Here is a 461,373-nt window from a genome sequence, read left to right on the forward strand (position 1 = left end):
TTCAGGTGCGGATTTTACAGATGTGGTTTTTGATAACTGTGATTTCTCGAATGCTAAATTAAATCGTTCTTCGATACATAGAGCAGAATTTTTAAACTGCAAATTACTTGGAACAGATTTAACAGAGTCAAGTCTTGGCAATGTCTCTTTCAAAAATTCTTTACTTAATCTCTCTGCTTTTGGAAATTCTAAATTAGAGAAAGTACAATTTCACGATACAGCTCTGGAAAATTCTGATTTTTATGAGTGTAAATTTAAAAAAGTTGAATTTACTTCATGCAATATCAATCTTGCTAACTTTGAAAGAACTCCACTTAAAGGAATAGACATTAGTACGTCTACTTTTGACACCTTGACTGTTTCTATATCAGACCTAAAGGGATGCAAAGTTTCCTCTTTTCAAGCTATTCAATTTTCTGCCATGTTAGGGTTGGTGATTGTTGATTAATGGCTTGTGAAAACTAGTTCGTTTCATTGCGCTACAGACACTCGCTTTCCGCAGTCGAGTGTCTGTAGCTCCATTCCACTATAGATTTTATACTATTTTTTTTAGCAACAATCTTTTCGAAAACAACCACTGAAAAAAACATAAAAAAAAGGTTACCAACAAAATTGGTAACCGGTACCTTCTTTAATTTATATTTGTACCTTTTGTTTCCTTACAAAGAATGCTATACAACCTCCAACGAACAGTATGATGATTCCTGTTATGAATAAGTTATAATTTCCTGTTGCAGTTTCAGGTAGTTTCTCGCCGGCTTTGCCTAGAGTGTTTTCCGAGTTAGTTTTATCTTTATTATTAACTGGTGCTACGTGACTTTCTTCTTCATTTGTTTCTTTGTTCTCATCACCAGCATCAGTTTTACCCTCATCTTTACCAGGGTTGTCCTCTTTAGGAGTTTCTGACTCATCATTATTATTTTCCTCTGGAGCTTCTGAATCATTATCGTCATTTTCCCCAGGAGTACCAGACTCATTCTCATTATCGTCATTCTCCCCTGGATTTTCTGACTCATCCTCTTCAGGTAATGTTGATTTTATCGTTTTACCAACTACCTGTTCTCCATCTTTTGTTACTGTATATTTTACCGTTTCTCCACTCCAGAAATGGAAGGTTAACTCTACCTCGCGTTGATCGTTTATTTCTTTGAAGAAGCGGTCGTTTCCATATGGAAATGTTAAAAGGTTATCCTCATAATTAGGTGCAAACACATAACCGAATTGTTTGAACGCCGTCCAGTTTTGCGGGCCAGCAGGACTTCCATCATCCACATATGTAGCTTCCATTGTTTTGAGAAGATTCCCATTATACTGTAAAGGTATCGTAAAATCACTGATTGTTCCTTGAGAGTCTGAAAGTACTGGCGAATCGTAATGATACACAGTAAAGGTCCAATCCGCGCCAGTATTAAATGTTGCTGTTAATACAGACATTTCTCCCAGTTCTGTTGAAATCAATTGAGATAGCAGGCTTGCTTTTAGTGTTAAATGATTACCTTCTAAAACAAAGTCTTTTCCCGCAACCAGATTTTTTTCTCCTAGTTTTAGAGAAACGAATTCATTTCCGTTTAAATTCAGAACCCTTTTGACATCGGTAATTTCTTCGCCCTTTTTCAAAAATACAAAATCAGTGTCAGCTGTTGAAGAGCGTCCTTCCCAACTTGCTGCCATCATGTTATATAGCTGTGGATCATTCCATTCCAACGTTGACCTATTAAAATGTTGTCCATTATCCCATAGCATATGAATAAGGCCTTTTTCTTCTGCATAGTTAATCATATACTCGAAGAATTTTAGCTTTTCCCCCTGTTGAATTGTACCGGTGTTTTCGTCAAAACCAAGTAGTCCGAATTCACCAATAACAACAGGGATGTCATTCTTAACAAACTTATTATTTACGCGATCAAAATTTTCAGAAATATGTTTCATTGATGTTTCTTCAAACGTCGAATATCCGTCTAAATTTACACTAAACGGCCAGAAGCTATAATAATGGACCGTAGATATTATATAAGGATCGTTTGTTTGAGAGATCCAATTATACAGGTTATCTACATGATTTTGTTCTTCAAAATTTGTGTGCAATGTTGGAATAACAAGTGGACGAATGTCATTTAACCCTTCAGACCCTCGTACAATTTGATAAAACGAATCATTAAGTTCATTTAAGAATTTTTGGCTTTCAATATCACCACCAGAACCCCAAAATTGTGGTTCATTAAGACTTTCAAACATTAAATCTGTTGAATAATGTTTATAATGTTCCGCAAGCTGTGTCCATATCGCATTAAATTTTGTTACTGTATTTTCATGATCTGATGGCATTCCATCTGTCACCCAACTCCAAGAATCATGGTGAATGTTAATCATTACTTTTAAATCAGCATCCAGCGCCCAATTGACAACTTGATCAACTCTGCTTAAAAATTCTGGATTGATTGTATATTCTGGAGCTTGTCCTAATCTAGTATCAAATGTAATCGGGATCCGTATGCTATTAAAGCCTTGATCCTTAATTTCTGTTATCAACTCTTTTGTTACACGCGGATTACCCCAAGCTGTTTCATCGAGTACAACTTTTCCTGTATCAAATCCGTCAAACGTATTCCCTAAGTTCCACCCCGGCTGCATCTCATTAGCATATTGCATAATATCATATTCTGGTGTTGATTCATTTTCTTCGGCAAATCCTATCGTAGGCATCACGAAACCTACTAGTAAAATAAGCGTCAACATCCATTTACTTGTTTTCCACAATGTAAATTCCTCCACTCATGATATTTTCATAGACGAACAGTTTCTACCTTTTCACTAACCTAACAATAATTTGTAAACGTTTACAGACGACATCTTAACAAACGAAGTTGAATGAAAGTAATGGGAAAATTAGTTATATTTTCATGTGAAAATTAGCTTTATTCAAAATTAATTATATTGGGAAACAAAGAAACCTCGAAAGGCGGTTTGCCAATCAAGGTTTTATCAAAAAAGAAATGTTACTGATTTTATGGATATGTATCATTTCAACATGATGATCCAAAAGATTTACCGAATAAATGCCTTCTCTGAATTTTCAAGAGCATCCTCTAACCACATTGGATGCATGTTTAACAAGTCATGAGGCAGGTTTTGATAGTCAAAAAACTTGAATTCCAACGATTCCTCCTCGTTACATCTAAGTTCTCCACCTATCACTTCAGCCAGAAAACATGTCGTGATAAAATGGACAACTTGACCATTTGGATAAGAAAAGACCTGTGAATGCGGGTCAGAATAAACACCGATCAGCTTTTTAATTTTTATATTTAAATTTGTTTCTTCTTTTATTTCTCTGATAGCTGCTTCAGTAACAGTTTCCCCTATCTCTATATGACCTGAAGGAATTCCCCATAATTTCACATCTGCTCTTTTCTGTAATAAGACCTGCTTTTTCTCATTGAAAATAATGACCGCTACACCTGCTTTTACGTCATCAATCTTTTTCATACCATATAAACCTCCTTAAAAATTAGAGAATCTGAACTTCTGATTGTATAAAAAAGGTCCGAGAAGGAAAGATTCCAGCGCATCACAAATACGCTGAACCTTTCCCCTCGGACCTTTTATGTCAATAGGTGCCTTTTACATATGTAAAAGATGTAGCCCTCGGTCACAGACCTATATACATAGCGGAACCCTAGCTACAATTTTCCAGTTCATATTAACACGATTCTCTTTGTTGTACACACATAATTCTACAATCATAGTGACTCCATTTCAACATGAATGATATGCTTAATCTGCTTTAATGTATAATACACTTCTGTAATATACAATTTTTCATTCACAACAAGCACCAAATCAAGCTGTTGAAGATCTCCTTGTTTGATGTCTTTTACTCTTACTTTCTTTGCCTTCATATCTTTTTGCTTCAGTTCCTTTAAGATATCGGTCATTTTCTCTTCATCATCAACTGTAATTTTTACCTTTAACTCCCGCTCTCTTAATGTTTTTGGACCTATAAATTTAAAGATAAATGGGATGATTTCTACACTGACTAATATGAGAACTGTAGCTATGGTAGCTTCGAACCAAAATCCCGCACCACATGAGATCCCGATTCCTCCGGCTCCCCATACCATTGCGGCTGTTGTTAAACCTGAGATCATATCATTGTTTCGTCTTAAGATCACCCCGGCTCCTAAGAAACCGATACCTGAGACAATCTGGGCAGCTAGACGTAAAGGATCCATCGGTCTTATATAGGCCTCTGCGAATTTTTCCGATGACTCAATCGAAACTGTTGTGAGCAGACAGCTAACGATCCCTATAACTAAACATGTTTTTAAACCCAATGGCTTTTTCTTTAATTGGCGTTCTAACCCAATAATAATCGATAAAATGGCTGCCATTCCAATATTGAATATAAATGTATTTGGTTGAATGATCATTTGTTTTTCTCCTATGTACTTTTTTTATTTTCCACAAATGGGCAACCTTATACTTGCTCATTTGATTTATCAATTCACTTATTAAGTGTAAGGTAATTTTAAATAGGTAATACTAAAATACACAATAATTTATAAGGAGAGTTTATGCAAACATCGTTTGTTGTGTTTTTTGTTATTGTTAGTTTATTCTTTGGTAAATGGAGTCGTTTGAGTGAATTTTATTCAACTCTATTGTTTTGGATTATAGGTGATCTGCTTTACGGAGCATTATTTTACAATTATAGAGTTTGGGAATTTCAACCTGTTTGGATCGACCATGTTTTGCTTCCTACCCATTCAATCATAGCTATTGCTATTGCATTTCTGATTTATCCATGTGTTATCGTTGTTTATTTAGGACGATTTCCTCAATCAGCCTTCAAAAGAATAGGCTGGATACTTCTTTGGGCTTTGATCTTCGAATGTATTGAATTAATTGCTTATATGAATGATAGCATTATTCATCAGCATGGATGGACACTTATTTGGTCTTTTATCTTTAATATCATAACCTATTGTTTATTAGCCATCCATAACTGGAAACCTTGGGTTGCATGGATTTTAGCTATTTTCTTTATATTTTTATTATGGAATATCTTTGATCCTCCGCTTCCTCAATAAGGGGAAAACATTGGGACAGGAGGGAGCGATAAGGAGAAGGAGTTAGGCGGCTGTTTGTTGAAAATTACGTATCAATTAAATCACTAAGGACGATTATTTCTTCATAAATTTGCTCTTTGATCTTTACATCATAACATTTATTATATTCATTAATTAGCAGTTTGATTTGTTTCATAAAAATAATCATTTCTTCATTTGAGATCATGCTCTATCATGCTCCTACCCTGTATACTATCTATTATTTTAGGTAAATATTCCTGGTTATTCAAGCCTAAAGGTAGGAGAATCAAAAAAAAAGCGCATTCTTATTCGAATACACTTTGGACGTTATAAGCAAGACAACATTCACTTATCCTTCTTCCACTCTTCTGCTAATATGCCATATACAACATGGTCAACATAGTGATCATGTAACCATTCCGCTTGTCTGATACATCCTTCATTGACAAAATTTAATCTTTCAGGAATACTTCTGCTTTTCTTATTTCCTGCTGCAGCCCTAATTTCAACTTTATTAAGGTTCAATTCGTTAAAAGCATAATCAGTCAATGCCTTAGCCACCTCTGTCATTATTCCTTTACCTTGAAACTCTTCTCCTAGCCAATACCCAATATACGCTGTTTTATTGGACCAATTGATCTCATTATAACCTGCGACTCCAACCATTTTACCTTTAAATAGAATGGCCGTGTTTAGGCTTCTATTTTCAGCAAAACCTGTTAAACTGCTTTTAATAAACGAAATTGTATCTTCGAGTTTTGTCGTTGTATCCAGCCAAGGCAGCCATTCTCTTAGGTAGATTCTTGAATTATTTGTTAATTCAAAGACATCCTCTGCATCTCTTACTTCCACTAATTTCAAAGATAACTCATCATTAATTTTATATGTAAACATTTTATCTCCTCCGAATCTATCATTTTATTTTTATTAAACAATCATCTTTTTGTAGGTCAAAGGTGTCATATTCATCACCTTTCTGAATTTATCAATGAAATAGCTTGTGCTATTAAATCCTACTTGATAGGCAACTTCTGTGACAGTGAGATCTGATTGTTGCAGTAATAGTAAACTTTTTTGAATTCGATAATCCGTTACATATTCTAAAGGTGTTTTCATTACCAATCGTTTGAAATATCGACAGCATTCAGAACGGCTTAATTGACCGGCACGTGCTATATCATTCAAAAAAATTTTCTCAGCATAATGGTGATGGATCCAGTTTAGCATTTGCTTCATTCGTTCATTCTTTCTCATTTCCGTTTGTTCATGTTCTAATGTAACTCCATTTATAATGAGGTTCTTCCAAATTAACGTTAAATGGATGCTGATATCTATTTCATAGTAATGTGATTTTTGTTTTATTATTTGATTGATCTCTATAATCGATTTTACTATATTTTCCGCCCAACCTTCAGTTGTAACCAAGTGTAAATAAGGGATATTTGTTGCCTGGATAAATGGGGCTACAAGGGCAGGATAAAGTTCCTGTGCTAACACAAAACTTGGAGAAACATTTAAACAGATATAGACACAACCCGAATCATTCATATCTTTTGCCATATGAACGCATCCGCTGTTTATAAAAAGTCCTTCGCTTTCTCGTATAACAACACGTTCATCATTTATTTGGAAAGTTGCTTCACCTTTTATCACGACAACAAACTGGAGTTCGTCGTGCCAATGAAGAGGGATAAATCCATTTATATTTTTGGAAATGGTTGTTTCATAACATGCAATAGGTAACAGGACTGTGCGATGTTCAGTTAATTCTTTTAGACGATGATCCACTCTGAAATCCTTTATTTGCATATAACTACCTCAATATCCTTATATTTTTCCATTCAATTTATGTATTTCTATTTGAATTTCCTCTTTATTATAAAAATATTATCACACAATGTTTATATATTAGGGAGAAAGATGTTTATGAATAGAAAAAAAGGGATTGTACTTGTTTTAACAGGTGCAGTATTTTGGGGAATTGGCGGCACAGTTTCTAAGAAGCTTTTTGATTCGTATGAAATTGACGTAAATTGGCTTGTAACAACCCGATTACTTCTTGCTGGTTTTTTGCTACTAAGCATTCAGTTTTTAACAAAAGATCGGTCACAAGTACTGGATGTTTGGAAGACAAAGAGGATCGCTGTTCAATTATTGATTTTTGGGATACTCGGAATGCTTGCGGTTCAATACACATATATGGCATCCATTCAACATGGAAATGCAGCAGTAGCAACATTATTGCAGTATTTAGCCCCGGTCATGATTATCATCTACTCCATTTTCCGAAAACATATGGTTCTTACACAAAATGATTTTTTGACCGTATCACTAGCCCTAGTAGGATGCTTTTTCTTATTAACAAACGGCTCAGTCTCACAACTTTCTGTGCCAATGCCAGCTATTGTTTGGGGTGTTTTATCCGGAGTAGCTTTAGCCTTTTACACGCTTTATGCTGTTCCATTGCTGAAGCAATACGATTCACTTGTCATTGTTGGCTGGGCTATGATCATTGGCGGTTTAGCCTTAAGTTTTATCCATCCGCCCTGGCAAATAGATCTAAAACTATTACCGGTTGAAGCGTATCTCTATTTAGTCTTTGTGATCATCTTTGGTACGATGATTGCCTTTTGGTTTTATATAGAAAGCCTGCAAAGTTTAGTTCCTAAAGAATCAAGTCTGCTTGGAAGTATAGAACCACTTGCCGCCGTTTTTACTACAGTTTTTTGGCTGAAAGAACCCTTTGGCCTATTCCAATGGGTTGGTACAGTTTGTATTTTAACTATGATCGTAGCGTTGGCTTTAAATACGTCTACTTCAAAAGCAGGGTTAAAGGATAATTAGCAGAATCGAGAAGCTAATTATCCTCTATCCGCTGCTGTTGGCGGAATCTCCATCCAGCCTTTTTCAATCATAATATCTGCTGCGGATTCAACAAATTTTGAAATTTTCATAAATGACTTCGTATACAGGAGCCCTACATCATGTCTTCCGTTCACAGCTACTGAATTCCCAAACGCTCTGATTTTCATGGAAAACATATCCATTTTATGAAATAACATGAGCTTGTCCGAGAAAGGGGAATAAGTAGAGTTTGTGACCAGATCATCAAGGAAAGACGGTGCTGGCAAATTTTCTTGATAAAGCTTTTTCATATAACTTTCTACATTTGCTGAAGTCATATCTCTGCCCCATTCAAACAATTTCCGTATCTTTTCATCCTTGGCAACTTGAGCAAAAGCCATGATTAATGCTTTACTTGTTACATTATTTTCAATATTATCGTAAAAATGGGCAATTTCAAGAGCGTGCAAAGGACGTCTTTGCCCAAAGAAACCTGTTAAAAAGTTGTCATTGGCAATACCTGGCTTTTCAGGAACTGGTATGAAAGGCGGTTTCATGATTAACCCTTTATCCATTAAAATTTCTTTAATTTCGTCAACTAATTTCATAGTGGAATACATAATATGTTTAAAAAATTCGTTTACATCCTTCCTATAAACAAGAGGGATTCCCGCATTATAAATACTCATTCCTGCTTTTGCTGTGTATTTCAAATAATGAACATAGTATTCATCCCGGAATAAACGCGGAGCACCTAAATTGACGTCCTTTTCAGTAAAACCGATCGGTATCGGATAATTCTCCTTTTCCATCATTTCTTTTGTTGTTTTCATGAATTCTTCACATAATGCCAATGCATTTTCTAATAATGTTTTAATGTCCTTATCTTCAACATTTTGAAGAAAGTAAGTTAAAATGCCTTTTGACATGCTGTTTCCCATGTATGTAGCCCAAAGCTTACCCATTTCTGCTGATGTTAATCTATCGTTCATGCTTGTTTTATTAGTACCCATTTTAATTGGTTTGATTTTCATGGCAGATCCTTTCAGCGATATTTCTAGTTAGTATTTTACTCATAAAGGATTCTTATACTGGACTCAATATGAAGAAGCTCAATTATTAAGTCAATAAAATATATCAGTATGCTTTTTGTTCTCGTTTATATAAAAACTTTCAATGTTTGAAACGGTTTAAATACGGGCAATGAATAGAGAAATCAAAGACTATTGAAAGGAGAGATTTTTAATGGCTTTTGAATCACATAATAATGCGGAAAACAAAGTGGAAGAGAAATTGCAGTCTATGGGTGAAGAAAAAAAGGACGAGGTTCTTACAAGTTTTGAAACATTTAAAAGTTACTTAGGTGACAAAGTGTCAAAAGGTGAAAAACTTGGAATGAACGAGGAGCAACTGGCTAAAACAGCCCAAAAAGTTGCCGATTACCTTGCTGACCATGAATCAGCACGTAATCGTGAAGAAAAGTTGCTTCAGGAATTATGGAAGGTTGGAAATGAGGAAGAACAGCACAAGCTTGCTCATATGCTGGTCAAATTGGTTCAATAATGATGGAAGAGACCGCCTAGTTAGCGGTCTCTCTTTTTTGCCTCGCAGCTAAAAACTAAATATCAACTTTATAATTTAATGTTAACTCATCGGCAGGTAATCCTCTTATTCCCCAATTATGCTTCGGTGTTTCGAGGATTGTTATTTCGATATCTTGGGGAGATATATTCAAGTCTCTATTAATTCGTTCAAATAATAAATTGATTAACTGTTTTTTAGCTTCAATTGTTCGACCTTCAAACATACTAACTTCGATCACTGTATATGCTTCGGTCCTTCCGCTTGCATAGTAAAAATCTTCTTTATCCATTGGAAAGAAACGATGAAATTTCTTCTCTGAAGGAAATTGTAGTGCGTCCACCATACACGAATGAATAACATCCGACAGTCTTTCCTTTATTGGATTTAAATTTTCTTTTACTCCATAAATTTTAATTTGTCCCATCCTCATCTCACCTTTCTATTCTCAACTAAACTCAAGCTTACAACAATCTATTCTATAAAAAGAATAATATTTCCTTCTTAACGAATTCTGCTCCAAAAGTGTTTCTACTAGGTTCTTTCTCCTAATATTTCTCAAATATGTTTTATAGCAATCATTACGGGTAATAGTTATTCAGAATTTACTATAACTATCAATTTAAAATCATAGGAGGAGATTCGTTTGTTTCGACATCAAAAAGAATTGCAATTCGAAGTAAAAGTTGATCGACCTGATCCCATGCTTGCTCGTCAGGTACAGGAAGTACTAGGTGGACAATTTGGAGAAATGACTGTCATGATGCAGTATCTCTTCCAAGGTTTTAACTGCCGCGGGGAAGAAAAATATAAGGACATGCTTATGGATATCGGTACAGAAGAAATTGGCCATGTGGAAATGCTCTGTTCTCTTATTTCTCAATTGCTGGATGGTGCATCTCCCGAGGATCAAGCAGAAGCAGCAAAGGATCCTGTAACAGCGTCTATTATGGGGGGAATCAATCCCCAGCACCTGCTTGTCAGTGGTTTAGGCGGATTGCCAACCAACTCAAATGGTGTTCCATGGAACGGATCTTATATCGTTGCAAGTGGAAATTTATTAGCAGATATGCGTTCAAATCTTCACGCTGAATCCCAAGGACGTCTTCAAGTAGCAAGGTTATACCATATGACCAATGATGAAGGTGTACGTAAAACATTCCGAAAAATGCTGGCAAGAGACCGGTACCACCAATATCAGTGGATGGCTGCAATTGAAGAGCTTGAAAGTAAAAACGGTGTGGTTGTGCCAGCATCATTCCCACCAGAAGCGGAAGAGGAAGCCCAGGAAGAAGCATATAAATTCTGGGATTTATCAGAAGGTGAAGCATCAAGTGAAGGACTTTGGGCAACTGGAAGTGCTCCGGATGGAACAGGTCATTTTGAATATGTAGCCAATCCAGTAGCAAAAGGACAAATTCCAAATCCGAAAATCCCTGCAACCGAAGTTCATCATGATCTTGATTTCAAAAAGTAAATGAGGATCATCAGCAGTTAAAATAGTGAAAAAGGGCTGGTATAAGACCATACTAAGGTTTATACCAGCTTTTTTAGTGTATTATTCCATACTTAGGGTCGAAGATTTCGAGACTTATTTTCGATTAAGATCAATTTATTTTCTATTTCGGTAGTTTATTTTCGATTCTTAGATTTTATTTTCGATTATTGAAATTTATTTACTATTAGTCAAAATTCGACACCGTTTCAAACACGAGAACCCAGATACCGGTGTAGATACCCCAATGGCAAACTTTTCAAATTCAGCACCGTCATCTTGCCTGCCACTTGTAAAACTAACCTCTATCTTTCGCTTGTGGTGGTGATTCCAACCACCCTTTATCAATTAAGATATTCATACCGTCATCAACAAATAATCCAATGTTTACAAGCGTTCTTGCATACAATATATTTAGATCTCTTCTTGCTGTTACAGCCAGTGAATTCCCAAATGATCTTATCTTCATTGCGAACATGTCCACTTTATGAAACAGCATGATTTTATCAGAAAAAGGTGGGTATGTAGATGTAGTAACCAAATGGTCCAGATACGCCGGTGATTGAATATGTCCAATGTGCATTTTTTCCTTATATTGCTTTACAGCTTTTTCGGTCATATCTAAACCTCTATTAAACAAAGTCTTTATTTTTTCATCTTTAACTATCTGACAAAATCCCAATAATAATGCCTTACTTGTTGTGTTATTCTCAATGTTATCCCAAAGATGAATGATTTCTAGTGCCTGTAATGGTCTGACGTCTCCAAAAAATCCATTTAGGTAACTCTGTTTATCGATTTTACCATTTCCTTCTGGTGATGGAATGAATGGAGGGTTTGCAATAAATTTCTTTGCCATTAAAACAGAATTAATTTGACCTAAAAAGACTGTCGTACATTCATTACAATAAATAAAAAACTCCCTTATATCCTCCCTCATAACTAATGGAACTGCTACTGAGTAGAGACTCATACCTGCCTTAGCAGCATATTTTAAATAATGAGGGTAAAATTCATCAGCGTATAAACGGGGAGCCCCAAGATTCACATCATCTTTAGTAAATCCAACAGGTACAGGGAAGTTATCTTTTGTAAAAAATCCTTCTATCCTCTGCTTGAAATCGTTTGATAAGGCTAAACCATTCTCCAATAGCAACCTTATATCTTCATCATCGCAATGTTGAAGAAAATAACCTAAAATTTGAATTGACATACTGTTTCCCATATATGTAGCCCATAGTTTCCCCATTTCAAAAGTCGTTAAAGGCTGGGTCTCATCAAGTATTTTCGGATTTATATTTAATGGTCTCATCACATTCATTGGATTTAAATCTTTATCCCTGGTCATACCTAATCCCCTTTTCCCGTGTTTTTGCTTAGGATTACCAGTTGATAATCATTTAATTCTAAAAAATACCATCCTTAAATTATAAAAAGTCTCCTGCAACTAAAGATTTCAGAGTAACGGCTATCGGATACGAGGAAGAGCGATATAAGTATTTAGAAAAAATAAGAATTACTATATATAGAAGAAATATTAGTGTTTCATCACTTAAGATGTGTAAATAACGCTTATCGTTCGTTCCAATTTTAAAAAACACCTAACTCCAGTACTATCAAGGATTTAAGACGTTTTAACTACTCTGATTTAGTTGTGTTCATAGATATTTCACTCGAAGATAAACTTTCATGAATAATAAGGAATAGGATAAAACAAACCTTCAAAGTCACACTCTTATATGGACTCAATCACTAATCTTTCATGACTATGTTAATTGTCCCATTCTGCTCCCATATTGAAAAAGAGTCCGGGCGTTCCTTAGGTCTTTGTTAGGTGCATGAATGATTAACATTAACTCTCCTTCAAATGTTTTAAATAACATGCTATGTCCTCCACTTTATCGTAGATTGTTTTATCATCGTGAATCCAAGGTCCTAAAATACTTCTTACTAGATGCTCCTTCATTTCCTCCACAAGCAGCAGCCATGAAAGTTAACAAGATACTAAAAATGATTAAAATACCTTTTTTAAACTTCATCTTAAAATCGCCCTGATAGATTAATAACCGCTCTTTCATCCCTTTTGTTATGTTTGTAATCGATTTCATTTTTTTAAAGTTAAATACACGATTAAGTTAACATCTACCCTCTTCCGTAAAAACGACAATAACTGAGATACAAACAATTATTTTTTCTTTCATTATTCGTATCTCTGGTTTGGACTTAGTTATTGACTTCACTTGCTGTTCCTCTAACAATCAGATCTGGTGACATAACAATTCGTTGTTTAACTTGTTTTGGGTTCTTTATTTCTTCTACTAATAATTCAATAACTTTCTTTCCCATTTCATATATTGGCTGTGACACAGTTGTTAATGGCGGATAACACATTTTTGCAAGAATCGAGTTATCAAATCCTACTATTGAAATATCCTTTGGAATATCTAACCCAGATTCACGAACACCTTGCATTGCTCCGATGGCAAGAGGTTCAGTTGATGCAAAAATAGCTGTTGGAGGTTCAGAAAACTTTAAAAGTTTCTCGGTTGAATCTAATGCATCGTTAAAACTAGTATTATTGATCGCTACTAGATTTTCATTGTAAGGTATACCAGCTTGTTCAAGAGCTTGCTTGTAGCCATCTAATCTAGATATAGTTACTGGAAAATAGATATCCTCTGTAATCATGGCTATTCTTTGATGCCCCAGTTTAATAAGATAAGTGGTCGCTTTAAAGGCGCCTAAAAAGTCATTTACAACGACTGTGTTTACTGCTAGAGAAGGTACTTCCCTTGACAATAAAGCAACCGGAATTTCATTGTTTAATATCTCATTTAAAGCACCTGTATTTTTCAACCCTGTAGCAATGATAATGCCATCTATATACTTTTTCTTTAATATGGAGACATATTCCATTTCCTTTTCCAAATCGTTATCAGTACTACATATGATTAAACTAAACCCAAACTTCCGACCATGGTCCTCAATTGTTCTAGTAATTTCGGCCATAAAAGGATCTGCAATGTCAGGAATTAAAAGTCCTATTGTCTGAATTCGTTTCTTGACTGATGCAACAACACTAGGTTGGTAATTTAATTTGTGCATGGTCTCTTCTACCTTTTTCCTTGTTTTCTCTCCAATACTTCCAGTGTTATTTAACACTTTTGAAACTGTAGAAATAGCCACTCCAGCCTCTTTGGCCACATCATAGATCGTCGGTTGTTTCATTTTTCTTTCTCCTTCCCCTTCAAAAACCTACACACTCTTATTTTAATCAATTTCTTGGTAGATTAAAATGATTAGGAAAGGGATTTCTTACTTTTGGAACATTAATTAAATTACTAGATCTTCCTCCTCAACACCTCCTTAACAAATGTTTTGCTAATTTATTTTTCTCTGAGATAAATTGTTCGCCACTTCTTTTGATTTCCAGTGTGTTTCAATCTCTTCCAGTGTTCTTCCTTTAGTTTCAGGAACCAATTTCCACACAAAAATAAATGATAGAATACACATAACACCATAAAAGCTGTAAGCAACTCCTGCACTTATTTCCAGTAAAGAAGGGAATGTCGATGAAATTAATAAATTACTTCCCCAGTTTGCAACAACTGTTATAGCCATTGCTTGACCTCTTATTTTGTTAGGGAAAATCTCAGCAGCTAACACCCATACAAGCGGACCAAAAGATAAATTGTAAAAGGCTACATAAACTAAAATGAATAGCAAAGCACCTAATCCCATCAAATCAACAAAAGATAATGTAGCTACACCAAACATTCCGACAGCCATACCAACTGATCCTATTAAAAGTAAGGGCTTTCTTCCCCATTTCTCTACGAGAGTTAAAGCGATTAATACAAAGACAAAGTTTACTACACCTATTAAGATCGTTTGAAGCATAGAGCTATCTGCACTTGCCCCCATATTTGCAAATATTCGTGGTGCATAATAAAGAATAACGTTAATCCCTACAAACTGTTGTGCTACAGCTAATAAAATCCCAACAATTACAACCAACTTACCATATGAAAAAATACCAGCTTCAGAAGCGTTAGAAGTGTCTAGCGTTTGTTTTATTTCTTGATAGATTTGTGTTGCAATTTTCTCCGATCCATTTACTTTCGTTAAAATAGTCATTGCTTCTTTATCTTTATTTTTCGATATAAGATAACGAGGAGTTTCAGGTACTAGAAATAGAAGACCGAAGAATAGGATAGCTGGAATAGCTTCGGATACAAACATGTATCTCCATCCGATATCGTGGATCCAACTAAGACTTTGCCCTGCAGCAATTCTCCAGTTCACAATATAAACAGCCAACATCCCAAAAATAATAGCTAAATTATTTAACGTTACTAATCTTCCTCTTATATTTGCAGGAGACGTTTCACTAATATACAACGGTCCTAAACCAGAAGCCAAACCAACTCCTATCCCACCAATAATTCGATAGATATTAAACATAATGAAAAGGCCTATAGTTGGTTCATCTTTTGTAAAGAATAAAAATTCTGGATAGCCTGAAAGTATCGCAGAGACTAAAAATAAAACAGCAGCTACAATAAGAGAGTTTCTACGACCTATACTATTAGAGAGCACCCCACTGATTAATCCACCAATCACACAACCAATTAGAGCACTAGATACTGTCAATCCATGGAATAATGTACTTAATCCAAGATTATCAATAAAATACACTTGTAATGATTGTTCTGCACCGGATATTACGGCTGTATCGTAACCAAATAGAAGTCCACCAAGTGCAGCAACTACAGATAGAAAGATAATATATCTCATATTTTGTTTCATTTTAGGCACTCCCTTTCATTTCAGGATTACTTAAGTATCTATTCAACGCGTCATATCATGCTTCGTTAAATAGTTTTCTACAGTTATTTAAACGCTTTCAATTAATCAGTCAACTAATTAATTTACGCATTTACTTTTACGGCATCCCACTCTTTTAGTTGTTTAAGAGATTCTTTATAGTAACCTGCAATAACATCTAAATAATCCCCTTCTTTAACTGGTGTAAATGGGTTCGGACCTTCAGCAACCATTTCCATTATAATCGGTCCTTCATAGCCAATGTCATGTAAAGCTGTCATTTGACCTTTTAGATCGGAATGTCCATCACCGACACCTTGCCTATTTGAATCCGCGATATGATAAACACCTAACTTATCTCTAATAACTTTTAGGGCCTGAATTGGACAAGCTTCCTCAATATTCATATGATACGCATCTAATAAGATCTTAAGATTTTCACTTCCAACTTCATCAATCAAATTTAGTGCTTCTTTAGCCGTTACAATCTGATGGTTCTCATATCTATTTAAAACTTCAAATACGACCTCGATTCCGAGTTCCCTTGCTTTTTTGACAACACTGACCGAGCTATTCACAAGTAACTCCCAATCTTTCGATAAATCTCCACTTCCTTGCGTTTTTCCAACATCGCCGTGCAAACAAATTCTATTGGCGCCTAATTCTTTTGCCCAGTCCAGTAGGTCTAAAAAATATTGAACAGCCTTTAAACGTACATTTTCATTAGTACTTGAAATATCTACATTATCTGGAGTTACTGATAAGACTTTTAACTCATACTTATTTAATAGCGCTTGCAAATTAATGGGATTTTGCGATAAGTCTCCTTGAACCTCTACACCATCTACTCCAATTCCCTTCGCTAGTTTACACTTTTCCTCCAAAGGTATATCACCAAAAGTCCATAAACACAGACCATAATCTCTACTCATGTTCTCTCCTCCATTTACGATTTTGATTTTCAAGAGAGAGCTCATACTCCCCCCATTTTTTATTCATTAAACTAAAACGTGATGATCTAATTTAATTGGCATGTTACTTTTTACCGATTCAATACTAGCTAAAGCGATTTTCAATGCCCAACAAGCATCTTCAGCAGTAGCTAAGGCTGGTTTGTTATGATTCACACAATCTACAAAACTTTTCAATTCATCAACATAAGCATCAAATAACAAATCTTGATCATAACGACAAGTATCAAAGCTTACTCCGTTATGGTTATACCTTGTCATGCTCGAAGTACGAATGTCTCCTGCAGTAATCATACCTTCTGACCCAAAAACCTCTGCCCTGACATCATAGCCATACACAGCTTGAAAATTCGCTTCTGTGGTTGCAATAGCACCATTATCAAATTTGATCGTAACAACTGCAGTATCTAGTAAACCATTATCCTTTAAATCCGGTCGAATCAATGCATCTGCAACCGCATATACCTCAACAGGTTTTGCACCAGGATTTAAAAACATTAAAGCATCAAAGTCATGGATTAACGTTTCTAAAAAGATCGTCCATTCTGGAATGGCTTCGGCTCTATTTAGTTTAGGATCTCTTGTTGTTGATTTTAACAATTGTGGTGTTCCAATACTTCCTGATGCTATTTCTGTATGGGCAGCTCTAAAGCCCTTTTCAAATCTTCTATTAAAACCAACTTGAACTAATACATTACGTTCAGTACTTAATTGGACAATTTCATTTGCTTCTTTCAAATTAACAGCCATAGGCTTTTCACAGAAAACTGCTTTCCCTTGTTTAATTGCAGCCAGTACATTACTTGCATGTGTACGTGCTGGTGAGGCAATAACCACAGCATCTACAGCAGGATCTTGAATTAATTCCAACGGATCTGTATAAGCCTTTGCATTTAAACCTAATTGGTTAATGAATCTTTCAGCTGCTCCTGGTACAGGATCAGCAACCGCATATAAATTAGCATGCGGTAGTCGTTGAGCAATTGTCTCCCCATGAAAAGCTCCCATTCTTCCTGCTCCAATCAAACCAACATTTAGATTTTTCATGTAAATACCTCCTAAGATTTAATGTAAGTTTCACTTTAGGAAAGCTCTTTCCTTATTTCTAAATTGTAAGCCGTTTCATTTTATTAGTCAAACTATTTTTAATATTAAAAAATTAAATCAAACATATCTTTTAACCTGTTTTAACTCACTAATATAATAACTTATTGGAATTTCACACTGTTGTGAAAAGGTTTCAAAAAAATATAGAATTACCAACTAGGAAAGTTGTTTCTCTAACTCCCATATTTAATTCTAATTATGATGAATAATTTTCTTCTAGGTCCACCTTTCATTTAGCCTTAAAAATAAGGAATCCTCTAGTTTGTTACCTATTGTAACTAGTTCTCAGGAAAATAAAAAAACGTTCTAGCACCTATTATTTACCGCTACTACAAATCCATAAAAATAAGGGTACAAATGTTTTAACGATTTGTACCCTTAAATATGCTCTATTATGATTTCTTGTCACTTTGTGATTATTAGCTATACCTCAGATTTTTTGTCACATTGCTAGTGAGTTAATCAAAATATAATAAACTAGTTCATTTCAATTTTCCGGATCTTCTTATTCATAGAGAATATCTATTTTCTGGATAGGGTAGACCCAAATTACCACGTAAAGTATTTGATTCATATTCTTTACGGAAAATTCCTTTCTCTTGTAGAATAGGAACGACTAAATCAATAAAGTCATCAAATCCTGAAGGATGCTCCTGTCTGATCAGCAAAAGATCCATCGCCTCTGCCTCGTACCACTGCTGAATTTGATCTGCTACTTTTTCAGCTGAACCAAAAAATTTCGGCTTTGGTATACGGTAAATCGGCATCAGCGCTTGCAGTTCCTGGTATTTTTCTTCAGCTTCTTTTTCTGTTCTTCCAACAATCGGATTATGTGAAATAGTAAGCAGGAAATCATCAAATGAACGCCCTTCCAACTCCACTCTCCTCTTTAACTCTTGACTGAATGCTTTTGCAGTTTCCAAACTATCAGCCGGGAGAAATACACCGTCTGCATGCTTCGAGGCAAGGTTCATGAAATCCGGAGAAGTGCCGGCTTGAAAAATAACCGGTCTTCCTTGTCTTGAACGACTTATGTTTAACGGTCCATCCACGGAAAAATAATTTCCCCTATAATTCAGAGCGTGCATTTTTCGTGGATCCAAAAATACGCCGCTTTCCTTATCCCGTATAAACGCGTCATCCTCATAGGAGTCCCAAAGACCTTCGACAATCTCTAAAAATTCTTTTTTCATTGGATATAAATCTGCTTTCGAAAGATGGGTGCGGCTATAATTCGCCAGTCCTCCCGGATTCGAAGTGATGGCATTCCACCCTGCCCGACCATTGCTGATTTTATCAAGAGAAGCCATCTGACGGGCAACAGTGAATGGATCCGCATAAGAAGTTGCAATTGTTGCAGTGAGCCCAATAGAATGAGTCACCATGCTTAAGGCAGATAGAATACTTACACCTTCAAACATACTGAGATAATGAGGAATCATCCCTGGCCCAATATGGCTGACGTCAGTTAAAAAGATGGTGTCAAATTTTCCTTCTTCCAATCTTTTGGCTTTTTGCACATAATAATCGATGCTCTCACTAGCATTTGCCGGCATATCGGAGTGACGCCACCCCATGTAATTCCAGCCTACTCCATCTATATTTCCACCGAGTTTCAGTTGTTTTTTCATTGTCATTTCCCCTTCTTTTCATTCTAGTCTGGTTTGCTATATAGAACTAAGATTAAATTCTTCCGCCATTATCTGATATCCCTATAGCCGGCTTGCTTGACTAGCATAAAAATCCGCGATCATAATTTGATGCTAAAGCTTCATTTGCCATATGCTTTAACTTTTCAGCAACATTGGCTGCACTTCCAATAACAAAACAGTCTTTATTATATTCTCGTGCTGCCTATCTATGAATCCGATATAGCCCCTAAAAAAGGATGTAATCTACTTTTTTGCAAACCCTTGTTTATTTAAATACTCAAGCATAAAGGGCAGTCTGCTTCTATCAAGATGATCCTCAATGTGATCTTTCCATCCCTTTACTCTCTTAACTGTGAAAGGCGCTCTAACAGGACGATTTTGGTAATATTCACGCATCTGTTGGTCATAAGTTGCTAATTTTTCTTCATCTAGTGGTTCATATTGATTTTCAAACATGACCATTGATTGAGGTAAACGTGGTTTTAGTCCAGGTTTCTCTCCAGCAGGATGGCCTATGCATAGTCCTACTAAAGGAATTACATACTTTGGTAAATTTAATACCTCGGTTAATTCTGTAATATTCGCTCTTACTCCACCGATATAGACACCACCTAATCCCATTGATTCTGCTGCAGTTAAAGCATTTTGAGCCATTAGCCCAGCATCGAATGTACCTATTAAAAGATATTCAATATAGTCAAGGTCTACCTTTGGTGCAATTTCATGATTTCTGTTAAAATCTGCACAAAAAATCCAGAACTCTGCTGCTTCTTCAATATAAGGTTGATTTACAGAGAGTTGCATCACTTTTTTTCGTAGTTCTGGATCTGTAACTCTAATGATAGAGACCACTTGTAGTAGACTGAATGATGAAGTTTGATTAGCTGCCTTAAAGATTGCATCTCGTTGTTCCTCTGTCAGTGGTTGATTTGTAAAAGAACGAATGGATGTATGATTATGAAGCAATTCAAGGGTATTATTCATTTGAATCCTCTCCTCTATTAATTATTGTTATCTTTCAGCCTTCCGTATTGGTAAGGAACTCCCATATTCTCGCGTAGGGTTTTTCCTTCATATTCCCTGTGGAACAAACCGCGGTCCTGCAAAATTGGGACAACCAGTTCCACAAAATCAGCAACTCCATCATAGGCTATATCCGGAACAACCGAGAAGCCGTCACTTGCACCGGCTAAAAACCATTCTTCCAAGAAGTTGGCAACTTGTACGGGGGTACCTGCAACTACTGGATGATAGTTAATAACCCCATGGGCAAGAACATCTCGAATGGATAGCCCTTTTTTTAGTAGCTCTAAAGCTCTGTGGGAACGTGGATCCATTGGGTTGGCATATGCCTTTTTCAACAAGTCTGCTGATAAAGGTTGATCAATATCAACCGAATTCACCGATAGTGGTAAACCAACCATCGAACCAAGGTAACTTACCCTTCCTGGAATCTCCTCAGGATTAAAACTCATAAGCTGTCTTCTTCGTTCTAAACCTTCTTCTTCAGTTGAGCCTAGGGAAAACATAAAACCTGCATATATTTTAATGTCATCGGGGTTTCTGCCAAAACGGGCAGCACTTTGTCGAAGGGCTTGCCTGTGTTCACGAGCAGATTCTATATCATAAGGATTTGCATAAACACCAGAAGCGTATCTTCCCGCCAATTCCAATCCTTCTTCCCCTCCTCCGGCTTGGAAAATAACTGGCTGACCTTGCTCAGAAGGGGGGATTGGCAAAGGACCACGAGATGCATAGTACTGCCCTTTAAGATTTATAGGCCGAATTTTGTTCATATCGGCAAATTTTCCTCCTTCTACATCTAATGTCCAAGCGTCTGCTTCCCAACTCCCCCACAATGCTTGGACAATTTGGATGGATTCATGAGCCATGGCATATCGTTCTTTGCGACTGGCAATCTGAGCACCAAAATTTGCTGCCGCGGCTGGATTGGATGTGGTGACAGCATTCCATCCAACTCGTCCATGACTTATAACATCCAGTGCTTTGAACTGACGTGCTATGTTATATGGATAATTGAATGTTGTTGATAGTGTAGCAACAAGCCCAATATGTTTCGTTTCTCTAGCTACTGCCATTAGTGCTAACATAGGATCCATAGGGAACATAGGAGTCTGAGGACCTAAGTCATTGTATAATCCAGGAGTATCAGCGATAAAAATCATTTGAAATTTCCCTTTTTCAGCTAATTTAGCTCGCTCCACATAACCATCCGTATTTGTGTAGGCTGCTGGGTCTGTACCAGGCATTCTCCAAGCGCTGAATTCAGCTCCATATCCAGAAACCATTTGTAGTGCAAGTTGCATCTCTTTTCTTTTTTTCATGTATCCTTCTCTCCTTTACTTTGTATAGGCTCCAAATAATAAACAAAAGAGCCTCGGTAAATTATTTCTAATTACATTCCACTAGATTTAATAAACAAAAATATTTAGCTTGCTAACTAAATTTTTATTGATTACTCAGCTAGGACAGGTTTCCCTTTGAATCTTACTAAATTGTTGTGCATTATCCATTACCTTTTTCTAAGTAAGTAAAATGATATATAGTTAGGCTACTAAACAATTATTTAGCATGCTAAATAATTGTTTAGAGAAAACTTAGAACAAGTTTCTCTCCATTCGCTTCATAAGTTCCCTTAAGATTAAGCGTTCTTCCGGTAAAATTGAACCGAGTAATTTTTCTTGTTGCTGTTTCCATTTGAGATCAACTGGTTTCTCTAATTCTTTCCCTTTGTCAGTTAGATAAATTCGCATAACCCTTGCATCTTGTTCATCACGTTTACGGTATATGAACCCATTTTGCTCCAACGATTTAACCATATTTGTTACCGTAGGCGGCTCGCATTTTAAATGCTCACATAGATGCATTTGTGTTATACCATCACCTAACCACAAACGAGCGAGTAGTCTATCCTGACCTACATGAAGATTAAGTTCTCTTAGATTTTCGCTATAATCTCGACGCATTTTGGATGAAATTTTATCTAATGACTCACGAATTTCGCATCCAACCATATCGTTCATAGGTATGCCCCCACTACTTTGATGTATTTAGCAAGCTAACTATATCATAGTTAAAAATTAGTTGTCCATCTAACTTAAGAGAACTACTCTCATTTTATCAGGCTGAATTTATCTAGAACGGACGACAAAAGGATGGATCCATGCATCCACATCATCTGTTAAACACTGAAATGTCCGGATTCTGTAATTACACCGTTTTGCCTATCAACTTGTTGTATGGAGTAATTTGGTTACAGACACTAGAATAAAACCAATTCTCAATTTTGAAAAGAGGGCAATAAAAATTGCCATAGTACATTTTTTTGTACCTAATAGCTTGGTTATTACAAAAAAGCTGCCGCAATGACAGCTTCGATCTTTAACCAATTAGTTTTGAATTAGGAGTAACTTGTAAACGATGAATGTGAGAGCTTTGGTTAGTCTGCCTGCTCCCCAAACTTCTTACCGAATTCTTCCATCAAATCAATAATAGGGATTAATTCTTCCCCTTTTGAGGTTAGTGAATACTCAACACGAGGAGGAACCTCTGGAAAAACTTTGCGATTAATTAAACCATCTGTTTCCAGTTCTCGAAGTTGCTTTGTAAGAGACCCTTGTGAAATATCCCATAAAAAGGCTTTAATTTCACTATAGCGACGCTCTTTGGTCTTTAAATACCAAAGAATTACATATTTCCAACGTCCGGAGAGAATATTTTGGGTATAAGCAATGCCATAAAATTCTCTTTGTTCCTTTATACACTCTTTATCAAATCCATCCTTACATATCCTAGACACCTTCTTCACCTGCTTTCTACTGTTAAGTACAAAAAAATGTACTACGTCAATTTTTATTGCCTACTTTAAAAAGAAGAGAAATGATTTTATTCTAGTATATGTAACAGAAAAACTCAATAAATAACATTAGGCAGAATAATTCTTTTATATATAAATTCTTTAGGAGGAACAGTCATGAGATTTGGAATTATAGGTGCAGGATCTATTGGATCAATTATTTCTAAAAGATTAGTCAAAAATGGACATGATGTCAAAATTGCAGATGCACGAGGAATTGAACGTTTAGAAGGAAAAGAGCTTGCTGGAACAGCTGTACTTGTAGAGGATGCAATTAATAATATTGAAGTTCTTATCATATCTCTCCCTATAAAGGCACTACCAAGCATTCGGAACATTATCGATCAAGTCGGGGAGGAAGTAATTATTGTAGATACTTCAAATTATTATCCTTTTAGAGACGGTAAAATTGTAGAAATAGAGAACGGGATGGTTGAAAGTGTTTGGGTTTCAAATCAATTAGGCAGACCTATCATAAAAGCTTTCAACAACTTATTAGCCTATACTTTAGAAAAAGAAGGAACGTCTGAACATTCTAGTGGACGAATCGCAATGGCAGTTGCTGGTAATAACCAATCACAAAAACAAGTAGTCATGGACATAGTATCTGATCTAGGCTTCGACGCAGTAGATAGTGGTTCTTTAAGTGACTCTTGGAGACAACAGCCAGGAACTCCTGCTTACTGCACAGAGTTAACAAAAAATGATCTTACGGAAGCGTTGAATAAGGCAAATAAAGAAAAAGCACCATTACTACGAGACAAGGTGATGGAACGGTTTGCAGAGCTCTTTGCAGAAAAAAAGGAAGGGGAATTTTCACATAAGGATATTGTGAAGTTAAACAGAGAAATATACAATTCATAAAAACAAAAGGTGCACTCAGTTAGAGCGCACCTTTTTGCATACCATATATCCATTGAAATTTAACATAGTCGCTTATATTCTTTTTTCAGCTCAAAATATCTCTTGTATCTGGTTTTGTACCACTTATCTGAGTTAATCCCCAGAAATGCCCATAATACTATACCGACAACAACCATCAACAATACTCCAAAATCATGTTCTAGCCAACTACTAGGAAGAATCCAAGCTGAAACAAGAACACAAGGGATAGCTCCAAATTTGGAAATGAAAAGAAACCAGAAGAACGAGATAATAAAAGGTGGTTTCTCGCATTTCATTTCTTCTTTTAGTGTTATTCGGACTTTTTCTTCTCTTTTAGCTCTTCTATTTTTCTTTTTCGACATTTTCCTTAACTCCTTTTTAGTTTTAATTACTCTACTTATCTATATCTGTTTTTTAGTAAAAGGAAAGTTAGAAAAATAGAAATTGCATGGATAGGAAGAAATACAAAAGCGTGATTTTGATTATTGAACACTACTAAGAAACGGTAGGTTTAATTTTTTTAAAAAAGACAATATAAAAACCACCAAATATGTATTTGGTGGAGACGGTGGGACGTGCTATTCCATGCTTTCGTCATGGCACTGACTATATCTTGAACCTTTATTAGGTCCTTCGGCGTCTTATACGAAAAGTAGTTTTTGCCTTAGAGTTCAAGGCAGGTTTTCGTATCCTAGTACTACCAAGTTGGCAGCCTATAAGTCGATACACGGCTGTTGGATTGCTCCACATACCGCTCGGCATTGCCTTATCACCACTTTGTGTGACTTAGGTTTCACCGATAAAGCCGAATTTTCACTTATGTGTTACCACATAAGGCGACTAATAATTAATCGAACCCACGTCCAGACATAACGGCACTTAAGCGTCTACGAGCGTAGTCGATATATTTGCGGTTTCGCTAACTCCTATGCCTATCGACAGGCGTCAGAGCAGCTAGTCTGATTGGTCTCTTCCATCATCCCCAGACGGAGGAATCAGGCGTAGTCCACTAAGAGTGAGTCCCTTACCCTACCACATGGACGATGGAGGGAGGAACAGCTAAGCAGTTATTAAGCTGCTAAAGCTAAGTTATTGTTAGATTTGCCAGTTATTATTGGCGTTGACGTTTTAACGAAGACGATCCCTTCGGCCCGCAACTTAAGCTCGAACTATCCCTGTCGAATCCGTAACGTCCCCATGATAAGCCGTATATACCAGCTAGGGAATACGGGAAGTATAATAAGATCAAGCTTAATTGCTTATGAAGTTGTTAAAGTAAGTTGACTGCCTTACAAAACTTATTATATCAGACTGGCATGAAAATGCAATTGTAAGGTTTTGCCACTACATTTTCTGGCGCTCTCTAAAGGCACGTTCGATATCACGTTTTGCTTCCTTCTTCTTAAGGTCTTCACGTTTGTCGTATTTCTTTTTACCTTTACCGAGACCAATCAACACTTTTGCATAACCATTTTTGATATACATCTTTAATGGCACAAGTGCATAACCTTCTTCTTTAGTAGCACCGATTAGTTTGGCGATTTCACGTTTCTTTAATAATAGTTTTCTTGTTCTTAATGGATCATGGTTATATCTATTTCCTTGTTCATACGGACTAACATGCATATTCAGCAGGAAAACTTCACCGCGTTCAATACGTGCGTAAGAGTCCTTTAAGTTAACACGACCATTACGAATTGATTTAATTTCCGTACCCTGAAGGACAATGCCGGCTTCAAATGTTTCTTCAATGGCGTAATCATGATTAGCTTTTTTATTTTGTGCTAATGCTTTTCCCATTCCTTTTGGCATTGTATTCCCTCCCCTCTCTTGCGATACGTACTATTTTAGCAAATAATGGACAGTAACTCAATAAAGTGAAACTTCCACCATAGGTTTTTTTCATTCCAACTAATGGTTAGTTGAACTTATCGGACCTTTACCTCGCCCTCTTAGTAAACTTTGAAACTTAGGTAAGGGTACTACAGCTCATTAAGAGTGGGATATATTAGAAAGAAGACAAAAGGGCAAGCTCAATGTCAGCAAGCCCCTTTCCTTTTTAGCGTTTTTTCTTTTTCCGCTTAGCTTTAGGTGCATTTTCAAAATGCTTTTTCTTCTTTTTACGTGGCGGACGGGTTGACCATTCACCATCTTTGTCACTTTCACGTTTCTTTCCATTTCCTCCGCGTGAATCAGAGTCTTTTCTTTTGCCTGCTACAATCACTTTTGGTGTTTCTTTAGCAGGTCGTCTTCTCGTTCCCTTCATCCCTACAATTTCAAAGTCAATAGAGCGTTCGTCTTTGTTCACATTTACAACACGTACAGTGATTTCATCACCAATGCGATAGACAGTTCCTGTGCGCTCACCAATCATGGCATAATGGCGCTCATCATAACGATAATAGTCATCTGTCAAATAACTAACATGAACTAGACCTTCAATTGTATTCGGTAGCTCGACAAACATCCCAAAGTTTGTGACAGAGCTGATAATACCGTCGTATTCTTCACCAATTTTATCAAGCATGTATTCCGCTTTTTTCAGTTCATCTGTTTCACGCTCTGCTTCAACCGCTCTTCGTTCCATATTGGAAGAATGTTCAGCAATAACAGGTAGACTCTCTGCCCAGCTTGAACGTGTTTCTTCATCGACTTTTCCTTCTATTAAATATGTCCGGATCAAACGATGAACAATTAAGTCAGGATATCGACGAATTGGTGATGTAAAGTGTGTATAATACTCTGTTGCCAGTCCAAAGTGTCCAAGGCTTTCCGGGTCATATTTTGCTTGCTTCATGGAACGCAGCATCACCGTTGAAATGACTGTTTCTTCAGGTGTACCTGCTACTTCCTCTAAAATATTTTGCAGGGCTCTTGGGTGTATATCGTTGCCGGCACCTTTCACAGTATAGCCGAAGTTTGTAATAAACTCTAAGAAACGCTGTAATTTTTCAGCATTAGGATCCTCGTGAATTCGGTATATGAACGGTACATTCATCCAATGGAAGTGCTCGGCTACCGTTTCATTTGCTAAAAGCATGAACTCCTCAATTAAACGCTCCGCTACAGAACGCTCACGCAATACAACTTCTGTTGGAGTACCCTCTTTATCAACAAGTACCTTTGCTTCTTTAAAATCAAAGTCAATGGCACCGCGCGTCATCCGTTTTGTTCGTAACACTTGGGCAAGCTCACCCATCAGTTCAAACATAGGAACTAGCTGCTCGTATTTTGTGAGAAGCTGTTCATCACGGTCTTCTAGGATCTTATTCACGTCTGTGTATGTCATTCGTTCTGTTGTTTTAATGACACTTTGGAAGATTTCGTGATTAACGACTGTTCCTGTTTCATCAACTTCCATTTCACATGATAATGTGAGACGATCCACCTTCGGATTTAAGGAACAAATACCATTTGAAAGACGGTGAGGAATCATTGGAATTACCCGGTCAACCAAGTATACACTTGTTCCGCGATCAGATGCTTCACGATCAATTGGTGATTGTTCTGTCACATAATGACTTACATCAGCAATATGAACTCCCAGCTTATAGTTACCATTTTCAAGCTTTTTAACTGTCACCGCATCATCCAAGTCCTTCGCATCAGCTCCATCAATGGTGACGATTGTTTCATTACGAAGATCACGACGGTCCTTTAAATCTTCTTCTTTTATCGTTTCTGGTACGTCATTTGCTTGCTCCAATGCTTCAACCGGGAATGGGCCTGGAAGTCCATGCTTATGGATGATGGATAAAATATCCACACCAGGATCATTTTTGTGACCTAAAATCTCAATGATTTCTCCTTCAGCACTCATGCGTCCTTCAGGATATGTTGTGAGTTTGACAACAACCTTGTGTCCCTCAACTGCTCCATTTGATGCCTGTTTCGGAATGTAAATATCATTTGCTATTTTTTTATCATCCGGAATAACAAACCCGAAGTTTTTGCTTTCTGTATACGTTCCGACAACCTCTTTTACACCGCGCTCGATAATGCGGATAATCGTTCCTTCTTGTCTTGTTCCACCTGTTTTTGGACTAACTCTTACAAGAACGATATCACCATGCATCGCCGTTTTTAGCTCAGTCGGCGGGATAAAGATATCATCTAAACTTGTATCTTCCGGATCGACAAAAGCAAACCCTTTTGCATGACCAATTAATTTCCCTTTTATGAGATTCATTTTTTCCGGTAATCCGTAGCGATTGCTTCTCGTACGAACAACAAGTCCTTCGTCTTCCATAACAACCAATGCTTTTACAAAATCTTTGAACACAGTTGAATCTTCAATACCAAACGCTTCTTCAAGCTCCTGAACCGTTAATGGCTTATATGCTTCTTCCTTCATAAAGGAAAGCAATTTATCAATATGTATTTGGATGTCTTGTTCCATTTGATCATCCTCCTTATTATAGTTTACCAATCAAGGCTTTCTAAAAATTGGTACACATCTTCATGCACCTGATCTCGCTCTTTATCAAGAGTAATCACATGTCCGGATTCCTCGTACCATTTCAATTGTTTATGATCATTTTCCACTTCATTATAAATAATGTTTGCACTGTCTGTATTGATCATATGATCATGTCTAGCCTGTACAACAAAGGTCGGCGAGTAAATCATATCTACATTATTTCGCACATCTGAGATTAACTCCTGCAACGCTTTTAAAGTATTCATTGGTGTTTTTGCGAAATCCTTCATCTCTTCTTCAATTTCCTCAGGAGATTTGCCTTCAAACTTCTTATAATTTCTAGCATACTCAAGTACACCTTGATACATGACTTCTTCACTTTTAATATACATTGGAGCACACATTGGGATAATACCCTTTACCGGCATTGTATAACCTAATTTAAGAGAGAACACACCGCCAAGAGACAAGCCGCCAACCGCAATGTCTTCAAATCCCATTTGCTTCAGATGCTCATACCCTGCTTCAACATCCTTCCACCAATCCTCTGGACCCGTGTGGACAAGCTCTTCCGGCGGTACTCCGTGACCTTTATATTGCGGAGCATGACAAGTGTATCCCCGCTCACTCAAGAATCGCGCAAGCATCCGTACATCTGCTGTATTCCCTGTGAATCCGTGTAATAACAACACGGCTTTGTCTCCACCTTCAAAAGTAAATGGTTTCGGTAAAACTCTTTTCATTTCTTAGTAACTCCTTCTACTACTTTTATTTAGTTTAACCCAATAGGGCTGTGAGTATTACTTCCTGTATGTATACTATTTTAAACAAACTGACCTGAGGTTGACACCTAATAAAAAAAGAGCCTGTTTCACAGACCCTTAATCTTTATCATTATTGTACGATATACGCCACTAAAACTGTCAAAACAAAGAATAATACGGATAATACAATCGTTGCGCGGTGTAAAACTAAGTCCAAACCACGAGCCTTTTGCTTACCAAAAAGCTGCTCGGCACCACCAGAGATCGCACCTGATAACCCTGCGCTTTTACCAGATTGTAATAACACAACCGTAATCAAAGCAATCGATACAAGAACAAGTAGAATAATTAATGCTGTATGCATGAATTGACACCTCCTGAGAATGCGCACAAATAGATAGTTTAAATGTACCATAAGTGGGGGTGGGATACAATATTAAGTTAGGATTATGAGATTAGTTCAGGCTGAAGTCCTGAAATTGCTGGTTTATTTTCGATTTTGTGATTTTAATTACTATTTTGAGGATTTATTTTCGATTCTACGATTATATTTTCGATTATCGAAATTTATTTACTATTAGAGCTTTTTCGACAAGATCCGCCCTTTGCTTCCTTCTACAAGTAATACACCCTTCCCTTCTTTTCTCCATCATACATTAGGTTCATTGACTGAAGTATCCTATTAGCTGTTGCGATAGAATTTACCCCTAGAAAATTTCTTAATTCACTATTCGTTATTGTTGGTTTAATAAGCAATTTATAATCATCAAGAGCACGTAAATGGGCTAGCTTATCTTTTCTATTACATGTGGTACAATGCCAATTGGCTTTAATTCTTATTAGTGGGGGTGTGCCGCAATTCTTGCAGATTGCTCCTTTTATTAGTTCATTATGATCGATTTGATAACGTTCCAATATGGAAGAATCTCTTTCAGTATGTTGTTTAAGTAGTAGGCGAGATATCTTTTTAAGCTCTTTTTCTTCAAGTGGTTGGTTTTGTTGGGAATTGACTAACTTTGGGATTTTGGTGGGTAACTCTTCTTTATGGATTATTTTTTGATAGAGGGATTTCTCTTCAGTAGAAGTGCTGATGATAGTATAAGAGTTGCTAATGACAACAAGTGAACTAATGTTGATTTCCCTTAATTTTTGGTGCTGAAGCCACTCTTTCAGCTGTAACTCATGTCGTTCTAGTTGTGTCAGAGGATAGGGATATCCTTTTTCAATTCCATCTTTTGTTTGGATAAGCTGTTTAAATCCTGGTTCAAAGTGGATCGTGCCTGAATAATTTTTCACCTCCAGTATGATTGCCACTTTCGGGTTTAAAATCAGGGTATCTAATTGAAAATAATGTTTTTTCGTTTTTAATCGTAAATCGTGAAAAATAGAGTAGTCTTTTTCGTTGAGGAAACTAAGTGGATAATCTATTGCTAGCTCTCCTCTGAAACCAGCATTTCTGATGTTTAAATCTCCAATAATTTGCGGGATTTTCGGATGGTTTTGCGGCAGTCTTTTGACTAAGGCCTCTAACTGAAGAATAATACGGGGAACTTCGTGGCTTTTTACGATCATGTTCTCACTCCATATTTGGTTTTACGGGATATGTTCTCTGTTTTTTCTGGAAGTCCTGCTTGAAGGTGAAATTTATTTACTATTTTTGAAATGATATTTTCCATTCTGGTAACTTATTTTCGATTATAAAAATATATTTACGTTTTTCAGCAACTTATTTACTATTAGACAAATTCCGCCAAAATTCGCCCCTCCCTCTACAAATAAAAAAGAACCGCCGCACCCCGCGGCAGTTCCCACACTCAACTTATTTTTTTAAGTTGTAGAAAGTTTTGATTCCATCGTATCTTGAAGAGTCTTGTAATTGATCTTCGATACGTAGAAGTTGGTTGTACTTCGCAACACGGTCAGTACGTGATGGAGCACCAGTTTTGATTTGACCAGCGTTAGTTGCAACTGCGATGTCAGCAATTGTTGTATCTTCAGTTTCACCAGAACGGTGAGAGATAACTGCTGTGTAGCCAGCGCGTTTAGCCATTTCGATTGCTTCGAATGTTTCAGTAAGTGTACCGATTTGGTTAACTTTGATAAGGATTGAGTTACCGATTCCTTTTTCGATACCTTCAGCAAGTTTTTTCGTGTTTGTAACGAATAGATCGTCACCAACAAGTTGAACTTTTCCGCCAAGGCGCTCAGTTAATAGTTTGTGACCTTCCCAGTCGTTTTCATCTAAACCGTCTTCGATAGAGATGATTGGGTATTTAGAAGCCATTTCTTCGTACCAGTCAACCATTTCAGCAGACGTTTTTACAACACCTTCTCCTGAAAGATGGTATTTACCGTCTTCTTTGTTGTAGAACTCAGAAGATGCAGCATCCATAGCAAGCATTACTTGCTCACCTGGTTTGTAACCAGCTTTTTCGATTGCTTCGATGATTGTTTGAAGAGCTTCTTCGTTAGAACCTAAGTTTGGAGCGAATCCGCCTTCGTCACCTACAGCTGTGTTAAGACCTTTACCAGAAAGAACTGATTTTAGGCTGTGGAAAATTTCAGCTCCCATACGTAATGCTTCACGGAAGTTTTCAGCACCTACAGGCATAACCATGAATTCTTGAATGTCTACGTTGTTATCAGCGTGCTCTCCACCGTTAACGATGTTCATCATTGGTACTGGAAGAGTTTTCGCGCTGAAACCGCCAAGGTATTGGTATAAAGGAACTTGTAAGTAATCTGCAGCAGCACGAGCAGCAGCCATAGATACACCAAGGATTGCGTTCGCACCTAATTTACCTTTGTTATCTGTACCATCAAGCTCGATTAACGCTTGGTCGATTGCGATTTGCTCAGTTACTTCGAAACCAAGTAATTCTGGAGCGATTAATTCGTTTACGTTTTTAACAGCTTGTAGAACACCTTTTCCTAGATAGCGTTCTTTGTCACCGTCACGAAGCTCAACTGCTTCATATTCACCAGTTGAAGCACCACTTGGTACTAATGCGCGTCCCATAGCGCCTGATTCAGTGTGTACTTCTACTTCTACTGTTGGGTTACCGCGAGAGTCTAATACTTCACGAGCATATACGTCTACAATGTATGGCATATTGTTTAATCTCCTTTTTATAAAAAATTTATATTTAGTTCAATCACTGCATTCCGGGTTCCCCTCTGCGGCCGACTTTGGGGTTCCCTTCTTTGCAAAAGGTCTTACTTTTTAATTAAAGTTGTTCCAGTCATTTCAGCTGGTTTTTCAACGTTTAGTAGATCAAGCATTGTTGGTGCCAGATCTCCTAAAATACCACCGTCACGAAGAGTTACTCCATCTTCAGTAACAATTACTGGTACTGGGTTTGTCGTGTGAGCTGTCATAGGCTCACCTTGTAATGTAACAACTTCGTCTGAGTTACCATGGTCAGCTGTGATAATCGCTTTACCGCCTTTAGCGATAATGGCATCAACAATCTTACCAAGGCACTCGTCAACCGTTTCGATTGCTTTAATAGTTGGTTCGAGCATTCCGGAGTGCCCAACCATATCAGGATTAGCAAAGTTCAAAAGAATCGCATCAAATTTGTCAGCTGCAATTTCGCCTAGTAACGCGTCCGTTACTTCGTAGGCACTCATTTCAGGCTTCAAGTCATAAGTTGCTACTTTTGGAGAATCAATTAAGATTCTTTCTTCACCAGGGAATTCCGCTTCACGTCCACCACTCATAAAGAACGTAACATGTGGATATTTTTCCGTTTCCGCAATTCGAAGCTGTGTTAGGTTGTTTTGTGATAATACTTCACCGAGCGTATTATCAAGGTTTGTTGGCTTGAATGCCACATATCCGTCAACTGTTTCACTGAAATGTGTTAAGCACACAAAGTGAAGGTTTTTCGGATGTTTTTCTCCACGATCAAATGAACGGAAATCTTCATTTGTAAACGTGTTTGAAATTTGAATCGCACGGTCAGGGCGGAAATTATAGAAAATCACCGCATCATTGTCTTGAATAGTAGCTACAGGTGAACCGTCTTCTTTTGTCATAACAGATGGAATGACGAATTCATCAAAAATCCCATTGTTATAAGAATCTTCAACAAGCTCATCAGGTGTGCTGTAAGTAGGACCTTCACCATACACCATAGCACGGTAAGACTTTTCTACACGATCCCAACGCTTATCGCGGTCCATTGAATAGTAGCGTCCAGACAATGTGGCAATTTCCCCGACACCGTATTCTTTGATTTTTGCTTGAAGTTCATCCAAGTAAACTTTTGCCGTTTTCGGACCAACATCACGACCATCTAGGAAACCATGGATGTAAACTTTTTCAACGCCTTCTTTAGCTGCAAGCTGAAGAAGTGCAAATAAATGTTGAATATGGCTATGAACTCCACCATCAGATAAAAGACCGAATAGGTGAAGGCTTGTGCCAGTTTTCTTTACATGATTAATTGCTTCTGTGAATGTTTCATTTTTCTCAAATTCACCTTCACGTATCGCAACATTTACACGAGTTAAGCTTTGGTACACGACGCGTCCAGCACCAATGTTTAAGTGACCAACCTCAGAGTTCCCCATTTGCCCTTCAGGTAGACCAACGGCTTCACCGGAAGCTGTTAGTTGAGCGTGTGGGTACTGATTCCAATAGCGATCAAAGTTAGGTTTTTTAGCATGTGCAACAGCATTCCCTTGTGTTTCCTGGCGGCATGCAAATCCGTCAAGAATAATTAATGCTACTGGTGCTTTACTCATTACTGCTACCCTCCAAAAGTTGAAGGAAAGATTGTGCTTCTAAGCTAGCTCCACCAACTAATGCACCATCGATATCAGGCTGTGCCATATATTCTTTGATGTTAGCCGGTTTTACGCTGCCGCCGTATTGAATGCGGACTGCTTGTGCAACGTCAGAAGAAAATTGCTCTGCAACTACTTGACGGATGTGTGCACATACTTCATTTGCATCTTCAGCAGATGAAGATTTGCCAGTTCCGATTGCCCAAATTGGCTCATACGCAATAACAGTTTCTTTTACTTGATCTTCTGATAAACCTTGTAAAGCTTTCTTTACTTGGTCTCCCACTAGATCATTTGTTTTACCTGCTTCACGCTCTTCTAATGTCTCACCACAGCAAACGATTGGTGTTAAACCATGTTTGAATGCAGCTAAAGTCTTTTTGTTAACTGTTTCATCAGTTTCAGCGAACATTTCTCTGCGCTCAGAGTGTCCTAAGACACAATAGCTAACACCTAAATCTTTAAGTGCAACAGGGCTAATTTCGCCAGTAAACGCTCCGTTTTCTTCAAAGTGCATGTTTTGTGCACCTACTTTTAGGTCACTGCCTTCTGTTAAACCTACAAGGCTTTCTAAAAATAGAGCTGGAGCACAAACTACTGAGTCCACATTTTCTGCGTTAGGTACCAGGCTTTTTACTTCTTCAACAAAGCTTCTAGCTTCAGAAGAGACTTTGTTCATTTTCCAGTTACCTGCGATAATTGGTTTTCTCATTTCCTACACCATCCTCATTGCATACAAAATGTTTGAAGTCAGGTAGATGCTGCGACAAACCCAGCATCTTTCAAACGTTTTGTATTGTTTTTTATTTATCGTTTAATGCAACTACACCTGGAAGCTCTTTACCTTCCATAAATTCAAGAGATGCTCCACCGCCAGTTGAAATGTGGCTCATTTTATCAGCCAAATTGAACTTTTCGACAGCGGCAGCTGAATCTCCTCCTCCGATAACGGAATATGTATCATTTGCCTCAGCTAATGCTTCTGCAACTGCTTTTGTACCACCTGCGAATGTATCTAATTCGAATACACCCATTGGTCCGTTCCAGATCACAAGCTTAGAGTTTTTGATAACTTCAGCGTAGATTTCACGTGTTTTAGGACCTGCATCAAGACCTTCCCAATCGCTTGGAATGCTGTCGATTGATACAACTTGTGTGTTTGCATCGTTCGAGAAGTCATCTGCAACAACGACATCTACAGGCATGTAGAAATTAACACCTTTTTCTTTTGCTGTTTCAAGGTATGATTTCGCTAGATCAATTTTGTCTTCTTCTAATAGTGACTTACCAACATCATGGCCTAAAGCTTTGATGAATGTGTAAGCTAATCCGCCACCGATGATTAAGTTGTCCACTTTATCAAGCAAGTTATCGATTACACCGATTTTATCTTTAACTTTTGCTCCACCAATGATCGCTGTGAATGGACGATCAGGATTAGAAAGTGCTTTACCTAATACTTCAAGCTCTTTTTCCATTAAGAAACCAGCAACTGCTGGGATATGTTTTGCAATCCCTTCAGTAGAAGCATGTGCACGGTGAGCTGCTCCGAACGCATCGTTCACATAAACATCAGCAAGGTCTGCAAATGCTTTTGCTAATTCTGGATCATTTTTCTCTTCCCCAGCATAGAAACGTACGTTTTCTAGTAAAAGAAGTCCGCCTTCTTCTAATTTTGCAATTTCAGCTTTAACAGCATCGCCATAAGCTTCATCTGTTTTTACAACATTTTTACCCGAAAGCTCTTGTAGTTTTTCTGCTACAGCATTTAAGCGTAACTCTTCAACTACTTCACCTTTTGGACGACCTAAGTGACTAGCTAGTACAACTTTTGCACCTTGTTCACTTAAGTATTGAATTGTTGGTAAAGCTGCACGAATACGTGTTTCATCTGTAACTTGTCCATCCTTCATCGGTACGTTAAAATCAACGCGACAAAAGACGACTTTTCCTTTTACATCAATGTCTTTAACTGACTTTTTGTTCATGAAAAGCCCTCCCTATTTAAATAGCTCATTGTACAACTTATCATGCGAATTGAAACCTCTTGCTATCCCCCGCATTTAGGCGAGGGGTCAGGTATAGCCGATTGATTTCACAATATCACAATTTCACAAAAACAGGGAAAGGGGATGATCCCCTTTCCCCATTGGTTTGTAGCTATATAGTTCGATAACTCTTAAGAATTAAAGACCTTTAGAAGCTAGGTAGTCAGCAAGGTCAACTACTCGGTTAGAGTAACCACTTTCGTTGTCATACCAAGAGATTACTTTTACCATTTGGCCTTCCATTACCATTGTTGATAATGCATCAATTGTAGAAGAGTTGATGTTACCATTGTAATCGCTAGATACTAATGGCTCTTCGCTGTATCCAAGGATACCTTTTAGGTTACCTTCAGCAGCTTCTTTTAATGCAGCATTTACTTCGTCAACAGTTACTTCTTTATCTAACTCTGCAACTAAGTCAACTAAAGAAACGTTTGGAGTTGGAACACGCATAGCTCCACCGTTTAATTTACCTTTTAACTCAGGTAATACTAGAGAAACAGCTTTTGCAGCACCAGTTGAAGTTGGGATGATGTTTTCAGCTGCCGCACGAGCACGACGGTAGTCTTTATGTGGTAAGTCTAAGATTTGTTGGTCATTTGTGTATGAGTGAACAGTTGTCATCATTCCACGTTTGATACCGAATTTATCGTTTAATACTTTAGCAAATGGAGCTAAGCAGTTAGTCGTACAAGATGCGTTAGAGATTACATCGTGGCTAGCAGCATCGTATTTGTCTTCGTTAACACCCATAACGATTGTGATATCTTCGTCGCTTGCTGGAGCAGAAATGATAACTTTTTTAGCGCCTGCTTCTAAGTGTTTCGCAGCGTCAGCACGTTTAGTGAAGAAACCAGTAGATTCAACAACGATTTCAACACCTTGAGCTCCCCAAGATAATTTCGCTGGGTCACGCTCAGCTGAAACTTCGATTGTTTTTCCGTCAACAACTAGATTGTTACCGTCAACTGAAACTTCTGCATCTAATTTTCCGTGAACTGTATCATATTTTAAAAGGTGAGCTAACATGTTAGCGTCTGTTAAGTCGTTAACTGCTACTACGTCAACGTTAGGATTTTTTAAAGCTGCACGGAATACATTACGTCCAATACGACCAAAACCATTAATACCGATTTTTACTGCCATGATTAATTTCCTCCTTTAATTAAGTCCAATGTTATACTTGGACACTTTCATAAGAAATGGTTCTACTCTAAAATGAGAAGAACTTTTTATAATCAGGGGGTGTTAATCCCTTATTAACTCATTTGCTGCGGCTTCATCTGTTATAAGAACAGAATCCAGCGTTTGTTTCATATAGGCTTTAATTGCCTTTGCTTTTGAGGCTCCGCCTGCTACAGCGATAACAGATGGAATTTCCTCGATGTCATCTAATTGAATACCGACCGTCTGAACTTTATGTACAATCTCACCTTGCTGATCAAAATAGTAGCCAAATGCTTCCGCAACAGCCTTTCCTTCGATAATCTTCCGAAGATGTTCCTCCGGTGTTTTTCGACGTTCCGCCATTGTTTTAGCGTCCCCTATTCCATGAACGACCATACTGGCTGATTTCAAGATTGTTAAAGTTTCCTTAATCGACGGTTCTTCAATAATGGCCTGGTAAGCATCTTTACTAAGTTGTTGATCAGGTGCATACAGAAGTCTGTAATTCCCGCTCGCACGTTCGGCCATTTTGGCACAAATTGTGTTCGCCTGGTTTTCAACTGTTTCCCCTAATCCTCCACGTGCCGGGACGAATAAAGTATTGCGAATTTTACTGTCGGGAGTCATCATTTCGGCAACTGCTGCAAGTGTTGTTCCACCGGTAACAGCGACGATATTATTGCCCGTTAAACGCTCCTTTATACATGTTACACATGCTCTTCCCATTTCTTTTTTAACCCATGGAGATTGATCACTATCACCTGAGACAACAATAACTCTGTTTAAATTGAATCTCTCCTTTAATGTATTTTCCAAAGAAGACAATCCTAAAACATCTTTCATCATTTCTTCGAGGTGAATTAGTAAAGACGTTCCCTCATCTGTCAAGGTCATACCTGAAGTTTGAATGTCAATCAGATTTTGATCCTTCAGAAACTGAACTTCATTTCTTAGAATTCTTTCAGTAATGCCCAGGCTAATTGAGAGACTTCTGCGTCCAATCGGCTGCATTAATCGTATGTACTGTAGGATTTGATAGCGTTTTTGCATAACCTGCAACAGGTCAGGCAATAATTTTTTTTGTACTGTGATAAGTGATTTCATTTTTGCTATCCCTCTCTGAGTCGATATGGACTAAAATGGTCCCTCTGTGACGTATTATGTCCCACCATCTCAAAAAAAAATCTCCCTTGCCATATTTATATTTTAACAGGGGAAAATGGCATATTCAAGAAATGTTTACCGACTTTTTAAAGTAATCGCTTTCTTATGGAATCTTTATCCAAAATTCCGTATGTGACCACTTCTTCTTCTATTTCTACGACTGGAATCATAATTTGAAACTTCTCCAAAAGCTCATCATCTTGATAAATATCGACTACTTCATACTCAAAATCAAACTCTTCTTGTAGTTCGTGAATAATGGCCAATCCTTTATCACATAACGAACAGTTCTCTTTTGAATAAAAGATTACTTTCTTCACAGCTGCTTAGCACTTCCATTCGTTATTAATATTCTTTCCTTATTGAAGACGTTGGGATAGTTAATTGCTCACGATATTTTGTTACCGTTCTTCTGGAAATATCAATATCATACAACGTTTTAAGTGTATTGGCTATTTTTTGATCTGACAACGGCTTTTTCTTATTCTCTGAATCTATCACTTCCTTAAGCCTCAATTTAACTGAAGAAGCAGAAACATCTCCTTGATCTTCTGATAACTTTGTTGAGAAAAAAGACTTCATATTCATCAGTCCATGTGGAGTTTGCACAAATTTGTCTTTCACCGTACGACTGACAGTTGATTCATGGATGTCTAATGTATCTGCAATATCCTTTAATGTTAAGGGCTTTAATGCACTTTTCCCTTTAATGAAAAAATCACTTTGTCTTTTTAAAATTTCATTCATTACATTGATCATTGTTTCTTTTCTTTGTTCAATTGCCCGCACCAGCCATTTACCTTGAGTGACATTTTTGGCGTAATAACTTTTCGCTTCTTTATCAATTGTAAACGAGCCGCTCGCCACAGAAGGATCATGAACCATTAGTTGCGGTATGATTTTATCATTGTACATGATATGCCAGGTACCATTTACTTCTTTTATCATCATATCAGGTGTCACATATGTGCTTTCATCCACTCCATACTTCAACCCAGGCCTAGGTTCCAGTTGCTTAATGATTTCATGAATTTCTTGTATTTGAGTCATTTTTATTTTTAAGATCTTGGAAAGTTCCTTCCACGATTTTTCAGCAAATAAACGAAAATGGTCTGAGATAATCGTTTCCGCCAGTTGATTTCTGGTTTGTAGTCGTCTTAGTTGCAGTAAAATGCACTCCTGAAGAGAACGGGCACCGACCCCTGCCGGTTCTAAGCTTTGAAGAAAATACAATTTACTTTCAAGTACTTCTTCGTCTATATTCATGATAAGAGCCAGTTCTTCTAGTGAGTCTTTTATATACCCGTTTGAATCCAATGCATTAATAAGCAGTTCAAGGCAAGACCGATCTTGCTTTGATAATGAGAAATCAATCAACTGATGGCGCAGATGATCACGAAGATTTGTTTTTTCTTTTACGGTATTTTCAATGAAGGATTGTTTGTTTGAGGAAGATCTTGACTGTCGAAAAGGCGACTGCCTGCTCTCCTTTACTTCAATTAGAGGATTTTCTAGCGTAAGCTCTCGCACATATGAAAGCAAATCTGCCGAGGAATATTGCAAAAGTGAGATGGCTTGTTGCAGTTCTTGAGTCATATTAAGTTTTAACCCCTGTTGTTGCACTAAATCCATTTTCATTTTAGTTTCCTCCCAATAATAGTCTACACAATGAGGTTGAAAAATGTTCTGATTGTCATAGAAAACGCTTACAGTTTTATTTTACTAATCAATGATTCTATTACACAAGTATTTTCTTTACCAAGTTTATGTATAGTGCTGGAATACATACGTATTGTTCCTGGCAAATATTATTTTATTTACGATTCCGGGAATTTATTTGCGATTTTCGTATTTTATTTTCGATTTTGGAGATATATTTTCGATTTTCAAATTTTATTTCCTATTAGACAAAACTTGACACATTTCGCCACCTCCACCGCATCTCCGCATAACACAAAAGAAGAGCCGATCCCCTTAAAGGAATCGACTCTCCATATTATATCGTCTTAGGCTTCATCTGCGGTTTAGCCTCATTATTTAATTTCTGAATAGCTTCTTTGCTCGTATCTACACGTTTTACAAAGATAGATAATACAATTGCCAATATATTTATAACTAAAGTAACGTAGAATGAATATTGAATTCCCGCTAATAAAGATTTCTGCATTAATAATGCCTGACTAGAAGCAGTTAATGTTGTTGGATCTACACCAGACATTAAGTTTTCTGCTTCTGATGTTGTTACAGAGTTCATGATCGTTACAAGAATAGCTGTTCCAATGGAACCGGACACCTGTTGAACTGTATTATTAACAGCAGTACCATGCGGGTTTAATACGGTTGGTAATTGATTTAACCCATTTGTCATAATTGGCATCATAACCATTGACATCCCAAACATACGAAGGGAGTATATGAAAATGATATGACCATAACTAGTGTCAAGCTGTACATTTGCTAACATGTACGTGGAAACGGCTGTTACCGATAAGCCTAATACTGCAAGAACACGCGGTCCAAATTTATCAAATAACTTACCTGTAATTGGCGACATCAATCCCATAATAATCGCACCAGGTAACATCATTAGTCCTGAATCAAGCGGTGAAATACCTCTAACATTTTGCACATAAGCAGGTGTTAAAATCATTCCGGAAAACATGGCTACTGCATTCACAATCATAATAACTGAACCAAGTGCAAACATTGGATATTTATAAACGCGTAAATCCAATAATGGTTTCTCCATTTTCAATTGACGAACAACGAAAACCACTAAAGCAATTACACCAGCGATCAGAGTCGTTAAAACGATTGGATCTGACCAGCCATCTGAACTTGCAGAACTGAAACCATATAATAGACCGCCAAAACCAATTGAAGATAAAACAACTGAGAAATAATCAAGCTTAGCTTCCTTGTTTTGTTCCATTACATTTTGGAATTTAAAGAACGCTAATAATAGTGTAATAACAGCTAATGGTAAAATCATTTCAAATAGCAAACGCCAGTCATAGTGTTCAACAATATAACCTGATAAAGTTGGTCCAATTGCCGGAGCAGTAATCATAACTAATCCAAAAACACCCATTGCTGCACCACGTTTTTCACGAGGGAAGCTGACAAGCATAACATTCATTAATAAAGGTCCCATTACAGAAGAACCTGCTGCTTGAATCATACGTCCTGTAAGTAATAAACTGAAGTTAGGTGAAAATGCTGCTAATGCTGTACCTAACGTAAAGATAATCATCGATGTAATAAACAAGCTGCGGTTGGAAAATCTTGTGAGTAAAAAGGCCGAAGCCGGAATTAATACACCACTGACAAGCATATAACCAGTAGCAAGCCATTGGATTGTTGAATAATCCTTAATTCCCAAGTCCACCATCATAGACGGTAATGCCACATTTAAAAGTGAGTTATTTAAAAATGAAACAAATGCTCCAATAAATAAAATGGCTATCATTAAATATGGCGGTTTCTTTTGTTGTAATGTTTCTTCCATCATATAACCTTCTTTCCTATAGTAATACTTTTAGTATTCTTTCTTATAAAGTCCTCTTTTAAGTAACTCAATTTGTGCCATATAGGTTCTTAACGCTTCTTCATTCGTCAGATCCTGACCAAACACATGAACAAAATTTTGAGAGGTGATTGATCTTAGAATTTTAACAACCTGCTGCAGTTCTTCTTCATTTTTAATATTCAACTGGTCCCGATTGATTAAAGCCAGGATGCTTTGGTACTGCTTTTTCTTGTTTTCGTACATATGATCTGCCAGTTTGTTTTCCAACTTGTAATTCATATTGAGAAACACATTTTTAAAGAAGTTTTTATACTCCTGCTTTCTTTGGTTCTTAATCACTAATTGAAACAATTCAATGAATGCCTCAAATATATCTCCGTTTTTGTCCTTTAATATCGTGATAAATCGTTCATTATTTCTTTGAATCAACTGGTTTGTTAGATAATAAAATAAATCCTCTTTATCCTCAAAATATTGATAAAAGCTACCTCTGGGAATTCCGGCACTTTTAATAATATTAGCAATGGATGCTTCATGGAGCGGAACTCTGGAAAACTCCTCTTTAGCCGCTTGAATTAATGTATCCTGTTTTTCTTTTGATATTTGAAAAAATGTTTGTTTAGGCATATTTTACACTTCCTCTCCAACAAGGTGACACTGTGTCACAATTGACCGCAAGAGAAATTATATAATGACACGGTGTCATAAGTCAATAGAAAAAGTGACATGTTGTCACTTTTCTTTAAAAAAAGAAAACAGAAAGCCCAAAAACCTTATTGTATGGTTTTTAGGCTTCTGTAATAGTATGAAGATAGCTAAATCCCTTATTCGATACTTCTGCATTAAGGACATTCCCTAAGTTTGTCCTCATTAAGTGCCCTTCACTATATAGTTCTTCGCAAATTCTCCCAAACTCTTCTTTTGTGAGATGACACGCTTCTGCGGATGGTATTTGTCCATTTAGTAAGGAAGATAAAATAACTGCTTTTGCGTTTTGGATGTATAGGTTCTCGTGCATTAGGTACACCTCCTTTAGCACCAGTATGTAACAGAGGTGTGGGGAGATATACCTTTCTTACGTTAAGCTATAGATTCTTATGACATACTTAAGGACCAAAAAACCTAACTAATCGTTATACGTTGAATTTACTTACCAACCTTTGTAAATCCTCCGCCAGCGCAGATAGACTGTTTGCTGAAGCTGTTATTTCTTCCATAGAAGCCAATTGTTCCTCAGCAGATGCCGCTACATTCTGGGAGTGCTCTGCAGTATCAGCTGATATACTAGCAATTCCATTTGCAGTAGCTGATACTTGTTCTGTGCTAGCTGAAATTTCTTGTGCTGTTGCAGCCATATTTTGAATTTCACCTGAAAGCTTATTCATGAATATAAGAATTTCATGAAAATTGCCTTCTGTTTGCTGTACGATACTAAGTCCCTCTGCTACCTCTAAAGAAACTTGTTCCATTGACTGGTTTGAACGAGTCATATCCTGTTGAATTTCTAAAATTAAACCTGAAATTTGTGAAGATGACTGTTCTGACTGTTCTGCTAATTTCCTTACTTCATCCGCAACTACAGCAAACCCCTTTCCATGCTCACCTGCTCTTGCTGCTTCGATTGCAGCATTTAAAGCAAGCAGGTTGGTCTGTCCTGCAATTGAAGAAATGGCTTTAGTTATTTCACCAATCTCTCTGGATCGGTTCTCCAAAGACTTAATAACATCACCACTTACGGAGACAGATTTGCTGATTGACTGAATTTGCATGACAGTTTTTTCTACAAAAGCTCCCCCTTCTTTGGCTTTAGTAGTCGCCTCTGAACTGAACTCTGATATAGACTGAGCGTTGTCAGCAATTGATTGAACTCCTCTTGCGACTTCATCTAAAGCTGTAGAACTTTCCTGAACACTTATAGTTGAACTTTCTGCTCCACTTGCTACTTTTTGAATTGAATCAGTAATCGTTTCCGTTGCTTTACTTGTTTCTTCTGAACTTGCAGTCAACTCTTCAGCAGAAGATGCAACTTGTTCAGATGTAACGATTACTTCATTTAATAGTTTTTTTAGATCATCGGCCATCAGGTTATAACTGTTTGTAAGGGTACTCAACTCATCACCAGTCTGATCTTTAATCCTAGTTGTAAAGTTTCCTTCACCCGCAAGTAGCATCGCAGAGGTTACTTTGGCTAGACGCTTTTTTATTCTATTCGTAAACAAGTACACCACTATACTAGCCAACAAAATACTGACTACTAGTACAAGTGAAAATGTTTTCATAAAACCATCGACTATACCTTTAATTATTTCTTGAGATGCTCCTACATAAAAGATCCCAATTGCCTCTCCGCTGGCATTATTAATCGGCATATACGCAGTTTGGTATATACTCCCTGCTACATTTGCCTCGCCATAGTAGTTTTCACCTTTTTTTAAAACTACATCAGCAACCTCTTTTGACACTTGGGTACCTATTGCACGTTCACCATTTTGCATAACATTAGTCGCAATTCTTGTATCATGCTGAAACAAAGTGACTGTATCACCCGTATCTTCTCCGATATTATCAATAAATTCATAGTTGTCGTTCATTAATGTATCGCCTTTGTAAAGCTTCTTATTTTTAATTTCCCAGTCACCTGGATATTTATTATCTAAATACCTGTAAGCAAGTTCCAAGTCACCTTTGGCCTTTTCAGTAGCAAATGATTCAATACCTGAAGTAATTTCTTTTACTACAACGAACCCAATAACAGTTGATAACATCATAATCATACCTAAAACCATCATATTAATTTTAGTTCCAAGCTTAAACTTCAAACTTTTCATCAGATATATACTCCCTTTTAATTAGATAGTATATATATCGGTTTAAAACGAATAAGGGTTAATGAATTTATTAAGAAATTTACAATGGAACTTTAAGGAAGGGAATCTTTTACATGGACAAAAAAATAGCAAGGGCCTGAGATCAACTCAAACCCTTGCTATTTTGACGCGCTCGAAGGGATTCGAACCCCCGACAGACGTGGTACCGGAAACCACCGCTCTATCCAACTGAGCTACGAGCGCACAATAATATGTCAGTACGAAAAATTATACGGCAACTTCCACTTAATTTCAACTGTCTTTTCAAGTATTTAGCTTAAAAAGCTTCAAACCATTTTAGATAAACGTTCTATTTGGTCATGAAGCATCCATTTCATGTAGTTTATAATCAGAAAAATGTGGGAAACATGTTTACATGTTATGCTATTACCATACATAGGATAGTAAGAGGAACACGTAGATATGCATTTTAAAAAATTCATTGTGCTGCTTTGGTCTTTTCGTTTGACCTTTATTGACCTTAGTTGTATGATGGAGATACATAAAGTTTTACCTTTTGTTTTATGTCTATGTGTTAAGTCTTAAAGGATTACATAGTATCTAAATTTTCTTTTAGGACGAAAAATCTTTCTTATATTAAAGGAGGAATACAAAAAATGAATTTAATCCCTACAGTTATTGAACAAACAAACCGTGGTGAGCGTGCTTATGACATCTACTCCCGTCTTTTAAAAGACCGCATCATTATGCTTGGTAGTGCAATTGACGATAATGTAGCAAACTCTATCGTTTCTCAGCTGCTTTTCCTGGAAGCAGAAGATCCGGAAAAAGATATCTCGATCTACATTAACAGCCCGGGTGGATCTATTACGGCTGGTATGGCAATTTATGATACGATGCAATTTATTAAACCAAGTGTTTCTACAATTTGTATCGGTATGGCAGCTTCAATGGGCGCATTCTTACTTGCAGCCGGTGACAAAGGAAAACGCTATGCTCTTCCTAACTCTGAAGTTATGATTCACCAACCACTTGGCGGTGCTCAAGGTCAGGCAACTGAAATTGAAATTGCTGCAAAACGTATCTTGTTCCTACGTGATAAATTAAACAAAATTCTATCTGATCGTACTGGTCAATCATTAGATGTGATCGAGCGTGATACAGAGCGTGATAACTTTATGACAGCTGAACGTGCGCTTGAGTATGGTTTAATTGATAAAGTATTGGATCGTAATACGTTAGGGAAATAATGTTAGAGAAAAGCTAAAGCCGGATGGTTTTAGCTTTTTTATTTTAGAAAAGCGCAAGGCGCTAAGCATTCGGCGACAAGCATAAGGCGAATAGGAATAGAAGGCGTTTTTTGCCTTCAATTCCTATTTGACTAGACCCTAGAGCCGATGGCGCCTGGAGCTAGACACTAAAACTAAGTACAAATTTTATACTTTCTTACTCTGCAAAAAAGAAAGACACACCGGTCTAAAAACCTTTCGGTGTGTCTTTTCATTAACTTTCCTGTTGAACAAATTTCTCAAGTGCTTCTACAGCTTCCTGCTCATCGCTGCCTTCCGCAATTAGATTGATTTCTGCTCCGGAACTAACAGCTAAACTCATTAACCCCATGATGCTCTTTGCGTTTACCTTTTTTCCATCTTTCTCTAAAAAAATATCTGATGCAAAACGATTTGCTTCTTGAACGAATAACGCTGCTGGACGTGCCTGTAAACCTGTTTTTAGATTTACTTCAACTTGCTTTTCAACCATTGTAATCTCCTCTTCTCTTTTTAATTATTTTATAGATAACGGCTGGCCTGATCTAAGTTGTTCAGCTATTTCGTCTAGCTTTCTTAAACGATGATTAATGCCTGATTTGCTAATTGTACCGCTTGATACCATTTCTCCAAGCTCTTTTAACGTAACATCTTGGTACTCAACTCGAAGTTTCGCGATTTCCCGCAATTTATCTGGTAATGCATCTAACCCGATTTTATTATCGATATAGCGGATATTTTCGACTTGTCTAAGGGCGGCTCCTATTGTTTTGTTTAGATTGGCTGTTTCACAGTTAACTAAACGGTTAACAGAATTCCTCATATCCCGAACAATTCGAACATCCTCAAATCGAAGTAATGCCTGATGAGCGCCGATAATATTTAAAAACTCTGTGATCTTCTCGGCTTCCTTTAAGTAGGTGATAAATCCTTTTTTACGTTCAAGCGTTTTACTGTTTAATTCAAATGTATTCATTAACTCACAAAGGGAATCATTATGTTCCTTATATTGTGAGAAAATTTCAAGATGATAGGATGAAGTTTCCGGATTATTGACAGAACCTCCGGCAAGAAAAGCACCTCTTATATAAGAGCGTTTGCAACATTTCTTCTTCACCAGGTTTTCAGAAATACTTCTATAAAATGTAAACCCTTCATCAAGTATATTGAGGTCTTCTAAAATCTCCTTAGCCCGTTGAACAAGGCGCACAATATAAACATTATTTTTCTTTAAGCGCATCTTTTTCCGAACAAGCAGTTCTACTGAGATTTCATATTGTTTTTTTAGAAGAGTATAAATTCTTCTCGCAATCGCTGCATTTTCAGTTTGGATATCTAAAATAAGCATACGATTAGAAAATGAAAGGGATCCATTCATTCGAATAAGTGCTGATAGCTCTGCTTTCAAACAGCATGGCTTTAATTCTAAGTTGGTTAATTCTTTTTTCGTCTCAGATGCAAATGACAATTCTGCACCCCCATTCTTTACCAGGAACTCATGTCATCTCTTGTTGCAGAATTCCATATAATAGCTTCGCTACCTTATTTGTATCATGTCTAATCACATTGTTTTCATAACTCACAATTTTGTCTGTTAATACTTCAAGGCCCAATGATTTCAATTTTTCAATATCATAATGGACTGGCTTTGCAAGTTCTTCCTCATAAAGAGATTTAATGTTTGCAGGAATTTCTTCTTCATTGACAAGTATTGTATCAATAAATGCTTCCTGCATATGATCATATAAAGCTTTCACATGATCACTGGCGGAAAAATCCAATGTTTCACCTGCTTGGGTCATGACATTGCAGATGTACACTTTTTTTGCTTTGGCTTTGCGAACCTCTTCCCCAATTTTAGGAACAAGCAGATTCGGTAAAATACTCGTGTACAAACTGCCGGGGCCGATGATAATTAAATCAGCTTCCCGAATGACCTCGACTGTTTCCGGAAGCGGCTCAATCTTACTAGGACTTAGGAAAACCCGCTTGATCTTCTTCCCTGAAAATGGAATCTTTGATTCTCCGGAAACAACGGTTCCGTCTTCCATTTCCGCATTTAAAATGACACTTGTGTTTGCGGCTGGTAAGACTTTGCCCCGCACATTTAGCACGGTGCTCATTTCCCTGATCGCATGAACAAAGTCGCCGGTAATGTTGGTCATTGCTGCCAGGATTAAGTTTCCTAAGGAATGACCAATTAAATTGTTTCCTTTATTAAAACGATGCTGAAACAGCTCTTCAACGAGGGGCTCAACATCTGATAATGCCGCTAATACATTGCGAATATCTCCAGGAGGTGGGATATTTAACTCATTTCGGAGCCTACCTGAGCTCCCGCCATCATCGGCAACCGTTACAATGGCAGTAATATCAACAGGAAATTTCTTTAATCCTCTTAATAATACCGATAATCCTGTACCGCCGCCAATAATGACTACTTTTGGTAATGTTTCAGCCATTACTTAGTGATGCTTTCTTTTCTCAATGTCCCGATGTGAAACTTGAGTGTGATAATCATTTTTATAGTAATTGGCAATGTATTCAGCTAATGTTACTGAGCGATGTTGTCCTCCTGTACATCCAATCGCTACAACGAGTTGACTTTTTCCCTCACGTTTATAATAAGGCAACATAAACGTAAGCAAGTCCTGGAGCTTTTCTAAAAACTTCTGTGTTTCATTCCACTTTAGAACATAGGAAGAAACCTCTTCCTGCAAACCTGTTTTCGGTCTCATATGATCAATGTAATGCGGGTTAGGTAAAAAGCGTACATCAAAGACAAGATCTGCATCAATAGGAATTCCGTATTTAAATCCGAATGATGTAACATTTACTGTAAATGTATGCTCGACACTTGAGGAGAACTGTTTTAGAATCTTTTCTCTCAGCTCTCTGGGCTTCAGCTCTGATGTATCATAGATAAGCTGTGCTCTACCTTTTAACTCTTCAAGAAGCTCCCGTTCAAGACCGATACCTTCTAAAGGTAGACCCTTTGATGCCAATGGGTGGGAACGTCTTGTTTCCTTGTATCGCGTTACAAGTGTTGAATCTTTTGCATCCAAAAATAAGATATGCGGTGTTAACCATGCATTCTCTGCTAAATCGTCAAGTGCTTCAAACAAGCTATCAAAAAATTCTCTTCCTCGAAGGTCCATAACAAGTGCCACTTTATTCATTTTCGAGCCTGACTCTTTCATTAGCTCTAAAAATTTCGGCAACAAAGTTGGAGGCAAGTTGTCCACGCAGAAATAACCCAAGTCCTCAAAGCTTTGAATGGCAACTGTTTTTCCAGCCCCAGACATACCTGTAATAATCACCATTTGCACTTCCTGCGGTGTTTGTTGTTCCGTTTGTTCAATGGTCATTTCATATCCTCCCCTCTTTCTTCACTCGTCATTTATTTTACGTTACCATGTTTTCACTTTCGATCATGTACGTTTGTAAGAAAATGTGCCACACATCTGATTTTCCTATTTTATTGCGGATCTAGACGGTAGGAAAGTAATTCATAATCAGGTGTGTATGTAAAGGTACCATAAAGCATTCCTGTTCCCTTTATAACATATTCCAGTATGTGATGATCTCCAGGGGCCATTGGCAGTTCCTGAATCACATCTTTATTATGCCATTTTATCGTTCCCTCTTCAGATTCCAAGACATTTGTTCCCTGGTAATCTGTTGCTAAGAACGTAAACATCATCCATTCTGATACAATATCTGTTCCATCTTGTATGATGAAGGTAAAGATTCCTTTAAGCTGTGGGTTTTTAATATATATGCCCGTTTCTTCACGGAATTCACGAGTGACCGTATCCTTCACCGATTCTCCTAACTCCATTTTGCCACCTGGAGCTACCCACCAGCCTCTTCTGGGTTTTTGCAGGAGAAGAACTTTATTTCCTTCCATTAAGACGCAATTGGTTACTCTTTGCAAATTCTCCACCTCGATTTTCCACAGAACATTACTCTTGCTAGCAACGTACTTTTACTTCTATTATACTATATTTCAAATTATCTTCACAACGAACAGGACTGGTGTACAAAAATAAAAAACGATAGTGGTAGGGATTATTCTTTTTTATTACGTGAAAGAGACTAAGAAGAGGATTACTACTATGTATATACGTTTATATCGTAAAACTGTTTCATTTTTTTAGAGAAAAAATAAAAACAGCAGACAGGCAAAAAAAGGGAGCATGGGAAAGGGCGCCCATGCTCTAAAAAAGTCTATTTATAAAAGGGGGTCAATTACTATTTATATAGTACCTCATAATTGTTTCACTCATGTTACAAGAGGGTTAAAACACAATTACGAATTTGTTAATCAGACTTCGATCCCCTTTTACAATCCGGGTTTAAATTAGTTAACAGCCTTTAATTTTTCGGCTAATTCTTCTACATAGTGTTGTGCACTTTGAGCAGCAATGCTACCATCACCAGTTGCTGTAACAATTTGGCGAAGCATTTTTTCACGAATATCACCGGCTGCAAAAATCCCTGGTACTTTTGTTTCCATTCGTTCATTTGTTTCAATATAACCATTTTCGTTTGTAATTCCCAGGTTTGCAAATGGTTTTGATAATGGAACCATTCCAATGTAGATGAATACACCGTCAGCTTTAAATTCTTGTTCCTCACCATTTTCAGTATTCACTAATGTTAATTTTCCAACTTTACCATCTTGTTCATGGATTTCTTTTACAGTGTGGTTCCAGATAAAATCAACTTTTTCATTATCAAACGCACGTTGTTGAAGGATTTTTTGAGCTCTTAGTTCGTCACGGCGGTGAACAATCGTTACTTTTGTAGCAAAGCGAGTTAAGTATACTCCCTCTTCTACCGCTGAGTCCCCTCCACCTACAACAACCAGTTCTTTCCCTTTAAAGAAAGCTCCGTCACAAACCGCACAATAAGAAACTCCGCGTCCACCCAGTTCTTTTTCACCAGGTACACCGATTTTTTTGTATTCTGCACCAGTTGTAATGATTACGGCTCTTGTTTTGTATTCTTTTTTACCTGCTTTGACGATTTTGTATTCTTCACCATCAACAATTTCTTGAATATCGCCATATGCATATTCTGCACCGAATTTTTTCGCATGGTCGAACATTTTTGTTGATAGTTCAGGCCCTAAAATGTGATCAAATCCAGGGTAGTTTTCAACTTCTTCGGTGTTAGCCATTTGACCGCCCGGTATCCCTCGTTCAATCATAAGTGTTGACAGGTTTGCGCGTGAAGTATAGACAGCTGCTGTCATCCCCGCAGGACCTGCTCCTGCTATAATAACGTCATAAATTTTTTCTTCTGACACGATTTTTCACTCCTTAGTAAAACCTTTACTTTGATTATCTGCTTTTTCGAGAAGACAAATACCCTTCATTTTATCTTCATCATTTTCTGCTATAAACATCGTATTAAATTAACGAGAATGATGCCAATTTTTTGCTCATGATGGGGTGGGGAGGTATAGAAGTTGGTCGATTTTTGGCGAAAATTGTCTAATAGGAAATAAGTTGCTGAAAATCGTAAATAAAATTTGAAAATAGAAAATATAATTTCAAAATCGAAAATAAAATCCAAAAATCGAAAAAATTCTTCCCCCGCCAAGCTACTGGGACGAGGAACCTGTCCCTCCGTACCACCAGGTTCTCCGTACCAAAAAACCCGCTACAAGGCGGGTTTTTATGAGAGCATGTTTTTGATGAGTTTTGCATATTTCCCAATGGTTGCAACGGATGTTGTGTATTGGGTTGCAATGGTTGCTTGAGTTATGGGTTGATTTGCTTCGGTTCTCCATACATATTCCAGTGCAGCTGCCCAGCCTTGATGATTTTGTAATGAGATATTTTCTTTGTAGACTTTTGTAAGAATTCGGAAAGAAAATAAAAACAATTCATCCTGCTTTGAGTGAGCAGATAAAGACTCGGCGATGTGATAGAGTGCAGCTATCTTTTCATCTATGTGATGATCGTTTGATAAAGCAAATGTTATAAATTCTTTTTCAAGCTGTGATTGCGGTACAGTTGATGATTGGTAGAGCTTGATCTCATTATGATTGTTTGTTTGAACGGCAAGAAAAATGGCGTAAAGACGCTCTTCAAGTGTCATGCTGCCTACACGATGATTAGCATCACCTGACACATTCCACGGCTCTGAGCCTTCTTTCTCTTTGTTTTCCTTTATGACCCGCTCCCACATTTGTTCAGCAAATGTCACATTTCCTGTAAAATATGCGGAATATGATAACCAGTAATAAAAGACTTCATCACCTTCAAAGCCTTGTTTATAGAGAGAGCGAAGCCACTTGTAAGCAAGCGGGTAATGCCCGACCAATGCAAAAGTTGCTCCAAGCTTATAGCGGTGTTCTAATAAAAGCGGATGTACAGCTGATAATACATTTGCGATTTCTTCAACCTTTTCGTCCTGGCGTTCATAATAATAAAAAACTAAAAGATTACAGTATGCATGAAGGTTGCCAGGGTTCTGTTCAAGAACTGTTTGCAAGTATTGTTTGGCTTTATCCACTTCTCCTACATAAAAATAAGCCAGGGATAAATTATTATGTGCCGACCAAAATTCAGGATATTCTTCAACAATTTCTTCAAGTAATGTGATAGCCTCTTCAAACTGGCTAGTTTCCAGAAGAGATTTGGCTGCATCTTGTTTTAAAATCAAATCATCAGGATCTTTTAAAAATGGTTCCTCATCATCATCTTCCATTGTTAAGAGATCGATCAAATCTTCATTTTCCTCAATAAATTCACCATACGGATCGATTCTTGAATACTCTGTTGCACATTTATATGCTTCCTGAAATAATCCAAGATGTGCGTAATTGTTTGCCATAAAGTAGTGACATTCCGTCATTTCTTTATCAAGTTCATCAAGTATATATGAAAGCAATTCATTTGATTGACTGTATTTTCCCATATCTGTATAGATCGTAGCGAGCTGGGAGAACTTAACTGGATCCATCGGATCAAGCTCTACAGCCTTTTGTAGATATTTACTTGCTTTTTGATAGTTTTGCTCTCGGTATGCCTTAAGACCTTTATTATAATAATATTGTCCATCTTGGAGAAACGGGACAACCTGTGCGTTTTTTTGTTGTTTGCTCAATTGTTTTCCCACTGAAATCCTCCATTTCATTCATTTCACCGTACGTAAGTATACCACAAGATGTGCTTTCAAAATAGTAGGTAAATGTAAAGACGCACATATACCTTAATTGGAAAATTAATTCCAAATGTTAAAATAACAAATATTCAATTTTAAAAAAGTGAAGAATAGAAATAGAACAAGATCAGGAGGATGTATGAATGAACCAAAAAGAATTATCACCTCATCATATTGAGCTTACCTCTTCGGAAATTGGTGCATTGTGGGCATCATATATGTCGGAAAGTGCAAGCAAGCCAGTCTTACTCTACTTTAATCAGATCGTCGAGGATTCCGAAATAAAAGAACTTATTGACACTGCTTTAGCTAAGTGTACTGAGCATATTGCAACATTAACTAAGTTTTTTGCTAAAGAAAAATACCCGCTTCCTATCGGTTTTTCAGAGCGGGATGTAAACATGGATGCACCAAGATTATTTTCAGATTCTTTTATCCTCTATTTCATTCGTAATTTAGGCAAGGCTGCAATTGCAGCTGATGGTATGGCACTTTCAATGTCTGCACGGAAAGATATACGTGAACTCTATTATCATTATTTAACGGAAGCTTGCGAAGTTGAGGATATGGGAAAAGAAATAGAGCTTTCCAAAGGGTTATTTGTACGCACACCTTACCTATCAAAACCTAATAAAGTAACGATGGTAGAAAGTCAGGGATTTCTTCGCGGTTGGTTTGGGGAAAGACGTACATTAACCGCCACTGAAATTTCCCATATCTCAATGAATTATTCGAACAATGCACTAGGAAAAACATTACTAATGGGTTTTTCTCAAACAGCCGCAACAGAAGAATTAAGAAGTCATTTTGTTCGGGGAATTAACATTGCCGGTTCGATTATGGAAACTCTGAGGCAACTTCTCGAGGAATGTTCATTGCCCTCCCCAACTACATGGGACACAGAGGTAACGGATTCCACCGTTTCTCCATTTTCTGATAAATTAATGCTTTTTCATGTTAACTCTCTAAATGCAATCGGATTGGGTAATATTGGAGGATCATTAGCATTATCTTTACGCCGTGACTTATCTGCTAAATACCTGAAAATGATGAAAGATATTGGATCATATGCAGAAGATTCCGCTAACATTATGATCAAAAATAATTGGTTTGAGCGCCCTCCTCAAGCGATGAACCGGGAGTATTTAACAAAACAACATTAAATGAAAAGAGGACTGTCCTCACCCACCGAACAGGAGACAGCCCTCTTTGTTATTTTCCTAGATGTCGTTCTTCAAGTACGTTCAACACTTCGTCCAACGGAAGCTTCTGCTCGCGCAATAATACCATTAAGTGGAATAGCAGATCTGCAACTTCCCATTTTAACTCACCATGATCACGGTTTTTGGCCGCAATAATCACTTCTCCTGCTTCTTCACCGACCTTCTTTAAAATCTTATCAACACCTTCAGTAAAGAGATATGTCGTATAAGATCCTTCCGGAAGCTCACTTTCACGCTCTGCAATCAATGTTTCCAATGTATTTAGAATCTGGAAACGATCTTGTGGTACTTGTACTTCCTGCTTATCCATTGTTTCACTAAAACAAGTGTAAGCACCTGTATGGCATGCCGGTCCTTCAGGTTGAACAAGTACTAAAATCGCGTCCTGATCACAATCATATCTCATTTCTACAACTGTTTGCGTATTTCCGCTTGTTGCACCTTTATGCCACAACTCTTGACGTGAACGGCTATAGAACCATGTTTCCTTTGTTTCGATCGTTTTTTTCAACGATTCTTCATTCATATAAGCTAATGTTAAAACTTCCTTGCTAGCTGCATCTTGCACGATGGCAGGCACTAAGCCGTTTTGATCAAATTTAATCGATTCTATCATCGTACATTCACCCCCTGTTGGTCTAAATATGCTTTTACTTCTTTCACAGATGTTTCTTTATAGTGGAAAATGGATGCGGCCAATGCTGCATCAGCTTTTCCTTCTTGAAAGGCATGTAAAAAGTGTTCGGCATTTCCTGCACCGCCGGAGGCAATCACAGGAACAGTTACTGCTTCACTGACAGCCTTATTTAAAGCAAGATTAAAGCCGCTCTTTTCTCCATCACTATCCATGCTTGTTAATAGAATTTCTCCGGCACCACGCTTTACAGCTTCTTTGGCCCATTCGACAACTTCCCATTCGGTTGCATTTCTTCCGCCATGTGTGAAGACCCTCCAGCTGCCTAACTGCTCGTCGTATTTGGCATCAATAGCAACAACAATACATTGTGAACCGAAAAAGCCGGCACCTTCTGTAATTAAATCAGGATTCAATAATGCGGCCGTGTTAAGAGAAACTTTATCAGCTCCTGCCCGCAGGATACGTTTCATATCTTCCAATGAGTTGATTCCGCCGCCAACCGTAAACGGGATTGCTAGCTGTGCTGCCACCTGTTCCACAACATCAACCATTGTTTTCCGTCCTTCATGTGAGGCAGAAATATCTAAGAAAACGAGCTCATCGGCCCCTTCTTTATCATAAAACTTTGCTAGCTCTACAGGATCTCCGGCATCTCGTAATCCTAAAAATTGAATTCCTTTGACCACACGGCCTTCTTTCACATCAAGACACGGAATAATACGCTTTGTAATCATGATGATGCGCCTACCTTTAATGCGTCTGGTAAACTAAATTGATTTGTATATAAGGCTTTTCCAACGATCGCTCCTGCCACACCTGTTTGTTTGTATTCAGAAAGAGTTTCCAAGTCTTTTAGAGAGCTGACGCCACCTGAAGCAATAACTTGTTTACCAGTTGCTTTTGCCATCTCCACAACTGCCTCCACATTTGGACCAGACAGCATGCCATCTGTTGCAATATCTGTGAAAATAAACACTTCAGCACCGGCATTTGCGAGCTCTTTTCCAAGATCTGTTGCTTTTACATTGGACGTATTTAACCAGCCTTCTGTTGAGACATAGCCGTCTTTTGCATCGATTCCGATCGCGATTTTCTCACCGTATGTAGCAAGCATTTTTTTCACGAACTCAGGATTTGAGATGGCTGCACTTCCTAAAATCACGCGGTCTACGCCATTTGAAAGATAATACTCAACATCTTCCTCCGTACGAATTCCGCCGCCAATTTGGATTTTCGCTGATAGTTTCGTAGCTGCATCGATAACATGCTGATGATTCACAAGCTTGCCTTCCTTCGCACCATCCAAATCAACCATGTGAATCCAGTTTGCTCCTTGATCATCAAATTGTTTTGCCATATCGAAAGGAGAATCGCCATAAACCGTTTCCTTGTTATAATCTCCTTGAAGCAATCGAACACATTTCCCGCCGCGCATATCGATTGCAGGATAAATAATAAACTGACTCATCGTTTTTCTCCCTCCACCAGGTTAATATAGTTTTCTAAAATCGCCAGACCTAACTCACTGCTTTTTTCCGGGTGAAATTGTGTTCCGTACACATTTCCGCGTCCCACAACAGCAGGCACCTCAACACTATAGCTTGCCGTTGCCAGCAATGTATCCTCATCAGCATCATCCACAAAATACGAGTGAACAAAATAAGCATAACCACTGGATATCCCCGCTAACAGAGGGCTCTCATTTCGAATCGTCAAATCGTTCCAACCCATATGTGGTACCTTGAATGATTCACCATTTACAGACTCAGGAATGCGAATGACACGGCCAGGTAAAAGAGAAAGTCCCTTTGCTTCACCATTTTCAATACTTTCATCAAATAATAGCTGCATCCCAAGGCAAATGCCTAATAATGGCTTTCCTTCTGAAACAACTTTTTGAACAAACTGAGTTAAACCTGTTTCATTAAGAATTTCCATAGCATCTTTGAATGAGCCAACCCCTGGTAAAATATAGCCGTCAGCTTTGACAAGTTCTTCTTGATCACTTGTCATCATATACTCAGCATTCATCCGTTCCAACGCTTTGCTGACACTGTACAGATTTCCCATTCCATAATCAATGATTGCAATCATGCTTATAACATCCCTTTCGTTGAAGGAAGCTTTCCTTCCATACGTGGATCAACCATTGTTGCTTCATCAAGCGCTCTTGCTAATGCTTTGAAAATCGCTTCAATAATATGGTGTGTGTTGCGGCCATAGTGAACAATAACATGTAAATTCATACGAGCCTCTAATGCAAACTTCCAAAGAAATTCATGAACGTTTTCAGTATCAAATGTTCCGACTTTCGTACTTGGAAGTTCTCCTCTGAATTCAAGATGCGGACGGTTGCTCAAATCAACAACAACCTGTGCCAATGCTTCATCCATAGGAACAAATGCACTTCCGTAGCGCTTAATTCCTCTTTTGTCACCCAATGCTTCACGGAGGGCTTGGCCTAAGCAAATGCCGATATCCTCTGTTGTATGATGATCATCAATTTCCACATCACCATTTGCATCAACTGATAAATCAAATTGCCCGTGCTTTGTAAAAAGGTCAAGCATATGGTCCATAAATGGTACATCTGTTTTTAAAGAAGATTGACCTGTCCCGTCAATTGAAAAGGACAAGGAAATTTGTGTTTCCTTTGTATCACGTTTAATTGAAGCTGTTCTTGTCATTTCGTTTCCTCCTATTTAAGCCTTTCTTCCATCGCACGCGCATGTGCTTCCAAGCCTTCTAATCTTGCTAACTTCGCCACTTTTTCGTAGTTGTTGTGGAATGCTTTCTCGCTATATTGGATAATGCTCGATTTTTTCATAAAATCATCAACATTCAACGGACTTGAAAAACGAGCTGTTCCGTTTGTTGGTAACACATGGTTCGGTCCTGCAAAATAATCACCAACAGGCTCAGAGCTATAACGGCCAAGGAAAATAGCTCCCGCATGGCGAATTTCATTTAGGCTTGCCATTGGATTTTCTGTCAGTACTTCAAGATGCTCAGGGGCAAGCTCATTTACAACAGCAATCGCTGTTTCAAGATCATCAGCAACATAAATATGTCCGTATGCTTCAATTGAAGCCTTCGCAATTTCTTTTCTCGGTAATGTTTCAACTTGTCGTTCGACTTCCGCTTTTACCTCTTCTGCCTGCTTCATTGAGGTTGTCACAAGGATACTTGATGCCTGCTTATCATGTTCTGCCTGTGATAAAAGATCTGCCGCAATTTCATTTGCTTTCGCGGTTTCATCACTTAACACAACAATTTCACTCGGTCCTGCGATCATATCGATATCAACATTCCCGAATACTTCCCGCTTTGCCAAGGCTACGAAAATATTTCCTGGACCCATAATTTTATCTACAGCAGCGATTGTTTCCGTTCCATATGCTAACGCTGCAATCGCCTGTGCTCCACCGACTTTATAAATCTCTTCAATACCAAGTTCTTTAGCAGCAACAAGAACCCCTTCTGGAAGTGTTCCTTCTTGATTTGGCGGTGAAACAAGAACAATTCGTTTAACACCTGCCACTTGTGCTGGAATGACATTCATTAAGACTGATGATGGGTATGCCGCTGTTCCCCCTGGTACATAGACACCGACTGCATCAAGTGCTGTGATTTTTTGTCCAAGCATTGTTCCTTCTTCATCATAGCTAAACCAAGATTCACGCTTTTGTTTTTCATGGAAAGAACGAATATTTGCTGCAGCTTCGCGGATGATGTCTACTAATTCTTGATCTAAAGCTTCATAGGCTGCTGCATATTCAGCTTCTGTTACCTTCAAGGAATCTAGTAAAACACGATCAAATTTTTCTGTATAAGAAAATAGAGCGGCATCTCCTTGTCCGCGCACATCTGTGATGATGGATTGGACGATTTTCCGTTGTTCCTCTGTCCCCGTGTCAATCGTTCGTCTTAAACTAACCTTTTTATCTGTAATGGTTGTAATTTTCATTGATTAGCCCCCAATGATCTTTGATAGTCTCTCAACTAATTCATCAATCGGTTCATCCTTCATACGATAGCTTACCGGATTTACGATTAAACGCGATGTAATGTGGCAAATATGCTCAAGCTCGACTAACCCGTTTTCTTTTAATGTTCTTCCTGTTGACACAATATCAACGATCCGCTCTGCTAATCCGATTAATGGTGCAAGCTCAATCGATCCGTTTAATTTAATAATTTCCACCTGTTCACCTTGCTCGCGGAAATAACTTGATGCAACCTTTGGATATTTTGTAGCCACTTTAGGCGCAACATTGGAGATTTTTGTATCAGGAAGACCTGCAACTGCTAAATAACACTCACTAATTTTTAGATCAAGTACCTCATACACATCACGATCTTCTTCAAGCATGACGTCTTTTCCTGCAATTCCAACATCTGCTACCCCATGCTCAACATATGTCACAACATCCATCGGCTTCGCTAAAATGAAGCGGATGTTTTCGTTTGGAACGTCCAAAATTAATCTTCTGGATTCATCGAACTCAGGAGGAAGCTGATAGCCAGCTTTGCGAAGCATATCTGCCGCTTCTTCAAAAATTCTTCCTTTTGGCATCGCAATTGTTAATTGTTGACTCATCCTTACAGCTCCTCCTTTCGAGAACCAATAAAATAACTTACTTCTTCGAATTTTTTTGTATATGCATCAACATCTTTAATACCGGTAATATCCTGCATGACAACTCGTTTATTTGATTGTCTTAGCTCTGTTGCATAGATAATAGCCTCAGCACGACGCTCTTGACTGTATACCACACATTGAAGTGTTGCTTCTTCTGTAATGTTAAGAGCTTCGATTAAACGATCCAGGTGCAGACCAAACCCTGTTGCAGGTGCCGCACGGTTAAATTTTTCAAATAAGTGGTCATAGCGTCCGCCATTTCCAATCGGGAATCCTACATTATCCGCGTACACTTCAAATAAAACACCTGTGTAATAGCTCATATGGCTGACAATATTTAAATCAAGTTTTAGATAGTCTGTTACTTGATAAGCTTCAAGTGCACTCCAAATTTGTGAGATTTCTTCTAGAGAGCTTAGAGCTTCCTGTGAGGTAACAAGTTCTTTCGCTTCATTTACTTTTTCAATGCCTCCACGAAGTTTTAATAACGTAAACAAACGCTCTTTATCAATAGAGGATAAAGGTAAGCTTTTCACATGCTCGCGGTAGCCTACATAGTTTTTCTCATACAGGAATCGTCTTAGTACATCTGCTCGTTCCTGATTTCCCAGCACTTCTTTAAATAAGGCATTTGCGTAACCAATATGGCCGATCGCAATTTTGAAATTATTCAGCCCGGCTTTCTTTAGTACTGAAACCATTAAGGCAATCACTTCAGCATCTGCGCTTGAAGTTCCATCACCGATTAGTTCTACCCCTACTTGTTCGAATTCAGCAGGACGTCCACCTTCATGCTGTTGGGCACGAAAAACATTTGCTGAGTACGCAAGTCGTTGTGGATAGAGGTTGTTAAATAGTTTTGAAGCAGCTACACGTGCAATTGGTGCTGTCATATCTGGACGAAGCACTAATGTGTGACCTTGTTGATCTAGTAATTTAAAAAGCTGTTGATCCAGGATAGCAGATTGAACGCCAACTGTTTCATAATATTCCAATGTTGGTGTTTCGATAAATTCAAATCCCCAGCCTTCAATTTCATTTGTCATTTCATTGCGTGTTTTCTTTTTTACTTCATATAGTTTTGGTAATGTATCAACCATCCCAAGTGGTTTTTCAAACATAAACATATGTGTCAGTACCCCCGTCGTCATTGAATACTAAGTTAATTTTCAGAATCCTTTACTTCGCTAATATGCTAATATACTACCAAAGTGAAGGGGATATTTCAAGGAATTACTATATATTAGGTGAAATTTATTTAGTTTACATATTATTCTGACTTTTAAGTGTTTAAACAAACGTTTGATTAAGGTATTATTTTGCCTTTTAATGCTATTGTAAGAAGTGTTGTGTTGTTTGATTGCAGCTCCAGGTTGCTCGCTTTCCGCGGGGCGAGCGCTGAGCCTCCCTCTAGAAATGTTGTAATATCAACCTTTAAAGCTGTTTTCCTGGCTAATAAAATTTTTTTATTATCAATTAATTTATAAGATTTTCTAAATGTTCAAGAATCTGTAAGGGGAAGCTTACGCTTCGCTAGAGCTAATTGGAAATTATTAACTCTATAGTGCTTATGTGATGCACATTGGATCTCTGCGAAACTTATGATGACTTACCCTCCCATGTCTCTTGGCGTCTAGCGCATACATTCCTTCGTTTGGTCTATTCATAAGGCAGAGGCTGGCAATGCTCCTCGAGGGACTCTTGGTCTAATGGCTCATATCGTGCCGGCTTCTCCGTGTCATCCTCTTGTTTAGATTTTCAAACTACTAAGAAGTAGCTCAAGCTGCCTCTTGGAGGCAATGGAGGTCTCTCATCATAAGACTTGCATTAAAGTGCACACGTTTCACACACAAAGCGTGTAGAATTTTAAGTAACTTCCCACATAATACAACCATGGCTTCTTTCTTCTTCAGCGGATTGACAGTACGAGTTGTGTAGTATTTATAAAGGGATTTAAATGCTATGTTATGTTGAATTAATGGAAGAATAACTCTGTATAATATAGCTCTGAGTTTCCTTCTACCCCTTTTTGATATTTTCTTTTGGCCTATATGTTTGCCCGAAGAGTTTTCCCTAAGGGTGAGTCCCGCTAATTTAATTAATTGGCGTGGATGCTCATATTTGCTAAGAGAACCAATCTCAGAGAGTAATTCAACTGCTGTATTTTCACCTAAACCAGGAATAGATAAGATATACTCATAGTCTGTCAATTGTTGAGCGAGTTCAGTTAATCTAGAAGATAAAGCTTCTAGTTGTTTAGAAAGAGTTTTGAATTGAGAAAGCAATGCTTCTATCTCAAATCGTGCCATTTCTAGTCCCTCTATAAGTCCGATGGACTTGGTGGCTAGTAATTTCAACTTTTGAATCTTAGAAACAGAAAGACATTGTAGTCCTTCTACATTTTTGTATAGCTGAATCAGTTCTTCATCACTTTTCCCATCAAAATCAATTGGTAATGGCGTCATTTCAAGCACAGCGCAAGCGTTCTTCCCAAAACTTTTGAATATGTGCTGAAACTCAGGGAAATAAAGATCTGTCCAACGAATCATACGGTTTTTAATAGATGTAATATCTTCTTGTAATTTCGACCGAAGGCTCGCTCCGTTTCGAAGTTCTGCTTCTACCCCAGTTAGTATTCGAGAATAAGTGAACCGTCCGTCACGTATTAAGCTAGCGATAACGCGAGCGTCTTTTTGGTCGTTTTTGGTTTGAAGGTTATCATCTAATTCTTTCGTTCTATTCACGTGCATAGGATTTACCAAGACAAATCGAATTTGCTGATCAACCAGATATGCAGCTAAGTTCATCCAATAGTGCCCAGTGGGTTCAAATCCGACTATAACCTCTGATTTTTGATGGCGAGATTGTAGAAACTTGATTCTTTTAACTAGCTGTTCAAAACCAGCATCTGATTGAAAGAACGGAAATGATTTTTCTAACACACGGCCACGATCGTCAGCTGCACATGCAAAATGTTTCTGCTTGGCAATATCGATTCCAATGACCAACGTATGTTCAGAAACTTGATTAATTTTGTGATTCATATTACTATTCATCATATGTCCTCCTGTATGGTGATGAGTTTCGATTGGGAAGTTGATACTCAAGCATCTTACAAGAGGACTTTTTATTTTGCAAGAACCCTTTAGGATTATAAACAGGAATGCTCCTCGGAGCAAGCTCCTGTGGGGTCTCACCTGCCTCGCACATCCCCGCAGTAGTCTCGCACCTTCCGCTTCAATCAACCTAAATAGTGTGTGCTAAGACCGTTTTGATTAATGAGTATATAACATGAACCTTAAATCACTTGTTCAACTAAAAGAAAAAGCCACTAGTTTGTACTAGCAGCTTCTTCTCTTTTTGCCAGCTCTTCTTTTGTATAGATGATTTGCATCGGGTTTCCTCCGACGAACGCTCCTGCGGGGACGTCTTTGTGAACAAGAGTTCCTGCTGAGACAATAGCTCCGTCGCCAATGATGATACCTGGCAGGATTGTTGTGTTTGCCCCGATCATCACTTCATCACCAATTTGAACATCACCAAGCCGGTATTCTTTAATCAAATATTCGTGAGCGAGAATGGTTGTGTTATAGCCGATTACCGTGTTTCTTCCAACCGATATCTTTTCCGGAAACATGACATCAAGCATCACCATAAGCGCAAATGAGGTTTGATCACCGATTTTCATGTGTAAAAAATTGCGATAGAGCCAATTTTTCATGGCTAAAAACGGTGTATACCGTGCAAGTTGAATAACAACAAAGTTCCGAACAACCTTCCAAAACGGAACGGTTTTATACACATGCCAAAGCGAGTTGGCTCCTGACACAGGGTATCTTGTTGTTCTTCTCACCTTATTTCACTCCAACAATCGGAAGTAGATCACTCATTCTTTCTAGTAAATAATCCGGATTGTGGCTGCTGATATATTCTCTGCCTTTTATACTCCAGGAAACACCGGCTGTTTTTGTACCTGCATTTTTTCCAGCCTCCACATCATGGTGATTATCACCGACCATGATCGCTTCCTCCGGTTTTGAGTCAAGCTGTGCTAATGCGTTTAAAACAGGTTCCGGATGCGGCTTTGCGTTTTCAACATCATCAAGAGTGACAACAACATCAAAAAACTGATCAAGCTTTGTAAGCTTTAGGCCCATGTTCACTGTATCGCGGATTTTTGTTGTTACGATACCGAGTTTGAAGCCATGCTCCTTAAGGGTTTTGATTGTTTCAAACACTGTTTCGTATTCCGTTACAAGCGTGTCATGTTGTTCATGATTAAACTTGCGATACACCTTCACCATTTCTTCTGTTTTCTCCGGGTTGATACTTGTGAATGTATCATAAAGAGTCGGGCCGATAAACGGCAAAACATCATCTCTTTTATATTGGTCCGGATAATACGAATGTAGTGTGTGGAGAAAGGATTCAATAATTAATTCATTTGTATTGATTAATGTTCCGTCCAGGTCAAATAATAGTGTATTAATTTTCATATGTCGCTTCCTTTCTTCTAGGTGCTGTTTCGAATTTTCTCCAGATAGCTGCTACTGTCATCGTAAGAATAATCGCCACAGACAAACGAATAACAAGCAACGGCCATACCGGAATTCCTAATGGAATAAAAATTAATGTATCTTCTACAACGGCATGACAGGATACTAAAAAGATAAAAGCGAGTGTTAAATCTTTATAGCTTACACCATCTTCTTTGACTGCTTGGATCATGACACCTGCTCCATATGCCAGCCCAATTGTTAATCCTGCCACCAATGTCATCGATGTGTTTTCCTTCATACCAAGCATTCTTGTAACAGGTGCCATCCAACGGGTAAATACATTTAAAATTCCATAATCCTTTAAGTATTGAATAACCAGCATTAACGGGATAACAATTAACGCTAATTGAACAATACCAAGTGTTGCTTTTTGTAACGCAAGCACGATGATTTCAAACCAACCGTTTGGTACCACACTTGTTTGACTAACAAATCCGTATTGTGCCGTTTCACCTCCGCCTTGCCAGGCAAAGTTTACGACAATCGCTGAACTTATGGCAAGACCAAGTCTTACAATTAAAATGATCCATAGCTTCAACCCAACCTTCGCCGCCACAGAGGATTCCACGAGTAAATTATGTGAAAAGGAAAGCATCAACGCTAAGATAAATACTTCCTTCACGGTTAATTCCAAAGATAATATGGCTCCAATTCCTGCATAAAGATTAAGAAAGTTCCCTATGACAAGCGGGATAGCTGCTTCACCTGATAACCCGAAGATCCCCATCAATGGCGAAATCAGCTTTACAATCCATCCTAATACGGGTGTATATTGCAGCAGGCTCACGATCAATGTAATTGGAAAAATAACCTTTCCTAATGTCCAGGTTGTTTGCAATCCTGCCTTCAAGCCTGTTTTCAAACTATCAAACACTTCAACCCTCTCCCTTGATGTAAAATTGCTAATCAGCCAGGGTTTTATTGACTCGCATCTAAATAGCGCTCTTTTGAATAGCCCTTCATCCGTCGGAAAATGATAACTCCTACAGCAATAAGGATCAGAACAATAGAAATCACTTGTGCAATTCGCAATGTATCTGTCAGCATTAAGCTATCTGTTCTAAGTCCTTCAACGAAAAAGCGTCCGATGGAATACCAGATCACATATGTTAAGAAAAGCTCCCCGCGTCTGAAGTTTGCTTTGCGTAGCAACATGAGTCCGATAAACCCAACAAGGCTCCATAATGATTCATATAAAAAAGTCGGATGGTAATATTGTCCATTTATATACATTTGATTGACGATAAAATCAGGTAAAAGTAAACCTTCCAAAAACTCTCTTGTTACAGGTCCTCCATGTGCTTCCTGATTCATAAAGTTTCCCCAACGGCCGATCGCTTGACCTAGAATAATACTTGGTGCCGCAATATCAGCTAATTTCCAGAAGGAAATGTTTTTCACTTTGGCAAATACTGCCCCAGTTATAACGGCAGCAATTAATCCACCGTGAATCGCCAGTCCACCATTCCAGATCTTAATAATGTCACCTGGATTTTGAGAATAGTAATCCCACTGAAAGATAACATAGTAGATTCTTGCCCCGATGATGGCAATTGGAATCGCAAACAACACAAGGTCCACAAATGTGTCTTTATGTAATCCGCGTCTTTCACTTTCCTTTACTGCAATGAACAATGCCAGTAATGCACCAAGACCAATTATCACACCATACCAGTGAATTTGCAGTGGTCCTAATTCAAGGGCAATCGGATCAAGAGGCTTAATACTTTCTTCCATGTCTTCATCTCCCTCTATGTATGATTATTGCTTTTTCTCTGTCCCTTCATCCAGGAGTTGGGTAAGCACAATCATATTTATTTTACTTTTTTTATGTATCGATATCTACCTAATTCTTCCAATTGATAAGGAATGGAATCGGTTGTTTTCCGACTCCATTATGATTTTAGGATCATTATTCCTCTTCATGGTCTCCTTCTTCAATCACACCTGCAAGCTTGTTTGTAAACTGCTCAGCCGCATTTACACCCATTCTCTTTAAGCGATGGTTCATCGCCGCCACTTCAATAATAACGGATAAGTTTCGTCCAGGTCGAACTGGAACTGTTAGCTTTGTTATATCTGTATCAATGATTCTCATTTTATCTTCTTCTAGTCCCAAACGGTCATATTGTTTATTTTTATCCCATATTTCAAGATTAATCACAAGGGTGATACGCTTGAAGCTTCGGACCGCACCTGCACCAAATAATGTCATAACATTGATAATGCCCAGTCCTCTAATTTCCAATAAATGTTCAATTAGCTCAGGGGCACTACCGATTAGTGTATCGGTGTCTTCCTGGCGGATTTCAACACAATCATCGGCAACAAGACGGTGTCCACGCTTGACAAGTTCAAGAGCTGTTTCACTTTTCCCGACACCGCTTTTCCCTATAATTAACACTCCGACTCCGTAAATATCAACTAATACACCATGAACCGCAGTTGTCGGCGCTAATTTTCCTTCAAGGAAATTAGTTAAATGACTTGATAAGCGCGTTGTTTTCATTGGAGATCGTAATACAGGTACCCCTTCTCGTTCTGATGCTTCAATAAGCTCTTGAGGCGTTTCCATTTCTCTTGTCACAATGATCGCAGGGGTAATATCTGTGCAAAGCTCGTCCATGCGATGTTTCTTTTCCTGTGGAGAAAGCTGATGGAAAAACGATAGCTCTGTTTTCCCGAGCAGTTGAACACGTTCTTTTGGGTAGTATGTAAAAAAGCCGGCCATTTCAATTCCCGGACGTGACAGGTCACTTGTTGTTATCGGACGATTGATTCCTTCTTCTCCACTGACGATTTCAAAATTAAATTTATCAACTAGATCTTTTGTGCGAACTTTTGGCATGATGTATCCTCCTTTATGGACATGAAAAGCAAGTGATGTATTACCGCAAACTTTAGAAAACTTCTGTCTCTATTCTAGCACTTGTACCATACTTTCCAAAATAAAAATTAATTTATTCTTCTTATAAAACTTATGCGCTACTTTTTTCGTAAAAAGCCTTATATAAAGGTTGAATATGATGACAAGGAGGAATGTTCATGAAAATTGCGATTGATGCGGGACATGGGTATGAAACACCGGGAAAACGGTCGGTTGATGGTATGAAGGAGTATGAGTTTAATTGTGCTGTTGCAAATGAAATGAAGAAGCTATTGGTGAAGTATGAAGGAGTGACCGTTTTATTTACTCACTCTGACCAACGGGATGTTCCTCTGAATGAGAGAACCACAAAGGCAAATAAGGAAAAAGTGGATGTCTTTATCTCCATTCACGCAAATGCCCACGGTATTGGAAACCAATGGACAAGTGCTGAAGGAATTGAAACCTATGTTTATACAACTAAGCCAAAAACGGCTACCAGGTTAGCCCAAATGGTTCAGAACGAGCTCATTTCAAGCACAAAACGGAAAGATCGTGGCGTGAAAACAGCTAATTTCCATGTGTTAAAAGCAACATCCATGACAGCTATTTTATGTGAATGTGGATTTATGACAAACAAAGAAGAGGCAGCACTGCTTCAAAGCTCCAGCTACCGGCTTACATGTGCAAAAGCCATTGTAGATGCAATAGTGAAGTATTATCAACTAACAAAAACAAAAAGCACAATATCATCTTCCCTTTACAAAGTACAAGTTGGAGCTTTTTCAAACAAACAAAGTGCGGATGCACTCGCGAAAGAACTGATAGCGAAAGGGTATGATACGTTTATTGTGAAGTAAGGAATGAGGGACAGTCACGATTATGACTGTCCCTCTTTATGGATATATGAAATATAAAGGTTTATACTTAGTGTCGGTGTCCAGCTCCAGCGCCTAGCCTTAGATCGCACAGGACGTGCAAGTGCAGTCATGGCGATTCGCGTTTTTGACTGCATCTAGGGTCTAGCCACAAATGAATTGAAGACAAAGAACGTCTTCTATTCATTTGCGTCTTATTTGCCCTAGGCTGATCAAGGTGCTTGCGCTTTTCTTATGGTTTGCTCCCTGCAGCAACCTTTTCATTTGATAGTTGTTTGTAAATATTCAACTCAAAATAGGTTGTTGAAACACTTTTATTTGTTTTTTTCACATCAATGTCCATTGTAAATTGTTCTTTTTTCGGATGTTTTTCCGGGTTGTAAAAATGATATTTATCTTTATAGGGGGAATAGGTCCGCACATCAATTGTGTTCGTTTCTTCGTCCACATGAAGTAAACGAAGAAAACCGTTTCCTCCTTCAGGACCTTTTTGATAGTCAGCTAAAATCTGATAGACTTTGCGATCAACTGTACCATCACCATCATCATCAAGCTCATCTACCGCAAGCTGACTGCTGTGATAATGACCACAAAGCACTGCCACAACATGTTGATTCGGCTTGACAACTTTTTCAAAGATTTCATTGCCTTTATGACTTCTCTCACCATTCTTTTTTAAGTACTCATGAAAGGAGAGGATCGCTGTTCGGTCAGCATATCGTTCAAGCACATCATTGAGCCAATCGATTTCTTTTTTTCCAATTCCCCAGCCCATAGATACGAAGATATAATCTTTTCCATTAGCTGAAATCAAATCATAATGCCCCCGGTTTTGGTCAAAAGATCCTCCGTAATAGGACTTTTTCATAAACCGCTTTTCACCAAAATAGGCTTTATAACGATTAAAGTCATGTCCTTCATCATGATTTCCCGGCAGAACTCCATAAGGAATACGTGCTACATCCAAAGTATTCATATAAGCACTTGCCCGTTTCCACTGTTCTTCATCATTTCCTTTATTCACAATATCTCCTGTGTGAAACACATATTTAATATTCATCACATCTTTATTCTCTGCAATCCATTCCGTTATCGATTTAAAAATTGCGGGGTAGTCCTGTGCATAATACTGAGTATCTGACATCCATACAAACGAGTAATCATAGCTTTTTGATTTTTGTGGCAATTGGTCCTGGACAATTACACTTACTTTTCGATTTTGAACAAATTCCTCTGCATTTACACTCCCTTTTAATTCAAAGGATGTATCACCTGCCACCACACCTTCAATTTCCACCCATTTTCCTTCTACTACATTCCAGCCATACATTGTGACTTGTCTTCCTGGTAATGATTTCCCCTTCCAATAAAGGGTGATTTTATCAGATGGCTTTATGTCCCGGTGCACCTTTACATCAAAACGGTGATAAGGAAATCCAACTTGTGACTGTGTTTCATTTTCAGACGTGTACATACTTTTTAATGACTGATATTTTTCTTTGGAAAATTCACGCTCTCCTGGTGGAGAATAAGAGCGAGGAGGTTCTGTTTTCGCAGTATTTTCACTTACCATCATGTCACCCCTATCTGTTGAGGTGTATTGATGAGCATGAAAATAATTTTGTGGAGCACTTGCTTCGACACTCAATGAAGAACTGTCATTGCCACTAGTCGGGACAATGGCAGGTAAAAGAAAAATGAAACAAGTAATCATTAACAACTTCTGAATCCGTCGTTTATCCATGCAACTCACCCGCACTTAGTATGTGCAGGTTTTGGTGCTTTTACTAGAAAAACTTGGCTTATCGCCAAGTCCTAATGGCGAAAACCTTAGTTTTTCTTATACTATCATCAATAAAATCTTATACTTTCTGATAGTACTAGAAAAAAGAGCAAGATTCTCTCCCTGCTCTTTTTAAACAAACGTTTATTTATCCTTCTTCATCGGTTCAACAATCCCTTTTTGAATCATCACATTCAAGATCGCAATAAAAACAGCGGCAAGTAATGCCGTTCCAAAACCATCTATATTAAACGCATCACCCATCAACCCTTCTGTAATCATTAGCGTTACAGCATTAATAACAAAAAGAAATAACCCCAAAGTCAGAACCGTCACAGGTAACGTTAATAAAATGAGAAATGGTTTCACAAGCACATTCAGGATAGACAAGATAAAGCTCGCTCCTATTGCTGCCCAAATCCCGCTTAAATGAAAGGAATCAAAAAACCCGGCTACGACAATTAAAATGAGAGCATTCACAAGAATGCTCACAATCCACCTTTTCATCTTACATTACGTCCGTTTCTTCCGGGATTAAGAAAATGGAGATCAAATAGATGATTCCCATTGGAAAGAGGCCTGTGAAGAGTAAAACGATCACGAATAGGATACGTACTAAAGATGCGTCCATTCCGAGATATTCTGATAAACCTCCTAATACTCCGGTTAGTTTCTTATTCTGGCGAGATCTTGTTAGTTTCTTCATGTTTCATCATCCTTAAATTATTTAATCTCAATAGAGCCTGTTTTTGAGTCAGCAAAAAGAGTCATTTTTGCCTGCTGTGCTGTACGGAACTTAAGCTCTTTTTGAATTGTTTCATTTTTCTCATAGAAAATCTCTACATCATTAAGCAGTGCAGATAAGGACCCTAAATTTGATTTTAACTCTCCTACGATTGTACTTTCTTCCGGAACCGTAATATCAATATTTCCTGTCGCTGTTTTTGCATAGAATGTTTCACAACGATCATCGTTAAGCTTTACTTGTACATTACCATTAAAACTCTGCGCATCCAGCTTTTCTGCTGATCCATTAAATTGAATATGACCGCTGATCGTTTCCAGTTCAAGCTTATCAAACTGAGCATCTGAAAGTTTAATTTGCCCGTTTGCTGTTTCAAATTCTCCTTTAGCACCATTGAGTGAAGAAAAAGAAACAACACCGTTTGCTGTTTTTACCCTTATGGCTTCTACTCTTAAATCTTCCCCTCTAATCGGTCCGTTAAACAATTTCACTTTAACTTGTTCATATGTCTGTTCTGGCAGTCTGACAATCATGTTTATTTTCATCGTCTTTTTCTCTGTAAAGAACACAAAACGGTTTCCTTCCACTTGGCAATCAACACCGGCTAAAAAGGTTTCTCTTGCTTGTTCAGTGTTTTCGACACGGAACACTTTCACATCACATTCAACCCTAATATCCTTTTCAGGCCAAGGTTCGAAGCTGACACTTCCATTTGTAAGCTGAATATCAATATCCTGGAACGAATCACTTTGAAATTGAAAAATATGCTGAAGACCGATTGATTTACCAAAATTAAGATCTAAATCCATATCCTTTACTTTTTTGACGGCTGAATCGACCCAATCCATTAATTTATTTCCCATTGATTGCTTTTGTTCTGCAGAATCGTGATCATCATTAGAAGACTGCTTATTTCCCAAAACCTCAGTGGACAAAGCATTTATTTTTTCTTCCTTCACCGCTTCCTCATTTTCTAAGGCTTCAATAAGTGATAATGCTTCTTCCGCGGAAAGTTTTCCTTCTTCTACTAATCTTAAAATTCGTTTTCTTTGCTCTTTCATCCAAACTCCTCCTTAAGATTCTTTTGTGAAAATTTTAATTCCTTTAACAATGTTCCAAATAAATACAATAAGATTGATTAACCCAACTAATACAAAACCAGTAATGATAAGAAAAAAGGCGGTATCTTCTGAAGAACTAGAGGCTGCTGCAAAGAAAATCGTGATGAATAGACCTATAATAGATAAGAACGGAATAATGTGTGAAACAAGGGCTTTTTTGGCATGCTGTTTTACTTCGTGATGATCGACAACAAAATAAATGATGATAGGTAATAAAAATGGGGCAATAAACACACTAAAATAATTTAATGAAGCAAGGAATTTATTCGTATTATCCATTTCCTTCACTCTCCTTATCTTTAGTACGTATGAAAAAGGAAGAGGTTTCAGTATTGTTTCATGAATTTTTTTATTTAATGGTAAGGGAATTTGACCAAATCATCAAGTGATTTGGTCTGTTAGTGGTTGACTGACTTCATATTCGTGAACTTAAGGTTGGAAAAAACAGCTTCTCCTCCTTCTGAAAAGAGTGAGATTCCTTGATCTTTTTCTTCCGGAAAAATAACTTGTGAGTGTACTTTTTTTCCATCGTCAATAAAAACCTCAATGCTGTTTGTGTCAACGAGGATCTTCAGATGAACCTGCTTCTTGTTTGTGTTAAATGGTGATGTACTTTCTACTAGTTGCTGATTTTCATCAGGATGGCCTGTATTAGAGCGATTGACATAAAAGTAAGGCTGCTCAGGGTTATAGAAAATCCCAACATCAACATGTTTCTTCTTATCAGCCGACTCAAGTAGTCTTAGACCGACATTTTTGAGTTTTTCCCATGAGATATCAGCTTCTAGTTGATAGACATTTCCTTTTAATGGGAGAGTTTTAGATCCATTTACGTTTATGTTCTTGAATGATTCTGTTGTTGTTTCCAACTTGTTCAGGGCTTCAATAGGTTGTGAGGCCAGATAATAGTGATTGTCACCTTCATGTTTTAATTCAATTTGACGTACAATTGAATCCATCCCATTAAAGTCTTCCTGTAATGTTGGAGTGTTATGAGCATATGCCCAATTATTCATCCAGGCGAAGGCATAGCGTCTTGTTAGGTTATCTTTTTGTGTTCCATCTTCAAAGGTAACTCCACCATACCAATCAAACCCGTAATCAAGCCATTGAGGATCATTCTGTTCAGCAATAAATTCTTTTCCATCGAAATCACCGATCCAGTAAGCATACGTATTTGGCTTGTTTGTAGAAAGTCCGTTCGCACTCACTCCAAGCACCCATTTTAAAGCCCCATCATCGGCTTGCATAAGGTAGAGATCAGGACATTCTACAATACCCATTCCCTCGGTTGTAAAACCACTTGTATATTCCCAGTTTATCAGGTTATTTGATTCGTAGAACCCTATTTTAGCTCCTTCTGCCATGACCATTTTCCACTTTTCATCCCGCTCATCCCACATCACCTTTGGATCCCGGAAGTCATGTGTTCCCGGATTTTCCATAATTGGTTTATCCCCATAAGGAGTGAATGTTTGTCCTTTGTCGGTGCTGTACCATAAAAATTGTTCCTGCTTCCCACCATCAGCTGAAGGCTGTGTCACAATGGCAATGAAAGCTCCTTCTCCAAATCCTGCTGTATTCTCCCAATCTATGACAACTGAGCCTGACCATGGATCTCCATTTTCAGTCGTATATTTTGGAATGGCTACACCTTCATCCTGCCAATGCACAAGATCTTTTGAACTGGCATGCCTCCATTCTGTACCATTTCCATCTGGGTAATCACGGTTATAAAGGTAGTAATAATGATATTTCCCATTCACATAGAGGGGTCTTTGAGGATCGTTTTTCCATTTATCAGGTACGGTAAAATGGTAGTGAGCACGAATTGAGGACGTTTCTGTATCTTCTTTATTGGTTTGAGTAGGTGTTTCTTTTTTGAAATTCATCACAAATACAATTACACCTACAATTAGAAAGCAAATAAGAAGGAAGCCGATTTTTTTATGTTTTTGCATATTGATCACCACGTTTAGCTTCAGTATATAGAAAAAGAAAATGCCTTATGTAAAGCGGCATTTTCTTTTTAACTGAATTATTTAATCGTTATTTGACCTTGCTCAAGAATTCCATCTTTCACAACAGAGGTTTTATCACCTTTAATGTTTAATAGGAAGCTTGGTGCAAAGGTAGATTGATGGTCTTCAAAATATCCTCTGTTTGTCATATAACTTGTTACGACTGTATTATCGCTTCCTTCTTGCGGAATCGCGAAATGTGCGTAAGTCCATGTCACATCATATGGATCAAGATCTTGATGTAACACAAGTCCTGTTTTATTTAATGGCTTGTATGGGCCTGTTAATGAGTTTGACACATAACCTAATAGATAAATATCTTCATCATCAATACCATCAATCGTCATTTTAGATCCTCTTGAGCTTGTAAATAGATACCATTTTCCATCCTTTTTAAAGATGTTTGGACGCTCAATTTCGTCTGTTACTGTGTTTGATGCAATCAGTGGCTTCATGACTTTCTTTAATGAGTAATCATCATTAATTTCAATAATTCCAAGTGCACCGTTTGATATTTCCGCTAAATCCTTTTTAGGACTATTTAATAGATTGCTTTTTTCACTTCTGAAGAATGCTTCACTTTTACCGTAATAAGCTTTATTAAATAATGAGTTCTCACCTTGGTAACCTGTTTCTGTTCCTGTGTTCGCTTCAAAGACAAGGTATTTACGGCCATTTTCTTCAATATAATGAGGATCTCTTAATGTATGATTATCTGAATAATCTCCACCGCCAAATGCTTGTTGAACTGTTTGATAGTTTTTTCCGTCTCCATCAAAGATCGATTTGTGATCTTCAATTCCATCTACTTTCAATGTGTTTTCACTTGGCTCAGATACATTGATTTGTGCAGTTGTTAATGTTTGCTTACCGAAGAATCCATTCGCAGGATCCCAACCATGTCGGTTTGTATAAAATAAACGAACTTCTCCGTCAGACGTTAATGTTGCAGAACCAGACCATTCTTCTGCTTGGTCTCTTAAATTTTGTTCATCTGATTTGAATTTGTCGGAATCTTTAAAGACTCTTCCTGCATTTTTCCAGCTATCAATTGAATTGTCGCCAACTTTTTTATAGAACATGTAGATGAATGTGTCCCAGCCTCTATCAGGGTCACCTGCTAAACCAAAAACAATTTGGTAGCCATTATAGGTTGCAACTGTCCCGTCGGCATTTTGTAATGGCCATGTATCCCATACATCTAAATTAATTAAGTTTCCTAGCTCATCATAACCTTTTGCAGATGAGATATTTTTAATTTTTGACTCATCAAATTCAGGAACAGTGTATTTAGAATCTCCCTGCTGTTCAATAAGTTTATGCATATCAGAACGTGTGATATGGGAAATTCCATAGTCCTCTTTGTGATCACGGGAATCTTTTTCTTTCGCAAACGCAAAAGACTCACCGCCCCCTAATAAAATAGCTGTACTAAGTGTTACGACTGTTGCTTGTTTGGCAAAACTCTTAAAGTTCATCGCTTATCCTCCTAGCAAGTTTTTGTTTACAACTAAAATTATAGGGTAATAGCGCTATCCGAGGATATGTCACAAATTGATCGGAATTTCGTCGTAAATTGATATGACATAGGGACAAAGGCGCTGGGGCTGGATGGGACAAAGGGACAGGTACACTGTCCCTGAAGGGGACAAGGGACCTGTCCCCTAGTCCCAGGATTGTTGTAGTTCTTGTAGTAGTTGGTCGCGGTTTAGCTGGTTGTCGATGTATTGTTGCATGGAGGAGCCGAATTCTTCTCTGATGCCGACGGGGAAGTGGAACCAGTTGGAGGATAGGGTTTTTCCTTGTTTATAGTACGTTAAGGTGTCATGTGCAAGTGGCCCTAGATGATTTGTTTCAATGTTCTTAAACGCCGGGATGAATTTAAATTGTTCGGTCATATATGATTTTCCTTGTGTTGATGAGACCATCCAATTTAAGAATTTCTTTGCTTCTTTTTTCTTTTCAGATGATGATTGTTTATTGATGACCCAATAATTTGAAACGCTCACGACAAGAGCATCGTTTTTTGGTTCATCATTGATGGGAATCGGCATAAAACCAATATTCATATTTGGCGAAGCTTGGTCAATCATCGGTTGAACCCAGTTGCCTTGAAGGAGAATGGCTGCTTCACCTTTTGTAAACATGTTTAATTCCATTGAATAGTCAGTCGTTAATGGTTGTTCATTTCCGTATTTTATGGTTAGATCGAGCAAGTCAATCATCTCTTTGAATACCTGATTTGTTGTGATTTTTTCACTTCCTGAATGGAGATTTTTTATAAATTCATCAGGATCATCTTGCTGAGCAAAGGCTATATTTAATAGAAAAACTCCGAGCTTCCATTCTTCATAATATCCATTTGCAAAAGGTGTAATGCCTGCCTTTTGTAATTGTTCCGCTGCTTTTTCTAATTCTGTTCGTGTTTTTGGAGATGTTTGAATTCCCGCTTTTTCAAATAAATCTTTATTGTAGATAAAGCCGTATCCTTCCATATTGACAGGCATTCCATATAACTTTTCATCAAACGTCATAGGGATTAGAGTTTCATTGTAGGCTTGTTTGACCCACGGCTGATTTGATAAATCTTCTAAAAGGTTCTTCCATAGCTTACCTTGCTCATATCCATTATTCGTGAAAATATCCGGACCTTCTCCTGCTGCAATCTGCGCTTTTAGATCTGCGAGATCATCTGTTGCTCCCCCAACCGTTTCAACTTGAATGTCTATGTTTGGGTTTTCCTTTTCATAAGCCTTCACCATTTGCTCAAATTGTGTTGAAATTTCCACTTTTGGATTTCTCACTTGTAGTGTCAATTTGGGCTCAGCTGCTGCTTTCGATTCCTTTAGCTTCGTCGCTTCCTGACAAGCTGAAAGGGTTAGACTTAGGCCTCCAACTAATAATAAACCTGTGATCCTTTTTTTCATTCTTTCACCTCAGTATGTTTCACATTCCCTACTGGTCAATGCTTGTTTTTCTTTTGCATTTCGGTACTCAAAAGGTGTCATACCAACCACTTTTTTGAATAGTTTTGAAAAGTATTTTTCATCCTGATAGCCGAGCATTAATGAAATAGAGAGGATACTCTCCTCTGTTTCCATAAGCCACGTTTTCGCTTGATTAATTCTTAGGTTCATGACATATTTGGACAGTGGCAATCCTGTTTGTTGTTTAAACTTTCTTGAAATGTGTTCACGACTTAAGAAGAAGCGGTTTGCCAGTTTTTCCAAACTTAGTTCTTCCATATAATACATCTCTACATATGCTACGATATCCTGCATCCGGCGGGCATCATCCAAGTCATTTACACGATGAATTGATCGAAAGTTTTGACCTTCCATTTCCCTTTGTAAATCCCGAAACGATCTTGGGATTTCATTTAATAAGCTGATCGGCTTGCCGCTAACAAGTCTGATCGGAATATCAAACTGCTGACTAATCCATTCTTCAATCAAAATCCAGTCCGATTCATTTGACATCACGAGACAAAGTGAGGAATCATGCTGAAGAGCAAAAGCATTCCCCCATCCTTGTTTCATAAGCTCAGCAGCTAGCTGCTGTATATAAGGTTCAGCATGATGCATTTGATAAAAAGACATAAGTGTTAATTCGTATTGATTCGCATGAGGAAGAAATGAAGCTATTTCCAGCTCATCAAATTGTTCTCCTATACAGGCTTGTGTCACGACCTGGTTCATGCGAAACCTTTTAACACTTTCCAAATCCCCATTATCTTTGTTGCTTCGTTCCTTTTCTTCCTTTTTCCAGGCTTCAACTGCGGCAGCTAATGTGTGATTAAACGGCTCTGCTTCAATGGGCTTTAATAAATAATCAAAGCTGCTAAACTGAATGGCTTTTCGCATGAAGGAATAGTCGTCATAGCCTGTGATGAAAATCACTTTTCCTGTATAAGAGTTTGTATGCAGCCATTCAATCAGCTCCATCCCATTCATTCCGGGCATTTTTATATCAGTAAAAATAATCTCCGGGCTTTCCTTTTCTATGATTTTTTTGGCTTCTTGTCCATTTGCCGCTTCAAAAAGAGTCGTAATACCATATTTCGCCCATTCACCTAATTGCTTCATCACAAAACGGACATTGATTTCATCATCGATCATGAGAGCCTTCACTTTATCCCATCCTCCTTTGATGTAGGAAAAAATCAATAGATGTTAGATTTATCTAAAAAGATCGTCTTTTCATCCTTTTGCAGGACAGCCTCAAGCGGGATAATAAGTTCCACACAAAAGCCTTCCCCATTCTTCGTATCGAGCTTCAGGCCTGCATTCTCCCCATAGTTTAAAACTAAACGATCATGGATATTTTTCAGACCAATATGCTCGTGTGAATTTGTTCCCTCATAAGAAGAGGAATAGATATGTTCTCTTAATGAGTTTAATTTTGAAGAAGAAACACTTGACGTGTCATTTTCCACGGTAAGAATGACGTTCTCACCTGTTCTTTTTCCATAAATACTTAAACTGGCATCATAGAAGCCTTCTTCATAACAATGCTTAAAAAAGTTCTCAACTAGCGGCTGAACGATCATACTCGGAATCTTCATATTTAACAGTTCTTTGTTTAACTGTATGGAAACATTAAGTTCATGTCCGAAACGCTCTCTTTGAAGAGAAAGATAACGTTCAATATACTGGACCTCATCACGTAGAAATACCCATTGATCAGCTCGGATCGAGTACCTCATCATGTTGGATAAAGTGGTTACTAATTTATAGACATTTGGAGCATCTGACCTTAATGCCACAGCCCCGATTGATTGCAGGGCATTAAACAAGAAATGCGGATTCACCTGCGCTTTCAGAGCTCTAAATTGATTTTTTCTATTTTCAATTTCCAGTTTATATTCCCGGTCAATATGAAGATTTATTCGATCCATCATCTCCTTCATATGATTGTCTAAATGGCCGATTTCATCTTTTCTATCACTACCAAACGGCACCTGTCTCTTTCCGCCCTCAATGGACCGAACCTTTTGGCTAAGAGTTTTTATCGGACGAGTAATTCTGTAGGAAACATATCCAATCATCAAAAGTCCCATCAATCCGACTCCGATACCAACTAAGATATTGATGATTGCTGTTTGCCTCGCCTCTTGAAATAAATATTGACCAGGTGTGATTTTCACCAATTTCCATTGATCTAGTGATCCGGATAATGATTTAGTTAAGATAATCTCTCCATTTGAATTCTTGTTCTCTGCATTCATTTGCTTCAGTAACCCTTTAGGTGCTGGTTTTCCGATTAATGATGCATCAGTTGCGTACATGACATGATCATTAGCATCAATAAGCAGCACTGATTCTTCATTCTCCTCAATCAGGCTGTTACACAACCTAGCATAGACATCAAGATTAAGATCAATGGAAATGAAGCCAAGAACTTCGTTTGATAAAATATCAACTATTTTATGGTGAATCGTCAACACTACCGTCTTGTCAGACTCCGGAACAATCGCAGCATCATTATAATTTTCAATCTGATGCGGCGGTTCAATCAGATCAGAACTGTTCGAATTGTATAGTTTTTTAATAGATTCTTCATTCAATACGTCCGGTTTTTGCTTCGGAGCACTCACTTTTGCATGATAAGCTGTAATCGACTCTTTCTTTTTATCAAGATAAAAACGCACTTGACGGATTTCATTTCTCATCAAATAAAATGTTTCAACACTGTTTTCTTTTGATTGTGGAGGAAGGTCTTCTGATTCGTCTGTGAAAATAGTAAAAAAATCAGGATTTCGGTAAATCAGGTAAGGCAGATTAACCATTTCATCAAAATATTGCTCCAGTTCCTCCGAAAGTTTATCCATCTGATGATGACTAGCCTTAAGAGCTTGCTGTTCCACTCTATTTTTTGTATATCCATAAATAACAAAAACAGATAAAAAATACGGGATGATAATAAAAATAAGAAGCATAAGGAATAAACGACTTCTGATGCTCTTCATTCATATGCTCCTTTCCATAAAACCAAATCTCTTCTTACCATATCTAATTCTATTTTTAAGCTTTCGTCAACTTGGATAAATGTGTCAAACCAATACACAATAATGAGCTATTTCCTAATCTAATAGAGTTTGTGAACGGTTACTAAACGAAATGTCCCTTCCTTCTTTTTGGAAGAAATGAACCTATTGTACTAGATGGAGAGTTAATATGATGAAAAATAGTTAGAAGGAACGGAATCTGAAAAGTGTATAATAGAAAAACCCGCCAGTATAGACGGGTTTTTTTGTTTTTTATCTATTTAAATCTTAAAGCTACCTACTACATTTTTTAATTCCTCAGCCATATGTGCCAGAGCCTGGGCTGATGCATCGATTTCCTGCATGGACGCCAACTGTTCCTCCGTTGATGCAGCCACTTCTTCAGAACTAGCCGCATTCTCTTGAGCCAAACGGGAAACATCCATCGCCGAGTTCGCAATTTCATCAATACTAGCCGAAATTTGCTGCACTGTTGCTGTTACTTGTTCAATCTGCGGGGTAATATTCTTTGTACTTGTCAGGATCTGAGCAAACTTTTCAGAGGTTATTTCTGATACTTTTACCCCTTCCTCCGCATTTTGAACAACTTCATTCATAATATTTACCGATTCTTCGGTATCTTTTTGAATGAATGTAATTAAATCTGCAATACTCTTTGTTGATGCTTGGGACTGCTCCGCTAACTTACGAACTTCATCAGCAACGACAGCAAAGCCTTTACCATGTTCTCCAGCTCTTGCCGCTTCAATGGCTGCATTTAACGCCAGTAAATTCGTTTGATTCGCAATATCACTAATCACATCCAAAATAGAACCTATTTCTGTTGAACGCTGTGATAGTGTTTGAACCACTTCATTAGAACGTCCTACTGATTCACGAATAAACCTCATTTGGGTTAGGCTGTTTTTCACATAATGCCCGCCATCTTCTGCTTCCTTTGTTGTTTCTCTTGAAAGCTCAGAAACAGTTGAGGAGCTTTCAGAAATATGATGAATTCCTTGTAAGACTTCATGTAATGAGCTTGAATTAAGTTCCAGCTTTGTCGTTGTTTCCTCTGCACTACTTGCAATTTCCTGAATCGCAGAGGAAACGGTTTCTGTTGCTTTGCTCGATTGCTCTGCACTTGCATTCAATTGTTCGGCCGATGCTGCAACCTGATCTGAATGATCAGCAATCGAGCGAATCATTTCCCTCAAATTATCTGTCATAGCATTAAATGATTCGTTAAGATCATGGATTTCATCTTTATTCTTCATGGTTATCTTTTCTACTTGGAGATTTCCTGAAGCCACCTGCTTCGCTGCGTTACCCAACCGAACGATAGGTCCTGTAATAAAAATTGAGATAACCACTCCACAGAAAATAGCAAAAACAGCAGCAACACTGCTTAGAACGATTAGAGTTAATTGTGCCCGATCAGACTCTTCCTTTGTTTCTTTCACTCTTTCTTCTAAAATATCTTCTCTTAACCAATTATTCATAGAAAGAGCTTCCTCTGTTAAGCTCGTACTAATTGGGACAATCAGTTTTAAGCCATCCTCATTTGCCTTTGCTTCATCGATTGATTTTTCATCCATGACACGGTTCGCCGTTTCTTTAAATTGATTATTTAGCTCCTGAATGGACTGAAGACGATCCTTTGTTTCTTGTAAGGTTGATAGCTCAAGTCCTCTGGATATACTTTCATTTAATTGAGTATTTGCTTCATTCATCTTGTCTCTAAAGCTCTCATCATCGTACAGCATATAGGCACGATAATATCCCGTCTGCAAGGCTGTATCTGTTTGAATTGCTTGAGAAATCGCTCTTAACTCTGCCACCGTTTCGATCACATATTCATATGATTCATTTGATTGTTTCATATTTTGATAGGAAAACAGCGAAGCTGCCCCAAAAATAATCGAAACAACCAAAAAGCTCCCAATTATTTTTCGCTTGATTGATAAATTCATGATGTTCTAAACCCTTTCTTCTTGTTATTCTGGATGGTCTATTTTGATGAAGCCTTTTTGCACAATAAAAAAACACCTCTAATCCTAGGAAAATATACTTCAGCCTGGAATCAAACGCGCCTTTAGCAAGTGGCAGGATCGCTACCCTTGTACCAAATTAACTTTTGCAGAATGTAAATAAAACGATTAAAAAGAAACAGGTTCGCTATTACTTGTTAATGGTTTATTTTATAATAATATTCACTTTTATAATCTGGTTTGTGCTTCGGCATCAAGAGTAATCGATTTGACCCTTAGAAAACCTTGTACGAGTTCTATCCCATCCAGGATATTATATCGGCTAAAATTTTCTATTATTAAGGAAATCGAGGATTGTTTTTAATATATAAAAGTAAAAAAAGCTGATCTCTAAAGAAATCAGCTTTTCATCCAGAAGATTAGCTTTGTGCTACCTCTTCTTTTTCTTTTATTAATTTTCTCATTCGATCCCGATCGCGTTCTATAACCGGTTTTAGATATTTTCCTGTATAGGATTGTTCATTGTTCATAATATCCTCCGGAGTTCCATAGCCAACGATTTGACCACCTTTGTCTCCACCTTCAGGACCTAAGTCAACCAAATAATCAGTTGCTTTGATCACATCTAAGTTATGTTCAATGACGAGGACGGTATCACCATTATCTACCAGGCGTTGCAGGACTTTTAATAATCGTGCAATATCATCAACATGAAGACCTGTTGTCGGTTCATCCAAAATATATAAAGAACGGCCTGATGATCGTCTATGCAGCTCTGATGCCAGCTTTACCCTTTGGGCTTCCCCGCCGGAAAGAGTTGTCGCAGGCTGTCCAAGAGTTATATAGCCAAGACCTACATCATAAATTGTTTGCAGTTTACGCTTGATTTTAGGAATATTTTCGAAGAACGAAACAGCATCCTCTACCGTCATCTCAAGAACGTCAGAAATGTTTTTGCCTTTATATGTGACCTCTAGTGTTTCACGGTTGTAACGTTTCCCATGACACACTTCACAAGGAACATATACGTCAGGGAGAAAATGCATTTCAATTTTAATGATTCCATCACCGCGGCATGCTTCACAACGTCCGCCTTTTACATTAAAGCTGAAGCGTCCTTTTTTATAGCCTCTCACCTTTGCTTCATTTGTTGTCGCGAAAACATCACGGATATCATCAAAAACACCTGTATATGTTGCAGGGTTTGATCGAGGTGTCCGGCCGATTGGTGATTGATCAATATCAATGACCTTCTCAAGATGTTCGATTCCTTTTACCTCTTTGTGTTCACCTGGCTTTGCCTTTGCCTTGTGAAGCTTTTGTGCTAATGTTTTATGAAGAATCTCGTTTACTAACGTACTTTTTCCGGAACCTGAAACACCTGTTACCGCGATAAAAGTTCCTAATGGAAATTTCACACTTACATTGCGGAGATTGTTTTCCTTTGCACCTTTTATCTCGATATAACGGCCATCAGGTTTTTTGCGTTCATACGGAAGCGGGATAAACTTCTTACCGGATAAGTATTGACCTGTTAAGGAATTGTCATCATTCATCACTTCTTCAGGCGTTCCGGCAGAAATGACCTCTCCACCATGGATTCCGGCACCCGGACCAATATCAATTAAATAGTCTGCAGCCATCATCGTATCCTCATCATGCTCAACAACGATAAGTGTATTTCCGATGTCACGCATATTTTGAAGGGTTTGAATTAAGCGATCATTATCTCGCTGGTGAAGACCGATGGAAGGTTCATCAAGAATGTATAAAACACCTGTTAAGCGCGATCCGATCTGAGTAGCAAGACGAATCCGCTGAGCCTCTCCCCCAGATAATGTACCGGCAGCACGATTAAGGGTTAGATAATCAAGTCCAACATTATTTAGGAACCCTAATCTTTCACAAATCTCCTTCAAAATAAGATTGGCAATCTGCATTTCTTTTTCTGTCAGGGATAAATTTTGAAAGAATTCAAGTGACTCTTGAACAGATAGTTTTGTAATTTCTCCAACATGATTTCCCTGGATTAAAACTGCAAGAGTTTCCTTTTTAAGACGATACCCCTTACAGCTCGGGCAATTTTGCTGTCCCATATACTTTTCCATTTGCTCACGAATGAAGTCTGAGGTTGTTTCCTTATATCGTCTTTCAACATTTCGGATAACACCCTCAAATTGAATATAGTTTTCACGAACTTGGCCAAAGTCATTTTCATAACGGAAATAAATTTCCTCACCATCACTGCCATATAGTACTTTATCCAATAAATGCTTCGGAATATCCTTAACCGGGATATCCATATCAATTCCATAATGATTGCATACAGCTTCAAGCATTTGCGGATAATATTGTGAGCTTGTCGGCTCCCAAGGTGCAATCGCATGCTGCTTAAGAGAAAGGTCCTTATTCGGAAGCACAAGGTCTAAGTCTACTTTCAGTTTTGATCCCAAACCATCACACTCAGGACAGGCACCAAACGGGCTATTGAACGAAAACATTCTCGGTTCAAGTTCCCCGATTGAAAAGCCACATTGCGGACAGGCATGATGCTCACTGAACAGAAGCTCTTCTTCTCCCATCACATCGATGATTACTCTGCCTTCCCCTAGACCTAAAGCAGCCTCAAGTGAATCGGCTAATCGTGAAGCAACTCCTTCCTTCACGACAATACGGTCAATCACCACTTCAATGGAGTGCTTTTTGTTCTTCTCAAGCTCAATCTCTTCTGAAAGCTCATGCATTTCTCCATCAACACGAACACGTACATACCCTTGTTTTTTAATATCTTCAAATACTTTCACATGTGTTCCTTTTCGTCCAGACACAATAGGAGCAAGGACTTGAAGCTTTGTACGTTCCGGATATTCCAATATACGGTCAACCATTTGTTCAATTGTTTGGGAGGAAATTTCAATTCCGTGAACAGGACAGGTTGGACGGCCAACTCTTGCATAAAGCAAGCGCAGGTAATCATAGATTTCCGTCACGGTCCCAACAGTTGAACGCGGATTTCGACTTGTTGTTTTTTGATCAATTGAGATGGCTGGTGATAGCCCTTCAATCGCATCAACATCAGGTTTGTCCATCTGGCCTAAAAATTGACGGGCATATGCAGACAAGGATTCAACATAACGTCGTTGTCCCTCAGCATAGATGGTATCAAAGGCCAACGATGATTTACCTGAACCAGATAAGCCTGTTACAACAACAAGCTTATCACGCGGAATGGTCACATCTATATTTTTTAAGTTGTGGGCACGCGCTCCCTTCACAACAATATGTTCCATTGCCATAATTGCTTCATCCTTCCGCTTTCAGTTCTAAAATTAAATCACGAAGCTCGGCAGCACGTTCAAAGTTTAACGATTTTGCTGCCTCCTTCATTTCATTTTCCATTTCAGCTATGACTTTATCTCGTTCTTTCTTCGTTAACTTCGTCAGTTTACTCGCAGCAGTTGTTTCATACTCTTCCTGGTCTTCCGCTGCCATTGTTGCACGGATCGCATCACGGATTTCTTTTTGGATTGTTTGCGGTGTAATACCATGCTGTTTGTTATATTCCTCTTGAATCTCACGGCGACGCTTTGTTTCATTGATCGCGATCTCCATTGAGTTTGTCATTTTATCTGCGTACATAATAACATGACCTTCTGAATTACGGGCTGCACGACCAATTGTTTGGATAAGCGAGCGCTCTGAGCGCAGGAATCCTTCTTTGTCCGCATCCAAAATTGCGACAAGTGAGACCTCCGGGATGTCCAAACCTTCTCTTAACAGGTTAATCCCGACTAATACATCATATTTTCCAAGACGGAGCTCACGAATGATTTCAATCCGCTCTAATGTTTTGATTTCTGAGTGAAGATAGTTAATTTTAATGCCGATTTCCTTCAGGTAATTTGTTAAATCCTCAGACATTTTCTTCGTTAAAGTGGTAATAAGTACACGCTGATTTTTTTCTACTCTTGTTTGAATTTCACCAATTAAATCATCGATCTGCCCTTCAATTGGACGAATATCAATGGTCGGGTCAAGCAACCCTGTTGGGCGGATAATTTGTTGAATCATTTCAGGTGAATGTTCTATTTCATATGGACCAGGTGTGGCCGATACAAATACGATGTTTTCGATATGTTTTTCAAATTCCTCAAAACGCAGCGGTCTGTTGTCCTTTGCTGATGGCAAACGGAAGCCATGGTCAACAAGAACTTGTTTACGCGCTTGGTCTCCATTAAACATACCCCTAATTTGCGGCACTGTAACATGTGACTCATCAATAACAATAAGTGAGTCCTCAGGGAAGAAGTCCAGCAGTGTATATGGTGTTGAACCTGCCGGGCGCAAAGTTAAATGTCTGGAATAGTTTTCGATTCCCGAGCAAAAACCCATTTCTCTCATCATTTCCAGATCATATCTTGTCCGTTGCTCAAGACGCTGTGCTTCAAGAAGCTTGCCATTTTCGCGCAAATCCTCCAGTCGCTCCTCGAGTTCGACTTCAATGTTCTTGATAGCTTTTTCCATTTTCTCTTCTCTGGTAACGAAGTGGGAAGCCGGGTAGATGGCTACATGCTCACGGTCACCCATAATTTCACCTGTTAATGCATCCACTTCACGAATCCGGTCAATTTCATCACCGAAAAATTCCACACGGATACAGTGCTCATCACGGGAAGCAGGGAAAATCTCTACAACATCTCCGCGAACTCTGAATGTTCCTCTTCGGAAATCTATATCATTTCGTTCATATTGCACATCGACCAGTTTTCTTAGCAATTGATTTCGTTCAATTTCCATCCCTGTACGTAATGAAACAACTAACTCTTTATATTCCTCAGGTGAACCGAGGCCATAAATACAGGACACACTGGCAATAATAATGACATCTTTCCGTTCAAAAAGCGATGATGTAGCCGAGTGACGAAGCTTATCAATTTCATCATTAATACTGGCGTCTTTTTCGATAAATGTATCTGTTTGCGGCACATAGGCTTCCGGTTGATAATAATCATAGTAGCTGACAAAATATTCAACAGCATTATTCGGGAAAAATTCTTTAAACTCACTATAGAGCTGTCCTGCTAATGTTTTGTTATGAGCAATAATTAATGTTGGTTTATTCACTTCTTGTATCAGATTTGAAACAGTAAAGGTCTTACCTGTACCTGTTGCCCCCAGCAATGTTTGGAATCGCTTGCCCTGCCTGATTCCTTCAACTAATGACTTAATGGCTTTAGGTTGATCACCCTGCGGTTTGTATTTTGAGACTAATTCAAATTGATCGCTCACTCATAAGCCTCCATTCCGTTTTATCTCTATGAATAGTTTACCATATAATAGTGGAAAAACACTAAAAATACGAACTATAGTTCGTATTTTATTTTTATTATGTATTAGTATGCTGAGAGCTTTCCTCATATAGAGGAATTTTGCAACTTTTCATGTATTTTTGCAACTATCTCGGTTTTTTTTGCAGGTTTGCATTTATTTTTGCAGGATCCGGGATTTTTTTGCAACTTTCTTTTATTTTCTTGCAACCTTGGAATGAAACCATTTTTTTATATAAAAAAAGAGCTAGCACAGCCCTTTCTTACTTAAGTATTTCTCTTTTTGTGAAACCTCAAACCTATTTCTTCTTCAGCAGGTCCGCCTTCATTTTTCTTGCATAGAAAAACCCGACAGCAAGTGAAACGATGTCGATAAAAAAGATACTCGGTCCATGTGTATAGCCTTTCATATAGGAAGCAAGAAGCAGAGCTGCTGTTAATGCCGTTCCAACATAATGATTATAGCTTACCCGAGTAAAAAGCAGAACAAGAAGAAAAGGCATAATAAGTGCTAAAATCACCTTTATAACCATCTATATCACCTGTTCTTCCATTATAGTGATAAATTGTAAAAATACACAGTATCCTCTTTTGCATAGCCTTCCGATTCGTAAAGGGCTTGTGCTTTTACATTGTCTTTCGATGTTTCCAGTAAAATTCCTGCCGTGTTCGTTTCAACCGCAAATTCTTTCGCTTGATTCATAAGTGCTTTACCTACACCGTGTCGGCGATATTCTTCAGCAACGAACAAATCATTCAGCAGCCATTTTCGTTTCATTCCGACGGAAGAGAAAATGGGATAAAGCTGAACAAATCCGGCTGGAAGTCCGTCCTTGCTTTTTGCCAGGAATATGGTTGATTCATTTTGCTCCATTCTTTCCTTTAGAAAGGCTTTTGCTCCTTCAAGGTCAGATGATTGTCCATAAAAGATTCGGTAATTGTTAAATAATACAGCTACATCGTCCAAGTCTGACATTGTTGCTTTAATAATATTCACATGCTTCCCCTCGATTCTAATGATATATAGCCAATTCTATCATGAAAATCGTGCAAAAGAGGGCTAATTTTACATCATTAGCCCTCACCGTTTATTTCTGTGATGTAACACCTTGGTAGTCGTTTTCTTCTAAAAGATCAACTAACTCAATGTCTTTTTGATTTTCTAAAAAGTATCGCAATGTGAATTCATTTTCAAACAGTACCGCATAGGCACCAAAACGGTCACGAACAAGCATGCTTCTTGAATCAAAGAAACGTTTATCAAACTTCTCGCTCTTGATCCATCTTGGAATTCGTTCTCCAAGTGGAGTGAATTCAATCTCGACATTATATTCAGCCTTCATTCGGTATTCAAACACCTCAAACTGAAGCTGACCGACTGCACCAAGGATGATCGAGTCATTTAACTCTTGTCGGTATAGTTGAATCGCGCCTTCTTGAACAAGCTGTTCAATACCTTTTCGGAATTGCTTCGACTTCATGACGTTTTTCGCCTGAACCCGCTTGAATAGCTCAGGTGGGAATTGTGGCAGCTCTTCATATTGATAAGAGTCTTTTCCACCAATTAATGTATCACCAATTTGATAAATATTTGGGTCATAAATTCCAATAATATCACCAGGATAAGCTTCATCTACCGTGTCACGGTCTTTTGCCATAAAGGCCTGCGTTTGATTTAGCTTAATCGTTTTATTTGTACGACTTAAGTTCACACTCATTCCGCGTTCAAATTTTCCGGAACATACACGGAAAAAGGCAATACGGTCACGGTGTGCCGGGTTCATATTGGCTTGGATTTTAAAGATATAGCCTGAAAATTGATCTTTTTCCGGCTCGATTAAACCTTGATCTGTTTTACGCGGCTGTGGTTGTGCAGCAAATTGTAAAAATGTATCAAAGAATGTTTGCACACCAAAATTAGCAAGGGCACTACCAAAGAAGACAGGTGTTAACTCTCCTTTTTCCACTCGCTCCGGTGAGAATTCATTCCCTGCTTCTTCAAGCAGTTCCAGCTCACCTAATGTATCTTGATAGATGACATTTTCCTCAATATCTGTGCCAGATAACTCGCTTAGAGGAATCACTTCTTCCTCTTCATCACCTTTGAAGCGAACAAATTGCTTATTAAAGCGGTCATGAATACCTAAGAAACGTTTCCCGCTTCCAACCGGCCAGTTCATAGGATATGATTCAATCCCAAGTACTTCCTCAATTTCAGAAAGCAATTCCAAAGGATCTCTTCCTTCACGGTCAAGCTTGTTGATAAATGTAAAGATCGGAATTCCTCTCATCCGGCAAACTTTGAAAAGTTTAATGGTTTGAGGCTCAACACCTTTTGTTGAATCAATGATCATGACAACACTATCTACCGCGGTTAATGTACGGTATGTGTCTTCACTAAAGTCTTCGTGTCCCGGTGTATCTAGAATATTGACGTGGAATTCATGATACGGGAAGCTCATAACACTTGATGTTACCGAGATTCCACGTTTTTTTTCAATTTCCATCCAGTCAGATGCGGCAAATTTTCCTGATTTCTTTCCTTTAACTGTTCCTGTTGAACGGATAATTTGACCAAAGAAAAGGAGTTTTTCTGTTAACGTTGTTTTCCCTGCATCCGGGTGGGAAATGATCGCAAACGTACGTCGTTTATTTATTTCCTGTTGTAAGCTCATTCGCAATAACCTCTTTTAATTAAATTCGTGCTTCAAATATACTACAAAGCGCTTCAAAGAACAATTTGTTTAGGGAAACTTAGACTTTATCTTATTGACCCGTGTAAATTTGGCTAAACTTCCCAAACTTGTAGCTTTTCAAGAAGTGTTGGGCCGGTTGACTTCCGCTACAGGATGCTCGCTTTCCGTGGGGCGGGCGGTGAGCTTCCTCGGCGCAAGCGCCTGTGGGATCTCACCAACTCCGCTACTCCCACAGGAGTCTCGCACCTTCCGCTCCATCAACCTAATTAGTTTTGCTCAACAAAACTATAAAAACACAATTGTTAATAAAGAACCAAAATAAAAACAGGGGAATCGTCTCCCCCTGTTTAGCGCTGATACCGTCTTTTATGTTTTATTCTTTCTTTATTTTTCTCCGTTTCAACTAAATTCCATGCGGTGGTGTATCGGTATTTTTTTCCCCAGATTTGAATGAGCATTTTCATTCCGGTTATAAAGCATAGAATTAATAGACTTACAATTAGAAATAATATATCCATCTTCGTTCCCCCAATCATTCTTGTACACATGTATATGTTTTAGATGGGGAAACATGATGGTTTTTCATCATCATGTAAATGAAAATGTAAGTTCTGGTACCCACTGATTCATATGCTTTTTGATTTCTTCGTAAAGCTTTTCTTTACCTGATAGTTGCTCGAGCGGTTGAACATGGTACACTTCATTTACGAAGGTTGGGACGAAGGATGGTTCTTTTAGAACGATTTCACCGGTTTCGAGTTTTTTTTCGACGTTTAGTTTTAGAACTCCTCCGATATCTTTGTAATCTTCGGTTTGACCTGTAAAGAAATTACCGAGTGAATAGGCAACAAATGATCGTTTTCCATCCTCTCTTTCGATCCATTCAATTGGTTGAAGAACGTGTGGATGGTGTCCGATGATGATGTCAGCTCCTGCATTTGCTGTTTTGATGGCTAACTGTTTTTGCTCTTCATTTGGCAATCTTTCATATTCTTTTCCAAAATGTAGACTTACCACAACAACATCAGAGATGGCATTAGCTTGTTCAATTTCTTGTTTGATGTTTTTCTCATCAATTCGATTCACTAAGTAAGGCTTATCTTTCGGGGTTTCAATACCATTCGTTCCATATGTATAAGCAAGGAATGAAAAAACAATTCCATTCTTTTCAATTGTGCGAATGTTCTTTTTATCTTCTTCCGATAAAAAAGCTCCGGTATAAGGAATCCCCAGTTTATTCCAATGGGAGATTGCACTTTGGATGGCCTTTTCGCCTCGATCCAATGTATGATTGTTTGCTATTGTTACTAAATCAATACCGCTTTCTTTTAATATATCTCCAACTTCATACGGACTATTAAATGATGGATAGGTAGAAAGCCCAATTTCTGTACCGCCAATCATAGATTCCTGGTTGGCAATTGTTATATCCGCATTGTTTAATAAGGACTGAACATTTTTCAGATGAGGGGTAAAATCATATTTTTCATCACCAATTTGTGCAGGCTCATACACACGGTCGTGGATTAAAATATCACCTATAGCCGAAATCGAAGCACTTGTCGTTATGATTTCCTCTTTTTCCTTCTCTTTCTCAACAATCTGTGGATTCTGTTTTTCTTCCACTTTAACGATTTGATTTTCAGGAGCTGATGCTAGTTTGCCAAAATATAAGCCCAGTCCACAAACTAGAAGAACGAGCAGGGTGAATGTGATGACCTTTTTCATTAGGGTTACTCCTTTTTTGAAAACTACTACTTCTAGTTTAACTTATAACTTGGAAGAAATTAACCAAAAAGACAGAATTCTGTCGAATTCCGCCTTACTTTTTTAAAGAATGAAGTTAAGAAAATAATACACAACCCCAGCTAAAACCGCTGATGCAGGCAGGGTAACGATCCATGTAAACACCATGGCTTGAGCTGTTCCCCAATTAACTCCTTTTATTCGGTTAGAAGCTCCTACCCCGAGAATCGATGAAGAAATCACATGTGTTGTGCTGACGGGAAGATGAAGAAAAGTTGCACTTAAAATAATGGATGCTGATGAAACATCGGCAGCAACTCCGCTTACAGGTCTGATCTTCATAATTTTATTACCAACTGTTTTTATAATTTTCCAGCCACCTACTGACGTACCGAGTGCCATTGCAAGCGCACAGGAAAGCTGAACCCAAAACGGAATATCCATTGTTTTATGATAGTTATTGGCGATTAGGGCAAGTGTAATAATGCCCATCGCTTTTTGAGCATCATTTGTTCCATGTGTATATGCCTGAAATGCCGCTGTGACAATTTGAATTCTGCGAAATCGATTATTGGATTTCGTTAAAGAATGATTTCTAAATAAGACCTTAAAGATACTAAATACGATAAAACCGATGATAAATGCTAAGATTGGTGATAAAAAGAGAGACTGTGCAATCTTAGAAAAACCTGCATAATTAATACTGCCAAACCCTGAAGCGGCAATCGCTGCTCCAACAATAGAACCGATGATGGCATGTGAGGAACTGCTCGGAATTCCGTAGTACCACGTGATAAGGTTCCAGGCAATCGCTGAAATAAGGGCTGATAAAATGACAACAGACCCATTATGTATCGTAAACGGATCCACAATACCGGTTGTAATGGTTTTAGCAACACCTGTAAACGTTAGTGCTCCGATAAGGTTCATTAACGATGCTAATATGATCGCATGCCTTGGCTTCAAAGCTTTTGTTGAAACACTTGTTGCAATGGCATTGGCTGTATCGTGAAAACCATTTATAAAATCAAAAGCCAACGCTCCAATCACAATCAACACCGTAATCATTAATGTTACATCCATATATCTATGTCCCCTTACGCATTCTTCATGACAATGCTATCTAATGTATTGGCAACTTTACGACAGCTATCCACAATGCCTTCAAGTGACTCATATATATCTTTATATTGAATGATTTTAATCGGATCTTTTTCTGTTGCAAATAAATTTTTCAATGCGGTCCGCAGCAGGTTATCACTGTTTGCTTCATGTTCTTTTAATGCTGATGAATGGACGGGAATAGACTGTAGTTTTTTCAATGATAATAATGTGATCGCTTCTGAGATTTCGGTCGCACATTGATGATTGATGCGAAAAAACTTTTTCATCTGATCTGTCATGCTAGTAACTGAATACATCTCAAGCAATGCCGCGGTATGCTCAATTCCATCTAAAACATCATCAATATGCAGGGCAAGCTGTAAAATATCTTCCCTGTCAATCGGTGTAATAAAAGTTTGATTCAGTTCTTTTGTTATTTTTTGAATCAATTCGTCACCGGTTGATTCAAACTCTTTTACATTTTCTAAAAATAGTTGCAATTCATGATGATTTGAAATCGGTTTTTCAACACAGAAGTATGTTGTTTCTTGAAGATTGCTTGTTATGCTTAATAATAACTCTGAAAATTTATCTTTTTTTCCTTTTGAAAACATCATAGTACGAATCCTCCATCGGTAAAACTTGTCCTATATTATGAGTACGTCTGTCATCAGACAAACATACCTTCTCTATGTAAATTACTACGTATTGTAGCGTAAATCCCATGTTAAAAGCTAGCTAATTTAAATTATTAACTGCTTTCCCGTTAATGGGGGAGTTTGGCCCGATAAAGAGCCGGGTATAATTTTGATACACCCTTTGTGTCCCGGCTGGCTCTGCTGCTAAAGATTTAATAGAGCCCGAAATCCGTTTCGCATTTCGCTAATCCTTCAAAGGCAATAATCGTTTTCTATACTTAGATAAACAACATATGGAAAGGGGAAACCTTAAAAAATGAATGAACAGGAAAATCCAAGGGCTTTGAGAAAACTGGTTAGCCCTTATGAAAAGTCTGATTTACAAAAAAGCAATTGGCAAATCATTAACACATTAGTACCATTTTTCCTGCTATGGTGTTTGGCATATAAGAGCTTGTCGATTTCTTATTTCCTTACATTAGCGATTTCTGTTGTTGCAGCAGGTTTTTTAGTGAGAACCTTCATCATCTTTCATGATTGCTGCCATTATTCCTTTTTTAAGAGCAGAAAGGCGAATAGAGTCCTTGGAACGATAACAGGAATTCTGACTCTGCATCCTTTTGACCATTGGGCACACGACCATTCTGTCCATCATGCGACAAGTAGCAATCTGGACAAACGCGGTACAGGCGATATTTGGGTACTGACCGTTCAGGAATATAAAGAAGCTTCAACTAAGACAAAAATAATGTATCGTTTGTACAGAAATCCTTTTGTTATGTTTATTATTGGCCCGATTTACGTCTTCGGAATTACAAATCGTTTTAATCGTAAAGGAGCAAAACGTAAAGAACGGATGAATACGTATGTAACAAATCTGGGGATCTTCGCTTTGGCAGCACTTTTATGTTGGGCAATTGGATGGCAAAACTTCCTGCTGGTTCAGGTGCCAATTTTTATGATCTCGGGAACCCTCGGAGTTTGGATGTTTTATATTCAGCATACGTTTGAGGATTCTTATTTTGAAGAAGATAAGCACTGGGAATATGTAAAAGCAGCCGTTGAAGGAAGCTCTTTTTATAAGCTTCCAAAAGTCATGCAATGGCTAACAGGCAATATCGGTTTCCATCATGTTCATCATTTAAGCCCAAGAGTCCCGAACTATAAGCTTGAAGAAGTACATAACAACACTGAACCATTGCAAAACGTTCCAACCATTACACTGGCAACAAGTCTTAAGTCGTTAAAGTTCCGTCTATGGGATGAAGAAGGCAAAAAATTTGTTGGTTTTAACCACTTAACAGCTGCTTCTAACAACCAAGTATCAGAGCGTCTAAGATCGGATTAAATAAATTTTCTTTAATCAATGATAAGGGACAGTGGGTAATCACCACCAAACTGCCTCGGAGTAACCACCGTCCCTCATACCATACAATTGGTTAATTTCAACTTCTCCATCCCGATATTCGTATACATATCCCTCATATTCCATCACCTATTGGGAATATTAGTTCATAATCGATAGGAAAAGGAGGATGAGAATGTTTGGACTAGGAAAAAAGATTAATACGCTGTTTTGGATTGCGATCTTTGGCCTCATTTTAACGACCATCTATTCAGCTATTCTCCTTTATCAGGGGATAGATTCAAAACGAAAGTTGAATTTTATTTGGGGTAAAAATAAAGAGGAAACTGAAGGCTAAAACGAACAAGGACCTGTTTTTCAGGTCCTTGTTTCATGTTATAAATGGATAAAATGTGGTACTCAGTTTTAGTGTCTAACTCCAGCGCCTAGCCCCTCGAGGTCATAAGCCACAAATGAATTGAAGACAAAGAACATCTTCTATTCATTTGCGTCTTATGCTTGTCGGGTCTGATCAAGGCGCTTGCGCTTTTCTTATAAGATTGGCGAAAGAAGCCGGGAGACAGATTCTTTAATCCGGATTGTTCTTGAACGCTGAACATAGGCCTCAATTGTTAATTGTCTTGATTTCTCCATATCCTCGATAAATGACTCATACAGCTTTGTTGCTATATCAACATCATATAAAAAGGCATTCACTTCAAAATTCAATCTAAAGCTTCTCATATCAATGTTTGCTGTTCCAACTGACGCAATTTCATGATCAACAACAATCGTTTTTGCATGGATAAACCCATTTTCGTAAATGTAGATTTCAGCTCCGGATTTTAACAACTCACCTGCGTATGAAAGTGTTGCCCAATACACAAATGGATGATCAGGTTTATCCGGGATCATCAATTTCACTTCAACACCTGATAAACAGGCAATCTTCAAGGCATCCAAGATACTGGCATCAGGGATAAAGTAAGGTGTCTGGATGTATATGGACTCACTCGCTGATGAAATCATCTTCATATAGCCATTTTTAATTTGCTCCCATTCTGAATCAGGTCCGCTTGTCACGATTTGTATGCTGCTATCACCTGTTTTAGGCTGCTCCGGAAACAATTCGGGACTGTAAGAAATCACCCGTTTTTCTGTTGCTTGGTTCCAATCAAGGATAAACCGGGCTTGAATGGCATGGACAGCTGTTCCTTGAATTTTCAGATGTGTATCACGCCAATAGCCAAAGGACGGATCAAGCCCCAAATATTCATCACCAACATTAAATCCTCCAACATACCCGATGCTTCCATCAATAATCACTAGTTTTCGATGGTTCCGATAATTGAGCCGCAAATTGATCCATCTAAGTTTTGATGGAAAAAACACTTCAACTTCTCCTTCTGCTTTCCGTAGCTCTTTAAAAAATCTTGGTCTTAAGCTTCTTGACCCAAGATCATCATATAAAACCCTGACCTTCACACCTTGCTCTGCCTTCTTCGTTAACGCCGAAACAAATCGTTTGCCAAGTTCATCCTTTTTAAAAATATAATATTGCAGGTGAATATGATGTTTTGCCTGCTCAATATCCTTCAATAATGTTTCAAACTTCTCATTTCCATCTGTAAAAATCTCTACTTCATTATTGTCTGTTAACAAAGCATCATTATTGAGTACATGCATGTTGATCATTTGCTTATATTTTTTTGCTATCTCACTTTTAAAAACAAACGAATTATTTCTAATCTCTTCTAATTGAGTAGCTAGTAGCTTATCAATCCCTAGCTTTTTCCGATCTTCCCATTGAAACATTCGATATCTGCTTAAATTTTGGCCAAATAACAGATACAGCAAAAACCCCAATAACGGAATAAAAAACAACACTAACAGCCATGCCCAAGAAGAGGAGGCATCTCTTCGTTCTCTAAAAATCATGACAATCGCAAAGAACGTATTTAAAAGGAAAATAAACCCGAGTAAAATTGAACCAATTTCCATATGAATTCCTCACATCTCTTTTTCTACTATCAATCATAGTATATCTTGAAAGATAAATTATTTGTCAGTTTTTTTATATAACTACTGTGAGAACACTCTTCACTGTGATAAAATATCTCTTAATGAATTTTCAAAAATTTTTATTTCCTATAGAGGTGAAAAAAAGGATCATGAATGAATTAGCACAAGCTTTAAATCAAGCAATGAAAGAAGATAACGAACACGTTTATAACATGTTGTCTCAGCTTGGAAAGGAAATGTTCTATCCAAAAGGCATTTTAAGTCAATCGGCAGAAGCAGGAAAAAAAGCTCATCGTTTTAATGCAACAATCGGAATTGCAACTGAAAACAATCAGCCTATGCACTTTCAACACTTGCAGGACCTTTTTGGCGATAAAGTAGCACCAAAGGATCTATACCCATATGCACCACCTCAAGGAAAAGAAGAATTACGTAAAGTATGGCAGGAAAAAATCTTTAACGATAACCCAAGTTTAAATAAAGATGTCGTAGGTTCACCAATTGTTACAAATGCCCTTACTCACGGTTTAAGCATTGCAGCCGATTTATTCGCTGATGAAGGTACACCGGTTATTGTACCTGATAAATATTGGGGAAATTACAACATCACATTTAAAACACGCCGTGGTGCGACTGTTGCCACATTCCCATTATTTAATGAAGAAAACGGTTTTAACACAGCAGGCTTAAAAGCAACAATCGAAGCACAAAAATCATCCGGCAAAGTGATTGTTCTTCTAAACTTCCCGAACAACCCGACTGGATACACACCACTGGAATCTGAAGCAAAAGAAATTGCCGCTGTCCTAACTGAAGCAGCAGATGAAGGGTTAAACATCGTTGTACTGATCGATGATGCCTACTTCGGATTATTTTACGAAGACTCAATGACTGAATCCATTTTCAGTTACCTAGCAGATGCTCACGAGCGTATTTTAGCCGTAAAAATTGACGGAGCTACAAAAGAAAACTATGTATGGGGCTTCCGCGTTGGTTTTATCACATATGCGAGCAAATCAGCGAATGTATTAAATGCGTTGGAACAAAAAACTAAGGGTCTTATCAGGGGTACAATCTCAAGCAGCTCCCACCCCTCACAATCACTGATTTTACAGTCATTAAAATCAGACGAATTTGCTGTAGAAAAAGAACAGAAATTCGCTTTAATGAAAAGCCGTGCAGACAAAACAAAAGAAGTGCTTGCAAAAGAAGAATATCAAAAATACTGGACATACTATCCATTCAATTCAGGCTACTTTATGTGCTTGAAGCTTCACAACATTGATGCAGAAAAATTACGTTTGCATCTGTTAGATCAATATGGAGTTGGAACCATTTCCATCAACCCAACTGATTTACGTATTGCGTTCTCTTGTGTAGAAGAAGAGGATATTGAAGAATTATTTGACTTAATCGCTCAAGGTGCTGCTGATTTGCAGTAGTTTGCGGCTGATAGGATGCTCACTGCCGTTTGGTAGTGGGCATTTTTGCTTTTAAAAGGGATGGCAGGTTGGAACTTCATGGCTACTAGGTGGAATCTTGCAGATTTTCTATTAATTTTGCAGGTTTCCCAGTAATTTTGCAAATTTCCAAGGAATCTTGCAAGTTTCCCGATAATCTTGCAGATTTGGACTGGAATTTTGCAAGTTGACAAGATACCTATCATTCGGCAAATTTCGCCGACGCGCTTACGCTCAAAAAGCCAGCACCGAATACGGTGCTGGCTTCTCAATTTATAACTTCTCCGCAACGCTCACAACTAACGGATGATCCATCGCTAAACCTGAAACCTCACTAAATGCTGCAGCAGCACCTTTTTCCTCAACCATCTGCTTAAGTGTAAGTGATTCCTGATCTTCCTCAGAAACAAACTGCAGGGCAGCTACGATTACCTTCACAAGATGTGCCGGCACGTCACCGAACTCCTCAATATACTCAAGGGCTGGTGCCACCAAGCGATCTTTTGCACCCAGCTTACGAAGAGGTGCTCTTCCTACCCTTTGCACATCGTCCACGATATACGGATTTGCAAAGCGTCCGATGATTTTTTCGATATACGCTTGATGCTGATCTGCGTCAAAACCGTATTTTGTTGTTAACACTTTTCCTGTTTCACCAAGAGTACCAAGTACGTCCTGCTTCACATCATTTTGAGCAATAGCTTCTGCAATCGTTTTATATCCAGCCAAGTTGCCTAAATAAGCTGTTGCCGCATGTCCTGTATTCACAGTGAAAAGCTTGCGTTCGATATAAGCCTGAAGATTGTCCACAAATAGAGCTTCTTCAATTTTAGGTTGCTCACCCTTAATTCCAGTTGAATCGATGACCCATTCATGGAAAGGTTCAACCAATACGTCTAGTAAGCGTTCATTGTTTTGATTTGGTACAATGCGGTCTACTGCTGAGTTCGGAAAGCCGACATTCTCTTCAACCCAAGCGATTTCTTCTGCACCAAGTTTTTCAACAACATACTTTTTAAGCTCACTGCTTCCACCGACCATGTTTTCACATGCAATGACATTCACTGTGCCACCATTTACTTGCTGGCGTTTTTTCAACCCTTCAGCAATGAGTGGAGCAACGAATTTTAAAATATTTGGACCAACTGCTGTTGTCACGATATCTGCTTGTGAGATCGCTTCAACAACAGCATCAGGATGTTGCTGACTATTGATTCCTGACACATTTTCAACAAAGAACTCTTGCTTCTCTTCATTTGCCAACATCACTCGGTACGCTTTTTCTTTGTTTAATTCATTGATTAATGTTTCATTTACATCAACAAATTCGACTGCATAGCCTGATTGATGTAACAATAAGCCGATAAAACCTCTTCCGATATTACCGGCACCGAAATGAACTGCTTTCAAGTTAGTTCACCTCGCTAAGAAGTTCGATGATTTCCTCTTTTGATTGTGCTTGGACAAGTTTTTCTACATTTTCTTCTTCTGATAACACGATCGCGATTTTTGAAAGGATTTCTAAGTGCTCATCACCTTTTCCGGCAATTCCGATTAAAAATTTCACGATGTTTCCGCTGCCGAAGTCAACTCCGCCCGGTACTTGGATAACAGATAAGCCTGAGTTCAGCACAGCTGATTTTGCATCTTCTGTTCCGTGTGGAATGGCAACAAAGTTCCCCATATATGTAGAAGATAATTCTTCTCTTTGCATCATAGCATCAATATAAGAAGCTTCAACATAGCCTTTGTCGACTAAAATTTGTCCTGTTGCTTTAATCGCATCTGTTTTGTTATCAAATTGTTGATTTAATAAAATATTTTCTTCATTTAAAATTGACATGTGTTAAACACTCCTTAGTTGTTGTAAATAGTTGGTGAAATATTTTTGGCTAATATAATGAGTTAATCCACTCTTTGTCGCTTTTTCAAACATATGGATACTTTCTTGGGACTCAATAATACTTGCACTAATAAAGCTCATGATTTCCAGCTCTTCTGCCTCAGCATCTTCAGGTGCAATGAGCAAAAGTATTCTCGATACTTCATTTAATTCATTGTCCATTGCCCTTAGCTTCATCGGTGTTCGAAGATCAATCATGTGGAAGCTTGGTCTCACAACAGCCTCATTTCTCGCATGAAACAGAGCCAGCTTTGTTTCCGGAATGGCAAGCCCTCCAATATGCTCCCGTTCCAACAGTGCCTCTACAATTCTTTGATCATTTTCTACAAGTCCTATTTGCTTCAGCTGCTTACTGACAGGAAGTAGAATACTTTCAACATGATTTGTGTTATTCAGTTGAAAAACTTCCAGTTCCTTCAAAAGTCTGATCAACTGCTGTGACTGGCTTGTAAATCGTTCATACTCTTCGAAGCTAATCGTAATGTCTACCCGTTCATCAGATTCTTCAAACGACGTACTTCGTTCGATTTCAAGACCCTTTTCTTCAATATAGTCTTTGATTTTTTCCAGCTCTTGAGTCGTTAAAATTGGACTTACGAGCAGGTAATCTGTTGAAATGTCCTCAATTGGTATCGTTGAAAGAATGAGATCATATTTGGTCACATCTATTTCCTTTAGTTCAAATGCTGAAATATTACGCAGCTCTGCAATATGTGGAAACTGATTGTTAATTTGCGTTGCCAGCATTTTTGACGTGCCAATACCACTTGAACAAATAATAAGGGCTTTTAATTTCCGGATCGATTTCCTTTTATTTAAGGCTGCTCCAAAGTGTAATACTAAATATCCTATCTCTTCCTCAGGAACTGCATCAAATGGAAGAGCAGCTTTTACAGCTTGTTGAACAACTCCGAAAAGCTCATGATGATCGCGTTTTATTTCTTTTAATAACGGATTCGTGATTTTCATTCCCTGCTTCAAGCGATACACTGCTGGCTGAAGATGGGCAAGCAAGCCATGAAATAAAGATGTATCATGCTTCAATTCTTTGTTTGTCAGCAGTTCTACTTGTTCAATTAACCTTTGTACAAGATAGGCAATCTCGACATTTTCATCCTGAATATCGACTTTTCCTTCGAACCGCAGCTTTGCTCCCCGCAAATGCATCGTAATATAGCCTTTTTCATCCTCAGGAATCTTGATTTGAAAGGTTTCCTCAAGTTTTTCGGCTATATCGTCTGCAAAGGTAAATTCCCTTGAGACTTTTAATTGTTTTAGATAGTCACCTTTTATTGTGATGTTTTCGCCACGTTGTATACGCTCAATTGCAAGTGCAAGGTGAACAACCAGCCCAACATATGAGCTGTCTGCCAATGGATATGGCAGGCGTGAATTAATTTTGTTAATTAAATCCTCAATAATAATGAGCTTTTCCTTTTGGACAAGTCCCAGTAAACGTTCGGATATGGAATCAATCTTATTTGTTGATTTTCGTTCTATATTTTCCCGTACCATTCGTAAAAAGTCCGGCACATCAAACCTGTCTGAAATTAAGCTTTTAATAGCCTTTCGCTTTGCTTCTTCCGATCCTGTCAGTTCAATTCCATACCCTCTTCTTCTAATAAGAGTAAGGCCGTATTCTTCAACAAATGGCTCCATTTTATCTAAATCATGGCTAATCGTAGCTGTTGTCACACCAAGTTCATTCGCCAAGCTTTGAAGCTTAATTGGATCATGATGATCAAGCAGTGTACAAAGGGCAACAATCATCCGCTCATCTGGCGTGTATTCTTTATAATCCTGCTTTTGAATCGCAATCCTTAGTTCTGTGAGACTTGTTTCACCTCCCACCATTTTGATTCCGATCCCCGCCCGCTTCACGAGCTGAAGATTGAATTTTTGCAGGACAGATTCAATATTTTTCAAATCACGATGAATTGTCCTCTCACTAACATCGATTTGTTCAGCAAGCTCCTTAATCGTCACTTCCTGATCTGCGTCTTCCATCAGTAATTGCACGATCAGACGCTCTCTTGCGGAAACAATCATGGAAATCAACTCTCTTTTATATGAGTTATTGACATAGTTTAATTATACACCCGCATATATACAGGTTTCAAAAGATAGAAAGAGCAGTTTTTTCAATTATGTTGCTGACATTATTTAATTAGAATGTCCTCTGGGCTTCAAAATAACCAGGGTGAAGCGGGTTATTTTCGATTTTTCGGATTTATTTTTGATTTTGAGATTTTATTTGCTATTCTGGAAATTTATTTTCGATTTTTAAGATTTATTTGCTATTTGTCAAAATTCGACACATTTCAGCACACATTCAACAACACGAGCCTCGCTTCTTTCCCAAACACAAAAATGGTGCCACTACCGAGGTAGCCGCACCATTTTTTCACAATCCTATTTTAGTTTACCCACAATCTCATCATATTTCGGGCTATTTAAGAAATTATCAACAGATACGTGGTACGCAGTTGGTAATTTAGCTTTTGCACGATCTGTTAAATCTTTGTGTGTAATAACGATATCAGCGTCAGAAGGAATGTTGTTGATTGATGTATTTGTCACATCTACTCCTTCAACTTCTGCTTTTTTCACTTTGTTACGTAAAATGGATGCACCCATTGCACTTGACCCCATACCGGCGTCACACGCGAAGATGACTTTTTTCACGTTACCGAAATCAAATTCTTCTGAAGTTGTTGCTTCCACTTCAGCTTCTGCTTCCGGTTGTGCAGTAAGATTGCTGCTTACAGAGCTTTTCTTCCCTTTCATTGCTTCCATTTTCGCTGTAGCTTCTGTTAAATCTTCTTCTTTTTGCTTGCTTGTTTTTAAAATAAGTGATGCAACTAAGAATGATACAGCTGCAGCTACAATTACACCTAGAATTACTCCTACGTAGCCGCCTCTTGGCGTCATTGCGAGTAAGGCAATGATACTACCAGGTGACGGACTTGCTACTAATCCTGCATTGAAGATTGAGAATGTGAACACACCACTGATTCCACCTGCGATTGCTGCAAGAAGTAACATAGGTTTCATTAAAATGTACGGGAAGTAGATCTCATGAATACCACCCAGGAAGTGAATAATCACTGCACCAGGAGCAGTTTGTCTCGCCGAACCTCTGCCAAAGAACATATAAGCTAAAAGAATACCTAAACCAGGACCAGGGTTTGACTCAAGTAAGAATAAAATTGATTTTCCCGCACTTGAAGCTTGCTCAATACCAATCGGGCTTAAAATACCGTGATTGATTGCATTGTTTAAGAACAGAACCTTTGCCGGCTCGATGAAAATACTTGCTAATGGCAGTAAACCTGCATCAAAAATAGCTTGAACTGCACCTGCTAATACTTTGTTTAATCCTTCAACAACTGGACCAATTCCAACTAAGGCAGCTAATGTTAATAGTGCTCCTAAAATACCAGCTGAGAAGTTGTTTACCAGCATTTCAAAACCGGAACGAACTTTATCTTTTAATAAACCATCAAGCTTTTTGATTAAGTATCCACCAAGTGGACCCATAATCATCGCTCCGAGGAACATCGGGATTTCCGCTCCTACGATAACCCCCATTGTTGCGGTTGCACCAACGACACCACCGCGGACATCGTATACCATCTTACCACCTGTGTAACCGATTAATAGTGGAAGCAGGTATTTGATCATTGGATCAACCAATGATGCTAATGTTTCATTTGGTGCCCAGCCTGTTGGGATAAATAGTGCTGTAATAATCCCCCATGCAATAAAAGCACCGATGTTTGGCATGATCATTCCACTTAAATGGCTACCAAATCTTTGTATTTTAACGCGAAAATCACCTTGCTTTTGATTCGCTTCCATGTAAGTCACCTCTTTGTTATTTCTTGTCTTTATAATAAAGCGATTTCAGCGGAGAAACAATTTAAACTAAATTCGATTTTGTCTGACACAATGTTGACAAGATTAATTTTGGAAAGAAGTGTTAGGATTTTGTCAACGGCTAATATTGTCGAAAAGTCTTTAATTTTATATTAAATATGAACGTTTTATACTCAAACCTTGTTGCTCTGTAATTAGTGATGTGATGGTTGATTTCCGCTACAGGTTGCTCGCTTTCCGTGGGGCGTGCGGTGAGCTTCCTCGGCTCAAGCTCCTGTGGGATCTCACCTACCACGCTGGTCCCACAGGAGTCTCGCACCTTTCGCTCCAATCAACCTAAACTTATATGTTAAATAGTAAATAATAAAAACAAAAAAGGTGAATCCATTAATGAATTCACCTTTTTAGCTTCTCTAGTAAACCAAACTTTATTCAAATTTCTCAGGATAAAATCCTTTGGCCAGTGTTTCAACGGCATATGCCATTCGGTCTCCTGGCAGGACGCTTTCTAATGTGATAGAGACAAATCGTTCATTTTTTACACTGTCCAGTTGTGAGAGGGCAGGGTCGTTTTTAATGTCTTCTATTTTTTGCTCTAGTGATGGAGCGTCATAATCATGGACTACAATGACATCCGGCTGTCTTGCTAAAACTTCTTCATAGCTTACGGTTGTCCATTGTTTATCTGTGATATCGTCAAAGACGTTCTTTCCGCCGGCAAGTTCGATTAATAGTGTTTCGAAGTTTGTTCCACCTGCTGTGAACACCCCGTCTCCTCCGCTATCGTATACGAGCACATTTACTGGTTCCTGATTTGAAAACTTTTCTTGAACTGCTGCAATTCTAGATTTTTGATCAGTAACAAAATCTGTTGCAACATCTTCTATTTCAAAGATTTTGCCGATATCATCGATTTCCTGATAGATCTCTTCTAATGTGGTCGCACTGTTCATGTACGTCTTAATGCCAAAGCTTTCGAGCTCCTCCACATCTAAGCCTTCTTCACCAAATTCCCAATCAATTCCATAGATAAAATCCGCTCCGCTTGTTGTAACTGCTTCTCTGGTAGCTGAACCGTATGTTAGTTCCGGTATTTTCTTGTATTCGGACTCATATTCAGGAAGCGGGCCCCGGCTATGATTGTCCAGACTATTACCGATGACATAATCTGTCAAGCCTAATGCAACGAAAAGCTCTGTACTATTCGGGCCCAGAGTTAATACGTTTTGCGGTTTTTCTGTAATTTCTACATCTCTGCCGTAATTATCAAATGTTAGTGATTCATAGTTGGCTGTATTTTCTTCTGATTCTTTTTTCATTGGTTCACTTGAAGTAGACTGACATCCAACTAGTAAACCTGTCATCACTAAAGCTAACGCTGTAAATCCTAAACAGTGTTTTTTGCTCACATTCAGATCTCCCTTTTATCTAAACTTTTCGGTAAATATGTAATCGATACCTTATTTGTTTTCGGGTGAACCATTACATCAACTTGAATACCGTACACCTCGAAAATAACTTCAGGTGTGATGATTTCCTCCGGTGTCCCGGTTTTGTATAAACGCCCTTCTTTTAACACATATATTCGATCACAATATAGTGCGGCAATATTCAAATCGTGGATGGCAGCCAAAACGGTTACACCTAACCCCTTAACCAAATCAAACATCTGCAATTGATAGTAAATATCTAAATGATTTGTTGGTTCATCTAACAGTAAAAAGTTTGTTTGCTGTGCCAATACCCGTGCAATGAGCACTCTTTGCTTTTCTCCACCTGAGAGCTGGATATAATTTCTCTGAGCTAAATCTTCAATACCCGTTTGTTTTAAGGCATTTGTGACAATCTCTTTATCTACTTGTGTATCTCCTTCAAACAGCTTTTTATATGGGTTACGTCCCATTGCAACGATTTCTTCAACTTTAAAATCAAACGGAATGGAGTTCTCTTGACCAACAACTCCGATGTTTCTGGCAATCTTTTTTACTTTCATTGAAAGTAAATGTTCATTATCTAATAAAATGTCACCAGCATCAGGCTCTAGAGCACGATAGACCGTTTTTAGGATCGTTGATTTCCCGCTTCCATTTGGCCCTAACAACCCGACAAACTCACCCTTATTCACATGGAGACGAATGTCTTCAATGATTTTTTGCTCATCATAGGAAAAGCTTACATTCTCTACTTGTAATTTCACATTTCCACCTCTTTACGCCCGAGAATTTCTTTTTAGTAACCAAATAAAAAATGGTCCACCGATGATTGCGGTTAAAAGGCCAATTGGCAATTCCTCAGGTGCGATGACGATTCTGGCTACAACATCTGTCCAAATGACGAAAATCCCTCCCAATAGTGCACTTACAGGGAGAACCTTTTTATGATCTGATCCAATTAATAACCTCGTAATATGCGGAACCATTAATCCGATAAACCCAATCGAACCGCTGACTGCAATCGTCGTACCTGCTAAAAGGGAGGCAACTAACACAAGTATTTTTTGCACCCGCTTCACATCAGTCCCTAATGTACCTGCAGCTTCTTCTCCTAAAAGCAGAGCATTTAGGGCACGGTATTGAATTAGAAGGATGCTCATACAAAAAAGAATGACCACAAGTGGGAGTGTTAAATAGCCCCACTTCGCTCCTGCTAAACTACCGGACATCCAAAAGGCCGCATTATGAAGGCCTAACGCATTCGGGGCACTTAAGGTGATCACATTTGTGACTGCATCCATAATCATAGCGACCGCAACACCTGATAATAATAACTGTGTGACATTAATTCTGCCTCTAACCCGGGAAATCGTATATACGATCATAATGGTTGCTGCTGCTCCAATAAACGCACTGATTGACAGAGCATACGTTCCAAAGAATGAAAAGACCCCGAACAGCATGCCTAATGTTGCTGTCGCAGATGCTCCTGAAGAAACACCAAGTATAAATGGATCTGCCAAGTGATTTCGTACCAAAGCCTGCATGGCCACACCTGTTACCGCTAATGAAGCACCAACAAGCATGCCCAGTAAAACCCGTGGCAAGCGCAAATTCCACACAATATTTTCATCAAGCCTTGTCCAGTTAGGATAAATAAAATCTGTTACAAAAGGCAGTTTGCTCATTATTATTTTTGCTACGGTACCAGGATGAACAGAAACCGGACCGATCCCAATGGCAAGAATGATTGAGATCATACTTCCTATGAAAAGAAGTAATAAAACAAGCTTCATATTTGGTTCCTTACTAATGGATGATTTATTATCCTTCATACTTTTCTTTAACCCTTTCACACTACTTACCATCTTCTTGATTGTTATTGAGCACCCTTTTTATCACAACAGACGGATTTTCCGCTAAATCCATCTCTTCTCCATTCGTTAAGAAACGTATGACAGGTCTTTGTAAATGCTGATTGATCCTACTAACAATGGCCTGTTCTCCTGTATATAACTCGACCTTTGTGCCGGGTATATAGGATGGAACACTATTTACAAAGGCCTGGACCACTTTAAAGGAAAACTCTTCATCACTTTTTGTCATAATGTATTCTAATGCTTCATGTGGCGGCATTTTATTATTTGATAATAAGTGGTCATAAACATTGGCAATTCCAACGACTTGGGGAAGCTCTAAAACAGCTTGTCCTTTCAATTTCCTTGGGTACCCCTGACCGTTTATCCATTCATGATGTTGATAGGCAATATGTGCAGACAATAAACTCATTTCCCGATTGTCCTTTATGATGTCAAACCCTTTTAATGGATGCTCTTCTTCCTGATCCGTAACCGCCTTGCCGATATCGTGCAATAAAGCGCCAAGAGCCAAATCCCTTAATTGCCCTTGCGTGTAGCCTAAATGTTTGGCTATTTGTAAGCTTAAGAGCGCCACATTTACTGAGTGTGCATACATTACCAAGCCTGTTGATAATGAGGTAGTTGGCACAAGGATAATCGTTTTATGAGCAAATACTTCTTTAATAAGAGTTGCAACAGCCCTTTGGAGAGCTACTATATGTAATCTTTTTTTATTTGAGGCATCTTCAAACGCCTGCTGAACAACAGCAATTGTATCCATCCATGTCGGCATATCAAGCATTTCCTCAAGGGTAATACCGGTTGACTCAGCATCCTCGACAACAAGAGTTGATACACCTATTGCTTTGATCCGCTCTAAGTAGTTAGGATGAATCGTTCTTCCTGCCGTCAATAACACCCTTCTCATCCGATCATAAATCGGCATCGCCAGCTGCATCGTTATGGGGTTATAGTCCTCGATATCGATAAATCTCATTGTATCTCCCTCATTTTATGTTGTTTCAGGCTAAATCCCCTGTTTATCTTCTTAAACTATACCATGTGGATAATTAATACGGAATGGCAATAAAACACTCATTACCATTCCACCTGTTTTCATTTTTTAGATGTGTAATAAAATAATTGAATCACACTAAACAACACTAGGAGCAGAAAAGAAATAAAGGTTCCTAACTTACCAAATACCTCTATGGCAGGAAAATTGCTGTGAAATGCTTGAGATGGAAGCATCCAAATACTTAAGGTCATACAAAAAATCACGGTAATTGGTAATAAATTTTTCAACAAATTTGATCACTCCAGGAAAGGGAAAGTAGTAGATGTGGAAAGGAATCTTTATAAGGTATGGGGTTTTTTTAGGGATGTGACAGGTGCAGCGGCCTAAAAAAAGACAAAGTCAATGGTACCCATCAACTTTGTCTTTTTTAGTCTAATTCTCCGAAATCGGCACAACATTACTTTTCATTTTAAACACTTCTAAATATTGAATGTGGTGGCCGTCACTTTCGTGAACTTTAAAGATATAATCTTGATCTGCTACCTCAACACCAACATCAGCGTTAAATTTCTGTGTTAAGAACCAGCCGCCAATTGTATCAATGTCTTCGTCAGAAAAGGTCGTGTGAAGAAGGTTGTTTACATCTTCTATGAGTAATTTCCCATCTAAAATGTAATGATCTTCATTTAATTTTCGGATTTCAGGAATTTCATCTTCATCAAACTCATCCCTGATTTCCCCGACAATTTCCTCAAGGATATCCTCAACTGTGACCAATCCGGATGTTCCTCCATATTCATCAATTAAAACGGCAATATGTGTTCGTTCTTTTTGCATTTTTAGCAATAAATCGTGAATCGGAATCGTTTCAATTACCTGTATGACCGGATTTATATAGACGTTGATATCAAACGGCTTAGGATCATCACATTCCGTAAAAGCGGAAGTTAAAAGCTCTTTAATATTTAGAAAGCCGACAATATGATCTTTATCACCATCTACAACAGGATATCGGGTATAGCGTTCATTTTTAATCAATTCAATGATCTCATCATAGGTGCTTTCAAGAGAAATGGTAATAATCTCTGTACGGGGCACCATAATTTCTTTCGCAATTCTTTCGTCAAATTCAAAAATGTTGTTTACATACTTTAGCTCATTCTTATTAATTTCACCGCTTTTATAGCTTTCTGATAATAGAATACGAAGCTCTTCCTCTGAGTGAGCCAGTTCATGCTCTGATGCCGGCTTTAATCCAAACATGCCGACTAATACACGAGCTGAACCATTCAAAAACCAAATGAACGGATACATGATTTTATAGAACCAAATAATTGGCGGTGAAAACATTAACGTAATGAATTCTGCTTTTTGAATCGCAATTGTTTTTGGTGCCAGTTCTCCGACAACCACATGTAAAAATGTAACGAGAGCAAAGGCTATACCAAATGATAAAATATGTGTAACAGACTCATTAAAATTGAAATAAGCAAATACAGGGTGTAGAAGCTTTTCAACAGTCGGCTCACCTAACCAACCAAGTCCTAAAGCTGTTACTGTGATCCCGAGTTGACACGCAGACAAATATTCATCTAAATGGGATACAACCCTCTTTGCAGCTATAGCTCCTTTTTTCCCTTCAGCAACAAGCTGGTCAATTTTAGACATACGAATCTTAACAATGGCAAATTCTGTTGCTACGAAAAATCCGGTTAAGGCAATTAAGATGATAATTAAAATTAAATTAACTGTGGTCAATGAGTCGTCTTACGTTCGTAAGACCTCCACCTCCTCATTTCTGCATGTTTTTTATTCTTCACTATTACCCTGCATAAAGATCATGATAAACTTAATTAACTCAAATAATGCCATTAATGCTCCGGCAACATATGTCAATGCTGCAGCATTTAACACTTTTTTCACACCATGTTCTTCTTCATTATAAAGAATACCTTCTGTCAACATGAGGTTTCTCGCGCGTTTACTTGCGTCAAACTCAACAGGTAGTGTTACTAACTGAAATGCTACAGCCGCCGAGAAAAAGACAATGCCAATTCCGATAAGGGATAACTGCTGTAACAACATGCCTCCAATAAAAAGAAATGGGGCAATTCCAGAAGCAATATTAGCGATTGGGAAAATCTTATGTCTCAGCATAAGAGCCGCATATGACTGCTGATGCTGGATCGCATGTCCAATTTCATGTGCCGCAACAGATACAGATGCAATCGAACGCCCGTAATAAACCGCTTCAGACAGACGCACTACTTTTTTGACTGGATCATAGTGATCAGAAAGAGAACCTGGTACAACTTCTATAGGTATATTGTACAACCCATTGCTGTCCAATATACGTCTTGCTGTTTCTGCTCCTGATAAACCGGTTTTTGTTGCGACTTCCGCCCATTTATTAAAATTCCCTTTTACTCTAAACTGAGCCCAAATTGAAATTCCTAATGTGATAAAGATGAGAATATCCATTGGATGAAAAAACATGATCGATTAGCCTCCATTTTTAATATTTATTAATAAAAGTAAAGTTTGAATTAATGACAGACTTTCATTTGAGATATGCTTTTTGACAAAGTCTTGATTTTCCAAGTCGTTTTTATCCAGTTGGGCTAATACTTCTGAGACTTCTTTTTCAAGACCTTTTATTTTTAATCGTAATTCTAAGACATCAATTTCTTCAGCAGTAGCGATAATTTTCTTTTTTATTCCTTCCAGCGTCATACCGCTTGCCTTACATTCTTCAATAAATCGCAGCTGTTCAATTGCTGAAGAATCGTAGTAGCGGTAGTTGGAGGATGAACGTTCTGCCTTTAATAAGCCCATGGTTGTGTAGTAATCGATTGTTCGTTTGGTGACGCCGGTTATTTCTGCTAATTCACCGATTTTTAATTTTTCAGTCCCAAGTTTTAAAACCTCCAAACTGTCACGTGATGGTTTTATGATATTATTGCGATTTTAGTTATACAACTTATGGTGTGGAAATTCATTTATCTTTTACAAACTACGTTTTAGCTCGATAACTAGAGTATTGGGTGGGTTGATTGAAGCTCCAGGATGCTCGCTTCAATCAACCTAATTTGTTTTCTTACAGAACTTTATACTACTAAACAGTTCTAAAACATTAACTATCATATTAAAGTATTATTGTTTTTATTTTGTCTAGTAGTGACTTACCCTGCAACGGATGGTTCTACACCTGTTTGTTCTTCGCGGATTTCACCGACGATTTCTTCCAGGATGTCTTCCATTGTTACAAGGCCGGCTGTTTGGCCTGATTCGGCTTTGATGATGGCCATATGGACCCGGCTTTGCTGCATTTTTAATAGAACTTCTTTAATTGGTGTTGATTCTGAGAGATGCGGCATTTCATGGATGAAATCTTCTAGTTTCCGTTCTCTTCCTGCAGCAATACTTGTAAGCATTTCTTTTGTGTTAATAAACCCGATTATTTTGTTCTTTCCGGTTTCTTTGACCGGATAGCGGGTGTAGTCATATTTATCATGAACCTCAATGATATCAGTCAGGTCCATGTCTTTTTCAAGCGTAATGATTTTCGTAGCAGGAATCATAATGTCTTTCACAACACGTTCGTCGAAAGCAAAAATATTTTCAAGGTAGGCAAGCTCCGTTTGGTTTATTTCCCCACTTTCATAGCTTTGCGTAACGATTAACTTTAACTCTTCCTCTGAGTGTGCTGTTTCATGGCCTGCAGGCTTTACACCAAACACACCGAGAATTCCGCGTGATGCACCATTAAGAGCAAAAATAAATGGATTCATCACTTTTCCAAACCAATAAAGCGGTGGTGCCAAAAGCAATGTCATTTTTTCCGCAAATTGAATCGCCAATGTTTTGGGAGCCAATTCTCCGATTACAACATGTAAAAATGTTACAATCGCAAGGGCAATCGCATAAGATAGTACGGTTGCTACAGCCTCTGGTACGGCAAATCTTTCAAAAAGCGGGTGAAGCATTTTTTCTACTGTTGGTTCACCAAGTGCACCAAGTACGAGTGCAGTAATGGTTATGCCCAGCTGACAGGCTGATAAATAGTAGTCAAGGTTATGAGCAACTTTTTTGGCCATGACCGCTTTTTTATTTCCTTCTGCAATTAACTGATCAATTCTTGACATTCTCACTTTCAAAATCGCAAATTCAGCACCAACGAAAAAAGCAGTAAGGCCAATAAATACAGCCACTAAAAACAAGTTTAATCCAATTAATCCGTCCAATTATTTCCCTTAATTAAGGGATTCACCTCCAAGATTTTGAAAAGCATTTGCTATGACATCCTTATCCAACATTCGCCATGCATGCTCTTGTTAACACAACCTGTTTGATTTGATAATTATCCATTTCTATGACTGTCCATAAATCTTCACCATGGATGACTTCATCACCAATTGTAACCGGATCAACCTTTTGATATTGAATCCAGCCAGCGATTGTATCGACTTCTTCACTTTCCTCAAATACAAGCCCAAATTGCTCTTCAAGCTCTACTAAAAGAACACGACCATTGATTGTATATTGACTTTCGCCAGTTGTTCTAATATCAGCTACTTCATCATCATCAAATTCATCACGAATCTCACCAACAAGCTCTTCCAGTATGTCTTCCATCGTGATAATACCGGAAGTACCTCCGTATTCATCAATCACAAGAGACATATGAACTTGTTCCTGTTGCATTTTTAGCAAGGCATCCTGAAGACGTGTTGCTTCAAGAACAAATGGCAGATCACGGACAAATTCTTCGAGTTTACGTTCACGTTTGGCCGCAATATGAGTTAGCATCTTTTTCACATTGACAAAGCCGACGATATTGTCTTTATCGCCATTTTCTGTTACCGGATAACGTGTATAGTTATTTTCGTCCAATATGCTGACGATGTCGTCATCATTCATATCCTTATCAAGTGTAACAAGCTCCGTTCTTGGCACCATAATGTCTTTTACAACACGCTCATCAAACGAGAAGACATTTTCCATATAGGAGAGCTCAGTTTTATCAATTTCACCACCCTGATAGCTTTGGGTCATGATAATTTTTAATTCTTCCTCTGAATAGGCCTGCTCATGTCCTGCCGGCTGTACACCGAAGATTTTTAACAGAACACGTGCTGCACCATTTAATGCCCATATAAATGGAGACATGATTTTTCCGAACCAATATAATGACGGGGCAAGCAGCAATGTCATTTTTTCCGAAAATTGAATAGCTAATGTTTTCGGTGCCATTTCTCCGACTACAACGTGGAGAAATGTAACAAGGATAAAAGCAATCGCATATGAAGCAACAGATGCGATCGAATCTGATACATTCAGAAAGTCAAACACCGGGTACATCACACGCTCAACAGCCGGTTTTCCTAATGCACCGAGACCTAGTGCCGTGACTGTAATCCCAAGCTGACAGGCTGACAGGTAGTAATCAAGATCACTTGCTACCTTTTTTGCGATGATTGCCTTTTTATTACCTTCTGCTATTAATTGATCTATTCTTGACATTCGAATTTTAACAACCGCAAATTCTGAACCAACAAAAAAAGCTGTCAGTCCGAGTAAAATGACAAGTAAAAAAAGATTTGTGATTGTAATAATATCCAATTATTTCCCTCAACCTGAGGGATTCACCTCCAGAAATAGTAACGTTACATGGTAACGTTTTTTCATAACGTTTCAGTTCTCGTTAAACATGTTTTTCTCTTCCTCATGTACATACATCTTCTTTGAGGATCTGATTACTTTATGACATTTCTAAAGGGAAATACTAGTTTGTTTCAATAATCCCGTTTAAAGAAGACCGATGTACTAAGAAGAGATATGCATGGTGTACTGTAAAGATACATCTTTTTTGTTAATTCAGCCATTTGACGAGTATGCAATAACGCCTTCCCAATAAATCCAGCCTCCCTTCTCATTTATTAGAATAAATCATATCATATGTACAACCAAAGCGTACAGTAATACGTTACGGTTTAGTGTAATTGTTTTGGTGATGTTCACAGGGTATTCATATTTGGTTCAAAAAATTTATAAGGTTCATTCATTGTCTTTATTATAAAAGGGGCAGCTTTACCTTAAATTGTTTCTAAGAATACTATTTATAATCGGTTAGTGGAATGGAGCGGAAGACACTTTACTCCTGCGGGAAGTAGAGGAAAGGCTTAGACCCCACAGGCGAAGCCGTGGAGGCTTAGCTTCCTCCCCGCGGAAAGCAAGTGTCTGGAGCGCAATGAAACGAACTTTTTCTTACGCTACTGATATAAACAACCTATTGAAAAATACCGTCAGATTACCTGACAAACCAGTTGTATCAAAAATTTCAGCCATCTATGATTATTGTGAACTTAACATATTTCATATGATTTTCACGTATATCCTTAATAATTGGTTTAAGGGTCTCTACAAAGAAACCGTAAATTTCTTACTACGTTGAAAATATGCTTTTAGTGGCATATTTTTTCGTAGTTATTTTTATGCCTTAGTTTGAGATTAGGAGATGACCATAGAAGATGAATATACTCATAAAAAATGCACAAATCATTACGATGAATAAGGAAGAGGAAATCATTACCGGTGATATTCATATTGAGGATGATCTCATAAAAAATATTGGACCTGATTTAACCGTTCAACAACCTGATAAAATCATTGATGCAACAGGAAAAACCGTCATACCCGGCTTTGTTCAAACACATATTCATCTATGTCAAACCGTTTTCCGTGGTCAAGGAGATGATTTGGAATTAATGGACTGGCTAAAACAGAGAATTTGGCCATTAGAAGCGGCACATGATGAGGAATCCATTTATTACTCTGCCATGCTCGGAATTGGTGAACTCATTCAAAGCGGTACAACAACCATTGTTGATATGGAAACTGTCCACCATACTGAGTATGCATTTAAAGCGATTGCTGAAAGTGGAATAAGAGCTTTATCAGGCAAGGTGATGATGGATAAGGGAGATGAAGTACCACTTCCTCTACAGGAAAACACAGAAAGATCGATTAGAGAAAGCGTCGACTTATTGGAAAAATGGCATAACTATGATGAAGGCCGGATTAAATATGCGTTCTCTCCAAGATTTGTTGTTTCTTGCACAGAACAGTTACTTCGAGAAGTCCAATCTTTATCTGAATACTATAATGTAATGGTTCATACACACGCTTCGGAAAATCGCGGTGAAATTGAAATTGTCCAAAAAGAAACAGGAATGAGAAATATAGTGTATTTGGACCATTTAGGTTTAGCCAATAACCAGTTAATTCTCGCTCATTGTATTTGGCTGGATGAAGAGGAAAAACGTATCATTCGCGAAAAAGGTGTTCATGTTAGCCATTGTCCCGGATCAAATCTGAAATTGGCGTCAGGTATAGCAGATACACCTTACATGGTAAATGAACAAGTGTCACTCAGCCTGGGAGCTGACGGAGCACCTTGTAATAATAATTTAGATATGTTCAATGAAATGAGACTAGCCGCACTCATTCAAAAACCAGTACACGGTCCGACCTCAATGGATGCACATACTGTTTTTAAAATGGCGACTATTGGAGGGGCGAAGGCAGTTGGAATGGAAAATGAAATCGGGAGTATAGAAATCGGCAAAAAAGCAGACCTGGCTATCTTAAACTTACAAGACTTTCATACCTACCCATCTTATGGAGTTGACCCTATCTCCAGAATCGTCTACTCTGCCACAAGAGCCGACGTCGAAACAACCATTATTAATGGTCAAATCGTAATGGAAAACCGCATCATGAAATCCATCAACAAAAAAGCCATCCTAACAGAAGCCAACCACTCAATCAAACGTTTGCTGGGCCGAATATGAACCAGGGGGACAGGTCCCTTGTCCCAATAGTTGTTTAATATTTAATTCAATGGCAAAAATGATGATGGAGGTGGATGTCTATTTTTCTACTATTTATATCGGTCATCATATTTGGCTTGGTTATTTATTTTATGCCAAAAAGAATTTCTTATTTTGAAATGTATACAACATCACTATTTTCAACGGTTCTACAACTTATCACAGATATTTATCTGGAATTTAAACACAACTTTTATTGGTATTTTAGTCCAGGGGTAGACTACATTACTCTTTGGGTCGTGTTTTGGATTTATCCTTCGGTTAATATAATATTTTTGAATTTTTATCCTACAAACAAAAAATTCAGCACTTCCGTATATTACATCTTGGGATGGACATTATTTGCACTAGTCTATGAATGGTTCGCTGTAAACTCAAGCTTATTTCAATATAACGGTTGGAAATTATGGTATTCCGCTCTGATCTATCCATTCCTATATCTCCTGTTATATATTAATTGGAAAATAATTAGACGGCTGTACCGCTTGAGTTTGTGAACCATGGGGACAGGTCCCTTGTCCCAATGGGACGAGGGACCTGTCCCCATGTTCCTACCCTAACGCAAATCGCAGTGATCTGCTAATGAGTGGCGGCAAGACAGAGACATGGCCTTCGTTTTCGAATTGGATGAACTCTACTTTTAAGCAGGATCGGGTTGATAAACGATCGACCATTGATTTGGCAAGTTCACCGACATTTGTGTGGTGCCATCTTTCCAATTCCCCGATTCCAACCAGTACGTTGGCTTTTATTTCTCCGGTTTCACATAGTTGATGAAACAGCCTTTCTTCTTCTAGAATGATGCTCTGATTCCAATGGATCGAAGGACTTCCGGCTATATATGTTTGAAAAGAGGTTGGGCTTGTAAACAAGGTATGTAAAACAAATAAGCCGCCAAGTGAATGGCCAAATAATGTTTGTTTCTTTTGATCGATTGGATAATTTTGTTCCATGGCAGGCTTTAATTTGTTCTGTAAAAACTGCAGAAACTCCTCTGCCCCGCCATGTCTCTGACTTGTTGCATTATCCATCTTATTTGCGGGGATCTCAATTTCAGGCTCCCCCATCGTATAATCATAAAACCGTTCTTTTGAAAACGGTTCTGAAGTGGAATATCCTACACCGACAACAATTGATGGTATGACACCGGTTTTCTCCGGTTTTCTTGATTGAATTCTAACAGCCTCCACAACTGATCCAAAAATAGAATTTCCATCTAATAAATAGATAATAGGAAACCCCGTTTCCGGTGGTGCTTCATTCGGAATGAAAACAAGGATTTGATAGAGTCGATTCTTTTCAGACTCAAAGGTAAACTGTTTTGTCCCTGTGATTGTAAACGGAATCTTGTTTGTTAGTACGTTCTTCATTTGTCTCTCCTCCTTACACCTCTTTATTTTTAAATAATAAGTAAACAAAATAAGGCACGCCGATAATCGCAATAACGATTCCAACAGGTATTTCCCCGGGAGCAACAACTGTTTTTCCAATAAAATCGGATCCTACAAGTAAAATCATCCCGATCAAAGCTGACAGCGGAACAATGTTTTTATGATTGTGACCTACTAGTAATCTCGCAATATGCGGGGAAATTAAACCAACGAAGGATATACTTCCCGCTACAGAAACACAAGCACTCACGAGTCCTATACTACTGATTAATAAAAAGATCTTCTCCTTCTCAACCGAAACACCAACACTAATTTGAGATTCCTCTGAAAGCTGGAACAAATCCAGTAAATACGATTTCCTTAAAATAATGGGCAAGCAGATGAGAAACCACGGAATAATCGATAGAATATAGGTCCAATTCGCAATATAAATACTTCCTGATAACCACACTGTGGCCATCTCAAAGTCTTGGGCCTTCATTTTTAAGGAAAGAAAGACGGTGAATGCCCCAAAGCCCGATCCTATCGCAATCCCCGTTAACAAAAGCCGCTGTGAATCAAGTCGTCCATTTTCCCGTGAAATGAAAAAGATACACAGCGCGGCACATAATCCACCCAGCAGACCAAATAGAGGCATCGTCATTGTCGCTACCCAGCTTGTGCTCGCTTGTTGTCCTTGAAAGAAAAACATAAAAACAACGATGGCAGCACCTGCCCCGCTATTAATTCCTAAAATCCCCGGGTCAGCTAATTTATTTTTCGAAATGCCCTGAAGAACAGCCCCCGCTACTCCCAGACCAAGCCCGACAAATGCAGCCAAAATCATTCTCGGTAAGCGCAGCTGAAAAACCACCATATCAAGCTTTTCAGATACATGCTGCAGAAAAAGCGTCTCAACTAATTGACTAAAGGTCATATCATAGATTCCATAAGACAAATTGATATAGAAAAGCATCAGAACAAAAAGAAAGCCAACACTCATCGTTAGTCGAAAACGTTGCTGGATATTAAGCATGTGAAGCTCCTCCTTTCGTTTTGATTAAATATAAAAAGAAAGGAACACCAAGCATGGCTGTAACAACGCCAATAGGGGTTTCATACGGATAATTAATATAAATACTTAGACTATCACTTAACGTTAAAAACACGCCGCCTATAATCCCTGCACATGGAATAATCGACCGATATTGGCCGCCAATCAAAAACCTTGTGATATGAGGGATAATAAGGCCAACAAACCCAACTTTACCAACAAGAGCAACTGAAATTCCTGTCATCATCACAACAGAAAGAATGGTGAACATTTTCACCATTCCCTTTCGCTGTCCCAAGCCTGCAGACGTTTCTTCACCTAACGATAAAATCGAAATAGAATTTGCCAGCAAAAGAGCCAGTAATAACCCAATTCCTGCGAATGGTAGAGAAAATACTAGTAAATCAGTATTTATCTGGTGAATCCTCGCGTTATACCAAAAGCTCATCGTCTGAGATACTTGAAAATAGGTTGCCAATGCTGAAGAAATGCTGCTAAAGAAAGTGCCAATGATTGTCCCAATAATGGCCAGCTTCACAGGTGACAGGCCGTTTCGAATCAGTGAAGCAATTCCAAAAACAATGCCGACACCTAAGGCTGATCCTAATAACGAAAACACCATCATGTGCAAGGAAGACATGCTCGGTAAAAAAATAACCGCAAGTGTAATGACAAATCCTGCTCCATCTGAAACCCCCATAATGGAAGGTGAGGCCAAATAATTCCTTGTCATTCCCTGCATTAAGGCTCCCGACATCGCTAACAGCGCTCCTACTACCATTGCTCCGATCGCACGGGGTAATCTTGACGTCATGATGATCGTATGGGTCATATTTCCGGGATCATATGAAAGGAATGCTCCCATAATTTCACCATAGCTAATAGGTGTTGACCCGCTGCGAATAGAGAGAAATAAAGATAAAATCACAGCAACCGGTGATAATAGAAATATCGTTCGTGTAGACATTCTTCCTTGCATCAAACCCACACCTTTTTATTATTGAGCTAATGTTTCTTTGATAACATTGATGAACTCTGTTTTACTCCATGCTGTTCCACCAGCTGCTAAAGGTGACACAGCATTCACAAATACATTCTCATTTTTGACTGCATTCATGCTTTTCCAAATCGCATTTTCCTGTAATTCTTTCAAACTATCAGGTGCTTCTGCATTTTCCTGTTCTTCGAATTGTACAAATAAGTAATCAGGATTGATTTCTGCAAGTTTTTCCAATGTAATCATTTCCTGGCTTTTCGCAGCCTTGACAGCTTCAGGTACAGGTAGTCCTAAATCTTGATATAATACCGGGTTAAAATAAATGTCCGGGGAATAGATAAATAGATTTCCTCCACGAATGCGAATCATGAGAACTTGTTGATCTTCCATTGATCCTGACACTTTTTCTTTCACTTCTGAAATAGAGCTTTCATAATCTGCAATGATTTGATTTGCTTCTTCTTTCTTATCCGTTAACTCAGCTAAAACTAGTAAATTATCCTTCCAATTAGTAGAAATATGAGAGATCGGAATCATCGGCGCAACATCGGTTAATTTCTCAGCTACTTCCGGTTGAAACTTCGATGTTCCAAGGATCACATCCGGCTCTAGTTGCAATAATTTTTCAATGCTCGGTTGTGTCTTTTCGCCGATTTCTGTTGCTTCGGACATTGAATCACCCAGATATTCAGGGAACTTTCCGCCAGTTGCAATTGCTCCGATTGGTTTTACACCTAAAATCGCTGCATCTTCCATCGCTTCTTGACTTGCTGTTACGATTTTTGTTGGATTGCTTGTTACTGTATATTCTTCATTTAAATAAGTGATCGTCTGCTCATTGCTTTCACTTGTTTCTATAACTGTTTCTTTTTCACCTGCAGTTGAATCAACAGACTCATTTCCACACGCAGCTAAAAGAAATAACGCAAAAAATATCATAAATAGACCATTTTTCTTCATATACACTCTCTCCCTTTATATCGATCACCTAATAGATGATGATAATCATTATCATTTAAAATGATAAATGAAGTCCAGTAACCTGAACATGGACATTATCTTGTTTTATCCTTGGACTTTTCCCATAAGGGTGAGTGTATCCCTTAAAACACGCTCATGTGCACTTGCAGAATATTCCCGCCATGGATCTGATGTAATGTCATAGACTCGATTTAAACGAACCGCCTCTAAGCTGTTCCACAAGGGTTGCTCCTGATACTCATTCCACCTTTCGAGTGTTTGTGATTCCTGGCAAATATTTAATAAAACAGCATCAGGGTTAATCTTGCTAATTTCCTCTATTGGTATCACACCATTCTTTTTTTCAATTAAAGCAGCTTTCATTTGAAGATCACCATAAAAAACCTCATTCATTGTTCGGGAATGATCTATATACATGCCCCCTTGGAAAAAACGCAATGGAAGAAATGTCGTTTGTCCCATATGTTTATGTAGTTGTTGTCTTATCATCACGACTTGATGTTCATAGTGTTGGAGCCATTCTTCCGCTTCCTGTAATTCTCCTAATTGCTTTGCCATATAAAGCAATTGCTCCTTCCAATCCACTGACTCAGGATAATATAAAACCGGGGCGACCTGTGATAAACGTTCCTTTTCTTCAACGGTAATACCACTTTTACTCACGATGATATCCGGCTTGTTATTCATTAAAATATCAATGTTCGTTTCCCAATCCTTATTAATTTGAAAGGCGCTTAAATGCACAGGGATATCATTTCGAAAGGTTTGATAATAGAAGGACGTCCATTTTGGGTGAATGGGAGCGGCATATGGGAAAATATGCAGAGCAAGTAAATGGCCGATACTTGAAAAATCATATGCTGCCACCTTACGCTTTCGTTTCTGTCGATAGGTAGACGGTGCCATTCCTACAGCCTTCTTAAACTTGCGGCTTAAGTAAAACTCATCACTATACCCGATCTGTGCCGCAATCTGACGGACCGTCTCATCTCCGCTCACAAGGCGTCGCTTTGCTTCATTCACTCGTAATCTTGTTATAAAGTCACTGACACTAATTCCACATTCTTTTTTAAAAAGCGCAGAAAAATATTTTGGACTAAGATCCGCCTTCTCAGCTAATAATTCAATGGAAATTTGTTCATTAAAGTGGCAATCAATATATTGTTTAGCCTCCTCTATGGCCGTAAACGTATCTTTCACAAGAGGGACATCTTGATGCTGCAGCAGTTTATAGATGATGTTTTCAAACAATAATCTCTGATAAAATACCTGTTCTTTGTTTTTTGATGAATATAGAATTTCGACTTCTTCTATGATATGTGAATGACCAGGAATAGCTAATTTCCCCTGCAACGGAAACTGTTCATCGTTCCCTAATTTATGAAAAGACTCACCTTCAGTCTGCATACTTGAAAAAATATCAAAGGTAAAAATCATATAATCTATTGACTCATCTGGACTTGTGTATATTTCATATACCTGTGAAGGATGAATCACACAAATATCCTGCTGATGTAAAAGGATGTTATCATGATCGAGCATCATATGTCCCTTTCCTTCCATCACAACCAAAAGCTCAAAACAATTCGTTAACTTTGCAGGTATATGCCCCGCTCTACCCTTCATCATACTCTTAGGCTGATACATAAAATGATTCCAAAAATCCAACGAACGTACTCCTCTCTTCAAATAAATGAAAATGATTATCAATACCCGTTAAGTCTAATTGATAAAAATTATCAATGTCAAGTGAGGCTGGTCCAGGGGGACAGGTTCCTCGTCCCAGTATGGGCAAAGAACGCTCTCGCTATTGGAAATTTTATCCGTTTCAATTTTAATATTAATCGCCGATATAAATAGAAAGTCAATAAAAGGGGGAAGAGGATGAAACATGTCCTTGCGTTTAAAAGTATAAGAGCAAAGCTAATGGCATCATTTTTATTTATTACATTATTGGTATTTGGCTTTGGGGTATATTTAATTTCTTCAATCGGAACGATGGGAGATCACACGAAAAAACTGGCTGAGGAAGATATCCCATTGCTTTCTTCGGATTTCAGCTTATTAGGTATCCTAACCCAGCAACAAAGTGAACTTAGAGGCTATTTGTTGACAGGGGAAGAGGAATATAAAGAAATTTATTTCGGATTAAAAGAACCGAGCCTCTCTATTCAAGCAGAATTAGTGAAAGTATCAGATTCGCCGGCGATCGATGATGTTGCAGCACAAACAGAAAATGTCTACAAGATCATCGAAGAGGAATTCTTCCCAGCCTATGAACAAGGTAATATAGAGGAAGCCAAGCAATTACTAAACAATGAAATCGAACCGGTATTAGTCAATACCGTTGAACAGATGACTGAAATAGCGTTAGCAAGAAGTGAAAAAAGCAAGAAAAATGGTGAAGAAGCCTCAAAACAAGCAGAATTGACTTCTACAACCGCCATTGGATTTGGTTTTCTTTTATTAATCATCGTAATTCTTGTGTCTATTCTTATTTCAAGAAATATCGCAAAACCTATTAATCAACTAAAAATGCGCATGGATGATATCGCAAGCGGAGACTTAAGTCATGAACCACTGACCACAACGTCCCAAGATCAAATTGGTATGCTTGTACAAGCTTCGAACGATGTAAATGAACACCTAAGAGATATGCTACAGAAAATCGGTGAAGTATCTGATTCATTATCAACTCAAAGTGGAAATTTAACTCATATTTCAAAAGAAGTGAATGAAAGCAGCAACCAAGTCGCGACTACCATGCAGGAACTCGCAAAAGGTTCGGAAACCCAAGCAGGCATCAGTCAGGAAGTCTTAGCTTCCATGACGAGTTTTTCTAATAAAATTAAGGAAGCAAATAGCCGTGGTGAATCTGTTTTTTCATCCTCACAACAAGTCACGGGATTAACGACAGAAGGCAGCAAATTAATGACATCCTCCATTACACAAATGGAGCTTATCGATAGCATTGTAAAAGAGGCGGTCCAAAAAGTAATGGGCTTAGATAAAAAATCTCAAGAAATTTCCAAGCTTGTTGCCGTTATCAAAGCGATTGCAGAGCAAACTAATTTATTAGCTTTAAACGCAGCCATTGAAGCAGCACGTGCGGGTGAGCAAGGGAAAGGCTTTGCAGTTGTTGCCGATGAGGTACGGAAATTAGCTGAACAAGTATCGATTTCTGTTACTGATATCACTCAAATCGTTACGATGATCCAACAAGAAACAGAGTCTGTCACACAATCTCTTCAAAACGGATATAAAGAAGTTGAAAAAGGGAAGGAACAAATCATCACAACTGGTCACACGTTCGAACAAATTGATACTTCACTTTCAGAAGTAGCGGTAGGAGTAAAATTCATCTCTGAAAATCTGGGAGACCTTGCGGAAAACAGTGATATTATTAATCAATCTATTGAAGAAATAGCATCTGTATCTGAGCAATCAGCCGCAGGAATAGAAGAAACAGCAGCATCTGCTGACCAATCAAACCATTCCATGAAACAAGTCTCAACAAGCGCAACAAGCCTATCACACCTAGCCAATGACCTAAAAGTATTAATGCAGAGATTTAAATTGTAGGAATAGAGGCTGGTCCGGGGGGACAGGTTCCTCGTCCCAACATTCTGGGTCAAGGAACCTGTCCCTCTGTCCCTTCTAAGCCTAAAGACTTAGAGCGAAATACAGCCACAGATTCTTCATTCAATTGCCTGGATTCTTGATAATAGGATTTGGGTTACTTGAGGGGAGGAATTTACGGTGGATGAAAAAAAGATTTATATTTTACTTACTGACACTGGAACATTGTTTACTAGACTTATCAAATTATATACAAAAAAATCGTTCAATCATGCATCCATTTCTTTTGACCGTTCTTTATCAGAAGTATACAGTTTTGGAAGAAAAACACCTTCAAACCCCTTCATTGGCGGCTTTGTGAAAGAAAATATAGAATCGCATTTTTTCAATCTAGCAACATGTCGGGTATACAGCTGTACAGTCTCTACTATTCAATATGAAGAAATGAAATGCTTCATACAAAAAATAAATGACGAAAAGTCCCTGTACCGTTATAACCTGCTAGGCTTATTTGCCATTCTATTAAACAAACAACTAAATAGAAAATATGCTTTTTTCTGTTCACAATTTGTTGCAACTGTCCTGCAAGAGTGTGAATGTGTTCATTTCTCTAAACCCCTTTCACTTATAACACCACAGGACCTCATTAAAGGAAACGATTTTCATCTTGTTTATGAGGGGAAACTTAGGAACTATCGTGAGTTGGAACAGAGGGACAGGTCTCTTGTCCCACATGGGACAAGGGACCTGTCCCCCCGTTCCTCACTCAGTATCTAATATATTTTTCAGGAAACCGTCCTGTCCGGTTTGGGTAAATAATAAGTCAAAGCCGAAATACGATAGAAGCCCCATCACAACTGCCCAGAAAACAACACTAACTGTGATCCAAAAGAAGATTTGTTTTCTTGTGCCTCCAAAGCTCATTGCTAAAATAACACCAAGATGGCTACCGATCAAAAATGGCGCAACAAATGTTAATCCAGGCAAACCGTACTTTTTCCAAATTGATTCTGCTCGCTTCTGCTTTTTGTCTGATACTTCTTTGCCTTTCTTTTCCTTACGTCTTTGTAACCACTCTTTTACTCGGTCCATTAATAAGATGAGTAACCAAAGGGTCAGAATATTCCCCAATAACGCAAGAATGGCCACAGGAAGTGCCGGCAGTCCTGCTGCAACTCCGATTGGAATTACCCCGACTACCTCAAAAAATGGTGTCGCCCCTAACAAAAAAATAATGACATACGCTAAAATAATACTCACGAATTCTTTTCCTCCTTCAATATCACTAACTGATGTAGATCTTAATTCAAAATAAATGGATACTCAGGTTATTATGTAATACGATTATCCTTAGCAAAAGTTCCCAACCTCATTATATTGAAGCAATGCATTTTCTTTTTCTCTAGGAATGGCTTAAAATAAAAGGAAGGTATTGAATTTCAAAAATTCAGCATAAGGGGGAAAAGTAATGAAATTCAAATTCCAGGAATCATATGAACTTAAACAATTCTTTGAAAACAATATTCAAAATTTTGAAGAGAGATTATTGGCGGAAGCAGTCAATGTAACAGATAAGATTGATGAAATCCTGGCAATTGGTAACATTGATCTCGTTAATAATGCGAAAAAGCTTGTTACGTATATCGTTGACGGCAAGGAAAAAGAGTTGCAACTCTTTGCAAAACAAGAAGGCATCGCCTGGTCTACACATTCCATTGATTTAACATTTAAACTTGAATGGATTCAAGCAATCCGCAGGACTGTGTGGTATTTTATCGAAAAGTATAACGAATATACAAACGGGAAAATTGTAGCTGACTTTTTTACCCTTGAAAAGAAAATAAATAATCACATTGATGAATTTTTAAATAGCTTTTTTATTAGTTATTCTACATACAAAGATTCTTTGATCAAAGCACACAGAAAATTAGTAGAGAACCTTTCTGTCCCGATTATCCCGATTAATTCATCTGTTTGTATTCTACCTTTGATCGGGTCAATTGATGAATACCGGACAAATATTCTGGAAGAAAAGGTTTTAACTGAAATTGGCATATCACGTATTCAAACATTGATTATTGATTTATCAGGTATTGCAGATATGGAACCTAATGTTATTGAACATCTATTAAAAATCATCCATGGTGCTTCCATGATGGGCTGTAATTCCGTAATTACTGGATTGAGAAAAGAAGTTGTACGGAAAGTGATCCATCTCGGAGTTTCCTTTGACAACAGAACAGAAACTCTAGGAACTTTGCAGCAAGCTTTAACTAAATACTTGGTACTTTAATCCATCAAAAAAGTGTGGAAGCTACTCCTCCACACTTTCCTCTTCTTTATTATAAAATCTTAGCAAATCCCCATAAATAATTTTATCTGAAAAACTCAGCTCATGATGAGCCATGTCCTCGTAGACATCACACGTTCCTTCACGTTCAATCTCTTCACCTGATTCACGATCATAACACAAAGTTGAAACAGAAATATAATCCTCTGTGATAAAGCTTCCATTTCTTAATACAGCAAATGGAGTTCGCTCTGGTGAAAACAAATCCTGACCAAATTGAATCCTCTCAGTCGTATCAACCCCTAACAAATGTAAAAGAGTCGGCTTTACATCAATTTGACCTGAAATATCTGAAATCAATTCCGGATGCTGATTTGTAAGACCAGGTATATGAATGATAAATGGTACACGTTGAAGCTGAATCGTATCATATAGTGTAATCTCATCTTTTCCTAAAAATTGCGCTAATGCCTCATTATGATTTTCTGAAATTCCATAATGATCACCCATTAAGACGATAATTGAATTTTCATACAGGTTTTCTTCTTTTAATTTCTCAATAAATCGTTTTAATGCTTCATCCTGGTAGCGAACCGTTTGAAGATATCGGTTGAAGATCTCACTATTTGAATCATATTCATCAATAAACTTATCTTCTTCCTCAAGCTCAAAAGGAAAATGATTTGTCAGTGTAATCGAGTAGCTATAAAAAGGCTGTGGCAATGTTTTCATCAAATCAACCGTTTGCTCGAAGAACTCCTTATCCTTTAAGCCCCATCCAAATGAATTTTCAGGTGTGATGTCATAGCTTTCGATATCAAAAAATGTATCCACCTCAAAGGAATCATACACGATATCTCTGTTCCAAAAGGTCGCATTATTCGCATGAAATGTCGCGGAGTAATAGCCATAATCCTTTAAAATTTCAGGTGTTGCATTGTACTCATTTTCACTATTTGTAAAAAAGACAGAACCGCGTCCCAGCGGGTATAATGAATTCGCCACAATAAATTCCGAATCTGACGTTTTCCCCTGTTCTGTTTGGTGGTAAAAATTTTCAAAGTAATAACTTTCATTTAAAAAATCATTCAAAAATGGTGTAATCTCCTTGCCATTTAATGTTTCATTCAACACAAAGCTTTGTGTCGATTCTAATGAAACAAAAATCACATTACGATCTTTTGCAATTCCAAACATCTCTTCACTCGGCTTTTTTTCATTTGCATTCACATAGTTTTGAATTTCCACAAGCTCATCACTATCTGCCAGTGCTCTCTGTGCCGTTGTTGCTGATTGCACAATTCCATCATATATATGGAAATTAAAGATCCCAATGTTTTTCACTAAGATTTCTCTGTCAAATGAACGGGTTAAAAACTGCGGACGCTGTATTTCAGCTAATCCTACATTGAATATAAACACGACACAAACAACGAGAAAATATGATCTTCTTTCCTTAACCGTCACAGCACCGTCATCTTTATGTCTATTTTTTCTCGCTAACCAAATCAAAATAAGAATATCAACAAACATAAGGAAATAGCTCGGCTTCACGATTTCTTGAATACTACTATCAAGATCCCCCATATTACTTGATTGAAATAATACCGGGATGGTCAGAAAATCATTGTAAAAACTATAAAAACTCATATTCGAAATTAACAAAATCGTCCCAAGTGTACTAACAACGATTATGTATATATGTCTTATCCTCTGCTTCATAAATAAACCAAACCCAAAAACTAATAAAAAGAAGCTTAATGGATTAATTAAGAGAATAAAAGATTGCATCGCATTTTCTATTTTTAAATCAAAACCTGTTCGATACACAATATATGTCTTCACCCACATAAAAACTGTGGCCACACTCAAGAAAACATACTTGCTCCATAATTTTTCAGTCTGCATTGCTACCCCCGCTTAAACAAAACTATTCCTATAATAAAAATACCTCTCTCTCCCTATATTTTCAAGTGGGACGTAGGGACAGGTTCCTTGACCCACAATCAAATAAGGGTTGTTGGGCATTTTATGATCATCATAATCAACGTTTTCCCTTAGACTTACAATAAAAAACATCTAAACTACCTTTTCATAAATATCATTTCTTTGGTAATAATCCAACCTCCCGCTAAATACAAGATTCCATTCTACTTTTTTTAAAATCAGGATAAAAATACTGTTTTTATCAATCTTCTTAAACTTTACAATTCCTTAACGTCCAGTTTACATAGTGAACTTATAATTACGTAAGCATAAGGGCTATAGAACATATTCATAGGAGTTGATCGTTACATTTACTAGATTTAACATTCTTCATTAACCATTACCCACAATCACCGAAAATGAAGCAAATATTGGAGGAAACATTCATGAAATTAAACAAAAAAGTCGTTGGAATTACACTTGCAAGTACCTTAGCACTCGGTTCACTCGGTTTCTCTTCAGCTAACGAAAAAGTTGAAGCAAAAAAAGATTCTCAAAAGGCAAAAAACGTCATTGTCCTTGTGATGGATGGTGTTAGCTCCAGTACAACAACTCTTGCAAGATGGTATAAAGGACAACCGCTTGCAATGGATGAGATTTTAACTGGAGGCGTTCGTACATACTCAGCTGAGTCTGCAATTACTGACTCAGCACCGGCAGGAACAGCAATGGCAACAGGCAATAAATCAAATGATAAATTTGTGGGCGTACTCCCTGAAAAAGTGGCCAATCCCGGAGTCGATGCTGATTTAGCAGATAACCCTTACAAACCTGTTGCAAACGTATTAGAAGGTGCAAAAATAAGCGGAAAAGCAACAGGAATTATCTCAACATCTGAAATACAACACGCAACACCTGCTGCATTTTCTTCACATGCAGCACACAGAAGTGACTATGACAGCATTGCCGAGCAACAAGTATACCAGGATATGGATGTTGTCTTAGGCGGCGGTAAAAATTCTTTATTAGCTGAAAACCGTAAAGACGGTGAAAACCTGGTAGAGGTTATTGACAATAAAGGTTATGATCTTGTTGAAACACGTGATGAGCTATTAAACTCAAAATCAAGCAAGCTATGGGGATCATTCGCACCATCTGCACTTGCTTATGATATGGATCGTGAACAAACAAATCCAGATGAACCAACACTTGCTGAAATGACGAAAAAGGCCATTTCAACTCTTTCAAAAGATAAAGACGGATTCTTCTTATTTGTTGAAGGAAGCAAACCTGATTGGGCTGCACATGCAAATGATCCGATCGGAATGATCAGTGATACTCTTTCATTTGACGCAGCTGTAAAAGAAGCACTGGATTTTGCGAAAAAGAATAAGAATACGATGATTGTTGCCGTATCTGATCATGGAAACAGCGGAATTTCCATCGGAAACCAAAATACAAGCGGATCTTATCCTTCTATCCCTGTTTCTACTTATATTGATCCACTTAAAGAAGCAGAAATGACGCTGGAAGGTGCTTTAAAGCAACTAAAATCTGATAAATCAAATGTGTTGGAAGTTGCCGCATTATACGGAATTGACAATCCTACACAAGAAGAAACAAAAGCCATCCAAGAATCAAAAGATTTAGGTAAAACACTTGTACAATTACTTGCAAATCGTGCTAACATCGGCTTTACAACAGGCGGTCATACTGGTGAAGATTTATTCCTGTATTCATTTGGCCCTGGAAGCCCAACAGGATTGGTCGAGAATACAGAGATTGCCCATTCTGCTGCAAAAGCAATGGGATTTGACTTAAAGAAATTAGATAACCAAGTATTTGTAAATGCTGAAGCTGAATTCAAGAAAATCGGCGCCAAAGTAAAAGTAGATTCAGCTGATGCAACTAACCCTGTATTAGTTGTGACAAAAGGAAAAACAAACGCTCAATTCCCTGTTAATAAAAACGTGTTAATTATGAATGGAAAAGAAATTGATCTAGAAACTGTTACTGTTCAAAGTAATGGAGAATTCTATGTATCAAAAGAAGCGATTCAACTTGTGAAAAAAGGGAAATAATAATGTTGAAAACCTCATCCATACGATGGGGTTTTTTCATCTTTAATATTCTGGTTGTTTTGAGATACCGTTACAACTATCATTTTCATAATGGTTATTCAATCAAGGTTAAGATAATTTAAAAATGAAAACCCTATTAACTGTGTTAACATATGAATTAGGTATACATAATGACAAGCTAGAAGAAAATGATGAAAAATGGATAACGATCAACTTATAAAGGGAGTGCGTTCATAATGGTAGGAGTAGAAATTGATTTGGTTGTGACAGATAGTATAAAAGCATTGGAATTATACGAAAAGATATTTGAAATCGAACGTGTTGAGGTTTCAGATTTACCAAAAGGTACAAATGAAGCCGTTTTTACCCTTTACGGTGTACGCTTTCACATGTTGGATGAAAATCCGGAATTTCAATTGGTTGCACCAACCCAAGATGACCCTAAAACAATTTGGTTTAACGTCACTGTCCCTGATATCAAGGAAACATATACAAAGGCAATGAGTTTGGGATGTACGGAGATCCAACCGGTTACTGACCTACCTGATTACGGATTGTCAAATGCAATGTTTATGGACTCTTTTGGCTATGTATGGATGCTTCACCAAATTCATAAAGTAGTGAGTCATGAAGATCGTATACGAATTTGGCAGGAAAAAAGAGATAGTTGATTAAAATATTGGTTCTTTAGCTACAACCTAAACAAAGAACTCGCCAAGGCTAGTTCTTTGTTTTTTATATGCCAATATAAATGACATTTTGGCCTTCTTTCTTCTTACTTTCTAAATCTCCTAATAACCTCTATCACAATCCCAACAACAAGTAACACAACAGCCACCTTACTTGCTGTAACAATTGCAGGATGGTCACTTTGTTCCACCATAATCGCGATAAATGCCCATATAAAAACAAGGGAATAAGCAATGTCATGCTGTGTTAACGTAAAAACGACTCCCAGTATTGCACCGACAATCAGCATTATAATCGCCCACATTTGTTCATTTAAACCCCAAAATTGTTCAATACCATTCGCTTCAAAAATAACGAATACATTGACGATTGTGGCAACTGAGATCCAGCCAATATACACAGAAAAGGGAAACCTCATAAACCAAGTTGAATGAGGTAAATGTTGAATAATCTTATAGATGATGATCAGTGTAAGCAAAATCCCTAACATGATAAAAATTGATACATTAAAGTACTCGTATTGAAACACAATAACCCATAAGCTGTTAAGAATGGCATTTATAAAGAACCAAACACCAATTTTCCGATAGTTTTCCTTTTGCTCGTCATCTACAAAAAATTGACGAATGACCCATACGGTCAGCAGAAAATAAATCAATCCCCATATAGCAAACGCATATCCTGCAGGGGTAAAGAGTGTAAACACCTTGTCTGATACTTCTCCTGTTGTTTGACCACCAATTGGCAATGCATTCGCTAAGTAATTCACTGTTAAAACAGTTAGTAATCCAATTACATTTAAAATGGCATAAAACCTAAAACGATTCAACCGAGTTCCACCTTTCAAGGATGATTGGCTTCCTACCTTCTTGCTACTTCGATTATATTTAGGTTTTCCCCTTTACATACTAAGAAATATTTTTCAACTTTTCCGTTAATCGCAGGAATTCACTTTTGTTTTTATCTTGTAAGGATTGGTCAATTTTCTGTTGAATTTTCTTTTTTCGGAATTCTAGTAAAGCCTTTTCCAATACGATTTCAGCAGATATAGAATCTATAATTGTGACATCAGGCTGTTGTGAACGAAACAAATCCTTTTTCATAAAAAACAACTCCTTGATCTTTTTCTATTTATATTAACCAGATTTTATAATCCGAAACATTTAAGTGGGCTAAAGAGTTTGCAAGTTTACTAATCTCTGAAAAATTTCTTTTAATAACATGTTTAAACTTGCACACTTTGGGATATTATTTATATTATATGGATAGCTCTGATTTGGTTTTTACTAAAACCAAGTTAACCTACGTGTTTTACGATTGTGGGGCTAAATTTACTACTAGTTAGCCGTGAAAACCTCAAACTTCTATTTAACAATCAAAACTGGACATTGAGCATGCTTTGTAACCCGGTGACTTACACTTCCCAACAGCATTTCCTGAAAAGAATTAAGCCCTCTGCTTCCCATTACAATTAAATCGAATGGTTTTTCTTTAGCATATGTTAAAATAGTGTTGGCAGGATCTCCTCTTAAGATCTTAATAGCATATTTCACACCTGCGTTATTAGCTAGATTAACGGTTGCATGAAGTTTCTTTTCTCTGCTTTCTCTAATACCTGCTGAATCCCAACTTCTCAACACATCTTGTTTCGAGGTGTTTCCATCTACGACATAAATGACTTCAATTTCACTGTTTTCGCTCAGCTTGGCAATCTGAATTGCTTTCTCAGCAGCTCTAATTGAGTGGATGGATCCATCAGTTGGAAGTAAAATATGACGAAACATATAATCCCCTCTTTCATCCAGCATTATACATCTATTATATTGGTGCATTAGCAATAATTAAAGCGTTTACAATTCATTTTAATGAAAGTCCTAGCTTATATAGCGCAAAAAAAGAACACCAAAATAGATTTGATGTTCTTTTATATTCACATTCTTAATGATTTGTTACTTTACTAAGACCGCCCGGTTTATTATGAACAGATATTTTTTCTAAAAGCTTATTGCTTTCCGTATTTACACCAAGTAAATTAACTTTCACACCATTTTGATGGTATTTTAAAACGATTTTATCAATAGCACCAACTGCCGAATCATCCCACAAATGTGCGTTTGTTAAATCTAAGTCAACTTCTTTTACATCTTCTTTATAATCAAAGCTTTCCACAAAGTCAGTAACAGAAGCAAAGAATAGTTGACCCGTCACCCGGTATATCTTTTTATCAGATTGACCTGTAGATAATGTTGTAATCTTCACTTTAGATATTTTAGCCGCGAAGAAGATCGCACTTAAAATAATGCCGACAAGAACACCTTTAGATAAATCATGTGTCATAATCACCGTAATAACTGTCACTACCATAACTAATGTATCAGTTAAAGGTACCTTATGCAGAGTTTTTAATGCTGACCAATCAAATGTACCGATTGATACCATAATCATAACCCCTACAAGAGCAGCCATTGGAATTTGGACAAGAACGTCATTTAACAGCAGGATTAAAACCATCAAGAAAGCCCCGGCCACAAATGTTGATAAACGACCTCTACCACCTGATTTCACATTAATAACAGATTGGCCGATCATCGCGCATCCTGCCATACCACCAAAGAAACCTGAGACGATATTGGCAATTCCCTGTCCACGTGCTTCTTTGTTTTTGTCACTTCCTGTATCTGTCATATCATCGACAATTTGAGCTGTTAGTAAAGACTCAACTAACCCAACAATTGCAATTGATAAAGAATAAGGAAAAATGATTTGTAATGTTTCAAAATTTAAAGGAATATCAGGAAGTAAAAAGATTGGCAATGTTTGTGATAACTCACCCATATCCCCTACAGTCCTAACGTTACTTCCAGTCATAACCGCAATTAGACTAATCACAATGATCGCAACCAATGGAGATGGAACAGCCTTTGTGAAACGCGGCAGAATGTAAATAATCGCAAGCGCTCCAGCTACCATCGCAAACATCGGCCATGATTCACCTACAAAATGAGGTAATTGTGCTGTAAAAATTAGAATAGCTAGCGCATTTACAAAACCTGTCATAACAGAACGAGGCACAAATTTCATTAGCCTTCCTAACTTTAATACACCCATGATGATTTGAATAACTCCAGTCAAAATAGTGGCTGCAAGTAAATATTGCAAACCATAATCAGCAACTAATGTCGTCATCAACAAAGCTGTTGCACCTGTTGCAGCTGAAATCATTCCCGGACGTCCCCCAACAAATGCTATGGTCACAGCAATACAAAACGACGCATACAAACCAATCATAGGATCTACACCAGCAATAATTGAGAAAGCAATAGCCTCAGGAATTAGAGCTAGTGCCACCACAATACCTGCTAAAACATCGCCTTTAATATTTCCAAACCAAGAATATTTAATTGTACTTACATCCAAAAAAAATCCTCTCCCTTTTCATTTTTTTATATAAGTTAATGACTTTCAACTCTCATGAAAGTCGGGACCGTTGTTAACAAATTGCATTATAAACTATTTTGGATGGTTTGTGAAGTTTAATGTGGGTCGGGGGGACAGGTTCCTCGTCCCAAATAAAAAAACGGGACGAGGTACCTGTCCCTCTGTCCCGTTTTTCAATTGAAATTAATAAGAGCCATTAAATTGGCATATAATAAAAAAGACACAGATCGTGTCGGCATTTTTTTGTTTGGAAAGGGAGAACCAACCAAGTTGTTAAAAAAATTACGAACGCTTTCCAGTGCCGCCTATATCTCTTGTTACGTCTTTTCTTTCATCTTTTGTCACGTTTAGCACCTCTCTTTTTTTGTTAAGCATATCTTGTCCACGTTTAGGAGGCGATATACATGAACATGAGGAAAAAAAATAATGCCGATCATTCTAAAGTTGTGTATATGGGCTTTGGCGAAAATGACACAACAGACACAGAGGGTACACCGGAAGATGATGGGTTTGTATATGTAAAAGTAGGTTTCAAAAAGGAGAATTTTGAAAAGCTACAGTCCTATACGACCTATGCCAATGTGGAAGCTAAAATGGATAAAATAAATGTTGAGTATACCCCGGAAGATTTTATCAAGGGGGCAACCATGTATTTTATCGATTCTATGCTAGACAACATTGATGCTCATAAACCCAAAGAAATAACCAGGAAATTGTATGAATCTCTTCCAGAGTTTCTTCCCATTTTAAATGAAGCAGCAAAAAAACTAGGGAGTACGCCAAAGGAAAATGTTGAACCGCTTATTCTTTATCATGATGGGTTGATAAAAAATAACATCAAGAAAATAATGAAAGAACGAAAATTGACTCAGAAAGAACTTTCAGAAATAACAGGCATCGATAAAAGTAATTTATCCATTTATATGAATAATAAATCACAACCATCTATCGAATTCTTTCTTAGAATATGGCATGCCCTTGATTACCCTCCACTCAACGAAATATTATATAGAGAAAAATCTAGTGATGCTTAAGCATATCTTTTTTGGCATTAGAGTTGAAAATTTTTAACTTTTATTAAAAATTTTCAAAAAAGAGTCATAAGACATGCACCAAGCTCAATATCCTATATCATAACTGCCAAAGTTTATTCTAATCACGATTGGGAAGACAGGTCCACTTTTTCTGCGATGACAAAAAGACACTCGCATAAGGGTTGACGGTCTTAGCCTCTCATAAGGGAGGTGCAACTGATGGACATGAATACAGCAATGTTTATGATAGCATTAGTAACTTTAATCGTCCTATTAATTGAGAAAACAAAAGAGTAATTCACCCTGCTGTTGGCGACAGGGGTGAATTACTCTCAAGTATAAAACCTTATTACTGCGAATCGCAATTGAATAGATAACCGTAGTGTTGGCGCACTGCGGTTATTTTTCATTATATGTGTTAGTTAAATAATTATTCTTTTCACCTTTACTGGATATTGCGACTATTTTTGAATCACTCTAAGTGCATTTCGTTACAATTTATGCGCAATTACACAATTATACGGCTTCGTCTTCCCACTTCTTATGGTCTTGTACAAAAAGTATTCCTAATTCATGGTGCTCACCATCATATAATGCACGCTGGTCGAAGCGGATTTCTCCGTTGAAGCCAATGACTTCCAGTTTACAGAATGCACGGTTTTTTTGTAGGGCTTGATAAAACTCATCAACGGTGTGAACAGAATATCCGTTTACTTTCATGATGATTTCGCCTACCTTGAGATTCATCTTTTCTGCAGGAGATTGCGGCAGGATCCCTAATATCATTAAGCCATGATCCCGTTTTGAAAAATAAAAGGCGGCAGAAGCATCATTCATTCGTTGACGAATGGTAATGAATTCACGACCTACCATTGCAGTACCTACAGCTATAAATGCTAGCGGTGTCCACCAAATACTGCCTGCAGCTAATACTAGCGTAATCACACCGAGCCACATAACCCGCTGTCCTGTTGTGTTTATGCTCTCTTTCGGCAGGGAACCTTGAACTCGCTGGCTAAATCCTAAGAAAAAGGGAATCACCAGTAATAAGAACGGCTCACCATTAATGGATAAAACCGGCCACCATGTTAAAGATGAAGTTAAATCTCCACCAGGAACTAAAAGGAGAAGCGGCAGCATCCACGTTCGATTTGCCTGATGGATACCGATCGGCAATCCTCTTGTACTCGTTTTTAAAAAAGGAGATGTATTCTGATGTGCTGTTCGCATCACCAATATTCCCTCAGCAACAAGCAAAATTCCTGCTAAAATACTAAGAGAAGCAAGGCTTGTCCCGGAAAAGCCCACAAAAAAAGACTCTAATTGATCCGGAATGAACGCAACAGCCAATAATGTTAGCCCGATGATAAAGGCAGTCGACAACCATCTTAGCTGAAGTGAAAAACTCAGCACCGCTGTTATGATGGCCAAAATAACAACTGTTCCAAACGGAAGACTCAGACCAAGCGCGAAAATCGCGATCGAGACAAACAGTCCCATCAAAAGTCCCTTTGTATACGTAAACTTCATTTCATCATATATATCCTGTACACGAATATGAAAAGAACTTCGCTCACGCTTAATACGAAGCATGCCATACATGAATGAAATAAGGAAAAATAAATAAAATAGCGGATGGATAAAAAAGCGACCAATTGCCCACAGCAACTCTAGTAACCAATTTTCAACCAAAACAGAATCCCACCTTACTGTTTCTACCCGTATCTACTAGGTTACTCATATTTTACCATCTCAAGGTATAATTGAGTATGCTTATTTTAAGTTCTCCCAGAGACTGCTGTTCGAAAGAGAGAAATCACGAAAGTTTTGCTCTTCTTCCATTCCTAGTAAATCCACAATCACTTTCATCGACTTTTTAATATCACTTAAAGAAAGTGATAAACGCTTATGATTTTGCAGCAAGTATTGGAAATACTCATTTACACAGTTTTCATCAATTTGTTCTACCTTTTTAATTGACGTGTAGTTTGCCACATACATGCTAAATAGCCTAATCGGCTTACTTGGGCTCGAATGAAAAGGCTGTGCCGAACTGCTTTCGGTTAATTGTGTAAAAATCTCCTGATATACCTGCTCCTTTTGAAAGCTTGAATTTCTCATTAACATAAAACCTCCCAAATTTCACCGAATACGACGAATATGATCTACTATATAAGTTCGGAAACACTTGGATTTTTACGACCTTAAACGAAAAATAAGAACTAGCATCAGCCAGTTCTTATTCCATCCTTATTTAAAAAGAGCTTTAATCGCCATCTTCAGTTGTAAATCATTCTCTTCTTTTTCTCTTTGCTCCAATACTTTTTGGTTCAGCGTATTAGCTGTTTGTTGGTCAATTTTTCCGCTAATCGGAAGTTCATTTGTCTGTTGAAAAGCCTTTACAGCAGTTTCCGTTCCTTTACTAAAATACCCATCTTCCCTTTCAGGTTCAAAACCTAATCCTTTTAACGCAACTTGCGCCGTTTTGACCTGTTCATTGTTCATATCAGGTACTAATGGTTTTTCAATTTGGAGTGGGCTGGCCTGATACAATTCCGGTTGCTCAACTTTTATTGTCGGCTCGACTCCTTTTTTGTGAATCCAATTACCTTCCGGTGTTAACCATTTGTAGAGCGTTAATTTAATGTTACTTCCATCCCCCATCGGAACTGCCTGCTGAACGGTTCCTTTTCCAAATGAAGTAACACCAACAATATCATAGCCTGACGCTTCTTTTAACGCACCAGCAAGGATTTCAGAAGCTGAAGCACTACCTTTATCAATCAAGACTGTTACCGGATACTCCTTTTTCTTGGAAAGTGTTGAGAAATAGCGCTTTTTATCACCATTTCGCTCCTCAATTTGAATATATGGAGAATCCTTTGTCACAAACTGCTTTAGAATTTCCTCAACGCTTTGTAAGTATCCACCTGGATTTCCACGAACATCTAATACAAGACCTTCAATCTTTTCTTTTTCAAGCTTAGATAAAGTGTTTTTGAAATCGTCTGCTGTATTCTCCGAGAAGGACGTAACCTCAATATACCCAACCTTTTTACCTTGATATTCCTTCGTTGATCCAAACACTGTTTCAAGTGGGATTTCATCGCGAACAACATCAAACGTTAGCTTTTCCCTTGAGTTTGGACGAAGCACTTCAATGGCTACCTTTGTTCCTTTTTTGCCGCGAATTTTTAAAACAGTTTCATGAAGGTCCAACCCTTCAACATTTTCTCCATTAATGCTGATGATCTGATCATTTGGTTGTAGACCTGCTTTTTCAGCCGGCGATCCTTTAAAAGGAGACACAATCGTTACTTTACCATCATTCATCCCGACCTCTGCACCGATTCCTTCGAAGGATGAATCAAGTGATTGAGAGAATTGCTTAGCTGTGTCTTTATCCATATACACAGAGTAAGGATCATCCAATGTAGAAAGCATGCCCTGTATCGCACCTTCTAAAAGTTCTTCCTGATCCACTTCCTCCACATATTTTGTTGAAATTAATTCAAGTGCCTGCTGAAACTTTTCAAACCCTTCACTTTCTGTTGCTTGTTGTTCTTCTTCAGCTTGAAACACGTTTCCAAAGGTTGGGACCGCCTCAACCTCTTGTGACGATTTGTCTTCCGTTAAATCCATTCCTACATACATACCACCAGCGCCAACTATTAGGGCTAAGGTCATTAACATTGCTGTGATTTTCTGATTCATCGTTTACCTCCTATTTCCAACGTCGCCAGGTTATGTCATTCCTAATTTTTTTAGACTATTTTAGTATATGACAAGCTTGGCCAAATCATGTAAGGCAATTGGGAGGGGAATTTGGGATGGATTGTAAGGTTAGCTGTGTGACCTTCGAACTGCATGTTTGCTTGTTTTGTCTTTTACTAATTATGGCAGACATATCTTTTTTGATTCTCATCTGATTTGTCTTTCATAAATTCTATAAAAGACTTTTCTCGTTTGATTCTAATCTGTTTTGTTCTTCATCCCTCTTATGAAAGACATTTCTCCTTTGGTTCTCACCTGTTTTGTCCCTCATCCCCTCTGTAAAAGACATTTCCAAACTATACACCACACATTATGTCCTTCATCTACCAACCACCGAAAAACCGTCCTAACCCACAGAGTTCCCAACCAATTCAAAACACAAAAAACCTCCTAAAACAACTTGTTTTAGAAGGTTTTTATCCGGGTATTGTTATGGTAAATAGTTTAACGGGTTTACAGAACTCGCAGATCCGTTCCATGCACCTTTATGAATTTCAAAGTGTAAATGCTGTCCTGTTGAACGGCCTGTGTTCCCCATGATTCCGATTTGTTGGCCTTTTGATACAGATTGTCCGGCACTTACCATCAGTCTTTCTTGGTGTGCGTAAACAGTTGTAAAGACTTGTCCATTTATTCTATGAGAAATGTATACAACATTCCCAAAGCTGCTGGAGTAGTTTGCGCGAATGACTGTTCCACTTGCAGCTGCAACGATTGGTACATCTGCACTATTGGCAATATCAATTCCGCCATGTAGTTTTCTCCCGCCTGTTACAGGATGCTCACGGTAACCATATCCTGACGTAAATGTTCCGGATGCCGGCCACATGAACGAACCGCTGCTTACAGCTGGTTTTTGAGATGATGCTGAGCTACTGCTACTGCTGCTTGAGCTTGATGATGATGACGAAGAAGAGCTTGATGAACTTGACTTCGCCGCTGCTGCTGCAGCTGCCTCTGCTTCAGCCTTTTTCTTAGCTTCTGCTGCAGCTCTTGCCGCTTCTTCACGCTGACGTTTTTCTTCTGCTTCAATTGCGCTTTTTTGTTCTGCTAGGAAGGCTGCTTCATCTTCCAATTCATGTATTTCATGAAGGGCATCATCTTGTTTCTGCATAACTTGTGACATTAACTCTTCTTTTTTCTTCTTTTGAACAGCTAATTGCTTTTTAAGAGATTCTAATTCTGTTAAAGCTATCTCTAATTCTTTTAGCTTACTATTTAGATCTGCCTCTGATTGCTCTAAAAGCTGTTTATCAGCTTCATGTGCTTTAATAATTTCACGATCAGCTTCTACAATGGTTGATACAGCACTTACACGACCAACAAAATCTCCAAAGTCCTGAGCACCTAGAAGCACATCTAAATAGCTAATCATTCCACCTGTTTCCTGAAGTGCACGTGCCCGATCTTCAAGTAACTTATTGCGCTCTTCAATACGCGCCTTTACTTCAGCAATCTGTACTTTTAGCTCTTCGATTTGCTTTTGCGTTTCTTTTATTTTTTCTTCTTGCTCTCTAATTTTCCCATTTGTTTCTGAATATTGAGTGTCAATTTTTTGAATCTCCGAATCGATATTTGCCTGTTGACCTTTTAGTTCATTGATTTCACTTTCTTTTTCACTTAAGCTTGATGACACATCTGATTGTTTGCTTTCTATTTCCTGCTTCTTTTCCTGTAGTGTTTCTGCAAGGGCGAGGTGGTTATTCGGAAGTAACAACCCGCTTGTCCCAACTACAGCAGCCAAGCTATACGCAACTAGCTTTCTTTTCATCATTCATCCTCCCCCATAATTATGTAAAAACTAGTAAACTAGCAATTAAGAAAATTGCTAGTTTACACTTTTAAGAATTTACGAACAGACATTAAACTTCCCCAAACACCGATCAACGCACCAATAAACAATAATAGAGCTGAAACTTGGAACACAAACGGGCTAAATGGTAATACTTCAACAAATGATCCTTGAAGCTTAGGTAATGCCCATGTATATAATGATTGGTAACTGACACTAATTAATACGATTGGAATAACTGATCCAAGTACACCTAATAATAATCCTTCAAGGAAAAATGGCCAGCGGATAAAGCCGTTAGTTGCACCAACTAATTTCATAATTTCAATTTCACGTCTACGAGCAATAATCGTAATTTTGATTGTATTTGAAATTAGGAACATCGCAGTGAAAATCAACCCGATAATTAAGGCAATTCCGATGTTACGTGCAACAGAAATGGCATTGAATAATTTATCAACCTGATCCTGTCCATAACGAACTTTTGACGCATTTTCTAATTTTTCTATTTTCTCAGCAACAACAGTTGTATCACGCGGTTCCTTTGCTTTTACAACAAACACGTCATTCAACGGATTGTTTTGCTCAAATAGTTCAAACGATTTTCCTTCTTCTCCCAAGCTATCCACTAAGTTTTCAAGTTCTTTTTCCTTAGGTGAAAAAACAACCGAATCTACTTGGCTTATTTTTTCAATTTCGCCTTTCAGAGTTTGCTGTGCTTTTTCATCTGCAGTGACATCAATTAACACGCGAATTTCTACGTCTTGTTCAAGATTATCTGCGACATGATTTAAGTTCATCATAATCACAAGAAATGTTCCAACTAAAATTAACGTGACTGTTACAGCACTGACGGATGCAAATGTCATCCAAGTATTTCTTGCTAAACTTTTTAAGCTTTCACGTAAATGACGGCCAAGAGTATTAATCATATATACCGTACTCCCCTCTTGCTTCGTCACGCACAATTTTTCCATCTTCAACAGCAATAACACGTTTTTTTAATGTATTTACAATTTCTTTATTATGAGTTGCCATCACAATGGTTGTGCCACGATTATTAATTTCTTCAAACAAATTCATAATTTCCCATGATGTATCAGGGTCAAGGTTTCCTGTCGGCTCATCCGCGATCATCACTGCCGGATTGTTGACAATCGAGCGGGCGATGGACACACGCTGCTGCTCCCCACCAGATAACTCATCAGGGAAAAACCTTGCTTTATGTTTAAGCTGAACTAAATCTAAAACATCTAGCACTCTCTTTTTAATACTTTTCGGATTTTCACCGATAACTTCTAATGCAAATGCGACATTTTCAAAGACTGTTAGTTTTGGTAATAATTTAAAGTCCTGGAAAACGACACCGATTTGACGTCGTAACATCGGAACCTTAGATTCTTTCAGGGTTGAAAGATCAACACCATTAATTACGATTTTACCGCTTGAAGGCTTTTCTTCACGGTACATCATTTTAATGAAAGTCGATTTCCCTGCACCACTTGGTCCGACCACATATACAAATTCGCCTTGATTTATCATAATATCTATTCCATTTATAGCTAACACACCATTTGGATATGTTTTATATACTTCTGACATTTCAATCATAGATATAAACCACCTAAAGTTGTTTTTTTACACTTTGAAACTATGTCAATACCTGTCGATAAATGTCGACGAAATAGACATAGTAACCCCTTGTCCTTAAATTACAAAATTAATTATACCATCAAATTTCGGCAAATATAGACTAAATTATATTACATTTTCATTTCATCTGTGTGAAGTGCCGTCGAAACGTTGGCATATAAGGAGTTTCCTGCTGAAATAATGGTATAATGTAACAAACATATTTCATGAAAAAATAAAAAGATAACCTTTTGCGGGCTATCTTTTTTGTATTTTACCTTATTTCTTTTCTGCTAACCAAGAAGCGACAACTTCAGCATCTGCATCATTTAACAATCCTTTTGGCATACCGCCTTGTCCATTAATAATGATGCTTTTAATTTCATCTTCACTATATTTTGCGCCAACTTCTTGTAAATTTGGACCTGATCCGCCTTCAAGGTCGCGACCATGACAGCCGATGCAGCTTTTTTGAACGATTTCCTCAGCATTGCCTGCTGTTTCAGTTGTAGTACCGCCTTCAGTTGTTTCTTCTGCTGGTTCTTCAGCACCTCCGCAAGCACTTAACACAAGAACTGCTCCAAATAATAAGGCAAATAATTTTGTTTTCATCACAGCCACTCCTAGCACACGTATTATGGTAAATACTCCAATTCAAGGATATTATAACCTATCTATACCCGTTTGAAACCCTCACCCAGCACCTCAGATGCGTCTGTCACCGTGACAAAAGCATGTGGATCGATATGTCTGACAACTTGTTTCAATTTTGTGAATTCTGTTTGATCAACCACACACATTAACACTGGCCGTTCATTATTAGTGAATCCCCCGTGTGCTGCAAGCCTAGTGACACCGCGATCAATTTCATGTAAAATCGCATCCTGCACTTCCTGCTGTTTATTCGTAATAATCATCGTCATTTTCGAACGTCCCCAGCCAATTTGAACAATATCAATCGTTTTGCTTGTCACATATAAACCAATTAGCGCATAAAGACCTCTTTCAATATCAAACACAAAAGCAGCCGATAACACAATTAAACCATCTATAAGTGCCACACATGTCCCAAGTGATAAACCTGTATACTTATGTATAATTTGTGCCGCAAGATCTGTTCCACCTGTTGACGCTTTTCCTCGGAAGACAATGCCAAGGCCAAGTCCTATACAAATCCCGCCAAAAAGTGATCCTAGTAACGGATCCATTGTTGCAGGTTCCCAATCTCTGGTGAGGTACACAACGAATGGAACAAAAATCGTTCCAATCAAAGTTTTGAAACCAAATTGTTTTCCTAAAAGGATTACACCTGCAATAAATAACGGGATATTAAAAGCCCATTGCACATAAGCTGGCTCAAATCCAAATGTTGCATCAAGGATCGTACTGATTCCACTAACACCCCCAGAAGCTACACGATTCGGCAATAAAAACAAGTTAAAACCGATGGCGACAAAAGCAGAACCTACTACTATGTATATGTACTCCAGGATTTTTTCAAGCTTAGGATTTTCGATGTTTCTTCTTTTCATGTTCAAACCATTTTCCTCCCTATTCACATAGTGAATGTTCCTAGAAGAGTATAGCACCGGTGTTTTCCTATGTGAATAACAGCTAGATAACGTGGTAGTGAGGTAAAGAAGTTATGGTTAGTGTTTGTTAGATGTGGGGATTTTACACAAGGAAACTTTGAGGTGATGTTTTTTTGGGGAGAAAAAAAAACGCACTTATATCGGCGTTAGTTATTTTCACGATTTTCAAGAATAAAGAGTCGTTTATCATTCTTTGTAATACGATTGTTCACTTAATGGAATTCATCCTCTGTTTTTTTGTTCATCAGTTTTAATAGGGCAACAACGTCTTCCGTTTGTGACCGTTCTATTCGATTTACTGTTTCTTTAATATCTACTACATCTGATTTTAATTTTCCAGTGTCACTTTTAAGTAGTTTTACATCAGTCTTTAATTCTTGTGTATCGTTTTTTAATAACTGAACATTCACCTTAAGTTCTTTCGTATCTGTTTTTAGAAGCCGGACGTCTCCTTTTAGTTCTTTCGTGTCTGTTTTTAATAGCCGGACGTCTCCTTTTAGTTCTTTCGCGTCTGCTTTTAATAGCCGGACGTCTCCTTTTAGTTCTTTCGTGTCTGCTTTTAATAGCCGGACGTCTCCTCTTAGTTCTTTCGTGTCTGCTTTTAATAGCCGGACATCTCCTCTTAGTTCTTTCGTGTCTACTTTTAATATCTTGACGTTAGATATTACTCCTTTCATATCCTTTTGTAGTTCTAATAAGATGTTCAGTATTTGTTTCTCCATAGTCTCTATCACCTCTCTTAGATTTTTCGCCTTAAGCACTTACCATTATTATGACATGTTTTCTCTCAGAAGAAAAATAGTCAAAATTAAAAAATCACACTGATTTTTGGATATAAACAGTGTGATTTTTTACTTTTATATTATGAAAGCTTCGAACGTAAAAAGGCATCAATAAATGGATCCAGTTCTCCATCCATCACCGCATGAACGTTTCCAATTTCTGTGTTTGTACGGTGGTCTTTTACCATTGAGTATGGGTGGAAAACGTATGAACGGATTTGGCTTCCCCAGCCGATGTCCTTTTGTTCGCCACGGATTTCCGCAAGCTCTGCTTCCTGCTCTTCAATACGTTTTTGATAGAGTTTAGCTTGAAGCATTTTCATCGCACGTTCACGGTTTTTAATTTGTGAACGCTCTGTTTGACATGTTACAACGATGTTCGTTGGTGTATGTGTGATACGAACTGCAGAGTCAGTTGTATTGATGTGCTGTCCACCGGCTCCACTTGCACGGTACGTATCAATTTTCAAATCTTCTGTACGGATTTCAATGTCGATTTCTTCATTGAATTCAGGCATGACTTCACAAGAAACGAATGACGTATGACGACGACCTGATGAGTCGAATGGAGAAATACGGACTAAACGGTGTACCCCTTTTTCAGCTTTTAAATAGCCATATGCATTATGACCTTTTATTAACAGCGTCACACTCTTGATCCCCGCTTCGTCACCTGGTAGGTAATCAAGTGTTTCAACCTTAAAGCCTTTTTTCTCTGCCCAGCGAGTGTACATACGAAGAAGCATGGAGCCCCAGTCCTGTGACTCGGTTCCACCTGCACCCGGGTGAAGCTCAAGGATGGCGTTGTTTTTATCATGTTGTTCGCTTAGTAAGAGTTGAAGTTCAAAGTCGTTTAGTTGTGAAACAAGTTCTTTCATTTCGGACACAAGTTCACCTTGGAGATCTTCGTCTTCTTCTTCTTTTACAAGTTCATATGTTAGTTGAAGATTTTCGTAGGATTCGTTTAGGTTGTGGAATTGGTCCACCATTTCTTTTAGTGCGTTTGTTTCATTGATAATGGCTTGGGCTGCGTTTTGGCTGTCCCAGAAGTCCGGGGCTGTCATTTGTGCTTCTAGTTGTTGGATTCGTGCTTCTTTGATGTCGAGGTCAAAGAGACCCCCTAAAGTCCGCTAAACGTTTAGCTGTTTTTTCAAGTTCTTGTCTAATTTCTACTAGTTCCATAATGTTCACTCCATTTATAGTCTCTGAAAATTGTCCGTTGATTTCCGCTGCAGGTTGCTCGCTTTCCGCGGGGTGGGCGGTGAGCCTCCTCGGCGTGAACGCCTGTGGGGTCTCACCTCCCCACTCATCCCGCAGGAGTCTCGCACCTTCCGCTACATTCAACTAATTGCTACATACATTGTAAGCTTAATAAATAATCGTTCAATTATATATTCGCAAACAAGAGAGAGGTGATCTGCTTATCAACCTCTCTCTTCTTCAATAATTGTTTATTATATCCTGTAGTGGCTGTGGAATGCTAGTTATTGTCCGCAGCAGTTTTTATATTTTTTTCCGCTTCCGCAGATGCAAGCGTCGTTGCGGCCGATTTCTACTACTTTACGTTTTGGTTTCTTTTTCGGTGCTTCGTCGCCTTCTTTTGGGTGTACGGCTGTTTGTCCTTGGGCCACTTCCTGGCGTTCAAGGTTGTTGCGGATTTGGGCTTTCATTATGAATTTTGCTACATCTTCTTCAATGGCAGCGATCATGTTTTCAAACATGGCGAAGCCTTCCATTTGGTATTCACGTAGCGGATCGTTTTGACCGTATGCACGTAAATGGATACCTTGACGAAGTTGATCCATTGCATCGATATGGTCCATCCACTTCGTATCAACTGCACGAAGAAGGATAACTTTTTCAAATTCACGCATTTGTTCTTGGCCGAAGTCTTCTTCTTTCGTATCGTAGTGTGCATGGGCTTTTGCATAGATAAACTCAACCATTTCTTCCGGATCTTTACGACGAAGATCACCGATTGTTAGCTCATCCTCTTGAAGAATATTCGCATTCATATAATCAAGAATTCCTTCAAGATTCCACTCTTCCTCTACCTCATCTTTAGGAGTGTACATCGCAACTGCACGCTCGATTGTTGATTTAAGCATTTTCTCAACGATTTCACGCAGGTTGTCAGAATCAAGAACCTCGAAGCGCTGTTTATAAATGACTTCACGTTGCTGACGAAGGACATCGTCATATTGAAGAAGCTGTTTACGTGCATCAAAGTTATTACCTTCTACACGTTTTTGCGCTGATTCAACTGCACGTGAAACGATTTTACTTTGAATTGGCTGTGTATCGTCCATGCCAAGACGATCCATCATATTCATCATGTTTTCAGAGCCAAAGCGGCGCATTAATTCATCTTCCATGGAAAGATAGAATTGCGTAATACCAGGATCACCTTGACGACCGGAACGTCCACGAAGCTGGTTATCAATACGACGTGATTCATGGCGCTCTGTCCCGATAACAGCTAACCCGCCAAGTTCACGGACACCTTCACCAAGCTTGATATCTGTACCACGACCAGCCATATTTGTCGCGATCGTTACCGCTCCACGCTGACCTGCGTTTTCGATGATCTCCGCTTCTTTTTCGTGGTTTTTCGCATTCAAGACATGGTGTGGCACGCCTTTTTTCTTTAACAACTGAGAAATTAATTCAGATGTTTCAACCGCAACTGTCCCAACAAGGATAGGCTGACCAAGATCATAGCGTTGCTTCACTTCTTCCACAACAGCACGGAATTTCCCTTCCATAGAACGGTATACTAAGTCTGCTCTATCATCACGAGCGATCTGTCTGTTCGTTGGAATTGCCACAACCTGCATGTTGTAAATATTACGGAACTCTTCTTCCTCTGTTTTCGCAGTACCTGTCATACCAGACAGCTTTTTATACATACGGAAATAGTTTTGGAATGTGATTGTTGCTAATGTCATGCTTTCGTTTTGGATTTCAAGGCCTTCTTTTGCCTCAATTGCCTGGTGAAGTCCATCACTATAGCGACGTCCCTTCATTAAACGACCTGTGAATGAGTCGACGATGACAACTTGTCCTTCTTCCACAACATAGTCCACATCATTTTGCATAACGAACTGTGCTTTTAATGCCTGGTTAATGTGGTGTAGAAGCGCAACATGTGAGATATCATAGAGATTTTCAATTCCGAACGCTTTTTCAGCTTTTGTCATACCTTCTTCTGTTAGCTGAACTGCCTTTGTTTTCACATCATAAGTGAAGTCATCGTCTTGTTTAAGTTGACGGACAAATCCGTTCGCTTGAATATAGAGCTTCGTCGACTTCGCTGCCTGCCCGGAGATAATCAGCGGTGTTCTCGCTTCATCGACTAAAATCGAGTCAACCTCATCGATAACGGCAAAATTAAGCGGACGCTGTACCATCTGTTCACGATAAAGAACCATGTTGTCACGTAAGTAATCAAAACCTAATTCATTATTTGTTGAATACGTGATATCTGCAGCATATGCTTCACGCTTTTCATCTTTGCTTAATGAATTTAAATTAAGACCGACTGTTAACCCTAAAAACTCAAACAGCTGCCCCATTTCATGAGCATCACGACTAGCTAAGTATTCATTGACTGTCACAACATGTACACCTTCACCAGAAAGTGCATTTAAATAAACAGGCATCGTAGAAGTTAATGTTTTCCCTTCCCCTGTTTTCATCTCGGAAATATTCCCTTCATGTAAGGAAATACCACCCATTAACTGTACTTTATAAGGATATAATCCCAATACACGCTTCGCTGCTTCACGAACAACAGCAAACGACTCTATTAATAAATCATCAAGCGAAGCACCTTTTGCTACGCGATCTTTAAATTCTTCTGTTTTTGCTTTCAAAGCCTCATCAGATAAGCCGCTCATTTGACCGCTTAATGCATCAATTTGATCAGCCATCTTTTCGTAACGATTTAACGCACGTTTGTTAAAATCAAACACCTTATTTAAAATTCCAAGCATGTAATACGCTCCTCTGTGTTTAGAGTGAAAGATCATATAAAACTATTGTCTACCCTTTATTTTAGCACTATTTATGGTGGGGGACAACTGAACAGATGCCTATGTGAAAAAATGATAGATAGCATTGTTACTAACTAGACTGCTACTTCATTTTATCTCCTTCAAGGTAAAAAGATTATCAACCAAAAAAAGGACTTGAAGAGTGCTTTTGACATGTTTTCTACTCTGCTTCGCTCACTATAGCCTTGGAATTAAGGTGTAGAAACACATTTGTAATGGCTCTAGAAAATAGAACAACAAATACATATAACAAAAAAACATAAAAGTAATTGGCACCATTTTTCAAATGAAAGAGATGATGAGCAACGATTATTGGCTTAAATATAAAAGATAAAAATAAAATTAACCCAAAATTATAAAGATAAAAGTTTTTCTTATTTTTTAAGATCCATTGATACAACAAAATAAATAACACCGGTACTAAAGAAGTATCAATTCCAACATGGATCGGTAAAAAAGGGACTGCTTTATACGGATATTCAAAAAAATTATATCTTGTCCCTATTGCATCCGTGTATACCATCCATGCATGGATATTAAAACCATAGAAACCTAATAAAAATACCCTTTTTTTATCAATAAGAAGATATAGAACAACTAATGGAATAATAATAAAACTAACATTTAACCAAAATTGCCAAGTATCGAAAGCTGAATAATCCAGCCAGTAATCAATCCATCCGTTTGAAACCTTTTCTTGCGTTTCTTTTAATTCGTTTAGCTGATTGAGCTGTTCTTGTGGGAGATCTTTCCTCATACATCCACCTCTTATATAAGTTGGTCGTCTTATTATTGGCAATTGTATGGAAATAAAATCCCCCATTTTAAGCTACAAAAAAATAATTAATATGGTTAAGTAAATCTCAGTGAAGAAAAGACTCAACTTCTTTCTTTGTAGGCATTCCTGATTGAGCACCAAGCTTAGTGACAGAAAGTGCAGCTGCGGCATTGGCAAATTGACTGGCCTCCAGCAATGATAATCCGCTGCTAAGAGAAAAAGCCAATGCCCCATTGAACGTATCTCCCGCCCCAGTGGAGTCAACTACGTCTACCTGATATCCGTTAATAAGCTGTTCCTCTCCATCTTGTTGGAGCTGAATTCCCTTTGATCCTCTTGTTACAATGCTTTTTGCCTTCAATGCCTCTGTTTCTTTCTGTGATAGATTTGTACTTGAAAGAAGGCTTTCTAGTTCATGTTCGTTTGGTGTGAGGTAGGTCGATTTGAGAATCAACTTTTTAGGCAGCTCCTGCATTGGTGCTGGATTTAGGATGACCGGTACGTTATGTTTACGAGCTAGATCGGCTGTTTTGACTACACTGTCCAATGGGATTTCTAATTGTAATAAAACGATATCCGCATTGCTGATCAACTGTTCATGTTGTTGGACAAGTGATGATGTGAGTTCATGATTAGCACCTGGAACCACAATGATGCTGTTGTCACCTTCTGATAATGTGATTGCTGCAACTCCGGATGAAGTATCTGAAATGGTTTGTATGTAAGATGTGTCGACACCTTGTTTATGTAAATGTTGCTTTAGCTCACTGCCAAACGCATCGTCTCCCACACAGCCAAGTAAGGTCACATCCCCTCCCAGTTTTGCAGCAGCCACCGCTTGATTGGCACCTTTTCCACCCGGGACTGTAATAAAATCCTCCCCTAGAACTGTCTCACCAACTTTTGGAATTGTGTTTGTTTGTGTTACAAGGTCCATGTTGATGCTGCCGATGACAACAATGTTTGGTTTCTTCATTAGATTTTCCCCCTCAACGTAAAACAGCGCCCTTAAAGGCGCTGCTCATTTATACATGTGGCTCAATTAAGCCGTATTTTCCATCTTTACGTTTATATACAACATTGGTTTTATTCGTTTTTGCATCCGTGTAAACGAAGAAGCTATGTCCAAGCATATCCATTTGAAGAATGGCTTCCTCACTGTCCATCGGCTTAAGATTGAATCGTTTCGTACGAACAACCTCTTCCTCTTCATCCAGCTCATCCTGTGGCAGATCCTCAGGCTGGTAATTGCTAAACACAAACTTTGGAGCACCTTGCTCGCGAAGCTTGCGGTTCACTTTTGTTTTATGTTTACGAATTTGTCGCTCTAATTTATTCACAACAAGATCAATCGCTGCGTACATATCCTGGTGATTTTCCTCTGCACGTAGAACCAGATCCGTCATTGGAATGGTCACTTCTATTTTAGATTCCTGATCATTATAGTACTTTAAGTTAACATTGACATTCGCGTCAACTGACTCTTCAAAGTATCTCTCAAGCTTACCAATTTTCTTTTCTGCATATTCTCTTAATGCTGGAGTTATTTCAATGTTTTCCCCTCTGACGTTATATCTCATGATTGAACTCCTCCTTTATGATAAAGCTATGTAGTACTATTTCTATACTTCCCTGCTTGTCTCCTGCATAAACTTAAAAAAACTTTGTGACTTTTTGTAGAAATTTGTATGGTTAGGTAAAGTTTGTGAAGAGGGCATTAAGGGTATGTAAATAGTTTATGTGTTGTGAATGGAGAAAATGAAAAAACTCACCCGATATTCGTGAGTTTTTATTGGAATCACAGGGATTCTGTTTCTTAACTTTTAATCTCTCTATGGGTATATGTGGTCTAGTGGCTTCGGGGGCAAGTTTTTGAGGAAAAGTAGTTAAGGTGGATTAAGACTGGTTTATTTCACGCAGTTTTTTCTCATGTTGTAATGTTTTAACCGAAATGAAATCAACGGTTTCTTGTGTTTCGGTTCATTCTACGCGGAAACCGTCCATTTTCTTCTCCATTCTATCCAATCTTTCTTCAATACGGTCGAATCTTTCATCCACCTTTTTAAATTTTTGATCCATTTTGTCTGAATGTAGTTTTAATGCATAGAGTATTTCCTTTAACGTTTATTCATTGTCATTATAATACAGGTATGATATTTTTTCTAGATGGACTTTTGTAAAAGTAACGTTAGAGATGAATGGAAAATGAAAAAACTCGCCTGTGGCGAGTTTTTTCATTAAATTACTTTAACAAGTTTAAAACACTCTATGCTGATTAGCGGAAAGATTTCCTATCTGATCTATTTTCGTTTATCATAAAACATACCATCAGACACCGATACATCTTGGTATGGATTGGAATACTGTTTAGTAGATACTTTTGTTTTTTTCAGATTTACCATATCCTGTTGAACTTGTGACTTCAATTCAATTAGCTTCTCTATTATTGTTTTATTCCATTTGGAAATTTGTTCACCTAGCTGTTTTTCTTTCTCATTTTTTGGTTTTTCACTTCTATCGATAAACTGTTGGCGTTCTTCAAGCAATGACGTAATTTGCTTAATTACGTCCTCTCTGTGGTCTGGATCTACTGGTTTTTCAACTAGGTTCAGTAGTTTTTCAGTAATTCTGTGTATTTCAATAACAGAACTCACTAAGCCTGCCCGCCTTGTCCATGTTGTTTTTGACGATTCATTTGAATAACTTGTTTCCATGTGTCTCTAAATTCAATTGCATAGTTCTCTACTTCTTTTAAAATAGATGGATCATTCTTAATATTTGCTTCTATTAATCGGTGATTCATATATTCATACATCACTTCAAATTTTTTAGAGATTTCATAATCTTTATTTAAAGTAATCATTAGCTCTGTGATAATCTTTTGGGCTTTTTGAATGTTTGTATTTTTTTCTTGAATATTTGAATCTTCTATTGCTTTTGCTGCTTGTCCAATAAATTTGATACATCCGTTATAGAGCATTAGCGTAATTTCACCAGGTGTTGCTGTCGTAATTGCATTTTGTTGATAGGCTGAATACGGATTATTGATTGCCACTTATGACACTCCTTTTCTCTAAGCAAATTGTTGCATTAAGTATGTTGATTGAGAATTAGCCTTTTGTATCGCTTGTTCCATTGCTGTAAATTGATTCCAGTATCTATTTTCAATTTGAGTGAGACGATCTTGGAATCGATCAATTTGTGAATCTAAGCCAACAATATTGCGTCCAATTGAGAATTGCTGATTTGTTGAAGTCAGTTTCCCTGCTTTTTTCTCAATTCCCTCTACTGTATCACTAATGATATTTCGAAGTCGTTTTGTTAGTCCTAGTTCTGCCTGTACAGTACTATCTTTTGTAGTTGTTGTCCCATCTGTTGCAGTTGTTGTGATACGGGTAGCTCCACTAAACATTTGAAATACAGCCTGTGGATCTTTTTCAATTGCTTCCCTTAGTTTTGTTTCATCAATCGTTAGCTTTCCATTATCTCGATAATTATTTGTTGTTTTTATACCAATTTCCGCCAATTGATTATAATCACTATTTGCTCCAGTACCTGTATACGCAGAATATAATGCAGTTCGCATCTTATTTAAAGAAGAAGCTAAAATCGAGTCATTTTTTAATAGACCACTTTTTGCTTTTTCTTCCCATAATTCAATTTGTTTCTCAGACATTGCCTCTTTTTCTTCATCTGAGAGTGGCTGATAACTTCGATAGCGTGTTTCACTTATTTCTCCGTTTATTTTTTCGATTAATTCATTATATTTGTCAACAAACTGGACTATTTTATCTACCATATTATCTGTATCACTAGAAACTTTTATGGTAGCAGCTTTACCATTAGTTACGTCATTTAGGGTGTATGTGACATCGTTAATCGTAAATGTGTTGCTAGAGCGTGTAATGTTTTCAAGGCCATTGAGGGTAAAGGCAGCATCATCACCAGCTGTTTTTGTAGCTTCAAGAGTATATGGAACGGTGTTATTAGTTGTATCCGAGAAGCCTAAGCTTGCAAATAACGTCTTGGCAGCTTCATTTTCTATAGTAATTGAGGATTTACTTCCGGTATCATTTTTAGTCATAACGACTTTACCATTTTCCGTAAATAAGTTAATCCCTAATTCCTTTTTACTTGACAACTGTTTCAAGACATCTTCCAGAGTAGATCCAGCTTTAATTGTTAATTCGATAACATCCGTTTTCGTACCGTCACTATTTGTTACCATTGATTGTGTACCATCACCATTTGTAGCCTTTAATTGAATAACAGTGTCTGACGCAAATGTGTTTTGATCATATGTTATTCCTGAGTTGGAAATCCAGTTTGTGGAAGAAGCTAATTTATTTACTACTATCGATGTATTAACATTTCCTGCATTCGTGCTTGCTGTCGCAGTAACCGCACTGGACATAGAACTTGTTACAGTCTTTTTTAAAAAATCCTTTTGTAGTGTCATATTGTCAAATATATAATCATCAAAATCACTTAAAAGAGTGTTCATGCTACGATAATCATCTCGTTGCCATTCAAGTAATTGCTTTTTTTGAGATAGTTTATCTAATGGAATTCTTTCAGCCTTCATTAAGTCACTGACTAATGTATCAATATCCATGCCACTAGCTAATCCACCAATTCGAACCATGCTTTTTCACCTCTATATCTTTTTATCAAACAAAATCCCCATAAACTCTGTCATTTCTGAATACATATCAAGAACCTTTTTTGAGGGTATTTCTTTTATTACTTCATTTGTCTGATCATCGACAACTGTTACATAGTATTCATTTAGTTCTTCGTGAAGTTGAAATTTAATATGTGTATTTGTTGGTTGTAGAAAATCGTTTAATCCTTTAACTATTTTTTTCAGACCCTCTTCATCTTGTACCACATTTTTTTCTATTTCAGTTTTTGCTTCTTTATCTCTTTTTTCTGCGTTACGATATGTTTGTTCTAAGTTGTGAAGTGCTGGTTGTGAAGTAATTTTGTCGATAGACATGGAAAACACTCCTCTGAATTAGATATCTATCTTTAATATCGGTTAATCCTAATAGATGTTTAACTTTTTTAGACCCTATATATTCTATTTTAATAGCCCTAGAACTTGTTCCTGTGATTGTTTGAGGTGTACCGCCATTGCCTGCTGTGCTTGAGTTAATATTTGTTCCTTTAAAAGACTCATGGCTTCCCTAGCCAAATCTGTATCTTGAATTCTACTCAATGATGCAACTGTATTTTCTTCCATTACTGATAGATTTGTTGCAATATGATCTAATCGATTTTCAACTGCTCCAACATTACCTAGTTCCTGCAAAACAAAGTCCAGTGCATTATCAATGATCTTTAACCCACGTGCAGCATCTTCTTGAGTTCGTACACAAATAATATTTGTGTCTCTTAGTAAATTATCAAATGATGCAATTTCCACCTTGAAATTTTGACCTGAGTTAGCTCCCACTTGGAACGTAAACTCATTCGGTTCATATCCGATAGCTTGTCTTACACGATAATCAACTGATAGCGTATGATTCCCGGCACCAAGAGTGATACTATCTTTATTTAATACTACTATACTATCTTGTAGCGAATACTGATTTGTCGAAAGCAGATTGCCATCTAAGGTAACCGCTAGTTGTGAAGGATCTACTTCTGCCCCTGTTAAACTATCACCTGTTTCATGGTCGCAATAATTATGAAAATAGTTATTTGGCATATGATCATTTAATGATATCTCTAATGAATCGAAGTATTGGACGGTTAACGATACTCCAGTTAGTGAATTCGTAATATCAGGACGGGCATTACCCACAATTTCTACCTGCTGTCCTTTAACTGTGTAACCATTTCCTGTAGGATCTTGAACTTTTAAAACTTCCTCTCCATTCATAATTACTTTATAAATGTAAGAGTTTTGAGGGATATGTTGAACTAAATCATTAGCTGTTAACGAGTAAACTTGAAAATCTCCGGAGTTATCATCAAAATCAGGACGATAAGAACCATGTAAAGAAAGTCTATTAAAGTCTCTATCATATGTGAAACCATTTTCAGAATCGTAGGGGACCTCGACGCCACTTTGATAGACTCTAATTGCTTTTGGTCCTGTTACACTAGCTAAACCGTAATCAAGTGTATTTGAAGCAAGCTGAAAATCATACGTGTCATTCCCCCGACTCGAAGAACTACTTTCATAGACAAAACTTACTTTAACATCAGGATTGGATGTATTATTCGCTTCAGGACGTGCATCCCCGTACAGCTCTATACGGTTGGTTTGACTATTGTAGAAATATCCATTAGTTTTTGTATCATCATATTCAACATTAGCACCATCTACTTCGACAAGAAATGTAATTGGTTCACCTGTTCCGTATGTTTCAGGAGTTTGTGATAAAGCAATCTCTACTTTTCCATCTTGATGATGAACGTCTGCTGTCGGGACAACCATCTGAACTAAGTAGGTATCATTTACATCAGGGCGACTTGTCCCATACAGCTCGATTGTATTTGTTGTTGAATTATATTGAAAACCATTAGTATTCGAGTATTCGATTTCCTCAGTAGAATTTCGATATACACGTATCGAATTAGGTGTCACAGTACTACCAAGGTTATAAACTTCTGGTACATTATTTAATCTAATACCATATACATCCTTTGAGGTGGATGTTGAATCATAAACATACTTAATCTTAACTTCTTCATTAGAAGCAATATCCGACCGGGCATCTCCATAAAGACTGACTCTGCCATTTTCATACGTATACCCATTTGTTTTTGATGCATCGTATACTATTTCTTCTCCTCCAACATAAACACGTAATGAACGGTTTGTTGTAAGATCCGGATTTTCTAAATTATAGTTATCAATGTAGCTTGTTAAACTAAAGGTTTGAACTTGGTTTCGATTATCCACGTCATTGTAGTATTCTACTTCTACTTCTTCAAGATAGGAAGGGCGAAGATTGCCGTAAAACTCAATTTTTCCAGTAGCATCATCTACAAAAACACCATTTGTATTGTTAACATCTGTAGGTCTTGAAGAAAGCAACTGATCACGGGTAACCACAGTTCCTCCCACTTTTATACTTAGAGAACGTGGCCCCATTTCTCCATGCATATTATAAATTTCAGCTCCAAAAGGAACTGCTGTCGTAAATATCTCATTTTGAAATGAATCGGAGACATAGGAAAATTTATAATAATCTTGTGCATCATCGTCTGGCTCACTACCTATAATTGCATCTCCAAAAAATTCAATTTCACCACCTGAAACCGTATAATATCCCCCTACAGGTTCCAAACCAGTCCCATCCCAATAGGTCAACTCTATTTCTCCATTATCATTAACCTTTTGAACCCTTAAGGAAGCATCACCAGTGTTCATCCTGTATAAATCTGGTGATGATGGAAGTGATAGTTTGTTCACATTATCTTCTCGAGGTACTTTAAGTACATCAGAAGATGGAATTAGCTCAATAGGTCCACTTGTTATAGTTTGGTTATTAAGATTAACCATTAACTTTTCTAATGTTACCTAGGTTATCCGAATATACAAATGAAGTATTTCCAATTTCAACGATGGGTGAAAAACTATATCCTACACTACCATCTTGATAATTGTATTCATACGTTTGATAAGTACTCCAACTATAAGCAGAGGAAGATCGTCTCTCTAAAATAAGCTCTGTACCACTGTCTCTTAGCCTCATTAAAGAATTGGGAGCAACAGTTTCTGGAACAGCAGTGCTTGTCGCTTGATCTACACTTGAAACCTCCCCTCCATCCTTAGGAACAACATATTGGCCTCCGTCACGGGAAGAGGTAAATACGATTGATTGTCCATCTTGGGTCCATCTTGGAAGATGATCGTTGATAGTAGTACCAACATAGGTAACAGGTTGAGCACCTCCTGAACTAGTGGATGGATTATAGGTATAATTCATGGAGCTTGTTTCAGTCTTAGGTAGAATATAATCGTATCCGGCAGTGTTCATCGCAGTGTCAATATACTGATATTGACCCACTTGAGATAATTGTATTGTTTTTGATGCTGTACGATCTTCATAAAGGAATTCACCGTGGGTTTTATTCGATAGTAATTTCATTTTATTAAATTCGGTATGATGGACAATTTCGTTTAAATTTTTCTTCAATTCATCTACTTCATTTTGTATAAGTAGTGTATCAGCTGTTGTCAAAGCATTTGGTTGATCTCGCAACTCTGTGTTGGTTCCATTCATGGCTTGGACAGTTAGTTCTCGGATACGATGAATGATATCCGTCATTTCTTGCATCGCTCCATCAGCTACCTGAACAAGAGACCCTGCATCTTGCGCATTTTGAATTGCTTGATTTTCGCCTCTTGATAATGCTAGTAGCTTTTGACTAATTGCTAGGCCTACAGCATCATTGGATGCAGAACGAATTTTTTGCCCTGTAGCTATTTTATCTATTGTTTTTTGTAAATTTGTTTGTGTTTTTTTCATTTTGTTGGTTAGTCTTAATGGTAGTCCGTTGGTGTTGATGTACATGGTGTGCTGACATCCCCTTTTATTACTTTTGGTTAAAATCCGCAAAATATTGACTTATTTTTTACTTTTTTGGCTAACAAAGGGTTGTTTGTTTGCTTACTTTTTACCATAAAACTTTTATGTCTTCCAAACTAATAATTGTTGGTTATCCTCAATCTTTCCCTTTACTCAGTAGCTATAACAAACATTTAAATACCTAAAACCTAGACCCTTTCGAACAAAAGATATTGAACAAAAAATACATGAAAAGATAAATAAACACCCAATTATTGATTCACTGTTAGGAATATTAAATACTCAGCAACTTTTTTATTAACCTATCAATTGAAAAAAGAACTAAAATACCTTTTAAAATGTCAAAGAAATAAGCTTCTTATGAAATGCTAGGTTGAAATAAGGGCACAACTGCTTTAATTACTACAGAACTGAGCATCGATATGTACCAATCTCCAACATCTTGCATCTGCACCTTGGGGAGAGTTTGTCTTCTGGAGATCAAGAAAGTACTAGGATAAGATAAAGCACTAGAACATCCACATATAAAGTCTGCGTTATGTGATGTTGCATTTGCTATTATAGAAGTAGATACAAAAAGAGGAAAGAAAAAAGCATTTGTTGCCACATGACATACTTAAATTTCTATTATTTTTCAAGGAAAACCTTAGCGGTATTCTCAGTGATTTTCATTATAGACAAGAAAGAAATTATACAAGAATACTCTACTTTCCTATCTTTTAAAGTTTAATATTATTATCATTAAATTTTTGTTGAAAATATCATAATTTCATTTTGTAAAAATCAAATAATATTAACCCTTTCAGTACAGTTAGAAATATGGAATATTATTTTAAGTATACTAGATTTCCCTATACTCAATTATTGATGTTTTAAAGGGAGTTTATTCTACTAAATAAAGAGAAAATAAACTCCCTTTAATTAAGGAAGGTACATCTTACATAACGTTTTTATATCATCAAATGTTTCCCCATAATGTGTTGCAGAACCAACCTCTTGAGCTATTTTAAGTAATTCACTACTTAAATTTGATTGGCCTAGAATGATACAAACACGACCAAATAAATAGGAAATATCTGAGTAGGTAATATCCTGTTTAATTGCCTCATTAGCAATAGTTACTAATTCATCAATCCTATCTAATTCCAAAAGAGATAATATAAGCCATTTGGTGGCTATAAGTTTTTCTTCCTCTGTTAGAGTCGAAAATTTTTCTTTAGTCCATTCGATAATACCAAGATAATTCCTATTTTTATATAACTTTCTAATTTCCCCTAACCACTTGGAAAGAAAATACGATTCATTAGCATTTCCTATTTTAATTGGTAAAAACAACAGATCACTGTTCTGAAAAGGTAAAACTCCTCTTTTTAAAAGACGTTGTTCAGTCCTTATTATTGTATGATCTGGAACATCATTAGAATAAAGGACTTGTACACTAAAAGGAATATCTACTCCGATTGATATTATACGCTTAATTTGTTCAATAGATTCATTATCTATTGTTTCTCCTTCAATTAAGTATAAACACCAGTCCTTATTTAATTTAAGTTGAACTTCGTTAATCATAATATATACTTGTTCAGAACTTAACCCTTTTGGCAGAACCTCAATGTGAAGAGATGTTTGTGAGAATAACTGAGAAACATTATTCCATTGTTCAATAGTTGCATATAGATACTGTTCCCAGTTCAAAATAATGCTTTCCCAATTAAATTTCTCGGAAGTTACATAACCATTTTCCACCAATTCCATTCGTTTTTCATAATCATCAATTAACAGCATTATCTGCTCAGCTAAACTTTTCGGGTCCCCTATTCGGCCGAATAAACAATTATATCCATCTATACCATATTCTTGTACCCCTTTATTGTTTGTCGATATAACAGCACATCCACAAGTCATAGCCTCTAGCGGTGGCAATGGAAATGATTCGTAATAAGAACCCGAAACAAAAATATCACAAGACCTATAAATATCACCTAAATCTATTTGGCTTGGATTCACTACCAAAGTTCCGTCAAAATGTGATTGTGGGGCTTGTTGAGTTACCCATACTTCATCAAAGTCTCTTCCTGATTTGCGAACAACTTTTAGTGCTTCTCTTATATCCTTTATACCCTTAAAGGCATTTTCCTCTTGTCCTACAAATAAGATTCTGGGTTTTCCTTTTAATTGATTTGTTCTCGGATAAAAATACTTGTTATCTAAAGCATTGTGTAAAACTTGTCCCTTTCTTCCAAAATTCTTTTCAAGAGTATCTACCAAAATCTTTGAAACTCCAACTACCGGAACCGGAAAATTCCAAATTTCTTTAAAATATGATTGAACATTTTCACCGAGCTTATCATATTCATAAATGTAAGTATCACCTTGTTCAAATAATATTACAGGTGCCTTTTGCATTGAGTAACACTCAGGTAATTGGTCTGCTACAGTGCAAACAATAATATCAACATCTGGCATCATTTGCATAAATCCTACATGCAGTGGAACCTTAATGAAATTAGCCTTTACATCTCGCCAATCAGGCTTATCATCTCTACAAAGTATCACTACATCGTGACCTCTATCAACAAGATGATTTGTATGTTCTAAAAGAATTTTAACTCCACCACAGACACGTGCATGGTTCATTACATAGACAATTTTAAGTTTTGTTTGGTTGTTCTTTGGTGAAAATAACACATCAATTCTTTTAGAAAGTTCGCTTAAGTAATGCTTGTTTCTATTATTAACTATTTTTTGAATATATTTTATATAATGGTACCTTAATTCATTCATGATATTCACAAGGTTAATCTCCTTATATCACATTTAACTAAATTAGTTTAAGTGTCTTATCTAATTGTTCCTTAGCAAATTTAACAACTATATGACTTAGCCTATTTTTATTATCTAAGACCTTTGAGTACATTTCAATCGCATGGAAATAATCCCTATTAGTTTGAGAAATTAGACCAATCCAAAAGTAACTCTCCGGACACAGAGACTTATCAATACTTTCTAAAATTGTAAGGCTTTCATCAAGATTACCCTCATCAATTATATTAAATGCTGTCATCAATTGTTCATATGAAAGAATTATTTCATTAATTCTTTCATCTATACGGGTTAAATCAGTGCTATTTGATGCCTTTGTTGATAAGAAAGGAAATAGCTTTCTCATCTTTAACAAATTAAGTTTCTCTATTCCTTTGTCTACTGAATCCATTTGATTTTGTCCCTCAACCTGAGCATTTGTACAAACATAAACTATTACAAAGCCGTTTTCACCACGAACCATGTTATTTGGACACTGAGTAAAATTATCGACCACTGAAAATCCACTTTCTGATAAAGCATTCTTGAGTTGTTGTGGTGTGTAGTGTCGATAATGATGTGGATTCTTTCCGTCCTTATAAAATGGGTTTTGGTCACATGGTATTACATCCTCATTCGGTGAAGAAATTAATAGTATTCCTCCAGGTTTCAGAAGGCTATTTATTTTTTTAAGGAAATTTCCATCTTCACTTAAATGTTCAATTGTTTCAAAGCAAGTTATAACATCAAATTCTTTTATTGGCAATTTTGTATCGAAATCCCCTAGAAGATCAACATTTATATATTGATTTTTGGGAGTAGAGAAATATGTTTTTGCCCAATCTAATGCGTGGTCGTTAACATCTAAACCAACAACAAGCTCACATCCTGAATTAGCAGCCATATAATATGAGCCATATCCGGCACCAGAGGCAGCGTCTAATACCCTGTCTCCACTTTTAATATAATTTATCGCAAGTTGATAACGTTCTTTATGATCATGTGATGCTTCATTAAAAAATTTAGGATATATTCTTTCTCCTCCTTGTAATTCCTTATAATTCCCCTCTAAAATACCCAAAAATATCATCCTTTCAAATAAAAATCCTAATACATTAGCTCATATAATAAGTAATCTTCACGATAATTACCCTTTGATTTTTATAATTTCATTTTAATTATGGATCTTTTAATTAATATTTTTTTTAACAAAATTATTTTTAGTTAATTGTCCAACACGAGCTTTAGCTTGTGAATAACCATAATTAGATGATAAATAATAATATTCGATAGCCCTCTCCATATCACCGAACACCTCATAATATACACCTAAGTTATAGGCAGGAAGATATGTGCTTGTACCCTGTAAGTATTGAATATGTGGTTTGACGTTCAACTTTAAACAAGATAAAAAACTTTTTTCAATTTCATCAATGTATCTCATCGAATTACTTATATCTGTGAGACAATAGTTTAGATAAAATAACCCTTTCGAAAAATGGAAATCTGTTACATTAAACAGTAACTGTTCATTATCTCTAATAATTCCTACTACTTCCTCTTTTACATATTCTTTACCACAATTAATTATTTCTATTACCAATCGACTATAGTAAGCTGATTTCTTATCTGTCAGATTATAGGATTTAACTAATAATTTTAATGCTTTCTCAAATTCATTATTTATTCTTAATTCTTTTCCTAACTGAAAAAGAAAGTAAGAGTCATTAGCATTTTTATTTAACTCTTTCTGTAATAAGGGGATATTTCTTTTACACTTTTCAGTTGAGTCAATATACCCACTATGCTTAGCAATAATATTCATATTAAATCTCGGGATATTACTGTCAAGTTGTTCATGAACGCTACCTACATATTTAATGTCTCTTGGAAAGAATCTAGATACAAACTGATTTGACTGGAATATTTGACCATCTTTTATAAATTCACTACTGATTAATATTCTACCTATAGAATTTTTTTTCATTATTATAGAAAAATCATCTATTGTTCCTTCAATAATATGTTCATCAGCATCTAACATTAGTATATAATTCCCTGAAGTTTTGCTAATGGCAAAGTTGCGTGCAGCTGAAAAATCATCACACCATTCAAAATAAAATAAATTTACACCTTGATACTGTTTAATAATACTAACCGTATTATCAGTAGAACCAGTATCTACTATTACTATTTCATCAACAAAATTTTCTACACTATCTAGACATTTTTTTATATGATTTTCCTCATTTTTAACAATTAATGCCAAGGAAATCTTCAATAAAAACCCACCTTTAATTAAATTGAACAGTTGATCTAATGCTTAATACTTTCTAAATAGTAACTTACTTTAAATATACTTTTAGCTTTCTCTAAAGTAGGTATATATTGGTGTGTATCTACATTTTCTAAAATATATGCATAAAATCTAAAATCATTTTCATATATTGATATGCCATATTGAGCAACTTCAATAGCATATTCTTTATTATTTGTTTCCAGAAAGCTATTGATAATATTAATAAAATCCTGTTCTATGAAGTTATTCCATTCTCCAGTATCATATAATTGTAAAGCCTCAACTCTAAAACCCTTAGCAAATAATACACTAGCTACTCTAGTCGTAACCTCACTATCAATATTCTCAACATTCTTTAATAATAAAGTACATAATGAATACATTTTATAGTTCAACAAGATTTCAAAAGAAGTTATAAAGAGATTTTTATCAAGTAATTCCAAGTTAGTATTACCATTCTTAATATCTATTAATGACTTTAGAGCATCTTCAATATCAAGTTCCTTCATTAATTTTTTAAAATATTCATCTTCTGTAAGAATATCCCTTAACAGAAAAAGATCTACAACATTAATCCAATTTGATTTAATAAGATCCTTTGCAACTGAAACTTTGAGAATATCATGCAAATCTTCAAACTGTCCTTTTCCTTCAATTGCTATTTTTTTTAGTATACCCACTTTATATAATAAACCATCTTCTTCTTTTAATTGCTTTAATAAGCATAAAGCCAATTCTATATTTCCAATATCATAACAAGCTCTTACATAACTTGTTATATTTTTATTATTTATTAAGTTTTTACTTTTAAGAAAATCTGCTATTTCATTTACTGTATGGAACCTATTGAGTATATATATGCTTTTTTTTATAGCATCCTCATTATATTTATTTATATTTAACACACTTATAAAGTTAAAGATTGATTCTTGGTAAGATTCCTCATATAGAAAGATATCTCCTAACCTACTATAAGGTTTTTGGTCCCTAAAATCTGGTCTAAATAAAATATGATTGTACTTTTCATAATTGTTTATTAAATCCGAAAACAAAAGCTTTGCATCTTTCATTTGACCCCTTAAATAGAATATTTCACCTTTTAAATATGGAAATTCAGGAGAATCCCCATAGATTTTTTCAGCATCATGTATTACATTTAATGCATCATTGTACCTCTTTAATTGTATTAAACATATAATTATTTGTACTAAGGTTGTAGAAACCCAAGCTAGCCTAAAATCAGATTTTAGCTTATATGCTTCGATGTAGCATTCTAACGCTTTATTAATTTCTCCGCCAGAAGAATACTCATTTCCAAGGTTAAAATAGTCAAATGCATTTTTATTTTTCATTTCATTTTCTAGAAGTTTCTTATTTCTATTACTTTTGTCTTTTTCATTAACAGTTTGTTTTAAATATCCAGAATGAAAAATTAGCAGGTTGGAATTGTTATATTTTATCTCCTGACCAGTCTGATTTCTAAACTGTTCATGGATTTTACGATAATAACTTATCTCCCCGTTATTTTTATATATTCTATCATGGAAATTTTGAACAAGAACCTCTCCTAAATTCCCTGTAAAATTTAAAATTTTAGCATAATATGCATCATAAATCCCATTATCTTTCTTTAGCTCTTTTATAAAAACCTCAAAATTTTCTTCATCAACATACTCATCAGCATCTAAAACTAAAATCCATTTTCCAGTTGCTTTAGAAGCAGCATAATTACGGGCAGCTGAAAAATCATGAACCCATTCAAAATCATATATATTAGTTGTATATTTAGATACTAATTCTTTTGTATTATCTGTAGAACCAGTATCTACAACTATAATTTCATCTACGAGATTTTTGATTGAACTTAAACAACGGTCTATTACTTTCTCTTCATTTTTAACTATCATACACAGGGAGATGAATTTATCCATTAGTATTCCTCCAAATTTTAATGATTCTAATAAAAATATCGTACTTATGTAAAATAAGTACGATATTCCTTTAGAACCATTACGGACTTTAATTAACGTAGTAATTGTAAAACACCTTGTGGTTGTTGGTTTGCTTGTGCAAGCATTGCTTGAGCAGCTTGAGATAGAATTGAATTCTTAGTTTGAGACATCATTTCACTTGCCATATCAACATCACGTACACGAGACTCTGCTGCAGTTAAGTTTTCTTGAGAAGCACCTAAGTTGTTAATTGTGTGCTCTAAACGGTTTTGAACGGCACCTAGTACAGAACGTTGTTTTGATACTTTGTCGATCGCAGCATCGATTTGACTAATAGAAGAACTTGCCGCAGCATTAGTACTAACAGAAACTAGTGCTGAGCTTAAGCTTAATCCAGTAGTGTTCATTGCAGAAATTCCGATATTTATAACTTGTCCTTCATTTGCTCCAATTTGAAGAGTACCAGAGAAACTTCCACCTAAAAGGTTTTGAGTATTGAATTCAGTAGTACCAGCAATTCTATCAACTTCTGACATTAACTGATTTAACTCATCTTGGATTGCACTACGGTCTTCAGTAACGTTAGTATCGTTACCACCTTGAACTGCAAGTTCACGCATACGTTGAAGGATTGCATGTGTTTCGTTTAATGCACCCTCAGCAGTTTGAATTAAAGAGATACCATCTTGAGAGTTCTTTCCAGCCATTTCTAAACCGCGGATTTGTCCACGCATTTTTTCAGAAATTGCAAGACCTGCAGCATCGTCACCAGCACGGTTGATACGAAGACCTGAAGATAGTTTTTCCATTGATTTTGCTTGTCCGTTGTTAGCAGATGATAACTGACGGTAAGTGTTTAAAGCTGCGATATTGTGATTAATTCTCATTTTAATTTTCCTCCCTGAATGTAAGTTCATCCACTTCCTTGTAGATGAAAGTTAAGTTTTTGTAGTTAGAGAGGAAGCACTTTTTGTCGGCCGCCATTTTGTGTTCCTCCCTTACACTAATATTATCGACACTATTTATAATTGTTTAATAGTTTTTAAAAAGAATTTGATATTTATCTAATGGTATTTTTTACTAATTAAATTTTCATATCAAAAAAATAAACCCCGAATTATTTTTCAGGGTTTATCTGCTTATTCCTAAGCTCATTAAGTATCGTAGCCGAAATAGATGCTGCTTCACTGTTCGATTCTTGGATTGAAAGGTATATTTCTTTTCGATGAACGTCAATGTCCTTTGGTGCATTAATTCCTATCTTAACCTGATCTCCGTTTACAGAAAGCACCGTAATTTCTATATCTTCACCAACTTTTATTGATTCACTTATCCGTCTAGTCAAGACTAACATATCCTGCCTCCTTATTTAACATCCAAGTTTGCAAATAATCGGTGTCTTATACTGTAGTTTGAATTATTTAGAATTATTTGCTTTCCTAGATTTTCCTGATGATTAATTATTACAGGGGCCATTAGATTTACGGTAGATTCCTTTAATGAATCTTTGAGTGTAATTATTGCCAAAACATTCACATCTTTTTCATTGGATATCTTTAATACATCTTTATCACTATCAGTGAGGTCAAACTCATAATCTGTTGTATAAACAAATGGATCTACAACAATAAACCCTAATCCCGCAGTCTCTATTGATTGTAATATCAAAAATGGAGATTCTTTATTTAATGAAAGAAGAGTGAATTTTTTTTCATCATTAAATCCAGGTATTCCGTTAACAAATTTAATAATTTCATTATCATCTATGTCGATTTCACCATGATATTTCGTCTCTATCAACATTCATCATCATCCTTTTTGGTTAGACCATTATATCTATTGTTTCAAAGTCAATATTTAGATTATTTTCTTGTGCCAGGCTAATATCTACTTTTCCTGGTTGATAGTCATGAACGGGTTTATTTACCTGTACCGAAATCATAGGTTTATTAGGAGTTATATTAGTTTTTACCACTGAAGGTTGGTAGTTAATCTTCACACTTCCAACAGAAGGTACGAACCCTATACCAAACTCTTTTGTGGGTTTATGTCCATGCCTTTTTGCCTGGATAGAAATAGGATTGCCACCATTTTCTATTTTCATAAGTTCTTCGCCTTCTTGGGCTCTCCTTTGTATTCCTGCTAACAATCCTTGTTTCCCTAATTGAGCATGCTCTTCTGTTCTGAGAAAAACTGACTTTAAGTCAACATCTGCTCTAGCTTGCGATTGATCAATTGTTAATTTTCCATGAGTAGTTCGTACTGATAAATCCGCTTTGGGTTGTTCAATTGACATATCTGCTTTCGGTTGATGGATTTGACTAATAGCGTTTCTAGTTGTCATAGAAATTTGAGCATTTGTACTTTCGAGTCTAATTTGGGGTATATTCACTACAATCACTCCTAGTAAAAAAGCTATCCTAAAAAAGATAGCTTAACGTAAAAAGTCCATTAAAGTTGGTTGAATAATCTTAGATCCCGCTGCTAGTGAAGCACGATGAATACTCTCTTGAATCGTTAAGTCAGTAATCACTCGTTCCATGTCAGCATCTTCATTATCTGAAAGTATTCTGTTTGCGATAACCTCCTGATCGGCAAGGCGGCTATCAATTAATTCAAGTCTATTATACCTAGCCCCCAGCTCGGCTCTTTCAGCAGTTAAGTTACCCAAATGTTTATCCAGATCAGTTAATAGTTGATCACCATTTTCTAAAGTCCCAACACTATCAGTCAAGTTTCTTTCTAATTCTTCCAACGTATTGAAAAAGTCCTTACCAAAAATATTGTTTGAATTTATATTTACCTTTAACTGAACTCCTTTTGACACTTCAACATTATAAGAGGAAGTATCTTGAGAAAAGGTATATTCTTTGTTACCAACAGCATCTGTTGTAAAAGCATCGTCTGCAATTGGTGCAGTCTGAGTTTTTTGCCCATTAAATATATACTTTCCCGCTATTTGAGTATTAGCTACACCGATTAAATCTTCTTTAAGCTGTCCAATTTCAACACCGACTGCCTTTAAATCTTCTGGACTGTTTGTTCCGTTCTGTGCCTGAACTACTAATTCACGAATTCTTTGTGTAATTTGTGTAGCCTGCTCAATTCCTGCTTCTGAATTTTCCATCCAAGTATATGCCTCAGATAAATTTCTCTGATATTGTTCATTTTCAGTTAAATTCGTACGATAGAACATCCCTTTAATTGCTACAACCGGGTCATCAGAAGGACGTGTTATCTTTTTACCTGTGGCTAATTGATCTTGATATTTGCTTAGTTTTGCATAGCTGTTACTTAGGTTTCTTAATGAATTATTCGCTAACATACTTTGTGTTACACGCATAATTGCTCACCTACCTTCCTGCACCCATACCGTTAATGATTTTATCAAGTATCTCGTCCTGTAGTGAAATCATTCTAGCAGATGCATTATATGCATGCTGGAATTGAATCATATTCGTCATCTCTTCATCTAGTGAAACTGCGCTAACAGATTGTCTTCGCTCTTCAACTGAATCTCGAAGGACTGTACTATTCGTTGTCAATCTTTCTGCTTCCTGTGCGTCTACAGCCATTCCACCTATAATGCCTTCATAGAAATTTTGAAGTGTTGTATTCGTGCCACCGATGTCAATAAAGGCATTTTTAACATTTGATAGAGAAACAGCGTTATTCCCGTTTCCTATTTCAGGAAGATCATCAGCTACTTTACTACCAGCTGCTATATAATCAGTAGATTCTATTATTTTATCTGATAGACTTAACGTACTTGCAGCGCCTTTTACACTTGAGCCGATATTAAAGAAGTCTATATCCACTTTGTCCAATTCATCAATAGGGTTTTTGTTTGTATCATAATCTCTGAGATTCCATCCTTCATGATGGACAGCATTAAATTCTGTTGCAAATTCATATGCCATTGTGTCTAAATTGTTTAGCATATCTGGATATAAACCATATTCAACAACACTACCGTCGTATAACGTTTCAGAATAACCGTATGAATCTATTATTCCACTAATCTTACCAGCACTGTTAAAGTCCAAAATAGTAATAGATGTTGGGCCAATATTAATTCCTTCAGCAAGCCCATCTGTTATGTTTCCATTTTCATCAGTGATTTTTCTGTAAGAAACACTAAACTCATTTACTCGTTGACTTTTTGCATCAACTAAAGTCCCTAATACTTTACCATTGTCATCTACTATTTCAATCGATGCTGTTCCTTCAGCAATTTTCAGAGCATTTCCACCTGACGAATTATAAGAAACTTTTATATTTGCAAGTGAAGACAATTTATCCAGCAAACGATCACGTTCGTCATAAAGGTCATTTGGCAAGTAGCCATTTGGCTCAATTTCTGAAATTTGCTTATTAATATTATTTAATTGATTTGCTAGTGAATTAATTTCTTTTACAGATACATCTAGTTCATTTTTTAAGTCACCTTGTACCGACTTAAGAGATGTTGCTAGATAATTAAATGTATCAGCTACTGCATTTCCTCTTTCACGAACAACAGAACGTGCCCCTGCATTTGTTGGGTCTAGAGCTAGATCCTGTAGTGATTGCCAAAACTGATCAAGTGAGTTGGCTAAACCAGTATCAGAAGGCTCGTTCATGATTTCTTCCATCTTTTGAAGAGCATTTGCTCTTGATTCCCAGTAACCTAATTTATTATTTTCCGAGCGATATTGGATATCTAAAAAACTTTCCTTTACACGTTGAACACTTTCAACCTCAACGCCTGTTCCAATCTGACCAGGTATTTGTGGACGATTAATCCCCAGTGAAGGATAAGCTTCTGTTGCTTTAAAATTAACACGTTGACGCGTATAACCCTCAGTGTTTGCATTGGCAATATTATTTCCTGTTGTATGCAATGCACTTTGCTGGGTGAACATTCCACGTTTTGCTGTTTCTAACCCCATAAAAGTTGAACGCATTTAGTTCCCTCCTATCATTAAGCCTTAGAATCGAAAATAGAACGATTAATACTTTGGTTCTCATCCGAAGTTTGACCATTATAATTACTGGATTCTTGTCCCAAAAGAAGATCAAGATTTAAATTAACAAAATTTAGTGACTGCTGTAGCATATCCTGATTCAATTCATTGATTTCTTTTATTATTTTCATTTGCTCTATCAGCTGCTCTTGTAAACTTCTCAGTTTTTCTTTTTCTTCAATTCCGTCAGAAGAAAGTAATTCAGATATCGTTAAATGTTCTGGAGATAATGAAATCTCGTTTGCTAGTTCATGCTGAATTTGTTCTCTTTCATTATTAACAACTTCAATTGCTTTAATATGTTTCAGTTCATCTTTCAGTAATTCACCGAGGGCTTCAATATTATCTGCCTTTAAAATCTCTGTTTTCTTTAAGGCAATTTGATGAAGACTTTTTTGGAGCTTCAGTATTTTTTCTAAGTTATTACACAGTTGAGATTCAGCAGACATACGACTCCCTCTTTCTATCATATTTTCTCTAACCTTTATATCGGCCATTCTTTATTATTATTTAGACCATTAAGTGTATATATTTATCAAAAGACCTTGAACTTCTCCAACCATATTAAGAATGTTAAGTCCTTTTTGTTGCTTATTAATTACTTCATTTGTTAAGTCAATTAGTTTGCTATCCACTTCTTTTACGATTTTATAAATCTTTGTCCGACCTCTTCGATTAAAACCACGTTGGTTTTCTAATTGAAGGGCATTGTTAACCGCTTCCTCAAGGAATGATTTCACTAATTTTTTATATTTTTTCAAATCCTCTACTGTTCTTGATTCTGAAAGGACTTTACCTTGATCTTCAATGTCTTTTGCTAAAGTAGCGAACCTTTCATATAGAGCATTCTCCCTCTTTTTTGCCATAACTTCTGTAAAGCTGACAGATTCAGTTGCTACTTGCTGTTTCTTTTCTAATTTATTTAAAGTTGCTCTACCAACCTTTTGAACATCCACTTATTTCACCTCATTGGGTTATTAATAATAACGATTGTTTTTACTATATTCATTTTATAAGAAGCCTATAAGAAAAAAAAGAGGAGGAGCCACTAAATGACTTACCTCCTGTTGGTAATTATTTCAATAGTTGTAGAATTCCTTGCGGTAATTGGTTTGCTTGTGCAAGCATTGCTTGTCCAGCTTGGTTAAGAATATTATTTTTCGTGTATTCAGTCATCGACTTTGCCATATCAGTATCACGTATACGTGATTCTGCAGATGTTAGATTTTCATTTGCTGTTTGCAGATTTGTAACAGTATGTTCAAGTCGATTCTGGAATGCACCAAGCTTACTACGCTCTGCAGATACAAGGCTGATTGCCTTATCAAAAGCAGTAATAGCTAATTGTGCAGCCTCTGAATTAGAAACATTTACACCCACAACAGCATTTACACCAGCTGTTGATAAGATAGAGAAATCAGCATTACGTGCAATTCCAAGTGTTGCTGCATCCATTACGCCAAGTGATAAACTTAATGATTCAGATGCATTTGCACCAATTTGTAATGCTACCTCTAATTCTTTCCCTTTATCTGCCTCGAAGTCTCCATCGATTAGTGCAATATCAAGACCATTTGTTGGGAGACCAATAGGACTTATACCATCATCTGTTTTTGTTGTTCCTAATATTAAACTGTTATTAGAAACTGAGTGTACAGGTGCTAGGGCAGGTACTGGTGTTGGGTTGTCATTACTAGCTTGTGTAATGATTGAATCAATGTCATTAAGAACCTCATCTAAATCTTTGTTTGTTACATCAATAGTAGCAGAACCATTGCTATAAGAAATTGCAGGGCTATCAAATGAAATTGTTAGTCCATCAATTTTTAGCGTGTCACCTGCTTTAGGTACTTCTGAGAATGTTATTGCTATTGGTTTAGCTTGAGCTGCTTCCGGATTTGCTACTAATGTAGTTGTCGATGTGTTCGTTAAAGGATTATTAAAGGTTACACCACTTGTAATTGTTGTATTAATCTGATTTAAAGATCCTAAATCTTGAACATCTTTAGGTGACATTGGACTTGTAGTAGAAAGTGTTAACGTTCCATTATTAATCACACCATCATTTGCTGTACCTGCATTTGTTGGTAAGTTCTTATTAACATTAAACATTTGACTATCATTTTGAATAACCGCACTTTCTAATGCGTTCATTAATTTTGTGATGTTAGAAGTAATGTTTGCATCAGAAGTACCAACATTATCAATCCAACCAGATATGTTAACTGCTATATTTCTACCAGTTATCCCTTGTGATGTACCATCTGTATTATCAATTTCATAAATTTTCCCGTTTATCGTAAATGTTTTACCCTCAAGTTGTGCTTTTGTTAGTGAACCCAAATTCTTATCAAATTGAATCTCTACTTGTGCAGGCTCTGTTGGTTCAGCAGTCACAACTCCACTCCATGTACCGTTTGAAGCATATGAAACTTCAGATGAATTCACTTCTGCAAACGGTCTACCTTCTGCAGATCCACTTAACAGTTTCTTAGTATTAAACTGTGTTGTATCGGCAATACGGTCAATTTCATATGTTAATTGATTGATTTCTTTTTGAATTGCTTCACGGTCACTGTCTTCTAACGTTCCGTTCGCTGCTTGTACAGATAATTCACGCATTCTTTGTAATATACTATGTGTTTCATTTAGGGCACCTTCTGCTGTTTGAATTAGGGATATTGCATCAAGTGAATTTCTCTCCGCTGTTTCTAAGCCGCGAATTTGCGAACGCATTTTTTCTGAAATAGCAAGACCTGCTGCATCATCCGCCGCTCTGTTAATGCGTAAACCAGATGATAATTTCTCTAATGTTTTGGACGTTTGTCCCATTGTTTGAGATAAATTTTTATAGGCATTTAACGCTTGTATATTATGGTTAATTCTCATAAACTATTTCCCTTCCTCCACAGTATTCATGTCTCTTTCATATACCATTACATTTTTTTCATAAGCATTTGCTTTTTTGAAAAGTTGTTGTTGTATTTGAGTCGATTTATTATTTTTCATTGCTGTCTGCCAAGCTCCGGAGATATCCTCTAAAATAGATAGAACTTCTTTTAAAGGCTTAATATCTTTCTTAATATTAGCCTTAATCACGAGGTCTGCCATATAGTTATAGAGAGCATCAAGCTGATCGGCAATTATTCCTGCTTCGTAATTTATCCCCACACCCAAACGTTCTAATATATCGTTCACTTTTTTTAGTTTTCCATTTGCCTCTATTAGTTTAGATGCTTCAATATCTTGTATTGCTTGTTTTGTATTATCTATTAATGCTTCATACAATAATGAAGTAATTTCTTGAGAAGATTTCTGGTAAATGATTTCTTTTGTTAAAAAATCCATAAATTCTACCTCCCATTTTATTTATCGGAATATCTAGTCAACTTTTAATACTTTTTTTCCATTTCTTCAATAAGAAGTAGAATTTCAGCTATTACAGAATAAAGTTGTGGTGGAACATTTTCACCTAAATCTATATCTAAAAGATGTTGAACAAGCCCTTCATCTTCCTGCATCTGGATGTTATGCTGTTCTGCTAGTTCCATAATTTTTGTTGCCAGTAGTCCCTTACCTTGGGCTATGACAGTTGGTGAACCATCTTTCGATTCATCATAACGAATAACCGCTGCAGAAGGACCATTTATTTTACGACGATTTTTTTGATTAATATATTGCTGTGTAATCATACTGAAAAATCGTATCCTTTCTCTGTCATTTTTGACAATTGGGTTTGTTGAGCATTTAATGACACAGATTCTGTTTTCTCAAGTTTGTTAAGTGGTTCAAATTTAATGCCACCAATGTTATACCCTATATCACTTAGCCTTTCTTTCGCTAGTACGGCAAGAGGCTCCATTTTTTCCTGAAAACCTTGTTGATCATTTTTTATTTTTATAGATAGTGTTCGTTCGGTAGATGTAAGAGAAATCCCTACTTCTCCAAGCCTTTTCGTTTCAAACAGAAAAAATAAACTGCAATTCTCCCAATCTATTTTTTCATTCTGATTTTTGGAATTTACAAAAACCTTCACATTCTCTAATTTTTCTTGTAGTAATAAAGGTAATGTGAACATTAGACTTTGAAGTCCAGATGGATCGTTTTTACTTAGTAACTGCTGTCCAGTTATTGAATTGAGCACTCCGTCAGCTTTACCCTCTCCATCATTCATTTTCAACAAAAAACTTTTAAGCGACTGAGGTAGAGCTTCCTGATTTCGGTCTCTTGATACAAGTGCCTGAGCATGATCTGCTTCATGTGTTAATCCAAGATGACGTAAATATTCATACGCATTTCTAGCCATCGGCTCTTGTTTTAATGCATTCATTGACATCTCAAGGTTTTGCGTTACTTGTTTTGAGGCTGGTAAGTTCTCTAAATTCCCTAGTTCTTGAGATACATAATGCTTCACTCGAACATCTGAAGGTTTAAAGATCATTTTATCTAATACAGACCTAACCTCAGAGACAATCCTAGTTGCACCACTGTAATCACCTTTAGAAAGAAGCTTTTTAGCTTCAGCTAACTGAGCGCTTGCTGTTAACATCTTTTTCTCTGTTCTCATATCCGCATACAACATAAAATCACTTCGTAGTATCGCTTGATCTAACTTTTGAATATTCGTTTCTAACATCGGCTTCGCAGTGACAGTTGAACGCGATTTAAACTGTTGAACAAGCTGCTCCACAGTTTGTAAGCTTTTTGAAATATCATTCTTGAAGTTTTTAAAATCAATGGCTACTTGAGAAAGCTTCTTTGATACTGTTTCCACGATAAAGTTCTTAGATTGAATTGGCAGCGAAGCAATTAGCTCTTCTTGCATTTGATATGCCTCTGCTTGATCTACTTGAGTAGTTAAATTTTGATTTGAGACCACAGGGATTTCATTATTTATTTTTGTTAGAGATTGCATTAATTCTTGCCTAGCACCGAGTTCTTTTCCACTTTGAACAAGCTCTTCTGCTTTAGCTAATGATTTCGTAAGCATTTCTTGATGCTTTTCATCTAAACTAGTAGCTTGATCAAGAAGTGCTGATACTTGCTGAAAAACTTCATTCATATTTGGTTCTTTTTTCAGCACATGTATAGCCTTCTGAATGAGTTGATTTGAATTTATATTGTTGTCAATTAATTTTGTTGGTTCTTTTTGGACTGGTTCTAGTTTTGACTGCTGAACCTGCTCTTGAGTCTGTGTAGCAACTCTTGCCATGTTCGCTAGCTTCACTGCATCGGAAAGTTTTGATGCCACATTCTGTAATCGTCTTAATTCAAAAGAAAACGATTCTCTTAACTTTTGAACAACTTCTTTTATATTATTTGAGTTAATATCTGCTTTTAGCTGTTTAAGCATCCCTAACTTCTTCGGATCAACCGTTACTGTTTCTAATAGATTAATAGCTTCTGCTACCCTTTGGACAGCTGCTTTTAATTGAAGTTGTGATTGTGCTGAATTTCCTTCTGATTTCAAGGAAGCGTCTGTTCTTTCCTGTGATTTGAAGCGAAACTCTGGGTCTATTCCCTTTATCACATCCTCAATCGAGCTCGCAAATGAATTCTCATGCAATGCCTGGTGAACAACCTTTATATGAGTAGCTGTTGGTTCTAAACCTTTTTTCACTAAGGCAGAAAGAGTTTCAAGCTTTTGTTCTAGTGTTCCATTTTTATCATCCATAAAGGTTTGGATTTGTTGAAAGGTATCTTTATTAAGGGGGATTCCTTTTGAATGAAGGAAGTCGACAGCTGATTGTGTTTCATTAGAAACAAGTGCTCCACCATTTAATTGTCTCGCTAAAGCATTTGTGCTATTTAACGAGTTTATCTTTTCCGTAGTAGACAAAGAGATTTCTTTAACTTGTGGTACTTCCTGTTTACCGCTTGTTATTTCAACTGTCACTTGGTTTTGCTTAGGAGGCTCTCCTTCGAACTTTACTTTTACGTCCTGGCCCTTTATTTGTAGAATGGCTTCATTTTGAGGCAATCTTTCTTTGACGAGCGCACTGTATATATCTCCTTCTTTTAATTGTACTAATTTTGTAGAAGGGATTTGAGAAGAGACTTTAAGCTCTTGATTAATTTGCACTTTTTCTCACTCTCCACAATTTTTGAATGTTTTGGGTACGCTCGTCCTTGAGCTATAGTAAACATCCTTGTTTTAAAGAAAAATATTAATAGATTTATTTTTTATAAAAGTCTAGCAATCCCTTCGCAATCGCCTGCGGATCAATCGTATACGTCCCATTCTCTACTTGAGTTTTAATTGCTTGTACTTTTTCCTGTCTTGCTTTAACCAAATCATTTGATTGCTGTAAATCTTTCGCTTTTGAAGAGATCTCCACTTTATCTTCTCTTGATTGTGCTTTTGATGGTGTTGCTATATTTTTGTCGATGCTTTTTTTATATGGATTCACACCCATTGAACCTATATTATTTATTTTCATAAGTAATCCTCACTTTCAAAGAGAACATGCTTTGTCATAATATTAGTATCGGTATCTTTATTAAAACCTTAAGCATTTTATCATTTTTTAGGACTTTGGGAGTAGAAGGTCGTTTCTCTTGCTGTGTGTTTATTTCGATCACTAATCATTTTTTCCTGTTCCAATTGGTGGATTTGTTTGTGTATTCCATCTTTGCATTCCTCACATAACCGATCCTCTCTAATTGCTTTCCCACATTTTTCGCATGGATAGCCCAGGTTAGGAAAGTTAATTAACTGTATTCTTCCTTGACGTATAAATTTAAGAATTAAATCTTTTGAAACACCAGTCTCGTCAACAACTTCATCTAATTGCGCTTTTCGATTTTCACGCTTTCTTAAAAATTTATAGACTGTTTCATAAGCCTGTTCTTCTTCTTTAAAACACTTATCACAGACAGTCCTAAACTGACTTTGAACAAATAATACATTACACTTCGGACAATTTGCTAATTCACCCATTGTTATTTCTCCTATCGATTCGTTTTCTACTTATTATATCGGCTAGGATTTCTTCTTTTTAACTTCTAATTAATGTTAAAGAAGAGATGGATGTTGCACCAGAGTCTCTTAGACGTTTGGCTGCGTGTCTTAGTGTGGTTCCTGTTGTATAAATGTCATCGATTAATAAAATGTTTTTCCCTTCTATTATACTATGGTCGATAATAGAAAACACGTTTGAAGAAGTTAGTCGTTCATGACGGGATTTTTTGGATTGTTTTTCATGATGGGTTCGCTCGAGGACGTCCAACTGTGGGAGAGGAAGAAAGTCTGCTAAGAGTTTTGCTTGGTTAAAGCCGCGTTCGTAGAGCCGTTCAGGACTTAGTGGGATTGGGATAGTTGCATCGAACTTTATCTTCTTGAAGTTTGTTTTGTAGCTTGTTTTGAGGTCTTTTTGGAAAACAGCTGCCAGGGCTGCATCCCCGCGGAATTTAAATGTTGAGAGAATGTCCTTCATTGCGTCATTGTATTCATAGACAGATACATTACGCTCTAGAACCCCTTTCCATTTAGGGTCATTTTCCCAAGATTGGCAGTCTGAGCAATAATCCTGGTTATTTTGTGGTCGAAAACAGACTGGACAGGTTGGTGTGTTAATTTTTACCAGAGTTTCATAACAAGAGGTACAGGTAGTTGTTTCCGAACCTGGTAATAGGCTTTTCCAAGTAATTTGAGCATTTACCAGTTCCTTGCAAATTAAACAATATGTAATAGCAACCTCCCCCCTTTATCGGTAGTTCTCACACGTTGGATTATCAGAAACAATTTTTGCACATTCGGCTAGTTTCACTAATAATGATGTCATTTCCTGCTTATCTATAAATTCAGCTTTAATATACATCGCTTTATCTATATTTGTTACGTAGCGAGGAGTGGTTTTGTTAAGGCTCAATGCCAGAATATCGTCAAGGCACGTACTGCATGTGCAACTTAATTGTAGACGATCTTTATATTCATCTAGTAAATCCTTCATAATTTGTTCCATTGCGTTAATGACCATCTACCATGCTCTCCTTGTTCACTCAGATAATACTATATTATGCCATAGAGTGCCGATTTCTAAAAGTATCTATACTTTTAGGAAGCCACCATGCTTTGCTTCATCATTCATTTTCAAAATATGCTTTCTGGCTTCTACCATTGCTTGTGTTTTGCCATAATGAAAAAACGTAACATTCCCGGTTGGATAGCTTGCACTTCTCCCAACCCTTCCAGAAATTTGCACAAGGGCACTTTCTGTAAAGATATCATCTTCACTACCGAGAACAGCAACGTCACTGTTCGGGATCGTGACTCCTCTTTCCAGAATGGTAGAAGTGATAATGACAGGCATGCTGCCACTTCGGAATTTTTTCACCTTTTCGCGCCGCTCAGGGTCTTCTGCGTGGACACCTTCGATTCTTTCGTCTAGTTTTCTGCATTTCTTTACAACATCTTCAATAATTGAGATGGAAGGAACAAAAAGAAATGCCTGCTTATTGGCTGTGATTCTCACTTTTAGCCACTTTATTACTTTTGAAGGTAATCTTCCTTTTTCAAGCTGCTTTTTCCAATTCCCTACCCAAACAAGTTCAGGAACAGGCAACGGATGACCATGGTAACGAGCTGGAATTCTAACGGCTTTACGCTTATTTTGCTGAACTTCATTTTTCCATTTTTTATTGGGAGTTGCAGTCAGATAGATAAGAGAGCTTTTGTCTTTACGGGATTTTTGTACAGCAAATTGGAGTGAGGTATCTGCTGAATATGGAAAGGCGTCAACTTCATCGACAATGATGCAATCAAACGTTTGTTTAAAGCGGAGAAGCTGGTGTGTTGTTGATATGGTGAGGGTTGCATGTTTGTGGCGATCTTCGCTGCCTCCATATAATGCAGAAACTGATACGTAAGGAAATACTTTTTGAAGGCGTGGCGCTAATTCTAAGACGACATCTGTACGTGGGGTTGCAATGCAGATTTTTTTATTATCGGAGAGGGCCTGCTCAATTCCTTTGAATAGAACTTCTGTTTTTCCGGCGCCACAGACTGCCCAGACCAGCAGCTCTGAATGGTCTATTACAGCTTTGACAACTTGATCTGATGCAAGCGCTTGTCCCTTTGATAACTCACCTTCCCAGTCTAAACCGGAGGATGGAGGTACCTGAACCTTTGGGCCACTCCAGCTATAAAGTGGTGTACACTCACTGACCCGTCCCATCATGATGCAGTTTCTGCAGTAATGGCAGCTCTGTTCCCCACATTTCGAACATGAAAATGAAGCGAATAATGAAGAGTTAGAATTTCCACAGCGATTACATAGTAAGCCCTTTTGTTTTTTTCCGACTCCAACTGTTAATTTCACATAGCCTTGCTCATAGTGAGTTTGCAATGTTTCAAGTGGAAAAGGAACTTCCGTTAAAAGTAACTCTTTTCCATTAAGATGTTTTTGGAGTTCAGGTAAATATGAAAAATGTGGATTAGGTGTAATCTCAGGTAGTTGATGATGGTGTGATATTGGCAGACCTTCTTCTTGGGAGAAAGTTGGAGTTAGGGAACCATTTACCAAGTGAAACCTCATGATCCACCTAAATAGGTTTGGCATATTTTTCGATAACGCTTTTCAACACTGATTGGTGTTCGTGATAATTGTTCTGCGATATGTCTGAATCTCATTCCGCTTTGACGCAATTCTAATAGTTTTCGGTCCTCAAGGGTTGTCCAATGACGATATGTACGTTTTTTTTCTTCGTTTTCTTGCATTGTTTGATTTGTGTATTCACTCAATTTTTTATGACCTCCTTGCAATTTCTATACATAGTATGAGGCAATAATAACCAAATGTCCATGATTAGACACGAATATGAGAGGTTAGCACTATGTATAACTAGTACTTTCCTCTCATAAACATTCACTTTTTATACCAGCCAACCCCAACTGCACCTTCACCAAGATGGGTACCGATTACTGGACCAAAATAACTGACCATGCATTCAATATTAGGATACTTCGCTGAAAGCTCTTGTTGCATCTTTTCCGCTTCTTCAGATCGGTTTGCATGGATCACAACGACACGCATCGGTTCGTTTTGGCTTGCTACTTCATCAAGAAGTTCAAACACCCGATTTAACGCTTTTTTACGGGTACGTACTTTTTCAAACGGAACAATGACTTTGTCTTCAAAGTGAAGAATTGGCTTTACCTGAAGCAAGCTGCCGATCAAGGCTTGGGCTCCGCTTAATCGTCCACCTTTTTGCAGATTGCTTAAATCATCGACCATAAAATAGGCATTGATTGTTTTTTTCATTTCATCCATCCGGGCCAATATATCCTTTGGTTCAGCACCTTTATGAGCCATTTCTGCTGCTTCAAGTGCATAGAAGCCTTGAACCATACAGCTAATTTCGGAATCATATGCATAAACTTTAATGTTTTCAACCATGTCTCCTGCAGTTGCCGCACCGTTGTATGTCCCACTAATACCGCTGGAGAGGTGGATCGAAATCACTGCGTCATATTCTTTGGAAAGTGTTTCAAATAGTTCAACAAACTTTCCTACCGGTGGCTGTGATGTGGTTGGAAGTTGTTGCTGTCCTCGCATTTTTTCAAAAAATTGTTCTGAGGTGATTTCGACTTCTTCCTGGTAGGTTTCATTTCTGAAGTTTACGCTTAAGGGAATCATATGTATGTTATACTTTTCACGAATTTGTTCAGGGATATAGGCCGTACTATCTGTGACAATCGCCGTTTTCATAAGTTTTATTCCTTCCTTGTCCATGTTATTATCACCATTTTAACGGATAAGCCTTAAAATTTCACTATTCGTTTAGTATATGGGTTAAGTTTGGATTATTATGACAGTTTATATTTGGTGTTCCACAGACTTTGACTCTCTGTAACAAGTGTTCGTGGTGGTTGATTAAAGCTCCAGGTTGCTCGCTTTCCGTGGGGCGTGCGGTGAGCTTCCTCCTTGCTGCGCGCCTGTGGGATCTCACCTGCCACGCAGCTCCCGTGTCTAGCTCCAGCGCCTAGCCCCTCGAGGTCATAAGCCAATTTGGAATTGAAGGCAAAGAACACCTTCTATTCCAAACGTCTTATGCTTGTCGGGGCTGATCAAGGCGCTTCCGCTTCAATCAACCTAAATTTAGTTTTGCACAATAAAATTTACTTTTTTATAATTGTAAATAGTTCATATATAAAGCAGCATAAAAAGACTTGTCGACTGAGAAGCCCAAGTGCGAAGATGTCGTTGCATATATACTTGCTCTAGTTAAATTAGACATTACGCTGACTACTATTCCTCAACCGCAGTTTAAACTTTTTCACGTACAAAAAGCCAGAACCTAAAAAGATCCTGACTCCTGTTCGTTCCTTATTTCACTTCAACCCAACCATTTTTAATCGCGACAACAACCGCTTGTGTACGGTCGTTTACGTTCATTTTTTGTAAGATATTACTTACATGGTTTTTAACAGTTTTTTCACTGATAAACAATGCTTCTCCAATGCCGCGGTTGCTTTTACCGTCTGCAAGCATTTGAAGAACTTCGCATTCGCGACGTGTTAAGATATGTAGTGGTCGACGAATTTCTGGTTGTAGCGGCTGCATGGTTGCAGCTTGTCCATTTGCTGCGGCAAGTCGTCTAAATTCGTTTACTAAGTTATGTGTTACTTTTGGATGTAGATATGAACCGCCGTCTGCAACAACCTTGACAGCTTCAATTAATGTATCAGCATCCATTTCTTTTAATAGGTAACCTCTTGCACCTGTTTTTAACGCATGTGTTACATAGTTTTCATCATCATGTATCGATAAAATAATGACTTTTGTGTCTTCGTTTGCTTCAATCAATTGCTTCGTTGCTTCTACACCATTTACTTTCGGCATGTTGATGTCCATGATGACAACGTCCGGTTTATGAGCATCAACCAGTGTTAATGCATCCTCCCCGTCATCACCTTCTGCAATTACCTCAAAGCTTGGCTCGAAATCCAATATGCGTTTTACACCTTCACGAAATAATTGATGATCATCTATAATAACAATTTTCGTCTTCATGCTTACGCCTCCCCATTATCTCTTTTAGTCTAGTTGCCAGTTCATTCCTACGTCAATATGCCTATAGTCATGCAACCCGGCTTAATTTCCATTAAACGGAACCTGAAACATGATAAAAGTCCCTAAATCAATTTTGGAGTTAATTGTCATTTTTCCTCCTAACAAATCGATTCGCTCCTTCATGCCAATAAGCCCAAATGATTTCTTATCTTTATTTCCTTTAGCTTCTTTAATATTAAACCCTTTTCCATTATCTTTTATAACCATCGTTATACTTTGACAGGTGACCTCTACCTTCACAGATATCTCTCCTGCCTCCGCATGCTTTAACGCATTTGTGACTGCTTCCTGTGCAAGACGGAATAGAGCCACTTCAAAGCGTGGTGGAAGTCGCTTTTCTTCAATTTTACCTATGCTTTGGAAAAGAATCTTAGTTTTACCATTATATTCTTCGATTGTATCCATATATTTTCTGAGGGTTGGGATGAGTCCTAAGTCATCCAGCGCCATTGGCCTTAGGTCATAAATAATTCGCCTTACTTCATATAAAGCATTTCGTACATTTACCTTTAAACTCTTAATTTCCTTAAAGCCCTCCTCAGTACCACGCTCACGGAAAATTCGTTCGATTAACTCCGAGCGCATCATCACACTCGCAAGCATTTGTGCAGGTCCGTCATGAATCTCCCGTGACACACGTTTTCTTTCTTCCTCCTGTGCCTCAATGATACGCAATCCAAAATCCTGCTTTTGCTGAGCATCCTCCAATAGCATTCCAACCTGACGTAAATCACTATTTAAGTAATTTAACACGACCGAAATTTGCCCAACAAGTGCCTCTGATCGTTCAATGATTTCCTGAAGTCCTAAAAGACGTCTTTCCAAATCATCACGGCGATCGCGAAGCTGTTTTTCGTGCTGCTGAAGCATGGTGTGCTCAACCTGAAGTCCATGTGCCTTTTCATACGCTTCCCTAATTTCATCCTCAGAAAATTCTCTGAAATTCTTGCTCACTTGTGAGAGACGATTACGAGCAAGACGTGCCTGAGCCTCAAGCTTATCTCCCTCTTCAATCACTATGCTTACTTGCATTTTGATGTCTTTTAACTCTTCAACCAATGATTCATACTGTTGCCGGGAGTGTTCACCAATTTTAAAAATTTCATCTTTGCTTCCGGCAACCGTACCAATCATCTTATCTAATATCAGATCAAGCATTTCGCTATCTAACTTTTTAAAGGAGTTCACACTTATCCCTCCGTTTTTTCGACAGATATTTTTAGTTTGTCACATTTTTTACGATTGAAGTAAAAATTATGTCGTTTTATAATAAAAGAATGCGCTATTTTCATTTTGCTTGCTTGTCAGGAGGTGAACAAGCATGCTTTCACATTATTATACCGTAAAAGGCTATGGAGAGCATGAGATAATTATCCAAAAATCGCGTTTTATTTGCTATGTAGAACGTGTCACAACAGAAGAAGAAGCAATCGAGTTCATTCAAAAAATAAAAAAGAAGCATAAAGATGCAAATCATAATTGCTCAGCCTATTTAATCGGGGAAAATGACCAAATCCAAAAAGCAAATGATGATGGTGAACCAAGTGGTACCGCTGGAGTGCCAATGCTTGAGGTCTTAAAGAAAAAAAAACTAAAAGACACCGTTGTCGTTGTTACACGCTATTTTGGCGGTATAAAGCTTGGGACAGGCGGGTTAATCCGTGCCTACGGTAAATCTGTCTCAGAAGGGTTAGGCATAATTGGTATTGTTGAGAGAAAACTAATGAGAGTTCTTCATACCAAAATTGATTATACATGGCTAGGCAAAATTGAAAACGAATTAAGATCTTCAATTTATATGTTAAAAGAAATTCATTACCTTGAACAAGTGGAAATCGAAACATTCGTAGAGGAATCACAAGTGCCTGATTTCATAAAATGGATGACAGAGCTAACAAATGGGCAATGTTACAATATAGAGGGTGAAAATCTGTATTTAGAACAACTAATTGACACTAACTAAAATGAGGGATTTAAGTGGCGAAAAGATATACGGGTAAAAAGCAGAAGAAAAAGAAGAAATTATGGAAACGCGTCCTTTTTTTTCTCCTGCTTGTTCTTATAGGAGTTGGCAGCTATACAGGATATACAATCTATAAAACGTATGAGGCAGCCAACCAATCGTATCAAGAATTAGATCGAGGCGAAAAGTCAAAGCTTCGAGAAACTCCCATTAAAGTTAACGAAGATCCATTTTCCATCCTATTGATGGGTCTTGAAGATTATTCTTCGGGAGGAGAAAACGGGAGAACGGATACATTAATAGTTGCTACAGTTAATCCTACACTTCAAACTATTAAGATGGTAAGTATACCTCGTGACACGTATGTAACAATTCCTGATGAAGATAAGGAAACAAAAATAAATCATGCTTATGTATACGGTGGTAAAGAGGCTACAATTGAAACAGTTGAAGAACTTTTGGATATTCCAATCGATTATTACGCTTTGGTAAGTTTCCAAGCATTTAAATCTGTTGTTGATGAATTGGGTGGCGTGACAGTAAATGTCCCATTTGATTTCTATGAGAAAAGTGATGAAGACGGTAGCAGAATTTACTTCAAACAAGGAGAATCAGAATTAGATGGCGAAGAAGCACTCGCATATGCAAGGATGCGAAAAAGAGATCCAAGAGGTGATTTCGGTAGAAATGACCGACAAAAGGAAATTATTAGTGCTATCATTGACAAAGCCATATCTCCTTCTAACTTATTCAAAATTGATGAACTTGCTGCACACATCGGAAAAAATGTTGAAACAAATTTTAGAATATCTGAAGCAATTGCATTGCAACGCAAGTATCCCAATATCAATTCTAAAAGTATTGAAAATCTGACAATTGAAGGATCAGATGATTATATAAGCGGTATTTACTACTTTATGCCTGATGAAGAACAGCTGGAAACTGTAAAAAGTGATTTGAAAACTCATTTAGAACAATAAGACTATTTTATTCGACACATTGTTCATACAGTCTTCATAAAAAGACAGATTAAGACAATATTCCCAAAGACAAAGTAATAGAACTTTGTTAGAATATGTATATAATTAAACCTCTGAAATTTATCTTCAGGGGTATTTTTTTGTGAAAACCACATAGGAGAGGAGAACTAGGAAAATTGAAATGGATCACCACATTGTTTTTTGTCACTACCCTGTTTTTTAGCTTTGCTATGCCGCAAGTAAATGCGGAAGCTTCTACCAACTATCCTTTCATTGGACAAGTTGCAACTGAAGATACCCAATTACATAAGGGGGCTACAGCTAATTATGAAGTTGTATTAACTCTTGCTAAGGGACATGTTGTTGGTGTTATATCAGAGTTTACAAATAATCAGAATGAGAAATGGTTAAACATATCTGTTAATTCAACAAAAGGTTGGGTTAAACAGGAGCATATCTCACCAATAAAAGATAAACCTTCATCACTTTATGTTAAAAAGAATGCTGCCGAAATGAGAAAAGGTGCATCTCCTGACTATTTGCTTATTGAACATTTAGAATACGGCCAAAAGGTAACAATTATTGATCAATACGTTAGCAACACTGGTGAGATTTGGTACCGTATTGATTTAGAGACTGTACAAGGCTGGGTCCACAGTAGTAACCTGTCCACTACCCCAGTTGCTGAAAACCGACAAACAAACCAATCAGCCACAGTTCATAGTGGAGCCACTGAACAATACAAGATAGTGGCAACCCTTAAAGAAAATGTACAAATCACCGTAGTCAACCAAATCAAAAATGCTGCTGGTGAGGTTTGGTATCAAATACAGCTTAAAGATGGAGTAAAGGGCTGGATACATTCTGAAATGACAGAGACTATCCAGGAAAATGGCAGCTCACTACAAGACTATAAGACTGTATATGTAAGAAATGTTAATTCGAAGGTTCATAGCGGAGCGCTTGACTCTTATCGAGTTATATACCTGCCGAAACAAAATGAAGCTCTCCAGGTAATTGATGAATTTACAAACAATTTAAATCAAAAATGGTATAGAGTCTCTATTAATGAAGAAACCAAAGGATGGATTCTTGCATCTTCTGTTCAGGATTCTCCCCTATCAGAGAATTATATTGTAGGAGATTACGTTTTTGCAAAAAGTAATACGAGTGTTATTAGAAGAGGAGCACTTACTGGTTATTCTATTGCAGAGAAATTAACCGCAAATGATGACCTAAAAGTAATTGATACTTTTTTTAACCAGAACAATGAATTTTGGATTCGTGTACAAAGTTCCAATAACGTATCCGGCTGGATACACTCAGAGGATATTATAAAAAGTCCTAAGTTAAATACTACCTATTATCTTAATCAACCAGGCACAGTAAGAAGCGGAGCGCTTGACTCTTACCGCCAACTAGCATCATTACCAACCGGATCTGCGATCTATGTTATGGATACATTCACGAACAATAATAAAGAGCTTTGGTATCGAGTGAAACTGGAATCAGGAGAAACTGGATGGGTCAATGCAGCTTCTGTTACCAGCAAAATCATTAACATTAACAAATCACTACGTGTCGGCACAAATGCCACCTATGCATATAAAGGTGCAATGTACACTTATTCAAAGGTTACAAAGCTTCCATATAATACTAGCGTAAAAGTACTATACGAATTTATTAACAACCAAAACCAACACTGGTACAATGTCCAATTAGCCAATGGAAAAAAGGCATGGGTACCAAAAGCAGAATTGTTTAACAGCTTATCAGATCGACAATTCGTCTATTCAATAAATTCAAATGTATTACACAAAAGTGCTGCTTCAAGCTCAGGATATAACACAAAAGTACAGGCTGGTGAACAATTACTGTATTTATGGAGCCATAATGATTGGATTAATGTAGAAAATTCAAAAGGTGTTCGAGGTTGGATTTTAAAATCCGGAACAAGAGAATTTATTCCTAATGTTCTTCGTAACCCGGTTATCTCTAAATCAGGTAACTCCTCAACGTTAACTTGGGAAAAGTCACAGAATTTTGGCATAGATAATAAACTCCTCTCAAATGGTGTTGTTCAGCTTACAGGCAGTAAGCTTCATACTGAATTACCATCACAATCAATAACCGGCTTAAAGAGTATAACAGCTACAACTTCTGCTATTACATTAACACCACAGCCTGGTTATATGATTCAAGTGCGAAACAACTCAAATCAAACACAGGTTAAGGTCATGCCTGTAGGATTGTCAGGTAAAAAAATCATCATTGATGCCGGTCATGGAGATAATGATCCAGGTGCAATTGGTCCCACTAAGCTTAGAGAGAAAGATGTTACATTAGATGTGTCCAAGAAGCTAAAAGCTGAGCTTGAACGTCAAGGAGCCATTGTTACACTTACACGCAGCGATGACACGTACTTAACGCTGGAACAACGCACAAAAATTGCAAACTCCTCAGACAGTGATGCATTTATTAGTATTCACGCTAATGCAAGTGTGAGTACATCAGCACGAGGAACAGAAACCTATTACAATACAGCCTATAACTTTAATGGTCCAAGAAGTAGTATCCTAGCAAAATATATACAAGATTCATTGGTCGATAGAATCAATACGTATGACCGTGGTACAAAAACAGCTAATTTCTATGTTATTAAAAATAATGAACTGCCGAGCGCATTAGTGGAATTAGCATTTATATCTAACCCAAATGAAGAATCAATGCTAAGAAACAATGTCATTCGCGGCCAAGCTGCGGTTGGAATTGCTGAAGGATTAAAAAAATATTTTAGTGGGGGCTATTAATAATGAAAAAGAAAAGTATGATCGTTATCTCAGCGGTTTTTCTTACTGGATTTCTAGTAGGCAGCTATACTTCACCCAATGTTGGATCAGCAGCTAGCAATGTGGTGTTAGCCAGTGTGGAATGGGTTACAAATCAGATAAACCCTCTTCAATCAAGAGTAACAAAGTTGGAAAGTGAAGTGCAAACTCTTCGAAACGCTATTAATGATGGTGGTATTGAAGATAGCTTACCTTCTCATGTGTATGTTAACAGTACAAAAGCTACCGTTCATAAAGGAGCTACAAGAGACTACGCAATTGTAGCAACCTTTACAAAGGGTAAAAAATTGCCTGTAATTGCCGAGCATAATGGGACTGATGGGAAATGGTATCGTGTTGAATACTCAACCGGTAAATACGGATGGATATATTCTGGTGACATTTCCACTAAATCTGTTGCAGCTTTATCAACGGTAACGATTACGAACACTACAGATGTACGAAGAGGAGCTACAACTGATTATCAAAGTATTACTGTTCTTCAAAAGGGTACAACTGTTAAATATGTTAGCTCATTCACAAATAACAAAAACGAACAATGGTATAACATTGAATTATCTAATGGTGTAAGAGGCTGGATCCTAGCAATTCATGGAGAGGTGAAATAATAGTATGGCTGCGCGAAGAGTTATACTAGGTGTACTTCTAACACTTAGCCTACTATGGACTCAAGATGCAGCAAATGCAGCATCGATTAAAACCTATTCGAACCCAGTAGCAGTCCAACTTACCGATACTTCAACAAGCACGTTAAAGCTACAAGGATTCTATGAATTAACCAATAAAGCAAACAATCAAAAAACCTTTTTATTACCTAATCTTACTATCACAATTACCCGAGCTCAAGGCAATGTAAACATTGATGCGGGTTCCATTTCGTTCTCTTCTTCCAGTGGCTTTGAATTGAAAGAAGTCACGAATGTAAAACAATACGCTCGCTTTACAAGTACAACTGAGCTAAAAAGCGGTGCAACAGCCGATTACACGACCAAAAAAACATTCGCAAAGGCTGAAACAGCAGAATATATCCAAACCTTTGTGAACAATAAAGGCGAAACCTGGTATAACGTCCTTGCTGCAGACGGCACAAAAGGCTGGGTTTCAGCTAATTCAACACTAATCGACAACTATTCCATTTCTATTCCAACACTCGTATATGGAAGTACTTCATACAGAGGTGGAGTTTCCCTTTTACCTAAAACTTCTGGTAAGGTTGCGGTCATGAATAACCTTGACCTGGAGGATTATTTAAAAGGTGTAATACCCAATGAAATGCCGGCTTCATGGCATAAAGAAGCTTTAAAGGCCCAAGCAATTGTTGCCCGCAGCTATGCTGCAAATAGTATGTCTCTAAAGAATACAACAGCCAGCCAAGTATACAAGGGGTACTCATCCGAGGATTCCAGAACAAATCAGGCTGTTGACGAAACATCAGGGATTCTTGTTAAACATAACGGAAAACCTATTCAAACATTTTTTTATTCAACTAGTGGTGGAAGAACCGCCAACGTCGGAGATGTATGGAACTCTAATCAAGCAAGCTTTCCATATTTAATCTCAGTTGATGATCCATATGAGAGCTCTCCACATAGTAACTGGGAAAACTCTTTTACATCAAGCATGATTTTAAAGAGCTTTGGATTCGATCCGTCATCAACGATCCTATTCGATATTTCTATTAATCCAACCGGTGCTAATGGTGAAGTATCAAGTGTTACGATTGACACATCTGCCGGCCAAAAAACCATTACTGGAAATGAGCAAACCATTCGTAAGCTTTTTCCTATTGAAGGTAGCTATGGCTTCTTAAGATCAAATTGGTTTACGATAAAAGTCAATAAAGACTTTGCGATACAAACAACAACTGGTCAACAATCTCAGCTTGAAGTAACTGGTCAGCAAGTAATGACAGGCTCAAATACTCCTGTCAGCATTTCATCAGAAAAAGTTTCAATTCAAACTTCTTCTGGTATCGTTACAAAGTACTCTGATCCTGTATCTATTACAGCAACAGGTAAAGGCTGGGGACATCGAATTGGAATGAGCCAATATGGAGCAAAAGGATTTGCCGAACATAACTGGAAAGCTATTGATATAGTAAAACATTACTTTCCTAATACAGAAGTATCAAAATAGCCCTTTAACATAAAAGCAGGTAACGAAACAATGTTGCCTGCTTTTTATTTTAGCCTAATTTACGATTTATGGAAAAAAGTGAACCTATTTCTCAGCTGTCCCACGTCTAATAATTGGAAAGGAGGAAAAATATGAAATCTAAAGGAGAAGTGTACTATCAAGATTTAAACAATACACATGCTGACGACCTGGATCTAATCTTAAACGAATTAATGGAACAGCACGGAACCGAACTAACTAGACTTGCCTTTACTTACACAAAAAATGCAGAAACAGCAAAAGACATCGTTCAAAATGTATTTATTAAATGTTATAAAAATCTACATACGTTTAAAGGAAACGCTACAATTAAAACCTGGTTATACAGCATTACGATCAACCAATGTAAAGACTACTTAAGATCGTCCTACTTCCGTAGAGTTGTTCCGATTGGAATGAGACATACAGATAACCCCAAGAGTAGTAGTACTGAAAAAATTGTCCTTCAGAATAACACGAAGCAGCAAGTGGATGAGTGTATTAACAAATTATCAGCTAAATACAAAGATGTCATCTATTTGTATTATGTACAAGAGCTAAGCCTAAAAGAAACAGGTGCTATTTTAGGTCTATCGATTGACACAGTAAAAACCAGGTTAAGAAGAGCAAAAGAAAAACTAAAGCCAATCTTGCAAAAGGAGGATGTGTTCTATGACTAGTAAATTAAATACGTTGAAGGATTTACTTCTTGAAGATGAGATTAGCAAAGACTTGGAATTTACAAAAGAAGATCGACAGAAAGTGTTACGTGAGATCCATCATCAGCAAGGAAAATCTAAAAGACGCTTCAACTTTCCTGTCATAATAGCCTCCTCTTTATCTGTTGCATTGATTTTTGTACTAATCATCACTTCACCTTGGAAGCCAGTTGAAGAGTCAAATCCTGCAGATCAGAAGCAAATTGAATATATAGATGAATCAAGCCTGTACTCACCCTTAAATATGACAGTGGTAGATAACGGTATAAAGGTAACGGTTAATCAAATTATGTATGACGGCTCTCGAATATTAGTTGGATATGAAGCTATGTCTACCACGGATGAAGAACTAGACAGTGTAACTGGAGGATATCGTGTGACAATCGACGGAGAAAATAAAGGTCCTGATTTAACTCTTATATCTCATGACGGCGATAAAAAAGGGACTGCAGTAGTAGCAATTGAATTATATAAGGAATTCCCAGACGAGTTTGAACTTGGATTACAAATTAGACAAATTCAAGAACAAAAAGGAAACTGGAATTTCACCATCCCCGTTAAGAAGATTCCTGGTGATATAAAAAGATTTAATCCGGAAACTGTTGTGAAAAAAGATCATCTACAATTATCGATTAAGGAAGTAATAGCGTCACAAAGCGCACTTAAGTTCAGGTATGAAGAAGGTTCAAATGAAGAGGTTGACAGAGCATCTCCTTTATATAATAAAGGTGTAATTTTCGAATTACTCGATCCAAAAGGAAATGAAATTCTTCCTCTAAATTCGTATGGTATAGGTTTAGATAGTTATAGTGGAACTCATAAACATTCATCAACTAGTTGGTTTCATTCACCAAAAGTTTTACCCGAGTATCTCCTACTAAAAGCATATATTCCAGCTGAGACTACAGGTATGGTAAGAATTAAAAAACCTATTAATAATTCCTTTCCAATTGAATTAATTCAAGATGGTGAGAATAAACTCATTATTTCAAAGGTTGAAGAAAAACAAAATCAAGTCTGGGTACATTATTCAATTGATGGAAATCTTAAGCAATTACGTAACAGTCTTATGTTAAAGGTAGAGAAAGATGGAGAAGAACAATATTTCCAACCAAGTACTTATTTAAATTACAAACCAGGTAAAGATAACATTGCGAAATTTGATGTTGAATACTCGGATGATCTATATGTTGTAACAGATAAAATCCAATATGAGGAATTCAAAGAACTAAACGCAAAAATTCCTTTAACAAATCCTGAGCAATCAAACTAGGGACATAACTAGATTCAGATAGTGAGAAAGATGAATTTGAGGGTACTCAAGTTCACCTTTCTCTATTTTTATTATCCGAAAAAAATAAGGCTCACTTCTGCATTATAGTGAACATCCAAAAAAATTCTTACCTTTAATTAATACTAGTGAAAATTTCAAAAATCCTACCGATATTATTAATAAGGACAAATAGGAGGAAAGACATGGGTATAGGAAAATCACAAAATCAATTCATTCCATATTTAAAGATTATCTGCCATATGAACAATGTGTTGAAAGGTATACATAATGGAAAATGCCCAGAATTAATATGGCCATATTATATATCCAGAATGTATAGAGGATAAAATGAACGATTTAGATCAACATCCTATTAAAATACTAATTGATGATTTCTCATTTCAATTTATTGGTTGGATTGCAATTTGTACAAGTGCTTATATCTTTGGATTATTTATTTTCCGCCTCATTAAAATCCCTGACAGACTAACAAACATTTTTGCTACAGTCGTATTCTTAATTGCGATGTATTATTCATTTATAAATGGATTTATCCCTGGTTCTGAAGGGACTCAGTAATAAGCTTTTATAATTATAGCCCGGGCTATCTCATCAAGTTTGAATTATGCACAAAAAACCTTCTCTGCAATTAGAGAAGGTAACGGCAACAATAAAAGTTGAAGGTTGTTAAACACATCATACTACCTCCAGATCATAATATCTATGGTAACTTTAAGGGAAATTAACAATTATCTCCTTACAGCTAGCTTCAGTAAAACTTATAAATTTATACAAATGTCATATATTCCTAGAAAATTTGTTTTTTTTACCAGAATCATATTACTACTTATCTAGTATTTGTTATAATATGTCATGTTGTATCTAAAATCGGAAAAAGGAGATAAAAAACATGCGAAAAGACATCCGTCTTTATTCCCTATCTTTTGTTATTGTTTTACTTTTGAGTTTCTCACTTCAACATATCCCTACTAAAGCAGCATCTACTACAATTATGGGGCCCTCCAAGCTAACTTCAAAGCAAATGGGTGATTATGTTCTCTTGAATGAAGTAAATCCTAGAATTACAAACCTATCGATCTATCAGCTTGCTGAGCTATATTTAGAAATAGGAAGAATTGAAGGAGTGCGTGGTGATATTGCATTTGCTCAAGCAATTCATGAAACTGGCTTTTTCAGATTTGGTGGAGATGTGATTCCAGCACAAAACAATTATGCAGGAATTGGAACAACCGGCGGTGGAGTGAAAGGAGCATATTTTGCAACTCCTGAAGAAGGAGTTCGAGCACACATTCAACATTTAAAAGCATACGCTAGTAAAGAGCCACTAAATACAGTGCTTAACGATCCAAGATTTCATTTAGTGACAAGAGGTATTGCTCCTTTATGGACAGACCTAAACGGAAGATGGGCAGTACCTGGAAAAGGATATGGAGAGAAGATTCTTCAGCTTTATTCCAATATGTCCAAGATGACATTAACAATTCCTAAGGTTGATCTACAATCTGTACATAAGCTTCCAGTAGCAAAATTAATCATACAAGCTGATGTTCCTATGCTTGCACCAAATGGCTCACTACATAGAACGATTAAAAAAGGTGAACAAATAAGAGTGTATGGAGTTTTAGGAAATAGCTATGATGTTGGTGGCGGCTATTTGGTTGAAGCCAATAGCAGTAAAATGAGTATTTATATAGGAAGAATTTTAATAAAGGATTCTAAAACAAACATGTACAAGCCTGACGGAACTGTTTACCGCACCTTTAAGAAGGGTGAAGCACTTAGAGTCTATGATTATGATTCAAATACCTATCAGGTAGGTGGCGGCTATTATGTAAAAACATCTGATAAGCCTATTTATCACGTTGGCCGACTAGAATTCAAAAAAGATACTGTCATGTATAGCCCTACTGGTACACCTTACAGTACGTTAAAAAAAGGAAGTACTTACCGAGTTTACACTATTAATGGTGATCAACTCGATATGGGCGGCGGTTATACAATAAAGTATAATAAGAATGAAATGGTTTATATCAATTAACCGAAAAAAAATCAGACAGCACTTTGCTGTCTGATTTTTTTATCATTCACTTTTTTAAACAAGCGTTTGTTTTTTTGATCGATTCCTTAGCATCTCCAACAATTTAACAAATACAAAAGGAGATACAAGCACAATAACTAGCGCTACCCATAACGTGTTTAAAAGAAAGTCTGTAAAGCCCCCTACAACTACTCGCGGTATATTTACTGTAAAGTAAATAAACAATGAGATGAACAGAGGATTCTTTTGTAATCTTAGAAAGATGATGTAAATTAATTGAATATAAATTCCAACATATATGGTACCTATTAGTAAGCCAATATAACCGAAGTTTGCAAATGCCTCGCCGGCAAATAATGTATTTAGAACACCGGCTGTCCCTGCTTCAACCCGATCTGGAAAATAGGTTTCCATGGCAAGACGTGCAGAACGTATTTGCTCAATATCATATAGTCCTATAATTGAGGAAGGCATACTTTTTCCCAGTAATAACGGTAAACGGTCTGAAAATAACTCCAAATGCATATAGTAACCAGCGATTTGAGTTAAAATCAAACGTCCTGCAGGTCCCCTATTATAGTCTGTAAATTGCTCCAGCCCTACTCCTTGTATAAAGACATACATGATCACAATTAGTGACACACCCAAGGACCCTAGGATGAAAACACGTGTCCACGTAAGCTTTATGATGTTTAAGTATAGAAGTAAAAGGATAAACATGAGTGTATAGAAAAAGATTGGACCCTTTGCAAGGTCATACACTTGAATAAATACACTACAGGGAAATGTAATTAAAAATAGAATCCACCACTTCAGCTTCCTTGTTTTATAGCCATAGATAAAGGTTATCATTGATAAGATCGGTGTTAGCCCCAAGGCAAAAATATTTCGAATAAGTGTATTTCCACCAAAATTATGAGAAGCCTCAATACGTAATTCAGCCAGATTATTACTCCCCAATAACAGCTCGATAATTGGAATCGCTTTTAAATAATATATAGTATAGGCAACCGAAAGAATTCCAATGAATGTTAATCCAACATATATCAAATACGTTAATGCATCTGTATCAACACGAACAGGTTTTTTAAGATAATCATTGAACTCCTTTTCTGGTTGAAAACCGAGAAGTTTTGAAACAAATAACATAGATAATGGCAGCATCACCATAACAAAACATATCGTATAAAAGCCAATAGATCTAAATCGATCATCAGCCAGCAGGTTGATCATATAATGTTCATCAATATTAAGTGCTATTAAAAGGCTACCAATAAAAGAAGAAATAAATAAAGAATAATAGAAAACAATAGATAAGACATTTGGTTTTAAAATTGACATTGTTCCTGCTGACTTTTTGAATAACCAAAAAGACAATACACCAACAATCAGCCAAATAGTAAGATAAAACACTTGGACTAGACCTCCATATTGGGTGTTTTCATAATAGTACATGGAGCCAAGGATAAGACGTATAGGAATAGAAGGAGTTCCTTTCCCCTTCCATTCCTATTTGACTTATAACCTTCTGGCGAGCAACACTAATATTTCTCGAATAATTCTCCTTGCACTTTATCCATTTAAGAAAAAGGGCGACTAGTCATAACCGCCCGTTTCACTTATTTTGCTTCAGACAATAGTTTAACAATCTTCTCCGATGTATTTCCATCCCCAAATATTGGCGGATAATTTGATTCACAAAGAGATTGAACAGCTTCAACGATTCTTTTTGAATCCGCACCAACCAAAATATTCGCTCCTTGTTCGACTGTTTCCACCCACTCTGTTTCATCACGGAGTGTAACACATGGAGTTTTGACAAAATAGGCCTCTTTTTGAACACCACCTGAATCAGTCAGGATCTTCTTAGCATTTTTCTCTAGTGCAAGCATGTCCAAATACCCAATCGGCTCAATAACCTTTAAGCCGGGAATTGACTCAAGATTGATTCCGTATGAAGCAAGCTTGTTCTTGGTTCTTGGGTGAATCGGCCATACCTTTGTTCCCTCCACTTTCGCAAATGCATCAAGAATACCTGTGATACGATCACGGTCTTCTGTGTTTTCAGCACGATGAACTGTAATCAAATAATAGTCATCCTTCGTTAAGCCTAATTCACTTAATAAAGTAGAAGAGTCAGCTATATCCTGATTATATATAACTGCATCATACATGACGTCTCCGACATTAAAAACGTTATGTGTAATGTTTTCGTCTTTCAGGTTTTTCACCGCTGTATCTGTTGGACAGAATAAAAACTCTGAAACGTGATCAGTTAAAATACGGTTTACTTCTTCCGGCATCTTCTTGTTAAAGCTTCGTAATCCAGCTTCTATATGAACGATCGGAATATGCAGCTTTGATGCTGCAAGTGATCCCGCTAATGTCGAGTTGGTATCACCATATACAAGCACATAGTCAGGCTTTTCTTTTAATATGATCTCTTCAATGCTGATAAGCATGTTTGCTGTCTGTACACCATGTGAACCAGAACCAACATTTAAATGATAATCAGGTTTTGGAATATTTAATTCTTCAAAGAAAATATCAGACATATTTGCATCATAATGTTGTCCAGTGTGAATAATAATTTCCTGATGCTTTTTTCTGATTTCACGTGATACAGGACCTGCTTTTATGAATTGAGGTCTTGCACCTAATATAGTAATGATTTTCATGTGATCAACCCTTTTAATGATATTTCCAGCTTCTTAAGCAGGTTCAGTTGCTTCAACGGTTTTCTTTCTTAACTCTTTGTCAATTCTGGTTGCACCGATTGATAATAGGAATGCACCCCAAATCGCAGCAACATACCATAGTGATAATTGATTTTCCTGAACATATGTAATCCCGATTACACCTGCAATCATCACAATGAAAAGCAATCCCACTTTAATTGATGGAAATGGGATATAGTAGAGCTTTTGACTTTTTCTGAAAATAAACACAATCGCAAACGTGTATGAAATTAACGTAGCTGCCACAACACCCCATATTGAGAAAGCAGGGACTAAAATGAAATTCAATACAATGCTAAGACCGGCAGCAATTGCAAAGATATACGAAATGACCTTTGTTTCCTTCGTAAAGAAAATACCGATGGAAATAATTAAGTAATAAAAATTCAAAAACGTAGCCGCAGAAATTAAAGCCACATATTTATAAGCTGAATGATAGGAATCCTCCATCAGCAAAATAACGTACGGCATAATGGTTGCCACAACGAATACCCCTATTATTCCTAATAAAAAGATAATGATGTAAATTTTTGAAAACAATTCCTTGTTGTTTGGTTTATCTTTAATAGACATGGAATAAGGACGCCAAGCCATTTGGATCCCGCTTGTCACAAGAGTAATCAAAGCCGCAAATTTGGCAGCAGCCCCGTAAATCCCAACTTCTTCAGGTGACTTCATTGTTGCTAAGAAAAAGGAGCTTGAATTCAGGATTATCCAAAATGCCAGTGATGCAGGTACAAGCGGAAGACCATATTTGATTAAATCCTTGAGTACCTCTCGATTAAGCTTGAAGGTAACAACCTTTGATAAAGGCTTTAAGATAAGCAAAAAGATCAGTAACCCTGTTAAGATTCTTGCATACATAATTCCTTCAACAGACTGAACGACTAGTTTTAAGAAAAGATAAGAGCCAACGGCAATCAACAGCATCTTTGTAACAGTCAAAACAACAACTTTAACTGTCTTAAACTCAAAACGCATAACCGTTAAGACAAGGGCAGTAATTGTATCAAAAAATAAGACCCCTATACTTAACAATAAAAGGTAAACTCCATTTTCAGCAGGAAGAATACTGCTTGCTACCAAAGGTCCTATCAGAAGAACCAATAAGAAGATAACAAGGACCATCGCTAATCTAATCACAAATACATTTTGGGAGTAAATTTTTCTACGTTTTTCATCTTTCGTATCAAAATAATAGAAAGCAAGAGCCGAATCTGTCCCTAAAAAGACTAAGAACGTTAACATCGTCGTCCAACGGTCTATAATATCGATATATCCAAACTCACCAAGAGGTAATAAATAGGAGTATATCGGCATCATAATGAATGCGATTAACTTTGTTCCCACATTCATTAAAGCATAAAGGAGGGAATCCCCTCCTAGACGTTTTAAGTTCTTTAACAACTATAACAGCTCCCGTTCCTCAACCATTCTTACAGGTTTAGCCGGGAACCCTTTAACAACCGTTTTTTGATCCGTATCTTTTGTGACTAAAGCCCCTGCTGCAACAAATGTTTCTTCTTCCACAACAACGCCAGGTAAGAGAATCGATGCTCCACCTACACGTGCTGCTCGCTTCACGACCGCTCCTTTAATTTTATCGAAGCGTTCTTCTGTACGTCCCATAAAGTTATCATTTGTTGTTGTCACACATGGTGCAATAAAGACGAAATCTTCAAGCGTTGTGTATGCTGTGATATATGCATTTGATTGCATTTTGACTCTGCGACCGATTTTCACAAAGTTCTCAACCGTCACCCCTCTACCAACAATACACTCAGGTCCGATTTCAACATTTTCACGGACACTTGCTAAATCTGCAACAAGTGTTGAAGATCCAATTGTTGAACCAGCATAAAGCACCGCATTCGTACCGATTGTTACGTCGTTTCCGAGTTGAAGAGGTGCAACTGCCCCTGAAAGCTTCACAGTTGATGTTTTCCCCGGTGATGGGTGTTTCCCAAGCACAGCTCCGTCTGCAATTCGAACACCGTCACCAACCACTGTTCCTTCATAAATTGTCACATGGTTACCAATTGTTACGTTCTCACCAATCTTTACATTTTCACCAATGACATTAAAGTGACCGATTGTAATTGAATCATGAACAACTACTGTTGAATGGATACTATTCATACGATCCGCTCCCGTCTTAATTACAGTTTGATATATCTCTCTGGCTTTTTCGCAACATCTTTTAATGCATTACGAGTATCGAATACAACACGGCTGCTGCTTGCAATCATGTCATAATCAAATGTTGTATGGTCTGTCGCAAGTAACACTAAGTCAGCTGAAGATAATAGTTCCTCAGTTAATTCTACTGTTTCAACCTGCTTATCAATTAATCGGAATGCCGGTACAAATGGATCAACCACTTGATAGTCCGCACCCTCTTTTTCTAATATCGTTAAAATATCTAAAACTGGTGATTCACGGACATCATCTATATCTTTCTTATAAGCAACACCAAGAACAGCAACCTTTGCTCCGCGAAGTGCTTTTCCATCATGGTTTAGAATGCGCATCATGCGATCAACAACTAGCTCAGGCATTGAGTTATTGATTTCACCAGCTAGCTCAATTAAACGAGTGTGATAGTTGTATTCACGAGCCTTCCACGTTAAGTAAAATGGATCGATTGGAATACAGTGACCGCCAAGACCAGGACCTGGGTAGAACGCCATAAAGCCATATGGTTTTGTTTTTGCTGCATCAATCATTTCCCATACATCAATCCCCATTTTTTCACATAGAATCGCCATTTCGTTTGCTAACGCGATATTAATGTGACGGAATGTGTTTTCAAAGATTTTTTCCATTTCCGCAACAGCCGGGCTTGATACTTCAAACACATCACCTTCAAGAACAGCGCGGTATAATGCAGACGCAACTTTTGTACAATTTTCTGTTACACCACCAACAACTTTTGGTGTGTTCTTTGTTTTGAATTGTTTGTTACCCGGATCAACACGCTCTGGAGAATACGCAACAAATACTGTTTCTCCACAAACTAAGCCTTTTTCCTCTAAGGCCGGTACAACGATTTCTTCAGTTGTACCAGGGTAAGTAGTTGATTCTAAAACAACTAACATACCTTCACGTGCATACTTTGCAATTTCTTTTGAAGAGCTTTCTACATAAGATGTATCAGGCTGTTGGTGATGATCAAGTGGTGTAGGTACACAAATTGCCACAGCATCTACTTCTGTAATACGGTTATAATCTGTTGTGGCTTCAAGCATACCAGACTTAATAATTTCTTCTAAATCTTCGTTTACAACGTCACCAATATAGTTTTGAGCATTGTTTACTTGATCAACACGGCTTTGTTGTACGTCAAAACCGATAACTTTAAAGCCAGCTTTTGCTTTTTCAACCGCTAATGGTAAACCTACATATCCTAAACCAACAACTCCAACAACTGCTTGTTTATTTTCAATTTTTGATAAAATCGAATCTAAATGAGACATTACGTTCACTCCTTTATTGTAAAAAGACTTTCTTTCCTGTTTCGGCTGATTCTAAAAACGCCTCAATAAGCTTGACAGGTGCCAGTCCATCTTTACCAGTTACAACTGGTTCTGTATTTGTTTTAACTGCTCGAACCATATCTTCAATAATCCACTGATGACCAGGTTTTCCAAATGGGTCTTCTTTGATTGTTTCGATTAGTTTGTTCTTTTCTTCTTCATTTATATCACTTACATTTAATGTTTCTAAATAAATTGCGTTCGGACCGCCTACTTTTACTGTTCCAGCTTCACCGAAAATCGATAGTGATTCTTCAAGGTTTTTAGGATAAATGGTTGTTGCCGCTTCAATGACACCTAAAGCGCCGCTTTCAAATTCAACAACACCAACTGCTACATCTTCTGTTTCAATGTTTCGAAGACGAGTCGCTGCCATCGCTTGAACTGATTTAACCGGTCCCATGAACCAAATTAAAAGATCTAAATTATGAATTGCCTGGTTCATTAGTACGCCGCCGTCAAATTCCTTTGTACCTCTCCAAGCAGCTTGATCATAATACTCTTGACCGCGATTCCAGCGCACAGTAGCATTTGCATGGCTAAGCTTGCCAAATAAGCCCTTTGATTTAATATCTTGAAGAGCTCGAATTGCCGGACGGAAGCGATTTGGGTGAACAACAGAAAGCTTAATATTAGCTTCTTCAGCAAGCTGAATGATTTTCTCGGAATCACTGCTCGTTAATGCCATTGGCTTTTCCATGACAATATGCTTGCCTTTAGCAGCAATGATCTCCGCAAGCTTGAAATGAAGACCAGATGGCACACAAATGTTGACAACATCAATATCTGCTTGCTGCTCCAGCATTTCATTTAAGTCTGTATAGACATTACATAGACCTTTATATTCCTCAAGACGCTGTTCGTTCGTGTCACAGACTGCAACAAGATTTGCCCCTTCAGCATTTTTAATGGCATCGATATGTTTTTGGGCAATAAACCCTGCCCCTACTATCGCAAAATTAATCATTTAAAGCCCTCCTAGCTTCACGAATGTATCTCCAAAGCATGATTCCGATAAGTGTTAAGAAGAAGCTTAGTGCAAAAGAGATGAACATGTTTTGAACGAGATAGTTATCTGATTCTGTGATTTCTTCACTGAGTAATTTAGGCTCTACGAAATCTTCTAAATCTACATTCTTTCGATAAGCTCCATTCTCATACTCTAAAACAATCTCTTCCATGGTTATAGATCTACTAAGCAGTTCTAAATAGTTTTCTGAAACTATTTGATCTTCCAGTTCTTCTGATGCTTCCTCGATTTCTTTATCGATTAAATCATCTTTTGCCTTAACATCTTCTTTATTTTGTTCATAGAATTTTAGTGAATTCTCTGTTTGTTCGTATCTGATTTTATAATTTTCTTGTAAGTCTTCAAAGTATTGTGCTCCGAGTAATGTTAACTCGTTTTGTACGTCTTCTTTATTCTCTCCAACTACTCTTATCTGAACGTTTCCTCTTGATACAACCGAAAAATTAGCTTTTAGATTTTCTTTTTCTGTTATGTATTTCTCTTTCAATAATAACGGATTTGTCAGATCATCCTTATCAAGAGTGGAAGTATAATAAACAGCCTTCCCCACATACTCACGACTACCAAAAAACGAAAACGCGGACACAATAAGAGCAATAATAATCGGAATAATTAAGAGAATCCATTTTTTACTCCATATAAATACTAGGTTTTTATAAAATAAATATTCTTTTTGATCAGTCATACAAATACCCTTTCTTCCGAGATTGGATAGAACTGAGTCTAATATTTTAAAAAAAAACGGAAATAACTCGCCTAGTGGCGAGCCTTATCCTTCTATCAAAACAAACACTCCATTATTGATAGAATTTTGTAATACATTCTACAACATAGTTCTGTTGTTCTTCGCTCAATTCAGGGAACATAGGCAATGAGATAGCTTCCTTCGTTGCCTTTTCCGTCACAGGGAAATCCCCTTCTTTGTAGTCTAATTCTTTAAACACAGGCTGTAAATGAAGTGGTTGTGGGTAGTAAATCATTGTTGAAACTCCCTGTTCTGCTAAGAACTTTTGCAGCTCGTCTCTTTTTTCTACACGAATCGTGTATTGGTGGAACACATGATAGTTTCCTTCAGCCTCTACAGGTGTCACAACTTGATCACCAAGAGCAGCAGTAAGCATTTCTGAATAACGATTTGCATGTGCACGGCGCTTTTTACTCCACTCATTTAAGTGAGGGAATTTCACATTTAAAATAGCAGCCTGCATTTCATCAAGACGGCTGTTATAGCCCAAAACATGATGATAATATTTCGGCTTGCTACCATGAACACGAATAACACGCATTTTTTCAGCAAGATCTTCATGTTTTGTTACGATCATACCAGCATCGCCGTATGCCCCTAGATTTTTCGTTGGGAAGAAGCTGTATGTGGCCGCATCAGCCAGCTCACCTACTGTTTTCCCTTTATATGTAGCACCGATTGCTTGGGCAGCATCTTCTAAAACGAATATATTATGTTTCTTAGCTACTTCCATAATTCCATCCATATCTGATACTTGTCCATAAAGATGTACGGGAATGATAGCCTTTGTTTTGTCTGTAATTTTTTCTTCAATCTTACTAGGGTCGATATTAAATGTAACAGGATCAATATCAACGAAAACCGGTGTTGCATTACATCTTGCAATTGCACCTGCAGTTGCAAAGAATGTAAATGGTGTTGTGATGACTTCGTCGCCTGCTGTTACACCATGTGCTTGAAGTGCAATATGAAGAGCATCACTTCCATTTGCTACTCCAATTCCATATGGTACATTACTATATGCAGCAACATCTTGCTCTAATTTTTTGACATTATCACCTAAAATAAAACGTGAGGATTTCATCACCTCATCTAATACTTGAAGCATATCATCTCTCAAAGATAAATATTGCTCTGACAAATCGAGCATAGGTACTTTCATAAAAGAATCGTCTCCTTTATTTCTGTGAAGATTAGTATAACCTATGATATTCTACCACAATTCACCATAACTTTGTCACTACCTGTCGTTTAATTTGTCAATGTAATAATTGTAATGTAATTATTTCGACATTTTTTACTATTCCCCAATAAAGCATATTTTACAAAAAATCCCCTTTATAATTAAGTTTTTTCTAAACCGATGTTGCTGATAAAGGATTATACATTACCCCTTCCTAGATTTATACAGTATATGGTAAAGAATACAAAAAAAATTTATGGTATAATTGTCCTTGAAAATCAGGCTGAAAATGGGGAATAAAAAATGTCGGTTATGCTCAATCAATATACAAAAATGAAATCTCGTAGTGAAATAACTAAACTACAAAAAATTGTCAAACAAATTAATGATCTTGAAACAACTCTTCTTTACTATACAGATGAAGAATTACGCAATAAAACAATTGAATTTAAAGAAGCAATAAAAAATGGTAAAACGTTAAATCAAATTCGGGTTGAGGCTTTTGCTGTCGTAAAGGAAGCTGCTTCACGTGTAATTAACCAACGTCATTATGATGTCCAGTTACTGGGAGGACTTGTCTTAACTGACGGAAACATCGGCCAAATGCAAACTGGTGAAGGGAAAACTTTGATGGCTTCTTTACCGAGTTATTTATATGCACTAGAAGGAAAGGGTGTCCATGTCATCACGTCTAATGAATATTTAGCACGTCGTGACTATGAACTAATTGGACAAATTCATCAATTTCTAGGACTTGAAGTAGGACTTAATGTGGCTGAAATTTCACCACAAGAAAAACAGCTGGCTTATTCAGCAGACATCACTTATGGAACAGGTACTGAATTTGGCTTTGACTACTTACGGGACCATATGGTGATGAGCGAAGCTGAAAAAGTGCAGCGCGGCCACCATTTTGCAATCATTGACGAAATTGATAATACATTAATCGATGAAGCGAGGACACCTTTAATCATCGCCAACAAGTCATCACTTTCTTCGGAACTATTTATGATCACATCGATGATTGTCAAATCATTTAAAAAAGATGAGGATTATGAATTAAACCTTTCTCATCGCCAGGTCCATTTAACAGAACAAGGTGCAAAAAAGATTGAGGCAGCCTTTGGAATCGATAATATCTATAACGCCGATGACCAGATTCTTCTTCATTTTATTACGCAATCTTTGCAGGCTCATTTTATATTCAAAAAAGATAAGGACTATATTATTCGTGATGGAAAAATTGAATTGGTCGATGCCTTTACAGGTCGTGTTATGGAAGGCAGAAGTCTCAGCCATGGACTTCACCAAGCAATAGAAGCGAAAGAAGGCTTGGAAATTAATGAAGAAAACATTACCCAAGCAGCTGTGACGATTCAAAACTATTTTAGAATGTATGCAGCATTATGCGGAATGACAGGAAGTGCATTACCTGCACAAAAGGAATTTCTTGAAACATACGGTATGGACGTAATCAGTGTACCGACAAATCGCCCGAATCAACGGGTTGACCAAGAAGATCTAATTTTTAAAGATCTTAAAAGTAAATACGTGAAGATGGTGCAGCTGGTAAAAGAGGTTCATTCAACAGGAAGACCTATCCTAATTGGGACAACTTCAATTGAACAGTCAGAGACTATTTCAAGCATTTTGAAAGAACAAACTATTAGCCATCAATTATTAAATGCAAAAAGTGCTGAAGAAGAAGCAAAAATGATCTCTATTGCCGGTCAAAAGGATATGGTTACAATTGCTACGAATATGGCAGGCCGCGGAACAGATATTTTACTTGGTGAAGGTGTAGCAGATTTAGGTGGGCTTTATATAATTGGCACAGAACGTCACGAAAGCCTTAGAATTGATATGCAAATGCGGGGCCGTGCCGGTAGACAAGGTGATCCTGGTACAACACAATTCATTGTGTCCTTAGAAGATAACCTTATGCATCAATTCGATGAAGAAGAGCTTGAAAAATACCAAAAGAAAATTAAATGCAATGAAGAGGGCTTAATCTTAAGTCCAAATCCAAATAAATTCTTCAAAATTGTGCAGGACGCGATTGAAAATAGTCATTATTCTTCAAGATTACATCTTTTAAAGCTTGATGATACACTGGATCAACAACGTAAAGTCATCTATAGCAAGCGCAACAATCTTCTAACTACAGATGACATCCTGGCAGAACTAGAAAAAGAGGTAAACGATTATATCGGCAAGCTTATCTCTCACTCTATTCATGGTACAGATAGACTTGAAGATGATCGTCAAGAATACTTTATTTATCAAATTCAAGAGCTGCTTGGATTATCACTTACAAAAAAACAATTAGAAGATCTTGAAGAGGACGAACTGTTAGCCTTAGTGACTCCTTCTATGAAAGAATATTTCTCTACACTAGCTGAGCTTATGAAAGATGATTCAATGATTATTCAAGTTCGTAGTATTTTGTTGAGAGCCCTTGATCAAGTGTGGCTGGAGCATATGGATAAAATGGAAACTCTAAAAGAAGGAATTCACTTAAGAGGATACGCACAGGAAGATCCTTATCGATTATATACATTGGAAGGCTTTGAATTATTTAACCAAAGCATGGAGACATATCAACATAGTGTTACATCAAAGGTATTTGCCTTTATGAAAAGTTTAAAAAAGGAGGATGAACAAAATGACAACTAATACGGTTGAAACAACATTGTCTATTCATCCCAGCTGGAATATCACTAAACAAGAACAATACATCTATCAATTTCATTTAAACCAGCTTGAATCTTTAAAAGAAAACCAAATCTCAATTGCCGGGATTAAATTAGAAGAATTTGATGAGCTAATCTATGTCACAGCACTCATACGCAATACACTGTCAAAAGCAATCAAATTTGAAATGCTCGATCTTCTCATTCTAGATGAAGAGAAAAAGGTTATTGCAAAGGAAACCTTTGATATGGACGAATTCGGGGAAATGCCTGCCCTCAGCTGCAGGCCTTGGTCCTTCGTCTTCCAAAAATCAGCTTGGCAAAACGATGAAATTCAAGAACCAACTTCATTAAAAAATTGGCAAATTGCTTTTGAGCTAAAGAAGAAACCTTCGGATACACATCAATTACAGCTTGAACCAAGCTGGGAGGAAAATCTTTCTCAAGAGCGAAAAGATCACTTAAAGCAGCTCGTTGAGAAAATGCCTCCTCTAACACAAAATGAAGTAAATATAATGGGGCTTGAAGCAAAAATGAATGAAGAAAACAACTTGGTTGTTACTCTCCTTATTCGAAATGGCAGTCTCAATAATATTAATATTGAACAGCTGCCGCTTCTTGTAGAGGATGCTTCAAAAGAAGTAGTGGCAAAAGGGGTATTTACCTTAAATAACTTAGAGATACTTGCAAATACAAGTAAACCATGGTCCTTTATTTTTCCAAGTCAGCTACTATCTACTCATAAGCCGGACCTCTCTACATGGAAAGTGTATCCTTTAACTAACCAAGCAGCTAATTCGGTTGGGGAATAGACTCGGAGTGCATCGCCATGGCACTCCTTGGAATATAAATAAGCCTTTGGCATAGGAATTTCACCAAAGGCTTCAATTACTCCTAAAAGAAAAGGGATGAAATCTTATTGAATTTCATCCCTTTTACTTATAGTGACGAATAGTTTACAACACCACTATTATCATAAAATACGTAGTATCCTCCACCTACATCTAAATGTCTACCATCTATTCCATAAACCCAAACACGTTGTCCTGCTTTAAGTGTCTTATGAACAGTACCGTTAGGCTTGTACATAGTGATATCCTTCTTAGGTGTAATAAAACCTTTTACTAGTTTTACAGCAGCATCTCTTTTCAAAACATGTTTTCCTGTTTTATCAGAACCAACATATAAATAACGATCATCATAATCATATACTCTTAAGTATTCACCAGTTTTGTACGTGATTTGACTTGGATGCTCAGAAAGCTTATTGTCACTAGTTAAGCGATATAGTTTAGTAGGCTTCTCGATATATGCACGTCCGATCATGATATTCATATCAGTCTCAGAGTTTTTAATATAGTATCCACCACCAACATGGAAGTAATCTCCCATCACACCGTAAAGACGGATCATTTCGCCACGATTAAAATTAGGGTTGCTGTTACTTCTTTTCAAAACTGTGAATGTCCCATCTTCATTGCTTTTCAAAAACGGAACATTGTTCGTTTTGATCACGACTCTTCCCACCGGTTGATTATGATTCGTTGGAAATTCCGTATGTGGAACTGTCACAGTAGGTATTGAGCTTTGTAGGTTTGAGGATTCAAGATATCCTTCTTTTCCATTTACACTAACTTTATAAAAAGAAAACAGATTTGCTTTTACTCCTGATTCGTATGGACCAGATATAATTTTCACTCGGCTGTATGGCAATACTGTTGAAATAACTTTAGATGGTGATAGTGTGTCTGGTATATCACGAAGGTTTGAAACTCCATTTACCAGGGTACTATAAGAAGTATAAACAATATCCCCACTTTTCAGGCTTTGCATAGAAGAAGTATCCCATTCTTTAATAGAATAGTGTTTTTTTGTGAAAATCAAAGTTCCATTACTAGTGGTTGAAGCTTCAATTTTTGGTGCTGGTGTGATTGGTATGTTTCCCCAGTTTCTAATATAATTAAACACCTTTTCCTGATAAGGAACAGGATTTGTTTCACTTGGCAGGTTGCGAATGGATAGACCATTATACGCCCAAACAGCAAAATACCAGTGTTCAATTTTACTTCTGTCACGGTCATTAATTGTTGGAATATCATAATTCCACTTACTGCTGAGAATCTTTGCACCTTGCTTGATATTATAGGCAGTATCGTACTTAAGTCTATTTTCATCAATACCTTGTGCTTCCATTTCTTCTTCAGACATGGTGACCTGCATCATTCCAATTCCACCATCATTGTTCTTATTCATTACTGGTTCACCATTTGCTTCGTACTGCATCATTCCTGTCTCTGCCATGGCAATTGCCTTTAATACTTCTGGTGGTATGTTTTCTTCCAGAGCTATTTTTGTGATGAGTTCTTTTTTCTCTTTAAAACTCAATTCTGTCTCTGCGGCATTAGCAGTTGATAGATTTGTAGAAAATATAAGTGTAACTATCAATAGAACGCTTAAACTTAAATTTCTCATGTCTCTCCTCCTTATCTGCCTGTTTGTAATTCTGCCTGCAATCTCCCTTTTTCTTCTTGTAACTGTCGATGAATTCTATCAAGATTTTGATAAGCATTTGCATGTAATGAATTACCCAGCACTTTTATTTCTATTGCACGTCTTTCAAGTCTATCATATTTTTCCAGTAGATTACGAGCTTCCTCAAGATTCCCTTGATTTTTTGTGTTGTTAATTGTGTCTAGTAATAGATACATAGAGACTTCATAAATAACTGTTTCTTTTGCTATTTTTGCTGGCGTAACCGATTCTTTATTAAACCGATTTCTCATATCAGGACCATACAAGCGGCTGTATACCCTTTCACTCTTTCTGATATCTGCTGATTGTTCCTGGTAAAGAGTGACTGTTTCATCTGTCAGTTCCTGGTTAGCAATCATCTTGTCTGCTAACTGATTTGTTGTGCCCGATAATGTATTTGCTAATTTAGTAGAATCGATTAGATTGGCTGTTCTCAATAAATGTTCTCCAGCAACAGTGTTACTATCTAACTTCACTTGGCCTCGTAATAGATTATATAAACCTACTAATTCCTGATTTTGATTCGTTACGGACGAATTCAAATAATAGTTTGAGGCTTTTTGCCATAGCTTCTTTGCTTCTGCATCTGTTGAAAAGCTTAAATCGCTTGAAAGTTCATTATGTCGTTTTGCCCCAAGGTATCTCTTATTCCAATAGGATTCTTCTAGTTTGCTAACGGTAACGCCTTTTGAAGAAGATGCGTGAATAAATTCATTGTTTCCAACATAAATTCCGGCATGTGAAGCTCCCGGCTTGTATGTAGAAAAAAACATAATGTCTCCAACTTTAAGATCTTTAACAGGTGAGAGGCTTTTTGAAGCATACATATCAGCACTTGTTCTAGGAAGTGTATAGCCATATTGATTGTAAACATAGTTAATATAACCAGAACAATCAAATCCAGATGGTGTAGATCCTCCGTAACGGTATGGTACACCGATGTATTGCTTGGAAAAGCTAATAAATTCACCTTCTTTTGACAACACTGAAGCATGACTTTTCACTTGAAGTGAAAGCAGAAAGATCGGTAGTAGAAGTAAAATTAGTGCACATTTTTTCATAGAATATCACCCCTTTAGTTTCACTCTTGTATTATAACAGCAATGTTACACACATTCTGTAACATTACCGTTAAATATGTCGGTTTATGTTACAAAAACATTACAAATTAGAATGATTTTCGACAACTGCTACTTAATAAAATGTAAAAAGGAGGCTATTTAGCCCCCCCCCTTACATATACTTTTCTACTAAAATTGTTTTCTGTGATTGTACAACAATCTCTGAAATAAGTGCTTCCAACTGTGCTTTTTTGCTATTGTATTGGAATGTTTGTTCTTCATGGGGTTGCCCTAGTTCCTCAAGCTTATCTATTTCAGAAGCAAGCTTTAGTAATTCTTCTCCCAACAACACGGATTCTTCAAACTTTCTTACTTCCTGAAGCTGAACAATAGCTGTGTTATACTTCGCCTTTGTAACTTCGTCAAGAAGATCTGGTTTAATCGCAGCTTCTTCAATGAATGCATCTATTTCATGCAATTCTTTAAAAAGAGGAAGATCCTCCGAAAGCTCTGCTATCAGCTGATAGTTTGTATAAAGCTGCTGAACTTTTGTTATCGTTTCGTTTACAGCTTTGAGATTTGTTATCCCTGCTGCTTCTTCGTACAATGCTACGAGTTTTCCCTTTAATGAAACAAGTTGTGCTTCTATACCTGGCAAATCAGGATATTTACCGGGATGCAGTTTATTACCATCTGCTTTAATTTGAATAGAACGCTTTTCAAGACGGCCTAACGTAGCAAGCTTATCTCCAGCTTGTTTATAGTCTTTGTTAGCAATATCTGTTTCTATTTCAGTAAGAAGCTTATAACGAGATATTTCATAGATGACTGCTTCTTTTGAAATTTTAGCCGGAACAATATATTTCTCTCCGAATAGATTACGATAGGTTCCCCCATATACTCGGCTAATAACCTGTTCTGATTTTTTTATTTGATAGGAAAGATCGTCATACTCTTTCACAACTGAAGCATTTAAAATACCCTTTTTCACAAGATGATCAAAGCCTTTTTTCTCAACAGAAAGCTTGTCCCCAACCTTAACAGCATCAATAAATCTTGCAGCCTCCAGCTTACGTTCTTTCGCTTCCTTTATATAAGTTGTTAAGAACGCTCGATCAGAGCTTGTTAATCCTGAAAGAGATCGTTCAGCAGTCGTAATTAAGCTGCCTGTTTTGTTATAAACATTCATAAAGCTTGTACTTACAGTAACATCACTCACACGTTTAATTTTATTCGTATGATATGAACGTAACGACTTGCTTGTTAAAAAAGCGTCATTCACTTTTTTAGTAGCTGCTGATTTCACAGGGCTATATTTTTTCATATATAGCTTATAACCTTCATTCGCTGTATAAAGCCCAATCACCTTGTTTTCATTCCATATACTAGGGAAGTAAGAGAGAGGAATACTCGTCTCACCGACATACGGGGCAATTTCAACTGTAAATGCCGGTCTCTTATAATGAGAAATAAACCAATCAGTTAATCCTCCACCCGATGGATTGGCCTTTGGATAAATGAGTGAATAACCTGTCATTTTTCCTATCTGTTTGGCCAATGAATGGTCACGATTATACCGCGATCCGGATTGGTGGAAGTTCCAATAAAGTATCTCCCCGCTACTATGATAACTTACAACGATTTCAGGTTTTGTTTTATTTATAAAATCCACCATGGCAATCGTTTCTTTTGCATAATTTTGCCTTGGCCCTTTGTAATTTTTAAAATAAGGTCTTCCAGGGTTACAACAAATGTTCTCCCAATCTGCGTCATACTGTCTATTTAGATCAATTCCTTTTCCATTGGCTTTCCATCTTCGAAAATCCATACTTCCATCATTTGCTTTGATCAATGCTTTGTGATCAGAGCTGGGAAACTTCTTTAACCCAAATTGCTGCAATGTGACACCATCGGGGTTGACCATTGGTATAAACCAAATGGTGGATTGATTAATGATTGATTTCACATTAAACCCATCGATAGATTTACCATTTTTGTAAGCTTGTGCATACTGTTCGAGCATATTCATGTTCACCATCGTGGTCATCCATTCGCGTGCATGATGGGAACCATTAATCTGAACAACAGATGGTCCATTTCCTAATGAAACAGCATAGATATTTCGACCGTATTCACTTTTACCAATTACTTGGTACTTAATAAGATCCGGATAAGCTTTAGCTAATTCTTTAATATCCTGTTCCATTATTTCATACGTGTAAACCTTGTTGTTGCTAACATATGCTGCCGAAGCATCTGAAGGAATTAGGGCTAAACTCCCCAATCCTACTAAAAAAAATAAAATAAATAATAGCTTTTTCGACAAATACATATCCTCCATTTCACTTGTTTTCTACGAACCTCTTAATCATATCAAAAAACAGAAAAAAATATGTCGTTTTTTAGGAAATTGTAACTATTTCCTAAAAAAATAAAAAAACCTCTCCAGATAATCTAGAAAGGTTTATACACTTCAACTATTGTGAAAGCTAGTTTTTAACAAACTCAAGATCATTTTTATTATCTTTTACATAATACCCATTACCTAAGTCAATTTTACCATCACTTATTTTCGATACATAATATAAATTTCCAGCTTTTAAAGTCGAATGTTTAGTTCCTTCAGGTTTGTATAAGGTAATATTACGCTTCGGCTTCACATAGCCTATTAAATATTTTGTATTATTATCTACTTTAATCGTGTAGCCGCCACCAACTTGGAAGGACTGCTTGTCATAAGAATATACCCTTATTGCCTCACCAACCTGAAGGATACGCGATATTTTTCCATTCGAATCAAGTAATGCTGTCTGTTTTTTGATAAGAGCTCTACCTATAAAGGGAGTTGTTTGGTCGTCTTGATGTCTTATATAATAAGCTCCCCCTACATGGTACTGGTGACCTAAAACACCATATACTCTGATCTGCTCACCTTTAGTTAGATAGCGGTTCAATGTATATGTGTTGTTTGCATTCTTTTTGTATAACCCTATTTTATCGCCACGGATGATAACACGAGCAATTGGATGGCTATGCCCCGTCGGTAAGGATATAGTTGGAATCTGTATACTATTAAGTTCATAGTTAAAAGTAGAGATCTCACTAACCTTTGAACCATATATAGTCGCTGCCTTTATTTTAGTTGTTTCATAGATAGGAAGCGGGCTTTTATATACAACTCCGTTGGTTGCAGATGGTGTTGTGCCGTCTAAAGTATAGACAATATTCCCTATCGAATTTGTTTTTAAATGAACGTCAAATGCTTTAGTATATGTGCCAGACAACATATTGGATGAAGGGCTGCTTAAAGTAACTTTCTGCTGATCCACACTAATATTATAAGGGGTTGCTGACCAATGGCTATAAAAATCAGACACTACTAGATAGTATTCTCCTGCAGATGCAGTAATCGAGTCATTCTCTGCTTCGCCAAACCCATTATTGTCAATATACTTAACATTTTTATAGCTTGTTCCCTCTTTTTTATATAGATCTGCATACATATCTATATCCGTAGAAAACCCATTCATCCTTATGTTAACAGTAGTAAGATCTGAAACCTTAAAATAGTAAACATCAACATCATATGGATGATCCAGTTTTTCAGAAAGAGATTTATTACTCCCAATATCAAACGCTCCTTCTGGTTCGGGGGAAATATCCTTTTCAAGAGATGGATATGAAGTTTGTAAGCTGCGATAAGCATCCACAATACCGTATCCAGTATCAGGCTTCCATTTTCCATTACTGGCTCCAAGACCTAATGCCCATTCCACTTTCATCGGAGAGAGTGTTGGATCTTTACTCTTTAATAAGGACGCAATTCCAGAAACGACAGGTGCTGAAAATGAAGTCCCGTCCTTAACTGAATATCCTTTATTTAAGTGAAGTGTATACATTTCTTCCCCTGGTGCAGCAACATCAATACCATCTCCCCGATTAGAGAAAGATGATAGATTCTTTGCTTTGTTTGTTGATGATACACTAATTACTGGTGTATAGGATGCAGGATAAAATGACTCACTACTTTTATCATTTCCGGCTGCTGCAATTAATGTAATACCTTGGTCAAACGCATTCCATAATGCTTCATTTTCAATTTCGGAAAAATATAAGCTGCCATAACTCATATTAATAATATCGGCGTCCTGTTGAATGGCGTAATGTATTCCTTTGACAGCATTTTCTACTGTTGCTTCCCCTTTGCTATCACTTATTTTGATCGGAATAATTTTAACATTTTGGTTTACTCCAGCTACTCCTGTTGAGTTATTGGAGATTGCGGCAATGATTCCTGCTACACTTGTTCCATGCCCGTTATCGTCCGTCGGATTCGTATCATTGTTAACAAAATCATATCCCTTTAGTACTTTGCCTGCCAGATCAGGATGGGAGGCATCCACACCAGAATCAATAACAGCCACTTTAATTTCATTCTTAAATGAAAATGAATTCCATGCGTTTGGCACATTTACTTCCGGGAGGTACCACTGATTTGCATAATAATAATCGTTAGGGGTCGCAGTTGGTTCAATTCTATAGTTTGGTTCAGCAAACTCTACACCTAATAGTTCTTTCACATTTCCTAATGTAGCTTCATAGTTTAATTGATTAGGAATTTTCACTTTATATAACAAGGAATCAGAATCTGCAAGATTCGTAGTTTCTATTTGTTCCAGGCCTATAGATTCTAAATCTTGAACAGATACCTTTCCCTTAATAATTATCTCCCTGTTTTCAATCTTATTTAATTGTACATCAGGATTAGACTCGTTAGCTGCTTTTGAATTTTGTGATTTTGTCAATAAGCCACTATCAATTTCTTCACTTGTAACAACCTTTAGGTCCTCAGCTGCATAGGCAGACTGTGTAGTGTTACATAATAAGTACATAATTGTGAACCCAAGACCAAGAATTTTCTTCAATTTCGTCCACCCGTCCTTAAATCGATACTACAAAGGACTAATCCAATAAATGAACCAGTCCCTTGAGTTATGTTAGCTTTTATTATATTTCATTATGTTCTTATCATATTCGATATAATAACCATTTCCAATATCCATCTTATTTCCATCTGTTCCTGAAATAAAGTATTCTTCCCCGGCAGATAGAGTAAGTACAGGTTCTTCTTCACCATATTTATAAAGTGGTGTTTCCTCTAATAAAGTGAGAGATCCAGTATAATAAGTTACTTCTGTTGATTTCTGAACCGTATACATTGAGCCTACATCGTATTTTTCTTCATCATAATTATACACTCTTATTTCTTCACCAGGCATCATTAATCTAAACAGTTCACCGTCTGGTTTATAAATTGGTGTTGGGATACTAGTAGCTACTCTCCCTATATATGGAGTAGTTTTTGAATTTTCATGGAATACATAGTATCCACCACCTGTGTGATAATAGGAGCCTTCAACTCCATACACTCTAAATGCTTGTTTTGCTCCTAGCGTTTTGACAGGTACCATCCTATTTCCTTGTTTCTGATAGAGCAAAACAGGTCTTTTTGTATAAACACGTGCGATCGGAAATGGTGATTCCGTGACTGTTACATGTGGTAAATAAAGCTGCGTTGGTGTAATAGCCTTATCACTCGTTAATGAAGATTGTTTTACTCTCCAAAGGTTTGCTCCACTATTAAAATAGAAATACCCTTTGTTGTCTTTCACAAGTGTATTTACATCACCTTGTCTAAAGATGTTTATTCGATAGTTTTCAAGATTTACTTTAAATAAAGTGTTTTGAACAGTTCCATATAGGTAGCCGTCCTCACCCTCTAGCAGGGATTCATTTCTCCCCATTCCTAACACATTCTCCGGAATAATTGGATAGATCTCAACAGTTTCTGATGCTTTCTCATCTGATGGATTATAGACAATAAACTTGTTGTCAAGAATTCCATATATTTTTCCATTTGGAGTCCATCTCAGAGCTGATACCATATTGTGATAGCCACTTAGCACCGTTACTTCTTCCGGCTCCAACGTTTCCTTATTTAAATCAATCTTAAAGATATTTGCACCATCTTCTGTTTTTACACCTGAGCCGTCATAAACAGATGTCCCTGCATATAAAATATTATTTTGCTCATCATATGTAGCAGATACAACTCGTTGACCCTCTTTTAATGTAAATTGTGCGACCTTTTCTTTTTTCTTTACATCGTAAATGACTAATAGTCCTGATTTTTCTCCACGTTTCGGAACAGTACCTATGAAAAGTCGGTTATTTTTTTTATCTGAAACGATTACTGAAGGTCTTGTTTGTCCATCTTCAGATAACGATAATAACTTTACAGGGTTAGAATTTTTACTCCATCCCGCATTTGGATTGTATTCAAATACATTCGCGTCAGGATATGTCCCAAAATAGAGTCTCTCATTTTGCTCAGCAACACTTTCAACTTGCCCTAATCCACTGAATATTTCATTTGTTGCAGTGATTGGATTGTACCGTGACAGATGTCCTGAAATAAATCCCGAGCTGTATATATCTCCAGATGAACTGCTTCCTATTTTAAACAATTCAACAAACTGTGGAGGCAGATCTAACAACTTAATAGAAAAGCGATTTTGACTGTAATTATACTCATAAAACCTTCCTAAATTCCCTGCCAAACCAACTATCTTCTGTTCCCCGGGAAGAATATCCAGTGAAACTGCACTTGAACCATATAAATCTGATTGGATCTTTTTACTGATTTTATCTTCATAATTGTACTCATAAAGAGAGCCATTATGGCTGTAAAACACAACTGGTTCATTTGGTTTTTTTTCTGATACTCCTCTGGAATTAGCATCAAAGCGATGAACTGGTCTATCCGATTCTAAATCGTAATGGAGTATTTCATTTGTGCCTTCCATTTTAGCGAAAAGCTGATCATCAACTAAATTTAAATCATAAACCGATGAGCTTGAGCGGTCGTATTCTAAAATATTTTCTTTTTCATTCGTCGTTAGATTCCATTTAACTAATGCAGCCGGTGAACCCACACCAATATACAATGTATTTTCATTAGAATCATACACAACACTTCTAGCATATTGCCTCCCGCTCATAACCGGGCCTAGATCCGTAAATCCTTGATTTTGATTGTAATAGAAAACCCGGCCTCCGTATGAGGTAACACCAAATAATCGGTCATCCTTCTCATCATATGCCATGTCCCAAATAACCGTATCCGAATTTGTTGTTGCTTTTCCAAGATCGACTAATTCTTTTGTGTTGATATCGTACTTATACACATGTTCATTTGGAGTTGTACCTATATAAACGATTCCATTTGGAGTGGATTCAATCGACCAAGCAGCCTTTGCGCCTTCCAATTCGCGCAAATCAATTACTTTTTTAGTATTGTAATCAATGACAGCTAACTTCGCAGGTTCACCTTGGAGCAAACTTACATAATAGTTTGTTCCCTGTGAAGATACCATCTTACCTTTAATGACATTTACATACTCAACTTTTGGCCCTAAATTTTCAAAGATAGAGTCTCCCTCCGATACAGCCTTACCTTCCAATGGGGCTAGAAATGAAAGACAAAGCAACATAAATATACTTATACTAATAACTTTTGTTATATTAGACACCATATTTTACTCCTCGACTTTTTTATACATCTATATCCTATCATTTATAACTGGTTTAGTCATTATGGACTGAAAAAAATTCCAGTTTTTAGATATTTCCAAATATATTTTTACAAAAAAAACACAACAAGGACTTTAATCCCATTGATAAGGTGAAACTTTATTCATAAAAAAATGAAAAAATAAATCCATTCCAGTGAAAATGTGGTAAAATAATGTGTGTTCCCGTTATTACATTATTATGGCAGTAATCCATTTAATTGGTTAAACTTCCATAATTATGTCTAATCATGTAATACATCGTTGGGCTTTTCTTTTAGACAAGTGTATGATGAACATAAAAGCCTCCTAACAGGAGGCTTTTGTGTCTAATATGGGCATTAATGTCGAATAAACGTTAATTTTGCTCGATTATTAACAATATAGTAACCTCCACCTACATAAAATCGATCTCGGTCAATACTATAAACACGTACAAGTTCATTTTGCTGAATCATTCGATGTACTTTACCACTCGGGTTATATAAGGGGATATTTGCTTTGGGCCTAATAAACCCTTCATAAAAGGAAACATTTCTTGTCGGCTTGACAAAATAACCTCCGCCTACATCGTATTTTTGTTGATCAAATGTGTAAACTCGAAGTGCTTCCCCTTTTTTTAGATATCGATGAAATGATCCATCCGGCTTATAAAGGATTTCTTGATCCTTGATTAAAAGACGGCCAATATGTAAGCTCATTTCACTTGCTTGTTTAATGTAATATCCACCGCCTACATCATATCGATTTCCTAAAACACCATAAACATTTATAACTTCTCCTTTTTTCAACATCTTGTAAGTTATAAATGAACCATTTGGTTGTCTTTTAACCAATGGAGTATCTTTCTTTAACGTCAGACGCCCAACAATTTGCCCATGATTTGTTGGTATCTCTGTATTTGGAATTTGTATTGTGGTATTTTCCTGATTAGGCGTTAGGTACAATAACTGCCCGATATAAATGCTATCCGCAGTTAATGAGTTAAATTGCTTTAATTGATCTACAGTAATTCCATTACTCTTTGCTATTCCAGATAAGGTATCTCCACCTCTTACAATATACGTTCTCTCAGAGCTTGAAGTGGTGTCTTCACTCCCTGTTGAATAATCACCATTAGGAGTCACATCGGAATGAGTAAGCATCCACGTTTTATAATTTTCCCAAATGGCAGGGTCTTCCTGTCCTAAACTCCAGCTACCTGTCCCTTTTAGGTTATATTTATGCACTAGATCCACTTTGGCTTTTATTGATCGTGCATCCTCAAACCATACATAATAGGTACCCTCAGTCAATGTCCTTCCTGCAATCGTTGTTTTGGAATCAGTCGATTTCACTTCAATCGTCAACTTAGGAGATTGCTTTTGTTCATCATAGGTAACTGTTGATTTATATTTATCCATCAGTTCATTCACACGTATATTGGATATACCATACCCTCCATAGTCTTCACCTTTTTTCCAATATCGACCATAGAATGGCACACCAAGGACAATTTTTTCAGGTGGAACTCCCTCTCCTAGGGCATATTTAATGGAACCCTCCACAAAATCAAGACTTGCTACCGGTCCCTCTGGACTTCCTTGAAAGCTCTCGTCATAGCCCATAATCATTAAATAGCTTGAATACTTAGCAAGCTCCTTATAATTATAAGATCCGTGCCATCCCTTATTCCATCCATATGGATTTGCAGCCACTGCGACAGATACTTCCTTATTTGCAGGAATCTTCTCTCTTAGCAGTCGAACTAAATCTGTGTAGTTGGATTGATCGGTATCTGTTACATTCTCTATATCCACTTGAACACCGTCAAGATCGTATTGAGAAATCGCATTAGCTATTTGTGTAGCAAGCTGCTCTCTATTTGCTAAAGCAGCTCTTCCTATATTGCGATCCCAATGATTACTTAAGAATGGAACAACTTTGATACCTCGATTATGCATCTCAGTTACTAGTGTTGAGCTCACTTGGGATGTTAGCTTCAAACTCCCATCTGCTTGAATATCAAAAAAACTAGGAGAAACAAGATTAAGGTTTCCATTAGTACGATCAATCTGTTTAATATAACTGCTTGTATTACCAAAATATAAGTATGTCATATTAAAATCCGCTTCATGGGCTGATACCTCTACTTCTCCTTTAGCAAAGGAAAAACTAGACACCAATAATAAACCTGAAACAACTTTTATTGTGGCATTTTTTATGTTCGGGTATCTTGTCTGAACATATTTTTTAGCACTTTCCTGAAGATCCTTCCTCTTCCCCTCATGGCCAAGTTCAGCAGCAAACTCAGTAGCGAATGGATGTAAATAGAGGATGATGGTGCATTCATTTTCTGATTGTAAAATCTTATGCCGCTCAAATAGCTCCATATTGACACTCCTTAGGACTACTCATATTTCCTAGTTTGCACAACATAATTGTGATTTATTTTACGATTATCCATATTCATCACTAATTTTGATAAACAAAAAGTACTCAGATCTTTAAAAAATCTGAGCACTTTTTCTTCTAGTATTTTTTATTCATTCCTGTTCCGAATCGCTTGTTACAACTGATGAAGGACCATTTAAAAATTCATCAAGAGCTGCTTTATTTTCTTCCATATCAATCTCTAACACTGAACCTGCATGGGAATAGCTTTCATTGGTGTATGAACCTTCAACCGGAATTGTCATTGTCTCAATATCCTCTGGTGTGTTGACAATAAAGTCTTTTAAAAGACCTAGAACCTCAGAACCACTCACATTTGTTTCAATATATGGTTGGACTGTTCCGACTAATTTAGGAAGCTTTGTTACACCATTCACACTAATTAACTCATCTTTTAACGCATTAATCACTTCCTGTTGACGTTCTACTCGTCCAAAATCACCCTTTGCATCCGCACGGTATCGTGCATATCCAAGCAATTCTGCTCCATCAAGCATTTGCACACCAGGCTCTAAGCTTACTCCAATATTTTTTGACATGCTCTGCTGTACATCTATTTCAATTCCATTAGGAGCTAGAGTATCAACAACCTGTTGGAATCCTTTAAAGTCAACAAGTGCATAATAATGAAGATCAACCCCTAAGTTTTTCTCCAATGTTTCCCTTAATAATTCAGGACCACCTAGGAAATAGGCTGTGTTTATTTTATAATTTTTATAATCAGGTATCTCAACATACGTATCCCGCATAATGGAAACTAACTTTGCTTTCCCTTCTTTTGGGTCATATTGAGCAATCATGATCGTATCTGTTCGCGATTTCTCTTCCCCTCTTGAATCAACGCCAAGTAACAGAACATTAATTTTTCCTAGTTCCCCTACTTCAGCACCGGCAAAATCGGATGCGCCGCTTTTATCAAATCCTTCTCCTGCTGCCTGTAGACCTGTGTAATATTGATAAAATATATAACCACCAAAACCAATTATCAAAAGTAATAGAAGAAAAAAAACTCTGGCAACCTTTTTCTTTTTTTTCTTTTTATGTCGAACTTGTCTTTGATTCATCATTTATCCTCTTTCATTAGATAGTAGATTACTAATTAGTAATTGTATCATTTTTTTCTCATTTTTAAAGTTAAATTTCAGGGTCATTTGACAAATTTAAACAAAATAATCACTCTTGTATTCTTTCATCATTCATTATATTTTGTCTATAGGCCTAATTTTAACAATTTTGTCGAATAACTATTATTTTGTAGAAACATAAAAGAGGAGGTAACATTTCTTGAAAAAAAGTTTAATTCTTTTGCTATCTTTTGTGGTTTGCTTGTCCATCGTACCACAAATTTCTCTCGCAACTAGTCAATTAAATGGATTTGAACAATTAAAAGAGATTAGTAACACAAACCAGGTCATCATCGTTAATAACAGTAGGGGAATAGGAGCTGCCGTAACAACATATGAAAGGACCAACGGCAAATGGAAAATAGCACTTCCTAAAATGGCAGCAGTCGTCGGCAAAAATGGTATTGCAAGTAAACAAAAAGAAGGAGACGGTATAACACCTGCTGGAGTATACACACTAGGGACAGCATTTGGCTGGACAAAAAAACCAAATGGTACTAAGCTTCCATACCGCTTAACAACAGCAAATGACTATTGGGTTGATGACCCATCTTCTGCTGACTATAACAAATGGGTAACCTATAGTGGAAATCCTAACACACGTTGGAATTCCTATGAAAAATTAAAAAACCCCCTTTACAAGTATGGAGTAACCATCGATTATAACGTGAACCCTATTGTTAAAGGAAAAGGAAGTGCCATTTTCTTACACGTTTGGAGAAGCTCAATAAGTCCTACCGCTGGATGTGTGGCCCTTTCAGAACAGAATGTTGCAAAGCTGCTTACTTGGCTTGATCCTGCAAAAAAACCAATTATTGTTATAGGAAAGACGAATCAAATAAATACTCTTTTAAATGGATATGCTGAAAAAACAGCCAGTCAATTTGTTGCAGACGCTCAAGTAAAATCAAATAAATTAAGAGGTAAATATGATGCAGCATCCATTGCTGACATAACGATTACTCATCAATTCAGTAAAGAATATTCCGCAGCAAAAACTGCTGTTTTAAGTGCCCAAGAAAAAATCAACTTCCTTTCAGGTCCTAAAAAACAAGAATTACAGCAAGGTTTGGAAGCTGCAAAAACTCACCAAATGAGAGCAGCACGTTTCATTGATTCTGTGAAATTTGGACAAACTGAAGTAACGACTTCCAAGGATGAAGTATATAAGATTGTGCAAAATGATACTTTTACGACAGAACTGGTCGAATCCTATCATCTATTATCAGCAAAGATAAAGAAGGAAGAGCAGTTAATAGGGAAGATATATGGTAGTGAAACACGTAAATACATGGCTGATGCACTAGTAAAACAAGCCAAAATTGTTCGTGAAACAGTCATTTATGAGGTATCAATCTATGAATTACTAAAAGAAATAAACAACTTAATAGCCCAAAATAACCATACAAAAGCAAAAGAGGAATTAGAAAAGCTCGATCGTTTAAAGAACCGGGCCATTGAAATTAAGAAAACAGGAAATCAATTACACCCAGGTAAATACCCTAATTTGCCAGGAATGAAAGCATATTTAGATGATTACGAGTTGGAAACAAGAAGTAAATTAGATTAACTATTAAAAGGGCAGCCTATGCAGGCTGCCCTTCATTTTGTTAAATAGAATACTTCCAAAGCCGGGCACCATCATGGAAATAAATTGTACCGTCAGTATCCTGAATTACTTGTTTTACATCTTTCTTAGTTCGTAAAAACACAAGTTTTTTGTTATTAGGATTTAGTTTAAACATTGTTCCTTCCACTACTCCATACAAATATCCATCTTTTCCAATAAGTAACGATCCATTTGGTGAATGTCCAGAAACATCTTTTACGATTTTTTTGCTAAAAACAACACCCTTCGCCGGGTCGTATGCATAAAGAATTTCATCAGCCAATCCCCACACCATTCCATTATTGGCAACGGTTATCGCAGAGTAGAAGCGTATATTGCTAAATGGCATTTTCAACACGACAGGATTAGCATTCGGGTTGTTTGCAGAGACGGTAAACAGCACAGCATTTGTTTTTGACGGATCTACATTTGGCTTTCCGAAAATGGATGTTCCTCCGTATACCACCTTCTGATGTTTTGAATATGCAAGAGATACAATACTTTGATTTGGAATCAGTTTATTCTTTACAACAGTTTTATTATTACTTACGTCCAGGATTGCCAAAGCTCCTCCAGCATATCCAGAGCGAGGAGTTGTTCCAATATACAGCTTGTTTGTACCCGGAACATTGATAACAGCAGTTGGTCGATCTTGTCCATAGCCTTGCAAATTCAACAGCTCTGTTTTTTGATTAGTTTGTGGCTGATATTCGATAATTTTTGCCTGCGGATAGACTCCCAAGTACATTTTTCCATTGATTGGAGCAGAGTCTTCCACCTGACCGGTTGTGCCTCTCGTAGTTGTTTCATTTGCATCTGAAGAATACACAGCTAAGCTTCCATTTAAAAATCCACTGCTATAAATATTTCCACTATTATCTGTTCCAATATGATGCAATTCTATAGGTTGTGCAGGAAGCGTCATCAAATCATGCTGAAACACATCACTTTTGAAGCTATATGTGAAATAACGCTCGTTGTTTCCAAGCTTTCCAGCTAATGTATAGCCGTTGTTTCCCTCATTTATAAGGCTAAATGATGTAACCGTACTCGGTACTTTCCCTTTGACAACTTCTTTACTTTCTTTTGTTGTTACATCAAAGGAAAAGATTGAATTTCCATTTCCATAGTAGATAACATTCCCATGCTTTTCTGAAACACCAAACGAAGTCGCAGGGAATTCTCCTAAATATTTTTTTGAATTAACATCAAAATATAGAATTTTTGCGCTTGGGTTAACCTTTACGAACAATAAATTATCTACTACATCCAGGGATTGAATCGATTTTTCGCCTTTATACTTGCTTGGTAAAATCGATTGCTTCTTTTTCGTTTTCAAGTCAAAAGCAATAAGATCAACAGGCGAGCCTATTCCTGCAAACAGTGTATTATTCGAAGCATATGCGACACTCTTGGCATCCTTTTTTCCTGAAACAATTGTCCCATAATCATAGAATCCTTTTCCTTCTTCGTATTTGAAGGCTTTCCCTTCATTTGAAGTTACACCATAAACAGCTTTCGTTGAAGCAGAATAGTCAAGATCCCAGATAACTGTATTATTTATCGACGTTGCTTTGCCGAGCTTTGTCAATTTCTTTGTATTTACATCATATTTATAAAGCATCTCATTTGGTGTTGTTCCGATATAGTACGTACCTGGGGAGCCTTGTTCAATCGACCACCCAGTCGTTGTATCAGCTAGTGCTTTAACATCTACTAGAGCCTTTGTATAAAGGTTTGTGACTGCTAAAGTACCAGGCATTCCTTGCAGGACTGAAAGCATTAGCGGTTCACCGTTACTGCTTGTACCAAACGCGGCTGTTGAAACATTGATATTTGTTAATTGCGGACCTAAATTTTGAACAAGATTTCCTTTTCTTACTCTTTTTTCTGCGTTGGTTAGATAGGCTGAAACCCTTGATGGAAGCTGCGCATAGCCGCCAGCCTTTTTGATTTCAACCGCTCTTTTTTTCAAGCGGTCAAGTTTCCTCAAATCACTATTTCCTTTAGAGGTGTTACCATCAAAAAAAGATCTCTCAATGGATTCTATCAATCTTAATTGGGAGATTTCATAAATTACCCGCTCTTTGGTTATCTTTGAAGGGTTAACATATTTATTTAATAGCTTTGAACGATTTGAGCTTCCTGATACCTTTCCAATCGCTCTCTCCATTTTCCCAATTGTGTTTGTAAAGTCATTATAAAGCACATCGACTTTTTCTATATCTCCTAAATTAATCGCTTCTACGACAAGTTGATTTAGTTGAACTAGTTGCTTCCCTGCATTTTCAGCATTCTTATACGCAGCGTTTGCTGCTGAAGCCGGGTTTGACAACAAGAGAACCTGAACTAGAAGTATAGAAGCTAAAACGATTCTCATTCCTCGCAAGTTATAAACCTCCTATTATTACCTTAAAGTAATATCAATCATAGTTTTGGACTAATAAACCCCAACATATTACCTAAAGCTCCTTATTAACATGTAATGTATTTGACAATTCCTTAAACCCTAGGTATATCGTACCACAAAACCCCTAAAATTCCCTTCCGAATAAAAATAAGCCCCACAACTTTTTTTGTGGGGCTACACATTAATTTAATACAGCAATACTCTTTAATATATTTTGACCATTCTCATCAATATAATAATCTATATTCACTTTACTACCTTCCTTAATTGAATCAAAATCAACATCTGATTCAAGAGTTTGGAAGATCACCGTTTCTTGGTCTGCTGTCTCGATTTCAATGCTGTGTGTATCTGCTTGTCCTATGTAGATAGCTTCTGATTCCTTCATGATCTCTGGTTCTTCTGTATTTTCCTCAGCTGTTCCTTCTTCTGTTGACCCTTCAGTTGTTTCTTCTTCTGTAGGCTCCTCAGTTACCTCTTCTGTATTCTCTTGAGGTTCTTCTGTTTCTGTAACTTCTTCATTATTATCTGTTGTTTCTTTTTCTTCTACTGCATTTTCTTCCGTTGGTTCGTTCGTATTTTGCGATACATCAGTTCCACATCCTGCAAGGAAAATGGAGGTTAATAAAAATAAAGCAGCTAGCATTCTCATTATATATCACCTCATAATCGTATTAGGAATATGATAACAACAATGTCGAAAATGGTCAAAATGACAATTTTTTTAAAACAGACAAAAATATTGTGAAACTATGTCGATATAAAAGTATATCCTGACAAATCTATATAAATATTTAGTTAATTCGCTCCACTATTTTACATAATTTTCAATGTTCTTTTACTATAATTATTTATAAGGTTCATAACTTAATAGGTGGTGTTTATTTTGAAACGAGTGGGCATATTTTTTATTTTATTCATTAGTTTTTTTGCTTTTTTTCAACAACCTGCGGAAGCTTCAGGTGATCAATTAATCATTATTAACAAAAGCACCAATAAACTGGCTTTTTTTGATGACGGAAAGCTTATCAAGGTATTTAATGTTGCAACAGGCAGACGTGACTCCTATACTCCAGAGGGGAAATTTAAGATCGTAAACAAAATCAAAAACCGTCCTTACTACAAGGAAAATATCCCGGGCGGTGATCCCAGAAACCCTCTTGGTGACAGATGGCTTGGACTAGATGCAAGAGGTACATATGGTACAACATATGCAATCCATGGTAACAGCAACGAAAGCTCAATAGGGAAGTATGTCAGCTCAGGCTGTGTGAGACTGCATAACAACGAAGTTAGATGGCTTTTTGGTCAGTTAAACCTTTACACAACAGTCATTATTACTGATTCAGGAGCTTCCTTTGAGAAATTAGCTGTCGAGCATGGGTATCTCGATCAAAACCTGTTAAATAAGCAACTAGCAGAAAAAGCAGGGAGTAAGTTGCTCAGCGAATTATCAGCCTATAACTCTGCAATAAATTCAGGATCCATTTCAAAGATTAATAGTTTATATGATCGTCTAACATCCCAGCTTAAAGCAACAGAACTGGCAACCGGAAAGGTTAGTGGAAAAAGCAATCGAGAAATACTTGAAGCAAAATACATCCGGCCTTCCAAAATTGCCATTGAACGTACGATTTATGAGGTATCACAATATCGATTACTGAATGACGTGGGGGTACTCATTTCTAAAAATAAAATTAGTACAGCCGAAGATCAATTGTCGAAGCTGGAAAGACTGAAAAAGCGTTCAATCGCTATTAAAAAGGCAGGAAATTATAAAGCATTACCTGCAAACGTTGATCGGTCACTTCTAGCCTTAAAAGCAACAAATGAAGGAAACATTATGAACACAACACTAGCTCAGTTTAATCAAACAATCTCAGCTGGAAAAATCGGAACCATTAACAGCCAATATGATTCCTTCACAAAAAAATTGCGAGCAACGGAAATCGCAATTGGTCAAGTGTACGGCAGCACCAATCGTAACAATCTCGGCGATATGTATATTACACCTTCAAAGGTGGCAGTTGAACGGGTTATTTATGAAGTCTCTATCTATCGTCTATTAAACGAGATTTATTGGTTACTCGATGATAACAAATTAAATCAGGCAAGAAATGAATTTTCAACGCTTGACCGTCTAAAACGAAGAGCCATCGAAATTAAAAAGAATGGTGGCTATCAATCTGTTCCTGACTCGATTTCAAGAAGTTTATCATCGTTTGAGAATAGATTAAAAACACAAGTAAAGTAAGGATAAAAGCTACTCACCTATCGTGTGAGTAGCTTTTTTCGTGTTTATTACCTCAGAATAGTGTATTTTCACACCAATAAACTTTAATTTATAAAAGTTCTTTAAAAAAGGATGAAACCACATCGATAATCTACTAAATATTTCCGAATTACCACCGATATATATAGTAAAAAAGTCTGTGAAAGGTTGTTCGTCACCATGTCAAAACTACTACCCTTTCTAGTAATATTCATGACTGTCATTTGTTTTGGAGTATGGTTTACTGTTTTTCTGGTTTTTTCTGAAAACAAAAAAGAAACTACAGTTGATGAAGTTGATGAAGAAATCTCTGGTATTGTTGAAGATGAAGCCTTAATTGCTGATACATCAAAATTGGAAACACAACCAGAAGCAACTGAGCCAGCGTTGATTGAAGAAGAACCAATAAAAGAGCCTGCAACTGAACAAAAGTCACCGGAAAAATCAAAAGTAACAAAGCCCTCAGAACCAACAAAAAAATCTACCGCAGACCCGCCAAAAACATATCGTTTATATGAAACGTTTTTCCCGGATTTTTACGAGTGGTTTGACCAGGTATCGGGTACAGATGTGATGCCTCCTGTTTATGAGGACTATGAGCTTGACCAGTATTATATCCAGTTTGTTGAACAGAATTTTCCTGATGTTCAAAATAAGCTATTTTCTTTTAATCGCTATTTTCAGTATTTTGGCGAAGAGCTTCCTACAAACGGGACAAGTGTAGAGCCTGACATGTTTGAACTGAAGGAAAAGGCTGACATTCTAACAGATATTACGCTAAGCGGTGTAAGTGAGCCGCATACGTCTTGGCTGACAAAAGAGCTCGGGGAAGCTTATAAAAACTATCTTAATATAGCAGAAAGATATATGTACCATGTCAGAATTACCATTGATGACGAAGTGTTTGAACCTGTTCATACATATGAATACACCGCGTTTTTCCGGGAGGATTTAACTGAGCAATCAAATGTTATTCAACAATTACTAGACGAATCTAAAAGGAAACTGGAAGAAGAAAAAAAACGAATAGAAAATGGACAAGTTACGTTCGAGTACTAATGTGTACAAAATCCAGCAAATGGATTTTTCTATATAAATATATATTTGGGGGAATTTGATGTTTTCAAAAAAAGCACTACTTACGTTTATTTGTGCCTTGATTTTCATCTTTATAGGCACCAACGAATCATTTGCTGCATCAGCCACAGCAAACGTAAAAAAACAAGGTAACTCACTTCAAGACAGGCTTACAACATTTAACAAGATAATTAATAGTGGTGATATCCAACATATTGATCGTCTGTATGATGACCTTTCAAAACAAATTAAAACAACTGAAGCTGCCATTGGGAAAGTATCCGGCAAGAAAAACCGCGATGCATTACTAGCGAAATATGTGGTAAACGCAAAGATTGCTAGAGAACGCGTGATTTATGAAGTTTCTCAATATCGCTTACTCCAAAAGATTGATAACCAGCTTTCACAGCAGCAATTTAATCAAGCAAAAAGTAATTTAGCTAAACTGTCACGCTTAAAGAATCGTGCAGTTGAGATCAAGAAAACAGGTGGTTACCAAGCTGTTCCTGCAGCCATAGCTTCTACGTTAAATAAATGGGAAGGTAACCTTTCCTCTCAAATAAAAAAAGATAACGAAGGAATAACAGAACTATGGCAGCTACAATTTAAGGGAGAGCCTTTGTTTGATAAAACAAATGTACAGGCTGACGGCTCCCTTCAATATGGGAATTACAACATTATCAATGAAGTTTACCACGCAGACATTATGTCACTAGATGATAGTGGAAAGAAACAGCATTCTTGGAATATTACTGAGGAACAGGTCGATCGTGGTGGCACGGATAAAGATCCGAAGGTTCTCACGATTAAGTATTCAGAAGGTATCATCAGCTCATATACAATGGATGGTGACTTAGAATGGACCTATTCCCTAAAGCAACCGATCGATAAATTCGAACATTATTATGATGTTGACCAAAATGGAACAATCTATATTTTTCTTGACGATCAAATTAAAGCTATTTCGTCTAAAGGAAAACTTCTTTATTCCATTCCTAAGCCAACAGCTGAATTTAATATAGAATATGCGAATGATGGTTCAGTTTATGTATTGGATATTCAAACAAATAATTGGAAAGAAAGTACCTTTATTAAATATACAAACACAGGAATAGAAGAATGGCGACAAAGCTTATCTGTTGACCGTGAAGACATTAACACAATTTTTCACTACGACATTGTTAAGGTAGAAAATAATGCTTATGTTTACATCGGATATGATACAGACGAGTACTTTAATTCTTTAAGAGTCCTTTATTCCTTTGATACATCTGGAGATGTAAACTGGTCAATCGATTCAATTGGCTACGTATATGAAAATGGAATAAAAGAATACAACAATGAGACACTTGTTCTATCAGGCGCTGATTTTTATGTGATTGACTCATCTGGTCATATTAAAAAGGAGTCAGAGGTAATTGCAAAAAATCCATATGGATATAACACTGACGAGATTTATGCAAATTACTTTCTATCAAATGGAAAGCTAATTTTTAATACATCGAAATTTTTAGCAGCCTTGAATCCAAACGGTGCTTATAGCTGGAAAACAGATATTGCTGATTCCCAATGGTACAGCAGCATGAAGCCTATAGACGATATTATTGTGTTAACGTATCACGAGGAAAACCAGACACATATTTACTCAAATACTGGTAAAAAACTCGGAACATACTCATTTGGAGCTAATGGATCTGCTCAATTATTATCAGGTAGCAATACACATACAAATTCATTATACTTTGTACAAACAAGCTATAATGAAGAAAAAGACGAGAGTCATACAATTTTACGTGCTTTAAAATATTAAAATGAGTTAGAAACAGCCTGCTAAAGTCTGTTTCTGTCTTTTGTACTAGGTGATGGTTATGAAAATTTTGGTTTATCTCTTATTTATAATCGGTTTGATCGGGTTTAGTGGATTATATAATCCAGCTCATATTTATCTCTATACGATTCTCCTATTTCCTATCACGGGGTTTCTTTTATTATTCAAGCTTAAGAAAAAGGTCAAAGTCAATGTACCGATATGGCTACTACCTCTTCCTTTTTTGTCGGTAATGCCTCTTTTATTCCAAGTTGAATCTGTACAAGGAACACTCGATGAATACCTTGTTTGGTGTGCACTTTTTGCGTTTGGCATACTATTACTACAAATAAATGAGAGAGCTGTTCAACTTCCTCTACTCCTTTTGGCCATCAACTGGACGACTATAGCTGGGACATATCTAGCACTATTAGGTATTATTTCTGTCCCTCAATTTATACTGTCTTTATCAAAGGAAGTGTCGGGACTTGGTGAACGACTTGGAGGCTTTTTGCAGTATCCTAATGCGTTTGCCTCCATACTTGGAGCGATGATTCTTTTTCACCTTGTTCTAGCTGTGGGAGAGCCCAAGAAAAGTTGGGCTTTTTTACATAAGCTACTTCCCTTATTTGCTTGGCCACTGTTTTTATTAACCGAATCACGGGGTGCTTGGTTAATGTTTATCATCGTTTGGTTTTTCACATTTTATGTGATTTCGAAAAAAACGCATATTCGTTATCTGATCATTTCCGGATTCATTTTTGTATGTGGAACTATTGTTTATACATCAATAATTCTTAACGGAACCTCTACTATTAATTGGATATCACTTGTTGTTGTAATTGGCTTCGGTGTTCTTTTATTGTGGGTGGAAAGAAAAAAAATTTTGACAAGGATCACGGATCCTCGCAGCATTCACCTTGTTCCTCTGACCTTATTAGTAGGATTTATGTTCTTATTCAGTGACCTATATTGGAAAGGTGCCCTTTATCACATATTGCCAAGTTCCTTACAGCAGCGGTTGTTGTTCAATTTTGATACGATTTCTGAGCGGGCTTTATATTGGAAGGATGCTTTATTACACTGGGATGAGTTTTCCTTTACGGGTTTAGGTGGAAAGGCATGGCAGATTCTCATGTACCGAATCCAAACTTCTCCGTACTTAACAAGCGAGGTTCATAACGGCTACCTTGATATTTGGATTGAGATGGGCTTAATTGGGTTGTTTTTTGTTTTATTCCTTCTTATTAAGGTAAGCGTTCAGTTATTCAAAGAAAGAACTGCATCATTACCGGCATTTCTTTTTCTACTTTTGCACGGATTTTTAGAATTTACATTTTCCTACCCAATCATTCTGTTTTATCTACTTATACTTAGTCTCTGTCAGATAGAAAAAATCAAACAACCTGCGTCCAAACAACCAGTTCTACTAATCTTAGCATTCATCGTTCTGACAAGTGGTAGTTGGTTTTCCATTACGTTTGCAAGGGCAGAAAACGCCTACCATCACGTGCAATCAGCTGAAACAATAAAAGAAGCTGCGGCTGCTGTTCAAGATGCTTATAAACTAAATCCGTGGCAAACTCAGTATGTACGATTTGCAGTTGAATATCAGCTGCTTTCTCCCGAAGAGCAAACGATTTGGCTGAACAAAGCCATTGAATATGAACCGAACCATTCCTGGCTTTTATATCATGCAGCAAAAACTGCTGAAGAAAACGATGAGGTAGAAAGAGCTAAAATCCTTTATCAACGATCAATGGAGACGAATCGGTTTGAAAACAGGAGTAAATAATACAATATAACCCCCTTCTGTGACAGAGGGGGGTTATATATTGCATTATTGAAGTGTTAATTGGTACGGTGAAATGCTTGCCGTGCCATTTTTGTCTTCTACTTTGAAGAAATATGTTCCCTTTTTCAAATTTACATAAAATTCTTCGGAATCACCTAGACCATATACATCTTTTTTAAGCAATTGTTTTCCTTTTGCTTCATAAAGACTTACCACTCCGTCTAAATCAGAAGGAACGTCTAGTTTAACTTTGTATTTCTTTGATTTATCTTTTATGACAAGCTTAAAGTAATCCACATCACCTTTTTGGTTTGAAGCATTCATATAGCCTGATCCAGTCAGCTTTCCTTTTTTATCTGATTTTAAAGAAATAGATTTGCTTGGAACATTGTTTTTAATCACAGATCCTTTGTCTTCATCCACTCTATTACCAGATGCGAAGGTAAACGTATAATTTTGTAAGGAAGCTGTGCCGTAATAATCAACTAACACAACAAAATAACCTTTTCCTTTTGAAGCATTAAATGATCCACGTTCTTCATCACCAGAAAGTCCAACATCTGTAATAATTAACTTTCCTTCTTCCTCCACATCAAGTTCCTTATCACCGTCTGTATCTTCAATAAGTAACACAACCGGATCTAATTCTCTTTTTAATTCCTTTGGTACCTTACTATCGTATTTAGTATCCACCGGCTGAATTTGGTATCCGTAAATACCGCTCTTTGTTGGTTTGTAATAGAGTATATCCATGTCCTGCTCCGTAGAGAAGTTACCTGTTATTTTGCCTTCTTTTAGCTCTGTCGCGTCAGAGTAAACATCATTTGATTCCTGAGAATCCAATGGTGCATCTGTAACAAATTTAGCTGTGAAAGAATATTCATTTAGGTTTGGACGATACATTGGGTCTGCTACCTTAATATAGTATGTTTGATCTTCTTTTAAGCCTACATACATTTTTTCCAGTACTGACTCCCCAGCCATATCAAAGTAGAGATTTGAAGCGATCATACTGAAATCACCTGTTTCAGCATTTTGCTGATATACTTCAATTCCTGATTGAACACCTTGATTGGAAAGTTCATATACCCCTGTTTTATCAAGCTGAACAGCATACCAGTCCTCGTCACCGCTATATTGGAAGAAGCCTTTTGCATCCTCGTTAACCGTATAAGGCATCGCAATCTCAGGAACTAGTGAGTAGTAATCTTCCTCTTCACCCAATAAAGCCAGTAAATCTTCTAAAATACCATTTCGAATATTTTCTTTCGTTTTAACAGCTTGTTCCACATATTCCTCTGTTACTTCATCTGAATAATCATATGAAGCTTCAGGGAACTGATCCTCATCGGCAGATAGTACTGTTTTGTCTATAGTGACTTTATAAGGAATCGTTGAAGAGAAGCTTCTATTCAAATCTAACTCCTGCCCCATATCCAGCCACATAAATATTTCTTCTGATAGAGGATTATTTGTTACCTCAATAACAAACGTTTCACCCGGGGAACCATTAAAGGAAATTGTTTCACCTTTACCATAGCTATTATTATTAACAGAGTCATATTGAACTCTTTCTTCAAAAACTTCGCCATCCATTTCATACTTTTCAACCATATAGAGATTAATCGTTTCGTCAATTCCAGGAACTCCTGTAGAACTTACCTGATAGGTTTCTGTGCTTTCACCAGCAGGCACAGTGAAGGTGAAGAAATCACTGTCACCGAATGTAAGGTCATCAATTGGCTGCTCTTCCTCAACCGGTGTTTCTTCTTCAGAAACCGGAGGAGCTGCTTCTGTAAAGAATAAAGCATCTGAACGGAAAGGGAACTGACTTACAGTTTGCATATTTTCCTCTGTTAAACCATCATCTTGCAGCTCAGCCGTTTTAGAAGCTGTTAACGTGTACGTTTGCTTCGCAGATTCAACGTATTTTTTCAAAGCATCACTTACACCAATTACAACTGTTCCAGCCTGTGGTGCTTTATATAGGGAAGCTTCCTCACCACCAACTGTTACATCATTAACCGTTACATGTTCTGCCGCAGCTTCTGTTTCTCCCTCAGGGAAGAAATAAATGTCATATTTATAGTCATATGATTTTCTAGAAGGCAGTAAATTTAACTGAACATACTCATTTTCACTAACAGAAAATTGATACCAATCTGTTTGGTACAGCTTTGTAATTGCACCCTTTTGAACAGAATTCTCTGTTACTTCAATTTTCTTTGCCTTCTCAATCAATTGGTTTTCTTTAAGCTTTTCAACAACTGGTAGTTTTTTAGCATCATATTTTAATGCATTAACAGGATTAACTAAACCAAAGCCATAAGTCGTATCATAACCTTTGCTACCTAAATCTGTTGCTGTTTTGTTTAGAATATATTGAACCTGCTGTGGTGTTAGCTTCGGATTTTTCGATAAAAGTAGTGAAACTGTTCCCGCAACTACCGGAGAAGCCATTGAAGTACCGTCAAGCTTCGCAAAAGAAGAGCCCCGCTCTGCCTCATAGGTTGAACTGTATATATCTTCTCCTGGTGCCACAACATCTACAGATGGACCATATGTTGAGAATTCAGCTAACTTGTTCTCTTTATTGGTCGCACCAACACTAATCACTCCATTAAATGAAGCTGGATATTCCAGCATTTCAGAACCGCTGTTACCTGCAGCTGCAACAACTGTAATGTTTGCCTCTATCGCTTTGTCAATCGCTTCTTTAATGATTGGAGAAGCAAAAGTAGAACCTAGACTCAAGTTAATCACTTGAACCTTTTGTTTAATAGCTTCTAAGATTCCTTCAGCAACTGTGTAGTCACTTGAGGAGAAGGAGCGATTAAACACATCAATTGATACAATTTGCACATTTGGATTAACCCCATATCCGCCTACTTCATTGTTTTTCTCTGCAGCGATAATTCCAGCAACATGTGTACCATGTAAATCAGCAGCACCCTTTTTTAACGGATCCATAACATTGTAGTTATACACAATCTTATTTTTTAATTCAGGATGATTAGGGTCGATACCTGTATCAACAACCGCCACCTTCACTTTATTTTTACCTGCTAGCTTTGCTGCATCATCAATTTTCAAATTATCCAGGTGATACATAGATGATCTCTTTTGATCTGGTAAACCAAGCTTTGAAACCTTAGCACTTTTTGTAACGGATAATACATCATCCCGCTTCATATACTCAGCTGCGACCTTTTCAAGATTTTTCTTATTTGTCACCTGAACAACATCATATTGAAGGTCACTAACCTTTTTCACTAATGTTGTTCCCATTTTTTTATGAGTACTTGTCGAAATCCCCTTCTTATACTTAATAACTAGGAGATTATCATAAAAAACATCTTCATCATCTTTTGATGTTGGGAGGGATTGTAAGCTGCTTGAGCTCTTAAAGCCTAACCTATTTAATGTTTCCGCATAACTTTTTTGTCCTTGCTCAGGCTCACTCGTTGCATAACTTACTTGGCCTTGACCGATGGAGGAGAAAACCAAAGCAGCACTAAAAGCCATGATTCCTACCTTCTTAAAAATCTTCATTCGACAACCTACTTTCATATTTTTTACATACTCTTTGATAATACGATATTATTCCTTTTTTTTCCTCTATTTCCATAAAAATTTTAAAATTTTGTATCTTTTGGCAGAAAGTAAACATATAGTCTCGATGGTAGATAGGTTTTTGATCCTTTTTAAACCAACTCTCTTAGTCTTTAAGTCTCATAATTCTAACTGTTATAAATTAAAACTCTCTTTAGCAGGTATAGATTTTTTCTACCACGGACATAAATTTTTAAAGTTCTGGGTATAATATATATGTGTGTGTTTTACCTTTCGAGTGCAGATATTTTCGGCACTCTTTTTTTGTCATTATAAATTTTTATCCTCTATCTAAAACATGGATCTCCGCATAAGTATTATATTGAAACTTCAAAACCATGAAATTTCCCTATTACTCTTTCAGCTAAAAGATAGAAAACATCTCCTTTTTATCTATTAAAATTCAATTTGCTATCCTCCCACTATTTTACATTCACCAAAAGTAGGTTAGAATAAAGCCTAGACTAATAATTTAATAGAGAGGTACACACATGATCTACCAAACACAACTATTTAAAGGCCTAACCAAACCACGAATAAGCCTCTATCAATTACAAAAAGCTGAAGCTGTGAAAAAGGTTGTCCTTAAGATCCTACTTCTATATCTCGCATGCTTCATTATTTTTGCAATCAGCACATATTTCGGAATTGGAACAGAGACATATTCAGAAAATATTAGTGATTCAATTGGAAAATATGAAGCAGGTAAATTGCTATTATTAGCTGGAAAGCTTATTAGCAGCTTACTTTATCCAACACTTTTTATTTGGTTTACTGCGTTATTTTTTTGGATTGCTTTGGATATACCATATCTCAAAGCAGTGATCGTACAAATGTTTGCATTGACTGTTCTATTAAGTGGACAACTCCTTACAATACCCGTTCTTGTTTTACTTGATTTAAACCACGTGAGCAATCCATTCTCATTTGGGGTGATAAGCCAATATGTGATGGATCATGAATATTGGACGAATTTTTTCGGGGCGATTACAGTGTTTCATTTCGTCGCGATATGGGTGCAATACTATTATTTTCGTTTTCTTAGTGAGAAAAATAGATTTTACACCCTATCTATTGTTATATTGTTTTATTTAATTGTTTGGCTGTTAGAAGGATTACTAGCTTTTCTTAAAATTTCGGTACTCTATTAAGGAGGTGTTTAGATGAAAAAATGGTTCGTGACAGTACTCGGTATTGTTTTTGTTGGATTCCTTTGTTTAAACGTTTATTTAATTTTTAAGGATGAAAGCAAGGTCGATCGTACGATATATGTTAAAGAATGGACGCGTGTGCAAGAGGATGATATTGTGGAAACGATTGAAGCCGACGGTATGATAGTACCGAGAGAAAATCAAGATATTTATCTGCCATTGGAAAAGATTGATTTTCAACAGTTTCTAGTAAAAGAAGGCGATGAAGTTGTTGCAGGAACTCCTTTATTTGTCTACTCATCACCGGAAATAGATCATTTAAAAGAAACGATTGAGCTTGAAATTCAACAGTTAGAAGGTGAAATAGAAGGTGTTGATGACTATATTGACTCATTAATTGCCTATCAATCTTCTGTTTTATATTCTGACTCTGAAATGGAGATTGACTCAGACTTGGAAGATGGGTTAAATATCGATGTGAACACATCATCTGATATGATCGTGAGTTTAATTGAACAAGAGATTTACCGAAACGAGCTGGAAAAACAAAAGTTGGAAGCAGAAATTTCAAAATATCAAACCCAATTGAGTAATATTAATGAACAAGATCAATCAGCGAAACAAGTAAGTGGAATTGATGGCACTGTTATCAAAGTGAACAAAAAGCTAGAAAACCCTCTTGTGACAATCGCTTCTAATGAGTTAGCCATAGAAGGCCTTTTTACAGAAAAACAATTATCCAAGGCGGAGGCAGGCATGGAGCTTGTTGCAGAGGCATCTGGTCAAAAGATGGAAGGAACATTGGATAAAATCCACGCATATCCTGTGAAGGACCCTGCAATCGGCCAGAAGAACGCTTATACATTCACAGCAGGTATCCTGGAACAGCCGGAAGCACTACCAATCGGCACAGAAGCAGTTGTAACTGTTGTCACCGCACAAGCAACCGGTGTCCCTACACTTAAAGATAAAGCCATTCATGATGGAGAAAAGTCTTTTGTTTATCAATTAAATAAAAATGGACTGATTACTAAGAATGCGGTTGAAACCGGTTTGAGCTTTGAAAGTGTTCGGGAAATAGTTGATGGAGTAGAAAATGGGGATGTTATTGCAATAGATTCTGGAATACCCCTGCATAATAAGACTAATTTTGTAACAGAGATAAAGCCTGGTAAAGTAACGAAATCATCATTGAAAGATTTATCAAAACAAGATATGTTGAGATTTTTCTTGACTGGTTTGATTGAGAGATAATGACTCGATCCCTTTGATACTCAAGCACATAATAAAAATGCTCTATAGATCAATCTATAGAGCATTTTTACGTTTTATTAATTGATGTTTTGAGCTGTTAACACAATATTACTTGTTGCTTTATTTCCATAAACATCTTCAATAAGTACTTCATTTGTATTAATAGTTAAGGTATCAACGAATGAACCATCAAACACTCCACCATCACCCTCGGTATCGTCACCAAATTGGACAATAAATATTTGATTATCATCTGTCGTTACGTTCACTCCATAAGTTCCAAACTCTTCCGTCATACCTTCCAAAGCTTCTTTTAATTCCAATGCAGAATCACCGCTTAATTCTTCACTAAAGTTTACATATAACTCTCCGTTATTTAACTCACCTGGAGTGACATAATTTAGTTCATTTATTTCAGGAGGTGTTAAGTCATTAGGAATTCGTGAATCATTCGCTACCTCTATCGCATCATTAATTGCCTGTGTTTCACTTAAGATAGTCTCCGGAGTAAAAGAACCATCTTCTAAGAATCCTCTTGCATCATTAAGTGCAGTTTGTAGCAAATCAAGTGATTCCTGAGTGAAATTACCCGGCTCTGTTCCCACTGTTGCACTGTCAACAAGATCTTGCCCTTCGTTTATGGTGTCTACTAATACAGCAACCATTTGATCTATTTCGTCGTTTTCGTTTTCATTTTCAAAAGGAACTTGATTCATATATACCTGCTCAATAGCAATTGAAAGATTTTCAGACACCTGCATTATTTCCTCTTCAGTGGCATCTGTATTTTCAAGTAATGTTAAAGCAGCATTTAAAGCTGTCTGTAAACCAGTAAAGGATTCTTCTGTATAGTCCCCTGGAAGAGTTCCTATAGTACCGTTATTCAATATATATTGCGCATCATTTATTAAATATTGCAGTTGTTCAGTTGGATCTATCTCATTTTCAAATGGAGTGTCTTCTAATAGGTCATTGATTGGTGTAACATCAATATCTTGACCATCATTTGAAACAACCAGTTTAAATACTTCCCAATATCTCTCATTATTTTCACTAGACGGAACACTAAATTCCTGTTCAGCAACCAGAGCATTTCCTTTAAATATTTTTACCTTTGCACCAGATTCAGCCAGCGGAGTCTCACCTGAGAAATTATGAACATAAAATAAGTATTCACCATCCACAAGCTTACGAATCGTTGTTGTTTCCGGCCCATATGAATTTGTATCATCCCAATCTAAGTCTGCATAAGTCGTTCCAGCTAGAACAAACTCTTTATCAGAATACCAAGTATGATATTGTTCCTCACCATTTGATAGGGTAGCAACTAAATGTGAATCTAAATCTGAAGGATTTTCTCCCCATTCAAGCATTATTTTCAATTCATTTGTTGCAGCAGCTCTTATTGCTGTTTCATTTTGATCAACATTAAATGTATCAGTTGGTGCTGTTCCCATCATATATGAAGTAACATATCCTTGCTTAGAAAACTCTCCTGTGTAATTGCCTGATGGTAGATTAACAGAATAATAACCAAATTTATCAGTTGTCACTTCAGCAACTACTTCACCTTCTGTCGTGCCTGTGCCCTCTCTAAATTTAATCGTCATTCCTTCAATACCAACATTCGCAATGTCAGTAATTCTTCCACTAAAACCAGTGCCGATTTCAACCGTAGAGCTAATCTCTTGTCCAGTAACCTTAGTAGAACTTTCTGCTGGTTTAACTTTAATAACCAATTCCTTATCAAGGTTTTCTGTTAATAGAACAGGAGTAAATGTAAAACGATTTCTATTTGAATTATACTCTAAATTTTGCAATTCATATGGCTGTCCATCTAGTGTAGCTGTTACGTCAAAATCAGCTAAAGTTAGTCCAGCTATATACTCATCATATTCTACACTAATGCTTGATTGATCTGCATGTACATTAGTCATCAAAACAGAATCTGTATCTGAGTAGCTATCAGTTACCTCATCTTCTCCAACTTGAACTGAAGTACCATTATCTAATACTAAATTTTGAGGTCTTTGAGAAATAGTAGAACCATTAGCATTTATTTGAGCTGTATCGATTCTTCCAGCTCCTAGTACACTAGCTGCAGCATTTAGAACTAATGTGCGAATATCTGTTTGTTGATCTAAATTTATACGAACATTCATAGCTCTAGAATTAATCGTTTCAAATGAGCCAATCAATTCTACACTTAAATCTTCTGTAGCTGATTGGACACTTTCACCAACTGTAATATTGGTAAATCCATCTGCATTATTATCTAGGTTTTCTTCTTCAATCTTCACATATGATTCCAGTTGAACTTCATATACTTGTGTCGAGCCACTAGCAACGATACGGATTGCTCCATTATTTTTATTCACAATTACAGTGGCTAAAACTGAATCAGTGAAATGGATACTGTTGCTTCCGCCACCTTTAACCGTAGTAGTACCTTCAACAGTAACTCCTTGAAGTGTTACGTCTCCTTCCCCTACTTCCTCAGCAATTAACAAGTTCCCTTTAATAATCATGTTTTTTAGAGTCACGTTTTGGCTTTTTACAACTAAATCTCCTTCAACTACAAGAGGATCTCCAGTTTCTTGTCCATATGTACCTTCTGCTGTGATTGTTGATGGAATCTCTGTACCTGGAGTAGCAGGTGTTTCTGTATCACCACCAGCACCTGGATTTGCAGGCGTTTCTGTGTCACCACCAGTACCTGGATTTGCAGGTGTTTCAGTGTCACCACCAGTACCTGGTGTTGTCGGTGTTTCACTTCCTGCATCAGGGTCTACTGTCGGTTCTTCGGGTACCTTTTTTATTAGTTCATCCTTAGTATGAACTAAACTGGACTCAATTTGAGGTATACTTGGATATTTACCCGGGTGTAGTTTATTTCCAGCTTCTTTTATATCTAGAGATCGTTTTTCCAGACGCTCTAACATAGCAAGTTGTTCTTCAACTTCACTAAATTTTTCATTACTAACAAGTACTTCAATTTCTTTTAATAAGTTATATCGAGATACCTCATATATAATGGTTTCTCTTACAATTTTCGCCGGCGTTATAACTAGCTCATTTGCAATTTTTCGGTTATCACTGCCATACATTTTTCCAATGGCTCTCTCTGTTTTTCTTATTTCAGCAGATAGCTTGTTATACTTATTGACAGTCTCATCATTAATCATTTGTTTTTCAATATCTTTATTTAATTCTGCTTGTAATTCTTCTAAACTACCTCTTAATTTTGTTAAGTCTATAACTCTAGCAACACGTAATCTAATTTCTTCAGCTGACTTTAACTTTGCTTCTAGCTTATTCTTATTAGATACCTGAGATGATGAAAGAATAGACTGAGCCTTTTGAATTGATTCTTTTGCTTGATTGTATTTTGTCATATTTTCTTTAGACAAAGCAAAATCATTATCTTGAGATAAAACATAGAGAGATTTTAGAGAATTGGCTAATTTAAATGCATTATTAACTGCTTCCTCCACATTTGCTTGTGAAGCAGCCTGAGCAGGAGTTACAGCAACTAAGGCACTAGCAGCCATCATTAAGGATGTTGTTTGTACTATACGCTTCTTTTTCTTATTATTTTTCAAGATTCTCTACCTCTTCCAATTTATTTATTAGCAAAAAATATTCTAGTACAAATTACACAAAATGTAAACTTCGGAATTATTATGAAATTTTTACATTAGTATTTTAATATATAATTTTTATAGAATAAACCTATAAAAATTACGGTTTTCGAGTAAATTTATTATTATAATATATCATTAATTTTAAAAAAGAAAATATTACCTCCAAAACTAAATACCTACTTATTGTGGGTCTAAATACCCGATTATAGGTTAGAGATTCTATTTCCCGTCTTTTAGTAACGCTTTAAAACATAAAAAAAACCCAGCTATTATGCCAGGCTCTTTTAGTGACATGCACTTCATCTATCTACTTATAATAATCCAAAACTCCAAGTAATATAGCTTCTGCTGCATTATCTCGGAATTGGCTTGTCTTTAACTTTGCCGCTTCAGCTTCATTCGAGATAAAACCAAGCTCAGCTAGTACGCTCGGCATCGTCGTATATTTAATAACGTAGAACCCGGCATCTTTCACTCCACGGTTTTTTGTTCCAAGCTTTTCAATTAGTCTCTTTTGGATTTTCTCTGCTAACCTTTCACTATTGGCACTCTGGTACTTATCATTCCAATACGTTTCTGTACCACTTGCCGATTCACTTGTTGCAGCATTAACATGCAAGCTTATGAAGATATCAGCCTTTGCATTATTTGCTAGAGATGCACGTTCTTGCAATTCCAAAAACGTATCATTATTTCTTGTCATGATAACCTTTGCACCTTCAGCTTCAAGTAACGTTTTAACCTTTAATCCAACATCAAGAACAATATCCTTTTCTTTAAGCCCAAAACCTATCGCACCTGAATCTTTACCACCGTGACCGGGGTCAATAGCAATAACTTTCCCTGCTAATAAAGAACTACCACCTTGTTCTGTCGATCCTAGAATCAAATAATTCTTATGAACATAACAATCTTTATTATTGATCTTTGTTTTTGCCCAATCTCCCACAATTTCATAAACAGTTATTACGTCACCATTATTCAGTTTACCTACAATGTCTGAATTCACCGTTGGTTCTGAACGAACATTTAAAGAACTAGCTGTTACAACAGCTTGGATCGGAGAAGTACTAGTGCCTCCCGAGCCTTTTGCTGTATCATAATTTTTTTTGTAGGTTGTTTCCATTTGAACAAACGTTTGATTAATTGAGCTTGGTAAACTAGCATAACCACCAGCTTGTTTAATCTCAATGGCACGTTTCTTCAGTCTGCTTAAAACACCAAAATTCTTGTTTGCCTCTGTCAACTGCTTTTTTTGAATTTGTGAATTAATTGTATTTAGTAATCGATAATGTGAAACCTCATAAATGACACGTTCTTTTGCGATCTTAGAAGGAGTTATGTAGTAATCCAATAATACTCTACGAGTAGTAGGACCATAAACCTTACCAATTGTCTCTTCTACTTTTCTGATCTTAGTTGAGTACCTGTCATACAGGCTATCAATCTGACTAATGCTGCCTTTCTTGATTGCTGCTTCAAACTCTGTTAAATACTGGCGGAGAATAGCGCCATGTTTCGCGCTGTCAATAAAATACGCAGCACGAAGACGTAATTCCTTTGCCTTATTAAGTCTTTCCTGTAAGTTACTTTTTCTTGAATCACTCAGAGAGTTAATCGACTGTTGAGCCTTATCAATTGATGCTTTCGATTGATTATATTTCTTTGAGAATGTTGAAGAAACACCAATTCCCTTCGAAGATTTAATAAGGTAATACGGCTCAAGGTTTTCTGCTTCTTTTACTGCCTCGTTTACTTGCTTCTCTACTTGTTGATAAGTTGCTGCTGCCGATACGTTTGATGGTGCATAACAGCAAAGTGCAATGAACAAGATTGAAAGATACGTAGCGAGACTGACTAACCTGTTCTTCATCAATAATGCTCCTAGCTTTTTTATTTTAGTAAAATCTTCCTTAGTATATCTTACTAAAAAACCAGCTCTTTGTAATATGTAATTACGACAAAACTCAAGGTCATTTTACCTATTTTTTAACTATTTTCAAATTAATTTCCAAATATTATTTTATTTTTCCAGTAAAGTAGTATAATAGACTCATGTAATCATTAAAAAATACTATACAAAAGGCAAAGCTATGAGTCTAAGGCAGAAATATCTGCTATGATCGTCAGGTTACCATAGAAAGGTTCACTATGGCTAAATTTTGTCATAGTGTTTTTTGTTTTTAAAGGGGGGATCAGTAAGGTCTTTAGCATTATTATTCTTTCTTACATCATTGAATACAGGAGGTACTTATTTTGACTATCAAATTTTTAAAAAATCTAGCACTTTTATCTGTTTTAGTTTTTATTGGCTTTTTACAATTTGGTGTGAAAGCTGAAGCAGCAGGGGTTAATCTGCCTTTTAATGTAAAAACATCTGGAGTTTTAACAAAGGATACTACAGCGAATAACTATACGATTACAATTACTGAAGCTGGAAGACTTTCCCTCGATATGACTTCATATGTAGATACTTTTACGTATATTACATTATACGATTCTAGCAATAATGTGATTATCGACGATTATACCAGAGGAAGCTCGGTTACCCCTGCAAAATATACGAATTGGGTAGATGTTGAGCCTGGTACATACCGTTTAAAAATTTCAGATGGTGATTACGAAAGTAATACAGGATCTTATGAGATTACTCCAACGTTTACATCAGCAGGTAACTTTAATGAAGTAGAGCCAAATAACGGCACAGTTGAAGCACAACCTTTAAAATTCAACGAAAAATTAAACGGATTCTTATCTTGGGATAATACGGCTGACTACTTCAAGATCACTGTTGAACGCTCTGGTCAACTGAATATTGACTTATCATCTTATGTAGACACATTTACATACATTACATTACTTGATGAGGATAATAATGAAGTAATGGATGGCTATGTTCAAGGAAGCTCAAAAAACCCTGCAAAATACATTCAATCTGTTGATGTTAATAAAGGAACATACTACTTAAAAGTACATGACGGTGATTATGAACAAAACACTGGTAAATACGTAGTAAATACTACCTTCGCTGCAGCGAACAATAATGACCAAGAGCCAAATAACGGTGTTGTTGAAGCTCAAAAATTAACGTACAATAAGTCAATTACAGGGTTTCTTGCTTGGGATGATACTGTTGATATGTATAAGATAGACGTAACTGTTCCCGGAAAAGTCGGCATTGACTTAACATCTTACGTTGACTCTTTTACATACATTGAACTATTAAATAGTAACAATAATTCACTGATTGATGAATACGTAAGAAGTAGCTCTGGAACCCCAACTAAGTTTAAAGAATCTATTGAACTAGAAAAAGGAACATATTATCTAAAAGTACATGACGGTGATTATGAACAAAACACCGGGAAATATTTATTAACCGTAACACCACCACCAAACAAACACATTGGACGAGTATTAATCCGCAGCAAAGAACAATATTTATACAGTCCAACCGGAGCTAAGTCCCGCAAGCTAAGACAAAATGAAGGACTTCGCATTTATAAGGTACTAAGTGACCGCTACGATGTTGGTGGAGGATATTATGTGAAGAAAACTAAAGTGAACCTTTTCTATGTAGGTCACGTTTGGAGTAAAAGATATAGTTTAGGAGTATATGAGCCTGACGGTTCATACTTTAAATCATTCGATTCAAAAGAACCTGTTCGTGTTTATGGATACAGCAATGGTCGCTATGATGTAGGTAATGGCTATTTTGTAAATGTTGACGATGATGTGCAATTTGATCGTTAACATAAAAAAAAAGCTCTGTAGAGAATATCAATCTCTACAGAGCTTTTTACTTTAATTGTTGACGGACATCACCCTCTTCCATCTTCTACAAGTTGAATCTCCACCAAAATAACTGGTAGCATATAGAGATAACAATCTGAACGAAAGGAAGTACTTTGTTGAAACAACTTAGAAATTTCATCACCGTAACAGCACTTATCCTGATTACATCGTCAGCTCAAATGGCAAATGCTGAAACTCCAAGAGGCTATTCAGCTGCCGAACGGGAGGGACAGAAGCTGCATCAAGAGATGCAGGCTTACAATAAGGTAATCAATAGCGGTAACCTTCATCAAATTAATAATCATTATAATCAATTTACCACTCAATTAAAGGCAACTGAGAAAAAGATCGGACAAGTATCCGGCTCTGCTAACCGGAACCAATTGAATAATAAATATGTTCACCCTGCAAAAATTGCCGTAGAGAGGACAATTTATGAAGTATCTCAATTACGTCTTCTGCAATCTATTGAAGGTTCCGTTAATCAGAATCAATTAGAGAAAGCAGAAAACGATACCGCAAAGCTAGGAAGATTAATAAAACGAGCAGAGGATATTAAAAAAATCGGTGGCTATAAAAGCTTACCTAAAACTGCAAATCAATTTTTAAGAGAAAAAGAAGCCCATGTACAGGGGAATCTGGTAACAGAACGTCTTACGGAGTATAATTCCGTTATCTCAAAAGCAAATCTAGAACAACTTAACAATTTATATGATAACTTTACGAAACAAATCAAACTAGCAGAACAGAAAGTTGGACAAGTTGGAGGTTCCACAAACCGTACTAAGCTAAATAACACCTACATTAGACCTGCTAAAATTGCTAAGGAAAGAACAATTTATGAAATTTCACAGCTTAGATTACTATCTTCAATTGAAGCTACTATTCAAGAAACGACACCGGAAAAATTCACGAGTGATCTTGCTGTCCTCAAACGATTAATAAATCGCGGCAATGAAATTAAATCGGTAGGAAATTATCAGCATCTTCCTATGGAGATCTCGTCTACCTTGGAAGGGAAAAGATTTTATCTAAACTACTTATATCTTGACGCCACGAATACATTAGATCGGAATAACCCTGAACATGCATTCCCCCGCTTAGCGGAGCTAAAAATAAAATGGAATGCACTAAGTGAAGCCAGCAAAAAGGAAATCGTGATGAAGGATGCATGGACATTACAACCGGAAACCAAATATCCTGGATATCTCCCAAAACATTTAGGCTTTCTCTATCATCTTACTGGTGATTCACAATATAAGAGAATGGTCCAAGAAAACATTGCTCTTCTTAAAACCTACTATCTTAAAGACGGGCAGCTCCAATCACCAGAGTATCAAAAAATGGACTGGTGGTACCGAGATCCGTTTGCAAGGGACCTTAACGGCTTATACGAAGCTTATCAATACACAGAACTTCCTGAGATCATCGATTTTATCGATAACCAAGCAGCTCTGTGGATGTCAAAAGTACCACGTCAAAGTAATAACAGCTTTACCATTTACCCTTATGGCATTTCTGACGAAGGAAAAATCGGTTCTATTGAAATCAATCCTAATCAAAACATTCAAATAGCTCTGTTGTTTTCAAATTTATACTGGGAGCCGGAATCAAGATTTTATAAAAATCCCCTATTAAAGGACATTGTTTATAATGAAGTGAATGCTGTACTTTCCTTGCAAAAGGAAAATGGCTCTCTTCCCTTAAGACAACACTTGCCGCTTGTAGAGGATACAAACTATGGCGGCTATTCGGGCAATATGCTCTATCAGCTGGCCCAAGTATGGGGAAATCCTTCTTGGATCCAAAGCACAATTGAATTAGGAAACTGGTTATTCCATGAATATTCGATGAGTCATCCATGGAACACACCAAAAGATGCACCTAATTATCACTTTGATCGAATTAACAGCTTTAATTTAATAAGTAGAGTCCTGTTATTTTATGCAGCCGGTATTCCGGAACAGGATGTTCACAACTGGATACAATTTTCTGAAAATCGTTTTCCGGATGAAGATATGTACTTGCTTGAAAGATGGTATTTTTACAAATCGATACCGAGGAATTATTTAAATGGGAATATGGCTATCATCAATCAGCTCCCTCCAAGTATTTATAGTGAAGCTGCATTTCGAGATAAAATGTCGATACGTATAGTTGGAGAAACGATCAAGAATGCGACAATTACAGTAACCAATTCTCTTACAAAAGAAGCTGTTACTAGCTTTAACGTGAATGGTGACAATCAGCAAGCTTTTTCACTATTAAAGGGAGAATACGAAATAATCGTTGAAGCAACAGAGGCAAATGGAAAAACAACAAAAGATAGTCAAAAGTTATCTCTGCATCAAGATTTAACATATTCTATCGACGTGTTGGTATTCGACCAAAATAACCGCTTTTACCAAAAACTGAAATAATCATAAATACACAGGTAACTCTTGTTGCCTGTTTTTTCTATTTAAATATGAGGTTAACGTCCTCAGATCGTGATAGGCAGTTTAAAACAAAAAACAAGCCCTCATTCTTACGAACTTGGGCTTGCTTCGGCAAACTTTGGAGTGATGCAACTTACTCTGCTATATCCATAATACGTCCTTCAATCGCCGGCTCAACATTCTTAAGTCCAGCTACATGGTCTCTTAAGTTTTCCCAGTCAGACAAACCTAAATCTGTTACGCGACCTTCTGCGTATGCCTTAGCAAAGACTGAATAGCCGTCTCCACCTTTAGCTGTGAAGGCATTTGTTGCGATAGAATACTCTTTTGCCGGATCAAGTGCAGTGTATTGATCTTCTGTTTCTTCTACTTCCACTGAAACGATTCGCTCACCTGCAGGCTTCTTGCTGTCATATGTGAACTTCATGCCTGATACATGCAAGAATCCACCGCTTTCTTTTGGTGTTTGACTTACGCTGTGCTCAAGAGCCTCTAAAATTTCTGCTCCAGTTAGATTCATTGTCGCTAGAGTATTACCAAATGGTAAAACAGTTAGTACATCACCATACGTAATTTCTCCTGCATCAATTGCCGCACGGATTCCACCACCATTTTGCATCGCAATCACTGTGTTTGGTTTAAATTGTTTTGCTTTTGCCAACATACCGTCAGTAATTAGGTTACCTAGTTCTGTTTCACTGTTACGTACACTTGTTGCCGTTGGGGCTTCAGCTGTTGTACGTGGGTTTGCCAATTCCTTTGCTGTTGTTGCACCTGTTGGTGTATCTCTTATTTCAGCGATTTTATCTGAATACTTTTTCAACATAGCTGCTGCTTCTGGATTCGCTTCTTTTTCTGCAACTTCAATTAACTGAGCAGCTTCATTTATGATGACTCCGTCTTTGTCAAATTCAACATCCACTGTACCTAGATATTCTCCATATTGACTTGCTTGGACAATTAATGTAGGATCCTTTTCTACACCTTTTTCATCTTTATCAACAATTGATCCTGTATCAAGCTTCGTATGGCTATGTCCGCCAACAATAACATCGATACCATCAACCAACTTTGCAAGCTCAAGATCATTATCATATTCTACATTGTCATCATAGCCAATATGTGTGATCGCGATGATCTTGTTGATGTCTTGCGCTTCAAAAGCAGCCACTGCTTTTTCCGCTTCTTCAATATAATTTTCAAATTTAACATTACCCGGGCTTGAGATATCAGTTGTTTCTTCTGTTGTTAAACCGAAGAATCCAACTTTTTCACCGTTTACTTCCTTCACAACACCACTGTATATTTGACCATTTTCCGCTTTTTCTGTAACAGTGTCCTGGAATAAACCTTTCATATTTTTGTCAGTTGAAAAATCTACATTTGAGCTGACGAATGGGAACTCAGCACCTTTTACGAAATCTGCTAATCCCTTATGTCCCTCAGAACTTGAACCAAGATCAAATTCATGGTTACCAAATGTCATCAAGTCATATTTTAGTAGATTCATAAATTCAAGATCTGCTTGTCCTTTGAATTCATTGAAGTATAAAGTTCCGGAGAAAACATCACCTGCATTTAGTAGAAGTGCCTCGGGATGTTCAGCTCTTACCTCATTTACAGCTGTTACAAATTTAGCAATGTTTTCAATATGTGCATGTGTATCATTTGTGTGCATGATAGATAATTCGTACTCATATGGTAATTTTTCTTTAATCTTTTCTTTACGTTCTTTTGCCTTTTTCGCCATTTCAGGTAGTTCAGGATACTTTCCTGGATGCAGTTTGTTTCCTGCTTCCTTAATTTGAACAGCTCTCGTTTCTAAACGATTAAGCATAGCAAAAGCAGCTTTAGCTTCTTCTGTTTTATCTTCTGATAAAAATCTTTCAATTTTGTCTTGTAATGAATAAATAGAAACCTCATAAATAACTGTTTCTTTTGCAATTTTTGCATCTACTAAAAATGCATTTCTAATTGCGTTACGGTTATCAGTTCCATATACTTTACTAAATACTCTTTCAGCCTTCCTTATTTGAGTAGAAAGTGCATGATATGTTTCTACTAACTCTTCACTCATCGAATCTGCTTGTACGTAACCATTAAGCTTTTCCACTAATGCTTCTAGCTCTTTTGCGGTTTTAACAGAGTCTATTATTCTAGCAGCTTTTAATTTACGATCTTTCGCTACATTTAGCTGTGCTGTTAATTTCTTCTTCTCTGACCCATTCTTTAAGGCTTGTACTGCTTTTTCAGCTTTTTTAATATCAGCACTTGCTTTATCATAGGCTGCAGCAAACTCTTTTGAAACAGAAATTTCCTTTTGATTCTTTACATTGTAAAACTTCACTATGCTCTTAGAAGAATCCTGAGCCTTTGTGACCAAACTTTGAGCATTTGAGGCTGCTTCCGCCGAAATAGGACTTGTTGCAACAAATGCTGCTGTTACTAAGGCTGATGTAGCTGCTACTTGAGAAACTTTACTCTTTTTTTTCATTAAAATAAACTCTCCCTTTTTTGTATGTAATGATGAAGAATCTAAAAAAACAGCTTTTACACCACTGAGTATAGTATATTGTTTACTAGTTTGCTAGCCACCGGATAGATAATATCTCCTACTTTTACATTACAAATAAAAGTATAATTGGGTTTATTGGGTTGTGTTAAAAGTTTGTAAAAATTATGTAAATTGACTTCATATTTGATTTTTTAGGTCTTTTCACTTAATAACCAACAGGATATTAAAGCTATTTTCAACAATACCAACAAGAACTAATAGGAGTTTTGACTCTTCCTGATTATCAGGAATATACAACTATCATTCGCCTTAAAGATGATAAGGATTTCTAATTAATACATTTTGTAGAAGAATAAAAAAACCGCTGACAACTCTTGCCAGCGGTTTTCTTCAATTCGCGATATGAAGAATCGTTACATGGTCATGATCTACCCCAACTCCTGAGTAGGTGATATCACTTTTAAGCAGGATATTTCTATTTTGAGAGCTGGCCAGTAGTTCAGAAACCGTTTTACGGGCTGAACCCCATCCTTTGGCGATATTTACTCCATAGCTGCTTCCACCTGAGGTAAGGCCATGGTCACTTAAAAGATCTTCAATTGAACCGAATTTTGATGAATGTAACGAAAAGGATTTGCTTACATACATGTCATTAGATTTAATTCTTGCAACATTACTAAGCTTTTTATGTATCGTCAATGGTTGTAGACCTTGTTCATATCGTTCCATATTAATAAGCAAGAAGGTATCAAGCTCGTAATTATTAATCGTAAAGTTTACTGAAGGATCAGGAATAGCAAATTTACGATTTTTAAGTGGTACTTCAATACTTTGTAACTGTTTATTAATTAGGCTTGGTACAGATTGATAGTTTCCAGCCTTCTTAATTTCCACCGCTCTTCTTTTTAGACGGTCTAATTTTTTAAGATCTGAAGATACAATGCTTTCCTTATTTGCAATGGCATTTTTTCCAATTGACTTCAATAAGCGGTATTGAGATACCTCATAAATCACACGTTCTCTTGCAATTTTTGCAGGCTTAACATATTTTGCTAATAACGAATTACGTGTGCTTGAACCTGATACTTTCCCAATCGCTTTTTCTGTTTTTTTAATTTGATTCGAAAGATTATCATATTGAGCGTCAATATCATAGATCTCTCCACTATTGATGGTTTTTGTATAATTCTTTAGTAAATAAAGAAGGTACTCACCTGAATCAATAGCTGTGCTTTTTGAAGATGCTTCTGCTTTACTTGGAGTGTATAGAGTAAGAATTAGACATACACTTAAAACTAAACTAAATGCGATCTTTGAAAATCTCATTTTGCCCCTCCTAAATTTTACATTTTTTACTCACCTATCCAATTATCTTATTATTCCCATCTATATGTCTAGAAAAATATAGTCTATTACTCCCCGATCCTAGCAACACCAAGGGTTACAGCTCTAAAAACACAACTTTAAGATTAGTCACGAAAAGGTACAAAGGCCCAATGGACTAAGGAGAATAATTCATAGGTAAGAAAGTACTGTCTTTGATTCGACAAACTTCGTATCCTTGGTCTCTATCAGGGTGAAAAATAAACAAGTAAAGCAATAATAATTGTTTTACTCGATAATTAGATCTCCTTCCCAAAGTGTGAATTTAATGTTTTTATCGTTGTAACACCATATTCATTAATATTTAAATTTTGAGATTAATAACTTTAATTCCTCTGCCATATCCGACAAGGACTTTGCTGATCCCGCTATTTCCTCCATAGAAGCAAGTTGTTCTTCTGTTGAAGCAGCCACCTCTTCGGATGTAGATGCATTATTCTTAGCAATATTAGTCAATTCATTAGCAGTAGCATCCACTTCTTGAACACCTGCTGACATTTGTTCAGCAGTAGCAGAAACGTCTTCAATTATAGGTGTTATTGATCTCATTCTAGTAAGAATTTCACTAAATTTGTTCATCGCTTCTTTTGAAATATGCATCCCATTTTCTACATCACTTGTAACACGAGACATTATTTCAACTGAACCATTTGTCTCTTTTTGTATTACTTGAATTAAATCAAATATTTGTTTTGCCGATGCTTGCGATTGCTCTGCAAGTTTCCGAACTTCATTGGCAACAACTGCAAATCCTTTACCATGCTCGCCTGCTCTCGCGGCTTCAATCGCTGCATTTAGTGCAAGTAAGTTTGTTTGATCTGCAATACCTGTTATCACGTCCAAGATAGACGTAATCTCTTTAGAACGATTGGACAACGATTGAATCCTCTCATTAGATTCAAATACAGATGAATGAATGGAATCCATTTGGTTCAAAGTATTCTGCAATGCCTGATTACCTTCTTCAGCTTGTATAGTTGTATTTTGTGATAATTCCGCAACTGAAGAAGAGCTTTCTGCAATTCTAGCAACTCCTATTGACAGTTCATTTAACGATTGTGAATTTTTTTCAAGCCCTCTTGTTTGTGCTTCAGCACTACTAGCAACAGCTTGGATGGAGCTTGCTACCTGAGATGTAGCAGCACTCGTTTCCCCTTTTGTTCCTGTAATTTTACTAAATCATAAGACTTTCTCTCTAATTTCAGTCTTTCATTAGTAATTCTCTCAAACAATTTGTCAACCATTATACTACTTCATTCAATCACATGGTTCTTGATAGCCTTTTTAAGGAACGAATATCGACCTCATATTTATTGCCATATGTTCTAGGCGTCGGGATTTCTTCCTTTGGACCATAAAATAACAGTTTAAAATCATCATCTTTGTACTGAACGACAAAAAAGTCATCGAATTTGTCAAATGTATTTTTATTGATTGTTATAAAACTATTATCCTGTGCAGTTGTTTTAACACTTATTCTTCTACCGTCTTTTATGACATCATATCCATGTTGATTGGTCACTTTAGCTAACTCACCATTCGTGTAAAGAACACAATAGAATTCTCCTAAACGACCTAACAGGTGCCTTAATTCAGTTGCTTTACATCCAAGTACATTCATTTCAAATCGAAACATTTCCAGATATTCTTCATATAATTTTTTTATTTGTGAGATTCCTATTAAAACATGTTCACTAGTTTGATCCTTTTCATAGAGAAAAAGTTGCCCTTTATCCCACTCACCTACAACTGATTCATACTCTTCTCCTTTAGGTTTGTGAAAGATAAGTCCAGTATAAGGGTAATTTTCACCTACATATCTATAAGTGCTTCTATTAATATAGATAAATAAGTGTTTATTAAAAGGAATGCCTTTGTTATAACGATTGTAACAATAATCAGAGAGAATAATACTACTTGGGTTTGTATTAAATGTTGTTCTTAATTTTTCTCTTATTTCTATAGATGTTAAAGTATTGCCTTTTTCTTCTTTAAGAACCTCTATAAGTTGCTCGTAGATAGTCAACTGAATTCCCTCCTTACAATAAAGTAAGATTTATATATCGATTGTAGTCTTTTAAAAGTTGATATTCCCAAAATGAAAAAGCAATTATAAAATCTTCATTTTATCAATATTAATTCCTGTTCAATTGTATTCCGTTATATGGTCCGACGTTAATTGTTCCTAAAATTTGCTTCCACATACCTTCCCTCTTAATAATGTCAGGACCCTCATAAAATTCAATTACCGAAAAAACAACTTCATTATATCCTTGTTCCAATACAAATAAATTTAAATGATGGGCATCACCTAAGGAGTTTAGATGATTCACCCACCTCTTTAAAATCCCTCCATGTCCATAGGCGCTTCCTACATATCTGCTTGTTCCGTCTTCAGACCTTTGAATATAGATTCCATTTCTTGATAACGCCCTTTTAATTTGATTATCTTCTTCGTCATTCTCCCAAATGGAAATAATCTGTTTCCAATTAAAAGTCATTCCCATCACACTATTAATCGATGTATCAACGTCTGGTAGTTTTAACCCTTCAAACCTAGACATTCTAGCTATTGAGCTGGTCTCTTTACAGACTTTGATGATTTCTTTATTCTCTAATACACTCTTGATATTGATAGCCAAATTATCGTAATTTGTTGTTTTATAAACAGTAAGATACTTCTTTTTTGATTCTTCATACCCTTCGATACCTGCAAAACTTTCTTTTAAACCATCAACCATGTCATTAGCATGCTATATCCTAAGATAATAATCATTTTCCGAACCAACTAGCTCAAAAGCACGTATTTTATATATGTTTGGCTTAACCCTGTAGGAGACATATGGTGTGACTCCATCTCTCTTGTCGTCTTTCTCTCTAATATCAAATAGGCCTGCTAGTCCACTCTTTTTATATAAACTATCTAAAATATGAAACATTAAACACCATTGTCCTTTCCTTACTTTTTTTGTATTACATATCTATAGAACACCTTTTACAATGGAGGAACCTCGACTATATAAAGTTTATTTATTTTTTTATATTTACTCAGTCCATATTTCATTTCATTTATGTTCCGAAAAAATGCGCTTGTGTTCTTATAAGTTTCACCGACGCTAAGTGCCATTTGGAATTTCTGTTTTCCACAACAACTATTGTATCACGAACAAATAGTATAAATTACATAAAAAATAGCAATAAATTTCAAAAAATAGATAATATTACATGATAATAAGTTCTTATAAACCAATATTTTTTTACCATTAAAACCCCATAGCAATCCCACCTTAATTCCATTACTATTATCCATGCAAATTAATTAAGGGGGAATTTTTCTGAGAAAAAAGATTTTGTTCTATACGATACTGTTTAGCACAACGTTATTGATGACTCCAATGATTACGAATGCATCACCAGGTGGTTTAGATGCTAATGGTGGTCATGTATGCAGAACAAACTGTTCACAATACGGGTTATCAACAGGTGAATATCATTACCATAGGAATGGTGAGATTGTTAAGGTACCTACTTCTACAACAAATACTAGCAATGTAGCTTATCAAGATGCCATAAAGCAAGGCAACATACTCAAATCGAAATTATCAGCTTATAATCAAGCGATAAATAGTGGAGATATGGCGAAAATAAATGGACAATATGATGCCTTCACGAAGCAATTAAAATTAGTAGAATCAAAGATTGGCAAGGTATCTGGTCCTTCAACCCGCTCAAGCTTAAATGATCAATACGTTAGACCAGCAAAAGTAGCGATTGAAAGAACAATATACGAGGTATCACAATACCGTTTGTTAAACACAATTAGCCAGGATATTGCTGATGGTTCAATTGATCAAGCTATTTCTAACACCGAAAAGCTCGAGCGCTTAAAGAAGCGAGCTAAAGAAATTAAAGATGCCGGTGGATATCAACAGCTTCCGAGTGCGGTGAATAACTTTTTACGTTCTACAGAAGCTAACCACCAAGGAAATCTTCTTAAGAATTTACTTGGTGCATATAATGAAGCAATAAATAGTGGAGACATTTTCGAGGTTGATTACCTTTATGATGATTTCACGAAGCAATTACGCATAACAGAATTGAAAATTGGGCAAGTTTCAGGTTCTACTAACCGCTCAAACCTAAACGATAAATATGTTACACCGGCAAAGATAGCAATAGAGCGTACAATTTATGAAGTATCACAACTACGTTTAATGTTTGATATCGTCGACTTGATTGAAAGTGGCCAAACGGACAAAATCGATGCTAAGTTTCAGGTATTAGAACGTTTAAAACAAAGAGCCGAAGAAATCAAGGATGCTGGTGGTTACAATGCACTTCCTTCTATGATTAAAGCTGATTTGGAAGGATTTGAAGAAGAACTTCGAAATCCTCAGGACTTTTCAGATTTAGGACTTTTTGAAGCTCATTTTATTGATGTTGGACAAGGTGACAGCACGTTATTAGTCACTCCTACCCGTAAAACGGTACTTATTGATGGCGGCAAGGAATCAGAGGCAGATCAGTTGATACAATATCTTTCAGATTATGGAATTTCAACGATTGATTTAATGGTGTCCACTCATCCTGACGCAGACCATATCGGAGGACTTGTTTCTGTTTTGGAACAATTCGAAGTGAAAAAAGTAGTTGATTCCGGCAAATCTCATACAACGCAAACCTATACGGACTACTTAACACTTATCGATCAAAAGAATATCCCATTGGAAATTGCACAAGAGGGATCTTTTTTAGATGTTGATTCGGCAGTTAAAATAGAAGTATTAAATGCATTGGAAGAAAGCAGTGATACGAACGATTCTTCTGTCGTGTTGAAAGTATCATATGAAGAATCAGATTTCTTACTTACCGGTGACGCGGATGCCGAGATTGAAGCAGAAATGATAGCAGAAGGCTATAATCTTGACTCAGAAGTGTTAAAAGTTGGCCACCATGGATCAGACACGTCAACTTCACATGCATTCCTAGAAGCTGTCGATCCGCTTATAGCTGCTATCTCTGTTGGTGAAAATAGCTATGGACACCCAGCTCCAACTGTTATGGAACGTCTAACGAACTACGGAGTAGATCTATACACAACACAACAAAATGGCGACATACTGATGATGACTGATGGGCATGAAATTACGGCCTATACAGAACGTTAAGATGGAGGAGTCAAATTCCTCGGGGTCAGAGGGACAGGTTCCTTGTCCCTCTAATAAAAGAGGTGTTTTTAGTGAGAAGAAAGATCTATACAATTGACCGTTTTGAAAAGGATTTGGCTGTTTTGCTCTTGAGAGAGGATGAAACCGTTCAGGTTAATGTGTTGAGAAGTGAGCTACCAAAGGGTTTGGAGATCGGTTCACTCCTAGAGGCTGAAATTGATAGTGAAGGCCATGTCTTGTTATATCGAGTTCTTGACAATGAAACAGCAATAGTGAGACAAAGTGTGCGGAAGTTGTTAGATAAGATTGTGCGGAAGAATTGAGCCATTCCCAAGAACTTCTGTGAAGGTAAAGGATTGTCCGATAATGGGACAATCCTTTACTTTTAAACTTGATAATCGGTAAACGAATAAACCGCCTTAGCTCAATAAAAATAGAACTAAAAGCCACTTCGATCATTCTTTAGTATAGTTGGTTTCTTCTATTTTGTTTAGCGGACCGAGGAACCTGTCCCTTTGTCCCCATCATTCAATTCTTTTTCAATCTCTTCGTTTGAAATTATTTTCTCTTTATCGGCATTTAGCCTTTTTACAATCAAGTTTATCCTGTAATTCAATTTTGAAATTCCCTATACCACATACAAAGCGAAAACAGCAAACAACCCAATTAATAACTTGAACAAATCAATTAATGACTCCATATGTTACTATCTCCCCTTCGATTAATAACATAAATAGTACCAAACCATCCAGATACTAAACTTACCCATAAAAAATTCTTCAATTTCCATTAATGTTAGAAAAAAACTCAAGCACTAACCTAGGTAGATCAGCGCTTGAGTATGATGAGTAGTTTGTTGGATAAAATTCCAACTTATTCTAATTATAATCGAACAATCATGTTTTTTATATAAAATATTTACTCTTTATTTATGCAATCGAGTAGAGGGAAAAATAATTTAATTATTTTCGCCCCTCTCACACCACCGTACGTACGGTTCCGTATACGGCGGTTCAATTTATATTACAGTGTGTACTTTTAGATAATGATCTAAAGCAGAGGGAAGTCCCCTCTGCTTTAGTCTTTTATTTGAGATTGCTCTTTGAACAACTTTAGATAATCCGATGTATCGATAACCTCTTCGACAGAAGGTTAATCCCTTCGCCTCTTCCTCAGGGATTCCTAATTGGATAAGCGATTTGATTCGTTTCTTCGATACCTTCCATTTCTTCCAGATGATGACTCTAATTCTGGAGCGAAGCTTCTTATCTAGCTCAGTCATTGCTTTTTTCATATTCGAGATTCTAAAGTAGTTAACCCACCCAAGTATGACTTGTTTTAGTTTTAAGGTTCGGTAGTCTAGCGAAACACTCCAATTTCGCTTTGTTAATTTTCGAAGTTTCCTTTGAAATTTTTGTATTGACGTTGAATGGGGTTTTACTTGGTATTTCACATTCTTAAAATCGTAATAATATCCAAATCCTAAGAATTTCAAATCTTTTGGACGGGAGATTTTACTCTTTTCTCCATTGACTATTAACCCTAATTTATTTTCTATAAATCTCACGATTGATTCCATCACTCTATTCGCTGCTTTCTCACTCTTCACGAAGATTAGGGCATCATCAGCGTATCTCACGAATTGGAGTCCTCTACTTTCTAGCTCCTTATCAAGTTCGTTCAACATAATATTACTAAGCAGTGGGCTTAGGTTCCCTCCTTGCGGAGTTCCAACTGGTGTTTCTTCATATTTCCCATTCACCATAACTCCACTGACAAGATATTTCCTTATTAGGGAAATGACATCTCCATCATCTATTGTATTAGAGATGATCCGCATGAGTTTATCGTGATGGACTGTATCGAAAAATCTTTCAAGGTCAATATCCACAACCCAATCGTATCCATCATTTAGAATTTCCAAGCTTTTAATAATAGCCATCTCACAACTTCTTTTCGGTCTAAAGCCGTAACTGAATTCGCTGAACTGTTTTTCAAATATTGGGCTGAGTACTTGATGAATAGCTTGTTGAACTACCCTATCCACTACTGTTGGTATTCCCAATTTGCGCATCTTTCCATTTTCTTTTGGGATTTCCACTCTTAAGGCAGCTTGTGGTTGGTATTTTCTTGTTCTGATGCGCTGACGTAGCTCATCCTTGTTCTCTTTCAAATATTGTTTCAGTTCATCGACCGTTATTCCGTCGACCCCACTAGCACCTTTGTTTTTATATACACGCAAGTAGGCTTCATTCATATTTTGATTACTTAGAATTTGTTCTAAAAGTTCCACACTCGTTTCTCCTTTCCTCTCACGTAATAAGTGATAGCTCCATTTTGGTTATCCTTTGAGGTACGCTCATACTTTTACCATTAACACATTCGGAGTAGGTCACTTACGCATTCGTGGCGTTGAAACACTATAAATTGTTCAGCCCTTCATGAATTACTTCATTACTATGGCTTCTGCTGACTTCTTGCGACTAACCTTTTTCGACTGTACCTTTTGTACATTCGCAAGATCTCCCAGGGTAAGACAACCATCTTTCCTCTTTTACTCGCCTGATTTACTTTACAAAGTTACGCACATCTTTTGGACTTTAACTTGTTTAGGAGTCTTATCCCTTTGTAAAGCCTTAGTATCAGATTTCTGTTCGTCGAGCCAAGATTTTATTCCACGCTTCCTCCAGCCCTTATCTCACGATAAGTACCTTGCGCTTCCTTAGTGGTTGGTCGATGTGTACCCCCACAGTGGACTTTCACCACCTAGATAGTTGCCATGCCTGGCACACTAAAAAAAGAGATGCATAGATAGCATCTCGAAAGGGTATTTCACACAATGTAATTATAACATGTCGAATAATGTCGAACAGAGTCGAAAGTCCCAGGATTCATTTATAATTTCATCATGCGGGTCAAGGGGACAGGTTCCTTGACCCTCGTTACAAGTTTGGTTTAGTGGATCTAAAGAAATAGGGTTGTCCGATAAGGACAACACTATTTATCAAATACATACAGTAATCGTAAATAATAACTACCTTGCTTTAGCTCAATAAAATATAGAACTACCCCTCTTGGATCTGATTTATTACGTAACCTTCCATTTGAAAGAGACAGTTCAGAACTGTCAGTTTCTTCTTTCACAATTCACTATGTGGGTCAAGGAACCTGTCCCTCTGTCCCTAGAGATCCATCTCAACTGCGTTGTCAATTACTTCTTGTGGAATTTTTACTTCGTCAATTTTGTTGTATTCGCTATAATCACCTTCCATATTTTGTTTTATTTTGATTGTTTCACCGTCTGCAGATAGTTCCATATCCATTACGGTATTTAAGGTTGTTGGGTACATTGTTTCTTTGTTGATGATGATTTCGTATTTTACTTTATTGATTTTCATATTGTTAAATACTTCACCGTCTGCGTACAGATCTTGTGGAAGCGTTCCTTGAACAGTTTCTTTTATGAAGTCTGTAAATTTATCACCAGTTGCATTTAACGTGAGAATATAGTTATCCGCATCTTGTTCAAAGGTAAAATCATCAACGAATTTTTCAAGTTTCTTTAACTCTTCAGAAGGATTTGATTGTTGGTCTGACATTTGCATTAATTGGTCTGACGTTTCTTTCGGAAACTTTGACCATTGGTTTGAAGATGAGTCAAATACAAATATTCCTTCCGGAGAAAAATACGTTTCAGTCGTATAAGCAGTCTTAGTTCCTGCTTCATTCATATCCATGTCCATTTTTTGGTATAACGTCATTGGGTCTGTAACAACTATCATATCAATAGTTGAAACCATATCCATAGCATCCTTTTGCTCCCCAATAGACATTTCTTGCGTCATATCCATTTTCACGGCAAAACTTTTCACCTTTTCTGAAGCTTCCGTTGATTGAGTCATTACCTGCTCAAGATTTAGCTCAGAATTGTTTCCCTTTTCAACATTTTCTTTCGATACATCTGATTTTTCATTGACTGTTTCTGCTGTTTGATCACACGCTGCAAGTAAAAGCATAAGAAAAAAAGCAAAAATTAACGGTAAAGTTTTTTTCATTCAGTACACTCCTTGGTCATTCTTTTTATTTAATAAGAAAAGATAGATTCAAAGTTTCATATTATTCTACTATAAGTACTTCAGCATTTTTATAGGAATTGATTTATCTACAAAGAACCTTTAAAACTAGTTTCTTCAATATCACTACTCCTTAATCATCTATCCAATATATCATATTGGAAACAAAATGGAAACACCACTGTAATATTTGATATATAAATTATTTGTAAGGTTATCTACAACTATTACATTAAAATAAAAATAAGCCCTATCCATATTAGGAGCTAGGGCTTAGTCTATTGTTTTATATGTAATTTGACCTTAATCAAAATCATCTTCTATATTATAAAGCATATGGAGGAGGAAGGGGGATTCGAACCCCCGCGGGCTTTGACACCCCTGTCGGTTTTCAAGACCGATCCCTTCAGCCGGACTTGGGTATTCCTCCTAATAAGTGGAGCCTAGCGGGATCGAACCGCTGACCTCCTGCGTGCAAAGCAGGCGCTCTCCCAGCTGAGCTAAGGCCCCCTATAGATTATGGAGTGCCGGCGAGAGGACTTGAACCCCCAACCTACTGATTACAAGTCAGTTGCTCTACCAATTGAGCTACACCGGCGTATGAAATCTTAGTTAACCAGTATATCTTAAATAGATATACAATCACATAATGCTATGGTGGAGGATGACGGGATCGAACCGCCGACCCCCTGCTTGTAAGGCAGGTGCTCTCCCAGCTGAGCTAATCCTCCGAAGCTATATATAATGTCCCAATATAGAGAACATTATATATTATACTCATTACATGGGTAATTTCAAGAGTCTAATTTACAAATCAAAGTTTATTTTTGATGCTTATTCTGGAAGTCCTATTTTTTGAAAAGGATAAAACCGAAGTTTTACTTCTCCAATAACCGAATCATAAGGAACAAATCCAAACATTCTACTATCCTTACTATCTAAACGATTATCACCCATAACAAATAACATGTCATTAGGTACTTCAGTTTCTCCTGTACTATCTTCCAACGAAAAATTTCCTGTTAAATTATGCAGAAGAGTCTTTTCTTTATTTTTTATTAAATACTCTTCACTGAACACTTTTCCATTAATATAAAGAACATCATCTTCCATCTTAATGCTGTCTCCTGGAAGACCTATGACCCTCTTAATATACTGCTTTCCTTCTATATCTGGAGCATCAAACACAATCACATCAAAGCGTTGTATTTTTGATGTTTTACTTACTACGACTCGATCTGCATTATGAAAAGTAGGTGACATCGATTCTCCAAATACAGTTATTGGAGTGAAAATAAATTCTCTACAAATGAAAACAATGATAAAAGCAATTGCTATTGACTTTATCCAAGAAATTATTTCTTTTTTTGTACTAGACTTCATTGTTTACCCACCCCATACTATCCTTTTATAAAAAAATTAACAACAAACCGCAATTCATTAAATTCATAAAAACACAATCTAATAGTACCATTATCAAATAGTAATATAATACCATAACTCTCAAGTATTAAAAAGAACCTTTTATATTTTCAAGTTTTTCATAATTCTCTAAAATCTTATTAACTTATCACTCGGCTTTAAATTACATTAAATGGGTATTACTCCTACAATAACTCTACCCTTATTTTCAAATCATAAGCATAATGATATATTTCTTTGAAAAATAGTGGATTTAAAATGCATTAAAGGAAAATTCATCTAAAAATACGTTAATATATACCTAATAATAATCAGTTTCTTACTACTATTTTCACTATAGTATTATCAAATTATAATATAGTTGTGTGTTTCACTTTCGAGGTTGCTATTAATCTAGCACCTCTTTTTTTTATTTTCAGTAATCGTTTACACTCGAAACATTCTAAATACTTGAATTAGAATAACTTATTTTAATTTTATTACTTTTTAAATACCTATTTACACATCTTCCAAATAACCTTAAAATTCCCTATTGTGTATATTATTTGTAAATGAGGTGTCAATATGGAAAATCAGCGAACATACAAACATTGGACATTCAATGAACTTAAAGTATTAATTGAGCTAAAGGAAAAAGGGCTAAAATACAGAGAGATTGCTAAGAAACTTGACAGATCTCCTTTAAGCGTAGAAAAACGTTACAGAAAACTCATGAGTAGCTAAAGACAAACGTGTAAGCGGACATACACATGAGGTTATCAATCAGCATGCTTACACAGTTTCCAATTATCCTCTCTATACAACTCCTTCTAAAACATATATAGAAACACCACTAAATATTTATAAGTAATTCACTCAAATTTTAAAAAATTCCTTTTCCTCCCTTATTTCGACATATTTTTTAGTTATCGACTTATATAATGGGTTGGAATTTAATTTCCATAGGAGGATTTTTTTATGAAGTTACCTAGTCTGTGTTTTATCGCTTTATCTTTCATCTTACTAATGGGCTGTGCAACAACTGACACAACTCAAGCCAACTCTACAAATGACACAAATAAAGAAGAATCTTCGTCAAGCTCAAATAAGAGTGATGAATCATCGAAGTCATCAGTTCTAACTGAAGAAGAATTAATGGGAGAAGTTTATACAGTTGCTTCGGACGAAGCTCCTACTGGTTATATTCTTGAAGGCATCCAACCCGCTAAGATCACAGGAAAAGAGTATTCTGACTTTGTTGTAATTTTCAAACACGAAAAAGAACCTTTGATTCAATTTCCTGTCGTCAAGGCTTTTTCATATCAAGAAGGCGAGTGGCTTTCATTTTCTATTTTAAATGAAGAAGACAATGCGGGCTCTTCTCTAGCCATAGGTGGAATACACCCTTTCATTTCTCCTGACCAAGAAGAGGTTATTTTAAATGAATCCGAAGGTAGTGGTGGCTTTATGAGTTTATACATAATCGGCAGTAAGGACGGAAATACAATAGAGTTACTGCACAAAACGGAACCTCTCCCAGAAGGCGCATTTTCTTATGAAAATGGCGAACTGAAAATATTAGACTTAGACTCAAACTCTGAAACAACAATGAAATGGGATAATGAATCGAAAACCTTTAAATAAAATAATATCTATTCAACCTACTTTAATAAAAAACCTGAATGGAGATTGTTAGCATACGAATCCATTCGGGTTTTAAAATTTTCTCATACAAGTCGTAGTTTGTTTTTCTATCTGGCTAAGGTAGATTCCATCTTCTCCCCCAACCTTTATAAAATAACAAAAAAAAAGAGCCAAACGGCTCCAAGTTTTTTTATAATCGCACTTCGATTAATGAATAAGCATTAATTTATTTATGGTTATTACTTCATAAACTTCTCTACTAATTCATAACATCTCTCTTTTGTCGTATTTGCGAGAGAGGCTACATATTCCAGTGATTCCATCGTTCCACCTTCAAACTGGCTTGCATCTTTTTTTGCAGTCTCATCTCTGTATGTGACCCATTTTCTTTGTTCTTGTCGTAGTTTTTCCATTTCATTGCTAGAGAGTTGCTTTTCTAGCACCTGGTAGATTTCATTTAATACTTGATCCCATTTATCTAAAATCACTTCTTCTGATTTTGTCATTCCTATTGTTGTATCATCATCGTTATTCCTAATTTCAGTTACTTCCTTCTCGATGCTTTTGAGCTTTTCTACGTATATCTGCTTATTTTCTTGACCTTTTTTTGTTTCATTGCTTTCATTTTCCTCTTCTGCTTTACGATCTGCTGGTTGCTCGGTTTCCTCTTTACTATCCGTTTCTACCGTAGGTTTTGTGTCCACACTAGTCTCAGTATCATTCTCTTCAAGTACTTCTTCTTCTTCTTCATTCGCAATATCTTCAGAATTATCTACGTTAGCTTCATTGTTACATGCAACCAGGAAAACCAGAAGAGAAAGAGCAGCAAATAACTTATTCAATGAAATAACTCCTTTCTTAATTTGAATACCTTTTACCTTCTATAAGGTACACCTTGTTTCTTCATTTTAAAAGAGACAAAAGGTATATTTATCCACGTTAGTTCAACCATAACAGTGCGGTAACTTTGTGCATATAAAATAGCCACGTGATATATCGCGTGGCTATTTTCATCATTATTTCAATACTGACCTCAAGTATCATAATCAATGTAAGAAGAAAAAATAAGTCTTACCGAAATGTTCGATAATGGTTTAACCTCCTAAGTATTAAAAAAGGATGCTCTTAATGAAATATAGAAATCATCTTTATCTTACATATTTTTCATGTGTCAATATTCTTTGTATCTGGTTAGATATATGAAGAGTTATGTTATCGATCAAGCTGAACATTCGTATCAGGAAGAACGTAATATCCTCCACCTACTTCATATTTTCCATCCTCAATTCCATAGACCCTTACTGTCTGCTTTGGTGCAAACTTTTTATAAAACCTGCCCTCTGGCGTATTAACAGTCATGTATTTCGTTTTCCCCCATACATGTCCAAAATAGTATAAAGTATCTTTACCATTGCCTTTCAGAACATAATAGCCACCACCCACCTGGTAACGATCATCTTGAATTTCGTATACCTTTAGACCTTCACCTTTCTTTAATGTACGATGAACCTTTCCTTGTGGGTTATATAATGCCATGCCTGCTTTTTGAATTAGTACACGGCCAATCCAAGGATACTTATCTGTCGTTTTTTTCACTTCAACTTCTAATTCATAAGGGAAACTGGCTTTATTAACGTTGATGTATTCTGCAAGTTCTAAGAAGTATGTACCTGCTTTTAGAGAAACCTCATTTATCCGGTCAGCACCTTTAACTGGTAATTCGTTAAGCAGATGGTCAATAAATATCTGTTTACCAGAGGAATCGTAGATTCTAAGGTTTCCATAGCTATTTGGATATTTTCTATGTTTGATTATAATCGTACTATCCTTAGTGAGTGTGAATTTATAGGTATCTCCATCATCTGTTCTTGGATTTGTTACAAAAAAACCTTTATAACGCTTATTAAACTCCATATTATTCGCTAAATCCCAAGTATCATTATCTTCTTTCTCATAATAATTACCTGGTTCAAAAGAAACGCTAAAATGATATGTAACATCTAATATATTTGTTCCTGCGGATAATTCAAGATAATATGTCCCTGCAGGTAAACCTACTTGACCTGTCTCGTCTTCTATCAGACTAGGATCTGAAGTATATTTTAAATATTCATTATTCACCTTTCCATTTGAAAGTTTAACCGCTACAATACCACTCACATGATTACTGTCTACATTTACTGTAACAACTCCACTTGAAGGCAGTTGGATCTTATAAATATCCTTTGAGCCCCTTCTAAAGCCATCATCCGCAAATGTGGATTGATATTCCTTGTTAAGCTCTATCGGTGTCGCCGAAGAATAAATCTCATTAGGCTCCTGATTGATATTTGAATATCCACGGCTTACTTCTGCCTGAACCTGTGTAGCTGATGGTAAAAATATAAGTGAAAATATTGCAATTGTTAAGATGGTTAGTAGATTTTTCATTTATGTCCTCCTAAACTATTTTCTATTAGTATTTTACTATAATGGTAGTATTTGTGAATACAATCGACAAATTCTATCATTATTTTTGTGGTTCCTAATCCCTAAACTATTGTTATTATCTTCAAAATAATTTACTTATAGGAACCCATTCAATATATCCATAATTCTGGTTTTATACGATAAAACAAAGCTATTTTATAAATATTTAAAAAACATTTACAACCTCAATACAAATAAGTAAAATAATACCATAGTACTAATTCCAAAGGAGAATGAAATTGTATACTCTTACTTTATTACAATTAGACTCTAAAAGAGATTTATTAATGGAAATTGATCAATTAAAATTGAACTTAATTAAAACTGCTCTCCTTTATGGAATAAACCATCCATTTACTATCTCAACCAGTCAAGATTTGGATAAATTAATTATTGAATACCAAAAGCTAGCAATAAAATAGTAATAGCTAACTTTTTCCTTATTGTTTTATAAGTAAGAACTGACCCGCTTGCTTTGAGTTTACCTCCAATTTGAAAAGCATAAAACATATAGATCTACACACAAAAAAAGGTGAGCTGTAAGCCCACCGATACTTCACAATACTGTACACCTTTTTTCATCAATAAAGAAGGCCCAAGGACATTTCCCCGTCTCTCCTAAGTACTTATTCTATTATTCTTTCTGTCGTTCTATCCTCTGCCCATGAATTATGATATACAATCGCAGCACGTTTCATGTTAACTGCTATGGCTTTATTTATTTCAATAACAAAGGTTCTAGGACTAGCATCACTTGTACAATTTCCACTATAATTTCCGGTTAGATAAAATACGATTTCTCCTATATAAGAATTTACTGTTGTTTTGGTTAGGTTATAGGGACATGAACCCGATTCAAATATGCTTACAAAATAATAGTCATAATTCTGAAAATCTACACTAGGTGGCTTTTTTTCCAAGCGAAAATAACTCCAATTTTTATTGAATTGTTCTAGGTTTGTTGATCTATACACATGAGATGTTAAATTTGGAGATTCATCTTCTCGACCCCTTTTTCTATTGCAATTACATGTCTGAAGCCTTCATCTCCTTCCTCAAGATTCACTTCTTTTTCGTTAGAACACCCAATAACAACACTTAATAAGAAAAAAGTAAAAACAAGTACCCTAATCATTCATTACACACATAAGCCTATATTGCAACTCGTTCAAAGATTAGAAGATTTTATAATTTGTTTTAACAAATAAAAACAAGAGAGTATATGGACTATACTCTCTGCAAAAAAGACAAACCTTATTCATTTTTAAAAAGTGGCATATAAAACAAACAGAGATAAGTAAATTATCTCTGTTTGTTATGTTGGTAATATTTTATTATTTATTAATAGTTACTCCAGCTTTTTGTGCATTTAATGCAGCATCAGTAACATCGATATCAGTTGTTGCTACAGTAGTTAATTTTGCTACTGTAGAAGCATCAGTTACAGTAAGAACAAGCTTACCTTGAGAAACTTCAAATGAGTTGATTGCTACAGAAGCCCCTTTGCTATCGAATAATTGGATTTCATCAGAGATAGATTCTGTATTAGCAATTGCAGCAATTGCTTCAGAATAAGTTACTGTTAACTTAGTTAGGTCAGTTGCAACGAATGATGTCGCAACAGGAGCAGCGTTATCAGTAACAGCAATTTCAGAAATAAATGAGTTAGAAGTTTGGTTTTCTAGACTTTGTACACCATTTACACGGAAGATTGCTTTAGTATCACTAGATGTTACAAATCCTTTTGGTAATTCAATTACTACTTTAGTTTGATCTACAGATCCATCATTATTTTTCACAAACGATACCTTTGTATCAGATGGAAGAGTAGTACCATTTACTTGGTATGCTGCTGCATTAAGAGCAGAACCAGTGCCAGTTGCTTTAACTTTCACACCGAAGTCAACAGTCACAACGTTGTCTGTAGCACCTGCACTTACGATATTAAATGTTGTTTCAACTGGTTTTGTAGGATCTACAACTTCAACTTCAGTTGAATATTTTGCACTCTTATTTTTTGCAAGTGATTTATCAACTACTAAACCTTCAGCAAAATCAAATCCATATTTGTCTGCTTTAAGCCCATTAACAAATGTAAATACTACTTTCTTAGCATCTTCTGAAGAGATGTTAGCAGTTGCTACATTTCCAAGTGATAAAATTTCTCCTTTAGCATTAACAACAGCTACCTTAGAAGAATCTAAAGAAGTTACTTCTTCAGTAAATGTCACTGTAAATCCAGTTACTTTACCATCTTTCACAGTGTTTTCAACATTTGCTACTGCTGGAGCTACTGTGTCTTTAGATACTGTAACAGTATTTGTAATTGCAGCAGAGTTTTTATTACCTAGTGTATCAACTAAAGCTTCTTTTGCAACTGTTAATGTTACTGTATCAGAGTTAGATCCTTTGAATAGGTATGCACTATTTAATGTAACAGTGTACTCTTTATTGTTTTTAGGGTTAACAACTGCTGAGCTTACAACATTAGCATTGAACGTTCCAACTTTTCCAGTTATAGCTAAAGTGTTACCAGCTAGTGCTTTATCAAGAGTAACTTTAACTGTGTTTTCACCAGTTGCTTCAACACTTGTTACAGAAGGAGCATTGCTATCAACAGAAACTGTTAATGGAGCCGATTGAACATCTTTAATATTTCCAGCTGCATCTTCAGCATTTACTACTGTCACATCATATGATTTAGTAGCATCTAAGTTAACAGCTACAGTTGCAGTGTTACCACTAACTACAGGAGTATAGTTGGCACCAGCAATTTTAACATTATCAATTGACTTAACATCTTCGTCAAACGTTAAAGTAATAGAAGTAACTTTATCTTTTGTATCCTTAACAGTTGCTTTAGCTTCAGTTACAACTGGAGCAGTTTTATCTGCTACTGTAACTTTTTCATTTACCGGGCTTAAGAATTTGCCGTTTGTACCTTTAACAGTTTCAAAAGGTACCTTAACTGTATATTCACCTTTGAAGAAGTTAGTAGCAGAAAGTGTTAATGTTTTACCATCTTCACTTAATTTTTGAGAAACAGTACCTGCGTTAGCAGCACCTTCACCAGTGACTAATGTGATTACATCGTTTTTAGCAGCATTAGTTAATGTTTTAGCATCAATAGCAGCACTGAATTCAACTTCAATAGTTTTTGCATTAACTGCATTTACAGATTTAACTACAGGAGCTACTTTTTCTTCATAGCTAGCAACTACAGTCATTTCAGCTGAACGTAATTGAGATTCAATAGCAGGTAGATCTGGGTATACATCAGTTCTGTCTGGATATAATGCTCTACCAGCTTCTTTAATTTCAACAGCGCGGACTTTAAGACGCTCTAAAACTTTGAAGTTGTCAGCAGCTTTTTCAAGCTCACCAGCTGCAACTTGATCAGCGATTTCGCCCATTAATTCATATTGAGATACTTCATAGATTACTGCTTCGCGAGCGAATTTAGCATCTAGTAAGTAAGAAGATTGTAATGCTTCACGTACTTCAGAACCGTAAACTTTACCAATTACTCTTTCTGCTTTTCTGATTGTAGCAGATAAGTTGTTGTAAACTTCTACAGTTTCGTCAGTGATTTCACCAGCTTCAACGTGCTCTGCAAGAGCTGCAGTAGCTTCAGCTAGATCGCCTTTTACGAATTTTACTGCATCGATGTAGTAAGCAGCTTTTAAGCGGTTTGCATCAGCAGCTGCTACACGAGCAGATAATAGTGATTTTTGGCTACCAGTTAAAGTAGCAACTTGAGCTTTAGCGCTCTCGATTGATTTTTTTGCTTTGTTAAAAGCTGCAGAGAAATCAGCAGATACTTCAAGGTTAGTACTTCTGTAGAACTTACCAAGAGCGATTGCATCCTTTTCTGCTTGTACTACTGCTGTTTCAACTTGTGAAGCTGATGCAGCACTTGCTGGGTTTGCAGCAACTACTGCTGATGCAGCAACTGCAGCTGTTAAACCTAGTTGTTTAGCAACTTTCTTTTTAGACATTGTGTGTGTTCCCCTTTCGAGTTTGAAAAAATTATTGTTTTTATTAATAGGAGATTTTCGTTTCGCAACTAAATTCCTATTAATCTACAAACTATCTAGCTATATTCTCCTGTACATTTAGAAATTATTTCATATATTGAGAGAAATTTCAACTATTAATTAGTATATTTTTTCCTTCAATATGTAAGTCTTTCTATTAGAAGAATACATTACCAATAATATAACATATTACGGAAGATTTCTAGTACTTTCGACTATTTTTCTCTGCCAATTACTACTAGTTTAATATTCCATAAAAATATTAATCACTACTAATATGCTCGGATAGCTGTTTTAAAGATCTTTATTTCAATAAAAAAACCTTACGTCATTATTATCGACATAAGGTTGGTATTATTTAGATATTTTATAAATTATAAATGGATTTTCTTCCAATTGAGTGATATTCTACCTTGTGTTTTGCTACATCTTCCAAATCATAGCAATTACGCCCATCAAAGATGATTGGCTTGTCTAGCATGTTCACATAATCTTCAAGTTTAATCTCTTTTATTTCCTTCCACTCTGTTACGATAAAAACGATATCAGCCATCTCTATCGCTTCTTTTGCTGAGTTCGTATAAACCGTTTCCTTAGGTAAAAGCTTTTTAGCATTTTCAGTCGCAATCGGATCATATCCAACTACTTTGGCACCTTCATTAACCAATTCATGACTAAGGGTAATAGATGCCGCCTCACGCATATCATCTGTGTTTGGTTTAAAGGCAAGGCCTAGTAAAGCAACTGTTTTCCCTTCAAGTGATCCAAAACGCTCTTTCGCTTTCTTCACAAGTAAACGTTGTTGTTCATTGTTTACTTGAATAACTGATTTCAATAAATTGAATTCATGTTCCACAAAGCTTGCAATTTGAACTAGTGCATTTGTATCCTTTGGAAAACATGATCCTCCATATCCAATTCCCGCCTGCAAGAACTTATTACCGATTCTATCATCCATTCCCATACCTTGAGCAACATCACTGACATTTGCTCCTAATTTTTCACATAGGTTGGAAATTTCATTGATAAAGCTGATTTTTGTTGCTAGAAATGCATTTGATGCATATTTAATCATTTCTGCACTTCGAATATCTGTTTTGTAGATCGGAATACCAAATGGCTTGTTTACTTCTTCAATTATAGCTGCTGCAGCCTCTGAGTCTGCACCAATGACAATTCGGTCTCCGTTAAATGTATCAGATACAGCTGAACCTTCTCGTAGAAATTCAGGGTTTGATACAACCTCCACATTTAAATCTTTCACTAGATTTTCCAGAATGATTTGTTTAACTTTTTCATTCGTTCCAACAGGAACTGTACTTTTTGTCACAACAACAGCATTATCTTGCAGATTTTGGGCAATATCCTTTGCCACCTGCTCGATGAAGCGCAGATCTGCTGTCCCATCTTCTCTTTGTGGTGTTCCGACTGCAATATACACAACCTGTGCGTTTTGAAAGGCTTCTGCATGCTTGGTTGTGAAGTTCAAACGGCCGGCCTCATAGTTTTTTATCATAAGCTCTTCCAAGCCTGGTTCAAAGATTGGTGAAATTCCTTGCTTCATCCGCTGTACCTTTAATTCATCAATATCTACACATGTGACATGATGGCCGATATCGGATAGGCACACACCGGTGACAAGACCGACATAGCCTGTTCCTACAACCGTAATTTGCATATTATTGACCTCCATTATCCTTGCTGACTATTTCTTTTAAATAATCATAGACTTGATTTTTTAGATCATCACGCTGTAAAGCAAAATCTACAGAAGCTTTAATAAACCCGAATTTATCGCCTACATCGTAACGAACCCCGTTAAATGGGTACGCAACTACAGATTGGACATCATTTAAGATCTTTAATGCATCTGTTAATTGAATTTCTCCACCTGCACCAGCCGGCAGGTCATCCAAAATGCTAAAGATATCAGGAGTTAAGATATAACGTCCCATAATTGCATAGTTTGATGGCGCATCTTTGACATCCGGCTTTTCAACTAATGAATCCACCGTAATGACTCCCGGCTTTTTTTGCTCCTCCATAGGCGCGATAATACCATACTTTGAGACATCCTCGTCAGGTACTGGCTGAACCCCCACAACTGAGCACTCATATTTTTCATACATATCAATCAATTGCTTAGTACACGGAACATCTGATTTAACAATATCATCCCCTAATAATACGGCGAAAGGCTCGTTTCCAATAAAGCGGCTTGCACAATTAATAGCATGCCCAAGGCCTTTTGGTTCTTTTTGACGGATATAGTGAATATTAGCCAAATTAGAGATTTCCTGTACTTCAGCAAGAACCTTATCCTTGCCTTTTTTAGCTAGTGTTTCCTCCAGCTCATATGATTTATCAAAATGATCCTCGATCGCACGTTTTCCACGCCCGCTAACAATCATAATGTCTTCAATACCTGATGCAACAGCCTCTTCAATAATGTACTGAATTGTTGGCTTATCAACAATTGGCAGCATTTCCTTTGGCTGTGCCTTTGTTGCTGGTAAAAATCTCGTTCCTAACCCTGCTGCAGGGATTATCGCCTTACGTACTTTCATGGTATTTCTCCTCCCCTATTTCAAATACGTTTTTTTCACTGCATTCCAAGCATAACCTGTGAAGCTAAATACAGAACGGATGAGACTAAGTTTTTCTACATCTCGGTAAACCTTCCACGTTTGCTTAGCCGCTTTTACTTTGTTACTCGAGATCGAACCAGGTACCAGCCGATAATAAGCTAACACTTCCTGTAAACCATGTGCCTTAATGCCTCGTTTTAAGATCGAAAGCCATAGAGCAAAGTCCTGTCTTGTTCGAATATTGGGCATTTCTATTGGTCCTGTTTTTTCAATATTTACAACAGCAGTTAAACACCCAATGATTGTGTTACTCAATAATCCGTTATAGTCAATCTCGTCCGGAATATCAATAACACGGTCAAGCTTCTGTCCATCAACATCCATTAACTGATATTTTGAATATGTAAAGGCATACTCATTTTCTTCCATGAAACCTATTTGCTTTTCCAACTTCGTTGGAACCCATAAATCGTCACTATCTAAAAATGCGACATACTTTCCTCTTGCCGCCTTAATAGCTGTATTTCGTGCAATCGCAGCCCCACTGTTCTCTGTTAGCTCAATTAATTTAATTCGTGAATCTCCATCTGCATACTTTCTAATCACGTTTCTTGATTCATCCTTTGAGCAATCATCAACGATAAGCATCTCCCAATGCTCATATGTTTGTGAAAGAACAGAGTCGATTGTAGCAGGAATAAACTTTGTACTATTGTAAGAAGGTGTGATGATTGATACTAACGGCTTGTCCATACTTTTCCCTTCCTTCTATAAAAATTTCTTTTTGTAGAGGGAAACCATGTAAGCTGCGTTTTCCTCCCATTGGTAATGCTTTGCTACATGCTCTCGTCCAAGCTTCCCCATCTTTTTGCCTTCTTCAGGATGATTAATGAAATAATCCATTTTGTCTGCTATTGCTTGCGCATCTTTAGTAGGAATGACAAAACCTGTTTGTTTGTCCAGCACAACCTCAGGCAAACCCCCGACATTAGCCACAACAACAGGTACTTCACATGCCTGTGCCTCTACAGCAGCAACCCCAAAGCTTTCACTATCCAATGTAGATGGAACAAAGAAAACATCGAATTCATTAATTTTATTCGGCACTTGATCATGCGGAATCTTGCCAGTGAATGTTGTTTGATCTGAAATAGCAAGTTCCTGTGATAGTTTTTTGTAATCTTCAAGTAAAGGTCCACCACCAACAATCGTCAGATGTGTTTTCTTGTAGGTTTCCTCATCAACCTGGTCTTTAAAAAGAGCATACCCTTGTAAAAGGTAACGAATACCGTACTTTTCTGTCATTGTCTTTACAATCCCAAAGTTCGTTCTATCTGTTTCATCACTAATATCATTTGGCTTAAACACATCCAGGTTTACACCAAATGGTGTGACTTCAATATCTTTGTTTGTATACTTGGCAGTCTCCACCTTCATGATTTCACTTGTTGATCCAATCATATCTGCACACTTCAATGCATATTTTACCATATAAGTATTGATTGCACCTTCTTTTGGGAAGTCAAAAATATCCATTCCCCAAACAGAAATAACATATGGATGGTAGTTTGCCAAAGCACCAATTACACCATAACTTGATACATAATGAGCATGAAGAATATCAGGCTTTTCTTCCTTTAATATCTTCTTTAAAGTAGAGACCGTTAAAAAATATGTTAACTTGTTAGACCCTACATTTAAATAATATGTTTTGACATTTTTCCAATGTGAACGATCTTGATCATCCTTGTGACTGTCAAAGCTGATATTAATAATGTCAAAGCCTAACTTATTATAGTAATCCAAGAATTTTTTTGTATGGACATTACTGGCTGGGCCTAGAACGGCAATTTTCATGCTTTGTCCCTCTTTTCTTTTAAACGTAACATATCGTCGGCTACTTTCCTAACCCTCGCATACCAGCTATGGTTTTCCCAAGCTTTCATCGCAATCGCCTGCTTTGTTTTCATGTACTTATCAGGCTGTAGAAGTTCCAGAATCGCTTTACCATACTCTGCTGCATCGACTTTTGATACGACACCGAAGCCCTCTTCTGTCAAAAGGCGTGCTTGGGCATCACAATCTGTAGCCACAACAGGCAAATTATAAGCTAGATATTCAAACAGCTTTACAGGAACAGCAAAATCATGATAGGCATTTTTTTCCCTTGGAATTAATGCAACATGTGAACGGTCATACACCTCAACTAATTGTTGACCAGATAAATGACTCACCTTTAACCAACTATATTGCTCGTACTTTTGCATTGCATCATAATTATTATACTCATTTTCACGACAGACTAACTCAAGATTAATGGTATGTTCATTTTCGTTTAATACTTTAAATGCTTCCAATAGCATAAGCATCCCTACTTGGTCACTTATCCCTCCGACAAAAACAGCTTGATATGGCTTTTCCAGCTTCATATTCTTTCTGCTGATGTCCACCTTCTCCATTCCAGGTGGAAGCTCACTCACATTACCTTGCCATCCTACATATTTATTCATTTCTAGAGATGGTAGATAGAGCACATCGACATACTTTTGATACGTTTTTAATTCTTGTTTATATACCTGTCTCATGAGATAACGCAAGAACTTAATTCCTTTTGGCGGAACATACATATCATCAAATTGCCAATAGACATCTCTATAGAATAAGCTAATTGGTATATTTTTTTGTTTCAAAACATTCCAAAATCCACTGTCTATCTTTATGTTTCTTGGTTTTCGATCAGGATCTGTGAACCAATAAGGCATTGTACTATTTTCCATATAACAAAAAAGTGCTTTGTCATATTCATCACGAGCCTTATATTGTTCAATTTTATTTTGCCTTTCACTTGTTGTTCCTGAGATAAGCACAAGCTCAAGATTTTCTTCTTCACAATATTTTTTAAATGCTTCAACAATTTTTTTCGGTCTTACACCTGATCCACTTTTAGGATTTTCTTGCAATTCATATGGAAAATACACGATGATGTGCTTCATATTCTTCCCTCAATTCACTAGAATTCGTACCATTACTACGAAAAAAACTCCCGTCACTCCTATCATTCAGATAGGTTCAGTTTAGACGGGAGATATATTTTTACTTATAATAATTCATTGTATTTTGGAGCCCAACAAATAGGGATGTACTCGGAACCCAATCTAATTGTTCCTTTGTAATTTTGTTACAAAGAACACTTTTACGGATATCTCCATTACGCTCTTCTTCATAATTTACAGCTATATTTGTTCCTGCAACTTTTTGCATTGTTTCAAAAAGGCTGTTTACTGTAATTTCCTCACTAGAAGATACGTTTAATATTTGATTATGTCCCATGGTCAGCGCTCTGACATTTGCATCAGCTACATCTTCTACATACACAAAATCTCTTGTTTGCATTCCATCTCCATAAATGGTTGGAGAATTGCCTTTAGCCAACGCATCCGAGAATATGGCAATGACTCCACCTTCACCATTTGCATCTTGGCGAGGTCCGTAAACATTTGCATAACGCAAAATCGTATAGTCAATATCAAATGTTTCCTTTGCCATTTTTAAATAATATTCAACTGAAAGCTTAGACACTCCATAAGGAGATAAAGGATTAGTAGGGTGATCAAGCTCTACAGGTAGTGAAACCGGATTTCCATAAACTGCTGCAGATGATGCAAAGACAATTTTCTTTACATTATACTTCTTTGCCAAATCAATAATTTTTAAAGAGCCATGTATATTTACTGATTCATCGTACAACATATCATTTATTGAATGAGCAACACTTACTTGAGCAGCTTGATGAATGATAGCTTCAGGTTGAAAATCCTGGACTACTTTTTCCATCAATTCACTATTTATGTCACAATCCATAATTGGCACATTTGGATTTACATTATTTTTATTACCTGTCACAAGATTATCAACCACATAAACATCATGATTTTCATCCATTAACTTATCGACAATATGTGAACCGATAAATCCACAACCGCCAGTTACAAGAACCTTCATACTAGAGATTTCCCCCCAAAGCTACCTAGCACCTTCACCTGTAAAGATAACTCTTATTGTCTTAAATGCAGTGTTTAGATCTAATAGCAAGCCCATGTTTTTTATATAAATTAAATCATATTCTAATTTTTCCTTTGGTGAAATATCGTATCCACCGTTTACTTGTGCCCATCCAGTCAAGCCCGGTTTTACTAGTAAACGCATTTTAAACCCTGGTATATCACGCTCAAAATCGTCAGTAAATTCTGGACGTTCAGGTCTTGGACCAATTAAACTCATATCACCTTTGATAACATTAATCAGCTGAGGAAGCTCATCAATACGTGTTTTACGGATAAAAGCCCCGACTTTGGTTACACGCGGATCATTCTTGCTAGCCCACTGAGCTCCATTTTTCTCCGCATCATTTCTCATTGATCTAAGCTTAATGACATTGAATTTTTTTCCCTTATATCCTACTCGTTCTTGGAAAAAGAGTGCATTCCCCGGTGACTCAAGTCTAATTATAATCATAGTCAACAAAACAATAGGGGTTGCAAGGATTAATCCAATCGTTCCAAAAAGAAGATCAAAAAAACGTTTCAAATACAGATTGTATATTGTTTCCTTAGGTATTACAGCCAGTCTTTGATATGAATTTGTTTGAAATATTGTTGATTCTGCTCGATTTATTGCCATCCTTATCACCTCGAATACTAAAACATGGCTATCATAAAAATAGAGAACCTAAGATGGTACTCTTTTTAAAACACTCAGTTAACAAAGCATCATAAAAAAAATATCATTTGAAACGTAAAAGGTCAATAAGAACATTATGAAATACTGCCAATACGTTCCATCTAACAAGTGAATTACTGTATATTGTGACACTTAATTCGAGAAATAAAACCAACAATTACTTATTAATGTAAGTAATCGTGGGAAATTTCATTCACCGTTAACGAAAACTTTTTTTGTCATCCAAAAGTATTTTTGGAAATGCCCTGGCTGACTTTTAATTTGTTATCATCAATAAAATGAAGTGGCACATTTATATTATTACTGCAAACTTTTTTGTTTCTTACCGTTAATTCTATAATACATTACTTAATTCATAAAAAAATGAATAAAATATTATATTTTTATGAAAAATATATTTCAATTTAACTTTTCAATACGTTCATAACAGTTATTAACTAATAGAATGAAAAATACACTTATTATTTTTTCACAAAATAGTCAATTATGTAATTTGACCAAACCTCAAATCCTTTTTCATTTCCGGAGTTATTAGTTGTTAAAAAGTCTTTCATTTTCTCATCATTTAGTTCTGGCCAATTCCCCCAGTGGTCTAAGTAAATTAAACTATTGTTTTTAGCATATTCTTTTAGCTGGTTAACCTCATTTGGATAATAGACAGCATTATATAATGGATTTGGCGGTTGAATTATCAAAACAGCTTCTTTATTCTCAGTTTTCCAATTTGAAATAATTTCATTTACATTCTCTATTGTATTTTCTATACCCACATTTCCATTATCCTTTAACATAGGTACTTCAAATAACACTACATCCGGTGCTATCTTATCTAGCTCCTTATAAGAGTTATCACTTACTAAATCTTGAGTTGTTTTATCTCCTGTGGATATAACAGTTAGATCGAATACATTTCCATATGCAGATTTTAATTCTTTTTGAAACCTTTCTGACCATGTTCCCTCTACTTCAGATGTACCATAAATAACTAATTTCACTGGTTTTTCATTCAAAATTGATTCATTAACTTTTTTTTGTAAATTTTCCGGTAAGTTAGTTGTATAACCTGATATTTTCGGATTAATATCTGGATTATCTTCCTTAACTACTTCTTTCTTATCATCAACTCTATCACTACTTGATATTTTTTCTCCTTGAGCAGATATCTTCTGATTCCAATGGAGATTACCAATAACCACAGTTGTTACACATAAAATGAGGATGATAATAACAAACATCTTTTTCAAATTAAATAGCCTCCAACATTCGACATTATTATACTTAAAATTATACATATATACAGGTATCTTACAAACATTTTCCAAGATTAACGAAGTCTATCTTAATTTATGAACTTATATGTAACATTTTACTATTTATTACGTCTTATAATTGGAAACATTTTTTTACAAAAAATGATTGTGATAAAACTCTGAGGGCCCTATAATCTTTATAGGCTATTGTGAAAATAATTCAAAAGGATGATATAAAACATGAGAGAACGCAAGAAGAAAAAAAATAAGTGGCTTTGGATCACTTTAAGCGTTATTGGCCTACTTGTTTTAGGTACGGGTGGTTATGCTTTTTATTTATATAAATCTGCTTCAGATACGGTGGCCAGCATTCAGGAAGATCTTGATCGGGATAAATCAGAAAAACGTACAGAAGAAATTGTGTTTGAAGAAAAAGATCCCATTTCGATTCTGTTAATGGGTGTGGATGAACGTGAAGGTGACAGCGGTCGTTCTGACTCATTAATTTTAATGACTGTTAATCCTAATACGAATACAACTCAAATGGTGAGTATTCCGCGTGATACAAGAACAGAGATTATCGGAAAAGGGAAGCAGGACAAAATCAACCATGCTTATGCCTTTGGTGGTACAGAAATGGCTATTAATACAGTAGAAAATTTCTTAGATGTTCCTGTTGATTATTTCGTAAAAATCAATATGGAAAGTTTTAAAGATACTGTTGATGCAGTTGGCGGTGTAGAGGTAAATAATACACTTAATTTCTCTTATGAAGGATATGACTTCACTGAAGGTATGACCAAACTTGATGGCAAAAAAGCACTCGCCTACACAAGAATGCGTTATGACGATCCTCGCGGTGACTTCGGTCGTCAAGAACGTCAACGTCAAGTCATCGAAGCAGTTATTAAAAAAGGTGCTAACGTCTCATCTATTACAAAGTTCGGCGATATGTTCGGTGTTGTCCGTGATAACGTAAAAACAAACCTGACATTTGATGAAATGTGGGATATTCAAGCTAATTATAAAACAGCTGCGCAAAATCTTGAGCAGTTCCAAGTAGAAGGCTCTGGCACTAAAATCGATGGGATCTACTACTACATCGTTCCAGAAGAGAAGCGTTTAGCCCTATCAGATCAGCTAAAAGAGCATCTTGAAATCAGCACAAATACAGCAAGCACCAATTGATTTTTAGGAAGTTAGTCCTATTTTACAGGGACTAGCTTTTTTTATGACATTTTTTGTTATAATTCATAAGAATGGGGAATTTCATCAAAAATGGTTGATAAGATTTTGATATAATCTATTAGGCATAATTTGAAGAGGATTCCATATTCTTTTATAGAAATCATCTGTTGGGAGGGATCATTTTTGGAATTTTCTTTTGGATTTATTATTTCGATTATAATCGCCATATACTTAGCAATTGATGCTCCAAAGCATAACCGCAATCCATGGCTTTGGGGAATTTTAGGCTTCTTATTTGGACCAATCGTGTTAGGTATATACTTAATCGTCACAGGCAGAAAAGTGGCTGGCTGGATCATCCTAGTTATTTCCATCCTGCTTGTCATTCTTGTCATTCTATTATTCGCAGTTGGAATGTACTTCATTTTTAATGGTATGTAAAGTGGACCGAGGGGACAGGTTCCTTGTCCCTCTGGTCCTTTTAATATTCCCACACGATTCTCCATTCACCCTCATGTTGTACGGCATAGACATCCTGTAAGATCGTGAAATTCCCAAATTTGCTTTTAAATTGTTGTTCAACGATCATTTTATATGCTGTTGGGAACGTATCTTTATCCTCTGCCATTTTCCAGTTTTGAATCTCTTCTTCCACGACGATTTCATACTCAAATGTTGTGATACCGTAATGACTCATGTAGATGTGTGAACGCTCTGTTACATAAACATTTTTTGAAAAGCGCTCCTGCATAACAGGGTGAAACAATTCCCATGCGCTGCCAAAGTCACCTTCTTCCTCATAGTGGTAAAATGTTGAAATAACATCCTCAGGTTCATTTTTACCTAAATCAAATAAAAACCGAACGGATATAAATAGGAATAACGCAACTATAATGATCATAATAATCAGTGGTATTCGATTTCTAGATCGTCTCCTCACTTTGCTACACCTCGCTGTCTAAGTAATACAAGGTATGTACCAAATTGGACAGATATTCTTCTTACCGATTGTAAAAAAACTGGTATAATAGATGTTCAGATATTTTCCGTAGAAATGAGTGATGAAATGAAGGATGGCATTTTGTTTCTTGTTGAGATCATGAACAATTTGCATGATATATTAATTGTGATCATCAATGATATTTTAGGCTTACAGATGACAGACAAAGACATGCATTTTTGGATTATGGGCTTCATCGGAATGGTGACATTCGCCGCTGTCTATATGATCTCAAAATGGCTATCACAGTTTCCGTTTGGTATTCATTTAATTGCTTTTTTATATACATTAACGTTTATGTTCGTCCTCGTCTTCGCCATCGAAATTCAACAAGCAATCACAAGCAGAGGAAATATGGAATTCGCCGATGCGATTGTCGGGTTGTGGGGATATATTGCGCTATTCCTTGTGTATGCGGGAGTTATGGTGTTTTTCATCCTTGTTAAAGCATTGTTTAAGAAAGGGAAAAATAAAAAAGACGAGTTGGATGTGTAAGAAGAAGGAGCAGCTGAGCTGTTGCTTCTTTTTTTTAGTTCAATGTTGGTCCATAGGGACAGGTCCCTCGTCCCTATCCTAGTAAAGTAGAGTGCAATTTCGCTAACTTTGACTACTTTTTTACAAGTTACATATAAAAGCCTCCTCTCTTGATTAAACCCTAAAGAAATGGACAAAACTAAGCAAGAGAGGAGGAAGATCAAAATGGATATTAGAAGAGTCACTATTTTTGCCTTTATCTTATTGATTATTTTATTTTTAGGGAGTAAATATGCGTTCGGAAATTTAAATGAAAAGCATGTCACAATCCACAGTCCGCAACGTGAAATCACTAAGGAATTAACCTCCCCGAATAAAACAGTCTTTTATCAAACAAAGGTTGATCATGTTGCAGTAACCAATCAAACCCATTCAATTGAGGAAATCAAGGCTAATTATCAAACTAAATTTGAAGAACTTCAATCAAAAACAAATAGCCAAATTGATACCTTAGTTGAGAAAGCACTCCACGATTTCAAAGCCTACATAAATAAAGAGCAACCTGATGATTCACTGAAAACACTCTATCAAAGCTATGCTGCTCATGGGCAAAAAATTGAGCAGCATACAGAAGAAGAATTTCAGACGTTATATCAAAAACTCATAACCGAGCTTGCCCAAAACGGATATCCTGAAGATGAAGCAGAAGAGTTTAAACAAATATATGAACAAGAAAAAGAAGAACGGAAATCAGAAATACTCAAACAAGCTCTTTCCCTTGTTCGGGAATAAAATATTGGGTATTTCCCTTGGTTTTTTAATTAAAATATCTAATTAAATAAGATTTATTTACGATTTTTGATTTAATATTTTCGATTCTGGTAACTTATTTTCGATTATAGAAATTTATTTGCGATTTTCACTAACTTATTTTCGATTAGACATTTTCCGACAAAATTCGCCCCCTCTCCAGGTCTGCACGTGCACATCCTGTGCTACGGAGCTAGATGTTGTGCACATAACTTTAATAACAAAAAAAGCCGTGTGCTACTAAAGCACACGGCTTTTCCTTCTCCTCTACATCCCTGCTAATTTCTTCTTCAAATCCGTCTCCATCAGCGCTAAATCCTGTTCTGCTTGAAGTCGCTTTGCACGTCCTTCTGCTTGAATACGGAGTGTTTCTTCTAGTGTTGAAATCAAGTGGTCTTGAACCTTTTTCAATGTATCTACATCGACAAGTCCTCGCTCGTTTTCCTTCGCTGTTTCCAGCGTATTAACCTTCAACATTTCCGCGTTTTTCAATAGTAAATCATTCGTTGTTTTTGATACTAGTTTTTGTGCTTCTACTGCGTCTTTTTGTCGAAGTAGTGTGAGTGCGATGGCTACTTGGTTTTTCCAAAGGGGAATCGCCGTTGTGATGGATGATTGAATTTTTTCGACTAGTGCCTGGTTTGCGCTTTGAATTAAGCGGATTTGCGGAGCACTTTGCATGGTAACTTGTCTGCTTAGGACAAGATCATGTGTCCGTTTTTCCAAGCGGTCGGCAAATTGCATGAGATCATTAACCTCCTGAAAGGCCATTTGATCTTGGGTGAGTTCTGCTTTTTTCTTTAACTCAGGGATCGTCTTGTTTTGTAATTCTTCAAGCTTCAGTTCACCCGCTGCAATATATACATTTAAAGCATGGAAGTATTCCTTGTTTTGCTCGTAAAGCTGTTCAAGTACTTGGATATCTTGAAGCAGGCCTGTTTTGGAATGGTCAAGCTTGACACTAATTCGATCGATTTGGGCTCCTGTTTTTTGGTATTTTGTTAATACCTCTTGAACGGAGTTAGAGATTTTCCCAAACATTTTTGAGATAAGCCCGCGTTTTTCAGGCTTTAATGCATCAGGGCTCACTTGTTCCAGCTTTTTCATTAAATCTCCAATGATTTGTCCAATTTCACCGGTGTCCTTTTTTTGGACATGATCAAGCATAGAGTGTGAAAAACTTAGTAGTTTTGATTGAGCTTGTGTTCCGTATAGTGCGATGGCCTGCTGGTTTTTCGGATCAATTTGCTCAGCTAGCTGAATCGCCTTTTTACGGTTTTCCTCTGGTAAAACATCAAGCAGCTTGGCCGGCTTTTCTGCTTCTGGTTCTTTATTTACAACAAGCTCCTCTTCCCCAAACGGGTTTGATAGCAAATCATCAAGTTGATTATGACTCATAAATTAGTGCCTCCTCTTATTTTTTCACCGTTTTATCGATTGTTAACTTTGCAACATCCAATTCAAAATTCAACTGAGATATATCCTTCGATAACACATCATGTAAATCCTGTTCAAGTGAGTCAGAAAGCTGTGAAATCGTACGACGTGTTTCTGTTAATGATTGTGACAGCTCTTTTGTTTTCGAAGGCTGGCCAGCTAAAAATGCATACTTTTCACTTAGCTCAACAAGAGAATCCAGATGTGAATAATAAAATGATTCTGCTAAATAAAAGCGCTTTGGCTCTTTTTTCGTGATGGTATAGATTCGATTTACTACTCGGTACATCTCTATGTTTTGTTTTATCGTTGAAATCGTTCGTATGCTAAAAAGTGCCTTGCGCAGACGCTTTATTTTCTGATCCGCTTCTTTTAGATGTCTCTTAATATAGGCATACTCTTTTCTTGACAGCTGATTTTGCTTTAAGAAATGCTGATGAGTGAGCGCCTTTGTTGAAAAAAATACAGCAGTCCCTCCCCCTATGGCATATGCACTTGACCAAAGAAACGCTTGATCTAACGGAAAAAAGCTAACCAACCAAATTGTTCCCGTTGACATGGTTGCAGCTGTTGATTGTATAAAAAAATGGACAACTTGCTTCATCATTATCGTCTCCTATAGATAACTTTCACTTCTTATTAAATAGTACGATTGAAGCACGTGATAAGTTTCATTTTTCATTAAGTTTTCGCCTATTTACTTGAACATACTTCAGCTTTTGACTAAAATCAAATTTTGTATACTTTGCTCATCGTAAAAACTTAGTTTAATATAGAGAATGGATTAGAAAAGAATGATAGGTGATGAAAGTGGAACCAAGACGTAATGACCCGTGTATATGCGGAAGCGGGAAAAAATATAAAAAGTGCTGTATGAAGAAATCAAGTGTTATTCAGCTGCACGAAGTAAAGGAAGAGCGTTTTTATCAGCAAAAGCATATGCTGACACTTAAAATAAAGGATTTCATTTATAAAGAGCTTCCTGCTAGTCAGCAATACAAATTATTTAGTGAGTTTAAAAGAAGAACGGAGCACACTCTATCTAGTAAAAATGAAAATCCATTTTTTGAGTTCTGGCTTATCTTTTTCCATCGTTATGAAAATGGGTTGCGTGGGATTGAATGGTTTATTTCAACCCAAGAGAAACGTCTTTCACAGGATGAACTTGAGATGGCTCAAACATGGAAGTCTCTGACTCCAAAGCTGGTTCAAGCTGTTGACCATGATGAAAAAAGCGTCATTTTCAAGGATATGATGACAAACGAAACATATCCTCTAGCAAAAATGCAGGAAAACCTTAAAGACACGGTTGCACCTTGGAGCAGTACATTCGCTCTGATTGAGCAATTTGACTCTTTATCCTATTTTAACGGAGTCCGAATCGTTCAAGGCCCGGAAAACATTGAAAAAGCGATAAATGTGATAACAGAGCTTCAAAAAGAACAGAATCTATCTGTCGAACAAGTGATGATGGATTACTATCCTGAAGTGTTGGCTGCCTTTAATATGGCAAAGGTTCGGGAAATCACCGAAAAAAGTGAAATTACACAATATATCAATAGATATCAGATCCTTAATCAGCAAGCACTGTTCGATCTGCTCCAAGCTGAGCCTCACTTTTTAATCGACAAATGGGAGAACCAGCTGAAAGTAAGTAATTGGGTGAATGCTTGGTATCAATATACGGACAATGCACTAACAGAACCAATCAATATTGGCAATGTGATTGGAACTCTCACAATTGAGGGTAATACGTTAACATACATCACCCTTAAAGAGGATACGATAGAAGAATTACAATCAATCTTTCATTCAGGTCTCATGACATTGCAGGATGAGCAACAGAAAACAATGGAGGTCCCGAAAACGGTTGAGCTGAAAAACACAGTTGCGTCTATACCGGAGGGTGCTCCACAATATATGCTGCTTTACGCTAACCATGATGTACGTTTAGATTTAGATTTGAAGCTTCCACTATTCGGAGACAAATCTGTACTAGACTTAGTGAATGAAGGACAAACAGATGTGGTTGAAGCATATTTACAACAGAGAGAAAACAATTTATTTACGCAAGCACAGCGTGAATTCAAGCAAATTGAGATCACAGCTGATTTCAACAGTGTCCGAAAAGAACTCGGCCTGCCACTTTCACCATTTGTCACAGGTGGAACTGAGCGGGTCACAACCATAACCGAAATTGTCTCGACAAGTGAAGGAAAAACACTCGTTAAAGAAGAAGATATCCCTGTGTATGAATTAATAGGATTCACTCCATCAACAGTAAATACCTTTTATTCAGAAGACCTTGTTACGTTCTTCAAGGAAAAAACAGATGGGAAATCAGACCTCACATTACGAAAATATCGAAACTGTTTATTTGATTTAAGAGAAATTCTAGAAGGACATGCAGTTGACAGCTGGGATGCATGTGACGAGGATTTCTGGATGCAAGTATGCTTAAGAGACCTCCCCTCACTCTATAACCCAATGAGCAAAACCGTTGTAAAGGACTTTATTAGCACAATAAAAGCTCTGACGAAATGGCTTGTGAAAGAAGAAAAAGCAACAGCGATTGCAAAAGCAGTTGGTCATATTGCAAAAGATGCTGAGGAACAATTAATTGAGTATGTAGAAGGACAAAAAGTGAAATAGTTTATTGAAAGGGACTTTCTCCTGGGATCAGGGGCAAGTCCCTTTTTTAAAAGAAGATTTTTTTGAAGGTTCTTTACCCAAAACTATGTAGGTTGATTGGAGCGGAAATCAACCTACACAACACTAATTATGATCCTACAAAAAAAGAGCGCGAACCCGCACTCTCCCTACGCAGCAACCTCTTCAAAATCAGGTTGACTATATATTTTTCTCATAAAAAAACCAACTATCACTCCCACAAGCGCCGGTAAAATCCAGCCAACACCCTGCTCATAAAGAGGAATTACCCCTAACACATCATCTAACATCCCATTTAAAAACGTTGTATTAATCGTTTCAATCACACTAAATACAGCTGTGAAAATCGTTGCAACCAAATAAACAGAATGACCTACCCTGTTGCCAACAAGGCCAAGCAAAATTAAGACAACCGCGATCGGATAAATAGCTCCTAAAATCGGAACAGAAATCGATAATATCTGGTTCAGACCTAAATTCGCAACCAATAAGCTAAGCACAGCAAGAATCACTGCCCACTTTTTGTACGAAAGCTTTGGAAAAAGCGTTGAAAAATATTGACTGCATGAAATGATGAGTCCGATACATACGCATAAACAAGCCAAAGTAAAAAGTAAACCAAGCAAGATAATTCCAATACTTCCAAATAATTCATTCATCACAATCGTTAATACTCCTGCCCCATTTTCAGCCGCACCAAGAGATGCGCTTGATGCACCAAGGAATCCAAGAATCGTATAAATTGAAGCAAGCAATATACCAGCACCTAGACCTGCAAAGCCCATATATTTTGAAACAAGCTTTGTATCTTGTACTCCTTTAGAACGGATCGTATTCGCGACAACAATTCCAAACACCAATGCAGCTAGTGCATCCATTGTTAAATAGCCATCCATAAACCCTTGGAAAAACGAATTATCCTGATATGCACCTGTTGCTACAGTAAATTCCCCCATCGGTGTAATCAGGCTTTTCACAAAAATGAGTGCAATCATGATTAACAAGATAGGTGTTAATAGCTTTCCAAACCGATCAACAAGTTTTGATGGTTGTAAGCTTAACCACAATGTTACAGCGAAAAAAATGACTGTATACACAGCTAACATGACGGGTTGATTCATCAATGTTTCAGGTAAAAATGGCTTCATCCCCATTTCATAAGCAATCGAACCTGCTCTTGGAATCGCCAAACCAGGTCCAATGGAAACATAGATTAATAATGGAAATAGAAAGGCAAAAATTGGATGAACACGGTTTGCGAGTGTATGAAAACTGCCAGCCTTGGCAACAGCTAGAACACCAAGAATTGGCAAACCTACTGCAGTTGTAATAAAGCCAGCGAGAGAAAGCCACACATCTTCTCCTGCAGAACTACCTAAAAATGCTGGAAAGATAAGGTTTCCTGCACCAAAAAACATCGAAAAAAGCATAAAACTAATAAAAATAAGTTCATTTTTCTTTAGCATGGTTACCAAGCTCCTTCCGTATAATAGGCGAATTATAACAAGGAGCTTCTATAAAATCTAGTCAATTAAAAATAGATAGAGTATTAAAACAATTATGATTATTCTAATATAAATAATTTAATTGGAAGTTATTATAAAATTTATTTTTTTCTATAAAATTCTTATAATTTATGCTAAACTATCCTTTGTGTCGAAATTTAGGGAATTTTATTAATATAGCTTTTCAGGAGGAAATTATGAAACAATCACAATCCGGTAAGCAAACACTTGTTATCGGTTTAATGCTATTTGCGCTCTTTTTTGGAGCTGGAAATATGATTTTCCCACCAGCATTGGGACAACAGGCCGGAGTCCATACTTGGACAGCCATTTTAGGATTTTTAATTACCGGAGTTGGTCTACCATTCTTAGGAATTGTTGCGATTGCACTATCAGGTAATGACATTCAAACAATCGGAAACAAAGTTCACCCAACATTTGGTCTGATTTTTCCGATTATTTTGTATTTAACAATTGGTCCCTTTTTCGGAATTCCAAGAACGGGGACAGTTTCTTATGAAATCAGTGTTATACCGTTTCTTCCGGAACAATTAATAGATACAAAAACACCTCTATTAATTTATACCATCATCTATTTTGCGATTACGTATTGGTTATCATTAAATCCGAGCAAATTAGTTGACCGAATTGGAAAAATACTGACACCTGCTTTATTAACTATACTTGTTATCCTAACTGGAAAAGCACTGCTCACACCGATGGGAAGTTTTCAAGAGCCACAAGGTGATTATGTAGATGGTGCGTTTTTCAAGGGATTTTTAGAAGGATATTTAACAATGGATACGTTAAGTGCTCTTGTATTTGGTATCGTCGTGATTTCTTCCATTAAAGAGCAGGGAATAAAAGATCGATTTGCCATTACGAAGGTATGTATAAAGGCAGGACTTATCGCAAGCGCAGGGCTTGTGTTTGTTTATGCGTCACTAGCGTTTATCGGTGCTTCAAGCGTATCATCAATAGGATATCTAGACAACGGAGGCGCTATTTTATCCTCAACAGCCAGTGTTTTATTCGGTCCTCTAGGAAAAATAGTGCTGGGACTTGCCATCACATTTGCTTGTTTAACAACAAGTGTGGGCTTGATATCTGCTTGCGGAAACTATCTATCAAAGGCGTTTCCAAAATTAAGCTATAAACAAATCGTTCTTATTTTATCTATATTCAGTACATGTGTAGCGAACTTCGGCTTATCACAACTGATTTCTTTGTCAGTTCCATTGTTAACAGCTCTCTATCCTTTAGCGATTGTTTTGATTCTGTTATCATTTTTAGAGTATGTACTACCAGCAAAATCAATTGTATACATCATTAGTTTAAGTATCACGGCCGTTTTCAGTATCATTGATGGATTGAAGGCAGCTGGTGTGAATGTGGATGGATTGAATTTAGATTTTATCCCGTTATTTACGATTGGAATTGGTTGGTTTGTACCTGCGGTTATTGGTATAGTAGTCGGGTATGTGATTAGTATGGTAAATAGAGCTTAGCCCTGGGAGGATTTCTTTCAGGGTTTTTGGTGTTTTGTTGCATTTAAAAACTTAGTCCGTTGCATTGCGCTCCAGACACAAGATTCGCCGGGGAGGAATTCGAGCTTCCTCGGCTTCGCCTGCGGGGTCTCGACCTTTCCTCTACTTCCCGCAGGAGTCAAGTGTCTTCCGCTCCAGTCCACTATTAGCTTTAAAAATATTAAAACCGAACAGCCCTTTATTTATATTTATTTAATAGAAGCTAATATCTGTGAATACACTTTATTAGGGATCTACTTTAAGGAGCTGAGAACTATTCGGTACATTCGATTAAAGGCCGCTATTAATGAAGAGCAAATACATAATCGTCTTCTTTATCAGCCTGAGATTATGGAGCTTCATTTAACAGAAAAAAACCTGTATCATCCTCATGAAATCGTTGATTATATTCGTCTGTTAAAAGCAAGAGGAATTCGCGTCTACCTTCATCATCCAATGAAACACCACGGTCGGTATTTAGATATTATTAGCTCCAGTCCGGAGATGCGCCAATTTTATAATTGGTCCAGTGAACTTATTGCATCTATTTGTAAGCAGGAAAACATCAAATGTATTATTCATTGTCATTACTCAGATTCTGATAGCTCCAGATTCGCGGATAAAGGAAAGCGGTATGAAACAAGAAAACGTATTGAGGAAATTCTCCATATTTGTGATCAATCATTTTTATGGGAGGATACAACAGAAGGAATTTTTTCAGCACAGAATCCACATCTGCTTGATGAAATTGTCCGTCCCCTTCATTTGCCTTTAAATATTGATATCAGCCATACCTTTATTGCGTTAAAAGGAAATAATCGAGCGTTGGAGCAACATCTGAAAACATATGCTTCATACGCTGACTACTTTCACCTTGTTGACTCACTTGGTATAGAGCATGATTCATTGCCACTCGGAAAAGGAAACATCAACTGGGCAATGGTGAAGCCTTTCATTGGTGACAAAGATTTTATTTTTGAGATTGATTTAAGTGAAAGTCAATTTCTGGACTGTCGATTGATGATTGAAAGTGCTGAGTATTTTAGTAGAATTTAAGAAAAACAGCAGCAAAACACAATATGCTGCTGTTTTTCTTGTATCCCCCATCCAACCTTAACCAACAAAGTAAAAACCCCTGCAGATCTCTCCGCAAGGGCTTTAACTCAACAACTTCCGTATCTCATGCTCAGGCAATGGCTTTCTAAAAAAGAACCCTTGTCCCAGTTTACAGTTATTTTTCAATAAAAAGTCTACTTGTTTCTTTTCCTCAATCCCCTCGGCAATGACGGTGAAATTCATAATATGTCCCATATCAATGATGGCTTTTGCAATTGAGCCATTGTGAATTGGGTCCAGAATATCATCGACGAATGACTTATCAACTTTGATTTTATCAATCGGCAGATGCTTTAAATAGCTTAATGAGGAGTAACCTTTGCCAAAATCATCAATTGCGATTTTGACTCCAAGTTGTTTTAGCTCTTTCAATATGACAATCGAGTGATTGATATTTTGCATAATGCTTTCCGTAATTTCAAGCTCAAACATGTTGGGATCGACATTATATTCTTCCAATACCTGCTTCACACTGCTGACAAATTCCTGTGCCTGCATTTGACGTACGGAAATATTAACAGCCATCTTGATTGATCCATGACCATGTTGTTTCCATTGATTATGATCTTTACATACTTGTTGTAAAATCCATTTTCCAATTTGAATAATCAATCCTGTTTCTTCAGCAATCGGAATAAATTCCACCGGAGAAATTGAACCAAGTTTTGGATGCTCCCAACGAATTAAGGCCTCCACTCCAATAATGGTACCTGTTTCCAGTTCAAACTGAGGCTGGTACACCATGTTAAACTGATTTGTATCAAGTGCTTTTCTCAGTCCAACCTCAAGGACCATTTTTCTTGTTGATTGGGTGTTAAGACCCTCATTATAGTATTGATAATTATTTTTTCCACGCTCTTTTGCCAAATACATAGCGGTATCCGCATTTTTAATCAACGTTTCCTGATCTTTTCCATCATAAGGATAAAGACTAATACCGATGCTGGCTGTCACAAAAACTTCTTCACAATGAACAAAGAACGGGCGAGAAAAGTCATCAATTATTTGCTGAGCAATTTTTTCGATTTCGTCCTTTTTCATTCCCTCTAAAAGGATTAAGAATTCATCTCCCCCTTGCCGGGAAACAAGACCATCACTTTTCACTGTATTACGTATGCGATCTGCAACATCCTTTAATAAAAGATCTCCAGTTGAATGTCCTTTTGTATCATTAATCACCTTAAAACGATCCAAATCTAAAAATAAGACAGCAAGCTCTTGGTTTTCACCATTTGTTGTTAAACTGTTGATTAAATGCTCTTTGAACATGTTCCGATTAGGAAGATTTGTAACAGAATCATAATAGGCCATATTGTGGATCAATTGCTGAGCTTTTTTTCGTTCGGTTATATCTCGGCCGACTACAAGCTTTGCGATTCTTCCTTCGTACAATATTTTCATAAGAGAAACTTCTGCATCAATCACATCACCATTTGATAATAAAAGCTGACATTCGAAGTAATTTTTTTCAATATTATTGTCATTGTCATCCATCTCCTGAACTATGTCCTTAATGCTTCTCACATTCTCTGTAGAGACAAATTCCAGTACATGTCGCCCAATAATATCAGACGTGCCAAAAAGCTCATTTCCCGCTTTATTAATAAACACAAACTTCCAATCCCTAATAACAGCGATAATATCAGGAGACATTTCTACTAATCCCCGGTAACGCTCCTCCCGCTCCATTTGCTCTGTTACATCAAATAATACACTTGTAAAATCGACAAAGTCCCCTTTTTCATCATAAGCCGGAATACCCCGATCGCGAATCCAGCGTACCTTTCCATCCGGCCGAACAATACGATAAAAGCTCGTGACAGGCTCCTTCTTAGTCAATAGCTGCAACCGCTCTTCAATAACCTTCTGATCCTCCGGAAGAACAACCTTTCTCCATAAAAGCTGATCACGATAAAATTCTTCCAGGGAATGCCCATACAATTTTTCAATCCCTGGTGTAATCATTAAATGATCTTTTTTCATATCATGCGACCATATTGCGACATCTAGTGAATCAAAAATATATCTTAACCGTTCATTACTATGTTTGAGTTCTTTCGTCGTTTTGTTCATCACATAACTAAGAATTAAGATGAAAACAACCGTTACAAAGGAGATGGTAATATGTAGTATTGAAAAAGCAATATGTTTAATAGGAAGGAAAAAATCTGCAACTAAAACGAATATCTCAACTAAAACAAATATGCTGATCAACAACCACTTTATTTTCAGCAAAAACATTTGAAACCACCTCCCCTTTCTTTTAAAACAAAATTTAATAATAGCATATTATCTCCCATTATACATGATGCTATGTCAAAATCGAGGACAACTGAACAAAAGCGCAAGCGCCTTGATCAGTCCCGACAAGCATAAGACGATTTAGAATAGAAGGCGTTCTTTGCCTTCAATTCTAAATTGGCTAGACCATAGAGGGGCTAGGCGCTGGAGCTGGATGTCGCGCGCTTATCCACAGTTCATAGAAATTTATAATTTCCTACACAACTAGGAAAGCAGTCTCCTTTTTTGTATACTATTTTAGTAGAAAAGATTGACAAGGTTAGACACAAAACTACATGAAGCAGTTTCAACTTCTTTAAAAATTGAAGCAATTAAAATAGTCATTTTTTCGCGAACCAACGCTTATAATGGAAACATGCCTATTAAGGGACATGTACATTTGTGAAAATGCAAACAAGGTTAGTCAAGATGAAAACAAGCAGCCGTAATGCTGAACGATATGAAAACATGATGTAATTTAAAAGGAGGATCACAATATGAATCTCATCGATGTTCAACCAGTCAAATTTAGCTTTTTTGAAAAACCGCCAGCTTCATCTATGAATCAAGCGTTTGTTTATACAAATGAACAAAACAACTATCAAGTTGTTAAAAATGGTGACCGCTTAAGCCGCAGTGATCTTCGTGCCGGAAAATACACGAAGGTGTACATTGTTAACATGGCAACACAGAGTTTTCAATGTGAAGAAGAGTATCCTTCATTAGATAGAGGCCGTGACTTTTTGATTGATCTTTCCATTGATTACAAAGTGGTTGATCCGATCTCCCTTGTTCAACAAGGTGCAGGTGAAATTGTAACATATATTAAAAAGAAGCTTCCTTACTGGCTTGAGGAAATCACAACCGATTACTCGATCTCAGATTCCAAGAGGGTGAAAAAGCATATTGAGGATCTGCATGAACACTCTTCCATGGTAGCCGGTTTAAAGCAGGTTGGGGTTGTGATTTCTGATATTAATGTTCTCGTCAAACAAAGTCAACGGGATCAAGAGCATGACAAACAATATTGGAAGCAGGATCAAGATAGTGAGCTTAGATTGCACGAAAAAGAAATTAAAATGCGTGAGGCCCGCTTTGTTGCAGGCGAAATTCAAAGAGAGATCGAAAAAGGAAATCTTCTTAATGCCCTTTTCATTGCTGAAGATAATAAAGCTGCATTAGAAGTTGTCCAAACCCGCATTCATAATGAAGAAGCGTTCAGGCTTGAGGTACAACACCAGGTGAAAAACCTGATGATGGACCCTACTGTTGATAAAGTCGAAATCGATAGGCAAGTAGAAAAAATCAAAACTTATTTTCCTTATGAATTTAGTGGCGGAGACAACCAGACCCGCCTTTCAATGAGAACGCCTGAAGAGGATCAGCTGGATGATTTACGTGATCGCTATCAATCGGCTAAAGGGGAGTAACGAGAGTGGAAACCATACTTCAGCAACTATACTGGCTGTGGGTACCACTTGCTCTGCTACCCATTTGGCTCAGAATTGCTATTTTTACGTTTACCGTCATCATTCTCATGCGGCCTATTCTTTTTCATTTAGCACCAAGGCTCATCCATTGGGGCAGTATTTTACTGCATAAAGCCGTTTATTACTTGTCCTATCCGGTAATGGTGTTATTTCATAGAATGCTGACCAAAAGGAGAAAACAAGGGGACTACTCGATTCCTTCCTGGATCGAAGGAGTTGAAGAACTTTTTGCTTTTCTCTTAAAAACATCCAGCAAAACAGAAGGTCTCACAAAAAAGCGTACGCGAAACAAAGCCAAATGGAAAAGGACATTCCGTCTTGTTGGATTTGCCCTTGCCATACTATTGCCACTTGCCATCATCAATAACCCGACAAGCTCCTACTCCCAAACGTGGGACCGCTTTGACAAATGGATGACAGAAGAAAAAGTCCAAAACGACCTAGGCTTTGACATTAAAAACTATCAAGGAACTTTTCTAGCAAAAATGGATGAAGTAAGTGCAAAGGTGAATCCAAAGGAATACACCTTAACAGACCAATACAAAACCAGCGGCGGTAACATCCGCGCCAATCCTACGCTAGACGCCAAAATCGTTGCAGCCATCATCAAAGACGAAACCGTCACATACCTCGACGAACAAAAAACCGACAACAGCGGCATCACATGGCTCAAAGTCGAAACAAAAACCGGCAAAACCGGCTGGATCTCCGGAAGAATTGTCCAAGAAAAATAATGTCGCACGGTGGTTGGCTGGGTTTGGGTCGGGGGGACAGGTTCCTTGTCCCAACCGCCTGGGCTAAGTGCAATACAACCGAAGTTTAACCCTAACAATAAACCTTTCCAGGTACATTGTTAGGGTTTTTTCTTTGTCTTTCGGTCAGGGGGGTGCACCTCAGTTCCTTGTCCCAGATGGGACGAGAAACCTGTCCCCCTGGTCCGAAATTTTTTTCATTTTCACGCTACTCTCCTCCCCTTTTTTTATATATAAAGGGCGAAAGGAGGTGATCAGCATGGCAAGTCAAGTTATCCTTGATTCACAATTAAGTCTTGTGTTCGACATGGGCATGGACGAAGATGGCAAAGTTATTTTAAAGCGTAAAAATTACAACAATGTGAAAACAACTGCAACACCTGATGAGTTGCTTCAGGTTGCTCAAGCCCTAGCTAGCTTACAAACTGAAACACTTTCATCTATCGAGCGAAACGACTCTAACCAAATTAACCCTTAATCGCATGAGCGTTTGGGACTTGAAAGAAAGGAGGTGACCACATGGCAAAAACATTAGAGCTTCAATTTTTAAACACAGATGGAAAAACAGTCAAGCTTAACGTTGACTCTCCTATCGAACCTGTTGATTCGGCTGCAATCAATGCAGCAATGGATGACATCTTAGCGAGCAATATCTTCTTCACAACCGGTGGCGAATTTGTAGCTAAGAAAGGTGCGCGTATCGTTGAGCGTAATGTAACAGATGTTGGACTTGCTTAAACCAATTGAGGGCTGACGAGGTATCTTTCTTCTTGTCAGCTCTTTGTCGTTTATACTTTTATCCTAAACGAAATGGGGTGAAAAAATGGATCAATGGTTATCGGTTATTAGCGAGCTTGGCTTTCCTATTGTGGTGACACTTTATTTGCTCAATAGGATCGAAAGCAAGCTTGATACGCTAAATCATTCCATTCAGATGCTGCCAACGCAGTTAGGGAAAAATTAATCAGATAGTACTAAGGAGAATCGCATGGGGCGGTTCTCCTTTTTTGAATAGACGAAAAATTGGGTCAAGGAACCTGTCCCCCTGACCCACAATATGCTAATATAATAAAAGTGCATAACTTTGAATAGTATTTAATGAAGAATAAAATAATGAGGGGTGTTTGGATGAACCTGATTGAGAGTATGATTAATGGGACGAATACATTATTGTGGTCTTATGTATTAATTATTATGTTAATAGGATTAGGGCTGTATTTTACGTTTAGGACAAAGTTTGTTCAGTTTCGCTTATTTGGTGAAATGGTTCGTTTATTAGGGGAAGGTGCAAGGGCTGATAAAAAAGGTGTGTCATCCTTCCAGGCATTTTGTATTAGTACAGCTTCCCGTGTTGGTACAGGGAACTTAGCCGGTGTTGCGATTGCGATTACAACGGGTGGACCCGGAGCTGTATTTTGGATGTGGCTTATCGCACTTATCGGATCTGCTTCTGCGTTTGTAGAAAGTACATTAGCACAAATTTATAAAGTAAAAGATGGCGACACATTCCGTGGTGGTCCTGCTTACTACATGGAAAAAGCGTTAAATGCCCGCTGGATGGGTGTGACGTTTGCGGTGTTAATTACGCTTACCTTCGGATTAGCCTTTAACTCTGTTCAAGCCAATACGATCACGAGTGCTTTTCACTCATCATTCGGGATTAACAAAGTTTTAATTGCGGTTATTTTATCGATCATTACCGCTATCATTATTTTCGGCGGAATCAAAAGAATCGCAAGAGTATCAGAGATTATTGTGCCAGTTATGGCTGGAGCTTATATTTTAATTGCACTTTTCATTATGATTATTAATATTACAGAAATTCCTAGTGTATTTGTTTTAATCTTCGAAAGTGCCTTTGGATTGCAGGAAGCTGCTGGTGGTGCATTAGGTGCTGCGATGATGAATGGAATTAAACGAGGATTGTTTTCAAATGAGGCAGGAATGGGTAGTGCGCCAAACGCTGCTGCTACAGCTGATGTTAGCCACCCTGTTAAACAAGGTCTTATCCAATCTCTTGGTGTCTTCGTTGATACCCTGATTATTTGTAGTTCCACTGCGTTTATCATTTTGCTAAGCGGATTATATACTTCACCAGAATCAGACGGTATTGTGTTAACTCAACAAGCACTTGAAACATCAATGGGAACATGGGCTGGTATTTTCTTATCAATTATCGTGCTTATGTTTGCCTTCAGTTCCATTGTAGGAAACTATTATTACGGTGAATCAAATATTGAATTCATCAACAACAATAAATTATTCCTTAACATCTATCGTGTTGCTGTAGTAGCAATGGTTGCATTCGGTTCTTTAGCTTCATTAAGTTTTGTATGGAGTCTAGCTGACTTGTTCATGGGACTAATGGCCATTATCAACCTAATCGCGATTACGCTTCTCGGTAAAATCGCCTTTTCTGCTCTATCAGACTATACGAAGCAACGTGCAGCCGGAAAGAACCCTACTTTTACGGCAGATTCAATTGAAGGGTTGAAAAATGTTGAGGCTTGGGGCAAGGCTTCAGAAGAATAAAGGATTAATAACAAGGCTGACTCATCATGGGTCAGCCTGTTTGTTACGCTTATACAAAATGAAGTTGTTTTTTCTCAGCTCTGGTTTGGGATTCCTTTAAGTGAATATATACTTCCTCACCAATAGAAAACATGGCATCAAGGTCTTGGTGGATCACCCACTGCTCATCTTCTATTGTAACCGTATAGTGAATTTCTTTTCCTTGATACTGCACATTCGTAATAACTCCTTTTATACCATCTTCTCTAAACGAGATTTCAAGCTGTTCCGGACGGGCAGGAAAAATGTTTTTCCCTCTTAATTCTGATGTTGCAGACGTTCCATCCCATTTAATTGCATGCTGGTGGAAAGGATAAAATTCGGTCCCTTCCCATTTACCCTGGATTAAGTTCGCTTTTCCAACAAAGGAGGCAACAAATGGTGATGTTGGCGAGCTGTAAATTTCCTTTGGCGCGCCTACTTGTTCTATTTTTCCTTTATTCATGACAACAATTTTATCGGCCATTGCCAGTGCCTCACTTTGGTCATGAGTAACATACACAATCGAAGCACCCGTCAGATGGTGCAGTTGCTGAATCTCTTTTCGCATCGACATGCGCAATTCAGCATCTAAACTACTTAGCGGTTCATCCATTAACAATAAAGCCGGTTTTGGAGCAATCGCACGCGCTAATGCTACCCTCTGTTTTTGACCTCCAGATAGTTCACTCGGCATTCGTTCTCCCAGATGATGCATATCTACCATCTTTAATACTTCATCGACTCTAATATCAATGCCCTTTTTAAGATCCTCACTTAAAAATTGATGATGCTTCAACGGAAAACGAATATGGTCCCTTACATTCATATGCGGCCACAAAGCAAAGGATTGAAACACCATTCCAATGTTACGTTTTTCCGGTGGCAAGAAAGATGTTTCGTTAGCGACTACTTGATTTTTCATTAATACTTGACCTGAAGTTGGAGAATCAAAACCGGCTAATAAGCGTAGTAATGTCGTTTTTCCGCAGCCTGATGGACCAAGTATCGCAACAAACTCTCCTTCGTTAATATCAAGATTGATTTGCTGCAGTGCCCGAAATGAACCAAATTTTTTCTCTACATTCTTAATTTGAGTGGTCATGGTACAGCACCCTCCGATCCCATAACTTTTGCAAAATAGCTAACATAAAAAAGGCTAACAAAATGAACAGAACGACTATACAAGAAAAGGCAGTGGAATAGGTTGAATACCCGGCTTGTTCAAAATTAAAAATAACAAGCCCTATCGTTTCCGTTCCACTAGACCATAGCAGCGATGATACCGTTAGTTCAGTAAGTGCTGTTAAAAAGACGAGTAACGCACCACTGATGACGCCGGGGATAATCAACGGTAACAAGATTTGCTTCCATTTATAAAATCCATTAGATCCGCTCACTCTGGCCGCCTCCTCTATCGAAGGATCCACCTGCATGAACGCCGTAATGCTTCCCCTAACCTGTAAGATTAAAAAACGAGTGACATAGGCAATTAATAAAATCATAATTGTCCCGTATATCCCCGGATTCCAACCCGAAATTGGTTCCATCCAGGCAAAAATCATCGCTAACGCTAAAACTGTACCAGGCAATGCATATGGAATGCCGATGATCATCTCTAAACTCTTTGACAAGATAGAAGGTTTTTTTGTTCTTATATAAGCAATACCCGTACCTGCTACCAAACAAAAAATAGTGGTAATGATCGCTAAATTCACACTGTTCTTCAAGGAAGTGATCGCTTTTTGATTCTCAAGCAACACAAATTGATAGTTTTTTAAACTTATATTTTCAGGTGTAAAGGGCAACCCATACGCTTTAATGAAAGAAGCAGAAAGCATTGAGATAAGCGGAACCATTGTTGTTAGCAACAGAAAACTCCATAAAAGCAGTTCAATCGTCAGACGTTTTCTTTTCGAAAATAGAAATCTTGGTTCTTTATCCTCAACAGCTGTTTCATTGTTTTTAGATTTCTTTAAGAGCAGCCACTGAATAAACGTACCTGTTAATGCAATGATTCCTAAAATGACAGATAAGGTTGCCGCTCTTTCAAAGGAATTTGGTCCTAACCCTACGATTTGCTCATAAATATATGTACTTAGCACTCTTATATTACCTGGTATCCCAAGAAACGCAGGAATACCAAAGTTATCTAAGCTCGCAATAAAAGCCAGAAATCCTCCACTTGCAATCCCTGGTAACGCAAGAGGAAGAGTAATATTTTTGAAAGACTGCCACTTGCTTGATCCCGAAACCCTTGCCGCATATTCAAGATCACGGGGAATTTTTCTCAGAACCCCCACCGTTAATAAGTAAACCAGAGGATAATGGGATAATCCCATTACGATAATGATTCCCTGTAAACTATACATATTCATCGGCTCTAAAGATCCGGGAAGCAGACTTAATAGATGAGCGAAAAATCCGTTTTTACTCATAAATTGAGTCCATGCTAATGTTGTAATATAGGAAGGGATAATAAAAGGTAAAAAAATGAATAATTGAATCAGCTTTTTTTGTCTAATATTTGTGTACGCAACAACCCAAGCTGTCATAATCCCTAAGATAATCGCGATAATAGACGAACCCACCACAACATATAACGTATTTTTTATCGTTTTCCATGTAGAACGATCTTGAAGCACAGATGTATAGTTTTCGAATGTAAACCCGCCTTCTGAAGAAAAACTTAAGAAGACCAGTCTGAATATTGGTAGTACAAAAAAGATTACAACAAATAGTACACCAATTAAAAACCACCATTTATTCTGGTGATGAACACGATGAACAAAACTTTGCAACATGAAGGATTTCTCTCCTTACCTTTTAAAAAGGAAATAAGGCTATCTCAATTTTAAAGCATTGGATTAGCCTTATGATTTCCAAGCCATTATTGTCCAAAAATTGTTTCAAATTCCTTCTTATCATCTTCTTTTGCTTGATAAAGTTCACTAATATCAGCATCAATCACGTTCATTTCGTCAATCGTCTGCAAGCCTTCCGGAGCGTCAACACCTTTGCGAATTGGTGTATAGCCTATTTCCGCTGCTAATTTTTGACCATCTTCTGATAAAACAAAATCAACAAATGCCTTTGCTGCTGCTTCATTTTCAGCGTCCTTCATAATACCGATTGGCTCAGTGATGACAGGTACTCCTTCTTTTGGATAAATTAATTCAACTGGAGATCCTTCTGCTTTTGCTCGGGCTACGATAAAATCGACAACCATACCATATGATTTTTCACCATCTGCAACAGCTTGAAGAACAGCTCCATTTCCTTTTGTCACCGTCATTTCATTTTCTTTTAAACTCTTAAAGTAATCCCATCCAAATGCTTCATTTCGTGTAAATACACCTAAATTATAGGCTGCAGCACCTGAATAAAATGGGCTTGGCATAATGGTTTTATCCTTGGCACTCTCATCTAGCAGGACATTCCATGAGTCAGGCATTTCCTCTACATTTGCTGTGTTTGCTACTAATGCTGTAGCCATAACCTTTGTCCCGGCATACATGCCGTCAGGATCTACTAGATTAGATGGTATTTCACTGAGTTCCTCTGACTTATATTCAAGTAGCAGATCCTCTTCCTTCAAGTCCTCAAAGGTGACAGAGTCTGCCACTAGTAATACATCCGCTTGAACATCTCCTGCTTTCTGCTCAGCTTTAATTTTACTAATAACCTCTTCTGTCCCTGATCGATATGTCTGGACATTTACATCAGGATATTTTTCAGTGAATGCATCTACTAACTTCTGAGCATCCTCATCCGGCTGTGATGTATAAAACGATAAATCTCCTTCAATTCCGGTTGAACTGCCATTATTTGAACTGCTTTCTTCACTCCCGCAGCCAACAAGTGCAAGGGATGCAAGAGTTAATAGAAATCCACCTTTTACTAGATTCATGTTTTTTCCTCCTAAATTTTTCAACATCGTCTCAAAACTTTTAAATTAAGTTTAATAGATTGATGTTAAGCGACATTATAGGCAGGGTTAATGTTTTGATAATTTTATGTAAAGAAATGATTAACATTTAACGATCCTCTATCTTTTAAGCTAGTGATTTTGGGCAAAAAAAAGAACACGGTATCTTCACCATGCCCTTTTAAAATATTCCCAAAAATTTCTTGCGTCGAACTTCTTGAGGTGGTTGACGATAAATTGTGTTACCTTCAACTACCAGCTCCGCATTTTCCTGGAACATATAGACTAAATCACGTCCAAATTCTTTACCGATCTCATCATAAGCTTCGCGCAATCGGAAGGATCTTCCTGATAGATTATGTGCATCTGATGCGATAAAATGCGCTTGATTTGATTCAATTAACTGAAGAGAAAACTTCTTTATTTTCTTGCCAAAATGTCCAGTGACACTCGATGCCGTTACCTGTGTTGCAGCACCTTGTTCAACTAGCTTAAATAAAATCGAAGGATTCTCGATAATCTCCGAATTCCGTTCAGGATGAACGATGATTGGAGAAAGTCCTGCTAGCTGAATATCAAATAATAGCTTTTTTGTATATCTCGGAACGTGATTTGACGGAAATTCAATAAAAAGATATTTTGAGTGATTAAGAGTCAAGATCTCGCCCTTATCATAATCCTCCAAAAGATCTCCATAAATTCGTGACTCCTGGCCAGGTAATATTTCAATAGGAAGATTGTGTTCCTTAATCGTCTTATTCAACTCTACAACTTTATCTTTAATAGACGAAGCAATATTGTCGTACTTTCCATTTTTATGATGTGGTGTTGCAATAATCTTCGTAATCCCCTCATTCACCGCATGCTTAATCATATTCAACGAAGCATCCAGATCCTGAGCACCATCATCAATTCCGTCGAGAATATGGCAATGGATATCTATCATGTCATTCCCTACCTTTCTACTTAACAGAAAAACATCAATACTCCTATTATCATACAATCAAAGCAGGAAGTCTATATCCAATAACAGGTACATGGGGACAGGTTCCTCGTCCCAGCTGCTTACTGTTGTTCCATCTCTTGCCTACTAAAAGCTTTGTTTGCTCTCCACATAACAAACAACACGGCTTCCCTCAAAGATTCATCAGTCACAAAAACGGAGAATTTTTGCCTAAACACGGTTAATCCAGCTTTTTGTATCACTATCTTTAGGTAGAGATATATCTCTTCCTATAATCCCCTCTTTTTAAGTTGAACGTATGTTGCTCTGCCATTACACATCTCATGTAAATAGCCATATGATCTTTTATAATCATAAGTCAAGAACTTCACTTCCTAGCCCTCTGGATCACACTCTTCGAAATACCTGTCACTCTTGCAATTTGCCTTAGACTAATCCCATTTACAGCTTTAAGCTTAAATAGGACAGAATCCCGTTCCTCCTTACCCATGTGCTGCAACATGTTTATGTTGGACACACCTATTTCAAAAAGGTAACTTTTTACTTCATCATCTGTTAACCGTATTCTTACGGTATCTTCCAAACATCGGTCATCATTTGGTTTTTCCATATAATCCTTGAACAATAAAAGGGCTTGTTTTCTATCTGAAGAGAAAAATTGAAGGGGATAATCTACATCAACAATCGTTGCTTTATGAAAGTACTCATGGATGCTTGTCCATTTGGATTCGAAGATAGTAGGAGATAATCCTGCTTTTAGCGGGTTTTGGTGAATATAACGAAGCACGGTGAGAAAATATCTCATACTATCAATATTTTCGCTTTTAAACCGTTCCTGAAACAAATGACCACAGCGGTCATATTTCATATTGTACCAGTAAACATAGCTTGAACTGATTCGCTTTATCACATTTGAGATATTATCTGACTCCTTTATCAATAGATGAATATGATTGTCCATTAAACAATAACTGAAAAGGTGAAAATGACTCAATTCCTTATACTTCTTTAACACTTGTAAAAACTTCCGCCTATCTTGATCATCTTCAAAAATTGTTTGTCGATTGATGCCTCTGAGCATGATATGATAGATGCCGTTTGGGCTCTTTTTTCTTGCTATTCTTGGGATAGGAATCACCACACTTTTGAATTATAGATAAAATGAAAGAAATTGGAGACGAAACCAGAGGTGTAATGAGGGGAAGTTCACACATAAATTATTCTACTTTTTCTATTTGAATTCTGCAAGAAATTGGAACTGGGACAGGTTACCTGTCCCCCTGTTCCACTAACTTAATGAACGGTTCGACAAGGGCTGGGTCGAATTGTTGGCCTGAGCATTTTCGTAGTTCTTCGATGGCTTCTGCGAAGGTTTTGGTTTTTTGGTAAGGCCGCTCGGTTGTCATTGCATCGAAGGAGTCGATGATGCAGAGAATTCGGGCGAGCTTTGGGATGTTTTCTCCTTTGAGTCCGTATGGATAGCCTTTTCCGTCGTAGCGTTCGTGGTGAAGCTCGACAAGGGGCAGGAGGTCATCGTATTTTTTTGTAGATGCCAGAATTTCCTTGCCATACGTAACGTGTTTTTTCATCATTTCCCATTCGTGAACTTGCAGTTTGCCTTTTTTATTAATGATGTCACGCGGGATTTCAAGTTTTCCGATATCATGGATGAGAGCTCCTAGTATTAACCTTCTTTTTTCATCCTCACTTAGCGCAAGTTGATCACTAATGTCGACGGCATATCTGAACACTCTTTTACTGTGTTGATATGTGTAGATATCCTTTGATAGAAAAATCTGCAGCTGCTGTTCTAGACCGTCGATTTCCTCTTTAATTTGAAGTCCTTTATGATTAAAACGGCCTTCTTTATAAATTTGGCAGTTGTTTTTCCCTTCAGCCTTTGCAAAATAAAGTGCTTTGTCAGCTCTAGCTAATAGCTCTGAAGCTCCGTATGTGCCTTTTTCATACTCTGTAATTCCGGCAGAGAAGGATAGGCATCTTAATGGTAGAATATCAACACCTTTGAAAGGTGTATCATTGTATTCCTTACGTAGTTTGTCCATGAACATTTTTGCTTTTCCCTGGCTTGTTTCAGGCATGATGATACCGAATTCTTCCCCGCCGTACCGTGCGACAATGTAAGGAAGATCCTTTATTTTCTCTGATAAGAAACTACCAAAGAATGTTAACAGCTCGTCCCCTTGGACATGTCCATTGAAATCGTTGTATTTTTTAAAATCATCTAAGTCTAGCAATGCGATAGAAAACGGATCCTCATATTCACTTTTTTTAATGAATTCATCAAGCGTTTGTTTAAAATAACCATGGTTATACAAGCCTGTTAAAAAGTCTTTTTGTGCTCTTGTTTCTTCATTTTTATACAAAGAAAACACTTTCTGGAAGGCGAGCGAAAGAGTAATGGATAGAGAGATAAATAAGAAAACACCGAAAATCGGTTGTGCATGAATAACAATCGTCATGACAAGTGATAGCACCAATGTGCATAAATAACTAATGAACGCTTCTTTTAAATCATCTTTACTTAATAAACTTTGAAAAACTGTCCCAAAAGGCTGTTTCGTTACTAAGAAAAAGTACAGCCACATAATGATAACATTCAGGATAAAATAGACGGTTAACGATATGGTATAAGGCCATAGATTTGTGATGTCTATACTCCCGACGTTTCCACCTGTAATGATAAAAGTATAATAAGTTGTAATGATCATAATTGAATAGTTGGCGAAATTAAACAAATGCTTCCACCATTCGAGTTTAAAACGAATAAGGAAAAAAGCTAAACTGCTTAGCATTAAAACATAGAGTGGCACATTTAATCCAAACAAAAAGATACACGCTAAATAAATAGCAGAATCCATTGAGAGAGAATTTCCGGAAGGAAGAATAATATTGAAATGATTCAAGAGGAGAATTGCTCCAATGAGTGTATAAATTAAGACCCAATTTGATAGCACTCCAACATAAAGAGGCAGATTCAAAAAGAGGAGAACCATGCTGAATAGACAGATGAACGTAATATAGAGATTTTGACGATTAAGTATCATTTTTTATCACACTCACTACATACTAATTGGAAAAGAGGGAACCACAGATTCCCTCTTTTTATATGATTACCAGAATTTCCACCCTGAAGTTAACGCTACGATAGCTGAACCAATAATAAGTATGTTTAGGATAGCATTTTTTGTTTTATTTTTCATTATATTTTCACCTCCTTCGAATTGCCATTTAATGGCTCCTCCCTTTCCTTTTTACGCAGCATGATTGCTTGAATCGCAAGGAAGCCTCCTATATTCATCACCACATCACCAATGCTAATAATCTGCTCTCTTGGATATGGTGCCTTTAACGGAATAATATCACCTAAAAAGGCAAAAATCGTAGAACCTGTGACAAGCGTATGCTTAGCATATAAGCTGTTTTTTAATGTTTCTAAATAGTAAGGATCTAAGTGTAGGGCAGCCTCTCCAGAAACAGGCATTCTCCCTCCATTTACCGCCATCACGATGAAGTTAAGCAGAACTCCAACAAAAATGAACTTGAAATGGGCATGAAATCGATTAATCCATAAAAAGATAAGTCCAATCACATAAACGCCTATGAAGGAAAACTGACTAATTTCCCCTACCCATTCAATTTTATTTTGAAAATAAAAAATACAAAGCTGAAAAAGAAGAAGTGCCGGGAACACCCATCCCATTTTAAATCGAATCTCTCCAAATCCTTTTAAACTACCACCTCGAATAAATCCTATTAAAATGGCAACAAGCAGGCCATCATAAACCATCGTACCCTCACCGACCTTCAAGAAATACAAATTTTTGACAGAATCTTCTAACAATCTACAATTATTATAATCTATTACATTTCAAACACACTAGTACCTATCTTCTTTTTGAGTCTTTAGACCTAAATAGAGATGGGTCGGGGGCGGGTCGCGGGGACAGGTTCCTTGTCCCAATCGAGCAACTCCTGCTCTTCTGCATGAAATCACTAAATAAAAAAGAGAAGTGCTCAAACACTTCTCTTTTAACCTTCCAGCCCTTGCTAGTCGTTTGATTTCTAATATACTCTCTCATAGTACATTCCTGAATCACCTACAAAAAGTGAAACCGCAACCTCAATCCCGGTACACTAAATGAAACGAAGCGGGACGAGGTACCTGTCCCCCCGTCCCAACCGGAACGACCCCTGTACCAACCGCAAATACTATTTCAGTTCCCTTGTCTGTGTCATAGGCTGTAGAGCTGATGACTTTTTCTCCTGAGTTTAGGAAGAGTTCGACTGAGTGGAGGTCTAGGTAGATTTCTAGTAGTATCTCGTCTTGGGGAGTCACAGATAGTTTTTCTACTTTGATTTCCCCTTGGTTTCCGTAGTTTGATGTGAGAGATAGTGTATTATTTTCTACGTCTACTTCTACTGTGGTTGATTTTGCTCCACTTTTGTTTAGTTTGATCTCAAAATTCCCGCTTGTTGTAGGGACCCTTACTTGCATATAGCCTGTTGGCTTTCCTTCAAACTTTAACTCCTCACCATTACCTAGGTGAACATGTTGATCGGCAATGATAGAAGAGAAGTAGGTTTCTGTTTCAATAAAGGGCTGTTGGATGAGTTGTCCGTCCTTTACGTCCAGTTTTCGCGGTAAGGACATCATTCCGTTAAAGCCGTATTCCTTCGGTGGTGTTGTTTCATGCCAGCGGTGCATCCAGCCGATGAGTAATCGTTCACCCTCCTTGCCCACTGTTGATTGTGGTGCATAGAAGGTTTGGCCGTAGTCGAGCAGACCTTTGTTCTCCGGTGTAAAATTTCCTTTTTCAAAATCCATCTGACCGATGACATACGCTGTTTTATTTTGTATTTCTCCTGCGAATTCAGGGTCACATGGCATTTCAGAAAATAACAAGACATCTTTGTCATCAATTCGGAACAAATCCGGGCATTCTAGTAACGTGTTTTCTTCAAACTTCGATTGATAAATGGATGAGTGGAAATTCCACTTTAAAAGGTCCTCCGACTTAAACATAATGATTTCGCCGCGTCTTCGAGTGTTTCTTACCGATAACACACAATAATAAACTCCATCGGCTTCCACAATCTTAGGATCTCTAAAGTCGCAAATAAGGTATCCCTCCGGTAATTCTTTTTCGCCGATCACAGGGTTTAACTGATACTTTTCAAATTGAACCCCATCTTCAGATATTGCCACACATTGGCGCTCCGCAATTTGCGGTTCATCCCGATCAAATCCCATGTTCGGATCAATATGTCCTGTATACATCAAATAAAGCTTTCCATCCTTTTCAATGGCACTGCCTGAAAAACACCCATTTGCGTCATACGCTTTATCATTGGCCATCGCAACAGGCAGATGCTCCCAATCGATGAAGTTTTCAGTTGTAGCATGACCCCAGTGCATGTCATTCCACGTAATATCATACGGGTAATACTGATAGAACAGATGATATCTCCCTTTGTAATAGACAAATCCATTCGGGTCATTCATCCACCCGATTTCAGGTGAAAAATGATAAATCGGCCTGCTTTGTACGTTATGTTTATTTACTTGAATATAGTCATTTGCTTTTTGTAATCGGTTCATTTTGCACCTCACTTATTTAATTCCGCTCTGCATCGAGCCTTCGACAATGTATCTTTGGAAAATGATATAAAGCACAACGATCGGAATCGTAACAATCGTTAACGCAGCCATAATATGGCTTGTGTAGATATTATACGTATCACTGAAAATAGCATTTAATGCAACCTGAATTGGCATAAGGTCGGCATTCGATAACGCCATAACCGGCCATAAGAAATCATTCCAAGATGCCAAAAAGGTTAGGATTCCAACTGTGATATACATATTTAGACTGGATGGAATTACTATTCTGAAAAAGCAACCAATTTCACTGAGACCATCGATTTTCCCAGATTCAATCAGTTCACCCGGGAATGATAAAAAATGCTGTCTGAATAAGAATATATTCATCACATTAATGATAAATGGCATTAAATATCCCGGAACTGTATTAATTAAGCCCATCTCATTCACAACTAAAAATAAAGGTAAAATCGTTGCTTCAATTGGAACGATCATCAACGCAATAATAAAAATGAGAATCCAGTCTTTGAATGGAAATTGGAACCGTGCCAAAGCATAGCCTGCCAGAGAGTTAATGGTTAGTCCAAACACAACCGTAATTGAAGCATAAATCAAGCTATTACCGACATTTTGAAAAATATTATAAAAGCCCAGCAACTCTGTATACGATTTCAATGAAAGATCAGAGAAACGCGGGATGATTGCATATATCGAACCAATATCCCGGTAGATCACTTCATCAATTTTAAAAGAAGATAAAATCATCCAAAAAAGAGGAACTAAAAACTGTAACGCCACAACTGATGCCAACAAATAAAACAATGATTTCTTTACAATCTTCATGCCGCCCGCTCCTCTCTAAATAGCTTTTTAATCACAATTGATACAACTACTAAGAAAACGGTGAATGCCAACGTAATCGCACTGGCATATCCAATATTTCGGTGTCTAAATCCGTATTCATAAATATATTGTAAAATGGTCATGGTAGAGTAATCCGGTCCGCCGCCTGTCATCACCATCGGTTGAACGATGAGCTTAAACGCCTGAATCGTAGTGGTAATCACTAAAAACATCAGAATTGGTTTTAATGAAGGAATGGTAATGAATAAAAACTTTTGAAAAGCATTTGCCCCATCAATGTCTGCTGCTTCATATAAACTACCGTCAATATTTTTTAATCCCGCCAGGAAAATCATCATTTGATACCCGCAACCTGACCAGGCAGAAATAGCTACAATTGTGTACATCGCTTGATCAGCACTAGATAAAAACGGCTGCTTAGACAGTCCGATATTTGCTAAAATTTCATTGATTAACCCTGAAGTCGGGTTTAACATAACCGTCCAAAGAATGGAAATGACAACAAGAGACAATACTGCCGGTGAAAAGTACGCGGTTCTAAAAAAGCCGACACCTTTAATCTTCTTATTTACTATTAACGCTAAGCCAAGTGCCATCGCTAACTGCAGGGGTACAACAAACACAACAAACTTAATCGTATTCAAAAAGCTTTGAATGAGCACTTCATCTGTCAGCATTCGTTTGAAATTTTCCATGCCGATAAATTGTTTATCATTTGGTTTTAATAAATAGTAATCTGTAAAACCATACGTAAAAGCTAGAATAATAGGTAAAACGATAAATAGAATAGCAAGCACCATTGCCGGTGTTAAAAATCCATAGGCTGAGACAACTTCACCTTTTTTAAAATGCTCACTGTTTCGGTAATGTTCAGTTGTATTTCTTACTTTCACAAAGTTTTTTACCGTTTTCATCACTTCACATCCTTTTCACTTGGCTTGGTCAGCATAAGCCCAGTTTATAAGAAAAGGCGAGGTCACCCTCACCTCTTTCCTAAACCCGTTATTTTTGATATTTCTCAAACTCTAAATCAATTTTCTTCACGGCATCATCTAAATACTGCTTGATTGTCGCTTCATCTGTTGCCTTATTTTGACCAATTTTCAAGATAACATCTTTTGCAAATGTTTCTGAAAGGTAAGGATAGCCCGGTGAAACAGGACGGGATTTATTTGTGTTTTCAACTTGGTATTTCAATACTGACCATGCTTCGTTATGGTATGGATTGTCTGTATTTGTATCAATCGCATCAATTGAATTCACACGAGTTGGAATCGATCCGTTTGCAAGGTAATATTCTTCAGATGCTTCATCATTGTTTAACCATTCCATTACTTCAACTACCTGCTTAATGCGGTCTTCATCTTCCTCTTGTCCATTACGCACAAACGCCCAGCTACCTGATGGCGTGTATAAACCATCATAGTTTTCATTCATTTTAGGATAACGAACAGTTTTAAACTTTAAGTTTGGATAGTTGCTTGTTAATTCACTTACATACCAGAAACCGCTTACAGATAAAGCTGTTTTTCCAGAATGAAACGCTTTTTCCGACTCTGTTGCACTTGCAAGCTGTGGATCTGCAAATAATTGTGCATATTTTGTTAATGCTTCAACACTTTTATCACTGTTTAATACACCGTCAACTGTGACTCCATCTTCACCAACTATGTTTGTGTCATTTCCCCAAAGAAGCGGTGTGAAATAGTATGTGCCTGTTTCATAAGCACCTGCTGTAATATCAGGCAATAGTAAGCTTACTGCACTTTCATACCCTTCAAACGCCGGATCATTTGATGTTTTTGCAAACTCATCTACTTTTCTGGCAAGCTCAACAAATTGATCCCATGTCCAATCTTGATCTGATGCAGGAATTAGTGCTTTGACATCTTCAGGTAATGCATTAATCATATCTTCGTTATACATTATCGCTACACCTGAGTCAGAATAACCCATCCCATAGAACTTCCCATCAACCGTTCCTTGGTCAATAATCGCTTCTGTAAATCCTTCTTTGAAGCCTTCACTCATATAACCATCAAGCTCACCAAGTAGACCGGAATCTACATATGCGGCAATATCTGGTCCATCCAGTGTGAAAATATCCGGCATATCATTCGCCGTAATGGCTGCGTTTAATTTATCTATGTAGCCGGATCCCGCACCTGCACGTGTGATATTTTGAATTTCAACTTGAGGTTTGTCAGGATGTTCTTCGTTATAGCGCTTTACTCGATCTGCAAACATCTTTCCTTCCGGATGATCGGCTGCAGCTTGTGTCCAAATCACAATTTTGTCATCACTGCTACTTGCACCATTTGAGCTGCACGCAACTAACGAAAGAGATAAAACTAAGATTGAAACGAACAACATTAATTTTTTCATACTTTCATAGACCCCCTAGTCTGAATAATCAATGAAAACGTATTCACGCTTTCTGGTTTTTATGTTACGATAGGCATAAATAAATGTCAACACATATTTTTAAGCGTTTTCATTGTTTAATCACCATACAAAGATTGTTGATAATATTGTGATATAATAGGTGTATACAAGCAATATAATCGTTTAAATGAGAATAATTATAGGTTAATATAAGAATACGTATTCACACGGAGGAGCAATTATGAGTAAGCTTACGATGAAAGAAATCGCCAAACTTGCAAACGTTTCCCAATCAACTGTATCACGGGTGATAAATGGAAATAACGGGGTAAATGAAGATGCCGCAAAACGAGTTCTTCAGGTTATTGAGGAAGTTGGCTATGTACCAAACAAAGCCGCCCAAACCCTTAAAAAGAGTCAATCTAAAATTATCGGGGTATGCTTAACTGAAACGTATAACCCTTATTTTGTAGAATTAATCGATGCACTTGAATTTGAGGCCCGTAAGAACGGCTACAGTATTTTGCTTCACAATTCCAAGCATAATCCGATCATAGAATGGGAAAGTATCCAGAACTTTATCGCCCGTCAGGTAGATGGAATGATCCTTGTCCCTACTGGAGAGTACAATATTCAGCGGATCAGCAAACTGACCATCCCATCTGTCGTCATGACCCAAAACCGCAAGCCTCTTGATAGCGTTGGTCTTGATCATGTAAAAGCCGGAAAGATTGTCGGAGAAAAATTCATTCATGGTGGTCATAAAACCTTTGGATTTATGGGAACCATTCCTGACGATAAATTCCTCGGCTATAAAAGCGCATTATACGAAAACGGATTTGAATTCAAACAGGAAAACTATATTCAGCTTCAAGAAACCTCAACCAATAACTTTTTAATGAGGCAGGATATAGAAACCTATTTAAACTCTGCTTCATCTCTTGATTTCACTTGCCTTTTTACAGCAAACGATATTATGGCACTTGAATTTATGAAAGCTGCAAAAGAAAGAAATATCGAAATACCCGGGGACATCAGTGTGATCGGATTCGATGACACCTACCTCGCAAAAATCATGGGAATCTCAAGTATTCATCAACCAATCGAAGAAATAGTAAAAACAACCATCGAAATTTTACTAAACCGCATGGAAGACGAAGTCTCAGCCGAATCCATACAAATCAAACTCGAACCATCATTGATCGAGCGGGGAAGTTCTTGAGTGGGTCGCGGGGTGGGTCGGGGGGACAGGTTCCTTGTCCCACTTATTGTGCATAATCGAACAATTCCACTGTAGCAAAAGAGCCGTAATTGCAACTTACGGCTTTCACACTCCCCCTAACTTTTCACCCTCTGTTTTTCCAACCTCATCATCCGCGGACCCTCAAAATAAATCATCCTCACAACCTTATAATTGACAAACAGCACCGTTTTTTGCCAAAACGGAACACACCTTGTATATCGGTCAAAACACGCTAGCAATATAACTGCCAACAAGGCTGTCTGCGGTGACACAAGCGGATGATCAAAAATTCCTGTAAAAAACAAAACTGGAAGTGATAACAAGAAAAAGTTGAGTAATTCCTTATTTTTCGCATGCACAAATAACATACAACAAACCTTAAACATTAAGGTCATAACAAGTAATAGAAAAGCTAGTCCACCAATTGTGCCATACTCTGCAAACAAACCTAAGAACATATTATGGGCATGTGGCTCTGGATGTGTAAATTGATCATAAGCATGACGGTAACCTAAAGGAGTTGTTCCAAAGAAAGGGTACTTCTCCCAAATTCTAATACTCGTCACCCAAATCTCTTTTCTTTCAAGAATCGCTTCATTAAGTAAAGCAAACCTCGGTATGACATCAAGAATTTGTTTATGGAAAAGAAGCAAAAGGGTGGCAGCTAGCATCCCGATTTTCGCTGAATACCTAAACATAAATATGACCAGGACAAGAAACATCACACCAATCCCTGCACGTGAACCTGTTTGAAAAATACCAACCATCATAGTAGTGACGAGTACATAATTCCATATGACGATCCTTTTACATTGCTGCCTTTTTAATTGTTCCGCTAACAAAAAAGAAAGAATAAGCAATAACAGGAAACTAGCAAAATTCGGGTTATATGCCGATCCAAACAATCTGCCATCAGAATCGGGTGAAGGACCAAGGAAGATCGTACCAGTCAACCCTCCAATCAGCATGTCTGTTATTTGAATGTTTTTCAATACACTCCCTGTCACGACCAAAAACACACCACCAACAATCATAATCCACTTAAAACGCCGAATAAGAGCCATTGTTACACATTCTCTTATATATAAGTAAAGCCCTAAATACCCTAAAATCATCGCAAAAATTAGCATGTATCCCTCTTTATCTTCTGAAAAAGTCGCCCCCAACGCTGCTAATGCCAAGCAAATAAAAAAGAAAGTGGTTGTATTAAGATAGAATGGAACCTTTAAATCAACTGTATTTTTCAAATGAATCCACCCGATAAACATCAGCCATAAAATTCCCACCGGCGGCAATATAAAACAACATAGTACCCCTATTTCAAGTTGATGCTTTTTAAGAAATTCTTTGTTTATAACCAGCTTTATATTTGTCATAAACTCTCCCTTTTTTCTTGTGGATTTCAAAAATACTAGTGTTATATATAAGTAGGACACTATTTTTTTATACAAAAGATCTAAAAATCACACAGTAAATTAACATTGGATTTACATTGCAATTAGATTTTTACAATTCCTGAATTTAGGTGAATAGTAGATCATCCATAAGCGCTTTTTTACAAAGTTAGTTCAAATTGACCAAATTCGTTTAATTATTATGTAAATCGACAAATTCCAACGTTATTCTTCTACATGATCATATAGACTAGAGGGGTAACTTTATTTAAGGAGACGTAATCATGATATATGAAACATCAATTATAAAAGGGATTTTCCGTCCACAGGTAAGCCTTTATCAACTGCAAAAGGCCGAGACAGCAGGAGGGATTGGCTGGAGAATTTTCCTTGTCTATCTATTTAGTTTACTTATATTTGCAGCTGGTGTTTATTTTGGCATCGGCACTGAAACGTACTCAGGAGTGATTACGGACTTTTCCAGAGAGGAATTTGAGGTTGGGAAGGTATTTCTTTTATTAGGAAAACTGGTTTCTAGTTTACTATATACGACTCTACTCCTTTGGTTTCCAGCATTTGTTTATTGGATCGTACTTGATATTTCCTATAAAAAAGCTTTGATTGTTCAACTATTCGTTTTCTCTATTCATTTAATTGAAAAGGTGATTACCTATCCTGTACTTGTGTTTTATCATTTAAACCAGGCAAGCAATCCCTTCTCACTAGGGGTCATTGCTCAACAATTGATCGATCACGAATATTGGGTTCATTTTTTTAGTTCCATCACCCTTTTTCAAATTTTAGCCATCTCTGTTCTTTATGTTTATTTATCACGACTTACTGAAAAACATAACGTATTAACTCTTTTCATCATTGTTCTCTTTTACATATTAAGCTGGCTCTTACACGCCTTCATGGCGTATCTTGAAGTACCTGTATTAGTAAGGATGTGGTTAAGTTGAAAAAATGGTTTATTTTCTCGCTCATCTTTTTTTGCATTAGCTTTATTACACTAAATGCCTATTTGATTTGGAAAAAAGATAGTAAAGCAGAGCACACCGTATATGTACACGATTGGAAAAGGGTTCAGGAGCGAAATATCATTAAAACACTTGATACAAAGGGTATTTTAATGCCTCAGGAGGAATATAAAGTTTATTTTGATGATAAAGATAAAGAGTTTCTGCGTTTTCTCGTTAAGGAAGGCGATGAAGTAACAGCCGGTACTCCGCTGATTGAATATGCAACACCTGAGCTTGATCAGGTAAGAGATACGTTGGAGAGTGATATCAGCCAGGCTGAAGGAGAGCTGAGCAGTATTGACGAATACATCGCAAAACTATTAGACTATCAGGCTTCTATTTCCTCTTCTGACTCCAACTATGCATACGAATACGATTCGGTGTTTGCCTTTGAAGATGACTTTAGTTTTACGGAAGATATAACGGACACGGAAGACACGTCTAATGATGTGATTATCAGTCAAATCGAACAGGAAATCTATAAGCAGGAGCTTGAAAAAAGTAAGCTTGAGGATAAAATTTTCAACTATGAAACACAAATTAGTCTGATTAACGAGAAAAGTGATTCCGCTATGATCATTAGTGAAGGCAACGGGATTGTGAAAGACGTAAACGATCAGCTCGGAAACCCTGTTGTGACGATTGCCTCCACTTCATTATCCATAAAAGGCACTTTAACTGAGGAACAATTGAAAAAAGTAGAGGTCGATATGCCCTTTAACGCGACAGTTTCAGGAGATAAAGCAAAGCTAGAAGGAACAATATTCGATATAGGTTCTTTTCCTGAAAATGAACCGGAGATAGATAAAAAGAACGTCTATCCTTATGAAGCCATACTGTCAGAACAAGCAGAAGCACTTCCAATCGGTACCACAGCCGATGTAAAAGTAACACTGGATCAAGCATTAAACGTTCCGGCAGTTCCACAGAATGCCATAGTAAAGCAGGATAAAAAAACGTTTATTTATTTCTTAGATAAGAATGGGCTGGTTAATAGAAAAGAAGTTACAACCGGACTTCGCTCAGGGGATCTACAGGAGATAAAGGAAGGCACAGAAATTGGACAAGTAGTCATGACAACAGATCAATCTCACAACAAAAGCAAGTTTGCAACAACGATGCAGCCTACAAACCTAAAAAAGAACACATTTAAAAACCTTTCATCCAAAGAAAAGTGGGAATCGTTTCTCATTGGTGTTGCGGAGAGGTAGTGGACCTCCCCTGGAACAGGGGGACAGGTCCATCGTCCCCGTCCAACTAATTGAAGTTGCAATTAAAATTTCACCCATATCCTCTATACAAAGACCGGGACAAGGGACCTGTCCCCTTGTCCCTAAAAGAATGAGCCGGCTGTTGCGATTCGGTGGTAGGTGTTTCGGCCTAGTGTTCCTTTTGGCATGATCCATGGGGCGTCGTGGTATAGTCTTTCTGTTTCTAATTCTTCTATGCTTTGGATTTTTCCTTCTAAGTAATCGGTTAAGCGATCGACAGTTGTGTTTAGGCGGGCAAGTACACCGCCATAACGGATGTCTAGTACTTCCCATCCGAATGGCTTATTCGTAGAGAGCCATAGTTCACGATGTTTGATTCGAAGATTATCGACCATATTATGTAATGGTTCAACTTGATTACGAAGATCTTCTAATCTTGATTTATTCTTCTCGTCATATGCGCATTTCAAGTTCAGACCAAACTCCGCTTTCACACTTAAAACCTTTGCAAGCTGTATATAATAAGAAAACAAGGGGTCCCACTCATGTTGATTTTGACTAGCTTTAGTTAATTGGTCGGCCAGTTTAGCATAATGTTCATTCATGGAAAGGCCTCTTATATTCTCATCATATAATCCAGTTAATAGATCTTGCCAGAGTAAAAACTTAGATGGATGTGATTCTTTCAAATTATCTTTTGCGACTCCAGGTGTTTCATCAAATTCAGTCAATGCTAAGAAGTCATCAATATTCCCTCCCACACAGAAAGAAAAGCGGTCAGCCAGTTTGCTTCTATCCACTTCCTTGGCATATCCGTGCTCAGCAAATAATTGCATTCCAGGAAGCCCTGTTAAAGGACTTGTTTCTGCACCATTATCCCCCCACATCGTGGCAAACACTTCTTTCACACCTGTATTCTTGCACGCAGCTAAGGCTGCATTTGTTGTTGCAAAGGTGATCCCATAGTTTGGTGATATTCCATTCCATGTCCAAATGCCGCCGGCAAATACCGGATCTGACCCCAAGGCTTTATGCTTCTCAAGAAACGTTTCATAAAAATCCTGATCTGTATGGTAGTAATCCCAGTACACTAATTGCAGATTTTTTGGTATTTCATCAATCACATCAGTTGGAATATCTGCGTTAAGATCATAGTAATTACCGGTTTTTGAGCCCAGTCTAAAGTACATATCGCTCCAAATCATAGGTTTTAATTGATATTTTTCAGTAATCGAAACAACCTTCTGCAGATGTTCATTCATAATCGAAAATCGATCACAATATCCATTTTTCTGTAAAAAAGCTCCAAGACCAAGTCGATGCGCCTCATCCATTCCTATATGAATACGGTTTGTTTTAAACGATCGACTAGCAACCTTAATCATTTCCTCAATAAATTGATAGGTTTTCTCTTCCCCAACAAGAAGGATATCTTCTGTATCTCTTATTCCCCCGGCATAATTCCATTTTAACGCTTCCGTTAAATGGGCCAATGTTTGAATACATGGTATCATTTCAATCCCCAAATTAGCCGCGTACTGATCGCATTCCCTTAACTCAGCTTCACTGTACCGACCGCGCATATAGCCGAAGTACGGGTATTTCTCCATCTCAAATGTATCTTCTGTGTACATCATCACAACATCCAGACCCATTAGTGCCATTTTGCGCAAAAATAATTTAATGGCCTCCACAGTCATCACACCGTTTCGGGATGCATCAATCATAATGCCGTTTGTCTGAAATTGAGGCTCCTCGACAATGTGAAACTCTTTTTGGTTAGTAAGCTGTTCGATGAATAATCCAAAAGCACGGAAAAAGTGAATTTGTTTCTCATAACGAATAATCCCACCTTCACTTGTACAACTAACCTCAAGCGGACCTACTCTTTGCTCTATTTGGACAGGAAAGCCAGTTGAACTTTGGGTGATTTTCAGTTCTTCACAAATGATTGAAAGTCCGTTTTCAAGTTCAGGTAAAATTCCTTTCACATGTAAATTCATCCTAAATGTCCTCCTTTTTTCAATAATCAAAAATAACCTAAGGACTTCTTAACTCTTGTTCTACTAATCTAATGGATTAATTATTCGGCTTATGATCCCAACTACTCTTTCGACCTATTGATAAAGAATGCGCAACTAGCAGTCTTTCTTGCTGACTTCTCATAATATCTCTCTTCAGTTGAGCCATATCAAACTGAGAGGTCACTCTCTCATTACATTCTCTCAAAATATCTTGATGTTCAGGAGAATCAGCCAGATTGGTGCATTCCTGTGGATCGTTTTCAAGATCATATAATAATGGTCTCTCTTCATGAACATACACAAATTTATAGCGGCCGGATCGTAACATGATTAACGGTTGAATCGGACCTTCGCCATAATATTCACAAATCACTTCATCTTTCCAGTTTGCGTCTTCTCCGATTAGTAAGGCTTCAAGATTATCTCCATCCAGTTCACCGAACCACTTTTCTCGATCAGGTACAGCACCTAATGCCATAAAGGTTGGGGCAAGATCAACAAGAGAGACGACTTCCCTAACCTTCTTCCCGGCAGGAAAACGCTTTGGAAAAGAAAGGATTAAAGGAACTTTTGCAGCTTGATCATAAAAGGTTCTCTTAAACCACATGCCATGTTCACCAAGCATTTCTCCATGATCACTCGTCACAACGATGATCGTATTCTCCAACATATCTAATCTTTCTAATTCATTTACAATTTGTCCTACCTTTTGATCAAAGTAGGTAACCATTCCATAATAAGCACGTCTATTTCGTTTCACTTCCTCCTCGGAAAGTTCACAAATGTCTATTTCATGATGGGTTTGAATCCATTGATTGAACGGATGCATGTTTTCGAGGTTATCAGAAGGAATGTCAGGCATTGGGATGAATGAATCCTCATACATATTCCAATATTCTTCTGTAATATGAAAAGGATCATGCGGATGGAAAAACGACGAACATAGAAAAAACGGCCTTATCTCTTCTTCTTTTTTCCGTTTAAATGTCCGAATTTGTTCTAATGTACGGTGTAATACTTTTTCATCATAGTCTAAATTATTATTGATCTCCATGACACCCGGGTTTTTGAGCCGTTTCACACCGGTTCCATGATTAGGATAAACTCCCCTGGACCAATCAGGTGTAAGGTCAAACGCTGCCGTATGAATATCCCTTGTCAGCCGATGTTCAAAGCCATGCAGCTGATCAGGACCGACAAAATGCATTTTTCCTGACAAGACTGTCTCATAACCAGCACGTCTTAAGTGATGCAAAAAGGTTGGAGTGTCTGAGGATAGTTCTGATCCATTGTCATACACCTCAATGTTGCTGATGAATTTACCTGATACGAAGGAAGCCCTTGAAGGAGCACATATCGGTGAATTGCAGTAGGCATTTTCAAATGTAACACCACTTTGAACAAGCCGGTCAATATTCGGGGTTTTTACAGCTGGATGCCCTAAGGCGCCAATCACATCGAAAGCCATCTGGTCAGCCATGATCATAACGATATTCGGCTGTTGTATTTGCTGTGTCATTATGTAAAACCTTCCTCTCAACGTTATTTTCCATTCGAAGATGTCCGCTGCTCAAGTCTAGTAAAGGTCGGCAGCGCAATGAGAAGCCAAACATAACTAATCAAACTTCCTAACAGGAACAACAAGTATTGGCATTTTTGCCAAGAGAAAGAACATCCCATATCCAATCAAAAGCATCAAAACAGCTTGAAGGGGTGCGGCAAAAACCATTAATGTGACCATTTTTAAATACTGGTACCATTTCATGTCAAAATGAACATACGCAGGAAAGAAAAAGGCAAGAATCATGAGATAAACGAATGCTAAAATAAAAAGCAGCAACTTTAAGATTTGCATCGTTAATGATTCATCAAAATTGAGAATAAAAATATCAGCATAAAGAATATACCCAATGATGACTAACACAGAGCCGGTACTATTTGATTTTGCAAATTCCTTTCGGTAAAAGCCCCAAAAGGATTGTAACACCGGTTCGTTTAGATTCCCTTTCTGCCATTTCCTCATGACGGCAAACATCGCTACAGTAGCAGGTATAAACCCAAATACAACAAGACCCAAAAGGGTTAAACCGATCCATAAAAGGTTTATATAAGCTAAACGTGAAAACCACTCTGTAAACCGTACAAATGCACTTTTCCATCCTTGAGCCACTTTCGCCACTCCCCTGCTGTCATAAACTATATTTGATTGTTATCCTTGGATTTCTATTGTAATTTTTCCGTTTGTAACGAATGAGCAATCAACAACATAAATTGGCTCTTCTTTGTTCAGACGCTTAACAGATACTTCTTCTCCGTTTACCTTTACTTGTTTAACCCCTGATTCAGCAAGGAAACTAAACTCACCTGCTTCTTCCAAGGAAACAACCACTTTATCTTCAGTCGAATACTGTATCGCAAAGGTAGCAGGGGCAATATATTTTTCTAGTAAACCTAAAGGTTTTATCACATGATCCTTTGGAATAATTAAAAAGAAGGAATAGTCATTTCTTTCTTGAGTAAATTCGATTGTTTCATCATGATCGAGTACAGTTATTTTTTGATTGAAATAATCATAAACAAAATATTCCTTAGCACCAAATCCCTCTATATTTGCGGGAGAGACAGTTCCGTTAACAGCACTATGCGAAAGATTATAAACACCCAGTAAACCAATACTATTACTAGTATTCCAAACCTTTAATGGCACTAGCTCTTCTACTGGATTGATCATCAATGTATCAATTGTTGGCCGGCCCGGTTGATCACAGCGTAAAATACGTCCGTCATTTAAAATGAGCGGCCATAATACGGAAGCATCTGTCTCATCTACACGATCACTCGTATAAATTGGACCTCCACTAAGTGCTCTTAGTAATGCATGACGGTTTGCATCTTTGTGAACCGTCCAAAACATATCCCAATCTCCCCAGTAAATTTCGCCTTGATAGAAGGAATTGTAAACATTTTGCAAGGCGTGTTCCGCGAATCCGTTTTCATCTTCCGGAACAAAGTCATCACTGCTTCTAGCCACAGAAGAAATTGGACGGTTCCATATATTCTCAGATGCCATTCCCATGCAATTAATTACACAATGATTAAAGTGAATCCCCACAGATGCTTCTAACGCCTTATGTGTTTCTACCGAAGCTTCTCCGATCGACCTTTGACCCATTAAAAAGTTGTTGATCGCACTTTGACCATCAACTTTGACGAAATCAATTCCTTGTTGATGTAAATAAGAATGCCAGGCATCCCAAAACGCAAATCCTTTTCCCTTCTCAGGATAAGGAATCAACTTATCACTAGTTGTCTTTAATAGGTATGGTGCCATTTCATTTGCCAACGAACTATCAAGATGAATTCCACCCCAATATCCGGCAAGTGTATGCCATACGCCGACTGAATCAACGGAATATTCATTTCTTAGTTTATTGGTTAGTGGCTTAAAACCATTTGGAAATTTCTCCTTATTAGGTTCAAATCCTCCTAACCGTCCCTCTTTCATTTGTGACCAGCCATCATCAATCATGATCCATTTAACAGGAAGTTGTTTTTGTTTAAACTCTTCTGCTTTACTTAAAATCCCCTCTTCATTCACCTGTTGATAAAAAGCATCCCAGCTGCACCAGCCCAGATAATCTAAACGTTCGGGATATTGCTTTTCCTCTATCAGCCGCGTATTTCCACTTATTTCTAGTAACCGGTTAGTTGTAAGCTTTGCAAGCTCAAATGGATTCTCACCTTTACCTAATACAAAAACAGGTGTTTCACATTTCGTTCGTCCGCCATCAAAAGAAGAAACCAACAATTGAAGGCCCTGTTCCTCTCCTTCAATATCCGTTTTATAAACAGAACCGACAACAGGAAGTAAGTAATAATAATCATGTTGATTGTTCCATAATAAGGATTGTGTTCTAGGTGGCAGAGTTGATACATCTGTATTAAAATGAGGACGTGTCCACCAATCTTTATGACGGTAGGAGGCAAACAATCCATTCACTTCTCCCAGATCCTTTATCTTAACGATGACTCCATTTTCACTTCTTAAGCTATCATTTCTTCCAAACAATCGTTCATTATGAACAACCACATCTATATATGCATGGAGAAAATGTTCATAGCAGTGAAGAATAAACGAGAGGTCCACCTTTTCATCATATTTGTAGCTATATTTATATTTCGAATAAGTTCCTAAAGTATCTGTTTTCTCTTCAACATCCATCCCGGTAAAGTTCAACGGCACTTTCCCGATTTGGTCTAGCTGAACCTCAAAGCTCACATCACTCATGATTTTACTTTTATGAAAAACAAATGGTTTGTCTTCTTGTACCTTAGACATAGAGATCCTCCTTTTGTAAGGTTGCAGGTTTTAGATCTAACTGATAAAGTTCAATTAAATTATTTCGTAACACACGATTGGCAAAGTCACATGCATCATATTCCGTCATATCGCCATTGTCCACTTTTGATGCTAGCACTTCCGATAACACCTTTTTGGCAAGCTTCAAATGGGCATAAGTTCCTTCAACTTGACTATAGTCTCCTCCAAAACCAAGAATTTTCGACTGAGGGACCATTTCAATCATTTGTGTTAACATCTGTTTTGTTGCTGTAGGGGACAGAATGTAACACCATGTTAAATCCGCATAGGCATTTGGGAAATTTTTCACTAAGGATAAATACTCATTATAAAAAGGATAGCCACCATGTAATAAAACAAATTTAGCTTTCTTGTATTCTAGTAAAAGCGGAACCAAATCTGTCACCTTTGAATTTGTGACAAAATTCCCATTAGATGAAACGCTTGGCTCCTGGTGTCCCGTATGAATTTGGATAGGAACATTACATTCAATTGAACGCTGGATAATTCGGTGGATAATAAAATCTTGCAGGCGCTTCGCTTCTTCCTGTGATACTGATTCACATAAATGACTTGTTTTAAGTTTGTTAAAAACTGTAGCCGCCTCACCGAATGTTGGTTTTTCCACGGCTAATGTCCGCCAGTATGCCACACCAATTTTTGTCGCTACCATCCCTTCATCTACATAGCGCTTTAAGATGGTATCTACTGCATCAAGATAATCTTCAAACTCGTATATATCTGTGCCAGCTTCCCGTTCAACAGACTCAATATCCTTTAATGATCTTACCTTTACCAGGTGATCCGTCCACATCACAGGTCTAAAAAATTCAACGTCTACTTTTGTTGTGAAAATAAGGGTGAAAGCTAGATCAATTTTTGATTTTTCCGTTAGTATTTTTCTGTAGAGATCAGGATCCTGTGACGCCTTTTTCACACGTTCATTAAGTGCACATATCCCTTCAACCGTCCAATCATCCATATCATATAGGTCTTCAACCGCCCAACGCACCATTTGAGCATAGGTCGTATTTTTGACACGATCCCAATAATAAAGGAATTCCTTTGCTTTTTCGTGCTCAGTCATCTTATTTTTGTTTCGGTCAAAAAAGGATGGATTCATCCCAGCCGTAATCAAATCAGAGCTTACATAATGCAATAAATCAAAGAAATCAGCATTCATTTTACTTCGATCTTTTTGAGGAATTAAATGTTCATGTCCGTCGATAACCCTTAAATTGTCTATGTGCTTAGCTATTGTATCCACTGTTGTCCATACTCCTTTAGTAACAGACGACTGCCAAAAATAAGCAGCCGTCCTAGGATTTATCTATTATTTAGTATCAATTTCCGGATAGCCATTTTTCACAGAAGCTTTGAAGTCTTTTAAGGCATCTTTATAGCTTTCACCACTATCGATTGCCTCAGCTGCTGCCTCATACCATAATTGTGATATAGCTTGGTTATCACCTGTTGCTTTATGTGGAGGAATACTCTTTACAAGTTCATAATAAGCTTCTAAAATCTTTTGATCACCAAAGATTTCTGATGTAAATGCACCCTGATTTTTTTCATAAACAGCCGCGAGAGCAGGCATGTTTCCTGTTTCTTCAAGGTTGTATTGCTGCCATTCTTCACTTGCAATAAATTTAATGAATTCATAAGCTAACTCTTTGTTTTCAGAGCCTTCATAGATCGAACGGTATGTTCCACCTTCATAATATCCACTTGGTGTTTGGGCAAGACCGTATTTACCCTTTGCTGCTCCACCTTCGTTATCAACCATGAAGCTGGCCCATGCCGGGTTTGCAAACATGATGACACCCCCCTCATTTAAGGCGTCACCCCATCCACCTGAGAAGAAACCAAGCTTTGCGTCAACACCTTCTTCTCTGATTGATTTCATGCTATTAAAAATCTCTTCCCATGCAGGATCGACATTTAACTTACCGTCCTTATCCCACATTTCCGGATTGGATTTTTCTACGTTATACACATCACTAAAGTGTGAAACTAGATGTACTTCACCATTACTTTCTTTTTCTACTTTCTTACCTAATTCGACAACCTTATCCCATGAACTAACCATTTCAGACACTTTAGCAGGGTCATCTGTTCCAAGATATTCCTTCGCTAAATCTCTGTGATACCAGAATGCACCTGGTGAAGAGTGATCTGAAATCGCACGAACTGATCCGTCTTCAGCCACTCCAAGCTCTTTCACATAAGGAATATAATCTTTCACTAAATCATCTGCACCCATTTCAGATAAATTCGCTACAAAAGGCTGGTTAATAAATTTACCCATATAACCTCTTTCAAGGTCAAAAATATCAGGTACATCTGTTTTTGTATTAATGGCGTTCATTAATTTTGTTTGATATTGATCCCCAGGGAAAACACTAACCTTCACTTTTACGTTTGGATATTTTTCTTCAAATTTTTCTGCCATTTGTTCCACTTGGCCGAAAAATGTCCAAATCGTTAATTCACCTTCAAAATCTTCCGGATTCTTTGGTTCACCATTTGCAGTTGCACCATTATCAGAGCTACTATTCGTTTTTGTTTCATCTGCACCAGAACAAGCCGCGAGCAAACCTAATACTAGTCCTAACACGAATACCAAATTCAATAATTTAAAACGTTTCAAGATGAATCCCCCTTTAAATTGTTGTTTTTTAAGAAAAGCGCAAGCGCCTTGGTTAGCCTAGGGCAAATAAGACGCAAATGAATAGAAGACGTTCTTTGTCTTCAATTCATTTGTGGCTAGGCGCTGGAGCTGGCCACCAAAACTAAGTATAAGATTAATACTTACTGATTTTAGGACCTGCTACTCCCCCACCTCCCCAAAAAGAAAACGATTCACAAACTATTCCTTAACTGCACCCGCCATAACGTTTCCAATAATTTGCTTAGAGAAGATTGCGAACACAATTAAAATTGGAATGATAGAGATAACAATCCCGACATACTGTGCACCATAGTCCACATTAAATTGACTTCTTACACTCGCAATCATAACCGGCAGTGTTTGTAACTTATTATCAAATAGCAGGATCATAGGTTGTAAGAATTCATTCCATTTTCCAATGAAAAGAAAAATTCCTAACGTTGCTAAGGAAGGTCCCATAAGAGGAAGCGCTATCCGGTGAAAGATGGTAATTTCACTACTTCCATCAATCCTTGCCGCTTCAACAATTTCCTTTGGAACAGAATTATCTGCTACTTGTTTAAAGAAGAATAAAGCAAATGCATTACTAATCGATGGTAAAATAATTGGCCAATACGTGTTAATTAATCCCATCTCATTGACTAATCGGAAGAAACCGATAATCCCTAATTGACCCGGAACCATCATCGTACCCAGCACACAAGCAAATAGAAACGAGTTTCCTTTAAATTGATATTTTGAGAAACCATAACCGCTCATTGCTGAGAAATATAAGCCTATAAAAGTCGAGATTAATGTGATAAATAAGCTATTTGCAAAACCTCTCCAAATGGGAACAACTTCTACCAGCCGTTTATAGTTTTCTATGAATTTATCGCCAGGTGTCATCAATAGCTTTCTAGCAATCTCTGAGTTCGCATGGGTAGACGTAATGATCATACTGTAAAAAGGAATCAGACAGATTACGGCTGAAATGATAAGCATAATCCAAATAAGTGTAATAATGATTAAGCTGTTCCGCTTTTTCGCTTTTTGTTCCTTATCCGTTATAATAGAGGTCGAATTCATCTCCAATGTTTGCTTCACTTCTTACGCCTCCTTCTTTTTTCTCACACCAGGAATCAAAAATGTAATAACTGTTGCAATGGCGATAACTACAAATGCTCCATATGCAATCGTTGCTCCATATCCATAGTCGTAACGAACAAATGCTGCTTCATAAAGATTCATAATCATGGTGACAGTTGAGTTATCCGGACCCTTACCTAGCATTAATGGCGCATCAAAGATCTGCAGCCCGCCAATAACGGATGTGATTAATGTAAAGATAAGAACAGGTCTGATTAACGGAATGGTAATTTTAATCGCTGTTTGGAATTTTGACGCACCGTCAATTTCGGCTGCCTCATATAAATCCTGTGGAATCGCTTGCAAACCAGCCAAGAATACTAACATATTAAAACCAAAGTTTTGAAACATCATTGTTAGTGCGACAATGGCTCTTGATGTCCAAACATTGTTCATCCAATAAATCGGTTCATCAATAAGTCCAATCGACACTAAGAATTGATTGATGCTGCCTGTTTGCCAATCAAACATCAATGCAAACATAACCCCCAAGGTAATAGGTGTAATGATGTTTGGAAAATAAAAGATCGCGTGGAACAAGTGTCTTCCTCTGATAAACTTTTCATGTAACACAAGTGCAAGTGTTAAGGCAATCGTCAACTGAGGAATAATAGAAAAGATCCAAATCACAAGTGTATTCAATATAGATTTGAAAAAAAGCGTGTCGTGAATCAATCTTTCATAGTTTGCTAATCCGATAAATGTTGGTTCATTAAATCCTTCCCAGCTTGTGAAACTTAGGTAAAACGAATAAAGGATTGGACCAAGCCCAAAAACGATAAAGCTTATAAAAAACGGGGCAATAAAATAATATCCATATGGATTTTTATCTATTTTGCTCTTAAACATAAGGTAACCTCCTTCAATTTATAGGCCTCTGCATGATTGACGTACAACCAGATTAGGTTTGATAAGTACTCGATTTGATTGAGTTCCGATTTCTTCCCCATTCAATTTTTCTATTAAACCAATTGCTGCTTTTTCTCCCATTTCCACAAAAGGCTGTTTGACAGATGTTAATGGGGGATACACCCATTTAGCAACAGGAATGTCATCAAAACCGACAATGGAGATATCTGACGGAACCCTGTAACCTAATTCATTTGCACAAAGAAGTGCACCAATGGCCATTTCATCGTTGGAAGCAATGACAGCGGTAATTTCATTCATATCAAGTAATTCCTTCATCGCTTTATGTCCACCGGATTCAGACCAATCAGAAGCAATGATCCATGATGGATTTTGCTTAATTCCTAAATCCTTAAGAGCACCTTCATATCCTTTTCTTCGCCAATGGGTGGCGGAAAACTCATCCGGACCCGTTATATAGCCAATTTTTTCATGTCCTAATCGATGAAGATAGCGAACAACTTCACAAATACCTAGTTCATTGTCAACATCTACCGAAAAGATAGTATCGTTTGAATTGGTATCCCCGATAAGTACTACTGGAGTCATTAACTCTTCTATCCTTTTGATAAGCTCGTTGGAGCGTTTTAAAAAGCTTATAAGAATCAACCCATCCACCTGTCTTTCCTGCGCCAGGTCCATAAACCCAAATTCCCCTTGATAGTTTGATGTTCTACTATAGTAAGTACACTGATAACCGTTTAGGTTCGCAACATTTTCTATCCCTCTATAAATACCGGAATAAAAATTGTTCGCGATATCATCCACCACAATACCAATGCTCTGTGTATGATTTTTCACTAATCTCCTTGCATTCACATTCGGATGATAGTTAAGGCTTTGAATAGCTAATTTCAGTGCCTCTTCTGTTTCTTTTTTGACTGTATAGCCATTTAAAAACCGCGAAACTGTGCTCTTTGAAGTGTTTGCAATTCTCGCAACATCATTAATGGTCGGATTCACCATTTCCCAGTCCTCCAAACTATTAGTAAACGCTTTCTTCAAATTCTAGTAAAACCGTTCCCAAAATTCTATACTTGTATTTTAACCTATTAAACTTATATAGGCAATGGATTTTTATTAAATCAGTCAAGAAAACAACATATTTTTGTTTACTTACCACATAAAACCCACAAAAATAACTAAACCCTAAATAGGATTTAGTTATTTTGTAGGATGTTTTGTCTGGATTTCAGGTGTTTTACCATTAATTCTAAAGAGAAACTTCATTCTAATAGCTTTTCTATTTGAGATTTTAATCAAAGTGTTCACTCAAATCTATTATCCTAACCCTTTTTGTTGGAGCGTTTTCACTTCGAATTTGACAACTTGATATTTCTTTACATTTCCCACTCTAGCAAATTAGTTTCCATGACTGGTTTTGAAGTATCCTTTGGAATTCTAAATGTTTTAATTTCACAAGGCTGAAAGCTCGCTGTAATAATACGATCCCACTTAGGTAATCGAATCGTTGCTTCTGTTGCCACTCTATTTGTTTCGTAGCAGCGAATAATGATATCATCGTTATCCTCTGCCTGTTTCATTGCACTAATGATAACATTATCCTGTTCAATAGCGACGTAGGAATCTTTCTGTGGCAATGAACCTTTATGGTACGTTTCAATTAATGCAACCGGACGCTGGTTTAAAACAGCTGCATGCTTCACGGTTTGTGCCTCTTCCCAGCTATCTTCATGTGGTAATAAAGTATATCGGAATTGTTGAATTCCTTGATCAATAAAAGAATAGTGTCCATCCGGATCTGGAATGAGTGGATCATGATGCGCATAGATTGGACTTCTTAACACAGTAAGGCTTAAGACATTTCCTTCCACATCATAGCTGTACTTTGCATCATTGGCAATACTTAGGCCATACCGACCACCTGTTTCTTTCACTGTTCCGGAAACATCAATCCAAGCCTGTCCAACCTGCTCTTCTCCGTTTGCTTCACGAATGATGTGACCATAAGGAATTTCATAGGTTGCTTTTCTATGCACGACATTGACCGGATATTTTAATTTCAGAACTTTAAACTTTTCTCTCCAATCAACTGTTACATTCACATCAATATGATCTAAATCCTTATACATCGCAAATTCCTGGACCAGTTTTGATGTGCCATATTCACTAATTACACGAATAACTGATTTGATTGGACCGTGCTCAATTCGCTTAATGCTTGTCGCTTTGAATTCCCCTGCTACATCATTGTAACGAACAACATCATGTGACCATGTATCACTTGTATCATGAATCACAACCGGTTTTGCAGCATCTCCTGTAAACACTTCATATTGCTTTTGTTTGTCGTAAAGACTCGTAATAAACCCGCTATTCGGATCAAACTCTAATCGAAAGCGATTATTCTCTAAACTATAATCATTTGCTTTGATTGGTTCAACTTGCTTTGGTTTTGAATTAGAAACAACTTTATATACTCTGTATCCCATAGCTGGAAGCTTTGCAATAAAACTCAAACGATTTCTGCCGTTTGCTGTCGCTTGAGATTGTACGACTTGAACAGGAACTTCCTGCCCCGTTTCATCTGTTAATATTTGATCTTCCTTAAAGCGTTTAAACTCCACCTCAACATTTGTCTCAACATCCCAAGAATGCGGATTAAACACAACAATTGGAAGCATATCTTCGTCTTGTTCGATTTGAATATTCCATGCAAGAGATTGAACAGCATAGTTAAGACCGCGTTCTGCAATCGTCATCGCCTCTCCATGCATGTTCCGTGCATCCTCATAAGCATCCTCAATGCTTGTTCCAGCTAAAATATCGTGAAATTGATTGAACATGACATTTTTCCATGCTTGTTTAAAATCTTCTGGATATGGTTGACCTGTAGTTGCTTCAGCGATAACAGACAATTTTTCCGCCTTAGCCAGCATGTTCTCTGCTTCTCTGTTCCATTTTTTTATACCAGAATGAACGGAGTAACAGCCTTTCGCATGATTTTGTAAATCATGGTGTACGGTTGGAAGAGCTATATCCTTTTTCTTTACATCCGCAAAAAACTGATTTGGTGAACTAAAAACTAAATTCGGCAGATCTTCTTCTTTGTTTAATCGTTTAAGGCTTTCAATATTTTCCTTTGTTGGTCCGCCACCATGGTTACCGACTCCATAAAAACTCATTAATTCATTAACAGGTTCTTTTAATTCTGTTGAACATCTGCGAACATGATTTTCTAAATCTTGTCCCCATGTTGTATATTCAAAAGGAATTTGGAATGTCATCACTCGTGAACCGTCATCAGATTCCCACCAGAATAAACGGCCTGGCAAACCTTTTTCATGTGGTCCCGGACGCATGAACACATAATGATCCATCCCGCTTTTTTGAAGAATCTGCGGAAGCATTCCTGAATGGCCAAAGCTATCGACGTTGTACCCAACCGTCGCGGTCACACCAAACTTTTCTTTAAAATAATGCTGACCATATAATCCTTGTCTTACAAATGATTCGCCACTCGGGATATTGCAATCAGGCTGCAGCCACCACCCGCCGCAAATGATCCATCTACCTTCTTGAATTTTCTCTTTGATTTCTTCAAACATGTTTGGATCGTTTTTCTCCACCCACTCATACATAACAGCAGAACTTGATGTAAATACAAAATCCTCATACTCATTCAAGCGGTCTAACGCCGAACGGAAGGTTGCTTTTGTTTCCTGGAATCCTTCCTGCCATTGCCATAACCATACTGGATCTAAGTGTGCATTCCCGATCATGTGTAGTGTTTTTTCTTTCATTGTTCTTCCTCCCCGTAGAGTAAAATGTATTTTTACATATCCAATTTCATAATTACTGGAACCGAATTAATGTTTTTTGATATATGTGAACAAATCCTGTTTAAAAGAGCTTCCAATTCCTCATTTGTTTACAGCTTCACGTGCATTTATTGTCACTTATCCAGAACGGTTAGTTTCATCACATTTTCGATTGATAAATCCGCTTTTTTAAGAAAAACTATAAATTTATAAAACCATCGGATTTAGAACCTGCACCCTTACCTTTCTGTGCCTTTTCCAAAGCAAGTAGTGCTACGGAAAAGCTTGCATAGTCTCCAATTTTTTCGCCCAGCCCTGTTGGCGTTATTTCACAGACTGATACGGATAATGGAATCGCTTCTTTGGCTATCTCCTCAAGAACAACCGGTTCAAGGATTTCCTGCTGTCTTCCGTAGATGCTGCCGATGACAATTTTTTCAGGATTTAATATATCGATTAACGTGGAAAGAGCTCTTCCTAAACGGAAACCGACAATCGAAAATACTTCTTGAGCAAGTGAATCACCTGCTTGGGCTGCTTCTCCAACTTTTTTTGCGGTGATATCCTTTCGTGACTCAAGGTCTTCACAATATCCCGGTGGATTCCCTTGCTGGATCGCTACCTCTGCCATTTGAGCAGCAAGTCTTGCGATTCCTCCTCCACTACAAAAGCCTTCAAATGAACCAGCCTTCCCAAAACCAACAGGCCCACCTTCTGCTAAACGGATATGTCCTACTTCACCGGCCAGATCATTTGTGCCAGAATACAATTGCCCATTTAAAATCAGACCAGCCCCCATTCCTGTGCCGAATGTAAGAAAGATCATGTTTTCTGTACCCTTGCCGGCACCCCATCTCCACTCTGCCATTGCACCCGCATTGGCATCATTTTGCAGAGCAACAGGAATGCAATATTGTTCTTCTAGCATTCTTACAATCTCTATATGTTCCCATCCTGGTAAATTTGGCGGCGATAGTACGACACCCCTTTTACTATCTAATGGACCGCCGCAACTGATCCCAATCGAAGCAAGCTCACTTATTTGATGTGATTTTATAAGGTCATCTAATGTATCTGTCATTTTTTTGATTGCTTTATCCGGAGTTTCTGGAGTAGGAAATTGAACTCTTTCCACTGTTTCAATGCCATCTCCTTCTACTCTTCCCAGCAGGACTGCACATTTTGTTCCACCAATATCTAATCCAGCTACAATCGTCATGATTCGAAAAACTCCTTTTCAAGCATAATACAAAGCGTATGGTAGATTGGCAGATGTCTTTCCTGAATATCTACTGTCTCATCCCATGGCACACAAATGGAAACATCAGAGATTTCCTTTAATTCTCCGCCGCTCTTACCTGTTAAGCTAATTGTCTTCATTCCCAATGCCTTTGCTACTTTAAAAGCTTTGGTCACATTTGTTGAGTTACCAGAGGTGCTTAACCCTATTAAGACATCCTGTTCATTCCCATAGCCATAGACCTGCTGGGCAAAGACCATATCAGCGGCTACATCATTAACAAATGCTGTCATTAATGCAGTTTGACTGACGAGTGATATCGCTGGTAATGCTTGCTGAAGGTGTTTGGAAAGGTATTCTCCCTCAGACGGATCGATTTCAAGCAATCTCTGTCTATATTCTGAATCGACAGGACGCTTTAATGTGAATCCTTTCATCAACTCACCAACAATGTGCTCACAGTCTGAAGCGCTTCCACCATTACCGCATAGAAGTACCTTTCCGTTATGACGGTAGCTTGATACTAAAGTTTTAAATGCCATTTCTATGTCTTGTCTGCATGAAGAAAGTTCTGGATACTTCGTTACTAATTTTTCCATTTCATGGTTCATTAGGATCTGCTCCTTTCTGATCGGTTACTCTACTACAACTGTTTCCTTGTCATTACATTGCTGCAATTGATCAAACGCTTGTTTAATAAATGTCTCATCACCGAAGCTGCCTGATTTCAACACAAATAAGTAGGACGGTTGAGTGTGGGATATACAAGATGGCAGGCCTGGCTGAATTTCCTCCCAAACTCGCATCCCACTAATCCCCAAAGCCTTGCAGACTGTAGCAGATGTGTCACCACCTGCAATGACAAACCGATGTTGACCTGTTTGTGAAATGACCTCTGAGGTAATAGCCGCAATCGTGGAAGAGATAAATCGGGACACTTCAGTATTGCTCCAATTCAGCTTTGCGGCTGTTTCCTTTGTTTCTCTTACTTTATCTTTTGTATTAGAAGAATGAAGAACAACATCTTTGCCCTCATTGATTCTTTTGACAATTTCTCTTATTAAAGGATCCAATTGATTCGTTACACCATGTTGTATTAAAGATAAAGTGTCCAGTTCAACCACATAGCTCCCGGCGTTCTTCATATATTCCACTTGTTGAAAGGTTTGCGGCATTAAGCTTCCTGCTGCACAAAACAATCCTTTTTCAGGCATAAGCTTTGGCAGGGAAAGTGTATTTTGTTTTGTCACCTGTTTGCTTTTCACCTTTGGGAGCTCCTCTGCCAATGCAGAGCTTCCACAAATGATTTTTTCATCTTTTACTGCTTTGGCAATTTCATATAAATCTTCCTGATCAGCAACATCTAAAATAAGATAATGAGCCTGCTTGTTCTCTCTTACTTTATGAATCTCTTGCTTAATGACCTCAGAGCCTTGTTTAATGATATCCCGTTTAATCCCTAACACCGCTCTCTTTGTTTGGGCTTGTAAGATCTCCACTACATTTGATTTTGTCATTGGATGAATGGGATCATTTTTAAACTGAGATTTTTCCAATTTTTCTCCGTACACGTAATGGACAGAATCAATCGTTGTTCTTCCGTTTTTAGGAAAGCCTAAGACGACAATCGCAAAATCCTCATCAAGAGCATCCAACATCGCATCAAATTCCGCGCCAATATTCCCTCTAAAAACGGAGCATGTTTTATTAATAAACTGAACAGCACCCACTTGTTGAATCTCTTTTGTGGCCCGGTATACCTTTTGATAAGCAGTTGTTGCTTGATCCAGCCTTGAGTCAGTATCAAAGATTAATACATCCGGGTAATTTTCAGGCAACTGATCACGCACAAAGGAATGCCAGCTATAGATGTCAGCAATATATCCTGATTTACTAAACATAACGCCTATATCATTAGATCCCGTAATATCGTCTGCTATCACACCTATCATCGAAGATCCCACTTTCTTCTTGTTTTATATCCCGAAGAGTCAAGGAAATCAGTCACGACTTCTTTGGATAATGAATTCATGTTAACCGATGCCCCCATTGCTGTTACCATCATTTTGCACGTATATTCCAATGTCTGTAATGCCATTCGGGCTTCTTTGATACTTGTGTCATAAACAAGAACACCGTGATTTTCCAATAATAAAATGTTTGCCTTTTTCGCCTTTTCCCTGACTGCTTCTCCTAATTCCTTGGAGCCTGGATGATGATAGCCAACACGTTCTACTCTTTCCAGATAATACATCGACTCAACAAACCAGTCAGAAGGGATGTCCAAATTAGAACATGCCACTAACGTGCTGTAAAAAGGTGAGGCATGTAGGACTGCTTGTATTTCAGGTCTGCTCTCATAAATAGCAAGATGCATAGGAACTTCTTTAGACGGTTTCTTTTCACTTTGACTGTCTCTTCCGTCAAAGAAGCACTCAACAAAGTCATCAGCCGAAAGTTCGCCTAAATAGGTTCCACTAGCTGTAATGAGAAACTTTTCATCGGATGTCTTTGCACTAATATTTCCCGCATTTCCCCATGCAAGATGATGGTCCATCATATAACGCCCAACATGTCTTAATTGATTGTTTATTACCTGTGTCATCACCATTTTCTTCTTCACTCCATTGTGTTGACAAGGGGAGATGCTCCCTCCCCTTGTGCATCATTTTCACCTTATAACTCAAAGTCATTTGCACGGTTGGCACTAGTTAGAAAGTTAACAATTTTATCAGTAACTGTCTTTTGTACTGCTGCTTGCCCAACTTGTTTTTTATCACGATCTAATGCTTTACATTCCTGGTTTGTCATTCTTTCTTCTCTTCCAAGAGCACCTAGTAAACTTAATTCTAAATCTGTTGCGATATTTACTTTACTAATTCCACCGTTTGGTAGATTCATTGCCGCTTGGATCATCTCTGCCGGAACACCGGAACCACCATGTAGGACTAAATGTACAGGTGTTAACGAGCGAATGGCTTTTAGTCGTTCTAGGTCTACAGTTGGCGCTTTCACCTTGTACACACCATGTGCGGTTCCAACTGATACAGCCAAGGCATCTACATTTGTTTTCGTCACAAATACGAGTGCCTCATCCGGATCTGTATACAACTCCTCGTCATGATCTGTTTCAATAAAATCTGTTGTCCCAATCATGCCAAGCTCTGCTTCAACTGATACTCCTTTGGAATGTGCATATTCAGCAACCTCTGCACTGATGTCAATGTTTTTATCTAAAGGATGTTCAGAAGCATCAATCATAACAGAAGTAAACCCTGCTTCAATGGCATCCTTGATGACTTGAAGGTCCTTTGTATGATCTAAGTGCAAAACAGTTGGAACCGTAATGTTTTCATCTTTCATTGTTTGATAAAAAACTTCCCCAACCTCAAAAGGAGTGATTCCATATCTGTTCAGCTCCTTTTCAGATATCTGCACAATGATTGGTGACTTTGTTTGTTCACCAGCTCTTAAAATCGGAAGAATCATATCTGTATATCGAGGGGAAAAGGATCCGATCGCATATCTTCCCTTTTCTGCTTGTTCTAATGCCTTTTTCAGTGTGATAATATTTTTCTGCTTAACAACCTTCATTGAAATCTCTCCCATTGGTTTAGTATTCGATACCTACCATTCTTTTTGATAAAAGCTCCTCAATGGCTTTTGTAGAGGTAAGTATCCGTCTTCAAATAGTTTTCTATATTTTTGATGATTTTCTTCATTTGGGATGATTTCAACCCCTTTATCCCTAGAGAGGGTTCGTGCTATTTCTTTTTCATCTTTATAAATGCCACATCCCAGTCCTGCGATGATGGCTGCACCAAGTAACGTTGCTTCTTGAATTGAAGGAATCGTTAATGAACAATTAGAAACATCTGCCTTTATTTGCATCCAGTGATGATTTTTTGTACCACCGCCGGCAGCAAAAATCTTTGATATCTTGGCAATTCCATAGGATTCTACGGCTTGTTTCATGTGTTCAAATTCATATGCTGTTCCCTCTAAAAGTGCCCGGATAAGATCTCCCTTCCCATGTCTGGATGTTAAACCAATAAAAGCTCCTTTTGCGTTAGAATCTGCATAGGGAGATCCACTTCCGGCCAGATACGGGTAATACAAGATTCCTGTGGGATGCTTTGGTGTTTCATCCAATACTGCGACTATGTCTTCATAAGATAAAACATCTGTCGATAGAAGATCTCTTAACCATTCCACTGACCCTCCTGATGATTGAATCGCCCCCATCCAAAAGAAAGTATTTGGCAGGGCATGGCAACCAAAGTTTAAGCCTGATTCATAATCTTTTAAGGTTAAAGCCCTCTCATTGAAAGCACCAACTAATGTTTCCGCGGTACCAACTGAATCTGAGACAAACCCCGGCTTTACAGCCCCTACCGCTAAAGCCGCACAGATATGATCATGACCAGAAACAGCGACTGGTATCCCTTTTTTCAGACCGATCTTGTCAAAATCATCCGAAGCAATTTCGCCCACCTTTGTACCAGAAGGTCTTGCTTCAGGAAATAAAGATTCATGAAGACCAAAATGGCGAATCCATGGAACATCCCAAATCTTATGGTCAATCCGGAACGAAAAAGTTCGAGCTGCCAGGGTATAATCGGTCCCCATTTTACCTGTCAGCATATAGGCAATGAAGTCAGAAGTGGACAGCCATTTTGCTCCTCTTAATGCATCAGAGTTATGCTGCTTCAGCCATAATAACTTCGCTAATCCATGTTTGTAGTTATTTCGCAAACCCGTTTTTTGAAAATGCTCGAGTGGATTCACTTCCTTCTCTATTTGACTGGAAATTCTTTCAGTTCGACGGTCGAACCAAGGAATCACGTCTGAACGGAAGCTTCCAGTTTCTGAGTCAATTAATAATCCACTTTCTGCCATACTCGTAATCCCGATACAGGAAACGTTCTCATTTTGACTTGTTGTTACATGTTTGATCGCTTTTGTTACGATGTCCCATATTTCATCCGGTTTATAATAGAAATATCCTTGTTCATTTTGGTAGTTTTTATTTTGATAGATCGCAAGCTGAAGCAACTCTCCGTCTTGTTTAAAAAGCCCTGCTTTAACGTGTGTAGTACCGATATCAATCGCTAGTAAACTCATTTACTTTGACATTCCTTCCAAAGCTTCCTTGACCCTTTCCACACCTAACTTAGGGCTTGATAAAAATTTATGTTGCATTTCTTTTGGAAGAGTAGAAACAACCCGGGCCATGGATGCTTGTGCTAGTACAACCACGTCCGCCTTCTCTGCCACTTTAGTTAGAATGTCCACCAAAACTTGATCATGTCCTTCTTTATCTCCTGAAAGTAATCGTCTATATGCTTCTTCCGCCAAGTTCGATGTGAGCTCAACTTCACGATTTAGTTCAACACTTTTGTCTTTAAGTAACGTCACGGTAGGACCTAATGTAGTTGCTAATGTTGCGACTACACCAATCTTCCTGCCTGTTTGAATGGCTTTTTCAGCCATCGCTTCATCTATTCTTACTATTGGAATGTCAACCTGTTTTTGTCCTGTAGCTACAACTTCCCCTACAGAGGAACAAGCATTTAGGATGACACGTGCCCCTACTTGTTCTGCAAATTTATAATAGTGGATTAATCTACCTTCTACCTTACGAACATCTCCACCATTTTCATTAAGCTCAGGTAAAATCGAATCGTCTACGAAATTAACAATCTCACAACTGGGAACGGTTTCATTAATCAGTACTTTTAGCGGCTCAATTGTCACTGGAGTGGTGTGTACGACAGCAATTTTATTTTTCAAGATACCCTCTCCTTTACTGTAATAAGTACAACAGTTGGTGTGTTGTGGTTTTATGAACACTTTTGTTGATTTTATTATCAGTGAAAACGTTCCATCAGTCAACCGTTTTCTTGATAATAAGTAGCTATTTTCAGTTAGAACATAGGAAGATTATGATATTCACAGAACTTGCATTTATAAACTAATTCCTATAAACTTAGTTTGTTTTCGTGTATTATAGTGGTATTAGTTGGTTTAATTGTTTAAAAAGGCGGTTTTTCATCAGAAAAATCCACTCAAAATAAATATCTACTAGTAGAAATAGCGAGGTGTTATCCATGATTGCTGCAGAAAGAAGAAACATGATTAAGGATTTATTAATCAAAAATAAAAGTGTTAAAGTATCTGATTTAGTAAAACAATTCGATGTTTCCGAAGAGACCATTCGCAGAGATTTAAACCAATTGGAAAAGGAAGGGATCGTAGAGAAAAACTATGGTGGTGCTATCTTAGTTGACAGAAAAACGCCTCATCCAACGGTCTTACCTCTCCAAGAACGACAACAGCAATTTGCGAAAGAGAAAGAATTAATAGGAAGAAAAGCGGCCGAATTAATTGAAGAAGGGCAAACCATCATCCTTGATGCAGGAACAACAACATGGCATGTAGCCACAGGTTTAGCTGAAAAAGGACCCTTAACTATCATCACTAATGCCATGAATATCGCTGAACAATGTACAACAAATGAAGCTGCCTCAATCTATTTATTAGGCGGAAAACTAAGAAGAAATTCATTAAGTACAGTAGGGCCACAGGCTGAAGGAGAACTAAAAAAGTATAACGCGAATTACGCTTTCTTAGGTACTTCTGGCATTTCTTTAAGACACGGTTTTACCAGCTCTGATTTATACGAAGCTGAGATGAAAAAGGCAATGGTCTTAGCAAGTCACAAACGAGTTGTACTGGCTGATCATAGTAAACTGCAAAAAGCAGGACTTACGTCGTTTTGTACATTTCAAGATGTCGATATCTTTATTACAAGTGATCTTGCCGATAAACAAGTGTTGGACGATATCGCGAAAAGCGGTGTGGAAGTCATTATTGTTTCGACAAGTGATGAATAGAAAGAAAAAGGGCCTCAATTGTTGCGGCCCTTTAATTGTTGGGGGACTTTGGCCCTCTCCGAGTTAATCAATACGTTAATTCCTTTGCCTGTCCCGTTACCTCAAAAACATAAGTCAAAACATCCATACCTGTTAATTCTAAACTTCTTTGATCCGGCTGACTTCCTCCAATATACACTTCAAATTTCCCTGGCTCGAGAATTCGTTTTCCTTCATCATTAATTAGTGCCATGTCCCTTGGATCGAGCGTGAGGGTAATTTCTTTTTCCTCTCCTGCAGCAAGAATTACCTTTTTGAAGCCTTTTAACTGTCTTATAGGAATGTCTATTGATGCCTCTACATCTTTCACATACATTTGCACTACTTCTTCCCCATCTTTTTCACCTGTGTTTTTTACTTTTAATGTAAACGAAATTGACTCACCTGCGTTAATTGACACTTTGCTTTCTGATGTTTTTTCATAAGAAAACGAAGTGTAGCTTAAGCCATAACCAAATGGATATAAGGCATCTTTTTTAAAGTAACGATAGGTTCTGTTTTTCATTGAATAGTCCCTAAAATCCGGCAGGTCTTCTGTGCTTTTGTAAAAAGTAACAGGAAGCTTTCCTGATGGGTTGTGTTCACCAAATAATACCGACGCAATAGCTCTTCCACCTTGGGCACCAGGATACCAAGCCTGAATAATGGAAGGAATATGCTGATCGGCCCAGTTCAATGCCATCGCACTTCCGGATAAATGAACTAAAATAACTGGTTTCCCAGTTGCGTATACAGCTTCCAGTAATTCCTGTTGAAGCCCAGGTAAATCAAGGTTTTGTTTATCACCACTACCAAAGGTATTCGATTCATGCATTTCTTCCCCTTCAATTGTCGCATCAAGTCCTAAACACATAACAACAACATCGGAACGCTCCGCAGCAGATATCGCTTCGACAAATCGGTCTTTCGGTTGATCTAGCGCGCTCTTTTTCTTGTTATATAGTTCACAGCCTTCTGCGTAATAAACTCTCGCTTTCCCTTTTGTTGCTTCACGAATTCCTTCTAAAACTGTGACATATTCGGATGCCGTTCCTTCATAATTTCCAACCAGCGCTGCCCTGCTGTCTGCATTCGGTCCGATTACAGCAATATTTTTCATTTTTTCTTTATTTAACGGCAGAGTTTGATTGCTGTTTTTTAAGAGGACTAAGCTATTCTTCGATACTTCCAATGCAACTTGATTGTGCTCCGGGCTATCATTCACTTCATACGGTATAGAAGCATATGGTACTTTTCCCTGATCATCAAACATCCCTAATTTCATTCGAGTCATCATCAATCTTGTTACAGCCTTATCAATTGTTTCTTCTGTAATTTTTCCTTCTTCATAGGCCTCGACTAAATATTTATACATGGAACCACAATTTAAGTCACAGCCATTATTCAGTGCATAAGCTGCTGATTCCAACTTTGAACTTGTTACTCCATGACTTTCATGGAAATCCACAATTGCCCAGCAATCCGAAACAACATGTCCTTGAAAGCCCCAGTCTTTTCTTAAAATTTGTTCTAATAAAGTCTGACTGCCGCAACATGGTTCACCATTCACACGATTGTATGCCCCCATAATTGATTCTACCTGCCCCTCTTTCACACAATCTCTGAAAGCAGGAAGGTATGTTTCATATAAATCCTTCAGATTTACTTCCGCATTGAAGGAATGCCTTTCATCTTCTGGACCACTATGGACTGCATAATGCTTTGCACAGGCTGCTGCTTTCATATATTTCGGATCGTCTCCCTGCAGGCCTTTAATATATGCAACACCGAGTCTTCCAGTTAAATACGGATCTTCTCCATATGTTTCATGACCACGTCCCCATCTAGGATCTCTAAAAATATTAATATTTGGCGCCCAAAATGTGAGACCTTTATAAATGCCACGATCATTTTTACGGGCAAATTCATGATGCTTCGCCCTTCCTTCTGTCGCGATTACATCAGCCACTTTATTAATTAGTTGGTCATCAAATGTCGCTGCCATACCGATCGCCTGCGGAAACATCGTCGAAACACCTGCACGTGCAACACCATGCAAACTTTCATTCCACCAATTATAGCTAGGGATTCCGAGTCTTGGAATTGCACAAGACTTGTGAATCATTTGGGAAGCCTTTTCCCTTATCGTCATTCTGGAAACAAGGTCTTTTGCCCGTTCCTCAAAGCTTAAGTGTTCATTTTTATATGCTGGTACTTGTTCCATTAGGTTCATCCCCTTTTAGGTTTGATTCCATTTTAGTTAAAACAAGTACTTTTTCACATAAACAATTCTGCTAATATTATGAATTATATCCTTAAAACTACTCATTTTATGTAATATAATAACCATATACAATTCTGCTAGAAGCTGGTGATAACATGGAAACAGAGCTTATCCTTTGTGAATATTCTTACCATACAGAAAGAAAGCATTTTAACTGGAAAAATGGATTGGAAAACTATTTTATCCGTCTTCAGACGGAGGGGCATTGTGTGGCAAAGGTCAACCATCAAACGAAGGAGCTTGCACCTGGGGATTTGCTGTTATGTAAACCCGGGGATTCTTGTGAGTTAATCATTGATGAATATGGAAAAAATCAAGATAATTCAACTATTTGTAGCGGGGATTATTTTATTATTTGCAGAGGGTCATGGTTAGATGAATGGTGGGAAAGAACGGAAAGACCAACGATTAAACAGCTCAATGACTCTGAGAGACTGCTGGTTCTTTGGAAGGAAATGATCCGGGAAAAGCATCGTATATATGAAAAAAATCAAGAGTTTTTAGATTATTTAATGCGCTCACTTTGTTTATCGATTGATATGTCTATTCGTGACTCAGGCCTTTCTCAATCGAACCTCCCCCAACCTGTGCGCATAATGAAAAGCTATATAGAGGAAAATGCAAACAAATCCATTAAAGTGGAGGACGTGGCGAATCACGTAGGCTTCAGCTCTTCCCGCGCATCCCATCTTTTTAAAGAAAAATTCGGTAAGACCATAATCGAATACGCTATCGACATCCGGCTCAACACCGCCATAAAATTAATCAAATACAGTGACATGACTCTAGAACAAATCGCTGAACTATCAGGTTTCGGCAGCTACACATACTTCCACAGAGTCTTCAAAAAACGACACGGCGTTTCCCCGACAGAATGGAACAGGGGGACAGGTACATCGTCCCTGTCCCCCTAACCTAGAGGTTCATATAAACTTCAATCGTGTCCCTTGACAAGAGTTGAACAAGGGACCTGTCCCTCGATTCGCGTATCTCAATCAGAACTGGACCAAGGGACCTGTCCCTCTGTCCCTACCCCGCAAATTCCACAGCCTGACGAAGAGCTTCGATTAAGCTTTTTTCGTCAGCGATTCCTTTGCCGGCAATGTCGAAGGCTGTGCCGTGGTCGACGCTTGTGCGGATGATTGGTAAGCCGACTGTGATGTTGACGCCTGCGTCTAAGCCTAGTACTTTTACTGGTCCGTGTCCTTGGTCGTGGTACATGGCAACCACGACGTCGAAGTCTCCACGAACGGTACGGAAGAATAATGTGTCTGCAGGTAGTGGACCTACTACATCGATTCCTTCACCTTGTGCTTTTTCTACACCTGGAACAACTTTTTCGTCTTCTTCTCCGTAACCGAATAAGCCATTTTCCCCTGCGTGTGGATTGATTCCGCAAACAGCGATTTTCGGTGACTCGATACCTGATTTTTTCAGTGTATCATGCGCAAGTTTGATGACATGGTAGACACGCTCTGGGTTAATCATTTTCACTGCATCAATGATTCCAACATGTGTTGTCACGTGAATGACCTTTAAATTCGGTGCTGACAGCATCATTGAGAAGTCTTCAGTACCTGTTAAATCTGCAAGAATTTCTGTGTGGCCAGGGTATTTATGGCCACCTTTGTGTAAAGCTTCTTTATTTAATGGCGCTGTACAAATCGCATTGATTTTGTTTTCTTTTGCTAATTCGATTGCTTTTGCTAAATATTCAAAGGCCGCATGACCTGCTTCTGGTGACACTTGACCAATTGGCAGATTGGCATCTAATAGATTTAAATCTAAGCAATAAACTGTACCGAAGTTATATGGTAGGTTTTCAATAAGGTCAGCTGTTACAGACTCAATGATTAGCTCACTATTTACAAAACTCTTTGCTCTTTCAAGAATTTTACTGTCACCGATTACTAGCGGTCTGCTTATATTATATATTTCTTCATTCGCTAAGCTTTTTAGAATTATTTCCGGGCCAACACCTGCTGCGTCACCCATTGTAATGCCAACGATTGGTTTTACTTGATTCATGCTCTCACCCTTCTTTTGTTTGCCATGTATTTGACTACATTGACTAATGATTGTTCATGCCCAAATCCACCAGCTTTTGTGACTGCCCAATAGCTGCGATCCTCACTTCTTAAGCGACCGAACGGAAGACCTGGTTCTACTTCAGAATAAAGTTCCATTTCTGAAATTTCTAATTCCGAGCAGACTGCCTTTGCCGTATCTCCACCTGTCAGAACCAAACCTTGAATAGAGGCGCAATTTTCTAAAAGACCTTTCGCAATCTGTCCCAGCCCTCTTGATATGGCTTCACTTACTTCCGTTAAATTTAAACCAAGTGCTTGGCCTGCTTCCTTCGCAGAAACACGGTTTTCCTCAGAAGCCTCTACATATAAAACATAATGTTCGTATTCTGAATGTTGGGTTAGTTGATCCATATAGTGGTCTATTTTAAACGTATTTTTTACTAATGTAGCAGGATCTACTTCCATAAAGAATGAATTTTGCAGAGATTCTATTTTGCACAGCTGCTCTCTCGTTACTTGAGATAAGCTGCCCGAAACAATTAACGTCTTTTCAATTTTGATTTCTTCCTGATTTTCTTCATTAGAATGTGTTAATTGAAGTGCATCAGGTAAGTATTCAATTAATCCAGCTGAGCCTGCCCAGACTGTTTTCTTGTTCAAGCTTGAAAAAATGCCGCAAATTCTTTGTAGATCTTCTTCTGTTTCACTATCACACACAAACCATGTTACCCCTTGATCGAGGATAGTCGTAATGATTTGGTTTATTTCTTCTATAGATTGTCCCAGCATACGTTTATCAACTAAGGCAATTTTACGATCTTGATATTGCGTTAATAATTCCGGTATAAACGCTTCTGTTACCGGTGTTTTCGGATCCTTTGAAAATTCCGTATCCGTAATTAACACACCATTTACATAATGATTTCCATCAATTGTCTGACGCTTCATTTTTGGAAAAGCAGGCGCAATCACGACAACTTCCGGCTGATACACCTGTTCAACAGCTGATAATTCAGCTGCAATATTTCCTCTTAAAGTTGAATCAACCTTTTTATACACATGTTGATAGCCTTCCTTTTGAAGGAATAAAGCAGCTTGGTAAGCCGCTTTATATGCTTCTTTTTGCTTCTTCGCTCGACTATCTGTATCCACGATTAACACATCCGGATTTGTCGCTAATGTTGATGTTTCATAATCAAACACAACCGTTGATGACAGATGTTTTTTTGCTAATTGTACACCTGAATCGTTCGCACCTGTTAAATCATCAGATATTATGCCAATTCTTTTCTCCACTCTAATCACACCCTTAGACGTTTGCTTCTTTTACGTCTTCTTGTTGTTCAAATTTATAGCCTTTTTTCTCTAATCGTTTTACCAGGAACCCAACATAAATCGGTAGTAAGATAGCTGTTGTCACCACTGAAGCTGCAACCTGTACTGTCGCAATATCAACAACTGATGCAAAGCTCGCGTTTGCCGCTGCGATCGCAGCCGGTGTCGCTACTGCGTTTCCTGCTGTTGATCCTTCCGCAGCTCCAACGATCGGATTCCATTTTAATGCCTTAAATACGAAATAACCTGCAGAACCTGTCACAAATACTGTTAATAGTCCAAGGATGATTCCCGATAATCCACCTTCAAGGATTGCTCCAAAATCAATTCCCATCCCTAATGCAAATGCGAAGAATGGAATTAACATTGAGCTACCTTTATCTAAGAATGTACGCATGTCTTCATCAAGGTTACCTAATACCATACCAACTAAAATCGGCAGTAACACTGATATAAATGAAGTTAATGAGAACATACCATCAACAAAGCCCATAGCTCCGAAAATAGATAGCGCAATCATTGTTAAGAAAGGACCATCATTAAGTGCTAAAAGTGAATATGCCGCACGATCTTCTTTACTTCCGTACTGACCAACTAACGCAACGAATAATCCGCCATTACTATTTGTCATGGCTGCGATAACAGCGATTGGCGCTAAACCTAACCATAATCCATTATCACCAGCCAATAAGTAAGCGATTAATCCAAATACTGCACCTACTGCCCATTTTGTTGCTAAAAGTGTTGCCCCTTTACCAACTGACACACCAAAGGATTTCACGTTAATTTGTGCACCTGTACACAATAGGAAAAGTGCAATCAATGTACTCGCACCGTCTACAAATAGTGCTTGAGTAAAGTTACCAATACGTAATAAGTCCGGGAAAAATGTATTTATTAATGCTGCAATTAGCAACGGCACAACCATCATACCGCCAGGAATTCGATCTAAAGTTGCTTTTATCTTCATAATTGTAACACTCCTTTTATAATCGTTTCAATATTAAACACTAAATATATTTAGTAATCGGTTACAAGGATTATTGTAATGGCTTACACAATATTTTGCAACACATTAAATATAAAATGTTGTATTTTGCAACAAAATAAAAAAGCAAGCTGAACAGTTATTGTTTCAGCTTGCGCCATAAAGTAGATCGATTAATCCCTAACCGCTCTGCAACTCTTGTTTGATTATGATTTTCTTCTTCCATAATATGCTCAATAATTCTTTTTTCTATTGTTTCCAATGTTCCAGAAAGAAATTCCTTATCCACTGTATTTGCTTCTTCTATTTGCTCCTCGACATATTGCTGGAGTAGTTTTTTCCCTAGAACATATCCCTTTTCTTCTAAAACAGCTGTGTGAAGAATCGATCGAAGCTGTGCGACATTTCCTGGCCAGGAATATTCCTCTAGCAGTTCCATCGCATCTTCTTTCATTTTAATAACTGATGTTCCAATTTGACCGTGAAAAGCAGCGATAAAATAAGTTGTTAACGGTCTAATGTCGTCTTTACGGTCTTTTAGAGATGGGATTTGTACTCGTACTAGATCATTGTCGTAGATGAGAGAATGAGGAATTTCCTCTTCCTTTGTAAGAGACAGGACAATTGTTAGGTTTTCCGTTTTTAACTTTTCCAAAATAGTCGTTAGCTTTTTCATCTCTTTTGGTGATAAAACTTCTATTTCATTTATATAAAGTGTCTGTATATCAAAATCTATTTTATGTTCAAGCAGTAACAGATTTTCAGCCGTTATACTTGCATAAAGTCCCTGACCGTTGTTTTTCTTATAATGAATATACTGTGAGAGAAGCTTCTTTCCTGTTCCTTCACTCCCTATAAGAAGCCATTGATCATGATTTACATTTTTTTCAACGAGATTCATGCACCTTTTCATGGCTTGACTGTTTGAAATGATCATCGGCTGCTGTGAAATGGTTTCAACATGAATGTTTTGTTGATGAGCATTTTGTGTAGTGACCAAAGAGTACTGAAATAAATAATATTCTTGAGCTTCGATCACTTTTCTTTTTACAGATTGTTTTACCATTTGCTGCTCACTTGTTGTGAAGATACTTACATCATTATTTGGGTTATTTTTTCCCTGAATGTATTCATGTAGTTTGCTTAGTGGAAGTGGGCACTCGTCAAAATCAGTCCAATGCTGATAAGCCATGTTACCATTACGTGATAGGACGATGATGTTTGAGGATGCTTCCTCTAAAAGTGAACGAAGCAAGGTAATCTCCTGCTGCTGTCTTTGATGCAGACGATAAATAGACTTTGCCTTATGAAACGCCTCAAAAATTGCTTCCCGACCGGACTGAATCAGGATCCCTTCCAAATTATGCTTTGTCGCCGCATCCATGGTAATAACATCACCCATGATAAGCTCATAACCCTCTTGCTTAAGGTTTTCAACCAGTCCATCTACTTCTTTCGCCTTTTCCACGGTGAACACATCAATTGGGATCTCAAGTAAGTCCGTAATCGCCTTTGCTCCTAGGGTTATATTCGAAAAGCCAACTATTGCTTTTTTACCTGGAAAATCATTCGCGAGCGTCAGCACCCTAAGCATGTCATAGCCTGACACATGAATATCGATGACCGGGATATTCACCACATCTTCAATTAGCTTGGACGTACCACCACGGCTGATGATCACATCAAAGCCTTCATCCTCCGCTTCCTTCGCAACCGGAATGGCCTCTTGAAGATTCGCAACCTTCATATATAGATCAAGCTGTTGTTCCTCCTGGCGACAGTCTTCTATTAAATGAGTCATTGCCTGATAAGGCGCAATAACTAACGTTTTAATTCTCATTTGATTTGATCACACCTGTTTTCGTAATTGGGTGGGACGGGGGGACAGGTCCCTTGTCCCCGCCTTCTTTTAAAGTTGGACCTATGTATGTTTTAATACCCGTTACTTTAATTTACTTTCTCTTCCTCTTACACTCTAACTCATTACCATCAAGTGGGTCAATGAACCTGTCCCTCTGTCCCAAAGTACTTAGGTATTCAGCAATTCATCCTTCTATCTATCTTTCAGCATCCTGTTTATCATCTCAATATCAAACTCTTCATACCCCTGCATTATCCCCCAATGAACTGTATGTTTATAATCCTGATGCTCTGGATTTGCTAGAATGGAGAGGAATTCTGTGTAACCAAGAACCCCACCTACATCATCCGGCGGAGCGTTTCCTTCTCCGTCTATGCATTGTGGGTGATAGTCATAATACTCATTTATTACCTTTTCAACTTCAATTTCGTGCTTCCAATCATCGCCAAAATCATAAGTGTATGTCAAAGTTTTATATTCAGGCATATACTCTGATAGCTTTATACCTTTTTCAAGCTTCATTTCGGTTTGTTTTGGATAAGCTAAGGCTTCTTCATCACTTACTAGATTGATCATTGGTTCTGTGTCATCGTTGTAAATAACAAATTCATGAAGGTGATAATTTTTCCATCCAAATGTTGATTGAAGAATTTTATGTAACTCATGAAATGTCCGATTGACTGGGACGATGATTCGACGCCAAACTTGGTGATCTTCCAGCTTTAGTACCACTTTTAGTTGTACTGCCTTCGTCTCAAAAATAGGCTGACCTGCAAATATCACAAGTTGTTTATACATCTCTTCATTCGGATAAATATATTTATTTTTTCCGTCACCAACTAAACTCCGGCTAACACGTTTACTTAACTCTGAATTAATGACAGATTCTTGATTCAAGTAGTCCAGAAAATAGTATGTTGTTTCACATGCCTTGTTCAATCTTGCCACCGAAGTGCGGTCCTTCGTTTTCGTATAGGTGAAATCCATCGATAGAGTTAGAAACTGCTCAATTACTTCTTTTTTAACTCCTTCAGCTTCAAATGTTTCGCGGATCGCATGCAAAATGAGCTGATCAAGACTTTTATAACCCTTTGCCTTTAGGCCATGCAAAACAATGACATACCTAGAAAGATCATGAATGAGTACAACCGTTTTTCTACGATTTACAAGAATAATATGGGCATGCCATGAGAAAAGTGGATTCTGCTCTTCGATTGGCTCGTGAGGCTTTATTTTAAGTTGCTCTAACAGTTTTTTTGTACATTGAATGAGCATATTCGCAAAATTTCCTAACCTGAATATTTTGATAGATACTTTATTATAAATGAACCTGAAGAGAAATAAATAGTAGGAGGTTCTTCAGAATAATCCGTCATAACTCGTCTTCAACCTAGTGGGACGAGGAACCTGTCCCCGTGACCCAGTCATGTAATTCCCAAAAGAGTTTGCTTTTGTTTTCTTGGCGTAGTTTTAGGGTGAAGGTTTCGTGTAGGATTCGGTAGAAATAACCTTCGAATGTGGTGTGAATTTTTCCTCTCTTTTTCGCAAAGACTGTTTGTTTGAAGGCGCTGATGATGCATTCCATAAAGTCTTCGATTGTTTTGCCGTGATCGAATTTGTTATAAACGATCATGACCCGGTTCCATAGGTTATATATATCGATAGCGTTAAAGAATGGTTGTGCGGTTTTTTTGAATTCTTCCGGGATGGATTCTGGTAGATAGCTGGAGTCTAATTCTTGCAGTGATGGTTCACATGCTTCTCTTACGTTAGTTCGTTCTTTTATTTTTTTCTCACAGAGTGAGCTTTGTTTATTCTCTGTTTTATTAGGAGTGACAGGTGCAGTGACATCTTGGGGTGACATAGTAGTTTTCATAGAATCGATGGATTCAAAGGTCTGAATAATTAAAAGGTTTACTCCCTGTTTTCCATTCATTCTTGCGGTTGCAACCTTTTTAATGACCCCTCGCTCTTCTAACAATTTTACAGCACGAATGACCGTACGTTTACTCAAGCCTACTTGCTCAGCAATGTAATCATATTTGGCAAAGGACACTCCGACAACTTTGACAGAATGCTTCCAGATGAGATGAAAAACAGCTAGAGTTCCCTCTGATAATTCAGCCTTATGCTTATATAAAAATCCACGAACAGACTTGTCCATTTCTTCAATTGTTGTAAATGATTGATATTTTTGGATTGTCTCATAATTTAGTTTTTCCACGTTTTCTCTCTCCCTATCATGTTTGATGGATGATCGACATTTTGTCTTCCACCGGTTATATAGGGATTTTTTTAGATAGAGTAGCGTTAAAACTAAATATTTTTTAAATTTTTTTGGTACAGGGGGACAGGTTCATCGTCCCAGTTCCCACTCTCCATGTGTTCATCATATACATGTTATTCATATAAGGATTTATTCCCTTTCAAAATGGAACAAAGAACCTGTCCCTCTGTCCCAACCAAGGACCCCCGTCCCTGTTATTCCATCCCTAGGTCGACTAGGTAGGCAGTTGGGTTTTTATCGTTTTGTAGGTCTACGATGACATTTGTAAATCCAGCTGTTCCAACGAAGGTTCCTGTGAAATTTAATCCTAATATTACAAAGTTTTCATTAAAGTAGTTTATATTTGAAGTACTTACACCGTTTGTTTCTAATTCTAATTTTTTGGCAATTGTATCAAAGTCCAATACAAATTCAGCTTCATACGTATCGTTATCATTAGCATAATTCTCAATTGATTGTATTTGTTGTGTACCATCAGTCAGATCAGGTTTCTTGCCATTAATGTATACATATTGTCCATCTTTACTTAAAAGGTCATCTTCTTTTATAGTAATAATTTGATTCTTTTGTGTGTCTACAATTGTATCGCCAAAGAGATAAGAATATTTACCTTCAGAATCCACTTTTGGAAAAACCTCTAAATAGTTATCTAATTCACCTGATTCCAATGTTTTCTGTAAATCATTAAAATGTAAACTACTAACAACATAATCAGATAAATCTCGCCTTACAAACAGCCCTAAATAAAGGCTACCTCCTTCTTCAACTTCAATACTAGTATCTTCAATTTCTAAGGCAAATAATTCTTCATTCACTGCGCTCAAATTAAAGATAAGTCTATCGGAGTCTTTTACATTTAACTCCCTCATAATTTCGGATAATTGTAGAATCATCTCACCTGAATTTGTTTCGATTTTCAAATGGTTATTTTCCTGCATTGTAACTAAAGGAAGATTATATTCTTGTGGTTTATCAATTGATTGATTTATTGTTTTACCAGCATTTTCGCCAAATGTTAAAGTAGTAAACGTTGATTTCGGATCTTCTTTATCCAACAGAGGTTCAATATATGACGTCAATTGATTTTCACTATATTTATAGTAATTTATTGTTTTTTCATCACTACTTACACTCTCAATTGTGTTGATAAAAATGTCGTCTTTTTCCTGTAGTAATATACCTCTGTTTGTCGTCATCTTAAAGTGTATAAATTCGGTTAAAGCTTGACTGTTTTCTGTAGGAAAACCTATTTTATAAGCAACTTCACTTTGTTCAGTCATATCCTGTACACATCCAAAAAGCAATAGCAAAGACAAAAGAATAAGACTTATTTTAGTGAACTTTCTTTTCACGATTATCATGCTCCTACTGGAAGAGGGGGACAGGTCAATCGCCCCTGTTCCCCTCTTCATACTTATATATTTATTCATAGAAGGAGATCTATTCACTTTCCAAAATGGACCAAGGAACCTGTCCCTCCGTCCCAGCCAAGGACCTCCGTCCCTGTTATTCCATCCCTAGGTCGACTAGGTAGGCGGTTGGATTTTGCTTGTTTTGTAGGTCGTCGATGACGTTTGCTCCGCCGCCTTCACCGATTGTTTTTCCTCTGTAGAGTAGGTGCAGAACGATATAATCTTCATTAAAGTAGTTTGTTTTGGCTATACTAATCTTATTCGTTTCAAAATCCATCTTCTCTGAAATTCTGTCAAAATCAATATCAAATTGTTCTTCATAGATGTCGTTCCCTTTTGCATAATTCTCTATTGTTTGAATTCGCTGTCCTCCGTCAGAAAGCTCTTCGGCTGCACCGTTCAGATAGACAAATTTACCATCTTCACTTAATAAGTCATTATCTTTTATTTCTGTTATTTTATTTGTCGCTACATCCAGAATAGAAATATTGTTAAAAAGACTCTTATAATCCCTTTCTCCTGGAAAAATAGCATAAAACGGCTTAAGTACATTTGAATTGATAATCTCTTGAGTTTCTTCATATTTTAATTGTGTAATCGTAAAATCAGACAAATCCCGTTTTATAAAGAGATAATATAACTCTCTTAAACGACTTCCTTTAGCTGTATCTGCAAGTACAATTACGATATTATCTTCATTCACCGCTTCAATATTCATAATAAACTCAGTTGTACCTGTAATACCATATTGGTTCATTTCATTATTCAAATCGATTATTCTTTGATTCCCTGTTGTTTTTATCTCCAATTGATTATTGTCTTTCATGACTATAGAAGGAAGGGAAAACTTTTCATAATTTTCTAATGGAGTTCGTAATTTTTCCAAACTATTGCTTTGTTTCAATGGATTCAATGATACATTCAGCTCTTCCGTTTGAAGTAGTGGTTTATAATAGTCTTTTAGCTGCTCTTCAGTAAATTGATAGTAAATAACCGATGATTCTTCTGCACTTCTATTTCCATCAGAAAAAATCAAGTTTCCGTCTTCATCCACTAACTTTCGATCAAAACTGTCACTAAGAACATGCTGCATAAATGTTGATAAAGCAGAGCTAGCTTCTTGAGGAAAACCCTTTTGATATGTTGTCTCATATTTTTCTTCAGGTGATGATGAAGAATCTTGATTTGTCATATTATCTTCTCCACAACCAGAAAGAAGCAACAATAGTACCAAGAAAAAACTAAGTGTCTTACTATGTGTTTTCAAGATTATCATGCTCCTAAATGGAACAGGGGGACAGGTCCATTGTCCCTGCCCCACTCTCCATGTGTTCATAATATACAAATTATTCATATAAGGATTTATTCCCTTTCAAAATGGACCAAGGAACCTGTCCCTCTGTCCCAGCCCTCAACTCTGTTATTCAATACCCAAGTCGACTAGGTAAGCTGTTGGGTTTTTCTTGTTTTGCAGGTCGACAATGACGTTTGTTACGCCGCCGTCGCCGATTGTTTTTCCTTTGTAGAGCAGGCGCAGAACAATATAATCTTCGTTAAAATAGTTCGTTCTGGCTATACTGATTTTATTTGTTTCAAAGTTCAATTGCTTTGAAATTGTGTCGAAGTCAAGTTCGAATTGTTCTTCATAGATGTCGTTTCCTTCTGCATAGTTTTCAATCGTTTGAATTCGCTGTACTCCGTCTGAAAGTTCTTCGGCAGCACCTTTTAAGTAGACGAATTTTCCATCTTCACTTAATAAGTCATTATCTTTTATTTCTGTTATTTTATTTGTCTCGACATTTAAGATCGTAATTTTGTCTAAACCACTTCGATAATTCCCATCACCTGGAAAGAGATCATAATAAGGTTTTAGTTTATTTGTGTCAAAGACTTCTTGAGTTTCTTTATATTTAAATTGAGTAATTGTAAAATCAGATAATGCCTGATCAACAAATAGGTAATACAGTTCGTTTAAATCTCCTATTTTGGAGACATCTTCTAATACAAAAACGATATTATTTTTATTTATCGCTTCTATATTCAAAATAAATTTAGTAGCACTAGAAACCCCGTAATCCTTCATTGCTTCGTTTAAATCAATTGTTCTCTGATTCTCCGTTGTTTTGATTTCCAATTGATTATTGTCTTTCATTGTCACCGATGGAAGGGAATACTGATCAGTGTCATTTACTGGAGAACGCAGCTTCGATATACTATCAGTCTGTTTTAAATCATACAGCATCATATTCGGGTCATCGGTTTGAAACAAAGGTTCATAATAGCCTTTTAACTGTTCTTCTGTAAATTGATAATAGGTAACAGAAGTTTGATCTTCATTCCCATTACTATCCGAAAAAACCAATGTGCCGTCCTGATTCAATAATTCTCGGTCAGAACTACCATTTATATAATTCTGAATAAATTTGCTTAGAGCAGGACTTGCCTCTATAGGGAAGCCTTCTTTATAAGTTGTTTCATATGTTTCGGTTTCAGCAGAGGACTCTTGATTTGTCATATTATCTTCTCCACAACCAGAAAGAAGCAACAATAGTACTAAGAAAAAACTAAGTGTTTTACTATGAGTTTTCACGATTATCATGCTCCTATTCTCTTTGTTTATCATTTACTTCTTTTATCAATTCGATATAATCCGAATCTTCTATTTCGTAAATATGTGCTGGGTCCGTTACACCTGAGCCTTTATCAATTTCAAATTGTGGTCTCTCATCGATTAATTCACCTAATATTTCACCATTTTGACTCTTAACGGAAACTGTGTCATCACTGCTAGTCTTGTAATCAGTTGGTGGCTGGTAATAATAAGGAGAATAACTAACCATCTGTTCTGTTCGGTATCCGGCAGAAGCCGTAATATCCATTTCCAATAGTTTACGATATACTTCCGGGTTCGCTGATTTCAAATGATGAATATCATCCGTCATAGTTTCACTTCTCATATCTGTATAAGCATTACTATAAAGCTTATCTTCATTATCATTTTGATTATCAAGATTAAAGTCTAAATAATCACTCGTATTTTTCGGATCCTGCCCAATTTTTTCAGCAATCCAGCGAGCACTATCTGCTAAAGTCCCTAACATATTCGTATCATACGGTGTTCCAATCGTTGTAATACTACGAACATGATCAGGATAGTCCATTGCAAACTGGAGTGATCTTCTTCCGCCATAACTGTGAGCAAACATATCGATTTTAGCTGTCTCATTAATGAGACCCATTTCATTTAGTTTTTCTCCTAAGTCATCACTTGTCTCCTGGCGGTGTTCATTTTTCTGCTCAGTATCATAGACAATATGAACGCGAGCATTTTTGTTCATAAATTGTTCGCTTTGCTGCAATTCATCGAAAGTTTCTACTTCTTCTCTTACTAACTTTCCATTACGTTCCTTTCTAACAATAAAGTATTCTATTTTACCGCTTCTATTCATACGTACAATGATATCTCCGCTTTGTGCTCCTTCAGTCGCACCTGTTAGATAATCATCTGATGTCGACTCAATCCCATGCACATAAACCGAAACATTATTAAACCCTGAAAAATCCCCATTCACATTATTTTCTGCATTATAAAGAATACGAATATCCGTTAATGCAGAACGCACAGGCGATCGATACAAACGGACTGCATTTTCAAACTCAAGTTCAATGTCATCCAAATCGTATTTCAAACTGTTATAGTTCATGATGATGTCATTAATATCCATACTCATGCTTTGGATTCTCATAAATTCAGTACCCGACTCATCATCCTCAGGATCATACTTTCTCCATGCCTCTTCCAAACAAGTTTGCAAATCACTAATCCAGCCATCGACCGTACTTTTCGTAGCTGAAATATCCAATGTAATCATACTGCCGCCAACAGATGCTGAAAGTCCAAAAACAACACTTACATTGCTGCTAAATTTTTCATAAAGAAGTTGTGACCCGGCATCAGTCAAAATTCCATTAGCCGTTGTTTCATGTCCTTTTATAATCGCTGCAACTTCCGGATGTCTGCCATACACGTCAAACCCTCCTTTACTTTACCAGTTGTCTTGAAATCAAGTTATCAACTCGCTGCAGTTCCTCAGTTAATAACCTCGCACTTTTTAACAAGTCTTCCAATCTATTTCTTGCATTTCCCACAATAGAAAAGATCTCCTGCTTCGCCTCCGGCCAAATATCCGCAACATCTCCCCAAGGAAATTCTGTATCAAACATGACATGATCTAGTAACGTATGAAAATCTCCCAGCACTTCATCAAGCGCAACCATGTTTCCTTCAAAACGATCTGTTGCCTGCTTCATTGATTCAGGAGTCAGCTTTACCTCATCTTCAATTCTGCTTGTTGAGAAAGTATAATTGATTTCAGCCCGGCTACTCGATGCAGCTGGTCCTCCAGTTGATTCATCAACTGCTTCCACCGCTTTAACAAAGTTCAAGACTGTATCTGCAAAATACAATAAACTGCTGCTGGCCTTGCTAAAAAACGCCAGATTATTCACCATTTTTTCTTGAAGACTTATCGCAGCCTTTCCAGTATGACGATCTAACTCTTGTTTAAATGTAGACATATGCTCCAGCAATAAACTAAATTTTCCTTCTAATTCTATAATGAGCAAATGAGTTTTCCCCGGTAAATCCTTATTAAATCGAATTGTCCCCATGATCATCATCCTCACGTTTTTCCGCTTCTGCTAACAAAGCATCCAACTGCATTTCCTTTTCATCGACATATCCGTAATGATACACAACATGAATATCTTGATGATTAAATAAAATAAATTGTTCTTTTGCATCCGTAAATCCGTTCGGATAATTCACAGCCGCATAGTCCCTGATCACTTGATTTGTTTCTGAAAATAATTGTCTACCTATAATTAATAACCGTCTTGAGTCATCATGCAGCCCTACAACACTTCCAACTGGAAGATAATGTTTGGAAAAAATCACTTGAGATCGCTCCTTATGTTAAAATGGAAAATTATGATTAACGATTTATTTCCTAATTTTAGTAATAAGTACACACTTATTCATCTTACATGACGAACTGATCAGGATAAATAGTTAAAAAATCACCTTTTTTTATTTATTTAGACTGAAAAAGTACTATACAATCAGATTCTTTAATATGTAAAAAATGAAACCTTACATAATGAATTACCGTATTTAGAATAAAGATTTTATGAAAAGTTTGGGGGAATTGATGTGGAATGGTTATTCCTGGGCGCTGTTGTGATTTTATTGATTATCTTTATACGCAAAAAGCGCTCTTTTAAATTCGGTCTATCTCCAGGAACTTTGGAAATAAGGCCAATAAAAGGGTTAAAAAAGCTGAGTGATGACCTCGAGAAATCCCTTGGTAACAGTTATATGGAAAATGTAGAAGATAGGGTACATCGAGAAAATAGACTAAAAGAAAATGAGTACAAGTGGCGCCTTCAGGATTTAAAACGTTATTTTATTTTGACTTCACTTTTAAAGGAAGCTCCCATGTTTAGCGACAAAGTCGATGAACTGTGGCATCAGATGCTCATGTTTACCCGTGAGTATGATGAGTTTTCAAAGAAATTCTTAGGAACGACTCTACATCACAGTCCAAATGTAAAAGTAGAGCCTGACCCTGATTTGCGGGGATTTTTCGATTGGATCTATGCTGAGCTTTTTTTCATTCGAAAAGAGAATATCCATCTTTATCAGGGATTTTTCAGGCATCCTGTGCATCCAGATATCATAGATGATTTTAAATATTTATCGGAAAATGAACTGATAGATTTATATTTTAAAAGTGATAGCCATTATATGAATACAGTGCTCGGACTGGTCTCTTCCATGAAAAAAACGGCTAATAAGATAAAAGATCATGAAAAAAGAGTAATCCACGACAAAATGAGAAAATGCAAAAGTGAGCAAAATTTCAACAAAATGATCGTTCCTGTCTTATCTGTTTCTTATTTTCATTTTGATGAGTTTTCAAGTTACATGAAAATCAGCAAAAAAAGTACATCAAGTTGTACAAGTTGCGGGACTGCTAGTTGTAGTACAAGTTCATGTAGTTCTTGTTCGTCCGGGGGGAGTTCCTGCTCAAGTTGTGGTGGGGGTGGCGGGGATTGATTCTGGATGATAAAAAGAGAAGTGCCTGTGACACTTCTCCTTAAAACTCTATGGTCAGGGTGATGGTTTAATCGTTCTTTCGAAAAATCGGGACAAGGGACCTGTCCCCCTGTACCAAATTAGATGTTAAATTTCTTCATTAGGTTTTGTAAGTCGTCTGCTAGTGTTGCGAGTGATTGGGAAGAGGCTGAGATTTCTTCCATTGATGCCAGCTGTTCCTCGGTTGCGGCTGAGATGTTTTGTGTGATGGATGCTGATTCTTTGGCCACTTCGCTTACTTCGTTGATCGAGCTTGTGACGTGCTCTGTACCTGCAGTGAGGTCTTTTACCGCTTTTGAAATGTCTTCAATTTGTGAAACAACATTGTTTACGGCGATATCAATTTTTTGGAATGAGCTGCCTGCTGTGTTGACAACTTTAATACCTGAATTCACTTCTTCGGATGCTTTATTCATTGTGTTTAGTGTGTTTTCGGCATCTTTTTGGATTAATGAAATTAAGTTTGAGATTTGTTCAGTTGATTTATTTGATTCTTCCGCAAGCTTTCTTACCTCATCAGCTACAACCGCAAAGCCTTTTCCATGTTCTCCTGCTCTGGCTGCTTCGATTGCTGCATTTAAAGCTAATAGGTTTGTTTGTGCTGAAATTCCTGAAATGACGTTGGAAATCTGTCCAATTTCAGATGTCCGTTCATCCAGGCTTTTTACTGCTTGAGATAAGCTTGTTACGTTATTGTAAATGGAATCCATCTGCTTATTTACTTGCTCGATTGCCTGGTTTCCATCTTGAGACATTTTTGAAGCATGTAACACATCGTTAGTTATTTTTTCTGTATTATCAAAAATAGATTTTGTATGATCCATGATGTCGTTCATCACTTCAGAGCTTTTATCGACATTTTGAACCTGTACATCTGAACCGGATGCTAATTCTTGAATAGTGATCGTGACATGCTCACTTGCCTTGGTGCTTTGTTCAGCACTTGCGCTTAGTTCCTCAGCAGCCGATGCTACTTGCTGTGTGGAATCATTGACTGTCGCAAAAATCGATTGTAGTGTCGTTGACATTTGATTATATGAAGAAGTTAGCTCACCCATTTCATCTTTCGATTGATAGCTTCCCTTGCCTGTGAAATCTCCATTTTCCGCTTTTGAAAGCAGATTCCTCATTTCACGAATTGGTTTTACAATCATACGTGCGATGATCGTGCTAAGTACGACTAAAAGAATAAGTGCAATAATAATAATAATGAAAACAAACGCCGTTACTTGGTCTACTCTTTCTGTGTTCTCATCGTTAATTGAAGTGGCATAGTCCAAATTGTTTTGCTGCATACTCTTTAGTGTTTCATTTAATGCTTTACGATTTGGTTCAACAGATTTCAGATACAAATCATATGCATCTTCATTTTTATTCTCAAGGGCTAATTTAATGACTTGATCTCTGGTCGTATTTAATGCTTCAGCCTTCATTGTGTATTCATCAATCAACTTCACACTTTCAGGACTCAGATTTTTCTCTTTCAAGTCATTGATAATAGCATCTGCTTCTTCCCATGCGGACGTAATTTCATCACGTAATTCTATGTTTCTTTCAGGATCTTTTGTTACAAGCAGTTCAATTGTATAAGCATCACTCGCTCTTGCATTCACTCTAATTTGCATGATCGAATTAAGCGGAATGAGACTATCCTTGTACATTTCCTCCGAATCCTTTGCCATTGAATTAATATAATGCAATCCCATATAGCCAACTGTACCGAGAGATAATGCACTGACTATGATGATGATCAGCAGCTTTTTCATCATTTTTAGGTTTCTTAATAGCTTCACTTCATGATCTCCTTCTGTTTTCAATTTCGTTTTTCTATCCATAAATAATATCGGTTTCAAAAGGAGGTTGTTGAGGTAAAAACGACTTTTTATCGCTTACCAATTTAAGGGACTGGTTGGAACAGGGGGACAGGTTCATTGTCCCTGCCCCTACTGTCTGAATTTGTAGAAAAATGTCGAATAACTAATTAGGATTTATGCTATTATTGAATTATCTTTTTAATATTGGATGTGGAAAAATGAAAGTTGGGAATATGGTCTGGTTATTGGCCATTATTATTCTTTTAGCTATCAATATAACGATATACATTACTGTTCCATCCTGGCAAAACGGTGTTCCTCTCTCGCTACTATCTTTTTCTTTCCTATTTCCTACTTGGATGTACTACAAAGAAAATAATCAGCTAACTATAAAAAACGAAGAATCGAAATCACGCTATGATGAACTACTAAAACAAAAGGAACAGTCGGAGAAAAAAGCAACTCAACTAGGGAAGTTTATACAGGAAATTCCTGTTCCTTTATTTTCAATAAATATGAAGAAAGCTCAATGTTTTTTTTCTGATAGTCTTAAAGAGCTATTGAATTTGACTAGCAGCATTTCAGAACTTAGTCACTTGGAAGAAAAAGTTCATCCGAAAGATAAACAACAATTTTTGAAGGATAAGAAAGCTTGGTTGTCAGGCTATCCATCTATTTCTAGGTTACGACTTCAGAGAGACAGCAATCACCTTCTATGGGTTGAAATAAGAACAAAGATTAGTGTTAATCCTTCTGGAAAAGTAGATTCCATTTCTGGAATCGTTATAGATATTACAAAACAAATAGAAACAGAAGAAAACTTAAAGCAAATGGCTTATTATGATTCTTTAACCAATTTACCAAACAGAATCATGCTACGAAGTCATTTGAAAAAAGTTATATCCAGAGCCAAAAGAAAAGAACATGATATTACGATTATGTTCTTAGATTTAGATGGTTTTAAAAATATCAATGATACTCTGGGACATGATACTGGAGATGCGCTTCTTAAAGAAGTAGCAAATCGTTTAAATAGTGGTGTAAGGGAAGAAGACCTCATTTCACGGATAGGTGGAGATGAATTTATCATCGTCATCGAAGAGACTCATAAAGAAGAAGTAAAAATGATAGCAGAACGGATTTTGACTAACACGGCTAAACCGTACTTACTAAATGGTCAAATAGTATCTGTAACACCAAGTATTGGAATTTCTACTTATCCGGATGATGGTCATGATATTGAAAACTTAATTAAAAATGCAGATAAGGCAATGTACTTAGCAAAAGATAGAGGGAAAGCTAATTTTCAATTTTATACTGATAAACTTGAGGCATACCGGCCAAAAGAATCTTTAGTTGAAAAGGTTCTGAAGATATTTCAGAAATGAGAAAGCACTTTATAAGGGCTTATCCTTACGATTGAGAACAATTGAATATCATAAAAAAAACAGACTGCTTAAGCAGCCTGCTATTCTTACTCAATTCATTTAGATAAGTAACCATCTTAGAATTCCATCAATAACTTCAGCGGCAATGATGATTAACATGATAAATAAGACAATTAGAATAGAGTTAATACTGTAGTCATATTTATCAGCACTCATTTTCACACCCCTTTATTTAAAAATGATTCACTCCAATAAGAGAGGTAAGGTATTTTTCTATATACTCTCTTTCATTTTTATATTACATGCAGAAATAATAATGTTTGAAACTGGCAAACTACCAGTTTTGTCTTTAATAAAATAGTTGTTTTATAGGAAAGAAAGATAAAAGCGGAGAGACAATAACAGAAGAACATATAGAAGTGGAAAAACGTCCCAAAGTAAAGAAATTATTAGATTGGGCGAAAGAAATTCTGGAGGATCTTAAATATCGAACAAAAAAGAAACAATTCACATAAGCTTAAATTCACCCTAAAACCCGAAACACCCTCCTTTCCTTTCTTAAAGCCAGGGCGTTTCCTTTATGCAATGTATGACGGGAATAATATAATGAAAAAGAGAAGTGCGCTAACACTTCTCCCTGCAACCTCTACAGTTAGGGTGGTGGTTGTGAAATAAAGATTACTTTCTTTGACAACCATCCTTTTGCTTCCTACGGCGTCGGGTGGTTTTCTTGTATTCTAATATGTTCTTCCGAAAGAAAGAGGCACCTAATTCACACACAATCCCCTTCAGTACTTCTTTTAGAAATTCAAGAAATGATCCGGAAAGAAGAATTACAACCAACCACCCTTACAATATTTAGTTGCGTCTCTATATTATTACGTTACTCTCCGCTATTATCCTAACATTCTTCGACAAATTCTGAGCTTGCCCGTGATCATCTCTTCTATTGAGAAACTGGACCAGTGAACCTGTCCCTCTGTCCCTAATACCCAACAAACAATTCCAATAATTCTTTTGCACTATATACTTCTTGATTTGGTTTAAAGGCAGCGTTTTCGGGTAATTTTCTTTTACGGTGATTCATCCAGATTGCCTGCCAGCCAACTTGTTTTGCTCCGATGATATCTTTTTCAAAAGAGTCTCCGATATAAACTGTTTTGGTTTTATCAAGTCCTAGTTTTTCTTCCATGATTTCAAAGATTTCCCGCTTTGGTTTTGCGTATCCATGTGTGCCGGATATAAAGATGTTTTCTGCAGGAATCCACTTGGTTAGCTTTAACTGTTCAATCTTTTTCGACTGGTGCTTTTCTTCTCCATTTGTCAGAATTGCCAGCTGCTTTCCTTCCTTGTGAAGGGCTTCTAGTAATTCTTCTATTTCATCAAATAGGATGATTTTTTGTTGTTCCTCGACATAAAGGTGATGAAATGCTTCGGCTTTTTCTATATCTATTGGGATTTCAAACTCATTGCATGCTTTGATAATCCGCCCAGTCTGCCATTCAAATTGAGTGATTTCTCCGGCTTCACTTTGATCAAATAGAATTTCACTGTACTTGCGGCTCACTCGATAGATTTGATCAATCTCTTTATCTGTAAACGGTCCTTCAAACATGGTTCGAAATGTCTGATGAAAGGAACGTGCTTGGTCATATAATGTATCATCTACATCAAAGATAATTGTGTCCATTTTGATAGCCTCCTTAACCTCTTCTCTCATCATAACACGAAACATAGGGTGAATTTATATGAATAAAATAGAGCCAACAAGTATTGTTGACTCTAGATAACTTCTTTTATTTATCAAATTTAACAAACAAGAATACAATGAAAAGATAAAAAAGCAGTAAACCTGGAATAACAAAAAAAGCTTGCGTTTCACCATCTAAGAGCATAGCAGATTCATCCTAGTTTTTTTGCTTAGTATTTCCAAAGCACTATTTTAAAATGTATACATTACTAAAAATCTTTAAGAAGAATTCCTCTTTTTTTAGCTGCTTCTTTTAATAGTGGTAATTCAAATTTCATTGCATGTGATAACAGTTTATAATCTATTTTCTGTTTAAAGACAGAGTAAAAATCGATGATCAATTCAGTTGGTAAGTAGTTATATGCAGAACACATTGCTCCGTACACCTTGTCCATTTTCTCCAACCAAGGAACCTGTCCTTCCGATCCTACGTTGTTACTCTCAATACCCCGGGAACTTATACTTTATTTTTTAAGGTTTATTCTATGTATAGTAAGAATATTATTAAAAGAGAAGTGCACGAACACTTCTCCCTGCACCCTCAACCGTCAGGATGGTGGTTGTCAAAGTCGATTTATTTCTTTTGAGAACCATCCTTATGCTTCCTACGGCGCGGGTGATTTCCTTTTGTTCTAATACGTTTTTTCGAAAGAAATAAGCACTTAACTTACGTACACAATCCCTTTCAAACCTCTCGTATCAATTCAAGAAATTCCAAGATTATCACCTCCTTTCCTTTAAGGAAAGAAGAATAACAACCAACCACCCTCACAATATTCAGTTGCAACCTTCGACAAATTTTAATTGACCCTTTTGATAATTTCTTTGAACGAGTGGGACAAGGAACCTGTCCCCCTGACCCACCCCCGACCAAGAGGAAGCGATCCCTGACCCTATTTTAATTCCTCAACCAACTGAGTTAGTAATTCGGCATTTTCTTTTGTTATTGATTTCCCGCTTTGGGCTGATAGTTGGTTTTTGTAGGCTTTTAGTTTTCCTTCCATGGCGGTTTTGTTCCCTTTTTCTGCTGATTGTTTTGCAGATGTTAGTTTTGTTGTTAGGGAGTTGGCGATCCCTTCATTGTTAACAAAGGTTTGTGTTAGTCGGCTTAGGCTGTCGAAGTCTACTGTTACTGTGAAGGTGTGTTCTACTTCGGCTTTATTTCCGGCTTTGTCTGTGGCTGAAGCGGAAATTTTGTTTTCTCCAATTTTTAATTCGTAAGCAGGTCCTTCAACAGTTGGACAATCAGCTTCTTCAACTCCTGATAATTCGTCAGTAGCCTCACATGTGATTGAGATAGTGGCATCGACTGTGTATTCTTCATTAGCGGAAAATTCTATCACAGGGCTTGTAGCATCTAATGTAATCTGTTGTTGATAGGTTTCGCTTATGTTTCCTGAGCTGTCTTTGTATTGAACAAAGACTGTTTTCTTTCCATCGCCACTAGGTAATTCCATGTTTTTAGATGTTGCGTAGTTTTCCCATTCAGTCCAATTTTCTGAATCTGTTGAGATTCTGAATTGGTTTACTCCGCTTGCGTCATCTTCAGCGTTTAGGCTAAGGCTGACGTTTCGGTTGTTTGTGTATTCTGCACCATCATTTAATGTAAAATCTCCAGTTGGCGCTGTTGTATCTTTTGGTTCCTCTTCTACGATCATAATCCAGCTAATTTGCGGGTCTGGTGCGTTTGTATTGCGAACTGTTACATCCAAAAGGCCATCAGTAATTTCAACATCATAACCTAGAACATCATAGGAATCTGTGAATGTATAGTTCTCTGTTCTGACTTCGTCGTTTATGAGGATGTTTGCTTTCCTTGAGCCTTTTGTTGATGAATACCAGCGATCATAAAGACCTGTATATACCGTATAATTACCGTTTTCTAGTTGGAACTTATAAGTAAGGTCTGTACCGTTTCCGCCAATAAGGTATCGTAATGCTGAGAAGAGATCATCACCTTCACCGCCGGCAGGTGCTGATATATCTCCTACATAGCCCCATGTTTGACCTTTGTCTGGTTCGTACATTTGGTCGATCGTGTCAATATTCACAAGTGTGTCCTGCATATAAGATGACCATGTTGTGTAGTCCTTTGTTTTTGCTCCTCCAGCATGGACAAAATATTTCACATTGTCAGGAATGACTACAATTTCTGCTCGAATCACTTTGTTTGACACTTCAGAAAGTGTACCTTCAACGACTATTGTACCAGGTGTAGAGAAATCTTCCTCATTAATATCCCATGTCACCGGTGTGTCCATTTGCTTGCCTGAATACGTCACATTAATCTCATTTGGAAGGCTTGGTACTTCATTTAGTGATACTTTTTCAGGTAATTCGGTGTTAATGGTTACTCTTCCCATTCGATTTAACGTATCCAAATTCCACTCATCATACCATTGTAAGATGATTTCATCTTCATCTCCAAATTCAATTGGAAGCCAGATATATCTTGAGTTAGTTAAATCATTTTTGTTCCAGCGGTCGCCCATATAAATATATTTACCATTTTCACGATCGACTGGGATAACATACGTACTTTGTGATCCAAATGTTGTTGAGGCTCCATCTCCAACTGATGGATCACCCATCGGCTTCCATTCTCCTAAAACAGAGTCTGCCACATGGTATCTGGCCGGATTTGGGTCCCATCCAGTTGCACCAGATGTGATTAAGTAGTATTTCCCTTCATATTTGAGCATGGCCGGTGCTTCACGGTGTCCATCGTAAATGGCACGGATAAAGTCTTTTCCATATTCTTCACCGGCGATTGCTGTGTACTCTTCATTTAGTTTTGAGATATATAACGAATAATTTTCTTCACTCGAATAGATGATATAAGCCGTACCATCATCGTCCACAAATAAGTTCATATCGCGAGCCATTCCTGTGTTTTGGACCTTGTATGGGAATCCTTCCGGCACTTTGTTTAAGCGATTGCTTTCTAAGAATTCAAAAGGTCCTGTTGGTGAATCACTGATTGCCACACCGGCTTTTGCTTTTGCATAGTTAGAATCAGAACCCTGATAAGGTCCATCTACATGCAGCCATAACACATACTTATCTGTTTTTTCGTTATAAATCACCTTTGGTCGTTCTAAAACACCTCGTGCTGTATTAATATCACTAAAAATAGCATCTTTTTCTTCAGCTGATCTATTTTTATATAATTCTTTAAAATATGGATCTGTATCTAAATCTTCACGGTTTTCAACCGCACGCATAACTACGCCTTCATCTTTCCAATTATATAAATCCTTTGATGAATAGGCATGAACACCTGTTGCAGGAAGATAGCCATTTGTTTTATCTTCTCCATACCAGTAGTATGTTTCGGTTTTCTCATCATACATCATGCCGCCGCCATGAGCCTGAATGATATTCCCATTCGTATCTAACCAAGGCTGCCCTGGTTTAAATGATTCATTTGGCGTGTTAATCATCAGTCCATCGATCCTGTCATTTAATTGTTTAATAGCCGTTCGGATCTTTTCCTGGACTGCTTTTGTTGCTACATCTAATCCATTTTCATTGATTTCTTGAATCAGTGCTTCAGCTTCCGTAATTGCAGTGTTTAACTCTTCAATTCCTTTCGGATAGTAAACATCCGTCTTTTCCGCTTCTATTTTCGCCTCAGCAATTTTGGCTTCTAAGTCAGACACTGGAATCACCACATACTTTTTTATCATAATATAGTTCACTAATGGATCATTATAGTTCGTTAATGCAGCTGAAGCTGGCCCTTGGATTTTAAGGTCTAATTCACCATCTGTTACTGCGAGTTGCTGATAGGTGAATTCTTTTTCTTCGCTATAACTGCCAATCTCATAATCACCTTGAGACAAGTTTTGTCCCTCGCCAATCAAATTGATGCTTCTCCCACTCCATGGATTTTTAAATCCTACTAAAATATCATACTCACCATCTGGTAATTCAAACTTGTATTCAATGGCTTTATCACGTGTTTGAGGACCGTTGTAATAACGTAATGTTGTCTTTTTATCTGTTTCGTTTCCATCAATCACCGAAGTTGCGGTTGTTTGGGTTACTAATCCCCATTTCTTTCCGGTCTTTGCGTCTACACCGTAGGGTTGTTCTGTTTTACTTGAATATAGCCCCATTTTGTCTGTACTTTCAACAGTGTCCGGTGTTATATCACCTGCATTTACGAAGTATAGGATATAGTCATTATTTTTTAGTTCTTCTTCTGTAAAATCGTCTTCGCTTTCTGCTGCGGAAGCTGGTGTTAGAGATAAATGGGTTCCAAGGATAATAGCAAGTGTTAAAAGAAGACAAACTATTTTTCGCATTTTGGACAAGTTGATTCCTCCTTTAATTTTTTTAATAGGTTTGGAATGAAACATAAACATTGAGAGCAGCTTTAGTCTGAGATGTAAGAAAATAAGAATTCCTAGGATGTTGGGATCTGGAGGTATGTATGATGGTTGCGAAAATGTATTAGGTAGAGGGGGAAGAGTAAATACGTTATGCGATAATATTGCAACCGCTTTCAATATAATGCCTACACAGTGATATTGTCAATACTATTCGGTTTACTGTATGTGAATATGCTTCGTTTGTCCTGTTCGTCGTGTTTGATTAGGAATGAGATTAGGATAAATGGTGGGGATTTTTGGATTTAATTAGTGAATTAAGAGAATCTAGCCTTTAGCTGCAATCGGTTTCAAAATATCAGTGAATGGTTTTGACCAGGACCTTACCGAGGGGGACAAGGAACCTGTCCCCCTGGTCCATTTAATATTCCTCCGGGTCCTCGGCAATCAAGTTAATCATTCTTTTGTCCTTATTCATTTTTTGGCGGAGCTGGTATGTACTGATTAAGCGGGCTGCTTTATTTAACCGCGTTTCCAGGACGTCTTTGCTAATGTTTACTTCTAGTTGTACTCCGTTATGGAAAGTGATGATAGAGTTGGCGCTTTTGGGATCTATTTGTTTAATATATCGGAAAGCGACCCATGCTGTATCCTTTTTTAAGGGGGATCCTAGCGGGATCATACAGTATTCTAATGTTATGCTCACCATAATTGGGAGATTCTTTTGTCTCTTTAATATTTGCTGTGCTGATTTTAGTCTGCCCTCGAAACTACTTCCATAATATTCACAGCTTTCATTTAAAACATTTAATGGACTCTTTTCGACTATATTTTCTCCGAATGCTCCTATCACTGTGCAGTGAAGATGACCTGTATTCGTATAGTGCGGAAATAAAGCCATTGTTAAACATGTAACAAACTCCTGCTTTTGGATCTCTAAAAGATAATTTCTTTTCAATTTGTTTTCCTCCTTTTATAGGTTCTTAAAGCTTTTTATTTTTAAAGGAGTTAGATATAATACCAATATAGTGGTATCTATCCAACTAGGAGAGTCCTTAAGCACTGAACCATCCAAAGTGTGTGCTTAGGGATTTTTTTGTACCATTTTACATAAACACCACCTCCTACAAGGATCGTTTTCTGATCTGTATCCGAATTTAACTGTCACTTTTCCTTTGCTGATTATGTAATTATGGGATGATTTCTATCTAATAACTTGGTTTTTCACTATGAGTAAGATCGTGGTGTTTGATCGGGAGATATTTCTTCTATTGCTCTTTCTTCGAGGAGTCTGAGCGCTGAGATATGCCCTACTGAGTAAAGGTAGTATTTCGACCTATTTCCCTCTTCCTAATTCGATATTTTATCCCTTTATCTAATTATATTATAACGGTAGCATTTACCTATATATGTAAATTTTCTTTAAGATTCTGTAAAGGTTTTGTATACTTCATTTCTTCCTAAAACGTTCATTTAATGTTTAGTTTCTTTGTAACAATCTCCAAAAAGCAACAACTCACTCATTTTCCACCTCACTCCCCCACAATATGGCCCATTCCCCTAAGGAAAACGCCCGATATTCACTCAAAACTACCTCCCATTCCATTCATATTAAAAATGTCCCCAAACTCAATACCTTGCTATCCTCAAATTACCGCGGAATACATAAGAATGCATTCTTAGAAGGATTCTTTCATGTACGAGGATGCGAGATTTGAAGAATTGCATCAGCAATTTGAGCCGATGATTTATCATGCTATGAGGAAATTGGGAATTTACAAGAACAAACACGAGTTTTATCAGGTTGGATGTATTGCCTTGTGGGAAGCCTCCCTGCGATTTAATAAGGACAAAGGGGAATTTAAATCTTATGCATATTCTTTTATGATTGGACGAATGAAAAGTGCTCTTACAGATGATAAAAAGAAGGAAGAAAGAGAAAGTCAGATTGAAGACATATGGGCCGAAGATGAAGTTAGTTATGGGGAATATTCTGCTGTTCTATGGGAATCTCTGTTTGAAACTATCTCTCCTGTATTGTCTGAAAATCAACGTAAATGGGTGAAAGCTTACTGTTTATATGGGAATACTCCAAGTGAAATTGCTGAAGATGAAGGGGTTTCGGTTGCTGCTGTGAAAGGGTGGCGTAGGGAAGCAATTAGTAAGATGAGGGAGTATTTTGTTCATGATCATTATGGAAAATTGAAATAGTCGAAGAATAGAGTATTCGTTTCTACCTACTTATATTATCTGACCAGTGCCTGATCAAGAGGGACAACGTACCTGTCCACTACTCTATCATTGTGCCTATGCATGTTTAGCTTCAAAATTATGATCGTTCTCTAAGACTCATTCCTAACAAGTGGGTCAATGAACCTGTCCCTCCGTCCCACAAAAACAAGGGAACAGAAAGTACTGTTCCCTTGTTTAACCTTATTCTTTTTCAGATTGTTTTTTCGCTTCTTCTTGTTGTTTTTCTCTAGCTTTTTTTGCTGCTTCACTTGCTTTCTCTTCTTGTTTCTTTAGTTCTTCTGCACGCTTTTGTGCTTCTTCTCGTTGTTTTTCTTCAGCTTTTTTTGCTGCTTCCTGTGCTTTCTCTTCTTGCTTCTTTATTTCTTCTGCACGCTTTTTCGCTTCTTCTCGTTGTTTTTCTTCAGCTTTTTTTGCTGCTTCCTTTGCTTTCTCTTCTTGCTTCTTTATTTCTTCTTCACGTTTTTTTACTGCTTCTAGTTGCTTTTCTTCAGCTTTTTTTGCTGCTACTGCGTTCTTTGCTTTCTCTTCCTGTTTCTTTATTTCTTCTGCCTTTTCTTCTTTATCTACACTATTAGAATTATTTTCTGTGCTCTTGACACTTGTTTTTTCAAGAGATTCCTCTAAAACTTCATCGGCCTCTTCATTAATTTCTTTAACAACTTCAGCTTTTTCTTTTGCTAACTCTTCATTATTTTCAGTAAGCTCTTTTTGATATTCTTCTTCATCAATTTTACCTGATGATAATTTCGCCTCTAATTCTGTACGTTTTTGGTTAGCCTTTTGCTGCTTTTCTTCTAATTTAGCTAACTTTTTGTTTATTTTTTCTTCAAATTTCTTCTGTGCATGAACAATATTTTTTTGAAGAGCTTCTTTCGCTTTTGGATTTTCTACATTTTCTAATGCTGTTTGCAGAGCAAGCAGATTTGCCGCAAATTTGGACTCAAGTTCAGCACGTATTGGGTCAACTGGAGCTTTTTCTTCTGCGGGGTCACCCTCAACAGCTTCTGTTTGTTCATCAGTAGTAGCTTGGGATTCATCAGATTCTGACAGCTCAAATTTTTCTAATGCCAACTCTTGTTGTTCAATGGCTTTTTGAAGTATTTCATTAGCTAGCTCTTCCTCACCTTGAGCTAGTAATAATTCTGCCTCTTTGATGCGTTCTTCAACATATGTTGCTAGTAATTCAGCTTCTTTTACTTCATCAAACGTGAAGGCCAATTGTACATTTTCCTTTAATTTTTTTACGAAATAAAAGAAATCACCTGGTAAAAGTGTTGGTTCTTCTTCTTCAATCGTTGAATGATCATTTGTTTCCTCAACATTTGACTCTTCTGTTTCAGCTTCTCCCGAACCTACTTCATCTTCAGTAGTAGTTTCTAATTCTTCATCTACTTGATTTGAGGGCTCAACAGTTGAATCTGTTGTTGTTTCAACTGTTTGCTCTTCTTGAACTGATTCTTCTGCAGAAACTGGTTCTGTCTCATGATTATCCGCTAATGCCTGGCCAGTTCCTAAAGAAAACATAAATACCGCTGCAATCGTACTTGTAGCTAGAACATTTCGGATTCCTACAACATTTTTTCCCATAAAAAAATCCCTCCAACATAAGTTTATATTAGGAAGAATCTCGAATGAACTCTATTAACTTAAGTTTATTCTCCATTCTTCATTTGGTAGTCCAGCCATCCTAGTAAATTCTTACCGTAGATCTGTGACTTTGCGTATCTACCTTTCGATAGAGTTGCCTTTTTCAAATGAGGAACGAAATTTCTTTATTTTTCCGTTCATCATTATCTAAATATAAATATACTAGAAAAGAAAACAAATAAACAGACTCCTTTTCTTGGAAAGTCGTTGGGTTTCCAGTGAAAACATATCATTGTCACTTTGATCATATCTTTAAAACTTATATATAAATCATTACCTTCGAAACTTATTTTCTCAATAAATCGTATAATTTTTTCCTAAAAAAAGAGGAGTGATAATGGCTGGAAATGCTAGTATACATCGTAATGGAGCTGTAAAAAGTAAGGAAATATGCACTCACTTCATGTGCATTCCTCTTCAATTTTTCGTGAAAATTCAATAATGTTCCCAAAATTTTCACCTTCTTGACTTTAAGGAAAGAAGACGGACAAACATTCCCCTTACCATTCAGGTGGAACATATGATTTCTTCAAAACTAGAGAAATTATCGCTATTCCCTGTGACCATCATCTCATCGGGACAATGAACCTGTCCCCATGTCCCAAATCTTTCACTTCACTACCACTTTAATTAATTAAAATACTAAACTATAATATGGATATACTAAAATATACTTGGGGGTTATTAATAATGAAAAAGAAAGTTGCTATCCTTGGTAGCAGTGGAGGGAATTTATATTCTCTTGGCGGGAAGGATCCGGAGAAGCTTCTTGGTGAACTTTTGTTGCAGTTAGAGGCAGCTGGGATGGAGTGCGGCGCTCTTCAGTTTATTGCAGCTAAGGGTTCGATGGATTCAGTGAAAGAAACAACAGAAGCTGCCCTTTATGGCTGGGATGAAGATTCGAGTGAGCCTTATATAAAACTCGAAGGAACATTAAAAGAGGTTAATAAGGAAGCAGTAAAAACCGATCTGGAAATTTCAGAAAAGATAATAAATGGAGAGATTGATGGGCTCATCTTTATGAGTGCTGATCCAAATGGCGCTAATAAGAAAGCAGTCGAAGCTGCAGCAAAGATGAATCTACCGGCAACAGGGACTGGCGGTACTTCCATGGCAACGATTAGTTCAAAAGGGATCAATGTCATTTCCACTTCGGGAACAACTGGAACGACCAATCGTACTCGTGCGGTGACCTTTGTTACATCATTAAGTAAGCATTGGGGGATTTCTTATCGTCCGATTATCGGGAAAGTGACTGCTTCTGAAAAGTCCCAGGAAACATCGCCCTGGAGAAGAATCAATATTCGTGGGATGATGCTTGCTTCTCTACCTGGTTTTATTGCGATGGCATTAGTTCTCGCTTTAAGTAAAATCCCTGCTTTATCAATGCTTGGGGATGTTTTTGATTTGATGATCAATGCTCTTCCTATTATTCTTGCTGTTATTGCCGCAAAGCAAGTGGCTGATCTTGATGATGTCTCTATCGTTGCCGGGATTGTGGCTGGCGTATTGTCTACAAACGGCGGGATTATTGGTGGAATTATCGGCGGGATTGGTGCAGGTCTTTTAGTTCAATATATTTTCAAAAAATGTGTGGAATGGAAATTCCCAGCTACGACTGTTAATATTGCGGCTGGTGGGATTGCCGGATTAATCTCGGGATTAATCGTCTATTTTCTTTTCGCTCCTATCGCTCTTCAGCTTGGTGAAGGGATTCGATCATTATTAGATACACTTGTTGCCATGAATCCGATTGTTGCAGGATTGATTGCGGGTTTACTTATTTGGCCGGCCATCATCGGTGGAATTTATCACGCTGCTATTCTACCAATCGTCTTATTGGAAATGGAAACTTCGGGGAACAGTTTTTTAGGTGCGGTTGATATGGTAGGATTGGTTATGGTATCCGCAGGCATCACTTTAGCCAATATTGTTGCACCTCGAGATAAAGGTGAAGCAGCAGTTGCAACACCAGGTTTTTTGATTAACGTAGGATTTGGTACATTCGTTGAGGCTGCTTATCCCTTTATGTTCTCCAACAAACTGATTTTTGCTGGAGCTATTGTCTCATCTGGTATAGGTGGTTTGCTTGTTGGTCTTTTTGATGTACGTGGAACAGCGTATGTTCCATCCGTCATGGCACCTTTCCTTTCGGATAATATGATTGGTTTTATCATTGCGATGGTGGGAAGTTTGGTATGTGCATTTGTGATTACATTGCTTGTTAATTTGTTTGCTAAGAAAAAGGCTCGGGATAAGGATGAGCTGTTATCGGCTTGATGATTTTTGAGATAAGGAGAATTTTGAATAGAACGATAGAATCGGAAATTCTTTGTGGAGTGTTTATTTAGAGTATTGAATATGGCGATCATCATTTTAGGTTTAACCCGCTGCTAGCTTTATTTCCAATGAATATCTTTTCATAAAAGCACCTCCAATTGTTAGGTCTGTCTAACAATTGGGGTGGTCCAAGGAACCTGTCCCCTTGGACTACCCTTGGACCAGTGCTTAGATTCCTAGCATCTTGTTTGTTATTTTATAGGCGATATACATTGCAAGGGATGTGATTAGGATTTGTATGGGAATTAGGATGAGCTTGGTTTTGAGGTCTTCGAATGCAAGTAGGCCTATTAATAATTGAGCTGTGATAAAAATAAAGAAGAAAAGGATTGTTATTCGTTTACCGTTATTAGTCCAAAACTTTTGCATGTTTTATCACCCTTCTAAGGAATGTATTTTCTCTCTTAGTGCAAGCTCTTCTTTATTTTCGTAGCCTGTATATAGGACATCCTCTATCATGTCATGGTTGAAAAATAGGTTGTAACTTTCGGAAATATTACCTTCTGGATATGGTACAGAAACATAGTCGTACACTTTATTACTAGAGGTTTGAAGTTGTTCCCTTCCATAAACCATCACAAGTTTTCTTACCTTCTTAAGCTTTACTACGCTGCCTATCGGAAGCCATACACGTTCTTCATTACTCACTCTGATTTCACCCTTCCAAACATTATGTTTTACGTTGCAATTCAGGGTACTTCTTTACCCAATATTTTGTTCGAAAAATATGGAGTCCAATTGCAGGTATAATATTAAAGATAAAAATAACAAGGCTAACAACTATCCAGTCTTCCGTCGTTTTATCCGGATTTCCTCCTAATAAAACCAACCCAGTTAATAAACCAGCTGCAAGTAATACACAACTCCCAATAATAAATGCTGCATTTATACTCTTAAGTAATTTTATTTTTGATTGTTCCATAGAAACTCCTACTCTTCATTTTTCTCTGCGCCAAATTTAATACCTACCCCTACACCATAAGCAGCATATAGCTCATTATTCATGCCTACTTTAACAGAAGCACCAATACTGCCTAATGAGGCCTCTACACCTATGTAGGGATCCCAGTCTATTCCAAACCATTCTTCTAGCGGCTCATACCCGAACCAATTAAGTGGATTAATAATGAGCTCTGAATGAGTAGCTGCTACTTTTGCACCGGCACCTATAGAATAATTCTCAATACCTGCATTCGCATCTGCTTGCAGTAATTTAAAGTCTAATCTTGCAGGTGATACCTCATGTGCTAACCGACTATGAGATACGGCAAATTCTGCTTTTCCACCAATTAAGTCTCCTGATATAAAATCATCATCAAATTCAGCCAGACCAATTTTCCCCTGGAAGTTACCATACAATAGTTTTTGATAATATTTTTCTTCGTCTAAGCCTTTTTCTTTTAGCAATTTATTGGAATCGACAAGGCTTGCTCCTGCTTCTAAATCCATATGATCAACATTCACTTCCAGTTTACCGCCATAATTGCCGATTCCAGGGGATCCTAATTGTCCATATAAATCAATTTGTTCCTTATATTCGAAATCTAAATAACTTGAAAACTTAGTATCACTTACTTGTGAATTTGTATGCTCATTTTGTATTATATTCGTAGTTTGATTGTTATTTTGGAAAAGTATAGAGCGTCTCAGAGGAGTTGAACCAAGTATAGAAAATAGTGAGTCATCTTCTAAACCAAAATACTTTTCACTCCGGCCATAGTATCTCAATGCATGGTGTAATCCACTTTCATAGGTTGGATTTTGGATGGAACCTGAAATATATCTATCTATTTGTATTTGTTTGTTGCTTATCTTTGAATCTATTTGTGTAATAAGAGTTTGCAGGTGTTCTAACTCTGTTTCTATGCTTCCCAAACGACTTAATTGCTTATAATCAAATGCATTAAGTTCATCAATTGTTGTATTTATGTGTTTTTTAGCTGTTTGAACGGAAGAAAGAAATTGGCTATCATCTATTTTAGGTAGGTAAACAATATCCTGAATTTCCTTTGACTTATTATTGAATTGATCAATCATATCAATTGTATTCTTTTCCACCATCCCTAGTTCATTATGTAAATCATTTTCTAAGAATGCTTGATGGATATAGCCCGCTTCGTTAGGCTCCAAATCATATAAGTCTGCTTGAAGCTCCTTTAATACTTGCTGATATTGACTAAATAACGAATTGATCGATTTCAAAAAGGGAAGGTGATATTCCTGGTATAACATACGGATACTTTCCCCCGTTGCCCCTTCAATTACTCCCTGTATTTGTATAAAATCAATTATTGACATCTCAATTTGCATAAACTGTCTTTGTTGATTCTGAAGTGTTTGACTTAAAGAGTTTACATATATGTTCAGATCAGATACTTTTAAGGTCTTCACTAATACTCTCTCCTCTAGGTATGCTATACAAACTCACGTCATACCCAAATATACCCAACTAATATTCTAATAAAGAATGTTTGATTTTATCAATGAATAACTTTAGATATTTCAATAATCAGGTAAATACTCCTATAAGTTGCAACCTTAACTTACCATAAACCCCTCTTCATTCTTCTGCAAATTTTGACTAGTACCGGCTAACAAACTCGCAATTTACTCTAGGAGATTATTACTAAAATTTAATAGCATCGTCATAATTTTTAATCTGGTTGTAAAAGGTGAATAACATTCATTCTGTATAATTGTATCTATCATTTAAACACCTTAGGAGCAATCACACATGAAAAAATTAAAATCGATCCTTTGTTTTTTTCGCAGATACCATAAATACGATTATTACACTGAAAAGTGTATAGATTGTGGAAAGAAAAAATAAATCATCTAGACCTCCGGTTATCCTTGATACCGGGGGTTTTTCGTTTATACAGCTTCCTCCTACGTGAGATTGCTAAAGACATTAGGTGGGCCAAGGAACCTGTCCCTCCGTTCCATCTTAATAAAACCTTTAAATGACATTAACTAAATTTACAATTTCATCCTGTATGATAGATGTGTATAGGAAATTAGACACGGTAAAGGAGATAGAGATATGGATGTAAAAGATATTCTTTCTAGTAGGGTTGTACACTTTGCTAGTATGTTTAATGAAGAGGTTGAGTTGGGAGTTATACAGTATCCTGATCATTACTATGTGTACGCTTCGATTTGTAATGATCGTGGGGAGTTTTTGGGAAGAGGTATAGACAAAGTTGAGAGAGATGCAGCTCGTAAGGCGCTTAAGGAGCTTTATATTGACGCATATGACAGTTTTAACTGAAGAAAACCAAGGGGAAGTTTCCCCATGGTTTCTTCGTTCATTCATACTATCTGCTATCCTTTACTAATACTTATAAAGAATATTGCTTCTCAAAGTAATTTTGATTTTCACCACTTAAAATCTGCTCCCACCACTCCTGGTTATCCAAGTACCATTGAATTGTTTGAGCAATTCCAGTTTCAAAGTTATACGTTGGTTTCCAACCTAATTTCTTAAGCTTCGTAGGATCGATTGCGTATCGTTTATCATGTCCTAAGCGATCTTTGACAAATTCAATTAGGTCTTCTGATTTTCCTAATGTTTTAATGATGGTTTTAACGACTTCTAGAATATGTCCGTTCATTGTGTCCAACAAGATTATATACTTCTCCTTTTTGACTTCATATCAAATTTCGATTAGTTCCAGTGATCAAACCTATAATAATACTCTCTGCAACTTAATCATCTATTATTTCATATCTTCAAGGTAAATTTTACTATTCCTTTTTAACTATACTTTAGCTATTATTAATTAGTTATTATCCCTTCCATCAAAAAAGAAGGCAATATTTGTGTCTAATTTACATTATATCTGGAACGATAATCTATTTAATTTCATATATTTCACAAGTCTATATATAGGAGTACTTCCATGTTATTTAATTCTTTTGAGTATATTTTTTTCTTTTTACCTATAGTTCTTTTTATTTATTTTTATCTAAATCATAAGAAATTACTTTCTATTGCGAAGCTTTGGGTACTACTTGCTTCCCTTTTCTTTTACTCATGGTGGAATATTATATACCTCCCATTAATGTTGTCATCCATTCTTTTTAATTACTTTATTGGAATTCTCTTAACCTCTAATCGGTTAAAAAAGAAGAAAAAAATGACCTTAATAATAGGTATTCTAAGTAATATTTTTCTCTTAGGCTATTTTAAGTACTCTAATTTCTTTATTTCAAATATAAATCATATTTTTCATACAAACTTTCATTTGTTAAAGATTGCCTTACCATTAGCAATTAGCTTTTTTACCTTTCAACAAATTGCATATCTTGTTGATTCCTATAGAAAAGAGACAAAAGAATTTGATTTCCTTAGCTATGGATTGTTTGTAACTTTCTTCCCGCAATTAATAGCAGGACCGATTGTGCATCATAAAGAAATCATGCCTCAATTTAACAATTTAAGAAATAAAGTATTTAATTATAAAAACCAGGCTATCGGTGTATTTATTTTTTCTATTGGTCTATTCAAAAAGGTGATACTTGCCGATACCTTTTCTATATGGGCAACAGAAGGATTTGACACACTTGAAAAATTGTCGTTTATTGAAGGCTGGGTTACGTCGTTATCTTTTACTTTTCAGATTTATTTTGATTTTAGCGGCTATATGGATATGGCAATGGGTGCTGCATTGCTATTTAATATTCGATTACCTATCAATTTCAATTCACCTTATAAAGGGCTAAATATACAGGATACATGGAATCGCTGGCATATGACTTTAGGACAATTTTTATATAAATATATCTTTATGCCCCTTAATAAATATTTACTTAAAAGTGTATTTAAGCCTCTTGGATTAAAGAAATATGTTCGATTAAGAACCTATATAAGCTTATTGTTATTATTCTTAATAAGTGGAATATGGCATGGTGCTGGATGGACATTTATTTTCTGGGGATTTTTGCATGGTACCGCAACTGTCCTTCATCACATATGGAAAACATTTGGAATTAAAATGAATAAAGTTATCGCTTGGCTTCTGACCTTTAACTTTATTAACTTTACTATGATCTTTTTTAGAGCCCAGGATTTCCATGACGCAATAAAAGTAATCAAGGGGATGATAGGTTTAAATGGACTAATACTTCCTGAGGCTTTTAGTAGCATCTTAGATGGTCCGACACTTGACTTAATAAAATACGGTGAAATACCTTTAACAGGCGTAAGTAATGCAATAAAGTATATACTCGTAGCTTTCACCCTTATCCTGTGCTTTAAAAATTCAAACGAATTAATGGAAAAATTTAAACCTTCTTGGCAAACATTCATTTTTACGATTGTTTTATTTATTTATTCAGTTCTTCATATATCAAAAGTTAGTGAGTTCTTATATTTTAATTTCTAGAGGATAATTTTATGAACAAATATAAAAAGTGGTATTTGAAATTTCTTACCTATATAATAGCTTCCTTTCTTATCATCCTATCAATCAACTTATTGGTAGATCCTTATAATGTATACAAAACTCCAACAATTAAAGGCTTTAATGACAATAAGATTGAAACAAAAGAATATCTCATGAAGGCAAGAGAAATTGCAATCTATAAGCCGGATACCATCTTCTTAGGTTCGTCTAGAACTAGAGTTGGTTTAGATCCTGATTATTATAAAAAAATAACCAGCGATTCTGCATATAATTCTGGGTTATCAAGTTCGAATATATATATACAATTAAAATATTTGGAGTATGCCCTACAGAATAACAAATCTTTAAAGAGAGTTATTTTGGGAATCGACTTTGAAGCATTTAACAGTGATATAAATATTAGCCCCTATTATAAGGAAGATAGATTAAATTCTCCTCGTATAATTAAAAATGACTTAATTGATACATTATTTACAAAACAGGCTTTTGAAGACAGTATCAAAGTGCTAATAGATAACTCATTAAATAAATCCTATTTTATACAAGATAAATATTTAGATAACGGTAGTCATAACGAAGATATCTTATTTACTATTAGCCAAAAATCATTCCTTCTTGGAAAAAACAGATTCTATGAAAACTTAAAAGAACAAATTGATATTAAATCTATTTCCTCAGAATACCAATTATCGAAAGTGAAATTAAATAACTTAAGGAACATTGTTGAATTTTGCAAGAAGAATAATATTGAATTACTAATATTTATTCAGCCTGTTCATTCTATTACTTTAGAAGGGTATGTAAATGTGGGTAGTGGTAGTGAGGATAAATATGAACAATGGAAAAAAGAAGTGGTAAACATAACACCTATTTGGGATTTTTCAGGTTTTAACAGGATTACTACTACTTCTACAGATAACTTTAACTATTATATTGATGCATCTCATTATAGGAAAAACGTTGGTAATTTTATATTAGATAGACTGTTAGGAAATCCAAGTGATAAGGATATACCTGGTGATTTTGGTGTTTATTTAACAAAAGAAAATATAGTTGAAAATATTTTAGAGAATAGACAAAATAAGGAAGAGTGGGAAGGCGATAATCCACAGATTGTTAATAAAGTAAGAAGTCTATTTATTTATGATTAATTTCAAATCATCTACTATTAATTAATTTTATAACTATAAATTCTAAAATAAGAAAATCCTCCTTTATTAATTGGTTAATTGTGTTTGAGAAGGTTTGATTAACTAAATAATAAAGGAGAGGTATATATTGTAAAAAAGATCGGAGAAGCATTTTGCCACACTGACTCCCACTACTTTGCCTTCGATATCCCCTAATTTTTAAGTATGCATTATTCATTAGGAATAACATGATAATTAATTTTGTAGTTAATCTTCATCAGTGTACTTCTTTACTATTCTCCAATTAATCCCTAAAGTTTCCTTATTTTTATAAATCTTTTCTTTTATGTTTCTTAAACCACTAATATTAAGACATTGCTTTCATCCTTTCTACCTCTACTACAAAATTACTTGACAAAATTAAAGTAGTTGGAAGTCGGGTGACTGGAAATTTTTCCTGAAACATATAAAAATGTGCAGAACTCTACAGTTTTCTTTGCAGAGTTCTGCACATTTATTTTTAATATCCATGGGGTTTATAAAAGAGGTGAAAAATGGTGACCATTCCATTTTCTCCGAATCCACTTCATATACGTCAATTTCACCGTTTCACTATTATGTTTTTAGTTTTTAAAGTCATGGAAAAAAATTATCATATCATAAATTGGACATATCCTATAAAACAGCTGTCCAATGCATCCAAACTAATCTTTTTTTCTCGATGTTAAAAGGTAAAAATACTTTTAAAACTACTTGCTAAATCGATGATGACAGTAGCTGAAACTTTATATTCTTTCATATAATTGAATTAATTTATCACTTTCTGCTTCCCAATTATATCTAGTATCTACTGCTTTCTGACCATTTCTACCCATTTCCATCGCTTTTTCTGGATTATCCATCAACCAATTAATTGCATTGCTTATATCCTTTACATTTAATGGATCAACACATATTCCACATTTATTTCCCTCTATAATATCCTGCCATAAAGAGAAGTTTGATGCAATTACGGGCAAACCTGTTGCCATGTATTCAAACATTTTTATTGGCAAAGAATCAATGTAATTCGCTCTCGGTTCTAGCAACACAAGGCCTGCCATAGATGTCTCAAGTTCTTTTTTCACTTCTTTTCTATCCAGAAAACCTAAGAAATTCACTTTTTTCCAACCTTCCAGATCCTCTAAAACCTTTCTCTCATGGGAGTTCGCAAAATTACCAGCAATTTTAAGGGTTACCTTCGTATTATCTATAGCTTTTACGCAATTTATACTTCCCCTATCTTTTGAGATACCTCCAATGTAAATTACACTTTTTTCTTTATCAGCAAAGGGAATTTGTGTAGGGGAAGATAACTCTTTTTTAATAGGATAATTATTTATATTCACCACATTATTATTATATTTCTGAAACCTATTTGCTATATGCGGAGTTGCCGCAACTAACGCATTGAATTTCCTAACTGATCGGTTTTCAAATATTTCAAAGACAAATGATATAAGGTACCTTAAATATTTTGGAATCCAATGTTTAGTCAATATTTGTCTTGGGACATCTTCATGAATATCATAAATGACCTTTTTTCCTTTCCTTTTTAACCTTAATCCAACTGGAATAAGTTCTGGATCGTGAAAATGATATATTTCTGCGTCAATTTCAATTGCCTTACGATAGATATCCCTTGTGTAATTCTTAGCTCGTTTAATCCTTCCTTTATAAGAATTTTTAACACCGTGTACATGAATTCCATTAAAATTCTCAACACTTGTATTTGGTGCAACCAAATGTACTTCATAATTTTCTCCGACCAAAGAGGAACATTCTTTTACCGATATTCTTATATCATTGTATTTATGCACTGATGTTAGATGGCAAACTTTCATTATAATGTAATCCTTTCATTCTTTTTAAATAAACCACTTGATAACCATGTCACAAAAATTGCAAATAGAATACCATGTGTTGCAAAACAGGTAAACATTGCTGAATTAACCAAAGACATAGACGGAATTGCTATAATTGTTACAGGAAGTATAAAAGGTGCAGGTCTCGCTACACTGTCAAATAAAACGAGTACAAAAGCTAAAATAATTACAAAGACAACGATTCCTATTAGACCGAAATTTAAATAAGCATCTCCAAATACCCCTACGTTTGGACTAAAGTCTTCGCCATATACATTTTTTGCCACCATCACAACTGGGCTTACACTATATGGATTATCTGTTATTCCAGATAAAATAGAGTGAGATAACTTATATTTTTCTACTTGTGAAAAATAATGATAGTAAACAAAATTCAAATCTGCAGGTGCAAAAAATAACCTTCTTAGAAAAATAGATAACAAGACAATGTCTCCATTTATTTTGTATAGTATAAGCAAGATTGACATTAATATCGATAATAAAAAGGACATAAGCATCAATAAACTATTTTTAAAGCCTTGTTTAAATATGAAATAGAGACCCAATACTACTAAAGGTGCAAAAAGGAAACTTTTAAAATTTGTCATAGAGAATAATAATACTTGTATAAATAAGGTTAACATAATAAAGAATTTTTTATTTTTTATTAAACTAGTGGTTAAAAAAGTTAAATTAACTACATGTGCCTGCCAGGGTAGCAAATAGGCTACTAGTGTATTACTGCTACTGACATACCCCTGCCTTGTACTATATACATTTAATAAATTAAGATTCATTCTTTGTAATCCACCAGTTGCAATCAGAAACCCATATACAATTACCGTGATGCCTAAAAGTATCAAAAAAGCTAAATGACTCCCTTCTTTAAGGTTGGGAATAGAAATAGGTTTTGATTTACATATAATGAAATACAATATTAAGAATGAGACAGAGATAACTAAAAAATACTCCCTAGGTTGATCTTGAATCCAATATAAAGAAGACATTGGCAAATATAAATTTAAAAATAAGATGTAAATTACAATCTTACTTGGTTTTTCGTAATAGTCAAGCTTGGCTAAAAATATCAATATTAAAATAACAATTAAATAGGATTCAAACAGTTTAGTCCATGAAATATCAATAATAAACCCCATATATTCAAATGAAGGGTTAACAAATTCAAAATATCCGAACTCTAACAAGCATTTAAATACTAATGTCATTATTATAGTTGAAATATATTTTTTATTTATTGCAAGGTTAAACATTATATATCCTCTTCACTCGATGGTTTATTTTGTAAATAATATAGAGATAAAAAATATAAAGCTACATACATTAAAAACATACTTAAAGAAAAGATAAATATTGTATCTTTGGGTTCTAAATGTAAAATTTCAGATGGAATAATTATTGATATTATTGATATTATTACTCTCCCAAAATCCCAAAGAAACTGGATTTTTTGCTTATTTAAAATATTTAATGTCTGGGATAAAGGAACAGTTGTGAATTGTCCAATAAATAGTAATGCTAAAGCCTGTAAATAAATTCCTGAGTCAGTCCAAGTATCACCAAAGACAAAAGAAAATATATGTTCTCCGAATATGGATACCAATAAAATAGGTATCCCTCCCATAAGCAAAAGATTTTTCGCTGTTTTCTTATATAAATTTCTAACAAGCGTAATGTCCTTTTCCAATAATTTTGGAGCCTCATGTAGATATACTTGAGATATAGATTGACTAACTAATGCACTGGGAAGTCCAAGTACTCTTTGGGTTAAAGAGTAAAATCCAGCAACAGTTGGGCCATATGTGAAGATCAATAAAATCGGTGTTAAGTTAGAAGATATACTATTAATCAGTCCAGCTGGCATAGAATACATAGGGAAATTTTTAAAATGAATAGCAGCTTTTTTCATATCTTCAAAAGATATATATCTAATTATAATTCGATAAGTCTTATTAAGATTATTCCTAAGAATAAGATATAATCCTATTAAAACACCAATAATCCTCCCAACAATATCACCTGCTATTAAACCAAATCCGTTGTACTGAGTAATACCAAAAATTAGTTGTGATACAACCTTTCCAATAGTACTATTCACTTTTATGTTCGTGATTGACTTGAATCTCTCTATCTTAACGAAAAGGTAATTGATATTATCGGTAATGCCCAAAACAAGAACGGTAAACGGAATCATCCAAACTAATAAGTTAGTATAACTGTGTACACCAATCATAGAAAAAATATGCTTCCCATAGAGAAGAAAAATAATTAAATACAAGAAAGAGATAACACTTATTAAGAACATGTTAAAACTAAATAAATTTATTGTTTCTTTTTTGTTTCGAGTTAAAGGAAGAGATAATTCATATTTCAATGATACAACTGAGTTCAGTATAGATATAATTGAAATAAAAGTAGTTAATACGCCAAATACTTGAGGGGTATACAACCGTGTTAGTATTGGTGAAGATAAAACCACTAACCCTTGAGCAAATACTGTTCCTCCTACCAAAATAAAAACGTTTCTAGCGAATTTGTTTTCTAATAATTTTTCCCTATATCTTTTATAAAATTTCAAATCCTATCTCCACCGTTTAACAAAATTATTACTACTATTTGTATCATTTATAACTGGCTATAATTATAAGAATTGCTCTTAAAGTTTATTCCCATCTTTACTGCAACACTTGTTGCAGTAAAGATTAAGCAATTTCTATTGTACAAAATTTCCACATTCTAGTCTCTGCCGACGATTGAAAAATTAATATTGTAATACTCTTTTCTTTGTATTTAATCCTTCATAAATTCTTTTATTACATCACATACTTTTGTGATTTCTTCCTCTTTCAGATATGGATGCATTGGAAGTGAAAGAACTGTGTCACAAAGTTTATTTGTTATGATAAAATCTTCATCTCTATAGGTTAAATTAGCAAAAGCCTGTTGAAGGTGCATTGGTTTAATATAGTAAATCATACTTGGAATATCATTTTCTTTCAGCCTAGCCTGTAAACCGTCCCTTTGTTCTTTTGACTCAAGTTTGATAGTATATTGAGCAAAACTTGAATAGTAACCTTCTGGAATATAAGGTGTTTCTACAAAATTCCTCAATTTTTCACTATACAGTTGATATGCACTATTAACTCCATCAAGCTCATGCTCTATAAATGCTTTTAATTTCACTTGTAAGATAGCTGCCTGCATGGTATCTAATCTTGAATTGACACCAATTCTGACATTGTCATATTTATTTTCACCTTTTCCGTGCACTTTATAGGAGCGAAGCAGTTCAGCTGTCTCATCACAATTTGTAAAAATTGCACCGCCGTCTCCATAGCATCCTAAAGGCTTAGCTGGGAAAAAGGAAGTAGTCGCAGCTTCACCAAAGCTACATGCCATTTTACCATTGATATTTCCACCAAAACCTTGCGCCCCATCTTCTAATACAAGCAGATCATACTGTTTAGCAATCTTTTCTATTTCATCATAATTAGCTGGAAGACCAAATAAGTCAACAGGAATTACTACTTTAGGGTTTAAATTTCCCTCTTCTATTACTTTTTCTATTGATTGTTTCAGCGTAACAGGATCAATATTAAACGTTTTTTCATCAACATCGACAAATACTGGTGTTGCCCCATTAAATGATACTACTTCTCCTGTTGAGAAAAATGTAAAATCAGGTACGAAAACCGCATCCCCTTCTTTTACATCCCAAGCCATTAAGACCAATGATAATGCATCAGTCCCATTGGCACACGTAATACAATGTTTAACTCCTACATATTCAGCTAATTCTTTTTCAAGTTCATTTACTTCTTTTCCACCTATATATGCACCACTGTTCAGCACATTTTGAATAGCATCATCTATTGCTGATTTATACTGATTATATTGAGCCTTTAAATCACGAAACTCCATATTATACCTCTTTCTTTTTTATAAAATCCATTAAACAATTATTTAGTTCATAGAATCAATAATATTCTATACATCTATCTATGCTTGAAAGAATGATCAATTTTACTTATAAATGAAGTAAGAGAACTTCTCTTTATAGTAACTCAATATTCTCTCTATTCGTCACATCTTTCATTGCATTTTTCGTATCGAAAATAGCTTTTGCATGCTGTTGTACAAAAGAATAATCCACCATTGTATGATCAGCTGTTATCATAACCAAGTCTGCGCCTTCAATGAGTTCAACTGTTAATTGAGCTTCTCCCTTTTTAACTTTTCCATGCTCATTATACTCTGGTATAAAAGGATCAAAGAAAGCAACCTCTGCTCCTTCCTTTTCTAGCTCATCAATAACCCTAAGAGCTGCACTTTCCCTATAATCATCTATATCTTTTTTATAAGCTACACCTAAAACAAGGATTCTCGATCCATTCATAGCTTTCTTTTGCTTATTTAAGATTTTGCTTGCTCTCTCAACGCAATATTCAGGCATTCTATCATTTACCATCATAGAAGATTCAATCATGGAAGTATGAAAACCGTATTCACGTGCTTTCCAAGAAAGATAGTATGGATCAAGCGGAATACAATGACCGCCCAGTCCCGGTCCAGGGTAAAATGCTTGGAACCCGTAAGGCTTTGTTTTTGCAGCATCAACAACTTCCCATAAATTTATACCCATTTTATTACTTAGAATTGCAAGTTCATTTATAAGTCCAATATTAATATTTCTGTATATATTTTCTAATATCTTTTCCATCTCTGCTACTGCAGGTGAAGATACACGATGGATAGGTGCTTCTAAAATGCTCTCGTATAAGGCCGCTGCTACATCAGTACATTTCGATGTAATACCACCTACTACTTTAGGTGTATTTTTTGTTTTAAATGTTAAGTTACCAGGGTCTACACGTTCTGGTGAATAAGCTAAGAAGAAATCTTCTCCACATTTTAAGCCTGATTCTTCAAGTATTGGCTTTAGAAGCTCTTCAGTAGTTCCTGGATAAGTTGTAGACTCTAAAACTATTAACATATCCCTATGCATGTAAGGTACAATACTCTCTGCTGAAGCCTTCACATAGCTAATATCTGGTTGTTGATAGGCATCTAAAGGAGTAGGCACACATATACATACGCAGTCTGCTTGTCCTACTTTTGAAAAATCAGTAGTAGCTAATAAATGTCCTGAACCTACAAGAGATTCAAGATCTTCGTTAACTACATCACCAATATAGTTTTTTCCTTCATTAACCATTTTCACTTTAGATTCTTGAACATCAAATCCAATTGTTTTATATCCTGCTTTTGCTTTTTCAACAGCTAATGGTAAACCTACATAGCCTAACCCTATGACTCCTAGTGTTGCAGTTTTGTTTAATAATTTTTCCTTTAAAGCGCTAGTTAGAGTAACAGTATTCATAATTTTATTTTGCTCCTTTTAATATAGCGTTACATATATGCTCTGCAGATTTTCCATCACCAAATAGCATCGGTTGAGGATGCTGTAAACACTCTAATTCCCTTGTAACTGTATTTAAGATTTCATCCATATTAATTGCACTTAAAACATTCCATCCGTTTTCTAAGGTTTCTACCCACTCTGTTTGATCTCTAAGTGTAGTACATGGTGTTTTAAGAAAGTATGCTTCTTTTTGAAGGCCGCCTGAATCTGTAACAACCATATATGCGTTTGCTGTAAGATATAACATCATTAGATAGCCAACCGGATTAATAAGTGTTACATTATTCAGCTTAATATCTAGTTTTTCAATTAATTTTCCTGTTCTCGGATGTATTGGTAGGATTACTGGCTTGTCCATTTTTTCAAATGATGCAAAAATCTCAAATAACTTCTTATGGTCGTCAGTATTTTCTGCTCGATGGATTGTTGCAAGGTAATACTCTTTTTCTGTAAGACTAGGGATTTTTTCATTTTCTTTTCTTAACTCATCTAACCAAACACCATTTGAGTAACGACTTTGTGAAATTTCTATATTCCTAAGAACAACATCATACATTATATCTCCAGTATTTATTACCCCTTCTGTAATCCCCTCTTTTTTCAAGTTATTTACAGCTGTTTGAGTAGGACATAGTAATAAATTAGATACATGATCTGTCAACACTCTGTTCTGCTCTTCAGGCATAAGCTTATTATAACTGCGCAATCCAGCTTCCACATGAAAAACTGGGATGTGTAATTTACTAGCCGCCAGAGCACCAGCTAATGTAGAGTTTGTATCACCATAGACTAACATCCCATCTGGCTTCTCTTTTAATAATAGCTCTTCAATTTTTCTAGCATGCGACCAGTTTGTAGCCCGTGACTTCCTGACCCAACTTCCAAGTTATAATTTGGTTTTGGTATCCCAAGTTCATCAAAAAAAACATCCGACATATTTGTATCATAGTGTTGACCAGTATGAACTAAAATTTCATCATTTTCTTTTCTAAAAACTTCTGAAAATGGTGCAGCTTTAATGAATTGAGGACGAGCACCGATTATGGTTATAATTTTCATAATTCATCCATCCCTGTTTTCTATATTTTAACAATCTTCAATTATATCAATTAGCTTTTCTGTCAAAACTTTAAAATCATATTCCTTTGCCACTTGATTAGCATTTTTGCAATATGCGTCATATTCACTCTTTGTCATTTTAGAGAATTCAACAATTGCATTGGCAAATTGTTCTACATCCGCATTATCCAAAACCACTCCACATTTATGCTTTTTTATAAGGTCATATCCAAACTCACAATCTGATAATATAGGTTTACTACTAGCAAAGTATTCGAACATTTTATTCAAACTAGCACCATATCGTTTTATAGTGTTTTGTTCAAAGTGAAGTATATTTAAGTTGGACTTACTTAGGATGTATGGAATTTTATTTTTTTCTACAAAACCTTTAAATTTTATATTATTAAGATTTCGGTTATAACTATATTTTTCTAGTTCCTCTTTTTCTGTTCCATCTCCATAAATTAAGAATTTTATATTTTCATAGCCTTTTTTATCAATGAACTCTGCGACCTCAACAATTTTTTTCACGTTATTTGCTTTTCTTATTGAACCAGCGTATATAACTTTAAAACAATTTTCATTATTTAGATCTATGTCATGTAAAGTATTATTGTCTTTATTGTAGTTGAATTCATCCAAATCTACACCATTATTGATATGATAAACTTTGTTAACATTTATGGGACCTCCACTCTCTATATCCCATCCTTTTTCTTTTATATAGTCTTTACCACCTTCCATAGTGAAGATTATCTTATCTGCCCTTTTGTATATCCACTTCTCACCAGAATATAATATCTTTGTTAATAGACTATCTTTTTTAAGAGAATCGTAAGCTACTATTGTCTCCGGCCATAAATCCCTAATCTCACAAATACAAGGAATATTAAATTTCTTAGCAATTTTTATTCCAGCAACTAAAGTAAGTGGATGGACACTCGAAGCTAAAATGGCATCTGGTTTACCATTAATTTCAGCATATCTCTTTGCAACTGGATATAAATTTCTATAAAATGCTAGCATATTATTAATTCTTTTTTTTCCGTTCCCCATATATCCAGGTGTATTTACAAACACAAATGGTATATTCTCAACAGTCTCACAAATATATTTTTCATTATTTGTATTAATACTATCTTTTGAATTATGAATAGTAGATGCTGAAAAGATAGTTGGTTTATAACCATGTTTAATAAGATTTTTTGCAAACCAAAAATGTCTCCCTGCTTTATCCCTATACATATTTGTAGCATAATGATTCCATATCCAAATATTCTTCTTCATAACTTATATTCTCCTAACTGGAACACCAACATAAACTCCAGGTTCAGTAATATTCTTAATCACAACAGCACCAGCACCGAGCATACAACCATTGGTGATGATCACATTATTACTTATAATACTACCAATCCCTAACCAAGACCCCTGACCAACTTTAACAGTTCCAGCTAAATGAGCACCTGGCGAGATATGAACAAAATCCTCAATATAATTATCATGGTCTATCGTTGATCCGGTGTTAATAATGCAACCTTTGCCTATTTTAGTACTGCAGTTAATAACTGCTCCCGCCATTATTGCTGTTCCAATTCCTATTTCTACTTGTTTTCCTACAACAGCGTTAGGATGAATTAACACAGGAATATCTGCTCCTATATTATTAAGCATTTCATATATCTTTTGTCTCGTATCATTATTACCAATACCAACAAATATTTGATAGTCTTCTAAATAGTCATGAATCTGTTCTGTAGTTCCAATAACTTCAATACCGATTAACGACTTTATACTTTTATTATCATCAATAAATGCGATCTTCTCCCATTTATTCATTTTTAATGCAATATCAGCTATCACTTTCCCATGACCACTAGCACCTATTATTAAAAGTTTTTTTTTCATGCTTCCGTTCTTTCCTTTATAGTTCCTTTAAAAGGTTCTATTGTTGCCGCAGTTTCTGAATTAATCCCTTCTCTAATAAAAACCTTTTTAATAGTTGTAAAAATTATCTTCCAATCTCCTATGAAACTCACATTGTCCACATACTGAACATCAAGATAAAATTTCTCTTCCCAACTGATGGCATTTCTACCGCTAACCTGTGCCAAACCAGAGAGACCTGGCCTAACTTCATGACGCCTTTTTTGATGTTCATTATATAAAGGTAGATAGCCAGTCAACAGTGGTCTGGGACCAATAATTGACATATCACCTCTCAAAATATTAATTAATTCGGGAAGTTCATCAAGGGATGTTGAACGTAGAAATTTTCCAAATTTAGTTAATCTAACACTATCAGGAAGCAACTCTCCATTTGCATCGCTTTCATCTGTCATTGTTCTAAACTTATACATGATAAATAACTTTTCATTAAGTCCAGGTCTTTCCTGTTTAAAGAGCACAGGACTACCTAGTTTGGTCCTTACAAGTAAAGCAACTATTAGAATCACTGGACTAAGTAAGACAATCGCGATCAAAGATAGTACAAAATCCATAGGCCTTTTTAAATATTTCCTATAAAAACCACCATTTGAATTTATCATTTCCTCCACAATCCTTTAATAATCTCAACAACTTTTGTTAAATCTTCATCTGTCATTTTTGTGTCCGAAGGTAAACAAACACCATTTTCAAACAGTTTTTCAGATACATCCGTACCTACAAAATCATATTTTTCAAAGAATGGTTGCATATGCATGGGTTTCCATACTGGTCTAGATTCAATATTCTCTTTTTCAAGAACCTCAATAAGATCAATTGGTCTTACACTTCCACTTAGAGTCAATGAGCTTAACCAATAGTTAGGCTCGTCCCACTCATTACTAGGCATGAATTCAACACCTTCAAGCCCACCTAACTCTCTTTTATAGAACTCAAAAATATATCGTTTTTTTTCAACCCTTTGATCTAATACCTTAAGTTGGCCTCTCCCAATCCCAGCTACTACATTACTCATGCGATAATTAAAACCTAATTCACTATGCTGATAATGTCTTGCTTCATCTCTTGATTGAGTTGCCCAGAATCTTGCCTTAGCTATTCTTTCTTCATTATCAGAAACAAGCATACCACCACCAGAAGTGGTAATAATCTTATTGCCATTAAACGAGAAAATTCCATAGTCACCGAATGTACCAGTATGTCTCCCTTTATAATAAGTTCCTAAAGACTCAGCAGCATCTTCGATAACCGCAACATCATGTTTCCTACAAATCTCCAATAATCGATCCATATCTGCTGATAAGCCATATAAATGAACTACTATAACTGCCTTTACATCTGGATATCTTTCAAATGCCTGTTCCAAAGCTACCGGACTCATATTCCACGTTTCATAATCACTGTCTATAAAGACAGGAATAGCATGTTGATAAATGATTGGATTTGCTGTAGCAGAAAAAGTAAGCGTTGGACAAAAAACAATATCTCCTTCCCCAACCCCAGCTGCTTTGAGCGCTAAATGAATAGCAGCTGTGCCAGAAGAAAGTGCTGCGGCTGCTTTAGATCCGACCTTTTCAGCAAGTTCTCTTTCAAAACCATTTACATTTTCACCAAGGGGGGCAATCCAGTTTGTATCAAAGGCTTCCTTTACATATTGCATTTCATAACCTTCATCACTCATATGTGGTGAAGAAAGGAAAATTCTCTCTTTTACTTTTGTCGATTCCATCTTAAGACTTCCTTCCCTTAAGTTAAGTTTAGTAGATTAGGACTTAATTGGATCTTTCACTTTCATTGCCAACCAACTACTAACCTTCCAACTAACATTCTTCATATAAAATATTGCAATACAGTGCAATTCACAGCTTAATCAAGTTTCACGATTAGTAACGAAAGGAAAAAAAATTTATAAATTCTAGGATTAGAAGAAAGAGACCAACTTTTTCTACAGTCTCTTTCTCAACTTTTTTACTTCACAACTTCACTAAATCTTCTTGCTTATTCGCCAATCCCAATACGTATTTCCTAATGTACTCAATATCATAAGTATCGTAATTGTTTATTAAATTCGCTACTAGTGAGTAATCAAATGCCACTGTTTTCCCAATAAAAATCTTAGGAAACACCGCTTCACTATGAACCTCGTTCTCACTAAGCAACTCTTCAAACATCTTCTCCCCAGGGCGAATCCCAGCAAACTTTATTCCGATCTCTTCTTCTGTATAACCCGATAGTTTTATAAGATTCTTAGCCAAATCAACAATCTTTACAGGCTCACCCATGTCAAGCACAAAGATTTCCCCACCTTGAGCCAAAGCCCCGGCTTGCATTACAAGCCTTGAAGCTTCTGGAATCGTCATAAAGTATCTTGTCATATCAGGGTGAGTAACAGTTACAGGTCCACCAGCTTGAATTTGTTTCTTAAACAATGGAATAACACTTCCACGGCTTCCAAGGACATTCCCAAACCGAACTGCGACAAAATTTGTTTGACTATTCTTATTAAGCTCTTGGATCACCATTTCAGCAATACGCTTCGTTGAGCCCATCACATTTGTCGGATTTACTGCCTTATCTGTAGAAACTAAAACAAATGTTTTCACTCCAAATGTATCGGCAGCCTCTGCTACATTCTTTGTACCAAGCACATTATTCTTAACTGCTTCTCTTGGGTTATATTCCATTAAAGGAACATGCTTATGTGCTGCAGCATGGTAAATAACGTCCGGCTTATGTGCTTCTACAACATCAAATATTCTATGACGATCCTGTACATCAGCAATAATCGGAATGATCTCAAAATGATTTTGATATCGATTCCTTAGTTCCATATCAATCGTATAAATAGAATTTTCTCCGTGACCTAACAGCATGAGCTTTTTAGGGTTAAATCTACTAACCTGTCTACAAATCTCAGAACCTATTGAACCACCCGCACCTGTAACAAGAATTGTTTTATCTGTTAATTTATTCGAAATACTCTGAATATCTAATTCAACAGGGTCCCGTCCTAACAGGTCTTCTACTTGTACATCCCTGAATTGGTTCACAGACACTTTGCCAGTAATAATATCTTCAATCATTGGCATGATCTTTGTCTTTGCTTTTGTTTTACTACATTCCTGGTAGATTTTTTGAATTTCTGTTTTGCTAAGAGATGGAATAGCAATGATGATGTGATCGATATTTTCACTTTCTACAATTTCAGGGATTTTTTCTGTTTTTCCTAAAACTGTAACACCGTAAATTTGTAGTTTTTGTTTTGCAAGGTCATCATCTACGAAGGCAACAGGATGTAGTTCACTATCATTATTTTTTAATAATTGACGAACGAGCATTGTCCCTGCCGACCCAGCTCCAACAATAAGTGCATTTTTTCTTTCGACCTGTGATTTAATATAACGGTCACGGACCATTCTCCATGAAAATCGTGATCCACCAATCAAACACATATGCAACAACCATGTTATGAATAACACTCTCATGTAAATGTCGCCGTTGAGAATATATTGAACAACTGCGGCTACTGCAATTGAAAGAGTGATTGCCTTTAATATTGCAAGCAATTCACCAACACTAGCATACTGCCATGATTTATTGTATAAACGATAGATAAAAGCAAACATGTGATGACTAACAACCAGCGTAATTGAGCTGATAATCATCATTTTTAAGGAGTAAAAACTAATGTAAGGATCCAAAATAAAATACCCAATATAAATAGAGAATAAGACAATTAATGAATCTAAGCCTACTAGCAGTGATAATCTCTTAGAGTAGCTCATCATGACACCTTCTTTTCCACTGTTATTTCCAAAAATAAATATCTAATGAAAAAACACGCCCTCTTCAATTGTGCTCTTTTATTAGATATCTATCATTTTATATACATCTTTTAAAAATCCATAAGGTTCCTTTCATTATGAATTCTATGAATGGAACCTTATGTTAATAAAGTTTATTACGAGGAATAATAATTCACCCATATAGAAACACATCTATTTTAAGTGGTAAGTTCAAGAATTATTTTCCTCCATAGTAATAATAATATTGGCTATCTTGAACCTTCTTATTATTTAAGACCACACCAAGAATTTTTGCCTTTGCACTTTCTAAAAGTTCTTTTGCCTTCTTAGCTGCATCAATCTCTGTTTTTCCACTGCTAACCACCAGAACAACTCCATCCGCTAAGTTCGCTAACACCTGAGCATCTGTTACAGCCAATACAGGCGGAGTATCAAGAACGATCACATCATACTCATTTTTTGCGTGCTCTATTAACATTTGCATTCCTCTAGAACCTAAAAGTTCTGAAGGGTTTGGTGGAATTGGTCCACTTGGTAATACCCAAAGGTTTTCCTGCTCCGTTGTTGTGACTGCTTCCTCTAATGTAGACTGTCTTGTTAACACATTGGACAACCCAATGTGGTTTTCCTTACGGAACGTGTAATGCACTGTTGGTTTTCTTAAATCAGAATCAATTAAGAGAACTTTCTTTCCTTGTTGAGCGAAAACTACTGCAAGATTAGCTGTCGTAGTTGATTTACCTTCTGCTGGACCTGATGAAGTTACAATCATCGTTTGAAGTTCTTCATCGACATTCGAAAACTGGATATTTGTACGAATCGTACGAAATTGTTCAGCAATCGGTGATTTAGGTGTAGTCATTGAAATTAAGCTTCTATTTTGTAATTGAACTAACTTTTTTCGATCTTTACGAGCCAACAGACTCACCTCGCGTTCTTAGTGTTGCTGTAGTTGCTTGATCTTTTATCTCTTCGTCCATCGTAATGGTTGTTATAGCACCTAACACAGGTAATCCCAATTGATTTTCTATGTCTTGTTCCGTTTTTATTGTATTATCAAGATACTCGAGTAAAAAGGCTAATCCCACACCAACCATTAATCCAACTACTAGAGCAATTGCCATATTTAATACAGGCTGCGGCTTTATCGGAGATGGATTTTCACCTACTTGTGCTTGTGTTAAAATACTAACGTTATCCACGTTCATAATGTTGGAAATTTCCTCTTGAAAAGTCTTCGCAATAGAGTTTGCAATATCTGCAGCTTTCACAGGATTTCCATTTTGCACTGAGATATTGACTACTTGTGAGTTTTGTTCACTTGAAACTGTGACCAACCCATTTAACTCACTAGCAGTGATATCTAAATTTTCTTTTTCTATTACTTTATCTAATATAGCCGGACTTTTAATAATAACGTTATATGTGTTAATTAATTGTAGGTTAGTTTGGACTTCCCCTGCATTGTATACTTGTTGTTGATCATTTTTTGATTGATTGACAAGGATTTGTGTGGATGATTGATATATTGGTGTAAGTAGAAAATAACTAACAATACCGCTTGTTGCAGTTGCGATAGCTGTAATAATAATAATGAGTGAGAGACGTTTCTTTAATGTGAGAAACAGCTCTTTCAAGCTGATTGTTTCTTCCATAATTAACCTCCGATAATTTTAATCTATTAATTCGTTAACCCTAAATAAATAATTATAAAGAATAATTACTATGTTATCTACCATCTATATACATTTCGTTACAAAAACTGCAGTTTTTTTACAATCTTTTTGGCACTTCATTATTCTAGCATTTTTCTTACAGTTTTTTTACATGTTTTTTCTGGGAAATTTGCACCGAAATTATGCATGAGTTTCTCACTAATATATGATAAATAGAAATTACATGAATAAATTTTCCATTTATTTCGTTTTTTTTATAATCAGTAAAATGATTAGGTGTAATGCTATTATTTGTTTCAGTTTTGTGAGATGGAGAGGTAGAATAGTTAAGTTTTAGTTCTTTTTTCCTATTCATTTTAATCATCATCTATCGATATTAATAAAAAAGGGCAAAATAACAAAATAACGTTTATAACAATTCCAACTAACATTATTAAGAAGGGGTTTAGTTTATGCCGAATCATGCTTGGATTACACCGGAAGAAGCAGCAAGAATAAAAAAGAGAAACAAGGTAATCTTGTATGCATCTCTTCCCGTTGCAACTATCATTTTTACAGCTTTGTTGACAATGCTATTAAATTAATAGATGAAAATCCCACCACAGTTTTTGTTGGTGGGATTTTTTGTAGAATTCTGTCAAATTATATTTGTTTAGTTTCTAAATTCATTATTGGTATAATATGACTATACTTTACTAGACAAAGGCAAACCTTTCGAAAGAAAGGGACGCAAAGCTTCAGATCTAAGGTTTTAGATATAACCATGATGGCTGAGCTACCTAATGATTAGGGAGACGATCTACGTGAAGAAATTGAAATTCCTTTTATGTTTGTTAAGTAGACGCCACAAATACAGTTATTATTCTGATCGGTGTGTTCGTTGCGGTAAGAAAAAGAGAAGAGTTGCGTAGATTTTCACATAGAAACCCTACCATTGGACTTAAGAGACCAATATTCTCAGAAGTCTAGTTGTAGGGTTTTTCGTTTGTTTTATCTTGCTACTTTAGCTTCATAAGTAGAGTAACCCCGTTTATATTTCGCACCCACACTTTTTTGTCTACTCTTTTTGGTTCTAGCATTTCATCAATATGTATAAGATCAGAGCCGAGTAATGCTGTTAATTGGGTCAGATCAATTAGTTGATGTACTTTTTTCTCATCATGTTGAAAGATGACATTAATTCTACCTGGTGAATTTGAGACCATATTTATCCTCCTTCTATTTTCTTTTTATGTTTCACAGAAGGAGGTGATTTTAATCGATTTTTTTATATAAAAGGTTTCTAATGACAGTCTTTTCGGTTATACCCCTTCTACATATCTGCTGGTTTTTGTGCTTTTACATAAACGTAATTACCCTTGCGGTAGCAGCCCTGCCCCAACGAGACCTGCTTTTTGATCTAATTCTGCTGGTTTGATGACTAATGACCCCTTTAAGCTCGGGTACACATACTCTCTTGTTTTTTCAATCAATGGCTTTAAAATCAGATCCTTCGATTTCATGACTCCTCCACCGATGACAATTACTTCCGGATTCACCGTATGAACAATGTTTGCAAGACCGATGGCAAGATAGTTGATTGCTTCGTCAACAATTTCCTGTGCTTGTTGATTGCCTTGCTCTGCCAACTGAAATACTCCTTGGGCACCGTTTGTTATGTTTAGTCTTTCTTTTCCGATTCGACCGATGGCGGTTCCGGATGCGAGTCCTTCCAATGCCCCTTTGTTTAAGCCTGAGCCTTGGTAGGCATCAGGACTTGGATTCACGATCATGTTTCCGATTTCCCCACAATTCCCTTGTGCACCTGAGACAAGCTGGCCTCCTAAAACATAGCCTCCGCCAATTCCTGTGCTGACAGTGACAAAGAAGACACTGCTTGCGCCTTTGCCTGCTCCAAGTGTGGCTTCAGCAAGAGCAGCTGCGTTTGCATCGTTTTCCAGCTTGACTGGCAGACCTATTTTTTCCTCCAGCATGTCTACAATTGGGACGTTTACCCAGCCAGGGAGGTTTGGCGGCTCAATGATGATACCTGTGCTAGGAGATAAGGGACCGGGTGAGCCAATTCCAACTGCTTTGATATCACATTTGGACTTAAGTTCGTTGATAGCTTCTGCCATGTTGTTGATGGTGTATTCCGGACCTTTTTCCGCTTCTGTTGGACGGCTTTGTTGATTGATGATTTCTCCTTTTTCGTTGAACAAGCCGATTCGCAGGTTTGTCCCGCCTAAGTCAATGCCGATTGTGTACATGTTTTCACTCTCCTAAACTTTTACCATAGTTATAGTTTACCAAGTTGGAGCGAAAATGTAAGCGTATTTTTACTTTTGATTTTTAGGTTCTTCGTTAAATGAGAAGAGATCCTCGAAGTCAAGTTCATCATCATCTTCGTCTATTTCATAATTGTCGAATAAAATATTCTCGTCGTCCTCATCTTCCATTTGTTCCATAAAGTCATATAGTTTATCCAGCTCATCTTCTAATCCCTTTTCAAGATGCTTATAAGCTTTTGCTAGTGAGCCCTTACTTACTTCATACATTTCTGCAACATCTGCTTGTGTAAGGAAATTGAGAATTGGCAGCTTATGATCGATATAATAATGAAGTGCTGCCGCATAGTTTTTAAATTTTCGAATTGTTGGTCGTTCTTTTTTACAGAAGATATACCATAGAGTGACACCCAACTCTTGAATTTGCTCTGGAAGATCGAAATGTTCGATCTGTTGCTTATAAACCTGTGCAACTGCTTGATAGATGGGATTCTCCCAATCTAATTGATCTACATCAAGCCTCTCATCAAATCCTTCTGTCAACATGCTTACCATGATGCTAGCAAAGTTCACTCTCATAAATATGGAGGAATCTTTTACATCACTTGCATCATACATCGCTTGAAATTCATTTTTTAGTATTACTGCTTCATTCACTGGAAAGTCGAGATACGTTGTGTAATAGGAATAATAGGATCCATATGGAAGTAAAAATCCTACTAACCCGACACCTTCTTGTATCTCTGGGTCTTCTTCCTGAAGCTTGACGATTTTCTTTTCTTCTGTGAAGATGTCCTCTACTTCGATATGCAGATCTTCCATGACCTTAGTGACGACAGTATAGGATGCAGTAGCACCTATCCATTTTTCTAACTGCTCAAGGGTTGAGGCACGAATTTTATTTTCTTTCTTTTTCTTATTGATAAACTGCTCTACAATCGTTTGATCGGTATCGTCTAAAATGCTAAAGAGGGACCAGGTAGTAAAGAGGAATAAAACCAATTCTTCCTCCTCTTCATCAAGGTCAATTTCCTGAATAAATTCTTCATAACTATCTGCTAATAGTTCTTCATACTGAGTCAATGCATATGTGAGTAACTCACCTTGAAGCTCTGTTAATTCTCTGTCACAAATTCACGAATGGAGTGGAGGGAGACAACTGTATCGTTCATACAACATTTTTTGTGTTTTTTTCCACTGCCGCACGGACATGGATCGTTTCTGGAAATATCCATGCTTTCACCACTTTCTTGTCATTATCCTAATGCTCATTTATCTAATTGCAAGGGACGATCTCTATTCACAGAGGGGAGTGTGACGGTAATCGTCGTCCCTTCATTTTGATCACTTTTTATATCAAGAGTACCATTCATCATTTGGATGGTTCGAATAGCGACCATTGAACCGAGTCCAGTTCCTTTTTCTTTACTACTGTAATATGGTTCACCAAAACGGTTGATTTGCTCCTTGGTCATTCCTACACCGTTATCACTTATTTTAATCAGCATTTTTCCCTTGTCAGCCTGCATAAGAATGTTAAGCTCTCCACCGTTAGGCATTGCCTCTACTCCATTTTTCATCAAGTTTAAAAAGCATTGCTTAAAGTACTGAGAATTTCCACGAATTGTCGCTGGTTCAATTGATTCTGATATCTCAACTGAGCTCATGCTCGCTAATGGCTTGATCATCTCAATGATACTTCTTATTTCACGATCGACAAAGATGTCCTCAACTTTTTCTATTGCCGGCTTTGCAAAGGCTAAATAATCACTAATAATCGTCTCGGCACGATCAAGCTCACTGGTGACATGATGGAAATATTCATTCCTTACTCCCTGAGATAGGTTGGGGTCTTTTAACAAGTGGATAAATCCTTTTACAACGGTTAATGGATTTCTCACTTCATGTGATATACTCGCTGCAAGCTGACTAACAACCTCCATCTTTTCCAGCTTGATAATTTTTGTTTTTAAATGAATAGCATCACTTAATACTTCGATAATATAGACAGCAAAAAACATAATAAAGGGAGGAATCAAAATAAAATAAAAAACATATGCCTCCGTGACTCTAAAAAAGTCTGACATCAATAGGGCGACCGCTGTTGACATACCCCCAAGTAAAATAGAAAAAAGCGCAGCACTTCCTAATTTATACTTTCTATTAAACTTATTGAATTTTTTTGAAAAGAGGGCTGCTGCAATAAAAAGGAAAAGATAAATAACTAGCGTGATTAGATTAAAGCCATATATAGCAAATCTAGCCATTAATAAAATGAACAGAAGAGCTGCACCAACAGGCCATCCCCCATAAAGAATCCCAAGAAAAAAAGGGATTTGCCTTAAATCATGAATACAATAATCATCAATATAAATCGGAAACTTCATACACAAAATAATTGGCACACTAGCACATGCGGTAAGAAGCGTTTTTTTATATAATCTGAGCACATTCATATTTTCGTATAAAACAAAAAAGATAAGTAGACTAACTAGTATATAAAATAAATTATCTAGTACATGTTGATTGATATAAATAAAGTTCATTGTTTTGCTCCTATACAGGGACCGGCTCCACTTTTACCGTGTTCTCCCTATTACTTTGAAACTCCATCAGAATAAGTCCCCATTTGCTCCATAAGTTCAATCCCGGATTAACTAAAATGATAGCACATTGCTTTTCATCCGCATTTTATACCGCTATCTCTTATACTATTGCAGTTTAACTGATAATAGGGGGGAAGAAAAGAGTTGAAAGGAAGACTGCCCCCCTAAGAAATGATATGATAGATTTTATGTGAAAAAAGCCTCTTGAACGGAATCGACAGAAGGACCTATAATTCCCTTCCATATAGTTACAGACTTTTTTCGTCCTTTTGTCTAATCTAGTTATATAGAGTAAGAGAATGATGGAGGTCTTATTGATGAAGTTTGAAAGAATTATTCTAGTCCTACTAGTTATCCTAATACTAGTAGGATTTACATATGGAGGACATTCCTCAAGGTATGAGATTGCTGCTTCGATCAAAAATTATGGCGACGGGTGGAAAGTTGTTGAGGATGATCGACATGCTCCTCTGAATATTGAGAAAGTCGTCACTGAACAAACGAGAGTTCTGATTTATTATAAAAGCTGTACTGAGAAGATTCACTCCTTTATTGTTACTCCAGATGAAACGATGATTGCTAGTGGATATCGAGTAGGAGTGTCTGCTGCAAATGGAGTTGCTTCTATTTATATATATGATAAAGAAGGAAATCCAATAAACCCGCATGATTATGTTTCTGAAAAGGGAAATATTTGGGTTTATGGTGTGTTTAGTTTGAATTGAGGATTTTAAATAACAGTGTTCTTCTTCACCAAAAGGCAGTCCCCTTCTCGGAGACTGCCTTTCCCCTTATCCTTTCACAGATCCGGCCAATAACCCTTTTACAAAATACTTCCCTAATAGAATATAAACTAATAATGTAGGCAATGCCGCTAATAGTGCCCAACCATCTGCAAATTCCAATGGACAATCTGACTTCCAGAGATATTTCGCAACGTCACCATACTCAGCTGTTGATCGGACATGACAGCCTGCACCCCCATAAGTAAGCGTTTTCTAAAATTGTAGTCTAAAAAGGACTAATTTACTATAATGATCTATACTATTTTATAAAGACGTACCTACGGTAAGATATGTCCCGACTTTTTGACAAAATTCTACTCGAATGAAGCGAAAAACCCTTTATTATGTTGAAAAGGACTAGAAATCATTGAATATTATCAGTTAAAACCTTATAATAATTTGTGAAAATAGTACTATACAATCGTTTCACTAATAATACTGGTGTGTTGAACAATTTGCTGTATGTGGGCGCCTGGCAAATTGGGAGCAAGTGGCGCAACCGTCCAATCTATTTGGACGGATTTTTTAGTATGGAAAACAGATTTGTTAAAAATAAATAAGGAAGTAGAATGTGAATGAAAAAATTCCATATAGTATTCTTTTGCTTATTAGTCATGACTTTGACAGGATGTGCATTTAAAAAGAGTGAACCGGAAATTACTGCTGTTTCTCCAAAAATGGAAATACCCCAAAAAGAAAAAGAAGCAAAACCAGCTATCACACAGATAGCTACAACAGAAAAAAAAATGGCATTAACATTTAATGGACTTTCAGACAAAGAAACGATGCTTAACTTATTGGAAGAATTAGATCGGCTAGGTATTAAATCTACCTTTTTTCTACAAGGGATGAGGGTAGCTGAAGACCCGGAATTAGCAAAGGAAATTTTGGCAAGAGGCCATACCATTCAGAATAATACATTGAACCATGTGTTACCTAACAAGTTAAATTATGAAGAAGCATATGTTGAAGTAGCATTAGCCAACAAAATTTTTCAAGAACATCTAAACATTCAACCATCATACATCCGCAGCCGTTCTGGTGATTCTTCTCAGTCTCTGGAAGAAGCTGCAGCACAGCTGGATATGCAGGTAATTTCCAACACGATTAATCCCCAAGATAGCAAAATGCAAAGTGCAGAAGATATTGCAGCATATATTAAACAATTTTCAAACCGTGGAGCTATTATTCAGCTTAACACATACATTAACCCAGAAGTAATACGGGCTATTAAACTCATTTACAATGATGCAGTTGCTTCAGGGTATACTCTTACAACATTTGAAGAAGTTGAAAAAGGTAATTATCTAACTGAAGAAAAACCAAGTACAAATCATCTTGCTGTAAATCCTGATTATGAAGAAAGTAAACCTACTATTATTCACAAATTTTCTACAAAAGACAAAGAAATCGCTCTAACGTTTGATGATTGGGCTAGTGATGAAGGGATTTCTAAAGTTTTGGACATATTAGATACCTATCATATTAAATCAACGTTCTTTTTGATAGGAACGGGAGTCGAGAAAAATCCTCAATTGGCTAAGCTTATTGTCGAGCGTGGACACGAAGTGGCTAGTCACTCGTATAGCCATAAGGTAGTTACAGAAATGGACCCGTTAGATCTTCAAGAAGATATTGTTAAAAATGATCAAGTCCTATCATATGCCTTACAAGAGAAGCCTGTAAATTATTTTAGACCCACTCAAGGTATTCTTGATACTAAATCAGCGAAGGCTATTACAGCGACAGGGATTGACTATATTATCCAATATGATGTTACATCGCTGGACTGGGACATGTCCCGTTCTGATCAAGAGATTTTTAATCGTGTAGTTGATCGAGTCGAGCCAGGGAGTATTATTACCATGCACATATTAGATAAATCACACACAGTGACGGTATTGCCAAGCATTATCGAAAATCTGCAACAAAAGGGCTACACTTTTAGAACAATATCAGAAATGATCACTAAAAATATTGAAGGAGGCAGCTAGTATCTTAGCTAAGTTCCTATGTCTACTCATGAAATTATAACAAACCCAAAAAAAGACCGAAGAATATTATCCAATATTCCTGATCCACAAAAGATTAGAAAAAACATTGACAGAAGGGGAATTCATGAAACACTAGAGGAAGCTGCTGATCCTAACAAAGTATATAAAGCGCGGCTAGAAGGTCAGCGATATATTGCATCATTTCCTGTAAGTTTACGGATGCCATCCATAAAAAAGCAAACTGGATCATGCATCGATATCTCTAATACAGGAATACTGATTCAACTATCTAGCGAATCTATTAAATTTGAACCAAACCAAATTGTTAAACTATCTTTCTCCATCCCAGAGGGGGCAATGCCTGAAGGATTCGAATCTAAAGTTACTATGCGTTCCAAGGTTGTTCGTCAATTTACTGAAATATTCGAAGAGGAAGAACAATATTTATGTGCACTCCAATTTGAACAATCCATTGAAAGTTATTTAAAAAGACGGCATTGGGGACTCTCAATTTTTGCATCAAGTTTGTTTTTACTATTCATTACGCTGCTTGTTTTATTAATGAGAGCTGAGAGTATTATTTATTTTAAGTTTAATAAATTCCTATATTTTTATAGTTTGTTAGCCGCTGCCTTTTTGCTTAGTCGGTATGTCTTTGGACTACTCTATCGAAATACACCTGTGAACTTGAATTATCAACCAGGTGTATCGATTATCATTCCTGTTTTTAATGAAGAAGAGTGGATCCAGCGTACTATTCTAAGTTGCATCGATCAAACTTACCCGGTAGATAAACTAGAGGTCATTGTTGTTGACGACTGTTCAACAGATCATACCGCATCAAAAGTAAGAGAAATCATCGAAAAAATCAACTCTGAAGGTGAACGCTTTATGACAAAAGAGCGGATTTCCTTTCATATATTACCTCAGAACGCGGGTAAGCGTGAGGCGTTGGTTGTTGGCGTGAATAAAGCCAAGCATGATTTGGTTGTGTTTGTCGATTCTGATAGTTTTCTTGAGCCAAATGCGATTCTAAATATTGTTCAACCATTCCAAGATCCGAAAATGGGCGGTGTAGCAGGGCGAACAGAAGTCGAGAACAAATTTACGAACATGATAACGAAGTTGCAAACTGTACGATATTATATTGCTTTTCGTATTATGAAGGCTGCTGAATCAACGTTTGATTGTGTGACTTGTCTATCTGGCCCACTTTCATGTTATCGAAAAAGCTTAGTACTAGAAAATGCGGATGCTTGGCTTAAACAACGTTTCTTAGGACATCCTGCAACTTTTGGCGATGATCGAAGTATGACAAACTATATTCTAAAAACACATCGAACTGGTTATCAAGATCAAGCCGTTTGTTCCACTATTGTTCCATCAGATTTTAACGTATTTTTAAAACAACAAATGCGTTGGAAACGTTCATGGCTAAGAGAATCATTACGAGCCCTGACATTTATATTTAAAAAAGAACCGTTTATGATGGTCTTTTTTCTTATTGGACTTGTTGTACCAATTGCAGCTCCAATTGTTGTAATCTATAACCTGCTTTATGTCCCTTTAGTACATGGAATCTTCCCAACAACTTTTATAGTAGGACTATTATTAATGGCCTTTATGATGAGTTTTGCTCATTTACTATTCCGGAAAAGCAAATTATGGTTTTTTGGTGTTATTTTTGTGTTATTTTACGAGTTTATTCTATTATGGCAAATGCCTGTCGCATGGTTTACGTTTTGGAAATCGACTTGGGGGACGCGTGAAACACCTCAAGACGTATTAGAAAAAGAGAAAAAACAAAACCGTGTACTCAAGAAAAAAGGTAAGTTAAAGGAGGGGGGGTAATTGTCATTTAATCAAAGTGTATTTAACTACAAGCTAAAAAATAGAAAAAAGTATATAAAAGTGATTTTTCAACTAGCAATACTTGTTTTATTGATAGGTATTATTATAAGAGCCGTGTTTATTACAGATGAATATAAACCCCTTTCTGCCAAAGAAATGATTAATTCTGATGGATTTATTGCCCTGTCCTACTTTGGTGTTGATCGCAGCGGCACAGCAAAATATATCTCGAAGGGAGAATTAGAGAAGCAATTATCTGTCCTAAAAAAACAAGGGTTTGAAACCATTTCTCAGAAACAAATTATTGATTTCTACCAACAAGGAACACCATTACCTGAAAAAGCTTTATTTTTATCATTCGAAGATGGAAGAAATGATTCAAGCATCTTTTCACAAAAGGCATTGGAAACGCTAAATTATAAAGCAACGATGTTTACTTATGCTGATAAAATGGATACAAAAGATACAAAGTTTCTAAAACCAAAACATTTACAAGAAATGATAGAAAGTGGTTTTTGGGAACTAGGATCCAACGGCTATAGGCTTACTTATATCAATATCTTCAACGGAGATGGAGAATATTTAGGTGAGATAGAGGAAAATAATGTTCCTGATAAAACTTCAATTGAATATTATAATCACTATTTAATGGATTACTTACGTGATGAATACATGATTCCAAAGGAAACTCGCCCAGAGATGGAAGAGCGTATTACAAAAGATTATCAATTCATGCATGCCATTTATGAAGATCGTTTTTCGAGTATGCCAAAAGCATATGCAATTATGCATGCCAACTCTTTATACAATAATATGCACCCAGCTGTAGAGGCAGCAAACAACAAGATGATTAAAGAATATTTTTCCCTTCACTTTAATCGTGATGTTTATGCTTACAATTCTTCAACAGAGAATATCTACAACTTAAATAGATTGCAGGTAGCGCCAAACTGGCCCGTGAATCACCTGTTAATGAAAATCCAACATGATTCGAAATGGACATTAGATTTTGAAAATGGTGATAAAAAAATTGCTGATAATTGGAAAATCAGTAATGGTGTTGGTGAGTTTGATCAACATAAAATCATTTTAACAACTGAACCTAGTAAAGAAGTGACCGCAACATTAACCAAAAAACTACCCTCTAAATTCACTGCCAGCTTTGATTTAAAAGGGAATGTCATGGGAGCACAGTCATTCACTATCCAAAGCAGTGATGGTCAAAATCAGCTTAAAATGATGCTAGAGAAAAATGTACTCAATGTATACAAAGTAACAGATCAAAAAGATGAATCAGAGCTTTTGTTTAAGCAGAAACTAGATGAAATAAATTGGAGCGGGGAAGATTATGCTTTTAACAAGGCAACACAGTATGACTTTATGACAACACAACAAGGATCACGAATTGATGAAGATGAATATCCAAATACATTAAAAAATGATCGTCATATCGATCTTGTTCTAGCTGATAATAGATTGAAGATCAAGGTTGATAATAAAAGGATTGCAGAGGTAGAAATGCCTTTTTCATCATCTTCTTATCAGTTACTGCTTGGAGGTTCAATGATTACGAAACAAAATTCACATGAGCAAGATACCGATTCCATTTACGATTCTATTATCGAAAATGTGATCATTCAGTCACAGGATAAGACATTATATTCGGTAGATGAATCAAAAAGTGAAACGTTCCTCCGATCTGTATCTCAGACTAGTTCAGACATTATTGACTTTTTTATAGAATCTTTTTAATAGGGTGACACTAAATGAACGTTCAAGCAATCCAGAGTATTATTTTACTCGTTTCTGTACTCCTCTTAACTTCTTGTTCATCTACAAGCGAAGAAACTGAGTACGTGAAGATAGAATCGGTTGATGATGTGCGAGACATCCACAAATCGCTGTGGCTTGTCGATTGGGCATACGAAAAAAGTATAGAAGAAACCTCTGAGTCAATCGAACATATCGATAATATCCTTTTATTCACAACGTATTTTACAGAGTCTGGTGAGTTTCACCAAACAGAAGATTCAATTAATTTAATTGATCAAGTTCTTCAAGAAAAGGATTTTAAAGAAAAAGATATCTATCTGACAATTATTAATGACCAATTTATGAACGATGGTACGGTTGTTCATAAAAATCCAGAATTACTAAAAAACTTGCTTTCAACAGAAACAAGTCGTCGAGAACATATCGAGAAGATTTTAACATATGTAAAAGGTTACTCAATTGATGGTATTGAAATTGATTATGAAAAAATCCCCCTTGACTTGACTGATGAGTTCTTGCTTTTTGCCAAGGACTTGGACAAAGCATTGGAGGAGGCAAGCCTATCATTACGTATTTTAATAGAACCAAGTTTCCCTGTTGATCACTACCCTTTACCTGAAAGCCTAAATTACGTTGTGATGGCTTACAATTTGTATGGATATCATAGTGGGCCCGGACCAAAAGCGGATTATGAATTTTTAGATAGTCTTGTGGAAAAGTTCCCTAATCACTCAGAGAATATTGGAATAGCCCTATCAACTGGTGGATTTAGTTGGCAAGAAGGTATTGTTAAAAGTTTAACAAATCAACAAATACAGGACTTAATAGACCAATATAACCCACAGCAATCTCGCGATGAAAAGAGTGGAGTGATGTTCTTTGAATATATAGAATCAGGCGAAAATGTTGAAGTTTGGTATGCCGATTCAACTACTTTGACACTTTGGAGTGAGTATTTACTAGAAAATGGTGAGTATACTGACTTTTCTTTTTGGAGATCTGGTGGACTTACTGGAGAGACTCTTACAACATTTGAAAAATTAAGTGATATGGAAAATTAATAAATAGGTCATTCTTCACACAAAAGATACGAGAGCCAAAGGCGCTCGTATCTTTTGATTTTGATGCATATACTTTTTTTATTTGTGAGATTATGTCTTGAATATTTCATTTGTTGTGATGTCTGTTTTTGCTTCGCCTTTATCATAAGCACTTAAGAGAATTTGAAACTACCTGCATTCAGGTTAGTACATAAATATTACAATATCACATTCTATTTTCAACAAAAAGGAATACCTTTATGAATTGCACGATGTTGACATCTTTATTTATAGTAAGCGCTCTCTTTTTTAAAGATGAAGTGAGGAAGTTTGGGTATCATAGTATTGGAGGAAAGCTAATTAGGAGTTTTGCTCATTATATTGTTGTTTTTCAAGAACAATTTTTCTTTCCTGGATAAACCCGTTCATTAATGTTTCGATTTGTGCCAGTTTCTCGAGTGAGTCTACATCTTGAATGATGTATCTTAACGTCTTTTTCACTGACTTTGGCATATTTACGAATGGATTATTACTATTTATATCTTTCATCTTTAAATCTCTCCTTAACAGGATATACTGTTCAATTTCTTAAGATTTATTCATCTCGAAGGACATAAAAACGAGCACTCGAGGCGCTCGCTTTTCTTATGATGCATAAACTTTTTTTATTTGAGAAATTATGTCTTCGATCATTTCATTTGTTGTGATGTCTGTTCTTGCTTCGCCTTTATCATAAGCACTTAAGAGAATTTGTAACAGCTCTTCTTGTTTCAGCTGATTATCTTTCATATTCAAAAAGTTTCCTTTCTTCATTTTACAATTTCAGACAATATGGGACTATTATACTTGGAAGCTTATATATAGACAAGCCTTTTTTGTGCGAAAAATTGACATTTAAATCCCATTTTATCAGAATTAGTCACTTTTTAGTCACAATACATCCTTCGGAACCATCTCCCTTTTTATGTCCCCGGTTTGAATCTCGTCCTAAACCTTTTTGTACCATTTGAAATGAGGTATAATAGATGAATTAGGGTTTATTTCATGATTCAAATTATTCTTACTTTATATATAAGCAAAAGACGCTTTGCTTTTCATTGAAAGGAGTCCATTCATTATGCTTGGTCGGGAACTTAGTAAAGAACTTGTACTTGGTGCCGCTGAACAGATTAAACAGTTGCTTTCACATCAGGAAGAAGAGAATCGAAATGTTGTGAAAAAGGGACTCATTTTGTATCGTCAAGGCAGTATTTATAATGTGAGCACAACAAGTCATTCTGTGTCTGCCAAAGTACAGGATGTCACAAGTGTTCAAGTTGAGCTTGATTTAGATGATTTTTCGATGAGTACATGCACTTGTCCTTCTGATTCGATTTGTCGACATCAGCTTGCAACGTTTCTATATGTATATGCAAGTGTTGACCGAGTCGGCACGTTTGTTGACCTATGGAAAGAAGAAAAGCCGATTGACGATGTGTTAAAGCATGTAAAAAAGGCAAGTTCGCTTTTAAAGCCTGAAAAAGATTATGAAGATACTCTTGGCAGCTGGATTGCTTTTTTTGATCGGGAATTTGAGCGCTGGTATGAGCAGGTTACTTCTCCTAATCAGCTATTTCAAAGTCTTTTTCATCATTATTATTCTGCTTTAAAAAAGAAGGCGCCTAAGTCTCCTGAGATGAAGCAATTTTTTATTGTTCAGGCATCTGTTACGGTGTTTTTGAAAATTTTGCAGCTCATTAATGAGACGAAGCCAACCGACTATATGTTACAGCATATTATTTATCCTTATCTTGATCAGCTCATAGATAATGTTGAGGTGGCCATTTCCGAAATGAAGCGCTATGCTTTGCCGTTTGCTCTTGATCCCTATTTAGTTGATAGTGTGGAACGTTTCCGTGAGCTGCTGTTTACGAGTAAGGATTATCAATATGAGCGGACAAATCTCTACAAATTATTATGGATTGAGCTGCTTCGACGTGATAAATTCATTTCGATCGAGCGCGAATGGCTTGAGGAGCATCTTGAGGAAGAAAAGAAGCAGGATCCCTCCTTTGCGATTGAGTTCGAAATGGCGCTTATGCATATGAACTTCCTTCAATCACGTGATGAGGAGATTTTTGAGGTCATGCGCACAAAGCTTACACCATCTGCCCTCCCATTTATATTTCCTTGGGTTGAGGATATTTTCAAAAAGAAAAATTGGAAGCGGCTGTCGAATTGGATTTCTTATTTATTGAATGGTACCAACGAATATATTAATAGTTCTTTACCATTTGAAGAAAAACGGCAAACGATCCGCTATTTATTGAGATTTATCTCACAGTACGCACGCGCAACGAATGATGATGTGCTGTATGAGCGCGCATGTAAAATGATGCTGCCGTTAAGCTATGCAGAGTATCACGATTTGCTTTTGGATAAAGAGCAGTACAAAACATGGATTGAGCTGCAAACACTGTTAGGGTTCTCCCTTGATGAAATAGATACGTATGTCTTAAAAGAAATTGAAAAAAGCGAACCAGGTGTGCTGCTGCCTCTTTATGTTCAATCCGTTCAACATGAAATTCGGATGAAAACACGGGAAAATTACAAAATGGCTGTGCGCTATTTGAAGAGAATTAAAGCTCAGTACAAGAAGCTGAAGCGTGAAGAGGTTTGGGAAAATTATATTTTGCAGCTGGCTGATGAGCATAAACGATTACGTGCGTTTAAAGAAGAGTTAAAGAAAGGAAAGCTCATTCATGATTAATACCATTGAAATTGTGTTGCATGCAGAGCAAATTGAAAACAATGATTTTTATGTGTATTGCACATCTGCACACGATGAACATCATTTGGACATAGAAGAATTTGCCCGCTATCTTTTCACCTGGCATGAGTCGTCCTTCTTTGGCACAAAATTAGAAGATATTAGTTATATCGGCATTCCTGCTGTTCAGCTGTCACCTTGGATGATGGTCGAGCTCCTTGGAAAAGAAACATATAATTCGCTTGCGAGCATTGAGCTTTCAGATGATGCGCAGAGGTTGGCTGATATTGCCCATGACATTTATGAGCTTATTTCAAATGGAGAGTACCTGCCTGATTTTGAAGGCTGGAAAAATGGTGTGCTGAGATTTAAGGATGTTGGTAATGAGCTGGAGGGATTTGCTCTTGAATGGTTTTCTAATGCGATCACGGACATGATTGCACATGATCGCATTTTGCATGAGGCTTGGGAGGACATTCTTGCGTCATACCCTGTGCTCTCGACATTTCAAGGCCATTTTATTGATGAAACGGATTTTCTCGAGAAGATAGGCTGGCATAAAGATGAAACACCTTTCACCGTTGGGCTGCGCCTGAATGAGCCGGAAACTGACACAGACGAGTGGCAGATGGAAATTATGTTACGAAGCAAGGCAAATCTTGATGAACTGGTACACTATCAAGGCAAACGTGATCTGCCTAAAAAGTGGCTGCCTCATTTAGAAAAGATTGAACGTGAACAGGAGCGCTTTGCCGAGATTGTGCCGTGGTTAAGCTTTGAAACGGGTACAACATATGTTACCGAGGATGAAGCATGGTTGTTTTTAACAGATGCGAGTGAAACATTGATTAATATGGGTGTGGAGATTTTGCTTCCATCATGGTGGCAGGTTGTCAAAGATTCACAGCTTATGTTGAAGGCTAAGGTTTCTTCCACTCCACGTGGTCAGTCGTTTGTCGGAATGAATTCATTGATCGATTTCAACTGGCGTTTTGCGACAAATGGAGTGGAAATGAGTGAAGAGGAATTTCTTAAGCTTGTTTCCGAGCAGCGTCGCTTAGTGAATTTTAAAGGTCAGTGGATTAAGCTTGATCCTGCTTTTATTAAGCAAGTTCAGGCCATTTTAAAGCGAGCGGACAAAGAAGGCCTGCATTTATCTGACATTCTCCATCAGGAGCTGAATGCCAGGGATCTTGATGAAGATACAGATGAGATCGTGGATACGCGTGCGTTTGCGAATATTCAAATTGAGCTTAATCAACAAATGAAAGGTATGCTACGCAAGCTTACCGATACAAATGAGCTGCCGACACACGAGGTACCGGCTGATTTTCTCGGTACCCTTCGTCCTTATCAGCAGAACGGTGTTGACTGGCTGTTGTTTTTACGAAGTGTATCGTTCGGCGCCTGCCTGGCCGATGATATGGGGTTAGGAAAAACGATTCAAATGATTGCTTATTTTTCTTATGTAAAAGAAGTAGAAAAGCCTGAGCAGCCTGCACTGATTGTGGCTCCAACATCTGTGCTTGGAAACTGGCAGAAGGAATTTGAAAAATTCGCACCACATCTTCGCGTGAAGCTTCACTATGGTCCGAATCGACCGAAGGAAGAGAAATTTGCGGCGTCCATTGAGAATTATGATGTTGTCATCACCTCCTACGGCTTGTCACATGCTGACTATGAGGAAATCTCCTCGATTCAGTGGAGTACGATTTGCCTTGATGAAGCGCAAAATATTAAAAACGCCCATACAAAACAGTCGAAAGCGATTCGTAAGCTGCGCGGACAGCATCATATTGCCTTAACAGGTACACCGATGGAAAACCGCTTAACAGAGCTTTGGTCAATTTATGATTTTCTTAACCACGGTTATTTAGGAAGCTTACATAGCTTTCATAAACGTTATGTGTTGCCGATTGAAAAGGATCGCAATGTGGAGCAAATTGAACAGCTCCAACGCTATATTAAGCCGTTTTTATTGAGACGAACAAAACGAGATGAACAGGTTGCCCTTAATCTTCCTGAAAAGCAGGAACAGAAAGAGTATATTCCGTTATCTATTGAACAGGCCTCATTATATGAACAGCTTGTCAAAGATACGTTTGAACAGGTGAATTCTCTGGCAGGCATGCAGCGCAAGGCATTAATTTTGAAGATGTTAGGCAAGCTGAAGCAAATTTGTAATCACCCTGCCCTTTATTTGAAGGAACAGCAACCGAAGGAATTGGTGTCTCGTTCACATAAAATAGAGAAATTATTGGAATTAACAACTTCAATCCGTGAGCAGCAGGAAAGCTGTTTGATTTTCACCCAATACATCGGCATGGGTGAAATGATGAAGAAGCTGCTTGAGAAGGAATTTGGTGAAAAGGTTCTTTTCTTAAACGGAAGCGTGATGAAAGCAGAGCGTGACCGCATGGTTGAGTCCTTCCAGCGCAAGGAGTTTCCATTCTTGATCTTATCCTTAAAAGCTGGTGGAACAGGATTAAATCTAACAGCAGCAAACCATGTTATCCACTATGACCGCTGGTGGAATCCCGCTGTTGAAAATCAAGCAACAGACAGAGCCTACCGTATCGGCCAGGATCGATTTGTCCATGTTCATAAGCTCGTCACAACCGGAACCATTGAAGAAAAAATCGATGATATGCTCGAGAAAAAGCAATCATTAAACGACGAAATCATCCAAAGTGAAAACTGGATCACTGAGCTTTCATCAGACGAGCTTGAAGAGCTCTTTACCTTATCAATGAGTTAGGAAGGGAGTTCTAGATTGTGGCAACAAAACAAAAGAGTAAGAAATCGTCAGAAAAAAAAGCCCCGCAGTGGGAGAAGTTAGTGAAGTTAATCGAGAAGAAGGTTTCTAAGTAGAGTAGAGCGACAGTTTCGGCTGTCGTTTTTTTGTCGCTTAAATCTTGAGCCTTTCTTCCATTACCTTGATTCTTGTATCATGGATTCCCATTTGTGAGCTCAAATGATTAACACCTGATTTTAAATCATTGACATTCATTTCATACACTTTAAAAGCACCACGATGTTGTTCAAGCTCAGTCTCGATTTTCACAAAATGACTTCTAAATTCCGTGGTCATGTTGTCTACTTTTGTTTCTAGGTTATCCATTCGTGTTTCTAGACTGTCCACTCTCTTTTCTAGATGTTCCATTCTCCCCTCTATAGTTTCCATCCTAGATTCCAGATTGTCCATTCTACCTTCTAAGCGAACAATTCCATCCTTTACATCATGAACATCTTTAGATATATGGTCTAATTTTTTTTCGATACTGATCATAAATTGCAATACTTTATCCACTTTATTCACCTCCTTTTTCACCTATTATACCACCTCTGTCAGAAAAAATCGGCTGATCACAAATTTCCACTGGTGATCAGCCTTCCATTTTGAGGACATAAGGGGATACCATTGATTTTCTCTCATGAAGAGAAGTCGGAGACATCTTAACTTTCCTGTTCAACTAATTCACGCGGCTTACCGCTCATGAAGCGGACTGAATCTGCCACAACTTCTGTTACATACACGCGGTTGCGTTCAGCATTTTCATAGCTGCGCGTTTGAATGCGGCCTGTCACACCTACGACTGAGCCTTTTCGGCAATAATTTGCCGTGTTCTCAGCTGTTCGTCGCCAAACTGTGCAATTGACGAAATCTGTTTCAATTTCTCCAGCTGCATTTTTAAAGTTCCGGCTAACTGCGAGAGTGATATTGGCAACTGGGGCACCATCCGCTGTATACCGAATTTCCGGATCCTTCGTCAGACGACCGACTAAGATTATTTGATTAATCACCTCAAACCTCCTTTCCTTTCATGTACAACCGTATTGTAAACGATGAATCACAATTGGAAAAATGAGTAAAATACTGTTTTGTTTAACTGCTAGCTCATGAAACTCGTTTTTCATAGAAGCAAAAATAGTGTTTCCTTTTAAAACTTCAGATGTTTGGACATTTTTTTAAAAACAGTTGTAGATATTCATTGCAGGGAATTTTCAAGATATGAGAGTACTCATTTTCCATTTTCTTGTAGCTACTTGATCCTTTCATTGAATAAAAGTTTACCCCTAACAAAAAATAACTTCATGTTAATGATCAGGAGGAAAATGATGAGAACTATGAAAAAGAAAAAATATCTATTTATTCTTTTAATCATTCTTTTATGTGGAACGATTTTAACACTCCAGGAAAACAGTACTGATGCCTTTACAAATCAAGTTATTCAACGAGGGTCAACTGGGGATGATGTAATTGAGTTGCAGTCTCGTCTAAAGTATATTGGCTTTTACAAAGGGGAAATTGATGGTGTTTTTGGCTGGGGGACATATTGGGCGCTTCGGAATTTCCAATCTGAATTCGGACTCCCTGTCGATGGGTTAGCTGGTTTAAAAACGAGGCAAAAGCTTGTTAGTGTAACAAAATATGAGTACAAGAAGGGAGCTGATCAAGCTCAAAAACCAACAGCTATTAATGTTCCAGCTGGTTTTTCTCAAAATGATATTCAACTCATGGCTAATGCTGTTCATGGAGAAGCGCGTGGTGAACCTTATATTGGACAAGTTGCCGTCGCAGCTGTTATTTTAAATCGAGTGGAGAGCCCAACATTTCCCAATACAGTATCAGGAGTTATCTTTGAACCATTGGCTTTTACTGCGGTAGCTGACGGACAAATTTGGCTGACTCCTAATGAAACATCAAAAAAGGCTGTTCTTGATGCTATTAATGGCTGGGATCCGACTGAAAATGCGAATTATTATTTTAATCCTGATACAGCAACAAGTAGCTGGATATGGGGCAGACCACAAATAAAAAAATCGGGAAACATATTTTTTGTAAATAGAATCCTGGATGAATTTCGTTAAAGGTTGTCCTGGTGCTTTTCCCATATTAAGGGTTCACCTCAGATCATATATGTGTTAACAGTTCCATTAGTTTAGGTGTTTGGGGCATATTGTTCTACATTTTTGTCATAGCTGCATTCAAAAAAACGCATTCTTATATAGAATTGCGTTTTTCTTTATTTATTCTTTGCATTCTTTTGACCTTATATTGTTCAAAATCCCACTTAGATAAAAATTCTTTTGTTGAAGTATAGCCTGATTTATAGAGAAAATCGATTTCATCCTTAGTCAGTTCATAATCAGTTGTGTTGATGTCTCTAGTCGGAATTTGAATCGTGCGTTCAAGCGTTTCTTCGTTTAAATGTCGCAAATCATGGGCTTGAAGCATCGTTTTATAAATATTTTTAATAAGGTGGATTGGCGTAGGTATAACTGGATCTATGTTCACTTCATCTTTTACAAAACGGAAGCCGAATGTTGGAAACCGAGGATTTTCAGTATCAAATAACCATATTGGAAAGTTACTTAGTAAACCGCCATCTAAAATGTAGGATTTTTTACGATCTTTTGTTTTCCATATAACCGGACGGTAAAAAAATGGCAAAGATGCACTCATCATAACCGCAGTTGAAATATTTAAATCAGCAGGAGTCATCCTGTAGCGATTCAAATCATCTGGCAAAATAAGCATTTGCCCATTCGAAATATCAGAAGCAATAATCTTCAACTTCCCATCTGGCAGATCCGCAAATGTCTTAATGCCTTTTTCTAGAAGAAGTGAATCCACCCACGATTCCAAATAATTGTTTTTATACAGTCCAAGATGAATCATAAATTCTAAAAGAATGCCGAAAACGGGAATTCGATGCAAAGTTGTCTTACCGCGGAGCTTTGAAAAATCGAGTACACTTAGACGATCTCTAATTTCACAGCTTGTGTAACCGCTCGCCAAAAGAGAAGCAATTAATGCTCCCGCAGATGTTCCAGCCAATCGTTCCCATTCTACTTTTTCCTCTTCCATTGCTTGAATCGCTCCAACAAAGGCAAGCCCCCTAGCTCCACCACCTTCAAAAACAGCATCTACCTTCAAATTGCCACCACCTCAATATAAGAGTTAAGTATTAAACTGCATGAAAGTTCATTAACGATGATTCGGAATAAAGTTAAAATTCTCAATCTCCTATTCTGCATGCTACAGCATACTTAAAACTTCAAGATGCCCACTCTAAATTCCTTCCTTATTTCAATATATAGCCTCATACAAAAAGATGTGCCACTAGATCAACCTGCCTGCTTGTTAAAGACATCTATTTATCATTAAAATAAATCACTTCAGTAAGAATTTTATCCCACTCTTAACGGGCAGTAGCGATCCACACTTAAATCCGCTCCAACTTAGTAGCTTTCCTTAGATAATTAACAATTGAAAGGCCTGGGATTAAGTGATTTTTTCAAAGAAAAAAGGAACGGAAATGGTATGAGAATTTCCGCTCCTTTTTACTCTTATCGTGACATATTACCTGAAAACCGGGACAAGGAACCTGTCCCTCTGACCCACAGAAACCCATGACCCATTCATAAAACAATGAAAAACGTAACTGGTAATGTTAACAAGCTTAGTGTTGTACTAACGAGTGTTGCACTTGAAACAAATTCCGGCTCTGTATTAAATTGGAGAGCATACATGGTCGTGTTTGCTGCTGTCGGCATAGCTGCCATAATGATCATAATTTGCTTGATCATTTCATCAACTGGCAAAAACAATGTAATTAAATAGGCAATACAAGGTGAGACAGCTAGTTTGGTTACAAGTGAAAGAGACACTTTGCCTCTTTCAAAGTTTTTAATAGAAATTTTGGCAAGTTGCATACCTAATACAATCATAACCGTTGGAATAGCAGCATCTGCCACCATGTCAATCGCCTGTGTCATAGATTTTCCTAAATAAATATGAAAGGTTTGAAGGAGGAAGCCCAAAAATGCCCCATAAACAATTGGCATTCGTTTCACAGCACGAATGGCTGCACGAACTCCGTCTCCTTCTTCACTTCCTTTTGCTGCGTAATATACACCAACCGTACACATCACAAGCTGTTGAATGACCATTAAAATAATGGCATAATCGAGACCCGCTGCCCCAAATAGAAGCAGAACAACAGGTGTCCCGTAATTGCCATTATTCATAAATGATGAGGCTAAAATCATTCCACATGTTTCTTTAACAGAATACTTTCGTATATAAGCAATCAAATACACGACGGCAATTAATGAAAAACAAAGAGCAAATGTATACAAAGCCATATATATATAGGTGATTGTAAAGGTTGTTGTATAAAAGGTTCGAAAAACTAAAACCGGTGACATTAAATAAAGAGCCATCGTCGATATGGTTTTCGTTTCAAATCCAATTTTTTTCTGTCCTATATAACCGAGTGCAAAAATACTAAAGATCGGAATAAGGATAAGGAAGAAATCCACTCATTCACCTTCATTCCTAATTTCGTTATTTTCGGGTAACTTATAAGTTTAATACAATAATACGTTCCTCTGTCATTTCTTCAATGGCATATTTCGGACCTTCCTTACCATTACCACTGTTTTTCACTCCGCCATATGGCATGTGGTCGACACGATAAGCCGAAGCATCATTAATGATAAGACCGCCCACCTCAATTTCCCGTGCTGCCTTCATCGCAAACTGTAAATCATTTGTGAAAAGACCTGCTTGTAAGCCATAATCTGAATCATTTACTTTCGTAATCACTTCATCTATGTCTTTATATGTTGCAACAGAAACTACTGGACCGAATACTTCCTGTCGACATACTTTCATTTCATCATTTACATTTGTTAGAATAGTAGGCTCATAAAGCGCTCCTTCACGTTTACCACCTAATGCAATCACTGCCCCTTGCTCAACTGCTTCATTTACCCAGCTTTCAACGCGCTCCGCTTCACGGATACGGATCATCGGACCAATATCTGTTCTTTCATTTAAAGGATCACCAACAACTAGTTTTTCTGTTTTTTCCTTCAATGTATTTATAAAGCTTTCAAAAGCTTCCTCATGAACATAAACACGTTGAACAGAGATACAAACCTGACCTGCATTGTTAAAGCTTTTTTGTGCAATAAGTGATGCTGCTTGCTCTACATTTGCATCATGGTGAACAACTGTTGCTGAATTGTTTCCTAATTCTAATGCTACCTTACGTAGCCCAGCCTTTGATCGAATATACTCACCAACACGTGGACTTCCTGTAAAGGTAAACATGTTAACATCTTTATTTTCCAGTAACCAGTCGCCGATTTTTGCACCGTCTCCTGTTAACAGCTGCAAACGACCTTTTGGCAAGCCTGCTTCTTCCATTAATTCTGCTAACATAAGTGCACAAATTGGGGTTACCTCCGCCGGCTTTAAGACAACACTATTTCCGGCAGCAATAGCTGGACCGATTTTATGACAAACTAAATTGACCGGTACATTAAATGGGGTAATAGCTGCAATAACACCTACAGGAACTCGTACTGTAAAAGCCATTCTATTTTCAGAGCCTGGTGCAGCCTCTACTGGAACACCTTCCCCATGGATACGTTTTGCTTCTTCAGCTGAAATCACTAACGTTTGGGCGGCACGCTCAATTTCACCACGGGATTCCCGAATTGGTTTTCCTACTTCTAATGCAAGCACTTTGGCAAATTGTTCACGACGTTCGACTAGTAATTCAGCGGCTTTCATTAACACTTCATAGCGTGCATATGGTGAAAATGGTACCTTTAATGCCTCCTTAGCACCTTGTACAGCTGCATCGACATGTTCTTTTTCAGCTATAGAAATAGTTGCTGTTACCTCTTGATTATATTTATTTAACACGTCCATAACGTCCATTGTTTTTTCCCATTGTCCATTAATATATAATCCGTATTGTTCTGTTATGATTGTTGTCACTATTCCCACTCCTTCTTCTATCTCATAAGATCAATATGATATGTGTATTTTTCACTGCTAAACTTTGTTGTGGTAAATTCAATTGGTTGATCTCCATTGCCGAAGCTGAGTCTTTCCATTTTCAGCATCGCCTGAGCTCCTCGTATCCCAAGTAAGTCAGCCTCAAATAATGTTGCATTTACTGCTGAAATTTTTTCTTTTGCATGCTTTAAGAAAATTTGGTTTTCCTCTAATATTTCATAAAAGGTTGAGTTGTTTAAATCCTGGCATACTAATAATTCTCCGATTTTCTTGGGCCAAAAAGATCGCTCAATCACTATTGGTGTCTGGTTTGCAAAGCGCAGGCGTTCAATGACTAAGATCTCCTCATCCACTGGTACCTGAAGGATCGACTTTTCATAAGGGAAATCTCTGCTCATTGTTACTAACAGTAATTTAGAGCTTGGGACCATTCCCTTTTCTCTTGCTTCCTCTGCAAAACCTTTTAGCTTTGATAAGCTTCCTACAAATAATTGCGGTTTTACGATGGTTCCTTTTCCCTGTTGTCTTTCTAAGATGCCCTCTTGTACGAGAATGGAAATCGCCTGCCGTATCGTTGTTCGGCTGACATCAAACTCTTTCATCAGTTCATTTTCCGTTGGGATCATGGCATTTGGTTTCCATTTCTTTTCTTGAATCTGTTTAATAATTGTATCTTTCACCCGGATATACAGTGAAATGCTTTTCACAGGTTTGCTTCTACTTTCCACCGGAAAAACTCCCTTCAAGTATTAAAGATATAAGGGAAGTTTTAGATAAATACATCCGTGTTTAACTGAAGCAAACGACCAAGCTCAATTAGTTGTTTTGTTACATCGCCATATACTAACGCAAAATGCGGCTCATACCCTGAGTTCATGAGATCATAAAGGGTATTCGTAACATCTGTTGCTAAAGCTACCTCGACTGAAGTTCCAGTAAAAGGTTGTTCAACATCGAGTGCCTCCCCTTTCATGACGAGCAGTCGGTATCCATCAGGTGTATGGCTGACTCGGAAAATCGTCACTTCTCCAGCTTTTAATCCAAAGTCCATTGCAAATCCAATTTTTCGATTAGGATGTACTCCCGCTGTTGCGCCTGTAGATGGATGTGCAAGTGAATAGGCACCAGCCCCGCAATGCCAGAAAACAACCGAATTATTCTCCTCATTTACATGGACTAAATCCCCTAAATACGGTGCTCCTCCTCTAGTTAATTCTTGTAAAATATACATAGAGATCGATCCATGAATATCAGACTCACATGAAGAGACCATTCCATCTTCCGTAAACTGTGATAGAACGGAACACGGTGCTGCACCTAAATCATTAAAAAAGTCTGGCCAACATCTCATTGCGATTGACTTTATGTTTTCTTCCTCAATTTGTTTTTTTACGTATGTTGAGAACTGAGCGAATTTTTTTACAGTCTCATCCTCACGGTTTAAGCCTATCACCTGTTGCTCTGCACGATCAATTTCCCCAATCCATTCTTCCTCAGGAAGCTCAACACATTTCTTAAAGGCTTCCTGCAAATCCATTTTATGAAGAGTTACACCCAGGGCGTCTTTTAACTCATCTTCATTTGCATCTGAGAAAAAGAATCCGGGTGGGTAGTCGCCAACAACACCCATTTTTAATTGATTCAAAGATTTCAAAACACGCATCACATCAAATTTTTGATTCAATTCCGTTTGTAGCTTTTCCTCATCTGGATTTCCAAAAGCAAATGTAAATGGATGGCGGTGGTTGCGTAGAACATTGCTTGTGCTATTGCCGCCTGTTAAGGAATTTAATCGTAGCCTTCCACCTACACTTGGTTCACGAACAGACCAGACAATCACAGGCTCCCTAAAATACTCAAGCGTTTTTACCATAAATTCTCCGTCTGCAAATGTAACACTTTGATAAAGGATCGTATCAAATTCAAAGGAAGCTTTTGTTTGCAAAAATTGTTCTAGCTCTTCTACTGAGGTTAGAATTTCATTTGGTGCAACAATTGTGTGGCCGCTTTCTTCCAACCATTTCATACTTTGCTTGCGATACGTTTCTCCCGCTTCTAAATCGAATGTCTTTCTCCCTATAGGAAGATATAAAACAACTGCATGTGACATCAACTATTCTCCTTTTCTTATTCAAGCTTCACACCATTAATTGGTTATTACAAATTAAAATAGATCACTATCTTTAAAACCACAAATCATTATTTTTCCATATGGAAACTCAATCTTTCAATCGAATATTCATAGTTACCTTTTCACGAAAAGTAGGTATCTTTAATTCTATGATATGAAAACGTCTACAATATTTCAAGTGTTTTTTCTATTTTATTTCATTTTTCTAAGTTAAAAACAGACAATGATTTGCTCACTGTCTGCCTTTTTATCTAGTAAGTTCAATATTATAATGGTATTTATCACTGCGAAACTTCACTTTAGAAAATTCAATCGCTCGATCATCTAGGCCATAGCTGATTTTTTCAGTTTCCAGCAGTGCTTCACCGCCCCGAATCCCTAATAAATCTGCTTCATATAATGTGGCATTAATTGCTGAGATCTTCTCCTTGGCTCGCTTTAAGATGATTCCATTTTCCTCTAAGATTTCATAGAATTTCGCACGATCTAAATCCTGATTTTCAAACAGCTTCCCAATATGTGAAGGCCAGCATGTCCGTTCTATAGCAATTGGTTCGGAATCAGCAAAACGTATCCGTTCAATGACTAAAACCTCATCATTTTCAGGGATATCTAACATTGATTTTTCATGATACAAATCCTTTTTCAATTCGATTCGGAGTAATTTTGATTTTGGCGTCAAGCCTTTCTCAATTGCTTCCTCAGCAAACCCCTTTAATCGTCCATTCCCGGTTAGTTGCTGTGATTTTACAATCGTTCCTTTTCCCTGCTTTTTTTCTAATAAGCCTTCCTGTACAAGAATGGTAATCGCCTGACGTAATGTTGTTCGGCTCACATTAAACTCTTCCATTAATTCTTGTTCGGTTGGAATCAATGAATTTGGTGCCCATATTTTTTCTTGAATGCGCTTAATTAAAATATCTTTAACTTGAAGGTATAGAGCGATATTTTTATTGGGATCTACTTTGGTTTCCAATTCCAATGCTAACATTCCTTTCTGCTGTCACTTTTCGGACTTCATCTATTATCACTTAGGATAGGTATCAACTAATCATCATGACTATTATATCATACATACCTACCTTAATTTTATGTGTGAGTGTTACAAAAATTTGAAGGAATGCTGTACCAAAAAGGCTGTTGAATATCCTCAACAACCTTCTCGTCTCTTACATATTACCTATCTTTAGGAAAGTTTCTTTCCACTCGGAATGTTTTCGATAAAACACTGGCGGTTTTCCAATTGGAGCAGCTACAGTTACCTCTCCACCTTTATATTCCTCACCGGTCCAGAGGTGAACCCATTCATCTTCCGGTAAATAGACATTCCACTCTTTTTGATTTTCCTGATGGACTGGAGCAACAAGTAAGTCCCGGCCATATAAATATTGATATTGAATATTGTAGGCTTTTTCATCCTGCTCATAGTGCATAAATAACGGGCGTTGTACAGGAATCCCGCGTTCTGCGTTTTCCTTCACAAGTGATCTTGTATAGGGTGATAATGCCACATAAATTTGTGTCATTCTTGCTAAATGTTCTAGTGACTCGTCATCATCATCATATTGGAAGCAATCATCCGGACGATTTCCTTCATGTGTTCTCATGACTGGTGTGAAGGCGCCCATCTCAGCCCATCTCATCAGTAATTGCTTTGAACGCTTATTGCCGTGTAAACTAGTATACCCTCCGATATCACTATGATGTAAGCCGCAGCCGATCATCCCGGAAGACAATGCAGCAGGTATGACTGAAGCTAAGCCATCATCTATTGAAAAGTCTACACTTTGGTCGCCACCCCAAAGAAGTGTGCAATATTTTTGTATACCTGTATAGCCTGCGCGCATAAAGTACACAGCTTCACCTAATTTGTTTGCTTCATGAACTGCCTCATAGTTAACCTTTGCCCACAGAGCAGGCCAAGCATTATGCATGATTTTGGCATCCACCCCATTATGAAGAACAACATCTGTTGGTAAATACTCGCCAAAGTCGGCCATCCAACCGTCAATCCCGAAATCAAGCATATTTTCTTTTATGACGTTTTTATACCATTCAAAGGCTTCAGGGTTTGTAAAGTCCACAACTCCGCAATAAAACTCACCAAAGTCTACAAGGTATGTTTCACCTTGCTGATTTAATGCCAAGTATCCCTTTTCATTTGCGTATTGATAAAGATCACCCTCAACTGCTACATAAGGATTAATATAGCCTAGGAATCGGATACCTTTTTCTTTCCACTCATGAATTTTCTTATCAAGATTAGGGTATTCCTCCGGATTCCATTTCCAGTTCCACATTAATCGTTTACCGAAGGAGGTGATCCGCTTTCCTTGCCAATCCTGACACCAAACTCCTCCAACCTTCACTCCCTTAGCAAGAGCCTTCTCCAGCTTAGCTTCTACAACATCTGTTCCACCTTGAATTCCAAGCCAAATTCCATCATAGGTCCATTCTGGTAATTCCGGCTGACGTCCAAAGCGCGCTGTGATCTTTTCTACTAAACTAAGAAAGGAGGATGCTCCTTCAAAGATAATTTCCTTTGGTACTTCCCAAACTTGTAATTCATGAAAATCATTTTGACGAAAATCGAAATCAGCATATGCTGTTGTTTCCACATGACAATAATATTTATTGCTTGAAACATATGTTGGCTGTGGGAAATTTGTGTTGTAATAATCTCCGCCAGCTTTATCCTTCACATCAGCCTGCCATGTAACATAGGTATTCTTGTTTCTGCCAACACCTGGTTCTGATGTCCAAAGTGGAAAGTTTTTTCCTCTCATATTAAAATGAGACAGCTGTTCACCACATCCATACACTTTTTCATGTTGATCGGCTTCAACACGAATCCAAAAACGGTTAACACGTTCTTGGGTTTCGACAACTCTTAATACCGCTTGACTATCTTCCACTTTCAACGAGAATGTTACTGTCGGATCTTCTCCTTTAAATCTACTAAGAGATAGGAAAGCTGTTCCATCCTCATTTACAAGTGTTTTTGCATATCGAAGAGCTGTCCTCTCAATGACATAATCACGGATATCAAAATTCCCGCGATACATATCAATTTTTTCCTCTCCATATCCTACATAAACAAAAGGTTTAGTGGATGAATGCTTAACTAATGTTTCACCATTCCACACTAATTCAAAACCGTCTTCACGTACTTTTAATTCCATTCCTGTTTTTGAATGAATGTCAATCATGTTCAATCCTCTCGCCTTCTTTCAACCTAGTTTCATAGAAGAGAGTCTGACAATCTGGACAGACTCAATCTCTATTACGCAAGTTTTTTATCTTTATTTTCACTTTCTGGTTGTTGATTCGTTAGATAGCCGGAGTATTTTTTCATCCAACTTTTCACTGAAAAAATACCTAAAACAACGGCAACAGCTGTTACCAATATCATGACCGGCCAAAACATTGGAGAAACAATTTCATCACCATAAGCCAGCCCTATAGGTGAGAACACAACATATGTCATGACGATTAACGTTAATAACACAACGGTAACAAGTAATGAATATTTCCAAGGAACAAGACTAACTTGAGCATTTGACTTAAAGATATATGGAACCTTCATCGGCTTCATTTTTCCAATGACCATCATAATCGCAACTTCAACACAGAATAAAATCGCATAAACATAAATAAAGTTAATTGATAACTGGAACCCAAATAATTGGTCTAATCCCCAAACAAGCATATAATAAGTGATCACGTGGAATACAATAACCACTTTTGCAGCAAGTGCCGGAATACGCTTAGAAAGCAAGCCTACTAGGACAATTGTAATAATCGGGATGTTGAAAAATCCTGTAAAACGGCGAATTAAATCCCATAATCCGTCAGGTGCATTCATAAGTAATGGAGAGATGAAAAAAGATACTAACGCAATAATCGTTCCAAAAATTTTACTAACACGAATTAATTCTTGATCTGTTGCATTCTCTTTTAAAGGTTTGTAAATGTCTAATGCAAACATGGTAGCAGCTGAATTTAATAATGAGTTGAATGAGCTTAAAACAGCTCCAAGTAAGACAGCTAAAAAGAATCCTGACATATACAATGGTAATACATCTGCTACTAGTGCCGGGTAAGCTAAATCAACCGGATTCATTCCTTCACCATAAAGTTGATAAGCAATTAAACCTGGAACCATCATAAAAAATGGAATAGCCAACTTAAAAAACCCTGAGTAAAGAACACCTTTTTGCCCCTCTGCTAAACTAGCAGCACCTAGTGTCCGCTGGATAACATATTGGTTTGTACCCCAATAGAATAGATTCGCTAAAATCATTCCGGTAAAAATCGTTCCAAATGGTACTGAATCCGTACTGGAACCAATAGCATTTAATTTTTCCGGGTTTGCCTTTACGACTGTTTTCACACCTTCTGCAAAGCTTCCGTCTCCGAGAGTAATAAAACCTAAAACCGGAACAAGAACACCGATAATTAATAATCCAATTCCATTAATCGTATCGGACACAGCAACCGCTTTCAACCCGCCGAAAATAGCATAAACAGCTCCAATTATTCCAACGACCCAAACGATTAACCAAATGGATTCCTCATATGAAATATTAAACATAGCTGGTACATCAAAAAGCTGTAAAATCGCTAAAGCACCGGAATATAAAACAGATGGCACTGTTACTAAAATATAACCAAGCATAAACAATAAAACAGAAAGACGACGAACACCTTCGTCATAACGTGAACTTAAAAACCCAGGCAACGTTGTAAAAGCACCACCTAAGTACTTCGGAAGTAAATAGAGTGCCATAATGACAACGGCAAAACCAGCTGTTACTTCCCATGCCATATTCGATAAGTTCGCTCGATACGCCTGCCCATTAAGACCAATTAACTGTTCTGCCGATAGATTCGTCAACAATAAAGATCCGGCAATAAAGGTACCTGTTAAGCCGCGGCCAGCCAAAAAGTAACCAGTGGAATCGCTTACATCACCCTTCGTTTTTAAATATGAGATCCAACCTACTAAGCCCATAAAGAAAATGCACGATAAAAGCGTGAACCATATATTTGACATCTCCATAATTTATATACTCCCTTATTTTTTTATCAAAATTTACATTTGTCTTAGTAATAAATTTGAATGTTTTCTCCCTTTATTCCTGGATATGCACCACGATTAATCAGTACTTCTCGATCCGGATGTGCCAACAACCATTTATTCTTCATAAATAATAACGAATCTTCCTTTGTCCTTTTATCCATCTCTTTATTCAATGGCTGATTCGTTCCAGCAGGTAAAATCACAACTACTTTAAACCCTTTATCACTTATTTTACATGGTGCAAAGTGAAGAGTTGTCCCGTACAGCTCTACCGCTGTTCCTTTTGGAATAAAAAAGGCTTCAATTTCGCTTGAATCATATTGATTATTTTTAATAGATTGTAATTTCCCTAGTAAAAGGACAGTATCTGTCAAAGCGTAATTAATCTCACTGCCCTTATGATATTCTAGACCATTTAGAGTTGAATTAACACCATTACAATAACCGATTTGTATTGGTAGTTCACCATAAAAATGACTCTGAATTTGTTCTTTAACTGCTGTCCCTTCCATTTCTGTAACAGATGGGACATACACATTTCCTTCTTCAGGAATTTCTGTATTTTCCATGTAAGGATTTAATTCTTCAAAATTGTAATTGTCTATTATGTTTCCATATGAAGCAAAAGCAGGGTCATTCACATGATAAAAAGGGATATGATGATTTAGTGTTCTTAGGTTTTCAAATTTATTCAATGGAATTTACCTCCATACAACTTGTGGGTTAAAGGTCCCTCAAAGAATAAAGATAGGTACCTTTGAGGGATCTTAATAGCCTTTTTATTTTAAAACAATTTCTTCTTGTACAGTATTGTCCCAAGCCTTACGGAAAACATCCAAGCCGTAATCCGTAAATGCATGATAAAAGCTGTTTTTGTATACATCAAATCCGCATGTTACAATATGTGCTCCAGCTTTCGCCGCATCAACAATTTGTTTTCCGTTACGAAGTGCCGCAACGATGATTTCTGTATCATAGTTATATCCCTTATAGATATCAACAATATCTTTAATATATTGATTTGTATCTTCCCCGCTATTTTCCTTCCAGCCTACAAATGGCGAAACAAATTTCGCTCCAATTCTTGCCGGCTGTAAAGCCTGTGAAGGAGAAAAAACAAGCGTAATATTCGTACGAACTCCCTCTTTTTCTAGTTCTCTAGCAGCGATTAGCCCTGGCTCTGTACAAGGTATTTTAATAATAAAGTTTGATGAAAGAGCAGCAATCTTTTTCCCTTCCTGAACCATTTCTTTTGCATCATCCAAATGCGGATTGATCTCCGCTGAAATTGGAAAATTTTCTACCCCTTTAAATTCACTTCCTACTTCATCTAAAACAGTTAAGAATGACTTTCCGCTCGTCATAATATGACGCGGGTTTGTTGTAACGCCATCAATACCCCAATTTTCATATGCGTATTTAATTTCCTCAATTTTGGCACTGTCTAAAAAATATTTCATTTTATTTCCCTCCGTAATAAATAATTATATTCATAATGACCTTTTATAAAAAGTAGTTACCTTTGTTATTATCATATGAAAACGCATTCTGAATTTCAAGTGTTTTTTTATTATTTATTTTTTCTTTGAATGAGCTTGCCTTACTGAAATGGACTAATATGTTGATGCAATTGGGTTATAGCGTTTAGTAAAAAACTAAAAAGAGAAGTGCACTCAACACTTCTCTTTTTACTTTAGGTTATTAAGTTAACATTTAGTTATGTTTAAAACGGTTGATCCTTTAATCGTTGTATAGGGTTAACAAGGTATGAAAAATGATTTTTGCCTGAGAAGTTAATACTTTGAAGAATACGTTGAAAGGCCTTTGATTGAATGAGTTCATCATTAAGAGGTGTGTCTATGTAGTGTTGTCCGTCTTTATCCCGTGTAAAGTACTGAATAGACAGGTTACGTTGATCTTGCTGAAAGATTAATCTAAGGATGCTTTTTTGGTCAGTGGCTTCATACCGAATATCGACTGTCGCATGAACTGGTACCCGGAAATGATGATAGTTATTTGTTCCTACTTTATGATCTCCTACTCTAAGGACGACAAGGTCCTGTGTATCACTTTCTTTTACTTGTAGTGGATTGTTTGCATTTTGTTTTAGATAGATTGACTTCAGCTTATACTTTTTCATCTTTTACCCTCATTTCTCTTATTTTTATCTGTAAGTCCCACTGTAAGTATATTCCATATGAGCTAATTGCTACATTTCATTTGTGTTGATATATTACGAAAAATAACGATATCCGCGGAAAAAGTATGGCTTGTCTCCATCTTTCTTCATATTTTTTGAGTTTCCTTAAAATAGGTCTAAATATCTATATTTGTCCGTAATATGAACATTTTACATATTGTCTTAGATTCGAACATCCCCTCTATCTATTCTACTTTACGATAACAGTAAGCTTGGAGAAGGGAATTGTTGGTTCAATGAGAGAGTTAGAAAAATTCCAAATGAATCTTAAATTTTATCGAGAGCAAAACGGATGGTCACAGGAGCAATTGGCAGAAAAAATCAATGTTTCCAGACCAGTTATCACAAGACTTGAAACAGGTGAGCAGGAACCGGATTTGTCCTATTTATTAGCATTAAGCGATGCTTTTCATGTAAGCATTGATCACTTAATTGGCCGAGATGAGCAAACAAATGACTATTTATATGAGGTTTACGGGAAGTATCAAGCTGATGGCTCTGTCTCTCATGTTGTTGACTATTTAATTAAAAATCCAAAAATGACGCAAAGCTTACAACAGCTCTTACAGGTAAAAACAAAGCACCGTAAGCTTATTGAAGATACAATTTTTCGGGTAGTTGAGAATTCATCAAGGATTTCCGAATAATCCCATCCCCCTATTCCGGATTCTTAGTGACCTTGTGGTATACTAGAGTAAAATAAGCTAGCGGGGATGATAATGATGAAAACGTTCAAGCTTGTCGGATTAAAAATTGACGATCAATCAGCTGAAGCAAAAAACATTCCTTTACTTGACGGTCTTGTCATTAACAAAGAAGATGGCGAAAATTCATGGTTAATTGAGGCGTTAATATCAAAGGAGTATTTACCTTTTTTCGAGGAACATAAAGAAGCTGACCGTACATTTAAAATGTTTGTGACGATATCAAAAGTAAGCAATGCCCCAGCGAAGATCTCAGCAAGCGTTAACACGATTACAGTGCTCGATGAATCTGTCTCCGTTCTTTTTGACGGTCGATTATTAACATCAAGACCTCAGTATCGACCTGAAGAACTTTTGGAGTCATTAATAGATCAGGGATTGTCCGGCAATGCTTTAATGAATGCTTTTAAGGAAACCATTCAGCAACGTGAATATTCAACAAAGATGTAAGGGCTGCACGTTTGGTGGAGCCTTTTTTTTATGGACATAAAGAGGATAAACAAAAAAGCTAACCCTAGCAACTTATTGGGTTAGCCTTTTTGCAGAAAGACATGATTAACGATTATTCGTTTTTGTCCTTGTTGTTATCGTCAACGTTGCCTTCTTCCATCATTTGATCCGTTTCTTCAGCGCCCTCTTCCAGCATGTTTTCGCCTTCTTCAGCGCCTTCCTCTACTGCATCTTTTCCTTCATTCATGCCTTCTTCTACTGCATCTCCGCCTTCATTCACGCCTTCTTCCACATTCTCTTCTACTGTATCGTTTTCAGTTGTATCCTCTGGAGGTGCTGGATCTTCGTCATCAGCCGCACAACCTGTCACAAGCATTGCTGCAAGAAGAGAACCTGATAAAGTTAATAGCCAATTTTTTTTCATACTGAATCCCCTTTCATCTTAACCAAATTTTTAACCCGGTCTTTGATTATGTTTCCCGCCACCATGATTTTCATTCTAATTTTTTCAATATTTTCGGTCGTTATGCTTTATTTAGACAGGTTTTCTATTAGTGAAACCTTTTTGAGGGAAAAAGGGGCAAATGGCCTAGGTGGGTTGTGGATGGAGGACTTTTCTTTTGGGTTTGTGGGTGGGTTTGTCTTTCATCGAGGGGATGAAGAAGCTTTCTTCTCTTTTGCTATTTGGTTTTGTCTTTCATCAGAGCTATGAAAGACTTTTTCAATCCACATTCCTCTTGGTTTGACCCTCATCCATCAGTGCTATGAGAGACTTTTCTTCCCCCTTACAGCTTAATTTGTCCCTCATATCTTCTAAAAACCTAAAAAGCCCTTCATGGAAACCCATGAAGGACAATCTTAAAGATCTTACGCTTCTTTTTTCTCACCTAGTGCAAACATGATTTCTGTTTCACATGCGACTTCGCCGTCAACGGTTGCGATGGCTTTTCCTTTTCCGAGTGAGCCTCTTAGGCGAATGATTTCAACCTCAAGGCGTAGTTGGTCACCTGGTTTTACTTGTCTCTTGAAGCGGCAGTTATCAATTCCGGCGAAGAATGCTAGTCTTCCGCGGTTTTCTTCTTTTTTCAAGATGGCAACTGCGCCAACTTGTGCTAGTGCTTCAACGATTAGTACGCCCGGCATAACCGGGTAGTCCGGGAAATGTCCATTGAAAAACTCTTCGTTGGCAGAGACGTTTTTGATGCCGATTGCTTTTAGTCCTTCCTCTACTTCCAAGATGCGATCTACTAATAAAAATGGATAACGGTGTGGGATAATGTCTTTGATTTCGTTAATATCTAACATATGTAGGAATCTCCTTTAAACTTATTTTCACGCTTCTTTACTATGTACGACAAAAGGAAGGTTTTCACCTTCCTTTAGCAAAGTATATATGGAATATTACTCTTTTTCAACCAAGTCAATAATATGCTGCCAGGTCGATTTATTAAGGGCATCCTCTGGATTTCCGTTGCCGATTACACCATATCCGACTATTAGTCCAACGATTAAGCTGATGGCCATAAATAGGATCACGAGGATGACTCGCAGCCAAATTGGGATAAGTCGGATGCGTAATTTTACTTTTGAGGCTTCTTGTTTATTGCTTTTTTCTTCTTGTTTTTTCTTAGCTTTTTTTATTTCTTCTCGACTGACCGCTTTTGTCGTTTCTTTTGCTACCAATAGACTAAACTCCTATCTTACGCCGTTAATTAATCCCAGCATTTGGTCGCCAAGTGTGATGGACTTTGCGTTCATTTGGTATGAGCGCTGTGAGATCATTAAATCGGTCATTTCCTTTGTTAAATCAACATTGGACATTTCAAGTGCACCTTGCTGTAAAGAGACACCTGCACCATCTAAGTAGGTTAATACGTCTTCGATTTGCATGTCACCGAGATCTTTTAATCCGTACAGATTATTTCCTAACTGACTCAGCATTTGCTGACGATCTACTTGAACAACACCCAACTGAAATTCCTGTGGTTGCTCATTTTCATTTCTCGGCACAGCTGTGATCGTACCATCTTTTGAAATCACAAGCTCTTTAAAAGAATCATTTAACCTGATTGGATTTTGATTTTCATCCAAAACAAGGTTACCCGATGCTGTTGATAGTAAGAGCTGATTGCTGCCGTCCGTTGCAGGTGATAAATATAAAGCACCATCTCTTGTATAATTAATTTGCCCATTTACATCAATTTGTAAAAACTGATCTGGTGAGGTAAAAGCAATATCAAGTGACCTGCCTGTTTGTTTGATGCTGCCTTGTGTAAACACAACACTTTTATTTAGTTTAGCGCCTGTTCCCTGTCTAATTCCTAGCTCTGTACCAAATCGTTCTTCTTCTCTTTCTTCTAGTGCATTTCCTTGATTATTAAATTGCTGACGTACTAATTCTGAAAAGGATGTTTCCGTTCTTTTATAGCTTTGTGTATCAATATTTGCTAAGTTGTGGCCAATTTGATCAAGCTGCTTTTGGAGCTGACCCATTGTATTAGTCGCTGTAATCATTGAGCGTAACATCTGTTATTTCCCCCTATTATTAGAAAAGCGCAAGCGCCTTGGTCAGCCTCAGGCAAATAAGACGATTTGGAATAGGAGGCGTTCTTTGCCTTCAATTCCAAATTGGCTTATGACCTCGAGGGGCTAGGCGCTGTAGCTAGACACCTAAACTAAGTACAAGAGCTTAAGTTTTCTAATCCTATGATAAGCGGCCAATTTCATTAGCGGCCTTTTCCATACTTTTATCATATGCTTGCAACACCTTTTGATTTGCTTCAAATGAGCGATAAGCTGTCATCATATCTGTATATGTTCGTCCGATATCAACGGTTGAGTTTTCTAAATATTTTTGTTTTAAATTGTATTGAATGTCACCATTGTCAATTGCTGTTGGAAGTGCTTGTCCGTCTGATGTGCGGTAAATGCCGTTTCCTTCTTTGACAAGATTACGTACGTCTGCTGAGAAGCGAACGTCGATTTGAGCGATAGTTTGTCCGTTTACTAGTACGTCACCAGCTTCTGTTACGCTGAATTCTCCGGATTGAATGGAAATTGGTTGTCCTGTTGTTGAAAGTACTGGATTACCGTCAGAAAGTAAAAGACCATTATCATCAAGTGTAAAGTGGCCATTGCGCGTATAACGTTCTTCACCAGCTTGGTTTTGGACAGCGAAGAATAATGAACCTTTTACATTTGTTTCAGGATTTAGCGGGACATTTTCTTCTACTAATGCAACATCAGTTACCAACCCTGTTTCTTTTAAACCACCTTGTAGAAAAGGACTCTTAATTTCCTGTACATAAGACCCTGTGTTAAGAGAGCCGATTGTTTGCATTCCTGGTACATTCATTCCATTACCAGTTGGAAGTGTCTTATTTTCCATTCGCTGCAATAGCATTTCAGGAAAAGCGCGGATTGTTGATTGATCTGCTTTATATCCTGCTGTATTGGCATTTGCCATATTATTTGATAACATTTCAGTTCGGCGCTGCTGTGTTAGCATGCCGGCAGTTGCTGTATATAAACCTCTTAACAAGAGTTCCCCCACCTTAAACGTGTTTTTTTCCGATCATATGAATTCTTTTCGACAGAATTCCCTATTTTCCATTATAAAGGAGAACGACTGTTTTCTCATCACATTTTTTCATATTTCCTTTGTTAGTTTTTAGGGAAAAAATATTTTTATTTCTTTTTAATAAGCTTGTCTATATAATAAAGAAAATCTGATAAGGGCAAACTTGTCGAAAGGCAAGGACGCAAAGCTATGGGCCTACCCAATGTTTACATTGCACGGTCGCCAAGTTGCCAGGCTCCTTTTTGAGCCATGGGCTTAAAAAAGGAGAAGAGTGAGATGAAAAAACTTATTATGATGTTTGCTTTTATTTTGTTTGTGGCAGGAGTAGCAGGTGTGAACAACAAAGCAAGTGCCAGCACGAATACAGAGTACTCTACTTGGCTCTGGGATACGAATCAAATCGTGACAAATCGTGCAGTAACATTACAATTTCTAGAAGAAAAACAAGTTTCTCACGTGTATTTACAAATTAATCGATCGATTAAGGTTGACCAATATAAGCAATTTATTAAAGAAGCTACAACCCGCGGAATAAAGGTTTATGCGCTTGACGGTGCACCTGAGTGGGGGCCTTCATCAAAACCTTTTCTTAATTTTTTGAACTGGGTGACTACATACCAAGCAGATGCAGCAGAGGATGAAAATTTCTCCGGCATCCATCTTGACGTTGAGCCATACCTCACTTCACAGTGGACAACAAATTACAACGGAGCTGTACTTAAATACCAAGGTGTCATTTTAGCTGCTTCAGACACTGCGAAATCACTCGGCATTCCATTTGCTGCTGATATTCCTTTCTGGTTTGATGAAATGAATGTGAAAAACAAATACGGTAAAGGCAATCTCGCTCAATGGGTAATCAACAATACAAGTGAAGTCACGATTATGGCGTATCGGGATAAGGCTGTTGGACCTAACGGCATAATAGAATTGACTAACTATGAAATGAGCCTCGCAGCATCACTTAATAAGGATGTTACGATTGCAGTTGAAACGATGAACTTGGGCAGCAATGACGGCTTTCTAACGTTTTATGAAGAAGGCCAAAACGTAATGAACCAAGAACTTACGCTTGTTTCTGAAGCTTATAAGGAGTATTCGAGTTTTAAAGGAATTGCCGTTCATCATGTGGGAAGTTGGATGGAGTTGGAGTAAAGAAGAGTGAGTGAGTCGGGGGGACAGGTCCCTTGACCCACTTTATTTTCGATTTTGGGATTATATTTATCTTTTTTGAATATTTATTTACGTTTTTCACAAGTTTATTTTCGATTATTCGATTTTATTTACTATTAGACAAATTTCGTTATGAATCGACACTGTTAGTATACCCTACACAACTTGGGACAAGGAACCTGTCCCCCTGGACCACCCTCAGACCACCAAAAAAGAACCTGCCCCAGGCAGGTTCTTACCATGTATTATCCAAATTTTTTGCGTGGTAGTTTGTCCATGTTGTCCAGCATGATTCCTGTTCCGATTGCGACGCAGTCCATTGGTGCTTCGGCTACTAGTACAGGTACTTTTAGTTCTTCGGCTAAAAGTTGGTCTAAGCCGTTGAGTAGAGCTCCGCCGCCTGTTAGGATGACGCCGCGGTCAATGATGTCTGCTGAAAGTTCTGGAGGAGTTCTTTCTAGGACACTTTTAGCAGCTTGTACAATGGCAGCAATTGGTTCGCGAAGTGCTAATTCAACTTCTGTTGAGTTGACTGTAATTGTGCGAGGTAATCCTGTTACCATGTCACGACCACGAATACTAATTTCTTCATTACGTGCGCCTGGGAATACCGTTGCTACATTGACTTTAATGTCTTCTGCAGTACGCTCACCAATCAAGAGCTTGTACTCTTTTTTGATGTAATTTAAAATTTCCGCGTCAAACTTGTCCCCAGCCATTTTAATGGAAGAGGCGGTGACAATATCGCCCATTGATAGCACAGCGACATCTGTAGTTCCACCGCCAATATCAACAACCATGTTTCCGTAAGGTTGGAAGATGTCCATGCCGGCACCAATCGCTGCTACCTTCGGCTCTTCCTCAAGGAATACGTTTTTTCCGCCGCTTTTTTCAGCAGCTTCTTTAATTGCTTTTTGCTCAACAGATGTAATATTCGTTGGGCAGCAAATCAGCATACGCGGTTTTGAAAGTAATCCTTTTACATTCAACTTATTTATAAAGTGTTTTAACATTGCCTCTGTTACTTCAAAGTCTGCAATAACACCGTCTTTTAATGGGCGAATCGCAACAATATTCCCAGGAGTACGTCCTACCATACGTCTTGCTTCTTCACCAACGGCAAGTACCTTACCAGTATTTTTGTCCAGGGCAACAACGGAAGGCTCGTTTAACACAATTCCCTTCCCTTTCACATGAATAAGTACGTTAGCCGTACCAAGATCTATACCAATATCCCTCGCAAACATTCTATCTATATCCTCCTTGCAAATCTTCATATCCGAAATACTGACCTAATTACCTATTTTATCACAAATTCGCAAAAATAGTATGATTTTGTAAAAAATTTTCAGGTAAGTATGTAGGGAATTGTCGATTTACTTAAAGCTGATAGAATTTCCTTTATTTCACTGGTTCTTCTTCTAAAATCTCGTCCTTCTTGTACTTTAGCTTTGTTGCTTCTCCCCCCCGCAAATGTCTGATTGATTTATGGTAATCAAGTATTTCCTTTACTTCATTCGCAAGATCAGGGTTAATTTCAGGTAACCTTTCCGTTAAATCCTTATGAACGGTACTTTTGGAAACACCAAACTCCTTCGCAATAACGCGAACTGTTTTCTTTGTCTCCACGATATACTTCCCAATCTTGATTGTGCGTTCTTTGATGTAATCGTGCACACCACTCGACCTCCCTAATATGGATGTGAGAAGTGTGAAATGAGACTCGCATACCAAGACACTTTGGCTGAATTTCTCTTAGATGATCGTATGTTGCCTCTTTTACAGCGATTAAAAATTACACTCACGATCCCTCACCTCAAACACTCTCTTTGATAGGTTTGTAACATTTTATTAGCTTGGATTAAGATATATGCTAGAAAAGTCAGGAGGGACAAGGGTTTTATTTATTTTTTTTCATTTTCATATGGTTTGAGCAAGGAAATCGGGGTTTTTTTATTTTTTTCAGCACTTTATTTTCAATTCATTGTGAGATTTATTTCCCGAGAAATTTGTCGACGGGTGGAGTGATGAGTTGGAGGCATACCTTTTATTATATTTTGGAAGATGGACGATATGACTAAGTCTCAAAGTTTTTTTAGCGAGGAGGTAATATATGTAAAAATAAAAAAGAGTAGTCAGACCACTCCTTTTTATTTTTGGCTAAAGGCAATTTTCAACCCTATAAGTGTGAACAGGGCACCTTGAATTAAATTAATCTTCTTTGATAAAGATGCATCTTTACGTAGAAAATAACCGACTTTTCCAGCAAACAAACTTATTAACGTGAAAATGACTAAAGCTTGGATTAAAAATAGAATGCCGTAGATCAGCATTTGCATGGATACATTTCCATTCTCATATTGAATAAACTGCGGGAAAAATGCCAGGAAAAATAAAGAGACCTTTGGGTTTAAAAGATTCATGATGACACCTTTTTTGTATAAAGCTTTGTAGTCTAAAGAGTCCTCATTGTTCAGATTAAAGCTTGAACTTTTTTCTCTAAAGGACTTATATGCCAAGAACAACAAATATGCTGCTCCTGCATATTTTACGACAGTGAAAGCCAGGGCTGATTGATAAATAACAGCTGATATTCCGATGGTCGCAGCAGCAATATGAACTAATAATCCTGTGCAAAGACCAAGTGTCGTGAAGATCCCTGCATTTTTTCCTTTTGCTATTGCTTGTGCCAAAGTGAACAAGTTATCTGGTCCCGGCATAAGAGTCAGAACGATTGCAGCACCTAAAAAAGAAAGTATTGATAGAAAGTCCATGTTTATCCCCCGCTTTCTTAATGTGAATTTTACCATAACAACGTAAAAAAGCTCAAAATCAAAAGATCTGAGCTTTAATCATGTTTTATTGTGTTCTCTCATAGTCAATTTCGTATTCTGTAGCCAGTTTTTCCATTTTTTCATGATATTCATTGAGAGCCTTCATATATTCTTCACCTTTTGCATTTGACTGCTCAATCAATTCCTGATCTGTTTTTTCTAATGCCTCTTTCTCGAGCAACAGAGCATCATAATAAATACCTAATGCTTCTTCCAATTTGTCTTTAATTGGCTCAAGTTCATCGACGTTTACTTCCAGAGATTCTGCTGTTTCAATGGCTTTTTCGAATTCAGGAATAACTTCACTTGTTAAAACGCTATGTAGCTCTTCATCGTTTTTGAAATTTTCACCGGATACGGTTGCCAACGCTTCATTTGCTTTTGTTTCATAGCTTGCTATTTCGTTCATGTCTTCGTTGATAAAATCAACAATTTCTTTTTGTTTTTCTTCGTATGATAGCTCATTTTCTGTAGAATTTTCTGCATCAGGTTGTTTTTCTGAAGTAGTGTCATTACTACAGGCTATGAGCATGAACATCATCGCGAGGATGATACTAAGTTTTTTCACCTGAACCTATCCTTTCTACTGCTTAAGATTTGATGATTGTCGGGTCATTTTTAATAAACGCATCACGACGTTTCAAATACCTTTTCTCTTGTGTTAATTTGATTAAACTCATCATAATCAGACCAACGATGATGCCTGAGAGAGCATACCAACCCACTACAAAAAGTAGGCCGATATACACAAAAAAGGCACCGAAAAACAATGTGTAAACCGCTAGTAAAAGAATGTTAAACAGTTGCAGCTGGAAAATTCTCATCTTTTCTTCATTTGAAGTTGTGTCTTGATTTTTTAAATTTGAAAAAAGGTGTAATTCTGACCGTACTGTTTTATATGGGGCAATAAACCAATTAATGATCGCCTTCATGATGTGTACCTTTTTTTAATGAAAGTAGTTTTTCCTTCATGAGTTTTTCACCTTCAGATTCGAATCCCTTGAAAATGACTTGTTTAATTTGTTCATGATTAAAAAACACATTTGTTTCATCTGAAATATGTCCTTGCGGGTAAGGGCATGCGACATACTCCCACACTTTTTCCTCTTGATCTGCCTGCTGCTGCATTCTTCCATATATCATAATTGGTTGAACAATTGCTTCTATTAACACAACCGTACCAATTGGTAGTAACTCTGTTCCTTTGTCGATGTTAATCGAATTTATTTCATTTCTCATATGATTGTTGCTCCTTTCGTTAAGAAGGATTATTCTGCTTTTTCGACACTGAATCCTAGTTTAATTCCAAGTATAAACCGGAGATCAAGCATTGTTTCTTTTCCGATTTTTGCTTCGCCTCCAACACCAAATGCTGAACCGCCGATTGTACCCTTGATGTTGTAATCAATAAAAGGAATCGGCAATATTCCTGAAACCTCTCCCTCTGCTACTGACGCCTTAGCAGCGATACCGACTGAAGCATTGTCAACTCCTGCGTAGGCATTCGCCTTTAGGACCTCTCCTTTGGCTTGTAAGCCTGTACGACCGACATAGTCTATTTCTTTATCAAGCTGTGTTTTTACTTCTGCTGCATAGACTGTCCCTCCAGCTTTTACTAATGGAAAAACACTTTGTCCCCCTACACTTGCTTGAGCTTCTGCTGCCCCAATTTGCAGGTCAAAGCTAGAATCCATTACACCTGTATCATGCTTAACTCCCGTATGAATACCAGTTAACTTACTGCTGCCACCGACCTGTCCATCTCCATCACCATATCCCGACCAATCATTCTCTACTTTTCCTGCGCCGGCTTCAAAGGTGAAATCACCATTTTCAACTGTGTCTCCCACTAAGTATGGGGATGTTTTCTCCACTTCTTTCTCAGATGTTTTGCTTGTAGTCGGGGTGAAATTTAACCCTAGCCATTGATAAGGTGTCATTGAATAAGAGTTATAGGCATAAATAGATTGTGTCGAACGATTTGCTGCGAGTGATCCATTTGTCATGAGATGCATTGGTGTTGAACGAATGCTTCCCATTAACAGGGCATGTGTCGGATTCAAAAGTGCCTGTAATGGATGGAAGTTTTCGAGACTTCGAGGGTTCACAGCTGCCTTTGTGCCCATTTCTTCCAAGTAAGCTGTTAATATCGCTAAATCAGCAGATAATTCCTCTAATGAAGATGTGCTCTCTCCATCAAAGTCTTCTAAATCTGTTATTGTGTTATCGATTGATTTTTTTGCTTGTTCCACCTGCTGATTGACTTCACCGTCGTCCAACAGATCGACTGATACAATATCTGATATATTCGAGATGTATTGGTTCGCATCGGCTGTTACATCATTTGTATAGTTTTGAACAGCTGTAAGCTTATTTGTTAGCTCACCTTGTAAAAAATCCTGGTTGATATGTCCCGTTTGATCAGATTCAAAGCCATTCATTTGGCTTTTGCAGTTTGTTAGTTTTGTTTTATAGGAAGTTAGCATTTGTTTCAGCTTGAATAAAAAGGGCTGATGACAAGATTGGTAGTAGCTTTTAATCGCTGTTGCCCCTTTTCCTGTAAACGAACCCTCCAAATTAATCAGCTCAGCAATCGATTTTTCGATGGCTTCCAATCCTTCTATTTTTTCATTAACTGCCTGGATTGTTTCATCAAGTGATGCATGTAAGTCAGATACATCTAATACTTTCATTTCTCTACCTCCGCAACACCTTGTAGCAGCATGGATGTTTTTAACGATTCGTCCGTTGCTTTCATCGCCTCAACAGAGGATGTGACCATTGCTTCATTTTGCGCTAAAAGCTGTTGATAATTGGTCATGATCTGTTCTAGTGACTTATTAATCTCTTCTATTTTCTTGGTGATATCCAATTGATTATTTTTCACAACATCTTTTGGGAATGAGGGATCCAGAGAAGTTGAAGCCCCTGTCATTCCCTTTACTACACGCTCTATATCATGATATTGAAATTTGATTTCTCCCATTATGATCTCTACCTTACTTTTTATTTTGGTTATTATTCATCTTCCAGCATCTCTAATTCAAGAGAATGAATGGTTTGCTTTAGTGATAGGATTTCGCTTTTTAAACTACTCATTTTGCTGTTAATGGTTGAAAAAGCATTGGAGAGTTGAGTAGATTCAAGATCCTGGTAGGAAACAAGAATTCCTTCCGTTCGAATATCCTCAAATTTGTCGGCAAGTGATCCTTGCCATGTAGTAGATGTTAGCTCAGGGGTGGTAACCGATTGGTTATAATTCAAATACTCCTGCTTAATGCCTTGCAGCTGACTTTGGCAGTCTTGCAGTCGTTGTAGCTGTTCTTGTTTCTTCCTTAAAAGCCCATAATAATAAAATAAAGACAATGTAATCTCCCTCTTTACTTTTACTGACTTATCTATGTATTGTTCATTTCAAATCGTTAAAACACTTTTATATACCCTAACCGGGATCAATTAAACCCAATTACATTCAAAATTTCCCAATCTTTTCAACTATAACATAGTTAAAAACTGTAAGAATGGTGAGAATGATGGATTTTTCGGAGGAGGTGATGTAGGCGGTTTTTCCTAGGTTGGGTGTGGGTCGGGGGGACAGGTACCTTGTCCCCCCATACGGAAAGGGACAAGGTACCTGTCCCCTTGTCCCTCTTATCCTCTGATTTGGCCGGCGATTTGTTGGTCGGCGTCTTCGAGTGCTTTTGATGTGCTGTTAAGTTGAGTTGAAATGTCTTCAAGTAGTTGTTGCATTTGGATGAATGATGGTCTTAATGATTGGTATTGTTCGCTGAATGCTCTGCTTGATTCACCTTCCCACATACCTTCAAGCTCACGAATCATCGTATCTAAGCGGGAGACTTGTTCTCCAACTTGACTGCTTTCACTTGAATAACGATTGGCCATACTGATCAGTTCAGCCGGGGTTACACGGATAATACCTGACATGCTATTCACTCCTTATGGATTATGTAGTTATTTTTCATACATACTACAAATACCATATTCATCCAGATAAACAAATGAATATTTCCATTTGTAAAGAAAAACGAATCTATTGAATTAGGTATCTATATTTCTATATGATTTTTGACTTAACTTTCTTTGCTGCTCAAGCATGACAATGGTCTTAGCTGCGGGACGGGGGGACAGGTACCTTGACCCGCCATGACAAAAGGGACAAGGTACCTGTCCCCCTGTCCCTACTCGATGTCTTCGAGTTTTTTGGCTAGTTCGTCTAGTGCTTCTTTTGGTGTTAGTTCTCCTGATAGTGCTTGGTGGATGGATGATTGTGCTATGTCTGACATTTTGGAGTATTGTGGATGACTTGGTCTGACGGATGCGTCTTCGAATGCTTTTGTGTATTCTTCTAAGTATGGTGCTGCTTTGATTACATCTGCGTCTTCGTAGAGAGCCAGTTGTGTTCCGGCGTATCCTCCACCTATGAGCATTTCTTTTTGGTTATCGAATGATGTGAACCACTCGATGACTTTCCACGCTTCGTCAGGGTGTTTTGAGCTGCTTGAGATCGCAAAGTTCCAGCCGCCGACGGAGTTTGCTTTTTGTCCGCCTTCAAACATGAAGTTGCTTGCTACCCATGTTTTATCTTTAACAGCTGAGTCGTCTGCTTGGTTAATGGAATAGACATATCCCCAGTTCGGGTTAAATAGTGCCTGGCCTTGCGTGAACGGTATTCTGGAGTCCTCCGGAGTTGAATGTCCGATTGCAGAGGAGGAAACAACTTCATATTTGTCAATCATATCGACCATGAATTGTAGAGCTTCGACAGCTTCCGGACTATTAATGATGACATTGCCTTCTTCGTCAAAGAAGTCCCCGCCTTTCGCATGGAGGAATTCTGTAAAGCTTACAATCAATTGCTCTGAACGTCCCCAGTGCATAGTGAACCCTTGAATTCCTTCTTTTTCTGAAATTTCTTGAGCAACTTCCACTGCCTCTTCATACGTTTCAGGTACTTCTTTATTATACTTTTCTAATAAGTCTGTACGGTACCATAATGGGTGTAAATCATTGAACCAAGGTACTGCCCATGTTTTGTCATTGTATTTGACAGAGTCAACTTGACGGCCAATATAATTGGATTGAAGGTCTTCCGTAAATCGGTCATCAAGAGGTAATAACCAGCCTGATTCAGCAAATTCCGCTGTCCACACAACGTCCATGTTTACGATATCCAAGTTTTCAGAGCCTGCAGAAAGCTGTGTAACGGTTTGATCATGCATTTGTGAGGCATCATTGGACATTGGCGTAAATTCAAGTGTGATATCGTCATGTTCTTCATTAAACTTTTGTCTGGCTTTTTCCATCATTCCGTTTGGATCGTTTTCAAAGACAGCCATGCGAATAGTGACAGAGTTTTTGTTTTCAGATGCATTGCCATCACCGCTTGATTTTTCTCCCCCATTGCTACAAGCAGTTACAAGTAGAAGTGAAAATAATAACATAAACATGGATAGTTTCTTTAATGTCTTAGCCATTCGAACTCCCCCTTAATGTTTTTAAACAAAGCTTCCGGGCAGAATTTCTTCTGCACGGAAGAGAATCATTAGTCAGTTAGCAATTTTTCAGCCCACTTCATTAATTCCTCGGCATGCTCTTTTGATACCTTTTTCCCGCTATGAGTGAAAACTGCATCAATATAGTCTTGCAGCAATTCGTTCGCTTCCTCAACTTTTCCACGATCACTTGCTTTCTTAGCATTCTCCAGTTTTTTCACTAAAGAATTTGTGATTCCATGTGATCCTGGTGCTCCATATTCAGATACATATGTTTTGGTGAGTTCTGCCAGCTTTTCATATGTCATGGTGATTTTAACTAAATCTTTGATTGCTTTTTGAAGGGCTGTAATGGCAGCAGTTAGTTCTTTTTCTGATTCGATTGTGCCCAGAGATTCAGCAGCCTTAATAGATTCCTGTAAAGCTTGGTACGATTCTTCGGTATATTCGCCATTTTCATTTGAAATCGATTTGGCCTGTTCAATTAATTTATGAAAATAGTCATTTGTTGGCTTTACAGTGACCCTCACAACTGCTTTTTTGTCAGTACCTTCGACAGTTCCATTCACCGTAAACGTGCCTATTTTTGAATATTGTTCTGAATCGATTGGATCCCATTTGACGCTAACATTCATATTGTCCCATGAGCCATCATTGTATTGAACTTCGACTACCTTTGGTAATGTTGGTTCGACTCCTGCGTAGGTTGTGACTGTTTCTTCAGTGATTGTGTTAATCGTCACACTTTCTTCTGTTCTTACATACACAGTTGCCGGAATCATGTGGTATGAGGATTCCAAAGCGCCCCAGATGTTTATTTCGGTATCACCTTGTTGTAATTGTTCATCACTAATTGCATCCCATGTCACATTGACTTCCTGTGTATATTCGTCAAAGACTTTCTGAACGGTTTCAGGTAGTTCCGGACGTTCCCCTTTAAGAACACGCACCTTCACATCGTTAGGATTAATCGCTGTGACAGGAGGCTCTAATACCTTCCATTCCAAAATTCCTGTCCATTGCGTTCCGCGTGTAATTGTCATACGGAGTGCTTTTGTTTCAACTGGTTTGAATGCTGTTGTATTGTATTTATCAGGTTCAACTTTCAAACCTGAGATGACTTCTACATCCTTCCATGTTGCATCATCTTTATCCAAGTATTGAAGTGTATATCCTTCTGGCATTTGAATTCCTCCGCCGTCCGTCCACCAATATACGGATGACTGATTGATGACGACCGGATAATCCCATGTATATTGAACCCACTGTGTTTTTGAAGAGTTATTCCAGTTTCCATATGCACCACCGGTTTTATCTCTTGAGTTTTTTGGATCGATCCCATTATTAATGGCATTGATATCCTCCCATGAAGAGATATATGATGTGGATGGTGTTGCATCTAATCCTAAATTAACATCTTGTTTCTCAATTATTACTTCATAGTCAGCCGTTGTAGACAATTCTCCATCATCCGCTGTTAGTGTGATGACATAGGTTCCTTCCTCTGAAAAGCTTGCTACAGTGCTGACAGAGTGGAGATCAGAAAATACAACAGATCCAGGGCCAGACTTTTTACTCCAAGTTAATTCAGGAAAATCAAGTGGTTGACTATCATCGGAAACTGTCGCTACCAATCGTTCCTTCATGACTTGGTTATAGCTGTCATCATGCTGAATGTCCACATTTGGTGCCTTGTTTGGTTCTACAGGAACTTCAATTCCGGTTTCAAATACTTGAATTTCCTTCAATCCCATATCGAATTCCGGATATGGAGTCATAAGAACTCTCATTTTTTGCGCTGTTACCTTGTTAAACCTGACTTCATTTAAGTTTGCTTGAAGTGGACTTTTCTTTTGCATCGGAATGCTCTTCCACTCGGTTCCTTCAAGATATTGAATTGTATAATGAAGCGGTTCTTTGTAATTTTTCCGCTCTTTGTCACTATAGAAATACAATTTCACATTATCGAATGATGTTGGTTCACCAAAGTCTACTTCGTACCAATCCTTTTCATTTGGAGAGTCTTTTGTCCCCCAGATTGGATTTGGTGCTGCATAATGGTTTCCACGAGTTGTTGGCAGTCCGCTTACGGTGAATCCGTCAACAGCGTTTTCCACTTTTGTCAGATCTTCAGACTTGGTACCTTTTGATGTATAGGAAGCTGACACTGATTTTCCTTTTGCAAGGTTTTGCGCATCACCTGTTTCTGTTGTTAAATCAACACCTGCTTTTTGGAACATATCTACTGCTCTAGCATTCTCTGAAAGTGTGACATCAGTTGCTTTCTTCATTCCTTTTGCCTGATTGTAGGTAACTTTTGCATTGCTTGTGTCATCTTCGATTGTGACGGTTCCGGATTTGGAGTCGTATGTTAGGTGAACAAGGTCGTCAACCGTTAATACACGTTGTCCGTCAAGGTAAACTGAATATCCTTCTGGTGTTTCTCCATAGTGTTTTGTTCCATCCGGCTTATCCCAGACAATCGTTAAATCACTGTCATGATATCGTAAGTTATTAACCGTGAAGTATTCATATCCCATATCGATTGGCCACAATTCCAGGATTTCATCCTCACGCGGCTGCATTCCTGCGATATCCTCAATAATTGAGAAGTTGTAGGCACCAAGGATATTATGATGAATCCATGATCTGTAGTTTAGTTTCTTTGTTTCTTCATCATAGCTATTCCAGAATTCATTGTTATCCGGAAATCTGTTGTCACCATCAACATATTGTGTCCATGTCAGCCATTCGATTAGTTTTCGATACATGTCAGGAGTGATGTATTCCGACGGATACTTACGGATTGCTGTCGCATACAGCCTCGCTTGAAGGGTTGAGTTGATATTTGAAAAGTTATTACTTCCGCCAACTCCAGCCTCTTCCGCCAGCTTTTTATCGAATTGGTTGGCTGTGAAAAACGGCATAATCGGGAATTGCCCCTTATCCGCATAAAAACGTAATGCCTGTTTATACTCATCTGTATTTGGAACAACTTCATGAGTAAATGGTGAGAAGTTTTGTTGATCTTTCCAAGGGACCAATTCACCTGATTCGATGTCCTTTTGTTTAAAGACTTTACCATTTTCTCCTTCTGAATCATCCCAAAGGATTGTTAATATGGACTCTTTCATGTTTTCTGATAACTGCTTCATTTCTTCTGCTTTCGTATCGTTTCCGAGGATCGTATAAATTTCTGCTGCTGCTAAAGCGCCTGAATAGTTGAATGCACTTTGATCTGTTCGGTCTTGATCTCTGTCCTTCCAATTCAAGGCGACAGCATCTGCATCATTTCCGGTCAAGGAACCCCAATCATATTGGACAAGATAGTTACCATTTGTATCATATTTATCTAATTGACCTTTCACATCGCCTTCCGCGTAACGGGCAAGATTGTTAAGGATTTTTTTATCTCCTCCATGGACTTTATATGATTCCCACGCTTCATCTGCGATCCATTGCTCATATGTATTATTCCAATGAGCAGGATCTCCCGGGTTATCCTGAAATGCGGAGTATTTTGAGCTTTCGCCTGATGATACCCAGTTACCATATGAATAAATAGGATTTCGGAAATATTTTAAGTCCTGCATATGCATAGGCTGTGTTAGTTGTATGGCATTGTTGTAACCTAACACACCTTCAATCGATACCGGAAATTGAAAATCATTGCCGGGAATATTGGCATCTACGTAATTGAATCTGTTTAAAAATGTACGATAGTATGACATCTTCTTAATATTTTGATCTGGAATATCAATATAAGGCACATTCTCAGACCACCATTTGTTGTATTCATCAAGTTGAGTTGAAAAAGCCTTGTTTGCATCATACTCAGCGAATTTCTCATAATCAGTTAATGACGCTGGTATTTCTTTTGTTGTTACCCCCATTTGAACTTTTACCGTTGCTGATTCACCGGGTTTTAGTGTGATCGACTTTGTCAGCTTTGTTCCATCAACTGTCATGCCTTCTCCACTTAACCTCAGATACATCGTTGTTAAATCATATCTTGCCTTTTGGACTCCTGTTAATTCCTTCCCATCCTTTGAAGGTTTATTTACGATTGGAGATGATACGTTCACTGTTTTGGTTACGTCTGAGTCACCAGTATTTTCAATATCCAAAATGGTCACAGCGACATTGTTATACGTAATGAATTTTTTCTGCTGAACGGTAAGTCCGTCCGCATTGTGTACACTTAGCCAATGACTTGGATATTGTTTTCGTTTCGAAGCATCCTCTGATAATGAAGTGTCAGTTAATGCGATGGTATACATATTTTGAGCACTTCCTGTTGGCATTTCTCTATACGCATAGCCGCCACCGAAGCCAAGTACATTTGGCTGGTGTGTAAACATGTATAATGCTCTTCCCCGTGTAAATAAATCATTTCCCCCTTGTGAACCCGGTCTCTCAAGAATTTGGTCCATCCAGTACGATTCTCCGCCTGCTGCTTTATCCGCCTTATAAATTTCTTCCAGCATGCTTTTTGAGGGATCATACTTCACAGGCTCTGCAGGAACCGGTTGTTCAAGCCCCTTGTATTCAGGAGTTCCCGGATCCACTGCTTCCGGTATTCCCGGTTGATAGTCTGCGAATGCCGTTGGAATTGATCCAAATAAAACCCCAAGACTCATTACTGTTACTAACGCTTTCTTTTTTGGACTCTTCAAGCTTACTGTCCTCCCCTTTATTGCCGTTATTATCGTTAGAACCATTTACACTTAATTTACTCTATTGCTAGTTGTAACTGGGACAAGGTACCTGTCCCTGCGTTCCATCATCACCCCCTTACATGACATTGATACAAATTATCCTTTTACAGCACCTGCTGTTAAACCGCTGATAATATATTTTTGTAATGCAATGGAGATTAACACAATCGGAATGGTAGCTGTTATGGCAGCTGCAGTCATTTGGCCCCAGTTTAATGAATGAACTCCCTGGAATTGTGAGATCGCTACAGGAACGGTTCTCGCACTATCAGAAGAGGTGAAAATTAACGCGAACAAGAATTCATTCCAAGATAACGTGAAGGCGATAATTCCTACCGTTAAGATTCCCGGTAAAGAAAGCGGCAGGATAATTTTTGTAATGACCTTAAATACCCCGCATCCATCCATAATCGCTACCTCTTCCAATGCATCCGGAATCGTTCTAAAAAACCCTGTTAAGATCCAAACGACCAAAGGAGTGAAATAGGCAACATAAGGTAAAATAAGGGCAAAATACGTATCAATTGCACCTATTTCCTTCAAAAAACTAAATAATGGACTGATAATAAAAATTCCCGGAAAAATCGTTATGAACAGTACCAACATAAATAATAGATTTTGAAATTTAAATTTTAACCGGGCAAAGGCATATGCAGCCGGAACACCGATCAGGATACAAATTAACGCAGTTGACCCGGAAACAACTAAGCTATTAAAAATATTTCCTAAAAATCCACTTTCAGTTATAACCTGGATATAGTTATCCAAATACAGTTTCTCGGGAAATATTTTGACATTATAAATTTCATTCTGCTGCTTCAATGACGTTAAAATGGTCCAAAAATACGGTATGACATTGATGAGCACAATAACGATTAAGGCTATCCAGAATAAAAGACCTTGCCTTTTTTTCATTCCCTTTCCTCCTGACCATTTTTTAATGATTTACTTGTTTATTCATGTTTCGACCATAAATAAAGATTAAAATACCGATGATTGTTACTCCGATAACTGCCATTGCTCCACCTAAACCAAAGTCAAGATATTGGAAAAATACTTTATAGTTATATAAGGTGAAAATTTCTGTCGCTTCACCAGGTCCACCGCCTGTCATGACATAGATAATATCAATCACATTGATTGTCTGTAGAGTTGTAAAAATGAGTCCCATTAATATAAAAGGTTTTATTAAAGGCAGAGTGATATAATAATATTTTTTAAATGGACTTGCTCCATCCATATCAGCACTTTCATAGAGATCCTTGGAAATCGTCTGTAATCCAGAGATAATAATTAATGTTAGTAATGGCGTTGTTTTCCAAACATTTGTTAAAATGACACTCCCCATCGCATAATCACCTGTGACAAGCCACGGAATATTACGTTCAATCGCACCTATTGACGTTAAGATGTGATTAATGATTCCAAAGTCTGTTTCAAACATAAATTTCCATGCTTGTGCTGCCACAACCGGGGCAACAGCCCAAGGCAAAAGAATGGTCGAGCGAAAAATGGATCTTCCTTTAAAAGCCTGGTTCGCTATTTGAGCCGTAATCAAAGCTAAAATCAACATTCCGAGTACACTTCCAGCGATATAAATCAGACTTGTCATAAGAGATGAGATAAATCGTTCATCTTGAAATAATGTGAGATAGTTATCGAACCCGATAAACGTCGCTTTTTCTTCTTGATTTGTTAACCGGTAGGATTGGAAGCTATAGATGATTGTTGTTAACAAGGGGATAAACACAACAACAATAATCATCGTAAAGACGGGTGCTAATAATAAATACGGCAAATATTTATTCTTTAATGAAGACCTTCCTTTGATCCTTTTTGTTTTGGCATTTGTTAAGCCGGATCTCCTCGATACATTAGGCACATTCACTTTTGTTACCCTCCTTTTAACATTTGGGACAGGGGGACAGGTTCCTTGTCCCGTAATTTATCAGGGACAAGGAACCTGTCCCCTTTGTCCCACGGACTCTCTTTCAACAAGATGGCAATCCAACAGGTATTTTTTTTGAACGACGTTTTGATTATTTTTCAGCTGGTGTAAAATGTTCATGGCCACCTTCCCCATTTCTTCAAGGGGTAAAGACATTGTGGTTAATTTCGGTGAATGGTAGCCGCTTAATTCCCGGTTATCAAATCCTATAACAGATACATCATCAGGTACTTGAAGCTTTTGTTCTTTAATTGCCTGAATGGCCCCTGCTGCCATTAAATCATTCATGGCAATGATCGCAGTAGGCTTTGTTTCCTGATGTATCAGATCTATCGCCATCCGATAGCCTGATTCATATTCCCAATCTCCTGTTTTGACAAATTGGGGATGAAACATGAGCAGATGCTCGCTTAATGCTTTTTGGTAGCCACGAAAGCGTGCATGTGATGACTTTGAATTTATTAATCCGCTAATTAATCCGATTTGACTGTGTCCCTTGTTGATTAAATATTTCGTTATTTGATAGGAACCACCTTCATCATCATAATTCACGGTATAATCATGTTCGTTTCTCGTATAACAGTAGGTATATACAATCGGAATTTTCGAATCAGATATAATACCAGTGATATCCCTTGGATGCACGCCGATATAAATGATCCCCTCCACTTGGCCTTTTACTAATTGTCTGTACAAAGGCATTGCCAGTTCCTTACATTGATCTACACTCGGGAATTCATTCCCGCACTTTGAGAACAGCCCCATGTTTGTCAATAAAATGGATAACTGCTTTTCTTCCGCTGCTGCATGAATGCCCTTTATGATTTCAGGGGCATTGAAAACGGAAATATCCTCTACAATAACTCCGATAGAATCTGTTTTATTTAATTTAAGATTTTTAGCCAGCTCATTTGGCAGATAATTATATTCCTCGATGATATTCATGATCTTTTTACGCGTTTCTTCCCCGACACGGCCTCTATTATTGATAACATTAGATACTGTAGCGATTGAAACATCCGCTTTTTCTGCTATGTCTTTTATATTTATCTTTGATCTCACCTTTCGTTTTAGGTTAAACGATTAATCAGTATGGATGTTTTTTTAGTGAAGCGGGTGGTGAGCTTCCTTGTGGGATCTCACCTCTCCCTCACATTTTGCTTAAAGCATTTGATAAAACGATTAATCAAACGCCAAGATGTTTACATTTCATAAATCCAGACTCTCATTTCACCTTTTTTACGATTACACCATGCGTAATAAGGGATCGCTGTTATTGTTTGTGGATGCATTTCCAACGGTTCTGAATGATAAAGCTCACTGGTCGGTTCGATTCGATATCCTTCCGCTTTCAGTGTAACAACTCCGTTTAATAGATTTGGTTCATATTGGCTAGTGATGTTACTTTGTTTTGAAAGGCGTATTCCGGCAAGATTTGCTCCGTTATCAACTTCTTCAATACAATACACAATCGGACCGCGCTGTAAGGCTGTTTGACCTTGATTCATTGATACAAGTGGATTACTGCGCATTTTCAACACCGCCATGTCGAGCTCGAGTGTGACTGTATCACCTTTTTGCCAGATCCGGTCTATGATTAAGTAGCCTTTTTCTAATTCGTTAACTGCCACTGTTTCTCCATTTACTTTCGCTGATGCTGCTTTACACCAGCCTGGAATTCGTAAGGCAAGTTTGAATTCCGCCAAATTCTCTACATTTACTGTTAAGGCTATATTGCCTTCCCAAGGGTAATTATGTGTTTGTGTCAGCTCCACTTTTTGCTCCGACAAAACGGTTTGAACGTTTCCGGCAATATATAAATGTGTATATAAGGTATCATCTGTTTGTGTATAAACATTGTCTTCAACAGAAGCAATCATTCGCGCTAAATTAGGTGGACAGCAGGCACAGAAAAACCATTTTTGACGTTCAGTCTTTACATGCTCCTGATCCTTCCTGTTTTTTTGAAATGAATTTACTTCAAGAGGATTCACATAGAAAAACCGCTTGCCGTCTAAGTCCATCCCACTTAATGTTCCGTTGTAAAGCGCCTGCTCAAGTACATCCGCATATTTTCGGTTCGGGTCAAGACGCAGCATCCTGTTTGCCCAAAAAGCAAGCCCGACTGATGCACATGTTTCACAATACATAGAATCGTTCGGCAGATCATGATTGCATGTAAAGGCTTCGCCGTTTACTGCAGATCCAATTCCTGCTGTAATATACATTTTATGTTTGATCACATCATCCCAAAGAATGTCACATGTTTCCTTTAATGAATGATCACCTGTTTTCGCTGCTAAATCCGCCATGGCGATATATAGATACATTGCTCTTACCGCATGACCAACTGCCTCTTTTTGTTGTCTTACCGGCTTATGTGCCTGCTGATATTCATATCCTAAGCCGAAGTTTATATGGGTATCATCATTCCAGGTCTGGGCTGTTTCAATTGTTTTTCTTTTTTCCATTTCCTCTGAGAAATAATTCGGCCGCTGACCGCGTTGTTCAATAAAATATTGGGCAAGTTTTAAGTGTCTTGAATTAGTTGTTACATCGAAAAGCCTTACTAAGGCCAATTCAATTTCCTCGTGACCGGGATAGCCCTTGATTTTTCCATCCTCAAGCCCGAATACGGAATCAATCAATTCAACATACTTTTCCATAATGTGCAAAAATTCCTTTTTCCCTGTTGATTCATAGTAAGCTACAGCAGCTTCGATGAAATGGCCGGCACAATATAATTCATGATTGTCTCTTAAATTAGTCCAGCGGTTATTCGGTTCTTTTAACATATAGTAGGTATTTAAATAGCCATCCTTCCTTTGAGCTCTTCCTAATAACGCAATGACTTCATCCGCATTTTCTTCTAATTCCTTATTCGGGAAGTCACGTAAGCTGTATGCTACGGTTTCCAGCCATTTAGCTACATCACTGTCCTGAAAAACCATTCCATAATACTCACCGCTTGATTCGCCTGCTGCAATCCGGAAATTTTCAATCGCATGACTAGGTTCAGTATCTGGTAGTTCATCATTTAATGCTTTCCACTGATAAGGAATAACTTCTTTTGCCACAATATGTTTATATGTTTTCCAAAATTGATCTTCAACTACTACCCTTTTAACTGGATTTGTGATATTTACCAGTGATTTCATTGCCATGAAGCACCTCAATCCTTTCTAAATTACATCCATTCTATTTATTTAGGAAACTACCTTTCATCCTAATAGGAAAAGCTTTATCATATAGTTAAACCTGGCATTAAAACGCTTACAACACTTATTTTAGCACCGGGATTTAGGCAGAGAAATATCGATTTCGAACGTAAATTTACACTATTTCACACTAAAGGAGGGAGACCAACTTGACAGAAACTACCTTTCTATCGTTTCTTGCACCCCCATTTCCTTACTTTATCGAGGGAAACCTTACAACTTATAAAAAAGGACAAAGACACCCTAACCGCTATAACTTGGGATTTTTTGATGTGATTATTATGAAGGAAGGAAGCCTTTATTTAGGAGAGGAAAATAAGCAGTGGAAGCTGCTGCCACATGACGTTCTTATTTTGGAACCTAATAAGCACCATTTTCCGGTGGAGCCCTGTACTGAGGACACTGTGTTTTATTGGTTTCACTTTCAGACAAAAGATAAATGGTGTGTCCAAAAGGAGCAAAAACCATTGGAGCCGGACCAGCCTGTTCCAACTTTACATTATTACTCTGATAACAACACGGTTCATCTGCCAAAACATCAAAAACTGGGAAACCCAAATGAACTATTCAATCGGTTAGATTTACTTTTAAAATCAACCGTCAAAATCCGCTCATTGGCTTTTTGGGAAACACAGCAAATTTTCATGCAGGTGCTGCAATGCCTCGAAAATGATCAACATAATCAAAGCAGCAATGTGAAGCTTGCTGAGCAAATTGAAATCTACATAAAACAAAACTATAAAGAACCGATTACAAATAAAAGCTTGGCAGCCCAATTCCATGTTCACGAAAACTATTTAGCACGATGCATGAAGGTAGCGTTTAACTGTACACCACTTGAATACTTGTCTAACTATCGAATCGAACAAGCCCGCCTTCATCTATTGAAAACTGACCTGCCCCTACACCTCATCTCAGAAGAAATCGGCTTCACACGCCTAAGCTACTTCTCCCAATGCTTCAAAAACAAATACGGCGTATCACCAGCTAACTACCGCAAGCAGTACAGGAGGGACAGAAGTGGCGTTGGTAGCGGGACGGGGGGACAGGTACCTTGACCCACACAAAAAAGGGACAAGGGACCTGTCCCCCTGACCCATTATTTGTCCATCCACACTTCTCCGTCTTTGTATGTCATTTGTTCTGGGTAGCGTAGGTTTAGGACTTCTTCTTGTGTTTGGATGGATGGTGCTTTTGTTGAGAGTGAGACGATTATATTGGTTAGGATGGCTGCGGCTGCTCCGAATACACCTGCGCCTGTGTCGATAATGCCGGCGATGGTGAAACCGCCGTATTTAGAGGCAAAGATGTAGATGAGTGTTACCGCTAAACCGACTAGCATTCCAGAGATGACGCCTTGAGTGTTTGAACGCTTCCACCATACTCCGATGAGTAGTGCCGGGAAGAATGTCCCTGATGCCAGCGCAAAAGCCCAAGCGACGATTTGTGTGATCGCTCCCGGTGGATTTAGTGCGATTAACCCCGCTAATACAGTCGCAATGACAATTGACCAGCGAGCAACGGCTAAGCGGTTCTTTTCAGATGCATTTGGCTTCATCACTCGATAGTAAATATCATGTGCAAAGGATGAAGATATGGCGATCATTAAGCCGCCGGCTGTTGATAGAGCTGCTGCCATTGCCCCTGCGGCAACAAGTCCGATGACGAACATTCCAAGATTGGCAATTTCAGGTGTTGCCATTACGACAATATCATTGGAAATCATCAATTCGCTCCATTGTAAAATGCCATCACCGTTTCCATCAGCAATTTGCAGTTTTCCTGTGTTTACCCATGATTCAGTCCATGCAGGCAGCTCAGATAGCTTTTGTCCGGCAACCTGTGTCATTAAAATAAAACGCGAAAACGCAGCATATGCTGGTGCAGATAAATATAAAAGTCCGATAAACAGAATCGCCCAAGCCCCAGACCATCTTGCCGCTTTCATTGTTGACACCGTGTAAAAACGAACAATTACGTGTGGAAGACCAGCTGTTCCTGCCATTAACGTAAACATAAGTGCAAGGAACTGCCATTTCGTTCCGTTAGTAAATGGAGCAAAATATTCAGAGATCCCGAGTTGACGATCAAGCTCCCCCATTTCCTCGACAATTTTTCCATACGAAAGCCATGGAGCTGGATTTCCTGTAATTTGCAGTGACATGAAAATAACCGGAATTAAATAAGCGATGATGAGGATAATGTATTGCGCAACCTGTGTCCACGTTATCCCTTTCATTCCCCCAAATGCTGCGTAAAAGGCAATGAGCACCACGCCAATCATTGTTCCAAGCTTTGCATCAATCTCAAAAAGGCGGCCGATCACAACTCCCGACCCGGATAATTGCCCAATTGAGTAGGTAAAGCTGATAATAATGGTACATAAAGCCGCAATGACACGGGCTGTGTGACTGTTATAGCGATCTCCAATGAATTCCGGTACAGTATAACGACCATACTTACGAAGCTGTGGTGCGAGCAGGAAGGTTAATAGAAGATATCCACCTGTCCATCCCATAATATAAGCAAGTCCATCATATCCAAGCAGCATAATCGTACCAGCCATCCCAATGAATGAGGCTGCACTCATCCAATCCGCTCCGATGGCCATTCCATTAAAAATCGGTGGTACTCCGCGGCCTGCTACATAAAAGTCAGATGTTTGCTTCGCTGTATTGTAAACCGCAATTCCAATATACAAGGCAAAGGTAAGTAAAATAATAGCAAGTGAAACAAGAAATTGAGCGTCCAATAAAAATCCCCCTTATTAACTTGAGCACTCCCCTATGTACTCAATAGCTAGTGAATGCTTTATCTGATCCCCTTTTAATCAATGTAATATCCATTCTATATTTTTTGTTTTTTAATGATCCAACGTTTTTCCGGCGCTAAGCTGTTCATTTTTTGATTCATCAATGCCATATTTTTTATCAATTGAATCACTGACTTTTGCGTTAATAAATAATAAAAGAATAAAGACCACAACAGCCCCCTGCGCCCCCATAAAATAGTGAAAAGGAAAGCCATTAATCGTAAAACCGCTGAAAAACTCCGCAAATAAGACAATACCGAACGATGATAATGCCCCAATGATTAAGTAAATGACAATGTTTCTTGTTCGTTCTCTAAAATAAGCATCCGCTACGTTTTTATCAATTTTTTTCATAAAGCACCTCCTGAAAATGAATGATCACTCGGAACCTTAAGACAGACTGAAGATGAATTTTATTGTTTCTAAAAATGGTGCAGGTACTAATGCAATTTGGACAACGAAGTAAATAAGCAGTGTTACTACCGGGATGAGTAAAAACTGAGGTTTTTTCTTTCTTAAGCAAAAGATAAGACTAAAAAGAGTTAAAGCAAGCATCAAGAATAATGTCATCATATTTGACTCTCCTCCTTCATATAATTGTAAGCGTTATCATATTATGATATACTGAATACACCTCCTGACAGCTTTAACATGTCTTATTATGTATGGAAAAGATATAGCTGGTCAATAAAAAATTGAAAATTAAGGATATTTTTCCTTCGACAACTTTTTTGGCGGTCTATCGCCATCCGTCGTAAAATTTGGTATATTTACCCTATTATGAAGATAAAAACATTGCTACTCTATATTTGCTCTCTAAGTTATTTTTCACTGCTTTTATATTTATTGTTTTTCTCTGCGTACCGGCAGTCTGTTGAGGGTGAGATTGCTTATAACCTTGTTCCCTTTAGGACAATTGGCGCCTATTTTCGCAGCTTTGACGGCTTTTTACTAACTGACCCGTTTATCGGAAATATATTGGCTTTTCTTCCGTTCGGCTTTTTTCTGCCGACTTTTTGGAAGATGGTCGACTCAATTTACAAGGCAGTTCTTTGGACTTTTGTCTTGTCGTTGTCTGTTGAAGGATCTCAATTTCTGTTTCGGGTAGGAGCTTTTGATGTGGATGATTTGCTCTTAAATACATGTGGTGGGGGATTGGGGTTTGGCTTGTTTTGGTTCGTTAGAAAAACGTGGCTTATCGTCAAGTTCTAATGGTGAAGGTCGTGCCTACTGATTACATAAAAAATCGAGGTTGATCTCTGAGTCATTTGAGTTCAACCTCGTATCGTTGGAGGGACAAGGAACCTGTCCCTGTGTCCCGGCTTATTCTGCGCCTTTGTCAGCGTCTTTTTCTTTGTCTGATTCAGGGGCTTTTTCTGATTTGTCAGCGTCTTCTTTTGGTGTTTCAGTGTCTTTTGCTGGAGCTTCTTCAGCTGGTTTTTCTTCTTCAGCTGGTGCTTCTTCAGTTTCACCTGCAGGAGCTGGAGCTTCTTCACTTACTTCTTCTTCTGTTGCTTCTTCTTCAGCAGCTTCTTCAATGGATGTTACCGGCTTACCCATGAAGCTTTCTGGATTTAAAGCTGTACCCGCTTGGCGGATTTCAAAGTGAACATGGTTGCCATCTTCTTCATTGTAAAGATTTTCACCAGATTTACCGATTACTTCGTTTTGCTCAACTTTGTCACCAGCTTGTACACTAGCTTCTGCTAATGATTGGTAAACTGTTACGACTTCGTTTTCGTGCTCAATTTCTACAACAAATCCTAAGATTGGATCTTTTTCAGCTTTTGTTACAGTACCACTAAGTGATGCTACAACATCGAATTGCTTTTGATCTTCTCTTGCGATGTCGATTCCTTTGTTCATTCTATACGTATTGTTATAGAATACAAGTGCTGCTTCTTGCTCTTCTGTTGTTGCATTCGGGTCATAAAACTTTTTCACAACGTTTACTGCTTCAGCATCTACTGCAGGCATTGCGAAGTTTTCTTTTGTTGCATTTACTTCAACTGCTTCCTGCTCATCTAATGCGATTTCATCTTGGTTATTTTGCAAATCCTCTGCAACATTGTTGCTGATGTTTTGGTACCATAATACTGCTGTAAGGATAACTGCTGCACTCATTAGGTAAATTGCCGGAAATACCCAACGTTTTCTGAAAAATTGTTGAACTTTGGTTTGAGAAGTACGTTTCTTTTCTTCCTCTCTCATTCTATCATCACCTCAGAAATCAGTCTGAACAGATTATCTGAATTATATACACATCCAGTAAAAAAAATTTTTTAAAATTAGTTTGCGCAATGTTTATAATAATATGTAGGCATTTTAAAAAAATTTTTTAGAACGTTGAGATAGGAGTATTTATAGATGAAAAAAATTGCATTTACGCTGTTGCCTGTTCTATATATGGCCTTTATTTGGACATTATCAAGCTTTCCGGCAGATGCGATTGTGGATACACAGCTTTCGTTTGATGCATTATTGAAGGAATCCCTGCATCTTATTGAATTTGCGATTCTTTATTGGTTCATAGCCTTTGCTTTTATGGCACATGGCAAATGGACAGAAAAAGCGAGTATCATTGCGGCTGTTATTTCGATTGCATACGGGCTAACAGATGAAATCCATCAATCCTTTGTTCCGGCACGCTCTGCGACTGTGATTGATTTTGTTAAAGATACGATCGGTGTGGCCGTTTCTTATTGGATTGCGAAACGGAAGTTTTTTTCGAATTGATTTATCAGCGGGTTTCGGGGATTTATCAGCGAAAAGCATAATTTATCGGCGAATACAGCGATATTTCAGCGAAATCAAGAATTTATCAGCGAAACCGAAAAGGAGCCCTCGGGCTCCTTTAATTTTTGGCTGTATATTTAGATAAGAATGGTTCTGCTTCAGATACCTTTGTTCCATTATAATAATGAGCAATGATTTCTTCATATGTTTTACCATCCTCCGCCATAAAGTTTGCCCCGTATTGGCTCATTCCAACTCCATGGCCAAACCCTTTTGTTTCAATAACAACTGAGTCACCTTTGATTTCCCATGTGAAATCACTTGATTTTAGACCTAGTTCTTCTCTTATTTGCCTTCCAGTAAACTGCTTTCCATTTATATCAACCTTAGCGACGCGTTTTCCTGGTGTTAGTTCGGTTATTTTTCCAACTGTCCCGCTTGATGTATCGAGTTTTACTCCTAATGTGCTTTCAAAGTCCTTAATCGAGATCACTTTTTTATCATAAAATTTAGGAGAATTTTTGTCCCATGAGCTTTTTACACTTTTTAAATAAGGAATTGCTTCTGTCCAATAGGCCTCAGAGTTTTCTGTATATCCATTGCTTGTTGAGAAAAACGATGCATCAATTGGCTGGTCTTGATATGTAAGGATTTTTCCTTGAGTCGCTGCAACAGCTGCTGTGATTTTTTGCAGCTTTGATTCATATTCGTCTCCCCAAATGGCTTTTAACTCTTCCGGATTTTTATATACCTGATGCATTTGAGTATCTGTTACAGCTGCACCATCAGGAGTACTTATTGGTCCATTCATAAGTTGTTTTGTAATATATGTTCTTGCTGCTAGTGCCTGTGCCTTTAATGCTTCTGTTTCAAACTCCGCAGGCATTTCAGATGCAACAACACCTATCACGTACTCTTCCAGAGGAATGGATTCGATTTGTTTTGTTTGGCTTCGGTATACAGGTACATCTAATGGTGACTCAGCAAGCACTGGAACCTCCGATTTTGCGACGGTTAATTCTTCCCCCAATTTTCCCTTTGACTGCTCCATAAATGGTGTAACGAGTAGTGTCGGAATGAGGAGTATAATGATAAATAATCCTCCAAATGCGAAGAGAATTGGTTTAACTGGTTTCATGTTCGGCCTCCAATTGGTTTAGGATGAGTAGTATGTCTATAGTTCATCTTATGGCCGTGGACAAGCAATTATGACTGAAAAAAATGTGGACAATGTACTATTTTAGTGGGGATGGACAAGGGTTGGTAGAATCTTTTCTATTGTAAGCGTATTCAATTAGAAGATTGGTCGAATTCCTTTGTATTGTGGTTGAAAAACTTAAATTGTTAGCGTAATCATCCAAAAAGTTGGTCGAATCATCGAATGATTCTTAAAATCGCCCTAATTCCAGTGCTGTAATGGAAAAAACCACCTAATCTATGTATAAACTTCTTCAAAAATAGGCACTATAGTAAAGTCGTAAAAAAATAAAAGAAGCAGATCGCCATTTTAGACTTCTGCTTCTTTTATAAAGGCATATTAATCTGATACGGCAGCTTGCTGCTGATCAGACGTAAATGTTGTAATTTCTTCTTTTACACGTTCGATGTCTGCGCCGATGCCTGCAAGTTTTTCATGGAATGCTACATAACCACGGTCTAAATGCTTAAGTTCAGTAACACGAGTGTGGCCTTCTGCACATAGTCCTGCCAGGATGAGTGCTGCGCCTGCACGTAGGTCTGTTGCTGCTACTTCTGCACCTTGCAGCTTGACAGGTCCGTTGATGATAACAGATCGTCCTTCAATTTTAATATCTCCATTCATGCGACGGAATTCTTCAACATGCATGAAGCGGTTTTCGAAAACTGTTTCTGTGATCATACTTGTTCCGTTTGCACATAATAGCAATGCCATCATTTGTGATTGCATGTCTGTTGGGAATCCTGGGTGTGGCATTGTTTTGATGTCGACAGACTTCAGTTTTTCCGGTCCGATGACACGTAAACCATCTTTTTCTTCGACGATTTTTACGCCCATTTCTTCCATTTTT

The 461,373-nt window shown here is 37.1% G+C and carries 388 protein-coding genes, 5 tRNA genes, 1 other RNA gene, 4 pseudogenes and 6 riboswitches (2 of these 404 only partly in view); of the genes and pseudogenes, 85 read left to right on the top strand and 313 right to left on the bottom strand.

What is annotated here, in order from left to right; translation table 11 throughout:
- On the top strand, positions 1-448 hold the 3' portion of the coding sequence (locus BK577_RS03370; protein ID WP_078431622.1) for a pentapeptide repeat-containing protein. Its footprint begins 188 nt before the window's first position; only the last 448 of its 636 coding nucleotides appear in the window; its start codon lies off the left edge, out of view; its stop codon occupies positions 446-448.
- A 188-nt stretch (positions 449-636) separates the two neighbouring features.
- Here the strand turns inward: BK577_RS03370 and BK577_RS03375 are convergent, their stop codons facing one another.
- From BK577_RS03375 to BK577_RS03385, 3 genes are all read right to left on the bottom strand, one after another.
- Positions 637-2,757 carry a cellulase family glycosylhydrolase gene (locus BK577_RS03375; protein WP_245823422.1) on the bottom strand — a complete coding sequence of 707 codons (2,121 nt, stop codon included), beginning with the start codon at positions 2,755-2,757 and terminating at the stop codon, positions 637-639.
- A 288-nt stretch (positions 2,758-3,045) separates the two neighbouring features.
- The gene (locus tag BK577_RS03380; RefSeq protein WP_078431623.1) at positions 3,046-3,486 is read right to left on the bottom strand and encodes an NUDIX domain-containing protein; all 441 of its coding nucleotides are present in this window, start codon (positions 3,484-3,486) and stop codon (positions 3,046-3,048) included.
- Positions 3,487-3,740: 254 nt separating this feature from the next.
- A complete protein-coding gene (locus BK577_RS03385; protein WP_026559604.1) occupies positions 3,741-4,430 on the bottom strand; it encodes an MgtC/SapB family protein in 690 nt (229 codons plus the stop codon).
- A 144-nt stretch (positions 4,431-4,574) separates the two neighbouring features.
- Between BK577_RS03385 and BK577_RS03390 the strand changes: the two genes are divergently transcribed.
- Positions 4,575-5,090: a CBO0543 family protein gene (locus BK577_RS03390; RefSeq protein WP_078431624.1), complete on the top strand. Its 516-nt coding sequence runs from the start codon at positions 4,575-4,577 to the stop codon at positions 5,088-5,090.
- 64 nt (positions 5,091-5,154) lie between these two features.
- Here the strand turns inward: BK577_RS03390 and BK577_RS25880 are convergent, their stop codons facing one another.
- The 3 genes from BK577_RS25880 to BK577_RS03400 all read right to left on the bottom strand — a co-directional run bounded on the left by BK577_RS25880 (position 5,155) and on the right by BK577_RS03400 (position 6,899).
- Positions 5,155-5,295, bottom strand: a complete 141-nt coding sequence (locus BK577_RS25880) for a hypothetical protein (protein WP_169908080.1) — start codon at positions 5,293-5,295, stop codon at positions 5,155-5,157.
- A gap of 140 nt (positions 5,296-5,435) precedes the next feature.
- Entirely contained in the window at positions 5,436-5,984 is a 549-nt protein-coding gene (locus BK577_RS03395; protein ID WP_078431625.1) for a GNAT family N-acetyltransferase, read from the bottom strand.
- A 33-nt stretch (positions 5,985-6,017) separates the two neighbouring features.
- Positions 6,018-6,899 carry an AraC family transcriptional regulator gene (locus BK577_RS03400; protein ID WP_078431626.1) on the bottom strand — a complete coding sequence of 294 codons (882 nt, stop codon included), beginning with the start codon at positions 6,897-6,899 and terminating at the stop codon, positions 6,018-6,020.
- Between the two features lie 117 nt (positions 6,900-7,016).
- Here BK577_RS03400 and BK577_RS03405 point away from each other — a divergent pair, with 117 nt between their 5' ends.
- The gene (locus BK577_RS03405; RefSeq protein WP_078431627.1) at positions 7,017-7,934 is read left to right on the top strand and encodes an EamA family transporter; all 918 of its coding nucleotides are present in this window, start codon (positions 7,017-7,019) and stop codon (positions 7,932-7,934) included.
- 17 nt (positions 7,935-7,951) lie between these two features.
- Here BK577_RS03405 and BK577_RS03410 read toward each other — a convergent pair whose 3' ends face one another.
- Positions 7,952-8,968: a DUF3231 family protein gene (locus BK577_RS03410; RefSeq protein WP_078431628.1), complete on the bottom strand. Its 1,017-nt coding sequence runs from the start codon at positions 8,966-8,968 to the stop codon at positions 7,952-7,954.
- A gap of 211 nt (positions 8,969-9,179) precedes the next feature.
- Here BK577_RS03410 and BK577_RS03415 point away from each other — a divergent pair, with 211 nt between their 5' ends.
- A complete protein-coding gene (locus tag BK577_RS03415; RefSeq protein WP_078431629.1) occupies positions 9,180-9,497 on the top strand; it encodes a DUF3243 domain-containing protein in 318 nt (105 codons plus the stop codon).
- A gap of 55 nt (positions 9,498-9,552) precedes the next feature.
- Here BK577_RS03415 and BK577_RS03420 read toward each other — a convergent pair whose 3' ends face one another.
- Positions 9,553-9,942: a tautomerase family protein gene (locus tag BK577_RS03420; protein ID WP_078431630.1), complete on the bottom strand. Its 390-nt coding sequence runs from the start codon at positions 9,940-9,942 to the stop codon at positions 9,553-9,555.
- A gap of 219 nt (positions 9,943-10,161) precedes the next feature.
- Between BK577_RS03420 and BK577_RS03425 the strand changes: the two genes are divergently transcribed.
- Complete coding sequence (locus tag BK577_RS03425; protein ID WP_078431631.1) at positions 10,162-10,992, top strand: manganese catalase; 831 nt, start codon at positions 10,162-10,164, stop codon at positions 10,990-10,992.
- Between the two features lie 316 nt (positions 10,993-11,308).
- Here BK577_RS03425 and BK577_RS03430 read toward each other — a convergent pair whose 3' ends face one another.
- The 10 genes from BK577_RS03430 to BK577_RS03480 all read right to left on the bottom strand — a co-directional run bounded on the left by BK577_RS03430 (position 11,309) and on the right by BK577_RS03480 (position 23,387).
- Positions 11,309-12,358 (bottom strand): DUF3231 family protein, encoded by a 1,050-nt coding sequence (locus BK577_RS03430; protein ID WP_245823423.1) that lies wholly within the window; start codon positions 12,356-12,358, stop codon positions 11,309-11,311.
- A gap of 875 nt (positions 12,359-13,233) precedes the next feature.
- Positions 13,234-14,238 (bottom strand): LacI family DNA-binding transcriptional regulator, encoded by a 1,005-nt coding sequence (locus BK577_RS03440; RefSeq protein ID WP_078431633.1) that lies wholly within the window; start codon positions 14,236-14,238, stop codon positions 13,234-13,236.
- 153 nt (positions 14,239-14,391) lie between these two features.
- Complete coding sequence (xylE, locus tag BK577_RS03445) at positions 14,392-15,819, bottom strand: D-xylose transporter XylE (protein ID WP_078431634.1); 1,428 nt, start codon at positions 15,817-15,819, stop codon at positions 14,392-14,394.
- Positions 15,820-15,941: 122 nt separating this feature from the next.
- Positions 15,942-16,769: a sugar phosphate isomerase/epimerase family protein gene (locus BK577_RS03450; protein WP_078431635.1), complete on the bottom strand. Its 828-nt coding sequence runs from the start codon at positions 16,767-16,769 to the stop codon at positions 15,942-15,944.
- A 66-nt stretch (positions 16,770-16,835) separates the two neighbouring features.
- Positions 16,836-17,855, bottom strand: coding sequence for a Gfo/Idh/MocA family oxidoreductase (locus tag BK577_RS03455; protein ID WP_078431636.1), 1,020 nt, complete (start codon positions 17,853-17,855; stop codon positions 16,836-16,838).
- Between the two features lie 569 nt (positions 17,856-18,424).
- A complete protein-coding gene (locus BK577_RS03460; RefSeq protein WP_078431637.1) occupies positions 18,425-19,552 on the bottom strand; it encodes an NtaA/DmoA family FMN-dependent monooxygenase in 1,128 nt (375 codons plus the stop codon).
- A gap of 258 nt (positions 19,553-19,810) precedes the next feature.
- Positions 19,811-20,551 (bottom strand): oxygen-insensitive NADPH nitroreductase, encoded by a 741-nt coding sequence (gene nfsA, locus BK577_RS03465; RefSeq protein ID WP_078431638.1) that lies wholly within the window; start codon positions 20,549-20,551, stop codon positions 19,811-19,813.
- A 17-nt stretch (positions 20,552-20,568) separates the two neighbouring features.
- A complete protein-coding gene (locus tag BK577_RS03470; RefSeq protein ID WP_078431639.1) occupies positions 20,569-21,912 on the bottom strand; it encodes an NtaA/DmoA family FMN-dependent monooxygenase in 1,344 nt (447 codons plus the stop codon).
- Positions 21,913-22,185: 273 nt separating this feature from the next.
- Entirely contained in the window at positions 22,186-22,611 is a 426-nt protein-coding gene (locus tag BK577_RS03475; protein WP_078431640.1) for a MarR family winged helix-turn-helix transcriptional regulator, read from the bottom strand.
- A gap of 416 nt (positions 22,612-23,027) precedes the next feature.
- Entirely contained in the window at positions 23,028-23,387 is a 360-nt protein-coding gene (locus BK577_RS03480; RefSeq protein ID WP_170938387.1) for a winged helix-turn-helix transcriptional regulator, read from the bottom strand.
- Between the two features lie 174 nt (positions 23,388-23,561).
- Here BK577_RS03480 and BK577_RS03485 point away from each other — a divergent pair, with 174 nt between their 5' ends.
- Positions 23,562-24,308 (top strand): NADPH-dependent F420 reductase, encoded by a 747-nt coding sequence (locus tag BK577_RS03485; RefSeq protein ID WP_078431641.1) that lies wholly within the window; start codon positions 23,562-23,564, stop codon positions 24,306-24,308.
- Between the two features lie 59 nt (positions 24,309-24,367).
- Here the strand turns inward: BK577_RS03485 and BK577_RS03490 are convergent, their stop codons facing one another.
- The 20 genes from BK577_RS03490 to BK577_RS03585 form a co-directional block, all read right to left on the bottom strand.
- Positions 24,368-24,691 (bottom strand): hypothetical protein, encoded by a 324-nt coding sequence (locus tag BK577_RS03490; RefSeq protein ID WP_078431642.1) that lies wholly within the window; start codon positions 24,689-24,691, stop codon positions 24,368-24,370.
- 486 nt (positions 24,692-25,177) lie between these two features.
- Positions 25,178-25,518: a transfer-messenger RNA gene (gene ssrA, locus BK577_RS03495) on the bottom strand.
- 155 nt (positions 25,519-25,673) lie between these two features.
- Positions 25,674-26,141: an SsrA-binding protein SmpB gene (smpB, locus tag BK577_RS03500; RefSeq protein ID WP_026559616.1), complete on the bottom strand. Its 468-nt coding sequence runs from the start codon at positions 26,139-26,141 to the stop codon at positions 25,674-25,676.
- Positions 26,142-26,388: 247 nt separating this feature from the next.
- Positions 26,389-28,728 (bottom strand): ribonuclease R, encoded by a 2,340-nt coding sequence (gene rnr, locus BK577_RS03505; protein ID WP_078431643.1) that lies wholly within the window; start codon positions 28,726-28,728, stop codon positions 26,389-26,391.
- Positions 28,729-28,751: 23 nt separating this feature from the next.
- Positions 28,752-29,492 carry an alpha/beta hydrolase gene (locus tag BK577_RS03510; protein ID WP_078431644.1) on the bottom strand — a complete coding sequence of 247 codons (741 nt, stop codon included), beginning with the start codon at positions 29,490-29,492 and terminating at the stop codon, positions 28,752-28,754.
- A gap of 151 nt (positions 29,493-29,643) precedes the next feature.
- Positions 29,644-29,877 (bottom strand): preprotein translocase subunit SecG, encoded by a 234-nt coding sequence (secG, locus tag BK577_RS03515; RefSeq protein WP_026559619.1) that lies wholly within the window; start codon positions 29,875-29,877, stop codon positions 29,644-29,646.
- A gap of 251 nt (positions 29,878-30,128) precedes the next feature.
- Complete coding sequence (locus BK577_RS03520; protein WP_078431645.1) at positions 30,129-31,085, bottom strand: nuclease-related domain-containing protein; 957 nt, start codon at positions 31,083-31,085, stop codon at positions 30,129-30,131.
- A 247-nt stretch (positions 31,086-31,332) separates the two neighbouring features.
- Positions 31,333-32,625: a phosphopyruvate hydratase gene (gene eno / locus BK577_RS03525; RefSeq protein WP_078431646.1), complete on the bottom strand. Its 1,293-nt coding sequence runs from the start codon at positions 32,623-32,625 to the stop codon at positions 31,333-31,335.
- Positions 32,626-32,729: 104 nt separating this feature from the next.
- Positions 32,730-34,265: a 2,3-bisphosphoglycerate-independent phosphoglycerate mutase gene (gpmI, locus tag BK577_RS03530; protein ID WP_078431647.1), complete on the bottom strand. Its 1,536-nt coding sequence runs from the start codon at positions 34,263-34,265 to the stop codon at positions 32,730-32,732.
- Positions 34,258-35,019 (bottom strand): triose-phosphate isomerase, encoded by a 762-nt coding sequence (gene tpiA, locus BK577_RS03535; protein WP_078431648.1) that lies wholly within the window; start codon positions 35,017-35,019, stop codon positions 34,258-34,260. Before tpiA ends, gpmI begins: the two co-directional genes overlap by 8 nt.
- Before the next feature lie 91 nt (positions 35,020-35,110).
- Positions 35,111-36,295, bottom strand: a complete 1,185-nt coding sequence (locus tag BK577_RS03540) for a phosphoglycerate kinase (RefSeq protein WP_078431649.1) — start codon at positions 36,293-36,295, stop codon at positions 35,111-35,113.
- A gap of 198 nt (positions 36,296-36,493) precedes the next feature.
- Complete coding sequence (gene gap, locus BK577_RS03545; RefSeq protein ID WP_026559624.1) at positions 36,494-37,501, bottom strand: type I glyceraldehyde-3-phosphate dehydrogenase; 1,008 nt, start codon at positions 37,499-37,501, stop codon at positions 36,494-36,496.
- Positions 37,502-37,603: 102 nt separating this feature from the next.
- A complete protein-coding gene (locus tag BK577_RS03550) occupies positions 37,604-38,626 on the bottom strand; it encodes a sugar-binding transcriptional regulator (protein WP_078431650.1) in 1,023 nt (340 codons plus the stop codon).
- Positions 38,627-38,772: 146 nt separating this feature from the next.
- The gene (locus BK577_RS03555; protein WP_078431651.1) at positions 38,773-39,006 is read right to left on the bottom strand and encodes a glutaredoxin family protein; all 234 of its coding nucleotides are present in this window, start codon (positions 39,004-39,006) and stop codon (positions 38,773-38,775) included.
- Positions 39,007-39,031: 25 nt separating this feature from the next.
- Positions 39,032-40,324: an RNA polymerase factor sigma-54 gene (gene rpoN / locus BK577_RS03560; protein ID WP_078431652.1), complete on the bottom strand. Its 1,293-nt coding sequence runs from the start codon at positions 40,322-40,324 to the stop codon at positions 39,032-39,034.
- Positions 40,325-40,682: 358 nt separating this feature from the next.
- On the bottom strand, positions 40,683-42,194 hold the full coding sequence (locus tag BK577_RS03565) for a DHA2 family efflux MFS transporter permease subunit (RefSeq protein ID WP_078431653.1): 1,512 nt from the start codon (positions 42,192-42,194) through the stop codon (positions 40,683-40,685).
- Between the two features lie 30 nt (positions 42,195-42,224).
- On the bottom strand, positions 42,225-42,842 hold the full coding sequence (locus BK577_RS03570) for a TetR/AcrR family transcriptional regulator (RefSeq protein ID WP_078431654.1): 618 nt from the start codon (positions 42,840-42,842) through the stop codon (positions 42,225-42,227).
- Positions 42,843-43,002: 160 nt separating this feature from the next.
- Entirely contained in the window at positions 43,003-43,233 is a 231-nt protein-coding gene (locus BK577_RS03575) for a hypothetical protein (RefSeq protein ID WP_078431655.1), read from the bottom strand.
- A 115-nt stretch (positions 43,234-43,348) separates the two neighbouring features.
- Positions 43,349-45,043 (bottom strand): methyl-accepting chemotaxis protein, encoded by a 1,695-nt coding sequence (locus BK577_RS03580; RefSeq protein ID WP_078431656.1) that lies wholly within the window; start codon positions 45,041-45,043, stop codon positions 43,349-43,351.
- Between the two features lie 167 nt (positions 45,044-45,210).
- A tRNA-Arg gene (locus BK577_RS03585) sits at positions 45,211-45,286 on the bottom strand.
- 413 nt (positions 45,287-45,699) lie between these two features.
- On the opposite strand from BK577_RS03585, the gene clpP reads away from it, so the two are divergent.
- Positions 45,700-46,293, top strand: coding sequence for an ATP-dependent Clp endopeptidase proteolytic subunit ClpP (gene clpP / locus BK577_RS03590; protein WP_078431657.1), 594 nt, complete (start codon positions 45,700-45,702; stop codon positions 46,291-46,293).
- 253 nt (positions 46,294-46,546) lie between these two features.
- Here the strand turns inward: clpP and BK577_RS03595 are convergent, their stop codons facing one another.
- From BK577_RS03595 to BK577_RS03625, 7 genes are all read right to left on the bottom strand, one after another.
- The gene (locus BK577_RS03595) at positions 46,547-46,804 is read right to left on the bottom strand and encodes an HPr family phosphocarrier protein (protein ID WP_078431658.1); all 258 of its coding nucleotides are present in this window, start codon (positions 46,802-46,804) and stop codon (positions 46,547-46,549) included.
- A 24-nt stretch (positions 46,805-46,828) separates the two neighbouring features.
- The gene (whiA, locus tag BK577_RS03600) at positions 46,829-47,779 is read right to left on the bottom strand and encodes a DNA-binding protein WhiA (protein ID WP_078431659.1); all 951 of its coding nucleotides are present in this window, start codon (positions 47,777-47,779) and stop codon (positions 46,829-46,831) included.
- Positions 47,780-47,807: 28 nt separating this feature from the next.
- The gene (locus BK577_RS03605; RefSeq protein WP_078431660.1) at positions 47,808-48,773 is read right to left on the bottom strand and encodes a gluconeogenesis factor YvcK family protein; all 966 of its coding nucleotides are present in this window, start codon (positions 48,771-48,773) and stop codon (positions 47,808-47,810) included.
- Positions 48,774-48,776: 3 nt separating this feature from the next.
- Entirely contained in the window at positions 48,777-49,679 is a 903-nt protein-coding gene (gene rapZ / locus BK577_RS03610) for an RNase adapter RapZ (protein ID WP_078431661.1), read from the bottom strand.
- Positions 49,680-49,789: 110 nt separating this feature from the next.
- Positions 49,790-50,248, bottom strand: a complete 459-nt coding sequence (locus BK577_RS03615; RefSeq protein WP_078431662.1) for an 8-oxo-dGTP diphosphatase — start codon at positions 50,246-50,248, stop codon at positions 49,790-49,792.
- A 426-nt stretch (positions 50,249-50,674) separates the two neighbouring features.
- Positions 50,675-51,625, bottom strand: a complete 951-nt coding sequence (trxB, locus tag BK577_RS03620; RefSeq protein WP_078431663.1) for a thioredoxin-disulfide reductase — start codon at positions 51,623-51,625, stop codon at positions 50,675-50,677.
- 371 nt (positions 51,626-51,996) lie between these two features.
- Positions 51,997-53,445, bottom strand: coding sequence for a tetratricopeptide repeat protein (locus BK577_RS03625; protein ID WP_139367258.1), 1,449 nt, complete (start codon positions 53,443-53,445; stop codon positions 51,997-51,999).
- Positions 53,446-53,633: 188 nt separating this feature from the next.
- Here BK577_RS03625 and BK577_RS03630 point away from each other — a divergent pair, with 188 nt between their 5' ends.
- Positions 53,634-54,653 (top strand): DUF3231 family protein, encoded by a 1,020-nt coding sequence (locus BK577_RS03630; RefSeq protein WP_078431665.1) that lies wholly within the window; start codon positions 53,634-53,636, stop codon positions 54,651-54,653.
- Positions 54,654-54,702: 49 nt separating this feature from the next.
- Here BK577_RS03630 and hisIE read toward each other — a convergent pair whose 3' ends face one another.
- The 14 genes from hisIE to hprK all read right to left on the bottom strand — a co-directional run bounded on the left by hisIE (position 54,703) and on the right by hprK (position 67,399).
- A complete protein-coding gene (gene hisIE / locus BK577_RS03635; RefSeq protein ID WP_078431666.1) occupies positions 54,703-55,329 on the bottom strand; it encodes a bifunctional phosphoribosyl-AMP cyclohydrolase/phosphoribosyl-ATP diphosphatase HisIE in 627 nt (208 codons plus the stop codon).
- Positions 55,326-56,084 (bottom strand): imidazole glycerol phosphate synthase subunit HisF, encoded by a 759-nt coding sequence (hisF, locus tag BK577_RS03640; protein ID WP_078431667.1) that lies wholly within the window; start codon positions 56,082-56,084, stop codon positions 55,326-55,328. The genes hisIE and hisF overlap by 4 nt, the downstream gene beginning before the upstream one ends.
- Entirely contained in the window at positions 56,081-56,818 is a 738-nt protein-coding gene (gene hisA / locus BK577_RS03645; protein WP_078431668.1) for a 1-(5-phosphoribosyl)-5-[(5-phosphoribosylamino)methylideneamino]imidazole-4-carboxamide isomerase, read from the bottom strand. Before hisA ends, hisF begins: the two co-directional genes overlap by 4 nt.
- On the bottom strand, positions 56,815-57,450 hold the full coding sequence (gene hisH, locus BK577_RS03650) for an imidazole glycerol phosphate synthase subunit HisH (RefSeq protein WP_281252592.1): 636 nt from the start codon (positions 57,448-57,450) through the stop codon (positions 56,815-56,817). The genes hisA and hisH overlap by 4 nt, the downstream gene beginning before the upstream one ends.
- Entirely contained in the window at positions 57,447-58,037 is a 591-nt protein-coding gene (hisB, locus tag BK577_RS03655) for an imidazoleglycerol-phosphate dehydratase HisB (protein WP_078431670.1), read from the bottom strand. Before hisB ends, hisH begins: the two co-directional genes overlap by 4 nt.
- Positions 58,038-58,048: 11 nt before the next feature.
- Entirely contained in the window at positions 58,049-59,317 is a 1,269-nt protein-coding gene (gene hisD / locus BK577_RS03660; RefSeq protein ID WP_078431671.1) for a histidinol dehydrogenase, read from the bottom strand.
- A gap of 3 nt (positions 59,318-59,320) precedes the next feature.
- Positions 59,321-59,950 (bottom strand): ATP phosphoribosyltransferase, encoded by a 630-nt coding sequence (gene hisG, locus BK577_RS03665; RefSeq protein ID WP_078431672.1) that lies wholly within the window; start codon positions 59,948-59,950, stop codon positions 59,321-59,323.
- 2 nt (positions 59,951-59,952) lie between these two features.
- Positions 59,953-61,119 carry an ATP phosphoribosyltransferase regulatory subunit gene (locus tag BK577_RS03670; protein WP_425435905.1) on the bottom strand — a complete coding sequence of 389 codons (1,167 nt, stop codon included), beginning with the start codon at positions 61,117-61,119 and terminating at the stop codon, positions 59,953-59,955.
- Between the two features lie 651 nt (positions 61,120-61,770).
- Positions 61,771-63,048 carry an IS110 family RNA-guided transposase gene (locus BK577_RS03675; RefSeq protein ID WP_078431673.1) on the bottom strand — a complete coding sequence of 426 codons (1,278 nt, stop codon included), beginning with the start codon at positions 63,046-63,048 and terminating at the stop codon, positions 61,771-61,773.
- Positions 63,049-63,323: 275 nt separating this feature from the next.
- Positions 63,324-63,845: an acyltransferase gene (locus tag BK577_RS03680; RefSeq protein ID WP_078431674.1), complete on the bottom strand. Its 522-nt coding sequence runs from the start codon at positions 63,843-63,845 to the stop codon at positions 63,324-63,326.
- 1 nt (position 63,846) lies between these two features.
- Positions 63,847-64,488, bottom strand: coding sequence for a pyrophosphatase PpaX (gene ppaX, locus BK577_RS03685; RefSeq protein WP_078431675.1), 642 nt, complete (start codon positions 64,486-64,488; stop codon positions 63,847-63,849).
- Positions 64,478-65,425 carry a nucleoside recognition domain-containing protein gene (locus tag BK577_RS03690; protein ID WP_078431676.1) on the bottom strand — a complete coding sequence of 316 codons (948 nt, stop codon included), beginning with the start codon at positions 65,423-65,425 and terminating at the stop codon, positions 64,478-64,480. Before BK577_RS03690 ends, ppaX begins: the two co-directional genes overlap by 11 nt.
- A 44-nt stretch (positions 65,426-65,469) precedes the next feature.
- On the bottom strand, positions 65,470-66,288 hold the full coding sequence (gene lgt, locus BK577_RS03695; protein WP_078431677.1) for a prolipoprotein diacylglyceryl transferase: 819 nt from the start codon (positions 66,286-66,288) through the stop codon (positions 65,470-65,472).
- Positions 66,289-66,463: 175 nt separating this feature from the next.
- Positions 66,464-67,399 (bottom strand): HPr(Ser) kinase/phosphatase, encoded by a 936-nt coding sequence (gene hprK / locus BK577_RS03700; protein WP_078431678.1) that lies wholly within the window; start codon positions 67,397-67,399, stop codon positions 66,464-66,466.
- 197 nt (positions 67,400-67,596) lie between these two features.
- On the opposite strand from hprK, the gene BK577_RS03705 reads away from it, so the two are divergent.
- A complete protein-coding gene (locus BK577_RS03705; RefSeq protein WP_078431679.1) occupies positions 67,597-68,277 on the top strand; it encodes an N-acetylmuramoyl-L-alanine amidase in 681 nt (226 codons plus the stop codon).
- A gap of 250 nt (positions 68,278-68,527) precedes the next feature.
- Here BK577_RS03705 and BK577_RS03710 read toward each other — a convergent pair whose 3' ends face one another.
- From BK577_RS03710 to BK577_RS03800, 20 genes are all read right to left on the bottom strand, one after another.
- Positions 68,528-70,039 carry a metallophosphoesterase gene (locus tag BK577_RS03710; RefSeq protein ID WP_078431680.1) on the bottom strand — a complete coding sequence of 504 codons (1,512 nt, stop codon included), beginning with the start codon at positions 70,037-70,039 and terminating at the stop codon, positions 68,528-68,530.
- A 183-nt stretch (positions 70,040-70,222) separates the two neighbouring features.
- Positions 70,223-70,585 (bottom strand): phage holin family protein, encoded by a 363-nt coding sequence (locus tag BK577_RS03715; RefSeq protein ID WP_078431681.1) that lies wholly within the window; start codon positions 70,583-70,585, stop codon positions 70,223-70,225.
- Position 70,586: 1 nt separating this feature from the next.
- Complete coding sequence (locus BK577_RS03720; RefSeq protein ID WP_078431682.1) at positions 70,587-70,784, bottom strand: PspC domain-containing protein; 198 nt, start codon at positions 70,782-70,784, stop codon at positions 70,587-70,589.
- 17 nt (positions 70,785-70,801) lie between these two features.
- Positions 70,802-71,884 (bottom strand): DUF4097 family beta strand repeat-containing protein, encoded by a 1,083-nt coding sequence (locus BK577_RS03725; RefSeq protein ID WP_078431683.1) that lies wholly within the window; start codon positions 71,882-71,884, stop codon positions 70,802-70,804.
- Positions 71,885-71,896: 12 nt separating this feature from the next.
- Entirely contained in the window at positions 71,897-72,223 is a 327-nt protein-coding gene (locus tag BK577_RS03730; protein ID WP_078431684.1) for a magnetosome magnetite crystal formation protein family, read from the bottom strand.
- 119 nt (positions 72,224-72,342) lie between these two features.
- Positions 72,343-73,905 (bottom strand): glycoside hydrolase family 32 protein, encoded by a 1,563-nt coding sequence (locus BK577_RS03735; RefSeq protein WP_078431685.1) that lies wholly within the window; start codon positions 73,903-73,905, stop codon positions 72,343-72,345.
- Between the two features lie 77 nt (positions 73,906-73,982).
- Positions 73,983-75,443 (bottom strand): glycoside hydrolase family 68 protein, encoded by a 1,461-nt coding sequence (locus tag BK577_RS03740; RefSeq protein ID WP_078431686.1) that lies wholly within the window; start codon positions 75,441-75,443, stop codon positions 73,983-73,985.
- A gap of 186 nt (positions 75,444-75,629) precedes the next feature.
- Complete coding sequence (locus tag BK577_RS03745) at positions 75,630-76,892, bottom strand: ABC transporter substrate-binding protein (protein ID WP_078431687.1); 1,263 nt, start codon at positions 76,890-76,892, stop codon at positions 75,630-75,632.
- A gap of 9 nt (positions 76,893-76,901) precedes the next feature.
- A complete protein-coding gene (locus BK577_RS03750) occupies positions 76,902-78,095 on the bottom strand; it encodes a response regulator transcription factor (RefSeq protein WP_078431688.1) in 1,194 nt (397 codons plus the stop codon).
- A 32-nt stretch (positions 78,096-78,127) separates the two neighbouring features.
- On the bottom strand, positions 78,128-79,933 hold the full coding sequence (locus BK577_RS03755) for a sensor histidine kinase (protein WP_078431689.1): 1,806 nt from the start codon (positions 79,931-79,933) through the stop codon (positions 78,128-78,130).
- A 299-nt stretch (positions 79,934-80,232) separates the two neighbouring features.
- The gene (locus BK577_RS03760; protein ID WP_078431690.1) at positions 80,233-81,924 is read right to left on the bottom strand and encodes a methyl-accepting chemotaxis protein; all 1,692 of its coding nucleotides are present in this window, start codon (positions 81,922-81,924) and stop codon (positions 80,233-80,235) included.
- A gap of 437 nt (positions 81,925-82,361) precedes the next feature.
- Positions 82,362-85,238: an excinuclease ABC subunit UvrA gene (gene uvrA / locus BK577_RS03765; RefSeq protein WP_078431691.1), complete on the bottom strand. Its 2,877-nt coding sequence runs from the start codon at positions 85,236-85,238 to the stop codon at positions 82,362-82,364.
- Between the two features lie 7 nt (positions 85,239-85,245).
- On the bottom strand, positions 85,246-87,231 hold the full coding sequence (gene uvrB, locus BK577_RS03770) for an excinuclease ABC subunit UvrB (RefSeq protein WP_078431692.1): 1,986 nt from the start codon (positions 87,229-87,231) through the stop codon (positions 85,246-85,248).
- A gap of 337 nt (positions 87,232-87,568) precedes the next feature.
- Positions 87,569-87,802, bottom strand: coding sequence for a DUF2198 family protein (locus tag BK577_RS03775; RefSeq protein ID WP_078431693.1), 234 nt, complete (start codon positions 87,800-87,802; stop codon positions 87,569-87,571).
- Positions 87,803-87,822: 20 nt separating this feature from the next.
- Complete coding sequence (locus BK577_RS03780) at positions 87,823-88,266, bottom strand: GNAT family N-acetyltransferase (protein WP_180321201.1); 444 nt, start codon at positions 88,264-88,266, stop codon at positions 87,823-87,825.
- A gap of 91 nt (positions 88,267-88,357) precedes the next feature.
- Positions 88,358-89,944, bottom strand: a complete 1,587-nt coding sequence (locus BK577_RS03785; protein WP_078431694.1) for a peptide chain release factor 3 — start codon at positions 89,942-89,944, stop codon at positions 88,358-88,360.
- Between the two features lie 368 nt (positions 89,945-90,312).
- Positions 90,313-90,483: a hypothetical protein gene (locus BK577_RS25885; RefSeq protein ID WP_169908081.1), complete on the bottom strand. Its 171-nt coding sequence runs from the start codon at positions 90,481-90,483 to the stop codon at positions 90,313-90,315.
- A gap of 70 nt (positions 90,484-90,553) precedes the next feature.
- On the bottom strand, positions 90,554-91,693 hold the full coding sequence (locus BK577_RS03790; RefSeq protein WP_078431695.1) for a CapA family protein: 1,140 nt from the start codon (positions 91,691-91,693) through the stop codon (positions 90,554-90,556).
- Positions 91,694-91,795: 102 nt separating this feature from the next.
- On the bottom strand, positions 91,796-92,794 hold the full coding sequence (locus tag BK577_RS03795; RefSeq protein WP_078431696.1) for an inorganic phosphate transporter: 999 nt from the start codon (positions 92,792-92,794) through the stop codon (positions 91,796-91,798).
- A 14-nt stretch (positions 92,795-92,808) separates the two neighbouring features.
- The gene (locus tag BK577_RS03800) at positions 92,809-93,429 is read right to left on the bottom strand and encodes a DUF47 domain-containing protein (RefSeq protein ID WP_078433450.1); all 621 of its coding nucleotides are present in this window, start codon (positions 93,427-93,429) and stop codon (positions 92,809-92,811) included.
- A gap of 340 nt (positions 93,430-93,769) precedes the next feature.
- Here BK577_RS03800 and desA point away from each other — a divergent pair, with 340 nt between their 5' ends.
- A complete protein-coding gene (gene desA, locus BK577_RS03805; RefSeq protein WP_078431697.1) occupies positions 93,770-94,801 on the top strand; it encodes a Delta(5) desaturase DesA in 1,032 nt (343 codons plus the stop codon).
- Positions 94,802-94,994: 193 nt separating this feature from the next.
- A complete protein-coding gene (locus BK577_RS25890) occupies positions 94,995-95,156 on the top strand; it encodes a hypothetical protein (RefSeq protein ID WP_169908082.1) in 162 nt (53 codons plus the stop codon).
- Between the two features lie 194 nt (positions 95,157-95,350).
- On the opposite strand, the gene cls is transcribed toward BK577_RS25890, so the two are convergent.
- Positions 95,351-96,799, bottom strand: coding sequence for a cardiolipin synthase (gene cls, locus BK577_RS03810; RefSeq protein WP_078431698.1), 1,449 nt, complete (start codon positions 96,797-96,799; stop codon positions 95,351-95,353).
- Between the two features lie 170 nt (positions 96,800-96,969).
- Here cls and BK577_RS03815 point away from each other — a divergent pair, with 170 nt between their 5' ends.
- Positions 96,970-98,262, top strand: coding sequence for an aminotransferase class I/II-fold pyridoxal phosphate-dependent enzyme (locus BK577_RS03815; RefSeq protein ID WP_078431699.1), 1,293 nt, complete (start codon positions 96,970-96,972; stop codon positions 98,260-98,262).
- Positions 98,263-98,553: 291 nt separating this feature from the next.
- Here the strand turns inward: BK577_RS03815 and BK577_RS03820 are convergent, their stop codons facing one another.
- From BK577_RS03820 to BK577_RS03885, 13 genes are all read right to left on the bottom strand, one after another.
- Positions 98,554-99,690: a mannitol-1-phosphate 5-dehydrogenase gene (locus BK577_RS03820; RefSeq protein WP_078431700.1), complete on the bottom strand. Its 1,137-nt coding sequence runs from the start codon at positions 99,688-99,690 to the stop codon at positions 98,554-98,556.
- A 1-nt stretch (position 99,691) separates the two neighbouring features.
- The gene (locus BK577_RS03825) at positions 99,692-100,123 is read right to left on the bottom strand and encodes a PTS mannitol transporter subunit IIA (protein WP_078431701.1); all 432 of its coding nucleotides are present in this window, start codon (positions 100,121-100,123) and stop codon (positions 99,692-99,694) included.
- 3 nt (positions 100,124-100,126) lie between these two features.
- On the bottom strand, positions 100,127-102,232 hold the full coding sequence (locus tag BK577_RS03830) for a BglG family transcription antiterminator (protein WP_078431702.1): 2,106 nt from the start codon (positions 102,230-102,232) through the stop codon (positions 100,127-100,129).
- A gap of 363 nt (positions 102,233-102,595) precedes the next feature.
- Positions 102,596-104,044, bottom strand: coding sequence for a PTS mannitol transporter subunit IIBC (locus BK577_RS03835; protein WP_078431703.1), 1,449 nt, complete (start codon positions 104,042-104,044; stop codon positions 102,596-102,598).
- Between the two features lie 446 nt (positions 104,045-104,490).
- Positions 104,491-105,471, bottom strand: a complete 981-nt coding sequence (locus tag BK577_RS03840; RefSeq protein ID WP_245823424.1) for an ABC transporter substrate-binding protein — start codon at positions 105,469-105,471, stop codon at positions 104,491-104,493.
- Positions 105,472-105,473: 2 nt separating this feature from the next.
- Positions 105,474-106,259 (bottom strand): heme ABC transporter ATP-binding protein, encoded by a 786-nt coding sequence (locus BK577_RS03845; protein WP_078431704.1) that lies wholly within the window; start codon positions 106,257-106,259, stop codon positions 105,474-105,476.
- A gap of 12 nt (positions 106,260-106,271) precedes the next feature.
- Positions 106,272-107,330: a FecCD family ABC transporter permease gene (locus BK577_RS03850; RefSeq protein ID WP_245823481.1), complete on the bottom strand. Its 1,059-nt coding sequence runs from the start codon at positions 107,328-107,330 to the stop codon at positions 106,272-106,274.
- Between the two features lie 22 nt (positions 107,331-107,352).
- Positions 107,353-108,351, bottom strand: coding sequence for an HD-GYP domain-containing protein (locus BK577_RS03855; protein ID WP_078431705.1), 999 nt, complete (start codon positions 108,349-108,351; stop codon positions 107,353-107,355).
- A 453-nt stretch (positions 108,352-108,804) separates the two neighbouring features.
- Positions 108,805-110,130 (bottom strand): hemolysin family protein, encoded by a 1,326-nt coding sequence (locus BK577_RS03865; protein ID WP_078431707.1) that lies wholly within the window; start codon positions 110,128-110,130, stop codon positions 108,805-108,807.
- Between the two features lie 51 nt (positions 110,131-110,181).
- Positions 110,182-110,868 (bottom strand): zinc metallopeptidase, encoded by a 687-nt coding sequence (locus tag BK577_RS03870; protein WP_078431708.1) that lies wholly within the window; start codon positions 110,866-110,868, stop codon positions 110,182-110,184.
- Between the two features lie 6 nt (positions 110,869-110,874).
- Positions 110,875-111,303 (bottom strand): MerR family transcriptional regulator, encoded by a 429-nt coding sequence (locus BK577_RS03875; RefSeq protein ID WP_245823425.1) that lies wholly within the window; start codon positions 111,301-111,303, stop codon positions 110,875-110,877.
- Positions 111,304-111,554: 251 nt separating this feature from the next.
- Entirely contained in the window at positions 111,555-112,616 is a 1,062-nt protein-coding gene (locus tag BK577_RS03880; protein WP_078431709.1) for a hemolysin family protein, read from the bottom strand.
- Between the two features lie 61 nt (positions 112,617-112,677).
- Entirely contained in the window at positions 112,678-113,994 is a 1,317-nt protein-coding gene (locus BK577_RS03885; protein ID WP_078431710.1) for a hemolysin family protein, read from the bottom strand.
- A gap of 746 nt (positions 113,995-114,740) precedes the next feature.
- Positions 114,741-114,840: riboswitch (purine riboswitch) on the top strand.
- Between the two features lie 62 nt (positions 114,841-114,902).
- Between BK577_RS03885 and BK577_RS03890 the strand changes: the two genes are divergently transcribed.
- Together BK577_RS03890 and BK577_RS26785 are read left to right on the top strand one after the other, a co-directional pair.
- The gene (locus BK577_RS03890; protein ID WP_078431711.1) at positions 114,903-116,225 is read left to right on the top strand and encodes a 5'-deoxyadenosine deaminase; all 1,323 of its coding nucleotides are present in this window, start codon (positions 114,903-114,905) and stop codon (positions 116,223-116,225) included.
- Between the two features lie 158 nt (positions 116,226-116,383).
- Positions 116,384-116,761 (top strand): CBO0543 family protein, encoded by a 378-nt coding sequence (locus tag BK577_RS26785; RefSeq protein ID WP_425435935.1) that lies wholly within the window; start codon positions 116,384-116,386, stop codon positions 116,759-116,761.
- A gap of 54 nt (positions 116,762-116,815) precedes the next feature.
- Here BK577_RS26785 and BK577_RS03900 read toward each other — a convergent pair whose 3' ends face one another.
- The 5 genes from BK577_RS03900 to BK577_RS03920 form a co-directional block, all read right to left on the bottom strand.
- The gene (locus tag BK577_RS03900; RefSeq protein WP_078431713.1) at positions 116,816-117,634 is read right to left on the bottom strand and encodes an alpha/beta hydrolase; all 819 of its coding nucleotides are present in this window, start codon (positions 117,632-117,634) and stop codon (positions 116,816-116,818) included.
- A gap of 13 nt (positions 117,635-117,647) precedes the next feature.
- Positions 117,648-118,670, bottom strand: coding sequence for a FecCD family ABC transporter permease (locus BK577_RS03905; protein ID WP_425435910.1), 1,023 nt, complete (start codon positions 118,668-118,670; stop codon positions 117,648-117,650).
- Complete coding sequence (locus tag BK577_RS03910; protein ID WP_078431714.1) at positions 118,663-119,667, bottom strand: FecCD family ABC transporter permease; 1,005 nt, start codon at positions 119,665-119,667, stop codon at positions 118,663-118,665. The genes BK577_RS03905 and BK577_RS03910 overlap by 8 nt, the downstream gene beginning before the upstream one ends.
- A gap of 18 nt (positions 119,668-119,685) precedes the next feature.
- Positions 119,686-120,645, bottom strand: a complete 960-nt coding sequence (locus BK577_RS03915) for an ABC transporter substrate-binding protein (protein WP_078431715.1) — start codon at positions 120,643-120,645, stop codon at positions 119,686-119,688.
- A 105-nt stretch (positions 120,646-120,750) separates the two neighbouring features.
- On the bottom strand, positions 120,751-122,334 hold the full coding sequence (locus tag BK577_RS03920; protein WP_078431716.1) for an AraC family transcriptional regulator: 1,584 nt from the start codon (positions 122,332-122,334) through the stop codon (positions 120,751-120,753).
- A 216-nt stretch (positions 122,335-122,550) separates the two neighbouring features.
- On the opposite strand from BK577_RS03920, the gene BK577_RS03925 reads away from it, so the two are divergent.
- Both BK577_RS03925 and BK577_RS03930 read left to right on the top strand, forming a co-directional pair.
- Positions 122,551-124,248, top strand: coding sequence for a methyl-accepting chemotaxis protein (locus BK577_RS03925; protein ID WP_078431717.1), 1,698 nt, complete (start codon positions 122,551-122,553; stop codon positions 124,246-124,248).
- 177 nt (positions 124,249-124,425) lie between these two features.
- A complete protein-coding gene (locus tag BK577_RS03930; protein ID WP_180321202.1) occupies positions 124,426-125,022 on the top strand; it encodes a hypothetical protein in 597 nt (198 codons plus the stop codon).
- Here the strand turns inward: BK577_RS03930 and BK577_RS03935 are convergent.
- Positions 125,008-125,505: a small multi-drug export protein gene (locus BK577_RS03935; RefSeq protein WP_078431718.1), complete on the bottom strand. Its 498-nt coding sequence runs from the start codon at positions 125,503-125,505 to the stop codon at positions 125,008-125,010. The two genes, BK577_RS03930 and BK577_RS03935, sit on opposite strands and share 15 nt — an antisense overlap.
- 208 nt (positions 125,506-125,713) lie before the next feature.
- Between BK577_RS03935 and BK577_RS03940 the strand changes: the two genes are divergently transcribed.
- Positions 125,714-126,538: an STAS domain-containing protein gene (locus BK577_RS03940; RefSeq protein WP_078431719.1), complete on the top strand. Its 825-nt coding sequence runs from the start codon at positions 125,714-125,716 to the stop codon at positions 126,536-126,538.
- A gap of 21 nt (positions 126,539-126,559) precedes the next feature.
- Here the strand turns inward: BK577_RS03940 and BK577_RS03945 are convergent, their stop codons facing one another.
- Positions 126,560-128,443, bottom strand: coding sequence for an LTA synthase family protein (locus tag BK577_RS03945; RefSeq protein WP_078431720.1), 1,884 nt, complete (start codon positions 128,441-128,443; stop codon positions 126,560-126,562).
- A 464-nt stretch (positions 128,444-128,907) separates the two neighbouring features.
- On the opposite strand from BK577_RS03945, the gene BK577_RS03950 reads away from it, so the two are divergent.
- Together BK577_RS03950 and BK577_RS03955 are read left to right on the top strand one after the other, a co-directional pair.
- Entirely contained in the window at positions 128,908-130,542 is a 1,635-nt protein-coding gene (locus tag BK577_RS03950) for an alkaline phosphatase (RefSeq protein WP_078431721.1), read from the top strand.
- 236 nt (positions 130,543-130,778) lie between these two features.
- Entirely contained in the window at positions 130,779-131,213 is a 435-nt protein-coding gene (locus tag BK577_RS03955; protein WP_078431722.1) for a VOC family protein, read from the top strand.
- Between the two features lie 104 nt (positions 131,214-131,317).
- Here BK577_RS03955 and BK577_RS03960 read toward each other — a convergent pair whose 3' ends face one another.
- The 4 genes from BK577_RS03960 to BK577_RS03980 all read right to left on the bottom strand — a co-directional run bounded on the left by BK577_RS03960 (position 131,318) and on the right by BK577_RS03980 (position 134,649).
- The gene (locus tag BK577_RS03960; RefSeq protein ID WP_078431723.1) at positions 131,318-132,061 is read right to left on the bottom strand and encodes a tryptophan-rich sensory protein; all 744 of its coding nucleotides are present in this window, start codon (positions 132,059-132,061) and stop codon (positions 131,318-131,320) included.
- Between the two features lie 79 nt (positions 132,062-132,140).
- On the bottom strand, positions 132,141-132,335 hold the full coding sequence (locus tag BK577_RS03965; RefSeq protein ID WP_078431724.1) for an IDEAL domain-containing protein: 195 nt from the start codon (positions 132,333-132,335) through the stop codon (positions 132,141-132,143).
- 261 nt (positions 132,336-132,596) lie between these two features.
- On the bottom strand, positions 132,597-133,016 hold the full coding sequence (locus BK577_RS03970) for a universal stress protein (RefSeq protein WP_078431725.1): 420 nt from the start codon (positions 133,014-133,016) through the stop codon (positions 132,597-132,599).
- Between the two features lie 154 nt (positions 133,017-133,170).
- Complete coding sequence (locus BK577_RS03980; protein ID WP_078431727.1) at positions 133,171-134,649, bottom strand: SulP family inorganic anion transporter; 1,479 nt, start codon at positions 134,647-134,649, stop codon at positions 133,171-133,173.
- Between the two features lie 431 nt (positions 134,650-135,080).
- Between BK577_RS03980 and BK577_RS03985 the strand changes: the two genes are divergently transcribed.
- Positions 135,081-135,704, top strand: a complete 624-nt coding sequence (locus BK577_RS03985) for a helix-turn-helix domain-containing protein (RefSeq protein WP_169908083.1) — start codon at positions 135,081-135,083, stop codon at positions 135,702-135,704.
- 516 nt (positions 135,705-136,220) lie between these two features.
- Here BK577_RS03985 and BK577_RS03990 read toward each other — a convergent pair.
- From BK577_RS03990 to degS, 45 genes are all read right to left on the bottom strand, one after another.
- Positions 136,221-137,396: a PDZ domain-containing protein gene (locus tag BK577_RS03990; protein ID WP_078431729.1), complete on the bottom strand. Its 1,176-nt coding sequence runs from the start codon at positions 137,394-137,396 to the stop codon at positions 136,221-136,223.
- Positions 137,397-137,477: 81 nt separating this feature from the next.
- Positions 137,478-137,825 carry a swarming motility protein SwrAA gene (locus tag BK577_RS03995; protein WP_078431730.1) on the bottom strand — a complete coding sequence of 116 codons (348 nt, stop codon included), beginning with the start codon at positions 137,823-137,825 and terminating at the stop codon, positions 137,478-137,480.
- Between the two features lie 129 nt (positions 137,826-137,954).
- On the bottom strand, positions 137,955-139,418 hold the full coding sequence (locus BK577_RS04000; RefSeq protein WP_078431731.1) for a S41 family peptidase: 1,464 nt from the start codon (positions 139,416-139,418) through the stop codon (positions 137,955-137,957).
- Between the two features lie 490 nt (positions 139,419-139,908).
- Positions 139,909-141,249, bottom strand: a complete 1,341-nt coding sequence (locus tag BK577_RS04005; RefSeq protein ID WP_078431732.1) for a murein hydrolase activator EnvC family protein — start codon at positions 141,247-141,249, stop codon at positions 139,909-139,911.
- A 62-nt stretch (positions 141,250-141,311) separates the two neighbouring features.
- Positions 141,312-142,202: a permease-like cell division protein FtsX gene (gene ftsX, locus BK577_RS04010; protein ID WP_078431733.1), complete on the bottom strand. Its 891-nt coding sequence runs from the start codon at positions 142,200-142,202 to the stop codon at positions 141,312-141,314.
- On the bottom strand, positions 142,195-142,881 hold the full coding sequence (gene ftsE, locus BK577_RS04015; protein ID WP_026559714.1) for a cell division ATP-binding protein FtsE: 687 nt from the start codon (positions 142,879-142,881) through the stop codon (positions 142,195-142,197). Before ftsE ends, ftsX begins: the two co-directional genes overlap by 8 nt.
- A gap of 300 nt (positions 142,882-143,181) precedes the next feature.
- A complete protein-coding gene (cccB, locus tag BK577_RS04020) occupies positions 143,182-143,514 on the bottom strand; it encodes a cytochrome c551 (protein ID WP_078431734.1) in 333 nt (110 codons plus the stop codon).
- A gap of 62 nt (positions 143,515-143,576) precedes the next feature.
- A complete protein-coding gene (locus BK577_RS04025; RefSeq protein ID WP_078433455.1) occupies positions 143,577-144,434 on the bottom strand; it encodes a YitT family protein in 858 nt (285 codons plus the stop codon).
- Between the two features lie 272 nt (positions 144,435-144,706).
- Positions 144,707-145,216, bottom strand: a complete 510-nt coding sequence (locus BK577_RS04030; protein ID WP_078431735.1) for a hypothetical protein — start codon at positions 145,214-145,216, stop codon at positions 144,707-144,709.
- A gap of 140 nt (positions 145,217-145,356) precedes the next feature.
- Positions 145,357-146,458, bottom strand: a protein-coding gene (prfB, locus tag BK577_RS04035) for a peptide chain release factor 2 (protein ID WP_139367318.1) whose coding sequence is annotated in 2 segments (ribosomal slippage) — positions 145,357-146,385 and positions 146,387-146,458 — 1,101 coding nt in all. Because the reading frame shifts where the segments join, the coding sequence is not laid out codon by codon here.
- A 302-nt stretch (positions 146,459-146,760) separates the two neighbouring features.
- Positions 146,761-149,271: a preprotein translocase subunit SecA gene (secA, locus tag BK577_RS04045; RefSeq protein WP_078431738.1), complete on the bottom strand. Its 2,511-nt coding sequence runs from the start codon at positions 149,269-149,271 to the stop codon at positions 146,761-146,763.
- Positions 149,272-149,491: 220 nt separating this feature from the next.
- Positions 149,492-150,088 (bottom strand): CBO0543 family protein, encoded by a 597-nt coding sequence (locus tag BK577_RS04050; protein WP_078431739.1) that lies wholly within the window; start codon positions 150,086-150,088, stop codon positions 149,492-149,494.
- A gap of 106 nt (positions 150,089-150,194) precedes the next feature.
- Positions 150,195-151,085, bottom strand: coding sequence for a ribokinase (gene rbsK / locus BK577_RS04055; protein ID WP_078431740.1), 891 nt, complete (start codon positions 151,083-151,085; stop codon positions 150,195-150,197).
- A gap of 49 nt (positions 151,086-151,134) precedes the next feature.
- The gene (gene hpf, locus BK577_RS04060) at positions 151,135-151,689 is read right to left on the bottom strand and encodes a ribosome hibernation-promoting factor, HPF/YfiA family (RefSeq protein ID WP_078431741.1); all 555 of its coding nucleotides are present in this window, start codon (positions 151,687-151,689) and stop codon (positions 151,135-151,137) included.
- A gap of 720 nt (positions 151,690-152,409) precedes the next feature.
- Entirely contained in the window at positions 152,410-152,763 is a 354-nt protein-coding gene (fliT, locus tag BK577_RS04070) for a flagellar protein FliT (RefSeq protein ID WP_078431742.1), read from the bottom strand.
- The gene (fliS, locus tag BK577_RS04075) at positions 152,763-153,164 is read right to left on the bottom strand and encodes a flagellar export chaperone FliS (protein WP_078431743.1); all 402 of its coding nucleotides are present in this window, start codon (positions 153,162-153,164) and stop codon (positions 152,763-152,765) included. The genes fliT and fliS (BK577_RS04075) overlap by 1 nt, the downstream gene beginning before the upstream one ends.
- Before the next feature lie 18 nt (positions 153,165-153,182).
- Positions 153,183-154,754, bottom strand: a complete 1,572-nt coding sequence (locus BK577_RS04080) for a flagellar hook-associated protein 2 (RefSeq protein ID WP_078431744.1) — start codon at positions 154,752-154,754, stop codon at positions 153,183-153,185.
- Between the two features lie 12 nt (positions 154,755-154,766).
- Positions 154,767-155,108 carry a flagellar protein FlaG gene (flaG, locus tag BK577_RS04085; RefSeq protein WP_078431745.1) on the bottom strand — a complete coding sequence of 114 codons (342 nt, stop codon included), beginning with the start codon at positions 155,106-155,108 and terminating at the stop codon, positions 154,767-154,769.
- An 84-nt stretch (positions 155,109-155,192) separates the two neighbouring features.
- Positions 155,193-157,628, bottom strand: coding sequence for a flagellin (locus tag BK577_RS04090; protein WP_078431746.1), 2,436 nt, complete (start codon positions 157,626-157,628; stop codon positions 155,193-155,195).
- Positions 157,621-158,643, bottom strand: a complete 1,023-nt coding sequence (locus BK577_RS04095) for a flagellin N-terminal helical domain-containing protein (protein WP_078431747.1) — start codon at positions 158,641-158,643, stop codon at positions 157,621-157,623. Before BK577_RS04095 ends, BK577_RS04090 begins: the two co-directional genes overlap by 8 nt.
- Positions 158,644-159,579: 936 nt before the next feature.
- Positions 159,580-161,442, bottom strand: coding sequence for a glycosyltransferase family 4 protein (locus BK577_RS04100; protein ID WP_245823482.1), 1,863 nt, complete (start codon positions 161,440-161,442; stop codon positions 159,580-159,582).
- A 37-nt stretch (positions 161,443-161,479) separates the two neighbouring features.
- A complete protein-coding gene (locus BK577_RS04105) occupies positions 161,480-162,541 on the bottom strand; it encodes a class I SAM-dependent methyltransferase (protein WP_169908084.1) in 1,062 nt (353 codons plus the stop codon).
- A 108-nt stretch (positions 162,542-162,649) separates the two neighbouring features.
- Positions 162,650-163,741: a glycosyltransferase family 2 protein gene (locus BK577_RS04110; RefSeq protein ID WP_169908085.1), complete on the bottom strand. Its 1,092-nt coding sequence runs from the start codon at positions 163,739-163,741 to the stop codon at positions 162,650-162,652.
- 35 nt (positions 163,742-163,776) lie between these two features.
- On the bottom strand, positions 163,777-165,690 hold the full coding sequence (locus tag BK577_RS04115; RefSeq protein ID WP_078431751.1) for a tetratricopeptide repeat-containing glycosyltransferase family 2 protein: 1,914 nt from the start codon (positions 165,688-165,690) through the stop codon (positions 163,777-163,779).
- Between the two features lie 92 nt (positions 165,691-165,782).
- A complete protein-coding gene (locus BK577_RS04120; RefSeq protein WP_078431752.1) occupies positions 165,783-166,598 on the bottom strand; it encodes a flagellin N-terminal helical domain-containing protein in 816 nt (271 codons plus the stop codon).
- A 230-nt stretch (positions 166,599-166,828) separates the two neighbouring features.
- Entirely contained in the window at positions 166,829-167,065 is a 237-nt protein-coding gene (gene csrA, locus BK577_RS04125; RefSeq protein ID WP_078431753.1) for a carbon storage regulator CsrA, read from the bottom strand.
- An 11-nt stretch (positions 167,066-167,076) separates the two neighbouring features.
- Positions 167,077-167,514, bottom strand: a complete 438-nt coding sequence (gene fliW, locus BK577_RS04130; RefSeq protein ID WP_078431754.1) for a flagellar assembly protein FliW — start codon at positions 167,512-167,514, stop codon at positions 167,077-167,079.
- A 19-nt stretch (positions 167,515-167,533) separates the two neighbouring features.
- The gene (locus BK577_RS04135; protein ID WP_078431755.1) at positions 167,534-168,103 is read right to left on the bottom strand and encodes a DUF6470 family protein; all 570 of its coding nucleotides are present in this window, start codon (positions 168,101-168,103) and stop codon (positions 167,534-167,536) included.
- A gap of 42 nt (positions 168,104-168,145) precedes the next feature.
- Entirely contained in the window at positions 168,146-169,054 is a 909-nt protein-coding gene (flgL, locus tag BK577_RS04140) for a flagellar hook-associated protein FlgL (RefSeq protein WP_078431756.1), read from the bottom strand.
- A 10-nt stretch (positions 169,055-169,064) separates the two neighbouring features.
- Positions 169,065-170,657, bottom strand: a complete 1,593-nt coding sequence (flgK, locus tag BK577_RS04145; RefSeq protein ID WP_078431757.1) for a flagellar hook-associated protein FlgK — start codon at positions 170,655-170,657, stop codon at positions 169,065-169,067.
- Between the two features lie 17 nt (positions 170,658-170,674).
- Positions 170,675-171,166, bottom strand: coding sequence for a flagellar protein FlgN (locus BK577_RS04150; protein WP_169908086.1), 492 nt, complete (start codon positions 171,164-171,166; stop codon positions 170,675-170,677).
- A 69-nt stretch (positions 171,167-171,235) separates the two neighbouring features.
- Complete coding sequence (locus BK577_RS04155) at positions 171,236-171,673, bottom strand: YaaR family protein (protein ID WP_078431759.1); 438 nt, start codon at positions 171,671-171,673, stop codon at positions 171,236-171,238.
- Between the two features lie 118 nt (positions 171,674-171,791).
- Complete coding sequence (locus tag BK577_RS26575) at positions 171,792-173,606, bottom strand: flagellin N-terminal helical domain-containing protein (protein WP_078431760.1); 1,815 nt, start codon at positions 173,604-173,606, stop codon at positions 171,792-171,794.
- Positions 173,607-173,609: 3 nt separating this feature from the next.
- Positions 173,610-174,065, bottom strand: coding sequence for a flagellar export chaperone FliS (fliS, locus tag BK577_RS04165; protein WP_078431761.1), 456 nt, complete (start codon positions 174,063-174,065; stop codon positions 173,610-173,612).
- 44 nt (positions 174,066-174,109) lie between these two features.
- Positions 174,110-174,409 (bottom strand): EscU/YscU/HrcU family type III secretion system export apparatus switch protein, encoded by a 300-nt coding sequence (locus BK577_RS04170; RefSeq protein ID WP_078431762.1) that lies wholly within the window; start codon positions 174,407-174,409, stop codon positions 174,110-174,112.
- Positions 174,406-176,799, bottom strand: coding sequence for a hypothetical protein (locus tag BK577_RS04175; protein WP_078431763.1), 2,394 nt, complete (start codon positions 176,797-176,799; stop codon positions 174,406-174,408). The genes BK577_RS04170 and BK577_RS04175 overlap by 4 nt, the downstream gene beginning before the upstream one ends.
- Positions 176,800-176,893: 94 nt before the next feature.
- Positions 176,894-177,157: a flagellar biosynthesis anti-sigma factor FlgM gene (gene flgM / locus BK577_RS04180; RefSeq protein WP_078431764.1), complete on the bottom strand. Its 264-nt coding sequence runs from the start codon at positions 177,155-177,157 to the stop codon at positions 176,894-176,896.
- 80 nt (positions 177,158-177,237) lie between these two features.
- Positions 177,238-177,657, bottom strand: coding sequence for a TIGR03826 family flagellar region protein (locus BK577_RS04185; protein ID WP_078431765.1), 420 nt, complete (start codon positions 177,655-177,657; stop codon positions 177,238-177,240).
- Positions 177,658-177,715: 58 nt separating this feature from the next.
- A complete protein-coding gene (locus BK577_RS26325; protein ID WP_245823426.1) occupies positions 177,716-178,153 on the bottom strand; it encodes a ComF family protein in 438 nt (145 codons plus the stop codon).
- 270 nt (positions 178,154-178,423) lie between these two features.
- A complete protein-coding gene (comFB, locus tag BK577_RS04195; RefSeq protein WP_078431767.1) occupies positions 178,424-178,696 on the bottom strand; it encodes a late competence protein ComFB in 273 nt (90 codons plus the stop codon).
- 69 nt (positions 178,697-178,765) lie between these two features.
- The gene (locus BK577_RS04200) at positions 178,766-180,253 is read right to left on the bottom strand and encodes an ATP-dependent helicase ComFA (protein ID WP_078431768.1); all 1,488 of its coding nucleotides are present in this window, start codon (positions 180,251-180,253) and stop codon (positions 178,766-178,768) included.
- Entirely contained in the window at positions 180,250-180,459 is a 210-nt protein-coding gene (locus BK577_RS04205; protein ID WP_078431769.1) for a Myb-like DNA-binding domain-containing protein, read from the bottom strand. Before BK577_RS04205 ends, BK577_RS04200 begins: the two co-directional genes overlap by 4 nt.
- A 124-nt stretch (positions 180,460-180,583) precedes the next feature.
- Positions 180,584-181,426 carry a DegV family protein gene (locus tag BK577_RS04210; RefSeq protein ID WP_078433456.1) on the bottom strand — a complete coding sequence of 281 codons (843 nt, stop codon included), beginning with the start codon at positions 181,424-181,426 and terminating at the stop codon, positions 180,584-180,586.
- A gap of 618 nt (positions 181,427-182,044) precedes the next feature.
- A complete protein-coding gene (locus BK577_RS04215) occupies positions 182,045-182,731 on the bottom strand; it encodes a response regulator (RefSeq protein ID WP_078431770.1) in 687 nt (228 codons plus the stop codon).
- Between the two features lie 81 nt (positions 182,732-182,812).
- Positions 182,813-183,949, bottom strand: coding sequence for a two-component sensor histidine kinase DegS (degS, locus tag BK577_RS04220; protein ID WP_078433457.1), 1,137 nt, complete (start codon positions 183,947-183,949; stop codon positions 182,813-182,815).
- Between the two features lie 163 nt (positions 183,950-184,112).
- Here degS and BK577_RS04225 point away from each other — a divergent pair, with 163 nt between their 5' ends.
- The 9 genes from BK577_RS04225 (at position 184,113) to BK577_RS04265 (ending at position 194,788) form a co-directional block, all read left to right on the top strand.
- Positions 184,113-184,754: a YigZ family protein gene (locus BK577_RS04225; protein WP_078431771.1), complete on the top strand. Its 642-nt coding sequence runs from the start codon at positions 184,113-184,115 to the stop codon at positions 184,752-184,754.
- A 14-nt stretch (positions 184,755-184,768) separates the two neighbouring features.
- A complete protein-coding gene (locus tag BK577_RS04230; protein ID WP_078431772.1) occupies positions 184,769-185,734 on the top strand; it encodes an LCP family protein in 966 nt (321 codons plus the stop codon).
- A gap of 176 nt (positions 185,735-185,910) precedes the next feature.
- On the top strand, positions 185,911-188,544 hold the full coding sequence (locus tag BK577_RS04235; protein ID WP_078431773.1) for an N-acetylmuramoyl-L-alanine amidase: 2,634 nt from the start codon (positions 185,911-185,913) through the stop codon (positions 188,542-188,544).
- A 2-nt stretch (positions 188,545-188,546) separates the two neighbouring features.
- The gene (locus BK577_RS04240; protein ID WP_078431774.1) at positions 188,547-189,191 is read left to right on the top strand and encodes an SH3 domain-containing protein; all 645 of its coding nucleotides are present in this window, start codon (positions 188,547-188,549) and stop codon (positions 189,189-189,191) included.
- A gap of 4 nt (positions 189,192-189,195) precedes the next feature.
- Complete coding sequence (locus BK577_RS04245) at positions 189,196-190,719, top strand: SpoIID/LytB domain-containing protein (RefSeq protein ID WP_078431775.1); 1,524 nt, start codon at positions 189,196-189,198, stop codon at positions 190,717-190,719.
- A 131-nt stretch (positions 190,720-190,850) separates the two neighbouring features.
- Positions 190,851-191,417, top strand: coding sequence for a sigma-70 family RNA polymerase sigma factor (locus tag BK577_RS04250; RefSeq protein WP_078431776.1), 567 nt, complete (start codon positions 190,851-190,853; stop codon positions 191,415-191,417).
- Positions 191,410-192,729, top strand: coding sequence for a DUF4179 domain-containing protein (locus tag BK577_RS04255; protein ID WP_169908088.1), 1,320 nt, complete (start codon positions 191,410-191,412; stop codon positions 192,727-192,729). Before BK577_RS04250 ends, BK577_RS04255 begins: the two co-directional genes overlap by 8 nt.
- Before the next feature lie 348 nt (positions 192,730-193,077).
- Positions 193,078-193,308: a hypothetical protein gene (locus BK577_RS04260; protein ID WP_078431780.1), complete on the top strand. Its 231-nt coding sequence runs from the start codon at positions 193,078-193,080 to the stop codon at positions 193,306-193,308.
- Between the two features lie 331 nt (positions 193,309-193,639).
- Entirely contained in the window at positions 193,640-194,788 is a 1,149-nt protein-coding gene (locus BK577_RS04265) for a glucosaminidase domain-containing protein (RefSeq protein WP_078431781.1), read from the top strand.
- Positions 194,789-194,842: 54 nt separating this feature from the next.
- Here BK577_RS04265 and BK577_RS04270 read toward each other — a convergent pair whose 3' ends face one another.
- From BK577_RS04270 to BK577_RS04305, 8 genes are all read right to left on the bottom strand, one after another.
- Positions 194,843-196,201, bottom strand: coding sequence for an O-antigen polymerase (locus BK577_RS04270; RefSeq protein ID WP_078431783.1), 1,359 nt, complete (start codon positions 196,199-196,201; stop codon positions 194,843-194,845).
- Between the two features lie 206 nt (positions 196,202-196,407).
- A complete protein-coding gene (gene wecB, locus BK577_RS04275; RefSeq protein ID WP_078431785.1) occupies positions 196,408-197,466 on the bottom strand; it encodes a non-hydrolyzing UDP-N-acetylglucosamine 2-epimerase in 1,059 nt (352 codons plus the stop codon).
- Positions 197,467-197,499: 33 nt separating this feature from the next.
- Positions 197,500-198,933 carry a lipopolysaccharide biosynthesis protein gene (locus BK577_RS04280; protein WP_078431787.1) on the bottom strand — a complete coding sequence of 478 codons (1,434 nt, stop codon included), beginning with the start codon at positions 198,931-198,933 and terminating at the stop codon, positions 197,500-197,502.
- Entirely contained in the window at positions 198,934-199,665 is a 732-nt protein-coding gene (locus BK577_RS04285) for an acyltransferase (protein ID WP_078431790.1), read from the bottom strand.
- 20 nt (positions 199,666-199,685) lie between these two features.
- Complete coding sequence (locus tag BK577_RS04290; protein WP_078431792.1) at positions 199,686-201,002, bottom strand: nucleotide sugar dehydrogenase; 1,317 nt, start codon at positions 201,000-201,002, stop codon at positions 199,686-199,688.
- A gap of 13 nt (positions 201,003-201,015) precedes the next feature.
- Positions 201,016-202,029: a Gfo/Idh/MocA family protein gene (locus BK577_RS04295; protein ID WP_078431793.1), complete on the bottom strand. Its 1,014-nt coding sequence runs from the start codon at positions 202,027-202,029 to the stop codon at positions 201,016-201,018.
- Positions 202,022-202,777, bottom strand: a complete 756-nt coding sequence (locus BK577_RS04300; protein ID WP_078431794.1) for a hypothetical protein — start codon at positions 202,775-202,777, stop codon at positions 202,022-202,024. The genes BK577_RS04295 and BK577_RS04300 overlap by 8 nt, the downstream gene beginning before the upstream one ends.
- Positions 202,778-202,889: 112 nt before the next feature.
- Entirely contained in the window at positions 202,890-203,999 is a 1,110-nt protein-coding gene (locus BK577_RS04305) for a DegT/DnrJ/EryC1/StrS family aminotransferase (RefSeq protein WP_078431796.1), read from the bottom strand.
- Positions 204,000-204,323: 324 nt separating this feature from the next.
- Between BK577_RS04305 and secA2 the strand changes: the two genes are divergently transcribed.
- Positions 204,324-206,696: an accessory Sec system translocase SecA2 gene (secA2, locus tag BK577_RS04310; RefSeq protein WP_245823427.1), complete on the top strand. Its 2,373-nt coding sequence runs from the start codon at positions 204,324-204,326 to the stop codon at positions 206,694-206,696.
- Positions 206,686-207,525, top strand: coding sequence for an accessory Sec system S-layer assembly protein (locus BK577_RS04315; RefSeq protein WP_245823428.1), 840 nt, complete (start codon positions 206,686-206,688; stop codon positions 207,523-207,525). Before secA2 ends, BK577_RS04315 begins: the two co-directional genes overlap by 11 nt.
- A gap of 127 nt (positions 207,526-207,652) precedes the next feature.
- Here BK577_RS04315 and BK577_RS04320 read toward each other — a convergent pair whose 3' ends face one another.
- From BK577_RS04320 to BK577_RS04350, 7 genes are all read right to left on the bottom strand, one after another.
- Positions 207,653-209,185 carry a transglycosylase SLT domain-containing protein gene (locus tag BK577_RS04320; RefSeq protein ID WP_078431798.1) on the bottom strand — a complete coding sequence of 511 codons (1,533 nt, stop codon included), beginning with the start codon at positions 209,183-209,185 and terminating at the stop codon, positions 207,653-207,655.
- A gap of 11 nt (positions 209,186-209,196) precedes the next feature.
- Positions 209,197-210,306, bottom strand: coding sequence for an NlpC/P60 family protein (locus BK577_RS04325; protein WP_078431800.1), 1,110 nt, complete (start codon positions 210,304-210,306; stop codon positions 209,197-209,199).
- A gap of 172 nt (positions 210,307-210,478) precedes the next feature.
- Complete coding sequence (locus BK577_RS04330; protein ID WP_245823429.1) at positions 210,479-212,632, bottom strand: M14 family zinc carboxypeptidase; 2,154 nt, start codon at positions 212,630-212,632, stop codon at positions 210,479-210,481.
- 163 nt (positions 212,633-212,795) lie between these two features.
- On the bottom strand, positions 212,796-215,231 hold the full coding sequence (locus BK577_RS04335; protein WP_078431803.1) for a S8 family serine peptidase: 2,436 nt from the start codon (positions 215,229-215,231) through the stop codon (positions 212,796-212,798).
- A gap of 72 nt (positions 215,232-215,303) precedes the next feature.
- Positions 215,304-217,898 (bottom strand): ligand-binding sensor domain-containing protein, encoded by a 2,595-nt coding sequence (locus BK577_RS04340; RefSeq protein ID WP_139367261.1) that lies wholly within the window; start codon positions 217,896-217,898, stop codon positions 215,304-215,306.
- 380 nt (positions 217,899-218,278) lie between these two features.
- Positions 218,279-220,309 (bottom strand): glycosyl hydrolase family 18 protein, encoded by a 2,031-nt coding sequence (locus tag BK577_RS04345; RefSeq protein ID WP_078431805.1) that lies wholly within the window; start codon positions 220,307-220,309, stop codon positions 218,279-218,281.
- Between the two features lie 153 nt (positions 220,310-220,462).
- On the bottom strand, positions 220,463-221,434 hold the full coding sequence (locus tag BK577_RS04350) for an LCP family protein (protein WP_078431806.1): 972 nt from the start codon (positions 221,432-221,434) through the stop codon (positions 220,463-220,465).
- Between the two features lie 220 nt (positions 221,435-221,654).
- Between BK577_RS04350 and BK577_RS04355 the strand changes: the two genes are divergently transcribed.
- Complete coding sequence (locus tag BK577_RS04355) at positions 221,655-223,064, top strand: L,D-transpeptidase family protein (RefSeq protein WP_169908090.1); 1,410 nt, start codon at positions 221,655-221,657, stop codon at positions 223,062-223,064.
- Positions 223,065-223,104: 40 nt separating this feature from the next.
- Here the strand turns inward: BK577_RS04355 and BK577_RS04360 are convergent, their stop codons facing one another.
- Positions 223,105-225,483, bottom strand: coding sequence for a hypothetical protein (locus tag BK577_RS04360; protein WP_245823484.1), 2,379 nt, complete (start codon positions 225,481-225,483; stop codon positions 223,105-223,107).
- Positions 225,484-225,694: 211 nt separating this feature from the next.
- Positions 225,695-226,165, bottom strand: coding sequence for a hypothetical protein (locus BK577_RS04365; RefSeq protein ID WP_078431811.1), 471 nt, complete (start codon positions 226,163-226,165; stop codon positions 225,695-225,697).
- A 243-nt stretch (positions 226,166-226,408) separates the two neighbouring features.
- On the opposite strand from BK577_RS04365, the gene BK577_RS26735 reads away from it, so the two are divergent.
- From BK577_RS26735 to BK577_RS04385, 4 genes are all read left to right on the top strand, one after another.
- Entirely contained in the window at positions 226,409-227,767 is a 1,359-nt protein-coding gene (locus tag BK577_RS26735; protein ID WP_342743288.1) for a L,D-transpeptidase family protein, read from the top strand.
- A gap of 198 nt (positions 227,768-227,965) precedes the next feature.
- Complete coding sequence (locus BK577_RS04375; protein WP_078431814.1) at positions 227,966-228,844, top strand: hypothetical protein; 879 nt, start codon at positions 227,966-227,968, stop codon at positions 228,842-228,844.
- Between the two features lie 58 nt (positions 228,845-228,902).
- A complete protein-coding gene (locus BK577_RS04380; RefSeq protein ID WP_078431816.1) occupies positions 228,903-230,672 on the top strand; it encodes a hypothetical protein in 1,770 nt (589 codons plus the stop codon).
- A gap of 58 nt (positions 230,673-230,730) precedes the next feature.
- Positions 230,731-232,464: an O-antigen ligase family protein gene (locus BK577_RS04385; RefSeq protein ID WP_169908092.1), complete on the top strand. Its 1,734-nt coding sequence runs from the start codon at positions 230,731-230,733 to the stop codon at positions 232,462-232,464.
- Between the two features lie 45 nt (positions 232,465-232,509).
- On the opposite strand, the gene BK577_RS04390 is transcribed toward BK577_RS04385, so the two are convergent.
- On the bottom strand, positions 232,510-236,016 hold the full coding sequence (locus BK577_RS04390; protein ID WP_169908094.1) for a S8 family peptidase: 3,507 nt from the start codon (positions 236,014-236,016) through the stop codon (positions 232,510-232,512).
- Positions 236,017-236,567: 551 nt separating this feature from the next.
- Between BK577_RS04390 and BK577_RS04395 the strand changes: the two genes are divergently transcribed.
- Together BK577_RS04395 and BK577_RS04400 are read left to right on the top strand one after the other, a co-directional pair.
- On the top strand, positions 236,568-237,227 hold the full coding sequence (locus tag BK577_RS04395) for a hypothetical protein (RefSeq protein WP_078431821.1): 660 nt from the start codon (positions 236,568-236,570) through the stop codon (positions 237,225-237,227).
- A gap of 12 nt (positions 237,228-237,239) precedes the next feature.
- A complete protein-coding gene (locus BK577_RS04400; protein ID WP_078431823.1) occupies positions 237,240-238,481 on the top strand; it encodes an efflux RND transporter periplasmic adaptor subunit in 1,242 nt (413 codons plus the stop codon).
- Positions 238,482-238,558: 77 nt separating this feature from the next.
- Here BK577_RS04400 and BK577_RS04405 read toward each other — a convergent pair whose 3' ends face one another.
- Together BK577_RS04405 and BK577_RS04410 are read right to left on the bottom strand one after the other, a co-directional pair.
- Positions 238,559-242,083, bottom strand: a complete 3,525-nt coding sequence (locus tag BK577_RS04405) for an FIVAR domain-containing protein (RefSeq protein ID WP_078431825.1) — start codon at positions 242,081-242,083, stop codon at positions 238,559-238,561.
- 349 nt (positions 242,084-242,432) lie between these two features.
- On the bottom strand, positions 242,433-243,998 hold the full coding sequence (locus tag BK577_RS04410; protein ID WP_078431826.1) for an N-acetylmuramoyl-L-alanine amidase: 1,566 nt from the start codon (positions 243,996-243,998) through the stop codon (positions 242,433-242,435).
- 201 nt (positions 243,999-244,199) lie between these two features.
- A riboswitch (cyclic di-GMP riboswitch) is annotated at positions 244,200-244,264 on the top strand.
- Positions 244,265-244,381: 117 nt separating this feature from the next.
- Between BK577_RS04410 and BK577_RS04415 the strand changes: the two genes are divergently transcribed.
- Both BK577_RS04415 and BK577_RS04420 read left to right on the top strand, forming a co-directional pair.
- Complete coding sequence (locus BK577_RS04415) at positions 244,382-245,878, top strand: pre-peptidase C-terminal domain-containing protein (RefSeq protein ID WP_078431827.1); 1,497 nt, start codon at positions 244,382-244,384, stop codon at positions 245,876-245,878.
- A 158-nt stretch (positions 245,879-246,036) separates the two neighbouring features.
- Entirely contained in the window at positions 246,037-248,340 is a 2,304-nt protein-coding gene (locus tag BK577_RS04420; RefSeq protein ID WP_078431828.1) for a hypothetical protein, read from the top strand.
- Positions 248,341-248,491: 151 nt separating this feature from the next.
- On the opposite strand, the gene BK577_RS04425 is transcribed toward BK577_RS04420, so the two are convergent.
- The 5 genes from BK577_RS04425 to BK577_RS04445 form a co-directional block, all read right to left on the bottom strand.
- Positions 248,492-250,852: a 5'-nucleotidase C-terminal domain-containing protein gene (locus tag BK577_RS04425; protein ID WP_169908096.1), complete on the bottom strand. Its 2,361-nt coding sequence runs from the start codon at positions 250,850-250,852 to the stop codon at positions 248,492-248,494.
- 411 nt (positions 250,853-251,263) lie between these two features.
- Entirely contained in the window at positions 251,264-252,199 is a 936-nt protein-coding gene (locus tag BK577_RS04430) for a CAP domain-containing protein (protein ID WP_078431829.1), read from the bottom strand.
- A gap of 354 nt (positions 252,200-252,553) precedes the next feature.
- Entirely contained in the window at positions 252,554-253,426 is an 873-nt protein-coding gene (locus BK577_RS04435) for a methyl-accepting chemotaxis protein (RefSeq protein WP_078431830.1), read from the bottom strand.
- Between the two features lie 91 nt (positions 253,427-253,517).
- Positions 253,518-254,282, bottom strand: a complete 765-nt coding sequence (locus BK577_RS04440; RefSeq protein ID WP_078431831.1) for a DUF7225 domain-containing protein — start codon at positions 254,280-254,282, stop codon at positions 253,518-253,520.
- Between the two features lie 109 nt (positions 254,283-254,391).
- Positions 254,392-254,997 (bottom strand): GIY-YIG nuclease family protein, encoded by a 606-nt coding sequence (locus BK577_RS04445; protein ID WP_078431832.1) that lies wholly within the window; start codon positions 254,995-254,997, stop codon positions 254,392-254,394.
- A gap of 654 nt (positions 254,998-255,651) precedes the next feature.
- On the opposite strand from BK577_RS04445, the gene BK577_RS04455 reads away from it, so the two are divergent.
- Together BK577_RS04455 and BK577_RS04460 are read left to right on the top strand one after the other, a co-directional pair.
- Positions 255,652-257,424: an MBL fold metallo-hydrolase gene (locus BK577_RS04455; protein ID WP_180321203.1), complete on the top strand. Its 1,773-nt coding sequence runs from the start codon at positions 255,652-255,654 to the stop codon at positions 257,422-257,424.
- Between the two features lie 71 nt (positions 257,425-257,495).
- Entirely contained in the window at positions 257,496-257,747 is a 252-nt protein-coding gene (locus BK577_RS04460) for a DUF3006 domain-containing protein (protein ID WP_169908098.1), read from the top strand.
- Positions 257,748-258,442: 695 nt separating this feature from the next.
- On the opposite strand, the gene ltrA is transcribed toward BK577_RS04460, so the two are convergent.
- The 7 genes from ltrA to lepB all read right to left on the bottom strand — a co-directional run bounded on the left by ltrA (position 258,443) and on the right by lepB (position 262,880).
- A complete protein-coding gene (gene ltrA / locus BK577_RS04465) occupies positions 258,443-259,717 on the bottom strand; it encodes a group II intron reverse transcriptase/maturase (protein ID WP_078431839.1) in 1,275 nt (424 codons plus the stop codon).
- 889 nt (positions 259,718-260,606) lie between these two features.
- Positions 260,607-261,479 carry a DUF6612 family protein gene (locus BK577_RS04470; RefSeq protein ID WP_078431840.1) on the bottom strand — a complete coding sequence of 291 codons (873 nt, stop codon included), beginning with the start codon at positions 261,477-261,479 and terminating at the stop codon, positions 260,607-260,609.
- A gap of 355 nt (positions 261,480-261,834) precedes the next feature.
- Positions 261,835-261,927 (bottom strand) — tRNA-Ser (locus BK577_RS04475).
- Between the two features lie 7 nt (positions 261,928-261,934).
- A tRNA-Ala gene (locus BK577_RS04480) sits at positions 261,935-262,007 on the bottom strand.
- 15 nt (positions 262,008-262,022) lie between these two features.
- Positions 262,023-262,095 (bottom strand) — tRNA-Thr (locus BK577_RS04485).
- A gap of 57 nt (positions 262,096-262,152) precedes the next feature.
- Positions 262,153-262,228, bottom strand: a tRNA-Val gene (locus BK577_RS04490).
- A gap of 103 nt (positions 262,229-262,331) precedes the next feature.
- On the bottom strand, positions 262,332-262,880 hold the full coding sequence (gene lepB / locus BK577_RS04495) for a signal peptidase I (protein ID WP_078431841.1): 549 nt from the start codon (positions 262,878-262,880) through the stop codon (positions 262,332-262,334).
- A 603-nt stretch (positions 262,881-263,483) separates the two neighbouring features.
- Between lepB and BK577_RS25700 the strand changes: the two genes are divergently transcribed.
- Together BK577_RS25700 and BK577_RS04500 are read left to right on the top strand one after the other, a co-directional pair.
- On the top strand, positions 263,484-263,642 hold the full coding sequence (locus tag BK577_RS25700; RefSeq protein ID WP_139367262.1) for a helix-turn-helix domain-containing protein: 159 nt from the start codon (positions 263,484-263,486) through the stop codon (positions 263,640-263,642).
- A 234-nt stretch (positions 263,643-263,876) separates the two neighbouring features.
- The gene (locus BK577_RS04500) at positions 263,877-264,542 is read left to right on the top strand and encodes a hypothetical protein (RefSeq protein ID WP_078431842.1); all 666 of its coding nucleotides are present in this window, start codon (positions 263,877-263,879) and stop codon (positions 264,540-264,542) included.
- Positions 264,543-264,781: 239 nt separating this feature from the next.
- Here the strand turns inward: BK577_RS04500 and BK577_RS04505 are convergent, their stop codons facing one another.
- Positions 264,782-265,384 carry a lysozyme inhibitor LprI family protein gene (locus BK577_RS04505; RefSeq protein WP_078431843.1) on the bottom strand — a complete coding sequence of 201 codons (603 nt, stop codon included), beginning with the start codon at positions 265,382-265,384 and terminating at the stop codon, positions 264,782-264,784.
- A gap of 370 nt (positions 265,385-265,754) precedes the next feature.
- Entirely contained in the window at positions 265,755-266,972 is a 1,218-nt protein-coding gene (locus tag BK577_RS04510; RefSeq protein ID WP_078431844.1) for a hypothetical protein, read from the bottom strand.
- 326 nt (positions 266,973-267,298) lie between these two features.
- On the opposite strand from BK577_RS04510, the gene BK577_RS04515 reads away from it, so the two are divergent.
- Positions 267,299-267,433 carry an aspartyl-phosphate phosphatase Spo0E family protein gene (locus BK577_RS04515; RefSeq protein ID WP_139367263.1) on the top strand — a complete coding sequence of 45 codons (135 nt, stop codon included), beginning with the start codon at positions 267,299-267,301 and terminating at the stop codon, positions 267,431-267,433.
- A gap of 204 nt (positions 267,434-267,637) precedes the next feature.
- On the opposite strand, the gene BK577_RS04520 is transcribed toward BK577_RS04515, so the two are convergent.
- The 11 genes from BK577_RS04520 to BK577_RS04565 all read right to left on the bottom strand — a co-directional run bounded on the left by BK577_RS04520 (position 267,638) and on the right by BK577_RS04565 (position 279,620).
- Positions 267,638-267,931, bottom strand: a complete 294-nt coding sequence (locus BK577_RS04520) for a hypothetical protein (protein ID WP_078431846.1) — start codon at positions 267,929-267,931, stop codon at positions 267,638-267,640.
- 62 nt (positions 267,932-267,993) lie between these two features.
- Positions 267,994-268,146: a hypothetical protein gene (locus BK577_RS25895; RefSeq protein WP_169908100.1), complete on the bottom strand. Its 153-nt coding sequence runs from the start codon at positions 268,144-268,146 to the stop codon at positions 267,994-267,996.
- Positions 268,147-268,345: 199 nt separating this feature from the next.
- Positions 268,346-271,009, bottom strand: a complete 2,664-nt coding sequence (locus BK577_RS04525; RefSeq protein WP_078431847.1) for a hypothetical protein — start codon at positions 271,007-271,009, stop codon at positions 268,346-268,348.
- 406 nt (positions 271,010-271,415) lie between these two features.
- Positions 271,416-272,726, bottom strand: a complete 1,311-nt coding sequence (locus BK577_RS04530) for a UDP-glucose dehydrogenase family protein (protein WP_078431848.1) — start codon at positions 272,724-272,726, stop codon at positions 271,416-271,418.
- A 1-nt stretch (position 272,727) separates the two neighbouring features.
- Complete coding sequence (gene galU / locus BK577_RS04535; protein WP_078431849.1) at positions 272,728-273,615, bottom strand: UTP--glucose-1-phosphate uridylyltransferase GalU; 888 nt, start codon at positions 273,613-273,615, stop codon at positions 272,728-272,730.
- Positions 273,616-273,630: 15 nt separating this feature from the next.
- Positions 273,631-274,389 (bottom strand): glycosyltransferase family 2 protein, encoded by a 759-nt coding sequence (locus BK577_RS04540; RefSeq protein WP_078431850.1) that lies wholly within the window; start codon positions 274,387-274,389, stop codon positions 273,631-273,633.
- Positions 274,390-274,404: 15 nt separating this feature from the next.
- Positions 274,405-275,493 (bottom strand): glycosyltransferase, encoded by a 1,089-nt coding sequence (locus BK577_RS04545; protein ID WP_078431851.1) that lies wholly within the window; start codon positions 275,491-275,493, stop codon positions 274,405-274,407.
- Positions 275,490-276,629, bottom strand: coding sequence for a glycosyltransferase (locus BK577_RS04550; protein ID WP_078431852.1), 1,140 nt, complete (start codon positions 276,627-276,629; stop codon positions 275,490-275,492). Before BK577_RS04550 ends, BK577_RS04545 begins: the two co-directional genes overlap by 4 nt.
- Positions 276,630-276,729: 100 nt before the next feature.
- Positions 276,730-277,638, bottom strand: coding sequence for an NAD-dependent epimerase/dehydratase family protein (locus BK577_RS04555; RefSeq protein WP_078431853.1), 909 nt, complete (start codon positions 277,636-277,638; stop codon positions 276,730-276,732).
- A gap of 21 nt (positions 277,639-277,659) precedes the next feature.
- The gene (locus tag BK577_RS04560) at positions 277,660-278,322 is read right to left on the bottom strand and encodes a sugar transferase (RefSeq protein WP_281252596.1); all 663 of its coding nucleotides are present in this window, start codon (positions 278,320-278,322) and stop codon (positions 277,660-277,662) included.
- Positions 278,323-278,837: 515 nt separating this feature from the next.
- Positions 278,838-279,620, bottom strand: coding sequence for an SGNH/GDSL hydrolase family protein (locus tag BK577_RS04565; protein WP_078431855.1), 783 nt, complete (start codon positions 279,618-279,620; stop codon positions 278,838-278,840).
- Positions 279,621-279,866: 246 nt separating this feature from the next.
- Between BK577_RS04565 and tagU the strand changes: the two genes are divergently transcribed.
- Both tagU and BK577_RS04575 read left to right on the top strand, forming a co-directional pair.
- The gene (gene tagU / locus BK577_RS04570) at positions 279,867-280,814 is read left to right on the top strand and encodes a polyisoprenyl-teichoic acid--peptidoglycan teichoic acid transferase TagU (RefSeq protein ID WP_078431856.1); all 948 of its coding nucleotides are present in this window, start codon (positions 279,867-279,869) and stop codon (positions 280,812-280,814) included.
- A 183-nt stretch (positions 280,815-280,997) separates the two neighbouring features.
- Entirely contained in the window at positions 280,998-281,255 is a 258-nt protein-coding gene (locus BK577_RS04575; protein ID WP_078431857.1) for a hypothetical protein, read from the top strand.
- 40 nt (positions 281,256-281,295) lie between these two features.
- On the opposite strand, the gene BK577_RS04580 is transcribed toward BK577_RS04575, so the two are convergent.
- Complete coding sequence (locus tag BK577_RS04580; protein WP_139367264.1) at positions 281,296-281,754, bottom strand: hypothetical protein; 459 nt, start codon at positions 281,752-281,754, stop codon at positions 281,296-281,298.
- Positions 281,755-281,880: 126 nt separating this feature from the next.
- On the opposite strand from BK577_RS04580, the gene BK577_RS04585 reads away from it, so the two are divergent.
- Together BK577_RS04585 and BK577_RS04590 are read left to right on the top strand one after the other, a co-directional pair.
- The gene (locus BK577_RS04585; RefSeq protein WP_078431859.1) at positions 281,881-282,309 is read left to right on the top strand and encodes a hypothetical protein; all 429 of its coding nucleotides are present in this window, start codon (positions 281,881-281,883) and stop codon (positions 282,307-282,309) included.
- Between the two features lie 204 nt (positions 282,310-282,513).
- The gene (locus BK577_RS04590; protein ID WP_078431860.1) at positions 282,514-283,080 is read left to right on the top strand and encodes a hypothetical protein; all 567 of its coding nucleotides are present in this window, start codon (positions 282,514-282,516) and stop codon (positions 283,078-283,080) included.
- 285 nt (positions 283,081-283,365) lie between these two features.
- Here BK577_RS04590 and BK577_RS04595 read toward each other — a convergent pair whose 3' ends face one another.
- Positions 283,366-284,496 carry a toxic anion resistance protein gene (locus BK577_RS04595; RefSeq protein ID WP_078431861.1) on the bottom strand — a complete coding sequence of 377 codons (1,131 nt, stop codon included), beginning with the start codon at positions 284,494-284,496 and terminating at the stop codon, positions 283,366-283,368.
- 16 nt (positions 284,497-284,512) lie between these two features.
- Entirely contained in the window at positions 284,513-285,139 is a 627-nt protein-coding gene (locus BK577_RS04600) for a 5-bromo-4-chloroindolyl phosphate hydrolysis family protein (protein ID WP_078431862.1), read from the bottom strand.
- A gap of 200 nt (positions 285,140-285,339) precedes the next feature.
- On the opposite strand from BK577_RS04600, the gene BK577_RS04605 reads away from it, so the two are divergent.
- Positions 285,340-287,187 carry an SEC-C metal-binding domain-containing protein gene (locus BK577_RS04605; protein ID WP_078431863.1) on the top strand — a complete coding sequence of 616 codons (1,848 nt, stop codon included), beginning with the start codon at positions 285,340-285,342 and terminating at the stop codon, positions 287,185-287,187.
- Positions 287,188-287,354: 167 nt separating this feature from the next.
- Here the strand turns inward: BK577_RS04605 and brnQ (BK577_RS04610) are convergent, their stop codons facing one another.
- Positions 287,355-288,671: a branched-chain amino acid transport system II carrier protein gene (gene brnQ / locus BK577_RS04610; protein ID WP_078431864.1), complete on the bottom strand. Its 1,317-nt coding sequence runs from the start codon at positions 288,669-288,671 to the stop codon at positions 287,355-287,357.
- 236 nt (positions 288,672-288,907) lie between these two features.
- Here brnQ (BK577_RS04610) and brnQ (BK577_RS04615) point away from each other — a divergent pair, with 236 nt between their 5' ends.
- Together brnQ (BK577_RS04615) and BK577_RS04620 are read left to right on the top strand one after the other, a co-directional pair.
- The gene (gene brnQ / locus BK577_RS04615) at positions 288,908-290,218 is read left to right on the top strand and encodes a branched-chain amino acid transport system II carrier protein (RefSeq protein ID WP_078431865.1); all 1,311 of its coding nucleotides are present in this window, start codon (positions 288,908-288,910) and stop codon (positions 290,216-290,218) included.
- A gap of 369 nt (positions 290,219-290,587) precedes the next feature.
- Positions 290,588-291,292 (top strand): TIM barrel protein, encoded by a 705-nt coding sequence (locus BK577_RS04620; RefSeq protein WP_078431866.1) that lies wholly within the window; start codon positions 290,588-290,590, stop codon positions 291,290-291,292.
- Between the two features lie 102 nt (positions 291,293-291,394).
- Here BK577_RS04620 and BK577_RS04625 read toward each other — a convergent pair whose 3' ends face one another.
- Positions 291,395-293,593 (bottom strand): sensor domain-containing protein, encoded by a 2,199-nt coding sequence (locus tag BK577_RS04625; protein ID WP_078431867.1) that lies wholly within the window; start codon positions 293,591-293,593, stop codon positions 291,395-291,397.
- Positions 293,594-294,129: 536 nt separating this feature from the next.
- On the opposite strand from BK577_RS04625, the gene BK577_RS04630 reads away from it, so the two are divergent.
- The 6 genes from BK577_RS04630 (at position 294,130) to BK577_RS04655 (ending at position 298,406) form a co-directional block, all read left to right on the top strand.
- On the top strand, positions 294,130-295,062 hold the full coding sequence (locus tag BK577_RS04630; RefSeq protein WP_078431868.1) for a hypothetical protein: 933 nt from the start codon (positions 294,130-294,132) through the stop codon (positions 295,060-295,062).
- A gap of 5 nt (positions 295,063-295,067) precedes the next feature.
- The gene (locus BK577_RS04635; protein WP_078431869.1) at positions 295,068-295,856 is read left to right on the top strand and encodes an SH3 domain-containing protein; all 789 of its coding nucleotides are present in this window, start codon (positions 295,068-295,070) and stop codon (positions 295,854-295,856) included.
- Positions 295,857-296,133: 277 nt separating this feature from the next.
- Entirely contained in the window at positions 296,134-296,352 is a 219-nt protein-coding gene (locus BK577_RS04640) for a DUF1659 domain-containing protein (RefSeq protein ID WP_078431870.1), read from the top strand.
- A gap of 41 nt (positions 296,353-296,393) precedes the next feature.
- The gene (locus tag BK577_RS04645; RefSeq protein WP_078431871.1) at positions 296,394-296,612 is read left to right on the top strand and encodes a DUF2922 domain-containing protein; all 219 of its coding nucleotides are present in this window, start codon (positions 296,394-296,396) and stop codon (positions 296,610-296,612) included.
- Positions 296,613-296,697: 85 nt separating this feature from the next.
- On the top strand, positions 296,698-296,838 hold the full coding sequence (locus BK577_RS04650; RefSeq protein ID WP_026560949.1) for a YvrJ family protein: 141 nt from the start codon (positions 296,698-296,700) through the stop codon (positions 296,836-296,838).
- Between the two features lie 164 nt (positions 296,839-297,002).
- Positions 297,003-298,406 (top strand): alanine/glycine:cation symporter family protein, encoded by a 1,404-nt coding sequence (locus tag BK577_RS04655; RefSeq protein ID WP_078431872.1) that lies wholly within the window; start codon positions 297,003-297,005, stop codon positions 298,404-298,406.
- A 49-nt stretch (positions 298,407-298,455) separates the two neighbouring features.
- On the opposite strand, the gene BK577_RS04660 is transcribed toward BK577_RS04655, so the two are convergent.
- The 11 genes from BK577_RS04660 to BK577_RS04710 all read right to left on the bottom strand — a co-directional run bounded on the left by BK577_RS04660 (position 298,456) and on the right by BK577_RS04710 (position 312,188).
- A complete protein-coding gene (locus BK577_RS04660) occupies positions 298,456-299,529 on the bottom strand; it encodes an ABC transporter ATP-binding protein (protein ID WP_078431873.1) in 1,074 nt (357 codons plus the stop codon).
- Positions 299,513-301,228: an ABC transporter permease gene (locus BK577_RS04665; protein WP_078431874.1), complete on the bottom strand. Its 1,716-nt coding sequence runs from the start codon at positions 301,226-301,228 to the stop codon at positions 299,513-299,515. Before BK577_RS04665 ends, BK577_RS04660 begins: the two co-directional genes overlap by 17 nt.
- Positions 301,229-301,314: 86 nt before the next feature.
- On the bottom strand, positions 301,315-302,334 hold the full coding sequence (locus BK577_RS04670) for an ABC transporter substrate-binding protein (RefSeq protein ID WP_078431875.1): 1,020 nt from the start codon (positions 302,332-302,334) through the stop codon (positions 301,315-301,317).
- Between the two features lie 199 nt (positions 302,335-302,533).
- Complete coding sequence (locus BK577_RS04675; protein ID WP_078431876.1) at positions 302,534-303,298, bottom strand: tyrosine-protein phosphatase; 765 nt, start codon at positions 303,296-303,298, stop codon at positions 302,534-302,536.
- 385 nt (positions 303,299-303,683) lie between these two features.
- Positions 303,684-304,457: a transposase gene (locus BK577_RS04680; protein WP_342743268.1), complete on the bottom strand. Its 774-nt coding sequence runs from the start codon at positions 304,455-304,457 to the stop codon at positions 303,684-303,686.
- 127 nt (positions 304,458-304,584) lie between these two features.
- Positions 304,585-306,381: a bifunctional diguanylate cyclase/phosphohydrolase gene (locus BK577_RS04685; protein ID WP_078431877.1), complete on the bottom strand. Its 1,797-nt coding sequence runs from the start codon at positions 306,379-306,381 to the stop codon at positions 304,585-304,587.
- Between the two features lie 155 nt (positions 306,382-306,536).
- Positions 306,537-307,124, bottom strand: coding sequence for a DUF5317 domain-containing protein (locus tag BK577_RS04690; protein WP_078431878.1), 588 nt, complete (start codon positions 307,122-307,124; stop codon positions 306,537-306,539).
- Between the two features lie 333 nt (positions 307,125-307,457).
- Positions 307,458-308,936 carry a glycoside hydrolase family 32 protein gene (locus BK577_RS04695; protein WP_078431879.1) on the bottom strand — a complete coding sequence of 493 codons (1,479 nt, stop codon included), beginning with the start codon at positions 308,934-308,936 and terminating at the stop codon, positions 307,458-307,460.
- Positions 308,937-308,948: 12 nt separating this feature from the next.
- Positions 308,949-309,782, bottom strand: coding sequence for a carbohydrate ABC transporter permease (locus tag BK577_RS04700; protein WP_078431880.1), 834 nt, complete (start codon positions 309,780-309,782; stop codon positions 308,949-308,951).
- Complete coding sequence (locus BK577_RS04705) at positions 309,779-310,717, bottom strand: carbohydrate ABC transporter permease (RefSeq protein WP_078431881.1); 939 nt, start codon at positions 310,715-310,717, stop codon at positions 309,779-309,781. Before BK577_RS04705 ends, BK577_RS04700 begins: the two co-directional genes overlap by 4 nt.
- Before the next feature lie 88 nt (positions 310,718-310,805).
- The gene (locus BK577_RS04710; protein ID WP_078431882.1) at positions 310,806-312,188 is read right to left on the bottom strand and encodes an ABC transporter substrate-binding protein; all 1,383 of its coding nucleotides are present in this window, start codon (positions 312,186-312,188) and stop codon (positions 310,806-310,808) included.
- A 241-nt stretch (positions 312,189-312,429) separates the two neighbouring features.
- Here BK577_RS04710 and BK577_RS04715 point away from each other — a divergent pair, with 241 nt between their 5' ends.
- A complete protein-coding gene (locus BK577_RS04715) occupies positions 312,430-313,410 on the top strand; it encodes a LacI family DNA-binding transcriptional regulator (protein ID WP_078431883.1) in 981 nt (326 codons plus the stop codon).
- A gap of 116 nt (positions 313,411-313,526) precedes the next feature.
- Here the strand turns inward: BK577_RS04715 and BK577_RS04720 are convergent, their stop codons facing one another.
- Positions 313,527-314,807 carry an O-antigen ligase family protein gene (locus BK577_RS04720; RefSeq protein ID WP_078431884.1) on the bottom strand — a complete coding sequence of 427 codons (1,281 nt, stop codon included), beginning with the start codon at positions 314,805-314,807 and terminating at the stop codon, positions 313,527-313,529.
- Positions 314,808-315,109: 302 nt separating this feature from the next.
- Between BK577_RS04720 and BK577_RS04725 the strand changes: the two genes are divergently transcribed.
- Entirely contained in the window at positions 315,110-315,787 is a 678-nt protein-coding gene (locus BK577_RS04725; protein ID WP_078431885.1) for a hypothetical protein, read from the top strand.
- Positions 315,784-317,058 carry an efflux RND transporter periplasmic adaptor subunit gene (locus BK577_RS04730; RefSeq protein WP_078431886.1) on the top strand — a complete coding sequence of 425 codons (1,275 nt, stop codon included), beginning with the start codon at positions 315,784-315,786 and terminating at the stop codon, positions 317,056-317,058. The genes BK577_RS04725 and BK577_RS04730 overlap by 4 nt, the downstream gene beginning before the upstream one ends.
- A 122-nt stretch (positions 317,059-317,180) precedes the next feature.
- Here BK577_RS04730 and BK577_RS04735 read toward each other — a convergent pair whose 3' ends face one another.
- The 17 genes from BK577_RS04735 to BK577_RS04815 form a co-directional block, all read right to left on the bottom strand.
- Positions 317,181-319,061, bottom strand: coding sequence for a beta-N-acetylhexosaminidase (locus tag BK577_RS04735; RefSeq protein WP_078431887.1), 1,881 nt, complete (start codon positions 319,059-319,061; stop codon positions 317,181-317,183).
- Positions 319,062-319,137: 76 nt separating this feature from the next.
- A complete protein-coding gene (gene betC / locus BK577_RS04740; RefSeq protein WP_078431888.1) occupies positions 319,138-320,601 on the bottom strand; it encodes a choline-sulfatase in 1,464 nt (487 codons plus the stop codon).
- Positions 320,602-320,697: 96 nt separating this feature from the next.
- Positions 320,698-321,252, bottom strand: a complete 555-nt coding sequence (locus BK577_RS04745) for a YesL family protein (protein WP_169908102.1) — start codon at positions 321,250-321,252, stop codon at positions 320,698-320,700.
- A gap of 39 nt (positions 321,253-321,291) precedes the next feature.
- The gene (locus tag BK577_RS04750; RefSeq protein ID WP_078431890.1) at positions 321,292-323,421 is read right to left on the bottom strand and encodes a Sip1-related alpha-galactosidase; all 2,130 of its coding nucleotides are present in this window, start codon (positions 323,419-323,421) and stop codon (positions 321,292-321,294) included.
- Complete coding sequence (locus BK577_RS04755) at positions 323,414-324,709, bottom strand: amidohydrolase family protein (protein WP_078431891.1); 1,296 nt, start codon at positions 324,707-324,709, stop codon at positions 323,414-323,416. Before BK577_RS04755 ends, BK577_RS04750 begins: the two co-directional genes overlap by 8 nt.
- A 66-nt stretch (positions 324,710-324,775) precedes the next feature.
- Positions 324,776-326,092: an ABC transporter substrate-binding protein gene (locus BK577_RS04760; RefSeq protein ID WP_078431892.1), complete on the bottom strand. Its 1,317-nt coding sequence runs from the start codon at positions 326,090-326,092 to the stop codon at positions 324,776-324,778.
- Between the two features lie 219 nt (positions 326,093-326,311).
- Positions 326,312-327,199: a carbohydrate ABC transporter permease gene (locus tag BK577_RS04765; protein ID WP_218970488.1), complete on the bottom strand. Its 888-nt coding sequence runs from the start codon at positions 327,197-327,199 to the stop codon at positions 326,312-326,314.
- A 3-nt stretch (positions 327,200-327,202) separates the two neighbouring features.
- Positions 327,203-328,090, bottom strand: a complete 888-nt coding sequence (locus tag BK577_RS04770; protein WP_078431893.1) for a carbohydrate ABC transporter permease — start codon at positions 328,088-328,090, stop codon at positions 327,203-327,205.
- An 18-nt stretch (positions 328,091-328,108) separates the two neighbouring features.
- Positions 328,109-329,116 (bottom strand): LacI family DNA-binding transcriptional regulator, encoded by a 1,008-nt coding sequence (locus BK577_RS04775; protein ID WP_078431894.1) that lies wholly within the window; start codon positions 329,114-329,116, stop codon positions 328,109-328,111.
- Between the two features lie 374 nt (positions 329,117-329,490).
- The gene (locus tag BK577_RS04780; RefSeq protein WP_078431895.1) at positions 329,491-331,914 is read right to left on the bottom strand and encodes an alpha-mannosidase; all 2,424 of its coding nucleotides are present in this window, start codon (positions 331,912-331,914) and stop codon (positions 329,491-329,493) included.
- A gap of 217 nt (positions 331,915-332,131) precedes the next feature.
- On the bottom strand, positions 332,132-333,151 hold the full coding sequence (locus tag BK577_RS04785) for an ROK family protein (RefSeq protein ID WP_078431896.1): 1,020 nt from the start codon (positions 333,149-333,151) through the stop codon (positions 332,132-332,134).
- Entirely contained in the window at positions 333,148-333,783 is a 636-nt protein-coding gene (locus BK577_RS04790) for a D-sedoheptulose-7-phosphate isomerase (RefSeq protein WP_078431897.1), read from the bottom strand. Before BK577_RS04790 ends, BK577_RS04785 begins: the two co-directional genes overlap by 4 nt.
- A 24-nt stretch (positions 333,784-333,807) precedes the next feature.
- Positions 333,808-335,124, bottom strand: a complete 1,317-nt coding sequence (locus BK577_RS04795) for a four-carbon acid sugar kinase family protein (protein ID WP_078431898.1) — start codon at positions 335,122-335,124, stop codon at positions 333,808-333,810.
- The gene (locus BK577_RS04800) at positions 335,121-335,783 is read right to left on the bottom strand and encodes a class II aldolase/adducin family protein (RefSeq protein ID WP_078431899.1); all 663 of its coding nucleotides are present in this window, start codon (positions 335,781-335,783) and stop codon (positions 335,121-335,123) included. The genes BK577_RS04795 and BK577_RS04800 overlap by 4 nt, the downstream gene beginning before the upstream one ends.
- 65 nt (positions 335,784-335,848) lie before the next feature.
- Complete coding sequence (locus tag BK577_RS04805) at positions 335,849-336,766, bottom strand: class II fructose-bisphosphate aldolase (RefSeq protein ID WP_078431900.1); 918 nt, start codon at positions 336,764-336,766, stop codon at positions 335,849-335,851.
- 33 nt (positions 336,767-336,799) lie between these two features.
- Entirely contained in the window at positions 336,800-338,296 is a 1,497-nt protein-coding gene (locus BK577_RS04810; protein WP_078431901.1) for an FGGY-family carbohydrate kinase, read from the bottom strand.
- On the bottom strand, positions 338,297-338,965 hold the full coding sequence (locus tag BK577_RS04815; protein WP_078431902.1) for an aspartate/glutamate racemase family protein: 669 nt from the start codon (positions 338,963-338,965) through the stop codon (positions 338,297-338,299).
- A 317-nt stretch (positions 338,966-339,282) separates the two neighbouring features.
- Between BK577_RS04815 and BK577_RS04820 the strand changes: the two genes are divergently transcribed.
- Positions 339,283-340,068 (top strand): DeoR/GlpR family DNA-binding transcription regulator, encoded by a 786-nt coding sequence (locus BK577_RS04820; protein ID WP_078431903.1) that lies wholly within the window; start codon positions 339,283-339,285, stop codon positions 340,066-340,068.
- A 67-nt stretch (positions 340,069-340,135) separates the two neighbouring features.
- On the opposite strand, the gene BK577_RS04825 is transcribed toward BK577_RS04820, so the two are convergent.
- Positions 340,136-342,310, bottom strand: a complete 2,175-nt coding sequence (locus tag BK577_RS04825; protein ID WP_078431904.1) for a glycoside hydrolase family 3 C-terminal domain-containing protein — start codon at positions 342,308-342,310, stop codon at positions 340,136-340,138.
- A gap of 155 nt (positions 342,311-342,465) precedes the next feature.
- Between BK577_RS04825 and BK577_RS04830 the strand changes: the two genes are divergently transcribed.
- Positions 342,466-343,284: an AraC family transcriptional regulator gene (locus tag BK577_RS04830; protein ID WP_078431905.1), complete on the top strand. Its 819-nt coding sequence runs from the start codon at positions 342,466-342,468 to the stop codon at positions 343,282-343,284.
- Positions 343,285-343,399: 115 nt separating this feature from the next.
- On the opposite strand, the gene pdxA is transcribed toward BK577_RS04830, so the two are convergent.
- The 12 genes from pdxA to BK577_RS04890 all read right to left on the bottom strand — a co-directional run bounded on the left by pdxA (position 343,400) and on the right by BK577_RS04890 (position 357,240).
- Positions 343,400-344,398, bottom strand: a complete 999-nt coding sequence (pdxA, locus tag BK577_RS04835; RefSeq protein ID WP_078431906.1) for a 4-hydroxythreonine-4-phosphate dehydrogenase PdxA — start codon at positions 344,396-344,398, stop codon at positions 343,400-343,402.
- Positions 344,395-345,696: a four-carbon acid sugar kinase family protein gene (locus BK577_RS04840; RefSeq protein WP_078431907.1), complete on the bottom strand. Its 1,302-nt coding sequence runs from the start codon at positions 345,694-345,696 to the stop codon at positions 344,395-344,397. The genes pdxA and BK577_RS04840 overlap by 4 nt, the downstream gene beginning before the upstream one ends.
- Before the next feature lie 13 nt (positions 345,697-345,709).
- Positions 345,710-346,705: a 2-keto-3-deoxygluconate permease gene (locus BK577_RS04845; RefSeq protein ID WP_078431908.1), complete on the bottom strand. Its 996-nt coding sequence runs from the start codon at positions 346,703-346,705 to the stop codon at positions 345,710-345,712.
- 157 nt (positions 346,706-346,862) lie between these two features.
- Positions 346,863-348,563, bottom strand: a complete 1,701-nt coding sequence (locus tag BK577_RS04850; protein ID WP_078431909.1) for a sigma-54-dependent transcriptional regulator — start codon at positions 348,561-348,563, stop codon at positions 346,863-346,865.
- Positions 348,564-348,776: 213 nt separating this feature from the next.
- Positions 348,777-349,859 (bottom strand): plasmid pRiA4b ORF-3 family protein, encoded by a 1,083-nt coding sequence (locus BK577_RS04855; RefSeq protein ID WP_078431910.1) that lies wholly within the window; start codon positions 349,857-349,859, stop codon positions 348,777-348,779.
- Between the two features lie 115 nt (positions 349,860-349,974).
- Entirely contained in the window at positions 349,975-350,808 is an 834-nt protein-coding gene (locus BK577_RS04860; protein ID WP_078431911.1) for a helix-turn-helix domain-containing protein, read from the bottom strand.
- A gap of 257 nt (positions 350,809-351,065) precedes the next feature.
- The gene (locus tag BK577_RS04865; RefSeq protein ID WP_139367265.1) at positions 351,066-352,223 is read right to left on the bottom strand and encodes a hypothetical protein; all 1,158 of its coding nucleotides are present in this window, start codon (positions 352,221-352,223) and stop codon (positions 351,066-351,068) included.
- 154 nt (positions 352,224-352,377) lie between these two features.
- Entirely contained in the window at positions 352,378-353,475 is a 1,098-nt protein-coding gene (locus BK577_RS04870) for a hypothetical protein (RefSeq protein WP_078431913.1), read from the bottom strand.
- A 228-nt stretch (positions 353,476-353,703) separates the two neighbouring features.
- Positions 353,704-354,798: a hypothetical protein gene (locus BK577_RS04875; RefSeq protein ID WP_078431914.1), complete on the bottom strand. Its 1,095-nt coding sequence runs from the start codon at positions 354,796-354,798 to the stop codon at positions 353,704-353,706.
- 88 nt (positions 354,799-354,886) lie between these two features.
- On the bottom strand, positions 354,887-356,311 hold the full coding sequence (locus tag BK577_RS04880; RefSeq protein ID WP_078431915.1) for an alpha/beta fold hydrolase: 1,425 nt from the start codon (positions 356,309-356,311) through the stop codon (positions 354,887-354,889).
- Between the two features lie 13 nt (positions 356,312-356,324).
- Complete coding sequence (locus tag BK577_RS04885) at positions 356,325-356,954, bottom strand: hypothetical protein (RefSeq protein WP_078431916.1); 630 nt, start codon at positions 356,952-356,954, stop codon at positions 356,325-356,327.
- A complete protein-coding gene (locus BK577_RS04890; RefSeq protein WP_026562400.1) occupies positions 356,935-357,240 on the bottom strand; it encodes a DUF4176 domain-containing protein in 306 nt (101 codons plus the stop codon). Before BK577_RS04890 ends, BK577_RS04885 begins: the two co-directional genes overlap by 20 nt.
- Positions 357,241-357,495: 255 nt before the next feature.
- On the opposite strand from BK577_RS04890, the gene BK577_RS04895 reads away from it, so the two are divergent.
- Positions 357,496-358,401, top strand: coding sequence for a glycine-rich domain-containing protein (locus tag BK577_RS04895; RefSeq protein ID WP_078431917.1), 906 nt, complete (start codon positions 357,496-357,498; stop codon positions 358,399-358,401).
- A 119-nt stretch (positions 358,402-358,520) separates the two neighbouring features.
- Here BK577_RS04895 and BK577_RS04900 read toward each other — a convergent pair whose 3' ends face one another.
- The gene (locus tag BK577_RS04900) at positions 358,521-360,233 is read right to left on the bottom strand and encodes a methyl-accepting chemotaxis protein (protein WP_078431918.1); all 1,713 of its coding nucleotides are present in this window, start codon (positions 360,231-360,233) and stop codon (positions 358,521-358,523) included.
- A 239-nt stretch (positions 360,234-360,472) separates the two neighbouring features.
- Between BK577_RS04900 and BK577_RS04905 the strand changes: the two genes are divergently transcribed.
- The gene (locus tag BK577_RS04905; RefSeq protein WP_169908105.1) at positions 360,473-361,642 is read left to right on the top strand and encodes a sensor domain-containing diguanylate cyclase; all 1,170 of its coding nucleotides are present in this window, start codon (positions 360,473-360,475) and stop codon (positions 361,640-361,642) included.
- Positions 361,643-362,627: 985 nt separating this feature from the next.
- On the opposite strand, the gene BK577_RS04910 is transcribed toward BK577_RS04905, so the two are convergent.
- From BK577_RS04910 to BK577_RS04920, 4 genes are all read right to left on the bottom strand, one after another.
- Positions 362,628-363,332 carry an HAD family hydrolase gene (locus tag BK577_RS04910; RefSeq protein ID WP_078431920.1) on the bottom strand — a complete coding sequence of 235 codons (705 nt, stop codon included), beginning with the start codon at positions 363,330-363,332 and terminating at the stop codon, positions 362,628-362,630.
- A 269-nt stretch (positions 363,333-363,601) separates the two neighbouring features.
- Positions 363,602-363,787, bottom strand: a complete 186-nt coding sequence (locus BK577_RS25705) for a hypothetical protein (RefSeq protein WP_139367266.1) — start codon at positions 363,785-363,787, stop codon at positions 363,602-363,604.
- 498 nt (positions 363,788-364,285) lie between these two features.
- Positions 364,286-367,702 carry a family 43 glycosylhydrolase gene (locus tag BK577_RS04915; RefSeq protein ID WP_245823486.1) on the bottom strand — a complete coding sequence of 1,139 codons (3,417 nt, stop codon included), beginning with the start codon at positions 367,700-367,702 and terminating at the stop codon, positions 364,286-364,288.
- Between the two features lie 445 nt (positions 367,703-368,147).
- Positions 368,148-368,684: a competence protein ComK gene (locus BK577_RS04920; protein ID WP_078431922.1), complete on the bottom strand. Its 537-nt coding sequence runs from the start codon at positions 368,682-368,684 to the stop codon at positions 368,148-368,150.
- 737 nt (positions 368,685-369,421) lie between these two features.
- Here BK577_RS04920 and BK577_RS04925 point away from each other — a divergent pair.
- Positions 369,422-369,937, top strand: a complete 516-nt coding sequence (locus BK577_RS04925; protein WP_078431923.1) for a sigma-70 family RNA polymerase sigma factor — start codon at positions 369,422-369,424, stop codon at positions 369,935-369,937.
- Positions 369,938-370,159: 222 nt separating this feature from the next.
- On the opposite strand, the gene BK577_RS25900 is transcribed toward BK577_RS04925, so the two are convergent.
- Positions 370,160-371,566 (bottom strand): DUF5667 domain-containing protein, encoded by a 1,407-nt coding sequence (locus tag BK577_RS25900; RefSeq protein ID WP_169908107.1) that lies wholly within the window; start codon positions 371,564-371,566, stop codon positions 370,160-370,162.
- Positions 371,567-371,648: 82 nt separating this feature from the next.
- Positions 371,649-371,735, bottom strand: a riboswitch (cyclic di-GMP riboswitch).
- A gap of 581 nt (positions 371,736-372,316) precedes the next feature.
- On the opposite strand from BK577_RS25900, the gene BK577_RS04935 reads away from it, so the two are divergent.
- Positions 372,317-373,906, top strand: coding sequence for a PTS sugar transporter (locus tag BK577_RS04935; protein WP_078431924.1), 1,590 nt, complete (start codon positions 372,317-372,319; stop codon positions 373,904-373,906).
- 435 nt (positions 373,907-374,341) lie between these two features.
- On the opposite strand, the gene BK577_RS04945 is transcribed toward BK577_RS04935, so the two are convergent.
- The 3 genes from BK577_RS04945 to BK577_RS04955 are packed head-to-tail and all read right to left on the bottom strand — an operon-like array spanning position 374,342 to position 376,357.
- Positions 374,342-374,614 carry a DUF4176 domain-containing protein gene (locus tag BK577_RS04945; protein WP_342743271.1) on the bottom strand — a complete coding sequence of 91 codons (273 nt, stop codon included), beginning with the start codon at positions 374,612-374,614 and terminating at the stop codon, positions 374,342-374,344.
- Positions 374,615-374,636: 22 nt separating this feature from the next.
- Positions 374,637-374,888, bottom strand: a complete 252-nt coding sequence (locus BK577_RS04950) for a hypothetical protein (RefSeq protein WP_078431927.1) — start codon at positions 374,886-374,888, stop codon at positions 374,637-374,639.
- 8 nt (positions 374,889-374,896) lie between these two features.
- Positions 374,897-376,357 carry an LXG domain-containing protein gene (locus BK577_RS04955; protein ID WP_169908109.1) on the bottom strand — a complete coding sequence of 487 codons (1,461 nt, stop codon included), beginning with the start codon at positions 376,355-376,357 and terminating at the stop codon, positions 374,897-374,899.
- Between the two features lie 652 nt (positions 376,358-377,009).
- On the opposite strand from BK577_RS04955, the gene BK577_RS04960 reads away from it, so the two are divergent.
- Positions 377,010-377,237 (top strand): hypothetical protein, encoded by a 228-nt coding sequence (locus tag BK577_RS04960; protein WP_078431929.1) that lies wholly within the window; start codon positions 377,010-377,012, stop codon positions 377,235-377,237.
- Positions 377,238-377,307: 70 nt separating this feature from the next.
- Here BK577_RS04960 and BK577_RS04965 read toward each other — a convergent pair.
- Positions 377,308-377,608, bottom strand: a pseudogene (locus BK577_RS04965) (GDP-mannose 4,6-dehydratase); the annotation flags it as partial.
- A gap of 260 nt (positions 377,609-377,868) precedes the next feature.
- On the opposite strand from BK577_RS04965, the gene BK577_RS04970 reads away from it, so the two are divergent.
- Positions 377,869-379,353, top strand: a complete 1,485-nt coding sequence (locus tag BK577_RS04970) for an MBOAT family O-acyltransferase (protein WP_078431930.1) — start codon at positions 377,869-377,871, stop codon at positions 379,351-379,353.
- A gap of 11 nt (positions 379,354-379,364) precedes the next feature.
- The gene (locus BK577_RS04975) at positions 379,365-380,525 is read left to right on the top strand and encodes a hypothetical protein (protein WP_078431931.1); all 1,161 of its coding nucleotides are present in this window, start codon (positions 379,365-379,367) and stop codon (positions 380,523-380,525) included.
- Positions 380,526-381,289: 764 nt separating this feature from the next.
- On the opposite strand, the gene BK577_RS04980 is transcribed toward BK577_RS04975, so the two are convergent.
- From BK577_RS04980 to BK577_RS05040, 13 genes and pseudogenes are all read right to left on the bottom strand, one after another.
- Entirely contained in the window at positions 381,290-382,387 is a 1,098-nt protein-coding gene (locus tag BK577_RS04980; RefSeq protein ID WP_078431932.1) for a glycosyltransferase family 4 protein, read from the bottom strand.
- Complete coding sequence (locus BK577_RS04985; RefSeq protein WP_245823431.1) at positions 382,387-383,679, bottom strand: oligosaccharide repeat unit polymerase; 1,293 nt, start codon at positions 383,677-383,679, stop codon at positions 382,387-382,389. Before BK577_RS04985 ends, BK577_RS04980 begins: the two co-directional genes overlap by 1 nt.
- The gene (locus BK577_RS04990; protein WP_078431933.1) at positions 383,679-385,004 is read right to left on the bottom strand and encodes a lipopolysaccharide biosynthesis protein; all 1,326 of its coding nucleotides are present in this window, start codon (positions 385,002-385,004) and stop codon (positions 383,679-383,681) included. The genes BK577_RS04985 and BK577_RS04990 overlap by 1 nt, the downstream gene beginning before the upstream one ends.
- Before the next feature lie 212 nt (positions 385,005-385,216).
- Complete coding sequence (locus tag BK577_RS04995; protein WP_078431934.1) at positions 385,217-386,347, bottom strand: DegT/DnrJ/EryC1/StrS family aminotransferase; 1,131 nt, start codon at positions 386,345-386,347, stop codon at positions 385,217-385,219.
- Positions 386,348-386,480: 133 nt separating this feature from the next.
- Positions 386,481-387,806 carry a nucleotide sugar dehydrogenase gene (locus tag BK577_RS05000; protein WP_078431935.1) on the bottom strand — a complete coding sequence of 442 codons (1,326 nt, stop codon included), beginning with the start codon at positions 387,804-387,806 and terminating at the stop codon, positions 386,481-386,483.
- A 4-nt stretch (positions 387,807-387,810) separates the two neighbouring features.
- Positions 387,811-388,907: pseudogene (gene wecB / locus BK577_RS05005) on the bottom strand (non-hydrolyzing UDP-N-acetylglucosamine 2-epimerase).
- Between the two features lie 27 nt (positions 388,908-388,934).
- Entirely contained in the window at positions 388,935-390,197 is a 1,263-nt protein-coding gene (locus tag BK577_RS05010) for a glycosyltransferase family 4 protein (RefSeq protein ID WP_078431936.1), read from the bottom strand.
- A 3-nt stretch (positions 390,198-390,200) separates the two neighbouring features.
- A complete protein-coding gene (locus tag BK577_RS05015; protein ID WP_078431937.1) occupies positions 390,201-390,818 on the bottom strand; it encodes an acetyltransferase in 618 nt (205 codons plus the stop codon).
- Entirely contained in the window at positions 390,815-391,459 is a 645-nt protein-coding gene (locus BK577_RS05020) for a sugar transferase (protein WP_078431938.1), read from the bottom strand. Before BK577_RS05020 ends, BK577_RS05015 begins: the two co-directional genes overlap by 4 nt.
- Entirely contained in the window at positions 391,456-392,586 is a 1,131-nt protein-coding gene (locus BK577_RS05025; RefSeq protein WP_078431939.1) for a DegT/DnrJ/EryC1/StrS family aminotransferase, read from the bottom strand. The genes BK577_RS05020 and BK577_RS05025 overlap by 4 nt, the downstream gene beginning before the upstream one ends.
- Before the next feature lie 244 nt (positions 392,587-392,830).
- Positions 392,831-394,642 (bottom strand): polysaccharide biosynthesis protein, encoded by a 1,812-nt coding sequence (locus BK577_RS05030; RefSeq protein WP_078431940.1) that lies wholly within the window; start codon positions 394,640-394,642, stop codon positions 392,831-392,833.
- Positions 394,643-394,880: 238 nt separating this feature from the next.
- Positions 394,881-395,525: a CpsD/CapB family tyrosine-protein kinase gene (locus BK577_RS05035; RefSeq protein WP_078433465.1), complete on the bottom strand. Its 645-nt coding sequence runs from the start codon at positions 395,523-395,525 to the stop codon at positions 394,881-394,883.
- Positions 395,526-395,571: 46 nt separating this feature from the next.
- Complete coding sequence (locus tag BK577_RS05040; RefSeq protein WP_078431941.1) at positions 395,572-396,318, bottom strand: YveK family protein; 747 nt, start codon at positions 396,316-396,318, stop codon at positions 395,572-395,574.
- Between the two features lie 473 nt (positions 396,319-396,791).
- Between BK577_RS05040 and BK577_RS26580 the strand changes: the two genes are divergently transcribed.
- Positions 396,792-396,923, top strand: coding sequence for a hypothetical protein (locus BK577_RS26580; protein ID WP_281252546.1), 132 nt, complete (start codon positions 396,792-396,794; stop codon positions 396,921-396,923).
- A 110-nt stretch (positions 396,924-397,033) separates the two neighbouring features.
- Positions 397,034-397,122, top strand: a riboswitch (cyclic di-GMP riboswitch).
- Between the two features lie 215 nt (positions 397,123-397,337).
- Here the strand turns inward: BK577_RS26580 and BK577_RS05045 are convergent.
- From BK577_RS05045 to BK577_RS05065, 5 genes are all read right to left on the bottom strand, one after another.
- The gene (locus BK577_RS05045) at positions 397,338-397,544 is read right to left on the bottom strand and encodes a hypothetical protein (protein WP_078431942.1); all 207 of its coding nucleotides are present in this window, start codon (positions 397,542-397,544) and stop codon (positions 397,338-397,340) included.
- Positions 397,545-397,691: 147 nt separating this feature from the next.
- Positions 397,692-398,588, bottom strand: coding sequence for an ROK family protein (locus BK577_RS05050; protein ID WP_078431943.1), 897 nt, complete (start codon positions 398,586-398,588; stop codon positions 397,692-397,694).
- A 69-nt stretch (positions 398,589-398,657) separates the two neighbouring features.
- Positions 398,658-399,689: a hypothetical protein gene (locus BK577_RS05055; protein WP_078431944.1), complete on the bottom strand. Its 1,032-nt coding sequence runs from the start codon at positions 399,687-399,689 to the stop codon at positions 398,658-398,660.
- Positions 399,690-399,721: 32 nt separating this feature from the next.
- Entirely contained in the window at positions 399,722-399,841 is a 120-nt protein-coding gene (locus tag BK577_RS26790; RefSeq protein WP_245823432.1) for an SEC-C metal-binding domain-containing protein, read from the bottom strand.
- A 33-nt stretch (positions 399,842-399,874) separates the two neighbouring features.
- Positions 399,875-401,152, bottom strand: coding sequence for a sensor histidine kinase (locus BK577_RS05065; protein ID WP_078431945.1), 1,278 nt, complete (start codon positions 401,150-401,152; stop codon positions 399,875-399,877).
- Positions 401,153-401,529: 377 nt separating this feature from the next.
- Here BK577_RS05065 and BK577_RS05070 point away from each other — a divergent pair, with 377 nt between their 5' ends.
- Positions 401,530-401,937, top strand: a complete 408-nt coding sequence (locus BK577_RS05070; protein WP_078431946.1) for a hypothetical protein — start codon at positions 401,530-401,532, stop codon at positions 401,935-401,937.
- Positions 401,938-402,003: 66 nt separating this feature from the next.
- Here the strand turns inward: BK577_RS05070 and BK577_RS05075 are convergent.
- Positions 402,004-402,176, bottom strand: a pseudogene (locus tag BK577_RS05075) (carbohydrate ABC transporter permease); the annotation flags it as partial.
- 252 nt (positions 402,177-402,428) lie between these two features.
- Positions 402,429-402,511, top strand: a riboswitch (cyclic di-GMP riboswitch).
- Positions 402,512-402,572: 61 nt separating this feature from the next.
- On the opposite strand from BK577_RS05075, the gene BK577_RS05080 reads away from it, so the two are divergent.
- Genes BK577_RS05080 through BK577_RS05095 form a run of 4 tightly spaced genes read left to right on the top strand, consistent with a single transcriptional unit; the run spans position 402,573 to position 408,676 of the window.
- Complete coding sequence (locus tag BK577_RS05080; RefSeq protein ID WP_245823433.1) at positions 402,573-403,991, top strand: polysaccharide deacetylase family protein; 1,419 nt, start codon at positions 402,573-402,575, stop codon at positions 403,989-403,991.
- 18 nt (positions 403,992-404,009) lie between these two features.
- Positions 404,010-405,842 carry a glycosyltransferase gene (locus BK577_RS05085; RefSeq protein ID WP_078431947.1) on the top strand — a complete coding sequence of 611 codons (1,833 nt, stop codon included), beginning with the start codon at positions 404,010-404,012 and terminating at the stop codon, positions 405,840-405,842.
- The gene (locus tag BK577_RS05090) at positions 405,843-407,594 is read left to right on the top strand and encodes a polysaccharide deacetylase family protein (protein ID WP_078431948.1); all 1,752 of its coding nucleotides are present in this window, start codon (positions 405,843-405,845) and stop codon (positions 407,592-407,594) included.
- A gap of 14 nt (positions 407,595-407,608) precedes the next feature.
- A complete protein-coding gene (locus BK577_RS05095) occupies positions 407,609-408,676 on the top strand; it encodes a glycosyl hydrolase family 18 protein (protein WP_078431949.1) in 1,068 nt (355 codons plus the stop codon).
- Between the two features lie 90 nt (positions 408,677-408,766).
- Here the strand turns inward: BK577_RS05095 and BK577_RS26840 are convergent, their stop codons facing one another.
- The 3 genes from BK577_RS26840 to BK577_RS25905 form a co-directional block, all read right to left on the bottom strand.
- A complete protein-coding gene (locus BK577_RS26840) occupies positions 408,767-408,838 on the bottom strand; it encodes a hypothetical protein (RefSeq protein ID WP_483869318.1) in 72 nt (23 codons plus the stop codon).
- A 177-nt stretch (positions 408,839-409,015) separates the two neighbouring features.
- Positions 409,016-409,204, bottom strand: a complete 189-nt coding sequence (locus BK577_RS05100; RefSeq protein WP_078431950.1) for a hypothetical protein — start codon at positions 409,202-409,204, stop codon at positions 409,016-409,018.
- Between the two features lie 96 nt (positions 409,205-409,300).
- The gene (locus BK577_RS25905) at positions 409,301-409,444 is read right to left on the bottom strand and encodes a YwzD family small protein (RefSeq protein ID WP_226528007.1); all 144 of its coding nucleotides are present in this window, start codon (positions 409,442-409,444) and stop codon (positions 409,301-409,303) included.
- 328 nt (positions 409,445-409,772) lie between these two features.
- Between BK577_RS25905 and BK577_RS05105 the strand changes: the two genes are divergently transcribed.
- Positions 409,773-411,404, top strand: coding sequence for an SWIM zinc finger family protein (locus BK577_RS05105; protein WP_078431951.1), 1,632 nt, complete (start codon positions 409,773-409,775; stop codon positions 411,402-411,404).
- Complete coding sequence (locus BK577_RS05110) at positions 411,397-414,162, top strand: DEAD/DEAH box helicase (protein WP_078431952.1); 2,766 nt, start codon at positions 411,397-411,399, stop codon at positions 414,160-414,162. The genes BK577_RS05105 and BK577_RS05110 overlap by 8 nt, the downstream gene beginning before the upstream one ends.
- Positions 414,163-414,312: 150 nt before the next feature.
- Here the strand turns inward: BK577_RS05110 and BK577_RS05115 are convergent, their stop codons facing one another.
- The gene (locus BK577_RS05115) at positions 414,313-414,714 is read right to left on the bottom strand and encodes a coiled-coil domain-containing protein (protein WP_139367268.1); all 402 of its coding nucleotides are present in this window, start codon (positions 414,712-414,714) and stop codon (positions 414,313-414,315) included.
- Positions 414,715-414,860: 146 nt separating this feature from the next.
- The gene (locus BK577_RS05120) at positions 414,861-415,208 is read right to left on the bottom strand and encodes a single-stranded DNA-binding protein (RefSeq protein ID WP_026563160.1); all 348 of its coding nucleotides are present in this window, start codon (positions 415,206-415,208) and stop codon (positions 414,861-414,863) included.
- 324 nt (positions 415,209-415,532) lie between these two features.
- On the opposite strand from BK577_RS05120, the pseudogene sleB reads away from it, so the two are divergent.
- Positions 415,533-416,254 (top strand): annotated as a pseudogene (sleB, locus tag BK577_RS05125) (spore cortex-lytic enzyme).
- Between the two features lie 155 nt (positions 416,255-416,409).
- Here the strand turns inward: sleB and BK577_RS05130 are convergent.
- The 11 genes from BK577_RS05130 to BK577_RS05180 form a co-directional block, all read right to left on the bottom strand.
- Complete coding sequence (locus tag BK577_RS05130) at positions 416,410-417,345, bottom strand: patatin-like phospholipase family protein (protein ID WP_078431954.1); 936 nt, start codon at positions 417,343-417,345, stop codon at positions 416,410-416,412.
- 485 nt (positions 417,346-417,830) lie between these two features.
- Complete coding sequence (locus BK577_RS05135) at positions 417,831-418,733, bottom strand: AEC family transporter (protein WP_078431955.1); 903 nt, start codon at positions 418,731-418,733, stop codon at positions 417,831-417,833.
- A gap of 40 nt (positions 418,734-418,773) precedes the next feature.
- Entirely contained in the window at positions 418,774-420,144 is a 1,371-nt protein-coding gene (locus BK577_RS05140) for an aldehyde dehydrogenase family protein (RefSeq protein WP_078433467.1), read from the bottom strand.
- 77 nt (positions 420,145-420,221) lie between these two features.
- On the bottom strand, positions 420,222-420,953 hold the full coding sequence (locus BK577_RS05145) for a GntR family transcriptional regulator (RefSeq protein ID WP_245823434.1): 732 nt from the start codon (positions 420,951-420,953) through the stop codon (positions 420,222-420,224).
- Positions 420,954-420,994: 41 nt separating this feature from the next.
- Positions 420,995-422,335 (bottom strand): sulfoquinovose isomerase, encoded by a 1,341-nt coding sequence (gene sftI / locus BK577_RS05150; RefSeq protein ID WP_078431957.1) that lies wholly within the window; start codon positions 422,333-422,335, stop codon positions 420,995-420,997.
- Positions 422,336-422,603: 268 nt separating this feature from the next.
- Entirely contained in the window at positions 422,604-423,338 is a 735-nt protein-coding gene (locus BK577_RS05155; RefSeq protein ID WP_245823435.1) for a GntR family transcriptional regulator, read from the bottom strand.
- Positions 423,339-423,525: 187 nt separating this feature from the next.
- Entirely contained in the window at positions 423,526-425,565 is a 2,040-nt protein-coding gene (locus BK577_RS05160) for an alpha-glucosidase (RefSeq protein WP_218970489.1), read from the bottom strand.
- 74 nt (positions 425,566-425,639) lie between these two features.
- Positions 425,640-427,418 carry a solute:sodium symporter family transporter gene (locus tag BK577_RS05165; protein WP_078431958.1) on the bottom strand — a complete coding sequence of 593 codons (1,779 nt, stop codon included), beginning with the start codon at positions 427,416-427,418 and terminating at the stop codon, positions 425,640-425,642.
- 44 nt (positions 427,419-427,462) lie between these two features.
- On the bottom strand, positions 427,463-428,134 hold the full coding sequence (locus BK577_RS05170) for a DUF4867 family protein (protein WP_078431959.1): 672 nt from the start codon (positions 428,132-428,134) through the stop codon (positions 427,463-427,465).
- A gap of 84 nt (positions 428,135-428,218) precedes the next feature.
- Positions 428,219-428,899: a transaldolase family protein gene (locus BK577_RS05175; RefSeq protein WP_026563149.1), complete on the bottom strand. Its 681-nt coding sequence runs from the start codon at positions 428,897-428,899 to the stop codon at positions 428,219-428,221.
- Positions 428,900-429,162: 263 nt separating this feature from the next.
- Positions 429,163-429,579, bottom strand: a complete 417-nt coding sequence (locus BK577_RS05180) for a hypothetical protein (RefSeq protein ID WP_078431960.1) — start codon at positions 429,577-429,579, stop codon at positions 429,163-429,165.
- 296 nt (positions 429,580-429,875) lie between these two features.
- Here BK577_RS05180 and BK577_RS05185 point away from each other — a divergent pair, with 296 nt between their 5' ends.
- On the top strand, positions 429,876-430,286 hold the full coding sequence (locus tag BK577_RS05185; protein ID WP_078431961.1) for a helix-turn-helix domain-containing protein: 411 nt from the start codon (positions 429,876-429,878) through the stop codon (positions 430,284-430,286).
- A 75-nt stretch (positions 430,287-430,361) separates the two neighbouring features.
- Positions 430,362-430,793: a YwpF-like family protein gene (locus BK577_RS05190; RefSeq protein ID WP_078431962.1), complete on the top strand. Its 432-nt coding sequence runs from the start codon at positions 430,362-430,364 to the stop codon at positions 430,791-430,793.
- 112 nt (positions 430,794-430,905) lie between these two features.
- Here BK577_RS05190 and BK577_RS05195 read toward each other — a convergent pair whose 3' ends face one another.
- From BK577_RS05195 to BK577_RS05215, 5 genes are all read right to left on the bottom strand, one after another.
- The gene (locus BK577_RS05195) at positions 430,906-431,217 is read right to left on the bottom strand and encodes a hypothetical protein (protein WP_078431963.1); all 312 of its coding nucleotides are present in this window, start codon (positions 431,215-431,217) and stop codon (positions 430,906-430,908) included.
- Between the two features lie 443 nt (positions 431,218-431,660).
- Positions 431,661-432,098 carry a 3-hydroxyacyl-ACP dehydratase FabZ gene (fabZ, locus tag BK577_RS05200; protein ID WP_078431964.1) on the bottom strand — a complete coding sequence of 146 codons (438 nt, stop codon included), beginning with the start codon at positions 432,096-432,098 and terminating at the stop codon, positions 431,661-431,663.
- Between the two features lie 96 nt (positions 432,099-432,194).
- A complete protein-coding gene (locus BK577_RS05205) occupies positions 432,195-432,476 on the bottom strand; it encodes a DNA-directed RNA polymerase subunit beta (protein ID WP_078431965.1) in 282 nt (93 codons plus the stop codon).
- Positions 432,477-432,488: 12 nt separating this feature from the next.
- Positions 432,489-433,319 (bottom strand): flagellar hook-basal body protein, encoded by an 831-nt coding sequence (locus BK577_RS05210; RefSeq protein ID WP_078431966.1) that lies wholly within the window; start codon positions 433,317-433,319, stop codon positions 432,489-432,491.
- A 178-nt stretch (positions 433,320-433,497) separates the two neighbouring features.
- Positions 433,498-434,334, bottom strand: coding sequence for a flagellar hook-basal body protein (locus tag BK577_RS05215; protein ID WP_078431967.1), 837 nt, complete (start codon positions 434,332-434,334; stop codon positions 433,498-433,500).
- A 185-nt stretch (positions 434,335-434,519) separates the two neighbouring features.
- Positions 434,520-434,608: riboswitch (cyclic di-GMP riboswitch) on the top strand.
- Positions 434,609-434,649: 41 nt separating this feature from the next.
- Here BK577_RS05215 and BK577_RS05220 point away from each other — a divergent pair.
- The gene (locus BK577_RS05220; RefSeq protein ID WP_078431968.1) at positions 434,650-435,528 is read left to right on the top strand and encodes a hypothetical protein; all 879 of its coding nucleotides are present in this window, start codon (positions 434,650-434,652) and stop codon (positions 435,526-435,528) included.
- A 263-nt stretch (positions 435,529-435,791) separates the two neighbouring features.
- Here the strand turns inward: BK577_RS05220 and mreB are convergent, their stop codons facing one another.
- The 16 genes from mreB to BK577_RS05300 form a co-directional block, all read right to left on the bottom strand.
- Positions 435,792-436,793: a rod shape-determining protein gene (gene mreB, locus BK577_RS05225; RefSeq protein WP_078431969.1), complete on the bottom strand. Its 1,002-nt coding sequence runs from the start codon at positions 436,791-436,793 to the stop codon at positions 435,792-435,794.
- Positions 436,794-436,947: 154 nt separating this feature from the next.
- On the bottom strand, positions 436,948-437,223 hold the full coding sequence (gene spoIIID, locus BK577_RS05230; RefSeq protein ID WP_026563140.1) for a sporulation transcriptional regulator SpoIIID: 276 nt from the start codon (positions 437,221-437,223) through the stop codon (positions 436,948-436,950).
- A 473-nt stretch (positions 437,224-437,696) separates the two neighbouring features.
- On the bottom strand, positions 437,697-438,320 hold the full coding sequence (locus tag BK577_RS05235) for a LysE family translocator (protein WP_078431970.1): 624 nt from the start codon (positions 438,318-438,320) through the stop codon (positions 437,697-437,699).
- An 85-nt stretch (positions 438,321-438,405) separates the two neighbouring features.
- Positions 438,406-438,948 carry a hypothetical protein gene (locus BK577_RS05240; protein WP_078431971.1) on the bottom strand — a complete coding sequence of 181 codons (543 nt, stop codon included), beginning with the start codon at positions 438,946-438,948 and terminating at the stop codon, positions 438,406-438,408.
- A gap of 22 nt (positions 438,949-438,970) precedes the next feature.
- Complete coding sequence (locus tag BK577_RS05245; RefSeq protein WP_078431972.1) at positions 438,971-439,312, bottom strand: hypothetical protein; 342 nt, start codon at positions 439,310-439,312, stop codon at positions 438,971-438,973.
- On the bottom strand, positions 439,296-439,619 hold the full coding sequence (locus BK577_RS05250; RefSeq protein ID WP_139367270.1) for a DUF4176 domain-containing protein: 324 nt from the start codon (positions 439,617-439,619) through the stop codon (positions 439,296-439,298). The genes BK577_RS05245 and BK577_RS05250 overlap by 17 nt, the downstream gene beginning before the upstream one ends.
- Positions 439,620-439,648: 29 nt before the next feature.
- Positions 439,649-441,073, bottom strand: a complete 1,425-nt coding sequence (locus BK577_RS05255) for an LXG domain-containing protein (protein ID WP_078431973.1) — start codon at positions 441,071-441,073, stop codon at positions 439,649-439,651.
- Entirely contained in the window at positions 441,070-441,366 is a 297-nt protein-coding gene (locus BK577_RS05260) for a YwqI/YxiC family protein (RefSeq protein WP_078431974.1), read from the bottom strand. Before BK577_RS05260 ends, BK577_RS05255 begins: the two co-directional genes overlap by 4 nt.
- 32 nt (positions 441,367-441,398) lie before the next feature.
- Complete coding sequence (locus BK577_RS05265) at positions 441,399-441,746, bottom strand: YwqH-like family protein (RefSeq protein ID WP_078431975.1); 348 nt, start codon at positions 441,744-441,746, stop codon at positions 441,399-441,401.
- 285 nt (positions 441,747-442,031) lie between these two features.
- The gene (locus tag BK577_RS05270) at positions 442,032-442,325 is read right to left on the bottom strand and encodes a WXG100 family type VII secretion target (protein ID WP_026563132.1); all 294 of its coding nucleotides are present in this window, start codon (positions 442,323-442,325) and stop codon (positions 442,032-442,034) included.
- Between the two features lie 254 nt (positions 442,326-442,579).
- A complete protein-coding gene (locus tag BK577_RS05275) occupies positions 442,580-443,875 on the bottom strand; it encodes an ABC transporter substrate-binding protein (protein WP_078431976.1) in 1,296 nt (431 codons plus the stop codon).
- Positions 443,876-443,943: 68 nt separating this feature from the next.
- Positions 443,944-448,569 (bottom strand): Ig-like domain-containing protein, encoded by a 4,626-nt coding sequence (locus BK577_RS05280; protein ID WP_169908111.1) that lies wholly within the window; start codon positions 448,567-448,569, stop codon positions 443,944-443,946.
- A gap of 138 nt (positions 448,570-448,707) precedes the next feature.
- Positions 448,708-449,526, bottom strand: coding sequence for a carbohydrate ABC transporter permease (locus BK577_RS05285; RefSeq protein ID WP_078431978.1), 819 nt, complete (start codon positions 449,524-449,526; stop codon positions 448,708-448,710).
- A 22-nt stretch (positions 449,527-449,548) separates the two neighbouring features.
- The gene (locus tag BK577_RS05290) at positions 449,549-450,499 is read right to left on the bottom strand and encodes a carbohydrate ABC transporter permease (protein WP_078431979.1); all 951 of its coding nucleotides are present in this window, start codon (positions 450,497-450,499) and stop codon (positions 449,549-449,551) included.
- 60 nt (positions 450,500-450,559) lie between these two features.
- The gene (locus BK577_RS05295) at positions 450,560-451,621 is read right to left on the bottom strand and encodes a LacI family DNA-binding transcriptional regulator (RefSeq protein WP_078431980.1); all 1,062 of its coding nucleotides are present in this window, start codon (positions 451,619-451,621) and stop codon (positions 450,560-450,562) included.
- A 140-nt stretch (positions 451,622-451,761) separates the two neighbouring features.
- Positions 451,762-453,717 carry a glycoside hydrolase family 127 protein gene (locus BK577_RS05300; RefSeq protein WP_078433471.1) on the bottom strand — a complete coding sequence of 652 codons (1,956 nt, stop codon included), beginning with the start codon at positions 453,715-453,717 and terminating at the stop codon, positions 451,762-451,764.
- Between the two features lie 209 nt (positions 453,718-453,926).
- On the opposite strand from BK577_RS05300, the gene BK577_RS05305 reads away from it, so the two are divergent.
- Entirely contained in the window at positions 453,927-454,835 is a 909-nt protein-coding gene (locus tag BK577_RS05305) for a helix-turn-helix domain-containing protein (protein WP_078431981.1), read from the top strand.
- A gap of 41 nt (positions 454,836-454,876) precedes the next feature.
- On the opposite strand, the gene BK577_RS05310 is transcribed toward BK577_RS05305, so the two are convergent.
- The 3 genes from BK577_RS05310 to BK577_RS05320 form a co-directional block, all read right to left on the bottom strand.
- Positions 454,877-456,529, bottom strand: coding sequence for a sodium:solute symporter family protein (locus BK577_RS05310; RefSeq protein ID WP_078431982.1), 1,653 nt, complete (start codon positions 456,527-456,529; stop codon positions 454,877-454,879).
- A gap of 111 nt (positions 456,530-456,640) precedes the next feature.
- Positions 456,641-456,943, bottom strand: a complete 303-nt coding sequence (locus BK577_RS05315; RefSeq protein WP_078431983.1) for a DUF4212 domain-containing protein — start codon at positions 456,941-456,943, stop codon at positions 456,641-456,643.
- A 36-nt stretch (positions 456,944-456,979) separates the two neighbouring features.
- Positions 456,980-457,162, bottom strand: a complete 183-nt coding sequence (locus BK577_RS05320; RefSeq protein WP_026563124.1) for a hypothetical protein — start codon at positions 457,160-457,162, stop codon at positions 456,980-456,982.
- 222 nt (positions 457,163-457,384) lie between these two features.
- On the opposite strand from BK577_RS05320, the gene BK577_RS05325 reads away from it, so the two are divergent.
- Positions 457,385-457,801 (top strand): VanZ family protein, encoded by a 417-nt coding sequence (locus BK577_RS05325; RefSeq protein WP_169908113.1) that lies wholly within the window; start codon positions 457,385-457,387, stop codon positions 457,799-457,801.
- A 111-nt stretch (positions 457,802-457,912) separates the two neighbouring features.
- Here BK577_RS05325 and spoIIQ read toward each other — a convergent pair whose 3' ends face one another.
- A complete protein-coding gene (gene spoIIQ, locus BK577_RS05330; protein WP_078431985.1) occupies positions 457,913-458,800 on the bottom strand; it encodes a stage II sporulation protein SpoIIQ in 888 nt (295 codons plus the stop codon).
- A 156-nt stretch (positions 458,801-458,956) separates the two neighbouring features.
- On the opposite strand from spoIIQ, the gene BK577_RS05335 reads away from it, so the two are divergent.
- Positions 458,957-459,325, top strand: a complete 369-nt coding sequence (locus BK577_RS05335) for a VanZ family protein (RefSeq protein ID WP_078431986.1) — start codon at positions 458,957-458,959, stop codon at positions 459,323-459,325.
- A gap of 118 nt (positions 459,326-459,443) precedes the next feature.
- Here the strand turns inward: BK577_RS05335 and spoIID are convergent, their stop codons facing one another.
- Both spoIID and murA read right to left on the bottom strand, forming a co-directional pair.
- The gene (gene spoIID, locus BK577_RS05340) at positions 459,444-460,463 is read right to left on the bottom strand and encodes a stage II sporulation protein D (RefSeq protein WP_078431987.1); all 1,020 of its coding nucleotides are present in this window, start codon (positions 460,461-460,463) and stop codon (positions 459,444-459,446) included.
- Positions 460,464-460,862: 399 nt separating this feature from the next.
- Positions 460,863-461,373: the 3' portion of a UDP-N-acetylglucosamine 1-carboxyvinyltransferase gene (gene murA, locus BK577_RS05345; protein WP_078431988.1), read on the bottom strand. Its footprint extends 797 nt past the window's final position; the window shows 511 of its 1,308 coding nt (coding positions 798-1,308); the start codon falls outside the window, past its right edge; its stop codon occupies positions 460,863-460,865.

The organism is Metabacillus halosaccharovorans (assembly GCF_002019635.1).
Classification (GTDB): Bacteria; Bacillota; Bacilli; order Bacillales; family Bacillaceae; genus Metabacillus; species Metabacillus halosaccharovorans.

Coding starts and splice junctions, on each gene's coding strand:
- BK577_RS04255 (WP_169908088.1), top strand. CDS start 191,410: ATGACTAGTAAATTAAATACGTTGAAGGATTTACTTCTTGAAGATGAG.
- BK577_RS04800 (WP_078431899.1), bottom strand. CDS start 335,783: ATGGTGATGACACAGGTAATAAACAATCAATTAAGACATGTTGGGCGT.
- BK577_RS04115 (WP_078431751.1), bottom strand. CDS start 165,690: ATGGATAAATTCATCTCCCTGTGTATGATAGTTAAAAATGAAGAGAAA.
- BK577_RS05320 (WP_026563124.1), bottom strand. CDS start 457,162: ATGATGACATTATTCTTGATGCTTGCTTTAACTCTTTTTAGTCTTATC.
- BK577_RS04000 (WP_078431731.1), bottom strand. CDS start 139,418: ATGAATCAGAAAATCACAGCAATGTTAATGACCTTAGCCCTAATAGTT.
- BK577_RS04670 (WP_078431875.1), bottom strand. CDS start 302,334: ATGAATCTAGTAAAAGGTGGATTTCTATTAACTCTTGCATCCCTTGCA.
- BK577_RS03395 (WP_078431625.1), bottom strand. CDS start 5,984: ATGTTTACATATAAAATTAATGATGAGTTATCTTTGAAATTAGTGGAA.
- BK577_RS03955 (WP_078431722.1), top strand. CDS start 130,779: ATGGTAGGAGTAGAAATTGATTTGGTTGTGACAGATAGTATAAAAGCA.
- BK577_RS05270 (WP_026563132.1), bottom strand. CDS start 442,325: ATGTCAGGTATTATCCGTGTAACCCCGGCTGAACTGATCAGTATGGCC.
- BK577_RS03740 (WP_078431686.1), bottom strand. CDS start 75,443: ATGAACTTTAAGAGTTTTGCCAAACAAGCAACAGTCGTAACACTTAGT.
- BK577_RS04555 (WP_078431853.1), bottom strand. CDS start 277,638: ATGAAGGTTCTTGTAACTGGCGGTTGTGGATTTATCGGTTCACATATT.
- BK577_RS04810 (WP_078431901.1), bottom strand. CDS start 338,296: ATGAGTTTACTAGCGATTGATATCGGTACTACACACGTTAAAGCAGGG.
- spoIIQ (WP_078431985.1), bottom strand. CDS start 458,800: ATGAGAGAGGAAGAAAAGAAACGTACTTCTCAAACCAAAGTTCAACAA.
- lepB (WP_078431841.1), bottom strand. CDS start 262,880: ATGAAGTCTAGTACAAAAAAAGAAATAATTTCTTGGATAAAGTCAATA.
- BK577_RS04780 (WP_078431895.1), bottom strand. CDS start 331,914: ATGAAAGAAAAAACACTACACATGATCGGGAATGCACACTTAGATCCA.
- BK577_RS03405 (WP_078431627.1), top strand. CDS start 7,017: ATGAATAGAAAAAAAGGGATTGTACTTGTTTTAACAGGTGCAGTATTT.
- BK577_RS05300 (WP_078433471.1), bottom strand. CDS start 453,717: ATGAAATCACTGGTAAATATCACAAATCCAGTTAAAAGGGTAGTAGTT.
- BK577_RS03580 (WP_078431656.1), bottom strand. CDS start 45,043: ATGAAAAGTTTGAAGTTTAAGCTTGGAACTAAAATTAATATGATGGTT.
- BK577_RS05220 (WP_078431968.1), top strand. CDS start 434,650: ATGAAAAAACTTATTATGATGTTTGCTTTTATTTTGTTTGTGGCAGGA.
- BK577_RS03460 (WP_078431637.1), bottom strand. CDS start 19,552: ATGACAATGAAAAAACAACTGAAACTCGGTGGAAATATAGATGGAGTA.
- BK577_RS04630 (WP_078431868.1), top strand. CDS start 294,130: ATGAATCTCATCGATGTTCAACCAGTCAAATTTAGCTTTTTTGAAAAA.
- BK577_RS03825 (WP_078431701.1), bottom strand. CDS start 100,123: ATGTCAATTTTAAATGAAGAAAATATTTTATTAAATCAACAATTTGAT.
- BK577_RS03385 (WP_026559604.1), bottom strand. CDS start 4,430: ATGATCATTCAACCAAATACATTTATATTCAATATTGGAATGGCAGCC.
- BK577_RS04215 (WP_078431770.1), bottom strand. CDS start 182,731: ATGAAGACGAAAATTGTTATTATAGATGATCATCAATTATTTCGTGAA.
- uvrA (WP_078431691.1), bottom strand. CDS start 85,238: ATGGCAATGGAACATATTGTTGTGAAGGGAGCGCGTGCCCACAACTTA.
- BK577_RS04295 (WP_078431793.1), bottom strand. CDS start 202,029: ATGATTAATTTTGCGATAGTAGGGGCAGGGTTTATTGCCCAAAAACAT.
- BK577_RS05260 (WP_078431974.1), bottom strand. CDS start 441,366: ATGGGAGAAATCAAATTTCAATATCATGATATAGAGCGTGTAGTAAAG.
- BK577_RS04975 (WP_078431931.1), top strand. CDS start 379,365: ATGAACAAATATAAAAAGTGGTATTTGAAATTTCTTACCTATATAATA.
- BK577_RS03520 (WP_078431645.1), bottom strand. CDS start 31,085: ATGATCGTAAAAAGCCACGAAGTTCCCCGTATTATTCTTCAGTTAGAG.
- BK577_RS04225 (WP_078431771.1), top strand. CDS start 184,113: ATGCTTTCACATTATTATACCGTAAAAGGCTATGGAGAGCATGAGATA.
- BK577_RS04715 (WP_078431883.1), top strand. CDS start 312,430: ATGAGTAAGCTTACGATGAAAGAAATCGCCAAACTTGCAAACGTTTCC.
- BK577_RS05250 (WP_139367270.1), bottom strand. CDS start 439,619: ATGAGAAATGAAATAAATTCGATTAACATCGACAAAGGAACAGAGTTA.
- BK577_RS05190 (WP_078431962.1), top strand. CDS start 430,362: ATGAAAACGTTCAAGCTTGTCGGATTAAAAATTGACGATCAATCAGCT.
- BK577_RS04660 (WP_078431873.1), bottom strand. CDS start 299,529: ATGACCACTCAAATTAAGAATGTAGAGAAAAAATTTGGTTCATTTCGG.
- BK577_RS05255 (WP_078431973.1), bottom strand. CDS start 441,073: ATGAAAGTATTAGATGTATCTGACTTACATGCATCACTTGATGAAACA.
- BK577_RS04595 (WP_078431861.1), bottom strand. CDS start 284,496: ATGAGTCATAATCAACTTGATGATTTGCTATCAAACCCGTTTGGGGAA.
- BK577_RS05045 (WP_078431942.1), bottom strand. CDS start 397,544: ATGGTCTCAAATTCACCAGGTAGAATTAATGTCATCTTTCAACATGAT.
- tpiA (WP_078431648.1), bottom strand. CDS start 35,019: ATGAGAAAACCAATTATCGCAGGTAACTGGAAAATGAACAAAGTCTCT.
- BK577_RS03900 (WP_078431713.1), bottom strand. CDS start 117,634: ATGAAGAACGTACTAACAAACAAGATTCCGTTTACAATCACAGGGACA.
- BK577_RS03965 (WP_078431724.1), bottom strand. CDS start 132,335: ATGAAAAAGGATTTGTTTCGTTCACAACAGCCTGATGTCACAATTATA.
- BK577_RS04240 (WP_078431774.1), top strand. CDS start 188,547: ATGAAAAAGAAAAGTATGATCGTTATCTCAGCGGTTTTTCTTACTGGA.
- BK577_RS05210 (WP_078431966.1), bottom strand. CDS start 433,319: ATGTTACGCTCAATGATTACAGCGACTAATACAATGGGTCAGCTCCAA.
- BK577_RS04750 (WP_078431890.1), bottom strand. CDS start 323,421: ATGTCTAAGGTACAAGAAGACAAACCATTTGTTTTTCATAAAAGTAAA.
- BK577_RS03485 (WP_078431641.1), top strand. CDS start 23,562: ATGAGATTTGGAATTATAGGTGCAGGATCTATTGGATCAATTATTTCT.
- BK577_RS04455 (WP_180321203.1), top strand. CDS start 255,652: ATGATTACGAATGCATCACCAGGTGGTTTAGATGCTAATGGTGGTCAT.
- BK577_RS04185 (WP_078431765.1), bottom strand. CDS start 177,657: ATGGGTGAATTAGCAAATTGTCCGAAGTGTAATGTATTATTTGTTCAA.
- BK577_RS04300 (WP_078431794.1), bottom strand. CDS start 202,777: ATGACTGATCAAAAAGAATATTTATTTTATAAAAACCTAGTATTTATA.
- BK577_RS05140 (WP_078433467.1), bottom strand. CDS start 420,144: ATGGACGTTATGGACGTGTTAAATAAATATAATCAAGAGGTAACAGCA.
- BK577_RS05015 (WP_078431937.1), bottom strand. CDS start 390,818: ATGAAAAAAAAACTTTTAATAATAGGTGCTAGTGGTCATGGGAAAGTG.
- BK577_RS26785 (WP_425435935.1), top strand. CDS start 116,384: ATGTATACAACATCACTATTTTCAACGGTTCTACAACTTATCACAGAT.
- hprK (WP_078431678.1), bottom strand. CDS start 67,399: ATGCCAAAAGTTCGCACAAAAGATCTAGTTGATAAATTTAATTTTGAA.
- fliW (WP_078431754.1), bottom strand. CDS start 167,514: ATGTTGATAGAGACGAAATATCATGGTGAAATCGACATAGATGATAAT.
- BK577_RS03800 (WP_078433450.1), bottom strand. CDS start 93,429: ATGTTTTCAAAAGGAAAAAAAGATAAATTTTCAGAGTTATTATTAAGC.
- hisF (WP_078431667.1), bottom strand. CDS start 56,084: ATGATTACAAAGCGTATTATTCCGTGTCTTGATGTGAAAGAAGGCCGT.
- BK577_RS03710 (WP_078431680.1), bottom strand. CDS start 70,039: ATGGATAAACGACGGATTCAGAAGTTGTTAATGATTACTTGTTTCATT.
- BK577_RS04400 (WP_078431823.1), top strand. CDS start 237,240: ATGAAAAAATGGTTCGTGACAGTACTCGGTATTGTTTTTGTTGGATTC.
- smpB (WP_026559616.1), bottom strand. CDS start 26,141: ATGCCAAAAGGAATGGGAAAAGCATTAGCACAAAATAAAAAAGCTAAT.
- BK577_RS05035 (WP_078433465.1), bottom strand. CDS start 395,525: ATGACTACACCTAAATCACCGATTGCTGAACAATTTCGTACGATTCGT.
- BK577_RS04825 (WP_078431904.1), bottom strand. CDS start 342,310: ATGGAACAAGTACCAGCATATAAAAATGAACACTTAAGCTTTGAGGAA.
- nfsA (WP_078431638.1), bottom strand. CDS start 20,551: ATGAATAATACCCTTGAATTGCTTCATAATCATACATCCATTCGTTCT.
- BK577_RS03905 (WP_425435910.1), bottom strand. CDS start 118,670: ATGCTTAATATCCAGCAACGTTTTCGACTAACGATGAGTGTTGGCTTT.
- BK577_RS05030 (WP_078431940.1), bottom strand. CDS start 394,642: ATGAGCTACTCTAAGAGATTATCACTGCTAGTAGGCTTAGATTCATTA.
- BK577_RS04350 (WP_078431806.1), bottom strand. CDS start 221,434: ATGAATCAAAGACAAGTTCGACATAAAAAGAAAAAAAAGAAAAAGGTT.
- hisA (WP_078431668.1), bottom strand. CDS start 56,818: ATGAGTCAGTTTATTATTTATCCTGCAATCGATATGCGCGGCGGGAAA.
- clpP (WP_078431657.1), top strand. CDS start 45,700: ATGAATTTAATCCCTACAGTTATTGAACAAACAAACCGTGGTGAGCGT.
- BK577_RS04720 (WP_078431884.1), bottom strand. CDS start 314,807: ATGACAAATATAAAGCTGGTTATAAACAAAGAATTTCTTAAAAAGCAT.
- BK577_RS04500 (WP_078431842.1), top strand. CDS start 263,877: ATGAAGTTACCTAGTCTGTGTTTTATCGCTTTATCTTTCATCTTACTA.
- BK577_RS04385 (WP_169908092.1), top strand. CDS start 230,731: ATGAAAATTTTGGTTTATCTCTTATTTATAATCGGTTTGATCGGGTTT.
- BK577_RS03455 (WP_078431636.1), bottom strand. CDS start 17,855: ATGAAAAATCTAAATGTTGGTTTGATTGGAGCAGGAAGAATGGGAGCT.
- BK577_RS04950 (WP_078431927.1), bottom strand. CDS start 374,888: ATGGAACAATCAAAAATAAAATTACTTAAGAGTATAAATGCAGCATTT.
- BK577_RS05105 (WP_078431951.1), top strand. CDS start 409,773: ATGCTTGGTCGGGAACTTAGTAAAGAACTTGTACTTGGTGCCGCTGAA.
- BK577_RS03795 (WP_078431696.1), bottom strand. CDS start 92,794: ATGGATGTAACATTAATGATTACGGTGTTGATTGTGATTGGAGCGTTG.
- BK577_RS03575 (WP_078431655.1), bottom strand. CDS start 43,233: ATGCACGAGAACCTATACATCCAAAACGCAAAAGCAGTTATTTTATCT.
- BK577_RS03785 (WP_078431694.1), bottom strand. CDS start 89,944: ATGAGCTTACAACAGGAAATAAATAAACGACGTACGTTTGCGATCATT.
- BK577_RS03715 (WP_078431681.1), bottom strand. CDS start 70,585: ATGAAAAGGTGGATTGTGAGCATTCTTGTGAATGCTCTCATTTTAATT.
- rbsK (WP_078431740.1), bottom strand. CDS start 151,085: ATGAAGAAACCAAACATTGTTGTCATCGGCAGCATCAACATGGACCTT.
- csrA (WP_078431753.1), bottom strand. CDS start 167,065: ATGTTAGTCTTGACTAGACGGATAAGTGAATCAATAAAAGTTGGTGAA.
- rpoN (WP_078431652.1), bottom strand. CDS start 40,324: ATGAAAATGGATTTAGTGCAACAACAGGGGTTAAAACTTAATATGACT.
- cls (WP_078431698.1), bottom strand. CDS start 96,799: ATGGAAATTGGTTCAATTTTACTCGGGTTTATTTTCCTTTTAAATACG.
- BK577_RS05010 (WP_078431936.1), bottom strand. CDS start 390,197: ATGAAGAAGAATATTTGGATATGGAATCATTATGCTACAAATATGTAT.
- rapZ (WP_078431661.1), bottom strand. CDS start 49,679: ATGACCATTGAACAAACGGAACAACAAACACCGCAGGAAGTGCAAATG.
- BK577_RS03415 (WP_078431629.1), top strand. CDS start 9,180: ATGGCTTTTGAATCACATAATAATGCGGAAAACAAAGTGGAAGAGAAA.
- BK577_RS04305 (WP_078431796.1), bottom strand. CDS start 203,999: ATGAAAGTACCTATGCTCGATTTGTCAGAGCAATATTTATCTTTGAGA.
- spoIID (WP_078431987.1), bottom strand. CDS start 460,463: ATGAAACCAGTTAAACCAATTCTCTTCGCATTTGGAGGATTATTTATC.
- BK577_RS03540 (WP_078431649.1), bottom strand. CDS start 36,295: ATGAACAAAAAGTCAGTTAAAGACATTGATGTAAAAGGAAAAGTCGTC.
- BK577_RS03380 (WP_078431623.1), bottom strand. CDS start 3,486: ATGAAAAAGATTGATGACGTAAAAGCAGGTGTAGCGGTCATTATTTTC.
- BK577_RS04870 (WP_078431913.1), bottom strand. CDS start 353,475: ATGACAAATCAAGATTCTTCATCATCACCTGAAGAAAAATATGAGACA.
- BK577_RS05195 (WP_078431963.1), bottom strand. CDS start 431,217: ATGAAAAAAAATTGGCTATTAACTTTATCAGGTTCTCTTCTTGCAGCA.
- xylE (WP_078431634.1), bottom strand. CDS start 15,819: ATGAAACAAAATATGAGATATATTATCTTTCTATCTGTAGTTGCTGCA.
- BK577_RS04985 (WP_245823431.1), bottom strand. CDS start 383,679: ATGTTTAACCTTGCAATAAATAAAAAATATATTTCAACTATAATAATG.
- BK577_RS04380 (WP_078431816.1), top strand. CDS start 228,903: ATGTTTTCAAAAAAAGCACTACTTACGTTTATTTGTGCCTTGATTTTC.
- BK577_RS04805 (WP_078431900.1), bottom strand. CDS start 336,766: ATGAAGGTTGTTAAGCAGAAAAATATTATCACACTGAAAAAGGCATTA.
- BK577_RS03790 (WP_078431695.1), bottom strand. CDS start 91,693: ATGAAAAAGGTCATCACATTCACCCTGCTCGTTCTTCTAGTTTGTGGA.
- brnQ (WP_078431864.1), bottom strand. CDS start 288,671: ATGCTAAAGAAAAATGAACTTATTTTTATTAGTTTTATGCTTTTTTCG.
- BK577_RS03470 (WP_078431639.1), bottom strand. CDS start 21,912: ATGAAAAAAAGAAAAGAGATGCAACTTGCACTACAAATGGTTTCTGGA.
- BK577_RS04325 (WP_078431800.1), bottom strand. CDS start 210,306: ATGAAAAAATGTGCACTAATTTTACTTCTACTACCGATCTTTCTGCTT.
- BK577_RS04700 (WP_078431880.1), bottom strand. CDS start 309,782: ATGAAGATTGTAAAGAAATCATTGTTTTATTTGTTGGCATCAGTTGTG.
- BK577_RS04290 (WP_078431792.1), bottom strand. CDS start 201,002: ATGTCTCATTTAGATTCGATTTTATCAAAAATTGAAAATAAACAAGCA.
- BK577_RS04650 (WP_026560949.1), top strand. CDS start 296,698: ATGGATCAATGGTTATCGGTTATTAGCGAGCTTGGCTTTCCTATTGTG.
- BK577_RS04005 (WP_078431732.1), bottom strand. CDS start 141,249: ATGAAAAGAAAGCTAGTTGCGTATAGCTTGGCTGCTGTAGTTGGGACA.
- BK577_RS04285 (WP_078431790.1), bottom strand. CDS start 199,665: ATGAATAGTATCCATTCAACAGTAGTTGTTCATGATTCAATTACAATC.
- BK577_RS03490 (WP_078431642.1), bottom strand. CDS start 24,691: ATGTCGAAAAAGAAAAATAGAAGAGCTAAAAGAGAAGAAAAAGTCCGA.
- BK577_RS04905 (WP_169908105.1), top strand. CDS start 360,473: ATGAAAGTTGGGAATATGGTCTGGTTATTGGCCATTATTATTCTTTTA.
- BK577_RS26580 (WP_281252546.1), top strand. CDS start 396,792: ATGCCGAATCATGCTTGGATTACACCGGAAGAAGCAGCAAGAATAAAA.
- BK577_RS03630 (WP_078431665.1), top strand. CDS start 53,634: ATGAACCAAAAAGAATTATCACCTCATCATATTGAGCTTACCTCTTCG.
- BK577_RS05335 (WP_078431986.1), top strand. CDS start 458,957: ATGAAAAAAATTGCATTTACGCTGTTGCCTGTTCTATATATGGCCTTT.
- BK577_RS04210 (WP_078433456.1), bottom strand. CDS start 181,426: ATGAAAACGGCGATTGTCACAGATAGTACGGCCTATATCCCTGAACAA.
- BK577_RS03550 (WP_078431650.1), bottom strand. CDS start 38,626: ATGAAATCACTTATCACAGTACAAAAAAAATTATTGCCTGACCTGTTG.
- BK577_RS04100 (WP_245823482.1), bottom strand. CDS start 161,442: ATGAATGAATTAAGGTACCATTATATAAAATATATTCAAAAAATAGTT.
- BK577_RS05020 (WP_078431938.1), bottom strand. CDS start 391,459: ATGATAAATTCAAATGGTGGTTTTTATAGGAAATATTTAAAAAGGCCT.
- flaG (WP_078431745.1), bottom strand. CDS start 155,108: ATGTCTATCGACAAAATTACTTCACAACCAGCACTTCACAACTTAGAA.
- BK577_RS05245 (WP_078431972.1), bottom strand. CDS start 439,312: ATGAAGGCGATCATTAATTGGTTTATTGCCCCATATAAAACAGTACGG.
- BK577_RS05315 (WP_078431983.1), bottom strand. CDS start 456,943: ATGAAAAAAATTGATAAAAACGTAGCGGATGCTTATTTTAGAGAACGA.
- BK577_RS04265 (WP_078431781.1), top strand. CDS start 193,640: ATGCGAAAAGACATCCGTCTTTATTCCCTATCTTTTGTTATTGTTTTA.
- BK577_RS04675 (WP_078431876.1), bottom strand. CDS start 303,298: ATGATAGATATCCATTGCCATATTCTCGACGGAATTGATGATGGTGCT.
- BK577_RS03970 (WP_078431725.1), bottom strand. CDS start 133,016: ATGTTTCGTCATATTTTACTTCCAACTGATGGATCCATCCACTCAATT.
- BK577_RS03565 (WP_078431653.1), bottom strand. CDS start 42,194: ATGGAAGAAACATTACAACAAAAGAAACCGCCATATTTAATGATAGCC.
- flgK (WP_078431757.1), bottom strand. CDS start 170,657: ATGCGTTCAACTTTTATGGGGTTAGAAACAGCAAAACGTGGAATGTTC.
- BK577_RS04735 (WP_078431887.1), bottom strand. CDS start 319,061: ATGAATTTACATGTGAAAGGAATTTTACCTGAACTTGAAAACGGACTT.
- BK577_RS03950 (WP_078431721.1), top strand. CDS start 128,908: ATGAAATTAAACAAAAAAGTCGTTGGAATTACACTTGCAAGTACCTTA.
- BK577_RS05185 (WP_078431961.1), top strand. CDS start 429,876: ATGAGAGAGTTAGAAAAATTCCAAATGAATCTTAAATTTTATCGAGAG.
- BK577_RS26790 (WP_245823432.1), bottom strand. CDS start 399,841: ATGGATATTTCCAGAAACGATCCATGTCCGTGCGGCAGTGGAAAAAAA.
- ppaX (WP_078431675.1), bottom strand. CDS start 64,488: ATGAAAATTAATACACTATTATTTGACCTGGACGGAACATTAATCAAT.
- BK577_RS04030 (WP_078431735.1), bottom strand. CDS start 145,216: ATGGAGAAACAAATACTGAACATCTTATTAGAACTACAAAAGGATATG.
- BK577_RS04925 (WP_078431923.1), top strand. CDS start 369,422: ATGTACGAGGATGCGAGATTTGAAGAATTGCATCAGCAATTTGAGCCG.
- BK577_RS04445 (WP_078431832.1), bottom strand. CDS start 254,997: ATGGTTGATGGTTTAAAAGAAAGTTTTGCAGGTATCGAAGGGTATGAA.
- BK577_RS25895 (WP_169908100.1), bottom strand. CDS start 268,146: ATGATTAGGGTACTTGTTTTTACTTTTTTCTTATTAAGTGTTGTTATT.
- fabZ (WP_078431964.1), bottom strand. CDS start 432,098: ATGTTAGATATTAACGAAATCAAAGACATTATCCCACACCGTTATCCA.
- BK577_RS05095 (WP_078431949.1), top strand. CDS start 407,609: ATGAACGTTCAAGCAATCCAGAGTATTATTTTACTCGTTTCTGTACTC.
- BK577_RS04545 (WP_078431851.1), bottom strand. CDS start 275,493: ATGAAAATTGCCGTTCTAGGCCCAGCCAGTAATGTCCATACAAAAAAA.
- BK577_RS03775 (WP_078431693.1), bottom strand. CDS start 87,802: ATGGTTATAAAGGTGATTTTAGCACTTATTATGCCTTTTCTTCTTGTT.
- BK577_RS04395 (WP_078431821.1), top strand. CDS start 236,568: ATGATCTACCAAACACAACTATTTAAAGGCCTAACCAAACCACGAATA.
- BK577_RS03440 (WP_078431633.1), bottom strand. CDS start 14,238: ATGAAACAACCGACGATCTATGATGTGGCCAAAGAGGCTGGAGTGGCT.
- wecB (WP_078431785.1), bottom strand. CDS start 197,466: ATGAAAATCATTACTATATTAGGTGCAAGACCTCAATTCATAAAAGCA.
- desA (WP_078431697.1), top strand. CDS start 93,770: ATGAATGAACAGGAAAATCCAAGGGCTTTGAGAAAACTGGTTAGCCCT.
- BK577_RS05080 (WP_245823433.1), top strand. CDS start 402,573: ATGAAAAAATTCCATATAGTATTCTTTTGCTTATTAGTCATGACTTTG.
- ftsX (WP_078431733.1), bottom strand. CDS start 142,202: ATGATTAATACTCTTGGCCGTCATTTACGTGAAAGCTTAAAAAGTTTA.
- BK577_RS04665 (WP_078431874.1), bottom strand. CDS start 301,228: ATGTTGCAAAGTTTTGTTCATCGTGTTCATCACCAGAATAAATGGTGG.
- BK577_RS04995 (WP_078431934.1), bottom strand. CDS start 386,347: ATGGAGTTTCGTGATTTAAAGGCTCAATATAATCAGTATAAATCAGCA.
- BK577_RS25905 (WP_226528007.1), bottom strand. CDS start 409,444: ATGAAAGATAATCAGCTGAAACAAGAAGAGCTGTTACAAATTCTCTTA.
- BK577_RS03720 (WP_078431682.1), bottom strand. CDS start 70,784: ATGAAGAAACTAACAAGATCTCGCCAGAATAAGAAACTAACCGGAGTA.
- BK577_RS04645 (WP_078431871.1), top strand. CDS start 296,394: ATGGCAAAAACATTAGAGCTTCAATTTTTAAACACAGATGGAAAAACA.
- galU (WP_078431849.1), bottom strand. CDS start 273,615: ATGAAAGTACGTAAGGCGATAATCCCTGCAGCAGGGTTAGGAACGAGA.
- BK577_RS04770 (WP_078431893.1), bottom strand. CDS start 328,090: ATGTTTAAGAGCAAAATAGATAAAAATCCATATGGATATTATTTTATT.
- BK577_RS05085 (WP_078431947.1), top strand. CDS start 404,010: ATGTCTACTCATGAAATTATAACAAACCCAAAAAAAGACCGAAGAATA.
- BK577_RS04170 (WP_078431762.1), bottom strand. CDS start 174,409: ATGATTACACAGCAATATATTAATCAAAAAAATCGTCGTAAAATAAAT.
- BK577_RS04530 (WP_078431848.1), bottom strand. CDS start 272,726: ATGCAAATTACGGTTGTAGGAACAGGCTATGTCGGTCTTGTCACCGGT.
- BK577_RS03735 (WP_078431685.1), bottom strand. CDS start 73,905: ATGCAAAAACATAAAAAAATCGGCTTCCTTCTTATTTGCTTTCTAATT.
- BK577_RS03985 (WP_169908083.1), top strand. CDS start 135,081: ATGAGGAAAAAAAATAATGCCGATCATTCTAAAGTTGTGTATATGGGC.
- rnr (WP_078431643.1), bottom strand. CDS start 28,728: ATGGAACAAGACATCCAAATACATATTGATAAATTGCTTTCCTTTATG.
- BK577_RS04525 (WP_078431847.1), bottom strand. CDS start 271,009: ATGTCTAAAAAGAAAGTTGCTAAACAACTAGGTTTAACAGCTGCAGTT.
- BK577_RS05050 (WP_078431943.1), bottom strand. CDS start 398,588: ATGTACACAATCGGCATTGACTTAGGCGGGACAAACCTGCGAATCGGC.
- brnQ (WP_078431865.1), top strand. CDS start 288,908: ATGAAACAATCACAATCCGGTAAGCAAACACTTGTTATCGGTTTAATG.
- BK577_RS03475 (WP_078431640.1), bottom strand. CDS start 22,611: ATGAACGATATGGTTGGATGCGAAATTCGTGAGTCATTAGATAAAATT.
- BK577_RS04690 (WP_078431878.1), bottom strand. CDS start 307,124: ATGGTTTATGATGGCCTGCTTGTTGCCATTTTAATAGGATTTATTCGA.
- BK577_RS03870 (WP_078431708.1), bottom strand. CDS start 110,868: ATGTTTTTTCATCCAATGGATATTCTCATCTTTATCACATTAGGAATT.
- BK577_RS04710 (WP_078431882.1), bottom strand. CDS start 312,188: ATGAAAAAATTAATGTTGTTCGTTTCAATCTTAGTTTTATCTCTTTCG.
- BK577_RS05110 (WP_078431952.1), top strand. CDS start 411,397: ATGATTAATACCATTGAAATTGTGTTGCATGCAGAGCAAATTGAAAAC.
- BK577_RS03855 (WP_078431705.1), bottom strand. CDS start 108,351: ATGAGATTTATCGATATCGAGGACTATAACCCCATAACGATGCAGCTG.
- flgL (WP_078431756.1), bottom strand. CDS start 169,054: ATGCGTGTAACACAAAGTATGTTAGCGAATAATTCATTAAGAAACCTA.
- gpmI (WP_078431647.1), bottom strand. CDS start 34,265: ATGAGTAAAGCACCAGTAGCATTAATTATTCTTGACGGATTTGCATGC.
- BK577_RS04050 (WP_078431739.1), bottom strand. CDS start 150,088: ATGAGGAAAGATCTCCCACAAGAACAGCTCAATCAGCTAAACGAATTA.
- mreB (WP_078431969.1), bottom strand. CDS start 436,793: ATGTTTGCGAGGGATATTGGTATAGATCTTGGTACGGCTAACGTACTT.
- eno (WP_078431646.1), bottom strand. CDS start 32,625: ATGCCATACATTGTAGACGTATATGCTCGTGAAGTATTAGACTCTCGC.
- BK577_RS03745 (WP_078431687.1), bottom strand. CDS start 76,892: ATGAAAAAAAGGATCACAGGTTTATTATTAGTTGGAGGCCTAAGTCTA.
- BK577_RS25880 (WP_169908080.1), bottom strand. CDS start 5,295: ATGATCTCAAATGAAGAAATGATTATTTTTATGAAACAAATCAAACTG.
- BK577_RS04425 (WP_169908096.1), bottom strand. CDS start 250,852: ATGAAAAAAAAGAGTAAAGTTTCTCAAGTAGCAGCTACATCAGCCTTA.
- fliS (WP_078431761.1), bottom strand. CDS start 174,065: ATGGATTTTTTAACAAAAGAAATCATTTACCAGAAATCTTCTCAAGAA.
- BK577_RS04315 (WP_245823428.1), top strand. CDS start 206,686: ATGACAACTAATACGGTTGAAACAACATTGTCTATTCATCCCAGCTGG.
- BK577_RS04260 (WP_078431780.1), top strand. CDS start 193,078: ATGAACGATTTAGATCAACATCCTATTAAAATACTAATTGATGATTTC.
- BK577_RS04320 (WP_078431798.1), bottom strand. CDS start 209,185: ATGAGAAATTTAAGTTTAAGCGTTCTATTGATAGTTACACTTATATTT.
- BK577_RS05040 (WP_078431941.1), bottom strand. CDS start 396,318: ATGGAAGAAACAATCAGCTTGAAAGAGCTGTTTCTCACATTAAAGAAA.
- BK577_RS04960 (WP_078431929.1), top strand. CDS start 377,010: ATGGATGTAAAAGATATTCTTTCTAGTAGGGTTGTACACTTTGCTAGT.
- BK577_RS04120 (WP_078431752.1), bottom strand. CDS start 166,598: ATGAGAATTAATCACAATATCGCAGCTTTAAACACTTACCGTCAGTTA.
- BK577_RS05165 (WP_078431958.1), bottom strand. CDS start 427,418: ATGGAGATGTCAAATATATGGTTCACGCTTTTATCGTGCATTTTCTTT.
- BK577_RS03410 (WP_078431628.1), bottom strand. CDS start 8,968: ATGAAAATCAAACCAATTAAAATGGGTACTAATAAAACAAGCATGAAC.
- BK577_RS25705 (WP_139367266.1), bottom strand. CDS start 363,787: ATGGACAAGGTGTACGGAGCAATGTGTTCTGCATATAACTACTTACCA.
- hisG (WP_078431672.1), bottom strand. CDS start 59,950: ATGAGTCAACAATTAACAATTGCGATGCCAAAAGGAAGAATTTTTGAA.
- BK577_RS26575 (WP_078431760.1), bottom strand. CDS start 173,606: ATGAGAATTAACCATAATATACAAGCGTTAAATGCCTATAAAAATTTA.
- comFB (WP_078431767.1), bottom strand. CDS start 178,696: ATGGTCATTAACGCAATGGAACAAATTATGAAGGATTTACTAGATGAA.
- BK577_RS04585 (WP_078431859.1), top strand. CDS start 281,881: ATGAAGGATGGCATTTTGTTTCTTGTTGAGATCATGAACAATTTGCAT.
- BK577_RS03850 (WP_245823481.1), bottom strand. CDS start 107,330: ATGAAGGATAATAAATCATCCATTAGTAAGGAACCAAATATGAAGCTT.
- BK577_RS03890 (WP_078431711.1), top strand. CDS start 114,903: ATGAATATACTCATAAAAAATGCACAAATCATTACGATGAATAAGGAA.
- ftsE (WP_026559714.1), bottom strand. CDS start 142,881: ATGATTGAAATGTCAGAAGTATATAAAACATATCCAAATGGTGTGTTA.
- secA2 (WP_245823427.1), top strand. CDS start 204,324: ATGTCGGTTATGCTCAATCAATATACAAAAATGAAATCTCGTAGTGAA.
- BK577_RS03675 (WP_078431673.1), bottom strand. CDS start 63,048: ATGAATAGTAATATGAATCACAAAATTAATCAAGTTTCTGAACATACG.
- BK577_RS04360 (WP_245823484.1), bottom strand. CDS start 225,483: ATGAGAATCGTTTTAGCTTCTATACTTCTAGTTCAGGTTCTCTTGTTG.
- BK577_RS04850 (WP_078431909.1), bottom strand. CDS start 348,563: ATGAGAATTAAAACGTTAGTTATTGCGCCTTATCAGGCAATGACTCAT.
- BK577_RS05180 (WP_078431960.1), bottom strand. CDS start 429,579: ATGAAAAAGTATAAGCTGAAGTCAATCTATCTAAAACAAAATGCAAAC.
- BK577_RS04830 (WP_078431905.1), top strand. CDS start 342,466: ATGGAAACAGAGCTTATCCTTTGTGAATATTCTTACCATACAGAAAGA.
- pdxA (WP_078431906.1), bottom strand. CDS start 344,398: ATGAATCAAGTAAAACCAATCGTTGGCATTACAATGGGTGACGCAGCA.
- BK577_RS04855 (WP_078431910.1), bottom strand. CDS start 349,859: ATGCTCATTCAATGTACAAAAAAACTGTTAGAGCAACTTAAAATAAAG.
- BK577_RS04970 (WP_078431930.1), top strand. CDS start 377,869: ATGTTATTTAATTCTTTTGAGTATATTTTTTTCTTTTTACCTATAGTT.
- BK577_RS03725 (WP_078431683.1), bottom strand. CDS start 71,884: ATGAAAGAGCAAAGAAAACGAATTTTAAGATTAGTAGAAGAAGGAAAA.
- BK577_RS04550 (WP_078431852.1), bottom strand. CDS start 276,629: ATGAAGCACATCATCGTGTATTTTCCATATGAATTGCAAGAAAATCCT.
- BK577_RS25885 (WP_169908081.1), bottom strand. CDS start 90,483: ATGGATATATTATTTCTAATTGTAAGTCTATTAATTCTATGCTTTATA.
- BK577_RS04795 (WP_078431898.1), bottom strand. CDS start 335,124: ATGATAGGTGTGATAGCAGACGATATTACGGGATCTAATGATATAGGC.
- BK577_RS04605 (WP_078431863.1), top strand. CDS start 285,340: ATGAAAGTGGAACCAAGACGTAATGACCCGTGTATATGCGGAAGCGGG.
- BK577_RS04845 (WP_078431908.1), bottom strand. CDS start 346,705: ATGAAGATAAAAGCAACTTTAGATCGAATTCCTGGCGGTATGATGGTT.
- flgM (WP_078431764.1), bottom strand. CDS start 177,157: ATGAAAATAAATAATATAGGTTCAATGGGTGTGAATCCATATAAAAAA.
- BK577_RS03815 (WP_078431699.1), top strand. CDS start 96,970: ATGAATGAATTAGCACAAGCTTTAAATCAAGCAATGAAAGAAGATAAC.
- BK577_RS04150 (WP_169908086.1), bottom strand. CDS start 171,166: ATGTCTGCTGAATCTCAACTGTGTAATAACTTAGAAAAAATACTGAAG.
- BK577_RS04510 (WP_078431844.1), bottom strand. CDS start 266,972: ATGAAAAATCTACTAACCATCTTAACAATTGCAATATTTTCACTTATA.
- BK577_RS03420 (WP_078431630.1), bottom strand. CDS start 9,942: ATGGGACAAATTAAAATTTATGGAGTAAAAGAAAATTTAAATCCAATA.
- BK577_RS04775 (WP_078431894.1), bottom strand. CDS start 329,116: ATGGTGAATCCGACCATTAATGATGTTGCGAGAATTGCAAACACTTCA.
- BK577_RS05235 (WP_078431970.1), bottom strand. CDS start 438,320: ATGGACTTTCTATCAATACTTTCTTTTTTAGGTGCTGCAATCGTTCTG.
- BK577_RS04935 (WP_078431924.1), top strand. CDS start 372,317: ATGAAAAAGAAAGTTGCTATCCTTGGTAGCAGTGGAGGGAATTTATAT.
- lgt (WP_078431677.1), bottom strand. CDS start 66,288: ATGGAAGAAAGTATTAAGCCTCTTGATCCGATTGCCCTTGAATTAGGA.
- BK577_RS03835 (WP_078431703.1), bottom strand. CDS start 104,044: ATGGAAGCGAATCAAAAGCAAGGTGATTTTCGCGTTAAAATACAAAGA.
- BK577_RS25700 (WP_139367262.1), top strand. CDS start 263,484: ATGGAAAATCAGCGAACATACAAACATTGGACATTCAATGAACTTAAA.
- BK577_RS04200 (WP_078431768.1), bottom strand. CDS start 180,253: ATGAGGTTTCACTTGGTAAATGGTTCCCTAACTCCAACTTTCTCCCAA.
- BK577_RS05275 (WP_078431976.1), bottom strand. CDS start 443,875: ATGGCTAAGACATTAAAGAAACTATCCATGTTTATGTTATTATTTTCA.
- BK577_RS03390 (WP_078431624.1), top strand. CDS start 4,575: ATGCAAACATCGTTTGTTGTGTTTTTTGTTATTGTTAGTTTATTCTTT.
- BK577_RS04625 (WP_078431867.1), bottom strand. CDS start 293,593: ATGTTTTTGCTGAAAATAAAGTGGTTGTTGATCAGCATATTTGTTTTA.
- BK577_RS04915 (WP_245823486.1), bottom strand. CDS start 367,702: ATGCGAAAAATAGTTTGTCTTCTTTTAACACTTGCTATTATCCTTGGA.
- BK577_RS04540 (WP_078431850.1), bottom strand. CDS start 274,389: ATGGACAAGCCGTTAGTATCAATCATCACACCTTCTTACAATAGTACA.
- BK577_RS04875 (WP_078431914.1), bottom strand. CDS start 354,798: ATGACAAATCAAGAGTCCTCTGCTGAAACCGAAACATATGAAACAACT.
- BK577_RS03915 (WP_078431715.1), bottom strand. CDS start 120,645: ATGAAGAAAAATGGTCTATTTATGATATTTTTTGCGTTATTTCTTTTA.
- BK577_RS05100 (WP_078431950.1), bottom strand. CDS start 409,204: ATGAAAGATATAAATAGTAATAATCCATTCGTAAATATGCCAAAGTCA.
- BK577_RS03940 (WP_078431719.1), top strand. CDS start 125,714: ATGAAATTCAAATTCCAGGAATCATATGAACTTAAACAATTCTTTGAA.
- BK577_RS05175 (WP_026563149.1), bottom strand. CDS start 428,899: ATGAAATATTTTTTAGACAGTGCCAAAATTGAGGAAATTAAATACGCA.
- BK577_RS04820 (WP_078431903.1), top strand. CDS start 339,283: ATGATTGCTGCAGAAAGAAGAAACATGATTAAGGATTTATTAATCAAA.
- BK577_RS03830 (WP_078431702.1), bottom strand. CDS start 102,232: ATGATTGTTTCCGCAAGAGAGCGTCTGATCGTGCAATTACTGATGGAA.
- BK577_RS04705 (WP_078431881.1), bottom strand. CDS start 310,717: ATGAAAACGGTAAAAAACTTTGTGAAAGTAAGAAATACAACTGAACAT.
- BK577_RS04655 (WP_078431872.1), top strand. CDS start 297,003: ATGAACCTGATTGAGAGTATGATTAATGGGACGAATACATTATTGTGG.
- secA (WP_078431738.1), bottom strand. CDS start 149,271: ATGCTTGGAATTTTAAATAAGGTGTTTGATTTTAACAAACGTGCGTTA.
- degS (WP_078433457.1), bottom strand. CDS start 183,949: ATGCTTGATCTGATATTAGATAAGATGATTGGTACGGTTGCCGGAAGC.
- BK577_RS03400 (WP_078431626.1), bottom strand. CDS start 6,899: ATGCAAATAAAGGATTTCAGAGTGGATCATCGTCTAAAAGAATTAACT.
- BK577_RS04620 (WP_078431866.1), top strand. CDS start 290,588: ATGGAGCTTCATTTAACAGAAAAAAACCTGTATCATCCTCATGAAATC.
- BK577_RS03730 (WP_078431684.1), bottom strand. CDS start 72,223: ATGGATAATACGAATAAATTCCTTGCTTCATTAAATTATTTTAGTGTG.
- BK577_RS03570 (WP_078431654.1), bottom strand. CDS start 42,842: ATGCCTAAACAAACATTTTTTCAAATATCAAAAGAAAAACAGGATACA.
- BK577_RS04910 (WP_078431920.1), bottom strand. CDS start 363,332: ATGGACACAATTATCTTTGATGTAGATGATACATTATATGACCAAGCA.
- BK577_RS03510 (WP_078431644.1), bottom strand. CDS start 29,492: ATGAAAAGAGTTTTACCGAAACCATTTACTTTTGAAGGTGGAGACAAA.
- BK577_RS04410 (WP_078431826.1), bottom strand. CDS start 243,998: ATGAAGAACAGGTTAGTCAGTCTCGCTACGTATCTTTCAATCTTGTTC.
- BK577_RS04725 (WP_078431885.1), top strand. CDS start 315,110: ATGATATATGAAACATCAATTATAAAAGGGATTTTCCGTCCACAGGTA.
- BK577_RS04025 (WP_078433455.1), bottom strand. CDS start 144,434: ATGAAAAGAAGAAACATCGAAAATCCTAAGCTTGAAAAAATCCTGGAG.
- BK577_RS04345 (WP_078431805.1), bottom strand. CDS start 220,309: ATGGAGCTATTTGAGCGGCATAAGATTTTACAATCAGAAAATGAATGC.
- BK577_RS03595 (WP_078431658.1), bottom strand. CDS start 46,804: ATGGTTGAAAAGCAAGTTGAAGTAAATCTAAAAACAGGTTTACAGGCA.
- BK577_RS04375 (WP_078431814.1), top strand. CDS start 227,966: ATGTCAAAACTACTACCCTTTCTAGTAATATTCATGACTGTCATTTGT.
- cccB (WP_078431734.1), bottom strand. CDS start 143,514: ATGAAAACAAAATTATTTGCCTTATTATTTGGAGCAGTTCTTGTGTTA.
- hpf (WP_078431741.1), bottom strand. CDS start 151,689: ATGAGATATAACGTCAGAGGGGAAAACATTGAAATAACTCCAGCATTA.
- BK577_RS03450 (WP_078431635.1), bottom strand. CDS start 16,769: ATGAGTAGAGATTATGGTCTGTGTTTATGGACTTTTGGTGATATACCT.
- BK577_RS04515 (WP_139367263.1), top strand. CDS start 267,299: ATGGAAATTGATCAATTAAAATTGAACTTAATTAAAACTGCTCTCCTT.
- BK577_RS03910 (WP_078431714.1), bottom strand. CDS start 119,667: ATGCAAGGAAGAATGTCTACACGAACGATATTTCTATTATCACCGGTT.
- secG (WP_026559619.1), bottom strand. CDS start 29,877: ATGCATACAGCATTAATTATTCTACTTGTTCTTGTATCGATTGCTTTG.
- BK577_RS03705 (WP_078431679.1), top strand. CDS start 67,597: ATGAAAATTGCGATTGATGCGGGACATGGGTATGAAACACCGGGAAAA.
- BK577_RS04590 (WP_078431860.1), top strand. CDS start 282,514: ATGGATATTAGAAGAGTCACTATTTTTGCCTTTATCTTATTGATTATT.
- BK577_RS05160 (WP_218970489.1), bottom strand. CDS start 425,565: ATGATTGACATTCATTCAAAAACAGGAATGGAATTAAAAGTACGTGAA.
- sftI (WP_078431957.1), bottom strand. CDS start 422,335: ATGTCACATGCAGTTGTTTTATATCTTCCTATAGGGAGAAAGACATTC.
- BK577_RS04980 (WP_078431932.1), bottom strand. CDS start 382,387: ATGAAAGTTTGCCATCTAACATCAGTGCATAAATACAATGATATAAGA.
- BK577_RS26325 (WP_245823426.1), bottom strand. CDS start 178,153: ATGAAGGACATTCTCTCAACATTTAAATTCCGCGGGGATGCAGCCCTG.
- BK577_RS04640 (WP_078431870.1), top strand. CDS start 296,134: ATGGCAAGTCAAGTTATCCTTGATTCACAATTAAGTCTTGTGTTCGAC.
- BK577_RS04390 (WP_169908094.1), bottom strand. CDS start 236,016: ATGAAGATTTTTAAGAAGGTAGGAATCATGGCTTTTAGTGCTGCTTTG.
- BK577_RS04250 (WP_078431776.1), top strand. CDS start 190,851: ATGAAATCTAAAGGAGAAGTGTACTATCAAGATTTAAACAATACACAT.
- BK577_RS05065 (WP_078431945.1), bottom strand. CDS start 401,152: ATGAACTTTATTTATATCAATCAACATGTACTAGATAATTTATTTTAT.
- BK577_RS03605 (WP_078431660.1), bottom strand. CDS start 48,773: ATGGCTGAAACATTACCAAAAGTAGTCATTATTGGCGGCGGTACAGGA.
- BK577_RS03670 (WP_425435905.1), bottom strand. CDS start 61,119: ATGTTTATGTTTGAAAAACCACTTGGGATGGTTGATACATTACCAAAA.
- hisB (WP_078431670.1), bottom strand. CDS start 58,037: ATGACAAGAACAGCTTCAATTAAACGTGATACAAAGGAAACACAAATT.
- BK577_RS03995 (WP_078431730.1), bottom strand. CDS start 137,825: ATGAGAAATTCAAGCTTTCAAAAGGAGCAGGTATATCAGGAGATTTTT.
- BK577_RS03945 (WP_078431720.1), bottom strand. CDS start 128,443: ATGCAGACTGAAAAATTATGGAGCAAGTATGTTTTCTTGAGTGTGGCC.
- BK577_RS04080 (WP_078431744.1), bottom strand. CDS start 154,754: ATGGTTCGAATTGGTGGATTAGCTAGTGGCATGGATATTGATACATTA.
- BK577_RS04685 (WP_078431877.1), bottom strand. CDS start 306,381: ATGATACTTAATCGTCAAAATCTCTATATTACGTTCATCTGTCTATTC.
- BK577_RS04695 (WP_078431879.1), bottom strand. CDS start 308,936: ATGAACCGATTACAAAAAGCAAATGACTATATTCAAGTAAATAAACAT.
- BK577_RS04365 (WP_078431811.1), bottom strand. CDS start 226,165: ATGAGAATGCTAGCTGCTTTATTTTTATTAACCTCCATTTTCCTTGCA.
- BK577_RS04430 (WP_078431829.1), bottom strand. CDS start 252,199: ATGAGATTTTCAAAGATCGCATTTAGTTTAGTTTTAAGTGTATGTCTA.
- hisIE (WP_078431666.1), bottom strand. CDS start 55,329: ATGATAGAATCGATTAAATTTGATCAAAACGGCTTAGTGCCTGCCATC.
- BK577_RS03755 (WP_078431689.1), bottom strand. CDS start 79,933: ATGAAGAGCATCAGAAGTCGTTTATTCCTTATGCTTCTTATTTTTATT.
- BK577_RS04095 (WP_078431747.1), bottom strand. CDS start 158,643: ATGTACATCAACACCAACGGACTACCATTAAGACTAACCAACAAAATG.
- BK577_RS04790 (WP_078431897.1), bottom strand. CDS start 333,783: ATGAACCATGAAATGGAAAAATTAGTAACGAAGTATCCAGAACTTTCT.
- BK577_RS25900 (WP_169908107.1), bottom strand. CDS start 371,566: ATGGGAAAAAATGTTGTAGGAATCCGAAATGTTCTAGCTACAAGTACG.
- BK577_RS05285 (WP_078431978.1), bottom strand. CDS start 449,526: ATGAAAAAAAGGCAAGGTCTTTTATTCTGGATAGCCTTAATCGTTATT.
- gap (WP_026559624.1), bottom strand. CDS start 37,501: ATGGCAGTAAAAATCGGTATTAATGGTTTTGGTCGTATTGGACGTAAT.
- BK577_RS04470 (WP_078431840.1), bottom strand. CDS start 261,479: ATGAAAAAAACTTTACCGTTAATTTTTGCTTTTTTTCTTATGCTTTTA.
- BK577_RS25890 (WP_169908082.1), top strand. CDS start 94,995: ATGTTTGGACTAGGAAAAAAGATTAATACGCTGTTTTGGATTGCGATC.
- BK577_RS03430 (WP_245823423.1), bottom strand. CDS start 12,358: ATGACCAGGGATAAAGATTTAAATCCAATGAATGTGATGAGACCATTA.
- BK577_RS05070 (WP_078431946.1), top strand. CDS start 401,530: ATGAAGTTTGAAAGAATTATTCTAGTCCTACTAGTTATCCTAATACTA.
- BK577_RS03760 (WP_078431690.1), bottom strand. CDS start 81,924: ATGAATTTATCAATCAAGCGAAAAATAATTGGGAGCTTTTTGGTTGTT.
- BK577_RS03925 (WP_078431717.1), top strand. CDS start 122,551: ATGAAACATGTCCTTGCGTTTAAAAGTATAAGAGCAAAGCTAATGGCA.
- BK577_RS04885 (WP_078431916.1), bottom strand. CDS start 356,954: ATGGGGACAATTCGATTTAATAAGGATTTACCGGGGAAAACTCATTTG.
- BK577_RS04600 (WP_078431862.1), bottom strand. CDS start 285,139: ATGAAGCAAGTTGTCCATTTTTTTATACAATCAACAGCTGCAACCATG.
- BK577_RS04090 (WP_078431746.1), bottom strand. CDS start 157,628: ATGGTTAATCTTAATAACCAAACTATAACAAGTGGACCTATTGAGCTA.
- BK577_RS04245 (WP_078431775.1), top strand. CDS start 189,196: ATGGCTGCGCGAAGAGTTATACTAGGTGTACTTCTAACACTTAGCCTA.
- BK577_RS05000 (WP_078431935.1), bottom strand. CDS start 387,806: ATGAATACTGTTACTCTAACTAGCGCTTTAAAGGAAAAATTATTAAAC.
- BK577_RS04785 (WP_078431896.1), bottom strand. CDS start 333,151: ATGACGATTGTAGCTGGATTAGATATTGGTGGAACAAAATGTGCAGTC.
- BK577_RS05025 (WP_078431939.1), bottom strand. CDS start 392,586: ATGGAATCGACAAAAGTAAAAGAGAGAATTTTCCTTTCTTCACCACAT.
- betC (WP_078431888.1), bottom strand. CDS start 320,601: ATGACACAGCAAATACAACAGCCGAATATCGTTATGATCATGGCTGAC.
- hisD (WP_078431671.1), bottom strand. CDS start 59,317: ATGAAAATTACAACCATTACAGATAAAAAGGTTAGTTTAAGACGAACG.
- tagU (WP_078431856.1), top strand. CDS start 279,867: ATGAGAGAACGCAAGAAGAAAAAAAATAAGTGGCTTTGGATCACTTTA.